The organism is Natrinema versiforme (genome assembly GCF_005576615.1).
Lineage (GTDB): Archaea > Halobacteriota > Halobacteria > Halobacteriales > Natrialbaceae > Natrinema > Natrinema versiforme_A.
In genome coordinates this window covers 2,917,498-3,361,867 of the sequence record NZ_CP040330.1, presented here as the reverse complement: position 1 = coordinate 3,361,867, position 444,370 = coordinate 2,917,498, and the positions used below count along the sequence as shown (strand labels likewise).

The window sequence follows — 444,370 nt, the reverse complement described above, 5'->3', positions numbered from 1 at the left end:
CCACGACATCATCGATCCCCTCTTCGTCGGGATCGTCACCGTCTCGAGTTCGCGCGCGGGCGAAGACGACCCCGACGATCCGGGCGGGGATACCATACAGGAGTGTTTCGAGTCTGCAGGCCATGAGGTTCGAGAACGGGTCCTGGTTCGGGACGATTACTCGGCGATCCGGACCGCCGTTCGGGGGCTGGTCGCGCGCCAAGACATCGACGTGGTGTGTACGACCGGCGGCACCGGCGTCACCGTCGATGACGTCTCCCCCGAAGCGACCGCGTCGCTGTTCGAGCGCGAACTGCCGGGCTTTGGCGAACTGTTCCGGTCGCTCTCGTGGGACGAAGTCGGAACGCGAGCGATGGCCTCGCGCGCGACGGCGGGGATCGCCGTCGACACGCCGGTCTTCTGTCTCCCCGGGAGCGAGAGCGCCTGCAAAACCGCCTGTGAGGAACTGATCGTCCCCGAGACGCCCCACCTCGCAGGGCTCGCGACGCGTCACCGCACCGGAGCGAGCGACCAGACGCTCGCGGATTACGGGAGTGAGTAGCCCGACTGTTATCTGCTCACCTCGGCTCCGAGTCGGTGCTCTCGATGACAGATGCTGATCGTGGCTCACTCGAGGGATCGCCCTCCGAGGACCCGCGGCAGTGAGAGCATTTCTCCCCCGTTTCGAAACACCAGGCGAACAGTCAGATCGCCTGAACCAGCCTTTATTGAGCGCACGTGCGTGTATTCGATTGCTATGTGCCACCACTTCGAATCCATCACCGAACTCGACGCCGAGGAACGCGAGGACATCCTCGACGCCCACAGCAAGGCGGAGCTCGAGGCCGAACTCAGCGACGAGGCACTCGAGGCCCTGACCGCGTAGCGGCGTCCCGTTTTTCTCGAGCGGACCGGACAGCAAACGTTAATTAGCGCGCACGATTTTTCCCGATTGACGGGCCCTTAGCTCAGTCTGGTTAGAGCGCTCGGCTCATAACCGAGTGGTCGATGGTTCGAATCCGTCAGGGCCCATTCGGATACCCAGCGTCTAGGAATCACCGTACGGCGGTGGGTTCCTTTTAAAGAACACCTGTTGTGGGTATGGGAATCGAACAGGTTAATGGACGCCCTCTCTGCCGTATGGGGATTACAGAAGAACCGAAATTAGTGTACCGATTTTCCTAGAGGCTAACTATTCATCGATGTCGCGCGAGGTGCGCGGGCGAGAAATGTTGATGGAATGAATGAGCTATCGCTATATGGAGTAACGGACGACGCAGAAAATCAGTCGAACCTCAGAAGATACCCGTGCGCGTAGAGTAGGCAAACAGCTTACCGCACTCGTCACACTCGCTCTCAGGCTCTTCTGCAAACGGGTTGGCCGTATCGATACCACTGGTAGACTCAATATCCTCCTCTTCATCTACACCCGTATGCTCTCCACAGTGAGGACACTCTACGGATTGCATCTCAGTGGTCACCTCCAACGATGTGCTCTGGTTCTTCGTACGTAATCTGTGCATCACGAATATCACGGGTGAGGCGGTCTCGATGAGTACGGAGCCTATCCTCAGACCACGAGAGGAGGTGCTGGTGCTCTGCTGGAACAACCTGCTGATGGACTGCATTGCTGTTCTCGGGCGTATCGATATCAGACTCTTCTGCAAGAGCCAGTGCTTCTTTGACCCATCGGAGCTCCTTCTCGATTTCTTGGGGCATACACCGCCCAGGAGAATGAGACTAGCATTCAATGTTTGGATTTTGCTGACTCATAAATAGAACTAGATTAGTGTCCTCTGTCTGATTACTACACTAACAAATTTAGGGTTTAAAGATAAATATCTACTTGCAAAGATATGAAAATAATAAATGCAATACTGATGGTGGGGTTTGTCGGGGTTATCTTCCTTGCAGTGAATACTAGTCTCGACTTGCTCCTACAAGGCTCAACACTAGCGATAGTGGGTGGGTCGATGGGGCTACTCTTCGCCACCATCATCGTATACAGTTTGTATCAATCTTCAAAAACAACTTACGAGGAACCAAGGTGACAACTATGAATGTAAACAAAATCAAATCAATGATTCGCGGTAACACAGGTCGTATAACAATGATAATGATGCTCATGATGGTCGCAGTGGCAGGTGCTGCTGTACCGAGCATGGCTCAGGACGATACTACAGATAGTGATGTTAGCGACATCACAGTCGAGGTCTCCGATAACGGCACAGCATATGAAGGTACAGTAGAATTGTACGATGCTTCAGATGATTCCATGGTCGACACAAATACAGTAGAGTCTGATGGGACAATCACGTTCCAAGGCCATGCATCTGGTGACTACTACCTCTCTACAGATGGTGACGCCCCTACTGAGTCAAAGAACTTCACTCATGAGGATGGCGCAACTCAAGTTAACTGGGACATCTCAGACAACACTCTCACAGTAGAGGAGCCAACATATATCTTAGAGGCATCTGCTACCCTTGACAATGAAACTGTAACGGCGGACTTCACCCTTGACGACGGTAACAAGTCAGGTGAATCCGTCCAGTATGATGTTGAGGATGGTGAATACACTATCTCTGCTGAATACGTCGAAGAGAATGAGGACGGTGAGAATGTCACTTACACAGCTTCTAAGACTGTGGATATGAACGGCTCTGACCAATCCGTTGAACTCACTCTTGAAGAAGAAGATGAGGGTGTCGTTGGTAATACTGTAGATACGGCAGGTAGCACATGGACAGACCTCGTTACGGAATACGGTGTTGTGGTTGCTGGTATCATCGTAGTTGTCCTTGTGCTCATCATCGTATACGGGCTCATGGCGATAGGCAGTGCTGCTCGAGATGACCCGCAGCCTTGAAGGAAGTAGCATTTCATTCTCCCTTATTTAAACGACAATAATTTAACATCTTAGTGGATAGTTTGTAGTATAAATGAAAAGTAAGTGCAAGAAACTTCTTCCTCTCTTTGTGCTTCTACTACTCCTGCTGGTAGCTGTCCCTACAGGTGTAATGGCACAGGAGGATACGACTGAGACTCCTGATACACCATCTGGTGACCAGCCAGATTCAGAGGACACAGAATCAGACGACAGTAATAACGAGGATAGTGGCGATGGAGAGGATGACAGTGAAAACAGTAGTGACGAAGATAGTGGAGATTCAGAATCGAATCTACGGGAAGAGAACCGTGAGATAGTCGAGAATAATGACCCTGATTTTAGATTGCCTGATGGGGTCGATGTCTACGAACATAAGGTAACCAATTCCGAGACTGTCTTTATCGTCCATAACACGGGCGACGATATAGCGCAGGTGATGGCCGCCAATGATGGGTCGGGTTCAAAACGAGTTGAGAAGGATTTTGAACTTGCTCCAGACGAGGTGACACGCGTTGTTCTACCGTCTATGGATATGATAAGGACAGGAGCATCAGTCTCTGTCTATCTGAGTTTTGACGAGCGGGAAGAACTGGATGAAGGAAATATAACGACCTATATCGTGGATAGGTTTGCGTGGGCACCTAATCACGCTCCAGATATTCCACACCCATTTTTCCTTGTGTTTATGGTTGTTCTAGTAAACACGGGAGTCATAATAGGATTGGTTAAATCTAAGAATAGAACGACAGAATGGGCAGCAAGAATTGATAGAATGGATTTAGGCAGTCAGGTATTGCGGAAGGTAAAATACCACCTTGAATCCAGCAAAGAAGATGGATTAGAATATTATATCGAAACTATAGCAATCAGGCTGAAACACTATAACATAGCTATTGTAATTGGAATATTCTCAGTATGGGGATTCCTATACTTATTCAAGATTATGTCCCTCGCTGGACCACATACAATCAGTCCTGCGATACCATACCCATCTCTCGATGGATTCCATCTCTGGACAATGTTTTCGTTTGATATACTGATACCAGAGTGGTTCGAGAATTCAACAGTGTATATATTGTATTCTAGCATAGTGTCTTTAATATTTGCGACTACGACGCTATCATACCTACTCGTAAAAGATAGGAAAGTGATAGACGCTACAAACCCTAAAAACGGGAAAGGCGGTTTGTATGCACTCAGCCAGGGGAGATTCGAGTCAATAGATGTTATCCTAGAGACTGAAGAAGGGTATAGGGAGGTTGATAAATCGTGGCTATACCAACCAATCCCTGGTGTAGATAAATTCGAATGTAAGGAGTACTACATGGAAGCAAATGTTGCGGTTGTCAATTGGAACGGGCGAGTTGAGAAAATAAGCCCAAAGGAGATTAGGACGTGGCAAGGGAAAATTGACAAATTGATGAGTGAGCTACAGCTAGCTAAAGACAAAGTTAGCTATATAAAGCTAAATTATGCAGATGACGTGAAAGATACCGCAGAAAAGATATCTGCAGCAAAAACGCAAGCTCTAGAAGATGAGGGCTATGAAGGTCTTGGTAAAGTACGTCAAGCTCTAGAAGATAGATTAGACGAGAAGGTGGAAGGCGGATTCCAGAGTTTAGAAGAATTAGGTTATGATGAGATAGAAGAAGAACATGATGGTGATGACGATGAGAAGTACAAACCTGACTTCGAATCTGTAGAGGAAATTATCGATGAAGATGGTGATACACAATGATAGACGATATACACAATCTCTTGCTGGTTTTGTTCATGGCGATGCCAATGCTCGGAATGTCTAAGGAGAGCGGCGGCAGTGGTGGTTTAGGACGGTCAATGTCTTATCTACGAGATGAAGTTGAAGCGAAGGAAAATGACATCTATGAGTTCGCCGTGAAGATTCGAGATGAAACCGTCATACGGCATTTATCGGATGCTAAGCGGTCATGGGAAAATCAGAAAGATTGGCTCGGGACCGATAAGATATTCGAGAACACAAAACAATACAAAAGCATTGTTAAGAAGCATACTACCATCAATATTACAGATGAAGCATATAGTAGTAGCAGATGGAAGATTACAAAATACATCACATCTACTGCCGAAAAACCATCTGCTAAGAATCTGAAGCTAGTGAAATGGTTGATGGATTTTGCAGACTCGACTGCTCTGGAGGATGTGACCCAGATTTATATGACTGGTATCCAGGGGAAGGGAAAGACTTTCTTGGCGTTTCTGATTGCCGAACTTTGGCTGTTCATGAATGAGGATGGCGTAGTTCTCACTAATGTCAAAGGAGTCAGTAACACCGTCCATGTCGGGTCGATGGACGAGCTCGATGAGTGGATAGAGAGCAATCCTAACAAGGTGTTCTTCTTTGTCTTCGATGAAGCCAACAAGCACGCTTCAGGTACTGGGGGAGATGCTCAAAAGGTCCAGAATCAATTCTTCCCACTCGTGACGTTCCTTCGTAAGAAAGGTGGCAACTACATCATCATTGGCCACGTGCCAAAGGACGTTCACAGATGGGTTAGACAACTTTGCGTCTACGTACACAAGACAGGACGGAAGACCGCTGAAATCTACGAAGGTCTCGAAGATAACGGAGAGCCAAAAGAACACATGAAGACACTCAGGGCAATCCCCGTGCCTACAACATTAGTCCCTGATACTGAGGATGAGACAGAGTGGGAATGGTCTGATGGGCAGACCAGCGTTTGCTTCGGGGAAAATAAAGAAGGAGAACGCTGTGGGTCAATTGTCGAAACAGAATACGGAGAAGAGAAGGAATTCTTCTGTGACTCACACAAGCACCAAGAAGAGCCCCACGAGGATGTATACCCACACGAGTTGCTTGATACTCCATACGAGGAGTATGTTGACGAGGATGTCCTTGGTGAGATTCGAGACACCGAAGACGAATACGAGCCTCTTCCACTCCCACCCGCTCCAGAGGTCGAGCCAGAGCTAGCTGAGCAGGTTAGAAAGGAAGCAGAGGAAGAAGCTGCACAAGAATCTACTGAGGAGCTACAGGAGGATGCTGAGGAAAAGGAAACTATAGACGAGAACCCTACTCCTCAGAACACAACAGACGATTCTCGAGGTCGTGTCGAGCATGATGAGGCCTCCGAGGAAACTACTGATGATGAAGACCTCCTTGAGCAAGTCCCCGAGAAGTACTGGACCAAGGTAACTGAACGGACTAGATTCACAGAAGAAGATGTGGATGAATTCGAGCAATTGGAACAGTTACTCGGTGACAGGGACTATCAGCGACTCAAGTCTAAATTGGATGCTTGACCTAGTGTTTATAATTCCACACTGTCTGGGTGTCGTGTATGACTGTGGTCACGCCCTTGCAATCTATTTCGGTTGACCTCTCCGTCACTAACCTTCTCCAAGTCGGTCTCTATGGATTTCTCGTGGTCTTGTACTACTACATGTATAAATCCCAAAAGAAGCAGACTGAGATACAAGATAGGCAGACCACGATAATGGAATCTCAAAACCGCCTGATGGCAGCTGAACATCAACCTGAGATAAAGGCAGATGGTGATTTGGATGCTGTTGGAAATTCAGCAAGAATAACACTATCTAATGTGGGCGAAGGTCGCGCACGCAAGTTGGGTATACAGTGTTATCCATTTTTCAAGAATAATAAAGGATATTGGATTCCCTTCTCTATGCATGTTCTCGACTTTGTTATCGGTCCAGTCAAATCTCCTCTAAGTAGAGCTCCTCGAACGGCGAAAGTCGATGTGGCAGGTGTACATGACCCTGTTCATATTGAGACTGGTTCCGACCCTTCACCACTTGAAAATGGACTTGAAGCGAAGGAAGATTCGATACGTTTCGAAGGCCAACTTAAGCAAGAAATCGCCTCTCGAGGACCCAGTATGACTGTAGATTTCACTGGTGCTATTAACCAGATGATTGAGGAATGGGGGGCTGATGAAATCAGTATTGATATCTACGTTACGTACGCCGATATCATAGACGAAGAACACTCACGTCACATCACCTCTCGAAAAGGAATAGAGGTTGAACAAGGAATGAACTTTGAGGAGGCTTTGAAGCGTGGTAAGAAGAGAGACAAACCTGTAGAGACGTTAGTACCTGATTCTGAAGAAGAGAAACTTGAGGGGTGGAGTTAACCTCGCACACAAGAGTTAGTGTATCCTCAGCAGGCTACTTTATCGGGAGCAATCACTGACGGTACACCTATGATGGGTGAGTAACAGAGCCTAACCAACAGATGTTCTCTGAGTCAATAATCGAAGAAACGGTTGAAGTCGATATTTTTGGCGTCAAAGCGGATGTAGATATTCGGTTAACCGAAAGTGGTTCTATTGAGGCTACCCTGCCAGAGATGGTTCAAGTAGATGGCCCAATAGAGAACGACCTATACGATTTTGAAGGGAAGAAGAATTCTAATACTCAGGTCGAACTGTTAAAATGCTCAGTCAGTGAGTCAGGACGATTTGTTGCGGGAGAACCTAGTAAATTCTATGCAAGTAGTATCAGCCCCTCAGAAATTATAATTGATTCTTCTGGAGGAAATGCAATTGTCAATGAAGAAGTCACCGTAGAAATCGATGTGTTATGTTTTCTTCCCTCTAACCCTTTCATTGACAGTGTTGAAGAACTCCCACTATTAGAACGAGATGACTGGTCAATATATGGGGAATCACTAGATGACAGAGAAACAAGGGTCGGTCTCATCAAGGAATTCAAACGACCGTTGAGAACCGCCACCATCGAAGTCAGACAGGAGGTGAATGGACCACCATCAAGACAAGTAGAAAAGGCTCTCGAGCAAATTCAGGAGGTCGTGGAACTCACATCATTTATTCAAGGGGTTGAGCCAACTCCTTTCCGTGCCCGAGTTACGGCTGTAGACGGTGACGAATACAGCGAAAGATATGAAGAATGGTTCACGAAGTATCGCAGAAGTATTGGTTGCGCGTTCACAGACTCAAACTTCATTTATGCGGACTTGCGAGATTACTTGGATGAGGCCTATGACGACTACCTAGATAATCGAGAACCCTATCGTCTCCATATGGTTATTAGTTGGTATCTTGACGCACTCAATGCTACGCGTACACTAGATACGAAGATGGCCTCTATTTGTAGTGGGACTGAACTTTTTGCTAAACGTCACTCAGACCACGGACCAGGCTACTATAAGACTAGAAACCGAATCGGATATCTTGTAAATAAACTCTGTGTGGAGACGGAAGACCTTGCAGAGTTCTCTGGAACATATGACACATCCTATTCGCAAGCATCTGATGGTAATAACAATACAGTAGGGGTTTGGTCGAAATGCGTTCAAAAGCTATTCTCCATTCTGAACCTTGATTCTGATGAAGAAGAGGTGAATTATACGCACGAATATTTCTATTCCTATTCCCGCCAATATGTTATTCATGGAGACAACCTGAAGATTACTAATGATGAACTCTATAGAGATTATGAGGCAACTCTCACATTATTCCAGAGACTCATTCGGAACCAACTGTTGGATATTGAGAACTTGGAAAACTATAACAAACTCAGCAATCTAAATCCTGAAGACTCTAGGGTATAAATAAGGTTGAATTATGTCTCTGCACTCAGTATTTGTTATTTCCAATACTAGATGCGCACCCCCCCATATCCCCCACTATATGCCCTCATAGAGTGGGAGGTGATGAGAACTGTGAATTCTCATCTGACGCGATACACATTTAGGATTTGATATTTAATTATGAGGTGTGTATGAAATTATCTGATTTACTTACGCGTGCACAGACGGACGGATGCAAATTGATTCTGATGTATTTGCACAGAGTCGGGACAGCAACAGTTGACCAGATAGCTGGGAAATTTGACTGGACTAAGAGCAAGGCACTGAACCTCGTTTCTGCTCTCGAGGAGGAAGACCTCATCGTAGAATTAGAACGCTCTCCACAGCGGTGCTATATGCTTAAACGGGTTACACGGTGATACGATGCACAAATCAGGGCATACAGGAGGGTATTTGCTAGTCTGGACAGCGATATCTTTTCTCTTCCTCCTGCCCCAAGGACTGTTTCGTGTATCTGTCATCGGGTATATATTGGGTATACCGCTTGTGATGGTTCCTGATGAAGACCAATCCTTTCCTCTGGCCACCCACCGAGGATTTTCACACACGTTCTGGTTTGCTCTCATATTCGGAGCTATCTTCTTCATTATCGGATTGAAGATGTCTCCAACACTAGCGGCAATAGGAGCTAGTATCCCACCTGTCTATTTATTCTTCATCGGGTTCGTTATTATTATCACACATATCTTCCTCGACAGTCACACACCTATGGGGGTGAAACCACTAGCCCCCGTTTCAGAAAAGCAATATTCTGGTGATATTAGTTCAAACTCAAAACTATGGAACTGGCTCTTCTACGTCATCGGTATAGTGGGTACTATCGTCGCAATCTATTATTACTTCTTCGTGGGTATTTAATTCCATAGATTAATAGCATTAAAATACAAAACATATTATATGAGTACGCACGCAGGGGCAGAGACTGATGAGGTCTCGTACGTGACTCCAACTAACCGTGATTTGGTATTCGAACAGCTTGTGAAACAAGACAGGATACGGTGGACTACACATGATATGCAGCAAGCCATAGACAAGGATATTTCAGAAGATACCATCAAACACACCTTCAACTCCCTTGCTAAGCTTGGACTCCTGAGACACATACGTGATAGCCCATACTGGTACCTCGAGCCAGAATGGTTCTAACAATCGTAGACTGCTGATTTTGGTGACAACACATTTAACATCTTCTTTACATATTTATACTATGGGAACACTGAAAACAATCGGCATGGCTCTTCTGGGAGCATTCGTATTGTCTACGATTATCAGATTAAGTGGTGGAGCTCAAGCAGCAGCAGAGAGTTCTGGAATAATGATACTGGCAACGCTATTCGTTCTCTGGGTAGCGTCGAAGTTGTACTCTGGACTAGCATCAGATTATGTAGATGTGGCTAAGGACGAAGGAGAAGATTTCTTCGATTGATTCTTGCTCTGCTACTATCTCTCGTCTCACATCGTGACTTGAGCATGGGTGGGCCAACGAAGACTGATTGCTAATCAACCTAGTAGCGATGCCTAAGTCGTGGGTGGGTGGAGACCTTCCGAAATACACCTGTTCTCAGCTATCTATTTTGAATCTGAGGGAGATGGGGTAAGAGAGAAAAATTACTGCTCTCGAGAAAACTGGATTCGCTATAGCACACCGTTATTGTTCTGTATGAACGGGTAGTCCATATTCGACTTCTGAGTTACTATGGATTCGTGGTAATTCTGTCCACTATTACTATAGCGGGTTATTCACCATCCCCCCACCCCCTAAGGGGGATGGTCAAAGACCCGTATATAATATAGCCAGTAGATATGGACTGCTCGTTGACCCCAGGATTCTAACATTCAGATGTGGTGAACATCGTATGGATATCTGGTACTGGGATGACTTCGCCCTAGCGTGTCCTAATGATGATTGTGACGGCGAGGTGTATCCACATGGGGATTTAGACGATGCCCGTGATGAAACCGATAACACCGTACAATGCAACTCGTGTGAGGAGGTCTACGAGCTTGAGGCTATTCCAGTAGAGGGCAAAGAATGAATGCCCAACACTACGTACTGTGACTATGACCTCAAACGATGATTGCGAGGAACGAGATTACGAGACTGATACGATAAACCCGTCTGAGGATATCGATGTAGCTCACGACGTTGATACGATACATATCGAGCGGATGGATGCAGATACACTTTGGTTAGGACTTTATCAAGATGAGGATGGCGAACCTGAGCATATGTACTGGATTCTTTGCGATGATGATGGCTTGCATATCGACCGCGAGACTCATCCTGACGGGATGTAATATGATGACCACAGACGAGATTATCGGCCTGCTCGAGGAGCGAGATGGTGAGTTACACTGTCCAGTAACTAAGTGCGACGTATGGTTCCCTGAGGGGATGCAGTATGGATTTCTGGACCACTATGGAGAGCATGATGTGTGTCTTCGCTGTGAGCAGGAATTAGAGCATCCAGGAAATCAATTCATCTGCACCGAGTGTGCTGCATCCTCTGATTAGGACCGTGCCTCTGACAGTGGGGGTGTGTGATGTCCCAGCTATCTGGCACACACCCATTTCGCAGGTTCCGTAGATATGTTATCAATCTACCGTAATCACGTGAAGTTTGTATAGTGTGTGAATTCCACACGAAAGAGAGGGGTCACAGATAGTCGTCAACCAGTGTGTAGTCCTCTAAATCCAAATCCATATCCACTCTATCCGTCGTGTTATCCCTGATTCTAAGGCATTCAGAGTTGGTGGAGTCCATAGCATCGTCTATCATCTTCTGCAGCACATCGCCTGTCTCCCCATCAAATACTACGTGACAATTTTTCTCATCATATTCCAAGGAGAGTATGATATTGTCTGCATCAGTAACCCCCGTTTCTATTAGATATATGAAATACTCTGTATCTACCTGCACCTCTAGGATAGTGTCTTTAGATTCTAGAAACTCCATCACGAAGTCATTGTCCTCTTGCCATTCGCGCATACTTGTGACTCAGGAACCCTGTCGTATAGATTCTAGCATTCTACCTAATCGAGGAAATTTATTTACTCTTTTAGAACAGTGTAATATACACAGGGTGATGATTGCAACCCTGTAGATTCCATCAGGAGAATACCGTATCGGGGAGTCATTCCATCTCCCGCTTCTATTCTCTACATCCTTTCACACGCATACGGGCGGTAGACATTTAGTATTGTATAGTTTATATATTCAATATGGTACAAAATTTTAGAACCATGGTCATGGCGCTCTTGCTGGTCTCGAGTGCTATGGTCGCAGGTATTAGTGGTACAGCACTCGCACAAGAATCAGATTATAGCACAGCTCCATCAGATACAACGACCATTCTCGAAAATATGGATGGTAGTGGGACAGAAGACGACCCCTACGTGATTACAGATGTATATGAGTTACAGGCAGTGAATGCTAATACGTCATCGCATTACGTTCTCGGGAATGATATTGATACAAACTCTACGGAGACTTGGCATCCACAAGAGAATTTCACGGAACAAATCGGTGAGTATAGTGGTACAGATGTGGGAACGTACGAATTAACATACGCGCCAATTTCTGAACTCACATCCGTAACTGATACAGACTCAGGCACTGAGTTAAACGCATCCATTGTCGATGCGGAAAACGGCACAATTGAGGTGGAAGAGTCAGCATCTGCAGAAATCGAAATTGAATACACAACAAGTGAGAAAATCTATAAAGGATTTAAACCGATTGAGTTTAGCGGTTCTGATGTTGGCGTTATTGATGGTAATGGACACACAATTAACGGTCTATATATTAATCAACCGAACGAATTTGGAGTTGGGCTTGTGACGACAAACGATGGCCAGATAACGAGTCTAAATTTGAAGAATGTAGACATTACAGGTGGTGAAGTTGGAGCTATTGCTGGAAAGAATGCAGGCGAAATTAGTTCTGTCTCTGTGACGGGTGAAGTCACAGCGACAGGCGATTATGCTACAGCTGGTAGTGTTGCAGGCGTCAACACGAACACAATTAAGAATTCATACAGTTTCGCAAGTATTACATCAAATATTGATGCTGGTGGCTTTACTGGTCTGAATGACGGTGGTACCGTGGCTCATTCGTATTTTGCAGGCGATGTTACAGCATCTGATTCAGGTCAAATAGGACCTATTGTCGGAGATAAAGCTGGCTCGGTCATATATACATACTATGATTCAAATGTGGTTAATGTAGATTCGGATGACGCTAAAGGGCTAACAACCGATGAGATGACGGGCACATCTGCTGCTGACAATATGTTCCTTGATTTCTCGAGTGTATGGGAGACCATCACAGCAGAGGAGAATTACGCAACAAATGATGGATATCCTATCCTCACAGATAACGACCGAGAGGCACAGTTAGTCGCTCAGGACCTCCAGGTTGTCACATACATACTCGAGGTCTCTACCGTGGACACTGACGACAATCCCCTCGAAACAACCGTCACAGTAGATGGCCAAGAGCAGACGGGCAACACTACTTCCTTCACACTGGAAGATGGTGAGTACGCTATTGAGGCATCTGCTGATGGGTATAGCACTGTGGGCAAGACCGTGACTATCGACGGGACAGATAAGACTCTTGAGCTCACTCTCGAGGAAGAACCAAATGGCGATGAGGAGGTCGCTGGTACAGGAGGTAGCGATGGTAGTGGGTACGGAGACATCATAGATGCTCTCTTGGGCGCTGCACCTGCTATCGTAGTCGTTGTCCTCCTCCTGGTCTTTGTTTTCTTCTGGCCGTCGGGAGGTAGTGGTGGCGTCGAACCCTAGTTATTAGCCTTTTTGATACGAAATAATTTAACCTTCTAGACTAATTATTAGGTATGATAAGTATAAAGAATGCAATCTGGAGAATCATTCAACTCACAATCGCGGTTATCCTGGGCTCGATTATAGTCAACCTGTTGGGGATTGGTGGGATTGCTGTAGCTCAAGATACAGGGTACTATGAGGATGCAGAGATGCACACATTTGATGACCAGATAGTAGATTCAGATGGTAACCCTGTCGTGGACGCTCGTGTTACGTTTCGGGACTACGAGATAGCAGGATTGGGTACTAATCAAGAAATCTTCTACGAGGATTACAACGGATACGAGTGGTCCACGACTACTGATAGTAACGGGGCCTTCTCAATCGATATACCATACGAGTGTACAGGGTCGAATTGCGAAATCAATGAGGGTATTGTGCTAATCAATATAGAAGGTGGTGAGGAGGTTGTCGGTAGTTTCCAAGCAACCTCTATGGAGTCTGAATCAGACCTCACATGGATAGCTGATTATCGGTACGACTCAGATGATTCAAGCAATGGTGTGGATTCTGTTACAGAATTCGAATTCTCTTCCACTCCTACGTGGTTCCAGTCCTTCCTTCCCGCAGATATGATATCTGCACGATACTAATTTAGTGTTCTAGATAGTTGAATAATATATGAATAGATATGCAGAACTAGCTCTATATGGATTACTCGTCCTCGTCGGGACGGTGATGCTTCTGGGAGTTGGTTCACTTACAGCGTTAGCACAAGAGACCAATACCACACAGACGTTTGAGAGCCAACTAACAGATTCAAATGGCGACCCGATTCCACACACAGAAGTGAAGTTTGAGCAGTACACGGACTCATACATCGAATTCGGCGAGGTCCATTTAGGACAGCAATATAGTTCTCACGGAGAATGGACGACCACAACTGATGCGAATGGTAACTATTCGATAGAGATTCCTTATGAAACTCATGAGGATGGTTCTGTAACGCCCACAGAGGGTGTAATTAGGATACCTGACTCAGATAATCCTAGTTCCGATGTAGATATGGGTGTCTTCGAGGCGGGGTCTACAACATCGCTGAATTACCTCTCTCAGGATAATCTCAATGTAACCGCTGCAGACTACGATGGGACATCCAGTGACCCGTACACCTTCTCAGATGATTCCGATTCCACGGGCGACGAGACCGAGACAATAGACCGCCCTACGGTCAACGTGGTTGTAGATGACGACGAGATTGTTGAGGGCCAGGACGCAACATTCAGAGCAGAGCTTGAGGGCGCTAATTCCTCCACGGTGGATTTCCAATGGCTCGTCAACAATGAAGAAGTAGGAACGAATAGCCAAACGCTCAATCACACGTTCGATGCAGCGGGCGAGTACAGTGTCAACGTTCTCGTGACTCCTGCAAATGGGTATACATGGAATGATGGGAGCAGCGAGGAGATAGAGGCCATCTATCAATTGCAAGATGACTACTGGTCCAGCAGCGGAGTTATCAAGTTCACAGATTTGACTGTGACCTCCGTAAATGAAGACAACGAATCCATCAACGCTACTGTGGAGATATTGAGCTTAGAGAAAACAGGGTCAGAAGTACAATTCCGAGTCCCCGAAGGGCAATGGACTATCACTGCAGAATATCAAGACAGTGGAATCCAGTATGATGCAGTAGATTCGATTAACGCGACAGACAAAGTACAGGAAGTACAACTCCGACTCGAGGAGAATGATGGGGTCATAGGAAGCGGCACTGGTGGCGTACCAAGCGGAGGACTAGGGGACTGGCTATCTTACATCACGGACATCATTCAGGGGCCTGTATCGGGCGCTGAATCTCTACTAGCTACGGCTGGAGCTGTCCTTGGTGGGCTGACTCTGGTTGTCGGTGCAGCTGTGGTTATCACGCTCTATCTCACTGGGTCCTTCCTGTGGCGGCTCCTCCCATTTGGCGGAGAAGAAGAAATCAGCCGTCTACGCGTAGGTGCGGGTGATGACGATGATGATTAATCCGCTTGAGAGTATCCCACTGATACCACTCGAGACCTTGGCCATCATCGGGTTCGTCTATCTAGCTATCATCGCAACCATCATTGTGGTCTATCTCAACTCGCGTTGAGAGATACAAATTTAGGATTCTATTCGAAACATATGATATGAAAATAGTAATCCCGCTTAGTGTACTCGCAACATTCCTAACCATCATCTCGTTTTCGCTCATCACTGGTGCGCCGATAGTAGATGCTATCCACACATTGGGCAGTCACTGGTTCGTATCTTTCATCGGGTTAGCCGTTGCTATGGGAGTTCTCGTCAGCTGGGCATACACACTAGCTTCTGGTGGAGATTTGAACGAGATGCTGGAGGAAATCTGATTATCGTGTCAAGCTTCTTTACCGAGGATTATCTTTGCAGTTGTCTCCCCAACTTCATCAACTTTCTCGAGGTCTTCCACAGATGCATTCAATACTTTTGCTACAGTATCATATCCAGCGTTTTCGAAGTTTTCAGCTTTAGTAGGTCCAACTTCAGGTAGGTCCTCGAGCCCATACGATTTCCCTGCCTCCTTCATCAAGTGAGGCATATTCTTGTATTGGCTAAACAGGTCAACTACAGCATCCCTGAATTCCTTGCGGGTTTTGTGTCTAAAGCTGGGGGAAAAGTCATCATCCTCTCGGTCCCCATCATGAACCTCATATTCTGTTTCAATTGTCAGGTCAAACGCGTTTCTCCCTTTCTCCTTGAATTTTAGCTGTATTTCTACTCCTTTTGCGTTATCAGGGTCTACACAATAGATATTCGCAGAGTCAAAATAGAAGTTATTTTTGAGACACTTTTTCACAATAGGATTAGTCCTTAGACTATCACCATCTAGGGCGAGTTGAGAGATATTACTTAGTTGCTGGTCTATCTGTTCCTCTAATTCACTTTTATCTTCTAAATCCTCAAATTCCTCAACTCCACCGTCACTAACCTCTTCGATTCCATCATCATCGCTGTCTGCTTGTCGAACCCCAAGATGACAGACGTTACGGGTGTCCCAGTTCCCAGGTTCGTAATCAAGAAAATCATCAACAAAGTCCACACGGTCCGACATATTTCCTATCTCTGTTAGACGGATATCTGCACGAGCTACTTTTGAGTCACCGTTTATCTGTCTTCTTCGGTCCCAATCCTCAAAGAAGGTCTTTACCGCGCTGAACTGGTCTGCATTGTAGAAATCTTGTGTAACTTTGAATATATCATCCTCATGGGTATCTGTCATACTAAAAGTCGCAGACCTATCTATGGCATTCAGAAGATTACGGTTTGACTCCTTCCGATGAACATAATCTACCTTCACCTTGATTTCATGGTCAGTTCTCTGTGTTCTAGTGATTGTGAGACCACTGTCTTCATGAAATACTTCATCTTCTTTTTTCAGTTCTCTCAAATCACCTTCTAGCTCATTGAGTGAAGCAGGGGTTTCAACAACAAATGCAGTCGATTTCTCTTTCCGATTTTGGCCATCTAATTCTTTCTTCAACTCAACTAGGCTATCTAAATCATAGAGTAGATGTTTCCCAGTGTTTGTTACGTTGGTCTCGCTTTTAGTGTGGATAAATAGCGAACTATTATCTCTGATAAACTCTTGAGTATCCAACCGTCCAATCTTTTTCATTGCAACTTCAATATCCTTAACAGTCGGATATTCTTCAATTGTATCTCTAACCATGGTTATTCCTCCATCAATCTGTCTGTATAACTATCAAAGCTGGCCTCTGTCATTCGATAGAATCTGAATTTTGGTACCTCTTCTTTTGAACTATCTTCCTCGTCTGGAACTACATTCCGCTTGAATTGCGATTTTGCGGTTTCTAAATCTTGCATATCTCCATCATGGCACATCATATCATGATATATCCAGACTTCCTTAGAATCAAGCATATTGTATTCAACTAACAGATTGAACAGTATTCGTAGTGAATCGACAGATACTGTTCCGAAATAGAAGATGATATTGTACTCGTCTCGACCATCAACTTCTCCTCTTACTGTATAAGGAGCCTCCAACCGAGCAAATATTATGTCTGATAGTGCGTATTCTAGAGATAGCGCATTTTGTTCAGTTGGATACGGCTTATCAATCATAGATGGATAGTAGAAGTAGAGTCTATCACCTTCAGAATTATATTCTTTCTTTATGCCATTATATTCGCTAGCTAAATGAGACAGACGGTTGAGGTGGTAATTCCCCAAGACTGCTATCTCATATGTTCCTCTCTCTTTACCACGGACATTAACACCAGATAACTCATCCTGGAATTCAGAGCGATGAAATTCATCCTCTGACCAGACTCCAATAATTCCTGCATCCCAGTTTCTATCTTCGTGGAAATTCAACCGAGTTTGAAATTCGTCAGCCTCGGGAGCACACTCCATCGTTCCTAGGACCTGTTTCATGTAATCATCTAGGTTGGATTCTCTGACGCTCTCCCATTGGCGGAATTTTGACTCAATGAACACTCCTCGTTCCAGTGAACGAAATGGGTCATCGTAGGTCATATAACCATCTACACCGTGGTCATTATTCCTATCACGATGAATTCCTGAAGTGCAAGGGATATCTAAATTAGCCTTCCCTTGTCGGGTCCACCCTAAGTTCTCAAAGAGAGCAAGAAGCCGTTTGTTTGCGACTTCCCCATGCTCATTCCCGTCTTCAGGCATCTTTCACCATTGGTGTTTCCTCTACCATCGATTGTTTAATTGTGTCAACCAACCCACTGAGACCGTCCATGTTATTGTAGACTTGAATAGAGCCGCTTTCGTATAGGCCAAGAGTCACCGTGTCACTCTGGGACCTGACCTCGAGTCCAAGGTACGTGATGTCCTCATTGTATTCTTCTACAAGTTGTTCCCCCGCACCTGGTCCATTCATCTTCAATCTACAACTCCCTATGGCGGAATCAGAAACGGAATAGTTAGATATCTTCATGGACTGTATCTCCGTCCTGTACTCTTCACTGATGCTGTCCCGCACAGATAGCAAGTCCAACGCGGCGTTTTCAATTGTGATGTCCCAATTGGTAAGCTGTCCCAGTTTATTAGTTACGGTTGACACGCTGTCTTTGCTAGAGAAAATCTCGAGGAGACTGTATTTGGTGTCAATACGGAAGGGAATCATCTCCACAGTATCTATCTGCTGCTCCTCAACGGATTGCGTATCTTCATCGAAGACCTGCCTGATTTCGGGACTGGTGAGCATCAAGTGGGCGGATATCAAACTTGGCTCCGATTCTTCAAGAGAAAACCCGTATGCGTCTCCGCGTTTGTATTCAGATTTATCCAGTAATTCCACTAGTTCAGAAGCTTCTAAATCATCAAAATGAATCCTTGAAATGTTATCTGAAAATGGTGGTGACGCAATCATATTAGTTGCCCATCATGCTATCTACACGGATAGAGATATCCCTACTATAAGTATACTGTGAAAGTTCAAATATACTATTGAACCTTCCAGAAGGGTCTGTTTGGTCCTTTTCTAACCACGTCCGAAGATATTTGCCCACTATAGTTGCAGGATATGCTACCAAAGTAAATTCTTCAATTTGGCTGGAATGGTAACTGAATGTGGTGATAAGAAGAAGCAGTCCTATGCATCGAGGTCTTCAGGAGCTTGTCTCTTTAGTTGCCGTACAACCACGTTGGGCACACCTGCCTTGCTGCACTCCTTTTCGATGTCTCCCCACGTGTGCACGACGCTACTACTCCCATTAATTCGTAGTATTCGCCGTCGTCCACCTGCAGTCCAATCTAGGGCTTTAGAGACGATGTTGCTATCAGGATGTTCTTTGAGTTCTACGACTCCAATGCTGCTATCTACTTTCGCTACTGTATTTCGGTCTGGGTACATATCTTGTATATCCATAAGGCCCTGTATCGGAATCGAACCGATTGATTAGCACCAGCAAGAGTAATCACGTTCGAACGTGCGTGGGAACTGGTCCTTCCTCCCTCAAGTACGCTCGAGCAGCTTCATCGAACGCTTGCATGTCCTCATCCCAATGCTCGACCTCAGTGGCGCTATTGAGTGAGACATAGAGGTCTCCGTCAAACTCCCCTGTGACGACTGAGCGGAGTACGTATTCCTCTCCTTCTTCTAATCGCTCGTGCTCTACATCCCAAATCACAAATTCAATTTCTCGCCCGTCTAATCCTTCTTCGTCACGAAGGACGCCTTTCTGTTCAATCGAATCCTGCTCAGGTTCCCACGTCCGTTGAACTGTGACGTGGAGGTCTAACCACTCGTCCTCGTCAAGGCTCATAGAGACGCTATCTATACCCTTGAGTGCCTGTGTAAAACCGATATCAAACGCATTGCGTTGATAGTACTCTTGTTGAAGCCCTGTATCCTTGTCTCGAACTGCTACAGTAGCGTGGTAATCGTAACCCTCTCCGCCGTAGTCTTTCCAGGTCTGACCTATCTTATGTTCTAATCCATATTGTTTTTCTGTCATATAAATGTATACGGGAGCCCACCCCAAATGTCTATCCCAAATATGATATGTATCGTATCTGGGATAATTATTTATGGGTGCAAGAGTATGTAATAATATGGGAAAAGCAAATACAAACCCCATGACTTGCAGTATAGATTCTAAGACAATAGCACCGAATACCCGTTTGTATCCTCATCAGATAGAGGAATGGGAATGCCTGTTTAGCGCACGTTCAGGTGGTACTAACGTCCATACGCTATGGGAAACTGATGGCGAGCGATATGTACACACTAAACACGATACGGACACACGTGTGCGTGTCAATGATAATTATGTCTGTAGTTACGAAATCATACAGGTAGGGAATTTCATCAAGACAACGCTCCTCCCTGAAGAAGTCGATGATAAGACGAACGGAGAAGCAGGGTTCCTGAAAGGCCAGTATAATTTTTATAACGCAACATGGCGCGGGCGAACTATATCGGTTAGCACTAATCTAGATTATTACAAGAAGAATTTCACGGAGTGCGAATTTGAGCAAATTAGAGATACGGGATTACACGATGTGACATTCGATATCCAGCTAATATCAGGTGGTCGCGTATGACTGGTCAGATAACCACGACAGCGCTTCTCGTGGAATATCTACAGGCGAATAGCGGAGAGTGGTTTACTCGAGCAGAAGTAGAAGAGAACACTAAGTTAAGTGATAGTACTATCCACCGCGATTTGGATAGTATGGTCAAGATAGATGTTATAGATGTTAGAGAACGCGATGAGCCAAATACAGCAGGACCGAATCCGTATGAATACCGATTTGTGGCTTAATCTTCCGAGTTTTATTTTATTGTTTCGTATTTGGGATAGATATAAGGGGTTGGTGTCCCTATGTATGAGTGTAAGATGACAACTCAAAAGACAACCTCCGACTATGATAGCAACACAGAACCAATCGAAACCGTAGCTGAGGTAGGAATCGGCGAACTCGTATGCGCCCGTACACTGGCTGACAATCACACGTATAATCAATACAGGTTTCAGAAAGTTTGTTCTGCAGATTCTGTACGCGGTGAACCAGAGGAAGATGGCGTAGTATACGTATCCAATGGTAAAAAGTACTATCCAAATGACGACAACCTCAGCGAAGTCCCAGATAACGTAATCGAGCAGATAACACAGGATTACACGCTATACACTGATGTTGATGCTGGGTGGAGTAGTTGGGCAGGACGACCTGAGTTTGACGAATCCCAAACGTACGTAGACGTGTCTGATGCACAGATTGTTGGCGAATAAACCCTTGCTGGTGCTAATCCAGAGTTCGATTCTCTGGACGGGTCTTATGACGGAAGATATTGTCTGCCCATATTGTCAAAACGAGGTTGAAGAGATAGAACACTCTACACAAGCCGACCAATATAGTCACCACGGCCATCGCAATATTGTGTCTGGCTGTTCCGAATGCGGATATAGACTAAAGCAGACGTATACAGGAGTTATGCGTTCTAACGCAACGAACCAGCAGCTCACAGAACAAAAGGAAGTTGTCCCGAATGACTATATCGTAATCGTCCACACGGAGAGTCAAGAAATCGTAAATACAGTACCACATACAAAAGCTGAACTCAAGCGAGCTATCGATGCTTGCCAAACACAGGATGTTCCGTGGGACGTATTCACTGGAGGGTTCTCTTTCAGTTTGAGTGTAGATAACGAGATGAAGGATTACGACGAGCGGGAACCATATTTCCGAATTGACCCTGAGAAAGATTACAACATATAGACATCACAGCTCTACTTTTCTATTACTGATTTCAGATATCTGTCTGAGCGAGTACTGTGCCTTGCGAATATTAGCCCGTGTCGCAGGGTCATCACCGTCGATGCTATCCTGACGGGCTATGGCCTCTTGGACAGCTTCTCGATGCACACAGGACCCATCATAATCATCACAGTTGCAGATAACATCCTTGCGAACTGTATAATAGGTATCCTCGTCGTCTATCGGGGATACGATGTGGGTCTCTGCATCCTCATCACTCCAGACATAGAATAATCCTGTTCGGACGGGCTTCACCTCTCGGAACTCATAGTCTTCATCTATCTTTTCTTCATACTTCTCAATGATTTCGTCCATGGTATCATATTGTCATCTAACCCTATATTTCATACTAACTATAATTTATTTAGGGTAGTAATAATATTAATAATATATGGGAAATGAACAACCCACAGATTCTGATGATGCATCGACTGATGAACAGAAAGTACGCCGCTCTATCTACATCCCTGTAGAAGTCACTGAATGGGCCGACGAGGAGAACATCAATCTTAGCGGTCTTGCTTCTGATTTACTTAAGGGTGAGATGAAACGTCGAGAACACCTACAGGAAATCCAGAACTGTCCAGAAGAGGAGGTTGACATTGACGAGAAAATAGAAGAAATCTATGCTCGGAAACGTAGGATGGAGGATGCTTTCTTAGAGTTTAAGAAAAAGGCTTGGGAAGAGCATCGTCGTAAGTTTGGACTTGATGATTTAGATTACGAAGATACCGTGGAGTCCGAGTACCGTGTATCTGACTCTAACGAGGGTGATTCACAATGAAGTTCGATTTTGATAGAGAGGGCTTTTTGGATTTTATCGATGAATCTAGTTGGGTGATAGTCACATACTTCGGGTTAGCAATATTATCCTTATTGTTGTTCGGTATCGGTGGTGTGGCTATAGTCTATGAACTATACGGTGTAGTGCCAGCACTCTCGGTGTTTATCACGAGTCTAATAGGATATGTATTCTTCTTTAACATAGCCCTGCATGCATCGATTCGAAAGGATATCGCTAAAGATACGTTCAGAATATTAGAACGACTTGAGAACCTATCTGAGCAAGTTGATGAATTAGATGATTCACCATCTCCAGAAGAGATTGCGGAAGTAACGGGCGGAGACCCTGATAAGATACGGTCAGGGATGCATGCGTTCGAGGTTGACTCTAACGAGGGTGATTCACAATGACTGGATTAGAAATATTCTTTGCTGCTCTCTATGTAATATTATTTATCGTTAGTACTAAATCAGCGTACTATTCTGGCTACGAACACGGATACGTGAGAGGCCAACACAATATGGACGATGACTCTCAGAACGAGGGTGATTCCGCATGAGATTCGGTGACTGCCCCAACTGTGGTGAGTACAAGTACCTCACCCCAGAGCGTGGTATCTGTCCTACCTGTGAGGATGATACTGGTAGTCCAGGAATCGAGCTTACTCCTCGGCTCGAATTGTTTGGTGAGGAAGCCCGAGAGTTTTTTGAAGACCTCTCTGATGAATTCGGAGATACTGACCTCTCCCAACTACAGGATAGTCAGAAGGATGCTCTCTTTGCAAAACACAGAGCTTGGGAGAATCTTAGTCCGAGTACTTCGGATATTAGTTACGTAGATACTGCAGAATGTGAGCAAATTATCGATAGATATTGTGATGGTATTTCTAAGTCATATTTAAACCCAAATCTAGATATTGCTTGTGAACATGGTATAGGAGATGTCTTAATTGAAGATAAGACTGGGGACCCTGCTATAATATATAATGTAGTAACTTCTGGAAATCATGTAGTATATAAAGCGTATGAAAAATATGATGGTAGAGGTTGGGATATTAGACTAGTAGATGATAGTATAGAATATTCGCATACAAAAGTCGATACAGATGACGGTGATTCAGCATGATACAGAATATCATCTGCTACGACGCAGGATATACTAATATTGTATTCGAGTGCCCAGAGTGCGGTGAGACTTTCTCTGAATTCCATAGTGGCCATGGGTCTGTCCGCTGTGATAACTGCTCGAAAGAATTCGAACTCAGATTAGTCACTGTAGACGACCTCGAGCAAGAGGGTGATTCTGATGGCGAATGATGGCGTCCCCATTATCGTCGTACTGGCCGTACTCGGACTGTCGTACCAAGCTTGGATGGACATGGAGCCAGAAACCCGACGAGAATTAATTAGGGTAGTCGAAGTGGCTGGTGATTCAGATGGATGACTGTGAAGTCTGTGATGGTGGTGTCCTAACTATCGAGTTGGAAGGTATTGGGTGGCTCTGCTTACGACACGCGATAGATTGGATGCTCCACGATTACACGTCCTCTCATGCGAGCACATACGCTGACGTGCAGAAGTGGAAGTGTACTAACTGCGATTCTTGGAACGAGATTGAGACCCACGATTATAGCACGCTCGAGTGTGACCACTGTCATTTCGAAATCCCTCGTACAACTCCGATTCCTCGAGCTTGATGATTATCCCACACCGTATTACTACTCTTCTTTGGTCACAGGAGGCGTCTTCCTACAGTTCCGTAGTATTACTCTCGAGAAACGTTTGAGACGTGCACGCGACCGTGTGGGGCTGTGCTAACGACATATATGTGTATCCAGTCCCCTTTCACTGGCTATCGTATACCGTATTGAGAAGAAGTGAACTATAACTCTACTCTGTGTATTCGCTCCAGTTCTCAGCAAATTCCTCAGCTATAGCTTCAGCGACTCCAGGATAATGAGGATGTTCTTCAGCGAGGTATTGGTCCTTCCAGTAATCCTCATTATCAACTTTGCTCAGATTCACTATCCACCGTGAATCCTCTTCTAGAACACGTACTACAACTCCCTCAGAATCATTGACAAATTTATAGTCATCAGGGCCAAGGTTGCTACTATCTTCTTCCCATTCACTACCTCATAGAGAGCTATTCTGGTCGAATTTGACTGACCTGCTTACCATGCTCTGATATTATCACTGACGAATTAAAGCACTTTTCACTGTATTTCTTCCTTTAGAGAATAGAGCCCAGTGTCTTCCAAGTTTTCTACGATACTATGCTCTTCAAGTCGTCTGAGTCGCTGAGTAATATACTCACGAGACCAGTCAATTTGTGTCTCGAGATATGCAGCAGTAGCGCGCTCCTCCTGCAGCTCAGATAGAATGGCTTCGTCCGCATCGTTTAATCGGATATCCACCACAGTCAGTTGGACCGTCGAATTGTCTGTTAATGAATACCGCTGCTTCACACTATTAATTCATATCACAAAGTTCATGCGTGGGGAGCAGTATGAAGGACATGTAGTTACCACGCTCCGTAGCGAAACAACTACCATGCGTGGGTAACCACATCAGGTAAAATATGACACGGGATTCTCGGCAAGCGACACTCGGTTCTATCTCTGAATCAGACGAGATAGAGAGCTTAGAGGATATTGATTGGACGTTCAAAGGTGTGGATACGCGGGAGTACACCCATGGTCTCCACAACTATCCTGCTCGGATGGTCCCTCAAATTGTAGACCGCCTCCTTTCCTTCTACAAGGATGAAGGCGTAGTTGAGGAAGGAGACCTCGTATACGACCCATTCTCTGGAAGCGGTACTACGTCCGTAGAAGCACGCTTGCACGGATTGAACGCGGAAGCCAATGATATCAATCCGTTTGCTGTGATGCTCTCTCAAGCTAAGGCAATCCCTCTTGAGCGGGCTGGTCTATCCGATGCACGTGACGCTCTCCTTGAAGGGTTGAGTGACGAGCTTCGAGAGGTCCGTGAAGAATTTAAGAGTGAAGGTGAGGTTTCCTGGTTGGAGATGCCCGATGTTCGGGACGGATGGTTCCCTGAACCGCAGCTCCACGAGCTTGCTCACATCCGAGACCGTATCGATGATATTGAAGATGAATTCGGAATCGAATACGCTCGGTTCTTCCGACTCGTTCTTTCTCACACCACGCGCAAAGTCAGCTACCAGCGGAACGGTGAATTCAAGCGATACCGCCTCTCTGAAGAAGACCGAGAGGACCACGACCCTAACGTCGAGGATACCTTTACCAAGAAACTGAAGAAGAACTATGATTTGATGGTGGGCTATAGCGAGAAAGTAGACCACTCGTTGGACACTACGATTCACTACTCTGATTCTCGTTCCGCTGTCGAAGATGTAGGCGAAGAGAAAGCTGATATCGTCATCACTTCGCCACCATATGGAGACCACAGAACAACGGTCGCCTATGGACAGTTCTCACAGGACCCTGCTCTTCTGACTGGGAAGGTCGGGTATGACGAGATGAAGGACGTTGATAAGAACGGTCTCGGTGGCAAGAATCAGGTCCTCGAGCCGTTATCTGAGTTGGAAGAGTACTCTCCGACGCTCAAAGCGACACTCGATACGCTCCGTGAGAAGGATGGTCGTTCGGACGATGCGATGAACTTCTTCCGCGATTATTACGCTGTGATGGAGCAAGTCGCGGAAATAACGAAGAGTGGCCAGCCTGTTGCATGGGTAGTCGCTAACCGTACGATGAGCCGCGTCAATATCCCAACGCACCTTATTACACGAGAACTCTGTGAACACCTCGGGTACGAATTCACACACAACCTCCCTCGAGAGATTCCAAACAAAACGCTCCCATGGGAGAATGCACCTGAGAACGTTGAAGGGACGAAGGGGAACTTGATGGCCAACGAGAATATTGTTATTCTCCGAGCGCCTTAGAATCAGATATACTGGTCTTCGTGACCTGGGTCAATGTCTGTTAGCTCACCTGTCTGAGTGAACTGAACCATATCTTGAGCGAAGACGTTGTTGGCACGTAGATAGAGGAGACCGTCTTCATTCTCGAGCTTGTAGACCTCGTTCCCATCATCTTCTTTCTCATCGATATCCTCTACTTTGCTCACGACTTCAGGTGGGACATATGCGACTGCAGATTGCTCAGACCAAGGTTCTCCTTGAAGATTACCTTCGAGGACTTCTGACCTGACTTTCTCTGCATTGCCAAAGAACCCGAATAGACTCCAGTAATTTCCTTCCCCCATCAGGGCACGACGGACACGCTCGCGGATTGAGGTTGATTTGACCTCAACATACATGGTCTGGTCGTCGTTACCGAATACAATTACGTCAGAGTCGTCTTCGGTCTCTGTGGTGAAATTACGAACAGTTTCCTCTGATTCTCCTTCTGTTAACCCAGCTGCAAGAAGAAGTCTTCGAGCGAGTTCTTCATTTGCACTTCCTGCACTACTCTTCCCTCCTTGACTACCTGCATTAACTCGTGAGGGGAATTCTTCAGCAGCTAACCTTGCGAAGTCACCAAGAACTTCATCAATGAATTCACCTATCGTTCCAGAATCATCTAGAATTGAATCTGCGTCCTCAAGAATCCGCTCTTGAAATTCCCTTCCACACGCTTTGTAGTACTCATCCTTTCGCTCATCACCTATCCGAACGCATGCCTTTTGAACCTCATTGAGATTCTGTTCGGTGACCGTCTCGTATCCTAGTTCAGATGAGACATATTCTACCCAGACTTCCGCAGTCGGAATTCGACCGACAACATCCCCAACAACCTCCTCATCCCACCGTCCAGCTTTGTCCAATCTTGTTTTGTGCTTGTCCTTTACTGCTGAATAGTCATCTGCATCAGGAGATAAGGAGTAATCATAATCATGGTATGCTCGATAAAGAGCGTACTCGAAAGGGATTGGCTCTTCGTACTGGTTTAGAACCTTCAACAAGGATACTAAATCAGTATACATCTCTCCCCTTAGGCTACGCTGGCCAATATCATCGCGCATCTCATCCTTCTCAGGAATCTCGTATTTCTGCTCCGTCATTCGAAGTCAAGAAGGGTATCCTGCTTGGGTTCCGTACTCGATTCAGCAGTAGCTTCCACCTCATCCACATCTACATCAGTAAGCAGTGGAGTTCGCTCGGCAAAAGCACGGTCAAGCTTACTCTCGTCCATAATACGCCATGCAGTCCCTCTGTTACGGTTTGCACCCGATTCTTTGAGATGCATCCGAAGGTCTACAGTGATAACTCCCTCACGCATTAGCTCGAGGAACTCATCGCCGTCGAAGCCGTCGAGGTGATAGGCCTGATTATAGTGGAAGTACTCACGACCGTCCCTCTTCTCCGTATCCGCAAAGACCATCACCAGTTGAGGGAATTTGTTTTCGAACTTCTCCTGAAGCCAATCGATGGGATAGATTGCACACGTGCCCGCGTCCTCGTGAGTGATTTCAATAGTGTCCTCCGTATAATCAAGGTAGAACCCACGGTTGTTCGGCTCATCAGGTGCGATTGTCACCTTCAGAGCTTCCCGCCCTTTGTCATCGATGTAGCCCAGTTCGTGAATCATCTCTTGCGACCAGAGAGGTCGGTAGTCATTCCCACGAGGAGGCTCCTTCGTGAACAAGGTCGTCAAGCTCCCAGAGTCACGACGGACAGCCTTCAGTTCGACGCCTACGGCATCTGGACCTGGAATGTTATTCTCCTTGATTCCAAGCTTATCCTCAAGCGTCTTCCCAACACCAGTGTCAGCATTTCGGTGAGTCTCAATATATCCCTCTCGGCAGATGTCGCGGAGACTTTCAACAAACCCCTCAAAATCCTCGAATTCTGGCATGTGAGGCTAGAGAACAATCACGTTCAAATTAATGTATGGTTGATGATATTAATTAACAGTATGAACCCACGTCTGAGACTTTAAATACGATAACGCGGCCACGCCTGCCTATGCACTATCGCATGGGTGACCGCGTGCGTATAGACGTACCAGATACGCTGCATCAGCTATACGATTATCACGGAGAGCATGGACTGGTGCTTGATGTTGTTCACGGGAAAGATGGTGTGGTGTACAAGGTGGGACTCGAGGACCAGCACATGACTATCTATACAGACAGTGAATATCTTCGACCTCCGATAAAACCGATGTGAGACGCATAATCCTGTGATAGCTCTAAGCGTGGTTTTGCGAGAGGAGTAATTTTACTCCCTTCACCTATCCTCTTCAGATTCGATATAGATAGCCATAATCCGTGTCTTAGCGATGCTTCTCACCCACCCACAAATTATGCAATGCTACCAGCTCGGACAGGGATTATTCATCGAAGACCCCGACCTCGAGCAGGGTTACAAAAGAAGACAAGTAATGTTTTTACTACTGATTGATAGTAAGTTCTCCCGCTCTATTATATAACACGTTACTCACCCCCCACCATGTGCCATAGAATCAGTTGGGGGGAGGGGGTAGACGTGTATATAATAAGGAAATCCTAGGAAACTCCTGTATAAGTGTTTGGGTTGGAGTCAGATGAAACTTCATCTGAATGCTAGAATATATTGTTTACATATAGTAACGGGAGTAAACTTATAACCCATCAGCACATAGTATATATTGTAATGTCTGATAAGATGCTTAGACAAGATATGGAATCTCACCATCGTGTTGAGAAATTCCGTGATATAGTCGAAGAACAAACTGGCTGTAGACCAACTGCAAAAGATGCTGAAGCGCGTCTAACTGAACTTGGTCTAAAGATGTACCGTGACGAGAACATGAACACAATGTGAATTAGGATAATTAACTCTAGTGATAAAATATGGATATTGAAGATGTACTTGATAAACTCGAAAACGCAGAATCGATTGATGAACAAATAGATGTATATGATGACTTCATCGATACTATCGACGCGATAGACCGATTGAAGGTCTTGCGCCCAATCCTTGAAGAAATAGCTGATGAGCTTATTGAAGGAGAGATTTCGGAAACTGAGGCTGATGTTTATCAGACAGTCTTAGCAGATATCGATGCTTCTCCGATGAATAAAACGCAGATGGGGGCGACTGTCTCTGAATTCGAGAAAGAAGCTCGGAAAAATACAGCTGGAAACCAAGTCAAGATGCAACTTGATGACTGGTTGGTGAAGAACATTGAGAAGGTGGTTGTTGCTCGCTCAACAGATTCAAACGTTGAGACAACTTATATCTGGGAAGTAAAGGGTAGTGACAATATTTTAGAGACGGAGGAACACCACTATAGTTTCAGCACTCTGAAGAAAGAAATATACAAGCAATTTGGTGTCTCGACCCTCGAGCCAGAGCTTACTGATAATGATGAGTGGGGGAATTGGATTGAAGGATTCATTTCCGAAAGAGAAGTCGAAGAGGAATACACAGGCACCCGAACTCAAGTCATCGAAGAAATCCAGAGGAGGGTGTCTGAATCAGAGGCATACACTGATTTCGAGATGGCTTTCCAACGAGGCCGTGTTTATTACGATGAAGAAGATGATGTTTATGAAATCCCATCTAAACTCATCACATCCGTTTGTGAAGACTACGGTATAAACAACAAAGCTCTCCAAACTGAACTTAAAAAGAAAGGCTGGGTAGGTGATGGAGGGGTTTCTGAGAATAAGACCGTTAATGGTATCAATGTGAGATATTGGCGGCTTCCGTCTGATTTTGCTAACGCCAACCACGTTGACCCTGATGAAACGGAATTCGATACGTCTCGCTATGAGGCGGGTGAGGAGGATGAGCAGTGAAGAGAAATACCCTGTTGTTGGCCGTGATGAGTACGACGTAACAGAGTCAGTCAAGCTCGATGGGCCACCAGGTCATGGTAAGACTGAGCAGATTAAACGTCGTACAGAGGAATTCCTCAAAGAGACTGATTCCACGATACACAATGTGATGCTGGGGACGTATCGGCGGTCTCTGTCCCAAGACCTTATCAATACGTTCGAGGATGGGGAACTCCTCCCACCGAATTTCAGTTTGCAATCCAGCTACATGGGTACGATACACGCAAACTGTGATAAGATAATTCGCAAGAAGACGGACCTGAATATCAGTAACAAGGCAACTGGATACGCTCAAAAACTATTCTGTCAAAAACACGGCCTCAAGTACTTCGGAGATACGAAACAGGAACTAACGGGCGGTAAAGCTCTATTCAACATTTTCACGTGGATGGTAGCCAACAAAGCCACTCCTGAACAGGTTCCCCAATATAAGTACGATACTGTTCGAGATGCTTGTGACCGTCATATCGATATTAGACGGCTCTGGCAGGAGTGGCAGCAGTTCAAGCAGAACCCTCCAATTCACAAATTCAATAATCTCGAAGAGGGGGACGAGTTGTATGATTTCGATGAATCATTGCTAATCGTAAGTCAGAGAGAACTTGTCCCAGAGAATGTAGACTTGCTGATTGTCGATGAAATGCACGATGTGTATCCAGTGATGAATGATGTTATCCAGATGTGGATGGAGAAAATGGAGGATACGACCTTCATCATCGCAGGTGACAAGAACCAAGTTATCAATCAATATCAAGGCACATCTCCTGAATTCTATGAAGAAGTAAACCTCCCAGAAATCCATCTCCCCGACTCATACCGATGTCGTGCAAACCACTTGGAGTACGCACATAGTATTCTATCGAAGCATTTTGAGCCACCACGAGTAGAGAATTGTAGAGGAGGTGGCTCAATTACATCTGTCAATGCTTCTCGAATGGAATACGATAATCGACGTAGTGAATGGCGTGTCCCATCATCTCTGAATAGCCCTTCCTCACTGTATGAAGAACATGTTGATGATGAGGAAACTGCACTCTACCTTGTTAGAACAAATCTCCAAGCAGAGGCAGTAGCGAAAGATTTGGAGAGAGCGGGGATACCATTTGAATCAGACTCAGTAAATGATTGGAAGGACTCTGGACTTCTAGATTTGTATAACGGGCTCTGCACTATCCGAGAAATACCATCAGATGTAGAGTATACTTGGGACAGTGGTTTCGCTCTCAACCTTGGTGATGATACTGAGATTGATGGTGATGAACTTCTAGCTGTGCTTGACGCAACCCCTGCAGAGTATGTAGCAGATAGTAAACTTGATGCCGTCAACGTTGCTGAAGGTATAGAATCATATCCACTTGATAATCTCCATAATTTCTTCGAAGAGAGTTTCTTTGCAGAAGTACACGCGAACCCTGTTGGATTACTTCTGAACTCAGTTGATAAGAAGAAACTTGCACACCTTGCGGACAAGCATAGTTGGACTCGAATCCACGAAGATGGTATCCGAGTAAAATTACTCACAATTCATGCGAGTAAAGGGATGCAGGGGGACAATGTGTTCCTCTATGATGGGATTCCAAAGCGGATTCAAGACCAGATAGAGAAATCGCCTGAAGTAGACAAGAATGAATGTAGGACGTGGTATGTGGCTACCACACGCGCAAGTGATACACTCGTAGTCGTACGAAATGCCTTTGATGGGTATGAACCTTCTCCGTATCTCCCTCCAATTCAAACTGCTAATGGTTCATCCCAGTCGGGAGTGGTTCACCAATGAGAACCCAGCAGTGTCTCACTGACCTCATTGAATTCTGGCATGAGTGTGATACGGAACGAGTGAAGGAGTACATCACAGAGGAACGTGACTGGCCTGAAGAGATGGTAGATGAATTCCAACTTGGATGGGCCAGCCCTGATTGTGAACCTTACCAGTACCTCATCGACCAGGGGTACTCCCATGAAGAGATTATCAGTACTGGAGCGTTCACAGAAGATGGTAGCTCTCTGTGGAATGGGAGATACGTTTTTCCATACTTTGATTCGGAGAATAAACCTGTGTACGCCATAGCTCGAGCAACAGGTGATAAAGGAGGTGGTGCAGCAGGCTACGATGGCCATTCAGAAGATTTCTTATCTGGAAAATACGCTAAGCTCTCCCACACGAAGGAGTACGCGCACGTAGACGAACCAATCTGGGGTCTCCATTCAACAGATAAGACCTCCAACTTCGTCGTCATTCCTGAAGGTATCGCTGATGCTATGGCTGTGGACCATCATGGGCTCCCTGTTCTCACCCCTGTTACGACGACGTTCAAGGACAAACACTATGATGTACTCGTAGATATATTCGAAGAGCAAAACAAATCTGAAGTGTATCTTGTTCCTGATTCAGAGCCTGTCCAAGAGACTTGTCTATATGGTGTGTCCGCAGGTGTAGAAGGGGCTCTCACATCTGCTTACAATATCTACGAGAGGACTGAAGATATTGAGGTGTATATTGCTGAACTACCTCGAGAAAAAGGAGTTGATAAAGTGGATGTTGATAGCTTTCTATCAGAGAATTCTAAAGCTGAATTCGGTGAAATACTCAAAAGCGCTCGTGAGGCTTCAGAGTGGGATGCTTACGAAGAGATAGCAGCGGACAAGAAGGAAGCTGGAAGTATTTCTGATTACGAGCCTGTAGAAGCTGATGAGGTCTCCGCTATCTATGAACTAACGATGGACGATGTAGTTCCTGAAGACCTTGGTGATAGGGGTGCAAATCCACTGGGTCATATAGGTAACTCGAAGAACTACTTCCGACGGGAATCGGAAGAGGTCTACTACGATTTCAAACGGAAAGTTGGCTATAATGCTTTAACTTTCATACTTTGTGAGATTGGTGAGCGTGATGTTGGAAATCCAAAAGGCCCACTCACAGATGAAGAAGTCTGGAAGGTCTGGACCTATGCAAAACGTGAAGAACTAATCGCTGAGGAGGACCGCGTACCTGTGAAGGCCATGCGTCATGTTGCTCGTGAAGAAGGCTTAGAACCGAACGAGGAAGGGATGCTATCTACAGAAACGTACAATCATGTGTTGGAAACTATCGATGATGTAATCGAATCTGGAAGACAACCAATTGAGAGAAATAGTGCTGTGGAATTCTACGAAGACAAGTCTGCGTACTATAACGTCGATGTAGATAGGGTGAAGTCTGCTTGCCCTATTATTGAAGACCTTGATAGTTTTGAGGCAGATGGTATCGTTTGGACGGCAGATGAAGTGGATGGATACCTCCCCACACTAGCACTCGTCGCTCTCCAAACAGACTATGTTGAGACTCCATTGGATACCTCATGGGCTTCAGACCTCACTGATGAAGAATTCGCTGACCTTTGTTCTACTGCCCGCGATTCCTATTTATTCACTGGTAAGCCACCTTATCGAGCGCTACTGGGGATTGGTCAAAAACTTGGTCTCCCACAAGACGAAGACGGGAAACTAACCAACACTGGGAAGGAAATTGCATCACAAGCTTTCTAATGCATTTCATATTTTACCAAGGATTTATAGTAATGGAATAACTAGTATATATTGAGGGAACTCCCTCCAAGTACATCTTCATACTCCTATGATTTCAAAGTCAGAGAGTAGCTTCTGCTATAATCTTGTGTCCGCATCATTCTGTGAATCGGGTAGTCCTTTTTTATATTTTCTTTACCTAGTAATGTTGTATGAAATCTAGCTCTGTAGAAGAATCTAATTTAGATGAACTGGACCACGTAGACGTAGAGACGATTGACGAATTCGTATCCCGAGAAGACGGTGAAGGCTACCAGCTTTCGGTCTGGGTTACTAACCACAGTGAGAGCAAATTAGTCACGTACTCCCGCACGTCAGGCGCGTATACGTTCGCGGAAGAGGAACACTCAGATATACTCGAGGCACTGGACCATATCTTCCAGACGGCGTGGTCTCGGTACAGTGATGCAGATGAAGTAGCACCTCACCTTTGTTCAGAGGACGCGTACGAGGTCGTGGTGACGGTTGCACTGATGATGAGTGTGAACCAGTGGAAAGTACGTTCTCTAGCTCACAGCGATTCTTGGTGAAGTTAGATGAAGATACTGAATTCGTTGGTGGACGTGGACCAATTGTTCAATTATTTAATATAACCCTCATCACTCATGGGAAGCAATTAGTTGCCACTACATCATCATCTACTTCCTCAGCATATAGCTTCCAAATATCATAACCCGTAGGTTTTGACCCATGAGTTTGAGCATATTTCTTGGCCAATGTATTCAGAGAATGATTCTCCCCTTTTGAGGTAGTCATCCGCTCAAAGTTTCTTTTTGCTATTCTTTCAACAGTGGTTTTCGTATCATCCCCTCTTTCTGACGTATACCCACAGTTTTCACACTCCCAAGCTGGTTTAGCAATTTCGAACGTCTCAGATGGTAGTCTTCCCTTTGTGAGTTCTGTCTGGCATTTTGGACAATATGGGGTTGGCCAAACGTTGATTCTCGTATTTGAATTCCCAACAAGTTCTGTTGAGGCTCTCCAACTAACGCCGTTATAAGATATACATCCGTGCAAACTGTCGGGCATATATTCTTCAATATCGTCATCCTCATTCGATTGTTCGTCTGTGGTATTTCTTCTACCTATTAGATATCCAAGGGAAATTAGAGAGGTATAAATGATGATTCTCTGTATAATTGGGTAGGTAGAGACCAAAGCCTGGTATACAGATAGAAGGAAAAAGATTGCACTCGGGATACCTGACGCGAAGAAAGAAGCAATCTCAATCAGAGCCCATAGCCCACTGAGGATGACTGCGGTTGTTTTCCACTGTTCCATTAGTTGACCAGTTAATAACAGTACTACTTGAATCCAACCGTCATTGATTGGAGGCAAGAGGAGTTCAGATTTGTTTATTAATGAGCAATATCGGAGTCTTTTCATTCTACAATCTCTTAATTTCTAGCTATGAATGCCCTCGAGCAGAGAATACGGGAGTGCAAACGGTCGGCTCAGCGTAGTGGACGGACAGAAAGAGAGGTAGCACTCAAACGAATTTCCCTATGGAAACAAGTCTTGACTGAGGTATCGGATGACTACCGAGGTCTTGACGACGATGAGTTTGACCAATTGATTGAACAGGAGATTGACTCGTTGAGAGAACACGAGGATTAGTTTCTGACCACTCTCACCCTTGCCTCGAGCGCATATAAAGAGACAAAGATAGCACCCACATACTCTGTTCGTATACTGTTTATAACAACTATCTTACGTGCAGAGAATGGTTAGCATGGACGACCTCACAGGTTTCCAGCGTGACTTGCTGTACGTCATCGCGGGCAAAGAGCAGCCATCAGGACAGGATGTCAAAGAAGAAGTAGAGCAGTACTATAGCAATGAAATCAATCACGGGCGCTTGTACCCAAATCTGGATACGGTCGTCAACAAAGAACTAGTAGAGAAAGGGCAGTTGGACCGTCGAACTAATTACTACGATATCACCGACGAGGGAGAGGAGCTAATCGAAGACCGTCGTGAGTGGGAGGAGCAGTACGTGGACTTCTAATAGTACCAGCTTTCAAGGGTAGCGGACAGAGAATTCCTTAGCCTCCCTATTTACATGATAGATTCTATCACCTTCTTCATCAGCAATAGTTAGAATCTTAAAATATATTGGGAGTATGACTTCTTCCTCATAATCTGTGAAATCGTACTCCCTATTAGAACCTCCAAGATGCTCATCAGCATACCAGAGATTAATCGGGTTAAATTCTATTTCTTCACCTGATTCTTCCTCAGTATCGTACCAGAGAACTATGCTATCTTCTGGTTTTGTTCGAAAGCGGTGTGTAGCATCCGTCACTTCTTCAACCTCCTCCCAATCCCCAACATCGATACCTACCATATACTGCTGTACACAGAAACGTTAGAAAAACTGTGTGGCTTAGAGCTTATCGAGGAATTCCCTCCGTTGCTCCATTTTCTCTTCCTGATTCCTTGCATCATAGTGACGCTCGAGAACCTTCGGACTCACGTTAGCTCGGTCAGCTACTGCTCGAGTAGGCCAGTCACGATTCAGCCAGTGGGTGATTGCACTACGCCTGATTGCGTGCGGGCTCACAGACGACGGGCACTCGTACGCGTAATCGTAACTCGTTGCTCGACACTCGTCAGGGTCAACGTCCTCGTGCGGGCACCCGTCGTATTTGCACGGGCGCGTGAGGTTATAGATGACGTTCCTGAGGGTGGTCTTGTGCATCCTTCCTTGCGTGGTCGTCACCATGGGCTCACGCCCGTACTCGTCCGTGATGTCTGCCCGATGGTGTTCAAGCCAATCGTCCAGAACCTCGCACGTATCGTCTTTTAACCCCACCACCCGTTCTCCCTTCTGCCCTTTCTTGAGACGAGTTCCTTCATCTGGCCGATGCTCAATGGTGAGGTACTGGTCCTCTCGGTTGTAGTCACTCACATCGAGGGACTGTACAGCGCTGATTCGAAGGCTGCACCTCCACATCAACATGAAGGTCACATGGTGACGTTGAGCATAGTCGAATCGATTGAGGTAGTCCAGTATCTCTTCCGCCGTATCGGAGTCAATGAACACGTCCCTGCTCCTGTCCTCATCCGATAGCGTGGGTGACTGTACAGACTGATGGAGGTCTCGAGGAACGCCTTCTATCGATTCGAGATATTTGATGAAGACACGTAGCGTGTCCATCTGAGTTTTCTCGCTAGCTGGACTGAGGTCACCATCCTCTCTTCGCCAATTCCTGTATCTCTGTATCTCTCGTCCAGTGAGCTCGTTTAGATTCTCGATGCCTTCTTGGGAGCACCAGCGTACAAAGTGGTTGAGTCGGTACTCCTGTGATTGAACGGTGCTTGGTGCAGCTTCCCGCTTCTTATCTTGAAGATACAGCGTCTGTGCCTCTTCGGGACTGATGGGTTCCAATCTGTCTCTGGACATGGGTGTGCAATTCAATGACAGAGTGGACGCCCATTATTTTCAGACGGGAGATGGTTCGAATCCGTCAGGGCCCATCCACTACAAACCCGAAGTGTGGCCGAATCTTCTTCGGCCGCTAAGCGGGTCCTGAACTACGCGAAACGCGACTTTTCCGTTTCCGAACAACCCCGTTCTGAAGCTAAACCGAACCAGCCACTGGTTCCGGGTCGCTGCCTTCTTGCGAAATTAGTAGCCGAAACGGGGTGGTCTGCGTGACGGTCGCACCGTGGCCGTCGGTCGACAACTCGACCTGCGACCACTGCGGAGCCCATGTCACCGACCGGTTCCGCCGCGTCTTCGGTGACGACGGCGATCGGCCCCATCGTTGTGGAGACTGCGATACGTACGCGCGGCTGAGCCGCGGCTCCGCTGCTAGCGTCGACGTATCGTTCCCCGATCCAGAAACGTCGCCCGGCCGGCACGGAGGTGAGGGCGATGTGTAGCGCGTTCGTTCCGGCGAGCCAGCTGTACGATGTCAAGAGTCGGGCGTCCATCGCCCATCCGGCCCACCAAGCAACCGATGAGGACGTTCGTCGCGCCCTCGGGGATCGGGAAGTGCGGGCCAACGGTGGCCGGTCCTCGAGCGAGACTGAACGATTAAGTGGTATCGAGAATCCGTTCCGCAATAATGACCAGTCTATAAAGGAGATATGTTGCGGCCAATCCGATCCCCATCCAGAACCATGTCACGAAGGTCCCTCCCTCGTTCGTCAGGACGACGCCAACGACTCCAATAGTCATGAAAATAGCGATTATTTCAAAGGTTGTCTGCCTTATTTTGGAATCCTTCTCGGAGGACATAGTGAGCGTTCTCTAATTAGATACCGTAAATGTTGGGAAAAATCTACGCCCGTACTCGAAGTCAGTCGCCATTCACTTCAGTCAGGTACTGACCGAACAGACGGTGGTTCGCGATGAGCCGCCTCGTTGAATCCAACGGGTGCGAGCGGTGCGGTGATCGCGTCGGCGCACTTCGCCGGCTCTGTGCCGACTGTACGCGAGCCGTTCGGAACGCGCGGGAGGGCCCGCTATGAGTTCTCGAGCGTCGGAACTCGAGAGTTCGAAAGCCAGCGGCGATGCCCTCGAGGCGGAGATCGTCCAGGTCGTCGACGAACTCGAGTTCGTCAGCGATCACACCGCCACGTGGCACGACGCCCGGACCACGACCGTCCTCGAGGCGAGTCAATCGCTGCCGTTCTACGGGATCGTGCTCGTTGAGCCGGCTGTTCCAGTCGAGATCAAAGGCTGCCAGATCGAAACGAGCAACGGCAGTCGGTCGACGCGCGGCCGGTTCTACGTTAAACGAGCGGCTCACGAGCGACTGCTCGAGTCGGCTGGGATGTACCTGTTCGTGGTGTACCTCCCGCGGCCGGGACTTCCACAGGTAGCCCGGGCGATCGTACCAGCAACGCTTGTCGACGAGTTGCTTGCCGGGCGGTGGTACGAGGTCGGCGGCTCGCGTTCCGAACAGGAGGTCGCGAAACTCGCGTGGTCGCACGTGATTGATCCCGCGGGCGTCGATCCGGAGGTAACCGTAGGTGGTTCGCGGTGACGGTCCGAACGACCTACTTCGGCGGACTCAACTCGAGTTTTGAGCCGGGTGATGAGGACGACGTATTTGGCGTTGTTCGCTATCCGCGGGAGTTCGTAGACCGAATCACGGATCGGAACATTCCGGCCGTTGCGCCGCCGGAGGATCTCCTGAACGCGTACAAGGCCGTCGAGGAGGCCGCCGACGAGAACGGCGAGCCGAACCCGGCCGGCATCGCGTGGGACTCCGTCGATTACGAGCGGCGGTATCTCCAGTCCCTTGAGCAGCCGGGACCACAGACGGTAATCTCGGAACTGGCCGATCGTCACGATGTGACCGAGCAAATCGAGGAGACGCTGTTGAACGCGCTCCACTGGGAAGACATCCCGCTCGGGCCCGACGGCAGCGGTGTCTACATTGCGGACGATCACTTCGACGCCGTCGCTCGCGACAGTCCCGTCGAACTGTACGAAGATCCAACACCGCGCCTCGAGGCGAAGTCCGATCACCTGTTGATGACGACGCTTCGAGACATGGGCGAGACCGAACGGGACGTGACCGAGACGGTTGCGACTGACGGCGGTGCGACTGTCGACGGTCTCGCCGACCAGCTGGGAAAGCATCCGGCGACGATCTACCGAGCGATCGAAGATCTCGGTGAAGTCCTCGAGCTAGATCAGGGCGACGTATCGTTCCGGGCTCGGAAGTACCGCGAGGAACTCCGGGCGCTCGTCGAGTCGGCCGAGTACGCGATTGAGAGTTACGCCGATCGGATGCAGCACATCATGGGCTTGGCCGATCACGTCGCCGAGTCGTCGCCCTTCCAAGAATGGCTCGCGAAGAACGGGGCCGACCTCGAGTTCGACGAGAACGGCGAGCCGCGACAGATGCGGATCGATACGATTCTCTCCCGACTGAAATCGGATAGCTTCGAGAACGTCGCGACGATCGCCAGCGGGGCTCTCGAGAAGTGGTCGAAATCGGGGAACGATCCGACGGCACTCCGCGGGATCGAGTTGACCTGGAAGACTCCTGGCGGCGGAACGGAGTCCGGATTCGTCGGTGCGATCGCCGATCGCTGAAGCGGCCTGCATAGTGGCAACACTCTCGGTATCGCTGTTTTCTACAAGTTCGGTTGGATAATCGCCCTGCTTGGACAACTCTGGTTGTAGCCAGCGCCTCGAGGGCGGGGTCGGCACGGCGATCGAGCCGCACCGCATGCGGGGTCGTTTCGCGCTTCGCGCGAAAGCCCCCTTGGCGGGTGTCCCCAAGGGGACTGAGCCAAAAAAATTACACCGCCCCGCCCCTCCTCTGCACAGTAGACTCCAGTCGAAGCACACGAAACAAGGGTTGGGATTCACCCCTCTACAGGGAGTTCGAAAACTCTCGTTCCTCCTCCTAGCGGAACACTCCCCAAACGAGCCGAACCCAGCCTTCCAACGGCATCATATGTGAACTTTCCAAGGCTGATCTGGTTTTTTGCGAGTTCAAATATCCAGGCCAGAATGCTGAATGTAAAAACCCAGCCGAAGGCACCGAACTCGATAAAGAAAGATGAGAGCCAATCGAAGCAGTCGCTGACCTGGTTAGGAATACGTTCCACACTTATTCCAGCTACAATCTTGTCGGCGTAGTCATAGAGCGGTTTCAAGCGGTCATACCACTCTTCAAGTAAAAAAATCCGAATCATGGATCCATATTCGTCACGAGACACACGAATTGTTTTAGAATCGTTCGATACGTACGAACCGTGAATCGACATGTTTGCTCCAGGTGATGAATGAATATAAGAGTTTTACCTGTGGTACACAGAAACTGCCCCTAAGGGGGCAGGGAAATTGCGCGGCACGCGCTCTGCGCGCCGCGCTCGCGAAAAGATGAATTGGCCGATACCGGATAGTACAGAGGGGTTTTAGCAGTGGTAGGTACAGGTGGGACCATGCTAAGTAGAATTAGTGGAAACGCTTAGGCGGGGTCAGAAATTGAGCCGATTGTGCTCTCGGAGGAATGGTTCTATTTCGATCTAAGGAAAGCCCAGTAGATCAGCGGTTTATTAGATATATTTGAATAATTGAATGAGGCCAGTAACTAGCCCAACGATAGTGGATAATATGAGGATCGGTTTCCAGACTTTTCTTGTGCTGCTATATTCTCCTTCGCCATCTGTTCGTATCATGACGAATGGGGATACGTAATCAATAGTTGCTGATATAGTGATTGCCACAAGACCGAGTAAAAGAAATGTCGCGTCATACCTATACTAGGTATGATAGATAGGGACGCCGAAAAATGGCAGTAAGAATTTCATCTGTGTACTTATCAAAGATCCTATGTCTACTAAAATGACAGATATTCAGACACGAATGTCGAAAAACGAACGGATTTTTGAATACTCATTACGGCGAGAAAAGGACTTCACGGCATCTTTTCTGCCGCTTATCCAGTCATCATCCCCGCTTAAGGATAGAACGTGCTGATCGGTTCTACCATTTCCAGATATAGTTCCAGTTCCAAAGTCTGTCCTGATAGTGATGTCAAATTTCATTATGTCCTTAGGTGAGAATGAATTTCCAAATAATGAATTCATATCCTCAAACTCTCTTACACCATTTTCATCATATGCCTTGATACGCAATTGAGATGTTTCAGAATCGGATGTGAGGATCCGAATTAGATCGCAGAATGTTTCTTTGCTATAATGTAACGAATCAATTTTCACTTTCGATCTACGCATCTATAACGCATCATGAAGCACCTCTGTTTGATAAATTGTTGGTCAAAACCACACTCCAACTAACTCTAATTCCTTCCCCCGTGGGGTTGCACGTCGACAGAATCGGTTTCCCGAATATGCACACGAGTTGCGACTCGTCGTGTGCATATCGTGGGCCGATCTGTTGTTTGAGCCGCCGTTATTCTCTGGACGGCCGACACGTTCCGCCGATTTTGGGCCGAAATGGGCCGTTCAGTGAGCCGAAAAAACGAGGATTTCGGGAGTCGTGTGTACGAGCATGCGAATCAGAACCGACGGCGACTACGCATACCGACGAGACGCGATCGAACGTGCAGCCGACTTCTACGACTGCAACAAGACGAAAGCCGTGGTGAGTGCCTGCGATGACGTTCCGAAGTTCGTCCAAGCATCCCGCCAAGTCCTCGAGCGCGACGACCTCTCCCTCGAGCAGCGCCGGGAGATCGCCGAGACCTTGTCGACTCGAGCAGTGGACTTCGAGATTGACACCGAGGTCATCACCAAGACAGAGTGAGAATACCGCTCACCAGCAGGCTTTTGCAGAGGGGACCGTAACCGTAGACCATGAGCCTCACTACCGACGACTTCGCCGAATTTATGGCTGGCGACCCGGAGGACGAAGAGACGGTGCCACTGGGTGATGCGCTCGACGAGCTAGCTGTTGACGTTGAGGTTGACGCTGTCGAAGAGGTCCGCGATGTTCGTGAACGGATATGAAGCTCTTTCTCGATACGAACGTTATCGTTGCCGCGGTCACTAAGGACACTGATCGGTCCGAAACTGCTGTTCAGGCACTCAATGAGTTCGATGAGACGTATACCTCTATACTGAACCTCATGGAACTTCGAACCGTCCTCACGAAGAAGAAGGCGTTCGAGCGTGATCGCGTCGAACAGATCGAACAGCGCATAAGTTCTCGGGCAACTGTTACGTTCCCTGATGCCTCAGATATGGTCGCAGCCAATCAATTGCAGAACGAGACGCTCCTATATCCGATGGACGCACTCATACTTGCAGCAGCCGACGCGATCGATGCGACGCTCGTTTCGTTCGACGCTGAGTTACGTGAGCACGGCGCGAAGCGTCCTCACGATCTCATATAGTCGGGACCGATCACGCCCTGAATATCGAATCGATCGAGATCTTCGCCTGTTCGGTTCCGCGGTGATCACCGCCACCGTGCCAGCGGAGCAGCGGGAGGTCGCTCGAGCGAACCATCTTATCGCGGAGCATTGTACAGCCCGATCGGCCGTGTGGTCGGTAGACGATGAAACAGTACCAGCCGTTGTGTCGCCGGAGCTTCTCGTGGTACTCGCGGTAGATCTTCCAGTTGCCGGGCTGGCCGTCGGCGTGTTCGTGCATTGTACTCTTGATTTCGACGGGCGTTCCGTTCTCGAACCGGGCGTCGTGCCAGCTCGCCCGCTCGAGGTCGAACCGTCGCTTTTCGGCCATCCGTTTCTCGACGGCGGTCCCGAAGTGGTTCGCCCGTTTCGACCGGTTCACGCGGACCACGCGCGTCGCACGCCATTATATATCGGAGAAACGCCCGCGAGAAGGCCGAACAGCGCCGCGACTACCTTCCAGACCTATAACGATGATTCACGAAACCACGAACGTAGCAGCAGTTACAGAGTCTAGTCCTGTCAGGGCCCATGGAGTACTGCGAGCCGACCCGAGCGGTACGGAATCGTTCTTCCCAGTTCGAACCAGACGCCGACAAGCGAAGCATGCCGTCAGCGAGGTTCGAATTCATCAGAATTCAGGCCAGATATCTGAGTGGCGCGTACTATAAAATTCTATCATGTTAGTGAGTATAATTGAGATACTGTCCTATAATCATGTGTGGTACTCCCTCTCTGTGAAGTCTCGGTTCGTAGGCCTTAAGTAGTAACCAGCGATTGTGAATTAATACGAAGAAGGAGGCGGCGTGCCCGATGCACGCTACCTCCGCGGATGGCTCGAGTCCGAAGGGGTTATGTACCCCTGACGACTTAGAAATACATCCGCACGAGATGAGGATTCCACCCCTGCGGTCCGCCGTACAGATGGGATCTGATGTTAGCCTTGGTAGTTCGGTGACGCCCGCTCGGTCGTCGAGTCGGAGTCATCGAACGTGGACCATTATGTGTGAGTGTGTATTAACATTCACCGCCAATAGACCCTCCCCAACTGGGGAGATCATATAGCATTCCGGTTGATCCTGCCGGAGGTCATTGCTATTGGAGTCCGATTTAGCCATGCTAGTTGCACGAGTTTAGACTCGTAGCAGATAGCTCAGTAACACGTGGCCAAACTACCCTATGGATCCGGATAACCTCGGGAAACTGAGGCTAATCCGGAATAGTGTTCATCGCCTGGAGTGGCACGAACGCGAAACGTTCAGGCGCCATAGGATGTGGCTGCGGCCGATTAGGTAGACGGTGGGGTAACGGCCCACCGTGCCCATAATCGGTACGGGTTGTGAGAGCAAGAGCCCGGAGACGGTATCTGAGACAAGATACCGGGCCCTACGGGGCGCAGCAGGCGCGAAACCTTTACACTGCACGCGAGTGCGATAAGGGGACTCCAAGTGCGAGGGCATATAGTCCTCGCTTTTCACGACCGTAAGGTGGTCGTAGAATAAGTGCTGGGCAAGACCGGTGCCAGCCGCCGCGGTAATACCGGCAGCACAAGTGATGACCGCTATTATTGGGCCTAAAGCGTCCGTAGCTGGCCACGCAAGTTCGTCGGGAAATCTGCGCGCTTAACGCGCAGGCGTCCGACGGAAACTGTATGGCTTGGGACCGGAAGATCCAGAGGGTACGTCCGGGGTAGGAGTGAAATCCCGTAATCCTGGACGGACCACCGGTGGCGAAAGCGCTCTGGAAAGACGGATCCGACGGTGAGGGACGAAAGCTCGGGTCACGAACCGGATTAGATACCCGGGTAGTCCGAGCTGTAAACGATGTCTGCTAGGTGTGGCACAGGCTACGAGCCTGTGCTGTGCCGTAGGGAAGCCGTGAAGCAGACCGCCTGGGAAGTACGTCCGCAAGGATGAAACTTAAAGGAATTGGCGGGGGAGCACTACAACCGGAGGAGCCTGCGGTTTAATTGGACTCAACGCCGGACATCTCACCAGCATCGACAACGTGCAGTGAAGGTCAGGTTGATGACCTTACTGGAGCCGTTGAGAGGAGGTGCATGGCCGCCGTCAGCTCGTACCGTGAGGCGTCCTGTTAAGTCAGGCAACGAGCGAGACCCGCACTCCTAATTGCCAGCAACACCCTTGCGGTGGTTGGGTACATTAGGAGGACTGCCAGTGCCAAACTGGAGGAAGGAACGGGCAACGGTAGGTCAGTATGCCCCGAATGTGCTGGGCGACACGCGGGCTACAATGGCCGAGACAGTGGGATGCAACCCCGAAAGGGGACGCTAATCTCCGAAACTCGGTCGTAGTTCGGATTGAGGACTGAAACTCGTCCTCATGAAGCTGGATTCGGTAGTAATCGCGCCTCAGAAGGGCGCGGTGAATACGTCCCTGCTCCTTGCACACACCGCCCGTCAAAGCACCCGAGTGGGGTCCGGATGAGGCCGACGCAACGTCGGTCGAATCTGGGCTCCGCAAGGGGGCTTAAGTCGTAACAAGGTAGCCGTAGGGGAATCTGCGGCTGGATCACCTCCACAGACCGGGACCGGGGCGTCGCCCCGGCCCACCCTAACTCGTGGCGCGTTGCGCCACGCGGTGCACGTTCGATCGACCATCGGTTGGCCGATCGGGCACCTTTGAACTACCGAGGCTAACATGATACGCGCTTGTCCATCCCTCGGGATGGACGTGGGCCCATAGCTCAGTGGTAGAGTGCCTCCTTTGCAAGGAGGATGCCCAGGGTTCGAATCCCTGTGGGTCCATGGCTCGGTGCGGATCGAATCGTGCCCCTTAAGTGGGGCAGACGACTTCGATCTAATCCGACGAAAACTGATGCACCACTCCGCGCAAGTGCGAGTGGGAAGGGTTAATGCAGGCTCGCTGTCTACGAGCGTGCAGATGAGACCGTGTGTACGTGTAGTCCAGGCGTCCACTGGACCCGTTCCCGGGTCACGATGTTGCGACTTTGTCGCAACGCCGATCCGATGAACGTGGCTACTGTGCCAGCTGGTGGATCGCTCGGCTTGAGAGCTGATGAAGGACGTGCCAAGCTGCGATAAGCCCAAGGGAGCCGCACGGAGGCGAAGAACTTGGGATCTCCGAATGGGAATCCCCACCGCAATTGCTTCGCGCAATGGGGAACGTCGAGAATTGAAACATCTTAGTATCGACAGGAAAAGAAAGCAAACGCGATGTCGTTAGTAATGGCGAATAAACGCGACACAGTCCAAACCGAAGCCCTTACGGGCAATGTGGTGTTCGGACTGACTCTCATCAGCAGAAACTCGACACGAAGTCTCTTGGAATAGAGCACGAAACAGGGTGACAGTCCCGTACTGCCGACGAGTATGCTGTGCGTCAGTTCCAGAGTATCGGGGGTTGGATATCCCTCGTGAATATCGCGGGCATCGACCGCGAAGACTAAACACTCCTCAAGACCGATAGCGAACAAGTAGCGTGAGCGAACGCTGAAAAGCACCCCACGAAGGGAGGTGCAATAGGGCGTGAAATCAGTTGGCGATGGAGCGACAGGGCATACAAGGTCCCGGACACAATGAATCAGGTGCGAACCTGTAGTAAGAAGTTTGGGAAGCCGGTGTTCTGTCGTACGTTTTGAAAAACGAACCAGGGAGTGTGCCTGTTTGACGAGTCTAACTCGATTATCGAGGAAGGCGAAGGGAAACCGACATGGCCGCAGTGCTTTGCACGAGGGCCGCCGTGTTCAAGCGCGGGGAGTCAAACGGGCACGACCCGAAACCGGACGATCTACGCAAGGACAAGGTGAAGCGTGCCGAAAGGCACGTGGAGGCCTGTTAGAGTTGGTGTCCTACAATACCCTCTCGTGATCTTTGTGTAGGGGTGAAAGGCCCATCGAGTCCGGAAACAGCTGGTTCCAACCGAAACATGTCGAAGCATGACCTCTGCCGAGATAGTTCGTGGGGTAGAGCGACGGATTGGGGGACCGCACTCCGAGAGGAGTGCGCCCCCCTGTCCAACTCCGAACCTACGAACGTCGTTTGACGCAGGGAGTCCGGTGCACGGGGTAAGCCTGTGTACCGTGAGGGAGACAACCCAGAGCTGGGTTAAGGTCCCCAAGTGTAGACTAAGTGCGATCGAAGGTGGTCTCAAGCCCTAGACAGCCGGGAGGTGAGCTTAGAAGCAGCTACCCTCTAAGAAAAGCGTAACAGCTTACCGGCCGAGGTTTGAGGCGCCCAAAATGATCGGGGCTCAAGTCTACCACCGAGACCTAGCAGCACCACTCAGACTGGTGATCTCGTAGGTTGGCGTTCTGTTCGGGTGGAAGCACGGTCGAGAGATCGTGTGGACCGTTCAGTAACGAAAATCCTGGTCATAGTAGCAGCGTTAGTCGGGTTAGAACCCCGACGGCCGAACGAGTAAGGGTTCCTCAGCAATGCTGATCAGCTGAGGGTTAGCCGGTCCTAAGTCAGCCCGTAAGTCGAAGCTGACAACAGGGAAATAGGTTAATATTCCTATGCCAGTGTGCACTCAAAGCCAACGCTTTGGGGCCGCCTCTGCCGGGTTTTCGCCCGGTCGAACAGTCGAACTTCGTGGAAGCCGTAATGGCACGAAGCGAACGAATGACTGGATAGCGTAAGAGAGGCCAACCTAGAGCCCGTGAAAAGGCGAGCACACTGTCCGTACCGAGATCCGACACAGGTACTCGTGGCGGCGAAAGCCAAGGTCTGTCGGGAGCAACCGACGTTAGGGAATTCGGCAAGTTAGTCCCGTACGTTCGCAATAAGGGATGCCTGCCTCGCGAAGAGGCAGGTCGCAGTGACTCGGGCGCTCCGACTGTCTAGTAACAACATAGGTGACCGCAAATCCGCAAGGACTCGTACGGTCACTGAATCCTGCCCAGTGCAGGTATCTGAACACCCCGTACAAGGGGACGAAGGACCTGTTAACGGCGGGGGTAACTATGACCCTCTTAAGGTAGCGTAGTACCTTGCCGCTTCAGTAGCGGCTTGCATGAATGGATCAACGAGAGCGCCACTGTCCCAACGTTGGGCCCGGTGAACTGTACGTTCCAGTGCGGAGTCTGGAGACCCCCAAGGGGAAGCGAAGACCCTATAGAGCTTTACTGCAGGCTGTCACTGAGACGTGGTCGCCATTGTGCAGCATAGGTAGGAGCCGCTACACAGGTACCCGCGCTAGCGGGCCACCGAGGCAGCATTGAAATACTACCCGATGGTGACTGCGACTCTCACTCCTGGCGGAGGACACTGGTAGCCGGGCAGTTTGACTGGGGCGGTACGCGCCTGAAAAGATATCGGGCGCGCCCCAAGATTTCCTCACCCGAGTCGGAGACTCGGGGAAGAGCGCAAGAGCAAAAGGAAGTCTGACAGTGTCCGGCACAACGACGGACGCTGACGCGAAAGCGTGGTCTAGCGAACCAATGAGGCTGCTTGATGCGGCCCATTGCTGACAAAAAAGCTACCTTAGGGATAACAGAGTCGTCACCCGCAAGAGCACATATCGACCGGGTGGCTTGCTACCTCGATGTCGGTTCCCTCCATCCTGCCCGTGCAGAAGCGGGCAAGGGTGAGGTTGTTCGCCTATTAAAGGAGGTCGTGAGCTGGGTTTAGACCGTCGTGAGACAGGTCGGCTGCTATCTATTGGGGGTGTTACGGTATCTGACGGGAACGTTCGTATAGTACGAGAGGAACTACGAATGGGTGCCACTCGTGTACCGGCTGTTCGAAAGAGCACGTGCCGGGCAGCGACGCACCACGGGGTAAGAGCTGAACGCATCTAAGCTCGAAACCCACCTGAAAAAGAGATACCACCGAGGCCACTCGTAGAAGACGAGATCGATAGACTCGGGATGTACGCACCAAGGCAACGAGGTGTTGAGTCCGCGAGCACTAACCGGCCAAGCCACACACTCATACACTACATCGCATTGGATCCGTGACGCGCGAACGGGTCCGGACGCAAACTGGACTACACGTATACTACGGTCGTAGACACGCCACCGATTACGGTTTGGCGACGGTTCGAGTCCGTCGGTCGGCATTACGGCGGCCATAGCGGCGAGGTGCCTCCCGTACCCATCCCGAACACGGAAGATAAGCTCGCCTGCGTTACGGTTAGTACTGGAGTGGGCGACCCTCTGGGAACCCCGTTTCGCCGCCACCATTCATATCGACCAATTCGGTCGAACTCGACCCCGATAGTGGTCTGACGGCGGTTCGATTCCGCCGGTCGGCATTACAGCGGCCACAGTGGCGAGGTTCCTCCCGTACCCATCCCGAACACGGAAGATAAGCTCGCCTACGTTTCGGTCAGTACTGGAGTGGGCGACCCTCTGGGAAATCCGATTCGCCGCTTTCATTCATACTTTCAACCCGCACAGTAGCAACTGTGCGGGTTTTTCGCATTTGTTGCTGTACAGTGCTACCATTACTCGAGTCTGAAAGAGAGTGGAAAAGCGAAAGCGCCGCAGTTGCTTGACTTAGACGAGCTCGATGATGTTCCCGTTCGAGGTGACGTGGAGGTCGCGCCCGAGTTTGTAGCCCTGGTTGGAGGCCAGATCGACGTAGCCCGAGAACCCGCTCATGTTCTGGTGGGCAGGAACGATGTGCTCAGGTTGCAGCGCATCGAGCATCTCGTAGTGACCTTCCTGACAGAGGTGACCGGAGACGTGGATATCGTCGTAGATACGCGCGCCTTGCATGCGGAGGAGCTTTTCGGCTTGGTAGCGCTGGCCTTCGTTGGTCGGCTCCGGAATGACGCGGGCGGAGAAGACGACCTTGTCACCGTCTTCCAGTTCGTATGGAGTCTCGCCGCGGCCCATTCGAGTGAGCGTCGCGCGCGGTTCGCCCTGATGGCCGGTGACGACGGGGAGGAAGTTCTCCTTCCCTTCGTTCATAATGCGCTCGAACGTCTGCTCGATGGACTGGCGGTAGCCGACCATCTCGACATCGGACGGGAAGTCGATCCCGATCTGTTTCGCGGTTCCGGAGTAGGTCTCCATCGAGCGACCGAGGAGGATCGGCGTCCGATCGATGTCTCGAGCGAATTCGATTAGCGATTTCACGCGGGCGATGTGGCTCGAGAAGGTGGTCGCGACGATGCCGCCGTCGTAGTCTTCCATGCTGTAGAGGACGTCGCGGAGATGTTCCCGGGCGACGTTCTCGGAAGGTGTGCGGCCCTTCTTGTTCGCGTTGGTACAGTCCTCGATGTAACAGAGGACACCCTCGCCCTCGCGACCGATCTCGCGGAATCGTTCCATATCGATCGGATCGCCGATGACGGGCGTGTGGTCCATCCGCTTGTCCAGTCCGTAGACGACTGCGCCTTCGGGCGTGTGGAGGACCGGGTTGATCGCCTGGACGATCGAGTGGGTGACGTTGACGAATTCGAGATCGACGACGCCGCTGTCGCCGATCGACATGGTTTCGCCGGCCTCCATTTCGACGAGGTCGTTGTCGGTGTTGAACTTCCCTTCCTCCTCGAGTTCGCCTTTGACCAGCTCGAGCGTGAACGGCGTCGCGACGATGGGTGCGTCGTATCGGTGTGCGAGTTTGCTGATCGCACCGATGTGGTCGAGGTGGCCGTGGGTGGGGACGATCGCTTTGACGTCTCCCTCGAGGTCGCTCATGATCCGGTCGTCGGGGATGGCACCCATGTCGATCAGATCGAGACTGTGCATCCCTTCGGTTCGGATATTGTCGTGAATGAGTACCTTCGACAGGTTCAGACCCATGTCGAAGATCACGATGTCGTCACCGGCGCGGACAGCCGTCATCTGTCGGCCGACTTCCTCGTAACCGCCAATTGTCGCAATTTCTATTTCCATTTGTAGGTCCGATCATAGCTGTCCTTCGGACAGTCTCCTGGCCGGAATGGCCACGGGAGCAGAAACGTCCTGCACGTGAGCGAGTTCTCGGTCACGTCCCTGGCGTCGAACGTTCCGTCCCGACTGCGCCAAGGACAGCGCCTATTTCGGTTAGTAGAACAACGACTCTCCCGACGTAAGTAGTTCTGGGTTTTGGAGAGGGACCGTCCGACTCGAGTGACAGTCACGAACAGAACGGGAGTGCCAGCACATAATTGAGATGCGGGGTCTCATCTTCGGTGCCATCGAACCGGGATTGCTGTGTGTCGAGACCCGAAACCGCCGGGAAGAGACCACGACGGAGGGGCTACTCGCTCGAGTGGTCGTGACTCGAACGGTTCGTTTCGACGAGTGGGGCCGAGGCTACAGATTGGCCGGGATGGGGAGGGGGGCGTCCGAGAGAGTTCGTCGTCACGCCAGAGATTCGGCAGAGGCGAGACTGCTTTCCGGGGTACAGCACAGCCGCTACTGCTGGCCCGTTCCATCGGCGGAATCGGTAGCGTGCGGTCGATTACAGCGAGTCTCGTGGGGCCAGCATTCTTGTATCCGTCCCTAGAACTGATGCTACGCGATAGTGAGAGTGGATATCGCAGGACAGTCCGGTTCGCTAGTCCTCGATGTACTGTTGTTCCCACTCGCGGCGCTCTTCGATGGTCTGCTGGCCGCGGTCGCTGATCTCGTAGTAATTGGTTCGCCGGTCGAGCTGCCCTTTCTCGACGAGGTCCTTGTTGACGAGCGTGTCGAGATTGGGATACAATCGCCCATGATTGATCTCACTATTGTAATATGTCTCGACTTCGTCTTTTACGTCCTGGCCCGACGGTTGATCGGCTCCTGCGATCACGTACAGAAGGTCGCGTTGAAACCCTGTCAGATCGTCCATTTTGTACTCAGGTGGACGGATGGGAAGCCGACTATTTGTTATCGATTTCGTATCAACTGTTTCCAGTACGTTCAGCGAAGCTAACTGAGTCATTCGTGGTACTGTCTGTCGTTTCGTCTGGTAACCACGGCCTACATTCGGCGGTTCGTCCCGCTTTTCTCCCATCCCACACCGCCGGCGACGAAAGTGACGTATGACTGATGGCATAGATACGCTTTCCTGTCGGATCTGTACTCGAGTACGGGATTCGACAGTCGGTGTCGTCACTACGGGAACCCGATCTCGATTCCGTGCGATCGATGCGAGATAGCTTCCGCTGGGTGTCGTGTAGTGTGCTGAAGAATGATATTCGAAGTGTGAAACCCGTTACCGAACGTGAAAAGCCGTGTTACAGGCGGGTGACGTTGGTGGCGCGGGGGCCCTTGGGGGCCTGTTCGATATCGAATTCGATCTCTGTGCCTTCTTCGAGGTCCGGACCGCCAACGTCTTCCATGTGGAAGAAAACGTCATCGTCTGCGTCGTCCGTCTCAATGAAACCGTAGCCGCCTGTGTCGTTGAAGAAATCAACGTTTCCTTTCGCCATTGCAATTCAATCGAGGCCCGGGATACGTATAACAGTTGTGTTACGCATCGTTTGTCGAAACAAACACAATTTCGTTTCGAACCCAACGATAGACGGTCGAATGGCGGAGAAACCGCGAAACCGGTCTTGCATTTTCTCCGAGAGGTAGTCCCGATAGATCGGTCTGTAGACCGCTCGAGACGGGGCTGCAGTCGTTTCGGCGCCGTTTGTGGGCCGGTCGCTCTCCTCGAGAGTCGACGTGAGCGGGTCCGTATCCTGTTCTCGCAGTGTGGATCTAATCGACTGTTCGTCCAGAAGCGATCGCGATCGCTTTTCGTAGGGTATGGTTGCCTCTGACAGGCTTTTCGATCGAGCATACTCGAGCCGGAACACAGACATCGCTCGGTAATCGCTGAATAGTACCGTTTACGTGGATCCGATTGATACGCGGCTGTATGAGTCAGACACAGAGCGCCAATGTGCCGACGATCGCGCAGGTCGCGCTGATCGGCGTCTTCGTGACGGCGCTCGTGACCGCACAGTTGACCGCGTCGAAGGTACTCGCCTTTGAACTGCCGTTCGCGCTTCCGATTACGGGCGCGGAACTCGCCTTACCGGGCGCGGCGCTCGCGTACGCACTGACGTTCCTCGCGAGTGACTGCTATACGGAGCTGTACGGCCGGCGTGCGGCCCAGATCGTCGTCAACGTCGGGTTCGTTCTAAACTTCGTCGTCCTCGCGTTGGTCTGGTCGACGATCGCCGCGCCGGCCGCACCGAACAGCGTCGATCCCGCGGCGTTCGAGACGGCCCTCGGCGCATCGACGAACGTCGTCCTCGGGAGCCTATTGGCGTACATCGTCAGCCAGAACTGGGACGTGCTCGTCTTCCACCGCATTCGATCGTACACCGGTTCCGAGAAGCTCTGGCTCCGGAATATCGCGTCGACGGCGAGTAGTCAGGCGATCGACACCGTCATCTTCGTCTCGGTCGCGTTCGCCATCGCGCCCGCCGTCCTCGGCGTCGGTGCCGTGCTCCCGACGCATATTATTCTCTCACTGATGGTTGGCCAGTACGTGCTGAAACTCGCGATCGCCCTCTTGGACACACCGGTCGTCTACGCGATCGTCTCGTTCGTGCGCTCGCGCGAGGGGCTCGCCGCAGACGACACCCACGCCGCCTGATTTCTGCGCTCCGAACGGAGAGCGTTTAGTAGCCCGCTCGAGAGGGGTCGGGTATGGACGAATGCGTACGTGAACACGCCGACGTGCTGGTCGACTGGAGCGCTCGCGTCGAGGCGGGCGACGACGTCGTGCTCTCGGTGGGGCCGGACGCTCACGAGCTGGCGGTCGCCGTCGCCGAGAAACTCGGCGAACGGGGCGCGAACCTGCTCGCGACCTACGGCTCGGGCGAGATCACGCGGGCCTATCTCAGGGCCCACGACGGCGACTTCGACGAGAACCCGGCCCACGAACTCGCGCTGGTCGAGAACGCCGACGTCTACCTCTCGCTCGGCGGCGGGCGGAACACGAGCGCGACGGCCGACGTGCCCGGCGACCGGCGGCGGGCCTACAATAGCGCTCGAAGCGAGATCCGCGAAACTCGGCTGGGGACCCGCTGGGTGTCGACGATCCACCCGACGCGGTCGCTCGCACAGCAGGCCAACATGGCCTACGAGGAGTACCAAGACTTCGCCTACGACGCCATCCTGCGGGACTGGGAGTCGTTGGCCGAGGAGATGGCGCAGTTGAAAGAGCTACTCGATGCCGGCTCCGAAGTGCGACTCGTCTCGAGGGACACCGACCTCACGATGCAGATCGAGGACCGGACGGCAGTCAACAGCGCCGCGTCGGTCGCCTACGACTCGCACAACCTGCCGAGCGGCGAAGTCTTCACCGCGCCCGACGCGACCGAGGGCGAGGTGACATTCGACGTACCGATGACACTTCGGGGCGAGTCCGTCCGGAACGTCCGCCTCGAGTTCGAGGACGGCGAGGTCGTCGACTACGGCGCGGATCAGGGCGCGGACGTGATCGGTGAGATCCTCGAGACGGATACGGGCGCGCGTCGACTTGGCGAACTCGGGATCGGCATGAACCGCGGTATCGACCGCTACACGGACAACATCCTCTTCGACGAGAAGATGGGCGATACCGTCCATCTGGCGCTCGGCCGGACCTACGACGCCTGCCTGCCCGACGGAGAGTCGGGCAACGAGTCGGACGTCCACGTCGATCTGATCACCGACGTCGGCGATGACTCCAGACTCGAGATCGACGGTGAGGTCGTCCAGCGCGACGGAACATTCCGATTCGAGGACGACGAGATCTGAGTCGTACGGGATCGGCCGCTCCGAAGAACTCGCGCAGTGAACTCGCCCCAGACCGGCGAATCGTCGATCCGGGATGGTGCACAACACGACGGATCGATGTCACGGAGACAACAGTCCCGCTCGATCGAGCGCCGGTAAGTGGCGCTTACGGCCCGTCGAAAGCGCCCTCGGAAGGGAGAAGCCGTCGCATACTAATATGTACGCCATCCCTCATATCGAATACCGCCGGACCGGTGGCGGTCAATAACCGGTTGGGACAGCGTCCCGGAATCGACGCAGTCGCAGTTGTCTGCCCGCCCTGCCGGAGGCGGTAGTGTGCCGTCGGCTCTCGTCGATCGGAGTCGCTCGCTCCCGGAGTGTTCCGGTCGCGCTGCCGACGTGATATCCGGCGGTCACCGTTTTCGTCACGTTCTCGAGTCTCGAGCCCTAACCACGGCTATGCGCGATCGGCTTCGGGCGGGCGTCGCCATCTTCAACGACGGCCACTATCACGCCGCCCACGACGCTTGGGAGGACCGCTGGCTCGACCTCGAGTCCGGCAGCGACGACGAGCGCCTGCTCCACGGACTCATCCAGTACAGCGGTGCGGTGTTCCACGCCCGCGAGCGCAACTGGGAGGGGGCCGTCGGACTCGCCGAGAGTGCCGGCGAGTATCTCGCGGCGCTGCCCGCCGACTACCGCGACCTCCGACTCGAGCCCGTGCGGTCGTTTCTCGCCCGGCTCGCGGCCGATCCCGAACTCGTCGAGCGCCGGGGGCCGGTCCGCCTCGAACACGAGGGGACCGTCCCGACGCTGGCGGATCTCGAGTTCGAACCGACGGCGATCGCGGCGGTCGTCCTCGCCGAGGAGTTCGGGTACGACGAGCAGCCGGTCGATCGGGCTCGCACGTACGCCCAGCGGGACCTCGAGGCCGGCGCGGACGACAGCAAGTTCATCACGCTGTTGTTCGATTTCGTCCGCGAGGACGAGCACCGCGGGATCATCTTCCAGCGACTCTCCGACCACGTCGGCAGACGCCGGGCCCGCGAGGAAGACGTAAAGGGACTGTTCTAATCGCGTTCCGCGAGGGCCGCGCTCACTCGTGGCCCGCTACCGGCAGCGGCTCGTAGGGCTCCTCTATGTACTCCATCTCCGAGTCGGAGAGGTCGATCTCGAGCGCCTCGACAGCGTCCTCGAGATGTTCGACGCTTGTCGTGCCGACGATGGGGGCGTCGACCCAGTCCTTGTGGAGCAGCCACGCGAGGGAAATCTGGCCCATCGAGACGCCCTTCTCGTCGGCGAGTTCCTGTATCCGCTCGTTGATCGCTTCGCCGCCGCCCTGGAGATACGACATCTGCTCGAGGTACTGGTCGGTTTGCCCCCGCGTCGTCGACTCGATCTCCTCGTGGGGGCGGGTCGCGACGCCGCGGGCCAGCGGCGACCACGGGATGACGCCGATGTCTTCGTTCTCGCACAGGGGTAACATCTCGCGTTCCTCCTCGCGGTAGAGGACGTTGTAGTGGTTCTGCATCGTCGCGAACCGCTCGAGGGAGAGCGCGTCGCTGGTGTGTACGGCCTCGGCCAACTGGTGGGCCCACATCGAGGAGGTGCCGATGTACCGCACCTGCCCGCGGCGGACCGCGTCGTCGAGGGCGCGCAACGTCTCCTCGATCGGCGTGTTGTAGTCCCAGCGATGAGTCTGGTAGAGGTCGATCGTGTCCATGCCCAGCCGATCGAGACTCGCCTCGAGTTCCTGTTCGATCGCTTTACGGGAGAGTCCGCTCGCGTTCGGGTTGTCGGGGTCCATCTCGCCGAAGACCTTCGTCGCGACGACCTGCGAGTCGCGGTCATAGCCCGCGAGAGCGTCGCCGAGAATCTCCTCGGACTCGCCCGTCGAGTAGACGTTAGCCGTATCGAAGAAGTTGATTCCGAGGTCGATCGCGCGCTCGATGAGTTCCTCGCTTTCCTCGGGCTCGAGCATCCACTCCCGGCCGGTCCCGAAGCTCATACAGCCCAGACAAATCCGGCTGACTTTCATGCCCGTCGACCCGAGCGTGGTGTACTCCATGGGGCCAGTTGCGACGGCCGGCGACAAAACGTCGTGGCTCGTCCGAGTCGGTTGCCGGCTTCGTTAAACGCGATCCGCAATGGTCCCGGTGCCGTCAGTCGTGATCCGCGGAGTTGTCCCGTGGCTCGTAGTCCAACACGTCGCGGGCCCGCTCGAGCGAGTAGTACTTTCGGTCGTTGTCGGAGATGCCGTAGACGATCTCGTAGCCGTAGTCGGCCCGAATACAGCGATCGAAGAGGTGTGCACAGTCCCGGTAGGAGAGCCACATCGCCTGCCCCCGCTCGTAGTCGATCGGCGGGTGGCCCTCGGTGAGGTTCCCGATGCGAACGCAGACGACCGAGAGGTCGTGTTCGTCGTGGTAGTAGCGCCCGAGCGACTCGCCGGCGGCCTTCGAGACGCCGTAGAGGTTGCTCGGCCGGGGGAGTTCGGTGCCGTCGAGCAGGTACTCGTCGTGCTCGCGGTACATCGCGGGCGTGCGCTCGTCGGTCTCGTAGTTCCCGACGGCGTGGTTCGACGAGGCGAAGGCGACCTTCTCGACGCCCGCATCGACGGCGGCCTCGAAGACCGTCTGCGCGCCGTCGATGTTGTTAGTCAGCACGCTGTCCCACGGCGCTTCCGGACGCGGATCGCCCGCGAGGTGGATCACGACGTCGATCCCCTCCATCGCGTCGCGGACGGCCTCGTCGTCGGTGATGTCCGCGACGACGAACTCGCCCGGGTGGTCGTCCGTCGGCGGATCGCGATCCAGCAACCGCCACTCGTGGTCATCCGCGAGGCCGCCGAGGATGGCCTCTCCGACCCGCCCCGCAGCCCCCGTGAGCAGGACTGACTGTGCCATTCGTTCGGTGTGAGGGAAAGCGTCGATAAGTACCATGCGGTTCCGCGTCGGTGCGGTCGGTGGTGGCACGCATCCCCCGGAGAGACGTCTCCTTCTGCTCCGTCTCGTTCCTAAGTGAGGATCCACGCCGCGGTGACGCGCGCTGGATCGCGGTTCGCCGTTATCGGCGAACCGCGAGACGACTATGCGCGAGGGATGAGCGAGCGACTACTGGAAGCGAGCGAATCGGTTGGGGAGGCCGTGGCAATTCCGTGCCGCCAGCGTGAGCAGGACACTCGACTCCGCTGGCGCGAGTGACGAAGCATCCTATCTGCCACATCACAATCTCCTTCCCGCCCGCCCGCGAGCACTCGCACATGTCTCCGGACACGACACCCACCGACGCCGAAGCCGCCTGTTTCGAGGCCGGCATCAAGTTCGGCACGCTCTACCACCAGTTCGCCGGCACGCCGATCTCGCCCGACAGCGCCGCCAGCCTCGCGACGGCGATGGAGGAATCGATCGAGAACCAACCCCACTGCACCGCGGTGACCGTCGACGTCCGTCTCGAGGAACTCGAGGCCGAACTCGCCGACTCGACCGCCGACTACACCGAACTCACGGGTCGGTTCCTCGAGGTCGAAATCGTCGTCGACTACGAGGGCTGTGATGTCGTCACCCGCATGGAAATGGAGGACGGCTATCCGCTGATGCGACTCGAGTCGGTTCGGGATGACTGAGGGTCCGGGACGAGTACCCCCTCGGTCGCTCGAGGCCCGGTCTCGAGCCCGCGCACGCTCGAAAACGGGGACGACGGCAAGCCCTTGGGAGTGCTCGCTATCGACTTTTCAGTCGGACTCGCGTAGCCCGCTCGATGGGACCGGAACTCTCGATCGACGACGAGTGGAACAGCCTCTACATCGACGGCGAGTGGACACCCTCGGACGGCGACGGGGAGATCGCAGTCGAGGATCCGTCGACGCGCGAGGAGGTCGCACGCGTGCCAGCGGCCGTCGAGTCGGACGTCGACGCCGCCTACGAGGCCGCCGCGGAGGCACAGGCAGAGTGGGAGAAAGCGCCGCCGGCCGAGCGCGAGCGGATCGCACAGGCGTTCGCGCGAGCGATTCAGGAGTACAAAGAGGAGATCATCGAGCTGCTGGCCTACGAGGCGGGGGGTTCGCGAATTATGGGCGAGACCTCGATCAGCATCACGACCGATCAGGCCAACGAGGCCGCGACCTTCCCCCGTCGGATGAAAGGCGAGCAGGCCGACTCCAACGTTCCCGGCAAGGAGAACTTCGTCCGCCGGGAGCCACAGGGGGTGGTCACGGTCATCTCCCCGTGGAACTTCCCGCTCAACCTCTCGGGGCGGGCGATCGCACCGGCTCTCGCAACCGGGAACGCGGTCGTCGTCAAACCCGCCTCGAACACGCCGATCACGGGCGGGCTCCTGATGGCGAAGCTGTACGAGGAGGCGGGCCTGCCCGACGGCCTGCTCAACGTCGTCCCCGGCCACGGTTCGGACATCGGCGATGCGGTCGTCGAACATCCGGAGAGCGACGTCGTCGCCTTTACCGGTTCGACCCCCGTGGGCCGCGGCGTCGCCGCGAAAGCCGGCGAGAACCTCTCCGTGGCGGCGATGGAACTCGGCGGCAACAACGCCCACATCGTCACCGCCGACGCCGACCTCGAGGCGGCGGTCGACTCCGGGACGTTCGGGTCGTTCGTCCATCAGGGGCAGGTCTGTATCTCGATCAATCGCCACCTCGTCCACGAGGACGTCTACGACGAGTACGTCGACTTACTCGCGGACCGCGCGGCGTCGCTCCCGGCCGGGAGCGCCCACGACGAGGACACGGTCGTCGGCCCCATCATCGACGAGGGCCAGCGCGACGAGATGCTCGGCTACGTCGAGGAGACCGTCGACGCCGGCGCGACCCTCGAGACCGGCGGCGAAACGGTCGAACTCGAGGGCGTCGACGACTCGCTGGTCGTCGCGCCGACGGTGCTCTCCGACGTGACGAACGAGATGTCCGCCGCGTGTAACGAGCACTTCGGCCCGATCGCGCCGGTCGTTCCCTTCTCGGATATCGACGAGGCGGTCGAACTCCACGACGATACCGAGTACGGCCTCTCCGGGTCGGTACACGCGGGCGATGTCGGGACCGGGATGCAGATCGCGGAACGGCTGGACACCGGCATGGTCCACGTCGACGACCAACCGATCAACGACGAGGCCCACGTCCCCTTCAGCGGCACGAAGGCCTCGGGGTCCGGCGGCTACAATACCACCGAAATCCTCGACCGGGTCACCGAGAAGAAGTGGATCTCCGTCCAGCACGACCGGCGGGAGTACCCCTTCTGACGGCGTCGGCCGGCAGCACCGTCGGTGACCTTCCTTTCGAAATCCCGCCGTCGTTCGCCCGATATCGATCCGCTTCCGACGGATTTCACTTTCACTTTCGGGCTACCTTTTAACCTCGGTGCCCGCAAAGACGGTGACATGAGCCAAGCCACGCTCGGCGACGACGAGGAACTGTTCGGGGAAGCGGCCAACGAGATGCGCGAGGACGTCGAATCCTCGCTCGCGGACGCGTGGGAAGCACTGCCCGATGCCGACGACGTGTGGGAGACCGACGCCGACAACGTGCTGGGCGCCCTCAACGGCCTCAACTCGGCGCTCGAGGCCGGCGACGCCGAGGACGACCTCCGCGACGCCAAGAAGTGGTTCACGATGGGCCAGCGCGCCGACGCCTTCGACGACGCCGACGACCTCGAGGCGGAGATCGAAGACCTCGAGGACGCCATCGAAGACATCGCCGAGGCGGGTGAACAGGTCGGCGAACTCACGTCGACGATTCCGGCGCTCCGCGGCACGCTCCAGAACGCCGGTCCCGCGGGTGCCGACGAGGACGACGAGGAGGCGGCCGATGAATCCGATGCCGACGAGGAAGCCGACGCCGATGCAGATGCAGATGCGGACGAAGACGAGGAGTAATTCTCTCCGACCGACCCACTACGTTCGGCAGTCGAACCGGCCCGCGACCTATCGGTGCTCGGGCCGCGAAACGTCGCGCTCGGCGACCGCCTCGAGCAGCCGAGCCAGCGCATCCGTCGCCAACTCGAGCAGTTCCTCGCCCCGTTCTTGGCCGCCGTCTGCCGGATCGCCGACGACACCGTTTTCCGTAAACTCCGCCGCGTCGTAGGCCAGATTAACGTAACTCGTCCAGTCGCCCCAGCCGTCGGCAGCGCCGGCTCGGGCCTCGTAGATCCGTTCCTCGCGGATCAAGTCCGGCTCGATGTGGCGCAGGAGCGCCGTCTCGAGGGGCCCGCCGTGGCCCATGTCGGCGGTGTGTTCGCCGACCCCCTCGAACCACGTGAAGGGGACGACGTAGGCGTCGCCCGCCCGCGTGAGTCGGCCGCCGACCTCCCGGAGGGCGTCGACGTTCCCGCCGTGGCCGTTGACGAGGACGACGCGATCGAACCCGTGGTGGGCGAGGCTCGTGACGGCCTCGCCGACGTAGTCCCGGAAGGTGTCTTCCGAGACCCACATTGTCCCGGGAAACTGGCGGTGTTCCTCGGCCACGCCGACCGGAATCGCCGGCGCGCGTACGACCTCGCGGTCGACCCGCTCGATCCCGGCGTCGGCGACCGCCTCCGCGGTCAGCACGTCGGTTCCGAGCGGAGCGTGGGGGCCGTGCTGTTCCGTGCTCCCGACGGGGACGACCGCGAGGTCCGTCTCGAGGTCCCGAATGTCAGTCCACGTCGCCGCTGTGAGATCCATGGCGGAGTGTGTCGCCCGTGCGGACATGAAACCCGCGGTGGCCCGACGCGACTCGAGCGCTCGATCGGCGGCGTCCGCCCTGCAGGCTCCTGCCCGGGCGTTATCCCCGGCGTCGTAGAAGTCGGGTCGTATGTACCGCGGCGCGACGGTTCTCGAGGCGATCCGTGACCTCGTTCCGGCGTGGGCCGGCGCCCTCGCTGCGGCGGTGACACAGCTCGGCGACGGCTGGTTTCTCCTCATGCTCGGAATCGGTGCGTCGTGGGCCGTCGCATGGCAGCGGGCGACGGGAGAGACGACGCTGTTCGAGTGCGATCGACCCGCTCGACGACCGGACGGCCCGTGGGTCGTCGCTGTCATCGTCGGCGGGCTAGCAGTGATGACCGCCCTGAAACACCTCTTCGCGCTCCCGCGGCCGGACCTCGCGACGCTCGATCCGGCCGCGCTTCCGTCGTCGACCCGGTCGCTCTACGCGTCGATCGCGAGCGCCGACGGCTACGGTTTTCCGAGCGGTCACGCGGTCGGCGCGACCGTCACCTACGGCCTGTTCGCGCTGGCACTCGAGGCCGGGACGCGACGACTCCGGCTCGCGGTCGCCGCAGTGATCGTCGCCGCGGTCTGTCTCACCCGGCTGATCCTCGGCGTCCACTACCCGCTCGACGTCGTCGCGGGGGTCGTCGTCGGCGGCTGCTATCTCGCCGCGGCGTGGCGGCTCCTCGAGCGGTCGCCGTTCGATCGGACGCTCACCGCGTTCGCGCTCGCGCTGGGGCTGGCCGGTGTGGCGATGGTCGCCAGCGGACGCGCGGACAGCGCCGTCGAGTACGCCGCGTTCGCGGCCGGGGCGCTCGCGGGCTGGATCGCCGGTACGTCGGGGACGACGGTCGAGTCGACCTCTCTCGAGCGGTTTCCGACGGAGCCGTCGGCGGGAATGCTGGTGGCGGCGTTCGTTCCGCTGGCTGCCGTCGGCAGCGTCGGTGCCCTCAGCGGTCGCCCGAAACTGGTCGCGTCGGCCGCGCTCCTCGGACTCCTCTCGGTGCTTCCGGCGGTCGTATTTCCGCGACTGACGGCCGTCGAGACGGCGACACGCTGACGGGCCCGCGCCACGGCGAACGCAGGCCCAACCCGTTTGCGACTCCCGCTCGTCAGTTCACGTATGCCAGACGACAGTCGCGAGCTCGGCGTCGAACTCGGCGACCTCCAAGAAAAACTCGAGACCGAGGAGTACCCGATCGACCACGACGAACTCCTCGAGGAACACGGCGACGAGATGGTCGAGATGAGCGGCAACACGACGACACTCGAGGACCTCATCGGCCCGCTCGGCGAGGACGAGTATCGGGACTACGGAGAGGTCGAACAGGCGATCATGAACATGGTCGGCGACGAGGCGATCGGGCGGAAGAACTACAGCGACCGCACGCCGCCCGCCTCTGGCGAAGACCGGCAGGACGAGGGCGCACCGGATCAGGGCGGGCAGGAAGAGCAGGAGTCGTTCTGAAATTCGCGTTACACCGGGAATGTCGGGGACTCTCCCGTGTGACGACCGGCTCAGAGTCCGTTTACTAGGGTGAGAGTAACCGATCCGATACCGATCAGGGCGGCGGCGCCGGCGGCCGACTCGAGCGAAACGTCGTGGGTTTCGGCAGTGCCACCCGCGAGAACGTAGACGCTCCAGCCGACCGCGACCACCTGTACGAGCAACGGAACCAAGGCGAGACCGAGTTCCGCCTGCACCGCCTCGACCTCGGCCGCGAACTGAGACGGATCGGTCGCGTCGATCGACAGCGACTCGATTTTCGATCGGGCGAACAGATACTTGAGGGGGAGACCGAGAAGATCGGGGACGTACGCCCAGCCGGCGACGGCCAGCGCGTCACCGAACGTCCCGGTCGACGAGCCGCTGCCGCCCAGCCAGTGCATGACGGCCGCGACGACGAGCCAGGCGATCACGAGACTGAACGCGGTCATCGGAATCACGATCGAGAAGGCCTGACTCCGAACGCCCTGTGGGAGCCCCGTAACCTGATCGAATACCAGCCGGACGACGGCGTAGATGAACACGAGGTTGGAAGCGCCGAAAAGGGCGAACGCGAGTAGCCCATCCCGACGTGCGTTTTCGCGGGCCGAGAAGTACCCGCCAGGATCGAAAAGCGGTGTGCGTGGGGGCATAATTCAACGTCATAGTCACTCATTAAAAATATGTCTATCGTATCGAGTACTACTCGAGTTTCATCGACGGTTCTGAATAGGCACCGTTGAGTGCGTGTAGCGCTCGCTCAGTCGTCCCCGGCGTCGACTTCGGTTCGGGCCTGCCGGCGCTGGGCGCGCTCGATGAACTCCTCCGGAAGCTCGTCGATCTCGCCGGCTTGGACCCCCCAGAGATGGGAGTAGAGACCGCCGTTCTCGAGGAGTTCCTCGTGTGTCCCTCGCTCGACGATCTCGCCGCCCTCGAGGACGAGCACCTGATCGGCGTCCTTGATCGTCGAGAGCCGGTGGGCGATGGCGAACGTGGTCCGGTCTTCCGCGAGGTCGTCGATCGAGCGCTGGATGAGCATCTCCGTCTCGGTGTCGACGTCGCTGGTCGCCTCGTCCAAAACGAGGATGTCTGGATCCTTGAGGATCGCGCGGGCGATGGAGATCCGCTGGCGCTGGCCGCCCGAGAGCTTGACGCCGCGTTCGCCGACTTCGGTGTCGTAGCCCTCGGGGAGGTTCTCGATGAACTCGTGGGCCTCGGCCATCTTCGCGGCCTCGATCACGTCCTCGCGGTCGGCATCGAAGGTGCCGTATTTGATGTTCTCCTCGACGCTGCCGTAGAAGAGGAACGTGTCCTGGCTCACGTAGCCGAGCGACTCGCGCAGACTCCGCAGTGTTACGTCCTGAACGTTCTGCCCGTCGACGCGGATCTCGCCCTCGTCGACGTCGTACATCCGCAAGAGGAGTTTCAGGACCGTCGATTTGCCGGCACCGGTCGGGCCGACCAGCGCGAGCGTCTCGCCACCGTCGACGGTGAAGTCGATGTCCTCGAGGATCCGCTCGTCTTCATCGTAGCCGAAGGACACATCGTCGTACTCGACGCGGCCTTCAGTCACCGCGAGGTCGGGCGCGTCGGGCTCCTCGCCGACCCGGTTGGGTTCGTCCATCAGCCCGAAGATACGGGCGCTCGAGGCGCGAGCGCGCTGGTACATGTTGATGATCTGCCCGAACTGGGCCATGGGCCAGATAAAGCGCTGCGTATAGAGGATGAAGACGACGAACATCCCGTTACTGAGGGTGCCCGAGAACGGGCCCGGCGGGCCCGAGATGACCCAGAGGCCGCCGACGAGGAAGGTGATGACGAAGCCGATTCCCGCGAGCACGCGCAGGCCGGGGAAGAACTTGATCCGCGTGCGGATCGCGCCCCAGTTGGCGTCGAAGTACTGCCGGGAGACGTCCTCGACGCGGTCGGACTCGTAGGACTCGGTCGTACTGGACTTGATGACCTGAATCCCGCCGAGGTTGTTCTCGAGTCGGGAGTTGACTTTCCCGACGGTCGAGCGCACCTGCGCGTACTTGGGCTGGATGGTCTGGATGAAGAGGTAGGTGAAGACGGCGATCAGCGGCACCGGCAGGAGCGCCACGAGCGCCAGTTGCCAGTTGATCGCGAGCAAGAGCCCGCCGATACCGAGGACCATCACGAGCAGCCGAAAGAGGGAGTTCATTCCGTCGTTTAAGAACTTCTCGAGGCGGTTGACGTCGTTCGAGAGGATCGACATCATCTCGCCGGTCTGTTTGTCGGCGAAAAAGCCCATGTCCAGGCGCTGCATCTCGTCGTAGGTGTCGGTCCGGATGTCGTGCTGGACGTTCTGTGCGAACGTGTTAAAGCCCCAGTTGCGGGTCCAGTGGAAGATCGCGGAGAGAAAGAACGCCCCCGCGATGATCCCGATCGTCAGCCAGAACTGAGCCAGTCGCCCCTCCGGGACGTAGGGGGCGACGAGCCCCCCGCCGACGGGGAACGCCTCGGCGTAGGGAATGTCCTGCCGGATCACGGCGTCGAGTGCAACCCCGAGCATGAGCGCCGGCAGCAGATCCAGCACCCGGGCGAAGATGCTCGCGATAACGCCGACGACTGCGGCACCCTTGTAGTTCGATCCGTACTCGAGAAACAGGCGCTTCATGGGGTTCTCGATCTCTTCGCGCTGCTCCTCGAACGGATCATCCTCGTCCCAGTCGGCGCCACTCATTGTCCGCGTTTCGGGGACCGCCGGCAATAAGGATTACCTACGAACCGAAACACCGCCGGCGTCGACCGCTGCCGGCGCGGCCACGTCGCGGTCGGTCGTCGCGGCGACCCGGTCGAGCGACCCGGACTCGGCACTGGTGATGATCGTCTGATTCGACTCGAGGTCGATCTGGACCTCGTCGCCGACCTCGATCCCCGTCTCGTTCGCGTAGCCGCGTGGCACCTCGAGGACGAACTGACCACGGCCGGAGTACTCGAGATCGTTTCCGTCCTCGTTGGGCCCGGGCGCGCGGGCGTGGTGAATCGTCGTGATCTCGCCATCCGCGTCGATGAAGATGATGTCGATATCGAAGTCCATCTCGCGCATCACGTAGGTCAGGTCGTCCTCGTCGCCGTGGATGAACAACATCCCGTTACCCGACTCGAGGGAGTCGTGATTGCTCAGTCCGGTATGCCGTTCTCGACTGGAGTCTGCGATCTCGACATCCACGACGGCTTTGGGTTCGCGGTCGTCGTCGGCGGTTTCGTTGCTCGTTTCATTGTCCGCTTCCGCGGTCGGTTCACCGTCTTCCTCGTCGTCGAAGACGCGGACCTCCCCGCTATCAGGCCCCCACGGAGCAGAGACCACGCCGGCCTGAACGAGGACGACGCCGACGATAGAGAGGACAGCAATGACGAGTAGCCCTTTCCATACGTACTCGAGTGCCATGAACGATACCTGCACCGCGAGAGAGTAAAGGTTATTCGGACGGACGCACTCGTTGCGGGTGCGGGCTCGTGGTCTAGCTGGTCATGACGCGGCCTTTACAAGGCCGAGGTCGGTGGTTCGAACCCGCCCGAGCCCACTATTGCTGTCGCGAACAATCCGTGAGCGACAGCATCGTGATGGGAGGGCGGTTCGAACCCTATCAGTCGCGCGCAGCGTAGCGAGCACGTCTGATTTCGGTTCGAACCCGCCCGAGCCCATTTCTGTGGCGAGCAACACCGCGAGCCACAGAACTGTATGCGAGGGCTGTTCGAACGAGAGGAGACGCAGCGCTCGAGCGGAGCGAGAGCGATCGTCTTCGCGTTGTTCGAACCCGCCCGAGCCCTTTCGATAGCCGAACACGAGCAGCGACAATCTACCTCGAGTCCGATCGAATCAGAGACGATTCACCGTGACTGCGGTTCGCTCTCGCTCGAGTCGCTCTGGCTCCGTCCAAACTGCTCGCCCGCTTCGACTCTGTGCCCCGTGTCGAGCCAACGCGCACCGGCCGACCCCCTCGAGCAAGGAATAGCAGCGGGAGACGAGCGACCGGAGAAATGCCCTCAAGCCAGACTCAGCGCCCTAATCAGGGACTATCATGACCGCCGACGCGTGCTTCGGGGGTAGTCACTGCTTGAGTCGCGCCACGTTCTCCCGGATCTGGCCGAGGAGGCCGTCGCCCGACTCGGTCTGGAGGGCGGCGTGTAGCGTCGAGTTCTCCGGTTCGTCTTCGACGACGATCCGGAGGTAGGGCTCGAGTTGCGCGAAGTTGTCCGCGAGGACGACGGTGTGGTTGTCCTCGTCGTGGTCGACGACGCCCGCGTCGTCCAGTTTCGGGACGTGGCACTGGACCGACGAGACGTAGACGCTCTTGTACTCGTTTTTCGCGACTTCGTCCGGGGGAACGTCGTGTTCCCACCCCGCGACCGTTTCGGCCAACGTCGACAGCTCGATGGGGTCTTCTTGCCCGCGCAGTGCGTAGAGAAGATATCGCCGGCGGCGGTTCGCCAGCAACTCGAGGATCGTGTCAGCGGAGAGTTCATTCTGTTCTCGGCTCGAGGTAAGGGCTTCCATAACATGATATTACCCCCCGAGGCGCAAAAGGGTGTCTTGAATATCCGAAATTCCAACAGACAGCGGGTAATCCCGTATAGAGATTCCCGTATTGTCTCCGTTACTCGGTTTTCGATGCCGTACTCGAGCAGTGAGTGAATCTCTTGTTTATCTTGTGATTGAGGTGAGACGACGATCCCGATTCGAAATCCTTTTTTATACCATGGACGGAGGAAGGAGTAGGCCGCCTTAGCTCAGACTGGGAGAGCACTCGACTGAAGATCGAGCTGTCCCCGGTTCAAATCCGGGAGGCGGCATTTCTGTCGCGAACAACTCGTGAGCGACAGAAATGGAATCCGACCGGTTTGAACCAGACGAGTCGCAGCCCGCGAGCGTAGCGAGCAGGAACGTCTCGGCGAGGTTCAAATCCGGGAGGCGGCATACTTTCTCGGTTCACATATCGTAACTACAAATTCCCTGCTCAGTAGTCTCTGCGCCGGTGTTTGCAAGGCGATGAGCGCAGGTGCAACTGATCGAGACCGCGTCTCGAGTTCGCGGCTCGCTACCGCTTCGCCGAGCGCGGTCGCGGTCCGTTGTCCGCGTGCGACTGGTAGATCGAGGACGGCGACGGGAGTCAGGAGGCTGTACTGAACTCGAGCGAGCGAGACCGTGGCCGCGCAGATGCTGGTGTGACAATGAATCGTCAGCACACGCCGTGATTTGGACGGAAAAGTGGCATATCCACAACCTATTTGTGCGAGACTCGAGCGTCTCGGCGAAAATTTCAGCTGCACCTGTTACGCTCATATAGATTTATTTATTCTGAATTCTTCGGTCGGGATCATGGTTGATCAATCAACGGTGACGCGTCGCCGGTTCCTGACGACCGGGACCGTCGCCGCAGTGGGGGGAATCGCGGGCTGTTCGGGGGTGCTCGATTCTGATGCGGAGTCGGAGCCGCCCGGTGATACCGAGACGGCGGCAGGGTCCGACTACAGCGGGCCGTTACAGGTGAGCGGGATCGAACGGGTCGACGACGGTGGCGGACGGACGGTTCGAGTCGCCGTAACGATCGAAAATACCGGCTCAGAGGCCCGTCAGGCCGACCTCGTTGTCACGCTGTCTCACACGGAGGCAGACGGATCGATCGATCGCGATCGGTCCGTCTTGTTGGCGGCCGGGCTCGAGCGAGAGGTCATCCTCTCGTTCCGGCCGCAGTTCTTCGGGGAGGACGGTATCGACCGGCCGGAAGACGGTGAATTCCGCTTCGATGGGACCTTCCGGAACGACGAGGTCCGCGAGGCGTACCCGGGGCTCGTGACGCCATCCGAGCGGGCCGCTATCGACGGCGGGAGCGCGTGGCCCGGTATCGCCTACGATCCGGGCGCGACCGCGTACAACCCGGGGACGGAGGCACCTCGCTCCGAGCCGACGGCGGCGTGGACTGAGTCGGCGGTCGAGTACGCCTTCAGCGAGTCGGGACCGGTCGTCGCGGACGGTACCGTCGTCGCCGGCCGGTCCGTGCGGGCGCTGTCTGCCAGCGACGGCGGCGAGCAGTGGGTTCACGAGGGTCCCGCTCGAACCAGTCCCCTCGCGGTCGGCGACGGTGTCGTCGCGTTCGGGACGCCGGAAGACGTTCGCGCCCTCGAGGCGGAAAGCGGCGAGGTCCAGTGGAACGTCCCGTCCGATGGCGATATCTGGCACGGAGCCCCGTGCCATCGCTGACGGCCGAGTGTACACGACGAACGGGCAGCTACACGCGATCGATGCGGCCGCGGGCGAGGTTGACTGGACGGCAGACATCGGGGGACCGCTGGCGGGGCCGCCCCCGGTCTCCGACGGCGTCGTCATGGCCGGCGGCGACCCGCTCCGTGCGATCGACGCCGAGACGGGGACCGTCCGATGGCGCGTCTCCGGTGGCGAACCGGTCGCCGCTGCGGCGGTCGCTTACGACACCGTCTTCGCTCTCACCTCCTCCCAACTGATCGCGCTCGATCTGGCCGAGGGTCGCATACGCTGGTTCGCACCGGGCCCCTTCCACGGAGAACGGATCGCCGTCGGGAACGGGTCCGTGTACGCACAGCGTGCAAACGACTATCGAACGGTCTCGCTCGACGCCGCGAACGGTACCGTCGAGTGGGTGTCCGGAGCGACCGACGGCGTACTCGGACCGCCGTCGGTCTCGGACGGAGTGTTGGTCGCCACCAGCGAGCAAGGGACCCTCTACGGGTTCGACACGGAGACGGGCGAGACGCTCTGGTCGATGAGCGTCCCGTCGGGTGTTCCGGGATCGCTGTCGGTGGCGGACGGGGTCGTCTACTTCAACGAACCGAACGGACCGTTACGCGCACTGAGCGTCGAGGACTGAATCGCTGCGACGGTTTCTCGCCGATCTACCGGCCGATATAATCGACTGGGAAACGTGATACGATAATTTATTATCCCATCGGAATAATTGGCAGTCGTGAACGTACTCGAGATAGTCACGGAGATGATCGAGGGGTACAGTTCCGGTGGAACCGAGGAGGCGGTGGCGGAGGGTGTCGAGGAGACAGCGGAAGAAGCGACCGGTCGGGATCTCTGACGACGGCCACCAAATGACGTATTTCGTCGTCGGTGCTACCATCGTGTTTATCGGACTGTGCCTCTGTCTCGTTACTCGATAACCGGCATTCCGTTCGGGGTAGCCTGTCCCTCAAGAGGTGCGAGGCTGTCAGTACGCCCGTGAGTAGCAACTCGATCACAAACGAGAGCGACACGTTCGAGATCGGCGATTCGACCGTCCACCGGCTGGGATTCGGCGCGATGCGGCTCACCGGCGAGGATATTATCGGCGCGCCCGACGACGAGGACCTCGCGTGCGAGGTCGTTCAACACGCCGTCGACTGTGGCGTCGACCTCATCGACACGGCCGACTCCTACGGCCCTGCCGTGAGCGAGCGACTCATCGGCGAGGCGATCGGCGACCCGGACGACGTGCTGATCGCGACCAAGGCGGGCCTGTTGCGCAACCGCGACGGTGACTGGATCGCCCACGGCGATCCGGATTACATCCGGAATCAGGCTCTCACGTCGCTCGATCGGCTCCAGACGGACACCATCGACCTCTACCAGTTCCACCGGCCCGACGACGAGGACACCCCCTTCGAGGACTCCATCGCGGCCTTCGCGGAACTCAAAGACGAGGGCGTCGTCGACGAGGTCGGCGTCAGTAACGTCTCCGCCGAACTCCTCGACCGGGCCCGCGAACAGGTCGAAATCGCGACCGTCCAGAACCGGTACAACCTCAACGACCGCGGGAGCCGGGAGGTCCTCGAGATCTGTGACGACGAGGACATCGGTTTCATCCCGTGGGCCCCGATCAACGGCGACGATCTGGACGAACACGGCGAACTCCTCGACGAAATCGCCGAGGAACACGACGCGACCCGCCGACAGGTCGGGCTGGCGTGGCTGCTCGAGCGTTCCGAGGTCATCCTCCCGATTCCGGGGACATCGGATCCGGACCACCTCGAGTCGAACATCGCCGGCTCGCAGCTCTCGCTCAGCGAGGACGAGGTACAGCGACTGACCGAGGCGGCGGACTGAGTCACCCCGTTTTCGATTCCAGCCGAGTCGGCCGGACCGGCTCGAGCGGGGCCGAAGCCGTTAGCCGTCGAGTTGGGCAGCGATACGCTGGGAGAGCGCGGTGAGGTAGAACGAGCCCCAGACTGCGGCGACGACGGCCCCGACGACGTCGTAGACGAGGTCGACGATCGTATCGCTCAGGCCGTGCTGGGCGACGACGGCCCCGATACCGAGTTGCTGTGCGCTCCAGTCGAGGGTGAACTCCAGCAGTTCCCAGACGACGCCGAAGGCGAGGACGAACACGAGGATGAACGCGAACAGCATTGCCGCTGGGAAATAGATCTCGTCGGTGTGGAGGTCGATCGCCCGGACGACCGCGTAGCCCGCCGCGGCGACGATCGACGCTGAGATCGTGTGCGTCAGGCTATCCCACGGGCTGATGAGCGCGTACAACCCGGCCGAGCCGAGCACGTGGAGGAACACCGCCGCCGTGAGCCAGAACACGAGCCCCGGCTCGAGCGTGAGTCGGTAGTCCCGCTCGAGGATGGCGGGGAGGAAGGTGATCGCGAGTGCGATGGCGGCGTTCGAGACCGTCGTCAGATCGAGGGTGACGATTCCGTACAGCAGGAGGACGCCGAGGGCCACCTGCATGATCCGGGAGAGTCGCCTGACCGTCGATTCGGGGGCGTCTAACTGATCGCGGATCAGGGTCGGGACGGGGTCCGGTTCGGAATCGGGGGAGGTCTCCCGCGGCGTCGGCGTCCGCTGGGTTTCGATGTCGTCGCTGTAGGACCCGAAGTACCGGCTGAAGATGACGCCCGCGAACAGGCCGGCGATCGCCGCGTACGCGAAGTTGATCATCAGGTCGCGATTGGCCGCGTCCTGTGACCGCCCGTCGAGAATGTAGTTCGTCCCGAACGTCACGTCGGCGAGCCACTGGGCGACGTGCCACGCGCCGGCGACGGCCAGCGTCGTGAGCACGACCAGCACGACCGCGAACGCGTGGTTCATCCGGACGGCCGTGAACCGATCGATCTCGATGGTGGCGACGAGCGCGATCGCGGCGACGGCGACGTAGATGGCGATCGAGGTGAGAACCGTCTCGCCGAGTATCGTCGCGTCGACGATGGGGAGCAACACGAGGACCAGCAGCTCCCAGGGCGGCATCACGAGCGGATCCCGAAACGCGACGGCCGGGAGCAAGACGATCGCGACCGCAAAGCCGGTAAAGGCGAACCAGCGGTACGAGTCGCCGAGCCCGTGATTGAGTGCGAGCACGACGAGCGCGAACGTGATCACCCAGGCGAGCGCCGCGTTCTGCTGCGTTTTGCCGAACATCTCGCCGTGCTGGGTATCCGCCATACGACGCGCTACGGGCCGGCGCTCCTAAACGCGGGCGCATGACAAAGCCGCCGAACGGTCCCATCGCAGTGTCTCGAGACGAGTCCCCCTCGAGGAAGGTATCGTAGCCACTGAAACGATTTAACACTGATCGCAGCGCAGTCCGGCGATCAGGTGTGCAGTGACTTTCAGTGGCTACGATAGCCCTGTTCAGTACTGTTCCTGCACCGCGTCGATCTGGCACTGGATACAGTGGTCGTCGGCGACACAGGCGATGTTGTCGTACGGGCAGTCGTACTCCTCGACGTCGACGGAGAGACGACGTTTCGCGTGCTCCCACTCCGTCTCCCAGTCGTCGATATCCATCCCGGCGGAGGTAAAGACGACGTCGCCGTCCCTGTCGACGATCTTCGCGACCGTGACCGAGCGGTGGTGTTCCTTGACGACGGTTATCGCTTCGTCGTACGATGTACAGCGGATGCGCTCGGTTCCCGTCCGGTCGTCTAACAGCCGAACGACGATGGAGCCGTCGTACTCCTCCGTCGGCTCCAACCCATGGGTCATGTCTGCTACTGACGGAACGACATATAAAAAACTGCGCGTCAGCGAACTGGTTCGTCCTCGAGCTTCGATCGGTCTGGGTGCGAGAATCGAACCACGCCGAGACGTGCTCGCTGCGCTGCGCGCGACTCGTCTGGTTCGATCTCGCCGTCCGGCTTTTCCACTCCTCCCGATGGTTGTCGTGAAAAAGTCCGGGTGCGAGAATCGAACCCGCGTCTCAGCCTCCACAAGGCTGAAGGATAACCACTACCCCAACCCGGACACGTGTACAGGTTATCCTACGGCCGGTTGGATTCAAATACGTTACGACTCTTCGATACGGTGTGGGGAGCCATACCGCGCGATTTCGGCCGCCGTGTGCGGGTCGCGGTAGCTCGTCACATCCGTGTCCGGTCGCGACCGAGACGTTTTTCGACCCACAGCCCCTAGGACCGCCAACGCGTGGCTATCACCGATAAGATCTACATCAAGAACCACCGGCAGCTCAGCTCCCAGCTCGAGACGAACATCCCCAAGGGAGCGTTCAAGGGCGCGACGCTCGATATGCTCTTTCAGGGCGACGGCCTCGAGAAACTCGACGACGCGACTCGCGATCGGGTGCTCGATTTCACGCAGGACTTCCTCGACTGCGGCTGTGACAACAACCCCTACTGTGGCTGCCCGGAACGGAAATTCATCAGGTACCTGCTCGAACTACGCGCACAGGGGCTCGGCCCGGACGCGATCGTCGACGTGATGACCGACGACTACATGGTCTATGCCTACTCCGGCGACGTGCTCTCCTTCCTCGATAACGGCGTCCGAACCCTCGAGGCCGCGGAGGGACTCGCTCGCGTCGACGGCGCGGACGAGAAGTACGACGAGATCCGGCAGGCGAAACGGGAACTCGAGCGGTAACGGGACTGCGGGCTCTCAGCCACGACCGCCGGCAGTGCTCGATACCAGTCGCAGTACTCTATCCGTCGCTGCCGTCCGTCCTCGTTATCGTAACTGATACGATTCGTCTTCGTCTTCTAACTCGTCTAACTCGTCGAGCAGCAGTACCTCGTCTTCCTCGTCCTCGAGTCGGTCCTGCAGGTCGTTGACGTAGCCCTTGTACTCGTCGAGTTGCTCCCGGAGGTGCTCGGCCTCGAGTTCGAGTCGCTCGTGTTCGCGGATGAAGCGCTTCGGGACTTCAACGGTCGGCGGGAACGAAATCTCGTCCCCGTCCTCACTGGTCCGGGCCTCGAGGTCGTCCTCGGGGACGACCTCGACCTGCCCGTCGTGTTCGACGAGTTGGTCGACGTAATCCCGGAAGACCGCGGACAGCGAGATGTCGCGTTCTTCGGCGATCGCCTGCAGGGCCTCGAACGCGTCCTCGTTGACCCGAAACGAGATGGTCTTGTTCTTGTTCCCCATCGATACCCCTAGTCGTCGTTCACGACACTTAACCATTTGTCAGACGGGGGGATTCGATCGGCGAGGCGCGGGCTGCGGATCCCGGTCGAATCGACTCGGCGCTCGACCCGGCAGGCTATCCATCTCGAGGCCCAATTGACGGCTAATGCTGTCCGACACGCCGGGACTTCACCACGTGACGGGGATCGTCGGGGATCCACAGGAGGCGATCGACTTCTACAGCGGCGTCCTCGGCGTTCGACTCGTCACGCAGACGGTCAACTTCGAGGATATCCTGCAACATCACCTCTATTTCGGCGACGCCTCCGGGACGCCGGGGACGGTCCTGACACACTTCCCGGACCCCCACGGCGATCCCGGCCGACCCGGCAAGCCCCAGATCGAATCGGTCTCGTTCGTCGTCCCGGCCGAGTCGCTCGCGTACTGGGACACCCGACTCGCGGATCACGACGTTACGACCGAGGGGCCGCTCGAGCGATTCGACGAGCGGGTACTGCGGTTCGAGGACCCCGCAGGCACCCGCGTCGAACTCGTGGCCGGCCCGCCGGTGCCGACCGATATCGAACCGTGGACCGCCGGCCCCGTCCCGGCGGACCGCGCACTCTGTGGCCTTCACGGTGTTTCCACCCTGTCGGTCAACCCCTACGCGACCGCGGGGACGCTCGAGACGCTTGGGTTCGAGCACGACGCGGAAGAGGGCGACCGAATCCGGTATCGCGCGTCCGGATCGCGAGCGACCGTCGTAGACGTGCTCGACCGCGACGCCGGATTCGGCCGCGAAGGGACGGGGACGCTCCACCACGTCGCGGTCCGCGTCGAACGCGAGGACGACCTCCACGAGTGGCGGGAACTCTTCGACGACCGCGGCTACGACGTCTCCCGGGTCAAAGACCGGCACTTCTTCCACTCGCTGTACGTCCGCGAGCCGGGCGGGATTCTCTTCGAACTGGCGACCGAGACCGGCGGCGTCGCGGCAAGCGAGGGAACGGCCGAACCCGGCGAGTCGCTCTATCTCCCCGACTGGTTCGAACGAGATCGCGACCTGATCGAAAGTCAGTTGCCGGCGCTGACGGTTCCGACGGGCGGCGGTGACGACGACACGCCATGACGGACTCGAACCACTCGATGGACGCCGTCTCGGGACCCCACGCCGGCCGACCGCTGCTCACCGCCGGTGCGCCCGCACTCGCCGCGGAGGCTGCGCTCGTCTGTTGTCACGGCCGCGGCGCGACCGCACAGGGCGTCATCAACCTCATGAAACCGGTCGCGCAACACGGCGTCGCCGTCCTCGCGCCCCACGCGGAGCGAAGCCGCTGGTATCCGAAGCCGTCGACCGCACCGCGGACCGACAACGAACCGTGGCTCACCTCGAGCGTCGACTGCGTTTCGGCCGCACTCGAGCAAGCGCGCACGATCGATATTCCGCCCGAGCGGACCGTCATCGCGGGCTTCTCACAGGGTGCCTGCGTCGCCGCGGAGTTCGTCCGACGCAGTCCGGCCCGCTACGGCGGTCTCGCCGCCCTCTCGGGGCTGCTTCCCGGATTGACCGAGGAACTCCGTTCGACCGCGATCGACGGCTCGCTCGAGGGGACGCCAGTCCTCGTCGGCTACGGTGCGGACGATCCGCACGTCGACCGCGAGCGGGTCGCCGAGACGGTCCGCGTCTTCGAGCGAGCGGATGCCGCAGTCGACGAGCGGCGCTATCCCGAGACGGGCCACGAGGTCACCGACGACGAGTTCGACGCGATCGGCGCGATGCTCGAGGCCCTGCTATAGACTCCACGCTCACGGTTCGAAAACAAAGAGAACGGCCGGTGGCTCGTGCCTCAGACCGTCGCTTCCGCGTCGTCGCTCTCCTCGACGGTCTCGAGGCTCTCGAGCGCCTGAATCACGTCGTTGCGGTAGTTGACGACGGGCGAGTCGTAGCGCTCGCGGGCCATCTCGGCGTATTCGTTCGTCGGTGCGGTCGAGCCGCTTTCGGGCGCTTCCTGTTCCGCTTCCCACTCCTCGAAGGCCTCGATGCGGTCGAGCGTTTGCTCGGCGGTTTCGACGACCCAGCGGTCGCGGGTGGCGTCGTCGACGACCGCGATGGACTCGGGTCGCAGGGAGACGTTGACGGTGCCGTCGTCGGTCTCGTAGGTGCGGGGTTTGCCGACGATGGAGACGTAGGCCGGCGGTTCCGTGTCCCGCAGGACCGAGGCGGCCTCGGGCTGGTACTGGCCGGCGTAGACGAAGAACGTCCCGGTCGGGTCGACGACCCGGCCGCGCCAGTACTCGCTGTCGTCGCCGACGTCTTCGGTTTCGGTGAGGGTGCCGGCGACGAACACGCGGTTGGCGCGGTCGCCGGTCGGGAGCAGCGCGTAGTTGGGTGCGCGCTCGTCGTCGCTCTCTTTGAAGGTATACGTCGAATCGTTGAATTCGGATGCGAAGACGCGGCGGGCGACTTCGCGGGTGAGTTCTGACTGGCTCATTTCACATCGACCTCGCTTTGATCAGCAGTTCCTCCGGATCCGCTGGCCCGTCGAGTTCTTCGACGTCGTCGGCCAGCACGTAGCGGCCGAACGTCGGCCCCTCGATGCGGTAGTAGGTGCCGATAATGTCCTCGGCGATCTCGTCGGCGACGACGGTCGTATCGAGCGCGTCCATCGCCATGTCCTTCGCTTCCTCGAGGCTCAGCCCGGTCAGCTCCTCGGTGGCGTCCTTGTCGAAGATGACCTCGTGGGCGTCGATGCCGTCGTCGACGACGGCCTTGATGCGGAGGTCGAATTCCCCCTCGCCCTCGCCGTGTTCGTTACAGCGGCCGTTCTGGAGGACGCGGGTACAGCCCTCCTCCGGACAGCGCTTGATCAGCCCGCTGCCGCTCTGCATGTCGACCAGTGCGCCCTCGATCTCGCTGGTGTCGTTGCCGACTTCGAGGTCCTCGTCGAGTTCCTCGATCACCGTCGTCGAGTTGAGTTTGACCGAGTACCGGCCCTGATACTCGTCGGTGACGACGTTGCGAAGCTCGTAGACCCCGCCTTCCTCGAGCGCGGGGAGATCGGATTTGGCCCACTTGGTGAACTTGATCGTCCCCGTCGGGTCGCCCAGCAGACCGACCTGTGCGACCGAGTCGCTGCGGGGATCCCAGAGTTCGATGACCTTCGCGGTGAGGTCGATCCACTCCTCGGGTTCGTCGACGTCCTCGACGTTGGCCGCCTCGCTGTCACCGCTCGAGATGTCCTCGCGCTCGAGGCCGGCCTCCTCGAGGTAGTGGTTGGTGACGCTCCGGCGCGCCTCGTCGATCGGTACTTTGTATTCGTCGACGAGCGTGGTTAGGCGCTCCTCGACGTCCTCGACGCTCACGTCGTCGAGGTGATCCGAAAACTGCTCGTGGATATCGTCCGCGTGTTGTCGTACGTCGCTCATTGTGTCTCGCCTCCTCTTTGGTTTCACTGGGAGGCATACGTCCGTTCGCGCCCGATAGTATTTAAATTACGGGGACCGGAGTGAAAGTGAACGTCGGCGGAAGAAACCGACGGACGGCGTCGACGGGCCGATTCAGGACGACAGTATTGGGGCGCAGTCGTGGCAATCCGTTCCTACTGCTCGCCGACCGCCAGCGCGGCCTCGAGCGCGTCGCCGATCGTCTCGGTGCCCGCGTCGTCGACGGCGACGAGCGGCGGCCGAACGTCGTCGCCGGGGATGACGCCGCGTTCGGCCAGCGCGGTCTTGGCCGCCGGGGCGAAGCCGTGGGTCGTACACGCCTCGAAGAGGCGCGAGATCGCATCGCGCTGTAGCTCCCGGCCGCGCTCGTCGTCGGCTCGCTCGAACGCCTCTCCCATGATCTCGGGAACGACGTTCGACAGCGCGTTGACCCCGCCGTCGGCACCCATCCGCAGCGCGGGCACCAGCAGGGCGTCGTACCCCTGCAGACAGAGGAACTCCTCGGGCGTCCCCTCGAGCACCGACAGGAAGTACGCGAGGTCGCCGCTCGAGTCCTTGATCCCGAGCGCTCGCTCGTGGTCCGCGACGGCGGCGACGGTCTCGGGCTCGATTCGCTGGCCCGTACACTGCGGGATGTTGTACAGCAGGAGGGGCAGCGACGCGTCCTCGAGGACGGCCTCGAAGAACCGCTGGTTCCCCTCGGGCGCGTTCGCGGCGATGAAGTAGGGCGCGACGATCGCGGCCGCGTCGGCACCGGCTTCGGCGGCGCGGTCGATCGCCGCGACCGTGTCGGCGACGCTCGTCGCCGCGGCCCCCGCGACGACCGGCACCTCGGCGTGCTCGACGGTCGTCTCGAGAACGCGGTGTTGCTCGTCGGCCGTCAGCGACGGGAACTCGCCGGTCGTTCCGCAGGGGAAGACCGCGTCGATACCGCCCTCGTGGAGGTGGTCGAGCAGGTCGCCCAGTGCGTCTTCGTCGATCGCGCCGTCGTCGAACGGCGTCACCAGCGGACAAGTGATCCCTCGAAGCGAATCGTGGATAGCCATATCTGTGAATTCGGCTATCTGGCCAAAACCGTTGTCATCGTTGTCATCCGCTCGGCGAATCGCACGACCGGCCACGGCCAACAGTATATGTGTCCGGCGGGCGAACGATGGCCCAATGGCGGACCGGCGTCAACTCGAGCGGTTCCTCCGTTCGACGCTGCAGGAGGCGGGCGAGCAGTTCGAAGAGCTCCGCAGATCGACCGACGAGCAACTCGGGGAGGCCCGCGATTCGTACGAAGTCGCGAAGAACGCCCGCGGACTGCCCTCGGACGAGGCGGGCCGGGCGAAGATCGTCTGCCGGCGCTACGCCGAGCAGCGCGCGGCGAAACTCGACGAGGAGTACCGGCCGGCCTGTTACGAGGCGGGCCATCCCGACTGCGAAGGCTGTGCGGAGGACGTCCGCGAAGGGCGCATCGAGACCTGGTAAGATGGATCGGCCCGTCATCGCCTGTGTCCTGGCCGGCGGCACCGGCAGCCGACTCTATCCCGCGAGCCGGGGCGACCGCCCGAAACAGTTTCTCGCGCTCGGCGGCGAGCGTTCGCTGCTCTCCCGGACGATGGACCGAACGGCCTTCGCCGACGAGCGCTACGTGCTCACTCGAGACTCCTTCGCCGACGAAATCCACGATCACGCGCCCGAAGCGGGCGTGCTGGTCGAACCCGACGGAAAGGACACCGGCCCGGCGCTGGTCTACGCCGCGTGGCGGCTCCGCGAACGGTTCGATCGGGAGCCGGTGTTGGTCTGTCTCCCCAGCGACCACCACGTCGACGACGAGGCGGCGTTCGCGACGCGGCTCGAGCGAGCCGCCGAAATCGCGGTCGAAACGGACGGGCTGATCACGCTGGGCGTCGAGCCGACGCGGCCCTCGACGGGCTACGGCTACGTCGTTCCCTCGAGAAGCGATTTCGACGGCGGCTCCGGCGGCGCTGACTACGCCGCGGTCGATCGCTTCACTGAGAAACCCGACCGCGAGGCGGCGGCGCGACTCGTCGAGTCCGGCGCGTACTGGAACGCCGGCGTCTTCGCGTGGACGCCCGGCGCGCTGTTGCACGCGGCCCGGGACTCGCCGCTTTCCCCGTTGGTCGCGGCGCTCGAGGACGACGACCCGGACCGCGGCTTCGACGCGGTCGACCCCGTTAGCGTGGATTACGCGATCATGGAGCGCGCCGCCGACGTCTTCGTCACCCCGCTGTCGGTCGCGTGGGACGACCTCGGAACGTGGGACGCCGTCGGCCGAACCCTCGAGGCCGCCGCCGATGCCGACGACGCGGGAGCCGCGGCCAACGACGCCGTCGCGGGGGATATCCTCCCGATCGACGCCGCGAACAACGTCGTCGCTGCTCCCGACGCTCACGTCTCGCTGCTCGAGGTGGAGGACCTGATCGTGGCCGCGTACGACGACCGAATCCTCGTCGCGCCGCGGGACTCCTCACAGCGGGTCCGCGACGCGGTCGCTCGACTGCGCGAGCGCGACCTGTTCTGAGAAGGCTGCGGGTACCCGTCGGATATCCGCCCAAAAGAACGTGAGCGGACGCTCTCGCCCGTTAGTTCGAGTCAGCCGATCCCATTTCGTCGCCCCCGTTCTGGGGCCACATCGCCCAGACCAGCAGTCCGAGGACGAACACACCGGCGAGGGCGACCGACTCGAGGACCGAGAGTTCGACCCCGAACCACGAGAGCGCCGTCCGGAACTCGACGACGAACGGCACGAGGACGGCCACGACGACCAGCAGCGCACCCGGCGAGATGCGCATCTACGGCAGCACCTCCCGGACGGACTCGAGGAGGAGCGCGGGGTCGGTCCCGATGGTCAATTTGAAGCCGTCGATGCCCGGGCCGAACACGCCGCCGGAGTCGATGATACTGGCGAGCGGGAGCGTGTAGGCGAAGATCACGAGGACGGTGGCGATGGCGGTCCAGAGTTTGAGGTTGTCGAGGATTTCCGGCGCGTCCTCGGCCCCCGAGAGCGTTCCGGCGTAGGTGTTGTCCGGGATCGCGTCGCTGGTCCCGTTGAACGATGTCAGAACCATGTTCAGGAGGAACAGGGCCAGCGAGACGGTCAGGATCACGGCACCGAGGGCGACCTGCGCGTTGATCTCGCCGACGGTCCCGGCGGCCGGCTCGAACGAGAAGTTCTGGTACTGTGGCTCGGCGGTCCGGCGGGGCATCCCGAACAGTCCCGAACGGTGCATCGCGTTCGACATGAACGTCATGCCGACGAACCAGAGCAGGACCTGTCCCAGCGCGACGGAGCGGTTCCACAGCCGCTTGCCGGTTACCTGCGGGATGAACCAGTAGGCCGCCGCCATGAACGTCAGCGCGACGGCGGTGCCGACAGTCAGGTGGAAGTGACCGACGACCCACCAGGTGTTGTGGACGAGGTAGTTGATGTTCATCCCCGCGTTGATCATGCCGGAGAAGCCGGCCGCGGCGAACATCAGGCCCGCGAGCGCCATACCGGTAAAGACCGGATCGCGCCACGGCAGGGCTTTGAGCCAGCCGAGATAGCCCTTCCCGCCGCGCTGGCGCGCGCCGTGTTCCATGCTCGCGACGACGGTAAAGGCGGTCAGCAGGCTGGGCAGCAGCAGGAACATCGTGTTCGTCATCGCGATGAACTTGTACCCCTCAGCGATGCCGGGGTCCAGATACTGGTGGTGGATGCCGAGCGGCGTCGAGAGCAACAGGAACAGCACGAAGACGACGCGCGCGAGCGGGTCGCTGAACAGCTTCCCGCCGGAGAACTTCGGCAGCATGATGTACCACATGATGTACGTCGGCATCAGCCAGAAGTAGACGACGGCGTGGCCGAAGTACCAGAACAGCGTCCGGGTCAGCAGCGGGTTGACCGAGTCAACGAGTCCCAGCGACCACGGCAGCAGGAAGACGAGGATCGACAGGGCGACGCCGAACGTACAGATGTACCAGAACAGCGTCGTCGTCAGCACCATGAACGTCGGGAGCGGGATCCGCTCGTCGGGGTTGTCCTCACGCCAGGCGAACCACGTCCTGAACCAGTCGACGCCGGCCAGCCAGGAGCCGACGACGAACAGCACCAGTCCGATATAGAAGAAGGGGTGCGCTTCCAGCGGCGCGTAGAACGTAAAGAGGACGTCCGCGTTCAGCGGCGCGCCGAGGATCTCCGGCGCGTCCTCGAGGAAGCCGGCGAAGATCGTGACGCCGACCAGCACCGTGCCGACGACCATCATGGCGTACCACGACCAGGTAAAGCGGGTGTCGACGACGCCCCGCTCGAGGCTTGTCGTCACCGCCCAGGTGAAGATGCCCACGAGGAAGAAGATCGTGAACGTGATCGCCAGCAGGACGCCGTGGGCGGTCAACACGGTGTAGTAGTCCGCCGAGTCGATGAATCGGACGACGTCCGTCCGGTGGAGCGCCTGGACGAGCCCGAGCGTGCCGCCGATGGCCAGCGCGAGGAACGAACTCCAGAACGCGGCCGTGATCACCTTCGCTTCCGCGGGGAACTGGTCGATGTAGGCGTTACGCATCGCCGTCACCTCCGTCGGAGCCGCCGTTGCCGTCCACGACGGTGAGCGTGTCGCTCTCTTCCTCGTCCTCGACGGACACCGTCCAGTCGTGGTCGCCCGCGCCGAGTTCGTCGGTGTCGACCGCGAACTCGACGGATTCGCTGCCGGCGCCCTCGATCGTGACGTCTTCGTCGTACTGCTGGTCGCCGATCTCGAGGGTCACGGTCGTCTCGAGGTCGGTCTGCATCCCGTCGCTGACGGTCGCGTTGATCGTCGTCTCGTTGCCCGCCTCGACCTCGTCGGGGGCCTCGACGTCCAGTTCGGTCAGGTCGAACTCGTCTTCCGGAACGACGGTCAGGAGCCCTTCCATCGTGTGGTGGCGTTCCCCGCAGTACTCGTTACAGAGGATGCCGTACTCGCCCGGGTCGTCGAACCGAACGGTCATCTCCGAGACCTGTCCGGGGATGACCATCGTGTTGACGTTCGTTCCGACGACCGAGAAGCTGTGTGTCACGTCCCGACTCGTCACGTAGAACGTCACTTCGCTGTTCGATGGCACCTCGATTTGGTCCGGGCTGTACGACCACGCCTGCGCGACGACGGCGACTTCGTACTCGTTGCCGCCGACGTGTTCGACGCCGGGCTCGGCGAAGCGTTCGTCGTCATTGATCTCGCTCGGCGTGATGTCCCCGCCGTCGTCGTCGACCATCGCGATTCCGGGGCCGACCGCGCCGTAAGTGATCGTCGCGATGAAGCCGACGATCAACACCATCGCGGCGCCCAGCCAGATCTTTTCGTAGGTGTGGATGTTCATGCCAGTCCCACCACCGTCAGGATCACCCCGACGACGGTCGGGCCGTTGCCGAGGAACTCGACGAAGTACATGAACAGCCAGAGCAGTACCAGTATGAGGAAGTAGAGCGCGATCAGGATCGCCGTCCCGATCGGATCGAACTCGTCGTGCCCGATCGTGCGAATCGCCCCGGTCTCGCCGGAGTCGCTTTCGGCGGCCTGATCGGCCGTCCGTTGTTCTGTCGCCGAACTCATACGGGTTGGTAGGGAAGGGTGAGCACTTACGACCGCTCGTAATTCCAGAGCGATGGGAACTTCTCGAGGTATTAACCCGTTGACCGCCCCAGAAACGGCTATGACCCTCGAGACAGTCACACCGCGGTATGCGGCAGCCGTCGGACTACTCGCGGTCGTGCCGGTGCTCGTCTACGGAGTCACGAACTCCGGACTCGCCGGCCTCGTCAGCGCGGTCAACGTCGCGGTGATCATCGGCTCGTTATACCTCGCGATGTCGCCGGTCGAGGGATCACACGGCGCTCACTCCGCGACCGATAACGGAGCCGCCAGGTGATGTCGATGGCCGGACGACAGCTGTAGATGACGCTCATAGCACTCGCGAGCGCCGGGCCGGGGCTCGGACTCGAGCACGCGGACCTGGTCGTCCTCTTCGTCGTCGGCCTGCTCGCCGGCGCCCACTGTCTCGGAATGTGTGGGCCGCTGGTGACGGCCTACGCCGACCGGATCGGCACCGCCAGCGACAAGCGCCGGGACGACACGCTCACCGGCTACGAGGTGCGCCAGCACGCGCTGTTCAACCTCGGCCGGACGGCGAGCTACGCGACGATCGGCGGCTGCTTCGGACTCCTCGGCGCGGCGACGGTCGCCTCGAGCGAGGCCGTCGCCGCGGTCGGCGACTCCGTCCGGGGTGCGACGGGAATCCTCGTCGGGATCGCCATCATCGCGAGCGGGCTCTACTACATCCGCGGGCGCACGGCCGTCCCCGGCCACGATCTTCCCGTCCTCGGGACGCTGTTCCGGCGGCTCTCGGGGCTGCTCTCGAGTCGGATCGACCGACTCGCGACCTCGCTGGGGATCGCCGCCCTCGGCGCGGTCCACGGATTCATGCCGTGTCCCATCATCTACCCGGCGTACCTCTACGCGTTCGCGGTCGGCTCGCCGACCCGCGGGGCCCTCTCGCTCGCCGTCCTCGGGCTCGGGACGATTCCGACGCTGTTCGCCTACGGCACCGTCCTGACTGCCCTCGAGTCGAGGACCCGCGTCCGCCTTCACCGCGGGCTCGGCGTCGGCTTCGTCGTCCTCGGCTACGTCCCGCTCTCGCACGGACTGATGCTGTACGGAATCCACCTGCCTCACCCGCCGCTGCCGTTCGCACCACCGTTCTAACGATGTGCTCAGACTCACGGAACCCAGAATCGTCCGAACGCGCGCAGACGCCCGCCTCGCCGTCGCCGGCCGACGGGAGCGACGGCTGCGACCTCTGTGACCTGCCGACTCCCGCGGAGCCGCTCACCGATCCGGCCGTCGACGGCACCTACTGCTGTCGGGGCTGTCTCGAGGTCGCGCGAACCCTCGAGCAACGCGACGACGGCCCCGACGAGGCGGCGGTTCGATCCCGGCTAGACGGGGCAGACGCGACAGCGGGCCGCGACCTCGACGATCTCGACGGCGAGGACGCCTTCCTCGCGGTCGACGGGATGCACTGTTCGACCTGCGAGGCCTTTCTCGAGTCGGTCGCCGAGCGCGAGGCGGGCGTCCTGGGCGCGACGGCGAGTTACGCGACAGACACGATCCGGATCGTCTACGACCCCGACCGGCTCGCGGCCGACGACCTCCCGGAGATCATCTCGGGCTACGGCTATACCGCGGCCGACCGATCGGCCGCCGACAGCGACCCGGACGACGACGGGCTCACTCGGCTGCTGCTCGGCGGCTTCTTCGGGATGATGGTCATGGTGTGGTACGTCCTCTTTCTCTACCCGACCTACTTCGATCTCGAGCCAATCGTCGCCTTCGACGGCTACGAGCTCGCGTTCCTGTCGGCGAACATCTGGGCGTTCACGTCGTTCATCCTCTTCTATACCGGGTATCCGATCCTTCGAGGCGCGTCCGTCAGCCTCCGGGCGGGCCGGCCGAACATGGACCTGCTGGTCGCGACGGCCGCGCTCGGCTCGTACGGCTACAGTGCGGTCGCGATCGTCCTCGGGGAGAGTCACCTCTACTTCGACGTCACCGTCGCCGTCGTCCTCGTCGTCACCGCGGGCACCCACTACGAGCGGGCGGTCAAGCGCCGCGCCACGGGGCTGCTCTCGGAACTGACCGAACGACAGGTCGACGAGGCCTGCCTCGAGAGCGGCGAAACGGTCCCGCTCGAGGCCGTCGACCCCGGCGATCGGCTGCTTGTCCGCCCCGGCGAGCGGGTCCCCCTCGACGGCGAGGTCCTCGAGGGCTCGGCCGCGATCGACGAGTCGCTGGTCACCGGCGAGTCCCTCCCCGTCCGGAAGGCCCCCGGCGACGACCTCCGCGGCGGTACCGTCGTCACCGACGCGCCGATCGTCCTCGCGGTCGGCGACGAGGCCGAGAGCACGCTCGATCGGCTCGTCTCGCTGCTCTGGTCGATCCAGAGCGCCCGACCCGGCGTCCAGCGGCTCGCGGACAAGCTCGCGACGGTGTTTGTCCCGCTGGTCGTCGCCCTCGCCGTCGGGACGGCCGCCGTCCTGCTCGCGACCGGCTCGAGCCCGTCGACCGCCCTCCTGATCGGGCTGACGGTCGTCATCGTCTCCTGTCCCTGTGCGCTCGGGCTGGCGACGCCGCTGGCGATCGCCGCGGGCGTCCAGGCCGCCGCGAAGCGCGGGATCGTCGTCGCCGCGGAGACGATCTTCGAAGACGCGCCGGACGTCGACGTCGTCGTGCTGGACAAGACGGGAACGCTGACGACCGGGGAAATGGCCGTCGAAGATGTCCACGCCGTCGACGGGACGGCTTCCGACGAGCTACTCCGGCGGGCCGGGACGGTCGAATCGCTGTCGGAGCACCCGATCGCCGCCGCCATCGTCGAAGCGTCGCCCGTCGCCGCGGCCGACGGCGGTTGTCTCGAGGCCGAAAATGACGATGGTACCGTGGCCGGCGCCGACGGCTCCACAGCCGTCGATTCGTTCGAGCGAGCCGACCGCGGCGTCAGCGGCGTCGTCGACGGCGAGCGCGTCGTCGTCGGCCATCCCGACTTCTGTCGCGCTCGCGGGCTGTCGGTTCCCGACGCCCTCGAGTCCCCGATCGCCGACGCCCGTGCGGTCGGTCGCATCCCCGTCGCAGTCGGCTGGGACGGCCGGACCCGCGGTGTCATCGCGGTCGGCGATTCGGAACGCGAGGAACTCGACGCGGCGCTCGAGACGCTTTCGCCGAACCGCGAGATCGTCGTCCTCACCGGCGACGAGGGGCCGGCCGCCGAGCGATTCCGCGAACTCGACGGCGTCGACGAGGTCTTCGCGGGCGTCCCGCCGGCGGCGAAAGCGGAGACCGTCGACCGCCTCCGCACGCGGGGGACGGTCGCAATGGTCGGCGACGGGAGCAACGACGCGCCCGCACTGGCCGCCGCCGATGTCGGCATCGCGATGGGCGGCGGAACCCAGCTCGCGACCGACGCGGCCGACGCGGTGATCGTCGGCGACGACCTCGAGGCGGTCGGCGAAACGCTCGCGGTCGCCGCGAGCACGCACCGGCGCATCCGCCAGAACCTCGGCTGGGCGTTCTGTTACAACGCGGTCGCGATCCCACTCGCTGTCGCCGGACTGTTGAACCCGCTCTTCGCCGCCGTCGCGATGGCCGCGAGCAGCCTCCTGGTCGTGCTCAACTCCTCGCGCTCGATGCGGTGACCGCCGGTCGGGTCGCCTATTCGAGGCCGCCGTCGCCAGTATCGGTGGGTTCGGTATCGCCAGTGCCGTCGCCGCCGCTGTCGGCGACTGACTCGTCCTCGGTCGCGACTCGCTCGACGACCCGCCGCTCGCCGTCCTCGTAGACGTAGGTCGTCTCCGGGTCCTCGTCGCGGGTCCGCCGATGGCTCCCGTCACAGAACGGAAACGAGTCCGAGAGCCCGCACCGACAGACCGCGATATCTCCCTTCTCGTCGTCGAGATCCGACGGCTCGAGTTTACGCGGTCCCGTCTCCTCGAGTTCGACCAATCGTGTCATTTGCCACCACTCCGATCGCCGACTCCAAAACCCTTCGCTCGCGAGGGCGAACGACCGGAACGTTCAATTCCGCGCGGGGATAGCTGACGCGGACCACGGTTTCCGGGAACGGCAAGGTTCTTGGTTCGGGTCTTGAATATCCGAATGAGAACAGAGATGTCGTTCTACGCCGCGGTAATGCCGACCGCGATCGCGCTCGCGATCGTCAAAACGCTTGTGCTCATCGTCGGCGGCGTTATCACGTTCTTCGCGTACAAGGCCTACCGGCGGACACGACAGCCGGCGCTGGGCTATCTCTCGGTCGGCTTCGGCCTCGTCACCCTCGGACTGGTGCTCGCTGGCATGCTGTATGAACTCCTCTCCGTGCCGTTGATGACCGGCGTCCTGCTCGAGAGCCTGCTGGTGCTGGCCGGCTTCCTCGTGATCGCGCGCTCGCTGTACGTCACGTGAGTCGTGGCTCCCCGATTTCGATTGCAGTTGCATTTCTCTACCTCCCGCTTCGCCCGACCAGTCAGTGTGCTGTCCGATTCGATCACTGACCCAAATCGTTTTGGGGACAGTCGTATGCATGAGACCGTGATAGATCAGCGTACGGCAGGAAAGGCGGCACTGAACCATGGAGCTCGTCCCTGCCGTCGTACCCCCCCTTCCTCCCGTCTCTACTGTGATGCGACGCCTGCGCTCGTCGAATAGCCGGTCGCCCGACTCTTCATCTCGAGCCATGGCGGTACGTTTCGCGCCGTAATCACCCAGAGGTAAGTGGGCCCCGTCCCGAGTTGGGGCTATGCAACCCGATCCCGACGACGCGAGGACACCCAGCGGTCGCGTTTCGAGTCGACCCCACGGAACCACCCCTGCGAGTGAGCGGCCATGAGCGGGACCGATGAACCCGAGTTGGCCGTCGGCGCGGACGCCTTCACCGATCGGGGTGCCGGCCTCGAGGTGGCAGTCGTCGGCGCGGGTGCCGTCGGCGCGACCGCGGCCTACGACCTCGCACGCGAGGGCGCGGACGTGACCCTCTACGACCGCGGCACCGTCGCGAACGACGCGTCCGGGCGGGCGGCGGGGATCTGCTACGACGCCTTCGCGGACGGGCTCGACGCCGAAATCGCCGGCGACGCGATCGAGCGGTTCCGCGCGCTCTCGGGCGACGAGACCTTCCCGTTCGTCGAGTGCCCCTACGTCTGGCTCGCCCGCGACGGCGACGCGGACCGGGCCGACGACATCCGCGAGCAGGTGCGTCGCATGCAGGACAACGAGATCGTCGCCTTCGAGATGGACGCCGACGCGCTCGCCGACCGGTTCCCCGCGTTGCGGACGGACGACATCGCCGTCGCGGGCATCGCTGGCGGGGCGGGCTACACCGATCCCGCGGCGTATACGGCCTGTCTCGCGGCCGCGGCGACCGGCTCCGGAGCGACCCTCGAGACCGAGACGCCGGTCGAGGTGCGAACCGATCCTGCGCGGGTCGTCCACCCCGATGGCGAGGTCCGCGAGGTCGACGCGGTGCTCGTGGCCGCCGGTGCGCACACGAAGGCGCTGCTCGCGGACGCGGGCATCTCCCTCGCGATGAAACCCTACCGCGTGCAGGCGCTCGTTGCGGACGGCGACCTCGCGGAGCCGATGTGTTACGACGCGAGCGGCGACTTCTACCTGCGACCCCACGCCGACGGCTTCCTCGCCGGCGACGGCACCGAAGAACGGGAGGCCGATCCCGACGCGTACGATCGCGACGCGGACCCGACGTTCGCCGACGACCTCCTCGAGCGGGTCGCACACCGGGTTCCCGGGGTCGCAGAGGGGACCCTCGAGCGGGCGTGGGCCGGTCTCTGTACGGCGACGCCGGATCGAGATCCGCTGGTCGGGCGGGTCGACGAGGGGCTGTACGTCGCGACCGGATTCCAGGGCCACGGCTTCATGCGTGCGCCGGCGATCGGAGAGCGACTCGCGGAAGAAATACTCGGCGGGGCGGGGATCGACGCCTTCGATCCGATGCGGTTCGACGGCGACGAGGCGTTCGACGTCGTCGAGGGGATGGCGCTCGATCGGGACTGAAGCGTCCGTCCGTTCGAGTCAGTCGTCGATGGAGATCGGTTCCGTTTCCGCGTCCGTCCCCTGCCCGAGCTCCGGATCGGTCTCGGCGTCGGCGAGGTCCTCGAGTTCGTCCGCCGCGTCGGCTTCGTGGCTCTCATCTGTGTCGTCGACCGCCGAATCCTTCGGGAGTTCGACGCTCAGCGTGCCCGTTTCGCTGAGTCGAGCCGTTCCGGCGTCCGGATCGACGACGGCGTCGGTCGGGAGTTCGGCTTCGCCGTTCAGCGACATTCCGCGGCCGGGGAACCGCATCTCGTACCCCTCGTGGAACTGCCGGAACCGGTCGATGCGAATCTTGATGTTCCCCTCGAGGTAGCGGACCTGCACGTCGTCCGGTTCGGCACCGGGCGCGTCGAAGACGACGCGATACGAGGTATCGTTCTCGAGGATATCGACGGGGAGCGATCGGTGATTCTGGACGCGACCGTTCGCGCGGCCGACCTGACGATAGAGGGCGCTGCCGACCGATTTGCCGAGATCTTTGAGAGTCACGGGGTGTCACCCCGGACGGTGCGTGCGACGCGGGCGGCGATCGTGGGAACCGAGAGAAGGGCTTGACAGTGCATGGCAGAGATGGCCGTACAGACGGTTATGACAGCCCGGTTCATATCCCTTTCGCCGAGTTCAAAAGAAACGTCTGACGAGGTCGCCCGTTCCGGGTCGATCCCGCCGGGATGGGAGCGCGGACGGCCACCGGTTAGAGTTCGACTCGCTCGAGACAGTCGGTCCCCCCACAGACCGGACACGACAGCTCCGAGACGCTGAAATCGTCCGGGACATCGTACGTGTAATGGTTCTCGAAGATGTCGAGAAAACAGTCCTCGTCGGTACAGACGATTTCTTCCGTCGGCGGCATATCGGCTCTTGGGGTGCCGAACTAATCAACATTGGCTTCACCCACGACGACTGCAGGAATCGGCCACGTCCCGCTGTCGCGCATCTGCCGACCGGTCGTTTGGACGCGTTATTTCCCTCCATATGACGCGTTCGAGACGGCGGATCGGTGACCGCTCTCAGTCCGAGGACGGCGGCTCCCGATGCTCGAGGCTGCGTTCGACGCCGGGTGCGAGCCGCGTGATGACCGCCGATCCGTCGCGGTCTCTGACGACGAGTCCGTCGTCCGACAGCGTCGAGAGGTGGTGGGTCACCGTACTCGGGTCCCGGTCGAGTTCGTCCGCCAGCGTCGTCGTCTGTGCCGGCCCGTGTTCGGCCAGCGTCTCGAGTATCCGACGGGTCGCCGGCTTCTCGAGTGCCGTCCGGAGTGCGATATCGATCTCGTCGGTCGTATCGGCGCGACGGTAACAGCGCTCCCCGCGGACCTTCTCCGACTCGATCAGGCGTTCCTCCTCGAGGATCCGGAGGTGGTGTCGGACCGTCGACAGCGACGCGTCGGTCGCCGCCGCGACCGCGGAGAGGTTGATGCCCGGATCGTCCGCGATGGTTCGATAGATCTCCCGCCGGGAGTCGTGTTCGAGCGGGTCGGAATCGTCGAACCGGCTGTAGCGAAACAGCGTGCCGAGATATCGCCAGCCGCCGTCGGAGCCGGCCCGCTCGAGTGTCGCCGTCGCCATGCGAACCGACCCCTGCAGCGACGACGACTGTCCGACGACGACGGTCGCGTTCCCGACCGACGACGCGTTGGCGGCCGCCGCGGTGAGCAGGGTCGCGAGCGCGATGCTGGCCCCTTCACTCGGCCCTGACGACTCGTCGGGGGCCGCTTCGGTCTCGGTGTCGGTCGCGTCCCCGCCGTCCGCGGTCACGGCAGCGCCGTTTCCGCCGCCATCGCCCGCCGTCGGTCCCCCGCGGCCGCCGTCGGGGTCGGATTCGGCCCCGTCGCTCGAGTCGGCCGAATCCGCGGGCTCGGTGACGTTCGCCGAGTCATCGGCGCCGTCCGGTGTGTCCGAGTCATCGGGATCGTCCGGATCGTCAGGATCGGCCGGATCATCCGGATCATCTGTGTCGTCGGGATCATCAGCGTCGTTCGGATCGTCTGGGTCATCAGGGTCATCCGGGTCGTTCGGATCATCAGCGTCGTCCGAGTCACTGGTATCGCTCGTATCGGCCGGATCGTCAGGGTCGTCCGGATCGTCCGGATCATCGGGATCCTCCTGACTGTCAGAACCGCTGGTATCGTTCGTCCCGGTTGTCCCATCGGTATCGTCAGAACTGGTGGTCTCGTTCGTCCCGGTTGTCCCATCCGGATCGTCGGGATCATCAGCGTCGTCGGGGCCGTCGGGGTCGTCCGGATCGTCAGGGTCGTCCGGGTCATCGGAGTCGTTCTGTACTGTGAGTATCGACTCGGTCGCGCTCGAGTCGGCCGTCACCGTCTCGCGTTCGGGGCCAGCGGTGACCGTTGCCGCGGCTCCAGCGGTAACCGCCGTCGCAACGAGTGCGACGACGAGACTCGCACACAGCATCGTGCGCACGATCGTGTTCCGGATCATACCTCTCGAGACGGCCCTCGTGGCGGGGTCGTGACCAGCAGCGCGGCGGGTCGGATTGCGAGGTGAATCGAGCAGCCGAGCGCTGTGGCTCGGCGCATCCCAGTCGGAGGGCCGGATCGACGGCACTCCTCGCAGTTAGTCACGATAATTGAACGCTTCATCCATTAAATTACTGCAGTCGGTGCCCTCGAGTCGGCGGGCCGGCGGCGTCGGGCTCGCAACGATCGATCGACGGCGTGTAGTCACCGTTTTATCGCTCGAGGCGCTATCGGGAGCCATGACTGACCCCGAGACGCTGTCGGTGACGATCGTCGACGGCTACGTCGACGAGCCCGCTCACTTCGGGGTGCCGCCGTACATCTCGACGTACCCGCGGTACGCGGCGGGTGCGCTCGTCGACGCGGGCGTCCCGCGCGAGCAGATCACCTATCACACGATCGATCGGCTCCGCGACGAACCCGACTACTGGCGAGACGTCGACGAGGCCGACCTTCTGCTCTATCTCGGCGGCATGACCGTTCCCGGCAAGTACGTCGGCGGCACGCCCGCCGAACCCGACGAGGTCCGCAAACTCGCCTGGACCGCGAGCGGCACCAGCCTGATGGGCGGCCCCGTCAAGTTCGGCGTCGGCGACGAAAACGCCGGCGCGACCGAGACCGAACGGCAGGATCTGGACTTCGATTTCGTCGCCAAAGGCGACGTCGAGGCCGCCGTCTACGACCTCGTCGAGAGCGGCCTCGAGGGCTTTAACAACCGGATGCGCGACATCGACGAGGTCTCGCGGTGGGCCCAGGAGGGCGCGTTCATCGTCGAACAGCATCCCAACCACCCGGAGTATCTCATCTGCGAACTCGAGACCTCGCGGGGCTGTGCCTACCGGTGTTCGTTCTGTACGGAACCGCTCTACGGCAACCCCGAGTTCCGGCCGCCGCCGACGGTCGTCGGCGAGGTCGACGCCCTCTCGAACTACGGCGTGAAACACTTCCGGATCGGCCGACAGGCCGACATCCTCGCCTACGGCGGCGACGGCGAAGCGCCCAATCCCGACGCCCTGCGCCAACTCTACAGCGGCATCCGCGAGGTCGCCCCCGACCTCGAGACGCTCCACCTCGACAACATGAACCCGATCACGATCGTGGAGTGGCCCGAGCAGAGCCGCGAGGGGATCCGGATCATCGCCGAGCACAACACGCCCGGCGACACGGCCGCGTTCGGCCTCGAGTCGGCAGATCCGGTCGTCCAGGAGGAGAACAACCTGAACGTCACCGCCGAGGAGTGTTTCGAGGCCGTCCGAATCGTCAACGAGGAGGCAGGGTGGCGACCCGACGGGAACAGGGAAACAGCGCCGAACTTCGGCGACGACGCGGCGCGTCGTCTTCCGAAGCTCCTCCCCGGCATCAACCTCCTCCACGGGCTCAAGGGCGAGCGCGAGGAGACCTACGAGCGCAACCGCGAGTTCCTCCAGCGGGTCTACGACGAGGGCTACATGCTCCGCCGGATCAACATCCGGCAGGTGATGGCCTTCGACGGCACCGACATGTCCGACACCGGGGCCGAGATCGCCAGAGACCACAAGAACCTGTTCAAACGGTACAAACAGCAGGTCCGCGAGGAGATCGACAACCCGATGCTCGAGCGGGTCGCCCCGCCGGGAACCGTCCTCCGAAACGTCCACCTCGAGTACCATCAGGACGGCAAGACCTTCGGTCGCCAGCTCGGCACCTACCCGCTACTGGTCGGCATCCCGGGCGAGCGCGAACTCGGCCGGACGATCGACGTCGCCGTTGTCGATCACGGCTACCGCTCGGTGACCGGCGTCCCGTACCCGCTCGATCTCAACGCGGCCTCGATGGACGAACTCACCGCCGTCCCCGGCATCGGCGACAGCACCGCCGGCGACATCGTCGTCAACCGGCCTTACGAGGCGATCGCCGACGCCGACCTCGGGACCGAGTTCGATCTCTCCCAGTTCATGACGACGCGGCCGCTCGAGCCGGCGGACTGAGTCCGTCGTCTTTCCCCCGTCTTCTTCGGTCGCTTGTTTCCGGTCGGACCCGTGAGAGCCGGTTGTTGATCGTGTGGACTGCTCTGTGACTATCGTTCGCAGCCCGCTCACGCCGGAGCCCAAGACGCTTTCCCCGTCAATCGACGGCACGGTGTCGGTAGTTCTATTATGGAGGGGAATCAGAGGTGAAATCGAGGGTCTGCCTGTGGAAATATCTGAAAAACTGCTGTGTCTGTTCAGTACGGACGTTTCGGAAGAGGAGGATCGATACGTCATCGAGGTACCGCGTCAAGAGGTCGAAACCGGCGACATCGACCCGGGCGAGGTCTATCGCGTCGCGCTCATCTCGCGAGAGGATGAGGTCGCGAGCAACGACGACGCCTCGGCGACGGCCACACCCCAGAGCGCGCCATCGGAGCCGCAGCCGCCGGTCGATGTCGGCGAAACGCGCTACGTCGAGATCGAAGACATCGGCAAACAGGGCGACGGCATCGCCCGCGTCGAACGCGGCTACGTCATCATCGTGCCCGGGGCCGACGTCGGCGAACGCGTCAAGATCGAAGTCACCGAGGTCAAGTCGAACTTCGCCGTCGGCGAGATCATCGAAGACACGTTCTAGAAACGACCTTTTTTGCCGAGGACATCGGCCGGCGTCGAAGACGCCGGCCTCAATCCCCGGCAAAAAATCTCGACCAAAAAAGACCGAGCGCTCGCTCCGCTCGCGCTCGGTGAAACGGCGCGCGGAGCGCGCCGTACAGGACCGCCACTAAGAGTTTTTCATCGCTTAAACCACGGCGATCTCTCCCTTCACTCCTCGAGCGGCGTTCCGTCCGCCCGCTTTGCGCCTTCGGAGTCGTGGACGACGACCTCGCCGGGGTCCGGACTGGCCGGTTCGTACTCGTCCCTGACCGCGATGGCCTCCTCGAGTTCCCGGACGGCCCGTTCTTTCAGCGCTCGAGCCAGTTCCTCGGCGTCGTCGCGCGAAATATCCCGGCCGAGTCCCTCGCACTCGTGGGCGCGGACCACGCCCGCCTCGTCGACGGCCTCGCCCATCGGCTGGCTGGTGCCCGAAAGCGCCACGCTGAACGGATAGGTCTGACAGATTAGCGGCCGGTCGCCGTGTACGGAACACGCACCCGTGCCCGACTCGTCTTCCTCGTAGAAGGTACAGTCGCCGCAGTCGTCGGTCTGTAGGGCCCACTCGAAGGTCTCGCCCTCGAGGCCACCCTCTTCCGTCTCCGAGAGCCCGTAGGGCATGGGACGAGCGACATCGCGCCAGTCGTAGTCGCCGTCGTAGCTGTCGCTATCTCGCGGCTCCACCGCTTGATCATCCGCGGCGCTACGCGCCGCGCTCTCCTCGAGATTTCGAACTTCGTCCGGAAACACCGTCGCCGTGTGGTCGTCCTCGGCCTCACTTTTGCAACAGGCCCCACAGCGGGTACACTCGAAGCCGATCGACTCGATCGCGTCCGCGAGGTCATCGATGGCGAGTCGGCGGGCGTCCTCGAGTTCGGCGTCGAGCGATTGCACACCGCAGCAGACGCGGTCGACGCGGAAAAGTCAGTCGCCCGCGCCCGCGGTCGGTCCCGGTGTCGCCCGCTCGCCGTCCCACCCCGCGTGCCCCTCGACGGCGAGTTTCTCGAGGTGGGCGACGACCGTCGCCCGCGCGAGGTCGCGCACCCCCGAGAGGTCCTTCTTGTAGGCCGATTCGAGGATTTCGTCGAGGGCCTCGGCTCCGCCGGAGACCGCCTCGAGCACCCGCGCTTCGCGCTCGGCCCGGTGAGAGAACAGTCGCTCGAGGGTCTCGCGGGGCTCGTCTATTTCGGGGCCGTGGCCCGGATACAGTGTGGGCGGGTCGATCGCCCACAGCCGTCGCAGGGTCGTCACGTACGCGCGCATGTCGCCCTCGGGCGCGCCGACGACGACGCTGCCCTCGCGGACGGCGCAGTCGCCACAGACGATCGGGCCGCCGCGGCCGGCCTCGAGCGCGACGTGGTCCGGCGCGTGGCCCGGCGCGTCGAGGATGCGGACGCGTTCGTCCTCGAGCGGAATCGCCGTCCCCGGCGCGAACGTCCGGTCCGGTTCGCAGCCCGTCGCCTCGTGAAACCGGTCAGTTCGACCGTACCGGGCCCAGACCGTCGCGCCGGTCTCGGCGGCGTAGGCGTCGACGGCACCCACGTGGTCGGGGTGGGTGTGGGTGACGAGGATGTGGTCGACGGCGTGCTCGCGGACCAGCCGATCGAGGTCGTCGGTGCGCGCTGCCGGATCGACGAGGACCGCCGGGTCGGCTCCGGAGTCGCGGGGTCGGCGCTCGCCGTCCGGGGTCGCCGGCGTCGTCGCTCGGAGCAGATAGGCGTTGGTTTCGCCGCCGGGGGCGCGTGTCGCGACTGGAAGCGACCGGGAAACGAGATCCATACGTCGACATGCGACCGAGCGAAAAAGTGAATATCGGCGGTCCCTGGCCCCCGCGGCCGTGGTGTCCGCATCGCGACCGGCATCGCCGCTGAATCGGTTCGAAACTCAGTGCTTGAGGAAGTAGACCTGCTTGCGAGCGTCCCGGAAACTGTACCGAGAGCCGACGAGGCCGACGTCCTCGAGTCGGTTGAGCGCGTAGCGAACGGTGCGGTCGGGAAGCAGCGACTCCTCGGCGAGTTGGCCCTGCGAGAGCGGCGAGTCGGTCTCGAGCACTTTCGCGACGAGTTTCGCGCTCGGCGGCAGATCGCGGAGCCGGTCACGGTATTCGTCCTCTGAAAGGGTTTCTTCGACGGCGGCGCCACGGTCCTCGGCTGTACCCATGCTCATACCTACGTGAGCGGAATCGGCGATGGTAAAGCTTCCCTATATGTGGATACGAATAATGCAGTTTGTATAAGGCATATGAATGAGGTATTAACACAGATCGATTACCGCTGTCTTTCGGTGTCAGCCGCCGTGTGAATCCGCCGTGTGGCGATCTGGGACCGCCAGCGGACCGTCGGCGGACTCCAGTATCGTTTTATCCTCTCACAACAGTAGATTCGCCCAGTGTGAAAGGACAGGAGTGGTACCAAGCCGACGATATCGCCGAGGAATACGACGACAAGCGGTTCTCCCAGGGCGGACAGCTGATCGACCGCCGGGAGAAGGAGGCCGTCCTCGAGGCTATCATGCCCGTCGAGGACCGAAAGGTCCTCGAGATCGCCTGTGGTACCGGGCGGTTTACGGTCATGCTGGCCCATCAGGGTGCCGACGTCGTCGGACTGGATATCTCGGCGGCGATGCTACAGCAGGGACGACGGAAGGCTCAGAACGCGGAGCTGGCGGGGACCCTCGAGTTCCTCCGTGGTGACGCGGGGCGACTGCCGTTCCCGGACGATCACTTCGATACCGTCATCGCGATGCGGTTTTTCCATCTCGCGGACGATCCGGAGGCGTTCCTCGAAGAGATGCGGCGTGTCTCCCGCGATCAGATCGTCTTCGATACGTTCAACCGGTTTTCGACGCGGAGCGTCTACAACTGGGCGCTCCCGATGGGGTCGCGACTCTACTCGAAGAGCGAAGTGGCGGTCCTCCTCGCGAAGACGGACCTCACGCTCGTCGATGTCGAGGACGATTTCCTCCTTCCGTACGGGCTGTACCGATCGATCCCGAACGGGCTCGCGTCGCCGCTTCGCGCGCTCGACAAGGCGGTCGGCGAGTTGCCGATCACCGACCACTTCGCGTCGGTGTCGTACTGGAACGCGCAGGTTCGCTGACCGGCCCGATTCGAATCCCATCTATTTACTATCAGGAGCCCCTATCGGGCGGTATGGAGCTCTCGGTAGTCGTGTCGACGCTCAACGACCGGGAGCGATTGCTGTCGTGTCTCGACGCACTCGCGGAGCGGACGCCGTCGTCGACGGAGGTCATCGTCGTCAACGGCCCCTCCTCTGACGGGACGAGCGGCGTAGTCCGCGAGCGGGACGATGTCGACGTCCTCGTCGAGATTTCGGAACGGAACCCCAGCGTCTCCCGGAACGCCGGCCTCGAACTCGCGACGGGAGACATCGTCGCCTTCCTCGACGGCGAGTACGCGATCGATCACAGTTGGTACGGCGCGATCGAGGAGGCGATCACTGACGAGACGGCCGTCGTCACCGGTCCCGTGACCGGCGGCCCCGTCACGGCGGACCTGCAGTCGCCGCGGCGGGTCGCCGGCCAGACGGTTACCCTCTTCCACGGCGACAACGTCGCGTTCGAGCGGTCCGTCCTCGAGTCCCTCGACGGGTTCGACGAGTACATCGAGGAGGAGAGCGAGCACGACTGCGCCCACCGCGTAGCGGGACTCGGCCACGAGGTGTCATGGACGGCGACGATGGCCGCCCGCTGCGAGGTCGGGACCGACGGCGGCCGGGCCGACCCCGACTGGGGGGCAACCTACCGGTCGCTGTCCTATCGGCTCGCGAAGAACTATGGCCTGCGGCCGACCGTCCTCGCCCGGACCGCCGACAGTGCACTCCGGGACGCCCTCAGCGGCGTTTGCCGGCTAGCGTCCGGCGAGGCGACGCCGACGGGCTGGGTGTCGGACGGCACCGACGTGATCGCGAACGTTACGCACGGGCTCTGGGACGGCGTCCGCGCCCGCTATGCCGATCGCTCGAGCCGGCGAAATCCCAACGGGCTCTCGACGCGACACGACCGGGCGGTCCGGATCTACGACCGGCGCTGACCGATCCCGAACGCGATTACAGGCGACGATAGCGAGCTTAGGCTTCTTCCCACGGTTTCGTCTCGGCGTCGACGAACTCGAACATGTCCCCGAACTCCTCGGGCAACTGCTCTTCGGCGTGGGCTAGTTCGCCGCCGGGGACTTGCTCGCTGACGAGTTCGACGACGGCCTTGATTCGGTAGACCGCCTCCGACCGGTCGACGTTCGACGGTCGCCCGTACGACGCGTCGAGGCCTAGATCGTCGTAGTTCAGCCGCTCGAGTACCCGATCGACGAACGCGTCGTAGTCGCCGGTCTGGCCGTGATCGGCGGCCAAGAGATACCGATCGATCTCCATCGGGAGCGGGCTCGCGATGTCCGTCGCGCCGCCCTCCCCGACGCGCTCGCCGAGCGTCTCGAGGACCGCTCGCGTCGTTCGGACGGCCTCGGCCTGGGTCCCGGCTTCGATTCGGTGCTGTACCTCGCCGATGAAGTCGGTGTAGCTCGTGCTCATGGGTTCTCCGGTACTCGAGACTGTCGGCAGTGGACTGCAAAAACGCTATCCGCGGATTCGCAAGGGCGCTCGAGTCTCGCGCGGTGACGGAAGAAAGGCGGCGACGACCGTGCCGATTCACGCTACAACCGTTTCGGTGCGAGCGCCTCGATCGTCGTCTCGGTCACGTCGCTCGAGGCCGGTTCCGGGACGACGACGATCGGGTGGTCGATCCCCGTCTCGGCGACGAGCGTTCGAAGTTGCTCGCGGGCCTCCTCGGGCGTTCCGGCCACGCCGAGATCGGCGATCATCTGGTCGGTCACCGCGCTCGCGGCGTCGTCGCGCTCGCCGGCGCGCCACGCTTTTGCAATCCGGCTCGCCTCGTCCGGGTACGCCGTCGCGACCGCGCGCCGGTAGCCCTCGCCGCTCCCGACGTAGTAGGCGACGTGTCGCCGCAGCACCTCGCGGGCCTCGCTCGGATCGTCGCTGACCGCCGACGGGACGTACGGCGCGATCGCGATCTCGTCCGGCTCTCGGTCGCGCTCCCGCGCGGCCGCCGCGACCTCCTCGAAGGCGTCCTCGAGCCGCGAGAACGGAATATTGTGCGGGATCCAGCCGTCGCAGAGCCGGCCGACGACGCGCCGGTTGGCCGGCCCGAGGCCGGCGTGATAGATCGGCACCGAGGTCTCGATCGACGGGAAGTTCGCCGCCTCGAGGAGTTCGCCCTCGTAGTCGACCGGGTCGCCGGTCCCGGCCGTGAACTTCCGGATCAGTTCGATCGTTTCGTGGGCGCGTCGCACCGGTCGATCGAACGACATCCCGTGGAGCCCCTCGACCGCTGTGGCCGTGCTCGTCCCGACCCCGAGCGTGAACCGGCCGTCGGCGGCGTCCTCGAGCGAGGCGGCCGTCATCGCGAGCACCGCGGGCGAGCGCGAGTAGACGTTCAAAATCGCGGTCCCGATACCGATCTCGTCGGTTCGACAGGCCATCTCGGTGGTCTGGACGACGCCGCTCGCTCCCCAGAGTTCGCCGACCCAGACGGCGTCGTAGCCCCGTTCCTCGGCGCGGACCGCAACGTCCGCGAGGTCCGCGTCGCCGAACGCCGTGACCATGAGTCCGGTTTCCATGCGCTTGTCGTCGCTCCCCGACGGCAAAAATCGACCCGTTCGTCGCAGCCTCGGAGACGAGTGAGACATCCCGTCAGCCGGCGACCGTCTATTCCTCGCGCCCGTCGAAGACGACCGCACCGTCGACGAGCGTCATCGCGACCTCGATGTCGTTGATCCGGTCCGGTCGGTCCCACGGCGACTCCTCGAGCACCACCAGATCCCCGCGCTTGCCGGGCTCGATCGTTCCGAGTCGGTCCTCGTCGAAGCCGGCGTACGCCGCACCGGCGGTGTACGCTCGCAGCGCCTCGGTGACCGACAGCCGCTGTGCGTCGTCCGGTGCGTTCACCGCGTGATGGACGCCCAGAAGCGGATCCAGCGGCATGCAGTCCGAGCCGAACGCGAGCGGGACGCCGGCCTCGAGCACCCGTCGGAACCGGTTCGTCCGATTGCGCCGCCGCTCGCCGAGTCGCCGCTCGTAAAGTCCATCTTCGCCGGCCCAGCGGTGGAAGTTCGGCTGCATCGAGGCGACGATCCCCGCCTCGGCCATGCGCTCGAGCTGGTCGTCGGTCGCCAGCTCCGCGTGTTCGATCCGGTGGCGGGAGCCGCCGGGGTCGGCGGTCGCCTCGAGCGCGGACAGCGTTTCCTCGATCGCGTCGTCGCCGATGGCGTGGACGCAGAGCTGGAATCCCTCGGCGTCGGCCCGTTCGACCAGCGCGGCGAGGTCGTCGGGGTCGACGACCCACTGGCCGCGCTCGTCGCCGTCGGATTTGTCCGGGTCGCCGTCGGCTCGTTCGTCGGTAGTATCGCCGCCGGCGTCCGCGTACGGCTCCCGGAGCTTCGCCGTCCGACTCCCGAAACTGCCGTCGGAGAAGGACTTGATCGCGCCCGTCCGAACGCGGCCGGTCCCGTCGTTCGTTCCCACCCCGACCTCGGCGAGGGCCTCGAGGTGGTCGCTCCAGTAGTCGATCCGCACGCGCAGCGGGAGGTCGCCGGCGGCGGCCATGTCGCGGTAGACCCGCGGCGCGACCGAGCCCCGGACCTTGTCGTGGACGCCGGTAACGCCGCGCGCGACCGCGTCGCGCGTCGCCGCCGCGAGCACCTCGCGCATCCCCTCGCGATCGGCCGTGAGTCGCTTCCTGACGGCCTCGGCAGCGTCCTCGACGGCGACCCCGGTCGGTTCGCCGTCCTCGTCTCGCAGATCGGAGTCGGGCAACTCGTCCGCGAGGCGCTCGAGCGCGACCGTGTTCAGCGACGCGGTGTGCAGATCGACCCGCATCGCGACGACCGGCCGGTCCTCGCTGACCCGGTCGAGGGCCGCTCGAGTGAGCGGTGCCGGTTCCGCCTTCGGTCCCGTTTCCGTCTCCAATCCTGTCCCCGTCCACTCGCTCTCGTCGTAGCCGAACCCGAGGAGCCACTCGCGGTCGGGGTCGTCCGCGGCCAGTTCGCGGAGTCGCTGGACGCAGTCCTCGGCGCTGTCGGCGGCCGAGAGGTCCGCGTGGACCAGGTGCTGGCCCAGTTGCTCCATGTGCGTGTGCGCGTCGATGAACCCCGGCAGGACGACGCGACCCTCGCAGTCGATCACGTCGGTTTCGACGCCCGCGAGGAACTCGACCTCGAACGTGTCTCCGAGGCGGACGATTTCGCCGTCGCGGATCGCGACCGCCTCGCGGACGGTATCGGGTTTGGTGAGCGTGTGAACCTCCGCGTTGACCAACAGGAGGTCTGCGGCCGCCGTCATAGATCAGTGCCCGCGGCCGAGTGTCAAAACAGTTGGGTCCGCGTCCTCGCCGGCCGGCTTCGCCCCTCGAGTCGAAGCTAGTAGGGAGCGCCAACAGCCGAGACCGGAGTGTAACGCGGGCCTACGGACTGGAATCGAGCGCAAGCTTGACTTGCCGGCCCGTCGATCGGTTCGTATGCTCGATCGTGAAGACCGCATCATCTTCGGGTCGCTTCTCCTGCTCGTCCTCGCGCTCTCCGGCTCGCTCGTCGTCGATCGCCAGTTCGGACTCGGGATTCAGGACTGGCCGCTCCTGTCGTATCTCCTGTTCGCCGGCGTCGCCGTGGCGCTCCCGCAACTGTACCTCGCGGTCACCGACGGGGAGCGCTCGCGGAACGGGGACCGATCGCGGAGTCGGCTCCGGTTCGCGGCGGTCGCGACGGCCGCGTTCGCGATCGCGTTCGCCGCCGACGCGGAGGGACTCGCCCACCTCGTGATCGGGTTGATCGGGTCCGGTTCGCTCGTCGCACTGGTCTGCTACGAGGTTCTCACCGACTACCGAGCCGAGAGCGACGAGTCCGTGACGCGGGTCTCGTAACCACGACGCGGCCGCCGGTCGGCCTCGAGCGGTCGGGCACCCTCGAGCCGTCACGATCAGCAACTGTTAGGACCCACCGCCCTCTTGGCTGAGCCATGACAGACCCCGAGGACCTCGCCGAGCGGGTGCGCGAGGGCGAGCTTCGCATTCACGAACTCGAGGACCACGCCGACTACGACACCGCGGCCGAAGCGCGTCGGTTGCTCGTCGAGCGCGAGACGGGAACCGAACTCGAGGCGATCGGCGACTACGCGTTCCCCGCCGAGCGAGCGGACCCGAACATCGAGAACATGATCGGCGCGGCGCAGGTGCCGATGGGCGTCGTCGGTCCCGTCCCAGTAAGCGGCGGCGCGGCCGACGGCGAGCACTACCTCCCGCTCGCGACGACGGAGGGCGCGCTGCTGGCGTCGGTCAACCGCGGGCTCTCCGTGATCCGCGCTGCGGACGGAGCCGACGCGCGCGTGACGAAAAACGGGATGACTCGAGCCCCGGTCTTTCGGGTCGACGGCGTCGCCGAGGCCGCCGAGACCGTCGACTGGGTCGAGGGCAATTTCGAGGCGCTCCGGGAGGCCGCCGAGTCGACGACGAGCCACGGCGAACTCCTCGATATCGAGCCCTACGTCGTCGGCGACTCCGTCTACCTGCGTTTCGCCTACGACACCAAGGACGCCATGGGGATGAACATGGCCACGATCGCCACCGGCGAGGCCTGCGAACTCGTCGAGAGCGAGACCCCGGCCTCGCTCGTCGCGCTCTCGGGCAACCTCTGCTCGGACAAGAAACCCGCCGCTGTCAACGCCGTCGAGGGCCGCGGCCGCTCGGTGACGGCCGACGTGCAGATTCCGGGCGAACTCGTCGAGGAGCGACTCCACACGACCGCCGACGCCATCGCGGAGGCCAACACCCGCAAGAACCTGATCGGCAGCGCCAAAGCGGGGAGTCTGGGATTCAACGCCCACGCGGCCAACGTCGTCGGCGCGGCCTTCCTCGCGACCGGACAGGACGAGGCTCAGGTCGTCGAGGCAGCGAACACGATCACGACCATGGACGCTCGCAAGCGCGAGGACGGCACCACCGATCTCTACGCCAGCGTCTCGCTCGCCTCGCTCGAGGTCGGCACCGTCGGCGGCGGAACGAAACTGCCGACGCAGGCCGAAGCCCTCGAGATTCTGGGCCTCAAGGGCGGTGGCGATCCGGCCGGCTCGAACGCCGACGCGCTCGCCGAGATCATCGCTGTCGGCGCGCTCGCGGGCGAACTCTCGCTGCTCGGCGCGCTCTCCTCGCGACACCTCGCGAGCGCACACGAGGATCTCGGCCGGTAATCCGAACGTCGGTATCCGGGTCGAGCGAGAATCAGCAGTGGTCTCGCGGCAATAATCGGACACCTGCCGATAACTCGCGGCCCTTCGACTGCGAGGGTTAGTTATTCGATGTCGTCCGAGACTGAGTCCCGTTTTCCGCCCGTTTCGGTGTCGTCTTCATCGGTTCCATCGCCGTCGGTTCCACCCCCGTCGGCCCCATCCCCGACGGTTCCGTCCGATCGGGCTCGCAACGTTCTGATCGCGATGTAACTCCCGGAGAGGACGAGCAGTACCAGTCCGAGGACGGTCTGAAATCCCGACGATCCGAGCAACACGAACAGCCAGCCGGCGGCGGCACCCCCGTGTCCGAGCGCGAAATCGTACTGGCCGACGCTCGCGTGGACGCCAGCGAGAGCGATGAACGTCAGCGCGAGGACCCACGTCGCCGCGGCCGCCGCGTCGAACCCGACGATCGTCCCGCTGACGACCGTTCCGTAGACGAGGAATCCGACCGCGAGCAGGAGTCCCGCGCCGATGACACTCCCCTGCAGATCGACCGTCTCTGTCATACCGGCTCGAGCCGCCGAACGGGGATAGCCGTGGCGATACCGCCGCGGCGAGCGACAGCAGGCAATACGGTGCAACGACCTACAGCAGCCGATACCGCCCGCGGCTCTCGCTGACGACTCCGCGCCGAGTGAGCTTCTCGAGGACGTCCCTGACGTACTCGGCGCCGACCCCGCGCTCGCTCGCGTAGTCGACGACCTCGGCTTCGGTTGGCTCGTCGAGGACCTCGAGCGCGCCTTCGACGATCTCTTTCTTGCTGCCGCTGCGACTCGGCCCGCGCGGATCGCGGTCGCCGGCCGCTTCGACTTCCTCGACGTCGAGTCCGGCCTGCTCGAGGTACTCCGCGTCGTCGACGACGCCGTCGGCAACGTCGTCCTCGAGGGCGGCGAAGGAGTCGAGTTCGGCGAAGGCCTCGCCCTCGCCCTGTCGGTTCGCGAGCATCGAGGCGCGCACGTCGCGGGCGTGGGCGGCGTCGTCGGTCTCGACGAACTTCTTGCGCTTCTCGTAGGCCTTCCGGGAGCCACAGCGGGGGCACTGGGTCGTCTCCGACCGGCCCTCGATGATCCAGAGGTTCGAGCACTCGCTACAGCCGACGACGGCGTACATGTCTCGCAGTGGCCGCTCGCGGTAGTTGAAGGTTCGGCAAGCGCGGCGGAAGTGATCGCCGCTGTCGGGCCGCGAGGGCGGACCGAACGCGGCGGAGACTGACCCGCTCAGTGCGCGGAGACATCCGGGAGGACGTTGAGACAGTAGACGCCGGCGAGGATGAGCCCGAGTCCGGCGACGGCCGCGCCGTCGAGGTGCTCGTCGAACGCCAGCACGCCGATCGACGCGACGCCGACGATGCCGAGTGCGGCCCACGTCGCGTAGACGACCCCGACCGGTAACTCCTCGAGCGTCAGCGAGAGCAGATAGAAGGCGACGCCGTAGCCGACGAGGACGCCGAGACTCGGCAGCGGCCGCGAGAACCCCTCGGAGAGTTTGAGCGCCGTCGTTCCGAACAGTTCCGATAGGATCGCACCGCCGAGTATCACGTACGGGTTCATGCGACGGTTTCTGATTGAAAAATTAATATTTGTTTCGAAGGGCTCGAGACTCGAGTGCTGAGACGAACTTTGCCGATCCCCACGGCTGCACAGCCTGCCAGCGCCGCTATCCACGGAACTATAGTGTCTGTCGCCGTGAGGCTGGGTATGGAACGCGTTTCCCTCGATGACCTCGAGTCGTCGGAAGCCGCGGACGGCGTCCACCTCGCGCTGCTGGCGGGGACCGAGTCGATGAACGTCCAGCACTTCGAGATCGAACCCGGCGCGACGGTCGACGAGCACAGCCACCCCCACGACCAGACCGGCTACATCACGCAGGGTGAACTGACGTTCCTCACTGACAGCGATGAGCGAAGCTCATCGAGCAATCGGAACTCTTCGACTTCCGATGACGGTGAGGAGATCGTCTGCGGTCCCGGCGATTCCTACGCGATCCCGGGCGACCAGCCCCACGCGGCCGAGAACCGCGGCGACGAGACGGTCCGGGGCGTCGACATCTTCAGCCCGCCGCGGGAGAACCCGAGTTGGCAGACTGAGTGAACTCGCTCTCCGATCACCTTTTCTTCCCGACACCAACGAATACCACCCAGTTATATGTCTCAGTTCGAAAGGGGTGTCCGATGGCAACTGAGCGGACACAGCAATCAGTTGGACTGGGGCGAATCAGGTCGTTTCTCGAGCGGTTGGGGCCGACGTGGCTCGCCGGCGCGATCGCGGCGGGACCCGCGACGATGGGGAGCCTGCTGGTCGCGGGGGCGAGTTTCGAGTACGCGCTGCTGTGGGTCGTCGTCCTCTCGGCGATCCTCGGCACCGTCGGTCAGTACCTCGCGATGCGGCTGGGGCTGCTCACCGAGGCGGGGATCGTCGCGGTCGTCGAGCGACACCTCGGCTCGTTCTGGGCGTGGGTGCTCGTGATCGACGCCGTGCTCGCCGCGGGGTTGGCCCAGATCGTGATCATGAAGACGCTCGCGTCGGTTAGCGCGACGATGGCCGCCGAAGCGGGCGTCGGTGTCGCCGCGCTGACCGATCCGCGCCTCTGGGGGATCGCGTGGGCCGTCGTCCTCGCGCTGGGACTCGCGGGCGGCGGCTACCGCCTCGCGGAACACGGCGCGAAACTCCTCGTCTCGATCGTCGTCGTCGCCTTCGTCGCCTCGGCCTTTGTCGTCCCGATCGATCCGGCCGCGGCGGCCGCGGGGCTGACCCCTAAAATCCCGGCTGGCGTGGACGGCGCGCTCATCGCCGCGGGAATCCTCGGCGGCGCGGTCCACATCACGCTGCTGACCATGCAGAGCTACACGATGCGCGCCCGTGGCTGGACCGCCGGCGACGCAGACATCGCGACGTTCGATGTCGTCAGTTCGATGCTCGCCGCCTTCGGCGTCTTCAGCCTCGGCGTCTTCCTCGTCGCGGCGAGCGTGCTCCCGTCGGCCGGCGTCGATCCGGCGACGATCGACGGCGTGGGTGCCGCACAGACTCTCGGTCCGATCGCCGGCGAGTACGCCATGTGGCTGTTCCTCGCCGGTCTGCTGGGCGCGGCGGTGTCGACGCTCGGCGGGAACACGATCGTCCCGCCGTACCTGCTGGCCGACAAACTCGGCTGGGAGCAGTCCGTCAGTGACGGCCGCTACCGGGCCGCGATCGTCGCCGTCGCGCTCGCCTCGGCCGTCGGCGCGTTCCTCGAGGGAGCCTTCTTCCAGCTCCTCGTCCTCACGCTCGCGTTCGGGCTGGTCGGGACGCCATTCGCCATCGCAGTGATCCTCTACTTGCTGAACGATCCCGCGGTCGTCCCCGAGACGAACTCGCTTCCGGCGAACGTCGGCGGGTTCGCACTGTTCGCCGTCGCTGCCGTCCTCGCGGGCGAGTTCGTCCTCGCGGAACTCGAGACGGTCACCGAACCGGTCTCGGCGTTCGTCGTCGCCTTCGCGGCGGCGATGACGCTGGCGGTTCTCGGATTGGGTGCCAAATACGTCCGCGATCGGATCACGACGGCGTAGCTGGTTCGGTCGCGCGAGCCGTTACAGAACCGCGGCGACCAACCAGAAGTAGACGAGCAGTCCGATGCCGGTACTCGCGGCCGCGAGACCCAGCGGCAGGAGGATCCGGCCGGCGCGCTGGACGGTCGCTGCCGTGGTCGTTATCGCCTCGAGGGGCGCACGAATCGACTGTTGCATAGCAGTAGTACGCACGGACACCTATTTTAAAGTCAGTCAGACATTCACGGGATGGGACTATTTCCGGTGGGGGACTACTGTCGGCGGACCGCTACAGTGCTCGAGTCATCACACGGGCCGTGACCCGCGGCCAGATGCAAAACTCAGTCGAGTGCCTTTCGCATCTCGACGTGGGGAATGCCGGCCTCCTCGAACTCCTCGCCGTGGCGCTCGTAGCCCAGTCGGCGATAGAAGTCGGCGGCTCGCGTCTGCGAGTGGAGTTTCAGTTCCGTAAAGCTGCGCGCGTCGGCTCGCTCTTCGAGGGATGCCATCAGCGCGCGGCCGACGCCCGCCTCGCGTCGCGACTCGAGGACGGCGACGCGTTCGACCTTGCCGACGCCGTCCTCGTACTCGCGGAGTCGGGCCGCGCCGACCGGTTCGTCGCCGTCGTAGGCGACGAAGTGGACGGCCGTCTCGTCGTGCTTGTCGTACTCTACGTCCTCGTCGACGCCTTGCTCGTCGACGAATACCGCCTGTCGGACGGCGAACGCGTCCTCTCGTCCTCGTTCCGTGTCGACGATGCGTACGTCGATATCGTTCATCGAGAGCGCCTAAGCGTCTCAAGCGTGAGAACAGTATCGATCGGGATCCCTGTTGTCACCGATCCTGAACGTCGGCTGACCTCCGTCCGATTTGAACGGCGTCTCACACGACATATAATTACTGTCATGTAGTGACGGCATTTCTGCCAGTTCCCGATCGGACGGCGATGGAATAGCCTCTCTCTTGTGTCTCCCTCGAACTCGATCGAACGGAATCCAATCAAATATGGAATATATGTGGCCAGAGTGCCTTTACGATGGCTCCGTCTTGGTGTAATAGACAGCGATGAGCGTCGACCCACACTCCGGAGCGTCCGATCCCGCAGGCTCCGATTCGGAACTCGGGTCGGACACGCGGTTCCGGTTCGAACCGACGCAGTTCCGGTGGGCGTGGTTCGCCGCGGGAGTGTTCGTCCTCGCGTCGATCGGCTGGATGCACCTATCGATCGGCGGCCCCCGGGGGACCCTCCTCTTTTCGAATCTCGTCCTCACCACCAGTGCGGCTACGGCCGCCGTCGCGCTGGGATTGCTGGCCCACCAGAGCGAGTCGCCGAACGCGCTCGGCTGGGGGCTCACCGCGGTCGGTACCGGCCTGTTCGCGGCCGGCGAGTTCGCGTGGATGTGTTACGAACTGTGGCTGGGCGGCGTTCCGTTTCCCGGCGTGCCGGATCTCTTCTATCTCAGCGACTATTGCTTCCTCGCGGCCGGACTGTTAGTGATCGCTGCGTCCCAGCACCGTCTGGGATCGCTCCTTCGCATCACCCTCGACGGACTCCTCGTCGCGATCGCGTTGCTCGCGATCAACTGGCAGTTCGTGCTCGAGCCGATGCTGACGGAGAGCGCCGCCGGCGGCGCGACACTCTGGGTGTCCGCGGCGTACCCGACGCTCGATATCGTCCTCGGATCGATCGCGTTCATCGTCGCGGCCCACGCGCGCGGTCCGCGGCGCGTCCCGATCACGCTCCTCGCCGCGGGCAATCTCGTCTGGGCGTTCGGCGACAGCGCGTTCGCGTACCTGTCGATCACGGGCGGATATGTCTACAGCGAACTCGACATGATCTGGCTCGCCGGCAATCTGATCGTCATGCTCGCCGCGCTCCATCCGGCGGCCGCGACGCCCCCGCCCGAAGTCGATCGCCGCCGGTACGCGTTCCGGGAGACGGTCGCCCCCTACGCACCCTTCCTGCTCGCGATGGCTGTCACGGGCTACGCTGCCTCGACCGCCTCCCTCGACCCGGTCGGACTCGCCCTCGGCGTGCTCGTGTTGCTCGCGCTCGTCGCCCGCCAGTCGTACGTCTTCTTCGATGCGGCAGCGTTGAGCCGTCGCCTCGAGCGAAGCGAGGCGGTGCTGTCCCGCCGCAACGAGGAACTGTTGCTCCTGAATCGGATCGTCCGTCACGACATCCGCAACGACATGGCGGTCGTCCTCGGCTGGGGCGAGGAACTGAACGACCGTCTCGACGATGACGAACGCGCGATGCTCGAGCGGATGCTAGATACGACACGGCACACGGTCGAACTCACCGAGACGTTGCAAGCGTTCACCGAACTCTGGGACACCGACGGCGACCGCGACACGGAACCGACCCCGCTCGAGACGACGCTCACGGAGACGATCGAGCGGCGACGCGAGGCGTATCCGGACGCCGACTTCGCCGTCGACGGCTCCGTCCCGGCGGTCACCGTCCGTGCGAACTCGCTCCTGTCGACCGTGTTCAGGAACCTCTTGAACAACGCGGTCCAGCACAACGACGCGGCCGAGCCACGCGTGACGATCGCCGCGGCGAGCGGCCCGGAGACGGTGACCATCCGCGTTTCGGACAACGGGCCGGGAATCCCGCCCGCCCGTCGCGACGCCGCCTTTGGCCGCGGCGAGAAGGGGCTCGAGAGCGAGGGATCGGGCGTCGGCCTCTACCTCGTCGATACCCTCGTCTCGCAGTACGGCGGCGACGTGCGGATCGAATCGAACGAGCGAGGCGGGGCCGTGTTCGTCGTCGAACTGCAACGCCATTCCGGATGAACCGCTCTCGAGCCGGGAGCCGACGGACTTGTCAACGAGTTCGGGTACAGCACTGATCGACTCGGCAGCGTTTCGAACGCACGAAGAAAGAAACGAGTGAGAACCGCTCTACGGAGGTTTTCGATGTTGTCAGACCGCTTCGCGGTCTGACTGCCCGAAAAACTGGCTTCCGACAGTTTTTCGATGTTCTCGCGGCGCAGCCGCGAGAGGACGAGAAACTCTCTACGAGAGTTTCTCGATATTGTTGACGACTTCCTCGGCGTACTCGCTCGTCGAGAGCTTCTCGGCGTCCTCGAGGTTGCGCTCGAGGTCGTAGGTAACCTTGCCGGAGGAGATGGTCTCCTCGACGGCGTCGCGGACGAGGTCGGCGGCGTCGTCCCAGCCGAGGTAATCGAGCATCATGCGGCCCGAGAGGATCATCGCGGTCGGGTTGACCTTGTCCTGGCCCTCGTACTTGGGTGCGGAGCCGTGGACGGGCTCGGCCAGCAGGAGGCCGTCGCCGAAGTTCGAACCGGGGGCGATGCCGAGGCCGCCGATCTGTGCGCCGGCGGCGTCGGACATGTAGTCACCGTTGAGGTTCATCGTCGCAATGACGTCGTAGTTGTCCGTTCGGGTCAGCAGCTGCTGGAGCATGTTGTCGGCGATGCGGTCGTTGACGACGAGGGTGTCCTCGTCGGCTTCGCCGTCTTTCTCCTCCCAGAGGGTGTCCTCGGTGATGACTTCGTCGCCGTACTCCTCTTCGGCGACCTCGTAGCCCCAGTCGCGGAACTGGCCTTCGGTGAACTTCATGATGTTCCCCTTGTGGACCAGCGTGACGGAATCGCGGTCGTGCTCGAGAGCGTAGTCGATGGCGCGGCGGACGAGTCGCTTCGTTCCGAACTCCGTGATCGGCTTGACGCCGATGCCGACGGGGCCGTCGTGGATGACGTCGTCGTCGCCCATCTCGTCTTCGACGAACTCCTTGACCTGCTGGACGTCGTCGGTGCCTTCCTCCCACTCGATGCCGGCGTAGACATCTTCCGTGTTCTCTCGGAAGGTGACCATGTCCATCTCGCCGGGGTTTTTGACCGGCGACGGGACGCCGTCGAGGTGGTAGGTCGGTCGGACGTTCGCGTAGAGGTCGAGCTTCTTTCGCAGCGCGACGTTCAGCGATCGGAAACCGGCACCGACGGGGGTCGTCAGCGGACCCTTGATCGCGACGCGGTGTTCCTTGATCGCCTCGACGGTCTCCTCGGGCAGGTTCTCGTCGTACTTCTCCCGTGCGGACTCGCCGGCGTAGACTCGCATCCAGTTGATGTCGCGGCCGGTCGCCTCCGCGGCAGCCTCCAGAACCGTCTGTGCGGCGGGACCGACATCGCTCCCGACGCCGTCGCCGTAAATAATCGGAATAATCGGGTTGTCAGGCACCTCGAGTTCGTTCTCGGTACCCGCTTTCAGCGTGATCTGCTCCCCCTCGTCGGGGACCTCGATCTTGTCGTAGCTCATCTCGTCTGTACGGTTCTTCGACGGGGGTAAAAGGTCTACCATTTCCGTCTCGGTCCGGCAAGAATTGAGCGATTCCCCATTCGTCCCGAACGGCGGTTTAGCGGCGGTATCGGGCTTCTATAGCGGCTACAGAGCGAATAAGCAATTTCGCCCCCTATATAAAAATAAGTCAAATGAGGGGTCCATCTGCCGTAAAACCGGGATTTCTCGACCGGAGGCTGTTCTCGGGTGCTCTCGAGTAAATCGAACTGACGCGTGTGAAAACCGCCGTGACGCCGCCGGTTCAAGACTGACGAATCCACCTGCCGGGAACACCGCGACGTTCAGTCTCGAGGCCGGCGATCACGGCTCGCGAGCCGGTGTCGGTGTGCCACTGATCCGGCTCGGATCTGGCGTCTCTCACGCCAATTGACTCGAGGGGCGCGGCGTGTATAACCAGTGGCGACCGTTTCACGGATTCCGGCCCCGTTACGCGTCGTTTCTTCCGCAAACGGTCGATTCGGAGGGCGGTTCGTGCCTCGGCGACTCGCAGCCGCGCGCCCCTCGATTTCGACGATCGTCGTGGAGTACATTTATTATTGACGTAGGCGTTGGGCGAACCATGTTACGAGCACCGCAGTACGCTGCGCGCCAGTGTCCCCACTGTGCCGCGACGCTGTCGAACGTACAGGGCGTGGACGCCTGTCCGGCGTGTCAGTGGGTCGACGGCAACCCCGAGGGTCGCTGACTGCAAGCCGTTCGCGACGACCGGCGACGAGAGACGGAACCTCTTTTTGTCGACCGGCCGAACCCCGAGACATGGCCGAATCCGAGGTGGACCTCGAGTCCGAGCAGTACGAGAAGCATCGCGAAGCGGGGGCAATCCTCGCGCAGGTACGCGACGAGACCGCCGAGCGCGTCGAGGTCGGCGCGAGCCACCTCGAGGTCGCCGAGTGGGCCGAGGATCGCATTCGGGAACTCGGCGGCCAGCCCGCGTTCCCCGTCAACATCTCCATCGACGAGGAGGCGGCCCACGCGACGCCCTCGATCGGCGACGAGACGACCTTCGGCGAGGAGATGGTCAACTTAGACATCGGCGTCCACGTCGACGGCTGGTTGGCCGACACCGCGATCACCGTCGACCTCTCGGGTAACCCCGAACTGGCGGAGGCCTCCGAACAGGCCCTCGAGGCCGCGGTCGATATCATCGAGCCCGGGATCGGCACCGGCGAGATCGGCGCGGCAATCGAGGACGTCATCGACGGCTACGGCTACAACCCCGTAGTCAACCTCACCGGTCACGGACTGGGCCACTGGGAGCAACACACCAGCCCGAACATTCCCAACCGAGCCGTCTCGCAGGGGACGACCCTCGAGGTCGGCGATGTCGTCGCGATCGAGCCGTTCGCGACCGACGGCGGCGGCAAGGTCACTGAAGGGGCGAGCGAGGAGATCTTCTCGCTCGAGCGTGAGGGGAGCGTTCGCAACCGGCAGGCCCGCGACGCCTTGGAACAGATCACCGAGGAGTTCCGTACGCTGCCCTTTGCGACGCGCTGGCTCGAGACCGACCGCGCGGAGATGGCGCTGCGCCGACTCAAGCGCAACGACATCGTCCACGGCTATCCCGTGCTCAAGGAAGACGACGGCTTCCTCGTCAGTCAGAAAGAGCACACGATCATCGTCACCGAGGACGGTTGTGAAGTGACGACCGAGCGGTAACCGATCCCGGGGATTCCACTGGCCATCCGTATTGGTAATAAACTACCGCTCGGGACGTCCGTCGGGAGAAGAAACGAACACGGGAGACCGGGGCAACGAGGGCGGTTGTCGGCTGTACTGTCGATTTCGCTATCGGTCGCAGTCGGAAACTCAGGCGTTGTTCATCCGTTGGCTCGAGCGATTCCCACAGCGCTGGCACTCGCTGACGCGGTAGGGTTCGCGGGAGAACTGTGCGTTCTCTTTTTTCAGGCTCTCGGTTCGAATCTGGACGGACACTTCGTGGAGGGTTTCTAAATCGCAGTCCTCGCAGTGCTCGGTCATCCCGTTGAAGGAGTCGTCGGTCGTTGCCATTACTGAATTACTTGCAGTAGCCCTATCTTAAACCCACGCTTCATTTTGACCGCTGAGTCGTCACAATCGCAAGACGGCGTTACCTTTTCCATAATACGCCTCCAGAACGTCCCATATCGTTTAGAACCCGCTCTCGAGGCGCTATATCGATATTGTGGGTTACTGTCGCACACGTGCACGAAAATATTACCGGAACTTGCGTACCATACTGGCGGACTGAAACGCTTTAGGTCGCCCTCGCGTGGTATCGGATATGGAACAGGTGTTCGCACCGTGGCGCATCGAGTGGATCCGACGCGACGAGGGAAACCCCGACATCGAGGACTGCGTCTTCTGTGAACTGCCCGAGCTGGACGACGACCGGGAGAACCTGATCGTCGCGCGGGGCGAACACGCGTTCGTCATGCTGAACAACTACCCGTATAACCCGGGGCACGTGATGGTGATTCCGCACACCCACACCGGCGACTACACGGCACTCGACGACGACGTCTTACTCGATCACGCCCGGTTGAAACAGCGCACGTTCGACGCGCTCGAGGCCGCCCTCGAGCCGGACGGCTTCAACGCCGGCTTGAACCTCGGTGACGGGGCCGGCGGCTCGATCGACGACCACCTCCACACCCACGTCGTCCCGCGGTGGCAGGGCGACACCAACTTCATGCCCGTCCTCAGCGACACGACCGTGATCGTCGAGGCCCTCGAGGCGACCTACGATCACGTCCACGAGGCCTTCGCCGCCCAAGACGGCGCGACGGTTCCCGACGAGGACGGCGCGGTCGTGTTCGAGTAGCGACGGGGCCTCTTCTTCCGACCGGCGGCGCGACTGCCGGCCCAACCCTTGTGCGAGTCCTCGTCGAACGCCGAACGCGTGTACGTCCTGACCCGTCTCGAGGAACTGATCGCGGCGTCCCTCTCCCTGCTCGACAACGTCGCGACCTTTCTGCTGACGGTCGTGCTGGTGTACGCGGTCGGCCGGTTCGCCGTCCGGCCGCTCGTGAGCGCCGCGCTCGACTACTGAGACACCGAACGGACCCTCCAGCAGGGCCTCGAGCGCGTGGTCGCCATCGGCGTGATCGCGGCCGCAATCGTGGTCGGGCTGTCGATCGCCGGCCTCAGTTTCGTCCTCGAGCGCGCGGCGATCCTCGTCGCCGCGCTGACGGTCGCGCTCGGCTTCGCCGCACAGAACACCGTCACTTCGCGACGCTCGTGACGAGCTTCCGCTCGCTTCGCTCACGGAAACGCCGTCGGCAACTTCGTCAGCGGCGCGTTCATCGTCACCGATCCGAGCTTCAACATCGGCGACTGGATCCGCTGGTCGGATCAGGAAGGCGTCATCGAGGACATCAGCGTCCGATCGACGCGGGTCCGCACCTTCGACAACGAGATCATCACGGTGCCGAATTCGGAGCTGACCGCGAACGCGGTCACCAACGCCGTCCTCAACGATCGGCTCCGGCTTCGGGTACCGGTCGCGATCGGGTACGACGACGATCTCGACGCCGTCGCTCGCATCCTGGCCGACGCGGCGGTCGATCACCCGACGGTCCTCGAGCACCCGGAGCCGACCGCTCGGATCGTCGATCTCGAGGACGTGGTCCGTGTCGTCGCCCTGTTCTGGATCGCCGATCCCGACCGCAGCACCTACGGACGCGTCCGCTCGGAGTACGCCCGCGAAATCGTCGATCGCCTCGAGCGCGAGGGGATCGATCTCGGCGCCGCGACGCCATCGGCGCTCGAGGAATCGATCGGCATCGATCGGGGACCGGCGTCTCGAGCGGTACGGACGAACCTGGTGACAGGGAGTAGCGGCCACGGAAGCGGACGGTGTTCGGGAGTCGACGAGCGTCTGTGTTAGGGCTCACAGTACAGCGGGCGGCCGTTGCACTCGCATTCGATCCGCAGCGGATCGTCGTAGGTCACAGATACGTGATCCATGGCCTGGACGTAATGTGCCGGAGTCCCGGTCCGCGAGCGATCGTTGAGCCGGGAGAGGAGTCCGGCCTCCCGGAGGTTCTCGACTTTTCTGTAGGCCGTCGACTGCGGGAGCTCAACCGCCTCGGAGATCTCGCTGACCGTCTCCGGCTCCTCGGCGTACAGATACATCGCTCGGGCGTCGTCATCGGCGAGCAGATCCACGACGCGGCGAGGGTGACACCCCAGCTCGCCGTCCTGTTCCAGCCGCGGACACGGGCGCGGGTGATCGGATCCGTCGCTCATAGACGAAACGACGGGCGGCGTTTACTTTGCTCTCGCCGCCCGTTCCCGCCGACTGGGGATCGGCCCGTACGCCGTCGTTCCGGCGGCTATACCGGCTTCCCGAACGCGTACATCGTCTCGTGGGCCGTCACCTCGAGGTCGACGAAGTCGCCGGGTTCGAGGCCGTAGTCGGTCGCGTTCTGGACGATTATCTGGCGGTAGGCGGAGTCGCGACACTTGACGGAATCCGCGGTGCCCTCCTCAACGACCAGGGCGTCCTCGCGAGTTTCGCCGACCATGTCCGCGTAGGCGTCGGCGACGATTTCGCGTTTGACTTCGCTCATCTCCTTCGAGCGTTCCTTCTTGATCGTCCCACCCAGTCCCTTCAGTTCGGCGGCATCGGTGCCCGGGCGCTTGGAGAAGCGGGTGACGTTGATCTTCTCCGGGCGGGTCTCGCGGAGCAGCGCCATCGACTGGGCGTGGTCGTGGTCGGTCTCGGTCGGGAAGCCGACGATGAAGTCCGTCGACAGCGTCCAGTAGTTCAGCCGTTCGTCGAAGGTCTCGACGACCTCGAGGTACTCCTCGACCTGGTGCTGGCGGCGCATGTCGCCGAGCACGTCGTCGCTGCCCGACTGGACCGGTGCGTGCAGGAAGTCGTAGAGTTCCTCGTGCTCCGCGAAGACCGCGGCCAACTCCTCGCGGATGCCGTGGACGCCCTTCGGGTTGGCCATCCCCACCCGCACGCGAAAGTCGCCCTCGATCTCGCAGATCGCCTCGAGCAGGCGGTGGAGTTTGCGCTCGCCCTCGTCCCAGCCGTAGACGCCGGTGTCCTGGCCGGTGATGCGGATCTCCTTCGCGCCCGCGTGGATCAGCGCGCGGGCCTTCTCGACGTTTTCCTCGATCGACGGCGAGTCGATCTTGCCGGTGGCCTGCTTGGTGATGCAGTACGAGCAGTCGGACATACAGCCCCGCGCGATCGGAAGGATGCCGACGACGCCGTCGAGGATCGGCTCGGCGTCGGGTGTCGTCGTCGGACACTCGCCGTTGGTGACCGCTTCGGGAACCTCGTCCCAGTGGAGGACCTGTCCGTCCACATCGGCCTGCGCGAACTCCTCGCCCTGGGCCAGCGCCATACAGCCCGTGATGAAGAGATCGGCCGTCTCGTCGGCCAGTTCCTCGGCCCGCCGGAGCATGTTCCGCTCGGTCTTCTCGACGACGGTACAGGTGTTGAGGATGGCGACGTCCGCCTCCTCGGCCCCGTCGACCCGGTAGTGACCCGCATCGCGGAGCCGTCGCTCGATCTCACGGCTCTCCCCGCGATTCGATGTACAGCCGTACGTTTCGATGTGATACCGGGCCATTCGCTTGGACCGTTCTCGGGGCTGGCGAATCAAAAGCGCGACGGATCGCGGGCGGGATGAGCGCGACCGCGACGGTCCGCGGTATCTTCGTCGCCTCGATCACCGCCCATCGCCGTCGGCTCCGTCGCCCCCGTCCTCAGCCGCCGCCTCGTCGGTCAGTGCCTCGAGGGCTTCCTCACCGACGAAGAGGGAGCGACGGCCGGTCGGCTCCTGTGCGATGAGCACGCCGGCCGAAAAGTCGGGATCGCCGTCCTCGTCGTAGATCCCGTCGGGACTCGTGCCGATCCGAACCGACTCGCGGACCCGCAACATCGCCTCCCGGACCGCGTCGTCCCGGTCGGCCGCCGCGCTGACGTCCAGCCGGTCGACCGACTCCTCGCGAGCCGACAGTGCCTCGAGGACGGCGTCGACGTGTGCTGGGGCGGTCTCGCCGTCGTAAATGTAGCTTCGAACGCGCATGATTCTACGAATCAGTCGGGTTCGAACGCGACGGGGCTCGAGCGAGTCGGCCGCCCCTCATCAGAGCGGAACCGAGAGCAGCCGTACGAGCACGAGCACCATCGCGATCGCCCCCAAGACGACGAACAGCGCGTTCTCGAGGTCCGGATCGCCGGACTCGATCGGTGTCGAACTGGCTTCGGGCGCGTATTCGTCGTCGTCCGTCGCCGCTTCGTCGTCCGACTCGTCGCTCGAGCCGGAGAGATCCAGCGGGATCCGATCCCACTCGTCGCCGCTCGAGTCGCCCTCGCTCGCCTCGGTCGTCGTTCCGGCGTCCGGGTCCGTCGCCGACGGCTCGCCCCATCGGTCGGTGTCGTCGTCTCCGGACGGATCGTCTGCCATACGCCATCCTAACGGGTCCGCCGTCAAAAACCCGCGGTCCGATCGCGGGTGCCGTTGGGACTGCTTCAGCGTCGCACGGTGCGGTCGCTGATATCGCCGCCGTAGACGACGCCGCGCTCGGCGTCGACCGTGACGACCTCGCCGGCCGCGATGTCCGTGCCGTCCGCGTCGCTGATCATCGGTATCCCCAACTCGCGTGCGACCAGCGCCGGGTAGCCGGTCATCCCCCGCTCGGCGTTGATGATGCCGCCGATGCGGCTCGTATCGCCGGAAAACTCCTCGTCGAAATCGGCGGGCAGGGCGAGGATCGCCCCTTCAGGGATCTCCGAGAGGTCGCCGTCGGTCACGTGGACGACCGGCCCGGTCGCCCGCCCCTCGACGACGACCTGTCCGGTCGTCAGCGCGTCGGCGGCGACGTGGACCTTCAGCATGTTCGTCGTGTTCGCCCCCTCGAGGTCGGTCATCATCCCGCAGAGGACGACCACGGTGTCCCCGCTCTCGGCGATCCCGGCGTCGAGGGCGGCCTGGACGGCCTTCTCGACGACGGCGTCGGCCCCCTGATCCGAGACGGGCGCGTACAGCGGCGTCACGCCCCACGTCAACGCGAGCTGGCGACGCACCGCCTGACTCGGCGTCGAGCCGACGACCGGCACGCCGGGGCGGTACTTCGCCGTCTTCAGCGCCGTGTAGCCGGATTCGGTCGCGGCGACGACCGCGTCCGCGCCGATGTCCCGCGCGAGGAACCGCGCCGACCGGGCCAGCGCGTCCGTCCGCGCCTCGCCCGACGCCGGGACGCGCTGCTCGAGCAACTCGGCGTACTCCTCGGAGCCCTCGACCTCGCGGATGATGCTGTCCATCGCGTCGACGACGGCGATGGGGTGGTCGCCGACCGCGGTCTCGGCCGACAGCATGACCGCGTCGGTGCCGTCGAGGACGGCGTTTGCCACGTCGGAGGCCTCCGCGCGCGTCGGCCGGCGGGCGTGGACCATCGAGTCGAGCATCTCCGTCGCCGTGATGACCGGCCGCCCGGCCTCGCGGCACTTGCGGATGATCCGCTTTTGGATCATCGGGACATCTTCCATCGGACACTCCACGCCGAGGTCGCCGCGGGCCACCATCACGCCGTAGGCGGCGTCGATGATCTCATCTAAGTTCTCCACCGCGCCGGCGCGTTCGATCTTCGCGATGATCGGGATGTCCGCGCCCGCCTCTTCCAAGACCTCGCCGACCTCGTAGACGTCATCCGCGTCCCGGACGAAGCTCGCCGCGACGAAGTCGACTTCCTTCTCGGCGGCCAGCTCGAGGTCCCGGCGATCCTTCTCCGTGACGACGTCGAGATCGAGTTCGACGCCGGGGACGTTGACGCCCTTGCGACCGCCCAGTTCGCCGCCGGTATCGACTCGCGCCCGAACCGCGTCGCCGTCGTGTTCGAGGACGGTCGTCTCGATCAGGCCGTCGTCGAGCAGAATTCGGTCCCCGGGTTCGACCGCAGTGATCGCCACCGAGAGGCCGACCGTCTCCGGCGTCGACTCCTCGCCCTCGACGAACCTGATTTCCGAGCCCGTCTCGAGACTCACCGTCTCGCCCTCGGGCAGCGGCGCGGTCCGGATCTCCGGCCCCTTCGTGTCGAGCATGATCGCGACGGGTTCGGCCCGCTCCTCGTCGACCGCGCGGACGCGATCGATCAACGCCGCGCGATCCGACGGACTGCCGTGGCTCGCGTTCAGTCGTGCGACGGACATCCCGGCCGCGGCGAGCTCCCGGATCGTCTCCCGGTCGTTCGTCGCCGGCCCCAGCGTACTGACTATTTTCGCGTTTCTCATGGCGGGAGATAGCGTCAGCACGCCCTAAAAGATGGTCACTTACTCGCCCTCGAGTACGCATTCGACGCCGTCCGCGGCGAGACGGCTGTCCGCGCCTCGGCGCTCGAGTCAGTCCGCCGGGCGGCGATCCGTCGGTCGCTCGAGCAGGCGGGTCACGCGCTCGCCGCTGACGACTTCGGGGATGATCACCTCGTCGGCACCGGCCTCCCGCGCGACCGGTTCGTACATCTCCTCGCCGACGCGGACGATGATTTCGGGCGTCGACGTCGCCGTGCCGCTGACGATCGCGATCTGGATGTTGACGTTCGAGTCGTCGATCGCAGCGACGAGTTTCGTCGCTCGGTCGACCCCGGCCGACCGCAGTACCCGCTCGCGTCTGGCGTCGCCCTCGACGAGCAGATGCCCGTCCTCGCGGGCGCGGGTCGCGTTTTCTTCGTCGATTTCGATGACGACCACCTGCCGGTCCGCCTCGGCGAGCCGGTTGGCGATCGTCCGTCCGAACATCCCGTAGCCACAGACGATAACGTGATCGTCGCTGTTGTCGATTCGTCGTTGCATCGTTGCTCGTGATACCTCCGCGGAGATCCGTCCCCCGAACAGTTCGGTGACGACCGTTTCGCCGATCCACAGCCCCGAGACGACGAGCCCGACCGTCACCAACACGGCGTAGGCCTTGGTCGCCCGTTCGGGACCCGCGCGGTCCTGAAAGTGGAGATCGATGCTCGTCAGATCGACCAGCCAGAACGCCGCCTCCACGGGGCCGACGTTCCCGAGCGCCGCGAGGCCCGCGATCCCCGCGACGACGATCGCGACGAACGTACCGATCGGCGCGACCGCGTGGCGCAAAATCGGCCGATCGTCGACGTGTGAAACGCTATCGGGGAACACAGACGAATAGCATTTCTCCGACTACAAATATCTATTTGGAGTTGTTTTTAATGCACATTCGGGTGTTTGTGGTCGGAATTAGTGCCTTGATGGAGTTCAATAGGCGAAAAACCGTTCGAACAATCCGAAACCTGTTCTCGGCCGCGAGAGACGACCCGTTACTTGATCTTCTCGCCGAGGGCCGCGTCGCCGTGGGTCGTCAGCAGGTCCGCCTCCTTGCCGGCCGCGAGGATCATGCCGTTCGACTCCACGCCGAACAGTTCCGCGGGCTCCATGTTCGCCAGCAGCACGCACTTCGTCCCCGGCAGTTCGTCGAGGTCGTGGAGTTGCTTGATCCCCGCGACCACCTGCCGCGTCTCGAAGCCGATGTCGACCTCGAGCTTCGCGAGATCGTCCGCGCCCTCGATTCCTTCGGCCGATTCGATCCGGCCGACGCGAATGTCCAGTTCCTGAAAGCCCTCGAATCCGATCCGGTCCTCGAGCAGCGGCTCGAGGTCGTCCGTCTCTGCCATGCTCTCGGATTCGCTCGCGGCGGTGTCGTCGCTTTCGGTTTCTGCGTCGGCGTCGTCGGATTCCTCGCCGTCGTCCGAGGCGGCCGCGACTCGTTCCTCGAGCTTTTCGGTGAGTTCGTCGACGCGGTCGTCTTCGATCTTGCCGAAGAGTTCGCCAGGTTCGTCGAAGTTTCGCGGCGGGGCCTCGAGCGCGTCCTCGAGGTGGGCGTCGGCGATTGCGCCGTCCTCGCCGAGTTGCTCCCACAGGTCCTGGGCCTTGTCGGGGGCAATCGGCTCGAGCAGGACGCCGACGGCCTTGGCAATCTGGACGCAGTCGCGGATGACCTGCGCGGCTGCTTCGGGTTCCTCGTCGGTGAGCTTCCACGGCTCGTTGCGCTGGATGTACTCGTTGCCGAACTGCGCGAGCTGCGTCGCGGCCTGTCCGACCCCGCGCATGGAGTAGTCGTTGACGTTCTCGCGAACGTCGCCGATGGCTCCCTCGATGCGCTCCTCGACTTCCGCGGAGACCTCCGTGTCGGGCGTGCCCTCGTAGTTGCGGTAGGCAAAGAGCAGCGAGCGGTACCAGAAGTTGCCGACGGTACCGACGAGTTCGCCGTTGACCTTCTCCTGGAAGGCGTCCCACGAGAAGTCGACGTCCTGCTGGAGGCCGCCGGTCGTGGTCAGGTAGTATCGCAGCAGATCGGGGTGGAAGCCCTCGTCCAAGTACTCCTTGGCCCAGATCGCGCGGTTCCGGCTGGTCGAGAGCCCCTTCCCGTTGATCGTGATGAAGCCGGTCGCGGCGATCCCGCGGGGCTTGTTGTAGCCCGATCCCTCGAGCATGGCGGGCCAGAAGATCGTGTGGTGCTGGATGATGTCCCGGCCGATGACGTGCATGATCTCGCCGTCGCCCTTCCAGACCTGCTCCCAGTCGTACTCGTCGGTCCCGACGCGCTCGGAGTACTGCTTCGTACTCGCGATGTACTCGATCGGCGCGTCGACCCAGACGTAGAGGACGAGGTCGTCCCCGTCTCCGTCTTCGCCGGGATAGTCGATCCCCCAGTCCATGTCCCGCGTGATACACCAGTCCTGCAGGCCGTCTTCGATCCACTGGCGCGGCTGGTTGCGCGCGTTCGAGGTGCCCTCGAGGCCGTCGAGGAACTCGGTCAGAAAGTCGGCGAACTCCGAGACCTCGAAGAACTTGTGGGTCCGCTCGCGGTACTCCGCGGGGTTGCCCGTGATCGTACTCGTCGGGTCCTCGACCTCACCCGGCTCTAAGTGGCGCTGACAGCCCTCGTCGCACTCGTCGCCGCGGGCCTTCGCGCCGCAGTAGGGACAGGTCCCCTCGACGTAGCGGTCGGGGAGGTACTGGTCGGCGTCGGGGTCGTAGGCGACCTGAATCTCCTTCTCGTAGATGTAGCCCTCGTCGTCCAGCGTGCGGACGATCTCTTGGGTCAACTCGGTGTTCGTCTCGTCGTGGGTGTGGCCGTAGTTGTCGAAGTCGACGTTGAACTTGGGGAACGTCTCCTCGTACTGCTCGTGCCAGTCCAATGCGAAGTCCGCCGGATCGACGCCCTGCTGTTCGGCATTGACGGCGACCGGGGTGCCGTGCATGTCCGACCCGCAGACGTAGGCCGTCTCCTGTCCCAGCGTCTCGAGCGCGCGGGAAAAGGCGTCCGCGCCGATATACCCCCGCAGATGACCGATGTGGAGGTCGCCGTTGGCGTAGGGCAACCCGCAGGTCACGACGGCGGGCTCGTCCGTCGGAAAGTCGTCGTTGTGCGTGCTCATATTCGTGGTCTGTCGGTCGCGGGCGTAAAACCCGCCGGTTTCGGTTTCGGTTTCGCGGTCGATGCTCGAGCGATACGGCTCACTGAGATGGGAACTGAAATTGCGCCGGGTTTCAGCGCCGCGAGAACCGTATGATCGGTTCTGAGTTCGTGGCGGCGCGTTCCCCCGGTGACGGCGCCGTCGCTACATGCGCATGCCGGGCAGCATGCGGGGTCGAAGTCGAGAATCGACGGTGACGACAGCGCGCGACTGCATACTCACGCTCGGTTACTCACTCCGGTCAGAAAACTGTTGGCGATCGTTCGCCGACCGCAACGTCACCCCCTCTCGAGCGGTCGAATCGACGCGCCAGATGTCGCGCAGGTAGCCGGCCCGGCGGCCGATCAGGAGGAAGGCACCGACGAGGCCGAAGCCGAGAAACGCCGTCATCTCGATCGTCCCCTCGAGGCCGAAGCCGAGCGTCCCCGCAGCGCCGACCCAGGCTAGTCAGTCCAGTGCCTCCCACACGCGCCCGCCGTACAGCCGCCAGATCGACACCGGAGAGCAGGAAGCCGGCGGTCATCGCGGCGACGACGAGTCGCTCGAGATCGAACAGCAGCGCCGATGCCGCTAGCAGCGCGAGCCGACGAGCACGGCCGCATCGATCCGATCCATCGCCATGCGAAGGGCTCGAGCGATGAGTGTGAAGCGGGTATCGATACGTGGTGATCTAGTGATGGCCGGCGAATGGATCGGACTAACCTCGCCACATATATCAACTACTCACACATTCTTGTACAGTAGTGAGAAACGATGATCGAATTGATCGGAGAGACGTTCCCGCTCGTGGATCTAGTAATCTTCCTCTCCGGCCTCGGTTTCCTCGTCATCGTCAAATCGCATCGTCGTCCAACTAGCAGTTGGAAGTACGTCGTCGCAGCGGTTCTCTGCTGGGTGGGTTTTTACCTCGTTCTGGGTTTGTACGACGGTTTCGTTCCGTCTCGAATCGGACAATCGATCGCGTTTCTTCTCCTGCTCGGGCTTCTGTACTGTTACATCGTCGAATCCATTGCCGCGTACAGGGACTTGGCTGGCTGAGAATCGTCTCGAGTCGCCGCTACGTCCGATCGAACTGGGCACCATCGACCGTCAGTCGTCGCTCGCGACGGGGACGCTCGCGCGTACCTCGAGTCGATCGAGATCACCGATGAACGAGGCCAACATCTCCCGGGTGACGTGGGGCATGCAGACGACCCGTAGCTCGCCCGTCGCGGTCCGAGAGATCCGCCACCCTTCGGCTCGAAGCGCGTCGAACGTCGATCGGGGCACGTCGGCCGCGACCAGCGGCAGGGTGGGATCGGCGACCTCGTAGCCCCGTTTCTCGAGGGCGTCGGCCAACCACTCAGCGTTGTTCTGCGACCGGGCGTACTGTCGGCGGTAGCCGTCGGGCCACAGCTCTTCCATCGCGGCGACGGCGCTTGCGACGCCCGCACCGGAGCGGGTCCCGGTCAGCGTCGCCTGCGAGGTCGACTCGAGGTAGGGCGTGTCGACGGCGAGTTCGTCGAGCAGGGCCGAATCGCGGACGAGCAGCCCGCCAGCGGGCACCGCGGCCTGTCCCATTTTGTGGGGATCGATTGCCATCGTGTCGACCGCGGCGTGACCGAAGTGCCAGTCGTAGTCGGTAAAGGGAAGCACGAACCCGCCCCACGCGGCGTCGACGTGGCACATCGCGTCGACCGAGTGGGCGATCTCGGCGAGGTCCGGAATCGGGTCGACGCGGCCGTACTCGGTGGTTCCCGCGACGCCGATCACCAGCGCGGTGTCGTCGTCGACGGCGGCGCGGACGGCCGAGAGATCGGCCCGCTGCCGGTCGTCTGTCGGGACGATCCGGAGGTCGACGCCGAGCAGGTCGGCGGCCTTCTGGAAGCTGAAGTGGCCCGATTCGGGCATGACGACGTTCGGCGTCCGACTCTCGGCCCGCTCGCGGGCGATCCGGACGGCCTGAATGTTCGCCTCGGTGCCGCCGCTCGTGATGTAGCCCGCCGGATTGTCCAGCCCGGCGATCTCGCTCAGCAGCGCGATCGCATCGTCCTCGAGGGCTGAAACGTTCGGATAGGTACCGGGATCGCCGGGGTTCGTCGCGAGAAACCGTTCGGCCGCGTCGCGCGCCGCCGGGTGGGGTTCCGTACACATCGAGGAGAGGACCCGGTCGAACGCTTGCGGCTCGATTTGCATATCACGTATGTACTCAGTCGGCGGTTTATGTGTTGCGTTCGCCGACGTTTCCGCGGCCGTTCGCTGCTCTCGCCCGATCTCCCCTAGCTCTCGTCCGATCGACCGGAACCGCCGCTGTCTCTCCGCCCGCATTCGTGACCCCGAGAGCGGGTGCTGTCCGCGTTGGACTCGCCGTCTGTATGGGCAATGTTGATAACACGCCGACCGAAACCACCGGCAATGATTTCGACAGCGTCTCGAGCCGTCGAACACGGGGCCACCGTCGTCGGTGTCCTCTCCCTGCTGCTGTTCGGGTTCACACAGGGACGGGAAATCCAGCAGTACACCCTCGACTTGCTCGTGGTGACCGTGCGGGTGGTGTTCCTCGACGCGCTGTCGTCGATGGCCGTCTTCACGTGCTTCGTCGCGATCACCGGATTGCTGCTGGTCCGCGAGGTGTGGACCTCTCGGGACGTCATCGATCCGGTGACCGACGGCCCGCGGCTGACGGCCGTCGTGCCGGTCTACCGCGATCACGCGGTGATGGACGAAAGCGTCGAGAGCCTCTGTGAAAGCGCCTACGAGAACCTCGAGGTGGTCATCGTCGCCGAGCCGAACGACGACGCGACCCTCGAGCGTGCCCGCGAACTCGCGAGCGCTCACGAGCGGGTCGAGTGTCTGGTCAACGGGAACCCGGGCTCGAAGGCGGGCGCGATCAATGACGCCGTTCGCGAGACCGACGCCGAACATATCGCGGTCTTCGACGCCGACGAGCGGGTTTCACCCGAGTTCCTGCCGCGAGCGATGGGCGGGATACTCGACGGCGCGGATGTCTTTCAGGGCCGCCGGATCCCGCGGCCCACCGGTGTCATCGAGACGGTCGCGTACTGTGAGCGGGTGGTCTTTCACGCGAGCTACAAGCTGGTCGAACTCTCCGGGTTCGCGAACTGCCGGAGTTCCTCGACGGTCCTCACCCGCGAGGCGTTCGAGCGCGTCGACGGCTACGACGACATGCTCACCGAGGATCTCGACTTCGCCCACGCCTGCTATCGCGAGAGCCTCGACGTGCGACAGGCCCGCCAGTGTACGAACACGATGGAGGCCCCCCATAGCCTGCGGGACCTCTGGGGCCAGCGCAAGCGCTGGCGCGTCGGCCAGATCGAAGTCCTCCACACGACGCTGCTCGAGGCCCTGCACGGGCAGGTCGATCGCCGCGGCGTCATCTCGATCGGTCGGATGTGCTCGAGCCTGCTCGGGAGCCTGTTCACGCTCGCGCTCACCTCGAAGCTCCTGCTGTTGCTCGTTCTGGACGTCGAATCGGCGTTCCTGATCCTCGCAGCGGTCCTCATCGCGACCATCGGCCTCGTCGCGTGGCGCGACACCAGCGACGGCCGAATCGACGGCCTCCGATGGAGCGTCGCCTTCGCGCCGCTGCTCTACCCCGCCTTCGGCGTGCTCACCCTCAAATCGCTGCTCGAGTACGGCCTCTCGTGGGACGGGACGTGGTACCACGTCGAGAAAAGCGGCTCCTGACGGCGGTATTTTGCGACGCGTCGCGCGTTTATCTTCGCTCGAGTACCGGCCCGCTCGGCGATCCACGGCGAGGTGGGACTGAAAGGGGCTGCTTCGCTGAGCGGACCACAGCATCCGCGATGCTCGGGAGAGCCGTGCTTTCCCGTTCTTGATCCCGCCCGGGCGACGCAAGGACCGCAGTGAGTGACCAACGGGAACGATCGAGGACCGCAGCGAGTCCCGGCGCGGTCGAGCGACGCAGGGGCGTTCGAGTTGTTGTCGAACACGCATTCACGCGATTGAACGGAATTCTGTTCCCAGTTAGAGCGAAAGCGTGCCTTCAAGTCCGACGCCGCGCAACGCCAACGCATGAACCCAGGCGACCGCGTCCGCGTCGATCGCGCGGACCGCACCTACGAAGGCGTGTTGCTCCCCTCGAGCACGGACGACCACCTCGTGGTGAAACTCGAGGGCGGCTACAACGTCGGCGTCGATCGGGAGGGAGCCGACGTGGAGGTCCTCGCGGAGGACGTCTACCGGATCGACGGCACCGACGCGACGGGAGAGGACGCCGGCTCGGAGATCGAGTTCGACGACGATCTGCCGACGATTTCGCTGATCTCGACTGGCGGGACGATCGCCTCGACGGTCGACTACCGCACCGGCGCGGTGACGGCCCAGTTCGACGCCGAGGACGTGCTCCGCGCCGTGCCCGACCTCGCGGGGCGGGCGAACTACCGCGGCCGCGTCGTCGCCAACATCCTCTCGGAGAACATGGAGCCGCCGCTCTGGCGGGACCTCGCCGACGCGGTGGCCGAGGAGATCGAGGCGGGTGCCGACGGCGTCGTCGTCATGCACGGCACCGACACGATGCAGTACTCCGCCTCCGCGCTCTCCTTTATGCTCGAGACGCCGGTGCCGATCGTCTTCACCGGCTCGCAGCGCTCGGCGGACCGGCCGTCGTCGGACAACGTGATGAACGCCGTCTCGGCCGTCGAGGCCGCCAAGAGCGACTGCGCGGAGGTGCTGATCTGTATGCACGCCTCCGAATCCGACGACGACTGTGCGCTCCACCGCGGCACGCGCGTGCGGAAGAACCACACCTCCCGCCGGGACGCGTTCGAGACCGTCGGCGCGGAGCCGCTGGGCGAGGTCGACTACGAGACCGAGGAAGTCAGCTTCCGCCGCGACTACCAGCAGCGAGACGAAACCGACCTCGAGCTCACCGCCGACCTCGAGAGCGACGTCGAACTCCTCAAATTCACGCCCGGGATGGACCCCGCGTTCCTCGACGTCGCCGAGGGGAGCGAGGGGCTGATCCTCGAGGGCACCGGACTCGGCCACGTCCACACCGATCTGATCCCCCGCATCGAGGAACTGATCGAGGACGGGACGACGGTCGTCATGACCAGCCAGTGTCTCGAAGGGCGGGTCTGTGACCGCGTCTACGACACCGGTCGGGACCTGCTCGAGGCCGGCGTGATCGAGGGCGGCGACACGCTGCCGGGAACGGCGAAGGTGAAGCTGATGTGGGCGCTCGCAAACAGCGAAGATGTCGAAGAGGCGATGGGGACCTCGCTCGCCGGCGAGATTCAGGAACGGTCGGTTCCGTGGGAGTGACGACGGATTCGCGGCAGCTTCGGTAGAGCGTTGCAGACGGGTTTTCTGCGTCGATCGTGAGAGTGTCCCAGAACGGTTCACGTCCCACGCTGTGACGACCCGACGAACGAATATGGCGGGTGCTACGTATATGCTCGAAGTGGTGGAAGCGAATCGCCTTTCAATGCCTGCTCAGCCGATGCTATCAGCGCACCCATATCATGGATATTCCAAAAATCCGTGTACGAGGCAAGAATCGGCCTCTCCCCGTAGTCTTCTGCCCAGTGTCCCACGGGAACCGCCGCAACCGACTCGAGGTACACGAACTCCGTTCGATCGACTGTCACAGTGAGCGGATCCGTTGAGAGCGAGCGAGCGGGGAGATCCGACCGAGCCACGAGCGTCGCACAGTGTTTTGGCGGGAAGACGAGCCCTGTGTGATACGTAAAGGGTGGGCGAGAAAGGAGACCAACGAGGAGAACGGCTTTGTCCTCACAGTCGCCTTCACCGTCCACAAGTGTCTCGGACGGGTAGCGGATGTATTCAGTAGTCCCCGTCGATTCCGGATCCGTGGCGTAGTCGATCGTCTCGACGAAGGAGTGGACGGCGTGAAGCGCCTCGAGCGGAGAGGACGAAGCGTCCGTGATACGGTGAACGACATCGTCGAGAAAGTCGTTGTTCCGAGCAGCAGTAACGGCGTCTGGAATCGCGGTCGTCTCTTCACGGGCCTCCTGATAAACAGACCTGGGAACAGGAATGCGAATCTCTTCGGTCCCGGTGGACAGGTGAACGGAATACTGGCGAACGATATTCCCGCGGTCTCGGTCTTGTGCGCTCGAAACGCACACCCCGATACCGCGCCCATGCTGGTCACGACTGTCGCGAGCACCTCTCGTCGTCTGCGGCGAACGGCCCCGCTCTTCTCCTCTCGAGGGGGTCCGGGTTTTCGTCGGGACATTGTGGTGGTTTCTGACACCTGCGAGAGCCGAACGACTCTGATTGGAGGGGGGCATGTTACGCAGAAAGCGGCTGCTATGAGTTGCCCTATGTGATCCATACGCATGTGTAGGGAACGGCTATTCGGGAGCAGTGGTCTGCTCGCGCTGGCGGCAGGGAATCCCCACGCCCTCCCCAACCGATTCGCTCACAGGTTCGCGAAGGCCTCGCACGACTCCCTCGAGCGGTTCGCCATCGGCTCCCCGCTCTCCAGCGCGCGCCACCGCCCGTTCTGCGAAGCACTTTCCCGCGAGACCGTCTGAGATACCATCGTTCACCGACCAATGCCAGCTAACGCAGACCCGTCCATCGATATCCGCCGTGCGACCCACGACGATTACGACGCCGTCGTCGACTTCACGAGCGACATCTGGCCCGAGCGCGGCGGTGACTACATCCCGCGGGTCTACCACGACTGGCTCGAGAACGAACCCGGACAGGGCAAGAAGACCTTCCTCGCGGAGGTCGACGGTGAGGCCGCGGGGATCGTCCAGGGCGTGATGCTCACCGACGACGAGGCCTGGTTCCAGAGCATGCGCGTCGCGGCCGACTACCGCCGGCAGGGGGTGAGCCACCGGCTGAACGAGGCGACCTTCGAGTGGGCCCGCGAGCGGGGCGCGACGGTCGGCCGCGTGATGATCTTCTCGTGGAACGCGGCCTCCTTCGGCGCGGCGCGGGCAAGCGGCTACGAGCCGATCACCGAGTTTCGCTTCGCCCACCCCGACCCCGATCCGGACGCCGACGGGTCGGCGTCGCACGCGGTCTCGAGCGATCCCGCGGCCGCGTGGCGGTACTGGACCCACAGCGACGCGCGCGAGTACCTGTCGGGGCTCGGTCTGGCACCCGAGGAGTCGTGGGCCGTCAGGGAACTCGCTCGAGACGATTTCGAGCGGCTGGCCGACGAGACGGCCGTCTTCGCGGTCGACGGTGAGACCGGACTCGCGGGGGCTGCCTACCGATCGCGAACCTACGAGCGACCGGTCGAGGATGACGACTCGAGCGACGACAAATCGGACGCGGACCCGAAAACCGAGACGTGGGCCGAGTACGGCCTCGGCGCGTGGGCGGACGTCGACGCCGCCCGCTCGCTGTTCGCCGCAATCGCCCGCGACGCGGCCGACTGCGGGGCCGACGAGACGCGGGTGCTGATCCCCGAGACGCCCCGGCACGTCACCGACGCGCCCTACGCCGGCGTCGGGACCGCCGACGAACCCGATTTCGTGTTAGGGATCGATCTCACCGGGAAGTGACGGGGCGGTGTCGAAGGGGCCGGTGCCGCGATTCAGTTCGAATCAGGCGCTACCCGCCGCTGACCGGCGGAAACAGCGCCAGTTCGTCTCCCTCCTCGAGTTCCGTTGCGAGGCCCTCCTCCTCGACCAGCACGTTCGTCCCGTTTCGCAACACGTTGATCTGCGATCGCAGGTCGCCGTCCTCGAGCACGCGCCCCTCGAGTTCGGGGGCCGCCTCGAGCAGCGCCTCGAGGGCATCGCCGACGGTGTCGCCGGCCGCGGTATCGACGGTCACGTGTTTGTCGCCAGCGCGTTCGGCGAGGTCGGCGAACAGTTTCCACTCCGTGGGCATACGTGGCGCTATCGGTGCCGGCGGCAAGTAGCTACCGCTCCTGTGGTTGTTCCCGTTCGCGATCGTCCCGTTCGTCGGCGACGGTCTCCCGCGCTCGCTCCTGCTCGCCGCTCCGGTCGCCCGCCTCGACCAGCGTCCGTTCGGTCACCCGTCGGAGCGCGTCGGGACGACCGAGCACGTAGGCGACGTCGCCGGCCGCGAGTCGCTCGTCGCCGGCCGGCAGCGGCAGGTACTCGTCGCCGCCATCGCCGTCACCGCCGTCGCTGGTGTCAGGATCGCGCTCGAGCCCCAGCACCAAGACGGGCAGCGAATCGATTGCCAGCCCGACGAGCGGGTCGTCGGTCCCGACGGCGACGGTCGTGACCGTCTCGTCGGCCGTCCGGAGCAGGGAGACGAGGTCCCGTTCGGCGTCGGGGCTGCCCGGCAGGGTCACGAGCCGGTAGTTCCGTTCGGGCTCGAGGTCGCGGGCGTCCTCGGCGTCGAGGGCGACGGTCGCAGTGTCGTCGGCGGTCGCCCGCAGTTCGCCGCCGGCGACCCGCCGAGCGGTGCCGCCCTCGTCGTCGCGCGCCCAGATACGGACTGCGTCGCCCGGGCTGGCGTCCGCCGCGGGATCGCCGGAGAGGGCGACGGCGACGGTACCCGGCGCGAGCGTCGGCCCGATCCCCGCCGGTCGGCTCCCCACCGCGAGGTACTCGACGGTTCCGTCCGCGGCGAGGTCCGCGTCGACGTGGCCGATCCCGTGATCGCGCTCGAGGCGGGCGATCAGTCGCTCGCGGAGTTGGTCGACGGAGAGCCGGCGCGGGAAGCGGAACGTCTGGCCCGCGAGTTCGGCTTTCACCGACTCCTCGACGGCGTCGTAGCCGTCGATGTCGCCGATCTCCTCGGGCAGTTCGACGCTGACGACGCGGCCGGCAGAGCGGACGAGCTGCGTGACCTCGGTGATCGTCCGCGGCGTGGCGACCACGAACACGTCTCGAGCGAGGTAGTCACCTAACCGCCGGCCGCCGTCGGCGGCGACCGCGCTGGCCGTGAACGCGGCGACGGTGTAGACCGCGGTACTGGGGTCGGTCAGCGGCGTATCGCCGATGATCGCCTGTTGCAGGGCGGATTGGGTGTTCAACCAGAGCGCGACTATCGCGACGCCGAAGAGGACCGCGACGCCCTCGGGGACCGCCTCGGTGCTGTACCAGCGGAAGACAAACGCCACGGCGACACTCGCACCGGCCGCGAGCAGTGCGAACCCGAGGATCCCGACGAGCGCTTCCAGCAGCGTCTCGGACGAGAGCAGTTCGGTCGAGACCACCTGAGCGAGGAGCGACGCTACCACGGGCGCTCACCCCCGGTCGTCCCCCCGGTGCGAGCGTCGATCACGGTGTGGCTCATCGGGCGATCGCCTCCGCGAACGCTTCGGTGGCGTCCTCCGGCCCCGCGACGAACGCCTCGTCGCCGGCCTCGAGTCGCCGTTCGATGCCGGGGCCGAACACCCAGCCGTGGCGGCGACCGCTCGTCTCGCTGCCCTGCCGTCGCACCGCGAGGATCGTCACGGCCGCCGCCGACGCGGTCTCGTCGTCCGCACCGGTCGCGCCGACAGTGAACCGACGGATGGCGTACCCTTCGCGCTTGACCAGCGCGAGCGCCTCGAACTCGCGGCTCGTGCCGCGAGACCGCACGACGAGTCGCGGCGAGTCGGCCTCGAGGACCGGCTTGACGTCCCGCCGCGCGACGGCGAGGGTGACGCGTCCCGGCCCGCCGGCCGTCGCCGCGTTCGCCCTCGAGGCAGGGGCGACCACCTCGTCGTCTTCGCCGCCGTCGGTCGCGACCTCGTCCGCCACGGGCTCCGCTGGGACGGCGGCCGCGGCGCGTTCGTCGTCGACTTCGGTCCGGGCGCTCAGCACCCGGCCGGTGATCGAGCGATCGCCGGTCCGAACCGTCGCCTCGTCCCCGCGGGCGAGCCCCGTCGGGACCAGCGTCGCGATCGAGACGGCGCGCTGACCCGCCGACACCCGCCGGGAGAGGCTTCCGGACGGCGGTGCCGCCACGATAGTCGCCCGCCCCTGTTCGTCGATCGTGACGTCGATGTCCGCGAGGTCGTGTTCCGTTCGGAGTCGCTCCTCGAGGCGGGACGCGAGTTCCGAGAGGGGGAGGTCGGCGGGGAGTCGCCACGAGCCGGCCTTGAGCGTCCGCCGGAAATCGGGCGACAGCGGCGGATACCCTTCCATGTCGTGGATCTCGCCGGTCGGGCGGACGGTGACTTGCCCGACCGAGCCGACGAGTTCGACGACGTCGGCCGAGAGGGTCCGCTGCCGGAGGCGGGTAAAGGAGAGCCGGCGCGGCAGTTCGGCCCCGAGTTTGTCGCCCTGATTGTGGGCGTAGAGCGCGAGCATCAGGACGACGAGGACGGCGATCAGCAGCTGCGGCGACTTGGCGATCGTGGGTTCGACGAGGCCGAGCAGGCCGCCCTGGACGCTGGCGATCGACAGCGCGAGGACGACGACACCGAACCCGGGCAGCGTGACGCCGGTGAAGTACCGCACGAGAAATCCCAGCGAACCGGCGACGAACGCGGGGACGATGCCGGTCAGGAGCCCGAGATAGAGCCCGAGCAGCACTTCGATCAGCAACTCGACCGGAAGCGATTGCATTGTGTGTCGGTGGGGCGGAACCGTTAAATCAGCACCGACAGCAAACCGAGCGGGGCTGGAGCGCCGGTCGAACCGCGACGGAGTCGTCGCCGGCACCGGTCCGTTCCGGCCGCAGAGCGGCCGGCCGATATCGAAGACGTTTATCCCGTACCGACGCTCATCGGTGTGTATGGTCGACGACCGGTCGCCTCGAGCGCGACTGCCGGAGAACTGGCCGCGAGTCCTCACGACGCGAGCGGCCGTGATTCTCGTCTTGCTCGTCGCGCTGCTCTCGGTCGCAACCGCGGTTTTCAACATCGGGACGAACAGCGTCGGCGGGCCGCTCGCCGAATACGTTCCCGAGGCCGTCCAGAGCGCCGCCGCCTTCACGGGTGCGCTGACCGGGTTCCTGATGGTCGGCAGCGCGCTCGCACTCCGGCGCGGCCTGCGGACGGGCTGGTGGGCGACGCTGCTCTTGCTCCCGTTGACCGCGGCACAGGGGCTCCTCCAGTCGAGCCCGTACTCGCTGCCGCTGGTCGCCCTGTCGGTCGTTTCGATCCCGATACTGCTGTTCACCCGCAAGCGCTTTACCAAACCCCTCTCGCTGTCGACGACCCAGATCGCGGCCGGCGCGTCGCTCGTCGGCGTCCAACTGTACGGCACGATCGGCGGCTACGCGCTCCGGGAGGATTTCGACGGTATCAGCAGCATCCTCGACGCCTTCTACTTCACGCTGATCACCTCGAGTACGGTCGGCTACGGCGACGTGACGCCCAACCCCGGCTCGACCGAGGCGATGCTGTTTACGATGTCGGTGCTCATCCTGGGCGTCGCCAGTTTCGGTATCGCTATCGGGGCGCTCGTGGGCCCGGCGATCCAGGCCAGAATCTCGAAAACACTCGGAAAGATGAGCGACTCACAACTCCAACTCCTCGACGACCACATCCTCGTGCTCGGCTACGGCGAACTGACCGAACCGATCGTCGACGAACTCGCGGACGCCGGCCGGCAGTTCGTCGTCGTCACCAGCGACCGCGAGGCCGCGACGACCCTCACCGACCGCGGCCTCGCCGTCGTCAGCGGCGACCCCAGCGACGAGGAGCCGCTTCGCCGCGCGAAAATCGACCGCGCGGCCGCGATCCTCGTCGCCACGAACCACGACGCCGAGGACGCCCTGACCGTCCTCACCGCGCGCGAACTCGCACCGAACACGCGCATCGTCGCCGCCGCGACCGACCGCGAGAACACGAAGAAACTCGAGCGCGCCGGCGCGGACTCCGTGATCAGCCCCGCGATGCTCGGCGGCCACCTGCTCGTGCGGTCGGCGCTCGGCAGCGACGAGAGCGGGCTGATCGATCGGATCCTCGAGCGGGAGTAGACCCCAGCAGAGGGGGCCGAACGGGCTCGTTCGATCGAACCTGCGGACACGTTCAGGACAGTTGATCGGCGTCTCGCTCCGAATCGGCCAACCGGCGTGCGGTGGCGCGCGCTGTGTCGCGGCGAACCGACGGGTGAGCCGCGGACCAAAGGTGCGCGAGGGATGAGCGAACGACCGGAGGGAGTGAGTGAATCGGCTGGGGAGGGCGTGGCGATTCCCTGTTGGCACGATAGCAGGACGCTTCGCCTCACGCGATTCCATCGGAACGCCCTCAATTCCATCAGCACACAGTAGGACAGACACGAACGTCCAGCTACCGGTGCCGACCGCGGTGGACGATCGCCACGTCGGCCTCGAGGTCGCTGAGCTTCCGGAACGTCGGCGGGGAGACGAACCGCGAGGCGGCCGACCGGTCGGTGCTCGAGCCGACGAAGCAGACGTCATAGCGGGGCGCCGCCCGGCCCAGATAGGACTCGACCGACGCGGTGGCGACGTGGGTCTCGAAGGGGCCGGGGAACGCGTCGACGAGATCCGCGAGGGTCGCTTCCGCCGTGCGGCGGCGCGACTCGGCGTCGATACAGGTACAGACGCTGACCGGCCGGCCGGACTCGGACACGCGGATCGCGAAGTCGAGCATCGCGCGAGCGGTGTCGCCGGCACCCCGAACCGCGACGAGACTGTTCTGCCACCGCCGTCGTCGGGTTCCGTTCGACCGGAACGCGATCACGTCGATCTCGCTGTCGAACAGCCCCGTGATGAACGCCGAGAGTCCGCCGTCCTCGCGTTCGGCGTACGGCGCGACGATGAGGTCGCAGTTCTGTTCGCGGGCCGTCTGCAGGACGAGCCCCGCCGAGAGCCCGCCGTCGGCTGCGACGACGACCTCGCAGGGAACGTCGTACGCGCTCTCGAGGTCGGCGGCAAGCGACTCGAGGCGGCGAGCGGCGTCGCCGGCCGCGCGTTCGGTGGGGCTCGCGCCCGTTCGACCATCGCTCGCGCCGGCGGCGTCGCGTTGCCGCTCGGCGTCTTCGTCGTCGATCACGTCGAACAGCACCACTTTCCCGGCGTCGTGTGCGCCGGCGATCGACGCGGCGAAACGGGCGACCGTCTCCGAACAGTCATCCATCGGGACGAGCACGTGATCGTCCCCGCTGGTCGTCTGGTAGAGGTAGCGAGCGCGCTGCTCGTAGAAGTGGCGCCGCCAGACGACGAAGGCCGCCGCGACGAACGAACTCGAGACGACGATCCCGAGGACGTAGGCGAATTGCGTGTTGCCGGTCACGAGGACGAGCAAAGCGGTCGAAAACGCCGTCGGCTCCTCGAGGTCGAGCGCCCACGTACAGACGCCGGTAAAGAAGATGCCGAGGGCGGCCCCGGCCGCGTTGACCCCGCCGGCGTGCAGCCCGACGGCCGCCGCGAGTCCCAGCGCGAACCAGCCACAGAGCGCGCCGACGGTCATCCCGCCGACGAACTTCGACGGCGTGGCGTACTTCCCCTCCGGATCGGCGAAGAGCGTGTAGGTTCCGGAGGCAAGCGGCGGGAACAGCAGGAACGAGATCGCCGCCGTCATGTTCGCCAGCCACGTCACCGCGGCGATCAGCAACGGGACGAACACCAGCACCGAGAGGTGGACGAGATTGCCCGTGTGCTCGAGCCACCGCAGGACGGCGTCGAGTTCGCGTCGCTCCAGCCGACGGAGTCGTCTCGCGAGCGCGTACAGCCGCGCTCGCACACCCTCGAGCATAGCTTTCCGTTGGTCGCGGAACGACCAAAACCGTTCGGCTTCGCTCCCAAACTCCCTGCTCGAAGACGCCACAGAACCGACCGGCGGGCCGTTCCCGTCCGGCTTCTACTCCGGTGCGCCCTCGAGAATGTCGACCCCGCTCGAGGCCCCGATCCGTTCGGCTCCGGCCTCGAGCATCGCGAGCGCGTCGTCGTAGCTGCCGACGCCGCCGCTGGCCTTGACGGGGAGGAACTCGCTCATGAGTTCGACGTCGTCGACCGCGGCACCGCCGCCGGCGAAGCCGGTCGAGGTTTTGACCATCGCCGCGTCGGCCGCCGCGGCGGCCTCGCAGGCCCGCCGTTTCTCGGCGTCGGTCAGGAGCGCGGTTTCGATGATCACCTTGACCGGGATCGGCACCGCGGCGACCAGTTCCGCGAGTTCCGTCCTGACCGCGTCGTCCTCGCCCGCTCGCAGTCGGCCGACGTTGATCACGACGTCGAGTTCGTCCGCGCCGTCTTGCCACGCCGTAACTCCCTCCTTGCGTTTCACCGCGGGCGCGTGCTGGCCGTGCGGGAAGCCGATCACCGTCGCGAGGGTCACGTCGGGTGCGTACTCGGCGGCCGTCTCGACCGCGTAGGGCGGGATGCAGGCGTTCATTCCGTACTCGGCGGCCGCATCGAGGACGTCTCGAACGTCCTCGAGCGTCGTCTCGGGGCCGAGGACGGTGTGGTCGATCAGGGGGGCGAGTTCGCTGCGGTCCATACACGGGCCGACTCGCCGGACGAAGAAAAAGCCGCCCACTCGAGTCCCCGAGGTCGTGCGGAGCCGGACGATCAGCCTGCAGCAGCGCGGTCCCGTCACGAGCGGCGTTTCGGTGCGAATCAGTCGGTCGCTACGGAGACGAACCGACTGTTCCAGTCGGTCGAGACTGTCCGAACGACCGGTTCGCAGTCCTGTTTTACGTTTCACAAGACTGATATTGATCCCACGGAAGTACACGGCGTGGTTTCTCGAGACACGGCTGCACATATCGGCGCGTGTTGCCTCGCGGTACTCGTCTTGCTCGTCGCCGCCTCATTTGACGTGGGGACAGGAACGGGACCGGTCGCGATCGCGGTGGCTCTGTTGGTGAACGGACTGCTCTTCGGTGGCGGACACCTCTATCTCGCGATCCGGAGAGCCGACGGAACGGTCCCGCCCGACACGCGGTGGCGCTATGTGGCGATGCTCGGGGTCTTACTCGGCGGGGGAGCGATCGTCCTCTACGCGGGTGACCGAACGATCGGACCCGTCACGCTCGAGACGGTCTGGCTACCGCTTTTCGTTCTCATCGTGTGTAGCTACGTGCTCTCCGAAGCGATCGCGGGGTACCGAGCGTCTCGCTCGGAGTGAGGCTCGGTCTCTTCGGATCGTCGAGCGGACCGAAGCGGCGTTCGATCGGAGGCTCGACGGAACCGTTGTCTGTCGGTCCCGCAGCGATTCTCCGGACCGTCGTGACGGATACGATACCGAGTCACAGCCGACGGCATCCTTTTTCCCGTTCAATACGTCGACAACCCCGCCTTCGACGTGACGCCGCCGCGGTACGTCGACGCTATGTCACCGAGCGCGGTCAGTTCTCGCCGGAACGCATCGTGTCACTCGGCCGGGAACGAGTCGGCGAGACCACCATTGACCCGTAGACCGCCTGAGGCGGTCTATATCCAGCCGAACGTGCCGTGTGCGCTGCCATGAGCGTCGGACGTATTCGATTCAGTGAATATCCGATAATCGGAAAGTGTTAGTCACTGGTGTGAGCTATTCCACCGTATGGTATTACCCGAGGGGTTCGTCGTCCCGCCGTGGTACCTGCTGGGTCCGGTCGTCATCGTTCTCAGCGGTGTCATCGCGCTGTTGTGGGCGCTCGAGCCGCCGGTGACCGATCGGACGGTCATCGCGTTCGCGCCGTGGATGATGTTCGGCGCGTGTCTCCACGTCCTCTACAAGTTAGGTGCGTTCCCGGCGACGATCGAGCCGCTGTTTACCGCGCCGATGGTCTACGCGGTGACCGCGACCGTCGCGGGAGTCGTCTGGATTATCGCGATCTTCCTCCACGTCGGCGGGTTACAGCCGACGATCCCCCGGTTCGTCGGCATCGCCGGGACGGCGTTTTTCACCGTCTTCACGATGTTCGCGCTCTCGCTCGGTCTCGAGGCGGGGACGCTCGAGCCGTTCTGGCCGGTCATCGCCGTCGTCGTCGCCGGCATCGTCACCGCGGTCGCGTGGATCGCGCTAAGTCTCTGGTTCACCGATATCGCGACGACAACGAGCGCGACGGGCGCGCTCGTCGTCTTCGGCCACACCTTGGACGGCGTCACGACCGCGATCGGCTACGACGTCCTCGGGGCCGGCGAGGACGTGCCGCTCTCCTTGCTGATTCTCGAGGCCGGCGAGGCGCTGCCGACCGCGGAGTACGTCGGTGCGGGCTGGCTGTTCGTCCTCGTCAAGGTCGTCCTCGCGATGGTCATCCTCGGCCTCTTCCGGGAGTACGTCGACGAGGCCCCACAGCAGGCTCGGACGCTCCTCGCGCTGGTCGCCGCGGTCGGGCTCGGACCGGCCGTCCACAACACGCTGTTGTTCGCCGTCGCCTGAGCGTTCTATTCCCACCGCAACCGCGTGACTCCGCCGCGTTGGCCCTAGATTTTTGCCGGGCGGAGCCGTCCTCTCAGTAGTCTCGAATGGATCCGATCACGGTACTCGCCGCCGGTCACGTCAACTGGGACGTGACCCTTCGCGTCGACAGGTTTCCCCAACCCGACGGCGAGGCGGCGATCCGCTCGCAGCGCCAGTCGGGCGGCGGGAGCGCCGCGAACGTCGCCGCCGCACTCGCCGGACTCGAGGTCGACACCGAACTGATCGGGAGCGTCGGCGACGACGACCACGGCCTGCTCGCCCGTCGGGAACTCGAGACCGCGGGCGTCTCCCTCGAGGGCGTCCGCGTTATCGAGGGGGCCGAAACGGCCGTCAAGTACCTGCTGGTCGACGAAACCGGTGAAGTCGCGATACTCGGCAACGACGGCGTCAACGAGGCGGTGACGCCCGACGACCTCGAGCCGGCACGGATTCGGACGGCCGACCACGTCCACCTCACGGGCCAATGGCCGGAGACCGCCGCTGCGATCGCACGGATCGCGAGCGAGGCGGGCGTCTCCGTCAGTTTCGATCCCGGCCGCCGGATCGGCGATCGGGACTACGGCGAGGCGCTCGCGCTCGCGGACCTCGTCTTCGTCAGCGACCGGGAGGCCGCGGCGCTGCTCGAGGCCGACACGATCGATGCGGCGACCGACGAGCGGATCGTCGTGGTGACCTGCGGGGCCGACGGGGCGGAAGCGTACACGCCGGAGGGCACGGTCGTTCATCCGGGGTTCGACATCGATCCCATCGACACGGCCGGCGCGGGCGACGCCTTCGCGGCGGGATTCCTCGCGACGTGGCTCGCGGAGCGCGAGATCGACCGCGCGCTCGCGGTCGGAAACGCCTGTGGTGCGCTGACCGCGAGCCACAACGGAGCGCGGAACGCACCGACGAAAGGGGCGGTCGAGGACGTTCTCACACGCCGATCCTGACCGGTGCCTTCTTACGCGCTCTCCGGACCGCGCGAAAGCGCTGCAGTCGTGTGGTTCTCACCGGGTGTTGTCTGACGGTAGTTATATGGACGACGCCGTTGGCCACTCCAGTAACAGTCACGATCCCGTGACTGAGAGACATGACGGAAGGAAGGGTAAACCAGTCCCACGGATGTGACCTTCAACGGCGCATCCAGTACGACCGACGAGACGACGAACCGCCGAGTATCGCCGCTGCAACGGCACTGGCCCGGTATTACGGTGACGATGTTACCGCGGCCAGTACGCAGCTCTACGACTACATCGATCCGGACGCACTCGACAGCCTCTTCGCCGAGACGAATCGGGGCGATAGCCGGTCGGCGGGGACCGTCGAGTTCGAAATCGACGACGCGCTGGTCACGATCCGATCCGAGCGCGTCGACGTGTGCCCGATCGACTGACGGCGACGGGCGGGTCGCCGGGCGAGTGCGGGAAACGGGGGTGCTGTCGAGGATCGCCGGGCGAGTCGGTCAGCCTCGGCCCTTCCTCGAACCTTTTTTTGTACCGCCCGCGGAATCCGACGGTATGGCGACCCAACCACACCTGCTGGTCGACGACGGAGATCTGACGGACATCGCGCTCATTCCGGGCGACCCCGGGCGAGTCGATCGGATCGCCGATCACTGCGACGAGTCGGAAACGATCGCACAGAACCGGGAGTACAAGATCGTCAACGCCACCTACGAGGGGCGTGAGCTGACGATCTGCTCGACGGGGATCGGCTGTCCCTCCGCCGCGATCGCGATCGAGGAGATGGCCAACGTCGGCGTCGAGACGTTCCTCCGGGTCGGGACGACCGGCGCGCTCCAGTCCGGCATCGAGATCGGCGACATGATCGTCGCGACGGGCGCGGCGAAACACGAGGGGACGAGCAAGCGCTACGAGGCCACCGAGTACCCCGCGGTCCCGGACTACGACGTGCTCTCGGCGTTGGTCGACTCCGCCGAGGCGAACGACGAGGATGTCCACGTCGGCCCGATCGTCTCCGACGACGCCTTCTACGCCGAGACCGACGAACACGTCGCCGACTGGGAGGACGCCGGCATGTTAGCCGTCGAGATGGAGGCCGCCGCCGTCTTCTCGCTGGCCCGCCGCAAGGGACTGCGCGCCGGCGCGATCTGTACCGTCGACGGCAACCTCGTCGAAGGCACCCAGAAGGGCACCGACACCGAGGACGACGAACTCCCGGACAAGGCGAAAAACAACGTCGGGCGCGCGATCGATCTCTCGCTCGAGGCCGCGACCGAACTGTAAGCCGTTCCGAATCCGACCGCCCGTTTCTACTTCTTCGAGCGACCGAACAGCCGCTCGCGGAGCGACCGCGTCGTCGGCCGCTCGGCGAGCAACACGGAACACTCGAGGTCGTCGACGATGTCGAAGACGAGCGAGCCGCGGACGAGCCGGGAGAGCAGGCCGCGCTCGGTCGCGCCGATGATTACGAGCGTCTCTCCGGCGGCTTCGCGGTCGATCGCACCTTCGATATCGCCCGACGTATCGACCGTGAGCACGGCGTCCCCGATATTGTGGTCGGCGGCCCACTCGGTGAGGAACGCCTCGCCGGCCTCGCGCTCGCTCTCGTCGTCGACGACGTGGAGCAGGTCGATCGAGGCACCGGTGGCCGAACGCAGGGTTCTCGCGATCTCGGCGCTGAGATCGGAGTCCGGTCCGCCGGCGGTCGGCAGCAGGATCCGGCTGGGATCGTAGCCCCGGTCTTTCAACACGAGGAAGTCACACGGGAGGTCGCGGGCGAGTTCGTCGAGCGGCTGTTCGGCGCGACCCACGGACCACGGCCGGTCCCCGCCCCAGCCCATCACCACTTGATCGGCGTCGTACTCGCGGGCGGCGTCGAACACCTCCTCGACGGAACGATGCGAGGCGATCGTCGTCGTCTCGATCTCCACGTCGCGGGCCGCGGCGTGCTCGCGGGCCCGCTCGAGCAGTCTCTCGGATTCGGTGTCGATCCGTTCGACACCGCGCTCGAGCGGCGTCTGGTCGGGGACCTGTACCACGTGGACCGCGTGGACGATGCCGTCCCGTTCGGCGGCGAGCGTGCTGGCGAACTCGATCAGGTGTCGCTCGGTCCGAGGGTTTGCCAGCGGGACCAGCACGCGATACTCGCCCGACCCATCGGGTCTGGCCGCGTTCGCCGCCGAAACCGCGACGTCCGGCATCGCCTCGGACCGGTCGAGGATGTACTGGCCGAGGACGCCCTGCCGGGGCGTCTTCGAGCGCGCGTACAGCGCGTACCACAGCACCGCGACGGCGACGAAGGCGAGACTCAGGCCGATTTCGATCGGGTCCATGAACCCGATGAGGCCGAAGGAAAGCACTGTGCCGACGATCGGCGTCACCGGGTAGAACGGCACCCGAAAGTCCGGGTCGTAGTCGGGCACGTCGGCCTGCCGGAACGCGATCAGCGCGAGGTTCATCAGGCCGTAGACGATCAGGTGGAGCACGCTCGCCGCCTTCGCGAGGATCTCGAGGTCCTGTCCCAGCGCGGCGATGAACACGACGATGACGCTGCCGGTCAGCAGGATCGACCGGTACGGCGTCGCGTACGTGGGGTGGATCTCGTTGAGTCTGTCCGTGACGATCTTGTCCCGGCCCATCGCGAAGTTGATCCGGGCCGACGAGAGGATCGACGCGTTCGCGCTCGAGGCGGTCGCGAGCATCGCTGCCAGCGAGATCAGGGTGACGCCGACGGCGTCGAGCACGGGGATCCCCGCGAACGTGATCTCGGCGACCTGTGAGACGGGCACGCTGTCGTCGAGTGCGTGCCACGGGACGATGCCGACCATCGTGCCGACGAGGACGGCGTAGATGGCCGTCACGACGGCGACGCTGCCGATGACCGCGATCGGGAGGTTCCGACCGGGGTTTTTCAGTTCCTCCGCGACGGTCGCGATCTTCGCGTAGCCGAGAAAGGAGACGAAGACGAGGGCGGTCCCCGGGAGGATCGCGCCGTAGCCCGCGTCGGTCGGCGCGAGCCCGTCGGTCGTCAACGTCCCCCAGTTGAAATGCAGAAAGCCGGTTGCGGCGAAGATCGTAAGGATGCCCAACAGGACCGTGACGATCACCGTCTGGACGCCCCCGGTCTCCTTCGCGCCCACGTAGTTGACGCCGACGAACAGGAGCCCGGCGATCAGGGCTCCCAACTGGATGTCCGTCAGCGCGAACAGCCCGAACTCGAGCGTCGGCAGCGCGAGCACCGTGCCGGCGAGCAGGTCGGTGAGATAGCCCCCGAAGCCGATGCAGTAAAACGCCGAGGCGAAGGCCAGACCCATCCAGTCGCCCATGCCGGAGATCGACCCGAACAGCGGTCCGAGACCGCGGTTGACGTAGTAGTAGCCGCCGCCGGCTTTCGGCATCGCCGTCCCGAGTTCGCTCACCGCTAACGCGTTGACCATCGCGATCGCGCCGCCGATCACGAACGAGACGACGACTATCGGGCCGGCTTCCTGAGCGGCAGCGCCGGGGAGGACGAAGATACCCGCGCCGATCATCGTCCCCATACCGATCGCGAGGGCGGACAGGAGCCCCAGGTCCTTGGCGAGTTCGTCGTCACTCATCGGTCTGGCATTGCCGCAGTGTGATTCGCGGCCGATCCGCGCTCGAGCGGGGTCGATGGTTCCGCATACCAGTGCCGTCCCGCCGGCTCGCGGCGGGCCTCGCGGGGTCGTCCTCGATCATTTGTGTGGTCCTTTCCGCGACACCGGTATAAATAATCCGATATGATTGGGGATACCTGAGTGCAGATCCAATAAATTACTGATACAGCAAAAATAATATGTTGGTGACACTACCGACGACGATCAACGGAGAATATAGTACCCGCCGGCGTACAGCGCGGATATGGACTATCGGCTCGACGAGATCGATCGTCGGATCATTCACGCGCTGATGGGTGACGCTCGGAACACCTCGGCTCCGGCGATCGCGGACGACCTGAACGTCTCCCCGGGGACGATTCGGAACCGGATCTCGCAACTCGAGGAGCAGGGCGTTATCACCGGCTATCACGCGAGCATCGATTTCGAACGGGCGGACGGTCATCTGCCGAACCTCTTTATGTGCAACGCGCCGGTCTCCGAGCGGGAATCGATCGCGCGACAGGCCCAGATCATTCCGGGAGTCGTCAACGTCCGCGAACTGATGACCGGACGGCGGAACCTGCACGTGCTTGCGGTCGGGAGCGACACCGAGGACTTACGCCGGATCGCCCGATCGCTCTCGGATCTCGGCGTCGAGATCGAAGACGAGGTGCTCGTTCAGACGGAAACGACTCGCGCGTACTCGCCGTACGGTCCCACCGACGAGACCCAGAACGCCGTGCTGACGGACTTCATCAGCCTCTCCGGCGACGCGGAAGTCGCGGAGGTGACCGTCGATCGGGACGCCCCGGCCGCCGGAATGCGGATTCAGGAAGCGGCCCGCTGTGATGCCCTCACCGACGACACGCTCGTGATCGCTATCGAGCGAGACGATACCGTGCTGACACCACACGGCGACACGGAAATCCGTTCCGACGACATCGTCACGCTGTTCTCCCGGGGTGGCGTGACCGACGAAACGATCGCGAACTTCGACTCGAGCGTGGTCGCCGACACCTGAGCGGTTCGCGAGTCGTTCGACTTCTCTCCCGACTACGCCGCCGTAAGCCGTCGCGCGAGCGTCGTCGTTCGATCGGTCAGCGTCTCGGTCGTCTCCGATGCCCCCTGTAGCCGGTCGTTGATCGTCGCGAACAGCCGCTCGAACGCGAGGGCCCCGTCGTCGCCCTCCCACTCCGCGGTCTCGCGCGCCTCGAGCCCGCACGTCTCACACGTCTCCCCTTCGAGCGCGCCGAAACAGCCGTGGCAGCGCTCGAGGCCGATCGCGACCGTTTCGCTCAGTGCGACGACCTCGCGGAGCGTCGACTGCAGGTCGGCCGCGGCGTCGGAAAAGCCCTCGAGCGCGGTCCGGATCTCGGGGTCGTACGCGCCGCCGTCGAGGGCGGCGAGGCGCTCGAGTCGGGCGTCGACGACCGCGAGCGCGAGCAACACGTCGCGGCGACTGCGGCGATACTCCGAGATCGAGTCGTCGAGTTCGGCGTCCGTTCCGTCGTCGACGGCGGACTCGAGGGTGGCGGGCAGCGACGTCGCGATTGACGCGAACGACGCGATGTCCGAAATCGTCTCGCCCTGCACGCCAGTCGTTGCGCGGACGCGGCGAAACAGCTCGTCGCTGGCGATCGGGTCCGCCGACGGCGAGGACTCGAGCGTCGCGAAACACTCGTCGCAAACGGTGACGAGCGCGCTCTCGTGGACATCTCCCTCGAGCGGAACGTCGCCGACGGGGACGAGTCGGAGCGCGGCAGGGTCGTCGTCGCCGCCGTCGGTGCCGCAGTGTCGACACGAGAACCCGTCGCGGTCGAGGACGGCATCGCGGTCGGCGCGCCAGTCGCGTGAAGTCATGGCCGAGCGAAGACAGCGCGACGACAAAAACGCACCGACAGCCCGGACGACCGACGGCGTTCGGTGGGAGCGCACGAAATACTAACCGGACGCCGCTCGTAATCCCCGTATGGTCGACTCACCCGACGATTCGGACGGATCGAACGACTCGGAGACGGACGGCGAAACCGAGTTCGAACTCGAGCGCGGGTACGACCGCGCGGAACTGGCCGCCGTCTTCCGCGAGTTCGCGACCGCCTTCGAGGACGGCCGCCCCGTCCGATTGGACGGCGACGATCAAACTGTTAGGATCGCCGTTCCGGAGCGCGTCGTCGCCGAATTCGAAGCCGAGTACGATGCCGACGACGAGCCGCCGGTCGGCGAACTGGAACTCGAACTCGAGTGGGACGACCCCGACGGCTCGAGCGTTCGAGTCACGGACCGCGACTCGATCGCCGACGGCGACACCGCCGGGTCGGCCGAGACGGCTGCGGCCGCCGAAACCGAGACCGCCGACCGCGGTGCGGATGCGGACTCGGCGGACGTCGATCCCGTGGCGGCGGTGATGCCCCTCGAGGGGGTGGCGGACCGCGACGGTGGCGACGACGGCGTCGAGGCGGACGAAACCGACGAGACGGCGGTGGCGGCCGACTCCGGCCGAACCAGTCGCTTCGAGGTCTACGAGGACAAGGGCGGCCAGTGGCGCTGGCGGCTCGTCCACTGGAACGGAAACATCGTCGCCGACAGCGGCGAGGGGTACGCCTCGCGGTCCAACGCCGAACGGGCGGCCCGAAGCGTCATGCGGAGCGCGCCGGCGGCGAGGATCGATCGACTCGAGTAGGTCGAGTCGGCGGCGGCGAGCTACGATCGGATGTCTTCGGCGTCTAAATCCACGTCGAGTTCCGCGGAGTGGTCTATCTGTTCGTACTCGAGGACCGGCGTCGTCCCCTCCGGGACGGCGTTGTACTCCCGGAGGAAGTCGACGACGCCTTGCTTGCCGCCGAAGTCACCACGGTACTGCCGGAACAGTCGCGGGACCGTCGCCGCGTCGTCCGCGGGATCGTAGCTGACGTTCTCCTCTAAGAACCACTCGATCGCGATGTCCAGTTCCTCGTCGACATCCCGCGGCGAGTAGACCGCGATCGGCGGGCAGTGCTCGGCACCGTGGCCCAGCGCGAAGTGCACCCGCGGATCGCACTCCTCGAGGCGGAACTGCCGCTCGAACGAGGAGGGAAACAGCCGGGGAACGTAGCCGAAACCCCACGATTGCTTCGAACTGCGGAGCAAGCCGTGCTCGATATCGTTGAGACTCAGCCAGACCCCGCTGACGGGAATCTGATCGCGCGCGAAGAACTTCCAGCGGTCGAGGAGCCCGCCCTCGAGCAGATCGGGTTCTTCCTCCTCTATCAGCAGTTGCGCGTAGGCGTTGTAACAGTTGAGCCAGAAGGCGAGTTTCCCCTCTCGACCGGAGAGCGCTCGCTCTAGCTGCGTTCGCTCGAGCGCCGCCAGATGCTCTCGTAACTGATCGGCGTCTCCCTCGGTCTTGACCGTATACAGGAGATCGGCCGAGAGCGAGAGGGGATCGAGCTGAGTCGACATTCGGTCCGAAATTCGCGAACCAGCCCCTTGAAGCCGTGTGACGGGTACGCACGACAGTCCGGACTGAATACAGGTTCAGGCCGTGGTTTTATGCTGCCGACGGTAGAAATAATGGTGTGAATCTCAGCAAGGGATTTCTCCTCGTCCTCGTCGCCCTCTTCGCGTATCTCTCCCTGTTGCTCGTGCTTCCGTTTTTCCAGTACATCCTCGGTGCCATCCTCATCGCCTACGTCCTCTACCCGGTCCAGCAGCGCCTCGAGACACACGTCGCGGCGCCGATCGCCGCCTTCGGGCTCGTCGCCCTCGCGATCGCCGGCTTCGTCGTCCCGCTGATCGGCATCGTCGCGGCGGTCGCCAGCGACGCTCGCCGACTCCTCGAGCAGGTCAACACCGACTCGTTGCAGGTGGCCGACCTCGAGCGGGCGATCGAGGAACAGACCGGCCAGACTGTCGATCTGCCGTCGGCGCTCGCCGACGCCGCACAGAGCGCCGGGACGATGGTGCTCGAGCGCTCGACGGAGTGGTTCAGCGCGCTTACGCACGTGTTGATCGGACTGGGGCTCGCGCTGTTCCTGCTCTACTACCTGCTCAAAGACGGCGGGGACCTGTTGGCGTGGCTGCGGGAACTGACGCCGCTGCCGGACGACGCACAGGACGATTTCTACCAGAAACTGGACGAAGTCATGTGGGCCGTCCTCGCCGGGCACGTCCTGATCGCGATCATTCAGGGGACTCTCGCCGGGTTGGGGCTGTTGGCGACCGGCGTCCCGAACGCCGCGTTCTGGACGTTCGTCATGATCATCCTCTCGCTGATCCCGCTGATCGGCTCGTTTCTGGTCTGGGGGCCGGCCGTCGTCTATCTCTTCCTGATCGACCAGCCACTGTTCGCAGTGGGGCTGTTCGTCTACAGCGTGATCATCGTCGGCCTCTCCGACGACTACCTCCGGCCGGTCCTCGTCGATCGCTACGCCGAACTCAACCCTGCCGTCATCATCCTCGGCGTCCTCGGCGGCGTCTACGCCTTCGGCGTCATGGGTCTGTTCTACGGCCCCGTCGTCCTCGGCGCGCTGATCGCGACGCTCGACGTGATGAACGACCACTACGACCGACTCGAGGAAACGCCCGGGATGTCGTAACGCTGCCCTGCGGTCGGCTGGCGGCGACCGCAACTGACCGCCGACCACGACCACAGTACCCGACCGCTACCGCGACCGCTACCGCGATTCCTGCCCGCCCGCGAGCAACTCGTCGACGAGCCGCGTAAACCGGTCGACGAGCCGGTCGGGAACCGTCGGCGTCACCGTCGCCAGCAGCCGGCCCGTCGCTTCGGGCTCGGCCAGTTCGAGGATGACCCGATTACGGTCGTCGTAGCGCTTCGTGACGAGCTCGTGTTCGACCAACCGGTTCAGGTGGTACTCGAGCGTACTCCGTGCGATCCCGAGGGCGTCAGCGATGTCACCGGGCGCTGCCGGTTCGTGATCGATCAGGTAGACGACGATCTCGCGGGCGGTCTCCCGACGGAACAGTGCCAGTGCGGCACGTTCCCACTCGTCATACGCCGGCGGGTAGTAGTGGGTCCGGCCGTAGAACTCCTCGCGGACGAGGCGGTCGTCCTCGCGCAGCCGCCGGACGTGGTACTGGACCTGTCCCGGTGCGAAGTCGGACTCTCTGACGAGTTCGTTGAAGTGCACGCCGGCGTTGTCGCCGATGTGGGCCTGAATCTGCTGTCGAGTGTCGGTCATCGATATCTCGTAGTGTCCGAAACGCGGACGTATCGTCGGCTACTGCTGGGGGACGTATAACGGGTTTCCCACGTTCCCAACCCTCGAGAACCGTCTCTCGGTCGCGGGTTCGCCCGTACACGCGTCCTCTCACGTCAAAACAGTTTACTATATACCTCGATTATCAGTAGCTATGAGTCGTGGAATTGGAGAGTTCGAACCCGTTCAGGCGGTGATCCCGGAGTGGGCGGCGGTACTCGTCGCGCTCGTCACCCAGTTGGGCGACGTCTGGTTTCTCAGTCTCTTCGTCGGCCTCATCTACTGGTTTCACGCGGAGAAACGGGAAGACGCCGCCGTCATCGTCGGTTTTACGCTCGCCGGACTCGCGCTCATCAGCGCGCTCAAACACGTCTTCTCGTTACCGCGTCCGGGCGAACCGTTAGTCGCGATCGAGACGCTGCCGTGGATACTCCAACCGCTCTACGAAGCGACCGCGATGGCCGGCGGGTACGGCTTTCCGAGCGGCCACGCGCTGATGACGACTATCGTGTATCTCGGCCTCGCACACCGGCTCTCGATCAGCACTCATCGCCGACGGTTCGCCGGTGCGGGAATCGGTATCGCTGCGGTGTGTTTCTCGCGCATCGCGCTCGGCGTCCACTACCTCGTCGACGTGGTCGCCGGGGTCGCCGTCGGAATCGCGTTCCTGTTGTGTGCGGAACGGCTCCTCGCCCGCTATTCGATCGATCACGGAACGGGGGCGTTCGCGCTCGCGATCGTCGCCGGAACCGTGAACCTCGTCGTCAGTGGTGTCGACGCCAATAGCGTCTCGCTCCTCGGAGCGGCACTCGGCGCGTTCGGGGGCTGGCAACTCGTAGTGCTCGGACGGCACGTGTGCGCGGCCGACCGGCCATCGGACGCGGTTCGACCGCTCGTCGTTCGCGGCGTGTTCGCGGCCGGCGCGCTCGCGCCGTTGGCCGTCGCGATCGACGAGTTTCACCTCTTCTCGCTGCCCGCTCGCGGCGCTGTGCGGGGCGTCGTTCTCGCCGCGTTCGTCACGGTCCCGGTGATGAAACACTCCGAGCGCGCCCAGCGGTTCTGGACGGCGCTCGTCTTCTGGACGACGATGGCAGCCCTCGGGCTTCGGTTCCTGCTCTCGCCGACGACGTGGCGACGCGGGCTGACCCTCGGTCGGCAGTACGGCGTCCGACTTCGGAGCTGGATTCGTCCGGAGACGTAGGGTCGCCATTATCGCCCTCCAGCATGCTCGAGCGGCCGGAACTCGGCCGCCGTCGCTACTCCCGGCGCGTCTCGACCGCGGTTCCCGAGAGGTTGACCCACAGCATGCCTTCGCCCATCTCCTCGTAGTCGAACGTCGCGCCGACGACCGCGTCGGCCCCGAGGTCCCGTGCCTCGGCCTCGAGGTCGGCGATCGCTTCCGTTCGCCCTTGCTCGATCTTCTTCTCGTAGGAGCCGCTCCGTCCGCCGACGACGTCCCGAATGCCGGCGGCGATGTCGCTGACGACGTTCGCGCCGATGACCGCTTCCCCCGAAATGACGCCGCGGTAGTCCGTGATCTCCCGTCCCTCGAGGCCGTCCGTCGTCGTGATGGTTATTTCAGACATTCACAGGTGGATACGTTGCGATCAGATATAAATCGAGAGTCGGATGTACAGCTTCGGAACATCCGCTCGGCGGTATCCGTGTCCGCCCGCTCACCGCGAGCGGTTCCGGTCAAAAAGAGTCGGCGACGCAACGAATCGTCCTCGGCATCAGGCTCGAGCGCGTGCCTGTTCGGGCGTATCGGCCTTGTTGTTCGCGTAGGCGTTGTACGCCGAGATGAGGGCGACGGCCGCGCCGGAGATCGCGGTCCCGGTCGCGAGTTCGCTGCTCCCCATCTCGATGAACGAGGGGGAGATAAGCGCCCAGAGGCCGAGCAGGACAGCCAGCGACGCGACGCCGACGCTCGCCAGTCGATCTCTCGACAGCCGGACGAAGTTGTAGCCGGCGGTCAGGAAGATCGCCGTCCCGACGAGCGTGTCGTTCCAGATCGCCGCCTCCGTCGACTCGAGGATGAACGGCGACGCGACGATGTAGAGCCCGATCAGTGCGACGAGGGCACTCAGCCACTGCATTGCGTCCGTGTTCAGCGAGTTGTAGTCGGCTCGGGTCTCGCGGTCGGTGTCGGTATCGGTATTCGGTGTGTCACTCATAGTTTCCTCACCTCCCGGTAGCTGCCATTCGCGCAAAACGACAGTGCCTGCACCTGTCGGGAAAACTCGTGGGTCCGCGTGATGTCCCCACCGTGTCGTTTCTCACGCACGCGAGAAGATTGTTGGATCGGCCGGAAATACCGAAGGGAATAGGTGGGTGTCCGCCCGATTACAGGTATCGATCGCATGGCGCTCCCAACGTCGGTCGCCGGCGAGTGGTTAAACCCGCAACTCGCCCCCGTCCTCGTCTGCGTGATCGCGCTCGCGGTGCTGGGAACGGCGGTGCTGTTCGTCGCCGGACTCGTCGCGTACTCTCGGCGTCGGACGCTCCGATACCTGCTGATAACGGTCGCACTCGGCGTGCTCGTCGTCCGGTCGGTGACCGGGCTGGGGACCGTCCTCGGCCTCGTTCCGATGACGATTCACCACCTCGTCGAGCACGGCTCCGACTTCCTGATCGCGGTACTGGTCCTCGCTGCGGTCTATCGGAGCGGCTCGAGGACCGACGCCGTCTCGGTCGACCCGGACGACTAGTCCGCGCGACCGGGCCCCGTCGTTCGTGTCGGTCGTCGTGAGATATAAGTTCGCGTAGGGACGGGTATCGGTATGTCAGTCCCCGACACCGCGGCGACGGCGGCAGCCGTCGTCGACGAGATCCTCTCCGCAGTCGTCGCCGATCGAACCGTTCTCGAGGAGGTCACTGCCGGGGTGCTCGCCCGCGGTCACGTGTTACTCGAGGACGTGCCCGGAACGGGCAAGACGCTCACCGCGCGGTCGTTCGCGACCGCGCTCGGGCTGGAGTTCTCCCGGATCCAGTTCACCCCGGACCTGATGCCCGCCGATATCACCGGGTCGTACGTCTTCGAGGAGGAGACCGGCGAGTTCCACTTCACGCCCGGACCGGTGTTCGCGAACGTGGTCCTCGCGGACGAGATCAACCGCGCGCCGCCGAAGACCCAGTCCGCGCTGCTCGAGGCGATGGGCGAGGGACAGGTGACCGTCGACGGCGAGACCCACGACCTCCCCGACCCGTTCGTCGTCATCGCGACGCAGAACCCCGTCGAGCAGGAGGGGACGTTCGAACTGCCCGAGGCCCAGCGCGACCGCTTCATGATCAAGACCTCGCTGGGGTATCCCGACGCCGACGGAACGCGGGAACTGATCGACCGCCGGGCCGACCGCGACCGCCCGGACCCGACCGTCGACCCGGTCGTCGACCGCGAGCGGGTGCTCGAACTCCAGCGCGTTCCCGAGGGAATCGCCGTCGAGGGCCCGGTCCGCGACTACATCGGCGACGTCTGCCGAGCGACCCGAACCGACGGCCGCGTCGACGTCGGCGTCTCGCCCCGCGGCGTCCAGCGGCTGTTCGAGGTGAGCCGGGCTCGAGCCGTCCTCGAGGGTCGCGAGTACGTCGTTCCGGAGGACATCAAACGAATCGCCGGGCCCGCGCTCGCCCATCGCCTCGTATTGACGCCCGAGGCGAGCGTCGACGGCGTCTCCCGGCGCGCGGTAATCGACGGCGTGCTCGAGGAGTGTGCGGTGCCGGCGATGGAACCGCCCTCAGCGGACCAGTAACCACGTCCCGCCGAGGACCGCGGCCACGGCGCCGATGACGCCCGCCGTCGCCGGAACCGACAGCGTCGGCGCGAAGACCGCCGCTCCGGCCAGTCCGAGAGCCGCGACGAGGACGCCGACGACCGCTATCGCCCCGCTCCAGCCGAGCCGCACGAGCTGTGGCCGCCGGGACGCGTCGGGGCCGATCTCGCGCGCCAGCGTCCGCCCGTAACGACCGACGTCGTACGTGAACAGCGCGGCCGCGATCGGAACGAACGCCGCCGCACCGGTCCGGACCGTCTCGAGGTCGAGGAGCACGGCGTCGACGGTAGAACCGGCGACGATCCCGCCCGCCGCGAGCGCCCCGGCGAGGGCGGTAACGGGGTCGGGGGCATCGTCTTGCAGCACCGCGCCCTCGTAGAGCCACGCCACCAGCCAGCCGACGCCGAGGACGATTGCCGTCGCGCCGAAACCAGCGGCCACGAGAGTCGTCTCGACGCTGCCGAGACTCCCGACGCCGGCGACCGCGAGCCCCACGCCGGAGACCGCGCCGACGACGATCGCGACGGTCGCGTTTCGACGCCCGTCCGTCTGGACCCACGCGCCGCGGACGACCGCCGCCGAGACGGCGACGACGGCGGCCACACCCGTCACGGCCGCGAGCGGTCCGCGAACGACCACGCTGCCGGCGACCGCGTCGACGAGCGACTCGAGCGGCGGGGCGAACGGGGAGAGCATCGTCAGTACCGCCAGCACGGCAATCGCGAGCGCGGCCGCGACCCCGATCATCCTCGTGAGTGCGTTTCGAGTCCCGTCGTAGGCGTCGCGTCTCGAGGGGACGGTAAACGCCGCCGGCGGGACGAGAAAGAGGGCGGACGCGACCGCGACGGCGGCGGCGACGAGCGCGAGGAACAGTCCGGACGGCCCGTAGCCGGTGAGCCACGGGACCGCTTCGAGTGCGGGTCCAGCACCGCCCAGCGTATCGATTCCGGCGGCGAGAAGTGCTACGCCGCCGGCGACGACCGCCGAACAGAGCGCGGCCGCGCCCGCTCGTAGGAGCGCGACCGGTGTCGGCTCACCACCGAGGACGCCACCCGCGGTGAGTCCGAGGATCACGCCGACGAGCGCCGAGAGAGCCGCTATCGGCGCTCCCGCGAGACCGACCACGGCGACCCCGCCGAGGACGACGATCGGCAGCAGCGCCGACGCGACCGCGACGCGGCGGTACGAACTCGCGGACAACCCCACCGCCGCCGCGAGACCGATCCCGACGAGGACGCCGGCGGCAACGAGCGGTTCCGCGAGGGCGAGCGCCAGCGCACCGATACCGGCGGCCAACGCGATCCCTCGCCTCGTCGTCGGCGGGAGTCGACCGTCGGTGTTCATCGGGTCCCTCCCGTCCTGATCGCGTTGCGAAGTAAGACCCCGAGCGACTGCTCGCGGTCCCAGTCGATGACGCGAGCGCCCGTCGCGCGGGCTCGAGCCAGTCGCGTCTCCCGGTCGAGCGATTCCAGCCGCGTCGAGATATCGTCGGGGCCGGCCGTGACGTCCGGCGAGATCACGCGGACCGCGTACCCCCGCGCCCGAAGCCGCTCGACGAGGTCGACCGGCTCGTCGTCCACGAACGAGGAGAACAGGTACACCTGCGCCTCGCCCGGCAGCGTCCGGGGAAGGTCCGCGACGGGATCGTCGGTTCGCGTCCGAGCGTTCGACCGGTAGCCGAGGTAATTGGCCTCCCGGACGCCCTCGAGTAGCTGCGACGCTTCCCGTCTCGTCGCGGGGTCAGTTCCCGGAGCGACGGTCGTCAACCGCCGCTCGTGGAGCCCGACGACGCCGGTCGGATGGCCCGCGGCCACCAGCGCCTCGAGCGCTCGCTCGGCGGCGTCGGCCGACCGCTCGATCGCGGGAGGCCGTGCGGTCGTCGCCGCACTGAACTGGCTCGGTCGGGCGTCGACGACGCAGACGATCCGCGTCGCCCGCTCGGCGCGGTACTCGACGGTCGCCAGCTCCCGGCTCCCGGCGTATCGCCGCCAGTCGATCGACCGGACCGGATCGCCCGGCTCGTACTCGCGGACGGCGTAGAACTCGAGGCCGCTGCCGCCCTCGTCGGTCGGCACCTCGCCCGCGTAGTCGTTCGCCCCGTCGCCGAGCGACACCGATTCGACGGTCGGCGAACGGCGAACCGCGTCGTCGCCGCTCACGCCCGCCCGCCACGTCTCGGCTACCGTCCCCGTGAGATCGCGCGTTCGAACCGTCGCGTCGTCGAACGCGTGCTCGCCGCGCCGGGGTTCGATTTCGTACTCGAGGGTTGTCTCCTCGAGCGGCTCAAGGGTCTCGCACGCACGCGGGGAGCCGGAAACGACCGGCAACGCCTCCGGGACGCCGTCGACGACGCGCAGGTCGACGATCGTCTCCGAGCCGGCGTTTTGGACGGTCGTCCGCACGGTGACGGTCTCACCGGGGTCGGCTGACACCGCCGCGGAACCGGAGTTCGTGCTCTCGTCGACGTCGTCGATGACCCCGCCGCTCGCACCGTCGCGAACCGAAATCCGACGGTTGACACGCACCATCGCCGGCCGATTCGTCCCGAACGCGGCCGCGGCGACGTACCACAGCGGGAGCGTTGCGGCGGCGACGAGGAGTTGGCTGCCGGCGGCGATGCCGAGCCCCGCGAGCGCGAGCGTCGCGGTGATGGCCCACTCGTCGCCCCCGAGTCGCTCGACGGTCCGATCGCTCATCGGTCCACCTCCGCGTCGGTCCGGGCGTCCCCGCCGATGGTTTCGATCGCCGCGAGCGTGCGACGGACGCGGCGCTGGTACGCCGCCCCGGGGTCGACCGCGGCCCGGAGCCATTCGCCGAGCGGTTGTCGCCGACCGTCGGCGAGGAACGCGGCGGCGACCGGGTCGTCGGTCCACGTCCCCGAGCGGACGGCCTCGCGAGCCGCGTCGGTCGCAAGCCCGCGTTTCGTGACGACGACGCGAACCGCACCCTTCGTGAGCCGTCGCCGAACGTCCGTCGCCGACTCGTTTGCCCGGCAGCGGTACCGGCCCTGTGCGGCGTCGGTGATGGTCCGTTCCGTCTCGCGGCCGACCGCGGTCTCCGTGTGACTGACGCCGTCTTCGGGCGGGACGCCCTCGAGCAGCGGGGACTCGCTCGAGCGGTCGCGGGTCCACAGCCACCAGCCCGTGGCCGCCGCGATCACGATCCCGAGCGCCGGAAACAGCACTGCCAGCGGGTACAACAGGACGGTGAGGGCCCGCACGGACGGGACGAAGCCGCCGAGTAGCACCGCCCCGATCGCGAGGACGACACCGGCACCGACCACGGCCGTCACGACTCGCTCGAGATCGATGGCAGGGAGCTGGACCAGCGGATCTCGCCCCGGTCCGGAAGACGAACGCGAACTCATTCCGATCCCTCCTCGTCCGGCTCGTGGTCGAGCAGCTCACGCACCGCGGCCCGCGCCGCCGCCGCCCGCTCCGGCGACGGCTCGCGGCCGCCGTACTCGATATCGCGAACGATCGCGACGAGGCGGCTCACGCGGTCGGCGGGGAACCCGGCGGCGAGCGCGTCGCGAGCCACCGCTCCGGGGGTCGCCGTCTCGCGGTCCGCTATCTCGAGGCGATCGAGGAACGCGTGCCACGCCGCCCGGACCTCCGCGCGCGGCCCGTGAGGGGCCAGCGGCTCGGCCGCGAGATCGGGACTCCCCGCTTCGTCACCCTCGGAATCGCCCGGCTCGTCGGCGTCCTCGTCATCCGCAGTCGGTCCGAGAATCCCCTCGAGCAGCGACCGATCGCTGTCGGCCGACGATCGGCCGAACGAGCGCAACGACCCGAGCGACGGAAGGGAGCCGAACGCCCGGCCGATCGACGAGAGGGCCGAACCGACGGCGGGGGACCCGCGGCCGGTGCCGCCGAACTCGAGACTGGGCATCGAGATAGTCGGGAGCGATATCGACGGCAGGCTGTATCCGCCGATAGCGCCGAAGAGTCGGCTGAGCGCGGTTCCGAGGCCCCCGACGAGGTCCGCGAGTGCGACGAACAGCTCGGCCACCGCGTTTCCGCGCCGTCGTTCACTGGTGGCGATCAGTCGGTAGTAGGTTACGACACCGCCGATGCAGAACCCCGGGACGAGCACGACGACCGCCGCCAGCCGCAGGTAGAGGTCCCCGACGGTCGCCGTCGCGGTCTCCGCACCGACCTCGGCCGTCACGGTCGCCTCGTCGCCGATCGGCAGCCAGAGCCGCGTCCGCCCGTTTTCGCCGGTCGTCGCCGTCCCGCCGCTCTCGAGGGAGACCGTCGCGTTCGGAACGCCGGCCCCGTCGGCCGACACCTGGACCGGAGCGGGCGAGCCCGGGAACAGGACCGGCGAGACGAACTCGACCGTCGGTTCGGCCACCTCGACGGTCCGATTGCCGGCGACCGGTTCGCGTTCGACGCGGAGGTCGACCGGACCGGTCGTCTCCGGGAGCGTCACGGTGGCCTCCCCGTCCGCATCGGTCATCGCGACCGCCGTCCCGTCGCGGGAGACCGTCGCGTTGGGCACCGGCGTCGAGCCGACTTCGGCCGTGATCTCGAGGTCGCGAGCCGGAGCCGCCCCGCCGCGGATCTCGAGCGTCGCAGCCGTCCGGACATCGAACGTTCGCGATTGATTCTGCTCGGGGATCGAGACGGTCATCTCCTCGGCGTAGGGAACGACGATCGTGGCCCTGCCGAACTCGTCTATCTCGGTGACGTTCTCGCCGTTCACTGCGATGGTTCTCGTGGTGAAATGGCTGGTATAGTCGGTCTGGACCGTCACGTTGCGTCCCGGTTCGATTTCCTCGTCGATCTCGATGGTTGTACTCGACTCGTCGTCGCGATCGTCGTCCGGCCCGTTCGTGTCGTCGGGCGATTCCGTGACGAACTCGGGGGTGTCCTCCATCGAGTCCCAGTCGCCGGCGATCGGCTCGCCGTCGCTCCCACCGGGCCCGTCGAGTCGCGGATCCGCCGCGGGCAGCGCGCTCGCGACGACGAACAGACAGCACAGACAGCCGACGACGAGCAAGAGCCGGCGCGCCCCCGTCACGCTGTCCCCTCCAGTTCGGCCGCCATCTCGGACAGCCGTCGCACGCGGACGTCGACCGGCGGGTGAGTATCGGACGAGTCGGCATGGACGGGTCCCGAGGGCGTAGTGGCCTCGAGCCACGACGTCACGTTCGCGCGCCGAGTCGTCTCATCAGTCGGTTGCTGGATCTCGGGCAGCAACGCCGTCTCGTCGCCCGTTACCGGATCGGTCGGGACGATACACAGCGCTCGCGTTCTGGCCGTCCGGAGGTCCGTCTCCGGCGTTCCGGCCGTCTCGGCGAGGGTCACCAGCGCGCTCGCGAGCGCCATCGGCGTCCCGGTGATCCGGGCGGCCGCGGCGTCAGCGGCGAACTCACGCGTCTGTGACAGCGTTCGGGTCGCCCAGTCGGCGATCGTCGGAAACACCCAGAGAATCGGCGCGACGAAGACGGAGGTGAGCACGACCAAGGGGAGAAACCAGTACACCGCCACCCGGTCGCCGCCCGACAGTTCGCCGGGATCGGAAAGCGCGCGGCGCGCGAGCAGCGCCGCGTGGTAGGCTCGATCGGCGATCTCGAGGAACAGCGTCGTGATCGTCATCAGCGTCACGTCCCGGTTTGCGACGTGGGCGATCTCGTGGGCGAGGACTGCCTCGAGTTCGTCGGCGTCGAGGGCCTCGACCAGTCCCGTCGTGACGACGATCGTCGCGTCGGTGAGCCGACCGACGGTGTAACAGCTCGCCGCCTCGTCGGCGACGACGCGAACGTCCGGTTCCGGCACGTCGGCAGTCATCGCCAGTCGCCGGACCGTTCGGGCGACGGCGTGGTCCTCGTCACCGGCGACGCCGTGCGTTCCCGAGAGCACGCGCCGATAGCCGTAATACGTCTGTGCCGCGAGGAAGCCGCCGACCAGTACCAGCGCCGTTGCCCACGAGACCGGCAACCGGAGGGGGTCGAACTCGACGGTGCCGTACTGGAGGAAGACGATCGTCCCGCCGACGACGCCCGGGAGCAAGACGCCGTACGTCCACAGCAGCGTAAGCACGAACACGGTAGTAACCGCGACGAATACACCGAGGACTGCACAGATCCGCACGCGGAGATTCATGGAGGGCGCTTGATCGAATTCTCGACTCCGAGACCAAAAATTTTCCCCGAACGTTTCGGGCGAGTATCGTCTCCGGTTACCGACCGCTCCGGTCGGACGACCGATGTGTCGTCGCCGAATCCGGAGAGCCGCGATGGTGCTCGAGCGGGTCCGTAACGGCGACGGCTCACCGCGATCGGCTCCACATCGAACTCGTGCGTGGCACTTGACAAACATTTAATTCGGGCGGGACTATAGCCTTACGTATGGTCGAATCCCTCGTGGGGAACGTGCCGCTCCTGCTCTTGGTGGTGGGCCTCGTACTGATGGTACTCGAGGCCATCTCGCCGGGTGCCCACCTCATCGTCATCGGGATCGCGCTGGTCGGCGCAGGGTTGATCGGCGTGCTCTTCCCGGCCCCGCTTAGCCCGATAATTCTGGCGGGACTGACCCTCGTGATCGGGCTTGCAGCGGCCTACATCTACAACCGCTTCGACTTCTACGGCGGCAAAGGGACGGCCCGAACCACGGACTCGGACTCGCTGTCCGGCGCGACGGGCTACGTCACCGAGACGGTCACGAACCGCAGCGGCGAGGTCAAACTCGAGGAGGGCGGGTTCGCCCCCTACTACAGCGCGCGAACGACTAGCGGAACGATCGAGGAAGGCGAAGAGGTCATCGTCATCGACCCCGGCGGCGGAAACGTGCTCACGGTCGAATCCCTCGACGCGATCGGTGAGGACGAGATCGATCGCGCGCTGGCACGAGACGCGCAACAGGACGACCGAGAACCCACGGACACCGGCGACGAATCGACGACCGACGCCGAACCGGAGACCGAAACGGAGCGCTCGAGTTGACCTGTGGGTTCGGGTCTCACATGTTGACGAAATAAGGGAACGCTTTTCTCCCCACCGCCGTAAGGCCGAAATATGGTGCTACAACTGTTCCCGATGCAAGCCACCGGCGCAGCCGTGTTGCTCGTCGGTGCCATCGTCCTCGTCCTCGTGATCGCCGCACTGCTGAGCGCGATCGAGATCGTCGACGCCTACGAGAAACGCGCCCTGACCGTCTTCGGCGAGTACCGCAAACTGCTCGAGCCGGGGATCAACTTCGTCCCCCCGTTCGTCTCGAACACGTACGCGTTCGATATGCGTACCCAGACGCTCGACGTGCCCCGTCAGGAAGCGATCACCCGCGACAACTCGCCGGTGACCGCCGACGCCGTCGTCTACATCAAGGTGATGGACGCCAAGAAGGCGTTCCTGCAGGTCGACGACTACAAGAAGGCCGTCTCGAACCTCGCCCAGACCACCCTGCGCGCCGTGCTGGGCGACATGGAACTGGACGACACGCTGAACAAACGCCAAGAGATCAACGCCCGCATCCGCCAGGAACTCGACGAACCCACCGACGAGTGGGGCATTCGAGTGGAGTCGGTCGAGGTCCGCGAGGTCAACCCCTCGAAGGACGTCCAGCGCGCGATGGAGCAACAGACCTCCGCCGAGCGGAAACGCCGCGCCATGATTCTCGAGGCACAGGGTGAACGCCGCAGTGCCGTCGAGAAGGCGGAAGGTGACAAACAGAGCGAGATCATCCGCGCACAGGGTGAGAAACAGAGCCAGATCCTCGAGGCCCAGGGTGACTCGATCTCGACCGTGCTGCGTGCACGGTCCGCCGAATCGATGGGCGAGCGCGCCATCATCGACAAGGGAATGGAGACGCTCGGCGACATCGGGCAGGGCGAGTCGACGACGTTCGTCATGCCCCAGGAACTCACCTCGCTGGTCGGCCGCTACGGCAAGCACCTCTCGGGCAGCGACGTCGAGGGGAACGGCACGGACCTCGAGAGCCGCGAATTCGACGACGAGACCCGCGAACTGATCGGGCTAGACGATATCGCCGAGATCATCGGCGAGATCGATCAGGAAGCGGACATGGACGTCGAAGCGATGGAACAGGAGGCCCAAGCGATCAAGGAAGGCAAGGATCCGGCGGATATCTCGGATCCGGACGAGGTCATCGAGGAGATGGACCAAGACTTCCAAGGCCAGACCGACGGCGGCACTGAGATGGCAGCCGACGAGGACGACGAGCCCTCCTCGAGCGACTGACTGTCTCCGTTCAGTCGCCGTCGATTCGTCTCGGTGCCATCGGTTTACGTCTTATTTCTCGCCCTATAATCGTCTGTACGTCGATTGCGCTCACTCTCGTCTCCATCGTCGCTCGAGGACACGTATTGGATCCCTAACCAGTAATAATCGGTGAACAAAGCGGAGCGAAACCTGTTTTACGTATCGTGCCCTTGAGGACAGTAGTAGGTATGACAGCACCCGATGGGGTCGACGATGAAAAACGAGCGACCCTGCGCCGATTTGCCGCCCTCGGTGCCGCCTCCCCGCTGGTTGGACGCTCCGATTCAGCGGCGGCTGACACGGGTGAAAGCGACGCGCGCGACGCTATCGCGGGCTATCTCTCCACGACGCCCGGCGCGCACTTCTCGAAGATCCGCGATGACTTACAACTCGGGACCGGCGAAACCCAACACCACCTCCGCCGGCTCGAGGAACTCGAGGCCATCGAGCGCTACCGCGACGGCGACTACAAGCGGTTCGTCACGGCCGGCCGGTTCGACGAGTTCGAGAAACGGGCGCTCGGCTACCTCCGCCGGGAGACCCCGCGCGGCATGCTGATCGAACTCCTCCTGAACTCGGACGCCACCGCCGGCGACCTCGCGACGGCCCTCGAGGTCTCCCCGCCGACGGTGAGCAAGTACGCCGGCGAACTCGAGGAGGCCGGACTGCTCTCCCGGGACGACGGCTACGCCGTCGAACGACCCGAGACGGTGCTCGTACTGGTCGTCCGCCACGCGGACTCCTTCGGCGATCGCGCGCGGACGCTCGCTCGAGACGCGGATCAGTTCCTCGAGTATCAGGCCTGAGGTCGGGACTAAGTACCTGTTACCCGGCGGTAAGAACGTATTACTGCGAGATTACGACGAGTCGACCAGCGACAGCAAGTCGGTCAGCGACTCGAGTTCGTGGGTCGCGTCCACCGACCGATCGCGGTTGTGAGACCGCCGGAGGAACGCGGTCTCGAGGCCGGCCGTGCGCCCGGCGGTCACGTCTTTTTCCGAATCACCGACGTAGATGCCGCTCGTGATGCCGACGGCCTCGAGTGCCTCCTCGATGTAGGAGGGATCGGGCTTGCGTCGCTCGTAGCCCTCGACCGTCGGGTCACGGCCGCGGACGACATCGAAATCGAACTCGTAGTAGTCGGCGACGAATTCGGCGGTCTCGTGGCGGTTGTTGGTGACGAGTCCAATCGTCGTCCGCTCCCCGAGGTCGTGAATCGCGTCGATATCGTCGTAGGTGCCGCGCTCACCCGATCGAAGGCGGTCGTGGGTTCCGCTTGAGGCGTGTGCTTCCTTTCGATCCCAGAACTCCGCGAGGTCGATCCCGAGGTCCTGACAGTGTCTCTGGATCCGTTCGTGGTCGTGATCCCTGAAATCGCGCCGCTGTGTTGCCGTCGGGTCGACCTCCAGTTCGGCAAGCGCCGCGTCGGCGGCGTTGGCGTAGACCTGCGGATGCGTTCGCGGTCCCTCGAGGATGACGCCGTCCATATCGAACAGTACTGCCGTCATGTCCCGATATTGAGGGCTCGCGATAGAAGAGCGTTCGCGTCGCTATCGGCTGTCGTTCGTCACTCGTTATGATCGGTAAACCAAGAGCAGAAACGGACCGCGCGACCGCAGTCGACTGTTACGCGTCGACTTTCCAGGTGGTACTCGAGGAATACCCCCACTTCTCAATCTCGACGTCGTAGTCGCCCTCTTGAAGTGCGGTGATGTTCGAGCCGACCTCTTTTGCCGTCATGCCGAGCTCCTTGCCGATGAGGCGGGATTTGAAGTACGTTTTCGTCGCCGCGTTGTTCCGGAGGTACTCCAGAATCCGCTGTTGTTTGCTCGTGAGGTCGGGGGCCATTGCAGTGCTCATACACGGTCGGATGACAGGAACACCCTTAGGGGGTTTGGTACGTGCGGTTAACCCGCTCCTGTCGTGCGGTTTTCCCGGGGCGTAATGAGATACTAACCGGGTGGAAACGTTTCGTTGGTACGTGCGGTTAATATATACCGGGCTCGGACTGTCGTTTGTTCGTGACGGTTTCCGGCCGACGGGATCGGAGCGGCGATTTCGACAGCCGTGACGCAAGCGGGACCCGTCACAGCGGCCGAGAGTCACGCGTCGGTGTCGTAATACGCTGTTACGAACGGTCCGAACGAAGACGCAACCGCCTCGCCTAACGCTCGCGTCCGGTTGGTCAGCCCGTCGGTGAGCGCACCCGCGGCCCCCTCCGCTTCGGCGACGTTCTCCGTTCCGAGCACGTCGTCCATGACCGGTCCCAGTTCCGCGCCGTCCGAGACCCGCTCGGCGACCCGGTCGGGAAGCCGAAGCGTCGGCCCGCCACCTCGCTCGAGTCGGTCGCCGTCGGTGACGGCTCCCCACATGATTAGGGACAGGCCCGGTGTCGCTCCAAGCCGAGCGACCCCGCCCTCGAGGCCGACGCCGTAGTCGGCGTCGGTCGCCGCGAGCGCGCGTCGGGCGCGGTTCTCGGCACCGGAAACGGTCTCCTCGAGCGACCGTGGCTGTTCGCTCACCCCGGAGTCGACGTCGACGGCGGTCACGGTCGGCTCGTATCGCTCGAGCGTGCGTTCGACCGCGTCGACCTTGACCGGGTTCGTGCTGCCGACTGCGAGTTCCATACCGGCCCTTTGCACGGAGCGAAGTTGGAGCCACCGTTTCCGCGCGCGGCGGTCGTCCTTCTCTGCTTTAATGTTTCCATTTATCATGCTCGTTCGCCTGAATTACCCGTTTTCGAGGGATCTGGGGCCGAGATTTCGAAACCATTAAACCTCGAGTCTCTGAACGTGAGAGGTAACGGATCCGTCCGGGCTTTTGCAATCGGTTCGGCCGGGCAGCAATCGCCATCGTATGACTAACGCACCATCGAACACGAGAGTACGACGTAGCGAACCCGAAACCAACGAACAGGAGACCGAGAGCGAGGAGCAGCAGGATCTGGTCTGTCCCGAGTGTGCCGGCAACCTCGTCGTCGACGACGAGCACGGCGAGACCGTCTGCGAGGACTGCGGACTGGTCGTCGAGGAAGACTCCGTCGACCGCGGCCCCGAGTGGCGGGCCTTCGACGCCGCCGAGAAGAACGAGAAGTCCCGCGTGGGCGCACCCACGACGAACACGATGCACGACAAGGGGCTCTCGACGAACATCGACTGGCGAAATAAGGACGCCTACGGCAACTCGCTCGGCTCCCGCCAGCGCGAGAAGATGCAGCGCCTGCGCAAGTGGAACGAGCGCTTCCGCACCCGCGACTCCAAGGAGCGCAACCTGAAACAGGCACTCGGCGAGATCGACCGGATGGCGAGCGCGCTGGGCCTCCCGACGAACGTCCGCGAGACCGCGTCGGTCATCTACCGCCGCGCGCTCGACGAGGACCTGCTGCCGGGCCGCTCCATCGAGGGCGTCTCGACGGCCTGTGTCTACGCCGCCGCCCGACAGGCCGGCGTCCCCCGGAGCCTCGACGAGATCGCCGACGTCTCCCGCGTCGAGAAAAACGAGATCGCGCGCACCTACCGCTACGTGGTCCGCGAACTGGGCCTCGAGGTCCAGCCGGCCGACCCCGAGAGCTACGTCCCTCGCTTTGCCTCGGGACTCGAACTCTCAGACGAGGCCGAACACCGCGCGCGGAGCCTGCTCCAGAACGCCAAGGAGAAGGGCGTCCACAGCGGCAAGTCGCCGGTCGGCCTCGCGGCCGCCGCGGTCTACGCCGCCGCGCTCCTGACCAACGAGAAGACCACGCAGGCCGCCGTCAGCGACGTCGCCGACATCTCCGAAGTGACGATTCGGAACCGCTATCACGAACTCCTCGAGGCCGAGGAGACCATCGGGATGGCCTAACGCGGTTCTCGACGGACTGGGACTGCCGAAACGATACCGTTTTTGTCGCTCTCGCTCCCACTGGTAGCCAATGGGTTTGACTTTCGACTCGTTCGTGCTCACGGCCGCGACGGCGACGCTCGCCGACGAACCCGCGGCCCGCGAGCACGCTGACGCGATCGAATTCCGAATGGACCTGGCCGACGAACCGCTGGCCGCGCTCGAGGCCTACGACGGCGAGTTGCCGATCATCGCGACGAATCGCGCCGACTGGGAGGGCGGAGACGCAGCCGAGGACGGCCGACTCGAGGCACTGGCGGCGGCGACCGCGTTCGAGGCCGTCGCGGCCATCGACGTCGAACTCGAGTCGATCCTCGAGGGGGACGCCGAGGACGTCCTCGAGACGGCTCGCGATCGCGACGTGTCGATCATCGCGTCGGCCCACGACTTCGACGGAACACCGGCTCGCAAAGAGATGGTTCGAACGCTGACCGAGGCGGGCAAGTACGCCGACGTGGCGAAACTGGCGGTGACCGCCCAGTCGACGGCGGACACGCTCGCGCTCCTGTCCGCGACCGAGCAGCTGACCGCCCACGGCGACGCGGTCGCCACGATGGCGATGGGCGAAGTCGGCAGCCACACGCGCGCGGTGGCTCCGGTCTACGGCTCGAAGATCGGCTACGCGCCCGTGGACCCGTCGGAGGCGACCGCGCCGGGCCAGTACGACCTCGAGACGCTCGCCGAACTGGTCGCACGACTCGACTGAGCTGAAAAACAACGAGAATCGGAATGTTAAGGGCAGGGGGTCCCTACATCCTCACTACAATGACATGGCTCCGTGCGCTTCTCGCCGCCGGTCTCTCCGTGATCATGCCCGGCGCGGGTCACGTTCTCATCCGGGACTGGCTCCGCGCCGCCGCGTTCGCGGCTCTTTTCGTGTCGGCGAGCGCCCTCTTTCTTCCGATCGACCAGCTGACGGCCGCCGGACCGGTAACGAGCGTCGATGATATCACCGCATACGCGGATATCATGGCCGCGGAGACCAGTGCGATCACACAGTTCCTCCTCTCGTTTATCGCCCTGTTCGCCGCGATCGACGCGACGTTCCGCGCGCTCGGCCACTCCTCGGTCGGAGCCGACACCGCGGAGGGGCCGACCTGTCCCGAGTGCGGTAAAGAAATCGACGCGGACCTCGAGTTCTGTCACTGGTGTACGACGCGCCTCGAGCCAGTCGATCCCGAGGCGGAGACGAACGATCTCTGAAGCGAGCGACTGATTCGCACGTCGACGTTCGGATTCGGTGCCGGTCTCGGGTGCCGTTCCGTACCGATTCCGCGACGCTACTTCTCGATGATGCTCTCTTCGACGGGTTCGCCGAAGTGGCGGGCCGTGTTCTCAGAATACAGCAGGATCTCGTCGCCGGCCTCGAGGTCCGTCACGGCCTTGCGGCCCTCTTCTGCGGCGACCTTGATCGTCTCGGCGTTCTGGAGCAGCGTCTCGACGCGGTCGCCGTCCTCGGTCTCGAGGGCGATCCGGAACATCGGCCGCTGTTCGATCTTGACCCGGCCGACGATGGCCTCGCGGGTGTTGCCGTCGGTGTCGACGACCTGCACTTCGTCGCCGCTCTGGAGTTCCGAGAGGTACTTCGTGCCGCCGTCGGGGGTCCGGACGTAGGCGTGGACCGCGCCCGCATTGACTCTAAAGGGCCGCGAGGCGACGTAGGGCGACTCGGCGGTCTCGGCGTGGACGAAGACCAGTCCGCGGGCCATCGACCCGACGAGCATTCCCTCATCGTGCTCGAGGAGGCTACCGGTGTCGACACAGACCCGGTCGGCGCTGCCGGCGCGCTCGATGTCGAGCACTTCGGCGTACTCCAGCTCGAGGCGCTCGCGTGCGGCCTGGTCGCGCATCTCGACGGTCTTGCGGATCTCGTCCGGATCGCCGGAGTCGAGCAGGACGGCGTCGGACCCGATCTCGAGGGTTTCGAAGGCCGTCTTGGCTTCCTCGGCGCTGGTGACGCCCGCGACGAGGTCGGTCTCGTCGCCGATGCGGGCGATCAGGTTTTCGAGGGGGATGATCGTCCAGTCCTCGCCGACGACGATCGTGTGGTCGGCTTCCTCGGCGGCGGTCTCGGCGAAGCGCTCGTACTCCTTGCCGAGGATGCGGACGTACGCGCCGCGCTCAAAGTCGCCGTTCCGGCGCAGCGTCGAGAGGTCTGCCGACCCCGAGAAGTCCTCGGGCAGGTCGATCGTGGCGTCGCCCTCGCCCGCTTTCCCGACGACGATCGCGTCTGCCTGCGCGTCCGACTCCGCGTCGTCGCTCGCGCCGTCGGCCTCGGCGTCGTCGATGTCGTCGACGAGCGTTACGTCCCCGTCGGTCCGGAACGCGGCGACGTTGATATCGCCGAGTTCCCGAGCGCGGGAAACGTCGTCCTCGTCGACCAGTACCCAGTCTGCACCCGCCTCGAGTGCGGCGGTGATCCGCTCCCGGCGGTCGTCCCAGTCACCGACTGTATCGTCGGCTTTTACCCAGACAGCTCGCGTCATAAATCGACCCTCGGAGGGAACCGGCTTGAACGTGGCGAATCGGGCAGGAACGTCAGACGGACCGATCGATATCGGAACAGCGGCCGTTGTTCCGATCCCGTCTTCGAGTCCAGTACCGTCGTAACTGCTAGTACTGCTCGAATAGTTATGATAGTATTGTGGGTAACGATAGTAACGGTAGTTAGAATACTTTCTCGGAAGTTGATAATAACCGTCCGAACGAACGTTCTGGTATGGGTCAGCGCCACCTCGACGACGCCGAACTGACGATCGACTGCGCCGCCCACCGGCTCGAGGTGGAACCCGCGGCTGAGATCGCCCGCGCGGCGTTCGAGCACGCGGGCGAGTTGGCGGTCCTCGAGTACGGCCGACCGGCGACCGTACTGGGTGCCGTCCGGCTCGCGTGTCGGCGCACGGACGTCACCGAACCCGCCCTCGAGCGGCTCGAGGACGCGTTCGACGTCGCTCCGGATCGAGTCGTCGCGGCCGACGAACTGCTAACGCAGTACCTGACGCCGCCCGCCGACGACGCCGAGATCCGCTCGCTGCGCCGAACGCTCATCGCGGCACAGGAAGTCCTGGCCGCGGTCGAGCGCGGCCGCGGCGCTGGCCCCGAGCTCCCGGGCTCGCACCTCGCTGACGCCGCGCCCTTCCTGCTCGCGCGGGCGAGCAGCCACCTCGATTCCCGCACCGACCGCGAGTTCCCGGGACTCGAGGCGGCGGCGCTTCGCGACCACATCGAGCGCCTCGAGGCCGACCTCGAGCTGGCTCGACTGGGAACGGAACTGTACGCGCGGGTCTACGACGAGCACTGAACCGCCGTCGGCCCGCGTCTGCTGACGGCGACCCTCCGTTGATTGCTCCCCCGACTGACGCCGCCCCACCGCTGACGCCGTCCCCTCCGGCCGCCCTACCGCTGACGTTCACCCCTCCGCTGCGCCGTTCCACCACCGATACCGCCGTCCGCGACACCGCCTATCGCGTCTCGCCGGCCTCGTCCATGAGCTTGTGTCGGAACGCCCGGTAGGCGTTTTCGCCCCGTTCGGTCAACTCGACGACGCGCCGGCGGCCGACCGACTCGATCGTCACGTAGCCGTCCTCGGCGAGCGGCTCGAGGACGTGGGTGTCGAGCACCCGAAACGCGCCCTTGTCCTCGCCGGAGTGCTCGTCCGGCGACCGTCGATCGGCCATGAAGGCGAGTTCCTGCTCTCGAGCGTACTCGATGAGGTCCTTCTTTTTCGGCGGTGCCGTCCGGTCGTCGTGAAAGCCATCCCACGCGGCTGGATCGGCGAGGAACTCCATGATCGCGACCTGCTCGCGCGTCGGCGACTCGATGGGATAGGTCGGCACCTCTTCCATCTCGTCGAGGCCGAACGAGCCGGGTTCGGCCGTCCCGTCGTGGGTGTACTCCGACGGCTCGACGTAGTAGGCGTGGGCGTCCGTTGAGACGTCCATACACGCGATCGTCGCCCCGATCGCCGGAATCGTGCCGGCCCCGGAGACGTTGACGTACACCTGATCCTCGGCGTGGATATCGGCGATCGTCGTCACGTCGCCGAGGACGGCGTACACGTCCGTCAGATCGCACGCTCTGGTCCGCACCTCGGGGACGATCGACTCGAGTTCCTCGCGTAACTCGTCGTGATAGTCGGCGGCCGCGGTCGCGTTTCGCTCCCCGTGTCCACCCTCCCCGTCCTGTTCGCCGTCGGTCTCCCCATTGCCTGCGCTGTCGTCCTCGAGCAGGTAGACCAGATCCGCCCGCTGGGTCCGGATCGGCTCGAGGATCCGATCGAACTCGTAGCCCAACGGCACGACGTGAACTCGCTTGACGACCTCCATACGCCGAGAGGCGTGTCAGCAAAAATAACTGCTGCGGAATCGGGAGTGGCCGCTCGAGCCGAAACCGCCCCCGGTCAACTGCCGAGTGTCGGCCATCCGGCCAAACCACCGCCGGGTGGGACTGAAAGGGGCGACGGGGCTTTCGGGCTGTTCTCGTCGGCACTGGTCGCAACGACGGATACTGCATCGAATCGGCGAAACGTTGAGAACGCCCGCGCTCGTACAACGATCCAGATGGCCGCCTACGACGCGATCTGTTTCGATCTCGATAGCACGCTCTGCGAGCCGACTCAGGACGCCGCGACCCTGCTCGAGTCCGCCTTCGAACGCGCCGGCTGCGAGCAGTTCTGTACCCCCGCGGAACTGCGGGCCGCCGTGCCTCACCTGCCGACCGCCGAGACCGATCGCGAGTTCTACGAGCACCTCTTTACCGAAGTCGCACAGCGAGCCGGCGTCGCCCCCGATATCGCGCCGACGCTCGCAGCCGAGTACCTCGCGGTGCAGGACCCGACCGCCGTCAGATTTCGACCCGGCGCGAAAGCGGCGCTCGAGCACGCTCGCGACCGAAGTCGGGTCGGGCTCATCACCAACGGCGGTCGGAAAACACAGACACAGAAACTCCGGGCGCTGGGCATCGAGGACGCCTTCGACGTGCGGGTGTTTACTGAGCCGAGCGCGGGGATCCTGCCGAAACCGAACGCGGCACCCTTCGAACGCGCGCTCGGTGAACTCGAGGTCGCGCCGGACGCGGCGATTCACGTCGGGGACTCGCTCCACGCCGACATCGCGGGCGCCAACGCGATGGGGATCGATTCGGCGTGGCTCGATACCGGGCGCGACGACGGGCCCAGCGAGCACGTGCCGACCTACGAACTCGCGTCGCTCGAGGCGTTCGAAACGATCGTCTAAGTCCGCCAAGCGAACCGATTGCCGGGCTGTCCGCCCTACTCCTCGGGCAGCAGATCGGTGTGCACCACAGCGCGATACTGGGTGTCGGTTCCCTCCTCGAGTCGCTTGAGCAGGGCCGCCGCGTTCGGAAAGCTCTCGGGGAGGTCGAACGCGTCGCCCTCGTCGTCGTCGCGTTGCTTGCAGAGTTTGACGAACGCCACCAGCGCGTCGTAGGTATTCGGCCGGGCGTAGACCACGCCGATATCGCGCTCGAGGGAGTCGCGCCACGACTCGATCACCGGTTCCGCCGCGTTCCGGGGCCGTCGCATCCGCTCGGCGAGTTCGGCCGTGTCGATATCGGGTCCGCCCTCGCCGGTCAGTCCCTCGAAGGCCGCCTCCAGATCGTCGGCCTCTGCCTCGAGCGCCGGCGCATCGGCTTCGGCCTCGAGCAACTCGGCGAACGCCTCGACCTCCTCGCGACGGACCGCGACGGGGTAGACGAAGTCGTGCGTGTCCTTCGGCAGGGTATACGACGTCGCCTCGACACCCTGCTCGCCGGGTCCGGAGTTGCCCAGCATCAGATCGAGTATTCCCATACCCGAAACAGGTATGGTGAGGCGAATAAGTGTTCCGCGCTCGACTCGAGTGGGTCGCGATCGACGCGTCCTACCAGTCCTCTCCGAGCGCCGCCTTCGCGCCGCCGTAGCCGCTCGCGGTCGTCCACGTTCGGCCGCTTTCCGTATGCTCGACCTCGTAGGAACCGCCACAGCCCCCACACCGGTACTGGTCCGGCGACTTCACCGGTTTCGACGCGCGGTGGCGCTTTGCCCGCCAGTCGCAGTCGGCCGCGAGACACCGGAGGACGTACCGCGGCCGCGCGAACGCCTCGCAGTAACGCGGGGCCTCGAGCGCCGCGGCCCGCTCGCGAAACCGGTCGCCGTGGCCGGACTCGCCGAACTGCTGGAACTCCCACGCGTGGACGAGCTCGTGGCGGACGATCCCCGCGAAGTCGGGCCAGTCGTACCGTTCGTAGGCCCGCCGCGCGAGCACGATCGTCGCCACCTCGCGGTCGGCGTGCCAGCGACAGAGGCCCGCGCGACGGCGCGCTCGCGCCGAGACGTCCCACTCGAGGGATGCGAGATCGATCGCCAGTTCGTGCTCATCGACGACCTCGCGGGCGTGAATCCGCGCCCGGGCGACGATTTCGTCCGCGAGCGTTAGTTCCTCGCCGTCGGTCACGGCCTCGAGGAGGGAGCGTGCCGCCGAAATTCTTCCGATCGACCCGCTCCGAGACGTGGGGCAAACTACGACGAATCACCGTGTCATTATTAACATATCCGCAAATACTTGCTAAGATTAGCATAGAAATCATCGCCTTATAGCAGCCGATTTAATAAGTCGGGTCCACTGAGTTCGACCTACGATGAGTCGCAACGAGTCGGCACACCCCCACGACGACTCACACGCCCGCGATGACCACGGCCACAGCCACGATCACGGACACGGCCACGGCGGGGAGTCGACGAGCAGTCGCAAGCTCGCCGCCGTCTCGCTGATCAACGTCGTCGGCTTCCTCGTCGAACTCGCGGGCGGGCTGGCGTTCGGGTCCGTCGCGCTCATCAGCGACGCAGTCCACATGCTGTTCGATGCGCTCGCGTACGTGATGGCCTTCGCCGCCGCCCACGTCGCCGAACGCTACGGCGAGGACGACCGCTGGTCCTATGGTCTCCACCGCCTCGAGCCCTTCGCCGCCTTCCTCAACGGCCTGTTGCTCCTGCCGATGGTCGGGTTCATCCTCTGGGAATCCTATCAGCGATTCCTCGAGCCGGTCGCCATCGGTGCCGGGCCGACGATCGCAATCGCGCTGGGCGGCCTGCTGGTCAACCTCGGCTCAGTGTACGTGCTCCACGGCGACGCGATGAGTCTCAACGAGAAGGGAGCGTTCTATCACCTGCTCGGCGACGCCGGCGGCTCGGTCGCCGTCATCGTCTCCGTGGTCGCCATCGAACTGACCGGCATCCGCGTGATCGACCCGATCGCCGCGGCGCTCATCGCCGCCGTCTCACGTGGTCCGCGATCACGGTCCTCCGTGGCAGCGGCGAGATCTTCTTCCTCAAGACGCCGCTCGAGACCGACGACATCCGATCGCATCTCACCGAAATCGACGGCGTCGACCGGGTGGACGACTTCCACGCGTGGCAGATCTGCAGCCAGATCACGGTCGCGACGGTCCACGTCGAAACGGGCGTCGAGACGATGACCGAGGCCGACGCGGTCGTCGGCCGGGTCCACGACGAACTCGCCCACCACGGCGTCGATCACGCCACCGTCGAACTCTCTCCGCGCTATGCGGACCGCGACGTGCACCTCGACACGCACTGTCACTGAGCGTCGGCCGCCGACGGGATGAATGGTGCCTGCTCGGTACAGAACGCAGCCGACGCTGTGGCAGTCCAAGCTAAACGCGACGAGAGAGAATCCGAGAATTAGGCCTCGAGCGCCAGCCCCGCTTCGGCCAGCGCCTCGTCGGTCGAAAGGTCGTCGTGGACGACGCCGGCGACCGCTCGCGCGATGGCCTCTGGGTTCTCGTGCTGGAAGATCGAGCGACCCATGGAGATCCCGGCACCGCCGGCGTCCATCACGCCGCGGACCATATCGATCGTCTCGCGGTCGGTGCCCCGCGAGCCGCCGGCGATGACGACCGGCAGTCGGGTCGATTCGACGACGTGCTGGAAGCTCTCGGCGTCGCCGCTGTACCCGGTCTTGACGATGTCAGCGCCGAGTTCCTCGGCGAGTCGAACCGCGTGACCGAGCGCTTCGGGATCCGCGGAATCGACGCCGGGGCCGCGGGCGTAGGCCATCGCGAGCACCGGAATGCCAAAGCGCTTCGCCGTTTCGGTGACCTCCGAGAGCTGACTGATCTGGTCCGGTTCGTGGTTCGAGCCGACGTTGATGTGGAAGGAGACGGCGTCGGCACCGACCCGGATAGCTTCCTCGACGGTCCCGGTCAGCCGCTTGTCCTCCTCGTCCGGCCCGATCGTGGTCGAGCCGTTGAGGTGGACGATGTAGCCTTTGTCGTTCTTGTTCTCGTGGACGCGGGGCGCGATTCCCTTCTGCGTGAGGACCGCGTCCGCACCGCCGCTGGTCACGCCGTCGATCGTCGATTCGATATCTTTCAGTCCCTGAACGGCACCCATCGTGATGCCGTGGTCCATTGGGACGATCACGTACGATCCGTCTGTCCCGATTCGTTCGAGTCGTGCGTCGATTCCTGTAGTCATTGCGGGAGTGTAGCAAGCTTGCCGTTATGGCTGTTCTGGTTCCGGTGTATCTTCGGGGTCGACCGTGATAGAGTCCGCGCCGCGGCGTGCGCCTCGCTTGAGTTCGCGGGCTTTGGCCTCGAGGCGGTCGACCGCCGCCTCGGGCGTGTCGGCGTCGGCGATTATCTCGACGAGCGCGCTGCCGACGATGACGCCGTCGGCACCCGCCTCGATGATTTCGGCGGCGTGGTCGCCCTCGCTGACGCCGAAGCCGACGGCCTTGGGCACATCGTACTCGGACAGCCGCGCGAGGCTGTCGTGGGTCGCACCCGAGACGTTCGCACGCGCGCCCGTCGTCCCGAGGCGGGCCTGCACGTAGGCAAAGCCCGAGACGTGGGACATGATGGTCTCGAGGCGCTCGCCCTCGGTCGTCGGCGCGATGATGAAGACGAGATCGAGCCCGTGGTCGTCACAGGCCGCCCGCAGCGGCTCGGCCTCCTCGGCGGGGAGGTCGGGGACGATGATACCCGAGAGGCCGGCCTCCGCAGCCCGTTCGACGAAGGGCCTCACGTCGGGTTCGTTCCGCGGCGAAGCCGCGTCACTATCCGAGGCGCGCGGCGCCTCGCTCACCCCATACTGGAGGATCATATTGTAGTACGTCATCACCAGCAGCGGTGCCTCGGTCTCGAGGTCGTCGACCAACTCGAAGAAGCCCTCGGGGGTCGTCCCGGCCGCGAGCGCGCGGTTGATCGCGGCCTGAATCGTCTGGCCCTCCGCGATCGGTTCCGAAAAGGGAAGTCCGAGTTCGATCAGGTCCGAGCCGCCGCGGTCGAGAGCCTCGACGTATGCCTTGGTGTCCTCGAGTGAGGGATCGCCCGCCGTGATGTAGGTGATCAGCGCGGGATGGTCCTCCCGAATCGCGGCCTCGATGTCGCTGTCGTACTCGCTCACTGGTCGAACACCTCCACGTCGGGTGCGGCCTCGAGATCGCGTTTCTCGGTCTCCTCGAGTACCGTTTCGAGGTCCTTGTCGCCGCGGCCGGAGACGTTGACGACGACGAGGTCGCCCAACTCGTCGGTGTGTTTCTCTAAATAGCCTAGCGCGTGACTCGACTCGAGGGCGGGGATGATCCCCTCGAGTCGCGAGAGTCGATGGAAGCCGTTGAGCGCGTCCTCGTCGTCGACGCTCGCGGGCGTGACCCGTCCCGTCTCGACGAGATGCGAGAGTTCGGGACCGACGCCGGCGTAGTCAAGTCCCGCGCTGACGCTGTGAGACTCCATGATCTGGCCGTCGGTGCTCTGGAGGAGCTTCGTCATCGCGCCGTGGAGGACGCCGTCGGTGCCCGTCGAGAGCGTCGCGGAGTTGGGTGCGACGCCCTCGCTTTCGTCGATCTCGAGGCTCGAGCCGCCGGCCTCCACCGCGTACAGATCGACCTGTTCGCGCGGCCCGTCGCCGCTCGAGCCGTCCGCGAACCGTGGGTTCGCGCAGTCGGGGACGAACGCGTGGAAGGTGCCCATCGTGTTCGAGCCGCCGCCGGCGCAGGCGACGACGCTATCGGGCAGTCGCCCCGCCTTCTCCTGGATCTGGTCGCGGATTTCGTCGCCGATGACCGCCTGAAAGTCCCGGACCATCTGCGGGAAGGGGTGCGGGCCGACGACGGAGCCGATGACGTAGTGGGTCCGCTCGACCGTGGTCGCCCAGTCGCGCATCGTCTCGTTGATCGCTTCCTTCAGCGTGCCGCTGCCGGCTTCGACCGGGTTCACCTCGGCCCCGTTCATGCGCATGCGGTAGACGTTGGGCCGCTGGCGGTTGACATCGGTCCGTCCCATGTAGATCTCGCAGGGCATGTCGAGGTGGGCCGCCGCCATCGCCGTCGCGGTGCCGTGTTGGCCCGCGCCGGTCTCGGCGATGATCCGCTCTTTGCCCATATATTTCGCGAGCAGGACCTGTCCGAGCGCGTTGTTCAGCTTGTGGGCCCCGCCGTGGACGAGATCCTCGCGCTTGAGATAGATCTCGCGGTCGTAGCGTTCGCTCAGCCGATCCGCGCGCTGGAGCGGCGTCGGCCGCCCGCCGAAATCGCGCATCCGCTCGCGGAACTCGTCCATGAAGCCGTCCTCGTTTTCGAGGACGTACCGTTCGTAGGCGTCCTCGAGTTCCTGTAGCGCCGGCATCAGGGCCTCGGGGACGTACTGGCCGCCGTAGTCCCCGAACGTGCCCGTCCGGTTGGATCGACGCTCGTCGTCTCGTTCGCGTTCCGTGCTCATGTCTGTGTGTCTCCGTCGTACTCGCTTGTCGGCTCCGGTTCCGTCGACGCCGTCGCATCCGCTCGGGTGAGCCGACGCGTGTTCTCGGTCACGTCACTGTCGCCTGCGCCGTGGTCCATGATGGCGCTGCCGACCAGCAGGGCGTCGGCACCCGCCGCGCGCATCCGTCGGACGTCCGCCGGCGACGACACGCCGCTCTCGGCGATCAGCGTCACGTCGTCCGGCACCTCGGGCGCGACCGACTCGAAGGTTTCGAGGTCGACCTCGAGTCGCCCCAGATCGCGGTTGTTCACGCCGATGATGTCGGCCCCCGCCTCGAGCGCGGTCTCGAGTTCCTCGCGGTCGTGGACCTCCACGAGGGGCTGAAAGCCGCGCTCCCGGGCGGCCGCGACGAGCGCCTCGAGATCGTCGACGAATCTGGCGATCAGCAAGAGGAGGTCCGCTTCGACGACGTCCATCCCGTATTCGTCGAGGACGAAATCCTTGCGCAACACGGGCACGTCGACGGCCTCGCGGATGCGAGTCAGGGCCTCGGGCGAGCCGCCGAAGTGGGTCGGCTCCGTGAGGACCGAAATCGCCGCCGCGCCGCCCGCGACCATCGCCTCGGCGAGTTCGACGGGATCGTCCTCACGAGCCCCGTCGGCCGTCGGACTCGTCGGTTTCACCTCCGCGATCACTGGGACTCGCCCGTCGGCCTCGGCGGCGGCCAGCGCGTCGGCCAGCGAGCGCGCGTCGACGTCGACGACGCCCTCCCCGCCCGACCGCTCCCGTGCCGCCTCGAGTATCGACTGCACCGCGGGAGCGAGCTCCGTATCGGAGTTCATTATTGTACATCGACGTACTCATATGTACATAAGGCTTGCGTCATTGCCAGCCGGTAGCGCACGCTGGGCGGCGACGGGCGATGCGAGCCCGTCCGGACCGAGGCCCGAAACTCGAGTCCGCGGCGGGAACCGCGACTCGAGCGGAGGACCGGCGGCTATTCAAGCCCGGATCGCCTACGGGCGGCTATGGAGGACGTTACGGACGCTGGAATCTACGCACGGGAATCGCCGTATCTCGATCGGTACGTCCAGCTCGGAGCCGCCAGCGGGCGGGTCCTGAGCGTTTCGTTTCCCGAGATCCCCGACGACGACGCCGGGGACGACCACGACGTGCTCGATCAGTTATTCGAGTACCTCGACGGACTCGAGCCGGTCACCTTCGACGACGTTACTGTCGCGATGACCATGCCGACCGATCAGCGGGCGGTCCTCGAGGGAGTCCGAGAGATTCCCTACGGCGATCAAGTGACCGTCGAGACGCTCGCCCGGATGACTTCGGGGCTCGATCACGAGGACGAAGACGACATCATCCTCGTCCGGACCGCGCTCGCCGAGAATCCGGCCCCGATCCTCATTCCGGACCATCGCGTGCGCGACGGCCCCAGCGCCGCGCCGCCGGACGTCGAACAGAAACTGCGCTCGCTCGAGGGGTTGTAACCGTAACGTCAGTGATTGCCGCGAGCCGCTCGTTTCCCGATGGCTCGACGCCGATTTGCGAGAATTAGAACTCCGATCGATCGACTTTCTCGGGCGCTTCGAAATCGGTCGCCAACTCGAGCAACTGCACCAGAATCCGGCCCGTCGCGCCCCAGACGGTGTAGCCGTTCACGCGGAAGTAGTGGATGACGATCTCGCCGTAGTAGGGATGTGAGCGCCGTTCGTACTCGTAGTTGTCCGGATCGAGCAGCCCCGAGAGCGGCAGCACGACGATCTCGGCGACCTCGCTGTCGTCGCGGACGTACTCTCGATCGGGGACGTGCGCGACGAAGGGCGTGACCGCGTACTCCGTGACCGTTCGGATATCGTCGAGTTGGCCGACGACTTCGGCCTCGCCGCGCTCGAGGCCGATCTCCTCGTTCGCCTCGCGGAGCGCGGTCTCGAGGATGGTGTCGTCTTCCGGTTCGGCCCCGCCGCCGGGGAAGCTCATCTGCCCGGGGTGTTCGCCGAGGTGGTCGGCCCGCCGGGTAAAGAGCAGGTGATCCTCGCCGTCGCGGTCGACGATCGGCGCGAGGACCGCCGCGTCGAACTCCTGATCGCCGATCTCGGTGGGCTCGTAGTTCGCGACCGGCTCGAGGGTCAGTCTCCGCGCCGTCATTCCTCGAGCGCGTCCTCCAGCCGCGTCCGTTCGTCCGCGAGATCGACCGGGGCCCATGCCTCGATGTCGTAACTGATGTCGATCAGGGTCCGGAGCCGCTCCGCGTCGGCCGCCGCGACGGCCTCGTCGGCGGCGTCGATCAGGCGCGTGCGGGTCGCCGCTCCCAGCGCGTCGCGGTCGAGTCGTCGGCGCTCGATATCGAGAATGTGCGGGACGTCCTCCGCGTGCTCCGGCACCGTCGGAAAGGCCGTCGGGCCGGCGACCAGCAGCGCCTCGCCGTCCGCGGTCGACGCCGCCGCGGCGTCCTCGCCGGGCTCGTACCGAACGAGCGCGAACGACTCGAGCGCCTCGTCGATCGCCGCCCCGAGGGCGTCGTCGTCGACGGACTGCCCGTCGGCGCGGTAGGCGGCCTCGGCGAGCGCCCGCTCTAACTCCGCGCGGGTCACCCCACCGAAGAGGTCGACCACGCCGGCCAGTTCGTCGGCGGTCGCGTCCATACGCGGTCCAACGGCGGGTGACGGGATTAGTCTTTAGTCTTGCGAGCGTGATCCGAGCCGCCGTTCGCGCCACGGCCGGGCCGCCGCGAGGACGTCCGCCGGCGTGAACGGGGCGTCTATCCACCGGGGGAGACGCGCGTCGGGTCCCGGCGGCGCGATCGACTCGGCGTAGCGGGCCAGTTGGTCCCGCTCGCCCGCGGGGTCGTACTCGAGCCCGTTGAACGCCGCGTCCGCGCGGTACTGGTCGATCAGTTCGTCGCCGACGGCCCGGTATCGCTCGGGTAAGGTCCCGTACTCGGGGGCGACCCCGTGTTCCTCGAGCACCCGCAGGAGTTCGGCGGCGACCTCGCGGCTCATCCCCTCGAGGCCGGCGTCGCCGGCGACGGCGCGGTGATCGTGCTCGTGGCGGCCGAGGTCGACCTGTGCGGTCCCGCCGAAGCCGGCGACCTCGTAGGCGTCGCCGAGCGTCCCGACCTCGAGGCCCCACGCTCGGGGCGCGCGGAGCCGTCGGGCGAGGCCGGCGGTCGCGGCGAACTCGCCGGCCAGCGCGTACCGGAACGCGCCGAGGTAGTCGACGATCGGCGCGTCGTGGGCGTCCGCGAGGGTCCGAAGTAGCGGTTCGTAGAACAGTCGGAAGAGGCGTCCGTAGAGCCGCCCGCGCTCGACGCGGGCGTAGTATCCCTTCGCGAAGTCGAAGTCCATCGTCAGGGGCGCGAGCAGCCGACGGACGTGGTCGGCCTCGTAGCTCCGCGCGTCGGCGTCGTGGACGACGACGGCGTCGGCGGCGTCGGCGGCGGGGCCGAGCGCGAGCCAGACGTCCCGGCCCTTGCCGAACTCGCCGCCCAGCCCCACGTCGGCGAGCAGCGCGTCGACGGCCGGCGCGTTACACCAGAGCACGCGCGTCGGCAGCGCGAACGCGTCGAGCCACTCGCGAAACGGGCCGATTCGGTCGGGCTCGGCGCGGACGGGAACGAAGACCGCGGCCGGCCCCGGCTCGAGGGACTCGAGTTCGCGAAGCACGCGTTCGGCGGCGGGACTCTCGTACTCGCGACCGGTCATCGGGACGACGACGGCCGTTTCGGCGACCGCAGCGGCGGCATCGCGGGCGAGGTCGCTCCCCGTGCCCCCGTCTCCCTCGCCGAACTCGTGGAGCGTGGCGATCCGCTCCTGGACGTACTCCATCGGTGGGGTGTTCGAGCGGACCGGTAAAACGGCCACGAATGCGGCCAGATAGGCCAACCGGCAGCGGCGAAATCGTCGCCAACGGGAGCCGACCGCGGTCGGAACGCGGGAACCGACTCGAGACTCGATAAAGCACCGGTCTTTTTCTTCCCCTCCTGCCTACAGGGCGAACATGAAATCAGTCCGGAAGGCACTCCGCGCCGGCGACCTCGAGAAGGATACCTACGATCGACTCGTCTGTGGCGAGTGCGAGAAGCCGCTGAAGACCGAAAACGACCCGGACGAGATCAAGACGGTCCGCATCTGTCCGAACTGCGGCTCCGAGTGGAAGGAGATCCGATAGGCGAATCGGCCGCGGATGCGAGCCGACGCGCCGCGACTCGAGCGGTCGTGCCGGCCGTTCCTTTTTGCCGACGAACGGCTCACTCCGGACCGTGTGCTACGACGAACTCCGCGACCGGCTCGACGGCTTCGAGACCGGGGCCGACCGGCGCGTCGTCTCGCTCCTCGACGGCAGCGTCGACCGCTGGTATACGCTCTCGGGAGCGGGCGGCGACCGCCTCGAGGCGGCCGACGCGTTCGCCGACCAGCTCGCGGACGGCGGTCGCACCTTTTCGCTCGAGCCGACCGCGGTCCGGCCCGGCGGGCAGGCGGTCAACGCGGCGACGCAGGTCCACGCGCTCGGCGAGGAAGCGGCGCTCGTCGGCCACCTCGACCATCCGGTGCTCTCCGAACTACCGTTCGAGACGCACTCGATGGGGACGCCGGCGACGATCCGGGTCGTCGAATTCGACGCGGACGAACTCCTCCTCTCGGAACCCGGGCCGGCCGAAGACTGGGGGCTCGAGGACTTGCTCGCGGTCGTCGACTGGGATCGACTCACCGGCGCGGACGCGCTCTGCTGTGCGAACTGGGTCTCGGTCCGCGGCCTCACCGCTATCTTCGACCGACTAGCGTCGGAGCCGCCGGCCGAACCGCTTCCGGTGATAGTCGATCCCGGTCCGATCGAGACCGTCGAGCCCGCGGCGCTCGCGGATTTGTTGCACGCGCTCTCGCGGGCCGATTCGGCCGCCGACTCCCTCGAGGTCGTCCTGAGCGTGAACCCGACTGAACTCGAGGCCGCCGCGTCGGCCGCCGGCGTCTCGGCTCGGAACGGGTCCGCGGAATCCGACCGGCACAGTACTCGAGATCGAGTTGCGGGGCTCCGATCGGCCACCGGACTCACCGCGGTCGTCTCCCACGGCGCGGACGCCGCTATCGGGGCGACGCGGGACGACACCGTCGCCGTCGACATGATCGATCTCGGCGAGCCCCGGCGCACGACCGGTGCCGGCGACCGGTTCTCGGCGGGGCTTGCCTGCGGGCTGGCCCGCGACTGGGGCCTCGAGACGGCGCTCGCGCTCGGCAACGCCTGTGCGGCACACTTCGTCGGAACCGGCGAGACGGCCGATCCGGCGGCGCTGCGATCGCTGCTCGAGTACGGCGACTGAGCAGTTACCGTTCGCCGGACATCGCGGAGAAGAGCCGCTGTTCGAACTCCTCGCGGCTGATCCCGTCGGAGGGGCCGATCCCGTTCATGTGATCGACCGAGAGCTGGCCGCCGCCCATCCGCGCGTGACCGCCGGCGCTCGCCATCGGGATGTCGCTGATGGCGTGGCGTAGCGTCTCGCCCATGTGAACCCGATCGTCACGCGAACGTCCGGAGAGGTGGAGCGTGCCGTCGTGTTCGCCGTAGACCACGACCGCCGTGACCCCCTCGAGGTGCATGAGTTCGTCCGCGGCTTGGGGGATCGCGTCGACGTTGCCGACCTCGCCGACGTCGCAGACCGCGAAGGGGCCTTCGACCCGCTTTTCGGTGATCGCCGTCGCCTTGACCTGTAACACGTCGTCGCTGACCTGCGGGTTGGCGATCCGGTCGAGCAGGTCCTCGTCGATGCCGGAAAACAGCGCGGCGCAGGCGTCGAATTCGGCCCGCGAACAGCCGTTGGTCAGGTGGTTCGTGTCCGACTGGATGCCGTAGAGCAGCCCCGTCGCTAACTCCTGTGATACCTGAAACCCGCTTGAGCCGTCCTCGTCGGCCATCGTCGCGCCGATATCGTTCAGGTACTCGACGATGATCGTCGACGCCGCGCCGTAGTCGGTTCGCACGTCCGTGAACTTCGTCCCGGCCCCGTTGCCCGGGTGGTGGTCGACGACCGCGATCGGCTCGACGGTCTGGGCTCCGGTGAACCCCCGCGGGGTGTTGTGATCGACCAACACCACGGGGTCCGCGGCGAGCTGTGAACTCGCCTCGATCGACTCGAGGTCCAGATCGAGGACGGTCCGGAACGCGCGATTCTCCTGATGGCGAATTTCGCCGGAGAACTGCAGCGTCGCGTCGGTCTCGACCGACGCCGCGATCCGCGCGACGCCCATCGCACACGACATGGCGTCCGGATCCGGGTTCGGGTGCATCAACACCGTCACCGCGTCGTGCCCGGCGAGGACGCGCTGGAGCCGAGCGCCCGGCGGCCGACGGAACCAGCGAATCACCCACCAGCCGCCGAGGACGAGGCCGACGACGACGAGAACGAGAAGCGAGAGAACGAGCGGCTCGAGGGACCGGACCGAGTCGCCGAGCGACTCGGCCACCAACGGGTTCGCCCCGACGAATGCACCGCCCGCCGAGGCGCGCCGATAGCTCATATCGGCAAATCAAATCCAACCACCATGAAATTTGCCCCGATTTCGCCCCGATAGGTGGGAATCCTCAGTCAGCGGACGCGTCGCGGTACGTTTCGATCGCATCGCGATAGCCCTCGCGAAAGGTGGGGTAGGCGAACTCGTAGCCGAGGCTCCGAAGTTTCTCGTTCGAGCACCGCTTGCTCGTCAGGATGCGCCGTCGCCCCGCCTCGGAGAGATCGCCGTCCTCGAGCCGTTCGGCTTTCGTCTGTTTCGGCGGCTCCGGGACGCCACATTCGTCGGCCAGCCAGTCCGCGAAGTCCCACTTCGAGGCCGGTTCGTCGTCGACTACCTGCACGACCTCGCCGCGAGCGAGATCCTCGGCGAGCAGGTATCGGACCGCACCGGCGGCGTCGTCCCGGTGGACCATGTTCAGGTACCCCTCCGTGACGGGCCCCTCGAGGTAGCGCTCGAGGCGGTACCGGCCGGGGCCGTAGAGCCCGGCGTAGCGCGCTACGGTGCCATCGAAGCCGTACTCCCCGGGCAGTTCGAGCGCGATCCGCTCGGCCTCGGCGAGCACCTCGGTCTTTTCGGTGGTCGGCTCGAGCGGCGTCTCCTCGTCGACCCAGTCGCCGTCGTGGTCGCCGTGGACGCCCGTCGAGGAGGTGTAGACGAGCCTGTCGGGGGCGTTCTCTCGCTCGCCGAAGGCCTTGATCGCCGTTTGCAGCCCGTCGACGTAGACCTCCCGTGCGGCCTCGGCACCTCGCCCGCCGCTGCTGGCCGCGAAGACGATCGCGTCGACGTCCGGGACCGAAGCGAGCCCCTCTCGGTCGGTGATGTCCGCTCGGACCGCCTCGAAGCCGGCGTCCCTGATTCGCTCGAGGCCGTCGTCCGACCGGCGAACGCCGATCGGGTCGTGGTCCCGCGCCGCGAGCTGTCGGCCCAGTTCGATGCCGACGTGCCCGCAGCCGAGAATTGCAACGTTCATACCCGTTCTCATTGTCGACCGCACATAATTTCACCGCTCGAGGGTTGGTTTCCGGGTGATACCGCGCTGTTTCTCGAGAATCCAAACTCGCTCGAGACCGCCTCGTCGGTGAGAGACGGGTGCACTCACTCGACGGTGACCTCGACCGCGTGGGGGAGAAACGCATTCTCCGCGTAACCGCCCTCGTTCCACGGGTAGTCCTCGCTGCCGTCGGCGTCCGCAGTGCCTCCGTCGGCGTCGTCAGGTTGCGAGATTTGTGCGGGCTGTCGACGCCCCTGCTCGTCCGTCGCGCGGGAGACGAGCGTGTACGAGCCCTCCTCGGGCTCCCACGGGTAGCGAAACAGCCGCCACGCGCAGTCGTAGTCAGGGCCGAAGAACGACCCCTCCGCCCAGCTATCGCCGCCGTCGGTCGAAATATCGATCGCCGTCACGTCGTCGTCGCCGGCCCACGCGACGCCGACGACCTCGATCACGCCGTCCGCACGCGGGGAGACGGTCGCGCCGTCCTCGGGGAAGCCGATCGTGGACTTGACGTTCTCGTCGAAGGTGTAGGGATGGTCGATCTCGTCGGACTCCCACTGGTCCCACGTGTCGAACGTCGAGACCGTCGCATTGGACTCCGGCTCGACCCCCTCGGGGTGGATGCGGTAGGACGACTGCTGCCAGCGAGTGTAATCGTCCCCGTCGCGGTCCGTCCACTCCGGGCCGTGGACCATCCGGTCCATCACGCGGAGTTCGGTGACCCACTTGACGCTGTTGACGCCGTACCAGCCGGGGACGAGCAACCGGACGGGCCGCCCGTGTTCGGGGGGTAACGGCTGCCCGTTGATCTCGTAGGCGAGGATGCAGTCCTCGAGGATCTTGGCCATCGGAACCGATCGGGCGAACAGGTCGTTCTCGCCGTCGACCTCGGGGCGGTCGCCGCCGACCGCGGTGAGCCACGTGCCGTCGTCGGTCGCCGCGCCGTGATCGGATAGGATCGATCGCAGCGGCGTTCCCGTCCAGAACGCGGTGCTCGCGGCTCCGTACTCCCACTGGACGCTTCCCGTCTCGGGGTCGAAGTAGCCGCGTCCGTTGCCGGCACACTCCATCGTGTGCGCGACCGCGACCGTGGGGTACTCGTCCCGAATCGCGTCCATCCCGAGGTCGTTTTCCCGATCGACCACGCCGGTCAGCGAAACCGTCCACGAGTCGACCTCGGGATCGAGCGTCTCGTTGCGGTGGCAGACGTAGTGGTCCTCGACGGGCGTGAGCCAGTTCGCGTAGGTGCTCCGGTCTGCGGCCCCGACGACCCGGTACCGATCCGCGAGGTCGGTGACGGCCTCGGTGCCGGCTTTGCGATCCAGTATCGCGTCGATCTCGCGCCGCCGGTTCTCGCTCCGCTCCGAATTCGACATGCCGTTCGGACACCGCCGACCGCGATAAATCCGTGGGGTGATATCATTCCGCACAGCGCTCGGCGGTGATCTTCGCCGCGGGTAGGACCGGCTACGGCGCGCCGTCCGCGATCACGTACTGGACGTGGACGAACTCCCCGAACGACATCGGCGCTCGGCCCTCGATCTTCTGGTGGATCTCCTTGGCGTCCAGATCGATCTCGAGTTCGCTTTCGACCGCGTCGACATCGAGGACCGCCGTCGACATCCCCAGCAGCAGGTGCTCGAGCGCCATCGTCACGATCGTCTCCGGATCGGGCGTGTCCGCCGCGAGCGCCTGCACCTGCGCCGCTTCCTCGAGCGTGAGGTCGGGCGAGTCGCCCGCCGAGAGCGCCTCGAGCGTCTCTCGCTCGAGATCGGTTTCGGCGGCCGCGTCCGCGGCCCCGCGCTGCTCGACGACCGCTGCGAGATCGTCCTCGTACTCGGCCCGGAGATCGGCGGGCGAGTCGGGGACGGTCATCCGCTGTTCGTAGAACATACCGGACACGACGGGAATACGGCAGAAAGGTATTGTGACCTTCGCCGATCGTCGGTCGGGAACGCGTTGGTCCTCCCGGAGACCGGGGTCGGACGCCCGCTCGAGCGTAAATACGGCGTATCAGATCACCGGAACGTTAAACAGGAGCCACTCACATGAGAGTGATATGAAAGTATCCCTGATCGGAGTCGGTCAGGCCGGCGGAAACGTCACCGAACGGCTCGCCCGGTTCGACGCGGACATGGGCTTCGGAGCCGTCCAAGGTGCGCTGGCCGTCAACTCCGCTGAAGCCGACCTCCAGTCCCTCCAGTTCGTCGACACGCAACTGATCGGCGCCGACCGCGTCAACGGCCACGGCGTCGGTGCCGACAACGAACTCGGCACGGAAGTGATGCAGTCGGACATCCAGCAGGTCCTGAACTCGCTGGACGGCCGCGTGAGTTCGAAATCCGAGGCGATCTTCGTGGTCGCCGGCCTCGGCGGCGGCACCGGCAGCGGCGGCGCGCCCGTGCTCGTCCATCACCTCAAACAGATCTACGACGTGCCCGTCTACGCGCTCGGCGTGTTGCCGGGCCGCAACGAAGGGGCGCTCTATCAGGCCAACGCCGGCCGCTCGCTGAAGACGCTGCTGCGGGAGGCCGACTCGACGCTGCTGATCGACAACGACTCGTGGCACGAGCAAGGCGAGAGCGTCGAGGGCGCGTTCGACACGATAAACGAGAAGATCGCGAAGCGGGTCGGCCTGCTCTTCGCCTCCGGCGAGGCCGTCGAAGGCGTCGGAGAAAGTGTCGTCGACTCGAGCGAGGTCATCAACACCCTCCGCGCGGGCGGCGTCGCAGCGCTTGGCTATGCCACCGAAATCGCGAGCGAGGATAGCAGCGAGAACATCACCACGACCATGACCGTCTCGCGGCAGGCGCTGCTGACGGGGACGAGCCTGCCGGACGCGACGGAGGCCGATTCGGCGCTGCTGGTCATCGCCGGCGATCCCGACGCGATCCCGCGCAAGGGCGTCGAGAAGGCCCGCCACTGGCTCGAGGACGAAACCGGCAGCATGCAGGTCCGCGGCGGCGACTTCCCGCTCGATAGCGACCGCCTCGGTGCGCTGGTCCTGCTCGGCGGCGCGGAGCGCTCGGATCGCATCCAGCGGTTCATGGACCGCGCCCGGGAGGCCAAGCAGGAACAGGAGACGGAATCGACCGACCACGCCGACCAGTTCGCCGATGACCGGCTCGAGAACCTCTTTTAGACCGTTCTGAACCGTCGGAAGGGCTTTTTACCTCGGGTTCACTGACAGTCGTAATGACCGACGAGTGGAGTGCCGGGGTCGTCACGGACCGCGGTGGTGACGACCCCCCGACCGTCGCGGAGTGGCGACCGGTTTCGGTCCCCGGCCGGCCGGCGGCGGTCGCCAGCGAGGGACCGATCGCGTACCGAACGACGGTCGCGGACCCCCGAACTGACGCCACCGAGCGCGCCCTCCTCGACGTTCGCGGCGCCTACGACCGCGCGACGATCTGGATGAACGGCACGCGGCTTGCCGCACACGAGCCACACTTCGTCCCGGCCCGTCTCGAGTTCGATCCCGAACCCGAGAACGAACTGCTCGTCGTCTGCGAGCGCCCGGAGACCTTCGCCGGCGTCTACGGGACCGACGCGGTTCCCGACCGGCTCGGCACGCCGGGGATCTGGTGGGGGCTCGAGGTCGAGTCGCGGCCGCGAACCTTCCTCCGGGAGTTCGAGGCTCGCCCCAGGTTGGGGACGGATTCGATGTCGGCGACGGATGCCGACGCAACCGCGGCCACAGCGCCGAACGCGATCACCGACGGCGCGGGTGCCGCGATCGACGTGACCCTCGAGGTCGACGCCGGTGCGTCGATCGACGACGCGGTGACGCTGTCGCTGCGCCCGGAGGGGTTCCGCGGCGGTGCGTCGATGGAGCGCGTCCCGGTCGAGGCCGACGCGGGCGAGCGAACGACGGTGTCGAAGACGATCCCGATCAGGGAGCCGTCGCTGTGGTGGCCTCGCGAGTACGGCCCGCAGAACCGGTACACCGTCCGCGCGAAACTCGGCGGCGACACCGTCGAACGGACCGTCGGCCTCCGTCACGTCGAGCGCGACGGGGACGGCCTTTTGGTTAACGGTCGACGGGTCCGTGCACGCGGCTTTACGCGCCTGCCCGGCGGCGACCCGCGCGAGGACGTCCAGCGCGCCGTCGACGCGAACGCGACGCTGCTTCGGCCGCGTGCACACGTCCCGCCGCGATCGTTCTACGAGGCCTGCGACGAGGCCGGGGTCCTCGTCTGGCAGGACCTGCCCGCGAGCGGGTCCGATCTTCCGGCCGGCCGGGGAACGGAACTGGCGGCCGAGCTGGCCCGCGAGTACGGAACCCACCCCAGCCTTGCGATGTACGGCGTTCGGGACCACCCGACGGACCCGTACGCTGACCCCCTCGGGAGCGGCTTGCTCGCCAAACTCGCTGTGAGATACCGGGCGTGGCAGACCGCGGTCGATCGCGACCCCGCCGCCGCGATCGCCGAGGCGCTCCCCGACGAGGTGCCGATCGTCCCGGTGACGGGTCCCCCGGGGACCGACCCGGACGCCGCCCGGCTCTTTCCTGGCTGGCAGTACCTCGAGGCCGGCGATATCGACTGGCTGCTCGAGACCTACCCGTCGCTCGGCGATCTCGTCGGCGGCTTCGGGGCCGGCTCGCTCGCGGACGACGACGCCGACCCCGCGGCGATTCCGGGTCTCGAGCCGGCGCTGCTCGAGCGAGGGGCCGCCGACGTGGCGGGGTCACAGCGCGAGCAGGCGCGAACGTTGAAGACGGTCGCGGAGGGGCTCCGGCGGCGGGGCTGTGGCGTCTTCGCGGCGTCGACGCTCCGGGACGGCGCGCCGGGCGGCGGGATGGGCGTCCACACAGCTGACGGCGAGCCGAAGCCGGCCGCCGAGGCGATCGCGCAGTCGTACGAACCGATTCAGGCCGTCCTCGACGGGCCGGCTGCCCCCGGAACGGTCGGCATTACGCTCTGTAACGATACCCACGAAGAACTCGAGGCCGTCGTCGGCTGGCGGGCCGGCGAGACGACGGAGACGGAACGGGTCGGCGTCGGCCCGCTCGAGACGGCAGCCGCCGGAACGGCCCGGATTCCGCGGGACGCAGACCGGGTCGACCTCGAGGTCGCCGTCGGCGACGAGACGGTTCGTAACCGGTATCGTTTATAAGCCATCTACATATCATGACAGTGGCCAACACAGGCGAACGAGGGCCCTGCTAACCGGTTTCAGGGGTCTGGCGACCGGTACATTTAAATTATAGGGGCCAATAGTATCTGTCACCAGAACGCCACCGGGGCGCGTATCGCTCGACGATCGATGACAGGAAATCTTATTCACCGAGGTTTCGCAGATCGTGAGCAGTCGCTCCGAACAGTTGAACGGTCTCTCCCGGGTCAGTCGCCGAGCCGTCGGCGACCGACTCGAGCGACCGTCGGACTGTTTCCCCGGTGCGGGTATGGCACAGAGGTTTGACTAACATGGTAGACGAATCGAAGAACATCGAACTGACAGAGGACGACTTAGAAAACAAATCGAAGGGACAGCTCATCAAGATGGCCGGTCAACTGCGAGACCGGCGAAACGAGCTGAACCAGATGGCCTCCGACCGGGCCTCCAAACGCGACGATCTCAACGCGAAGACCCGCGAGAAAGTCGACGAGGCCCAAGAGCACCGCGAGAAACGCGACGAGCTCAACGAGCAGGTCCAAGAACACAAGGAGAGCCGCAACGAGCTCAACGCCGAAGCCAACGAGCTGTTCGACAAGGTCGAGGAGCTCAAATCGGACATGGAGCTCGACGAGGGCAAGGACCTCGAGGAACTCGAAGAAGAAATCGAGGAACTCGAGTTCAAACAGCAGACCGAGGTTCTCTCGAGCGAGGACGAGAAGGAACTCATCGAGAAGATCGAGAACAAGCGCGAGGAGTACGAGGAGCGCAAGCAGAAACTCGATCAGAACGAGGACCTCGAGGAGCTCGTCGAGGAAGCCGAGCAAGTCCGATCGGACGCCTCCCAGCACCACCAGAAGGTCACGGAGCTCGCGGACAAGGCCCAGGAACACCACAACCAGATGATCGAGGCCTATCGGGAGGCCGACGACATCCGTGACGAAGCCGACGAGATGCACGAGAAGTTCGTCGAGGCCCAGGAGGCCGCCGACCGCCACCACGAGGACTTCGTCCGCGTCCAGAAGCGCCTGCGCGAACTGGACAAGAAGGAAGAAGAGGAGCGCAAGTCCGAGCGCGACAAGAAGAAAGAAGAGGCCAAAGAAGAGGCCGAGGAGATCTATCAGAAGTTCAAGGAAGGCGAGACCCTCGACACCGAGGACCTGATGAAGCTCCAGAAGACAGGACTGCTCTAAGTCGATTCCGTCTACCGCGATTTCTCTTCCCGAGTTTTCGGGTTTCTCGAGCCTTCGTGTAGTGACGGCTCTGCGACCCGTTCTGACACGGCCGAGCGCGTCGCTCCCGCGGCCGGTCGCTCCGTCGTGACAGTTCCGGTGACGTTCTCATTTCGTGTGATCGAATCGTGCTCTTTTCTCCGCACGCGTCTTCGATCCGATCGAGCACAGACATGACAGTCAACGAACAGCGGTCGGCCGAACAGACGACTCCTCGAGAGCGACTCACCGAGTTCTACACTGCCTTCAATCACGTCGTCACGGATCGGGGCGGGACGGACGAACTGGCATCGCTACTGACGGACGATATCACGTGGGTCGACGCCACGACCGGCGAACGGGGCGAACGGACCAGTTCGGGGATCGAGAGCGTCCTCGAGAACGCGGTGCGGGCTCCGGGCCGGCGAGCCGATCACCTCCAGGCGCTCCCGGAGCGGTTCATCGACGCGGGTGACACGATGATCGTAGCGGGAGCCTACGTCGGCACGGTCGGCGAGAATTCCTTCGATATCGCGTTCGCCCACGTGTTCGACCTGCGAGACGGACGGATACGGCGGTGTACGGCCTACAGGGATACCGCGCTCGAACGGCGGGTATTCGATGCCTAACGCCGTGTATTCGGGGCGAAACGGGAACGCGGTTCGACACCGTCAGTTATCCGATCTATAACAATGCAACAAGACCCCCACCTATCGGTCATGCAACGACACAGGGACGACGCGAGCGTGCTCGTGCCCGGGATCGACGCACCGAGCACCGTTGCCTGTCTCCGCTCACTCAACCCGCGCGGCGTCCGGACTATCGTGGGCTCCGAGTCACGGTCGACTCCGGCGGCCAGCTCGGCCTATCGCGACGAGTTCGTTCGCCTTCCGGATCCGGAAACGGACCTCACTGAATACGGGGACGCGCTGCTCTCGCTTGCCGAGCGCCCGGACGTGCAGACGATTATTCCAGTCCGCGAGGAAGACGTCTACGTCCTCGCACAACGCAAAGAGGAGTTCGCCGACGAGATCGCGACGCCGTGGCCGGAGTTCGAGACCCTCCGACGGGTTCAAGATCGAGTCGACCTCTTCGCGGCTGCCGACGCGGCCGGGGTCGGTGCCCCCGAGACCGAACTCCTCGATCAGTGGGACGACTGGAGTCGGGAGACGATCGTGAAACCGCGTTACACCGTGGCCTCGCCCGCCTACCTCGGCTCGCGGTTCGACGACGCCGAGATCGGCTCGACGGAGTACCAGCGCCCGGACACCCGGCCGGATCCGCAGGCGGCCCTCGAGAAGCGCGGTCACGTCCCGATCGTCCAGGAGCGGGTCCCCGACTCGCGGGAGTTCGGGTTCTTCGCGCTCTACGACCGCGGAACGCCGGTCGCGACCTTCCAGCACTGCCAGCGCCGGGGCTGGAAGTACTGCGGCGGCCCCAGCGCCTACCGGGAATCGGTCCACATTCCCGAACTCGAGACCGCCGGCCGCGCCCTGCTCAGCGAACTCGACTGGCACGGGCTCGCGATGGTCGAGTTCCTGCGCGACCCCAGCGACGGCGAGTTCAAACTGATGGAGATCAACCCGCGGTTCTGGTCGTCGCTCCCGTTTTCGGTGCGCGCGGGCGCGGACTTCCCGTACTACTACTGGCAGTTGGCGATGGACGAGCCGATCGCTACGGACCCGACGTACGAGGTCGGGATGGGCGGCCACCTCCTCCGGGGCGAACTCAGCTACTTACACAGCGTCGCGACCGAGGAGTACCCGCTCGTCGACCGGCCGTCGCTCGGGACTGCCGTACGCGAGGTGGCCACGTCGCTCGTCGACCATCCGCGATTCGATTACGCGGTCACCGACGATCCGGTGCCGTTCTTCCAGGACGGCGTGAACCTCGTCCGGGCGTGGCTGGATAGCCGGTCCGACGAGGATCACGCGACCGAGACCGAGCGGGACGCCGAAACCCGGGCCGAGATCGAGACGGAACTCGGGGACGGCGGCGCGGAACCGACCGAGGCGGGGCCGTCAGCGGACGGAGACCCGACGCGGTCGGCCCAGACCGACGGCGGATCCCGATCCGACTCGAGGCGGCGCTAACTGGACGAATCTACACTTTTTCACGTTCGACCGCCGGGCGGACGGGTTACCGAGCGGGAGCGGACTCCGGATACGAGTCCGAGAGCCACGACTCGAGTACGTCCCAGCCGACCGTTCCGAGGAACCCGCCGGCAAACAGCGCAACGAGGAGTTCGACCCACGTTTCGTCGGTGCCAAGCGCGCCGATGAAACCGCCGATCACGGCTCCCACGACTATCGTCGGTATCGTCCGATCCCATGCGTGCTCGATGACAGCGCCTCCCGTTCCGAGACCGGCCGCGACGAGGAGAACGCCCGCATTCGGCTCGATTTCCCCGGCTCGACCGGTGATGACGGCATACGTTCCGAGGACGAGCATCCCGCCGCCTGCGACGAGTAGGTCCCTCCTGCGCTGGTCCATCGATTGGTAATACTGTTCACCGTTAATTAAAACAATCTGATGGGTTTCTCCTCAGAACGTCAACGCTTAACGGGACCCGCTCCGAGGTATCGATATGACTCGAGGTGCTATCCGTGGTCAGTAGCGACGGTCTCGATCGACTCCTGACGGTCGTCCTCGGCGGACTCGCGTCCGCGGCGGTCGCCATCGCCCTCTTTATCATCTACCCGGAGACGCTGACGGATCTGTTGGGCGTGCTGGTCGCGCTCGCGGTCGTCCTCGTCGGCCTGCGGCTCACGAGCAACGCTGCCGAGTCGCTGTTTCCGACCTACGACGTCGCCGAGGTCGCCGTCGAGGGGCCGATCAGTCGCGACGGCGGCGGCGGGCCGCTCCCGACCAGTCCCGGCTCGACGCCGGCCGACGACGTCGTCGACCAGATCGACCGCGCGAACGACGACGAGAACGTACAGGCACTCCTCCTGAAGCTGAACACGCCCGGCGGCGAGGTCGTTCCCAGCGACGACATCCGTCTCGCGGCCGAGCGCTTCGACGGCCCGACCGTCGCCTACGCGACCGACGTCTGTGCCAGCGGCGGCTACTGGATTGCCAGCGGCTGTGACGAACTCTGGGCCCGCGAGGGATCGATCGTCGGCTCGATCGGGGTCATCGGCTCCCGGGTCAACGCCAGCGACCTCGCCGAGAAGGTCGGCCTCTCCTACGAGCGCTTCGCCGCCGGCGACTACAAGGACGCCGGCACCCCGCTGAAGGAACTCGAGGACGAGGAACGCGAGTACCTGCAGGGGCTGATCGACGACTACTACGACACGTTCGTCGAGCGGGTCAGCGACGGCCGCGATCTCGAGCCCGAGTTCGTCCGCGACACCGAGGCGCGGATCTACCTCGGCGAGGAGGCCTACGAGATGGAACTGGTCGACCACCTCGGCACGCGCCGGGAGATCGAAACCGAACTCGCCGACCGCCTCGAGACGGACGAGGTGACAGTCGAGGAGTTCGAACCCGAGCGACCGCTGATGGCCCGCGTCGGCGCGGGTGCCCAGCAGGTCGCCTACGCCTTCGGGGCCGGCATCGCGGATCTCGGTGACGGGCGCGGCTTCCGACTGCGGAGCTAATCCCGAGGTCGGCCGCTCGAGCGGTCGTCATCGCGGTCGAGACGGACGGGACCGTTCGAACGAGTAAGTGGTTTTATCGTTGCACAGAATGGATCGGCTACCGTGACAACGCTGGTCGTCTGTCTCGACCGGACCGACGACGTGGGCCGCAAGACCGGCCTCCGCTCGCCCATCGTCGGCTGGGAGGCAGTTCGTGCGCTCGTGACCGATGTCGGCCTCGCGGATCCAGAGGACTCGGGAGTCAATACCTTGCTCGAGTCGCTGCGGGTCGCCCAGAACCTGCGCGACGAGAACGAGGAGGTGGTCGTCGCGGTCGTCTCCGGGGATCACGAATCGATGGTGTCGGCGGATCGGGCGGTCGCCGAGCAACTCGACGACCTCATCGCCGACTACGAGCCGGACTCGGCGGTCGTGGTGACCGACAGCGCCGAAGACGAGCGGTTGATTCCGATCGTCGAGAGCCGAGTCCGCGTCGACTCCGTCGATCGCGTGGTCGTCCGGCAGGCCCGCGACATCGAGTCGACCTACTACCTGCTCAAGCAGTTCCTGGCGGACGAGGAACTCCGCCAGACCGTCCTCGTTCCGATCGGGTTGACGCTCCTGGTCTTTCCGCTGCTCGCGACCACCGTCGGCCCCGCGACGGGCGCGGCCGCGATCACCACCGTCATCGGTCTGTTCCTGCTCTACAAGGGATTCAACGTCGACGAATTCCTGACCAGATTCGCCCACCAGACGCGGGAATCACTGTACTCCGGGCAGGTCTCGGTCGTCACCTACGTGGTCGCTGCCGGGCTCACGTTCGTCGGCCTGTTCGTCGGCGCGCTCGGCGTCTCGAACCTCGGCGACACGCCGGGGGTCGTGATCCCGGCGACCCGATTCGCCTTCGACAGCGTCCCGTGGCTCGCGATGGCCGCGCTGACCGCCAGCGCCGGCCGACTGCTCGACGAGGCGATCGGCGACGATCCGATCCGGACGTCCTTTCTCAACCTGCCGTTTATCGTCGTCGCCGTGGGGCTCGTCGTCCGCGGGTTCGCCGCGTACTTCCTCGAGCAACAGGACGTGATCGAGCCGTTCGTGGTCTCGGCGTACGAACTCGGCATTCTCTCGAACGAGCGGTTCGTGATGGGCGCCGGCGAACGACTCGCGCTGTTCGTCGTCACCGCCATCGTCGTGAGCCTCGTCGGGGCCAGAATCGCGTCGTCGGTCAGCGGCTCGAGCGACGCCGCCGAACGTAGCGACGGCGGCTCGAATGCGACACTCGCAAACGGCGGCGCGACCGATGCGAGCGGCGACCGCGAACCGGACTCCGGTGCCGACGCGGGCGCGAACCCCGAGGTCGAACCGGTTCCAGACGTGACTGATCCCGAGCGCACCGACGGCGGCGCAGACGCGAACGCGAATCCGGAGTCGTCCGGGGAGCGAGACCGCTAACTCGTCTCGGACTCGGTATTCATTTATCAGTTCCCGCCGACCATCGACTATGAGCGACGCAGACGGCGCGTGGGTGAGCCTCTTTTCGGGCGGCAAGGACTCGTCGTGGGCGCTGTACCGCGCCCTCGAGTCGGGGCTGTCGGTCGAGCGGCTGGTCACGGTCCATCCCGCGGGCGACTCCTACATGTATCACGTCCCCGCGACCGAGTTGGCGGCGCTGGCCGCCGAGAGCATCGGTATCGAACTGATCGACGTCGAACCCGATGACTTCGCGGCCGACGCGGCCACCGATTCGAGCGCCCAGGGCGACGACGAACTCGAGCCCCTGGAGGCCGCACTCGCAGACCTCGACCGCGAACTCGCGGGGGGCATCGCGGGCGTCACGGCGGGGGCCGTCGAGAGCGAGTACCAGACGAGCCGTATTCAGGGCATGTGCGACCGGCTCGGCTGCGACCTCTTCGCCCCGCTCTGGCAGGAGGAGCCCCGAGAACTGGCCGACGCGATGCTCGAGGCCGGCTTCGAGATCGAGATCATTCAGGTCGCGGCCCGCGGACTCGACGAGTCGTGGCTGGGCCGGACCCTCGACCGCGAGGCGATCGACGAACTCGAGGCGCTCAACGAGGAGTACGGCGTCCACATCTTGGGTGAGGGCGGCGAGTTCGAGACGTTCGTAGTGGACGGACCGCACATGGATCGGCGGATCGACCTCGAGTACGAGACGGAGTGGGAGGGAACGCGGGGACAGGTGCGGATTACCGACGCCCGACTAGAGTGACGGTTCGAAGGGAATCGCGTCGAACCCGCCTCGCGGAAGCTGTCATGCTCCGAACGTGTTTTATAAGACGACTAGCCTAGTAGCAACTCATGATCTCGAGACGGAATCTCCTTCGGCAAGGAGTCGGACTCGGAGCGGCCGGCGGCGTCGCGAGTCTCGCCGGCTGTAACGATACTACGGCGGGCGACACCGAGTCCGAAACCGAGACCGACGGTGGGCCCACGAGCTACATCGAGTGGCTATCCGACCCGACCGCTCGTGATGTCGGCGAGGTCCAGTTCGGGTACACGGATGTCGCCGGGCTCCTCGAGACCGACGCGTTCGTGAAAGCCGACACGATGCGGGAGTCCTATCGGGACGTGTTCGGCGAGCGGTTCGACATCGAGTCCGTGGCCTACTCGCTCACCGTCGACCGGCTGTTCGTTCTGTCGGGCGAGTTCGACGGGAGTACGATCGTGGCCGACCGCGGCCTCGAGGACGACGGGCGGTATGGGAAGTTCGACATCTATACCGGCGCTCCCGGCGGGTTCGCGTTCGCGGCGACCGACGAGTACCTCGTCGCCGCCACCGATCCGACCGGCCGGGAGCGCGGTCCCCGAGCGGCCCTCGAGTCGGCGATCGACGCCGCCAACGGCGACGGCGATCGGTTCGTCGACGAGAGCGACGAATTCTCGCGGCTGGTCGCGGAGTTACCGGCCGGCGCGGTCGTGAGCGGGACCGTCTCGACCGAACCCGACGCGGGGACCGGTGGGAACGACCGTCGCGTCGGCGTCGGCACGTCACAGCGACTCTCCGACGATCGGTTGATCACCGGTGGAGTGATCCGATACGCGGACGAGGACGCGGCCGACGCCGCCGACCTCGAGACGGCGGCCGATGACTTCACTGGGGAGACCGCCGCTGTCACCGAAATCGCACAGGAGGGTCGAACGGTGACCGTCACCGTCGAAACAGCGCCCGAGGACATGACGTTGAATCTCCCCTGAGACTCGTTGCGACGATTGGTGACGGCGACTCCGGCGACTGCTTGCTGCCGCGCTCGAGGGCGACGTTTCGAGTGACGGGCCAACCGCTATGCGCTCGTGCGTCGACGGTTCCGCTATGATCGAAAGCGATCGAGACCTGTTCGTCCGAGAACTGCGGGAACTCTACCACATCGAGCGCGAACTCGAGGAGCTCCAGTCGGGGCTGGCCGAGGCCGCGACCGACGAGGACCTCGAGGAGTTCTTCATGGCCCACAGCGAGGCGACGACCGAACAGATCGCCCGTCTCGAGCCTATCTTCGAGGGGATCGAGGCCGAACCCGCACCGGTCGAGAACCCGGCGCTCGAGGGGCTGCGGACCGACCGCGAGGAGATCGTCGACGACCTGAACGATCCGGTGCTCGGCGACCTCGTCGAGACCGAACTGGGTCGGGGCATCGAACGCCTCGAGATCACGAAACTCGAGACGCTGCTGACGCTGGCCGATCGGATGAACCTGCCCGCGGAAATCGTCGAACCGCTCGAGACGACGAAGGCGGAGGCGGAGACCGGCCTCGACGAAGTGCGGGAGCTAACCGCGTGACTCCGCGGATCGCGAACGGTCGGCCGCCGCGTCGATCGGTGTTCCGTGCCTCCGGGCCACCGCCTCGCGTTCGTCCGGGTCCGTCGCCGTCCACCACGCGAGGCGATCGATCTCGAGGGCCGTATACGGCGACGTGATCGACAGCCACTCGCCGGATGCGATCGTCCGCAAGTCGGTCGCCGTGTCGAGCGGCGACGACGCGAGTTCGGCGTCGACGGCGTCGATCAGGGCCGCGACCGCCGGTCCGGGTCTGATCGTCTCGACGCCGGCGAGCTGGCGTAGGTACTGGAAACTCGAGGGGCCGACACCGGCGATCGAGCCGACGGGATCCTCGGCGTATCGGTAGTGATCCGCCGCGCTCGCCCACGCGAACAGCGCGTCTAAATCGTCGGTTTCCGGCCGCGCTGCGAGGACGCGAGCGGCCTCGAGCAGGACGTGTCGGTTTCGTTCGGCACCGAAGGCGGCCGCGAGCGCCTCGTCCTCGCGGTCGAGTGCGGCGAGGTCCGCAAACGAGTCGACGGAACCGGTCGCGACGACGGTCTCGTGAAACCGAGTCACGGCCGGGACGATGCCGTCGAGAAAGTCCTGTCCGGTCGTCGAGGCCGCGGCCTCGGCGAGGAGCAACACGGGATCGTCACCGGTCCAGCGCCGGTACTCGCGGCAGTCAGCCGCGAGTTCCCCAGCGGACACGCCGTCGGCGTACGGCTCGAGGACCGCCCGGACCGTCTGGTCGGATCTCATCGCGTTGTCCGCACACGTCACACGGGAGCCGTATAGCTGTACGGGTAGAAACGCGCTCGAGCCCGTTACTGGTCCGCGCCGTTCGTAATCGTCGTGTGAGCGCCGATGAGCGCACCGGCGAGGTCCAACTCCTCGATGTGTGTCCCCTGATCGATGATCGAGCGGCGGATGTCGCCGTTCTGGACCGTCGCCTCCGGGAAGATGACCGTGTGCTCGAGGTCGGTGCCCTCGAGCGTTACGTCGTCCATGACGTGGACGTTCTCGCCGATCGTGGTGTCCTCGAGCGTCGCCGAGTCGGCGACCAACGATTCGCCGTCTAGGTGCCACGCGACGGCGTCGAGGTAGCTCTCGGGGGTCCCGATGTCGAACCACGCGCCCTCGAACGTGTAGGCGTAGGTTGCCTCGCGGTTTTGCAGCCACTGGACGAACCAACCCGGCTCGTCGGGATTGTTCCCGTCCTCGAGGTAGGTCGGGAGGAGGTCGAGCGACGCTCGGGGGAACGCGTAACAGGCGATGGAGACGAGCGTGCTCTTGGGATCGTCCGGCTTCTCCTGAAAGTCGACGATTCGATCGCCCTCGAGTTCGACCAGCCCGTAGGACTTGGCCTTCTCGCGGGAGCCGACGTCGTAGGCGGCGAGGGTGGGCGCGTCTCGCTCCTGAAAGTAGTCGAGGAAGTCGGAGACGCCGAAGCTCATCAGGTTGTCGCCGGCGATGATCAGCAGGTCGTCGTCGACATCCTCGCGGTCGATCAGCTGTGCGAGCGCGCCGACGACGCCGAACTTGTCGTCTTCTTCGGTCGTCTCCTCGATCGAGAGCTGTGGCTTGTCGAAGTCGCTGTCAGCGAGGTGGGCCTCGAAGTCGGGGGCGAACCGCTCGTTCGTGCTGACGTAGACCTCCTCGATCCGATCGTCAGCCTCGAGTTCGGCGAAGATGCGATCGACGACGGTCGACTCGCCGACCGGGAGGAACATCTTGGGCCGGTGTTTGGTAATCGGCCACATTCGCGTCGCGTACCCGCCTGCAAGGACGACGGCCTTCATGACCCGATGTTCACCTGCACCGGGTAAGTTACTTGCCCTTTCACCGGTTTGCTGTGACGCTCGAGTCGCCGACCCGAGACTCCACAGAGTGATTCTCGCCGCGCTGGCTGACGGCCGACAGTATAAATGCACGACCCTCGTGAGCCAACGTATGCGAGAGGCCGACGAAACGACGCGACAGCGACTCGCCGACTCCCTCCGCGCCGAACCCGCGACGCCGAGCGAACTGGCCACCCGGCTCGATCTCACGCCACACGCGGTGATCCGCCACGTCGAACACGTCTCCCAGTCGGTCGACGGGACCGACGAACAGCTGCTCGTCGCACCGCCGACCTGTCGTGACTGCGGGTTCGACGACTACGACGACCTGCTGAACCTCCCCTCGCGGTGTCCCGACTGCAAGAGCGAGTCGATCGACGAGCCGACGTTCACGATCGAGTGAGCGCGACTGACAGTCGCCACTCCCGGACTGTAATCAACTGCTGATAATTCCGGGACCAATCCGATACTAATATTTAGGGCGCAGGCGAGAACCCGACACGAACACTCGAGCGAACGGCGGCCGCCGAACCGCCGCGATGTCGTTCCGTTCTCCGCTGCGGCCGTTCGACTCGAGACCACTGAACACATGACTTCCAAATCCCACTCGGAGCGCGACTGCGTCGAGTTCGTCCGAACGGTACTCGACTGGCTCGACGAGCACGACGAGTCCGACGCGTCGGCCGAGTCGCTCGACGACGCGTTTGCACTCCTCGCGGACCAGCGCCGTCGGCTGTTGCTCGCGGTCATGCAGACCTACGGCGAGGAACTGACGCTTCCGGACGCGGCCGAGGAAGTCGCCGTTCGCGAGACGGGCCACAGCGTGACGAACATCTCGGCCGAACGGGTCCAGGAGGTCTATCTCTCCCTGTACCACGACCACCTCCCGCGGCTCGTCGACGCCGGACTGCTCGAGTACGATCAGGAGCGAGATCTCGTCGCGCCCGACGCGGTCTAGAACTCCACGTTCGAGGTCGAGGTCCGATCGAGGTCATCGCCCTCGAGCGGGCCGGTCCCGACGAACTCGTAGGCCTCGTCGGTCAGGTAGACGTCGCCGTCGGACACGGTGACCTCGAGATCAGTGAGGTACGCGCCCTCACAGGGGCCGAACGTACAGTGCCCGGAGTCGGCCTCGAAGTACGCGCCGTGGTTCGCACAGACGAGTTCGCCGTCTCGCATCGGCGCGCCCGACCCCTTGTCCAGTTTGATGTGCGTGAGGTGCTGGCAGTAGTTCAGCCAACAGGCGACTCCCCCGTCCGCGTCCGCGACGAGGATCGCTTCTCGCTCCTCGCCGGAGTCGTCGGCGACGCGAAACAGAAACGTCGAGTCCTCGGGTACGTCCGCAAGCGCCGTGATCCGTCCTGTCTCCATCACCGACCGGTTACGAGTCGGTCGCCCTGAACGTTACGACACTGAGCGAGCAAATGTCTGACGGAATTTTAAACCCCTCTCTCACTTACGCCGCCTATGGACTCCCTTCTCATCTACGGCTCCTACGGCTACACGGGGCGGCTGATCGCACGCGAGGCCGTCGCTCGCGGCGGTTCGCCCGCTCTCGCCGGCCGGAACGGCCGCGCCGTCGCCGCCCAAGCCGACGACCTCGGCGTCGAGGGCCGGACCTTCGACCTCGAGTCGGCCGACATCGCCTCCCATCTCGCGACGTTCGATGCCGTTCTCAATTGTGCCGGCCCGTTCGTCGAGACGGCCGAGCCGCTGGTCGAGGCCTGTCTCGAGACGGACACGGACTATCTGGATATCACGGGGGAGTTTCCGGTGTTCGAGTGTCTGCGCCAGCGCGACCCCGCGGCTCGAGCGGCGGGGATCACGCTGCTTCCCGGCGTCGGCTTCGACGTCGTTCCCTCGGACTGTCTGGCGGCCTTTCTCGCCGACCGGCTCCCCGACGCCGATCGGTTGGCGCTCGGGATCAAAGGCGGCGGGGGGATCTCGCGGGGCACCGCCCGGACGCTCGTCGAACACCTCGGCGGCGGCGTCGTCCGGCGGAACGGCCGACTCATTCAGGTCCCGACCGCGTTCCGAACGCGCGAGGTCGACTTCGGCGACGGCCCCGAGCACGCCGTCACGGTCCCGTGGGGCGACGTCGTCACCGCCGCCCACAGCACCGGTATCGAGTCGGTCGAGGTCTACGCCGCCGCTCCATCGTGGGCGACCAGCGTCCTGTCGGCCGTCGACTCCCTCGAGTGGCTCCTCGAGAGCCAGCCCGTCGAGGGGCTGTTGGGGCGGCTGATCGACGCCCGCCTCGACGGGCCGGACGAACAGCAGTTGGCGACCGGCAGCGCCGTCGTCTGGGGCGAGGTCCGCGACGAGACCGGCGACCGGTGCGCCCGCGCCCGGCTCCGAACGCCGAACCCCTACGCGCTCACGGTCGAGTCGGCGGTGACGGCCGCCGAGCGGGTGCTCGAGAGCGACGGAATACCGGCCGGCTTCCAGACGCCCGCGAGCGCGTTCGGGAGCGAGTTCGCGCTCGAGCTCACGGGAACCGAGCGCGAACTACTAGAGTCACCGCCCGAATCGGGCGAGGCGAGTCCCTCGGTCGCCGAGTCCGACGACTGAGTCGCCCGTCGCTATCGCGTCGAACCACACGGCGCGGAATCGGAATCGAAACCGTTCAATCGCTGAATAGGTTTTTTATCCTCTCGGTCATATCACTCGATATCAATGTCCTCAACTCAGCCCTCCCTTCGCGACCGGTTCCGCGACGATCTCCGCTCCGGTTCCCTGCCGGTCCTGCTCACGGCGGTCCCGATCGCGATGGCGGTCGGCACGGGCAGCGCGTGGTACTGGGACGAGTTTGCGGGCGGCTTTCTCCTGCTCGTCACGATCGGCGTGCTCGTTCCCTCCGCACACGACGAGTACGGGCCACGGGGTCAGTCGTGGTCGCGAGACGTCCTGTGGACGATCGCCGCATCGGCCGTCGCCACCGGCCTGTTCACGTGTGGCTATCTGATCGCCGGAACCCTGCTCACACAGTCGATCTACCGCGCGACGATCGCGTTCCTGTTGACGTACCTCGGCGGCGGCAGCACCCTATTCTGGCTGCGCTGACGCGGTCAGTGATCGTTCTCAGCTCTACCGGTAACACGACTCCTCGACGCGTTCGTCGTACAGGCGCGACAGCCGGTCAGTCACGGGCCCGCCGCCAATGGCGTGCCCGTCGAGCGTCTCGATCGGCCGGAGTTCCCACGTCCGATTCGTGAGAAACGCTTCGTCGGCCTCGAGCACGGCCGCCGGCTCGTACCGCCGTTCGCGGACCGAGATCCCGGCGTCACGAGCCATCTCGAGGACGATTCCCCGCGTGATTCCCGGCAGCACGGGGCCGTCGGTCGACGGCGCGTGTACCGTCCCGTTGCGGACGAAAAACAGGTTGCTCGTGGCCCCTTCCGCGATCCGTCCATCGAGATCGCACATGAGCGCCTCGTCCGCGTCGCCCTCGAGGTCCCCGCGAGCGAGGATTCCGTTCAGGTAGTTGTGGGTCTTGGCCGCGGCCGGGATCGCCTCGTCGGGGACCCGCCGTGTTTCGACCGTCTGGACCGTCGCCGGGCCGTCCCAGACGGGTTCGCCCTCGAGACCACCGCGCGGAAGCGGCTTGACGTAGATCACGACCGTCGGATCGACATCGGGCTGGGGCGTGAGTTTGCCCGGCTGCACCCCGCGCGTGATCGACAGGCGGACGTAGGCGTCCGCGAGGTCGTTGGCCGCGAGCGTCTCGACGATCCGCGAGCGCAGGTCCGCGGCCGACTGCCCGTGCTCGAGCGACAGGGACTCGCAGGTCCGCTCGAGTCGCTCGGCGTGGTCGTCCCACGCGAAGACGGTCCCGCCGTAGGCGCGAAGCGTCTCGAACGCGGCGTCGCCGTACCGGAAGCCGCGGTCGTCGACGCTGACGGTGGCGTCGCTCGCGGGGACGAGGTCACCGTCGACGTGGTAGCGCAGTTCGTCGCTCATGCTCGGTTTTCACCCCGATCGGCCGTCGCGGCGAACCGACAGAAGTTCTCGATCAGCCGCTTGCCGAGCTCGAGCGAGATGTCGTCGCCGGAGCCGTCGTCCGTACCGTTCGTACTATCTGTACCGTCCGCCCCATCTGATCCGGTCGCCGCGTCGGGCTGGGCCCGCGTAAGTATGCTCTCGGGGTGGAACTGCACGCCGAGATGGGGCTTCTCGCGGTGGCGGACCGCCATCAGGACGCCGCGTTCGTCCGTCGTTCGGGCGGTCTCCGCGAGCGATTCCGGCAGGTCCGCGCGCTCGACCGACAGCGAGTGGTAGCGACCGACCTGAAACGTCTCGGGGAGCCCGGCGAACAGGCCCTCGCCGTCGTGGGTGATCGCCGACGGCTTTCCGTGGACGACGTCGGGTGCGTGGACGACCGGCGCGCCGTTGGCCGCACACAGCGCCTGATGCCCGAGACAGACGCCGAGAGTCGGAATCTCCGTCTCGGCGAACAGCGGCATCGAGACGCCGGCCTCCTGTGGCGTTCCGGGACCCGGCGAGACGACGATTCCGGTCGGCTCGAGGTCGCGAACGCCCGCGATGTCGATGTCGTCGTTCCGCCGGACGATCACGTCGTCCGCGATCTCGCCCACGTACTGGACGAGATTGTATGCGAACGAATCGTAGTTATCCACGACGAGGATTCGGGTTTCGGGTGCGGACTCAGTCACCGGCGTCACCTCCGTCGGCTCGCTTCGAGTCCGCTTCGCCGTCCGCCTCGAGTCCCATATCGGCCCGCTGGCCGAGCGCGTCGTCGACGGCCGCGATGAGCGCGCGGGCCTTGTCGAGGGTCTCGTCGTACTCGCGATCGGGATCGGAGTCGTGGACGATGCCCGCGCCGACCCGCAGGTGGTACTCGTCGGCGTGGCGGACCAGCGTCCGAATGACGATATTGAGGGTGGCCCGGCCGTCGAAGCCGAAGACCCCGACGCTACCCGTGTAGGGCCCGCGACGGGTCGCCTCGAGTTCGTCGATGATCGCCATCGTCCGCGGCTTCGGCGCGCCGGTGATCGTGCCGCCGGGGAACGTCGCCGCGACGGCGTCGGCGAGGGTCGCGTCGGGCCGCAGTCGGCCGGTGACGTTCGACACGAGGTGCATCACCTCGGCGTAGCGGTCGATCCGGCGGTACTCCTCGACGTCGACGGAGCCGTACGCACAGACCTTCCCGAGGTCGTTGCGCTCGAGATCGACCAACATGGCGTGCTCGGCGCGTTCCTTTTCGTCTGTCAGCAGATCCGCCTCGAGCGCGCTGTCTTCCTTGGCCGTGTCCCCGCGCGGGCGCGTGCCGGCGATGGGTTCGGTTCGGACGAAGTCGCCGTCGCGCTCTCGCCGCCCGCTCGCGGGTCGTCCCTCCCCGCTCGCTCCATCGGGGCGCACACTGTGTTCGCGCCCCGCGCCGCTCGAGGATTCCGAGGTGCGCGGCGCCTCGCGTTCCAGCAGCAGTTCGGGGCTCGCGCTCACCAGATCGGCCGCTCGGAACTCGAGCAGACCGGAGTAGGGGGCCGGATTGACCCGCCGCAGGGCGTCGTAGGCGGCGACGGGGTGGACCGCGGCGGGCGCGACCAGCCGCTGCGAGATGTTCGCCTGAAAGGTGTCGCCGTCACGGACGTACTCCTTGACCTGTCGCACGCGGTCGGCGAATGCCTCGCGACCGCACTCGCTTTCGAAGGTCGCTTCCGGGCTCGAGACCGGCGGTTCGCCGATATCGGGATTACCCTCGCAGAGGGCCCGCGCGAGTTCCAGCGCCCGCTCGCGGCCGCGTTCGTAGGCCGCCTCGAGGTCGCCGTCGGTAGTCCCGACGGGAACCCGCGGACAGGCCGTAATCCGCAGCGTCACGTCGCCTTCAACGGGTTCCTCCCACGCGACGAGCCGATCGTAGACGGCGACCTCGAGCCGGGGCAATCCCCGATCGTCGACGGCCGAGTCGGGCAGCGCCTCGAGTTCGCGGGCGATATCGTAGGCGAGCCAGCCGACGGCGCCGCAGGGATAGGGTACGTCGCAGTCGCCGCGTGCGAGCCGGTCGCTCGCGAGCAGCCCCTCGAGCGCGGCGAGGCTCGGCGACCGGTCGCCGTCTCGAGCCCGCGGGATTGCGTCGGCACCGACGGTGAGCCGATCGACGGGGTCGACGCCGAAGTAGCCCCAGCCGGGCTGGCCGCCGGTCGTCTCGAGGAAGGCACCCCCGTCGCCGTCGCGTGCTCGCCGATAGGCGAGAAACGGATCGTCGACGGTCACGCGGGCTTCGACGGGAACGCGGAGTCCGGCCTGTGTCGCCGACGTGCACTCCTCCTCGTCCGCGGCCGACGCACCGTCGCCGTCGCGAGCGGCGGCGCGAAACGAGTCGAGCGTCGTCACGACGCGCGGATCGCTCATGTGCCTCGAGACGGACCGGGCCAGTAATTCGCTTGCGGTTCCGGGCCTCGACGACGGGAGAGCTAGCCAACGGGTGAAAACAGCGCGGACGAAGAGCGAAAATCGCGTCGAAGAGAGAGAGAACGGAGATGAGAGAACGCGGGTTCGACGGTCGGATCGATTATCGGACTTCGGCGCGGTCGATCCAGCCCTGAATGCGCTTCTCGGAGATGTCGGTCTGTTCGGCCAGTTCGGCGGCGTCCGCGGCGGCGAGTTCGCCGACGGTGTCGACGCCCGCCCCGGCGAGCCGGTCGGCGTAGGCCGGGCCGATTCCCTTGATCACGTCGACGGACTCCCCGTTGGATTCGTCGGTCTCGGCGTCGGCTTCGGTCTCGGCCGACTCGGTTTCCGCGGGTTCCTCGGCTTCGGTCTCGGCCGCTTCGGCCGCCCCAGTGCCGGCGTCCGATTCCTCGTCGGGTTCGTCAACAGTCGCGTCGATGTCAGCGTCGGCGTCGGCATCGCTCGAGGCCACGTCTCCGTCGGTGTCGGCTGTGGCGTCCGGCTCGCTCTCGGCGGCTGTCTCAGTCTCGTCCACCTCGGCGTCCGCGGCCGGTTCGGCGTCGGGTTCGGCCTCCTCGACCGGAGAGGATTCTGCGGGTTGGTCCGGCGTCTCCGCTGCCGTCGGAGTTTCGGCCACACTCGAGCCGGTCGATTCCGCCGGTTCGGCGGTTTCGTCCGAACCATCCGCCGATTCCGTCTCCGGCTCCGGCTCGGTCGATTTCGACGCACTCGGGCCCGTCGCGGCCGACTGCGGCGGCTCTGTGGTTCCGGTCGTTCGTCCGCCGGTCGCCGATTCGTTTCGATCCGCGTCGACGCCGCTCCCGTCGTCCGTCGACCCTTCCCGTTCGACCGTTACCCCGACCTCTCGAGCGCCTCCCCGCTCCGAGTCCGACTCGTCGAACCCCAACAGGGACTTCAGCTTTTGGAGGATTGCCATTATCTCGATGTAGTCGGCTCCGACACTTAAATTCGCCTGATACTGACAGGGAGGACAGCTATCGTGTCCGTTCGCTTACAGCCGCGAGCGCAGCGCCTCGTTCATCACCGCGACCGGCGCGTCCCGACCGGTCCAGATCTCGAAGGCCTCGACGCCCTGATAGAGCAGCATCCACGCGCCGTCGACGGTCGTCGCCCCGGCCTCGGCCGCGTCGGCCAGGAGCCGCGTCTCGAGGGGCCGGTAGACCGCGTCCAGAACCGCCAGCTCCTCGTGGAGCGCGTCGGCGGGCACCGGCGTCGCGTCCTCTTCCATCCCCACGCTCGTGGCGTTGACCAGGATGTCGGCGTTTCCGACAAGTTTCTCGAGGTCCCCGAGCCCGTGGCCGGTCGCGCGGGGCACCTCGTCGGCCAGTTCGTGGGCCGTCTGCTCGGTCCGGTTAGCGATCGCGACGGTCGCGCCGGCGTCCGCGAGGCCGAAGGCGACCGCTCGGCCGGCACCGCCGGCACCGACGACGACCGCCCGGGCGTCTTCGACTGCCACGTCGTGATCGCGCAACGCGCGCAACGCGCCGACGGCGTCCGTATTATAACCCGTCGGCGGCCCCGACCCCGAGAAGTCGATCGTGTTGACCGCGCCGATCCGGGTCGCCAGATCCTCGGGCGCGACGATCTCGAGGGCGTCCTGCTTGAACGGGATCGTCACGTTCAGCCCCGCAACGCCGAGCGCGTCGGCTCCGTGAACGGCGTCTTCGATGTCGTCCACGTCGGGCTCGAAGGTCACGTAGCGCGCCTCGAGCCCGAGTTCGTCGTAGGCCGCCTCGTGCATCGGCGGTGACAGCGAGTGGCCGACCGGGTTGCCGAGCAGACCGTATACGTCCATAGCCATCTCGCTCGACACTCGAGGCGGCGGGACTATAATCGGTCTGCCTTCGGGCGGACCTGCCGTTCGCCGAGTACTCTCTCGATCGGGTCGACGGGTGGTCGCGCGGACCGGTTCCGTTTCGGGTCGCTTTTCACCGCGTCCTGAGTAGCCGGCCGCATGCTCTCCGGAACCCCGTTATTTCTCCTCTTGCTGGCCGGCGGGATCGTCGCGCTGTACGGCGGTGCCGAGTTGCTGGTCGCGGGCGCGGGTCGGCTGGCGCTCGGGATCGGGCTTCGGGCGACGACCGTCGGCGTGACGGTGATCGCGTTCGCGACGACCGCGCCGGAACTGTTCGTCTCGACGATCGGCGCGTTGAACGTCTCGACCGATATCGGTCTGGGCGCGGTCGTCGGCTCGAACATCGCGAACATCGGGCTGGTGCTCGGGGCCGCCGCGCTGATCAAACCGCTCCCGATCGCCGACCGGGTCATGCGCCGACACGTCCCCACGATGGTACTCGCCGCGATCCTCCTCGTCGGACTCGGTGCGAACGGCCGGATCGGCCGCCTCGAGGGAGCGATCTTCCTGCTCGTCCTTGGGGGATTCACGGCCTTCCTCCTCTATTACGTCAACGCGGATCCCGCACCGATGGCCGACGACCCCGATGCCGGTGCCGGGGTCTCGATCCGAGATATCGCGCTCGTCGCCGGCGGGTTGGTCACGCTCGTCGTCGGCTCGCGGTGGCTCGTCGCCGGCGGGACGGGGCTGCTGTCGGCGCTTGGCGTCTCGGACCTCGTTATCGGCCTGACGGTGCTCGCGCTCGGAACGTCGCTTCCGGAACTGGCCGCCTCGGTCGTCGGGGCCGTCCGCGGCGAGACCGAGTTCGCGGTCGGCAACGTCGTCGGCTCGAACATCTACAACATCCTCGCCGTGTTGGGAATCGTGGCCCTGATCACCCCGATCGAGATCCAACCCGCGACGCTCCGGTTCGAACTCCCGATCATGGTCGCCTTTACCGTCCTCCTGGTCGGACTGATGGGATACGGCCGGCGGCTCACCCGGATCGACGGCGCGGTCCTCATCGCCGGCTATCTCGGATTTATCTACCTGCTGATACCCTGAGGTCGACTCGGACGGGTCCACCGACCGAATCGACGCGTCGCTTCGGCTAGAGTCACATCGGCAGCGGCCTTCCGTCGCGCGCGTTGCCGGTCGGCGTCAGCCGATCGAGGCGCGGTCCCAGTTGTTCGCACACGACCGAGACCAGCGCGTTCGCCCGCCCGTCGCCGGTGATCGCGCCGATCCGCGGCTCTCCGTCGGGCCTCGAGTCGTCGATCGTCACGAGCATGGCCGACTCGCGATCGGCGAAGACCACGTACCCGTGGTACGTCGCCTCCATCGGGAAGTTGAGCCAGTCGAACTGGGGCTTGCAGACGGTCGCGGTCGGCACCGCCGACCGGACGGTGTCGCGGACCCGCGGCGACCGCGACCCGACGTAGACGTCGACGCCCCGGTCGGCCGCCGCCTGCCAGCGCTCGAGACACGCCGGTCGGAGCATCTCGGCGTTCGGGACCATGACGAACAGTTCATCCTCGGCACCGTCGGCGATTTCGTGCCCCCTGTCGAAGACGTTCGTCCGCCCCTCGAGCGTCCAGCAGGTATCGGTGCGGACGCCCGTTTCGTCGCCGCTCTCGCCCGCTTCCGGCGCGGTCGACGGCGTCGCCGTCGCCTCGATCGCGGCCCCCGTTTCGCCCGCGCTGGCCCGCCGTTCCGATGCCGCCCGGACGAGATCGGCGGCCTCCCCGAGCAGCCCCTCGGCGATCCAGTCGACCCGCCACTGCGGCGCGTCGGTCGCCAGTTCGACACCGTTCGCGATATCGTCGTACGCCACGAGACCCGCGTCCGAAAGCGCGGGGAGGTGCTCGTGGGCGAGCGCCGCGGTGACCGTCCGACACTCTGCCTCGCTGATGTCGACCAGTCGGGTTCCGTCACTCGCCTCCCGCGCGACGACCGCCGCGGCGAGGTCGGCGACGGGGACGGCTCCGCGACGCCTCGCAAGCGCGGCGCAGACGGCACGGCTGCGCGGGTTCCGAAGTGCCGCGAGCGTCCGGTTCAGCGTCGCCTCGCTGACGGCGAACGCGTCGCCGGTCGGGTCGTCGAGGAGCGTCCGGACCCACTCGGTTTCCAGAATCGGATGGTCGGTGAGCGCGACCGTCGTCGCGTCCTCACCGGCGATCTCGCACAGCATGCCGGTGTCGACCAGCCGCGGGACGTGTTTGTGAACCAGCGAGACGTGAACCCGTTCGCACTGGTCGTCGGTGACGATGGGACAGTCGTGTTCGACGGTCGCGACCTCGGTCGCGAGCGCGGCGATCGACATCGGTTCCGACGCCGTCGACCCGACGACGGCGGACGAGCCCTCGCGGTCGAGCAGCGTCGCGAGCAGGTATCGTCGCTGCGGCTCCGCGAGGATGTCCAACGCAGTTGTCGTCGTCTCGGTGTCCGGGGGTGAACTCATTGCTTGCTAGAGACGGTTGCCGGGGGAAAGAACTGTACCAGCATGCTCTGGTATCGCCGAGTGGTGGTCACTCGTCCCCGCCGAAATACGCCGAGAGAAGCTTCGCCTGGGCCACTCGCAGATGCTGGTGGAACGTCTGGCGAGCGATACCGAGCCGATCCGCGATCTCGCTCGCGTCGCTGTTTCGAGTCGGCCACTCGAAGTAGCCGCCGTGGTAGGCCGCCTCGAGCGCCAGTCGCTGTTTCTCGGTCAGCAGCGACTCGACGGTCCGCCGGAAGTCGCCGCGCGTCTCGACCGGGCGGTCGACGGTTCGCTTCGAGACGAGCCGGGTGTCGGGGTAGGCCGACGTGACCGCGCCGACGAGTTCGCGCAGGTTCACGTCGGGGCTCACCTGTACCGTGAACTCCGCGACGCCGTCGCGGACGACCTTCGACTGCAGCCGCGCGCCGTACTCCCCGAGCAGGTCGGTGATCGTCGAACTGCGGACGACGACCTCCCAGTAGCTTTCGTCTTCGGTCTCATCGATGCGGCGCAGTTCCGTGATCGCGGGGTCATCCCGCGCGACGTCTCGAACCTCCTCCGGATCGATGTCGGTGACGGTGAGGTAGTAGACGAACACCTCGTCAGTCAGCGGCAGGACGTGATCGATCGAGAGGGTACAGGAGCCTCGCTGCGAGAGGTCGATACAGACGTCCCCGCGGTCGGTCGACTCGAACTCGAGTTCGACGACGGTGTCCGTGTAGAGGAGGCGACGGACCGCCATCGCGTTGATCGCGTGGCCGATCGTGCCGCCGAACTCCTGGAGCACCTCCCGCTCCCGATCGGCGAAGGCCGACGGTTCGTCGGCACCGATCACGAGCGCGCCGAAGGACCGATCGCTCGCAGTGATCGGCACGACGGCGACCGAGCCGTAGCCCCGGTCGTCGGCGCCGGCTCGCCACTCGTCGATCGGGCTCTCGTGGAGGTGCCGGTAGCACTGGACGGTCCGCGTCTCGAACGGCGACGTACCGGACCCGTCGGCCGGCGGGTCGACGAACGACGGGAGCACCTCCTCGACCGTCGCCGCGTCGATTCCCGCCCGGGCCGCGGGCTCCCACGAGTAGCCGTCGCTCGTCGTCGCGGGGTCGGCCCGCCCGATGACCGCGAACCGATACACGTCCGCGGCCGCGAACCCCTCGACGATCGCCGTTTCGATCTCCTCACGGGTCTCCGCCGCGACCATCGTCTCGTCGATCGTCCGAACGATCGCGTTGAGCCGCTCGAGGCGCTCGAGTTCACGCTCGCGGGCCTTGCGATCGGTGATGTCCCGACCGACGCCGGTAAACCCCAGTACGGCTCCGTCGTCGTCGGTGATCCGGGCGCTGTTGAACTCGTAGGGGATTCGACGCCCGTCTTCGGTGAGGATCTGCCCTTCGGTCGTGATGCGCTCGCCTTCCTCGAGGATTCGGTCGATGGCATCGCCGATCCCATCCCGATCCGCCGGCGCGATGAATTTGAGCGGATGCATCCCGGTGAGGTCGTCCGGTTCGTAGCCGGTGACGCGCTGGAACTGCTCGTTCCACTCGATCAGGTTTCCCTCCGGGTCGTACGCGTAGAGGATGTCCGGCTGGGCCTCGAGGATGCTCTCCGTGAACGCCTTCTCCTCGCGGAGTTCCCGCTCGCGGGCCTTGCGGTCGGTGATGTCGCGGGCGGTCCCGGTAAATCCCAGCACGCTCCCGTCGATGCCGGTAATCCGGGCGCTGTTGAACTCGTGGGGGATTCGACGCCCGTCTTTCGTGAGGAGGTCCGCTTCGACGGCGACGTACTCGTCTTCCTCGAGGACCCGCTGGACCGCCTCGGCGATCCGCTCGCGGTGTTCCGGGACGACGAACTCGAGCGGGCTCATCTCGGCTAGCTCGGACTCGGTGTACCCCGTCACCTCCGGCGCCCGATCGTTCCACTCGAGGTAGTTCTCGTCCGCGTCGAACGCGTAGACGATGTCCGGTTGTGCCTCGAAGACGCTCTCCGTGAACGCCTTCTCCTCGCGGAGCTGTCGTTTGCGCTCGCGCTCCTCGGTGCGGTCGTGGACGAACCAGACGTATCCCCGCAGGTCGGCTCCGTCGGGTGCGTCGCCTCCGACCGCGCCGCCCTCGCGGATCGGTGCAATTTCCTCGTGGGCCCAGAACCGACTGCCGTCGCTCCGGACTCGCCAGCCGTCGTCCTCGGCTTTCCCGTCCGCGCGCGCTCGCTCGAGTATCCGCTCCGGCCGACCGGACTCGCGGGCGTCCGCCGGAAAGCACGTCCGGTAGTGCGAGCCGCCGATCGTCGCTTCGTCGTATCCCATGAGTTGATACGCACCGTCGTTCCACGCGGTGACGCGTCCACCGGCGTCCAGCAGCGCGATGGCGGCGTCGCTGATGACGCCGCTCAGCTCGCTGACATCGATGCAATCGATCTGTCGGTCGCTTCGTTCTGCGGCGCGACTCGTCTCGTCCGGCGACGCCGCGTGGTCACACGGATTATCCCTCATTGCGGCCACCAACCACCATGGCATGTTCACTCTTCCCACGGCAGAAAAACCACTGGTAGCTTGCGCCGCGGCTTTTTAGCGTCGACTGCGTCGACGCGTCTCGAACCGGCGACGTTAACGGTCCCAACCCTCGAGCAAGAGTATGACCCTCGCTATCGTCGAGAGCCGCGTCGACCGCGCCTCGACGCATATCTGCGACCGCCTCCGCGAGCGCGCCGACTGGACGGAACGGACCGACGACTCCCGACCCGACGCCGACGGCGGTGGGACCTACTACCGACTCGAGGACGCCGAACTCCGGTCGTTCGACGACCTCCACATCGACCTCGAGTCGCCCGCCGACGCCTTCGACTGCGACCCCGACCTGCTCGTCTTCGCCTCGCGCCACTCCGGCGACACCGGCGCGCTGCTGACGGGCCACTTCACGGGGAACTTCGGCCCGGCCGAGTTCGGCGGCGAGCCCGACGCCGTCGCCGACGCGGCTCCGAACGCGCTCGCCCGCCTGCTGGCCGCGTTCGACGAGTACGCTCCCGAGGAGTACGAGGTTGGCATGGAGGCCACCCACCACGGCCCCACCGATGTCGGCTGCCCCTCGCTGTTCGCGGAACTGGGTAGCGGCGACGAGCAGTGGGATGACCCCGACGGTGCCGACGCCGTCGCCCGCGCCATCCTCGAGCTTCGAACAGTCGATCCCCACCGCTCGAGACAGGTCGTCGGCTTCGGCGGCAACCACTACGCCCCGCGATTCGAGCGGATCGTTCGGAAGACGTCGTGGGCGGTCGGCCACGTCGCGGCCGACTGGGCCCTCGAGGCCATGGACCACCCGACGGCCCACCGCGGCGTCCTCGAGCGCGCCTTCGACGCCAGCGAGGCGAAGATTGCGCTGCTCGACGGCGAGTGGCCGGTCCTCGAGGAGACCCTCGAATCGATGGACTGCCGGATCGTCAGCGAGACGTGGCTGCGCGAGGTCGACGACCGGCCGCTCGAGGTGGTCGATCGAGTCGAGTCCGATCTGGGGGCCGTCGACGACGGCGTTCGCTTCGGCGACCGACTCGCGGACCCGTTCGCCGTCGTCGATCTCCCGGCCGACCTCGTCAGTACTGCACAGGGGATCGACCCGGACCGCGTCCGCGCGATCGTCGAGACCGAAACCGTCGCCTTCACGACCGACAACGGCGGGAGCCGCGTCGGCTCGCGGGCGGCGATTCCCGAGAGCGAATCCGAAACCGCCGAGACTGATTCCGAAGGTAAATCCGAGCGCGAGGACCCCTCGAGCGACGCACTCGAGACGATTATCGAGGAACTGGCCGGCGTGCTCGAGGAAAAGTACGACGCGGTGACGGTCGAAGACGACGCCGTCGTCGCCGAAGAGACGGCGTTCGACCCCAGGTTAGCGCGGCAGGTCGGCGTGCCGGAGGGGCCGAAGTTCGGCGCGCTCGCCGACGGCGAATCGGTCACCGTCGACGGGGAAACGGTCAGTCCCGAGAGGGTTCGGACCGAGCGGACGCGTCGGTTTCCGATCTGACCGGCTCGCGAATCGACAATAAGTACCACTTACGGCTTCCAGACCGGCTGTTTCGTCGTTTTCCCGCGCAGACACATAAGAGTCTATTAACGTGTCAGACAGGCGGCTGACGTGTAGGGGAAAGGTAATTATGCTCCATTGTTTAGACAGGGCCAAGAATGGACTCTCTAATCGACGACGCAATCGACGAGGCCGAGGACGGGGAGGCCGCGGACCCCGCCGACGCGCCACAGGGCGGGCAGTCGGCCGGCACGAACGGATCAGACGGCCGACAGACCGGGACGATGACCGACGACGAACTGGAAGACGTTCTACAGGATCTCCAGACCGATATCACGGTCGTCGGCTGCGGCGGTGCCGGCGGGAACACGATCAACCGCATGCACGAGGAGGGCATCCACGGCGCGAAACTCGTCGCCGCCAACACCGACGTCCAGCACCTCGTGGAGATCGACGCCGACACCAAGATCCTCATGGGCGAGGAGAAGACCGGTGGCCGCGGGGCCGGCTCCCTGCCCCAAGTCGGCGAGGAAGCCGCCCTCGAGAGCCAACAGGACATCTACGACGCCATCGACGGCTCCGACATGGTCTTCGTCACGGCCGGCCTCGGCGGCGGCACCGGAACCGGGTCCGCACCGGTCGTCGCGAAGGCCGCCCGCGAGGCCGGCGCGCTCACAATTTCGATCGTCACGACGCCCTTTACCGCGGAGGGCGAGGTTCGGCGGACCAACGCCGAAGCCGGCCTCGAGCGCCTGCGCGACGTCTCTGATACCGTGATCGTCGTCCCCAACGACCGACTGCTCGACTCCGTCGGCAAACTCCCCGTCCGGCAGGCGTTCAAGGTCAGCGACGAGGTACTGATGCGCTCGGTCAAGGGCATCACGGAACTCATCACGAAACCCGGCCTCGTCAACCTCGACTTCGCCGACGTTCGTACCGTCATGGAACGGGGCGGTGTCGCCATGATTGGCCTCGGCGAGTCCGACTCCGAGGCGAAAGCCGAAGATTCGGTCAAGACCGCGCTGCGCTCGCCGCTGCTCGACGTCGATATCTCCGGCGCGAGTTCCGCGCTGGTCAACGTCACCGGCGGCAACGACATGGCCATCGAGGAGGCCGAAGGCGTCGTCGAGGAGATCTACGACCGGATCGACCCCGACGCCCGCATCATCTGGGGGACCTCGATCGACGAGAGCCTCGAGGGCAGCATGCGGACGATGATCGTCGTCACCGGCGTCGAATCGCCACAGATCTACGGCCGGCCCGACGGCGAAGACGCCGTCCAGCCCGAAGCGCCCGCTCAAGGCGAAGACATCGACTTCGTCGAGTAATCGAACTACCGGCCGACCTGCGTCGCGATTCGAGTCCACGCAGTTGTTTCTCTCCGCGAACCGACGGCAGCGCCCGGCCTTCCGGATTCGTTCCGATTCCGAGTCGACGATTTCGAACCGCTCTCCGCGCTCAGTGCTCACCCCTCAACAGATCGGCTTCGGATCGAGACCGAGGTCGTCCAACGAATCGGCGTAGGCCTCGTAGGCCGCGGTGATCGCGTCCTCGGCCGCCGTCCGCGCTCGCTCCCAGTCGTCGTCCTCAGTACAGATCTCCTCGAGCAACGCGGCCGCCCGGTCACCCTGCGCGGCCGTTTCGGTCCGCAACTCTCGGAACCGGTCGGCGCGTTTCTCGTCGCCCTCGTTGACGAAGAAGTTCACGAGCTGCAGGTGGGTTCGATCGCCGACCAGCGCTCGTCCGACCAGCCCGCCGAGGCGAGCCGCCGTCGTCTCCAGCGACCGGAGGTGTTCGTGCATCGGTCCGGCGTCCCCGTCGACCGCCGATTCGTCCTCGAGGTCGGCCGCGATCCGATCGTAGTGATCCCGTTCCTGCTCGTGATAGTCACCGAAGAGCTGCCGCGCGTCTTCGTGGCCCTCGTCGTCGGCCCACGCCTCGAACGTCTCCATCGCCGCCCGTTCGCTCTCTGCGGCGATTCGGAGGACGGTCGCTTCGGCGAGGTCCGCGTCGGTGAGCGCGACGAGCAGTTTCGACGACCCGAGCCGCTCGAGTTCGATGGCCATCGACTCCGCAACCGAGTCCCGGAATTCGGCGGCGTCCATACCGGCACGACACCGCGGAGCGTGTTGAACGTTAGTGGCGGTTTGCCCAGCCGCGACCGTTACCCGACTCGAGCGCGTACCGACGGACATGACCGACCGGAGCGACCCCGCTAACCCGGCTGACGACCCGTCCTCGATCCCTCCCGACGCGCTGGCCGAGCTACTGCGATCCGGCGACCGCGCGACCGTCCTCGACGTTCGCAACCGCGACGAGTTCGAGCGCTGGCACCTCGAGGGCGAGGGGATCGACGTCGTCCAAATCCCCCACATGAAGTTCGTTCAAGCCGAGGCCACCGGCGACGTGACCGACCTCGTCGCCGACCTCGCGGAGCCGATCGTCGCGGTCTGCGGCCGCGGCGAGGCGAGCGGCCACGCCGTCGGACTCCTTCGAGATGCGGGTGTCGAGGCGCGGAACCTCGCTGGCGGCATGGACGCGTGGGCCGACCTGTACACGGCCCGCGAACTCGAGGTCGACGCGCCCGCGACGGTCCTGCAGTACGACCGCCCCTCGAGCGGCTGTCTCGCCTATCTCGTCGTCAGCGGCGGCGAGGCGGCCGTGATCGACCCGCTGCGGGCGTTTGCAGACCGGTACGAGGCTGACGCTGCCGACCGCGACGCGACGATCGAGTACGCCGTCGACACCCACGTCCACGCCGACCACGTCAGCGGCGTCCGCGACCTCGTGTCGCGGGCCGACGCGGAGGCGATCGTCCCCGACGGCGCTCGCGACCGCGGGCTCGCGTTCGACGCCACGACCGTCGCCAACGGGGACGAGATCCGAATCGGCGACGTGACGCTGACCGCCGTGGCGACGCCGGGTCACACGACCGAATCCGTCTCGCTTCGCCTCGAGGGCGGCGACGCCCCGCTCCTGTTCACCGGCGACACGCTGTTTCTCGAGGGCGTCGGCCGGCCGGACCTCGAGCTCGGTACCGAGGACGCGGCCGCGGCTGCGCGGCGATTGTACGAGACGCTCCAACATCGGATCCTTGAGCACCCGGGCGAGACGACGATTGCGCCGTGCCACTACAGCGACGCCGCCGAGCCGCGAGCAGACGGGACCTATACCGGACGACTCGAGACCCTGCGCGACCAACTCGCAGCGCTCTCGATGGACGAAAAGGTGTTCGTCGAGCACGCCACGAGCGACCTCCCGCCGCGGCCGGCAAACGACGAACGGATCGTGGCCGTCAACCTCGGGCTCGAGGAGATCGACGAGGAGACGGCCTTCGAACTCGAACTGGGACCGAACAACTGCGCAGTTGCCGACTGACGGGTCAGTCGTCCGCCACTGCGCCGTCGTTTGCGCCGTCTGCGAGGTCGCCCTCGATGCTCGGCGGGTACTTGCCGCGATCGAGTTTCAGATCGGATTGGGGTCGCGCCATGCAGGTCAGCGCGTAGTTTTCGGCCTCCTGCTCGGTGAGTCCCCGCGCAGCGGGCTGGGTGACCTCGCCCTCGACGATCTCGGCGGAACACGCCAGACACATCCCGACTCGGCAGGAGTACTCCTGCGCGATTCCCTCCTCGAGACACCGGCTCAGGATCGTCTCCTTGTCGGTACAGGTGATGGCCTCACCCGTCCCGACGAACTCGATGGTGTACTCAGTCATACGGCCCGGTACGGAAGACCTCACTAAAACTCTTTATAGAAATGAGGCGAGAAAACCCACGACTTCAGTCGTGGGATGAATCGTCGCACGGTTCACAACCGCCCAAACCGTAACATTTGAGCGTCCACCTGCCGTATCTGATGGTGTCGGAACGATGGATTCCCATCGGTTCTCGACAGTCCACAAACTGGCAGTTGACTCGGTGTTTGCCTCATCAAAAAGTAAGCCCGTGGACAGCAGAACCGACACAAAATAATCAGATACCTCCGAGTCCTTCGCGGGATAGGAGTAACGGGGGCGTGGCACTCCCACCGGCACGTCGGGTCGGAAACCCTAAGAGACCAACGAACCGCCCGTTGGTGGGCGTGGGAAGCCCACGACTTTAGTCGTGGGAGGATGTCACCTACCCGCGGGAAACCAGTGTGCCGGTTCCGCGAGACGGCGTCACGGCCCGTCGGACGACTCCTCGACTGGTCCCGGTATCTGATTTCGCCCCTGACAGTCCGACGAATCGACTATAAAACGTTTTCTTACCGCGGTGTCCACACTGTTGGTATGAGTACGCAGGAGCAGTCGGCCGCCGCCACGACGACGGGAACGCAGTCGCCGGACGCGGTCGTCGTCGGAGCGGGCACCGCAGGGTGCTACGCCGCAGCGACCATCGCGCAGGAGGGGTACGACGTCGTCATTCTCGAGCGGAAAGACGAGGACGAGGCGGGCCACATCGCCTGTGGCGACGCGCTGAAGGGTGCCGACGCCTTCCCCGAGGCGATCCCGAAGTCGAAACTCGAGCCGGCCTTTACCAACACGGGCGTCGACCACGGCCGCTTCGAAATCCCCCAAGAGGACACCGTCCTCGAGATTCCGGTCCCCGGCGAACTCGCCGTCATCGACCGCTGGGAGTACGGCCGGCGGATCATCGACGGCGCGGGCGACGCCGGCGTCGACTTCCACTACGATACCGTCGTGAAGAACGTCGTCCAGAACGACGACGGCCGCGTTACCGGCGTCGAAGCCATCCGGAAGGGCGACCCACTCGAGTACGAGGCCGATATCGTCATCGACGCCGCGGGTTCGCTCTCGGTTCTGCAGGACAACGTCGACTTCTCGGAGTCGACGTTCGACACCAACGTCGACTACAGCCACTTCTGTTCGGCCTACCGCGAGATCGTCCGCGTCGACGAACCCGTCGAGTGGGACGACGCGCTCGTCTTCAAGCCGACCGAGCGCGCCGCGGGCTATCTGTGGTACTTCCCGCGGACCGACACCGAGATCAACGCCGGGCTGGGTTTCCAGATGACCGAGGAACCCATGCAACTGGTCGACGACCTCAAACGCGACCTCGAGAACCGCCCCGAGTTCGAGGGTGCCGAAGTCGAGGACAAACTCGGCGCGGCACTGCCCACCCGACGGCCCTACGACTCCGCCGTGCATCCGGGCTACATGGCCATCGGCGATGCCGCGGGCCACGTCAACCCCACGACCGGCGGCGGCATCGCCGGGGCCGCCTACGGCGGCAAGTACGCCGCCGAACGAGCCATCGAGGCCCTCGAGACCGGTGACTTCAGCGAGGACACCCTCTGGGAGTACAACGAGAAGGTGATGGACCACTTCGGCGCGCGCTACGCCGCACTGGACGTCTACAACATCCTCTCGACGGCCGTCGACGTCGACGATCTGATGGGCCTGCTCGCCGCGATGCCCGGCGACAAACTCGCCGAAGCCCTCTACTCCGGCAGTACCGACATCGGGCTCAAACTCAAACTCGAGTCCCTCATCAAGAGCCGCGGCCACTGGGGCACCATCTGGAACCTCTACCAGACCAAGCGCCGCGCCGACGACCTCCTCGCACACTACGAGAACTACCCGACCAGCCCCGAGGGACTCGCCGGCTGGCAGGCCCGCCGCGACGACCTCATGGAGACGGTCTACGAGACGACTGGAGCAGACCCCAAGTACTAACAACGAAATTTTGCTCTGCGCTCTGGCGAGACGACGCCAGCATCGCTGGCGCACGTCTCGCCGACGCTCGGCAAAATTTCGATCAAAAGCACTCCTCCTTCCCCGCCAGCCGCGCGTCGCGCGGCGTCTGGGTCAGTCGTCGGCCCGCTCGCTCACCCTTCGGGCTCGCTCGCGGTCGTAATCGTGTAACCGCCTGCCCTCCCCCGAGTCGCGGGCTCCTCGCGGTGCTCGGAGCCCGCTCCCGGCCACTCCCGCTCGAGAGTAGCTTCGAAACTATCGGTCAGGCGTGTTGACGGCTGATCTCCTCTATCGAGTCCGCGAGCACGTCGATTCCGTGGCCGATGCTATCTTCGTCGACGTCGAACGTCGCGGTGTGGTGGCCGCCGGGATGGTCGGTGCCGACGCCGACGTAGCAGGCCGTGCCGCCGTGTTCCTGTACCGCCCGCATCAAGAACGTCGCGTCCTCGCTGCCGCCGAGTTCGTCGCGCTCGAGGACTCGCTCGACGCCCGCCGTGTCGCCTGCAACGTCGGCGACGATCGACACGAGTGCGTCGTCGCTGGTCGCGCTCGGTGCCTCCGCGCCGGTTTCGATGTCGACCTCGCAGTCGTGCATCCGGGCGGCGCTCCGGAGGACCTGCCGGGTTCGCCCCTTCATGTACTCCATGAGATCGGTCGTCTCGCCGCGGACTTCGGCGACGATTCTGGCCTCGTCCGGGATGACGTTCGCCGCGCTGCCGCCCTCGACGACGCCCGCGTTGACCCGGGTCTTGCCGTCGTTGTGCCGGGCAATGCCGTAGAGGTTCTGCACCGCCGTCGCCATCGCTTGGACGGCGTTTCGCCCCTGCTCGGGATGGCCGCCCGCGTGTGCCGACTCGCCCGCGAACTCGGCCTCGAGGTGTGAGACTGCGAGAAAGCCGTCGATGCCGGCGACGATTTCGCCGGTCGGGTGATTGAGCCCGATGTGGACCGCAAGCAGAGCATCGATATCCTGTATGTGCTCGCTTTCGGCCATCGACTTCCCGCCGCCGACGACCTCCTCGGCGGGCTGGAAGAATACTTTCAGCGTCCCAGAAAAGTCGTCGCTAGCGGCGATCCGCTCCGCGACGCCGATACCGATCGTCGCGTGGGCGTCGTGGCCGCAGGCGTGCATCGCCCCCTCGTGTTCGGAGCGAAAGCCCGCCGCGGTAGGCGCGTGAGTCGGGTCGTCGGACTCCGGTCGCGGGAGCGCGTCGATGTCGACGCGCAGGCCGACCGTCGGCCCATCACCGCGCTCGAGGACGGCGACCGCGCCCGTGTACCCGCCCTCGAGTCGCTCGAGCACGTCCGGGTCGATGCCGGCGTCCCGCGCCCGTTCGTACCAGTGGGTGAGCTCTGGGTCGTCGGGGACCGCCATCCGGTGATCGCCCGCGATGGCCTCGGGGCCGACGTGGAGTCCGTCGAGGTCGTCGCCCAGTCGGGACTCGAGTTCGTCGACGATGCGCGCAGTGGTGTAGAACTCCCGCCACGCGGGCTCGGGTTTTCGGTGGAGGTCTCGACGCAGTGAAACGAGGTCGTCCGCGGTCATATGTCGACCTCGTCGGGAACGGTAAAAAGTGCTACCGACGGCCACACGTCGAGACGGAGCAGGCCCGTCTGTGTCGGACGACGCTCGCTCAGTTCCCGCGGCCCGCGCCGTGGATCTGTTCGACCTCGGCCTCGATGTGGACCGAGTCCGGAAAACTCTGCGAGGCGATGTTGCGCGCGAGGCTGTCGTGGCCGTGAATCTCGAGTTCGCGGGTGAAGACGGTGTACTCCCACGAGGAAAACTGTCGGCCGTCGTCGGCGTGGAGTCGACAGTGTTGGGGAACCGAGTGCTTCTCGGGCGGATGGGAGTGGGGCCCTTTCAGCGCCGCCCCTTTCCGTTCCGCGTTGGCTTTGATGTCCTCGACGATGCCATCGAGCGCGGCGCGATCGCCGCTCTGGAGGGTCAGACGGGTGACGAAGGTCATGGCTGGTACTGTCGCATACGTCGTCGGGCGGCGCGTAAAAACTTGCTGAGACGCACCGCGTACCGGCGCGGGCGGTGAACGACTGCAGTCGATCGGCCGCCGCCCTCGTGAAAATCGGGTCCGGAATCAGTGTCCGTTGGACGAACAGTCCGATATTCTCTTAACGTCGCACCTGTTAGCCCAGTTAATGGCAGTCGAAGCTACGAGCGCAGGCGCGATCCTCTTCCGCGATACGCGGGGCCGGCGCGAGTATCTTCTACTCAAGAGCCGCCCAGGCGATTGGGAGTTCCCCAAGGGCGGTGTCGAAGGAGATGAAGAGCTACAACAGACGGCGATCCGCGAAGTAACGGAAGAGGCAGGTATCGAACAGTTCCGACTACTCGACGGCTTTCGGAAGGACTACGACTACGTCTTCGAGGCGAACGGCAAGACGATCCACAAGACCGTCCACCTCTTCGTCGCGAAGTCGTTCGAGGCGAGCGCGGAACTATCGAACGAGCATCGCGACCTCCAGTGGCGCGATTACGAACAGGCGATCAATACCGTCACGCAGGACGGCCCTCGAGAGATCCTCGAGGACGCCCACGAATTTCTCGACGAACTCGAGGAGGAGGACGAAGAGTAAGCGACGCACGTCGGCCGTCACCGGCGGATGACTCCTACTTCGGGGAGTGACGACGTTCCGACGAAACGGGATTACGGCTCGGTCTCGATCTCGATATTCGGGCCGTGAGTGGCGCTGCCGTCGATCGCGAGCCGCGGCCATCGATCGATCGAGTAGCGCTTTTGCGCACGTGGTGCAAACTCCCCGTGTGGTCTCTCATACCGCCGAGTTCGGATTCGAGCTCCGGACCTGCCGCTGGGCCGAGCTCGCGTGGCCGCCGGGAGCGGAACCCGAAAGCGACGGCGCTGCGATCGTCGTCGCCCGCCAACTCGGCACCAAGCGCCGCCGCTGGGACACTATCGTCCTCGAGTGCAACCCCGAGGCCCTCCGCCAGCGAGCGAACTTCGGTTCCGAGCGCCTCGACAGCGATCTGTTGCACGTCGTCCGGAACGCCCCGGCGGAGTGGACTTACTACCGCGACGCGCTCCCCCATCCCGGCTACCCGTGGCGGTACGTCCGCGAGGCGATCCACCGCGCCGACGACCGCGGCATCCTCGAGACCAGAAAGAACGGCAATCGCATCGAGATCCGGCGCAAGTGGGGCTATCCCGACTGGGTCGACCGGATCGTCGCCATCGAGAACAAACCGGACCTCGACGCCAGCGCCGCCCGCGCGCTCGCCTCGCAACTCGAGTACGACGTCGCGATGGGGTTGGCCGACGAGGTCTGGGTCGCGACCGAGGAGACGGGCGCACGCGTCGACCCCGCGCTCTTCGAGGACCTGCCGGTCGCGGCGGGCATCCTCGCACTCGAGCCGGAGACGTTGACGGCCGACGTCTCGTGGTACCCGCGCTCGCTCGCGGTCGACGAGCCCGGTACCCGGATCCTCGAGCGGCCCGACGGCGGAAACCGAGACGACTCCGCCGCCCGGTTCGAATACGTCGATCCGGCGACGAAGGCCGAGAAACGGCTCGCGATCGCCGAACGCGCCTACGAGCGCGGCTGGCGCTCGTTCGTCGACACGATGCGCCCCGACTGCCGGCACTTCCAACTGCGCGCTCGAGACCCGCAGCAGGCGCTGCCGTACTGCGCCGCCAAGGGTCGCTGCCAGACGGCCGCCGAGTGTTCGGGTTCCTGTGCCGACTTCGAACCCGAGCCACCGGTCTGGCGTACCCGCGGCTGGCCGATCGAGGGCGGGCCCGGAAAACGATCGCAGCGGATTCTCGAGGAGCGCCGCCGGCGACGGCGACCGGGGCTGTAGCCCGATCCTCGCGATCGACGGTCAGTTTCAGTCGGAGTCGGAAACGGAGACCTCGAGATCGTCGCGCTCGACGGTCAGTCGGAACGTCGGCACGGTCCGGTACTCGACCTCGACGACGCCCTTGCGGCGCAGGCTCTGCAGTCCCGACCGGACATCCTCGGCCTCCGGGTCGATATCGTACTCCTCCCGGAGGCTGTGGAGCACCGACACCACGCTCTCGGAACGTTCCTCGGGTCCGGCGAGCACCGCGACGATCCGGGCCTGTAACTCGGGAACCCGGATCTTCGAGGGAACGCCGTCGTCCTCCGGGTCGCTCTCGATTCCCGGCTCGACGTCGACCAGATCGGCCGCCTCCGCGGTCGCCCGGATCAGGCTGTTGTCGTCCCGAAAGTAGTAGTCCCCGAGTTCGTTCTCGAGGTACTGGTGGACCTCGCTGCCGCTTTCCATCCCCCATCGGTCCTGTAACTCGGAATTCTTCGTCGGCTGTAGCTCCACTACGTCCGCCAACCGGTCCGTGGCCTCCTCCGAGAGCGTCATCGTGGAACCGTATGCGCATCCGGTACTTTTGCGTTGCGTCCCGGTCCGCTAGTTCGGCAGTTCGTCAGTCACGTCTCGTAACTCTTCGGGGATCGACCACGGAAAACACCGATCATGTAGTTCGAAAAGACGAAACTCGTTGAGGTGGACCCAACTATACGAAACGGCGTCCCGATCCGCATCCTCCCGAGCGTCTATCTGCTCCATGAGTTCATCAACCGAAATATCGACTCCATTTCGTCGAGCTCGGTCTACGAGCGCATTGAGTTCGGTCTCAACGGCCTCCGAATCGAGGTCCTCGTTGAAATAAATATTTACGGCAGCTGAGACCACGTCAGCATGCGACTCGAGTTTTCGGCCGGTCATCCACGCATAGTCCCGCGGTAACACGGTTGCCTTTTCGAAATATGGTGTCGAACTTATCTTCCCAAGTTCGGTAACCTCTCCACCCGCATCTTGCTCGTATATGGCAATTATATAATCAGTATAGGCTGCGAGGAGATGGAACCTGATTCGAAAGGTCGGAAGACGGTCGATAGCGATCTCTCGGAGATCGCCCATGAGGAATGGATATGTCCCGACTCGTTTGTCCAACTCATTTTGGACTATACGTAGCCGACGAACGAACGGATCTCGATAGCTTCCGAGAACGAAATACGACGTTTCCGGGGTTTGAAGGTGCGGGATTTCATGGTTAGCGAACTCGAGAACTTCCGATGACTCGTGTGGCTCAAGTTCGAGTCCCTGCAGTGCCTCGTCAACATGGTCCATAATTTCTGCAGCGTTTTCGGGTGGCCCGGGATCAGTCATTTCTTTCGGATTAAGACCCGCTCAGTAAATACGTTCGCAATTGATTTGGCTATTCCGGAGAATACCATACCAGTTCACCCGAACCATTATCCGAATCGAGATACAATCGCTGTATAAGAGTTGTATGAGCGACTCCTCTGCCTCGAAAGATACCGGCCCGTTCGAAGAGCAGCGGCAGATCTACGAACTACTGTCGCAGGAAACACGTCATTTGATTCTGCAATACATTCTCGCCCATCCAACGCATCTTCCGTCGCTCGACGAGTTAGCGTACCTGATACCAAAAAACAAGGCGGCGATCCGCGATCAGCTACAGGTACTCGACGAGGCAAGTATCGTCAATCGATACGACCATCCACCGAACGAAGATTCTCGGGACTTGCCATCCCAGTTCTACGGATTGAGCAAACACGGTGTCTCCGTACTCGACGAGTATAACTATCTTCGCGGGTTGCCAGTCGCGCGTGCAGTGTACGACAATACCCGACTCTCGGAGAAAGCGCAGCGCCATCGCGATGCACCACGTCCGGAACTCCCAACACCGGTCGATCACGCACTCGCTATCGACGAGGAAATGGACACTCCGGACATCGATCGAATCGAACGATATCTTCGTCAGGAGAAGCCCTCCTCACGGACTGTCTCGGATCAGGTCGAAATCGTAACTGCACTCTACGAGAACGATATCGGACCGGACCATGATGGGATCAAACGGACAGATCTGTCGGATATGGTCGATGGATCTCTCGAATACCGTCCGGAAACCGCTCTGGACCAACTCATTGATGTCGATCTTGTCGAGAGAGTTACGCCGTCAGGACCGGATATCTTCGCGATTAGCGAACGTCTTGATGAGATCGTGAACGGCCAGGTCACGGAAGAAGCCGAGGCGAATATCGACGCGCTGATCGCACACATCGACGACGAGTTGCAGTCGGTTGAGTTGGGCGATGAAGCGGCAGAGCTAGACGGTCCGCCGGCAATGGCAGCCGAACCCTCTATCGCACTGGCCGACGGCGCGGGCCGAACGGTTCGGAGTATTCTCGCGGCTGAATTCGACGTGGCTCCCGAAGCCGTTCCCGAATACCTTCGTTCCGAACGTCCGGTCGACCGATTGAACGCCGCGATTGATGCGATTGAATCGTCTCGAGAGGTTACAAAATCAGAAGAGTATGGTCGGATTGTCTTCGTTCACCAGGCATATCGGTATCGGCTCACGGACCGGGCAGTAGAACTTCTCCAATAGCGATACTCCGTTCGTTTGCTGTCGATTAATTGCTTCCGACGACCGGCACCGAGGCCGTCGCCTCGAGCGTCTCCTCGACCTGCGTATACACCAGAATCAGTCCGAGCGTCGCGAGCGCGGTCCCGAAGACGAAGGGGGCTCCGAAGCCGAACCTGATCAGCGCGCCCGAGGACAGCGGCCCCGCGGCGATCCCGTAGCCAAAGGCCATCGTGAGCACCGACAGTTTCGAGCCGGATTCGCCCTCGCCGGCGAGGTCGCCCGCGAGCGCCAGCGACGGCGCGAACACCATCGCGGCGGCGACGCCCTGGAACAGCCGGGCGACGAACATCAGCACGGAGGAGAACAGAAAGCCCTGCGCGAGCGTCGTCGGGATCAGCAACACCATTCCGGTGACGATGAACGGCCGCCGGCCGTACCGGTCGCAGGCCCGCCCGATCGGCGTCTGGAGCACGACTTGCGCGATGATGAACGCCGCGAACTGCAGGCCGAACCAGGTCGCGCCCTGCTCGAGCCGGGCGTTGACTTGCGGCTGGATGGTCGAAAAGAGTGCGATCGCGGTCGCCATGAAAAACGACGCGACACCGAGCGTGAAGATCGGATCGAGCAGGTTGGGCCCCGACCGATCGAGGATCGGAATCGAGAGGTCAGCGCCGGCGTTTGCGGCCGCCGAGTCGGAATCGGAGACCAGGACGGTCACGAGCACGTAGCTGATCGCGGCGGTGATCGCCGCGGTGTAGAAGGCGGCGTCGAACCCGGAGATCGTCACTCCGACCGGGAGCGCGTACGGGCCGAGGCTGACGACCGCGCCGGCCAGCGCCGGGCCGGCACCGAAGCCGACCAGTCGGAACGTGTTGTAGACGCCCATGTTTCCGCCGCGATTGCCGGTCGTCGCGAGTTCGTTCACCAGCGCGATCGAGGCCGGGATTATGAAGGACACGCTGACACCCTGCAACCCGCGGATGGCGAGCAGTGAGACGTACGTCTCCGCGAAGACGTAGGCGAGGTTCGTCAGCGCGAGGCCGGCGAGACCGACCAGAATGAACGGCTTTCGCCGACCTAACCGGTCGGACAAGCGGCCGGTAAACGGCTGAAAACTGCTGTTGAGAAAGCCGAAGAGCGAGAGGATCAGGCCGATGATCATCGACTCCCCGAGGCCGAACGCCGTTCCGCTCACCACGCCGCTGCTCACGTACAACGGGATGACGATGATCAGAAACGAGTTCCCGATCCCGTCCGCCATCCGGGCCCCCGCCAGCGCGAGCACCCGTCGGTCCACGGCGAAGGGCGCGATAATCTGATCCACGAGTCTCCGCATCGACTCTCCCTGCGTGACCGCGTCCGATTATAGTTTCGAAACGAAATGTTAACACACCTGAGAGTCCGTCACAGCAGGGCGGAGCTACAAGCCCGTCGCCCGCGTTCGTTCGGCCATGACCGACGTCAAACTCAGTCGCGTCGAAAGCGTCCTCGCGGACCTTGAGTACCCCGTCACGAACGAGCGGGCCGCGACCGAACTCGGAGAGACGACGCTCCTCCTCGCCGACGGAGAGCGAAATCTGGGGGCCCTCATCGAACAAAGCGGGAGCGACCGCTTCGAGTCGGTCGACGACCTCGAGTCGGAACTGCATAACGTCCTCCCGCGGGAAGCCGTCGGCGAGCCGTACCAGTCGGAGGGCGAGGGATAAGCGCCCCGCGACGGTCGGAGCGCGACCGGTCAACGATCCTAAACGGGTCCCTTAAGTCGCTCGACCCCCGTAGCCCGGACAACGATGGAATTCTGCGACGAATGCGGTTCGATGATGAAAGCCGAGGACGGGATCTGGGAGTGCGGTAGCTGCGGGTACACGGAACCGAAAGGCGACGCCGACCAGTACGTCATCACCGACGACCAAGAGATCGGGGAGGTCATCGAGTCCTCCGGCGAGACCTCGCTACCCGAAACCGACGCTCGCTGTCCCGAGTGTGGCAACGACCGCGCCCACTGGTACATGCAACAGATCCGCGCGGCCGACGAGTCCGAGACGCGCTTCTTCATCTGTACCGAGTGCGAGCACAAGTGGCGCGAGGACGACAACTAACAACCTTTTACGCTGCGGTCTGCCGCGCTGGTGGCTTCGCCACACAGCGCGGCGTCCCTCGGTAAAAGGTTGATCAAAAGCACTCCTCCTTCCCCGTTGGGTCAGTCGTCGGCCCGCTCGCTCGGCCTGCGGCCTCGCTCGCGGTACACCGAGGTGAATGTTCAACGGAGGGAAATCGCTACAACGAGACGATAAACCGTAGCAGTAATTTCAGTTGGCTATAATATCCGTTCAATGGCGAACGATGAGTCAATCGAGAATTGGACACTGAGAGACAGGATAAGTCTCGTTACAAAGGTACTGATCGCCGTTGGGGTCGTCCAGTACTTCGAAAACATCACTGGACAACTGCAGTTCTATCAACGTGCTACTCTCGTCGTCATCGCTGTCCTCGTTCTCGGGGAACTGCTGCAACGAACGCGACGAGTCATCGGTGCTGATGGTTGAGTCACACTGTCCCGGATACGGCGGCCGGAACGCACGGCGATATCTCGCTCGAGAACCGGATCGAACGCTACAGTGGGTGACTGCCATAGAGACGACTTGCTACAGGGGAATCCAATGATGGATGGATTCGTCGACCGTGCTCGATCGCTGCTCGGTGCCCCGATTATCGCGTTGGTTCTCGTATACGCGGACTCGAATCTCGTCGATCTCTCGTTGCTCCACATGGCCGCGATTGCGCTCGTTCTCAGCGTCGCGATTCACGGAATCGTATTGCGGGTAGGACGGATACTCCGTGACCGAAACGACGCGTAGCCGCTACTCGTTGCGGGCGACCGTTAGATATCCCGTGTGACCGACGGGCGCGGTCGTCGGCCGCGACCCTCGCTCGTCGAACTGCATCTCGCGTTGGATCGTCTCTCGAGTAGTCACATTCGACAAGCCCACGTCGCGGGCCGTCTCCGAGACTTCTCGAGTCGACTCGATGAACGGACTGTAGACCGCGACGAAGCCACCGTCGACGAGCAGGTCGGGCGCGTGCTCGACCATCGCGGGCGCATCGGCCGTATCGAGGGTGAGCACGTCGAACGACGAGGGCTCGAGGGCGTCGATCTCCTCGGTCACGTCGCCGGTTCGGACATCGACGTCGTCCTCGACGCCGCCGAGCGCCATGTTCTCGCGGGCGACGTCGGCGAAGTCGGCGTCCTGTTCGTAGGTCACGACCGACGCGCCGGCCCGTGCCATCATCGCCGCGAGCACGCCCGTTCCGGTGCCGGCGTCGAGGACGCGGTCGCCGCGGGCGATTCCCGTCTCGCCGATCACGAGGCCGATATCGCGGGGCACCATCGGTGCGCCCGTCCGCTCGAAGTGATGAAAGAGATCCGGGCCGCGCAGTCGGCGCACCTGAAACTCGTCGCCCAGATGCGTCTCGAGGGTGTCGCCCGACTCTACGTCCTCGGGGACCTCGAGCACGCCGAGGTCGGTCCCCTGTTCGCCGCCGGGTTGGACGAGGTACTCGCGGTCGCCGCGGACGAGCAGGACCGGCACGCCGTCGCTGTCGGCGTCGGTCGCGTCGCCGTCCGTATCGTCTGAACCGCTCACTCGAGTCACTCGAGGGTCTCGATCGCCGCGGCGAGGTCGCCGTCGTTGTCCTCGAGTGCCTCGCGGGCCTCGTCCTCGCTGACGCCGGCTCGCGTGGCGACGAGTTCGACGTCGTCGTCGGGGATCGACGGACCGGCATCGCTACCGGCGTCGGCACCACCAGCGCTTCCGCCGGCGGAGCCGGCCTCGACCTCTTCGGGCGAGCCGATGACCTGATAGGTCTCCTGCCCGCGGGCGTCCATCTTGGTGACCTCGGCGTCGTCGAACACGAGGTCGAACTCGTCGGTCCGAATGATGACTTCCTCGGCGTCGATGTCCTCGACGTCGATACCCATCTGCTCCATCATCTGTTCCATCTTGCGCGGATTGAGTCCGCCGCCGCCTCCTCCAAACATACTCGCCACGTCGCCACGGGCGACCTTTTACTTTGTTGTTCGACGGGAGCGGCGCGGTCTCCGGCACCCGAATCCGACGGGGTACCCGACGATCGACGTTTTCAATCGGCGCTGGCCCGTGATGGGACGTAATGACCGACGAGATCGACGCCCTGCTCGAGGCACTGGAGCTAAAAGACGAACGCCGGACGGGGTGGGTGCTCCGCGGGATCGAGTCGCCGGAATCGGTCGCGGCCCACACGTGGGGGACGGCGACGCTGTGTCTGCTGTACGCCGATCGGGCCGAGGAGAACGTCGACCGCGACCGAGCGGTGTCGATGGCGCTCGTCCACGACCTCGGTGAAGCGCGCACGGGCGACATCGCGACTCGAGCGGACGACGGCGACCAACGGATGTCCGGCGAGGAAAAGGCGGCCCTCGAGCGGGCGGCCGTCACCGACCTCTTCGCTCCGTTCGAAGGCGGGAACGGAGATCGGGACTGCGATCTCGATCACAAATCCCTCTGGGAGGAGTACGAGGCCCGCGAGACGCCCACCGCGCGGTTCGTCAAGGACATGGACCTGCTCGATAACTGCCTGCAGGCGCTCAAATACGAGCGCGGGGACCGCTACGACGAAACGGAGCCGAACGACGCCTTCTCGCAGTACGAGAACCTCGACGAGTTCTTCGCGACGGCCGCACCGCGGTTCCGGACTGCGATCGGCGAAACCCTGTTCGAGAGGACTAAAGCGCGCTACGAACGTGAGATCGGCCGCGAATGTCAGTTGTAGCCGACGAACCGACCGCTTGCTGACCGCCTTTCGACCGTTCTGTCAGTCGCCCGCGGGCGCGCCCTCGCGAACGCTCACCGCCATCCCCGTCTCGAAGTCCCGGATCGCGCCGGCGTCGAGTCGCGCCGTCCCGACCGCGAGCAACTCGCCGCGCTCGTGGACGACCAGCACCTCGTCGCCCGGCCGGATCTCCTCGCCCACCTCGAGGACGAACTTCGTGAAGACGTTCTTCTCGTCGCGGACGAACGGTTCGCTCTCGTCGTCGACCACGACGCGGTAGGCGGGCTCGGCGAGGGCCGCCTCGAGTCGCCGACCGCCCTCGAGGCCGAGGGTGAACCGGCCGTCGATACCGAAGGAGACGATACGGCTCCCGTCGGCGTGGACCTGTTGGGGGCGTCCCGAGGAGGTGCGTTTGACCGTCAGCGACTCGCCGGGCGGGAACAGCGCCGCGCCCGCGCCCGCACCGAACTGGTAGTCCGCGATCGTCCGGAGCTGGGGCAGGCCCGCGCTCCCGTCTGCTGGCTCGCTCATTGGCCGGGATTCGGCGGGGCGGGTCGAAAGCCCTTCGACCTGTCCGCGTGCCGGCTACGTGCCGTGGGCCCTTGCAGTCGAGAATCCGACCTGAACGAAATGGTGAATATTATAATAGTTGATTCGGTACTACCGCCAGCATGGACGTCACGCAAATCGGCCTCGGGGTCGCCCTGCTCGTTATCGGCACCCTGACGCTCGCCGGTCCGGCCACGCTCGTCACGGGGCCGTTCGTCTATCTCTTGACCGGCGCAATCTTGCTCGTCTCGGGGTACGCGCTGTTGGTCGGTCTCTGGCAGTGCCGACAGCCGAACTGACCCCGCATTTGGCGTCCCGTTCTCGAGACCGGTCCGGCCGAGAGCCGTCCGACTCGACGCCGCGGCGAGTTCAGAGCAGGAACGTCTCGTGTCGGTCGCCGAGGTCAAGGAACGAATCGGACGCGGCGATCAACTCTTCGGCCGTCGAGGACTCGAAGGCCATCACTTCGACGCGGACGCCCTCGTGACGCAGGTGCGAGCAGAGCCGCGAGAAGTCGCCGTCGCCCGTACAGAGGACGACCGTGTCGACGTGGTTCGCCAGCGTCACCGCGTCGAGGCTCATCCCGACGTCCCAGTCGGCCTTCTTCGTGCCGTCGGAGAAGGTCTTGATGTCCTTGATCTTCGGCTCGAAGCCGATGTCGGTCAACGCCTCGAAGAAACTCTCCTCTTCGGGCGAATCCGCGCGGATAACGTACGCGATGGCGCGCGTGAGCTGGCGGTCTTGGACCGCCTTCTCGAGCAGCTCGGAATAGTCGATATTCCGGCTGTGAAGGCTCTGTGCCGTATGATATAGGTTCTGGGCGTCGACGAGAACGGCGACGCGCTGACCGGGATGAATCTCAGTCACGTGTTAGGCTGTCGCGGGCCAGCATAAAAATCGCGGCGTTCGGCCGTCGCGTCGACCGTCGGTCGCTCTCAGCTTCGGAGCTTCTGAATGCGCTTTTCGGTCGGCGGGTGGGTCGCGAACAGCTTCGAGAGGAGACTCTTGTCGGAGTTGAAGATACACAGCGCGTTCACGCTGTCTTGGACCTGCGGCTCGCGTCCCTGCGAGCCCTGCGAAATCTTCTCGAGTGCGCGGGCGAGCGGGTCGCCGCTGCCGATGTACTGGCGGGCGTCCTCGTCGGCGACGTACTCGCGGTACCGCGAGATGGCCAGCACGAAGATCATGACGAGCATCTGTGCGATGTTCGAGATGATCATGCCGACGAAGATGCTGCCGATGTTGCGCTCGCCGCCCATCATGTAGACCATATAGGCGACCCAGCCGACCATCATCGAGATGGAACTCCCGAAGACCATCGCGAGGACGTCCCGGTTCTTGATGTGTGCGAGTTCGTGGGCGATCACGCCCTCGAGTTCGTCCCGCTGGAGGAGTCGGATGAGTTCCGTCGAGACGACGACGACGCCCTTACCCTTTCGACCGGTCGCGAAGGCGTTGGGGACGCCCATATCCATGACCATCAGTTTGGGCTTTTTGATGCCCATATCTCGGCACAGCGAGTCGGTCATCTGATGGATCTCCTGATACTGTCCGTCTTCGGGCATCGGTTCGGCCTTTCTGGTCGCCGACCACGTCCCGATCTTGTACTGGATGGCCGGCAAGATGAGGAGCCCGACCAGAACGAGCGGCCACGCACCGGGGCCGAGCCAGAGCAGCCCGAACCCGCCGACGAGCATGTAGAACGCGAACAGGATCGAGCCGACGATCGCCATTCGCACTTTCAGTCCGAAATTTGTCATAGCTGTTGGTAAGTAACGCTCGGGGATAAATTACGCGGAATTGTATGTGAGATATCGAATAGCACGCGATCAGTCCGGTCAAAGACACAACGAATAAGTCGGATCAACTCCGTTGAGCGTATATGCGCCACGTCGCTCCCTCGACCGGCGGTCCCGTCGCGAGCGGCGTCTGCCCTCGTTTTATCAAACGCAAACGCGCGTGAGTGTGCTCGCGGCGGGTTGGCATCCCGTCCCGGGGACGTTTCGACCGCGCACGGACTCCACCGACCACCACTGACACCCCGCCGATCGGAACCGATACACCCTCCCGATCGGCGGCCGAGACACGACCCACCGACACCACACAACACATGAGTTCAGCAATCGACCTTTCGGGCGTCTTCCCGGCGATGTGTACGCCCTTCGACGAGGACGAGCGGATCGATTTCGAAACACTGCAGGCCGATGCCCAGCGCCTCGAGGCCGCGGGCGTCGACGGGCTCGTCCCCGTCGGCTCGACCGGCGAATCGGCAACCTTGACCCACGACGAACACGTGCGCGTCGTCGAGGCCGTCATCGAGGCCGTCGACGACGTGCCGGTCATCGCGGGCACCGGATCGAACAACACGCGCGAGGCGCTCGAGCTCTCCGAACGCGCCGCCGAAGCGGGCGCTGACGGGCTGTTGCTCATCTCGCCGTACTACAACAAGCCCGAACAGCGCGGACTGATCGAACACTACCGGACGATTGCGGATGCGGTCGACCTGCCCCAGATCGTCTACAACGTCCCCTCGCGGACGGGCCGCAATATCGAACCCGACACCGTTGTCGAACTCGCGACCCACGACAATATTGCTGGCTTCAAGGCCGCGAGCGGCGACCTCGGCCAGATCGGCGAGATCGCCGAGCGCACGACCGACGAGGACTTCGCGGTCCTCTCGGGCGACGACGCGCTCACCCTGCCGACCATCTCCGTCGGCGGCACCGGGACGATCAGCGTCGCCGCGAACATCGAACCCGAGCGGACCTGCGCGATGGTCGGCGCGGCGATCGACGGCGACTACGAGCGCGCACGGAGCCTCCACCACGAACTCGGGCCGCTGTTCCGCGGGCTCTTCGTCGAGACCAACCCGATCCCGGTCAAGGAGGCCATGCAGATCCGCGGCTACGGCCCCGCTCGCATGCGTCCGCCGCTCTCCCGACTGGCGGACGAGTACCGCGACGACCTCGAGGCGGTACTCGCCGACCTCGAGCGCGACACGACCGAGGTCGCCGACGCGGCGGAGGGCGACCGATGACGGTCCGACTCGGCGTCACCGGCGCGACCGGTCGCATGGGTCGCGAGGTTCTGAGCGCCGCGACGGGCCGCGAGGACTGCGAGGTCGTCTTCGCCGTCAATCGCGAACCCGACGGCGAGACCGTCGCGGGCGTCGACATCGAGTCCGCGGCCGAGTTCGCGTCGCTGGTCGCCGACCGCGAGCCGACTGCCGTGATCGACTTCACCGGCCCCGAGTCGGCCGCCGACTACGCGCGGGTCTGTGCCGCCGCCGGCGTCGCGTTCGTCACCGGGACGACCGGGTTCGACGACGACCAGTACGGGGCCCTCGAGGCGGCGAGCGAGGACGTCGCCGTGCTCCACGCGCCGAACTTCGCACGCGGCGTGCAGGCGCTGGTCAACGTCGTCGGCGACGCGGTCCGGAACCTGCCCGGCTACGACGTGGAACTCGTCGAGACCCACCACAACGGCAAACGCGACGCCCCGAGCGGCACCGCGAACCGCCTGCTCGAGGAGATCGAGGCCAACGGTGACTTCAACGAGCGCACGCACGGGCGCGAGGGAGAGGCCCCACGGGAGGAGGGCGAGATCGGCGTCCACGCGCTGCGGGCGGGCGACGTCACCGGCGAGCACGAGATCGTCATCGCGGGCAACCACGAGGAGGTTCGGCTCACCCACCGCGCCGAGGACCGCGGCGTCTTCGCCGCGGGGGCGGTCGACGCGGCGGTCTGGATCGCTGGACAAAAGGCAGGGTGGTACGACTTCGCGGACGTGATCAGCGAATGAGCGCACTCGAAACCGAAATCGGCGAGCTGTGGGACCGCAAACAGAACGGCGACGTCAGCGCCGAGACCGCCGGCGAAGACGAATACGCGACGCTCGAGGCCTTCCTCGACGCGCTCGAGGACGGCGAGGTCCGCGCCGCCGAGAAACAGGGCGGCGAGTGGGAGGCAAACGAGTGGGTCAAGCAGGGTATCCTGCTGAACTTCGGGCTCCGCGACATCCAGCAGTACGACCACGGCGGCACCACGTACAACGACGTGCTCCCGCTCGCCGACTCGAGCGAGTACGGCGACCGCGGGAGCCGCAACACGCCGGACGGTACGGTCGTCCGCCGCGGCGCGAACATCGGTTCGGACTGCATCCTGATGAGTCCCGCGTTCGTCAACATCGGCGCTCGGGTCGGCGACGGTACCCTCGTCGACTCCTGCGATACGGTGGGCTCCTGTGCACAGATCGGCGACAACGTCAAACTCGGCGCGAACACCCTCATCGGCGGCGTCTTAGAGCCCGTCGAGAACGCGCCGGTCATCGTCGAGGACAACGTCTCGCTGGGCGCGGGCTGTCGGGTCACCAGCGGCTTCGTCGTCGGCGAGAACAGCGTTGTTGGCGAGAATACCCTCCTCACCCCCCGAATTCCGGTCTACGACCTCGTCGAGGAGGAGGTTCTCTACGGCGAACTACCCGCCGACCGCCGCGCGTTCACCCGCTTCGTCGAGTCCTCGATCAGCGACCACGACCTCTTCGACGGCGGGGCCTACAAGCCCGCCGTCGTCGCGACGGATCTGGAGACGGAGACGCTCGAGGCGACCGAACGCGAAGACGCGCTGCGCGAATAGCCGCTCTTTCGAACGGCTTTTTCACGACGACAGTGTGACACACCGCTCGATAGTGGCCGACGTAGCCGCGGGTCCGTATACGATCGAAGATTGGTGGGGAAGGGGATACGGACAGTGGGAGGATTTTTCACTGTTCCCCCGATAGAGAACGGTAATGAGCAAACGGGCAGAGGCCGATGACAGGGGTCGAATCGTTATTCCCCACGAGATCCGTGAGCGACACGGCGACCGGTACCGCGTCGTCGAACTCGACGATCGTGTCGAACTGATCCCGCTGAAAGACGATCCGATCGAGGGGCTTCGAGACGCCGTCGGTGACGCTTTCGACGGCAGGTCGATCGACGAGATCAAACGAGAGGCGCGTGAGGCCGCTCGAGAAGACGCGACGGACGACACGAGCGAGTAGGATCCGATGATCTACGCCGACACCGACTTCTTCATCGCACTGGTGAAAGACGACCGGCTGCAGGATCGGGGGGTTGAGATCGCACTCGAGAACGAGGGAGAGATCTATACGTCACGCGCGACGCTACTCGAACTGCTCGTGATCTCCGATCGGTTCGAGTTCGATCGAATGGAAGCACTCACGTACGCGCTCGAGATCGCGTCGGTCCCCGAAGACGAAGCCGTCCTGTTTCAGGCGGCGGACTACATGGAACAGTCGGGACTCACTGCGTTCGATGCGTACCACGTCGCCTACGCGGACGAGGGCCCGATCGTTTCGTCGGACAAATCGATCGGCGAGGTGGCGGCCGATCGGATCGCGATCGAAGAAACGGAACCGACGTAGCGGAGAAGCCAAACGCTCGAATTCTCCTGGGTACTTGTATACGCTACTGGCTGACGCCGCGGCTTTGTCGACCGTTCACCGCCTTCGACTGGGACGTGGCCGAACTACTGGCGCTTATCCCCGACGTAGGTCACCTCGACGCGCCGAGAGAGATACCCGAGCAGCGCAAGTCCGAGCAGCGGCGCGAAATACGTCAACAGGAAGTCGAGACTACGTGCCGCCAGAGACGGATCGCTCTCCTCGGTCAGCGTAACGTACTGAAACGTCCCGTCCTCGAGTCGGAGCAGCGTATCGGGACTCTCGACCTCACGGTGGGACCGGGCGTCGCCGCTCTGTGCGGCTTCGGCGACGGTCGGCGACACCTCCTCGGCCGTCACGGAGCGACTCACGTCCTGTAGCACCTGCTCGAGGGTCGTCCGCTCGAGGGCCAGATCGATGCGGTAGTCGCCGTGCCGCTGGACCGACTCGTTCGCGATGTAGGTCGTCTCGTAGACGCTCCCGTTGAGGAGGACGTACCGGTAGCGGTCGTCGACCGGCGGCCGTACGCGACCGGCACTGCCGTAGTAGATGTCCGTCGGGACGGTCCGATTCTCGAGCAGTAATCGCTCGAACGCACACGGTCGGACCTCCCAGGGAATCCCGTCCATACAGGCGATCTCGTCGCGAAGCGGCGTCTCGTGCGAGACCATGTCGCTGTCGGCGTAGTCGATACTGCCGTTGCCGGCCGTCACCGCTGTCCCCTCGTACCGATAGGTTGGTTCGTCCAAGTGCAACGGCAGTGACCACAAGGGCGCAGCGAGCAACCCGAGCGCGAGGAGGGCGAGACCGACATCGCGACGGAACGGGGAGGGCATCGAGCGAATGTCCCGAGAGCAGCAAGATAATATTTATTATCCAACCCGAGGCCGGCGTATAATCTCCAGTCGGGCTGCCGGACCGCGGAGTGAGACGGTGGCCCGGAATCCAAACCTTGAATTCTCACGGTCGCGTGGACATGACAATGACTGACGCTGCGGATTCGTTGCCCGTTCGCCGTCTCTCCGACTGGGACGCGGCCGAACTGCAGGGACTCGCCGAGGAGTACGGCTCGCCGCTGTACGTCCTCGACCTCGAGCGCGTCCGACAGAATTACCGGCGGCTCGAGGCCGCGTTCCCCGACGCCGACATCCTCTACGCGGTGAAGGCGAACGCGCTGGGCGACGTGCTCTCGGCGCTCCGCGAGGCGGGCGCGGGCCTCGAGTGCGCCTCCGCCGGGGAAGTACAGCGGGCGCTCGAGGCGGGCGCGTCCGGGGCCGAAATTCACTACACGGCGGTCAACCCGCCCGCTCGCGACCTCGATTGGATCGTCGATACGTGGGACGAGCACCCGGACCTGACGGTCACCGCTGGCTCCGAGGATACGATCGACCGCCTCGAGGACCGCGGCTACGACGGTCGGCTCTGTCTGCGGGTGAATCCGGGGATCGGCGCCGGCCACCACGAGAAAGTGCGGACGGGCGCTGCCGCGAAGTTCGGCGTCCCGGCCGAGCGCGCCGTCGACGTGCTTACCGACGCCGCCGACCGCGGCTTCGACGTCGTCGGGATCCACGCCCACGTCGGCTCCGGCGTCTCGAGCGACCAGCTCGACGCCCACCGGGAATTCGTCGCGCGGATGGGGGATCTTGCTCGGGAGGTGAGCGAGGCTGTCGACGGCCTCGAGTTCGTCGACGTCGGCGGCGGCTTCGGCGTTCCGTACCGCGAGGACGAAGAGCCGCTGGACCTCGAGTCGGTCGCCGATGCGACGCGCGACGCGCTCGGCGAGATCGACGCCGAACTGACGATCGAGCCGGGTCGCTACTTCGTCGCGGACGCGGGCGTGCTGCTGACCGAAGTCAACACCGTCAAGGACGCCCGCGAGACGACCGTCGCCGGCGTCGACGCGGGGATGACGACGCTGATCCGGCCCGCGATGTACGACGCCTATCACCCGATTCGGAACCTGACCGCCGACGCGCCCGCCTCGAGCGATCGCACCGAGCGCGCTGCCGACGGCCGCGAGACGGCTCCCCAGACCGTCGCCGGCCCGATCTGCGAGAGCGGCGACGTTTTCTGTACGGACCGCGAACTACCGGTAAGCAAACGTGGGGATATCCTCGCGATCGGCAACGCGGGGGCCTACGGCTACGAGATGGCGAACCAGTACAACTCCCGACCCCGGCCCGCGTCCGTCATCCTCGCGGACGGCGACGTTCGACTCGCTCGCCGCCGCGAGACGGTCGACGACGTGACGCGGCCGGAACGCGAGGCGCGGCGGGCCTCGAACGCAGACCGAAAGAACGACCACGAGCGAGCGAGCGACACCGACAACGACGAACGATAGCACGATGACTGTCCCATTCCAGAAGTACCACGGCACCGGCAACGACTTTCTCATCATCCACACGGACGAACACGTCCCCGACCGGGGGGCACTCGCCGAACGCGAGTGCGACCGGACCGACGGCGTCGGTGCCGACGGCATCCTCTTTCTCGCCCTCGAGGACAAATTCGATCCCCCGCGGGTCGTGATGACGCTGTTCCAGCCCGACGGCGCGACGGCTCCCATGTGCGGCAACGGCGCCCGCTGTGCCGCCGAGTGGGCGATGGACCGCACCGGCACCGACAGCGTGATGATCGATACGCAGGCGGGCACCCTGCGCGCCGAACGCGACGGCGAGGACGTCGTCATCGAGATGACCGACCTCACGTTCGACCCCGACGAGATCCCCGTCGCCGCCGACGAACCCGTCCTGTCCGAGGAGATCGAGGGCCTCGAGGTCTCGATGGTCAACACCGGCGTCCCCCACGCGGTGAGCTTCGTCGACGACGTCGACGCCGTCGACCTCGAGAAGGTAGCCCCGCCGGTACGCTACGCCGACGTCTTCCCGAACGGAACGAACGTCTGCGTTGCCAGCTCCGACGGGAACGGCGGCTTCCGCCAGCGCACCTACGAGCGCGGCGTCGAGGGCGAAACCGACTCCTGTGGCACCGGCGCGGTCGCCATCGCCGTCGCGGCGCGTCGCCTCGGCCTCACCGACGCCGACCCGGTCGACGTTCATCCGCCGGGCGGCGATCTCCGGATCAGCTTCAACGAGCGCGGCCGTCCCACCCTCGCCGGCCCCGTCGAACACGAGTTCGACGGCGAGGTAGCCGTCGAGTCGCCGGTCGAGCCGTGACGGACATCGATTCCGCCGACGGGGCCGGAGGCGACGATTCGTTCGACCCCATCGCGTTCCTCGAGACTGCCGTCCAGAACCCCTCTCACGAGGATGTCGGTCCGATGCGGGAGTTCCTCTGCGAGACGCTCGAGGCCCGCGGCCTCGAGCCCTGTGTCGACGACGCCGGAAACGTGCTGGCGAGTCGGGGGCTTCCGACGAGTGACGCCGAGACCCACGTCGTGTTGAACACGCACATCGATACCGTCTCGCCGCACGTCTCCTACGAGCGCGACGGCGCTGGCGACGATGCGGCCGCTGTCGACGACGCCGACGGCGGCGTCATCCACGGTCGCGGCTCCTGTGACGCCAAGGGACCGCTCGCGGCCCTGCTCTCGGCCTTTTTCGCGGTCGAGCCGACCGACAACCGTGTCACGCTCGCGATTACGCCCGACGAAGAGGTGCTCTCGACGGGTGCCTACGCGCTGGTCTCCGACGACGACTCGCCCACGCGCGACGCGGACGCGGTGATCGTCGGCGAACCCACCGATCTGGACGTCTGTACGGCCGCGAAGGGGCGGTTTCAGGGGACGATCCACCTCTCCGGTGCCAACGCCCACGCCGCCGAACCCGAAACCGGAACGAACGCCGTCGCCGCCCTCGAGTCCGTCCTCGAGGCGATCCGGACCTTCGGCGAGCGCGCGGACGCGCCGCCGACCCACCCGCAACTCGGCGCGGCGACGCTCACCCCGACCGTCGTCGAGGGCGGCGAGGCGACCAATCAGGTGCCCGCCGACTGCGCGCTCACGGTCGACCGCCGGAGCGTCCCCCCGGAGACGGCCGACGAGTTCCACGAGGCACTGACCGCACACCTGCGAGCCGCACTCCCCGAGGACGTAGGCCTCGAGTTCCGCTTTACCGACCGGCCGACGCCGTTCCTCGAGGCGTGGGACACCGATCCCGACGTGCCGGTTGCCCGGACGCTCGCGGCCGCCAGTGGCGGCGAGATCCGTCCCTTTACGGCGGCGACCGAGGCCTCCTACTTCGCGGCCGACGCTCCGACGGTCGTCTTCGGGCCCGGCGTGCTCGCCGACGACGAAGGGGCCGTCGCGCACGCGCCGCGAGAGTACGTGCGGGTCGACGCCGTCCACGACGCCGCTCGGGCGCTCGAGGCGACGCTCGCGGAACTGGTCGGGTAACGCCGTTCGGAGCAATTGGTCGACGCTCGAGCGAGCGATCGTTCGAGCCTGTCGACAGGCTGGCCGCTACGTCACGAGAGAGATGACTCCGCCGAGGAGCGCGAGGAATGCGCCGAGTGTCATGAGATGGATCACTCGGCCATCGGGAACGGCCGGATCGTCCGAAACGTACCGCTCGTAGATCACGCTGAGGACCATCCCGATTCCGCCGATCGACAACCCGGCGGCTGGAATGGTCACGTTTCCCGAGACGAGGGTGGAGAGGCCCGTGAGCCCGAGAACGCTGCCGGTGACGGCCATCGACGCGTGATAGCGGAGAGCGGGTCGCACGACTCGACATCGGCTCGGTCGGACAATATCCTTTCGGTTCGCTAACCAGTTTGGGGACTGAGAGCGACGAACGACGGCCGATCAAATCGACATCAGGACGATCGCCAGCACGCTCAACAGGATCGCGGCGATCTTGCGGGGGGTTACGGTTTCGTCGAAGGCCACGATACCGGCCAGCGAACTGATGACGATGAAGAGGCCGTAGATCGGCACGACGATGCTCACCGGACCGAGCTCGAGCGCCCGGTAGTAGGTCAGCAGGCCGATGGTCAACAGCACGCCCATCGCACCGATGTAGGGCGTGCGGGGATGGCTGAGATACGGCCGCACCGGGAGACCGCGATAGGCGATCACGAGGCCGATCGTCACGAACATGACGGCGTTCGAGAGGAAGACCGCCAGCGTGCTGGGGAGATCGGTCATCGCGACCGAGATCAGCGGCGCGACCAGACTGTAGGTCAGACAGGCGACCAGCGACAGGCCCAGATAGCGCCGCATCACTGCTCACCCCCGGCGGCGAGGTAGATCGCGACCGCCGCGACGACGATGCCCGCACCGCGAGTCGCGGTCAACTCTTCGCCGAGAAAGAGGATTCCGATGACCGAACTCCCGACGATGAAGAGCCCGTAGATCGGCACCACGACGCTCACCGGTCCCCGCTCGAGCGCTTGGTAGTAGGCGAGAATCCCCGAGGAGAGGAACAGGCCGGCGACGTAGACGATGCCCGCGGACGGGGTCATCGCGTCGGCGAGGCTGCCGGTCTCCGTCGTGACGAGCACGACCGTCGTCAGCCCGAGGAAGATCGTCGTCGAGAGGAAGAGCGCGACCGCGGGCGGCACGTCCGATGTCACGACGCTCGTCAGCGGTGCCATCAGTCCGTAGGCCACGAGGGCGACGAGCACCCACACGAGATACTCCATACCGACTCTCGGTGCAGGCCGATTAATACAGTCACGGTCTCGGAATCGAGAGCCGGGAACGGGGTCCCGGAAATCGGACGTGGATTGGCGGGACCAGTTGCGTGGGCGACAACCGGAACGGTCGGCCGTGACTTACTCGAGGTCGTCGACTAGCTCGCTCGCGACGCCGGTGTAGCCCGCCGGCGTCAGCGCGTGGAGTTCCTCGCGGACGTCCTCGTCGACGTCGAGATCGTCGAACATCTCGCGGAAGTCCGCGAGGGTGACGTCCTTCCCGCGGGTGACGGCCTTGACGCGTTCATAGGCGTCCGCCTGCCCCTCGCGGCGGAGGATCGTCTGGACGGCCTCGCCGATGATCTCGGGGGTGTCCTCGAGGTCGTCGCGCATGACCTGTTCGTTGGGGACGACCTTCGAGAGCCCCGCAGCGGTCTTGCCGTAGGCGATCAGGCAGTGGGCGAAGGCGCCGCCGATGTTGCGTTTGACCGTCGAGTCCGAGAGGTCCCGCTGGAGCCGGGAGGTGGTGACGTAGTCCGCGAGGAAGGTCAGGTCCGAGTTCGCCTTCGAGAGGTTGCCCTCGCTGTTCTCGAAGTCGATCGGGTTGACCTTGTGGGGCATCGTCGAGGAGCCGGTCTCGCCCGCGACGGCCTCCTGTCCGAGGTAGCGGTCGGAGACGTAGAGCCACATATCCAGATCGAGATCGAGCAAGACGGTGTTGGTCCCGCGGAACGCGTCGAACAGCGCGGCGAGGTCGTCACAGGGGTTGACCTGCGTCGTGAGTTGTTCGAACTCGAGGCCGAGTCCCGAGACGAACTCCCGCGCGAAGGCCTGCCAGTCGACATCGGGGTAAGCGGCGACGTGGGCCGCGTAGGTGCCCGACGCGCCGCCGAGCTTGCCGCTGAGTTCGTCGGTTGCCTGCCGAATGCGACCGGTGGCACGCCCCAGTCGCGAGGCGTAGACGGCCATCTCCTTGCCGAAGGTCGTCGGCGTGGCGGGCTGGCCGTGGGTGCGGGCGAGCATCGGGAGGTCGCGGTAGTCGCGCGCCATGTCGGCGAGGGTGTCCCGCACGCCGTACAGTTCGGGCAGCAGAACCTCGTCGACCGCGTCGCGGACGAGCAGCCGGTGGGCGAGGTTGTTCACGTCCTCGCTCGTCAGCCCGAAGTGGATCCACGGCGAGGCGTCGCTGTCCTCGTCCAGCCGGTGGCGCAGAAAGTACTCGACCGCTTTGACGTCGTGGTTCGTCGCCTCGAAATCGGCGTGGCCCTCCGTCTCGAGTTTCTTGATCAGTCGGGCGTCCTCCTCGGCGAAGTGTTCGTACAGCCCGCGGAGGTGGGTGCGCTCCTCGAGGTCCATCTCGAGCGGCGTCGCCTCGCAATCGGCGAGCGCGATCAGGTACTCGACTTCGACGCGAACGCGGGCGCGCATGAGCGCGGCCTCGCTCGCGTACGGCGACAGCGGCGCGGTCCGGCCGTCGTACCGGCCGTCCAGCGGCGAGACGGCGTACAGAGCGTCGGTCTCGGTCATGGTGCGAGTCTGTCCAGCGCGGTGCAAAAGCGTATCGAAACCCGGAGCGCTCGAGGCCACGTGCGTGCATACCTCTCTCGACAGACGAGAGAATACTGTTGGAATGACACACGAACGTGCATACATACCCTTCCGAGACCGCAACCACTTTGCCGCTCGCGGGCGGGCGTCCAACCATGACGCGAATCGCCGGGATGGCCGGCAACCGAGGGCGCAACCTGATGAACATCGCCGACCGCGAACCGGGCGGAGCCGAGTTCGCCGTCGTCCTGACGACCGACGCGAACGCGCCGGTGCTCGAGGCCGCGGCTGAGCGCGGGATTCCGACCGAAGTCGTCCCGCTCGAGGACGGGATGAGCCGCAGCGACCACGAGGAGGCGGTCCTCGAGGCCCTCTCGGACTACGAGTTCGACCTCGTCTGTCTGGACGGCTACATGCGGATCCTCTCCGACACGTTCCTCGACGAGGCACCCACCACGCTGAACGTCCACCCCGCCCTGCTGCCGTCGTTCCCCGGCATGGACGCGTGGGGTGACGCGCTCGAGGCCGGCGTCTCGGTCACCGGCTGTACGGTCCACGTCGTCACGGACGCGACCGACGAGGACGGCGATGTCCTCGAGGACGAAGTCGACGCCGGGCCGATCGTTACGCAGGAGCCGATCCCGGTCTACGAGGGCGACGACGAGGAGACGCTCAAGGATCGGGTGCTCTACGAGAGCGAGTTCCGCGCGTACCCGCGCGCCGTGAAGTGGTTCGCCGAGGGCGCGGTCGATATCGATCTCGAGGCGGGCGAAGTGACAGTTGATGCGGATGTCGCGACGGTCGGAGACGACGACCACGACGGACTGCCGACGCGCAGACTCGTTTCGGACGACCGCGCGGACACGCTCCGGTACGGCGAGAATCCCCATCAGGATGCCGCGGTCTACGCCGACTACACCGCGGACGAGGCCAGCGTCGTCCACGCCGACCAACTCAACGAGGGCGCGAAGGCGCTCAGCTACAACAACTACAACGACGCCGACGGCGCGCTCAACCTGATCAAGGAGTTCGACGAGCCCGCGGCCGCGGTCATCAAACACACCAACCCAGCCGGCTGTGCGACCGCCGACTCGCTGGCCGAGGCCTACGAGAAGGCCCTCTCGACGGACGCGATGAGCGCCTTCGGCGGCATCGTCGCGCTCAACCGCAAGTGCGACGCCGAAACCGCCGAACAGGTCATCGACTCGTTCAAGGAAGTCGTCGTCGCGCCCGGCTACACCGACGACGCCCTCGAGGTGCTCTTCGAGAAGGAGAACCTGCGTGTGCTCGACGTCGGTGAACTCGGCGAGCGCACCGAGCGCTTCACTGAGAAGCCGCTGGTCGGCGGGCGCCTCGTCCAAGAGCGGGATCTACAGTCCATCTCGGCCGACGACCTCGAGGTCGTCACCGAGCGCGAGCCCACGGACGAGGAACTCGAGACGATGGTCTTCGCGTGGCAGACGCTCAAGCACGTCAAATCGAACGGGATCCTCTTCGCGGACGGCACGGAGACCGTCGGCATCGGAATGGGGCAGGTTTCCCGCGTCGACGCGGTCCGACTGGCCGCGATGAAGGCCGACGAGCACGCCGAGGGGAAAGACGCCGAGGGCGCAGTGATGGCCTCGGACGCCTTCTTCCCGTTCCCGGACGGTATCGAGGAGGCCGCCGAGGCGGGCATCGAGGCAGTCATCCAGCCCGGCGGCTCGGTTAACGACGAGGACGTGATCGAGGCCGCCGACGAGCACGGTATGGCGATGGCGTTTACGGGTCAGCGGAGCTTCCGACACGATTAGGACCGCGAGCGAACGTAGTGAGTGAGCGGCTTTTTTGGTCCAGATTTTTGCGCGAGCGGTGAACGAACGTCGTGAGTGAACCCGAGTGGAAAAAGGTGGATGCCGCGATAGCGTTCACGGGTCAGCGCTCTTTCAGACACGACTGAACTCGCGACTGAAAGAGCGAATCCGACTCCACAGCGGTGGCCCGCGCTGTGTCGATCGCTCCGCGTTCGATCGGAACGCGTCTACGGCCGGACGTGACGTTTCGAATCCTCTAGTTTTACCGTTTTCCGGGAGAGACCCCGCCTATGGAAGCGACGGGTCCCGTCGATCGAATCGCAGCGTCGCGCGCGTCGGTGGCGAGCGAGCGGCCGTCACTCGAGATGCGCCCCTCCTCGAGCGTCGATGTCCGTGATCGACCAGCGGCGTTGACGGGTGATCGCGCGTGATCGAGGACCGCGACCGACTCGCCTCGAGCGAGGCCCGCGAGGCCGCACTCGCATGCGTCGAAGCCGGAATCGAAGCGGGCCATCCCCGCACCGTCGTCCGCGAAGCCGTCTCGCTCGAGGGCGACACCCTCCGGGTCGCCGACACGACGTACGACCTCGGCGAGTACGATGAGGTCGTCGTCCTCGGCGGCGGCAACGCCGCAGCACACGTCGCCGTCGCGCTCGAGACCGTTCTGGGAGACCGGATCGACCGCGGCGTCGTCGTCACGGACGACCCCGTCGAAACGGAGCGCGTGACGGTCCGGGAGGGCGACCATCCGGTGCCGAGCGAGCGCGGCGTCGAGGGGACGCGAGCGGTGCTCGAGGCGGCGGACGCGGCCGGCGAGGAGACGCTCGTGCTGGCGGCGATCACCGGCGGCGGCAGCGCCGTCATGCCCGCCCCCGCGGGAGACGTGTCGCTCGCCGCCCTCCAGTCGACGACCGACGCGCTGCTCGCGAGCGGGGCCGATATCAGTGAGATCAACGCAGTCCGGAAGCACCTCTCGGAACTGAAGGGGGGCCGACTGGCCGGCCGCGCCGCCCCCGCAACCGTCGTCTCGCTGATTTTGAGTGACGTCGTCGGAAACGACCTGAGCGTGATCGCGAGCGGCCCCGTCGCGCCCGACGCGTCGACGTTCGCGGAGGCGCTCGCGGTCCTCGAGCGGTACGAGATCGACGCGCCTGACGCCGTCACGGCACACCTCGAGCGCGGCGCGGTCGGCGAGATCGGCGAGACGCCGGGCCCTGACGACCCTGCGTTCGAGCGCGTCTCGAATCACGTCGTCGCCGACGGGATGACCGTCCTCGAGGCGGCCAGCGACGCGGCGGCCGAGCGGGGCTACGAGCCCCTCGTGCTCTCCTCGCGCGTCCGCGGCGAGGCCCGCGACGCGGCCACGATGCAGGTCGCCATCGCGGAGGAAATTCGGGCGACGGGGACGCCGATCGAGCCGCCGGCCGTGGTCCTCTCCGGCGGCGAGACGACGGTCACGGTCCGCGGCGACGGGACCGGCGGGCCGAATCAGGAGTTCGCGACGAGCGCGGCGCTCGAACTCGAGGCCGGTGGCGAGGCGGGAGACGGCGGCGACATCGCCGTCGCTGCGGTCGACACGGACGGCATCGACGGGGCGACCGACGCGGCCGGCGCGCTGGTCGACGGGGCGACCGTCGAGGACCCCGAGACGGCGCGTGCGGCGCTCGAGAAAAACGACGTGTACCCGTATCTCGAGGCCCGCAACGCCCTCGTCCTGACGGGACCGACCGGAACGAATCTGAACGATCTGCGGGTGCTCGTCGTCCGGTCGTAGCGTCCACTCTTCGGTACGAGACGGGAGTCGAGAACGGGTGTTCGACTCCCGAATCAGCCGCGAGCGGAACCCAGTCTCAGAAGACCAGTCCCGCGACGTTTCGGAGGACGACGATCCAGAGGACACTCGAGACGCCGAGTACCAGCGTCGCGAGCGTCCAGGCCTGATAGGCCGTTTGGGTCTCCATGTCGGAGAACTCCGTGATGATCCAGAAGTAGGAGTCGTTGGCGTGGCTGACGGTCATGCTCCCGGCACCGATCGCGAGGACGGTGAACACCTGCCCGATTTCGGTGTTCAGTCCGAGCGAGCCCAGCAGCGGCGCGACGAGGCTGGCCGTGGTCAGGATCGCGACCGTCGAGGAGCCGAGCGCGGTCTTCATCGCCGCGGCGACGACGAAGGCGGCGAACAGGCCGATGCCGAGACCGCCCAGCGTGTCGGTGATGAAGCCCTCGAGGGGAAGCGCGGAGAGGACTTCACCGAACGCGCCGCCGGCACCGGTCACCGCGAGGATGACGGCGGCGTTCGTGATCCCGTCGGAGACCCAGTCGTCGGTCACGTCGCTGGTGAAGTCGGGCACGATCGCGAAGGCGATGAACGCGCCGATGATCAGCGCGACGGCGGGGTCGCCGATAAAGAGCAACCAGCGCTGGAGCGTACCGGTGATGAGCTCCGGATTCTCGGCCTCGGGGTAGGCGGCGATCGAGCCGAGCGCGATGAGCGCAATGGGAACGAGCAGCGGCGCGAACGATGCCGCCCGCGAGGGCATCGTTCCGTACTCGGCTTTGATTTCGTCGATCGTCATCTCCGGGTCCGGATCGATGTGGTAGTTCGAGGCGACTTTGTCGGCCCACGTCGCGGCGACGAAGACGATCGGCGCGCTGACGATGAGACCGGCGAGCATGACGAGACCGATGTCGGCGCCGATGATTCCCGCGGCCGCGATCGGGCCGGGCGTCGGCGGGACGAAGACGTGGGTGACGTAGAGCCCGCCCGCGAGCGCCACGCCGAGGGTCGACAGCGAGAGTCCCGACCGCTGGGCGAGCGACCGGTTCAGCCCGGAGAGGATGACGAACCCGGAGTCACAGAACACCGGAATCGAGACGACACTCCCCGTGATCGCCATCACTTGGGTCGTGTACTCCTCGCCGACGTAGTCGAGGATCGTCTCCGCGATGACGATCGCGGCACCCGACCGCTCGAGGCAGGTGCCGATGATCGTCCCGGCGATGATGACGATCCCGATGTAGCCGAGGATGCCGCCGAACCCGTCGGTTACGAGCGAGGCGACCTCCGCGGGGTCGATCCCCGCCGCGAGACCGGTCAGGTAGGCGGCGAGCAACAGTGCGAGGAACGCGTGCAGATCCAACTTCGCCGTGGCGATGATGATAAAGGCCACCGCCGCAGCGAGCAACAGTATCAGTGCGAATCCATCGAGCATGCGGTCGGTTCCCGTTCATGAAATATGATGAATGTACCGATCCGCCAGCTCGTCGTGGTATTCAAAGTAGGTGTAGAGCGTAGATATAGCCTGATCTCGGACGTATAGAATATGCCGGTCGAAATTCCACACGGTCTGTCTGTCGATTCAATTGCGAGGCGTAGCGGATCACCGGTCGTCGTGAGAGGAACAGCAACACGAGCGCGTCGCGGGCGAGCGGATCGATGACCGCGCGGCCTCGATCGAACCCTACCTCCGGCGTTTCGCGGCCGGTGCGAGTTCTTCGATCACGCGACAGGCGTTCTTCGAAAACGCGCGCCGGAGCAGATCCTCCGAGACATCGAGGGTCAGAATCTCCATGACGGCGACGTTGGGGTGGCAGGCGGGCGCGCCGCTGCCGAAGAAGACGCGGTCGGGGTGTTCTAACAGCGCTCGCTCGAGTTGCTCGCGATACCGGACGAAACTCGTCTCGAGGTAGCAGTCGTCGTACTCCGCGAGCAGGTCGATCATCTCGTCCATCAGCTCGCGGTTCAGGGGGTGGCCGCCGAACCGGCCGACGATGACCGGAAACGAGCGCTCGAGTAAGACATCGGCGAGCGTCTCGGGCGGCGCGTCGACGCCGCCGCGGACGATCACCGGGAGGTCGACGTCCTCGAGGGCTGCGAGGACCTCGTCGTCGGGGTAGTCGTCGACGGTTGGATCGAGGACGAAGCCGTGAAAGCGGTCGTCGTAGGCGTACTTCTCGATGTCGCTGGGGGAGGTGTGGTGCTCGTCGCGGCTGGCGACGGCGTTTCGCAACCGACCCGTGGCTTTCCGGCCCGGCGTTTGGGTGCCGTTGATCCGGGCGAAGGCGACGAAGGGGCGGTCGACGCTCCGTCTGGCGACGCCGTTGTTCGGCGCGAGGTAACTCGTGTCCGGCTGTGACGGCGGGTAGACGACCGATTTGGTGATTCCCGCCTGATGCATCTCCCGCTCGAGCCGATCGGGCCCGATCGCTCGGCTGGTCGGGTCCCCACCCCCGTCGGTCGGCGGCAGCCGCGTCGCGATATCGACGACGCGAAACTCGTGTTCCAACTCCAGCATCTACCGATCCGTTTCGGGCCGACCCATATTTTGCTACCGGCTCTCCGACCGGTTCGCCTGTGTCCGGTTCACACGCGCAATCGCAAGACGGAGCGGTGGTTGGAGGGAAAGAACTATATAGAAGTGCTAACGACATGGTTAGTGAGGAACAACGATGGCACAACAGCGACGCATGGGTGGGCAGCCCATGTTCATTATGAGCGAGGATAGTCAGCGAACGCAGGGTCGCGACGCCCAGTCGTCGAACATCATGGCCGGCAAGGCCGTGGCCGAGTCGGTACGGACCACGCTCGGACCCCGCGGCATGGACAAGATGCTCGTCGACTCCGGCGGGGACGTCGTCATCACGAACGACGGCGCGACCATCCTCAACGAGATGGACATCGAGCACCCCGCGGCCCAGATGATCGTCGAAGTCTCCGACTCGCAGGAGGAGGAAGTCGGCGACGGGACGACCACGGCAGCGGTACTCGCCGGCAACCTGCTGGGCGAGGCCGAGGACCTCATCGAGCAGGACGTCCACGCGACGACGATCGTCGAGGGCTACCACGAGGCCGCCGACATCGCCCTCGAGGCGATCGCCGAGCAGGTCAACGAGGCCGACGTCGACGACGAAATCCTGCGACAGGTCGCCGAGTCGAGCATGACCGGCAAGGGCACCGGCGGACTCACCGCCGCGTCGCTGGCCGAGACCGTCGTCGAAGCGACCCGCCACGTTGATACCGACGCGGGCGTCGCACGCGACAACGTCACCGTCCACACGCAGATCGGTGCCTCCTCGAACGCGACCGAACTCGTCCCCGGGATCATCGTCGACGAGGAGCCCGCCCACGACGGCATGCCGAGCGAGGTCGAGGACGCGTCGATCGCCATTCTGGACGTCGAACTCGGCGTCCGAACCGGCGACGTCGACGCTGAGTACGCCATCGACTCGATCGACCAGCTCAACGCCGCCATCGACGCCGAAGAAGGCGAACTCGAGGGCTACGCCGAAACCGTCGCCGAGAGCGGTGCGGATGTCGTCTTCACGACCGAAGACGTCAACGACCGCGTCGCCAACGCGCTCGCCAACGAGGGCGTCCTCGTCTTCGAGGGCCTCGGCGACAGCGACGCCCGGCAGGTCGCCTCCGCGACCGGCGCGCGCCGCGTCGGTGACCTCGACGACCTCGAGGAGTCCGACTTCGGCTCGGCCGACCGCATCCACACCGAGACCTACGGCGACGACGACCTCGCGTTCGTCGAAGGCGGCGCGGCCGCCGAGACGGTCACCGTCTTCGTCCGCGGCGGCACCGAACACATCGTCGACGAACTCGAGCGCGCCATCGGTGACGCCCTCGACGTCGTCGCGACGGCGCTGGAATCCGGCGAAGTCGTCCCCGGTGCGGGCGCGACCGAGATCGCGATCGCGGACAAGATCCGCGAGGAAGCCGCCGGTATCGAGGGCCGCAAACAGCTCGCCGTGACGGCCTTCGCCGACGCGGTCGACATCATCCCCCGAACGCTCGCGGCCAACACCGGCCGAGACCCCATCGACGTGCTCGTGGATCTCCGCGCTGCCCACGAGTCCGAGGGCCGCGCGGGACTGATCACCAGCGGCGACGAGGTCACGATCGACGATCCCTTCGAACACGGCGTCGTCGACCCCGCCGACGTCAAACGCGAAGCCGTCGAGAGCGCGACCGAAGCCGCCACGATGATCGCCCGCATCGACGACGTCATCGCCGCCGAATAACGTCGCTGTTCGCGGCAGCCGTTTTAGATACCCGTCTTTTGTTTGAAATCCAGTGACACAGCGGCGACCGTATCAGTTGGCCATTATTGTTAAGTGTTAACACACAATAGTCAGATATGTGATGTCCGGACCCGCTCCGCGAGAAACCCTGATACCGATCGGTTCCACTGACGGCCGCACGGTCTACTACGATGAGGGGACGGGGACATACCACACGTGGTGCGACGACGACGCGTATGAGCCGGTGAGCACCGCCCTACTCATGACCGTCTCGTCGGTGCTCGGGGTCGAACCCGACGACCTCGAGGCGCTCTCGGAGTGCGTCGAGCCGGACGCGTTGAACGCCCTGTTCGTCCACTGGCGGGGCGACGAACCGCGAGTCGGCGACGGCTCGATCTCGTTTACGTTCTCGCGGTGTCACGTCACGGTCCACGCCGACGGCGAGGTCGTCATCGACCCGTCGCGACGGGCCGTCAAGCCGGCCGACTAACGGACCGGTGTACAACCCGTGGCCGTCCGCTCGAGTCAGTCGGTCCCTTCTGAGACCGGCGCGAGGACGACCCGATCACCGGGCTCGAGACCGAAGGCGTCGTCGCCGCGACCCTGATTCACGTCGAGTTCGACGTAGCCGTGGCTGCCGACGGTCGCGAGTCGATCCCCGACGGAGACGGCCGCGAACGTCTCGCCGACCGGGACGGGGTCGCCGTTCGCCGCCACCCGTTCCCGCCCGTCGAGGTATGAGCCAGGCACGTTCGTGATCGCGTTCCCGAAATCGTCGACGACCAGCACTTCGCCCGTCGCTCGTTCGTCCGCGAGGACGGGATCCGAAAACTCGAGGTCGACGGCGACTGGGGCCGGCTCGAGCCACTCGAGTGAGTCGAGCGCGCCGCTATCGCTGTCGTGGACCGCTGCGGCGGCGGGGGCGAAGACGTCTCGTCCGTGGAACGTATTACTTCGTCCCCGTGGCGACCGACGGGCGCTCGCACTCGAGTCGTCCATCGGTTGCGTCGTCGGTTCCACGGGCTCGAGGGCGTCTTCGTCGATCACGGCGGACTCGAGTCGGTCCTCGCTTCCGGCGAGTCGCCGTGCTGCGGGGAGCAAGACGCCGTTATCGGGGCCGACGAGGGTATGGTTGCCCGCGCGGAGAACGATCGCGTTCCGGTCGGTTCCGACGCCGGGATCGACGACGACGAGATGAGTCGCGGGCGGGTAGTACGGCAATACCTCTCGGAGCCAGAAGGCGGCCGTTCGAACGTCCTGCCGGGGGAAGTCGTGTGCGACATCGATCAGTCTGGCGTCCGTTCGCTGCAACAGCACTCCCTTCATCGCCGCCGGATACGGCGTGCCGAAATCGGACGCGAGTGTGATCATGGTCGGTCGTAGATCACGAACGGTGAAAATCGATACGTCTCCGCACCGGCGATGCGGTCGCGGCTATCGGGGGTTCGCGACTCGTCACTCCCCGTTCGAGTCCGAGTCGCTGACCATCTGGATCCGCTCGATGCCGCCGATCTCGTTGACGGTGTTGACGACGGGTTCGGGGACCAGTGACTCCCAGTCGCCGCCCGTTATCATCCGCTCGCGGACCTCCGAACCCTCGAGGACCTCGCGGTTGAACATCGGCGACTGGCGGATGTCGATGTCGGCTTCTCGAAAGAGTTGGATGACGAGCGGGTTGTTCGAGTAGGCGACATCGAAGTCGGGGCTCATGCTCTGGACGTGACTCACCCAGACCGAGTTCCGCTCTAAGTCCTCGATCGGGACGGCGTAGGTGACGAGGTCGTAATCGACGAGCGACTTCGTGATCATCATGATCCGTTCGCCCGCGGTAAACGGGTTGCGGACGGTGTGAGAATCGTCGGCGCTCCCGATTCCGAGGACGAGTTCGTCGACGTCCTCGGCAATCTGTTCGACCATGCTCTGGTGGCCGTTGTGGAAGGGCTGAAAGCGACCGATGTAGAACCCCCGAGTCATGCCGGACACTGCTCGGGCGCGGCGCTTAAGCGTGGCGAGTTGCCCTCGAGTCAATCGGTCTGGCGACCGGTTGCGTCACGATGACGTTCCGTTCGTCCCGACACTGGTCGATCACGACTGGTCACGCAACTATATATTCCGAATAATATAACTTCGTATTAAAGAAACTGTCCTCATCGGCTGATTTCCGCCCTCGACCGCTGTTCTCTCCGGTATCAGCCACTGACACCATCCTCCGCATGGAGAAAGTATATCAGTCGCAATCCCTTCGAATCAGGTACCGAACAGAGTTCTATGAGTAACGATACGAACGTTGACGACCCTCCCGAAGACGCCTCGGAGACCGCTCCGGACGGGGACGCCCCCGCGGAGCAGTCCGAGCGTCAGGGAGACCGGTCGCCGCCTGAGGAGGACGGTGACCGTCGCACCGACGTCGACGATCCGATCGACGAGTTCGAGCCGTCGCCCGACGAGGAGGACGGCGACGATATCGAGACCGTCGAAGACCTCGGCAGTACAGTCGAGGTCGACCCGGGCGTCGAGGTCGACGAGGATATCGCCGAGGACGACCTTCTCGGCGGCCTCAAGATCGACTCCACGGCGGACATCGAAGTCCCCGATCGGCTCGTCGATCAGGTCATCGGCCAAGACGAAGCACGAGATATCATCATCAAGGCAGCGAAGCAGCGCCGGCACGTCATGATGATCGGCTCGCCGGGGACCGGCAAGTCGATGCTGGCGAAGGCGATGAGCCAACTGCTTCCGAAGGAAGATCTCCAAGATGTCTTAGTCTATCACAATCCGGACGACGGCAACGAGCCGAAGGTCCGAACCGTTCCTGCTGGGAAGGGCGAACAGATCATCGACGCCCACAAGGAGGAAGCCCGAAAGCGCAACCAGATGCGCTCGATCCTGATGTGGATCATCATCGCGGTCGTTATCGGCTACGCGATCCTCAGCCCCGCCAGCATTCTGCTCGGCGTCCTCGCGGCGGGGATCATCTGGCTGATCTTCCGCTACACCTCTCGCGGCACCGACGCGATGGTGCCCAACATGATCGTCAACAACGGCGATCAGCGCGTCGCGCCCTTCGAGGACGCGACCGGTGCCCACGCCGGCGCACTGCTGGGCGACGTCCGCCACGACCCGTTCCAGTCCGGCGGCATGGAGACCCCGAGCCACGACCGCGTCGAACCGGGCTCGATCCACAAGTCCAACAAGGGCGTGCTGTTCGTCGACGAGATCAACACGCTCGACATCCGCACCCAACAGAAGCTGATGACGGCGATTCAGGAGGGCGAGTTCGCCATTACGGGCCAGTCCGAGCGCTCCTCGGGCGCGATGGTCCAGACCGAACCCGTCCCCTGTGACTTCATCATGGTCGCCGCCGGGAACCTCGACGCCATGGAGAACATGCACCCCGCGCTCCGCAACCGGATCAAGGGGTACGGGTACGAGGTCTACATGGACGACACCATCGAGGACACCCCCGAAATGCGGCGCAAGTACGCCCGCTTCATCGCACAGGAGGTCGAACGCGACGGCCGCCTGCCCCACTTCACCGACGACGCCGTCGAGGAACTCATCCTCGAGGCCAAGCGCCGCTCGGGCCGCAAAAACCACCTCACGCTGCTGTTCCGCAGCCTCGGTGGACTGGTCCGCGTCGCGGGTGACATCGCCCGCGCCGAGGACCGCGAGAACACCACTCGCGACGACGTGCTGCAGGCCAAGCGCCGCTCGCGCTCGATCGAGCAACAGCTCGCCGACGACTACATCGAACGGCGCAAGGACTACGAACTGCAGGTCAACGAAGGCGGCGTCGAAGGCCGTGTCAACGGCCTCGCCGTCATGGGCGAGGACTCGGGTATCATGCTCCCCGTCATGGCCGAGATCGCCCCCGCACAGGGCGGCGGTCAGGTGATCGCCACCGGGAAGCTTCAGGAGATGGCCGAGGAGTCGGTCCAGAACGTCTCCGCGATCATCAAGAAGTTCTCCGACGTGGACCTCTCGGAGAAGGACATCCACATCCAGTTCGTCCAGGCCGGTCAGCAGGGCGTCGACGGCGACTCCGCCTCCATCACGGTGGCGACCGCCGTCATCAGCGCGCTCGAGAACATCCCGGTCGACCAGTCGGTCGCCATGACCGGCTCGCTGTCGGTCCGCGGCGACGTGCTCCCGGTCGGTGGGGTCACCCACAAGATCGAGGCCGCCGCCAAGGCCGGCTGTAGCAAGATCATCATCCCCAAAGCCAACGAGCAGGACGTGATGATCGAAGAGGAATACGAGGAGATGGTCGAAATCATCCCCTGTTCGAACATCAGCGAAGTCCTCGACGTCGCCCTCATGGGCGAACCCAAGAAGGACTCGCTGGTCGACCGCCTCAAGTCGATCACGGGCACGGCGTTCGACCAAGGCTCCGTCAGCTCCGCTGGCGGCTCGAATCCCAGCCCGCAGTAAATGCCCCAGTGGGCGGCGTTCGTCGGCATAACGGGCGTCGTCCTCGTCTTGCTGCTCGTTTTATCGCATCTCACCCAATCCTCGTTTAGCGACGGCGATTCCGACTCCGGCGAGGACTCCGACCCCGGAACCGAGACACCGGTCGACACCGACGCCGACCGCGCCGATATCGCGGTCGACATTCCCACTGAAAACGCCGAGTTCGACCAGTCCAAACGCGGCGAGACGAACTCGGATTCGACCAGTTCCTCGGCGCACAATCCGGTCGAGGGCACTCGAGCCGTCGACGAGTCGTCGAACCCGGGACCGTCCTCGAGGCCCACAGAGACCGTCGACGACCGACCGGACCGGACCGCCGCCGATCCGACCGGACCGCACCGGGACTCGAGGACGGGTCGCGACGCGGCCGCCGCCGACCGCGGCGTCGATCCGGACTCGCTGTCGACCGGGATGGTCCTCGCGAACGTGGCCTTCTCACAGGGGCTGTTCGCGGTCGTATTGCTCAGTGCGGCGGTCTACACGGCGATTCCGGCCTCGGCACTCGGCATCGAGTTCTCCGTCGCGTACCTCGAGACGGGATTGCTCTGGGGAGTAGCCGCCGGAGTCGTCTTCTACCTCGCGAACGAACTCGCCGCAGCGGCCGCGACCCGTTTCGGGTTCGATCACGAGGAGGACCTTCGAGAACTGCTCTCGCCCGAGTCGGTCGGCGGCTGGCTGCTCCTCTTGGGCGGGGTCTTGCCGATCATCGCCGTCTTCGAGGAGTTCCTCTTCCGGGCGGCGATGATCGGCGCCCCCGCCGCCGGCTTCGGCCTCTCGCCGTGGCTGCTCGCGGTCGTCTCCTCGGTCGCGTTCGCGCTCGGCCACGGCATGCAGGGCTCGATCGGGGTCGTCGTCACCGGCCTCCTCGGGTTCGTCCTCGCGGCCGTCTTCATCGCCACCGGGAGCCTGCTGGTCGTCGTCGTCGCTCACTACCTCGTCAACGCCCTCGAGTTCGTCGTCCACGAGGGGCTGGGCCTCGAGTGGGCCGAGACCCTCGAAGGCTAAGGGCCGGGACCCGATTGAGAACGGTATGAACGCAACTGCCGGGTCGACGGCTCGGTCTCGAGCGATCGTCGCCCTGATTCTCGGGTACTTCGCCCTGCTGGCCTACGCGACGGTGACGAACGATCCGCTGGCGCTTACCGTCGCGGCGTTCGGGTTCGGTATCATCGCGATCGCCGTGGGCGCGTTGCTGTACCAGCAAGTGACGGATCCGGGACCGGCACTGCTCGTGGCCGCGGGCTCGCTCGTCGCTGGCGGCCTGTTGCAGTTCGTCGCCGTTCTCGCCGCATCGGCGGTCGCCGACGGGCTCTCCTCGCTGCTCGTCTTTCTCGGCGTCGGCTGCTACGTCTACGCGGTCTGGTCCCGTTCAACGTAATACTGTCGCGGTCTGGTCCCGCGCCACCTAGCACCGTCATGGACTCGTCCGGAGGACCTTCGCCGTCGGGACCGTCCAGCCGCGGGAGACCGCCACCATGCGCGTCCCGACCGTTACCGCCGCACAGACTGCCGCGGCGACGCTCCCGGAGCCGCCGAGCACGACGACGAGCCAGTAGGTGCTCCCGCCGAGTACCGTGCAACTGGCGTAGAAGTCCTCGAGCAGAATAAACGGGGAGCGGTCGAGCAGGATGTCCGCGAACGCGCCGCCGCCGACGGCGTTGATCGTCGCGATCGCGACGACGCCGAAGCCCGAGACGCCGGCGTCGGTCGCGACGATGGCCCCGGCCGTGGTGAACGCGGCGAGTCCCACGGCGTCGGAACAGAGCGTGATCGGGTGGTCGTCCGCCCCCTCGAGAACGGCGCTCACCCCGATCGCCAGCGCCACGCCGAACAGTCCGAGCGCGATCTCGCTCGGCGACTGGAGCGCCAGCGGAATCCGGTTGACGAGAACGTCTCGCGTCGCGCCGCCGGCGAACGCCGTGACGAGCCCGACGACGGCGACGCCGAACAGATCGAACTCCTCGCGGATCGCCTTGCTCGAGCCGACCAGCGCGAACGCCACGAGCCCGATCGCGTTCATCGCGGCGAACGGATCGACGACCGAGACCGCAGCCAACGCTTCTGTCACTGGTTTCCTCGAGGCCGGCGAGCGTCTTGAGCGCTACGCATCGTCCCGAATCGGCCGCTAAAACTGCTCGAGGCCGGTCTGTTCGGCCTCGGCGAGGGCGTCCTCGCAGGTCGACCACGATTCCCGAGCGAACGGCGGGAGTTCGCGGTGGTCGTCGACGTAGGACCCGAGGAACTCGCGGGTGGTCGAATCGCCCGGATAGCCGCTGCCGACCGGGCCGTACTCGTCCGCGAAGGCGGCCATGTGCGAATCGCGTTCGACTTTGGCGATAATGCTCGCCGCACCGACGAGGGGCGAGTCGTCGTCGGCACCGTGGCGCGCGTCGACGGCGAGATTTTCGAGCGAGCAGCCGTCGGCGACCCGGCGGGCGAAGCGGTCGGCGTCGGTGTCGCAGGCGTCACAGAGTCCCGAAACCGGCTCGTTTGCGGTACCGTCTCGCTCGAGATCGGCGACCGCTCCCTCGATGGCCTCGGCGTGGGCCGCGACCGCGAGCGAGTTCATGTCCGTCTCGGGCTCGTCGATCCGCGCCGGCGTGATCTCGGCGACGCTGATCGCGATCCGATCGTCGGTCCGTAGCGTCGCGGCCAGTTCCTCGCGTCGCTCGGGAGCGAGTCGTTTCGAGTCCCTGATGCCGTCGGGGAGGGCTTCCGAATCCTCGCAGTGAACGGCCGCGGCGAACATCGACCCCAGCGCGGGGCCCTTGCCGGCCTCGTCGACGCCGAATGGCATACCGTGGGAGTCAGTTGCGGCGAGGAAAGTCGTTGCGACTCGTCCCGGTCGTCAGTCGGCGGTCTCCGCGACCTCGTCTCCGGAGTCCGCCCGCGGCTCGTCGAGGAAGTACTCCTCGCGCTCGAACGGCTCGCTCTCTCCCTCGACGCCGGTCACGTCCAGCGCGGTCACCTCGGCGTCGGTCTCGAGCAGGCCGGCCAGACTCGGCTCGGTTCGGCCGTCGTCGCTGCTGATGAGTTCCTTCACGTAGAGGCCGCCTTCGCCGTGGAGCCGAACCTCGGCCTCGGTCGGCGATTGCAGATCGCCGTCGATGCCGTAGACCGTCCGCTCGCGGGTCAGGCCCGCCCGCCGATGGTCGACCCGCTCGGGGGTGTACTGGTCGACGGTCGTTCCCTCGAGGTCCGCGAGCGCCGCCTTGAAGTCGGCCTCGTCGACCGGCTCGGCGAACTCGACATCCGCGCGGTAGTGTTTGCTCGCGTCGTGTTCCTTGACGCGCTCGACCATCTCGTAGGTCGCCAGCCGCAGCCCGTCGACCTCGACGGAGCCGTCGGCCGCCGCGTTGATCTCCCGCTCGAGTGCCGCCGGATCGGGGTCTCGAACGCGGGGTCGTTTCACCTCGAGGACGAACGGCCGCCCGCCCTCGAGCATGCGGGCGTCGACGTCCTCCCGGCCCGCGCCGTGGAAGGTGCCCTCGTCGCCGTCCATGGCCGCGACGACGTGGGGGCGGACGACCTGTTCGACGCTCGTGTCGTACAGGTAGCCCGAGCCGCCGCAGTAGTCACAGGGCTCCTCGCCGTCGTCGCCCAACTGAATACCGCTGCCGCCACACTCCCGACAGGGCCACTCCGTCTGGGGAATATCGCGCTCGAGTTTGCGGTAGCGGCCGTAGACGAACGCGGGGTTGATCTGGACGTCGACCGCGTGGCCCGTGACGTTGCCCGACTCGAGGGTCTCGAGCGGGTCGAACCCCTCGAGGTCGATGACGGCGAGCACGTCGGGCCGGTCGAAGTCGACCTCGGTCTCGGTCAGCGCGCCGACGCGCCGGCCGACCTCGCGGTTCATCTCGCGTTTCATCGACTCGCCGGCGTCGGGCTCGAGGTCGGCGTCGTCCCGGAGCAGGCGTTCGTTCTCCTCGACTAACGGCGGGACGCGGGTGCCGACCTGATAGGTGGCGAACTCGCACCCCTCGAGGGCGTCGATGATCGTCTCGGCGACGGCGTCGAAGGTTCCGCAGTAGCCCTCGCAGACCCAGCAGTCCGCGGGGTCGGTGGATTCGAAGTCCTCGTCGTCAGCCAGCGCGACCGTCGTCCGCAGCGCCCGGCCGCGCTCGGCGTTGGTCAGCCCGAAACTCCGCTCGGCGAACGGCCGTCCGAGACAGGAGTCACAGACGGCTCCGGTCGCCAGCAACGCGCGGGCGTCTTCCGTGATCATGTCTCGAGAACGGGGAGCCGCGGGTAACACGTTTTCCCTTCGGGAGAGCGGCGACGGCCGGTCCGGCCGCGACTGTCGCCCCTGCTTGAAAGCGCCGGCTGTGAGTCCGGAGGTTCAAATGGGACCGGTCCAATCCCTCGATAATGAACGATTCCCGACTGGGTCGGCGCTCGTTTCTCGCCGCCGCGAGCGCCGGCCTCGCCGGTGCCGTCGCGGGCTGTGCCGAGCCCCAAGCCGACAACTCGATCGAGGGCGACTCCGCATCCACTATCGACAAGGAAAACCTCGCGACAGGGTCAGCCTTTACCGACCTCTACGATTCGGTCATCGAATCGGTCACCCAGGTCCGCGTGTTCGGGATCACGAACCCGGATTCCGGTGCCAAAGGCCGCGGTCAGGGGTCAGGATTTGTCTACGACGACCGCCACGTCGTCACCAACGACCACGTCATCAGCAACGGCGAGGCGGCCGACCTCCAGTACATCACCGGCGACTGGACCGACACCAGACTCGTCGGTCGCGACTACTACAGCGATCTGGCCGTCCTCGAGGTCAATCACGTCCCCGAATCGGCGACGCCGCTGTCCCTGACCGAGCAACGGCCCGTCGTCGGCCAACAGGTAGCCGCGATGGGCAACCCCTTCGGGTTCGAGGGATCGATGACGACGGGGATCGTCAGCGGCGTCGACCGCACGCTCTCCGTCGACGATCGGCCGTTCCCGTTCCCCAACGTCGTCCAGACCGACGCGGCCGTCAACCCCGGTAACAGCGGCGGCCCGCTCGTCGACCTCGACGGGAACGTCGTCGGGGTGGTCAACACCGGCGGCGGCGACAACGTCGCCTTCGCGATCTCGGCGGCGGTGGCCGAGCGCGTCATCCCGTCGCTCATCGAGACCGGCTCGTACGAGCACTCCTACGTGGGCATCGGACCGCGGACCGTCGACCGACTCGTCGCCGATGCCAACGACCTCGAGACGGCGACCGGCGTCCTCGTCGTCAGCGTCGCGGACGGCTCGGCCGCCGACGGCGTCCTCCGGCCGTCGACGCGAACCGTCCAGCGACGCGGCGAGCGAATCCCCGTCGGTGGCGACGTTATCCTCGAGCTAAACGGCGAGCCGATCCCCGATCGCCACGCCCTCTCGACGTATCTGGCCCTCGAGACAAGTCCCGGTGAGACGCTCTCGGTGGGGCTCCGACGGGACGGTCGGGAGATCACCAGAACCCTCACGCTCGGAACCCGGCCGTCGATCTAGGCGATCGCCCGGGATTCGACCGGTCGTTTGCGGTCGGAATGACGCGCCGGAACCGTTCGAAACGAGTCGTTACGGCCTCGAGCGAACCGCCGTTTTCGCGGCTGCGTTCCATAGCTTCCTCGTACACGTCAGGACTCGTCGAGTTCTTTTTCGGGCGATTGAATCGTCTGAATCGGAACGGAATCGGACGCTATCGTCCGTCTCCGGCGGATTAGCAACTCGATAACAATAGTATTGAATCCGGTAGCATCGGTCGGCGCGAGTACCCGTCGCCCGATACCCCATGACCGACGCCGACTTTCACGCCCCAGACAGCAAGGAACCGACGACCGAACTCGATCACGTCACGGTCGAAAACGACGACGCTCCCGACGAGTGTGCGATCTTCCCCCACGAGGCCAGCGAGGACGAACTGCGGACCGCCTGGATCTCGGCCTACGACGATTCGTTCGTCGCCCTCGAATCGATGCGATAGCCCTGAGAATGCACCTGAGCAGTTCAGTCACCGCTGCCGGCTTCTGGCTCGGCACCCTGCTGCCCATTGTGTATCTCCCGGTCATCGTCGCCGGGATCGACTCGATGAGCCGCCTCTCGCTGTTCGTCGCACTGCTCGCGGTCCACGCGCTCGCCCTCGTCATCGGCCACGACTACTCGGGGTCGCGGTCGCAGTGAGAGTCGGCTCCCCGTTTCCCGCCGCGAGACGTGGCTCTCCCTGACTCGAGTCGGCCACGCGTCTCGAGCGAGAACGGGTCGGGTTGCACACGAATAAAATCTGGACGGCGGACCGCTTTTGCGTCGGCTCCGCACTCGAGACGTCGGAAAATCAGTCGAGCGGGGACGACCAGACCTGTACTCGCGGCGTGCCGCAACTGTCGCAGACGATCGCTCTGTTGTCCTTGTACGTGTCCCGGACGAGTTCGCCGTCGGCACAGTGTTGGCAGGAGCGCCCCTCGAGGGTCGCGAGCAACTGCTGTTTGCCGCCGGACTGCGAGGACTCTGATTTCGCCATATAGTCACTGGATACGGGAGACGGAGGAAACGGTTGGCCATGCCTATGCAGTGTGTCCGGGATGCCGAGTCGAAGCGACTATGCCCGTCTCCGGTGTACGGCCGCAGGAATGTGGCCCTGGGGACACCTCGCCGTCGCCTACCTGTTGTACACCGCCGTTGCGCACCGCCGGTTCGGTCGGCCGCCGCGCGCGATCCCCGCGATCGCGCTCGCGGTCGGCTCGCAGACGCCGGACCTGATCGATAAACCTCTCGCGTGGAATTTCGGGATCTTACCCGGCGGGCGAACGCTCGCCCACTCGCTGTTCGTCGTCGCCCTCCTCGTCCCGACGGTCTTCCTCGTCGCCGACCGACTCGAGCACCGCGCGGTCGGCGTCGCCTTCCTCGTCGGCTACTGCTCGCACCTCCTCGCGGACATCCCGCCGGCAGCCCTCTCGGGGGAGTTCGCACACGCCGCCTACCTCCTCTGGCCGGTCCTCGAGCAGCCGCCCGAAGAGCCCGTCGCCGGCATCCTCGACGCGTTCCTCCACTACTACGCGCTGGGCTCCTACGAGTGGGTCCAGTTCGGGCTCTTCGCCGTCGCCGTCATCGTCTGGTACCGCGACGACATGCCGGGTCTCGAACTCGTCTTCGACCCGCTCGCGCGGCGATTCGAGACGCGATCCTGACCGCCCGTCGCGATGACGCCGGGACCGCCGAACCGTGGCGGCTATCCCGCCGGCCCGCCATCCTCCGGTATGCGCCAGTTCGTACTCATCGGTCATGACGTTCCCACGGAGCCCGATTTCTCGCTCGACGACCTCGCGGGCGGTGCCGGTCGCCTCGACGCCCTCTGTCGGTCGATCACCGCCGCCTTCGTCACCTCCCACGGCATCCGCGAGGACGTCCGCGTCCATCTGATCGCACAGGACGAACTCACGATCACCTTCGACGGGCGCGACCTCCAGCGGCTCAACCCCGACGAGCGAAGCACCGCCGCGCTGGTCCGCAAGGCCCTCGAGCACCGCGACGAGGCCATCGGCGCGCTGCCCGCCGAACCCAGCCCCGGCATCGAACTGTACCGGCGCGGCTTCGAGGGCACGCTCGAGGAAATCGCCGACGACGGCCCGATCGTCCAACTTCACGAGGACGGCGAGGCGGTCGTCGACGTGGGCGCGGACGCGCTCGAGAACGGGATCTTCGTACTCTCCGACCATCACGACTTCACCGACGCGGAAGCGGCGTTGCTCGAGGACTACGCCGATCAGCGGCTCCGGCTCGGCCCCGAACTGCTGCACGCGGATCAGGCGATCACCGTCGCACACCACTTTCTGGACACGGACGGCTACGACCGGTTTTGAGGTCAATTCCCGGGCGCTCGCTCGAGAAATCGACTCGCCTCCGACGGTCAAATGATCCCTTTCGCAAGCGTTAAACCGCCGGACGCGCACCTTCCGAATGCGGGCCGGTGGGGTAGCTTGGTATCCTTCGGCCTTCGGGTGGCCGTAACCGCGATTCGAATTCGCGCCGGCCCATCATACCTCACAGCCTTTTGGGAGTCGGGCAAAATCGCATTATAGCTCCGGGTCCCGGCAGTCGCTAGCGGTTCCGGAGGGGGAGAGTTCACTATGACTCATAGTGGACGTCCGGGCCGTCATGCGATTACAATCCGAGCTACCGGGGTGGAAGTAAACATAAACCCCTGGTTCGGGAAGCGTCAGAATAGCTCTTCTAGCGTCGCTTGCCTGCACCCATCTTTCCCGTCTGCGTCGAATGTGACCTCTTCGTCCACGAGGAGATTCCGGATCACCGGTTCAAGCATCCCGTCGTCCGGATTCACGAGGTGCTCGCTCGGGTCCGTTCGGTCAAGTACCGCCGAACGAACGTCACCGTATGTGATCCGCGAGTGCATCACCAACACGTCCGGCACGTCTGGGACCGCGCGGAGCACCGGCGACGACGCGTCACTCAGCGTCTCCGTATCCACTTCGATGAACTCGCCCGGGTACTCTCCCGGGTCTTCGATACCGACTCCCACCAGTTGCACGTCCAGGTCGTACTCGTCCTCAACTCGCTGGATATCGTCAGCAACCGTCGCACCCAGCCAGGCGAACAGTTCCACGATGTACACGTCCGCTGACGGGCGCACAGCGAACGTTTCAGCGGTTTCTCGGGACAGGTCGGTAAACTCGTCTATCTTGTCGAACACGCTATCATAATGCTTCGTGCGGTACGTTGCCTGTTGCGTCGAGCGCGCTGTCCGCGTCGCCGGCCGCGATTGGTCCCGTTCCACGAGTTCAACCAGCGAATTACTCTTGAGGCATTCGAGCGTTGACCGAGTGAGCGGCGTATCCCGAAGCATCCACTCGTCAGAATCCGGAGCGGGGAGCCCGCTGATTCGTGGCCAGTTGGCCATGACCCACGCTGTTGACGAGTCGGTCATGCGGTCTCACCTCCGGAATTCCCGGCACTGTAGAAGCGTTCACGCGCCTCAGACTCGGTTAACTCGTGGAACACTTCTCGCCCGAGTTCCACAGTGTCGTCGCTGGCCTCGTCCACCGGACCGACAATCGGAGTGAGCGCGCGGTTCGGCACGTCAGCATCGCCCGACACCGCGTCATCCTCCCGGGCAAGGATGCACGCGACTAGGAACGCCGCGTCGTCAACGAACACGTCCGTACCGTCCGGTGCGTACTCTTCCACGACGGCGTAATACTCGCGGTCCGTGTCGGCACGCTCTTCGTCCCACTCCCACCCGTGGTTAACGCCGAGTTCTTCAATCGCTTCCAGCGTCGCTTCGTAGTGCAGTTTCGATGGGAGCGCGTCGTACGACCCGGCCCTGTCGTCGCTATTCTTCTCAACCAGGTCGTCCTCGTCAACGATCCCTGTCTCGACCGCGTACTTGACGACCGCCCAGTGCGGCACGTCACCGTCATAGCCGTCAGTGTTCATCTTGTCTTCCCGGGCATCGACGCCAGTCAGCACGGACCTCTTGTAACTGTCTCCGCGGTCCTGCCACTTGCTTGTTCCATGGTCATCGAGTTCGGACTCGACCGCGTCCGTGTCGAAGTTCAACCACGGACCGAGCGCCCACGCTATGAACGAGTCCGCTGCCGACCGGTCGTTCGGGACTCCGTAGTTCAGCGCGTCAGAGACCGTGTCGTCCACGCTCTCTGCGAAGTCCACAATCTCGTCCGTGTCACTCGTATCGACCGTACCGCCGGTACCGTCGTCGTTGTCGTCGGTGGTCTGGTCAGCTGCCGCGCGGATCTTCACGTCCGAGCGGAGGAACGCGCGGAAGTCGTCCTTCGACCACACGACCGGGGGGACTGCCGACGCGAACTCGTATCGCCCGTATCCGTTCGAATCAGCGTTCTCGCTGGTGCATTTCTTGCACCCGCATACGATTTCCGATCCGGGCCCGACACAGTACTGGTCGTCAATCCGGATTTCACCGAACGACGCGACCGGGTTCCGCACGTCGCGTCCGAGCACGTCACGCACCACGTCTCGCGGGTCACCAGTCACAACAACGTACAGATGCCCGGGTCGTTCCGTCTCCGTGTGAGCGGACGCAACGGACAGCGTGTTACCGCGGAGCCCGTCAACGAACTCGTTCTGCGTAGCGTCGTCGTAGTCGTCAACGTCAATGTCCACTAACCACCGGTCGGTGTCGCTGCCACCTTGCCCGCCTTTCACACCGTAGTTCCCGGTAATCGACGGGTCGTCGTACTCGCGGGCGTTCCCTGTGTCGAACGACCCTTTCTGCCCGTCGTGCACGTCGATGAACCGTTCCGTGCCGACACCGACCGTGTCGAGAAGCTCCGCGAACCGTTCCCGCTCCGCGGTCGTGTCACCGGCCAAGTCCGGCGTGTACGCGTACAGCGGGGCGTCGCGGCTTCCCGGTGTCCACACGAGCCACTCCGCATCCCCGCGGAGTTCCCGAGTGAGCCCGTTGAACCCGCGGTCCCTGCACACCGCGTCAAGCACGTCATGCAGGACGTACGCCCGGTCAGCGTCCGCGCGGTCACGCGCTTCCAGGTACACGTCGCGGAACACGTGACGGGCACGGTTGAGTAACGTTTCGTCGCGCCACTCGCCAGTGACGTCGTCGAGTACCTCCGCTTCGACCGGTTCACGGTCGCTCATTTCTGCCGCCCAGTCCGGCGTCTCGTCGTCAGTGTTCGTGGTCATGCTTGCTCACCTCCCGTGCTGCCGTCAGCGTCACGGTCTGCCGCGCGTTTCGCCGCGGCCGCCGCCGCGGGTTCCAGGTCGTCCGGCAGGTGTTGTCGCGTCCATTCGTGCCCGTCACGAACGATGTGCAGCCGTTCCGACGCGCGGGTGAGTGAGACGTACCAGGTCCGGGCTTCGTTCTCCCGCTCGTCGTCGTGCTCGTCGCACTGATCCTGGATTCGCTTCGTGGTCCCGTCGTACAGCACCACGTCGTCTTGCTCCGCGCCCTTCGCGGCATGAATCGTGAGGAGTCGCGTATCGTCAGCGACGTCAATCGTGAATTTGCGGTCCTCGTACCGCGTCCACGCCATTTTCATCGCCGTCTTCTCGTCGTCATTGAGGTACGTTAGCTCGTCAATCGACTCGCGGCCGTTTGCGTACCGCCCCCACCACGAGTCCTTCACATGCTGTGCGAACTCATCGACGTGTACGCTGTTGTTCTGCAGGCGTGCGGTCCCGATTAGCGAGAGGAGTTCACCCTGGCCGTCGAGCGCCCGCGCGTCCGAGTGCTCAACCAGCGCGAACGCCTCGTCCGGCGTGAACCGTTTCCGCCCGATACGCTCGTGCTGCCGGCCGGAGTCGTCGTACTGGTCACCGTCCAAGACGCTCGCTTGCGTCGCCGGCCGCACGTCAGCGACCCGGTCGAGTGCACGCATGAGACGGAGACGTTTCTCCCAGTCACCGGCCACGTCGGTCTGCGATTCGTACACGATCCCGTGCCGGTCGAGCGCCGCGCCGACGCCGTCTAACTGCCGTTGCGTCCGTGCGAGGAACATGACACCCGGCCCGTGTTCACACCACAACCACACCGGCGTGCCGGGTTCGTCAGGGTTCGGCAAATCCCATTCACCGGCACGGTCGTCGTAGTCAATCGGCGTCGGGCGGAACCGGTTGATCAGCCCGCGCCCGTCCGTGTCCAGCGCCGGCACGTTACGCTCTTCGCGGAGCATCCGCGCCGCCGCCTGGTAGTGCTCCGTGGGACACCGGTGACTCTTCGGGAGGTGAATCACGGGCATGTCCTTGTCGACACGCTCGTGCAGTCGCTCGAAGATTCGCGGGTCCGCGCCGTTGAACGAGTTGATGCACTGGTCGGGGTCACCGGCGACGAGTGCGATTTCCGCGTTCCGAATCCACTTCTCCGACAGCGTCGCCATGAGCGGGTACGCGTCGTGGTACTCGTCGATCACGAGGAGTTCCATCAGTGGGAGCGGTGCGTCAGCCGCGAGCGCTGCCTCCAGCTGTTCGAAGAAATCGTACACGTTGTGTCGGTGTTTCCACGTCTCCCACGCCTCAGCGACCGCGTGGAACGACGTTCCACTCTCCCATTCATCGTGGAACGCGTCGAGCTTCCGCCACGCACGCATGTCCTGTTCAAGTGGCCGGCGGTCCCACCGGTCACCGTCAAGGAACCGTGACGACCCGACGTCCAGCATGTTCTGCTTCGCGTACGTGTACAGGTTATGGAACACGTCCCACGCCGTCGAGTACCACGGCTTCGGGACCTGGAACGTGACGTCGTACTCGTCGCAAAATCGGCGTTTCTGCTTCTCATTCGCCATTCCTTCCAGGTCGTCGGACTCACCGTCGAATTGGTCGTGGAACCCGGTCGCACGTGCTGCGACAGCGTGCGTCGTCGCCCAGTACTCGTACGTGTCCGCGTCACCTTCCGGGAACGCATCCCAGTCAACACCGCGTTCACGGACCTTGTCAGCCTGCGACGTCCGGAACGTACACACCGTTATATCACTCGGGTGCAGATCGAGCGCGTCCGCGACGACGGCCGTCCGCACCGTTATTTGCGTGGTTTTCCCGGCTCCCGGCGGGCCGTACAGTCGCGCGGAGTCCGTTACTCCGGCGACGTCCGTCCCGACGAGTTCCATACCGTCCAGTTTCTTCGGGAGGTTCTCGCGGAGCCACCCCGGGATCGCGTCGCCGTCGCCGTTCTTCTCGCGCCCGGTCATTCGCCGTCACCCCGGTTCTCGTCACTGTCTTCGTCGCCTGTCGGGTCGCGGCCGTACGTCCCGCCGTCAGCCGCTGCCGTACCGGACGACCCGCCGATGTTCGACGCGCCACCGGTGCTGATCGTGTCGACAACCTCACGCGGCTCCGGAGTCGCTTCGTGCGTTGCGTCGAACCGCCAGAACCGCTGGAACGACCCGTTCCGCGTGACCTTGAATCCGAGCTTGTCACCGCTGAGGTGATCGCTATCCACACCCCGCTTTGCGAGTTCCATCTGCAGGTCCTGCCGGTCAATTTCAACATCCTCAACGACCGTCGCGGCCATACTCGTCGGCACCCACACTTCGTCCAGATCTTCGTCTACGTACACTTCAGCGTGCTCGACTGCATCGTCGAGATTCGCCGTAGCGCGCGCTGCCCCGATTTTGCCCTGCAGATTCTCCCAGGCTTCCGTGCGCGGACCTGTCGATACGGTTTCTGTTCCGTATTCTTTGATCAGATCCTTGATTGCCTTGTCCCACAGGTCAGTGTTCTTTGACCACGGCCGTTCTTCCGGGCCGAGCGACAACTTGCAGTACAGGCTGTACGCATGCGAGTTGGTGTCGGTCACATCCCCCGCGTCGTCGGGGATTCGCGTCGTCGCTTGTTGTGACGCGAATTCCCGCATCACACCCGAATCGATCTGCGTATGCGGGGCAACCGCTCGGAAGAACGGCTCCCAGTACAAGTGATCTTCACCGCACTCAATTTCCGTCCCATCGTCGAATTCGAACCGCGTCGTTACGTTGGACACGTGGTCGGTGTTCCGTAGTTGCACGACTCGGACGAGGTGCTCTTCCAGGTACCGGTCGAACCCGATCCCATCACCGTCTATTTCGAACTCTTCACCGGACTCTGCACGCGTTTCACGGTCCAATTCACGGACCTTATCCAGCATATCACCGGTGATCGTGCCGGTGCTGACTTTCTGCCCGGTGTCATTCGCGTAGTCATTCCCGTATTCGTCTACGTGTTCAATAACGGCCCCAGGATCCCCGGTTTCCTCTGCGAACCGGGCGAGAGCCTCTTTGACGTTACCGACTTCGTCTAACCACTTCCACTTCTTGTCGACAGCCTTCACGCGCTCAACGAGTCGGTTGAGGAGCGCCTCAACTTGCACGTCCACGCGGTCGTTGTCGGTGCTGCGTGCTGCGGTGAGGTATTTCTCGACAGTTTCTTCGTCGTACTCGCCGGTCATCGACCTCCACCCGCATAGTAGCGGCCGTGACGGCTGTAGTGTGCGTGCTGTTCCCCTGAGCGGTCTTTTTTAGGGTGTGGCGTTCGTAGTTGCATGTGTCGGGAGTGGGTTTGCTTACTAGGCCGCCTCTCCCGACCGTTTCTCAAAATCAGACTCAGAGTGAGACGTAAGTCCGAGCGGTGAGTCTCGGTCGGTGAGTTGCGTACTCAACCATAACAACCCGGATCTTATAAATCCTCGGTGCGCTCCAATACAGACTGAATCACGGAGCGATACCACCCGAGACGCCAGAACCACTGTGAATTATAACACTACAGGGAGAACCCCGCCACCATGTCCGACCGAAACAAGCTCACAACACCGACCGATCTGAAAATCCTCAACATCCTCGCCACCGGCCGCCGCCACAACCCACGTACCATTGCTCACAAACTCGACCGCGAAAAGGACTATATGGGCACGCGACTCCGGTTTCTCCGCGATTTAGGCTACCTACAGTACGCCGTCACCGACAACACCAGCATCTTCGAAATTACGGAACGCGGACTTGTCGCCGCTTGGCACGCCGACCAGTACGTCCGCGACCACCACGACACCTTCCATGAAGCAACACTCTCCTCTTGGGAACACCAACCAGAAAATGAGTTTCTCCCCGATATCGTATGGGTAGACACCGAAGAGAAATACGGGTTCATAGCACTCAACGAGCAAGATGTCGTTGTCCCAAGTGAAATCGGTGACTCTCCCGATGAACTCCCGTACGATTACGAAAAACAAGGCATTCGCCCTGAATACACTGGAGAAATCTTGTACCGCATGTATTGGCACGGATTCGCTGAACGAGTCGGGGGAATCGAAGCCTATCGAATCACGGACCGCGGGGAACTCGTCCACGAACTCATTACTGAGGAGAACGTCACTGACCCTGTTGAACTAACCCAGCACGTCCGAGACACGTACAGTGACGACGAGAAGGAACGGCTGGACCGACTCAACCGTGCCCGGGAGATTATAGGGATAGACCCGTGACACGCCCGGTCCGAGCAACGTGCCGAATCACGGACTCGTCCACGTCGAACCCCGACACGTCAAGCTTACTGGTCGCGGTCTGAGCGACCAGCTGCATATGCCGACGCACCCCGTTGTCACTGCACCCGAATAACTCCGCCAGCGACGTTTGAGACACACGATCCTCACCGGTCGCAGCGACGTCAGCGACGTACACCGCTGACGCGGCAATCGCAGCTCGACGGTACTGCCCCGCGTCGATCACGTCAAGCACTGCCCGTGCGAACCGCCACGCTGCCGGTGAGACGCCCGCATCCACCGCGTCCTCCCGGTTAGGCAGGTAGTTTACCGGGTCAAGTCGGTCACGGTACTCTTGGATTGTTGCCGTGCTCATTCTTATCTTACTATTAGTCGTTAACTCACTTAAATTCTTGGGTATAGTGCCTTCTGCCACCCGAATTCTGCATTTCTACTTTCACTCCGTTTGGCTGTCTTTTAAGTAGTATATTTGAGTTAGCAACAACTATGAGTCAACAACGCACGTCCACGCACCCGACGCCGCGCTTCCGTGGCCGCTCGGACCTCACCGGAGCGGTCGCATTCGACATTGAGACGATTAACCTCGTTCCGCAGCCGGACATCGAATTCTCTGACCCGACTCACTGGTGCTTGTTCGCTGTCCCGGTCGGGTACCGGGACCCGGACGGAACGGTCGAGACTGACGTTCTGATACGTCCCGGATCTACGCTGTGCGACGAACGCAAGTTGATTGATGACGTGATCGAATGGATCCGGGACCGCCGGCCCGCCCGCCTCGTAACGTTCAACGGCGACTATTACGACCTTCCCGTGATCCGGCACCGCGCCCGCGTCACCACGCGAGAGTGCCGCGGGCACTACACCACGTACGACGACCTGCAGCTCGTTCTCGACGCCGTCGATCACCACGATCTCTTTATCCAGGTGAAACGGCAAGCCGGGTACAACGTCAAACTGGAATCCGCGCTGCAGTACCACGATATCGACACCGTCGAAACCACGCTGAACGGCGACGTGATTACCGGCGCAGACATGCCGGAGCTCGGGTTGAAAATCCTCAGCGGTGAAGCCACATCGGAGGAAATCGACGCCGTCCGCGAGTACGCTGAAAGCGACGTGCAGCCGCTCTTCCAGCTGGAAACAGCCGTTGAACAAGACCGAGAGTAACCACTGTTTGCACGCGAACAGTGTTTGCACGGTCAACCGTGTACGTCAAGTTGTGTCGACAACGACTCACACACAGACATGCACGAGCTCAACGACGCCGACCAGAGCATCCTCACCGCACTACTCGATGGACGGAACGAGGGACGCCCATGGGGACGTAATCTCCCGAAGAATCTCTCTGAAGAACTCGACTATAGCCGCCAATACGTCCAGAACCGGTTACAAATGCTGTCAGCGGCCGGGTTAGTCACAAACATCGGGGGTGGGTTGCACGAAATCACTGACGACGGAATCGAACGTGCCGGGGAGTCTGAGTGACGGTCACATTCGGTGCGGGTTGATTCTCCTCTGTATAATGCGGGGTTACACGGGGGTATGGTAATGGGGGGAGGGGGCACCCCCTCTCTTAAACATCCCCCTCCCCACCCCCATCCACCCACCCCCGGGTTTCCCCGCATTACTACTTGGAGAAAGTAGTGATAGGACACGCGCTGGTGTCGATACCGTTGAGAACAGCCGCCCACCCCGGTCAGTGACAGAGAATCCGGTCGCTCACGCGTCGTCGAGTGGTGGTCGCACGTCCCGCGCCCGAACGTCCACCGTCCGCCCGCCGTCCAACGCGACGCGGTACAAGTCGTTGTCAGCGTCGCGGCCGGTCACTGTGCTTCCGTCGTCACTGATCACTTCGACGACGCGGCCGTGCTCACCGTGCAGGTCATGGTCAACGTCCGTCTCGTCGGGGATGTCGATCCGGACGCGGTCACCGGAGTCGAACGTCACGCCTGGAGAGTCGGAATACTGGGAGAAGGGAGTACCGATTCACTCGTCCGGCCACTGCCATTCGACGTCGCCGTCCTCAATGGTGAGGAGTCCGTCTTGCTGCAGCTGGTCGAGCGCAATTAGGTGGTTGACGAACCCGCCGCGCACCGACGTGCGGCCGTTCCCTCGTCGTTCGTGTGCGACGCGCATGTAGGCTCTCACGAGCCGCCAGTGCCGCCACTTCGTACGCGCCGCACGCACGCGAGCGATTCATACGCGCCGCCCGGAACCGCCTGCACGGCCGTACGGAGCCTGTCAAGCACGGTCAATTCTCCGTTCGCACCGAGCGGTTCAGTTCCCGCCACTCCCCTTCCGTTACGGTGAACTCGACAGTCCCGACGATTCCCTCTTTGCGGTTTGACGTGCGGGAGCTGGCGCGGACGTGTACGCGGTTGGGTTATGACTGTGGTCCACTCGGGTTCGTACGAGTGGATTTTCACTTCACCGTGCAGCGGGCCGATTTCGAGCGAGACGACGTCTCCGACCGCGTCGTTGGGGAGTTGCTTGCCCGTGGTCACGAGTCGAGAACCCCGAGATCCCGCCACTCGCCGCGCACCTGCACGTACCCGTAACACGCCCATGCGAGACCGGCGAACGCGGCAACCGGGGCCCACACTTCGGCGGGCACGTCCGGGACCGCGGGGCCGGTCGTGACGGCTGTGCCGGTCGGTGCGGTGAGCACCAGGTACGTGACGAGCGACGCGAGTGACGCGCCGACGAGCGCTCCGACGCCCGCTGTCAGTAAGAGTCGGTCCTTGACGAGTTCGTGTTCGCGGTGATCTTCCAGTTCCATGACTACACGCGGACGTACCGGCACGTTCGGTTTAAGAGACAGATACCGGGTTAGCGTGCGTCCGCCGGGTCAACAGAGACCGTGGACACGAGTTGCTCCGACCCCTTCAGTGACACCTCACCAGAGAGTTTCGCATTTGCTGTCGTGACGACCGATTCGACGTTGTCCTCGTTGATCCCGACCCGGTCAGCAACTTCGCCCGCGGACGAATCGAACGCGTCGTACAGCATCCCTGCGCGGGCTTCGTCGCGTGTGAGCCCGTCCCGAGTCACGAGCTTGTCCACGACTCTCCGAATCGTCGTAGGTTTCACCACGTCTGCTAACCTACAGTCGTTTGTACTGTCGGTTGACGGGGTGAGTGTGCCTCCTGGGATGCTGAGTTCGTCGCCGTTGATGAACGCTCCCCAGTTGGTCCGCCGGTCACCATGTACGATTACGGGTTCGAACCCGTCGCGGCCGGTATGGTAGGCGCGCGCCATTATTTTGGATTCTGCGGTGTTGATACGGTGACCGAGTTCGATGCGGTCGAGAGAGTCGAGTTCGGTGCTGTCCATGAGTGCGTCCGGTCGTACGCCTATGCGTGGTTTAAGCGACAGATACGCGGGTCGGTGGTCGTGTACGTACTCAGGTACGTGAGTGCGTACGTGCTCATGTACACGAGAACGAACCCAGATGGATTTCAGCCCTTATCGACTCCTCCTGTTCCTCGCGGACTGTTGCTACTTGTCGCCGACGCTGTTGAGCGCGCTGTTCAACTTGAAGAGTTCGCGGACGACGTCGCTGTCTGCGACCCGGTATCGACGCGGAGACGTGTCCGGGATCTCCTCGATGAGTTCGACCTCAAGGAGGATGTCAGTGTAGATGCCGACGGTCTGTCGCGTGACGCCAGCGTGTTCTGCGAGTTCGGTTTTGTTGAACTCGCGGTTCGGTGGAAGATCGAGCAACGCGTCTACAAGGATCGGGATCGCGTCGTGCTGCGTGAGGTAGAGCCACCCGCTGGGGTGCTCCTTCCGGAGTTCCTTCTTCTCTCCCCGATCACCCACGTGCTCCATACTACTACAGAGAAACATTGCCCGGGCGTTCATAGGTATTTCCACTGGCATTACTGTAGTTCGGTGATGCGTACTGCCGGGTTTGGACTCCCGAACCCTGTTGTTCGGGGGTGCGAAGATACGCGGGGTTGGTCGTGTCGACAGGCCTTTGGGGAACGGTCAGTAATCTCGGAGTGCTCCGGGTGACCGGAGTGCCGCGTGACGGGACCGTTGCACCTTACCCGTGCTGTCCCTCGTTTCGGGGTCGGTCTCGTCACGCGCCCACCACGCGGTTTCGACGACGGTGGGCACTCAACGTGTTCGTAAGTGATTATTAAGAGGATTCGGGTCTAAACTCGTGACATGACCGTGAAGAACGTCACGAGCGTCGTCGGACCACGGCAAGCCGTTCTTCTCCTCGTGGGTATTGGAATGATCGTGATCGGTGTCATCGGGTACGTAGGCGGGTTCTGACCGGGGTCCGGGCAGATGTACGTGCTCATGTACACGAGCACGTACGTACCCAGGTACGCGAGTAAGTGAGAACGAAGACACGCACGAGCGTACGAGCGTCGGTCAGCAACTCCGGTCGTCGAGACTGACGTGCGTGTCTCCCTCCGTGACAACGACTGTGTGCCCGGCGTACTCGAATTCGATCTTTTCGACGTCGTTTACGAGCTTGTCGAGCGCCTCGACGTCCACGGCGTCGTGCAGTGGCGGGAGTTCGTCTGCGTCGCGGCAGGTCGTGTCGGTGACCGAGTCGAGAATGTCGTGTACGATCTCGGGGGTCATTGTGGTGCTGTGAGCGGTGTGACAGTGACCGCGAACGTCGCACCGCATGATCCGCATGTCGCTGTGTGGTTTGTCTCACGGTCACCATCGTCGGTGTGTTTGATTGTCGATTCGCATTCGGTGCAGGTGAGTTCGATGTCCATAATCGGGTTGCCGTTGAGTGGTTTCGGGAGCAACCCGGTACGGGTTTGACGCGTAGGGAGCGTGTGACTGTGCTGTCGATAGATGTTTAGCCGGTCCGCGTCAACCCGCGGATGCTCCCGAACGGGAGCCGCAATGAGAGGGGGCTGACCGCCCCCTGGTCAATGTCCACCCCGTACAGATTATTCAGAATCACCGTGCGCTTCGCGTACAGTGACGCCCCACCCTGCCCTTCATTAATCTCCTCCAGTTCGTCGCGGGTACGAGAGTCCAACTCCCAACCCTTCCCTTCCTGTTCGAGCTGCTGGAAGTACTCGATGCACTGCATGTAAATGTCCACGAGCACATCCTGTGCAGCAAGTAAGAACGCACCACTACCGACCGCAGGATCGAGGATGTGCGCCTCTTTCAGGATATCATGGTACAGCGCTTCGATATGCTTCGTCTTCACGTTCTCAGCGGGCATTTGCCGTGTCATCGTTCCGCCATCCGCGACCGCTTCTCCCGCACTGCTGGCTTCTACACTAGGGAAACCGAACACATCGTCAATTTCGTCGTATTCGGCATCGACAGCGTCGTTGAGTTGGTCAAGCAGATACGGGTGGATCGTCCGGCGGGACATGAAGCCGGTGATCTCTTCAGGCGTGTAGTACGCGCCCATCTCCTTCTGGTTGACAGTCTGCTCAAAGATGTGGCCGAGAATGGCGGGTGAGAGGTTCTTCGGGTCAACGATGTCAAGACGCTCGTCTACGTTCCAGTTCCATCCAGATAGGAAGTCCAAGATGTCATCGAAGAGCTGGTTCGTCTCTTCAGCGGATTCACCGAGTTTCGCGTCTGGGAATTCTTCCTCAACAGGGTTCTTGGCGAACAACCCCCCATTCAGGTAGGGGAGACTGCCGAAGTTGGGGTTCTGCTTGTCTTCTGCGAGGTATTCGAAGAACAGTGGCCGGTAGAAGTTCTCGTACCGGTCATCACCATCATCTACGACGTCACTAGGCTGTTCGTGCAGGTAGTTCGGATTGCGATCCAACAGACGCTTCTCCTGGATGAAGTACAGGAAGATCATCCGGTCAAGGATGACCTGCACGTAGCGTTGCTTAGCGTCACCACGGTCATCCGGAACACCGGACACCTCTTGAACGAGATCGGTGCGGAGATCCTCGAACTCTTCGTAGAACTCTTTTACCACCTGCTGTGTGTCGTACAGCGTGTCGTAAATCGCGGCAGAAGAACCGTACTCAATCGAATTGAGCTTCTTCAGCACGGTATTCTTCTCCCCGCTGTCCCGCGTGAACTGGTCTTTGCTGAACGAGATTTTCTGGTGCTTGATCCGGCCGTGCTGCTGGCCTTCCCAACTGCGAATCCGTGTTAGGAAGGTAAACTCCTCGAAGTCGTTCGTAGCGACGAGGTTCGTATGCCGGGAACGATTGTCGGGCTTGAAGTCCGTAGCTGATTCACCCGGGCCTGCGTTGACGAGTACGACAAATTCGTCGTCACCGAGCTGAAGAACGAGTTGGCTGTCATCTCCAAGGTTCGGACGCGGCTTTAACCCGCGTTTCTCGAACGAGTTAGCGATATCTTGGAGAGAGTCCCAGCCTGCGATATCATTCGCAGTGATCTGCTGGAGAGTCATACTCTATGCAATCCCCTCTTTTGCCATAAGTGGTGGTCACTCTATCGACTATTCACTCTGAATTGATTACCACTGTGCAGAGTATATATTCGTAATGTCCTGAAGTAAGTCCACTCTGCCAGTAGTCTCTTGGTATTTCTGTGAGGGAAGTCACGGCTACTGGGGGTGGACATTGACCAGGGGGCGGTCGAGATCTGTAAACTTCGGTTGTGGCTCTCGATGGTCGCGGATCTTGAAGACGAACCACAGGAGGTTGAGCCGCTGCCGAATATCGATTTCAACATCCGACAAGGGAATTCCCTTGTCGGGTTCACCAATTTAGTAGAAGTAACTGACGACGGGGATGCGTCCCTCACCAATTGGGGAGGCGGCGTCGGGACTGGCGTACAGGAGTTATATGAGGATGTAATCAACGCAATCAAACGCCATCAAAAGGCCACCAGTACTGCTGAGGCGCAAAATGCGCGCCAGCTTGCTGAATCGCTAGTTGATTCTCATAGCCAGGAATTGAATGAGAAAGTGTTAGATCAATTCCACGCTGCGGGGCTGGAAGATGTTGATATAGAGGAATTAAAGGAATTCAGCCCATTTCACTGGGTATTGGAATTCGCCCCCGTGTACGAAGACGGCGGATTCGATGTTGTCATCGGAAACCCTCCATGGGACCGTATCAAGCCGCTTCGTGACGACTATTTCTCCAAACACGATGAGGCATTTCGGACACGACTACCAGATGACAAAGATCAAGTCCAAGAGGAGCTCCTAGCAGATGATGATATCGCTGAAGGGTGGCAGGAATACCAGAATGAAATGGAACTCCGTGCAGAGTACTTCAAGAACACGCCCGCATACGACCTCCAGCGTCCTGTGATTGATGGCCGGGTCAATCCCAGCACGAATGACCTTTCATCTCTCTTTTTCGAGCGGGTATTCCAGCTTGCGGGTGACTCTTCTCGCGTCGCTCAAATTCTTCCTGGCGCGGTTTTCAACGGGGCATCAGGTAAAGATCTACGAACCCACCTGTTGAATAACACTACTCTCGAAGTACTGACAATCTTCGAGAACCACGGGATTTTCAAGCAGGTTGATGATCGCTACAAGTTCGGCGTAGTAGTGTTCCAGAACAGTGGTTCGACAGAATATGTCTCTGGGAAATATGAATCAGGGAATCTCTCCATCTTCGAGAACTTCAATGAAAAAGCAGTCCGGATCCCACGGAAGGTACTCGAATCGTATTCCCCAGAAGCGGGGATCTTCCCGTATATTGAATCGGAGCAAAAACTCAGTGTCCTTGAATCGATTATCGATAACCCACCTATCGCTCCAAAAGATGCACCAACCGGATACATGGAGCCGTATCAGGGACTCCGTCGCACAAGTGATGCAGATCGTTTCGTGGATAAGTCAGAAGCCGACTACCCTGTCTACGGTGGTAAGAATATTTACCAATATTCCTATACTCCGGACTTCATAACAGACGTGCAGGAACCCGAATTCTGGAGTGTCGAAGAACAAAACGACCCAGAGCGAAGTGCCAAACAACGCATGCGGGAGAAAACTGTTCGTGATCTTAAGGCGGCCATTTATGAAGCGTTTGATGGTACGGGCTCCCAGAAAGGGTTCGTCAATGAGCTACTGGAGCAACACCGTGGGGAACCACTCACCGAGAATGACGTACTTCTAGATTCCACTGAGTACCGAATCGCTATTCGACGAATTTCGAATTCCACTAATGAGCGTACACTCATCGCCTCGGTACTGCCGAAAGGAATCGTCTGTCACAACACGTTGCTGACTATCCCTAGTTACCTGATCCAGCCCTACGAGGAAGGACTCTCTGAAAGGCCACTTCATAACTTCTATACCCGGATGTTCTCTGACGAGGAATTGTTCGCTAAGCTCGGGCTTCTCAACTCGATACCGCTCGATTACCTGCTTAGAACTAAGGTAGACACCGGTATTGTCATGTATAAGTTCAAAGAATCACAGATGCCTGATCTTTCTGAGGACGATGACTGGTTCCACTATATTTCAGAACGGGCGGCTAAACTGAGTTGCTACGGTGATGAATTCGACGAAATGCGCGACCGTCTAGGAGGAATTGATCCCGCAACGACTGAAGAAGCAAGGCGCGAAATCCAAGCCGAGATTGACGCTGCAGCATTCCATGCTTACGGTTTAGAACATAAGGAAGCTCAGTTTGTCCTCAAAGATTTCCACAGGGTCTCAAACCCCCGAGTTATGACTGAGGACTACTTCGCCACAGTACTTGAGAAATACGGGATGCTTGGGGAAGAAGGCCCGAAGCCATAGAGTCGTATGTTCTATACATAGTTCACTAGAGGTAACTAACCAACTTCCGTTAATGGATATCGTTCAACGCACGACGAGTCATCGCCCCATCTACGTTGAGGTATTGGCGAGCTGTATCGATGTCTTCCCAACCGAACATTGCTCGGAGTGCTGCTAAGTCCAATCCTCTGCTAGCGTGGTAGGAGGCGGCCGTCGCTCGAAGGCCATGTAGAGACGTTGCGTTTCTGGAAAGCTGTGGAGCCAAATCAAGAGCAGCATTCAATCTCCGTTGTAAGGTTGAGAAAGAGTATGGCCAACCGCCGTGCTCCGTGATTAGGAGATCGATTGCTACCCGGACCCGGTAGGAAAATTGGAATGGTATCTGTCGAGCCGCTGCTTCTGTTTTCGGAAGCCAATACAAATCGGCAAAGTCTCCAAATTCACTATCGGGGTTATGTCGTACGCGTTGTTCGATTGCCTGACGGCAATAGCCGCAAAGGTTCCCATCTTGGCCTTTAGTACATGTGTGGTGTTCGGGGATGCGAATCATCTGTCGCTCTTGATCAACCCATGATGAACTCAGATGGGTTGTCTCACCTGGCCTCAGCCCGAGACGTCCTCCGATTAGAATTGCTGCCCTCGATTCGAGTCGCTGAGTGGGGTTCTCAATTCGTCCTGCTCCTTCCAACAGCAATTCAAACTCTCGCTCACTGAGTGACTTTTGTCGTGCCGGAGCCATATATTAAGGAAAGATTCCTGAACGCGCTTAGAAGACCAGCAGACAGAATTCATTTCAAGAACTAGTTTTGGTTCGTTCTGCTCCGTTGAATCCGATGACGGCACAGGGATCACGATCCCTGAAGGTGCGGTTATCTCTCTCTTCGTCGTCGATGAATTGGATCGATCCACCTAGTGATCTCGATCCTCTCGCTCTTTGCCAAGATTCCATCTCTGAACTCTCTCGGAAGCGGGCCTGAACCGAGTACAGAGTGACTCAATCCCGACGCATTCTGCGGATTCAACAGAGAAGTAGACACCAAGTCTGAGTTCGACCTATGTTGAAGAACGCTCACAGATCGTCTAAATCAGAGTAATCGCTCAGGAGATCAGAGTGGCTGTTGACGATTCTGGGAGCAAATAGCGATTACTCTTCAATAGTGGTAACCCCATCGTCGGTGATTACGTATACTCCCTTCACTGGTTTCTCGACAAGTCCAGCGGCGTTAAGCATCGATAAGCGATTGACGGCGTACTCGCTTGAGAAATCCAGTGCGTCAGCGACCATACCAGGCGTAATGAATCCCCACGGCTGGCCATCTTCGCGGCCGTCGAGCATGAGGTTCAGAATTTCCTCGTCCACAGTGCGCGGACGGTATCCCTGCTTTTCGGACATTGCACTGAATCTGGCCCACTCTTCCTTATTTCTTAGGTGAACTAATTGCTTTTCAAAGTCATCTATTTTTATGGGTGTCGAGAGCCGGCAGTAGTTTGGATTGGAGGTTAGTTCACCTAATCTTTTATTGTGGCGAACGGCAGAACAGGAGCATAGGTAAGACTCACAGGCCGATTCGGCAGAGAATCACCGTCTTGAAATCGGTTGCGCCGCCGCCCGGCCACAAACCCTCATGACCAGCCACACCCGGAGTGGAACAGGTTGGGGACGTGTACCTCGTTACGTAACCCCCTCCGTTTCCACTGCACTCACTGGATTACGTACAAACCATGGCACTCTCCCAACGCTCACTCGACGCGTACCGCACGACATCGGTCAGCACCGTCGAGACTGTCATCGTGCCCTACGACTCGTTCAAAAACGCGTGGCGGCGAACCGTCTGGGGTGACGATCACGTCGTGCTCGTTGTCACGGAACCGTACGGCACAGTCGAGACAGCGGAGGCGCGTGTCGACACGGACCTGCCGGACGCAGGCGTCGGCGTGATCGACCCGCTCGACCTGGTCGGCAGCGAATGGAAGGCTGACCCGCATAACGTCGTGCACTATCAGGACGAGTACCCACCCGAGGAACCCGCGTTCTGGCGAGAATACTGGGCGTTGATTCGGGAGTGCATTCGAGACGAAACGTTCGTAATCGAACGCGGGCGGTGTGACGGACTCAGTGAATTCGAAGCTATGACCCCCCACCGCGTGGAGGTGCGGGTTGAAGATTGAAACGGGAGAAGAACGCTTCTACTTGCCATTGATGTCGGGTTCGTCAAGACGATATAGGTCGCGGTACTTCGTCGCCGCGTTCCTGATCGCGTCGCGGCTGCAGTCGAGTAGTTGACTGGCGCGGTACTCGGTAATGAGTCCGTCGTCGTGCGTTTTAACTATACTGCGGATTTCTTCCCACTGATCGTTTCGCCGGAGCTGCCCGGACTCGGAGACGGTGAATCCGAGCGGTGGGCGGCCGGTCCAGCCGTCAGCGGTGATAGCTTCAGCGACGAGTTCGTTCCCGTCACCCTCGTCATCGTTGCGAGCGGCGCGGCCCGCGGCAGCAATCCATCGACGCGCACGGTCGTCGCCCGGTGTGACTTTGAGGTCGTCGTCAATGAGGTGCACTGTCGCCCCCTCGTCCAGCAGGCGCCCTACTGTTCGTGTTGCGGAGTCAGGTCCGCCGAACTCACTGAGTGATTGGGTAACGACACCGGTCACCTCACGCTGTTCGGCCACGGTGAGGAGGTACTCAATGCCGTCCGGATACTCGTTCTCGATGTCGTACGTGGCGACTGCGCCGTCTTGGTCGTTGCTCCGCGGGTATCCCACCCCATTCGTGTGATGCTCACGACCAGCCGTGAGGTTCTCGACGCGCTCGTCGTTGAGGTCGTATCCGAGTGCATCTCGCGCGTGGGTGAGGAGCGTCCGGGTCGTGTCTCTGATGTCGTCGTTGCTGGGTTCACAGCAGTAAACGGCGATCATTGGACGGTTTGTGGCAGCGTCGCTTACTGCGGTGGTGAGGTCTAACTGTCCGTCTGGGAGTTCGATATCGTCGTCATCGTCCCGATCTTCGGTCGTGTCACTGGTCATGTCCCTCCGGTTGATTGTATGGTCTCGTCGCGGAGTAGTGTTGTGGATAAGTGCGTAGAAAAGTGATTCCGGGGTGTGGGAATGTGCGTGGAAAAATCGTTTTCTGAAAATATTCGTTGAGAATTTACATTGACGGGTGCGTGGGAAAGTGTGTGGATAACTTTTTATATCAGATTGTTGGGTGTTTCAGACCCTCTTTCCCGGGTTTCACACCCTGAGCGCCCTTGATTTCGGGAGATAAGCCCGGTTTCTGAGGTTATCCACGTACTTTCTGAGGGTCGATCTCATCCGTAGATGTACCAAGATGTACCCTGAGATACCCTGAGGGATTTACCCTCCGAATAAGAATTATGATAAGAGTGAGTGGTGGGAGAGTGAGAGTGATTGCTTGACCGCCCGGTGCGGACCGGGCTTGCCTCAGTCGCCGGCTGCCGGGCTCCCCCTGCTCACTCGTCGGCGGGACGGCTCACTCGACCCATGGATGTGATAGTGATTCTGATCTTGATTTCCGGCGGCGAGGATTCGTTGTATTCTCCGTCGAGTAATTTTCTGAGCTCTCCCCCGGAACGCCGAGGAGAGGCCGCCTCTCGCCGCTCCGACCGGGCTTCTACCTGTGCCGTGAAGCCACGAAAATCGTATATTTGGATAAGTAATTATTCTAACTGAGTTTTAAATATGTCAATCTCAAAGGTAGGGTTGTAATGACGCACTCAACCACCGTAGACGACGCGAACGTACTCATACACGACCTGCAGAACGACAAAGAACTCCCTGCATGGTACCACAACCACGACGAATACATCGTCATCCGGGACGACGACCAAGCGCTGGTCGCCAAGGACACCGGCGGGCACGAACTCAACGAGCTGGAACGCGAGTACCCGGACACGAACGTCCGCGGACTCATGCTTCGACTCGCAGACAAGTACGCCCCCGATGCCGACTGGACGAACTCGGACCCTGTCGTCATCGAGCACGACACCGACCGCACCGACGACAGCATTGACAACGAGTACAGTCACCCAATCCCAACAAAGTACGTCTCCGGCGCGGCAGGTGGGGTGAGTGAGGACGACGTGAACGAACTCCTCGAAGCGGTTGACGACTCCGTCAACGAAAAAATAATCCACGACATCGACGCGGCCACTGACTACGAGAACTACTTCGAGAACGATCACGCCTGCGCCGCGTACACGGACGTCACGTGGGAGGGGATCTTCGATGAAATCGGTCTCGCACTCGAATCCGGTGAGCACACCGTCGAATACGCCGACCACGCGCAGCAGGCAGTCCGACTCGCGCACGAGCGGTTCGCGGTGAACGAACTCGGAATGGATCACAACCAACCTGTGTGGATTCTCGTCAGCAGCAAAGACGAGTAACCACCAGAAGTGACGTTCGAAGCTGGTCCCGGCCCGGTGGCCTTCAGCACGGTTCGACTCCCGCTCGGGACTCTCACCGGCCATGTGCCGGTGAACACCACCATGAACGAGCAAGACATCTACAGTTCTCGGTAATTGGGCATCTATTCTCAATTTCAACGTGTTACCCAATGTGGCCGACCCCGAACCTCACCGAAATTACTATGAGACACAAAGAGCTACATTGAGACACAACCATGCCTGTCCACCTTGACACTCACGAACCCGACGTCGAACTCACGCCCGGGACAGCCAAATCCGACATAATCGCATTCCTCTACGACAACATCGAACTCGGCTTCAAACCCAAAGAACTCGAAGACCACCTCGAACTCCCCCATGGCACCGTCACCACAACGCTCACTCGGCTCTACAAGGACGGCTTCATCGGGAAAACTCGGGACAGCCACTACCACGCGCTCGAACACCGTGAAGACCTTCGCCGGTACGTCGCCAGCCTCGACCAACTGGAGCGAATATTCGAAGACAAAGAATACGTAGGAACTCCAACGGAAGACGTGGACGAAGACGAGGTTGACGCCGAGATTGCCGAGTTAGAAGCCGAGCTAGAGGATGAGTAAATACCCAATAGGGACAATCTGTTGGGCGGTTGACCCAACCGGTGCCCTCACCTGAAGATGCGGGAATCCCGACCGCGTTGGGATAATAACCCGGTCGGACGACTTCTCAACGCACCACCACGTACCGCACAGCTCCGTGCCCCGCGGGGTCACTCGGCCATTCTTTCGGTGGTCGCCTGGCCGCCGTTCGGGGACCCCCGTCGGTCGTGCCGTTCCTTCCTGCGGGAGTTGCCGGTGACAACAATGACGACTTGGTCCCTCATCCCTACGACGACGTGGTGGAGTTGGGTAGACTGCCTCTCCCATGCACCCAACCCGGAAACCCCAATTTGAGAATTGAAGACCAATTACCGAGGACTGTCTACGAAAAGTACGGTAGCTCAGAGTTCCAAGCGCGCGTGCAGCGTGAATGCGGCGAACACAACTGCCCGAACTGGGTGTCGGCACCCGACGACGACTATTGCACTGACCACAAGCGCACGATGGGAGACGACTACCACGAGAAAGTGAGGAGGATAATCCAGCAATCGGATGTTGAATCAGGCGACCGTGTCAAGTATGACGGGCACGAATGGCGCGCCGAATGGGGTCCACACCACTCGGTACACCTGAAGCGACTCGACCCGGACGACCCGACGCAGAATATCACCGAGCGCGGTGTCGATGTCCGGGACGTGGCCCCAGCGTGACGGCGGACGCGACGCTGTTTCTTGCGGAACGGAGACGCTTCGACCCTGATTCGTGACGCGTGAGCCGGGAGACCGGACTGACGGTCAACAGGGAGGGCGAACTGTGAGCACGACCATATCGCTCCCTTGCGTGTTTACTTCGTCAACAACTAACAGCAAACCACATACCGCTATACCGAACTCTAGCGAGAGCGTGTGCGGCCCCGACCCCCACGACCGGGACCAAACCGCGACCACTACTACTTGTCACGGAGTCACCCCGGAACGGGGTGGCCCCGTCGACACGGACTCACGGCCGCGCTTGTAAATCTCCGGATATGAAGTCGTGTACACAGGCACGTACCCGAGTACGTACACGAGAAACAATGAACGTCTGTATGCACTTACACCCGGTCGGGAGTAGGTTGAAGAGCCTCTGAGTCCGTGTCGACGCATGCTCCGACGCACTTATCTCCGCTTGCTCGCAGGGGTCTCGACACTCCCGCTCGTTCCTGATCGTTTAGATCCGGAGCCGAGACTCCCCGCGGACGGACAACTCGCGTTCTGGTTCCACTTCCGCCAATCAATCGAACGCGGGACGCTGAGCACGGAATGGGCACGCGAACACGTCGTCGAAGACATGACGTTCGACCGGTGCACCCGCGACGACGCGAAGCAAGCGCTGAAGCTCGCTCACGAAGGGTACTACGGACGCGACGTCGTACCGGTCGAGTGGCGAGAGTACTGGGACCACGTCGAGCGAAAGAAGCAAGCGACGGCGTGAAACGCGCGTTCACGGCGTATTTACATTCGACAGGTGGGGTGGTCACCGGCGCAGTCAGAGTCGAGCGATAGTTCTGGACACCCCCCGTGACCCCCGCAACCAGAGAAGTGTCTGTTTGCAGCCTGTAACCAGCATCTGTTCTTTAAATGGGCCGAGGCCAGCAAGTTAGATATGGAGAAATCGGAGCGGGTCGGGACGTACATTCGGCCGTCCACCGAGCGGCAAAACGACCAGCACCAGCGGGACTCAATCAACCAGTACATCGATAAGCAGAATCTACCCTGCGACCGTATCGAACAGTACGTAGACATCGAGTCCGGGTCGAACGATGAGCGCGAACAATTCAATGACCTACTCGACGGTATCCGAAACGACGAGTTCGACCATGTGATCGTGTGGGAGATCTCCCGGATTAGTCGCCGCGGTGCCACGCTACTGGAATTCTTCGACGCGTGCGAAGAACACGGTGTCACGATTCACATTACCGACGGAGCCGTCGGAAAGGTCAAACCCGACGGAACCGGACGCTTCGTCGCTGATATCGTCGGAATGGTGTATCAGCATGAACGACGACAACTGATTCGGCGCGTGAAAGCCGGCGTGAAGCGAGCGAAAGACCAGGGTAAGTGGGTCGGGAATGTCCCGGCCGGGTTCCGGCGCGACGACGACGGGTACTTACAGCCCGTTGTCGAGCCCGACGACGGGGAGGACAGTTACTTCGAACTCGTGGACGCAATCGAACGATTAGAGGATGGAGGATCGTACCGTTCCGTTGCAAAATCACTCTCGATCAGCCGGCAAGGACTCACAAACATCCACAAGGACCCTGGACGGAAGCGATGGTACTTGGATGGTGAGAGTGACGACGACCGGGTTGCTACGGCGCTTAGCGAAGTGAACTCACAAGACAGCTAATCAGCGTTTCGTACTCCCCGGACGATGAAAACCGCTGGAATCCAAATTGAGAATGCCTACTAAGTATCGGATCCTGTTTCAGGACACGGAGTATATATAACCCGACAGCACTCTTCGCAAAACCCATGAATACAGAATTCTGGATCAGTGAACTCGGGCGCTTATACGAACGCAGTACAGAGGCAATAGACAACGAACAATCAGATGCTATCGAACCTCTTGCTGACGAATTCAACGAAACACTCTCTCAACTCAAAGAAGAGTTCCCGGATAACCCGATTGTAACGAGTACCGATCCTGTCGAAGCTTACACGGAAGGTACGTCTGGGAAAATGGCCGGGATGGACGCATACGCACCACCACGCCGCCGTGACGAAGCTCTCCACGAAATTCGGTCCCGGTGCGAAAAAATGGCGAATGCAATCGGGTTCGAGCTTCCCGAATTAGAAACTGGGAGTCGGTCACCAAATCGTATGGTTATGGTTTCTGTCGATTCCCGGCAGGAAACCACCCAGGAAGTCCACCAAGACGTCACGGTCGAATCGATTCAGAATATGATTCAGACCCTCCCACGAGCAACTGAAGAGAAAGAAGAGTTGCAAGAGCTACTCGGGGAGTTCAGAGCTGAAGTCGAAGGGGAGCAAGATGAGCCGCGGCTTAGACAAATACTCTCTAAGGCAAACGAAATCAGTAGTGATGTCGCCACCCAAATGGCGGTGCTTGGATTGACACACGGAGCCACATCGGTACTCGGGTTGTGATAGGATGCCGGCAACACAGACGATCACCGTATTTGACGGCCTAGAGATACACGTCGAGCCTGTTGAAGAACCCGACCCGGTCTACTTCACGAGCGACGAACCCGAATTCGACGTTCACCTGCGGAATAACGACGCGAAATACGAATTCTCCGAAGACAGCGCGTTCCGTTGGACTATCGAAACAAACCCGATGCAAATCGTCCACACTGGAGAGGTCGAATTCGGCCCGTTAGACCATGGTGAGGAGACGACAGTGACTGTGGGCGGGAAAGTTCTCGCGTACGAGGGGCACGGTGTACTTGGAATCGCAACTTCCGGAGCGTCCGGGAAGAACGATTCCGACCGGTGGCAACTCAAAACTGGCAGGGAACGGGCAGCTGACCCAGCATACAGTTTCAGCGTCTGGGACGAATCTGATTACAACGCCTCGATCCGGCGTCCGAAGCGAATGCAGCTTGCTATGATCGGCACGTCGGTCATTCTGATTGTGTTTGCTCTAGTCCAAATCCTTCTCGCAATGGGCATCTTCGGATAGCACACAGAAAATGGGACTCCGGAGGTAGACGACCGAGTGACCTTCTCACCGGTTCCGTTCGCGTCGCCGTCGGTTCTCGTCCGGGTTAATCTCGACCGCTCGAGGCTCCCCGTCCGACGGTTCGTGCCCACTGTCACCAGTCGCTGCATCCACCACGTCGTCCAACTCTTCAAGTGCCCCACTACGTGTCGATCCAACCGCGGAGATACCGATGTCCACGTTGCGTGCTTCCCACTTCCCACCTGTCTCAGTAAGCCGGATTACACGATGGTGCATAGTTAGATCACTCCGGTGAGACCGGCGATTCCGACCACGATCATGAGGACACCCACAAACAAGACCCCGAGTTGCCGCGGCGCGACGACCGTCCGCACGTTTCGCGTCATGACAGGGAATAAGACTCGTATCCTCTTAATATCCGGTTCCGAACACGCCGAATGCCCACCGTCATCGAAACCGCGCGGTGGGTGCGTGAGTGAGACCCGATTGAGGGACGTCACAGGCGTTTGCTGTGGCAAGTTCGCTCAAGTTGACTCACTCCGAGGTCGCTGACCGTTTCCAATGGCCTGTCGACGCGGCAGACATAGAGCTAAGCACCGCTTCTCGTGAAAACTAGTCGGAAACCCGAACTATCATTGTAACCCGCTCAGAAACCCAGCATGCGCACAGCCGAAGTGCGCGTTGAGAGGGGCCTGCCTGGAAGCTGAGATCTGTAAACTTCGGTTGTGGCTCTCGATGGTCGCGGATATCGAAGACGAGCCAAATGAGGTCGAACCCTTACCGAATATCGACTTCAACATTCGTCAAGGAAACAGTCTTATCGGCCAGGCAAAGATCGAAATCGAGAGGGACGATAATGGCGATAGCGCCCTTGATTCCTGGGAGCAGAAAGCTCGATTTGAGGACGTCCGAAAAGCAATCCAGAAGCATAAAGAGACTGAGAGCAGCGAAAAGGCGCGTAAATGGCGTCAGGAAGCGGAAGAACGGATTGAAGAACACCGTGAGAAGTTCGACCAGATTCTTCAGAGGGAGTTCCAAGACGCAGGCCAGAACGAGATTACCGTGGATGAAATTCGAGAGTGGGAACCGCTCCACTGGCCGTTAGAGTTCGCCGACGTCTTCTCCGAAGAAGGGTTCGATGTGGTAATCGGGAACCCACCATGGGATCAGCTACGACCGAGTCGGGACGACTTCTTCCCAAAATACGACGAACAATTCCGAACACGGCGTCCCTCTGAGAAAGATAAAATCCAGAATGAATTATTAGAGGATGACGAAATAACTCAGCGGTGGGAAGAGTACCAGGAAGACATCGAAGTACAGATGCGATACTTCACCGACGGCCCGAAATACCAACTCCAGACACCCAAGGTGGCCGGCCGGAAAGACCCGAACGAGAATAATCTTGCCGGGCTGTTCGTTGAGCGAGTCTTCGACCTCGTCAAGGCGGATGGATATGTCGCCCAAGTACTTCCCGGAGTTATCTTCAACGGATCATTCTCGAAGGACATGCGGATGAAGATGCTCAATGAATCTACGATTACTTCACTAGTCGGATTCGAGAATAAGGGAATTTTCGACGGGATTGACGACCGATACAACTTCGCCGTGGTGACATTCAAACACGGGGGGGTATACAGAAAGCCTGAAGGGCGTCTTTGAGCAGCACGACCTATCCATTCTCAAGAACCTCGAACAAGAGACAGCGGAGATTCCCCGGAAGATTCTCGAAGAGTACTCACCTGAAGCCCGTATCTTCCCGTTCGTATCGAGTCAGCAGGAGGCGGACGTCCTCACGAAGCTGCTGGACCATCCGTCAATCCAAGACGATGTTGAGGGTACCTGGCGCATCCATCCACATCGAGAGATTCATAGTGCACGTGATGCCGACCGGTTCTTTGAGGAAGGCGAGTACCCGGTCTACGGGGGTCGGAACGTCCACCAGTTCGTCTATAATGGTGAGATGACCGGGTCGGTGGAACCAGCTGAATACTGGAGCGTGGAAGAAGACAATACGCCCGAGAAAAGCGCCAAACACCGTGCTCGTGAACGGGCATTCAATAGCGGGAATCTCAAAAAGGCGATCTATACAGAGTTTGGTGGTGAGCAAACGAGCAAATCTCAAAAACAATTCGTGAACGACCTGCTGGAGCAGCATCGAGGTGAACCTTTGTCTATGGATGATATCTTGCTTGATTCATCGGAATACCGGATAGTCTTCCGGAACATAACAAACTCAACGAATGAGCGGACGATGATTGCATCCGTAATACCCAAGGACGTCATTTGTCATGACAAACTAATCACGGTTCGTCCTTACGAGATTGCTCCTACTGAGGAGGATCTCGAAGAATTCCCGCTCCATGGAGCCTATGATAGGGCGTTCACTGACCAGGAGCTGTTTGTAGCTATTGGTCTACTGAACAGCATCCCATTCGACTTTATCATGCGGACCAAGATCGACACGACTGTTGTTACGTATAAATTTAATGAGTCCCAGATGCCTCGGCTAACCGAAGGTGACGACTGGTTCGAGTATATTTCTGTGCGGGCTGCAAGACTCAACTGTTATGGCGATCGGTTTGAAGAGATGCGCGAGCGTCTTGGCGGACTTGAACCGATAACCGGTAAGGAAGCTCGAAAACGTGCTCGCGTGGAACTCAATGCTGCGGCGTTCCACGCCTACGACCTCGAACACGATGATATGGAGTTCATTCTGAACGATTTCTATCGAGTTTCGAATCCACAACTGATGACGGAAGAGTACTTTGACCAGGTCAAGAAAAAATACGAAAAACTGGCAGAGAAAGGCCCTCTCCCGTAATTAGTGGCCTACAACGCCCCAGCACATCAGTCGAGCCTGAACGTCGCTTTCGCCTACGAGTTTCGCTTGGTACTCTGACGATTCTTCCACGTTCTCTTCCAGGAACGCTTCTAGCTCTTCTAAGAACTCCACCGGCGGCCAATCTGGGAACGAATCATACTGCTCGTTATGCCGGAAGGTCTCCCGAAGGATACGATCTTCATCAGTATTGGCCAACTTCACGTCCTGTAAGCGCTCCAGTAGGACTTCAGCCCATTCTTCAAGCGTATCGTGTTCGTCTACAGGAGCAGGTTTCTCACCGTGGTGAGGTTGTAGGTGCCGATCAATAAAGTCTAAAATTGTTTCCTGCTCCTTCGAGAACTTTGCCCCATCCTTGAATATCTGCTCAGTCTGACTACTCCGAATCGCTTCCAGCCGGTCGTCAAGCACCTCTTGAATCGCCTCCCGATTGGATAACACGTTGTCGGCATTCCCTGTAATCGGTTCTCCGCTCACCTCTGGGTCGATTTTGAGAGTGCCGACAGGACGTTCCTTGACTTCGTTATTGAACGGCTTGTAGTAGAAGGCCCGCCGAACACGGCCCAGTGGAGATTCGTGGTCGTCATCATCGAACCAGAGGTGCGCAAGCCCGAACACACCCGGACGTGGACCGGAATCATGGTCGGTGATATTCGTGTACAAGCGTTCGCGTTCCTCGGGAGATTCTTCAAAGTAGTCTGCGGCGTATTCGAAGTCGTCTTCCGAGAGCCCGAATTCCTCGTTCAACTCCTTCTTGAGCAGGAACCGCTCGTACGCAGCGTGTTCGTTACTCCCTGCATTTCGAAGGAGTGGATTCTTACTCGTGTCATCAAGCTCGTTCACGTCCTCGATCTCTCTTGATTTCTGAAGCGAGTCTTCAATCTCGTCCACCTGCAACTCGCCAATCGTCTTCTCTGTCTCCACACCAGTCTTCTCCAGAATCTGATCCTCATTCGGATCCAAGATGTTGTTTTCTTTCCCAACGATTAGTGCGATGTCGTTGATCTTCGCCTGTAACCGCTTCAGCAACTTAATCGCCGCCTCGATGTCTCCATCCGGGTAGAAGTTGTGAACGTACTTCTCCTCGGTACTCCCGATCCGGTCGATCCGGCCCACCCGCTGAACGATACGCATGGGATTCCACGGGAGGTCGAATGACACCTGGACTGAGACGTCCTGAAGATTGACTCCTTCCGATAATGTGTCAGTTGCTATAACATACTGCAGTTCTGATTCCCCGGATTCAGCCAGCGTTTGCTGGTACCCTGAGGCTTCCGGTGCGAACCGCTGGATAACGTCTTGCTTGTTTTCGTCACCGCCTTTGACGACGGCACTATTCGCTTCTGTGAGGGGCGAGTTTGGATCGTTGAGAAGTGTTCGATGGACGTAGTCCGCCGTAGCACGGTACTGAGTGAAGACAAGAACCTTCTCGTCATCATACCCATTCAGGACATCCGCGAGCCGCTCAACCTTCGGGTCACGGAACTCTCGTAACGAGAACACCGCCTCGTAGAACTCCCGCGTCGCCTCATCAACGTCACTCAGGTCACTTCGCGGGTAGAGAATCGGATTCAACTCCTCTTCGGGAACGTCTGGGAGGACACCGGCATTATGATCGTGAAGCCACTGCCGTGTAGACACGGCCTGGTCGCTCACATCGCCAGAGTCCTGAGCAATATCGCCGATGAACTGCGACAGGAAGTACGCTAGCAGCGTCAGATCCTCCCGGATGTACGTCTTCACCTCTCCAATTGTCGCATCCGCCAATTCATCCGGACTATCACTCTCGGAATCTTCGTCGGCACGAACTGCAGTCGCATCGAACCCGAACTCTTCTAGCGTCTGTTCAAGATCCTCTGCGGCATCATCTCCTTCTACAAAGTCATCGAGCGTCTCCGATTCTTCCTCGTCTTGAGCAGCACGCAATACATTGATCTTCTCGTCTTCTGGAAGGCCATCGAGAAGGCCGAGAAGTTGCCGTTCACTCCGGTGCAGCGTCTCGATGGACTGCACAAACGCATACGTCGAAGACTCTAACCGCTTGAGTAGATTCAGCTTATACAGCGCCTTCAGCGTCCCCCCAGCTTTCGGGTTCTTCACCGTAATGTTCGGAAGGTGGAGCGCGTCCATAACGTCTGGCAGCATCCCGTATACTGGCTGGTATGCCGCCGGGAGCGAGTACTGCTCCTTGCTGAGTTTTGGCGGCTTGAAACTCATCTCAAAGTCCTCCTCATCTTGAATTTGGTCTTTGACGTGCTTCCGTGTCCGGAGCACCATCACCTCATTCAGGATCTTCGAGATCTCCTCCGAATGCCGCTGGAGCTGTTCGGTGATTTTCCGCTGCTCCTCTTCGGTGGCTTCCTCCTTCCCCGCAGCGATCTGCTTCCGCGTCTCTGACAACTCAATGTATTCCTCGAAGGCGTCGAAGTCCAGCGAGGCCTTGTTCCGCAGTTCCTCGGGGCTGGTGAATAGGCTGATGAGGTTCTCCAAGTCGGTCGCAGAATTGTTGATCGGTGTCGCCGTCAGCATGATCATCGTCTTCCCACGGAGCTGCCGCAGGTTCGCGTGTCGGCGAGTCCCTTTGTAGTCGTCTTCGTCGTCCGGGTTCGGCCGCCATTTCCCGTGATTCCGGAAGCGATGAGCTTCGTCGATCAAGACGACGTCGAATGCGTCTTTGAGGTTCTGAACCTCATCATACGTGAGGTTCTGGAACTTACTGATGCTCATCACGTCCAAGTGTGTTCCATCGATTTCGAGCCCGAAGTATGGGTTCCCGTCTTCGTCGGTGTCGTCTTGGAGGAGGTCTTCCCACTGTTCGGTGAGGTTCGCAGGTACGATGAGGAGACAGTGATCTCCACGTTGGCGGTAGTCGTGGAGGAGTTCACCACCGATGAAGGATTTGCCGAGCCCGACTGAGTCGGAGATGATGCAGCCGTTGAACCTGGAGAGTTTCTCCTTCGCACTTTCGTATCCGAGTGTCTGGAAGTAGTACAGCGGGCTGTCGCGGATGTTGACGTTCCCGCTTAGTTCGTCGTACGCAAGGAGTTTGTACAACTCGAACGGTTCGATGTACGTCCCTAGACCATCAGGCGTGTCTTCATCATCCGACTCATCTTCTTGTTGGTCCTGCCAGTCTTGGTACTTCTCACTGTTCTCGATGATCCGGATGATCTCTTCGCTGAAGTCCTCAGCATTCGCCCACTGGTTATCGTACCAGTCTTCGAATGCCTCTGCATCAGGCCGGTCTTGGCTTGTGAGATTCAGTTCGATGTTGTTCCGGTGCCCACTCGCGGTGAAGTTTGAGGATCCAACGATTGTCGCACACGGACGTGTATCTGTATCGTTGTCAGTTTCCCAGTCGTCATTGTCGTTTGGTGCTCGGAATGATGCTCCTTTGGCGTGGAAATAGCCGTTTTCTGGGTTTCGCACACGGACGCTAACCTTGTCTTCGGCTATGAAGTCTCGCAGCCGATCCAGTCGGTCTAGCTGTGCGTTGTTGAGTTCCTCAATACTCTCTTCGACCTCATCTCTGAGTTCGTCGCGTAGACTTTGTCCTTCCCCAATCTCATCTGCGGTGCTACGGTTTGTTTGCCGCCCCATCAGGATGCGGATTGGGGCGTGACCAAGTTCGTCTGGGTCAGCGAGTTGTTCGAGGTCTTCGCGGTACAAGTCGAAGCCAGAGAGGTAGAAGTAGCCGGTGGCGATGCGTGCTTCTTCGATTTGTGGAATGATTTTCTTGTAGACGTCCTCGACCGTCCGATTAGCGTTATCGACGAGCGGAGGGAGAGAAAGCATCTTGTTATCGAATGTACCCAACACGCTAACTTAGTGTTTAGCTATACCTTGACGTCAAGTCCTGTATTCTACTCGGGGGTGATCTTAGGGCAGGACGAACTCTGCAGGGCATAGAGCGGTGTTGCTAAGTGAGTCTACTGACTTTTCAGAGAATAGAATATGACGGAGCTTATCGAGGACCTTCCGGGGGATTGGGAACGGTACCGTGTCTCGGAGGATCCGAACCCGACCTACACCTACCGCCACCAGTACTTAGACGTCGAGGTTAGCGTGATTGCGATGGACGCGGGGGAGATTGACCCAGAACTGGACGCAGAATACAGCTATAGTATTAGTCTTCGGTGGGTAGCTGATGTGGTCGGCGTGGTTGAGGACTTCTTCGATGGCCCAGGAGAGATCACAACCCATGGTGACGCCAGGGACTGGACGCTAGCGTTACTGACGCAGATTGAACAGCAATTCGAACCCGGAGATACAGACTACGTTTCCCGGGCTATGAGCACCACAATGGGTCAGCAGACAACTGGAGGATCATCTAGTCGGGTCTCCGACGCTGAGACCTGCCCTGCCTGTGATGCACCCTTCTTCCAATTTCGCGGGATGGATACCTACGAGCAGGCTCAGAATCACTTTGCCTATATGGACGATGATGAACACGAGGGGTGGGATGTTTCACTCGAAGAGCGACCGTAGTCACCCGTTTAGTTAGCGTTTTGCAGGCATCGACCTACGTGAGAATCCTGATAGCTGAACTGACGCCGGTAGTGATCGCTCCCTTCTCGGCTGTCGCTGTCGACACGAAGTCACGGAAAGCAAGTCTTCATCTTCGGTCTGGGGCAGAATACACACCTGGTGTCGAATGTAAATACGGATTTATCGCCATATCAGGGCCTGAAAAGGTAGAATGAGTTTTACTGAGTTGGCGGGCTTAATAATGGCCATATGTACGTACTTGCGTACATACCTACGTACGTCCTCAGGTACTTGAATCAGTATAGAAACGGGTATCCACGGCAAAACGTGTGCGACCGTGTCGACACGGAATGACAGAGGCCGGTACAAATGGCTGTCAATGGTAAACGTCTGTAAGCAGATACGTGACTGCCCACGCTAGGATTCGAACCTGGGCGTACGCGTTTTCTGTCCGGCGATTTTGACGGCCTGACTGTCACCGACCGCTGCCGGGGTGGGAGGCGTACTCAACGTACGTGATCCGGTGGTGGGCTTTTTGCAGTTCTTGGACGGCTGGTGATTCGAGATGCGTTGTGGTGGCTTAGACGATTTATAGTGTTATCAGTAGAAGTGCCGCTGGATTAGTATCCACCCTCCTCTCCTAATTGCTCTTGGACCGCTGTACGCGCGTCTTCCAACGCCTCATTTAGATCGTCTCGCAACCCCCTGGAGTCCTCGGGGGAGAGGGTAATTCGAATACAGCTGGGTCCGCTACCGATTCTAAGGAGTATTCGAGGTTGATAGTAGCCGTCAATCATCAGTGCTTCTCCGTCAGCTTGGATTGAAGTACGGCCTCCACCACTGTCAAAATCGACCTCAACGAGGTCTGCAGCCGGCACAGTTGACGATTCGTCAGTCATTATCAACCTCCCGGAGACCGTCGCACGTTCGAGCCAGTTTGCTGGAACAGCCTCTTGTATCCGCTTTAGCGGTATCTGGGACAGTTCCCCGTCCTATGGATCTGTGTTGTTCGAATACACTGAGCTCACGCTTAGCTTCGGCATTGCTGCTCACAGTTCCAACAGACAAACTATCACCCTTGTCTGGATATCGTTCGTAACCGATCCTCCGATGCTGTTCGTCGGTATTATTTGGTGGCGTAGCGTTGGATTGCATGCTGTCAATTTCCGTTGGCAGCACCGCGGTTGGCGTCCCAGCGCCAGCCGCCTTTCCTGTACAAGGAAGAGACGGTAGCGGTGCGTATCTATCGCTCACACCGCCACCGACTTATAAATTAGTAATTTTGTATGAATACATAACCACTATCTGCGTCCGGAGGAGTCAATTGGAATAATACGTTCGTCACCTGTAGGGACTATCATGGCTGAGATCAGCTTGAACCCGACTGATAATGCTATTCTCGACATGCTAGGTGAGGGCCGCTGTTCACCGTCCTACATAGCTGAAGAGGCCGGTTACAGCAGACAGAATGTGACCAATAGACTGGGCCGTCTCGTTGAACACGGATACGTGCGAAAATTGCATCCTGGCCTGTACGAACTTGCAGAAGATCCCCGGAAAGAAGGCGGAGATTGAGTTACGATATCAGTGCTCTAGACTGCGGAAATAGTACCACGAATCCTGGGGTGCTGGACTCACCCGCTTTCATCGCGGTCCGTTTCCAACACATCGGGGTCTAACCCGCTTTCAATAAATTCTCTCCCAATCGCGGTTATTTGGTACTGACCGCGGTTCGGTCGTTCTAATAACCCACGTTCAACAAGCGTGCGGCATCGCTTTCCCACGTAGCTTTGATCGTATTCCGTGTTGATGGCGACAACTTTCGGTGTCAGCACGATATCGTGGTCAACAAAGAACTGTAGAATATAGATGTCAGCGGGAGATAACCATTCGATTCGACGCACCATATGCAGGAACGCCTTGAAACGCGGGTAAAGACACATCGGAAAGCAAACAAAATCACTTTGATAAGAGTTCAAAATCACTCCGATTAGAGTTATTTATATGGTTCTATTACAAGTCAGGTAATGTGACTAATGGACGGTACGGTACTCACAATTGGGTTTTCAAGGAAAAACAGAGGGCGGAAAAACCACTGACCACGGTGAGAAGAAAGCGTGACCGGATCAGTTACTATGCTGCGTTGTCTGCCAAGGGTGCGATCCAAACATACCTTGGGACACAGTCGTCCTCATACGAGACCCGGTCACCTCCGGCAGGAGGTATGCAATGAGGGGAACCTCTACAAGGATGGGTCGCCGCAGCGTGCTGAAAGGAATCGGAACCGGAGCGCTAGGTACGGAAGCAGTGGCGCTGACAGGTCACGGAGCTGTGGGGACACAACGAGCAACATCTCCATCGGCGACCGAGACACCTGTGACACTCGTATCTCCTGATGACGATGCCCCGTTCAATTACCCGTACTTTCTGTATTCGCCTCAATCAGTCACAGAGAAACCTCGCCCAATACTGGTCGAGCCGAATAATACTGGCAGCTCAACTGACGATTTCTCGGAACACCGAGAAGCAGCACGGGACGCTATAGAAAACGGGTTCCCCCGGGGAATTAGCGACGAATTGGGTGTTCCGTTACTCGTTCCAGTATTCCCGAGACCCGAGTCAGACCCGGTAAGCTGGCGACACTACACCCATCAACTCGACACAGAGACGATGCACATCTCCAGTGGTCCGCTCAAACGGATCGACCTGCAGCTGATCGGAATGATCGAGGATGCGAAGGGCCGACTCTCCGGTGAGGTTTCTGACCAAGTGATGATGAATGGGTACTCGGCGGCTGGGAAGTTTGTCAACCGGTTCACCGTGCTGCATCCGGAGATGGTCACATCGGTAACAGCGGGTGGTGTCAACGGTATGGTGACGCTCCCCATTGCCGAAGACAAAGGTCACACGCTGAATTACCAAATTGGGGTAGCCGACTTCGAATCTATCACGGGTGAACCGTTTGATTTGGAGGCGTTCAGGGAAGTAGATCAGTACATCTACATGGGGGCTGAAGACACGAATGACACGCTCCCGGCGGGGGATGCTTGGAGTGATGAACAGCGTGAGATCGCACGTGACGTGTACGGTGAAGACATGCAGGATGACCGGTTCCCGTACTGTGAGTCTGTGTACGAGAGTGGCGGAGCATCCGCTGAATTCAGGCTTTACGACGGTGTCGGGCACACTGTCACTGACGAAATGTATCGGGATGTGGTTGAGTTCCACAATAAACACGCCGATATTCCAAACCGTGATGTGCAGTCCCCTGACCGGGATACGCAGACCCCTGACCGGGATGTGGATATCATAGACCTCCTCAATGCATTTGGAGTTCCGACTGAAGCCGCGTTCGTAGGGTCAATAATAACGCTTAGTGGGTTATCTTATTTGCTACATCGAACCGGGGACGATTGACCCGGAAGCAATCAGGAATACGACTTTTTAACCGGATTAAGATGCCTAAGACACATATTTTGGAAGTCGTCGCAGATATTGAGGACGACGATTTCGTCGTCAAAGTGTCTTGTCCCGATTGCACACTCCCATCGGCCAGAAGAGGTGGTCGCGTGCGTCAGTACCTACCGACGAAACCTCACGCGAGCGGCGAGACTTGCTGAAAGTTGAAACCTTACCCAAGAATAAGAACCCGTAAAGAATGGAGAATTACATCGCACGAGAATGGCACCTGATTCATGGGTACGTAGGCAAACTCCGGTGGGTGTACGAAACGGATCCGAAAGAACTCGACATCCCGGATGACTACCGGCTGAATCGCGGTGAGCACCTTACTGTCTTTGACGAAGAAGAACAAAAGAAACGCCTTGGAGCCGAGGTGAAGGAACGCGGCCGTAGAAACCCAGCCGCGTTAATCTCGTCGGCACTGGTCGCAGTTCTCGATAAAGCAGACGAGAATCTCGCGTTCTTCATCATCGAACTTTACGAGATCGACTTATTACTGTCTCAGAACCACGTCACGTCCGTCCTGACGCGAACCGGGTCGTTCCTCCAACACGCGTTAGAGGACCGACTCGGAGTTGATGACGGCCTCTCTCCGTTGATTACTGATGCGTACGAGGGCGGGGAATTGTCTGATGAAGAGGTGCGTCTTGCGCAGTTTATCCGGCAATGCAGAAACGACGTGTCTCACAACTTCGCGTATTTCACCGAGTGGAGCTACGCCGTCCACGATCATGCTTCGATTTGTGCAAAGACGTTACTGGTTTCTCTTTCTGATTCGTGGTATGGAGTCGAGTTTACCGTCGGTGAACAGTTGTCTGTTGAGAATTGCCTCCGGGTGATTGAGGTGGAATTCGGGTTTGAATGGTTGGACAGCCCGGCGACGTACGATGATGATTCGATTCAGGACAAGTACGTGACCGAGCGCGGACGGGGGTAGCCCCGAGGCTAGGTCGTTTGTCAACTGCTTCTTGATCAGGGGAGTCGATTCCCCCACTGCCCAGTATCGAGTCCCTCCACCGACTTGATGTATTCTAACGGGTCATCGGTAGAGAGAGCAGCTATTACGTGCTTCTCGACTACGTTCTTCACGCCACGTTTCTCTTCGAACAGCACGGCCCTTTCTCGATGTACGCGTACTTCTCACTCCCGCGACGCGGTTCACCGACCGCCACGTACCAGTCCGCGCCGTAGTGCCGCACGACACCGTACCACGTCAGCTTACTCGGTTTAGAGGTGCTGCTGAATACGCTTGGGGAGTTGCTATTCTGAATCTCTCGTCGCCGATCTACGAGGGAGGAGACAAGCCCGATGATGTATCTCACGCCAAAGTACACGGGAGCAACGAGCACGAGAATTAATGCGCCGGTTCGTATTATCGGGTCCGTCAGTACAACTGCGAAGACTTCACTGTTGATCGAATCAAAAGGGACGATGGCGTTAAGGAGGAGTCCGCCGATTACTGACGGAAGGAGACCCCAGACCACCCATCGCCCGATATCTGACATCACATAAGTCGTGATATTCGCACGACAAAGCGATTACGGAGCGATCCGGTCTGAGGCTGCCCGACGAATGGAAGATTTTCTTTGACCAAAGCGAGTGGGATCGTCGCCCGTAACCAGGACGACCCGTCGCGCAGCGAAGTCATTGATGCAGCGCTCACAAACCACACTAACTCAATCAAGCCAAGAATTCGACCGGGGTTTCAATATTGCCGCTGAACTGGAAGTAGATACGAAAGACAATGACGGAGAACCGCTCGGCTACGGATATTTTTCGCCTTCTCGCTGACGACACACGAGTTGATATTCTTCGCGCTGTCGCTGTTGCACAGTATGAACTCGAAGGGATCGGGTCAGGGGCTGCTGAACTCGCCTTTTCTGAGATCTACGACCACGTCGATGTGGAGAACACGTCCAAACTGTCGTATCACCTCGGAGAACTCACAGGGGCCTATCTCCGGAAAAGCGACGATGGGTATTCGCTTTCACACGCTGGTGAGCGCATTGTTCGATTCATCCTGTCGGAGAATTATGAGCAACCGGAGTCGTTTGGGCCTGAACCGGTCGATGGAGTGTGCGTCTTCTGCGGTGAGGAGGCGCTGGAGGCGAAGCTCTCGCATCAGTTTTTCCGTATCGACTGTACGGCCTGTGAGCAACAGGTTACGGGACAACCGATCACGCCCGCACAGGTCAGAACGCGGAACGGCGAGTCGCTCGTGGGGAGCGTCAAGTTACGCAGTGCGGAGGATGCCAGGCAGATCCGGCGGGGGATGTGCCCGGAGTGCGGAGCGCAGCTGTCTGCCGATGTAGTTGCGGTGCCCGATAGTCCGTTGCCTGATGCTGATTCGTTCGTGGTGACGAGTACTTGTGAGGAGTGTCTCCGGGAGTACAACAGCCCGTTGACCTACAGCGTCGTCTACCACCCGGCGTCGATTGCGTTCCACTGGGATCGTGGAGTCGATGTGACGGCGCGCGGTATTTGGGAGTTTCACGAACACGTCTATGAAGGCCGCTGGACGTCCGAACAGACGGCGTCTGATCCCGAGGAGTACGAAGTCGTATTGCGTCAAGGGGACGATGCAGTTCGACTCTATCTTGATTCGGCTGCGACGGTGGTGCGGACGGAGCGCGTGCGAGGCGAAAGCGGTGAGTTTCGACATTCTTGACAGTATTTTTACGAAACCGGCGTTGAGCAGACGGTGGGGCTGGTCGGGGCGATCTCTGATTATTGGCGTTAAGGGCGTGTTTTCGCGGTTTTCCACTCAACTCGGATTTTGAAGCAGAGCCAATAAATTATCAAATATTCAATAATTTTATTGCTGTTGCTGGCCCGACCCACAATCGCGGTCAACGGAGGTCCAACACGTGCAATCGAGCAATTCCCACGACGCGACAGGCCGGCAGCATCGAACACACAACGAGAATACCAACCAACAGCGATCAGCACGAAGGCGCTCGAAATCGGCCGACGAGATCGCTGACGCGTACGCAGACGTTGCCGACAAACTCGCACGGTGGCGACGGCTCGACCGGCTCTTTGCCGGTCGGTATCGTCGCCGCCAGTTCGAGCATGCGAACGGCCGAGTGCTGGATGTCGCCTGTGGCACCGGGCGGAATTTCCGCTACCTTCCATCGTCGAGCGAAGTCGTCGGTATCGACATCAGCGCCGAGATGCTCGCCCACGCCCGCAGTGAGCTCGACAGGCTCGAACTGGACGGGGCTGTCCATCAGATGGACGCCCAGGCACTCGACTTCCCCGACGACAGCTTCGACACCGTCATCTCGTCATTCTCCACGTGCACATTCCCCGACCCGATTGCCGCGCTCCACGAGCTGGAACGAGTCTGCACCCCCGATGGCGAGATTCTGCTGCTCGAACACAGACGCAGCGACGCCGCGCCACTTGCCTGGCTCCAGGACTGGCGCGCCGATTCCCACTACGAGAAAAACGGCTGCCGGCTGAATCACGAACCGCTGGAAACCGTCGAGCAAGCTGGGCTCCCGGTCGAGAACGCATTGACCGCGTTCTTCGGTCTTGTCACCACCATCGACGCCACCCCGAGGTAGTCGTCCATGAACGCGCACACGACCCACCACTCGCTCACGCATCGACTCAACAACCACCACGTCACAATCCACAAAACCACCATGTCCGTCCCACACCTACGCATCGCTACCCCGAGTAAGACGAGACGTTACATCAAAATTCGGCCGCCATGCCGGAGGTGACGTATGTCTAGTGTAATATCCAGTCTTCGGTCGCTCGTCTGGGGCCAGCAACACGGCCGCGTCCGCGCCATCTGGCGCGTACTCTTCCCCGTCCTTGCTGGCTTCCTCGCGTTACGCCTCGCAGGCGTAGCCGCGCTCACGTTCGACCTGAATCGCGGTGAAATGATGGTGGTCGCATTCGGCGGGACCACCCTCGTGATGCTGGGCGTCATCGGTATCTCTTCGCGGTATCTCGACCACCGTCCACTCCGCGAATACGGCTACCGTTTGTCCGGCGACTGGTGGCGGAAGTTCGTCGTTGGCACCGGACTCGGAGTCCTCATAGTTGCGATGACGACAGTCATCGCGCACTCCACCGGTTCGCTGCGAGTGACCAGCGGGACACTCGTCCCAGACGCGGCACTACTCGGGTGGCTGCTCGTCTTCTTCGCCGGGTTTGTCGGCGTCGCGCTCTACGAGGAGTTCATCTACCGCGGCTCGTTCATCACGAACGCGGTCGAGGGGCTCACAGCCCGCGATATCAGTCGCCCCGTCGCAACCGGCGTCGCCTTGGTCGCAAGCACACTCGCGTTCGCACTAATCCACCTTCCTGGGGCAATCGTCGCGGACGCCAACGTCGGACTCGTCGTCGTGAAGACCGGGCTACTCGGTGGCCTATTCGGCGTTGCGTACCTCCGTACCGAGGAGCTTGCGCTCCCGATGGGCCTGCATCTCGGTGTGAATTACGCACTCATGAACATCTTCGGCATCGGTGCCGCAGAAACCCCCGGCGTCCCGAGCTTGCTCACAGTCGAACACACCGCGACGGGTCTGTGGAGCGCATCTCGCGGTATTCCGCTCTTCGTAGCGATCCTCGCCGGATACGTCATCGTGCTCCTCTGGACACGCTGGCAAAACCGCGACCGTACCGCCCAGCAACACAACCACCTCACTCACAGCCGTTCCGACTAATGACACGACCACGACTCTCCACAACGGACGATGGCACGGATAGAGCCACGAGACGGTCGTTCCTCGCCGGTCTCGGCAGCCTTGGATTCGTCGCTATCGGAACTGCAGCCGGTCGAACGAGCGCCGCGACAGACTCTCAGAGCATCGACTCACAGCCAGGCGAGGGCCCGTTCACGGACGCGGACGAACTCGAAGCATTCGTCGATGGTGTGATGGCCGAACGGATCGGGACGATGACTCCCGGAGCTACTGTCGCCATCGTCTCGGGAGACGCACCTATTCTCACAAAAGGATACGGCGCTGCCGACGTTGATACTGATGTTCCGGTTCGAGCCGACGAGACGGTGTTCAGAGTCGGGTCAGTCGGCAAGCTCGTGACCTATACCGCCGTCATGCAGGGTGTCGAACAGGGCGTCCTTGACCTCGACACCGACGTCAACTCGTATCTCGGCGACTCCGCTGTCACAGTTCCGGCTACGTACGACGATCCGGTGACGCTCCGGCATCTCGGCACTCACACCGCCGGATTCGAATCCACGCTCGATCCCGACATTGTCGCCGACCCAGCTGCTCTCGACTCGTTGGAGGTGTTACTCACCGACCAGCAGCCTCCGCGCATCCGCCCGCCTGGTAAGCTTGTCGGATACTCCAACTACGGTGCAGCGCTCGCCGGCCACGTCGTCGCCAAAGCCCACGACACGACTTTCGAGGAGTACGTTCAGTCGGAACTCTTTGAGCCGCTCGATATGACGCACAGCACATTCGCCCAGCCAGTTCCGGACGACCAGCTTGGCGACCTCGCTGCACCACACGTCCGCGACGGTGAGCCGTTCTTGGTAGCCGATGACGTGTACATCAATATGCGTCCTGCGGGCTCGCTGAGCGCGACATCAACGGACATGGCCGCGTTCATGCGTGCCCACCTCGGCGACGGCGCAATCGGCGACACGCGGATCCTCGACCCGGACACCGCCAAGACGATGCACACCCGCCACCACGTCCGTCACCCGGAAGTCACGAATTGGCGGTACGGGTTCCACGAGTACGGCAACCCCGACGCCATCCTCATTGGCCACTCGGGCGCGACGGTCAACTTCACGAGCTACCTGCTACTCGCCCCAGACCACGATGTCGGAATCTTCGTCGCCTTCAACAGCAACCCGAATGAGGGTCCGAAAACAGTCGTTGATGAGATCGTCGCGGAGTACGAACTCCAGCAGGCTCCGACTACGCCGACACCGACTTCGAGACCGGGCGGTCAGGAGCGCGCCGAAACCACTTCCGGCGAGTACAGTCTCACGTACCTCCCGCAGAGCGGGCCACTCCAGGTCGTCGATCTGCTCGAACACCTGACCGTCGAGCCCACAGCCAACGGCCGCCTGCGCACGACGACTCTCGAAGGAGACGCCAGGCAGTGGGTCGAAACTGAACCGTACGTGTACGAGGAGGTTGGCGGTCACGATGTCCTCGCCTTCGAGGTCACAGATGGCGAGGTAAACGTACTGAACATGAACAGCGAACCGACCGGCGTCTACCAGCCCGTTCCGTTCCACGAACGCCAACTCATCACCGGCGGTGTTCTCGGGACGGCACTATCGGGCTTCGGTCTCTCGCTCGTCGGCTGGGGCGGACACAGCACTTGGCGAAAGTGGAAGCAGTATCGCACCGACGAGGGATCCGGCATGGAGGACTCCGAATGACAGATCAGCACGTCTCTCAACAACGAACCGAACAGCAGCACGAGTACGACGAACGAAGCGGGTTCACATACGGGGTTAAACGCCGACTGACGAGCGCGTCGTGGCTCGCCCGCGCGGCAAGCGTCGGCCTGAGTAGCGTCTCGATTGGATTCGTCATGCTCTTCATGTTCGTCTTGGAGACCGGCGGCGACCTCACGCTCTTCACGCGACCGCTGCCGATGCAGATCGCACTCGCCCTCCCGTATCTCATCGGAGTTCTCACACTCGGGACAACTGCTGGTGCTCTGCTGGCATGGCGCTACCGCTATTGGTCACTGCCTGCACGAATCCACCAGACGGTACTGGCGCTGCTGGGCCTCGCGTTCTGCTGGCAGCTGTCGACACTCGGGTTCCTGACGGTGTAGGTCCAGTGGACTACTTTGTAATACCCAGCTCTTTCGACGCCACCAATAGGATTGACAGCTACCATCGCGTATGAGGCTCGTCGCTGAATTCGAGATCTACTGCGACGTGCTCCCGCTCGTCGAGGTAGCAACGGCAGTGCCCGAGGCGACGATACTCCTCGAACTGCAGTTCAACCACGGGGAACGACCGCTGTTTCTCGTCACCGTGACTGACGGGTCGCACCAACCGGTTGCGAACGCTCTAACTGACGCCTATGACGTCGGTGAATGGACGCTCGTTGGAGAGGCCGGTGACACGCGTCGGTATCAGGTGATGCCAGCACTCAGCTTCGAGGAACAACTCGGCGGTCATATTAACGACCTCGCGGGCCTTGAGGCACTCGCTACGGCGGACGCGATCATCGAGCGAATCGAGGTATTACCGGACGGCTGGCGACAGACCGGGTGGTTTGCCGACCGAGAAGCGTTCAACGAGTTCTCGGCGTTCTGGCAACAGAACGCCGATTTCAGGTTGTCTCGTCTCACTCGTGATGGGGAGTCTAAACCGCCTGGCGATGGGTTAACCAATCATCAGCAGGAGGCGCTCCGGACGGCGTACGAGATGGGTCATTTCGACATCCCGCGACGAGCGTCACTGGAAGAAGTCGCCACAGAGCTGGATATCTCTGCCTCATCACTCTCTGAGCGGTTGCGTCGCGCGGAGACGCAACTCATCGAGGAGACGGTGGCGACAACATGGCCGCCTCTCCCCGATTGAACCACAACCCACCGGAACAGATCCACACTTAAATGGCCGGACGGTTGAGAGATAGCGGTTCCCCAGTCCCGCCCGAACTAAGAGACGTACAATGCAGACGGTCACGTCAGCAGATGGGACCAGTATCGCGTTCGAACGACACGGAGAGGGACCGCCCTTAATCCTCCTTCACGGTGGATCCGCACCTCAGTATTGGAAGCCGGTGGTTCCTCGGTTCGCCGAAGACTATACCGTCATCATTCCCCATCGACGCGGTGTTGGGGAAAGCGGCGACTCTGAGGTGTACAGCCTTGCCCGCGGAGTTGAGGATATACGTGCGGTCATCGATGCAGTGGACGGAACCCCGATTCTATTCGGGCACTCGTTCGGCGGTCTCTTAGCGGTCGAGACCGCCCGAACTGCACCAGTCGAGAAACTCGTCGCGTACGAACCGGCCGTTCTCGTTGGTGAGTATAGACAACAAGCCGATCTCGCGTCACAGATGCAGGCGCGAATCGATGACGGGGACCGCCGACAGGCAATGAAGTTCTACATACGCGAGGTCATGCACGGTGGCGACATCGATGATCTCGACGGGTGGCTCGCCGAGTGGCCGCCGTGGCCAGATATCATCGCTCTGACCGAAAACATCGCGCGGATCAACCGCGCCATCGAACAGTACCCCCTCCCCGACTCGCTAGACATCGACGCACCAGAACTCCTACTGACCGGAACCGAGGGCCCGCCCCACCTTCGAGATGGTATCCGTGCAGTTGACGAAGCCCTCTCGGACAGCGAGTTCATCGAGTTCGAAGGCGTCGGTCACGGCGGGCCGACAGAAGCCCCTGATCGCGTCACAACTGAGGTCCGCGCCTTCATCGACGAAAAGGAGGCACCCGCCCCCGAGGGTAGCGACTAACACCGAATTACCCTACATCATTTCGTAGTAGAACGATCTTCGTAGAGCGACACAAGTCGTGCCTCTGCTTTTCGCAGATGGTCTGCGGCGGTACTTTTCGAACAACCCAGCTCATCAGCAACATCTCGAACGCTCGCTTGGCGCGGGATTTCGTAGTACCCGAGGTCCCGTGCAACGTCAAGCACCTCTTCTTGCCGGCCGGTCAACGCTGTGACTTGTGACTCCCTGTACGCGTCGTATTCCCCGAGGCGGTTGACCGACACAGAGAGATGCTCGGGAAGATTTGCGACCAACCCCTGGAGGGCCTCTTGTTCGCCAGCAATCTCGAAGAGCATCTCACCATCGGAGCCGTATTCGATTGGTGGAACGATGAGCAGTTCAGTATCGGTGAGGAGCGCACGTAGGCGACTGGCGAACCCATGTGCAGACTCTCGAATGTAGACATAGAAACTGCGGTCATCGACTGGCGTCACGTCGTACTCTTGGATGGTTTCGACGACGTCAAGCGCCGCGAGGTACTCCTCACGTCCCTTCTCAATGTTTCCGACGACGTGGAGCAAGGTGGTGACATACTCGGGGGTCGAGAAGTTCCAATGCCGGAGATACGCTCGTTGAATCGAGTCTTGTTCGACGAGGAACTGGTGCATCGGGTGTCGCGCCTCGGGCGGGAAGCGAATCTGTAACTGGAGGTATCGCATTGGCAGGGACTGTCGTTCAGAGATGTTAAAAAGGGGTGGACCTGTCCGACAGAACACCGGAGTCCGAGTGTCGAAAATGAGTTCATATGAGCTCGGATGTGACCTACCCACCCGGTCCGCGTGGACTCCCAGTTATCGGCAACACCGTCGATCTGAGCAGAGACATCTTCGCGTTTTTCGAAGAGCTACGCGACGAGCACGGTCGCGTCGCAAGTTACGAAGTGTTTGGGACGCACGCGTGCATGGTTGCCCATCCTGACGCCGTCCAGCAGGTGCTCCTCGACGATCACGACGCATTCGAGAAAGGCGAGGTGTTGACGCGAAACCTCGCCGACGCAATGGGCGAAGGACTGTTCGTGACTGGTGGCGAACAGTGGCAGAACCAACGGACACAGGTTCAACCAGCCTTCTACCGGAACAGGTTGAACACGTACGTCCCCGAAATGCGTGCCACTGCGGAAGAGACGGTTGAACAGTGGCGCGACGGGATGGTTGTCGACGTGAACCACTGGATGACCAAGACGACGATGGACGTGCTTGGCCGGACGCTGTTCGGTGTTGACGTGACCGAGAACCCGGTTGTCTCGGAGGCATCGGACGCAATCCTCGCCCGGTTCGATACGAGCCGGTTCTGGTCCTTCCTCCCGGACCGTCTTCCCACACCAACGAATCGACGATACAGACGGAAACTCGACAACCTCCAGACCTTTGTTGATGAACTGGCTCAACAGCGTCGTCAGCAGCCGCCCGAGAACCGCGGTGACGATCTGCTGTCAATCCTCGTGGGGTTCCTCGAAGCGAGCGATCTGACACAGGAAGAACTCCGTGACAATATGGTCACGTTCCTCTTTGCCGGACACGAGACGACGGCGCTCGGACTGACATACACGTTACTCTGTCTCGCCCAGCACCCCGAGGAGCAAGCTGCCCTCCAAGAAGAAATCGACACCATCTGTGGTGAAGCGGTGGCCGCCGAGGACCTCTCGGAACTCGAACAGACTGAACGAGTCATCAACGAGGCACTGCGCCTCTACCCGCCAGTGTATATGTTCTTCCGTGAAGCGACGAGGGACGTGGAACTGGAGGGGTACCACATTCCGGAGGGTACGACCCTCGTCTTGCCGCAGTGGGCTGTCCACCGTGACCCAGCGTGGTGGGACTACCCCGAGTCGTTCCGTCCGGATCGGTTCGAGGGCGACACCGATTACCCAGAGTACGCGTACTTCCCGTTCGGTGGTGGCCCTCGGCACTGCATCGGGATGCGATTCGCGCGTATGGAAATGAAGACCGTTCTCGCAACGATTCTCCGCGAGTTTACATTCGAACTCGCGTCCAACCCGGATCCGGACCTGATTGCCAGTACGAACCTCAAGCCCGGAGAGCAAATCCAGATTGAACTCCATGAACGCGATAAAGCCAAGGACGTGAGCTAATAGCTGAGTACGGAACACGTTTCACGGGGATGGCGGATCATGATCGGATGTACTGTGACGTTCGCAGTCGTGACTGGATCTGGGTCCCGCTGGATGCAGCGACTCCCAACTCAGTTCGGTGGTATAACACTTTCATTCTGCGGAGTAGTTATTTACAGATCCCCAGTACAAAAGGCAGACAATGAGTAACCCGCGATCTAATGGTTCGTATTCTTACGACGGTCGGTTAGTGTTCAATGGGTTGTATTCCACCGAGATTCTTGACCCGGATTTTGACTTAGAGACGACCGTTGAAGATGGTCTTAAGGATTTCACTCGCGGGACTAACGAGGAACCTGGCAGTGGTTATCACATGCTGGATTTCGCTGAACGAGTCTCTCCTTCGCCGGATATCAGCCGGCAAATTAAATCAGAGTCAGAGGATATCCACGGAATCCGGTACCGGTACGAGCAGTGGAACGAACGCGAAGTGGAATCGGAGAATGGGGACGGAACCGAGTACCGCAACGTGCGAACAACGGATAGCGTGGACGTCTACTGGGATTCCCCGAACTACTTGGTCATCAAGGGTAACAAGACCGAAGCACGGCAGGCAGGGAGTCTCATCGAATCAAAACTCGGTGATTACATTAGAACGCGGGAAATCGGGTTCGCTTCAGATTTCCTGTTGTGGATTCTCTCCCAGTACAAGAACGGCGAACAGCTCGGTGATGAACTCTCCGCGAAACTCCTCAGCAACGCCCGTATCGAAGGAGAAGAAGACCGCTTCGGCCGAAGTAACCGGGTGGACGACTCGACGGATATCGCCAAAGCTACGACGATTCTAATGGGGATTCTCCGCGGGAAGGAAATGGATTTCGTCGAAGGGATTTTCGGGATGCACGGGAAGTTTGTCGCCGCCCGAGTCGAAACCGGCGGGCGGATCCACATCAAAGCCGAACAGGATATTGAAGGGTCGAATCACTTGGAACGCATGGCGTTGTCCGTGTGCTTCTTAAAGGAGTTACTCGCTGTGTACGACCACTGGCAGTCCCTCCCCTCAGAAGACAAGTACCCGCCAGTGGAATTCTTCCAAAGCCTATACGATGAATGTGAACGCCAAGGCGCGGAAATCACGTTCCCCGTCGATGAAGTGATCAGACGGTACCGTCAAAAGGGGAACCGAGAGGAGTACAAAGAACGGCAATCCGGAATCGCTGAGTTCCAATGACTGTGCGAAAGTGCCGGGGCCGAAGTACTCGTAATCGTCCCACTCGTACGGCTAACTGGGCGAGGTAATGTATGGGATCAAGTAGTCTCCGTCGAACGCGAATCCCGGGCAACGGACAGCGATTCCAGAAACTGTCCGACCTCTCAACCAACGTATTCAGCCTTTCAGACGTAGACGAGCGGACGGTTAGCGGTCTCTGCGACGAGTACCCCTTCGACGGGCAGTCGGCGTACAGCGGTGTCATTGAATACTCTGAGGATGCTATGTGGGGCGGTGGCCGGGACATTGAGCTCGAATTCGAATTCCGCGACCAGTCGAACCTATTCATTCTGGATACGGAAGTTGACCTGCCATCGGTTGAATCGGTGATACAGAAACTCAACACCCTCTCATCGGACGATGTGAAGATTTACCGGTCGTTGACTGTGCACCGTGAGCGCCTCTGGGATTTCCTGAACAATGCCGACAAAATCATTGAGCTCACCCTGATCGGAGACCAAGGCACCGAAATCTCGTTCGAAGAGTTAGGGTCCGAACCCCGCGATACCGGGCTTGAGATTGAACAGTACCCAATTGAAGCGGCGACAGTCGTGTTCTCCTACGAGGGGGAGCAAATCCTCACCCGGTACACTGACGGGACGCTGTCCGTCCATAGCGACGTCTCAAAGGCTACTGAATATCTCGTTCAACTCTTTGAGCGCGACGTGATCGCGGAGTCTGACTAGTTCTACCGACTATGGCATGGGATTTTCTCAGTATCGTCCATCTACGCGCTGAATTCCGCCCGTTCTTGTCTGAGTACAAATCGTCGATACTCGCGTGGGGGAGCGGGATTCTCGGCACCGTCCTCTGGATTGCCTCGTCGGTCCTCAGCTCGACACCGGTCGCGGTATCCGCGGCTGGGATGTACATCGTCCCTGCCGCTGGGTACTACCTTGCCTACCGTCCGTTCGGGATTCAAATCGATCTCACACCGATTGCAACTGTCGATGGGGAGAAAGAACCGGATAAGGTCGCTGAAAGCCGCGGTGAAGCGATCCTACGGGACGGTGAATGCGAGCTTCGGGGCGGTGTCACAATCTCTGAACGACTGGATTCCTTCGCAATTCAATTCGATGTACCGGACGACGTCCGCGTTGAGCTACGGGACATTCCGTGCGCTGAGCATGATTACAATCTCGAGGAGAACGTTCTCCGGGCAGACGACGTGTCCGTGTACCGGTTTTCGATTGTCCTGTTAGTGTACCTGGAGGGGCACGTTGACGGGCAGACGTACGAGTACCCACTCAAAATACGCGACGGGGAAGGTGGGAAACCGGTTCAGTCGATGGATCTGGTGACAAGGTAACACGTAGGACACCGTAGAATTTTGGTGACCAGCGTTACGCGATAAAATCGTCTTCCCCCTCACTATGGGCGGTATGTCTCTTTGTTTGGTCCAATCTCCATAGAGGACTCCCGAACACTATTAATCTGGGACTCTGATTTTTGATTTGAATGAGTAGTATCGAACATCCGTTCACCTACCAAGGCAGGCTGATCTTCAACGGCATTTACAGGACAACGATTCGTGACGATGAACTTGATCTTGATACTGTCGTAGAAAGGCTTCCTGCGTTCGAAAAAGGAAGCCCAGAACATCCCGGTTCAGGGTATGAAGTTTGTAAAATTGGCGAAGCTGCCTATGAGGAGGACGCTCTTCCTGTAGAACTTCGTGGACTAAGTGATGACACACTTTTAATTCGGTACAAGTATGAAGAATATGAGACTCAGGAAGCTCTTGTCGAAGGTGAGCTACGGAACGTATCCACCAGATCAATAAACGAAGTTGATCTTTATTGGGTCTTCCCAGATTATCTCTTCCTAAGAGGGTCAAAAACCGATACAGACCATGCGAAGGAGGATATCGGCCGTGCGATTGGGGGTGGCGTTAGAATCAATCAAATTGAATTTGATTTCCGGTTTTTGCTCTGGATGTTCTACAAGCACTATAGGCAAGAAGACATTGATCCAGATCTAACTATTAATCGACTTTCTGACGCTGAAACAAGAAACAAGTCCGGTGCTCCAGCAGAAATTCAACGATTTACCGAATCTAGGGACGTTACTGTTTCAGAATCAGTTTTACGCGATCTGATGAAGATACTACGAGGAAAAACCCTGACCATGATTGGAGGGGATTTCCGACTCGGTGACTATCAGTACGCTGCCAATATCTCAACTAGCGGTCGGATTCAGATCAAGTCGCAATTCGATATCGCAGACGCGAAAGACCTCATCAGAGTTTTGCTTTCGATCTACTTTGTTCACAAGGTTTCAGAGTTGTATAGTGAGTGGGAAACCAGACCAACTGAAGAAAAGTATCCACCCGAGGACTTCTTTAAGGAGGTGGCAGAAGACCTTTCGGAACGAGGTGTAGATGTTCAGTTTTCGCTTGACGAGACTCTCGTACCCTATTACGAGGAGCGGAGCGAAGAATGAGCGGTGAATCCCCAGAGCCGGACTTTATCTACAACGAGCGCACTCTTCCAGAAATCATTGACGAGGGAGTTTCGGAGTATTTTGAGTTTCTTCCTTCCATTCCTGAGGATGAGATTGAATTTGCCAAGTTCTGTACCGCTCTGGGAAATCATGACGGTGGGGTGATTTTACTTGGCATAGAACGTAGCGGTAATATCTGTGGTTTGTCGGATGCAGAAGAAGCGCCAAGACAGGTTGCTGAAATTCTTGAACAACATACTGAACCGGTACCAGAATACAGTAGCCGAGAGGTCTCCTATGATGGAGAGAGTATTGTAATAATCAACGTAAGCAAGTATACTCACATACCTCATGCAGTTACTTGGGAAGAGGAACTCGAAGAAGGTGAAAAAGAGACGTATTATGTATTTTATAAAAGAAGAGATGTCTATCAATCGCAGATTGGTCCATACCAGATCTGGCGCTTGATGCCTGAAAACACCGAACCAAGCAGCTAGCAAGTGATGTAGGTTGCGACTGCAGTACTAACTCCTGATACAACGGCGAGAAGGAGCAATGAAAAAAGGAGTATTGAGACAAATGAGAGTACATTCTTAACTCGAATTCGCCTGACGGTACTTTCTGTGAGATTTTCTATACGGTCTCTACTTTGGTCGGACGGAATGCGATAACTCATGTCCGACTGAACTGTTCCCTCAGATCGTATCTCTTCTAAGGTTTGACTATGTCTGGTCCCAGCCCAATGTCCCAGTGTATACACCTCGTTCTCTTCAAAATCTGCATAGAGATCTTCACTCTTCCTCAATTTATTGAGATTATTCAGATGTTTTGCCTTGATACGACTTCGTTCTCGATATCCCTGCCAGACGCTTGGAATGAATTTTGACAGTAATTTCCTTGTGCTCATCTTAATATCGGTGATTCAACGGAACACAATAGTCTCACTGGGTTTCTCCAAAGTAATGACTGTACACCGCCTAGGGAGTAATCGAATCAGGCGGTCGGAGGTCTAGATGCTGCCGTCGGAAGTTCATTTTGACTCGACTGGATCTTTGGTCGCAATGCTCGTCGATTATGCCCATCTACTCCTACCTACGCGCTCGCGGAATTGACCCTCCGGTTACAACTGTTCTAAAGATCGTCAGGTCAGTAGATGCTATTCTCAGCGTATTTCGGATACCGTGAGTACACTTCATCAATTAGATCCGAGAGATAGACGTCACCGTACTCATCTTTAATCTCCTCGGCAAGTTCGAGAATACGTTGCGCTTCTTCTTTCGAGAGCTGGTCCCCGACCCACTGCTTGCCCTGGTCTTGAATCTCGTAGTCGTACTTTACCTTGTCCTCACCAAGATCTTCTTCGCGGTCTTCAACCATACCGCGTGCTATGGTCTCGTCCAAATCGTCGTAGAGTTCCTTGGAGAACGGACCGTAGTCGTACGGAACGAACTCATAATCGTCCGACTGAAGCGGGTCTTCCCCTGCTTCTTCTAGACGCTTCTGCATCAGGAAAACGAGCTTCTGTAGACGTGTCCGACCCTCGATGGGCTCGCCATCGCCAGCGTACATCAGGGCGAGTGGGAGCAGTTTCCTATGCATCGTTGAAGTCGAACTCTTCGGCGTGCCTAAATGTCTCTTCGAACTCTCTGGCAAAAACCTTTGCTATGGTAGCATCCGAGAACACGACCCCTGTCTCGCCGCCCATTTGGAAAACGACGTGCTTCCCATCGATCACGTAGAACATCTTGTTGAGATCATCGTGCTCCCAGACGGGGTAGTTGAACGACGCGATCTCTTCTAACGTGTCCTGACGTGCGCTCCAAATTATGGGTTTCAGCTTAACGTCCTCTCTGTGAAGTTTCTCAAACACTCGATGATCACTCGTTTCGCACCATCGAGGATCGGGTTCTAGTGCTCTCACGCTGTCCTCAGCCTCTTCCAGTAGTTCTCGGAGCTTTCGAACTGTGCCGGACCGACCACCGAGAATCCACGCAGAGTCACCCGATTCGTCCGGCAGATTGAGCTGGTAAGCGTTTCCCAGTGTTTCGATAAGTTCGCTCGCCTTGTCGTCGAAATCCTCTTTTCGCTCTTGGATGAGACCTTCCGGATTCTGTGCGTTGTATCGTCGCGGATTCCGCTCACGGAACGTAACAACTCCTTCCTCAACTAAGTCTTCCAGCACGTCGTAGATGCGGCCGCGTGGGACATCAGTTCGTACGACGACCTCACCGGCTTCCAAGGGGCCTTTGTCAACTAGACACCGGTACGCCGCTGCGTGATTCTTCCCCCAGCCCATAACGTCCTGAAGAGGCGCATCGGCTTTCTCAAGCGACTGTTCCCCTCGACTCATAGCAACCACAAATGAGGTTTCCTCAATAAATGTTTCTAGTCATACGCTTAAACACTCGTGATTGAGTGTGTATCCTGATATATAATGCTGCTGCCACCCTTATTCCGGACGTGAATCGGTTCTCAGACACTGACGCGGTGAAAACGTCGCTCCAGCTGGAGACCCCCATCTAGTCGCACAATTACTCATGCCAGCCGACGAGTTACCCCATGGAGCCATCCCGAAGTTCAAACCGAGAGACAAGCATCACCGCCGGCTCTTTGGCGGTCACAATGATGCGCCGTTCCTCTTTACGACCTTCACCAATGCCGCCTGGTTCGTAAATCGTCCAGCAGCTATGGACGCGATGCTCTCGTCCCAGCAGAAGCTCATCCTCGCCAACGTTGAGGACGACGATCTGCTGTACGGCCGACGGCCAGACGACGAGGTTGAGCGCATTGAAGCACTCAAACCCGCGTTCTACATTCCGAGTGATCGGTGGGTGTACGAAGACACGATGACCAAGCGCGAACAACTTGAAGAGATCGATAAGTGCCTGCGGTGGACGCGCGAGGTCACCGAGCGTGTCCGGGTACGGAGCGACCTACCGACACGGATCATCCCCATCGCAAAGGGCTGGGAAGAATGGCACTTCGAGCGGTGCCGCGAGACCTTCAGGGACCTTGGGCTGTCGTACTGCGCGTTCGACGTCACCCAGTACCCGTCTGGACAGATGGTCGTCGCTGATGTCACTCGGCTCGTTGATGTCGTCAATCCAACCGGGGTTCTGCTCATCGGGCGGCTGGCTAAGGACACTCTGCGAGACTGTCCGCGAGAAGTCGTCGCTGCGACTGGCGTCAATCAGTGGCTTGAGAACTGCCAGGCGAGTGGAGTCGGATTTAGCCGTCAGAAGTACAGCGACTGGGCAGCCGAGACAAACAAGGCGCTGTTCAGCGTCCAAGCCGAACTCGGCGACTTCGCTCAGGAAAGCACCGAGACGCGTCTTACGAGCAATCCTACGGAGACATAACTATGGGTAACCGAACTGGAAGTCCGCCAGAACAGTACAGAGATGACGACGACGAGGAGCTGCCAGAGAACCAACCAGAGGCTGATGACACCCAGCAGACTGGAATCGGGGACGCCACCCAGTCAGAGCGTGACGACGAAGAGACACCGAGTACCGACCCGGATGCCGCTGACAATCCTGATGAGACGCGAGAGAGCGGCGGTGGCGGAGGCGGTGGCGTGATTGGCGTTCCAGCCGATTCTAAACCGGACGACGCACCGCAAGAAGACGCCGAGTCCGACGAGGAAGACCAAGAGGACGAGCACCCGAGAACGGAAGGAGACTCAGAGCCAGAGTCCGATTCCGAGGAACGTGACGACACTGAGGACGACGAACTAGATGAATTCGAATTCATCTACGGCGACATCGTCCACGACCGGGAAGCCGAACCACAGGAAGACGAGGACCCAGAAGACCTGATCGTCGTCAACCTTCCTGACGATACAATCACCGACTGGGACTGCGGCGACGACGAAACGCTCGCAGACCGCAACACCGGCTACCCGCCTACCGACTCTGTAGTCGTCGTAGTTACGCGAGACCTCCTAGAAAAAGAGATGCCAGAGTGGAACGAGCGCGCTGAGGAGATCGCGTTGGAAACGCTCGACGACAACGGTATTGACTACAACTGTTATCCCTCTCTCCGGTTAGAACTGGAAGAACCATCTCACCTACGTGCACTGTGATGCATCGCTAATCTTGTGCCAGAGATTATCTTACACCCGGTTTTGAAGCCCGGAGAGCCACAACCCTGGATACAATGGTTTCGCCGGAGGAGCTGAAAGGGAAGCTACGTCCTGCGGTAAGGGATTATACAGACACGGTTCGGAAAGCAGCCGAAGAACAGGGCATCAGTCCGACTCACGAAGTCGTCGTCCCGACCGAGGAAGGTGGCACGGATCTGGCCGAAGTCCCCGTCCCTGCTCAAGGCCTTGAAGATCTGGTTGACTATGATGATATCTCCCACTTTGAGGACTGCGCAGAATGGTTAGTAGAATCCAAAGATGAGGTCCCCCTCACCCGGACCAACACGAAATCAGCCTATGAATACAAGTTTCGGAGCTTCACTAACTCTGTTTTCAACTACGTGGGAAGCTACAGCTTTGACGAAGATGCCTACGAGCAGGCTTTTACCGACAAAATCGGATTTCACTTCGACAGCTCCCTGACTCTCGACATACTCGTTCCGATACCTGGCCTTGCGGGAAACAGTGAACCAGTTACCTTCACCCCACAGTCCCCTGAATACCGGGACGAAGAATATCTCTTGACGGTTACCTCCGACTTCAGTCTCGATAGGATAGATGCTCCAGAGATGGCTGCCCTACAGAACAAGAGTCTCAAAGGACTCTATGGAGAACCCACAAAACTGGGATGGGAAGGCCGGCTCCGGTTCACGGTCGAAATCAACAACGACGCCACAGAACTCCACGTCCTCGACCTCTTGGCTGAACAAGCCGGCGACATCTCCGTAAATATCGCTCGAAAGGTTGTGAACGGCCTCCGGCTGTCGGAACCGCAGGAAGACAACATCTGGTTCGGACCGATTTTTGCACTTAGAGACGACTGGATCACGTACAGAAAGGGAGCTGAAGGGGTAGTAAGGGTGCGTAGACACCCTGACTGCGATATCGATTACAGGAACATCCACCGGTTCTCGCTCGACGAGATTGGGGCGCGGTCGTTCGCTAATGCATTCTGGGAGCAGAAAGCAGACCTACTGACCTCAGAGACGTTCGACCGCCCGATCCGACGGTACAATCGGACTTACCTTCCCGGCCATACCGAGGACCACATCCTGAACTGCCACATCGCGCTTGAATCCCTGCTGATGAAAGGAGCCAAGGGAGGGACGAGTTTTCGGATGCCGGTCGGTGCAGCCATCCTGCTGAGAGACCGCGTCGGCGACCCGATTGACGTCTACTACTTTTTCGATGTACTCCGAGAAGCCAGGAACAAGATCGTCCATGAGGATAAAAAGGTAGAAGACATCAACGCGGCGAACTTGGAGAAACTACCAGGTTATCTCCTGCAGGAAACAGACGCTGGCGAGCGTATTGCCAAGTTCCAGTTCGTTAAGCACGCTCGTGAATACCTTGCTCTCTTGATCAAGGAATACTATCGGATAGAGCAGGAACACGGATTGAATATCCACCAGGCAAACCAAGAGCTGGTCGAAGACCTCGTCCTCTCTATCTCTAAAGAAGACGAGCCAGTAGAAGATATCTTTGAACTATAACTAGGGGGACTTTCTGTTGACTAGGCCTTGTTGAATCCTCACTCAATAATGGATTTCAGAAGCTGTGCTGCATACAGCGCGCGCTCGACAAACTCGTTCGTGCTACCTACTCGACCTTGATGTTACTTACAGGTGGAGAGAATATCACGCGCGATGGGACGACTGCTCGATCTCATCGAAGAACGCCTGAACTCGCTCACGGATTTCATCACGAACCGCTCGATAAGACGCGAGTGTCTCTCCAGCCGATTCCTCTAACTCCCATCGACGTGCCTCCCCATCCCACTTGTCCGGACGGAACTGATCGACAGAACACCCCATCGTCACGACATAGTCCGCATGTTCAATGTCCGCTGGCGTGATCTCTCGCGGCGTCCGATCACTAATATCGATACCATCCTCCTGCATGACCGCAACAACCTCGTCGTGGACGCTATCGGCTGGATCAACACCTCCAGTTACAATCTCCACGTCTATCCCACGCTCATCTCGTTCACGTTCTGCGAAGGCAGTCGCCATCAGGCTCCGTCCAGCGTTCCCGACACAGACGAACGCAACTTTCATACGTAGTCGTTGCTTGCCCAGCCGCAAGAGTGTGGGTGCTTAATCGCCTCGTACGCTGTTGGAGAGTGGAATCCGCGAGGGACGTTCCGGGACAAGCCCCGCCGGAACGACCCGTGTGAGAACGACCATCCCCAACAGTTCGACGAGCGTCTGTGTCACGACGACGGCAGGAGCCAGCTCGTATCCGGCTGGGAGTGCCAGCGCCAACGGGAGAACGACCAGCGAGTTCCGAGTGACAGCAGTGAACACGAGCGTGCGACTCTCCCCCACGTCCATCTGGAACACGCCAGCCGCCACCCGCCCGAGGACGGGCATAATGACGAGGAACGCAACATACACCGGGACGACGACTGTAATCTGGCTGAGTGAATCCTGTACGCGAGGGAGTTGGGAGGCGATGACGACGAACAGGGTTGCGCCCATCATCGGGACGGGAAGCCACCCCATCGTTTCCTGCCAGGACTCGCCTTTCGGAGAGCGTTCCGCCCACACTTCCGTGAGCCACGCCAGCGTCAACGGGAGAGCGATGATTATCAGGAACGCCTCGATGAACGGCCCAGCTTCGATGACCTCGGCGACCTCCGCACCCATGAACAGCCAGAGATACATCGGGAGCAGCAGGAGTTGGACGAGCATCAGGGCTGGCGTCGTCGCGGTTATCTGTTCGGAGTTACCGCCCGCGAGTTCCGCGAAGGTGATGACGTAGTCGATGCAGGGGGTCAGGAGAACCATGAACACGCCTACCAGGATGACTGGCTCCGGGGGAAGAAACCGGGTGAGTCCCCAGACGACGACGGGGACGATGAGGAAGTTCATCCCGAGCGCCGCCGCCATGAATCGCCCGTTGGTGAACGCACGGCGGAGTCGAACGAACGGGATCTCAAGAAAGGTCACATAGAGGAGAACCGCCAGCACGGGGTCGATAAGCCCCTCAAGGAAGGAGTCCGACTCGGGACGCCCCACGGCGACACCTATCGCCAATATGACCGCGACCGCATAGACGGCGACCTGACGCCGTTGGAGCCAGTTCTTCGTGTCCATTCATCCCCAGTTCGAGGTTGGAGGGACAAACTGTCTTCGTTACATTCGCACTCCTATTGTTCGGTTAATCCAGCGACGAGAAAGGGAAATAAACGGGGCCATCCTGAGAGACTCAACCTCTATATTCAGCACGCAATTTATTCTGTTTCACAGATAATTTGGTCGCTGTTCCGTTATCTGTTTGCCCCTTATTGAGTTAATGGAGATTGAAAAACAAGGGACATGAGAACCGCCGTATGACGTCCTTGATCTATGGTAGAAATAGCTGAGTTCAACGACCCATAGACTAGATTGATTCTGGATTTTTGGAGCGACAGCGAACACCCGGTGTACGACGGAAATTGCTATTCAACGACAGTTGATGTAGCTAATGCCGTCGAATACCGACTCGGTCCTTGAAGAGTAGGGTGGCGAACGATGCCAATGTCGAGACTGTGAACGTTAGAAGTCCAGGTGTTGTCGTCGGATATTCATTTTCTCTTGTGTTGATCGGTGGTCGTAGTGCTCCGATATTGTATCCATACCTACATTTAGGCGATCTGACACTACGTTCGCGTCAATATCCCGATTCAGGTAATCCGTGATAGCACCGTGACGGATTGAATGCGGTGCCGTCGAACTCGGGCACTTCGACGCGCGCATGTTGTCCATCCCTTCACAATCTTCCGGGGTACGGTCATGCGGGCATTCCCGGCCAAACGTGCACGGCCGCGTAATCCGGTACGTCCAGTTCCGAATCGTGTTTTTCGTGACTCTCCCGTGCTTCGTAGTGAACAGCGGCCGCCGGTCGAACTCGTCGCGTCGATCCCACCGGTACTCCTCAATGTAGTCGTTGAGAAGTCGGCACGTCCGCGACGACAAAGCGACATCGCGTTCACCGTTCTCCGCATTCTTGAGCGGTGTGTCAGTATTCGGGTTGTGGCGCACCTCAACGTACTCTTCACGAGGATGATAGTGCTCTAAGTCAATCCCACGGGCGCTGCCCATTCTCATCCCGGACTCCCATAGTAATCGGAAGAGTGCGTGCTCAACACGACCGTATCGGTACTTATCGTAGTACGCGAGAATCGCCTCAGCCTTCTCTCGCGGAAGTACGTCTGTTCCACGGTTGTCTGGATCACCGAGCGACGGGGAGTTGATTGACTCCGACAATCCATCGATACAGCCGTCCACACTTTGACAGAATCGGATGAACACGCGTAGTGTGTCCATCTGAGACTTGAGCGTTACGTCATTCACCTGCGCTTTACGGAACAGTTTGAACCGGTGCAGATCACGCCCGGTGACGTTGTTCAGGTTGTCGATATCCTCAATTCCGCACCATTCGAGGAACCGTTCTAACCGGTAGCCGTGCGATTGCAGCGTCGCATCGGATAGCTCGCGTTCCCGATCTTGCTTGTACATCTGTACCGCCTCTCGGGGGTCGAGTGGTTGCAAGTCCTCAGGGTCAGTCATTGTTGACTCCGCTGTGAGGGGGAGGGGCGGAGCGAGCGCGCGCCCGATGTCCCGGTTCTACACCATTTGCCGGGTGGCCCACATGGTGGAAGCGGAGCGCAGCCGCCGACGCGGTTTGTCGGCGGCGAGCACCGAACCGCGAAATCGCATTGCGGAAACGCTGGTGGAATTCGCGCCGGCCCACTACCTTTCCCGCACTCTCCGAACGCCGAGCGACAGCGAGGCGTTCCGAGTGCGGGGAAGTCGTTTCGCCAAGCGAATTCGAGCCAGCAAGTCGCAGCGCGCGACCGAAGGGAGCGCGACCGTCTTGCCCAGTTCGAATTCGCGCCGCCCACTTTTCCCCACATTCGTTCCTTCAGCGACGGCCTTCGGGTGGCCGTACCCGCGTTCTCGTGAGCGAAGCGAACGAGAGCAAGCGAGACGAGCACCGCGAGTCTCGCGTGATTCGAGTTCGCGCCGGCCCACTACCTTTCCCGCACTCTCAAAACGCCGAGCGACAGCGAGGCTTTTCGGATGCATCTGAGCTGTTATCGCGCGAGAGTCAAATACAGGGTCCGCGTTAAATGAGGGCGCTGTCCTCTCACTGCGGAACGAGGTTGGTTACCCGTAGATCTCAGCGTGGACCTTCCGGAGGTCTTCCATCAGCTCTGGAATCTGATCTTCCGATGCCGAGAATTCGTAGAGTGCTTCATCGCCCTCGGAGTACTCGAGTCGACTTCCGACGTCTTCTAGAATTGCCTCGCGCTCCTCGTCAGGGAGGTCGATTCGGATTTCACCCCACTGCGGTGTGACGCCATCTTCAGAGAGGTTGATATCGAACTCGGCAGTAAACGTCTCGCCGTGGAACTCGATCGGATGGTGAATCATAACCCAACAGATGTCGCCGATGTACGGGTCAGGGAGCGGTTCTTCTCCGGTCTCTTCCTCGACGAGCCGGCAGAACTGATCGAGCTGCTCGTCGGTGTCTGCTTCGGGCATACACCGCGATTTCGACGGCTGGTCTATCAATGTATTTGTGAAAGTCAATTAGCAGCAGCGATGGCAGTCTCAACCGGAGTATCATCGAGCGAGATCGCGTCGCTCACGATGTGACCCACTCTCGAGTCTCGCCGTCGATATCGACCTCGGTCCCGACGTTATCGAAGGTGACGCCCCCGTAGGCGACGCTGCTGCCGGGGCCCGCGTAGATCCCGACGGTGCCGCAGTTCGCCGCTCGAGCGGTGGTGAGCGTCGCATCGACGTTTTCGCGGAACCGGAACCCCTGATGTTTCGGCCCGGTCGCCGTGATCTGGCTCAGTTTCAGGTCCGCCATGTCGTCGAAGAGGATCGCGTTCGTGAACGCGCCGTCGACGATGACGTTCGAAATCGCGGCCTCGTCGAACCCGCTCGCGTACAGTCCCGATCCGGCGGCCAGATCGTCGTCATCGGTCCTGATGGTGACGTTATCGATCGTCAGATGCCGCCGGCCGCTCTCGACGCGCCCCAGCGAGATCCCCCGCGCGTTTTCGCGACACGAGACGCCGTCGATGGTCAGGTCCTCGAGTCGTCCACCGGTGTCGGCCCTGATCGCCGAATGCTCGCAGCCGGTGATGTAGCCGTCTGCGATCGTGATCGACTCGTTTCCGTCGCGATGGAGGTGGACGCCGTAGTCGGGGTCGTTCGCCGGATCGATTTCGAAGTTCGTAAGGGTGCAGTTCCGTGTCGGCGTATCGTCGGCCGCGACGAGCGTATCCTCCGACCCGTCCCACACGCTGTTCGCGCCCGTTCCCGCGTTCTGGTTGTCGAACTGCACCGGCGCGTCCGAATCCCCGTCGCCGCCGCGGGTCGCCCAGTAGCCGTCGACGACGACGTTCTTCGACGAGACGACGTCGATGTGATGGTAGTAGATGGCGTCGCCGTAGATGTTCTCCAATCGAACGGTGTCCGCGTGTGCGGGCATGATCCCGGTCGCGTCCGGGGCGTCGATCCGGACGTTGCACACGCCCCAGTTCGACGCGCCGCCGTACCCCGGTTCGTCGTAGCCCCTATTGGACAGGAGCGCCCGCCCCTCCTCGCCCTCGGGGCGCGGCCCGTCGAAGACGGTCGAGCGCCCCGCGCCCAGCAGGATCGTATCGTCGCCCACCAGCGGCGTCCGCTCGAGGCGGTATCGCCCGGGCGGGAAGTACACGATACCGCCACCGGCCCGGGCGACCGTCTCGAGGAGGTCGTGGACCGCACCGCCGACATCGGTTTTCCCGTCGCCCTCGATGCCGTGTGCCTCGACGTTCCAGACGGGCGACTCCGCGGTTCGGAGGGAGCCGATCGTCGCCGCTTCGAAGTGGCTCGTTCCCGGCACCGGCCGGTCGGCGCTTCCCTGCCCGCTGAAGTACGTCCAGTCCTCGCTCTCGGCGTCCCAGCGCCACGTGATCCCCTGATCGGTCGCGTGGTAGAGTTCGTCGTCATACTCGCCCGCCGCGGGCCGCTCGGCGATAGGTCCGCGGACGATCGCGTGCTCGTCGAGCGTCTCGACCGTGTCGGTGTGGTCCCAATCGTCGCCCCGCTCGAAGGTTCCCAGTCCGAGCCGCGGCGTTTCCCCGGCCATGCTCACTCGCCGCCGTAGCCGCGTCCGTACGACGCACCGTAGCCGGTTCGAGCATCCGCCGCGTCGTCGCCACACCCCGCAAGCGAAACGCAACCCGATACCGCGATGAGAACGTCCCGCCGCCGCGTTCCTGAACTGGTCATACCTCCTGACGAGCCCGATACCGTATAAAAATAGCCATGCGGCGGGCATCTCGGCGAACACCAGCGACGAGCGGGGCCACCGCGCCGACGCCGCGCAGTTGACCGGTCCGAGTCAGTTCTCCCCGAATTCGTGCCGGACCCGCGCTCGCTCGTCGTCCGGCAGCCCATAGAGATCGAACACCCGATCGGCGATCCGCCGATCGAGGGCCGCGATCCGATCGTCCAACGCCTCGGCGCGGGCGCGGTCGCCGAGATGCGCCCGTAGGTCGTCCGCGACGTCCTCGAGTCGCGGCAGCGTCAGCCCTTCCAGCCGCTCGAGCGGCGAGATCGTCTTGGTCGCGCTCGCTCTGAAATCCGCGACCCCGCGCCCGCGGTCGACGGCGGCGGGGACGACGGTTTCGACGAGCGCCGCGCGACCCGCGCCGAGATCGGGCCACTCGAGCGCCGGGATCGGCTCCGTCTCCGTATATCCCCACCGATCGGTCTCGAGTCCCCCGCCGTCCGGTTTGTACCGAAGGGTCGCCGACAGCACGACCGGCGACCGGTTCGCCGCGACGTCGACGCTCCCGAGTTGCAGGTTCGGCCACGACTCGGTTGTCGCCGCGAGTTTCGTCGCGTCGGCTCCCGCGGCGCGACGGCAGTCCCCGAGTTCGCCCAGCGACGCGCCGTCCTCGTATCCGCCCAGCGTCTCGAGGGCATCCAGCGAAAGCCGCGATCGCTCGGCGGTAAGCGCGAGCCGCTCGTCGACCGCGCCGACGAGCGTCGGGTCCGGTCCGCCGTCCATCGCGACGGGAAACGACTCGAAGGTCGACTGATTGATCTGGGGGAAGACGGACCGGTACGCGGCGCGGGTGTAGTGGTGATAGAAGTTCAGCAGCGGCGAATTCAACACCCCGAGCAGGTGTTTGAGTTCGTCGCTCGAGCCGGCGCGGATGGTGTACGCTGACTTGATCGTCGCCAGATCGGTGTCGTCGTACGTGCCGACGAGGGAGTCGCTGGTCTGTCTGAAGACGAGTTTCGGCCCCCGATAGATCGCCTCGTCTTTGGTCACGTCCTCCGGACTGATGTGGCGTATCTCGTCTTCCTCGAGGCCGTAGCGTCGCACTGCGCCCCCGGGCGCGATCGGCCGGGTATCCGGTCCCTCGCTCGAGGCCAGCCGGTCGGCGCGTTTGCCGATCTCCTCGCCGCGCGAGACGGTGGCTACCGCCTCGAGCGGCGGATGGCGGTCGACCGTCGCAAGGATCGACCGTGCGTCATCGTCGAGGTGGATCAGGAACCGCTTCGCGTCCCGCGCTTCGAACACCCACTGGGGGATCACGTTGTACGACAGCGACGCGAGCGTCGTCCGGTCGGCCGCATCGGCACAGCGCACCTCGTCTTCGCCGTCGCCGCTGATGCAGATCACGGCCCCCGTTTCGACGCCCGGGAAGGCAGTGCCGACTCGGACGATCCGGGACGGCGGCGCGTTGTCGAGCACGAACGCCCGGATCGGCTCGTTCTGCTCGCGAGCGAGGAGCGAATCGGGGACGACGAACCCGACGCGGCCGTCGCGGGACTGGCGAACGGCCAGTTCGTAGAGCGCGACGGCGAGGTCGAACTGGCCCTCGGTCGTCTCGAACGCCTCCGCGAGATACGCGCGGAGATCGGCGTCGATGGTCGCGCTGATGTCGGCGCGGCCCGCCGTGGCGACCCACGGCGGGTTCCCGACGACCGCATCGAACCCCGGGTTCTCCCGCCGGGTGCCGTCCTCGTCGCGGAAGATTTCGGGGAACGCCAACGGCCAGTGGACGTACCCCTCGGCGTCGGCCTGCGCCTGTGCGGTTTCGAACCAGTCCGCTCGAGCGAGCCGTTCCCACGCGTCATCGTCGCCCAGCGCGGCCGCCAGTCGTTCGCACGCGTCGTCTGGGACGGTCTCCAGCCCGAATTCCCGCGCGGTACGGACGTTCGCGGCCGCCTCGAGCCGGTCCCGGTGTCGGAGCCGGTTCCGCGGTGACCCGTCGACCCGAGGGCCGCTACCGCTCGCCCCCGCCAGTTCGTCGATCGACTCGAGGTCCTCCCCGACGAGCGCGTTCCCGGCTTGGAGGTGGGACTCGAGGGGGTCACTCGGCCGGTCAGCGCCGCGGGTTCGCAGCCACAGCGACATCCTCGCGAGTTCGACGGCGAGCGGGTCGCAGTCGACGCCGTAGAGACACTCCCGAGCGACTCGCCGTCGCGCCCACTGGATACCGCGCTCGGCAGCAACGGTCTCCGGGCCCGCTCGCGCTGCCTGTGTCGCCTGCGCGTCGACGATCTCCCGCGCGAGGGAGTCGGCGGCCTGTGTGAGGAAGTGTCCACAGCCCATCGCGGGATCGAGGACGGTCAGTTCGAGCACCCGATCGGCGAACGCGTCGGCGAAACCGGGCGTTCCCGGCTCGTGTCGTGCCAGCATCGCCTCTCGAACCTCGTCGACGAGTGGCTCGAGCGTGTGTTCGACGATGTACTCGACGACGTACTCGGGCGTGTAGTACGAGCCCGTAGCCTTCCGCTCGCCGCCGTCGGCTCGCAGGTACACCGCGCCCGGTTCGACGGCGACCGCATCGGCGTCGGTCGCGCGCACGTACTCGCCGTCCTCGAGTGCGAGCGGCGCGTCGGCGACCGCGAGGTCGTACTCGAGCAGTCGCTCGTAGCAACTCCCGAGGTGGCGGAGGTCGAGCGAGGCGTAGTCGATGAACGAGGGGTCGTCACTGCTCCCGGCCGATTCCGTCTGCCGGGTCAGCAGGTCGATGACCTTCGACAGGGTCGCATCGTCGATCGAATTGGCAGCGAGGAACCGTACTTCCCGGCGGTCGTCGCCGTCGGGTTCGGGGCGGAACAGCCAGCCGGGGGCCGCCGGAATCGGGCGCTCCGCTTCGGGACCGGGGGAGGGCGTACATCCCGTGCGGCCCTCGTCGACGCGCGCGAAGAGATCGTTCAGGCGCGACTGCAGGGTATTCCGGCAGCCGTCCGTCGACCGTGTCGGGTCGGCTTCCGCACCAATCGCTCGCTCGAGCGGATGCGCATCCCCGCGACCAGATCGATCGTCCCGTTCGTCGGCCGTCTCGAGCAGTTCCCACCCCCTCCCCTCGGCGGAGAGCACGACCAGCAGCCGATACAGGAAGACGAGCGAACTGTCCCAGAGCAGGTCGAAATCAGCCTCGTCGAGGTCGTTGTCGGGGTGTCGCAGGAACCCCTCGGCGAGCGCCGCCAGCGCCTCGCGAGCGTTCGCCTCGAGCGCGGCGGCCATCTCCCGCTCGACGGCGTTGCTCTCGTTCGACACCGTCTCGAGGAAGCAGTCGCCCTCCGCGTCGTCCGGAAACGCCTCGCGCCGAAAGAAACAGTAGAAGTATTTGAACGCCTCGAGATCGCCCGTTTCCAGCACTCCGGGGAGGTCGATCTCGTAGTACGAGTCCAGTCGGCAGTTCCCCGACGCGCGATAGAGTCGCCACCGTCGCCCGTTCGTGACCACGGCCCACGGGGCGGATACGTCCCGCAGGAACGCGTGGAGCCGGTAGTCGGGAACGCCGAATCCGTGCTCGCGGTCGTCGCGCTCGCGACTGTCGCCGTGGCCCCACCTGCTCACGTCGGCGACCGCGACGGCGTCCGAATCGGGGGTTTCGTGTCCGTCCAGACATCCGTTCGCAGCCCGCCGATCGAACGGGAGCCCGACCGTTTCCACCACTGATCGGACGAACGGGGCGTCCGACCGGGGGTCGCTCCGGTTCTGACCCGCCCCTCGCTCGCGTTCCCAGTGGTCGGCGATTTCGGCGTAGCTCTCACGGAGTTCGGCCGTATCGACCGCGTTCCACGCGTCCGTCTCGGGGAGGCGGTCCTCGAGAGCGGCGGTGGCGAACAACTCGCGGGTAGTGCGGTACGCTGGTGATCGCTGCATGCGTGGCCGAAGTAACGGCGTGAACCGCCGGTCGATTCGCTCCTTTCTATCGCTCGGAACGGCTCTAAACTATATGTCCGGATGCATAGTCTTTACTCAGGTCCGGTCCCGAGTCGCTCGTGCTCGGCGGTCCGCAGTCGTCCGGCTGCGGATCCGGCCGACCGCCAGGCGAGGCCGATCACGAGTCGGCACTCGGACACGTGAACTCGCTCGACAGTCCGGATTCCTCTCCGATCCGAAGACACTTCCAGTACCGCGTGATGGCGTGCGTATGGGTCGACGGATTCGTCCGAACGGCGCGAGAGAGCGCCGGCGGCTACACAGGCGGCTCCGCGCCCTCGAGGCGGACCTCGAGGAGCAGTCCCAGCGGCTCGTCCGACTGGAGAACGCGCTCCGGCACATCGTTCGACGCACGGACGACGTGTCCGTCGGCGGTCCCTGCCAGTGCGGCGAGAGTCTGTTGATCGTCACCCGGCGGTCGCTGTACTGTCCACAGTGTTCCTACCGGCGGACGATCTGAGCCACGGCCGCGGACGCTCGCACCGTCACTCGAGGGGGATCTCGATCAGCGCCAACTCGTCGGCGGGGACGGCCTCCGCGAACGCCGCCTCGATCTCGGCCCACGTCTCGGGACGGTAGGCCTCGATCCCGAAGCTCTCGGCGAACGTCACGAGGTCCGGGTTCGTCAGTTCGGTTCCGGTGTGCTCGCCGCGGTGTTCGTCCTGTTTCTCCGAGATCAGGCCGTAGTCCTCGTCGTTGAAGACGACGGTCGTGAACCCGCAGTCCAGCCGGCTCGCGGTCTCGAGTTCCGCTGCGTTCATCATGAACCCTCCGTCGCCGGTGCCCGCGACGACGTTCGACTCGACGGCCAGATCCGCCGCGAGCGCGCCCGGCACCGCGATACCCATGCTCGCCAGCCCGTTCGAGATGACGCAGGTGTTCGGCTCGTAGGTCGGGAACGACTGGGCGATCGCCATCTTGTGGCTGCCCACGTCCGACACGAGCACGTCCGAGTCGGCCATCGCCTCGCGCAACAGGGGCAAAGCGTTTCGCACCGTCACCGGATCGTCCTCGGCCGGCGGCTCCGTCGCGGCCTCGAGCAACCGGTCGTGCAGGTCGTCACACCACAGCGAACACGCCTCGTCGGGCAGGCGCTCGTCGATGGCCTCGAGCGCCGCGCCCACGTCGGCGACGATCTCCACGTCGGGGTTGTAGTGGCGGTAGACCTCCGCGGGCTCGTAATCGACGTGGACGATCGTCTTCTCGAGGTCGGGGTTCCAGCCGGCCGGGTCGTGCTCGGCGATGTCGTAGCCGACCGCGACGACGCAGTCCGCCCGCTCGATCGCCCGCGCGGCCTCGCCGGCGGGCCCCGAATCGAGGGTCATCAGCGAGGTCGGTTCGCAGTCGGAGATCGCGCCCTTGCCCATGTACGTCTCGACGACCGGGAGCCCGACGCGGTCGACGATGGCGCGGATGTGCTCCGATGCGCGGGTCCGCACCGCGCCGTTGCCCGCGAGGACGATCGGCCGCTCGGCGTCCGCGATCAACTGCGCCGCGTGCTCGGCCGATTCGTCGTCCGGATCCGGCCGGCGAACCGGGTCGCGGGTCGGGATCGCCTCGGCGTCGATCTCCGCCGCGGCGACGTCCTCGGGGAACTCGAGGTGAGTCGCGCCCGGCTTCTCGTACTCGGCGAGTTTGAACGCCTTGCGCACCGATTCGGGGACGATCTCGGGCTCGGCGATCTGGGAGTTCCACGCGACGATCGGCTCGAAGATGTCGACCACGTCCAGCGCCTGATGGCTCTCCTTGTGCAGTCGCTCGCGGCCGCCCTGCCCGGTGATCGCGACGACCGGGCTCTTGTCGAGTTGGGCGTCGGCCACGCCGGTCATCAGGTTCGTCGCGCCGGGGCCGAGGGTCGAGCAACAGACGCCAGCCTCGCCGGTCAGGCGGCCGTGTACGTCGGCCATGAACGCCGCTCCCTGTTCGTGGCGCGTCGGGACGAATCGAATCGAGGAGTCCCGCAGCGAGAACAACAGGTCCTCGATCTCCTCGCCCGGAACCCCGAAGACGCGGTCGACGCCTTCGGCCTCGAGACAGGTCACGAGCAGGTCGGATGCCGTTTGCATGGTCGTCCCGTCCACGTCGCCGTCCATTAATCGCACACCACTTCAGAAATATGACTGGTTGGTGAATTCTATATCGCGGCTATTGGTTTACCACTGCTGTACGCCGTCGTCCGCGGTCGGAACGCCTCGAGCCGGGGGAGACGTATTGCCGATCAGAATCCGGTTACAGGACTTGATCCGCCCGAATCCGCAGAAACACGCGCTCGGTTTCGATAGGCGTCTGATACTCGTCGTCGTCCGTATACCGCCGCGCCAGTTCGTCGATGTGTTCTCGAGCGCCCTCGGTCGTGATCTCCTCGATTTCGCCGATCACCGAGAGGTGCTGATACGGGTTGTCGGGGTCGACCATGCTGACGCCGACGGCGGGGTTGTTCCGGACGTTGCGTTCTTTCTGCCGGCCCCGTTCGGTGTTGATCAGCAGTCGGTCGTCGTCGGCATCGTAGTCGATCCACACGGGCGTGACGTGTGGGAGCCCCTCCTCGGTCAGCGTCGCGACGTGGGCGAACGTTTTCTTTTCGAACAGGTCGTCGAACTCGTCGGGTATCGAGGCCATGGACTCCGTTCACCGGCCCCGCTCTTGTGTGTGATGCCTACACCCACCGGGAACGAACGGTCACCGAAGCTGACGGTTCGGCCGCCCCGTAGCTCGGACGCGAGCGGCCGCGAGAGCACGCAAGTGTCGGCTGGCGGCTTATGCACCTCCGCAGCGATGCTCACGTATGACCGATCGGCAGCCGCCGACTCGCCGTCGAGTACTGACACTCACAGGAGCAGCGGCCTCGACCGCCCTCGTCGCCGGCTGTGGCGGCCCGGGCGGCGGCGGTGAGAACGAGACCGAAGACGAACCCGAAGCCGAGGAGGGGACTGGCAACGGACAGGACCTGGAAGACGACCCCGAGGCGGGGAACGAAACCGCCGCGGGCAACGAAACGGAAACCGACGAGACCAACGAGAGCGAAAACGAGACCGAGGAACTCAACGAAAGCACGGACGAAGGTGACGCGAACGAAACCGGAAACGAGACTGGAAACGAGAGCGGCAACGAAAGCGAGTAGACCGGTCTCTCTCGGCGGCCGTCGTCTCTTTTCGAGTCGGATCCGCCCGCCCGCGAGGCGCAAGGCGGAACCGTTACCGGCCCCCGACTCCTGTCTCCAGTAATGACCGAGGGACTCGAGACCGATGTCGAGGGGACGGACGAGATCGCCGAGCGGCGCAACGAGCTGGCGGCTCGCGTTCGGACCCACGCCGGCGAGATCGCGCGGGAACTCGCCGTCTTGCAGGGCGGGGACTACGGCCAAGAGACGTTCAACACCGACGGCGGGAGCTGGACGCTCAAGTACGAGGCCGGCGACGTGCAGTACCTGCGCTTCGATCCGCAATCGGGCTCGGAGACCTACGTCGTCTCGAGCAAGCAGCCGCCCGAACCGGAGCCCCTCGAGCGGGCGATGGCCGACTACGGGGCGTTCGTCAGCGCCTACAACGAGTACGTCCACTCGTTCGACGGCATGCTCTCCGACGTGTCCGACGAGTTCCCCGAGGTGGAGTCGACGGCGGAACTCGTCGCCGAACGGGACCGGATCGTCGACCGGATTCGCGACGTGTGCAACGCGATGGCGAGCCAGCTCCACCGGTACGACGGCGACTACGGGAGCTACACGGCGACGATTTCCGGCACCCGCTGGGAGCTGAAGTGGGAGGCCGACACTGCCTCTTACCTACGAGTCGGCGGCTCCGACGGGGTCTATCTGCTCTCCCAGTACGGCCCGCCGGCGGCCCCCGAAGTCCGCCGGCTTGCCGACGACGTTCCGGCGTTCGTCGACGCGTTCAACGACCACGTCGAGGACCTCGAGGCGGACCTCGAGACGATCCGGTTCGAGGACGTCTAGACGGACCCGGAGGGCAGGCGGCAGTCGTCTTCGCTCTCGAGGCGGCGGTATGCAGTCGTTTCCGCCGTTCATCGACCCGTACTGCAGGGGTGACGGTTCGCCTCGAGCACGGATCACCCGATCACGGGGTCTGGCTCGGACCGCGCCCGCAGTCACGCGGTCGTTCGTCGCGGTCGTCGCATCGATCCTCGAGACGACTGTGGAGCGATATACAGCGATCCCGAACGCTCTATACCCGAACTAGTAGCCGTTTTGTACCGTCTGCGTCTACCGGACGGTGGCGACGACGGTCGCCTGACTTACCATGGATGGCTCTGCTGACGGGGACGAGGGCATCGCCCACGAGTACGCGGCCGAAACCGACGGGATCGACCCCGCGGACGCAGTCCTGTTCGACGCGATCGTCGTCCGCTACCAGTCCGGGAACGATCGCTGTACGCTCGTCCCCCGCGACGGGACCACCGAGGAGAAACTGAACGCGTGGCTGACCGCCGATATGGAGACCGTCGTGGACCTCGACGACGCTCGGTGACCGCGGCCGTGGGTCCGTCGGCAAGAGCGGCGCGAAGCGAGGCGCTCGCCGGCGAGTCGTCCTCGAGAGAGAACACGGCCAGAAGTCAGACGTCGACGTACTGGTCGACCCACTCCTGGCGGCGCTGCAGCGCGCGTCGGCCCTTCGGCGTCAGCGCGTAGTAGTTCGTCCGTCGGTCGAGCTCGCCTTTCTCGACGAGTTCTTTCTCGACGAGCGTGTCGAGATTCGGATACAGACGGCCGTGCGTGACCGGCTGATCGATGTAGCTATTGATGTCGTCGAGAATCTCCTGCCCTGACGGCCGGTCTTTCCCTGCGATCACGTACAACAGGTCTCGCTGGAAGCCAGTTAGCTGGTCCATGGATCACCCTCTGAGTGACGACGTTCACGGTGTTGTGGCTTTGTTATAGAGCTGGTACGTCTCCGGCGAGACCGAGAACGCACCGCGTAGGACCGCTGACGGGCGACACACTCGGCGGAACGCGGGGGCTTATCACCGAGACGTGCGGGCACTGCGTGACGCGGCGTTTTTGACGCGCACCGCCGTACCGGCCGCTATGCCAACCGATCCACTCGCTTGGGAGACGCGCGAGCGCCGGGTAGCCTACTCCTGTCCGGGTTTCGATGTCATTAACGAGTCCGTTCGACTGCCCGACGGGACCGAAACCGAGTTCGACTACCTCTCGGAACCGGCGAGCGTCTGCGTCCTGCCGTTTACGCCCGAGGGCGACGTCGTCTGCATCGAAGAGTGGCGACAGGCTGTCTCGCGGATCAGCCACGGCCTCCCCGTCGGCGGCGTCGAACCCGAGGACGACGACCTCGAGGCGTCGGCGCGCCGTGAACTCGCCGAGGAGACCGGCCACGAGGCCGAACGCCTCGAGCCGCTGACGACCGTCGAACCGGCCAACGGCATCGCCGACGCCGTCTTACACTTCTTCGTCGCCGAGGGCTGCCGGCCGACGGCCGAACAGCGACTCGATCACAACGAGAGCATTCGCGTGACCGAGCGCTCGCTCAAGGAGTTGACTGACGCGGTGGCCGACGGCGAGATCCGCGACGGCCGGACGGTACTCGCCCTCTCGTACTACCGGCTGTTCGACGAGGGCAGCGGCCCGGACGGAAAGTGAGGTCGACTCTCCCCAACCGCGACGCGATCCGCGTGCCGGTTCCCGCCACCGATACCGATCGCTGACGGGAACTCGAGCGGCGTGAAAAAACGGAGCCGGTATTCGACGACGGTGTCGAAAGCGGCGTGTCTCGCGGGTCGTCTCGGTTCGATCAACCGAGTGCGCGACTCGACATTCAGCCGTCGCTCTCGTTTCCGGTTTCGTTCCCGGTCTCGTTCGCGCTCTCGTTTGTCGACTCGTTGCCGTCGGTCTGCTGTTGCTCGAGCGATTCCGTGAGTCCCTCCGTTTCGCCGAGAGTAACGGTGTCCGCGTTGCCGTTTTCGACGGTCATCGTCCCGCCGGAGAGCGACGAGATCGTCTCGCCGTCGGTGTCGGCAGCAGTTTCGTTCATCGCACCGTCCGCGGCGGTCTCGTTGCCGCCGTCGGTTTCGTTCTCGTCGGTCGCGTTGGCGTCTTCGCCGGTCTCGTTATCGGCGGTTTCGTTGTCGGCCGCCGCGTTCACGTCACCCGTCTCGGTACCACCCTCTTGGCTCTCGAGGGTACCGACGGTCATCGATTCGAACGTGAGCTCGTCGAGATCGAACTCCTCGATGGTCAGGGACTCGATCGCTTCGGAGCTGGCGTTGTCGGAGTCGCTCTCGTTCGTTTCGCCGTCGCCGCCGTCACCATCACCGCCGTCACCGTCGCCGAACAGTCCGCCGATGAAGTCGGAGATACCCGAGAGGATGCCCCCTTCGTCTTCGTCGACGGTGAGGTCCTCGATCGTCAACTGATCGGTGTTCATGGACTCGATTGTCATGTTCTGGACCGTCGCGTTGTCGGCGTCCTCGCCGATCAGTTGCTCGATATCGGACGACGATTCGTTCCCGTCGGCGTCGCTCTCGTTATCGCCATCGTCGCTCTCGTTTGCACCGTCCATGCCGCCGTCCGTCCCGAGGTCGTCGATCGAGACGTTCTCGAGGACGAGCGACTCGAGGCCGACGTTCGAAATCGTGACCTCGGTGTCCGCGGATTCGTTGTCCGTGGACTCGTTCTCAGCGGATTCGGTATCCGCGGACTCGTTGTCGCCCGCCGCGGATTCGTTGTCCGTGGACTCGTTCTCAGCGGATTCGGTATCCGCGGACTCGTTGTCCTCCGTCTCGTTCAGTTCGTCCTCGAGTTCCTCGCTGTCTTGAATATCCAACTGCCCGGCGTTGAGTTCCTCGATCGTGACGTTCTGAATCGTGAGGTTCTCGAGTTCGAGCGTCTCGACCTGTACGTTCTCCAGCGTTGCGCTCGCATCGCTCATGTCTCCGGTGTCGTCGGTCGCGGCCGTGGTCGCTCCGCCGACGAGGGCGGGACCCCCCGAAAGCGCGACCAGCACCGCGACGAACGCGACACCGATAGTTCGCGGTCGTGAAACCATACGCGCCGAGGTACGGCCGTCGCGCGGCTAAAACGGGGAGACTGTTACGACATTATTGCGGAGAAAACCGCCGTTGTGGACTCGAGGAAAACCGTTCGCGGCCGATCCAGTATTGGACGTTGCGCTGCGATCAGTGTGCAACCGCCGCGATCCCGCTCTGCGACCCACACCGGTATCGGCGCGTAGTCCCCGTGTCACGAGTAACTGGGTCACACGTCATCTCGAAGCGCTCGTCTCAGCGGCCCGTTACCGCTCTCGAGCGGCGAAAAGCATCTATTTCCGCCCCGAAAGAGAACGCGAGGCTCGAGGCCCGGACTCGTTCGGGTGGCGATCGATTCGAGCCCGCCGATACGGGCGGCTGGAAGAAGAGAGACGGTGGCTCTCGGTGTCGAACGCGATAGCTCGTCGGTCGCTCGAAACTGCGTCGGAGCACCCCCCGCGGGCTATTCGAGTCGGAGTTCCCGCGTCTCGACGGCGTCACAGGTCGGACAGACGAACTGGTAGCGGACCCGTCCGCCCGTCGTGGTCACGCGCCAGCCGCCGTCGGTGTCGACGTAGCCGCACGCCGGACACCGCAGTTCCGACTCGTCGAACTTCTCCCGCAGTCGCTCGAACGGCGATCGATGTACTGACATATGTGCACATACACCGTGGTACTATATAACAACCTAGCTTGCCGAACCGAGGGTCGCCCGGTCTTCCGATCACAACGGTTCTTAGGGAGCCGTCCGTAGGACGAACTATGGACGATGCCGACACGGAGCACGGCGACGACGCCGTCGACGACCCCGCGGCGGCCGTCCGCGCACTCGAGTACGTCGTCGATCCGGTCGTGGCGGTCGTCGAGGGGACGATCACGTACGCGAACGAGGCCGCCCGCGACGCGTTCGACCTCGGCGACGCCGACCGCGACGCGGCGACCGCGCTCGGTGCGCGCTGGGATCGGCTCGCGGGGGCCATCGACGAAACGACCGTCGGCACCGCCCGACGCGTCGACTTCGACGGTGATCGGGGGAGCGTTCGTCTCCATCGCGGCGCGAACGGCGCGACGATCACGTTCGACCGCGACGGCTCCGAGATCCATGCCGACGGCGCGACCGGCTCGCCGTCGGGCTCGAGCGACCGGCTGGTAAAAGACCGCGCGCTCGAGGAAGCGCCCGTCGGGATCACTATCTCCGATCCCGACCGCGAGGACAATCCGCTCGTGTACATCAACGAGGCCTACGAGGAGATCACCGGCTACGCGTACGACGACGTCGTCGGTCGGAACTGTCGGTTCCTCCAGGGACCCGACTCGAACGAGGACATCATCGCGGAGATGGCGGCGGCGATCGACGAGAACAGGCCCACCACCGTCGAACTCAAGAACTACCGCGAGGACGGCACCGAGTTCTGGAACGAGGTGACGATCGCTCCCGTCCGGGACGAGGACGGCCGCGTGACCAACTACGTCGGCTTTCAGAACGACGTGACCTCGCGCAAGGAGGCCGAACTCGCGCTCGAGCGCCGAACCGAGGAACTCGAGTACATCCTCGATCGCGTCGAGGGACTGATTCAGGACGTCACCGCCGCCGTCGCCGGATCGACCGACCGCTCGGACCTCGAGCGCGAGGTCTGCGAGCGGATCGCCGCCGAAGACGCCGACGACGGGGCGTGGATCGGCGACCGAAACCCCGCGACCGGGACGATCGAAATCCGCTCGCAGGCCGGGGACGGTCCGGAGCGCGAGCGACTCGAGGCCGGAACCGACCATCCCGCTGCCGAGGCGGTCGCGACGAACGAGCCCGCCGTCGACACCGTCGGCGGAACGACCCGCGCCGCGTTGCCGCTCTCGTACAACGGCATCGAGTACGGCGTCGTGACGGTTCGGACGGATCGGGATCGCGCCGCCGACGACCGCGAAACGGTGATCCTCTCCGCGCTCGCCCGCGCGGTCGCGAGCGGCATCAACGCCCGCGAGACGAGCCGCGTGCTCGCGACCGACGCCGTCGTCGCCGTCGAACTCGAGTTGACCGACCGCGACCTCGCACCCGTAGCGCTCTCCGCCACGGCGGACTGCCGGCTCGAGTACCGCCGCTCGGTCCACCGATCCGACGACGAGACGGCATCGCTGTTTACGGTCAGCGGCGCGAGCGCGGACGATGTCGCCGCCGCTGCCGCCGACCTTCCCGACGTGGACTGCCGGGTCATCATCGAACGCGACGAGGGCTGTCTCATCGAACTGACGAGCGCGGACGACCTCGTCGGCTGGCTCTCCGGGCGCGGCGCCCGCACGCGGACGATCGAGAGCGAAGCCGGACGCGCCCGCGTCACCCTCGAGATCCCCCGCTCGGCGAACGTCCGCTCGGTCGTCGAGGCCGTCGAGGACCGCTACGACGGAACCGACATCGTCTCCTTCCAACAGCGCGAACGCGAGGGCGAAACCCGACAGGAGTTCGCCGCCCGACTCGAGAAGTCGCTGACCGATCGGCAGTTCGGCGCGCTCCAGCGGGCCTACCTCGGCGGCTACTTCGAGTGGCCCCGACCGACGACCGGCGAGGAACTCGCCCAGTCGATGGGCGTCTCGCGGCCGACCTTCCACGAGCACCTGCGGACGGCCGAGGCGAAACTGTGTCGGGCCTTCTTCGGGGACGCGTAGCCGCCGGTTTTCGATGACAGTCACGGGACGGAACCTGTAGCCGCAGCTTAGCCCTGCGGACGGTCGCCGAGATTTATGTGGGTCGTCGTGGGAGCCGTTCCTATGCTCCCGTTCGCAGCTCCGCTTCAGACCGGCGGTGGGTTCCTGTACTGGGCGATCATCTTCTTCGTCCTCGCGATCGTCGCCGCCGCCGTCGGCGCTCGCGGCGTCGCCGGCATCTCGATGGAGATCGCGCGGATCTTCGTGCTGATCTTCATCATTCTCGCGGTGGTCGCACTGCTGTTATAATCCGGCGAGTCCCCGCCGGCGTCGCGCCGTTCGAGTCGGACCCTCCGGATGGCACAGCGGCCGGTTCGCCTCGGTTTTCGCCGCCCCGTCGAACGGCGTGATCTCTGACGGTTACGTTTCCGCAGTTCTTGCCAGCGCTCCCGATTGTCCGTCTCGAGTCACCGTCGCCTCCCTCGAGCGATACGCAGAGCGACTGATTTTCCGCCCGCATAACCGGTTCTGGTTACGATCGGTAGAGAACGACTAACACGCTGGAGGTCGTATACAAGAACGAACGGTTACCATGACTGAACTCGGCGGATTTCAAGACAGGGTCGCCCGCATCGATCTCTCGGACGGGGAGGTCGCGTACGAGTCGATCGGCGACGAGGACGCGAAGCAGTATATCGGTGCGCGGGGACTCGGGGTAAAGTACGTCTTCGAACAGGGACCGGACGTCGATCCGCTCGGACCCGATAACCTGCTTGCGTTCATGAACGGGCCGCTGTCAGGCACGCAGGTAACGATGAGCGGCCGGATCGCCATCTGTACGAAGTCGCCGCTGACCGGCACCGTCACGGACAGTCACCACGGCGGCTGGTCGGGCGCTCGGCTCAAGTGGTCCGGCTTCGACGGGCTGCTGTTCGAGGGGGAGGCCGACGAGCCGGTCTACGCCGTCGTCGAGGACGGCGAGGTCGAACTGCGGGACGCCTCCCACCTCTGGGGAGAGGGATTCCACGACACGCGCGACGCGATCGAAGAGGAGGTCGAGGGCTCCTACGGCAAGAACCTCAGCATCATGGGGATCGGCCCCGGTGGCGAGAACGAGGTCAAGTTCGCCTCCATCATGAACGAGGACGACCGGGCCTCCGGCCGCGGCGGCACGGGCTGTGTGATGGGCTCGAAGAACCTCAAGGCGGTCGTCGTCAAGTCGACGACGAAGATGCCCAAGCCGGCGGATCCGGAGACCTTCAAGGAGGGCCACCAGCAGGCGATGCAGGCGATTCAGGAGTCGGAGGTCACCGCGCCCAACGAGGGCGGCCTCTCGATGTACGGCACCAACGTCCTGATGAACATCGGCGAGGAGATGGACGGCCTCCCGACCAAGAACGGCCGATACACCTCGACCGAAAGCATGCGCGACGCGGAGGGCGTCGACGTCGACGCCGAGCGCGTCTCCGGCGAGAACGTCCGCGAGAACATCCTCGTCGACGAGCCGACCTGTCACTCCTGTCCGGTCGCCTGCAAGAAGGAAGTCGAAGTGACGAAGATGCACAAGGGCGAGGAGATGAACGTCCGGACCGAGTCCTACGAGTACGAATCAGCGTACGCGCTCGGCCCGAACTCCGGCCACACCGACCGCGACGCCGTCGCCCTCATGATCGACCGCTGTAACGACATGGGCGTCGACACCATCGACGCGGGCAACATGATGGCGATGGCCATGGAGATGACCGAGGAGGGCAAACTCGAGGGCGTCGGCGAGTTGGAGTGGGGCGACGCCGAGACGATGGTCGACATGATCGAGCGGATGGCCTACCGCGAGGACGACCTCGCGGATCTGCTGGCCGAGGGGCCGCGCCGAGTCGCCGACCGCAAGGAGGCCCACGAGAACTCGCTCGCGGTCAAGGGCCAGACGATCGCGGCCTACGACCCGCGCTGTCTGAAGGGGATGGGCATCGGGTACGCCACCTCGAACCGCGGGGCCTGCCACCTGCGGGGATACACCCCCGCGGCCGAAATTCTGGGCATCCCCGAGAAGGTCGATCCCTACGAGCACGAAGGGAAAGGCGAACTCACCGCCCAGTTCCAGGACCTCCACGCGATCTCGGACTCCTTCGACATCTGCAAGTTCAACGCCTTCGCCGAAGGCATCGAGGAGTACGTCCTGCAGTACAACGGCATGACCGGCCGCGACGTCACCGAAGACGAACTCCTCGAGGCCGGCGAGCGGATCTACAACTTGGAGCGCTACTACAACAACCTCAACGGCTTCGACGGCAGCGACGACTCGCTGCCCGAGCGCTTCCTCGAGGACGGCATCCGCGGACAGGGCGCAAGCGAGGGCGAGTACTGCGAACTCGAGGAGATGAAAGCAGAATACTACGACCACCGCGGCTGGGTCGACGGTGTCGTCCCCGACGAGAAACTCGACGAACTCGGGATCGACCTCGGCCCCGGCACCGGCGTCAGCAGCAGCGGCGGCGCGGCGGTCTCGAGCGACGACTAGCGCAGTCTTCCGACCCTATCGACCGGCTTCTTTTCGGCGGCGCAACGACTCTCGGGGCGCGATTCGTCACCGAAGACCCTGATGGCCAATCGATCAGAATAGTATATTGATATGTGTGGGTAATTGCCATTTCCTACCAACAGTATCAGATATATCGGCTCGTAACTCAGAGAAACCGTTAAACGAGTTATCTATGATTTCGATATATTCTTATAATCCTACTCATATCTGGTTGTATGAGTATACTGAAACAATGGAAAGGTGTCAACGGCTACATGATTCGAGATCCGGGAACGTTCTTCTCGGAGTATGACGAGACCCACGGCGCGGGGTATCCGCTCGCGTTTATGCTGCTCTCGTTTCTCGCCACGATGCTGCCGTTCGCGGCGCTCGTGATGCTATTCAATCTGGCGTCGCCGGCGGACGCGGCAATCGGCATCGTCGTGGCGCTGATTTTCGGCATCGTCGCTTGGATTTTCGGTGTTATCGAGGCGCTGGTCGCCCACGTTATCGCCTCCCTGTTCGGCGGCCGCGGTGCGTCCCTGACACTCGAGGCGTACGCGTTTCCCACCCTCATCCGTAGCGGGCTCTGGTGGCTCCCAGTCATCGGCTGGGCCACCGGCTTCTACGGCTGGTACCTGCAGATCAAGGGACTCGCTGCATTTCACGACATCTCGACGGGGAAAGCTGTCGTGGCCGCGGTGATCGCCGTCATTCTGTACATCCCGGCTGTCATCATCATCGCCGCCGTCATCGCCGCGTTCGTCCTCGACCTCGGTAACCCGCCCGAGACGCAGCCGGCGATGCTCCTGCTCGATGTTCTCGCATAGCTGATCCGGAGACGCGACTATCTCTCGAACCGCCGTGCGATACCGAATCCGATGGTAGCCGTCGCTCTCGAGAGACGGTGATCGACCTCTCGTCGTCCGGTCCGCTATCGGTCCAATCGAACGGTGTCGGTAGCGCGACTCGCAGACACACTGAGAAAATCAGTCGTCGGCAACGGCGTAGGCGGCTCCGGAATCGGTCTCGGCGTCGGGTTTGGTCATCTCGATTTCGACCCCCTCGCCAGCGACGGAGACGAGCACGTCGTCGAAGCTCTTGCGGTACTCGGTCGCGTGCTTGCCCGAGGTGTTGATCCGGACCTGCTCGTCGACCAGTTCGGCCTCGGTCAGCATCTCGACCTTTCGGTAGGCCGTCGACATCGGGATGTCGCACTCCTTGGAAACCTCCGTCGCCGTCAGCGACTCCTCGGCCGTCGCCTCGAGAATCGCACGGCAGGCGCCGTCGTCGAGCGCGGCGAGGACGGCCTGCGGGTCGATCTGATCGTCGTTCTGCCAGCCTCGGTTTCGGGCGTCAGGGTTCGTAGCGGACATCTGTTACACCTTCTAGTACCGACCGATCCCCCTCCAAATGAGTCCCAATAAATACAGGGCTCTTTATATGGGGTGGGGAAATAACCGAGGCGAATCGATCTCGAACCGATCTCGAGTCGGTTCGCTCGAGGTGGACGCGGACCCGGGCCCGCCGCGATGGATCGTCGGACGGCCCCACGCCTCGCGGGTCGGTAGCCGACGTGCTTCCGGCCCGTAGACACAGGATTTAGGGTGGACGGCTCCACAGAAGTGGGTATGGCTTCGGGGATTCGCGCGGAGGTGAAGATCGACGACCCGCCCGACTGCGTCGTCGCGCAGGCCTCGGCGGAGGCCGACGGCCGGGTCCTCTCGGTCTCGAAGAGCACCAGCCCGTCCGCGCCCGAGCGCGTGACCGAGGAGTTCATGCTCGAGGCCGAGCGCTACCCCGACGAGTTCGACGTCGACGCGGACCTCTCGCCGATCTTCTCCTACGGCTCGAGTTCCGTCTATCGGCTCGAGCGCGAACTCGGATGTGGCTGTCCCTGCGAGTGCATCGAGGAACACGACTGTCCGGTGGTCGACGTCCGTACGCAGGGCGCGGCGCTGTACCTGACCTTTCACGCCCCGGATATGCACGGGCTGCAGGCGGTCATCGGCGAGTTACGCGACCGCTACGCGAACCTCGACGTCCAGCGGCTGCTCCAGTCCCAACAGGACCACAACGAGCGCAACCTCGTCTTCGTCGATCGGAGCACGCTGACTGATCGCCAGACGGAGGTCTTGGAGACGGCCCACCGAATGGGCTATTTCGAACACCCCAAGCGAGCCAACGCCGGCGAGGTCGCCGACGAACTCGACATCACCGGGACGACGTTCACCGAACACCTCGCGGCGGCCCAGACGAAGCTGCTGGACGCCATCTTGGACCACGAGTGATCGGCCGCTCGAGGCGAGCGTGGTCTCGAGGCACATGAACGTATCGGGACCTACAGACCGACGGCACCGAACCGCAACCCTATATATACTGGACGTACAGCTAGACGGTAGACGACCGACGTTTCACACGACTGACCCCTGACATGAGCAGATACGAGTTCACGTGCCCGGAGTGCGGGCAGGAGATCGAGGTCAACGAATCGATGCGCGAGGCTACGCTCACCCACGGCTGTCCGGTCTGTGGAGCGTCGGTTACCTCCTCGGCGTTCGTTACGGAACAGCAGACGAGCTAGCGGCGGTCGCCGTCGATTCCGACCGTCCTCGAGAACTTACTCCTCGCGATCGACTTCGGTCCGCCGCCCGTTGAGCGTCGACGGCACGAGACGGTAGAGTTCGATATTCAGCGCGTCTTTCCCCTCGGCCCAGATCTCGAACAGCGGCCGCTTCGCATCCCCGTACTGGGCGATTTCGTCCGGCGTCAGTGCCGACGGCTCGATGCTCTCGAGGTCTCCCGTGGCGATGATGCTCCGGTAGGTCGAGTCGGCTTCGTCGTAGACGACGAGTCGTGCTTCGGGCTCCGACTCGAGGAACTGGCGCTTCTCGCTCTCGGGCGTCGATACCATCCGCATGTAGAACTCACGGGCATCGTCGTCGTAGCCGTACGAAATCGGGATCGCGTAGGGTTCGTCCGTGCGCGCGAGCGACAACACCCCCGTCTCGTGACGGCTGAGGAAGTCGTCGATCTCCGCGTCCGTCATCTCGGTTTCCTGGTCGATGGCCATCGTCTCAGTGGTTTGCCAAAGGTGAAACGTGACCATTATAGTTGCCATCGACCGCGAGACCCGGCGGCGCGTCGCCGGTGGCACGTCGGCGCGCTGCTGGCTGGCCAGCGATGCGAGCGGAGCGGAAGACGGGATCGCCCGCCGTTCAGTCCGGCGACTCGAGGTCGTCCCCGTCGCCGCTACTGGCGGATTCGTCGCCGTCGCCACCGGCGGACTCCACATCGCTCGTTCCGATGACGATCGGCTCCCGGATCTCGAGGGCCGTCTCGAACTCGTCTTCGCGGTCCGTTCGCCGACCGATTTTGACCAGTTGTTCCTCGTGTGCGCGGCGGATCGCCGACAGTTCTCGCTCTGTCACGTCGATCTCCTCGCCGATCTCTTCCCAGTGGCCCCAGTCGACGAGGAACACCTCGAGGTCGTCGTCCGCGTAGAGCCGTTCGTACTCGCGGCGGTATCGCTCGCGGGCCGGTCCCAGCACCGCCTGTGCGCGCTCGATGAGGTCGGGTAGTCTGGTCGGCGGCACGCTCGCCTTGGCGGCGGTGAGCACGAGCACCTGCCCCTCGATCGGGTCGCCCGCCATCAGCCACCCGCGCGCATCGCCTTCTGTGCGAACCGCTCGACCAGCGGCTCGAGGGTGTCATCGTCGCCCTCGAAGGCGATCGTCACCTCGGTCAGTTTCAACGAGGGGCCGACGCCGACCTGCTCCGAGGAGAGCGTCGCCGTCCAGTCCGCGCCCTCGACGGTATCGTCCGCGACCTGCTCGCCGCCCAGATTCGTCAGGTAGCGGATCGCGAGCCGCTCGGAGATGCCGCGAAAGGAGCGCTCGACACGCGTTGCCATATCCGTGATTCGACGCCCGAACGGATAAATTCGCGTTCGGCGGTAACGGGGACCGACTGCCCTCGCTAGACGAGCGCCCGGAACAGGACCACGGCCCCGACGCCGCCACAGAGCGACAGCAGGATGCTCTCGGTTCGCCACATGACCAGCAAGACGACACCGGCTGCGCCCCACTCCGCCGGCCCGCCGGCGGCCAGTTCCGGCCCGAGGATCGCGATCACGATCGCCCCCGGCAGGACCGAGAGCCCGGCCTCGAGTCGCTCGCTCACCTCGATCCGGCGCAGGACCCAGAGCCCGCCGACCTTCGTGAGCGCGGTCACGAGCGCCATGGCGAGGATGACGCCGACCACGAGCGGATCGAGCGCGAGGGCCCCCTCAGCGATCATGGAGGATCACCTCGACGGCAGCGGCCGCGAGGCCGCCGAGCAGGATGTACCACCGGCCCGGAACGAGTTCCGCGGCCGCGACCGCGGTCGCGAGCGCGACGAGCCACGGCACCAGCGTCGAGCGCCCCTCCCAGAGTTCGGCTGCGAGCGCGACGAATACCGCCGCGAGGACGAAATCGATGCCGTAGCGGGCCGGATCGCCGATCACGCCGCCGGCGGCCGCGCCGAGGATCGTCGACGCGACCCAGAAACACCACATCGCGATACCGGTTCCGAGGAGGAACGCGCCGCGTCCGCTGCCGGACTTGAGGTCGCGCATCGTCAGCGCCCAGTTCTCGTCTGCCATCAGTAGCAGACTGCCGTAGCTCCGGCCCGGCGAGAGCCGCTCGAGCCACGGGCCCAGCGCGGCCCCCATCAGCGAGTAGCGCAGGTTGATCGCGAGCGTCGTGAGGACGATCGTCGCGACCGGGAGCGGCTCCGCCCAGAGCTCGACGGCGACGATCTGGGCGGCACCGGCGAGCACGGTCGCGCTCATCAGCGCCGCCTCGGCGACGCTCAGCCCGGCCCGGCGGGCGAGCATGCCGAAGGCGACGCCGTAGCCGCCGACGCCGACGGCGACCGGGAGACAGGTGAGGAGGCCGGCGCGGATCCCCTCCCGGCTGAACGTGACCGGCTGGCGTTCGTCGGCTGGGGCTCGGCTCTCCGCGACCGGTTCGTCCGTCGCCCGGCCGGCGGGGTCGCCGGGGTCGTGATCGGCGTCGCTGCCGTCGAATCCCGTCACGTTCGGTTACAGTCCAAGGACGCGTAAATCGTTCTCGAAACCGCCCGCGGACGAGGGGGATCAAGCCGATTCACTCGCATTTCGGCTCCGATCATGCGCCGTAGTACAGCAGTGCGACCGCGATGATGCCCGCGGCGAGTCCGTACAACGGGCCGCTAACAACCGCCAATACGACCGCAAGTAACGCGAAGACGATGCCGAAGAACAGACACAGCTGCTGGATCACCGTTTGGTCTTCCGTCCGACCGACGGCCCATTCGACCGCGGCTTCGAACGGGAGGAGAAGGAGATCGTCGAGCATAGATCAGCAATCGGTCTTGTCTGTAAAAAACATAGTGGTCGCGTCTCTCGTCAAACCGAATCCGCCACTCCGCTATCCACCCGCGACCGGTGGGAACACCGACACCACGTCGCCCTCCGCCAGCGTCGTGTCGACGCCTTCCATGTGCACCACGTTGCGGCCGTTCTTCAACACGCTCAGTTGGGGCCGGATCGTCCCGTCCTCGAGCAACTGTCCCTCGAGCCCGTCGTACTCGCCCTCGAGCGCGGTGAGCACGTCGCCGACGGTCGCGTCGTCGTCGACCGTTCGCGTCCGCTCTTTCTCCCCGACGGCCTCCCGAAAGGTGGCGAAGAACCGGAGGTCGATGTCCATACGTCACACTCGTGTCCGGACGACATAAGTCCGGGCGGTGAACCGTCGGCTCCGTAGCCGGGTTCCGAGCGCGGGCGGTTCTCAGTCCGCCGACGCCGTCGGCGGCGACGCGTACGACACTGACTCGACGCCCGCGTCCTCGAGCGCCTCGTCGATCGCACTCGCGCCGCGGTCGGTCGCCTCGTCGGCGTCGTCGGCCTCGACGACCACCGTCACGGAAAACTCGAGTACGATGGTGTACGGATCGAACGGGCCGGTCAGGTGTTCGTACACGTCCGCATCGGCGATATCCCAGTCCGTGATCGGCCCCTCCGCTGTGAGGGACTCGAAGGTTGCCGCGAGTTCCGTCGTCGCCTCGTCGCAAGCGGTCGTGTCGGACCCGCCGTGGAGGGTGACGAGCGTCGTCCCCGCACGAGAGACAGCGAACTCCATGCGCTCCCTACTCAGTCCCGGCAGTTGAACGCTTGGGATGGGTACCTCGGGTGCAATCGCTCACTCGATCCAGAACGGGACCCCGTGTGCCGACAGCAGCGATCGCATCCGCTCGACGCCGCCGGCGATATCCCACCCCGCCTGCGTGTAGTGTTTGTAGGGATGGCGAAGCCACGAGTACTCCCGGTGGGCGAACACCTCGACGGCTCCCTCGCCCGTCTGAAACAGCGTGACGTGGAGTTGCCACCTCGCCAGCGGCGACTCGCGTCGGACCCAGCTACCCGCCGAGAGCCGCCCGTCGTCGTGGACCTTCAGCGACGCGATGGGTTCGGACTCGAACGCCAACGTCTCGAGCGTCGAGCGGACCGCGTCGAGTTCGCGCTTGACGGTCCCGACGTACTCCGCCGGGTGTTGGCGACAGATCGCGTAGCCGCCGAGCGGTTCCTTGATCCGATGGAGCGCCGGGAGGACGCGACGGCGGATGCGCGTCGTCAGATCGACCGCGCCGGCCTCGTCCGAACTACTCCCGTCGATCGTCGTTGCCACACCTCTTTCTCTCGAGCGCGACCACAAAACTGTTTCTGTACTATACATTTCACCTCGATATCCACGATTCGAAAAACAATCAATAGAGTCGCCAGTACAGGATGTTAGAGGTATTTAGAAATACATAGCTACCTGATACCAGTCCGGAAGTCGAGCGAAGCCAGTCGACGGCCGCTACAGATCCTGCAATCGGATCCCGTCCTCGACCAGCCGCGCGTTCCGCTCCCGGTCGAGGTGCTCGCCCAACTCGTCGTGTTCGTGGAGCTGTGCGATCACGTCGGCGTACAGCGTTCGCCACGCGATCGCGTAGATCGGTGATTGGCCCCACGCCCGCAGTTCGGGGACGAACGCGTCGTAGGTCTCGTAGCGCTCCTCGAACCGGTCGATCGCCTCGAGCACCTGCCCCGCGGCCTCGCGTTCGTCCGCTGCCTCCTCGAGGATCCGATTGAACTGCGTCTCCCAGCCCGCGACGGCCTTCTGCATGTCCGCCGCCACGGTCTCGTCGTCTGCCGGCAGTCGATCGAGAATCGGTTCCGGAACGCCGAGGGAAATTTCCTCCATACGACCCGGTATGCGATAGAGTGGCAAGAAAATTCCCGTTCGGTCGTCGCTCCAACCGACGACCTGCCGACGGTGGCACGCGCCGGAGAGCGACGAGCGACCGGTGGGGGCGGACCGAAATCGGCTGGGAGGGAGGGTTTCTTCGCTTTCAGGAGTGGGTGAACCGTTTGGCCCTCGAGATCCGGGCTCAGGGCCACGTCGCGAGCATGATCTCGTCGACGAACTCGCCCTCGAGACAGTACTGGCCCTCGTGTTCGCCCTCGCGCTGCCAGCCGTTGTCCTCGAGGAACTCGATCGCGGCCTCGTTCGTCCCCGGAAGGTTCTGGTAGACCTTCTGGTATCCCGCACCAGCGGCCCACTCGAGGCCGTACTCGAGCAGCGACGAGCCCACGCCCTGCCGCCGGAACGCGGGATCGACGCCGACGGTTACCTCGGCGGTGTGACGGAGCGACGACAGTTCGGGCGCGTCGAGATGGAGCCAGCCGATGATTTCACCTCTCCCGTGCCCGCCCGTTCCGCTCGAGTCGACCTCCGCCTCGCTTCCGGTGCCAGCCTCGTCCGCATCGCTTTCGTCCCGTTCTTCGTCCGTCCCCTCCTCGAACTCCGCGACGAAGCAGACCCGCGAGCGCTCCTCGTTGGCCCGGACGATGGCCGGTTCGCGCTCGAGTTCCGTCGCGACGCTCTCGGCGACGACGTACGTGCCGTCCGCGGCGACCGTTCGCATCGTCTCGACGACGCCCTCCCGGTCTTCCTCGCGCGCCGGTCGAATGGTAACGACCCCGTCCCCGCACTCGAGGTCCGTCGTCGTCGCCTCGAGTGCCACCCTGAACTTCCCGTCGACTTCGGTCAGGTAGCCCTCGGCCTGCAGCGCCTCGAGACAGGATCGGAGCTCGTCCGGGTCCGGCGCGACCGTTTCCGTGTAGGTACCCGATCGGGCGGGTTTCGAGTGGGCGCGGCCGTCGTCGATCTCGATCGATCGCGCCAACTCGGCCGGCGTGACTGCACCGTTACGCTCGACGTACTCGTAGACGCGGCGCTGCACGTCGTCCTCGAGCGATCCCGTCGGATACATGCTCATATCGAGACCCCACCGACTGCCGCCATTAGTATGCGATCCGTATCGGTCGCCGCAGCCGTCCGGCCGCGCCGAAGCGACCGATTGCCCGCGGTCCCGAACCGTTTCGAATCGCGCCGAGGGCCGTCGCGTCCGGCCAATAGGCGATTAGCGCTCGCGGTCCGGCTAATCGAAACGATGTCAGCACGAGAGGGAAATTGGTATAGCGAATTTCGGTTTATCGACGCTACGGAGTGTCGAGTTCTTCGGATTTTCGAGTCAGACCCTCGGAGCTGACGCTGAGACTCTGGCTTAGAGCATAGCAGATCCTGATCAACCGGACGGCGGTCGCTCCGCTTTTTGATGCATCTCTCCGCCGATCACCACTCGTCGGCGTGGGTGTGACTCGAGTCGATACTCGAGCGGTATCGACGGGCGTGATTTGTAATCTCAACCGCAGCCGAGATCGGTCTATCGAGATGGGCGACTGGCCGGAATTCGAACTGATCGCGACCGGACCTCGAGAGCGCGCGATTTCGACTGCTGGTTTCGGTCGCTCTTCTGCAGCTGTTTGTCCGCTGGCTGGCGATATCCCGATCCGGCTCGAGTCTCCTACTCGAGGTGGTAACCCCCTGTTTCTCGCCCGCAACCCCGGGAGTGAGACGTCGAGATCCGGGCTCCGCTCGAGTCGACTCGAGTCCTGCGTACGGAAGCGATCGAAGAGGTCCGATCAGTGACGGAAAGCGGTAATCTCGTAGCTACCAGCGATCACGATTCGGGCTCGTTCGAAGCCGGCTGCCGCGGCACCGACAGTGAACGGTCGAGGTTCGGTGGGTGTCGAGTCCGGAATCGCGTCCAGTCGGAGATACTGTCCCGACTCGGCTTGCCGATTTGCACTTCGCGTGAGCCGGATCCGACGACAGCCGGTTCGGTCGCAAGCTGATGGCGGTATCACTGCCGTCGCGAAATCGCCGGTTCGCTCGAGCGGGATCAGGCGGCTTTCGAATCGGTTGGCTGCAGGGCGGTGGTCCGAATCGGCTGGACACACTCGAGAGAACGTTTCGGTTCCGGTTTCCGAAAATCCGATAGCGCGCTACTGTTGAGCGCTGTTCGCCCCGTTCGAGATTGCTGCCGTTGTCCGCCGAAACGGCCTCGGATACACCCAATAAACCACATACTGCGATATCGAATACGCTCGGTTTCGGAAGTATCGGAACCGGCCCGGCGTCGTTTATTAGCATCGAGGACGAATCGGTCCGGTGTGATCGCCGACGACCGCGTCCTGCGCGAGGATTTCGTGCCCAGCGAGGTGGTCCACCGCCACGACGAGGTGTCCCACCTCTCGGAGACCCTCGAGCCGCTGCTGTCCGGCGGACGGCCGGACCCCGCGTTCCTGTTCGGGCCGACGGGCGTCGGCAAGACCTGTATCGCTCGCTACGTCCTCGCCCAGTTGTGCGAACAGGAGCCGCGGGTGCGGGTCGCCTACGTCAACTGCTGGCAGAAGTACACGCGGTTTCGCGTGCTCTACAGCATCCTCGAGGCGGTCGGGCGGGCGACCGACGTCCACCGCTCGACGCCGAAAGACGAACTGTTCGAGCGACTCTCCCGGACGGATGACGGGCCGATCGTCGTCGTGTTAGACGAGGTCGACCAGTTAGAGGAGACGGCCGCGTTGTACGACATTCACCGACTCTCCCACGTCTCGCCCGTCTTGATCGCCAACCGCGAGGTGGAGCTATTCGCGGGCTTCGACGACCGGGTACGCTCGAGACTGCACGCCGGGACGCGGGTTCGGTTCGACCGCTACGGCACCGACGAGCTCGCGGCGATCCTCGCCGAACGGGCCGCGAAGGCCCTCGAGCCAGCGTCGGTGAGCGAGTCGCAACTGCGAGCGATCGCCGACGCCGCGTCGGGGGACGCCCGCGTCGGAATCGGCATCCTCCGGTCGGCCGCCCGCCGGGCGGAGCGACAGGGGTCGGCGTCGATTACGGACGACGTGCTCGAGGCGGCGATCCCGGACGCGCGGACGGCGATCCGCCGGAAGACCGTCGAGGGGCTGATCGAACACCAGCGGGTGCTGTACGACGTGATCGACGAGGCGGGCGAGATCGAACCCGGCGACCTCTACGCGGAGTACGAGCGCCGCGTCGAGGAGCCGAAGACGAACCGGACGCTGCGCAACTACCTGACGAAGATGGTCCACTACGACCTGATCGAGGCCGTCGGCGAGCGCCGGGGCCGGACCTACCGACTGGTCGATGACCTCGGCGGGGCCGAGGGCGAGTCGTGACGACCGCGGGTTCAGTCACCGACCGGCCGTAAGAGCCACTTCGCGGGTGTCCGATACGAGAGTATGAGCCGATCTTCCGCGCTTCCGGACGACACCCGCCTCGGCCGGACCGCGCTTCGCGTCGCCGATCTCACTGTGACAATCGAGTTCTATCGCGATATCGTCGGCCTCCGTGTGCTGGACCGCGACGAGTCGAGGGCGACACTCGGCGTCGACGACACGCCGCTGCTCGAGCTACTCGCGGAGTCGAGCGCCGAGTCACGCGACGAGCGGGGCGCGGGGCTCTATCACAACGCGTTCCGTGTCCCGTCGCGTGCGGCCCTCGGGGCGGCGCTCGGGCGAATTCGAGATCGCTGGACGCTCGACGGAGCCTCCGACCACGGAGTCAGCGAGGCGCTTTATTGCACCGACCCGGAGGGAAACGGCGTCGAAATCTACCGCGATCGGCCGCGAGAGGCGTGGCCGCGGACCGAGGACGGGACCGCCCGGGCGGCCGGTGGCCCGCTGGCCCTCTCGGAGGTCGCAGCGGCGGCGGACGACGCGGGCTCGACCGGCTCGCAACCGGCGCCCGGCGGGACGACCCTCGGCCACGTCCACCTCGAGGTATCATCGCTCGAGTCGACGGAGACGTTCTACGTCGAGAGGCTGGGGCTCGACATCTCGATGTCGTTCGCGCCCGGCGCGCGCTTTTTCTCGGCGGGCGGCTATCACCACCACGTCGGCGCGAACACCTGGAACCAGCGGTCGCGGACGGCGGACGGACTGGGACTGGCGTGGTTCGAACTCCTCGTTCCGGACGCCGACGCGCTCGAGGCGGTTCGAGAGCGACTCGCGGACGGCGGCGTCTCGATCACGGAGACCGACGGCGGCATCGAGGTGGCGGATCCGGACGGAATCGCGATCCGCGTTCGGTTCGCCGCGTAACGAGACGGTCGCCGCTCGGAACCGACGAATCCACGGCGTCCGTCTCTCGATCCGACCCGCGACTCGTTCACGTCGTTGTGACCGTTATTCCGTCACGAGAGTTTCTCTCGCGTGTGATTTGAGCGCTAGGTTTACACTGCTTGCCGGCCTTCGACTGGATAATATGGCTGCCGCTGATTCGTCAGCAGATGCTCTTCGCTCGCGGCTCCGTCACCGGGATGCCGTCGCGGACCTCGGCCAGCGAGCCCTCGAGTCGTCCGATCTCGACGGGACGCTTGCCGACGCGGCCGCGGTCGTCACGGAGACGCTCGAGATCGACGCCTGTTCGGTCCTCGAACTGTATCCGGACGGCGATGCGGCGGTGTTGCGAGCGGGCGTCGGCTGGGAGCGGGGGGCCGTCGGCTCGACGACGGTCGCGACCGATCCCGAGTCGTGGGCCGGCGCGCCCCTCGAGTCGCCGGAGCCGATCGTCATGGCCGGCGGAGGCCGTGATGGGGGCGCCGAAATCGCCCCGCTCGCGGACGCCGAATGCCCCCGGCGACTCGGTGTCGCGATCGGCGACCCGGCGGAGCCGTGGGGCGTCTTGGTCGGCCACGCGACGGCGGCCCGCGAGTTCGGCGACCACGAGATCGACTTCCTCGCGGATACCGCGGCCCTCCTCGAGTCGGCGGTCGAGAACGAACGGGAACTGGCGGAGTCGAACCGCACCCTGCAACGCCTCTACGCGATCACCGCCGACGACGAGCGGACGTTCGACGAGACGGTCGACGACCTGCTCGCGCTCGGCCGCGAGCGGCTCGGGCTCGAGGGCGGCTTTCTGGCGCGGATCGACGAGGCCGCCGACCGCTTCGAGGTGACCCACGCCAGCGGCGGGACCGACGGGCTCCGGCCGGGGACGGTCTCGTCGCTGTCGAACGCTTACTGCGAGCGGACCATCGAATCGGAGGATCTGCTCGCGTTCACCGACTCGCCGCTCGAGCACGGAATCGGCGAGGACGCCTACGAGGAGTGGGAGCTCGAGTCGTATCTCGGTGGCCGGGTGATCGTCGACGGCGACACCTACGGCACGCTCTGCTTCGAAGACGAGTCGGCTCGCTCGAGGCCGTTCACCCCGGCGGAGCGCTCGTTCGTCGAACTCGCGACCCAGTGGGTCAGCGACGAACTCGAGCGCCGGGCCTATCGGCGCGACTTGGCGGAGAGCGAACACCGGTACCGGACCCTCGTCGAGCACTTCCCGAACGGGATGGTCGCGCTGTTCGACGGGGAGCTGGAATACACGCTCGCCGGGGGCGAGATTCTCGAGGAGATCGATCTCTCGGTCTCGGAGTTCGTCGGCCAGACGGTTCGTGAACGGTACGAAGGCGAAACGCGCGAGACGTTCGAAACGAACTTTCAGGCCGCGCTCGAGGGCGACCACCGGTCGTTCGAGTTCAGCCTCCACGGCCGCGAGTGGACGGCCCACGCGGTGCCGATCGAGGACGAGGGAGGCGAGGTGTTCGCCGGGATGGTCATGGTCCAAGACGTCACCGAGGCCAAGGCGAAACAACGCCAACTCCGCGAGCGCGAGTCCCGCCTCGAGCGCTTCAAGGAGTACACCGACGACGTGATCGACGCGATCGACGACGTGTTCTACGTCCTCGACGAGACGGGGGACCTCACGCGGTGGAACGAGACGCTCACCGAGGTGACGGGCTATACGGACGCGGAGGTCGCGTCGATGCACTCCCTCGAGTTCTTCGGGGACGAGGACGCGACCGACATCGCGGCCGCGATCGAGGAGGCCTTCGAAACGGGCCGCACGCGCGCCGAAGCGACGGTGCGGACGAAAGACGGCACGGAAATCCCCTACGAGTTCGTCGCCTCGGCGCTCGAGAACCCGGACGGCGAGCCGGTCGTCACCGGGATCGGGCGGGACGTGACCGACCAGCGGGAGTACCAGCGCACGCTCGAGGGGCTGGTCGACGACCTCGAGGAGTCGAACCGGCGGCTCGAGCAGTTCGCCTACGCGGCCTCTCACGACCTCCAAGAGCCCCTGCGGATGGTCTCGAGCTACCTCACGCTGGTCGAGCGACGGTACGGCGACGAACTTGACGCGGACGGCGAGGAGTTCATCGAGTTCGCGGTCGACGGGGCCATACGGATGCAGGAGATGATCGACGGGCTCCTCCGGTACTCCCGGGTCGACACGCAGGGCGATCCGTTCCGCACCGTCGATGTCGACGCCGTCGTCGCGGACGTGCTGGCCGACCTCGAGGTACGGATCGACGAGACCGACGCCGAGATCGCCGTCGAGTCGCTGCCTCGGGTCGACGGCGATCCCGGCCAACTCCGTCAGTTGTTCCAGAACCTGCTCGACAACGCGATTACCTATTCCGGCGATGGAACCCCACGTATATCCGTATTCGCGGAGAAAGATGAGACAAGATGGATGGTTTCAGTTCGCGATCGGGGGATCGGGATCGAACCGGGCGACACGGACCGTATCTTTCAGGTGTTCGATCGCCTCCACAGCCACGAGGAGTACGACGGCACCGGAATCGGACTCGCGCTCTGCCAGCGGATCGTCGAGCGCCACGACGGCGAGATCACCGTCGAGTCGGAGCCCGGCGAGGGGACGACGTTCTCGGTCGCGCTCCCGACCGCACCCGAGACGGACGCGGAATCGGCGACGGAACCGGAGACCGATGCGGACGCGAACGGGCCAACCGATGAGTGAGACCGACGGCTTTCAGGCCGAGCCGGCACAGATCCTGCTGGTCGAGGACAACCCCGGCGACGTGCGTCTGACCAAGGAGGCGTTCAAACAGGGTCGGATCGAGAACGACCTGCACGTCGTCTCCGACGGCACCGAGGCGCTCGATTTCCTCTCCCAGCGCAGCGGGTACGCCGACGCACCGCGGCCGGACCTCATCCTTCTGGATCTCAATCTGCCCGGCAAGGACGGCGAGGAAGTACTCGAGGAACTCAAGGACGATTCGGCGCTGCGATCGATTCCGGTGATCGTGCTGACGAGTTCGCGAGCGGAGGAAGACGTCGTCAAGTCCTACGAACTACACGCTAACGCCTACCTCACGAAACCGGTCGACCCCGACGAGTTCATCGAGACCGTCCGCGCCTTCGAGAAGTTCTGGTTCTCGGTCGTGCGGCTTCCCCCCGAGGTCGATGGCCAATGAGCGAGACGGACACCCAAGCCGAGAGCGAGCAGGACGCGGAGGCGGCCGATACGCTCCGCATCCTCCTCATCGAGGACAATCCCGGCGACGCCCGGCTCATCCAGGAGATGCTCCGGGACACCGAGGAACTCGCCCAGCGAGTAAGCCCCGGCGAGGCGACCGGGAAGACGCCCGATATCTCCCGCGAGAACCGCCTCGAGGACGGGCTCGAGACGGCCCACTCCGAGCCCACAGACATCGTCTTGCTCGATCTGAACCTCCCCGACAGCGAGGGGCTCTCGACCCTCGAGACGGTCCACGAGGAGACCGGCGAGACGCCGATCGTCGTCCTGACCGGCGTCCGCGACCAGCAGGTCGGCGTCGAGGCGATCCAGCGCGGCGCACAGGACTTCCTCGTCAAAGACGAGGTGACCAGCGAACTGCTGGTGCGGACGATCCACCACGCGATCGAGCGCGCCAGACAGGAGCGCGAACGCCGCCAGCAACGTGAACAACTCGAGGCGCTCAACCGGCTCAACCGGATCGGCCACGACATCACCCACGCGGTGATCACGACCGAGACGCGGGCGGAACTCGAACAGCAGGTCTGCGATCGGCTCGCCGACTCCGACGCCTACCGGTTCGCGTGGATCGGCGGAGTCAATCCGGGCAGCGACCGCGTCGTCCCGAAGGCGGCGGCCGGCGTCGAGGACGGCTATCTCGACGAGATCGACATCACCGCCAACGAAAACGAGGAGAGCGGACAAGGTCCCGCGGGAACGGCGATCCGGACCGGACAGGTACAGGTCATGAACGATGTCCAGACCGCCTCCGAGTTCGAGCCGTGGCGAGAGCAGGCACGCGCCCGCGACTACCGGTCCTCCGCGGCGATCCCGATCGTCCACGAGGACCTCGTTTACGGCGTGTTGAACGTCTATTCGTCGTCGCCGCGGGCGTTCGAGGGACCGGAGACCGCCGTCCTCGCCCGGATCGGCGACGTCATCGCCCACGCGATCACGGCGATCGAACGCAAAGACGCATTGGTCAGCGACGCCGTCGTCGAACTCGAGTTCCGCGTCGAGGAGATGGCGGAGGAACTGGTCGCCCTCTCGGCGACCGAGTCGTGTACGATCGAGTTCGAACAGTTGGTCAGCGGCGACGAGGCGCTGCTCGCCTACGGCTCGGCACGCGGTATCTCACAGGAGGCGTTCACCGACACCATCGACGAAACCGAGGGGATCGGCGACGTTCGGTTCTTCTCGGTCAGGCGCGACGAACTCGAGTTCGAACTCGTCGCGCCCGCGGCCGTCTCGCTGTTCGAGACGATCGCGACCCACGGCGGCCGCGTCGCGTCGGCGACGATCGCCGACGGGGAGTTCCGGTTCGTCGTCGAACTCCCGCGCGGCCGGGACACCCGCCAGATGATCGAACTCATCAGGACCCAGCGCGACGACGTGACCTACCTCGCCCAGCGCACCACCGAACGCAGCAAGCGCAGCGATTCCGGCTCGTCCTCGGTCCTCGAGGAGGAACTGACCGACAAACAGCGGGCCGCCCTCGAGACGGCCTTCTTCGCGGGCTACTTCGACTGGCCCCGCGGGAGCACGGGCGAGGAGATCGCCGACCGCCTCGGAATCGCGCCGGCGACGTTCAACCAGCATCTGCGGACGGCAGAACGGAAGTTCTTCACCTCCATCTTCGGCGAGTAACGACTCGAATTCGTCAGAGTCCGACGGCGTCGGCGAGGAGTTCGTGAGAGCGCACCACGTCGTCGTGGTCGGCGATCAGATTCTGCACGATGACGTCCTCGACGCCGACCCGATCGGTCAGTTGTCCGAGCAGGTCGGCCACCGTTTCCGGACCCCCGGAAATCGCACGCGGCCGGTCGCCGTCCGGCAGGGGGGTCGGCGTCGGCTCCGGGACGCCACCGAGTTCGTCGATGGCTTCCTCGACCGGCGGCAGCGACCCGACGACGCCGCGTTGCATTCGCTGATAGGACGCCTCGGCGGTCGACCGGAGTCTGGCCGCTTCCTCGTCCGTTTCGGCACAGGCCACGTTCAGCGCGAGCATTCCCGTCGGGTCGTCCGGCCCCGCCTCGAGCGGCGAGGGTTCGAAGGTGGCTCGATAGGTCTCGAACGCTTGTTCGGCGAGGTTCGGTCGGATGAACCCGGCGAAGCAGTATCGGAGGCCGAGTTCGCCGGCGATTTCGGCGCTCGAGGGACTCGAACCGAGGACCCACGTTTCCGGGGTGTCGTCGGCCGATCGCGGGAGCGTTAATTCGGCGTAGGGATGGTCGTCGCCAAAGCCGTCGTAGAGGTGGTTGACCGTCGCTTCGATCTTCTCGGCGTGGTCTTTGTCGGGGTTGCGTTTCTGCCGTTCGGTCCCCAGCGCGCGGTCAGCGGCCGGAATCCCGGTCGCTCGGCCGAGACCGAGGTCGACGCGGCCCGGTGCCAGCGCGTCGAGAGAGCCGAACGTCTCTGCCACCTTGAACGGCTGGTAGTGGTTGAGCAGGACCGTTCCGGAGCCGACCCGGATCTCGTCGGTTTCGGCCGCGAGGTACGCGATGAGCGTCTCCGGGGTCGTGCTCGCGATCGAGTCGGCCATCCCGTGGTGCTCGGCCACCCAGAACCGCGAGTACCCGAGTTCCTCGGCCGTCTGGGCGAGGTCGACCGTGTTGGCGTACGCATCGGTCGCACTGTCTCCGTCCCGAGCCGGCGCGAGATCGACGATCGAGAGGTTCACATCCGCGTTCGGGGGTCCGCGCCCAATAACCGTTCGTTCCGTTCGTTGCGCTCGTTCTACTCGCCTCGTTCGGTTTTCCCGCTTGAGGACGGGACGACAGTGAAACGGAAATACCTAGTCGGATACGATAACTGGGGTGTCGAGCGACAGTTCAAAAAACGATCACGCGCCGCGAGGTTCGGTCGCGGGCGGAGTCACGTCCTCGAGCGGGCGGGCGGCCATCGCGACGGCCACCATCGAGAGCCCGGTCACGAGGAGGTTGATGCCGACGAGCAGGCCGATCGCCCACGCCGCGGTGGCCGGGAACCCGACCCAGAGGAGCGCGGCGAGGACGACCGAGGCCACGCCGCTGACGGCGATCGAGGTCCGGCCGGGAGCGCCGGTCATTCGCGTCGCCGCCGCGAGTTCCGCGACGCCGTCGACGACTAAGTACGCCACGAGCGCCAGCGTCAGCGTGACGAGCGCGACCGCGGGTGCCGCGAGTACGGCGATCCCGGCGATCACCGAGACGACGGCGAGCGCGGTCTGCCAGATCGCGCCGTGCCAGCCCCGGGCGGCGAACGCGTGAACGCCGTGGACGATCCCGCCCGCAACGAGGAGCACGCCGAGCGCTATCGTCATCGACAGGCCGGTGACCATCGGGACGGCCATCGCGAGGAGTCCGAGCAGCCCGATTGCCACACCCGCGATCGCGAGCGTTCGCCATTCGTTCTCGAGGGAGTAGCCCCCGTCGTGTCCGGTGGATGCTGTGATACTGTTCATCGGAGTCACCGATACTATCTATGTCTTCTCAGTATATAATACAAATACACGGTTTGACAGTTTGTCGCGGGAGCGGACCAGTCCGAAACCGGGACGGATGGGGCGTCTCGAGCGCGCTCGAGGGAGAGATGGGAAACGAGAGATGGCAGTTCGACGCCGAAGCGCGACTGTTATTTCGATGGCCGTGTCAGGTCGAGCCGTGACGGACGATCGAAGCAGTGAGTACCGCGAATGCGATCTCTGTGGCGACACGGTTCCCGCGGCGGTCTATCGCGAGCACCTGCTCAAGGAGTGTTCGGGCGACTGAGACGCGTGCTGTCGTGCTCGCGTCTCGTGATCGGTGTCGTGCCACGAGCGGAGTCGTTCGACTTGCCGTTCTCTCTGGTACTGAAATACGGAGAAAGCCCTATGCGAGTGGGCGAAATCACAGCGAAACAGTGACGGGAGCTTCGACCTCGAGACTCTGGGAGTGTCCGCTGTGCGGGCGGGCGGTCAACGGCTTCGTGAACGGCTGCCGGTGTCCGTCCTGTCGGGAAACCGTCTCCGATCGCTGCGAGTGCGACGGCTGGTCCGCTGCGGACCCGGATCCGTAGTCACGCGCTCGCCCCGGTGCGGGCTACTTCTCTTCGACGTGGCGGATCTCGCAGGCGACGCCGCGCGTACTTTCGGCCATCTCGCGGCCGAACATCTCGGCGCGGCCGACGGCGAACGCCTGCGGCCCCTCGACGACCACCTCGTCGCCGACGCGGATGTCCTCGTCGGCGTCGACGACCCCCGGCGCGAGTACGCTGCCGTGGGGGACGAAGCCGTCGATCTCGACGCGCTTCGTCGGCGCGTCGCTCTCGAGCCACTGCCGCGCGCCGGCGAGCGTAAAGGAGAGGGTGCCGTACTGGGGAACCATCGTCGCGAGCTGGGTATCCTCGGGGTCGCGGACCTGAATCTTCGGGTAGCGGCTGGTCGTCTGGATGTCCGCGAAGAGGTCGTCGCCGGCCCCGTCGCCGAGCAGGTAGTCCGCGATGGCGCGGACGGTGTTGTGCTCGCGCTCGCGCTTCGAGTATTTCAGTTCGCCCGACAGGGCACTCGAGAGGTTCGCGATCGACTCGTCGTCGGTCGGATGCTCGGCGACGGTGTAGGTGATATCGAGGTCAAGTCGCTTCTCGACGCGCTCGACGATGTCGTGGTAGCCCTCGTCGGGGACGTGGGCGATAATCTCGGGATACTCGTTGCGCTCGAGGTACCGCTGCAGGACCTCGCTGACGAACTGCTTCTCGTCTTCGGACCAGCGGCCCGTGACGACGGTGTCGTAGTGCTGGGCCGGATAGGTCGTCTCGAGTTCCTGTGGGACGACGCCGATGGGACTGGTCATCGACACGAGGTGAGCGCGCCACTGAATGGCGTCGTGGAACTGGCGGTGGCTCTGGGACTCGCTGTAGGGCTTGGCGGCCGAACAGGGAACGAGCACGAGCGGGTTGCTGAAGCGGTTCCGGTAGCGCGTCGTCACCCGGTCGGCGAAGCGCTGGATCTCCACCCGACGGAGAGTGTCGCTGGTCGCGGCGCTGATCTGGGCGTCCCGCAGAATCGGCGTCCGCTCCTCGAGGTAGCCCCACTGGGAGTCGAGTTCGCGCACGGCGGCGGTGAGCCACTGATCGTGGCGGGCCTGTCCTTCGACGTAGTCCCGGAGCCGACCGTCTCGGATCCGGCGGCGGACGATCGCCAGCTCGGACTCGAGGGCGTTGACGTTGTGCTCGGCACAGTCCTCACGGGTGAACTCCTCGCGCGGTTTCTGACAGGCCGGACACGAACAGGGGAGTTCCTCGAGGTCCTCGAGGAAGTAGGCCTCGTCGGTCGTCAGGTACCGGCCTTCGGTTCCCTTCACGACGGCCGCGGTCTCGTCGAACAGATCGACGCCGGCGTAGGCCAACACGGCGACGTTCCGGGGCGTGGCGACGCCGGAGAACAACAGAGCGGTGTCCGCCGGAATCGCCTCGCGGGCGTCGACGACGGCTTCGACGAGCGCCGCGCCGTGGCCCGTCACCGATTGAACGTTCGAGACCGCGTACGCGTCGGTGCCGTGGTCCGCGGGGCTCTCGCTCGAGACGACCGCGACGCTGGGATAGTCGACGTCGGGGTAGTCGACGCCGAACGACTCCTGCACTTCGTCGGCGGTGCCGCCGGGGAACGCCCGGTGAGGGAGCATGGTGAGCTGCGAGTCGTCGCCCTCGGGGAGGTCGCGGTCGGCGCTCCAGAGCGAGCCCGCGTCCTCGAGGATGTCGTCGACGAGTGCGGGTGTCGAAATCGGCGAGGAGAGGCGAAGTTCGCCCACGCGCGCGGCCCCGTCGCGCTCGTGTACTTCGAAGTAGTCGGTCATACCCGATATGGCCGGGGCGGGCGAAAGAGGTTGTCGATAGCGAGCGACCCGCTGAGCGGTCCCACTCCCTTTGCCCCTCTTTATCGTATTCACTCACCCATGTATTTCTCGAGACGGTGACTGAACCCATCTCATGAAATAATGGAAAATTAACCTTTATGCGTTAGTAGTCGAAGTTACAACTATGCCATCGGATTCAACAGACTCGAGACGACAATCGACCGACGCCAGCAGAGCCTTCCTCGCCCTCCTGCTGGTCGCAGCCGTCGGCATCGCGTCGATGGGGCTGCCGGTCGTCTACGGCGGCATGACGACGACCGCCGAAGCGACGGACACTGCCGATGTCGAATCGTACGAGACGATCTCGCAGGCGGAATCGGAACTCGACCCGGCCGACGAAGTGTACCTCCGTGACGACGGGAGCGCCGTCCTCCGATACGACGACGAGGACTCGGATATCAACCAGTTCAAGCTGGGTATGAACGCCAGCGAAGGGCTGGTCCACATGTTGGTCGTCGACGACATCGAGGATGACGACAGCGTCGAGGATATCGAGGAGGCGAACTTCTCGGCGATCCTCGATCAGCAAGGGTTCTCCGGTGACGGGTCCCTCGTCATGCAGCAACCGGAGGACATCAAAGATCTCTCCGTCGATGTCTCCGGTGAGGTCTCCGACGAGACGAACGAGTTCGATGCGACCGCCACTGGCACGTTCGAGAGCGACGCCACGTCCACCGGCGCAGTCAGCACGAGCGGCTACGTGACCGCTACGACGGACCGCCTCGAGACGGCGGGCAGCGTTTCCGTCGACGACCCAATGGCGTCCAGCGATACTGGAACGTACATGGACGTCTCCCTGCAGGACACGAGCGACGGCTACACCGTGGACGTCTCCCGGGAGCGCAATCTCGCCGACTTCCAATCCGGTGACTGGGAGACTCGAGAGCAGGCCAAACAGACCCTCCAGCGCCAGTACGGCGACCTCGCAACTCGCCTGGGCGGAACGAGCACTATCGAGATCACGAACTACAACTACGAGGAGCGATCGACCGGAGAGGATCGCCTCGAGATCGACTTCACGGTCGAGTACACCGGAATCGATGACGGAATCGAAGAGCAACTCACGGACACGCTGGCAAACGACCAGTCGATGGACCTGAGTCGGTCGGAAGCCGAAGAGATCGCGACCAGCGTCACCGACCTCGAGATCGAGACCGCCGAGTTCACGATGAGCGAGAGCGACGGCTCGATCGACATCGAGTGGGAGTTCGCGCTCGCGAACTACGACGAACTCTCCCTCGCCATGCTCGATCTGGCCGAATCGGCCGAGATGAACGACGCGCTGAACCAGTCCGACATCGAGGACGCCCGAACCTCCCTCGAGGCACAGCAGGCGGCGGACCTCACGTGGGAACTCGAGTGGGACGCCACAGTCGAGCAGACATCGAACGACGAACTCCAGCTCGATGCCGAACTCACGAGCGACACCGAAAACTGGGTCGCCTACATCGACGAACTCGAGTCCAGAGGCGTCGAGACCCCGAACGACGTCACGTTCAGTCTGACGGCTGAAACCGACGGCGACGAGCTCGCGGTCGACGGACAGTTTGACGTCGAGGCACAGGATCTGGCCAGTCAGGCGCTCGAATCGATGGCCCAGTCCGCTCAGTCCGGGCCGACGACATCGTCGTCCTCCGAGGCGGACCAGTTCGTCTCGACGCTCGCCGACTCCGAACTCGAGGTCGCCCGCGTCGATGCCAGCCTCACCGACGACACGGTTCGCGTCGAAGGTGGCGCGAAGTTCGATAACATGAGCAAGGTCGCGGACAGCCTCAGTAGTACCGTCGGCATCGGCGGAATCGCAACCGAAACGACCGATGGGAACACGTCCATGTACGTCCACGTCGACGATATGGGCGATGTCGACACCGAGTCGGCGACCAAATCGGACATCGAGCACCTCGGCGTGGTCGATTCCGAGACGACCGTCCGGCAGGCCGGCGACTGGGACGAGGAGTTCCCCGAACCTGACACCACCGAAATGCGCAACTACCTCGGGCTCTCTGCCGAGAGCGGCGAAACGACTGAAGAGGAAGAGTCCGAAAGCATTCCCGGCTTCGGTGCCGGCGTCGGACTCGCCGCGATCGCCGGACTGCTGACGGCGCTCGTCCTCCGACAGCGAACGTAGTCCCGATCCGACCATCCGCAGCGTAACCGGATTTCATCCTTTTTGCCAGCGATTGAACGACAACGGTAGCGTCCGCTCTCGGCATCGAAACACCGCTGAGAAACCGCGGTCGCAGCCGATTATACGGTCTCGAGGTGTGTCGCCGTCGCCGACGTGTGGCCGCGGTTGAACGAGAGGATCTTGATCCGGATCACGTCCGTCGGGTCGCAGTCGTCGGGCACGTCCTCGACGAAGACGACGAACCCTTCGATCTTACAGACCGCTCGCCGCTCGCCGGAGTGGTGGTCGCTGAACTCGCGGATCGCCGTTTCCTCGACATCTCCGATATCGACCGGGGGGTCGCGCTCCTGTGCATCCGTGTGTCGTTCCCACGATCGGCGTTCGTCCGCGGACCGACCGCGGAACCGTTTGAACAGCCACGATCCGATCACGAGGGCGACGATGGCGCTCCCGCCGAGTACTGCCGGGCCGAGCATACCGGAACCGGATGTCGCCTCGGTCTTCGATGTTCCGGTCTCGCCGGCAGCCTTTTGTCTCCCGGTCGGTTGGAGGACATCGTGAGTACTTCATTCAACGGGTCGTCCGGCGACGGCGTCTACGAGTCCGTCAGCATTGCCGTCGTTAGCGCAGTTGCGACCCACCGGGGGACGGATCCGACCGACCTCCCGCCGCTGTACGAGTGGATCGACCCGGACGCGCTCGATTCCCTCTTCGCGCCCACTCGACGCGGTGGGTCCCGCGGCGGCCGGCTCGAGTTCACCTACGACGGCCACGCGATCACCGTCGACTGCACCGACGGCGTGGCGATCGAGATCGACGATTCGCCGGTCGCCCGACCGGTCGTCGTCGATTCCGAACCCGGTTCGCTGACGAACGCGTAATTCCGCCCCACCGCGACCCCGCCGTATCGAAGCAGGCGTTTTCGAAATCACGCAGACGGAGAGTGACAGGTCTGCTCAGTCCGACGCGAGGTCGACGAGCGCGACGCCCTCGGGGACGCGCTCGAGGACGCCCGCAGGCCAGCCCCGATGGGCGAGGGTGACCGCGGTCTCCGGGTTCGTCTCGACGAGGCGGGCCACGCCGTCGGCCGCGGCCTCGAGGGCGGCCCGGTCGGTCCGGTCCGGGACTTCGGCGGTGAGCGGGTAGCTCCGCGAGAGCGCCCGCGGGAAGGGGCCGAAGGGCGGTTCGACTCGCCACGAGTCGTCGAACTCGTCGCCCCGCGGCGCGTCGCCTTCGGTGAGCAGCAGGGAATCGGGGACGGACAGCCGCTCGAGGCGCTGGTGATGGCGGACGACCTCGGGTCGGCGGGCGCTCTCGTGGGAGGTGTAGAAGAACGCGCCCTTCGAGACGGGGTCCGAGCGCTCGAGCTGTTCGGCGTGATCGAGCAGCGTGCGATAGCCGTCGAGCATCGTCGGGTGGGCACGGGCGCGCTGTTCGACGAGTTCCATGAGGGTGCCGGCGCGGATCGCCTGCTTGATCCGGCGGATCTCGGCGAAGGTGACGTGGAGGTTGTGGGCGGCGAGTTCGGTCTCGCGATCGGCGTCTGGCAGGGCGCGCAACTCGTCGGGCGAGTGCTCGGTACAGACGGCACACGAACAGGGGAGGTAGTCGAGGTCGTCGAGGGCGCGGGTGCCCCGCACCGTGAGATAGCGGTCGTCGCGGGCGTACAGCGCGTAGGCCGCGGAATCGAACAGGTCACAGCCCATCGCGACGGCGAGCGCGAACATCATGGGGTGGCCGGCACCGAAGAGGTGGACGGGCGCGTCGGCACCCAGCCCGCGTTTTGCGGCGGCGACGATGTCGATCATGTCGTCGTACCGGTAGTCGTTCATCAGCGGCACGACCGCGCCGACTGGGAAGACGTCGAGAGCGGTCCCCTCGGCGTGGCTACCGGCCCGCTCGCGGAGAGCTGGGTAGGTCGATCCCTGGACAGGTGCGCTGACGAGCATCTCGCCCGTATCGGCGGTCTCGGCGATCTCGAGTCGCTCTTGTGTGGTCTCGAGGTCGGCTTCGGCGCGATCGCGGGAAACGTCCGGCGGCGTCGGAATGTCGACGGGCGTGGCGATGTCGGAGCCGATCTCGCGCTGGAATTCGAGGATTTCCTCGGTCGTGACATCGATCTCGCCGTACTCCGAGAGCTGGAACGAACCCGAGTCGGTCATGATCGCGCCCGGGAAATCGAGCAGATCGTGCAGGCCCTCCTCGAGCGCGCGTTCGCGGAGGGTATCGTCCCCGTGGATAATATAGGAGTTCGTGATGAGAATCTCCGCGCCGAACTCGTCGGCGAGCCGGCGAGGGCTGATCGTGTCCAAATTCGGATTAATCACCGGCAGCAGGGCCGGGGTTTCGACGGTGGCGTCGGCTCGGGGAACGGTGAGTTCGCCGATGCGGCCGCCGGCGTCGATATCCCGGACTTCGAAGCACTCGCGCATTGACCGCGTGTTGGATTGTCCGACGTAAGTCATGACGGATTTCGACCGACCGTCCGGCTGAGACGCGGCGATCGGACGGGCGTCAGTGGCTGATAGAACCGATAAACGCCCCGTTCTGTCCCGTTCGCCGATGCGATCCCGGCAGCCACAAGCACGGCATTCGTCCGTCGTGATGAGCGCCATATCGCGGCACGGAAATGCGTTCTTCCTGACGGCTGTGATCGTCATCGATCGCGACAGATGAACCGGAGATTAGAGACCGTTGCACGGTTCCAACACTGGTTTTCTCCGAGATAATCCTGTAACAGTCGCCTCGTTTTAGCCCGGATCCGGGGGTAGGGGAGAGCGCATGGTTTCACGACCGCAGAAAGTTGGCGTTGTGTTCGTCGCGCTGCTGGTCGCACTTTCGGGGGGTCCTGCCCTCGCCGGTGCGACAGCGGGCGCTGGCGACGACGCCGGAGACATGGGCGAATCGGAATCGAGCGCGACGCTCGAGAACGTACAGGTCGAGACACTCGAACTCGAGAACGTCACGGTCGAGAACGCGACGATCGAGGAGTTGAACGTCGAGGAGTTCGACGCTGATGTCGCGGAACTCCAGGACGAACTCGAGAGCAACAACACCGAATCGAACGACACCGAGACCGCTGACGACAACGAGTCCAACGCGAGCAGCGAGGAAGTGACCCTCTCCGACATCCAGTTCGAGCAACTCGAGCTCGAGGGCGTCTCGCTCGAGGAGTTCGAAGAGGGCGGTGAGGCCAACGCGTCGACGGACGAGGAGATGAACGCGTCCGACGACGATGAAATGAACGCGTCCGACGACGAGGACGGCCTCGAGACCGAGGATACCGACACGGATGCCGACGCTGAAGCCGACGATACGGTCGAGAACGACACCGAGTCCGAGACCGAAAGCTCCAGCAACGAGTCCGTGATCGACGAGAACGCGAGCGAGGTCACGGTTCAGAACCTGACCATCGAGACGATGGACGTCGAGACGCTGACCGTCGAGGAGCTGACCGCCGGTGAGGACGCCGACAACGAGTCCGCGATGGCAGACAACGAGTCCGCGGACAACGAGAGCGACGACCTCGAGATCTCCGAGGACGACAACGAGTCGAACGACTCCGCGATGGCCGACAACGAGACGGAGAGCGAGAGCGACGACCTCGAAATCTCCGAGGACGACAACGCGACCGACACCGAGTCGACCGAAAGCGAGAACGAGTCCCAGGAGATCGAGGAACTTACGATCGAGCAGTTCGACGCCGAGGAGATCACGATCGAATCGATGACCGTCGATTCGGTCGAGGAAGCGGACGACAGCGCTAGTACGGACGATAACGAGACGGAGAACGAGAGCGACGACCTCGAGATCTCCGAAGACGAGGACAACGAGTCCGCGGACAACGAAAGCGACGATCTCGAGATCTCCGAGGACGACAACGAGACCGACGAGATGGACACCGAGAGTAACGAGAGCTCCGGCGAGACCATCTCGAACCTCTCCGCGTCCTCGATCACGATCGAGAACGCGACCAGTGACACCCTCACGCTCGGCGACGCGAGCGAACTCGAGGACATCGAGAGCGACGATTCGATGGCGTCTGACGACGAGATGAACGAGACGGACACTGACGATAACGAAACCGACGACAACGACACGGACATCGAAATCACCGAGGACGACTCCGCGAACGAGAGCGAAGCCTAACCTGCGTTCGGCGGTACCGCATACTCCGTTTTTCTGCGAGCCTCGTTGCGAACCCCGGCTGCGCCTGCTGTGTGCTGCCCTGCGATGATACCGCGCTGTACGGCGGCCGCGACCGGTCACAGACGAAGGCGCTTTAGGCGCTGGACCGCTTGCGTTTCCTAATGAGTAAACCCACGCCCGAGGTATACGAGCAGGGCAAGGGCATGGACGCCCACAATCAGGCGATGCGGGAGATCCGCTCCCGAAAGGAGGCCAGTTACGACCCCCACGAGCCCACCCGCGTCTGGCTCGACGAGGACAACACGCCCGACGGCGTCAAGTCGAGTCTGACGATCATCCTGAACACCGGCGGCTGCCGGTGGGCCCGCGCCGGCGGCTGTACGATGTGTGGCTACGTCGCCGAGAGCGTCGACGGCGGCTCGGTCTCCCACGAGGCCCTGATGGACCAGATCGACATCTGTCTGGCCCACGAGTCCGAAAACGCGGACGAACCGGCCGACCTCATCAAGATCTACACCTCCGGTTCGTTCCTCGACGAGCGCGAGGTCGGCGCGGAGAGTCGCCGGGCGATCGCCGACACCTTCGCCGACCGCGAACGGATCGTCGTCGAATCGCTGCCGGACTTCGTCAATCGCGAGAAGATCGGCGATTTCACTCAGCACGGGCTCGACACCGACATCGCGATCGGCCTCGAGACGGCGACGGACCGCGTGCGCCACGACTGCGTGAACAAGTACTTCGACTTCGCCGACTTCGAGGACGCCTGCGCGGAAGCCGCCGCCGGGGACGAGGCCGCGGGCGACGATGTCGCGGCCGGCATCAAGGCCTACCTCCTGATGAAGCCGCCCTTCCTCACCGAGTCCGAGGCCGTCGAAGACATGATCTCCTCGATCGAGCGCTGTGCCGATGTCGCTGGCTGTCACACCGTCTCGATGAACCCCTGTAACGTCCAGCGCTACACCATGGTCGACGACCTCTACTTCGAGGACGGCTACCGCCCGCCGTGGCTCTGGTCGGTCGCTCACGTGCTCGAGGAGACGGCGGACGTCGACGCCATCGTCGTCTCGGACCCGGTCGGACACGGTTCCGATCGCGGCCCGCACAACTGTCAGGAGTGCGACGACAACGTCCAGAAGGCGATCAAGGATTTCGACCTCCGGCAGGACCCCTCGGTCTTCGAGCAGGTCTCCTGTGAGTGTGAACTAACCTGGGAGACCGTCATGGAGCGCGAACGGAGCTTCAACCAGCCGCTGATGCGGTAACGCCGCGCGGCGGGAGTCGGGCTACTTACTTTACCGTCGGCCGACAACTCCTCGTATGGCACTCCCATCGTTTTCGGACTACTGGAACGAACTCGAGCCCGCAGTGTTGATCGTCGTCGGCTTTTTGCTGTTCGTCTTTCCCGAGCCCGCGACCTCCGCGCTGGGCGCGGGACTCATGTTACTCGGCGGGAGCTGGTGGTTCTACGAGTGGGGCCGTTAGGGGGACACGGGCCTAGTCGCCGGTCGCCGTGCCGTCCGACGCGGACTGGATGGACTCCGCGTCGGCGCGGGGAACCTCGAGTGTGACGACGGTCCCGCGGGGCTCGTTGTCCGTAAACGAGAGTTCGCCGCCGGCCTGCGCGACGACCCAGTTGACCAGCCAGAGCCCGATCCCGCTGGCGTGGCGAAGTTGCGTGATCTCCCGGTCGCCCTCGAGCAGTTCCCGCTCTTCCTCGGGCATCCCGGGGCCGTCATCGGCGATCGACAGCGTCAGTAACTCGCTATCTGGCGGGTCACGCAGCGTCACATCGATGGTCGGTCGCGACCGGTCGGTGTGTTCGACGGCGTTCTCGAGCACCTGAAAGACGGCCGTCCGGAGGTACTCGTCGGCCCGGGCGAAGGCTCGATCCGGTAGCGAACAGGAGATATCGACGTCGTAGGCGCTCTCGAGGCGGCTCACTGCCTGTTCGACGGCTTCGGAGAAATCGACGGGCCCGGCCGCGACTTCGTCGCGGTCGAGGACTCGTTCGACGGTTCGGGTCTTCTCCGCGAGGCCGATGAGTTCGTTCGTCCGGCACTGGATGGTCTCGACGTACTCCCGATCCGCGTCGTCGACGGCGTCCGCGAGCATTTCCGCACAGCCGTTGATGATGTTCATGCCGTTGCGCAGATCGTGGCGCAAGACGCGATTGAGGATCTCGAGTCGCTTCTGTCGCTGTTTCTGGGCGGTGATGTCGGTGTAGAGGGCGAACGCACGATCCGACGACCGGTCCATCTCCATCGGGACGACTCGAAGCCTGAAATCGCGCAGTCCGTCCACGGTCCGGCGCTTGACCGCTGTCTCGCTCACCTCGCCGCGGCTGCCCAGTTGGTTGAGCCTCTCGGCGTCGGTCTTTCTGTCGGGCGGAACGATGACCTGATCGATCGGCGTTCCGACGAGTTCCGACTCGTCGTAGCCGAAGCACCGTTCGAACGCTGGATTGACGTCCTCGACGATCGGCCCGTCCGCGAGCCGGCTGACGCTGACGACGGCGTCGGGGACGTGCTCGAACAGCGCCGCGAACCGGTCGCGTTCGGCTCGCAGCCGCTTCTCGTAGGCGATTCGATCGAGGGCGTCGGTAACGTGGGACAGCAACAGCTCCGCTAACTCCTCGTCGGACGCGGTAAACGAGTTCGGCTCCGCCGAGATCGCCTGAAACACGCCGCGATCCCCGATCGGGACGCTCAAGACCGACCGGCAGTCGTCGATCTCCGGGACCGCGTCGCTCGCCGCGCTCCCGTCGACGCGGATCGATCGTTGCGTGCGGTAGGCCTGCCCGGCGACGCCCTCGCCGATCGGCCGCCGTCCCTCGAGGTCGGTCTCGAGGCCGGCGGACGCGGCTTCCGTGACGAAGGAGTCGTCGCGGATGCTGTTGACGAGACAGACGTCGAAGTCGAGGACGTCTTCGGCGGCTTCGACGGCCACGTCGTAGATCGCCGCGCGGCTCTCGCAGTCGTCGAGCCGGGAGGCGACGCTGTGGAGCCCCTCGATCTTCGACTTCCGATCGACCAGTTTCCGTTCCATGCGCTTGCGGTCGCTGATGTCGCGAGCGATGCCGACCGTGCCGTCGATCTCGCCGTCGGAGTACAACAGAGACATGTTGACCTCGGCCGGCGTCCGCTCCCCGTCGGGACCCGTGAGCGTGATTTCGTAGGTCGTGACGCGCCGATCGTCGTCGGCCACGAGGTCCCGAACCTGTCGGCGTCCCCGTTCGACGCTCTCGTCGGTGAGGACCGTCGAGACGTGTTCGCCGAGGAGATCGTCGCGGTCGTAGCCGGTCGTTCCCATCATCGTCTCGTTGACCGTGACGAACCGACCGTCGGGGTCGAGCTGGTAGACGCAGTCGCCGACCGTCTCGACGACGGTCTCCGTCCGCTCGAGTTCGCGTTCGCGCGCTGCCCGATCGAGCGCCGCTTCGGCAGTCGCGGCGAGGGCGTTGAGTAAGTGGATCTCGGCGTCGTCGAGTTCGTCGGCTCCCGCCGCGCCGACCGACAGCAAGCCGTGGTCGCCGAGCGGATGGAGGAGTGCGTTCTCGACGTCGAGATCGATGTCGTACGAGATTCGCGAGACGTCCTCGAGGAGAGTCGGCTCGTCGTCGGTGTAGACGTCCCAGAGGACGCCGTCCGCCGAACTAATCGACGAGATGTCGTCGGTGTGTTCGTCGAGCGCCGACGTGACGCCGGCCAACTCGAGCGTCTCGCTGTCCTCGTCGTAGATCCTGATCGCGCCGAGCGCCCGATCGATCACGTCCTCGGTCGCCGCCATCACGATGTCGGCGATCTCGTCGGCCGATCCGGCTCGCAGTAGCTCTTGGGTCGTCGCTTGGAGCGCCTCGAGGGCGTTCGCTCGCTTGCGGTCGGCCGTGATGTCCTGTCCGAACGAGAGGACGCTGACGACCTCGCCGTCTTCGACGAGCGGCGTGTTGAACCACTCGCAGGTCATCGGCGTGCCGTCCGCGCGGACGTTGCGGTTTACCTGCCGGGACGGCTGCCCGTCGGTCGACCCGCTGACGAGGTCGTTCCAGTACTCGTGGACGGCCGCTCGCTCCGACTCCGGAACGATCAGGTCGACCGCGGATTCGCCCGCGGCCTCCTCGGCGGTGTAGCCGAACAGTTCGGTCGCCGCCGGGTTCCAGTTTCGTACCTCGAACGCGAGGTTCCACTCGATGATCGCGAGCGGCGACTGCTCGACCAGCAACTCGAGGCGGTCCGAGGGGTCGTCGGCCGGCTCCGGCGACCCGGACTCGGCCGCGTCGGCGGCCGTTCCCGTGTCGGTGGTCGTCTCCGCGTCGGCCCGTCGCTCCTCGAGTAGCGCGTTGAGCCGCGTCGCGAGCGTTTCGTGTCCCTGCGAGCGAGGGACGTAACCGTCTGCTCCCGCGGCGACGACTGCGCCCGCGAGGGCTTCGCTGCCGTCGTCTGGAAAAGCGATGATCGGAATATCGGACCGGCGGTCTCGAACCGCCCGGCAGCAGTCGACGGGGTCGGCGTCGGGGAGCGTGTCCCCGATCACGACGCAGTCGACAGCCGAGAGGGACTCGAGACACGCATCGGTCGTCCGAACGGTCTCGGTCGTCACGCCGCGCTCCGCGAGGGGGCGTTCGAGGACGGTTCCGGTGTCGGAACCGACGACGACGGCTCGGGTGTCCGGTCCGCTATTCGTGCCCATCCCCTGTATTCAGTTCGACTCCAACGAACGCCGGCACTATTACTCTTTGACTCGACTCACGAATTGAGTTGTCGTCGTCGACCGCTCGCGTATTCCGCGGAAAACAGCCGGTTACGGTCCTATACGCCGCTTGCTTCCGATTCGAATCCGCGGAGGACCCCCTGTCCGTCGGTGGGTCCGACATCGGGCAGCGTCGCGCGCTCCGGGTGTGGCATCAACACCGCGACGGACTCGCGGTCGCCGAGGACGCCGGCGACGTTGTGCTTGGACCCGTTCGGATTCACGTCCGGTCCCGTCTCGCCGTTCTCGTCGCAGTAGCGAAAGAGGACTCGACCCTCGTCCTCGAGGTCGGCCAATCGGTCGTCGTCGATCTCGTAGCGGCCCTCGCCGTGGGCGATGGGGATCTCGATGACCTCACCCTCGTCGTAGGCGGCGGTCCACGGCGTGTCCGCGCGCTCGACGCGCAAGTAGACGTGTTCACACTGGAAGCGGGCGCTCTCGTTCGTCGTGAACGCGCCCTCGGTCAGGCCGGACTCGCAGCCGATCTGTGCGCCGTTACAGACGCCCAGCACCGGCACGCCGTCGGCCGCGGCCTCTCGAACTTCGGCCATGATCGGCGAACGAGCCGCCATCGCCCCCGCGCGGAGATAGTCGCCGTAGGAGAACCCGCCAGGGAGGACGACGCCCGTCGTGTCCTCGGGGAGTCCGTCCTCGTGCCAGACGATCTCGGCGTCGATGTCGAGGTGTGCCAGCGCGCGCTCGGCGTCGCGGTCACAGTTCGAGCCGCCGAATCGGATGATCGAAACCGTCATCTACCGTTCGGCGACCTCCACGTCGTAGTCGTGGATGGTCGGGTTCGCCAGCAGCCGTTCGGCCATCTCGTCTGCGCGCTCGCGCGCACCGTCCGCGGAGTCGGCCTCGAGGTCGATCTCGAAGCGGTCAGCCGATCGCAGCTCTTCGAGTTCGAAGCCCAGCCGCTCGAGGGCCTGCGTCGTCGTCTCGGCCTCGGGGTCCAAGACGCCCCGTTTGAGTCGAACCGTCACCGTCGCGGTGTAGGCGGTCATTACCTGATACCCCGTAACCGTGCTCAAAAACGCTTTCGCCTTGGCTTCGTAATACACGTTCGTGGACACCGACGTGTGACTCGGCGGCGGACCCCCGTTCCCGTCTCGAGGCGCAGTCGCCCGACGGCCGATTACGCCGCTCGCGCGACGACGATGTCGCCCGTCGCGTGAACGGTGACCGTGTACGCGTCCAACTGGAATGATACCTGCCCGGTGCTTCGGCTCGCGGCGCTGTTCGCCGGCGCGAAGAGCGCCTCGAGGCTCTCGGGATCGATCCGGTCGTAGAGTCGTTCGACATCAGTCGGGTCGTTCCCGGAGAGTTCCGCAACCGTCGAGACGATCGTGGTCGTCAACGACTCCGTCCCCGCCCAGTCGTGCGAGACGAACGCCGTCTTCCGTTCGCGATCGATTCGTGATCGGCCGTGGTCGTCCGGTGTTACTGTCATTGTATTCACCTACCTATTGGCGACTGTCACGCCGCGTGACTAAACAGTCGTACCACAGACCACCGTATAAATCCCTGTCAGACATGTTTCATCCGCTTGTACGACAAAATAAACGCGTTCACGTGACGGGGACGGGGTCGATTCGGGGCGTCTGTCATACGTCTTCCAACAAGTATCTCGTACTCACGTCGTCGCTCAGTGTGATCTCCCGGTGTGCTCCGTCTCTCGAACGGAATGCGTGCGGTTCGCACGGCCCTCTACGGAAAGCAGGACTTTTAGCCGCCCGCGGACTGCACTCCGTCGTGATGAATCGCGATTCGCTCGAGCGGAGGTGGCAGCGTTGACGACCGACGTAACCGAAATCACGGTGATCGGAGACGACGACACCGGGCTGGTCGCCAACGTGACCAGCCTCCTGTTCGAGCGCGGGATCAATATCGAGGACCTCGATCAGGCGGTCCGCGACGGCGTCTTCCGGATGTATCTCGCCGTCGATACCTCCGAGATGGTCTGTACGGAAGCGACGCTCCGGGAGGACCTCCGCGACCTCGGCGACGACCTCGACCTCGACGTCCAGGTCCGGTTCCCCGCCGACCGGGAGACCCAACAGATCGCCGTCCTCGTGACGAAGGAGAGTCACTGCCTCGAGGCGCTGTTCGAGGCGTGGGCCAACGACGACCTCGGCGCGGATATCGGCGTCGTGATCGGCAACCACGACGACCTCCAGCCGCTGGCCGAGCACTACGACGTGCCGTTTCACGACATCGGCGACGAGGGCGGCCAGCAAAACGAGGATCGACTGCTCGAACTCCTCGCGGAGTACGACGTCGACCTGATCGTCCTCGCGCGGTACATGCGCATTCTGAGCCCGAACGTCGTCTTCCGCTACGAGGACCGGATCATCAACGTCCATCCCTCCCTGCTGCCGGCGTTCCCCGGCGCGGAGGCCTACCGACAGGCCGTCGAAGAGGGCGTTCGCGTGGCCGGGGTCACTGCCCACTACGTCACGACCGACCTCGATCAGGGACCGATCATCACCCAGCGCGCGTTCGATGTCCCCGACGACGCCGACTTGGACGTGATGAAACGCCGCGGCCAGCCCCTCGAGGCCGACGCCCTGCTCGAGGCCGTCCAACTGCACTTAAACGGCGACGTGTCGGTCCACCGCGGCCGAACGTCGGTCCGGGAGAACGGCACCCAGTACCAGCTCGGCCTGCCCGAGGAACTCGACGAGTTCACACCGGACCGGCCGGTCGACGGCATCGGCAGTGCGGTCGCCGAAGACAACTGAACGCGCGGCTTTTGCGGTCCGTTTCGGTGACTGCCGCGAGAACTGGGCCGGCGCTCAGGCGGACGTCGACGACTCCCACTGCTCGAGACAGTCGTCGGTACAGAAGTGCCGGTAGACGGTCGTTCCGTCCTCGACGGTCGTCACGACGCGCTGTTCGGAGGACGGTCCTATGGGATTGCCACACTGTCGACAGTCGGGTGAGTCGTCGTCCGTCGAATCGGTCATCGGTTGACAGGTGGACCGAGGCCCACTTGAACGAATCCATTGCGGCGTATTCGGCCACGGTCGGCGAATCCGTTCGCCCAGCCGGCGACCCCGAAACGGCACCGGTTGGCGGCTCGATGACGACGACTCGGTATTGACCGTCGCTTTCGGCCCGCTCGAGCCGTTCAGACCATTCAGACGTTCTCGCGGTCGACTGTCACGCCCTCGAACAGCGGACCGAGGTCGTCGTCGAGTTGGGCCTTCAGATCCTGCAGTTCGCCGTCGGTCAGCGCGACCGCGAGGGCGTCGGTCACCGCGTCGGCGTACTGTTCCGCGTCGTCGGGCTCGACGTCCGTCCCGCGGAGTTGCTCGCTCACCCGTTCGACGAAGTCCTCGCGGTCGTAGCCGGCGGCGTCGTGGTCGGCGTCTTCGACGATCCCGGCCAGTTCGTCGGGGAGCTGTGCGGCGACGTTCTCGGCCTCGCCGCCGGTCAGCGTCTCGGCGAGTGTCGCCATGACGGCCTCGGTCGCGGCCTGCGCGCGATCCGTCGTGTCGAGGTGGCCCGCTTCCTGTACCAGTCCGTAGAACTCGCTTTCTTGCATGGACGGCACTTCGCCGGTCAACGCCATCGGGATTGGGCACTCAGTTGCAAGCCGTCATCGCATCTCCATCGTCGGCGAACAGCGACTCGAGAAGACGATCTCGCGGGCAACGGCTATACGTAAATCAAAAAACATATCGTGTGCTACGTGAGAGATATCGTAATGGACGAGTCGGGGATCAAACTCCGCCTGAATCTCATTATCGCCCTTCTGAGTGCCGTCCTTCTCGTACTGCTTCTCCCGATTCTTTCCCCCCAGATCGTCTTTATCGGGATCCTATTGGTCGGCATCGGGTTTCCCGTCCTCTTTCTACTCGTGATGCTCCTGCGGTAGGATCGGACAAGCGCCTAGCCACTCGCGTTGCGGAGACGAACGACGAGCAAAGAAAACGGGGGACTCAGTCGTCGTTCGGCTCGGCGTTGGCCGCGGCCGACGACACGTCCTGCTGGCCGATCCACGACGAGGAGAACAGCGGTGCGACGGCGAAACCGACCATCACGAGCATGAACAGGGCGAGCATGGCGCTCGCGACGGCTGCGATCCCGCTGGTGAGACTGAACAGGACGATACTCGTTGCGGCGCCACTGGCGATAGCAGGGGTCATTTGCGTTCGTTCGACCGTGGTTCGGCCCTCAATATGAGGGTTACTTTCTTCGCTACGGATTGTGGAACGATAGCACAGTTCACGGTGTGCGATCCCGTCGAGTTCGGGACTGCGGTCGGCAAGCGGCGGTCGAGCCGTCTCAGAGCCGCCGAACCGCACCGATCGCGCTCGAGAGCGGCGGTGCGTCGAAGAACTCCTGGCCGGTGTAGGCGTTGGCACCCGCACAGTACAGGTCGCGAGCGGTCTCGAGGACACCGTCCTCGAGGGATTCCGGTTCTTCGTCGCAGAGCGACTTCCAGTCGGCGACGTTCTCTCGTTTGGCCTCGGCCTTGGCGGCGTCGACGGCTTGGACCCACTCTGGTTGGGTGCGCTTGTGGTACTGGCGGAGCACTTCCTTGGAGAGTTGGGTGCCCTCGTAGCTGAAGCGGTTCTCGTCGAACGTGCCGACGACATCGCCGACGCGAATTTCGCCGCCGTAGTAGAGACACTCGATCTTGCCGTCCTCGTGGACCAGCCCGGCCGAGTCGGCCTGTTCGGTGACGATCCGGTTGACTTCGCGGGCGAGGGACTCGAGGTCCTCGATGGCTGCCTTGCCGGCGATCGAATCGGCCTCGTCGCGGTCGAGGTGGCGGTCGCTCTCCTCGTACTTCGTGGTGAACTCGACGATCGGGTCCTCGAGGTCGACGGCCTCGTCGGGCCAACTCTCGAACGCGAGGCCGTGGTCGGCGGGGTCGGTCCGATCCCGCAGGCTCGAGCCGACGGGGACCCGATTGCGGAAGACGATCTCGAGGGGGATCAGGTAGTTCTCGCCGGCCGCGTCATGGTAGCTGTCGTAGTCGTACTCGCGGCCCTCGTGGGGAAGCTCGGGCACCTGCGTGAGATCGATGGCCATCTCCCACGGCGGGTGGGACGCGTCCTCGAGCGGGATGATGTCGCCGTTCTCGACGACCCCGCGGTAGTGGGTGGGGACGCCTTCGGCCTCGAGCAGTTCGAAGTTGAACGCACCCATCGTACAGAGGCTCGCGCCCTTCTGTGGGATCTGGTCGGGCATCTTCCCCCAGTCGAACACCGAGTAGTCGTCGGTGAAGACGAACGAGCCGCGACCGAGGTCGTCGGCGGTCGCCGCCTCCTCGATGCGGAACTCTTTGACGCTCGTCATTCGAGACACCCCAGACCGTGTCCGCTCCCGCAGTTCATATCCCAGTTGCCGTGGCCGGACCGTAAGAAGGTTTCAGTATCGCGCGGGAGACCGCTGATCGGCGGCGCGAGCGCATGACTCGTGTGCGAACCGACGGATTCGGCCACGCTCTCAGCCGTCCTCGACGGTCGCGAGTAACTCCTTGGCGTCGTCCTGTAGCGATCCCTCGAGCCCGTCTTCGACGAGGGTTCGAAGCGTCGAATCGCACTGGGGCGTCGCGAGTGCCTCGAGGGCCTGCCGGCGATACTGATCGGCCAAGTTCTCCCGGCGGACGAGCGCCGCGAGTTCGTCGCACTCGTTTGCCGTCTTCAGTTCGCGAATCGCATCGGTTCGCCGCCCGTCGGCGGCTTCGTCGTCGAGAGCGAGGTCGATACACTCCTCCGGCGTCCGTGAACTCATATGCTTGCCTTCGCTCGCCTCGCGGATAGCTTCGGGACCTGCGAACTCCGAGTTGTCTCGAGCGAGCCGCGGCCGGAGACGCCGGGGCGGACGACGGTTCCTGATCCATCATGCTTTTCTCGCTGTACGGGTATCGTTACGTCGATGGAGCGACCGGTGACCGAGGCCGACCTCACGTTCGATCACGTTCCCGAGACCGACCAGTCCTTCGAGAACGCACTGGCAAAGGCGCGCGACGGCGAGCGACTCGCGGTCGACGACGCGATCGAGTTACTCACCACAGGGACCGAGAGCGAGGGGATCGACCGGAAACGCAAGGAGCGCGTGCTCGAGGCGGCCGACCGCCGCCGGGCCGAGCAGGTCGGCGAGGAGGTCACCTTCATCGCGAACCTGAACAACAACGTCACGACGGCCTGTAACGTGGGCTGTCTGTTCTGTAACTTCAAGGACGCCGCCCACACCTTCGAGAGCGAGACGGAGATCGAGACGGCCGGCTTCACGAAGACGCCCGCGGAGTCCCGCGAGATCGTCTCCGATGCGGTCGAGCGGGGGATCTACGAGGTCACGTCGGTCTCCGGGCTCCACCCCGCGTTCGCGCTCGACGAGGAACACCGGGACCTCCTCGACGACCACCCGAACCCGAAGGAAGTCAACTACAAGCCCCCCGAACGGTACGACACCAGCCCCGGCACCTACACGGACCAGATTTCGGCGATGAGCGTCGACGGCGTCCACGTCCACTCGATGACGCCCGAAGAGGCCTACCACGCCCGCCGGGGCACCGACTGGTCCTACGAGGAGGTCTACCGGCGGCTGAAAGACGCTGGCCTCGATACCGTTCCCGGAACCGCGGCCGAGATCCTCGTCGAGGAAGTCCGCGACGTGATCTGCCCGGGCAAGATCGGCACCGAGGACTGGCTCGAGGCCATGGAGGCCGCCGCGAACGTCGGACTCGGGATGACTGCGACGATCATGTACGGCCACGTCGAGAACGAGGCCCACCGCGCGCTGCACCTGAAACGAATTCGGGACTTGCAGGACCGGACCGGCAACATCACCGAGTTCGTCCCGCTCTCTTTCGTCCACCAGAACACGCCGCTGTTCGAACACGACGTGGTCTCGAGCGGCCCGAGCATCGACGAGGACGAACTGCTGATCGCCGTCTCGCGGCTGTTCCTCGACAACGTCGACCACATCCAGTCCTCGTGGGTCAAGTACGGCGACGAGCAAGGGTTGAAGATGCTCAACTGCGGGGCCGACGACTACATGGGAACGATCCTCTCCGAGGAGATTACTAAACGAGCGGGCGGCGGCTTCGGCGAGTTCCGCTCGTTCGAGGACTACGTCGAGATGATCGCCTCGATCGGCCGCGTCCCCGTCGAACGCTCGACCGACTACGAGCAGCGCCGCGTCATCGACCCCGACGACCCGCCCTTCGGTCCCCGACTCGGCCCAAAGGCCGACGGCACGCCGCTGCTGACTCGAGCGGAACGGGAGGAGCGGGCGCTTCCGGCCGACGATTGATCGGGCAGATCGACAGGCATACGGGTTTGGTTCGTTTAGACAGAGTTGGAAATAACACTTGGAAACCAATCGATCGCGCTGTTCGTTGCGAAAAGTCGGCTCTGATATAGAGTAACGGGCACTGGAGGCGTAGCGGACTTCCGATTTATCGAGGATCTCTGCTATAGAGATAGTTTGACAACGTCTTGTGGGTAAATCGACGAATATGGGTACTGGTAATGAATTAAAAGAACGGGTAGTACAAGAGCTGGAACGTGATGCACGGATTCGATCGATCGAACAGACGACTGGGTATGACAGTCGATCAGCATGGAAAATAGAGTTGCGGAATTCAACGAAAATAATATGGGTCACATACTCGCGGTTCGCCGGTGATCCGACAACGAACGAGTCACCATTTTACGGATCGACGTGGGACTCTATGACCAGTCTTCGACGGGATCATCCACTCTATCTCGTTTTTCTCGGGGCTACTGACGAACATCGATGGACGATTCCGTTTGCTGATTTCGTCTCGAGATTTGATATCAGTGAGCGCAGAGACGATAGCGCGTGGCGGTTCAATTTCGATCACGGGAACAATAGGGAGATCCTTCCGGAATATCGAGGAATTCAGCCGCTGTTCGACTATTGATGGTTCTCCGATGCAAGACTTCGCTGCCGATCCGGCTATCGATATCGCTGTCGGTAGACAGCTACTCGGCTAGTAGGCTTCGTGACGGGCTGGTACACCGTATGGCTCTCCCACAAGTCCTCTCGGCGGGTCTGGAAGTCGCTCGTCGGGCGATCACTCGGGACGAGTTCGATCGTACTCTCCTTCGTCGTCCCCCAGCGGATCCGTTCCCCCTGCCGGGTCCACAGTACGATCGGATCGCTCCTGTCCATCGGCTGGTTCCCCGTCGTTTCGAACCGGACACATACGGATGCCGGTAACTCCATGGGATCGATGGCGAGCCACCATGCCAACCCCTTGTAGTCACCCGTTCGGTAGTACGAATCAGCGATGAGGGGGACTCGTTCTCCGTCGATCGCCACTGTCAACGACATCCGTTTTCGAGCGTTCACACCGGCAGTAAACAGACGGCTCCCGCGTGGAGAGCAAATCCGTGGAAGTCGGTCCGCCGTCCCGATAGTGAGGGCCGTCCAGAAAAACAGCGTCTCGTCTCGCGGGATCTCGAACCGATGCCGCTCCCCGTCAAGCGGTGGTTTGATCTCGACGGCCGGATGACCGAGATTCTTGATTCGAACCATTACCCGTCACTCATCGGCCGTCGCTCTGATTTCGGCCTCGTGGTTCCAACCGAGGCCTGCGTGCGTTTCGTCTCTTGATCCCGAGATATGACCTTTCACACTCCGTACGGAGTCGGCCGAGAACTCGTGGCAGATCGGACACGAAAACTTTCCGTCGGTCTCCTTCGAATCCGAAATGATGCTTTCGTGCTCGAACGACGGCTTCTTCGGTCCCATACGGACGACTACACAGAACGATCACTAAAAACCCGTTACCGCAGCCTAGCGTTCTCATGCTACCGTTTTCCTAGAGTACTCTCCTAGATCGTTCTGGAGATCCACTGGTTCCGGAGAACGAGCAACGCGACCGCTACTGTCACTGCGGTGTCGGGTAACTTCCGTCCGCCGTCTATTTTCCTGATACACCCGCCGATTGGCAAGCCTCTACCGTGGCCGATACGGATAGCGAGTGCCGCCACGTGGTCGACGGAGGACTAGACCGTTTCGACGATCCCAATGGCCCGCACCGGCGCGCCGTCGCTCGAGAGCGCCAGCGGATACGCACGGAGTTCGAAGCGATCCCCGACCGACTCGAGGTTCGTCAGGTTCTCGAGGATCAACCGCTCGTCGCCGAGCAGCGCGTGGTGTGCCTGAAACCCCGCTGGCTCGTCCTCACCGGCGTTTTCCGTCGGAGTTGGATCGGGGTTGAGCGCATCCACGGCCACGTCGAACTCACGCTCGACGCACGCCTCGGCCGCTGCCGGCGAGAGGTACGGATGCTCGAGGTAGCGATCGGTGCCCCAGTGGGCGTCCCACCCCGTCCAGAACGCGGCGAGATCGGCGTCGACGGCCGGAACCCGGTCCGCCGGGATCGGCTCGCGGGCCCCGAGATCACGGCAGTCGATCCGGACCGCGTCGACGGCGAACCGCTCGAGCGGGAACGCCTCGAGAGTTTTTCCGTCGGGTTCGGTGTGGGCGGGCGCGTCGACGTGGGTTCCGGTGTGGCTGCCACACTCGAGGGCGTCGACGCGGACGCCGTGGTCCTCGTGGGTCGCGTGCGGCCGGACGGCGACGGCCGGGTCGTCCGGGTACGTCTGCATCCCGGTCTCGATCGGGTGACTCAGATCGACGTGCATACGCGGTATCCGTGGGTGGAGGGGGATAACGCTGTGTGCTCTCGAGTCGCCGCCCGCGCTCGGGCCCGATTACGGGGCGATGATTTATGATGATACTTAATAACATGTGAATATGCGACTCGAAGGTAAGTCAGTATTTATCACGGGTTCGGGCTCCGGTCTCGGCCGGGAGGCCGCCGAACTGTTCGCCGAAGAGGGCGCGACGATCGTCGCGGCCGATGTCGATCTCGAGGGGGCCCAGGAGACGATCGACCGCGTGGAGAACATGGGGCAGGACGGGACCGCACTCGAGTTAGACATCCGCGACGCCGACGCGGTCCACGCGGCGGTCGACGAGGCGGTCTCGGAGTCGGCCTCGATATCATGGTGAACAACGCGGGCGTGAGCCACGAGCGCGCGAAGATCGAGGAGATCGCCGAGGGCGAGCGCGACCGAGTCATGGACGTGAACGTCACGGGCGTCTGGAACGGCTGTCACGCCGTGATCCCCCACTTCAAGGAGCAGGGGTCGGGCGCGATCGTCAACACGGCGTCGCTGGCGGGCGTCATCGGCGCGCCGGAACTCGGCGCGTACTCGCTGTCGAAGGGCGCGGTCGTCAACTTCACGCGGACCGTCGCGGCGGAGGTTGGCCCGGCCGGCGTCCGGGCGAACGCGGTCTGTCCGGGCGTGACCGACACCGCGATGCCCCGGAAGAACTACACCGAGGAGGAGTGGGCGGCGAGGAAGGAAGAGCTATCGAGGTATTATCCGCTCAAGCGCCTCGGCGAGCCCGAGGACATCGCGAACGCGATGCTATTTCTGGCCAGCGACGAGGCCGACTGGATCACCGGGCAGGCGCTGGTCGTCGACGGCGGCTTCTCCTGTATGTAACGCCTCGCTCGAGTGCCCCTGGAGGGGAAGCGTTTCGGAATCGGCGGTCGACCACGGCAACACGCCCTTCGGATCGCTGCTCGTCGTCGACGACGAGGTCGTCCGGACTGCGGAGAACACCACCCTCACCGACGACGATATTGCCGCCCATCCGGAGTTCGAACTAGCCCGATGGGCCGCGAGCGAACTCGAGCCCGACGAGCGCGCATCCTGTACGATGTACACCAGTACCGAGCCGTGTCCGATGTGTGCGAGCGCGATCGTCTACGCGGGGCTGGATCGGGTGGTTTACAGCGTCTCCGTCGACTCGCTCGCAGCTGCCCGCGACGACGGCGTGATCGAAATTCCCTGCGAGGAGGTAGTCGACCGGGCAAATGGGTCGACGAATGTGGAGGGACCGGTGCTCGAGGACGAGGGTCTCGCGGTCCACGAGGACTACTTTTAGTCGAGGCGTCCGGAAACAGGGATTTCAGCGCCGCCGAAAGAGTGTACTGGGTTCTGTTAGTCAGCTGTAGCCGCCGTCTCGTCCCGGAGCACGGATCGGTAGCGCCGGCCGGCCGAATCGTCTCGACCGAGCGCGTCCCGAATCGTCGGCGAAATCCACTCCCGGTCGCCGTCCGCGCCGTCGGCGAGGGTGCCGTCGAACCCTGTCGTCCGCAGGTCTGCGGGCAGGAACCGCTCGTAGACCGGGAGCCGTTCGCCGAGCGGCACGCCCGCGTGGTCGGCGATCGCCTCGAGTTCGCGCAGCGCGGGCCACTTGTACTCGGGGTTGATGTGGTCGTCGGTGACCGGCGAGACGCCGCCCAGATCGTCGACGCCGCAGTCGATCAGTTCCTTCGCGGGGGCGAGGTTCGGCGGGACCTGCACGGAGACCGCCTCGGGGAGCGCGACGCGGGCCATCGCCGTCACCTGCCGCATCGTCGCGAGATCGGGCGAGCCGTCCGACCAGCGCTCGTTGTCCACGACCGGTTGGACGATCACCTCCTGGATGTGGTCGTAGCGCTCGTGTAACTCGCGGATCGCCAGCAGGCTCTCCGCGCGGTCGCGCCAGTCCTCGCCGATCCCCACCAGAATACCGGTCGTGAAAGCCACGTCCAGTTCGCCCGCGTTTTTCAGGGTCCGGAGCCGCTGGCCGGGCACCTTGCGCCGCGGCCCCGCGTGTGCGCCCACCTCGGCGGTCGTCTCGAGCATCACGCCCATGCTGGCGTTGACGTCCGCGACGGCCGCCATCTGCTCGCGGGTCTGATCGCCCGGATTCGCGTGGGGGAGCAGTCCCTCCTCTAAGGCCACCTCGCACGCCTCCCGCAGGTAGGTGTGGATCGAGTCGTGTCCCCACTCCTCGAGTTGCGCGTGGATCTCGGTGTAGCGCTCGTCCGGGTCGTCGCCGAAGGTAAACAGCGCCTCCGTACAGCCGGCGTCGGCCCCGCGCTGACAGATCTCGCGGACCTCCTCGAGCGAGAGCAGGGAGGCCTGTCCCGGCGGGTCGAAGTAGGTGCAGTAGGTACAGGTGTAGCGACAGGCCGTGGTCAGCGGGATGAACACGTTTCGGGAAAAGGTCAGTGACGGCGGTGCCTCGACGTCGCTCGGGCTGATCTGTAACAGCTCGTCGACGGCTCCGTCGTCGACCGCGATATCGACGCCGTACTCGCTCGCCCCGGGAAACATTACCTCTGGATGTCGTCGCTCGGCACATAAGGCCTTCCCTCGACGTGATCGCCTCGAGCGCGACCGATCACTTCCTCGCGCGATCCTCGCTCCGGGCGATGTCGACTCGGCCGGCTCGATCGTCGAGTTCGAACCCCAGCTCGCGGAGTCGAGCGGGCGCACGGTCGCCCTCGCACCCGTGGACGAGCACCTCGACGAGATCGGCCGGCTCGTCGATATCGGTCGCCAGCCGGAACGAGTCGATCGTCTCGAGGGTCGCGCCGACCTCGCGGGCGATCTCGCAGTGGTCGAGATACGAGGTGCCGTGGTAGTCCACGCGGAACTCGGGATGGCGAACGACGAGCGCGTTCGTCCCGCCGCCCCGCCCCGGTGCGATCGCGACGTCTGCCGACGCGGACAGGAGTTCCTCAAGCGCGTCGGCAGTCGCCAGCGCGAGGTCGGCCATGACGACGGCGACGGGTTCGCGGTCGGGAGCAGTGGCCGCGTCGTCGCTCTCGCTCTCGCCATCCTCGTTCCCGTCAGTCCCCGGCAGCCGCGCGTTGACCGCGTCCGTCAGCGACCGGTCGTCGACCGTGATCGACGTCGACGCGGCGACCTCGCTCGGGAGTTCGAGATCCTCGAGCGCGAGGGACGCGGTCGAGACGACTGTCGGCTCGTGGCCGGCGTCGACGATCGCGCCCAGGACGTCTGCGAGCATGGCGCGGGCGACGGCCGACCGCTCGGCCGGCGTGAGTACTGACTCGAGGCGAGTTTTCGGCGTCTCGGCGGCGAACGGGACGACGACGCGCATCTGAATCTAGTTGCGGTAGTCCGGGCGCGCTCAAAAACACGTCGGAGTGCGACCGGTACCCCCCGGAGACACGTGTGCTCCGATCTCGTGCCCCCCGACACGAGTGCGACCGCTCGCGGCGTCGAAAATCGAAAGAACGAGGGCCTAGAACAGCGGCTCGAGTTCGTCCTCGTCGTCTTCGACGAGTTCCTCGAGGTTCTCTTCGCTCTCCTGCTGGATGTCGTCGATGTTGTCCTGTGCCTCGATGGCCACCTGCTGCAGGCGCTTGATCCGGGGGACGTTCGTCACGCCGGAGAGCAAGATCGCCGCGGCCACCTCGGGCTCCTCTCGCGGGAAGTCGCCACCGCGAACTTCCATGCTTCCCGTTTCCTCCTCGAGCCACTTGCGGCCGCGTTCGATGCCTTTCCGGTTCAGGTACTCCGAGGGACCGGAGAGCACGAGCAGGGCGCGCTCGGTGCCTTCGATCTCGCAGGGGAGCGTGAGCCGGCCGAGCGCGGCCTTGCGGACGAGGCTCGTGATGCGGTTCGTCGTGTTCGCGGCGTCGAGGTCGTCGTCTGTGCCGCCACCGTCGTCGCCGGTGAACCGCGAGAGGAGGCCGCCGCCGGAGTTCAGTTCGACCTCCTCGCTCGCGAAGCCGACGGTCGAGACACCACCACCGGAAAGCGTGTTGATGATCTCCGAAGAGTCGACGACGCTCTCGGCGACTTCCTGTCCGTCGCCGACTTCACCGGCACCGAAGAGGATGCCGAAGCGACGGACGATCTCCTCGTTGATCTGCTCGTAGCCGCCTTCGACGGACTCGCCGGTCTGTCGCCAGGAGTCGTTGTCGAAGACGAGCAGGTTGTCGACCTCGCGGACGAACGTCTGGAAGGATCGCGCCGCGTTGAGCGTGTAGATCCCGCCTTCGTCCGTCCCCGGCAGGACGCCGAGCCCGTAGACGGGGATCGTGTAGATTCGCTTGAGGTGTTTCGCGAGGACGGGCGCGCCGCCCGAGCCGGTGCCGCCACCCATCCCCGAAACGATCAGGAAGGCGTCGACCTCGTGGGTCGGGATCGAGTCGATGGCGTTTTGGACCTCGTCGATGTCCTCCTCGGCGACTTCCGCGCCGAGTTCGTTGTCAGCACCCACGCCGTGGCCCTTTACCCGGGCCTGGCCGATGAGTACGCGGTTCTCCTGTGGAATATTGTCGAGACCGATGAGGTCCGCTTTCGCGGAGTTGACGGCGATTGCCGCCCGGACGATTCCGCTACCCGTCCGATCGTCGTAATCGAGGAATCGATCGACGATTTTGCCACCAGCCTGTCCGAATCCGATCATCGCCAGCTTCATTATTTGTCAGGGGGCTCCGTTGAATTGGTAACAGTGCGATGGAGGATATAAGTCTTGTGCTAAACTGACTTTCTCTAGTAACATACTATTCGGGCTAATCGCAGGACTGTGGCGGTATTCGAGCGGGTATTCCGCTTCGGAAATCACTACTTACTCGAGCCACAGATGTTTTTTATGTTACGTATTCCCGGCAAGTGTAAACCGGAGCGATACTCGCGATCACGATCGGAATCAGGCCGTTTCTGCCGGTTTCGCCCGGTGGCGGGTCCCCTCGAGACCGAGATACGAACCGAGCGTTCGCAACGCCGTCGGGTCGCGGCCGAACGCGGTTACGTCGTTGTCGGCGACGGTGTTGTCGAACTCGAGCGACCGGCCCTGATCGGGGCCGAAGGGAACGAACGGCAGCGAGTCGATCGCCGAGAGGCCGAGTTTCGCCAGCCCCATCGGGATCGGGACGATCGTGACGTCTTTCCCCTCGGCCGCGTACACCAGTTCCGTCACGTCCGCGAGCGTGGCGATCTGCGGCCCGCCGAGTTCGTAGATTTCGCCGACGTGGGCGTCATCTGCTCGCGAGCCCTGCTCGCTCGCTTCCGAGGCACTTTGCGCCTCGCTACCTTCAAGCGCGTCGGCCAGCATCGGGACGAGGTCGCCGACCCAGATTGGCTGGAACTGTGTCTTCCCGCCGCCCGGCAGCCCCGTCACGTACGGCGTCGTCAGCGTCTTCGTGAACTCGACGAACTCGCCGCCGTCGCCGAAGACGACTGACGGGCGAACGATCGTCCACTCGAGCGCCGACTCTCTGACCACCGCCTCGGCCTTCCCCTTGGCGCGGATGTAGGCGGTCTCGCCGTCGGGATCGGCACCGAGTGCGCTCAGTTGGAGGAAGCGATCGACGCCGGCGGCCTCGGCGGCGCGGACGAGGTTCGCCGTGCCCTCGAGGTGGACCTCCTCGTGGCTCGTTCCTTCGGGCGGTTTGTAGAGCGGCGAGAGCGAGACGAGGTTCACGACGGCGTCGTGGCCGACGACGGTGTCGGCGATCGAGTCGTAGGCGCTGACGTTTCCCAGAGCCGACTCGACGCCGTCGGGGAGGCCGGCGTCACCCGGAGACCGCGATAGCGCCGTCACCTCGTGGCCGCGCTCGGCCAGTTCTTCGCAGAGATTCGTTCCGATGAATCCGGTGCCGCCGGCGACGAGGGCCTTCATACCCGAGAGATGCAGGTACAGCGATAAATAGGTGTGCGGCGACACTGTTCGGTGTGGCCGGCGTTCGACGGATTGTAATAGGAACCGCCACGAGGTGAACCCATGCTCGTCACGCTTGAGGGACTGGACGGCAGCGGCAAGACGACGGTCTGGGAGGCCTTACACGAGCGCTATCCCGAGGCCACGTTCACGCGGGAACCGACGGACGATTCGTGGTACGGCGAGGCCGTCTACCGCTCGATCGAGGACGACGACGCCGACCCGCTGGCGGAGCTGTTCCTCTACACCGCCGACCACGCCGACCACCTCTCGCGCGTGATCGAACCCGCCCTCGAGCAGGACACTCTCGTGATCTCCGATCGCTACTCCGACTCCCGATTCGCCTATCAGGGCGCGACGCTCGCGGCGGCCGAGGGCCACGATCTCCCGGACCCGCTCGAGTACGTCATCGACATCCACGAGCCGTTCTCGATCATCCCCGATCTGACGATCTACCTCGACCTCGACCCCGAGACCGCCGCGACCCGCGCGGGGACGACGAACAAGTTCGAGCGAGCCGAGTACCTCGAGTCGGTCCGAGACAACTACGAACGGCTGATCGAGCGCGACCCCGACCGGTTCGTCCGCGTCGACGCGACGCAGTCGCCGGCGGCAGTACTCGAGTCGGTGACGGACGCGCTCGCGTCGGCGGTATCCGACTCGAGCTAACCACGTTCTTCCGGTTTTCCCTGTTCGTGACGCCACCTCCCGACCATCGGTTCGGGCAAAGGCTTTAGTCGTGATAGACTGTACCACACTTCCGATGGTCCACGCGTTCATCATGGTGAAGACGGCCGCCGGAAAATCCGAGGGGCTGCTCGCGGAGATCGACGGCCTCGAGTCGGTCGCCGACGCCCACATTGTCGCGGGCAACTACGACATCATCGCCGAGGTCGACGCGCCGGAGGTCTACGACGTGCTCCAGACCGTCTCCTCGAGCATGCAGGGACTCAGCGGCGTCACCGAGACGAAGACCTACATCGCGATGGGGTAGGGAGACCGAGACCGGCGTGGCGCGCGTCTCGATCGCGGGTTCTCCGCCGCCGCTTTCGGTGCTCGAGCGACGGCGTTCCATTCGATGCCATGGTACTCGGGCGCAAACTTATTCACCGGGGCGAGCGTACCCCAGTACATGCGGTTCGTGATTATCGGGGCTGGACGGGTCGGCCTGCGCACAGCACGCGTCTTGCGTGACGAGGACCACGAGGTGACGATGGTCGAACGCGACGAACCGACGCGCAGACGGGCCCGCGATCAGGGCTTTACCGTCGTCGACGGCGACGGCTCCCGCGAGGACATTCTCGAGGAGGCCGGCGTCACCACGGCCGATGCCGTCGGCGCGCTGACCGGCGACCTCAACGTCAACTTCACCGCCTGCATGATCGCCAACCATTACGGCTGTCGGACGGTCATGCGGATCGACGAGGCCTACCGCGAGGGCATCTACCGCAAGTACGCCGATCAGGTCGACGAGATCATCTACCCCGAGCGACTCGGCGCAATCGGCGCGAAAAACGCCCTGCTGGGCGGGACGATACGGGCCATCGCCGACATCGCCCCGCACCTGCAGGTCGTCGAACTCACGCTCACCGACGCGGCCCCCGTCAACGGCTACACGATCAGCGAACTGCAACTGCCCGCCGACGCGACCGTCCTCGCGTTCGGCAAGCGCGACCAGCCCCTCGGCATCCCGACCGAGGACCTCTCGCTCGAGGACGGCGATCGACTCGTCGTCCTCGCGGACTTCGACGTCCTGAGCGAGGTGCGCCAGCTCCTGGTCGGCGAAACGGCGACTCGAGCGGCCGCGAACGCGGGCACGGGCTCGAGTTCGGCGGCGACGGAACTGGTGGAGGGTGATGCGGACTCGGAGACCGACTCCGATACCGGAGGTGTCAACTGATGGTTACCGCGTTTATCATGATCAAGGCGAACACGGGCGAGGCGGATCGGCTCAAAGACAGCATCGAATCCATCGACGGGGTCCAATCGGCACACATCGTCGCTGGCGACGTCGACCTCATCGCAAAAACGCAGGTCGAGACGCCGGCCGCAGTCAAGGAGATCGCGGCGACCTACATTCAGGCCATCGAGGGCGTCGAGGACACGCAGACGTACATCGCGATGGACTAAAAACGAAGTTTCAACAACGAAGTTTTGCTCTGCGGGCGCGGCTCCGCCGCGCCCTCGGCAAAAATTCGATTAAAAGCACTCCTCCCTCCCCGCTGGGTCGGTCGTCGGCCCGCTCGCTCACCCTTCGGGTTCGCTCGCGGTCAGCGGCTTGTAACGGCCTGCCCTCCCCCGAGTTGCACGGCTCTCGCGTCTGCTCGAGCCGTGCTCCCGGCCACAGCAGCCGTTTGATAGTCCACTACCAGAACTTATTAATCAGGTAGACTACCTTCCAGATATGGTACAGAGACGCCACAAAGCGATCATCGGGGTTGCGATGGTTCTGTTGGGGCTCGTTCAGGCGGGTTCATATTTCGTCGATAGCGAGTGGCAGTTCGCCGTGTTCGGTCTCTTCTATGCTGTTATCGGAATCGGGTATCTCTGGGCCGAGGTCTATACTGCTGGTGGGTAGTTGCAAGCGGCCCAGCGAATGATGGACCCCACTAGTGTTGCATCAGCAAGCGAACGATTCGGAGAATCTGAGCGCTGCTGTTCTCCGAGCGCTTTGCGCTCGGGCCGACGAGCGACCACCGGGAGCGAGGAAGGCTTTTAATCGAATCTGAGCGGAGCAAAGCTCCGCGAGGTCCAAAAGAGCGCTTCGCGCTCTTTTGAAGATTTTGCCGAGGGTGCGCCTGCGGCGCACCCGTGGTTCGAAAGACGCCTCTGGCGTCTTTCGTCATCACGAGAGAGCGAAGCTCTCTCGAACGACAGCGCAAAACTTCGTTTTAGAGCGGCATGCCGCCGCTGCCGCTGCCGCCGTCGCCGTCCGCGGCCTGCTGGCCTCTGTTCTGGGCGTTCTCGAGCAGCGTGGCCGCCTCGCCCTGATACTCGTAGCCGGGGATGACCCCCTGTGCGAAGGTGCCTTCGACGAATTCGATCAGGGCCTTGGCGTCCGCGACGCCCTCGCCGGCGTCCCACGCGGTGTATTCGAGACGGACCCGGACTTCGTCGGCGTCGCGTTCGATGACCGGTTCGTCGTGGGTGCTCGTCTTCGCGACGGTGAAGACGTCCTCGAGTCGGCGCTCGAGGGTTTCGAACCAGCCGTTTTCGACGGGGTCGGCGACGACCTCGTCGGCGACGGCGGCGTCGAGCGTCGGGAGGAAGACGGTGACCCGGAAGCGGCCGTCTCGTTTCCCCTCGGCGTCGTCGGCCGTGATCGCGGTGTCGAAGACGGTCGTCGCGAGGGCGTAGCCGTCGTCGGTCCGGTCGAACGCGTCGTGAGACTCGAGTTCGTGCGCGGTGGAGTCTGGAAGGTCGCTCATTGTCGGACAAACGGGCGTGACGGAAAAGGGTGTTACGTTGTCCCGACTGCGGCCGGATCAATTCGTAGGAAACCGCTACAGCGGGGATATCGGGCGCGGCGTTCGGGGAATCGGCGGCACCGTTTCACAGGGAAGTAACATGTTTCTACCGGAAATGGCCCCCATTACTACAAGGGAAACCGTCCTCTATTGACGGCATGAGTTTGGACAGACACGCCGCGGAACGTCGTCGCTTCGCTCGCCTCCTCGGAACGGACGGCGACCACGGCTCCGGCCTGCCGATCGGCGGGCGGGACGCCGACGAGGAGGACGACCGAGACGCGGCCGACCGCGACGACGACCGCTCGAGCGACGACGCTGCTACGACGGCTGCCGATCAGTGAGGAACGAATCGAGTGCCGTCGCGACTTCTTCGAAGTCTTTGACCGTCAGCCCGTCGGTCGTGGCGAAGACGCCCTCGCTGTCGTTGGTCACGCGGATGAGGAAGCCGTTCTCGAAGACCCGAATCGTGTAGTCGTACGAGCCGAGTTCCGACCCCTCGTAGGCCGTCTGCGTGGTCTTGAAGCCGCGCCACTCGTGGCCGATGAACGTCGAGAGATCGGCGTCGCGCTCGAGGTCATCGCGGAGGTAGAGCTGCTCGAAGTCGTCGCGCGTGAAGTAGGTGACCGAACGGAGGCTGTCGCCGATGGCCGTTCGACAGGTCGCGACGATCTGCTCCGCCGCCTCTGACGTGAGTATCCCAGTCGGCATACGTGACCAGTCGGTCTCCGCGAACTTAACCGCGAGGGCTACTCCCAGCGCGCTGAAATAGCCGCAAGCGATCGGGGCGGGTCTGGTCTGTGAACTATGTCTGCTCGATCGCCCGGTCGAGATCCGCGATCACGTCGTCGACGTCCTCGATCCCCACCGAGAGGCGGACGAGGTCGTCGGTGACGCCGCCGGCCAGCTTCTCCTCCTCGGTGAGCTGCTGGTGGGTCGTGCTCGCGGGATGGATGATCAGCGTCTTCGCGTCGCCGACGTTCGCGAGCAGGCTCGTGAGGTCCACTTCGTTACAAACCGTCTCGGCGGCGTCGTACCCGCCCTCGAGGCCGAAGGTGATCATGCCGCCGTAGCCGCCCTCGAGGTACTTCGTGGCGTTCTCGTGGGTCTCGTGGCTCTCGAGGCCGGGGTAGTTCACCCAGTCGACGGCCGGGTGCTCCTCGAGGTACTCCGCGACGGCCATCGCGTTCTCGCAGTGTTTCTCCATGCGCAGGGGCAGGGACTCGAGTTTCTGCAGGGTCACCCAGGCGTCGAAGGGGGCCTGCTGGTTGCCCAAGTCGCGCAGGCCGCGGGTCCGTGCGACGACCGAGAACGCCGCCTCGCCGAACGTCTCGTAGAAGTTGACGCCGTGATACGCGGGATTCGGCTCGGTTATTTCGGGATAGTCGCCCTCCGGCCACGGGAACGAGCCGCCGTCGACCAGCACGCCGCCGACCGTCGAGCCGGCGCCGTGGAGCCACTTGGTCGTCGAGTTCCAGACGAGGTCCGCGCCGTGCTCGAGCGGGCGGCACAGGTACGGCGTGGCGAACGTGTTGTCGACGAACAGCGGCACGTCGTGGTCGTGGGCGATGTCGGCGATCCGTTCGATGTCCGGCGTCACCAGCGCGGGGTTGCCGATCGTCTCGAGGTGGACGAACGCGGTGTCGTCGTCGATGGCCTCGGCGTAGGCCTCGTAGTCGAGCGTATCGACGAACGTCGTCTCGATCCCCCGCTTTTCGACCGTGTGGGTGAGGTAGGTGTAGGTCCCGCCGTACAGCGACGACGAGGAGACGATGTTGTCGCCGACTTCGGCGAGGATGAACGTCGCGAGGTCGAACGCGGCCATCCCCGACGAGGTGGCAAGCGCCCCGACGCCGCCCTCGAGCGTCGCGATGCGCTCCTCTAACATCGCGTTCGTCGGGTTCATGATCCGCGAGTAGATGTTGCCGGCCTCCTCTAACCCGAAGAGGGCGGCGGCGTGGTCGGTATCCTCGAACTGGTAGGAGGTGGTCTGGTACAGCGGCGGCGCGCGGGCACCGGTCGTCGGATCGGGCTCCTGTCCGGCGTGGACGCTGTTCGTGGCGAACTGACGCTCGTCGGAATCGGGATCGTCGCTCATACCGGCCTATCAAACGGGAACTGGTAAAGCTATTAGGCGAATTCGTTCGGTTCCCTTGGGTTATCGATCGAACTGTCTCCGGGGCGGATTCCAGTAGTCGCCCCCTCAGAGGCCGAGCACGCTGACGACCCGCAGACTCTCGAGGACGAGCCACACGACGAACAATCCGTAGGTCACCAGTAGCGCCCACGCTTCCCGACGGGAGAGGTACATCCCGGTCCGCGAAATCGCGAAGAACGTAATCGTCGCAAAGACCAGAAACCCCATCATCGGGACGATGTACGCGAAGTTGATCGTCAGCGATCCCTTCACGAGGACGCCGATGGGGACGGCGACGAGCAGGTCGAACGTGTTGCTCCCGAGGACGTTCGCCAGCGTGACCGTCGGTCGATCGGCCCGCGCCGCCGCGAGACTGACGAACGCGTCGGGCAGGCTCGAGCCGGCCGCCACGACGGTCATCCCCCAGAGGAACGACGGCGTGCCGAACGCGTCCCCGAGCCCGATCGCGGCCCGGACGAGCCCCTCGACGCCGACGACGATGAGCACCAGTCCGAGCACGAACCGGAGCCACGTCCGGACGAGAGCGATCGACTCGTCGTTCGGCTCGTCGCTCGCCGCGGCATCGAGGTACTGGGTGAACAGGTAGAGCCCGTACAGCGCGAGGGGAAACAGCGCGAGCGGCCTCGAGACGGCCCCCCTGATGAGGCCGTCGGCGCTCTCGACGGGGTTGTAGATGACCGCGAGCGAGAACGTCAGCAGCAACGCGGCGACCGCGAGCATGTAGAACAGCGACTCCTTGTAGACCAGTTCGCGCGTCGTGTCGATCCCGCCGCCGACGAGGATCGCGAGCCCCGGGATTACGAGAAGGTTGAACACCGCCGAGCCGACGATGGAGCCGACGCCCAGTTCGAACTCGCCGTGGAGCACCGTCGCGAGCAACACGCTCGCCAGTTCGGGGGTGCTCGAGCCCACGGCGGCGACGATCGCTCCTTGGACGACCAGCGGGAGCCCGTACGCGGCGGCGAGCGCGTTCGCCGACTCCTCGAGCCAGTCGCTGCCCTTCCAGACGACCGCCGTTCCGACGGCGGCGAGCGCGAGCAAGGTGAGGATATCGATCATCGCTGACCGCCGGCGGCTCGCCGGCGAAACCGGTTCGGAGCGGTCGTCCGCGCTCTGTCGTCCGTCAGATCGTCGCTGTCCCCGTTCATACTGTCCCCGTCATCGTCCGGACGTGTAAACGTCCCTGACTATCGCCGGGACGTGCGTTCCGAAAATAAAATCGGCCGACGCGACAGGTCCATCGTCGTCGTCCGTTCCGCCTCGCCGGCACTCGAGCGACCAGCGCGACCGAGTCGGCCGAAAAAACGCTCGCCCGGCGTCAGCGCGAGCGCGCCAGCAGGGCGACTGCGAGGGCGGCGATCACAGCGACCGCGGCGCCGCCCGTGAAGCCGGGGACCGAGTCCAAGCCGTCGGATCCCGTCCCGTCGTCCGAGTCGCCGGTCTCGTTCTGTGACGCCGACCCGCCGTCGACGGTGAGCGTCCCCGCCTCGAGCGACGGTTCGATGCGGTCGCCGCCGTCCGCGTCGATCTGTAGCTCCGTCACCTCGAGCGCCGTCGACCCGGTGTCGGTTCCGTTCACCTCGACCGTCGCGAGCGTCACGTCGCTCGCGCCGGGGGTTACCTCGTCGGTGAGGTCGACGGCCTCGAGGGTGACCGACCGGCCGTCGGCGCTTACCACCGGGTCGGTCGTCGGACCGTACTGGTCGGGGTAGCTGGCGTTCGCGACGGTCGCGGTGTCGCCGTCGCCTGACAGTTCGACGGTGAGTTCGAACCCGGCGAGCCCGTCCGGCGCGTCGGTGAGCGCGAGCCGGTGGGTCGCCGTCTCGCCCGATTCGACGGCCGCGTCGTCGACGACGAGGTCGGGTCCGGCCGCCGTCGGCGTCGCGGTCGCAGTGCCCGTACCGGCTGTCGCCATCGAAGCGATCGGGACGATCGCCACGCCGATCGCAAGTGCGACGAGGAGCGCCGCGACGGGCTGTTTCCACCGTCGCGAAGGTGCCGCGTCCCGATTCGATTCGTCCGTCGGTGTGCGTCCCTGGCCCGTCTCGTTGACTGACGGATCGGCGTCGTGCCGTGCCATCGGCTCAGGTCTCGTCGTAGAGTTCGGTGACGTCGTTGTAGTCGATGCGGCCGTTCTCGTTGAAGTCGTAGGCGTCGGCGTTGAGGGTGACCGACTCGTCCTCGATGTGATCGAACAGCAGGACCACGTCGTCGTAGTCCAGTCGGCCGTTGCCGTTGACGTCCTCGAATTTCCCGTCGCCGTCGGGGTCCGTCGGGTTCCGGCCACTGCCGGGTCCGCCGACTGCCGGCGGTCCGGTAACCACGACACCGGTGTGCGATCGGGAGTCGATCGCGTTCCCGTCGTCGTCGTCCAGGGCGTGAATCTCGACCGTGATATCCGTCGTCCCAGTGCCGGTCCCTTCGAGTTCGAGCGACGCCAGCGTGACGTCCATCGAGCCCGACTCGATCGCGTTTTCGAGGTCGGCGAACTGGAACTCGACGCTCGAGCCGTCGTCGCTGATCGTCGGATCGGCGGTGAGTTCGATCGCGTCGTGGTAGCTCGCGCCCGTGATTTCGGCGACCTCGGCGTGCTCGATCGAGACGGTGACGCGGCCGCCTGCGAGCCCGTCGGGGACCGACGAGAGCGTTAGGTCGGCGGTGCCGGTGCCGCCGTGGCTGACCGCGACGGAGTCGACGGACAGCGACGTCGGGGGCTCGTAGACCCACAGCGCGTCGTTTCTGTACGTCCGTTCCCGTCCGAAGGGACTCTTGTCCTCACAGAGGAGGACTCGACCGTCGTCCATGACCATCACGTTGTCGACGTTGATGAGCGACTGGTCGAGCACCGACTTGGAGTCGCTCCCGTTCGGACCGACGACGACCGGCTCGAGTCGAGAGACATCGTAGTCGTCCTGCAGTTCGGCCCGGTAGAGGACGCCGGACTGGACCTCGTCGAATCGGATATCGCCGTGCTCGTCGGCCATGGAGCCGCCGAGCGAGGAGATGCCGAAGTAGATGAAGTCGCCGGGTTCGGCCTCGTCGTGGGCGTCGATCCCCTCGGCCTTGTTGAACTCGACGCTGGCACCGATCTCCTTGGCGGCCGCTCGGGTCTCGAGGAAGGGGACGCGGCGAAGTTCCTCGTCGACGCCGTCGGGGCCGCGTTCCTCGTACTGTGCGGCCCACTCGACGATCTCCTCGTCGGTGATGTAGTCCTGATTGCCGTTGATCGCGACTTCCTCGTCTGCTTCCGCCAGTGCGGTCTCGAGGTCGTCCTCCCAGTCGGTCTCGGCGTGGGTCTCGAGGTAGTCGACCTGCGTGACATCGTCGTAGTCGGCGATCCAGGACTCGATCTCGGCGTTGCTCGCTGTCCCGAGTTCCAGCCACTCGATCTCGAGGTCGGTTTCCGCGACCGGTCCCTCGCCGATCTCGGCAGCCTTCATGGCGTACAGCGTGCCGCGGACGTCCATCCGGGTGTCGTACTCCGGAATCGGCTCCTCGGCGACGAACTTGTAGATCCCCTTCGCGCCGCCGTCGGAGGCCAGATAGACCGTCCGCTCGTCGGGCAACACTTCGGGACACTCCCACGCGGCGCGACCGAAAACGTGGTGCTTGACGGGCGTCGGGACCTCGGCCGTCGGCGCGGTGATCTCGACGATCTTCCCGTAGCGGTAGCGGTTCGGGAACTCCTCGTCGCCGATGGGATCGGGCGTGTTCACGGTCTTGAGACCGTCCCCGTCTTCGGCTTCCTCCTCGGCCTGATCGACCGGGTCGACGCCGAGGTGATAGGCCAATTTCTCGGTGTTGCGGTTATTGTGCAGCCCCATCGGGTACGCGGTCTCGTCGCCGAAGATCTCCTGGAGCGAGGCCTCGACCTCGAGGATGTTGGGCCGGTTCCAGAACTCGCTGCCACCGCGGAGGCCGACGCCGCTGCCCTGGTCGACGATGTCGCTGACCGTCGCGAGCCCGTTGACTCGCGGGTGACCGTATTCCTCTTCGGCCGACAGCGGCGTCTCCCACGGACTCAGATCGCCGTAACAGTTGGTCTTCGTCCCGCCGATATCGCGGAACGGCTCGGTGTTCTCGAGTTCCATCGCGTTCTCGAGGTCGGCCTGCCAGTAGCCGTCCTCGTCGCGGTAGAGGGGCGTTCGCGTGATCCCGCCCGGCCGGATCTCGTTGTTGGTAAAGAGGTAGCCCTCCGTCCCTTCCTCGTTCGTCGAGACGAAGAAGTTCATGTCGGCCTGTTCGCCGATCCCCTCGTACTCGTCTTCGCAGATCTCGACGAGTTCCGTCCCGTCGGGCGTCTGGGGATGGCCGAACCGCTCGGTCCCGCCGTTGATCTCGTCGCCCGTCTGGACGAGCAACCGGTACTCGCCGGCCGCCGAGAGGACCTGTTTCTCCTCGCGGTCGGTCCGCGGTGCCTCGAGCTCGTCGAACTCGTCGTTCGCCCCGTTGAACGTGAACTGGAAATCGTCGAAGACGCCGACTCCGCCCGTGTCGAACGGCTCGATGTTGTCGTTACGGGGTCCCTGAAGACTGTAGAGGAGTTCCCCGGTCTCGAAGACGAACGGTCCCGTTACTTCGGCGCCGAGCGCCGTCGTCGAGAACCGATCGATGTTCCCCTTGACGTGGGGTGCCTCGAGCGTGTCGTGTTCCTCCGGGTCCTCCTCTGCCCCCGCGAGGCCGACTGCCCCCGTGCCGATTGCCGCTGCCGCTGACGATGCTATCAGCTTTCGCCTCGTAAATTCGACCATGCAACCGGATCAACCCCCGATTAATTGATTAGATTTTATAATATTGGAACTTATTATAATGTATATTGATAAGGAGAACGTTCCGGAACATAGCGAACAGAGCGCTCTGATGACTATTGAGTGGTATACAATCGCCAATATGGACCGGTAGTCGGTTCCGGCGCGGACCGACGGTACTCGGCCCATCGGAGCACGAACCGAACGACTCGAGACCCGCCGTGTCGGTCAGGCGGTACCGCGTCGGGCGCGACGGTATCGCGGTTCCGAGCGGTACAGAGCGGTTGCGGCGACGAAAATGAGACGAGGGTGGGGAACGACGGGATCGACCGGCGCGGCCGTCAGTCGAGACCCTGTTCCCGCACGTCGGTCCGGATCGTTTCGGCGCGGTCGCGAACCCACGTGAGGTAGCGATCGAGTTCGGTCGGCGTCGACCCGTAGAAGGAGGCGACCCAGTCGCGGTCGGCCCACGGCATCGTCATGAGATAGGCGGCGAGGGTGTCCTTGCCCGCTTGGACGACCTCCGGCGGGACGCCGCGCTCGCCGGTTCCCTCCTCGACGAAGCCGTTGACATCGAAGTAGACGTCGGCGTAGAGCCGAGCGTCCTCGAGACTGTCGAACGCGATTGCGGTGTGTTCGGGTGCCTCGAATCGGTAGCGCGGGTCCTCGTCGTCGGCTGCGTCGGTTTCGACGATGCGAACGTCGAGAACGTACGCGTCGACGACTGACTCCTCGGTGTCGGGGATGGCTGTGGTCTGGGACATATCGGAACGGTTCCAGCCGAACCCAGTCCTATCGTCCTATTGAAGCTTCGTATGAACCGTATATATCTCTCGAGAGCCGTCCGTTCCGATACCGAGACCGCTGACCGCGGGGACTGCGAGGGCGATAGCGACGGCGACCGGGATTCGAGTCCCGGTCCCGCGGTGCCGGTCACGCCGCCGAATTCGACTCGACGACACCGGAGAGCCGAACGGTCGACGCCGTCGGCCGATCTCGAGCCGCGGAGTCGGCCGACTCAGCCCCGCTCACTCGAGCAGCGACTCGCCGGTCATCTCGGGGGGCTGATCGAGGTCGATGGCCTCGAGTATCGTCGGCGCAATATCGGCGAGCGTCCCGCCCTCGCGGACCGTCCGATTGCCGTCCGTTCCGTCGGGCGAAACGTAGACGAGCGGGACCTCGTTGTACGTGTGCGCGGTGTGGGGGTTCTCCTCGGTTCCCATATCGTCGGCGTTGCCGTGGTCCGCGGTGACGAGGACGTGCGCGCCGGCGTCCTCGAGCGTCTCGACGAGCCGGCCCAGTTGCGTGTCGACGGCTTCGACGGCCTCGATCGCGGCCTCGTAGTCGCCCGTGTGACCGACCATGTCCGGATTGGCGTAGTTGAGCACGAGCACGTCGGGATCGTCCGACTCGATGGTGTCGATCGCCGTGTCAGTCACCTCGGGCGCGCTCATCTCGGGTTGCAGGTCGTAGGTCGGTACGTCGGGGCTCTCGACGATCTTCCGGATCTCGCCGTCGAACTCGACCTCGCGGCCGCCGTTTAAGAAGTAGGTCACGTGGGCGTACTTCTCGGATTCGGCGATCCGCAATTGGGTTCGGCCCGCGTCGGCGAGCACCTCGCCGAGCACCTGCTCGGGCTGGTTCGGGGGGTAGGCCACGGGGAGGTCGAACGTCTTGTCGTACTGGGTCAGCATCACGACCTCGGCCTCGGGCGGGTTCGTCTGGATCTCCTCTGCCCAGTCCTCGGGTCGAATGTCGGCGAGCATCCGCGTCAACTGCCGGGCGCGGTCGGATCGGAAGTTGAACCAGACGACCGAGTCACCGTCCTCGAGCGCCGGCCGCCCGTCTACGACCGTGGGCTCGACGAACTCGTCCGTCTCCCCGCGGTCGTAGGAGTCCTCGACGGCGTCGACGGCCGAGTCGGCGGTCCACTCGGCCTCGCGGTTCACGATCGCGTCGTAGGCCCGCTTCGTCCGCTCCCAGTTCTGATCGCGGTCCATCGCGTAGTACCGGCCCGACACCGTCGCCACGTCGCCGGTCCCGTGCTCGTCGATCACGTCCTCGAGCCGGTCGAGGTAGTCCCGGCCGCCGGTCGGCGAGGTGTCCCGGCCGTCGGTGATGGCGTGGGTGACGGCCTCGACATCGCGGTCGGCCGCCAGTTCGATCAGCGCGTGCAGGTGCTCCTGATCGGCGTGAACCCCCCCGTCGCTGACGAGTCCGAGGAAGTGAACGCGGCCATTGTTCTCGCGGGCCTGATCGAAGGCCGCGTTGATCGCGTCGTTCTCCCGGAAGGAGCCGTCCGCGATCGAGTCCGAAATCCGCGTGTATTCCTGATAGACGACCCGTCCCGCGCCGATGTTGAGGTGGCCCACCTCGCTGTTTCCCATCTGGCCGTCGGGCAGGCCGACGCGCCGGCCCGCGACCTCGAGCCGGCCGTCCGAACCCGAGTCCGCTATCCGGTCGAAAACTGGTGTCTCAGCCGCTTGGACTGCATCTCTACCGCCGTTTCCGAGCCCCCAGCCGTCGAGAACGATCAGCGCAGCGTCCATGTGTCCTCGGTTTCCAGCCGGGGTTACTTAGCTATCGTTGTCCGCCGCGAGTTGGAACGCCCGGGTTCGATTCCGACCGCGCGGCTCGAACGGTTGGATCGACGCACCGCTGGGATCACTCGTTCTGGATGAATTCGCCTGAACAGTCGTACTCGAGCAGCTTGTACTCGGCAATGTCCGGCTCGTCGTCGTACGGAGCGGCCCGGTCGGTCAGGCCGTAGATGGTAACCTGTTCGACGCCGGTTTCGTGGGTCTCGTTCCAGCGGCCACACAGGTGGTTGGCGAAGTACGACCGGTGGTTCTCGTTGTCGGCATATCGCATCGTCGCGATATACTTGCGCCACCGCGACGTCTCGTAGGTCTCGTCGACCGACGGCGGCCTGTCCCAACTCACGGCCGACTCGTGGAGCACGTCGGTCTCGGTCCCGCCCTCGAGTTCGCCCGGGACGACAAGCCATCGGGCGTTGGAGATCGGATCGGGAGCGAACATTCGCCACTGCTGGTCCGCGTGTGCGGTATCGATGACCTGTTCGGCGGGATCTGGCATCTCGGTGTAGTCGACTGCTTGCGCGTTGGCGAGGACGACGAGGACGAGAAAGAGCCACGGAACGACCGTCGAGAACAGGATGCGACCGCGGGACGTAATCGACGTGAGCGGGGGGATTCCGTCCCGAACTGACGGAAACAGGGGAAGCGAGAACTGCGGCGCGGCTCCCTGGAGCCGGGTCATTCCGTCGCGGAACCGTGGTGTCAATCCGACTCGAGTGGCGATCGCAGTCGTGGCGTCCCAGACGACGGGCGGGTAGAACAGGACGAGGCCGGCAACGGCGACCAAGGGGAAGATGCCGACCTGGATCGTGACGAACATGCCGAGGTGCATGCCGACGAAGAGGGACGCGAACGCCGCCCGTCGGTACCCGGTCAGCACGATAAGCAAGGGCGAGAGCAGGATGAGAACCATCCAGAGATGAGTGAACGCGCGCATCAGGAGCGCCTGCTCCGCGATGACGTTCCCCAGCAGGACGGTGAACTGGTCCGCCCGGAAGATCTCGCCAACCGCGTTTCCGGCCATCCACGTGTCGCTCCTGCTCTTGTGGATGGCATTGGTCACGTACATGAGCAACACCTGCATGAGCACGGCCATCGTTCCGACGGAGGAGACCGTCTGTCGGTCCCGATCGATCCGACGGGCGTCGATCGACCATCGCTCCCCGAGCGGGAGGAAGATTCCCCAGAGGAGCAGCATCCGCAGCAGGATGTCGCCGCCGTTGAGGATCATCGGGTTCCGGGCGTGCAGCGAGACCAGCAGGACCCACGAGGCGATCGTCGCGAGTCTGGTCCGATAGCCCGCGAGCAGAGCGAGCGCGAACGCGCCGGCGACGCAAAACAGGAGCGCCTGTACCCACGCTTCACCGGAGACGGCATGAAGGGAGTAGACCGACGAGTAGTCCGAAAACAGCGCCTCGAGCGGGAGAACGCCGGCGTCCGTATAGAAGGCCCTGAGGTTCCGGGCCCGGAGAACCAGATCGGTGATGATCAACAGCCCGACCGCGATGCGGAAGGCGGCCAGCGCTCGCAGATCGATTTCGAACCGTCGGTGGACGGCTCTCGAGAGACTATCCAGCGCGTTCGCCGCTCGATTCCGCGCCTCGCTGGGAAGAGCCTGAGACATCGTCTACGTGTTCGCTCTCGGCTCTCGCATCGACCGGCATAAGTTTAGTGTATACTGAAACGTCTCTTTCACGGTCGTCTCTCCATCGATGCGGCCCAGAACAGATCCGCGAGCAACACCGATTCTCTCAGTGCGACGGCCGAGTCGCGTCCCCGTCGTGTTCGAACGTCGCACCGCAGTCGCCACAGGTCGTCCCCTTCCCGGGCTTGACTCGCTGTGCGAACACGGCACCACATTCGTCACAGATCATGAACAGGCGGTGTTCCGGTGCGACGCCGGCCTCGAAGTCGGCGCGGATCCAGGCGTCGCGGTTCCCGTCCTCGTAGAGGGTGACGCCGGAACTGTCCTGTCGCCAGTTGATCGCTCGATCGTCGCGGGTAACGGCAGCCGGTTCTCGCTCGGACATCGAGATAGTACCAGCCTCGACGCGCCCATATATACGTTTTCTGATAGTTTTTTACCCGGCCTCGAGTTAACGTCCGGAGCCGACGACCACTGGATTTTTGCGAGTCGGGTGGGTGCCCCCTGTCATGACGCTCGATCCGGTCCACTTCGACGGTATCGCGCGGCTCGCGAGGCGGATCGACCACGGGACCGACGAGCGCGACCGACGCGCCTTCGCCGAGACCGTCTGGGAGGAGTTTCTGGACCCGCTGGTACACGACGGACGGACGATCCTCGAGCCGATCGACGAGCGAGCCCGCCGGATGGTCGACTGCGAGGCCGTCGCGTTGCGCGACCGCGAGTTCCCGACCGAACACGGCCTCGACGCGGGGACGATCAATCCGACGACGTTCAAGAACGGACTAGTCATCGACATCGCGCAGGCGGCTATGAGCACGACCCCGAGCGACCTCGATCTCCACCGGTCGCGGACGACCGTGATGACGGTCCACTCGAACGACGAGACGATGATGGTCGACGAGACGTGGGGGAAATTCGACGAGGGCTACAGCCGGAGTCGCGTGGTCAAGATTCCGCCGCTGCCGCGGTTCGCCGAGGGCGTCGTCCACGCGCTGGCGCTGTACCTCGCCGAGAGCACGCACGCCCGCGACCACGCCGACACGGTCTCGGACCTGCTCGTCCTCGACGGGCCGCTGTACCCGCGGGGGCTGTTGCGCTGGGCCGACCAGCACCCCGACCTCGCCGACTTCCTACTCGACGACCCCCGGCCCACGACGGTCCTCGAGAACTACGTCCGACTGGTCGAGGAGTTCGTCGAACGGGACGTTCCCCTCGTCGGCTTCGTCAAAAACCCCGCGACGCGGGTCCTCACGCGGACGCTGAAGTCCAAACGGGAGGTCGACGTCAGCGTGCCGTGGAGCGACGACTCGGCGCTGTTCACCCGCCTGCTCGAGCGCGGCGAGTACGTCGACGACGTCGACGGCGACCGCTGGGAGCGGGACACGTCGGCGCTGACCTACACGAACTGGTTCCGGTCGCGGGGCGGGGTCGATCGACCGCTGTCGGCCGAGGGCGACGCGCTCGGCGTCGACCGCCGCCTCGAGCGCGAGGCCTACGAGGTGACGTTCTTCGTGATCTACGACCCGCGCGACGACTTGCTGTATCGGATCGAGGCCCCCTACGCGTTCACGAAGGACCCGGACACGCGCGAGCGACTGACGATGCAGCTGTTACAGGACGTCGCCATCGCCCACGGCCCGCCGACGATCGTCGAGAAAGCCGACGAACTCGCCCGGATCAGCAACGCGGAGAAGGCCTCGCTCCGCGAGACCCTCGAGGAGCGATTCGACGCGGCACAGGACCGAACCTACGACGACCACCGGTGGGACGAACAGCCGTATTAGCCAGACAGGAGGTGTCGCTGCTATTCTCGATCCGCGGGAAGGGAGCGCAAACGGGAGCGCGAGCGCGGAACCAGTGGTTCCGCGAACCATCTCCAGAGTACGAGACGGCGGTCTCGCGTGTCATGTCCGTACTAGCCGTCGTTCTTTTCGACCTCGAGTTCGACATCGTCCGGGTCGACGCCGATCCGGGCGAACTGCGTCCGGACGTGTTCCTTGGCACCCTCGAGGGCCTGTTCGCGGGTGTCGAAGCCCCGCGGCATGGGTGACTCGAAGGCGAGGTTGACCTCGCGGCCGTCGACGAGCTGTGTCGAGCCGCCGCTGTCGACTTCGTAGAACTCGTCGCAGACCCAGACGTACGCGGCGTCTTCGTCGGGTGCACCGCGGAACGTGGGAGCTCGTTCACCCCGTTCGTACAGCGTCCCGGTGAGCTCCGTCCCGCCCGCGCGACCGCGTACCATAAGCATACGCTATCGTAGGGTTCGCGGACGCAAAAACGTCGTGGCATCGGTTGATGTGTCCGACGGAGTGGCCGATCGGTTCCGACCGGGGCCGACCGGGACCGATCGGAAATCCGCTCCGTTCATCTCGGCACGCGGACGGCTCATCGCCCGGTCGACCGGCAATCAGCGGTGATGTGGAAGCCGAATTGCCATCGAGCGGCCGACTGCAGCGGCGGTAATCACGGAGTACGAGACGGCAGTGCTGACGATCAGCGCACGTGATCACTCGAGACGAGAGGGCAGTCACGGCTCCTGATAGACGTATTTCCGGACGGAATCACCACTATACACCGACATCGGGGACTTCACTGGGTTACGATGAGGTTACGGGAGTAATGGCAGAATTTTCGGCCCAAATCGTTTTGGAAACGACCTTATCCCCATTGCAGGGGTTGGAATGAGTAATGAGTTCGGACGCTCACCTCGGCGGCGACATGCCCGACCCACTCGCGACCGTTCCGACAGAGTGTTACGAGATTCTACGCCATCCGCGCCGGCTTCGGCTGCTCGAAGTCCTCGGCTGTCGGCAGACGCGACTCTCGCTGTCGGAGCTAACGACGGAACTAATCGACCGGACGTCGACGACCGCCTCGAACGGACGGGCGCGTCACGAAGTTCGGATCACTCTCGTCCACAACCACCTCCCGCGACTCGAGGAGTACGATATCGTCGACTGGGACGACGACGGCGTCGCGCTCGTCGACGAACCGCCGGTACATCCCGCGGATCTCTCCGTCCTCCTCGATCTCTGTGACAGCGAGAACGCCGAGACCCTGCTCGAGACGCTCGTCGATCCGGTTCGGATGCGTCTCCTCTCGCTGCTCGAAGCGGGCGATAGTCCGGTCTCGCTCGAGTGCCTCGCCGCCGAGCTCAGCGCCCGCGACAGCGGCCCCTTCGACGACACCGAGCGTGCGAAGATCGCGCTCCACCACTCCCACCTGCCCGCGATGGCGGACCTCGGCGTCGTCAGCTACGACGCCGAGTCCCAGCGGGTCACGCGATACGAGCAGGTCGTCTCGATCGTCCAGTAGTCGCCACCTCGGGTCCGGCCGACCGCCCGTTCGACCGAGTTTCGTTTGTCCGACCCACTGATTCGTCCGATCGCCCGCGTCCGCATCGGTTCGTCTTTTCACCCGGATCACCAAACGGTAAGTTCGTTCCCGTCCCTACGGGCAGACGTGTCGCGAACTGACGCCGCGCGTGACGGCGACCGTCGGACCGACGGCATAGGACCCGATAGCGACCGCGTCGTCGCCTGCCTGATTGCCGTCGTCCTCGCCCTCTCGCTGACGATCCCGATCGTCGCGGGGCCGGCCGCCGCGATCGATCAGGTCGCGATCCTCTCGCCCGAGCAGACACAGGTCGAGGCCGCGCCCGGCGAGACGATCGAGATCGATGTCTCCCTCCGGAGTCAGGGCGGTCACGGCGACGAGGGCGTCGCCGCCGTGGCACTGATCGCCCAGTATCACCCCGACTACCTCGAGATCACCGATATCGAGCGCGGGCCGTGGCTCGAGGGCGACGGGACCGAAATCCGCGCGACGGAAACGGACGCTCGCGAGCGGGGAACGACGATCCTCGAGCAGCGCCGCGAGCCTGCCGCCGGCGGAACGACCGGAACGGGAACGATCGCGACGCTGACCGTCCGCGTCGCCGATGACGCACCGGCCGGGACGACGCCGATCTCGTTCGACGAGAGCGACATCGAACTCACCGGCGACTACCCGTCCGCCGTCGTCGACGAGCCCGTGACGGTCGCGATCGACGGCGGCGACGAGTCGCTCGAGGCGTTCGACCACCCCGATCCCGACGAGATCGACCGCGAGCCCGCGGCCTCGAGCGGGGACGACGCGGCCGAAACCGACGGTGGCGAGCCGGTCTCCGGATTTACGCTCGAGATCGCTCTCGTGGCCGTCGCGCTCGCGGTCTACTGCCTTTCGGCCGGTCGTGATGGCCGCCGCTAATAAACAGTCCCGACAGGTGGAGGGAAACGTGTTTGAGGAACGGGCCGGATTGAGGTGATATGACCGATCTGGGAGACTTCGGCGAATTCGACGCCGACGCCGATACCGGAGACGGCGCTGACGCCGACACAGCGGGCTCGTCGCCGCCGTCTTCGGGCACCGAACAGGCGGCGAGCGCGAGTTCGACGACGAGTGAGCAAACCGACGAATTCGAACCGACGCCCGTCGAACCCAGCGGCGATGACGTCGGTATCGGGACGATCTGCGTCTCGCAGGGCCTGCGCGTCGCCGAAGACGGGGACGACACCGCGCTCCGGGCCTACGTCACCCGCGACAACCGCTCCTCGATCCGCATCGGGAGCTACCTGCTCGCGCCCTACCCCGACGGCGAGACGCTCTTTTGTCGCATTACGGGACTCGAGTACGCCCAGCAGTACCACGCCGACGACGCGACGGAGATCCACGCGCGGCGGGCGATGCGGACCGACGAGATCGACGAGTCCGATTACAAGTTCGTCGCCGAGCTCGAGCCAGTTGCCATCCTCTACGAGGACCGCGCGGAGCCACGCTCCGCGGACGACTCGAGCGGGCAGAGCCCGCGAGACGACGGCGAACTGAAACGGCGGATGACCGACCGCGTGCCGAAACCCCAGACGGTGATCCGGCAGGCCGACGACACCGAGGAGATCAAGACCGGGCTGAAGATGCCGGAAGACGGCGTCTTCCTCGGCCACCTCTCGGTCGGCGGCGAGAAGGTGCGGACGGCGGCCACCCCGCCGACGATCGATTACCGGCTGAAAGACGACTACGACGCGGGCGATCCGCTCGTCTTCCGCCACTCCCTGATCGCCGGCGGGACGGGGTCGGGGAAGACCCACGGCGCGAAGAACATCCTGCGGCAATACCTCGACGAGGAGCGGACGTATCCGATGGACGACGGCCGCGAGGTCCGCCCCGCCGTCATCCAGTTCGATCCCCAAGACGAGTACGCCCAGATGCACGACGACAACCCTGATCTGGACGACGAGTTCGCGCGCCGCCTCGAGCGCGAGGGGATCGCCTACGGCGGCCACGACGATACGACCGCCTTCATTCCGAAGGTCGGCTCGGCGTCGTACGCCGCGGGCCACCACCGCGCGGAGCAGGTCGAGTTCACGATTCCGTTCTCGATGGTCTACGACAACCCGTGGCTGGTCGCGGGCAGCGGGCTGAACGACAACCAGTACGGCGCGCTGGTCAGCGTGCTCCTGCCGCGGTTCCGAAAGCAGTACGGCGACGGCGGCACCTACGAGGAGTTCACGACGTTCCTCGACGACCCCGCGTTGCGCGAGGAACTCGACGAGTCCGGGCGGGTCCACGAGGCGACTTTCGACGCGGTCCGGCGGCGCGTGCTCGGCTTCGGCCACGTCTTCGATCAGGACGCACGCCCGATCACCGACCTCGTCCACGAGTTCGTCCGCCCCGGCGGGCTGACCGTGGTCCCGACCTACCACATCAACGATAGCCGGGCGACCGAGGCCATCGTCCTCGCGGTCTCCTCGCTCGTTATCGACCAGAAACTCTCGAACGACCCGGCCTACGACCGGATCAAGGAGACTCCGCTCGTGCTCGGGATGGACGAGGCCCACAACTTCCTGACCGACGCCGACTCCGTGCAGGCGGGGAAGGTCATCAACAAGTTCACCGAAGCCGCCAAACAGGGCCGGAAAGAGCGGCTCGGCCTCTTCCTGATCACGCAGGACCCACAGGACATCCACGACGCCGTCTTCAAACAGATCAACACCACCGTCGTGCTCAACCTCGGCGACGAGGACGCCATCAAGAGCGTGAACATTCCCAGTAACCTCGAGTCCAAGGTCCCCTACATGGAGAAGGGCCAGATGGTGGTCTACTCGCCCGATAACTCGGAGCCGGTCGAACTGATCGGGCTGCCGAAGTGTCTCACCCGGCACGGCCGGGACTGAAAAAACGGACCGGCTGACGGGAAGTCGCGCCCGCCGGCGGTACTCAACAGAAGTTCTGCGTGACGTACACCCGGCCGTCGTCAGTGACGTAGACGCCGATACCCTCGTTCTCCCACTGGGACGCGAGGATGTTTTCGCGGTGGTCCGGCGAGTTCATCCACTGGGTGACGATTCCGTCGGCGAGTTCGCGCTCGTTCTCGTACCGGACGATCTCGCCGTCGCCCGTCGCGACTCGCGTGTCGTACCACGTCTGGGCGATGTTCTCACCCCCGGTGTACCCGTTCGCGCTGCACTCGTAGCCCGCCGCGTCGTACCTGTCGGCGAAATCGTTCCCCTCGGGGTCGACGTGCGAGAAGTAGCCGCGCTCGGCCATGTCCTCGCTGTGGCCGCGAGCGATGTCGCGGAGTTCGGTGTCGAACGAGAGCGGCTCAAGGCCGCGGGCCGTCCGTTCCTCGTTTACCGCTTCGTGAACGTCTCGTTCGACCTGACTCCTGTCGAGGCTATCATCGGTCGTTTCGCCGTCGGCGCTCTCGTCGGATTCGCCATCACCGGTTTCGGTCGTTTCGTCAGGCGTCTCCGCGTCGTCCGTTCCAGTGTCGTCGTCCGCGCCGGTATCGTCGGCAGACTCGTCGCCGTCGGAATCGTCACTGTCACTGACGGAATCGCCGCTCTCTCCGAGGTCGTCGAACAGGTCCTCGAGGAACGTCGAACCGGGCAGGTCCGCGTCCGGACCCGACCGGAGATCGGTCGGCACCGACTCGAGGGCGTCGTCTCCGGACGCGCCCGTATCGACGCTCTCGGTGTCAATCTCGGTATCCGTACTTACCGTCGTCACGCTCTCCGATTGCGTGACGGTCTCTGGCCCTGAAGCCACGGTCTCAGTGTCCGTCGTATCGGTCACGGACGGACCGTGGCCGGGTGCTGCGGCCCCGACGCCGACGATCATGCTCAGTGCGAGAATCGCTGCGACTGTCGCGGTTACGACTGCGTTCGAACGTCGTTTCATCGCGACCGGTCGTTCGGTGGAAAATCCGGTAGTAATACGGACTGTAAACTGTTGCAACTATTGGGAATACCCGAATAGAGTAGTCGTACCGAGAATGCAGTCGGCGATCAGTCGGAAAGCGGAACGTATCGTCTCGGTTGCGGTCGGGAGAACGGTCGTACTGTCGACAGACGACATCGACGGGGACGTCGTTCGGGGGAGTCGATCGAAACCGCCCGTCACTCCCCGGACTGGGGCTGATAGTACTGCTTCAACCACGTCGCCAGCCCCTCGAGGTCGGGGAACAGGGTTCGGTGGTTGACGTTCATCTGATCCAGTTTGTCGCGGAACTCGAGTTTGCGCTCGCCCGGGATGACGATCTTCCGGTAGCAATCGGGGTGGTCCGCGAGCCACTGATCGAGGAGCAGCCGCGGATCGGACTGGAACGAGAAGACGGCCGACTGGTTGGCGATCCGGTCGTCGATCGCCGGCGGCCGGAAGAAGACGACGTATTCGTCTTCGGAGCCCTCGTCGGGTGCCCACAACTCCTGCCAGAGTTCGTCGATGCGGGTGACGTCGTCGAGGGTTCGAGTCAGGCCGGATCCAGCGTCGTCGGGGCCGGACTCGCGCGGTTCGTCGTCCAGTGTCACGTTCGAGAGGAGATGCGTGTCGAGCATGTGGGTCTCCGTCATCTCGAGGACCGACTGGTAGGAGTCGGGCAGGTCGGCGTGTAGCTGCCGGTAGTCGACGGCCCAGATCGCCCCGTCGTGGTCGGTGTCACCGGTTCGCGTCGCGAAGTAGGCCGCGACGAGTGGCGAGAACGACCAGTCGAGCAGCCGCGTCGGCAGCCCGTAGTGTTGGGCGATCGAGAGCAGGTGCCAGATCGACTGCGACTCGTCGATCTCGTCGGCCGCGTACTGGGCGAAATTCCGGAGCAAGAGCGGCTCGAAGTTCCACTTTCCGGACTCGCCGACGAAGCGGTTGATCGATGTCTCGAGGGTGTGATCGACGTGAGGGACTCCCCGGAAGACGTACGGCGAGCGGTGCCGGGAGATGTCGGGCATCCACATCTCCGCGGTGACCAGGTCCTGTAGCTCCGTCCACGATTCGGCGCGGACGATCGACTGGGCATCCGTGTCGTCAGTCATCGGTCGCTGTGAGCGGCCCGATGGGACTCCTCGAGAGACCGGTTCAGCATACTCGACCCTAGCGCCGCCGCGGAAATAACGGCGCTGCAAGAATATCGAACGCCCGGCGCGCAGCGCGCCCCCGTTGTCGATCGATTCGCAGCGACCCTCCGTTCCGCTTCGAGTTGTTCGGCCGTCTCGAGCTACTGTGACCCCGACTCGAGCAGTTCGCCCTCGAAGAACCCCGCGGCCGCCTCGGCGATGGCCTCGCGTTTCCCGAGGAAGAAGTGGTCTGCCGGCAGCGCGGTGACCTCGTCGCCGCGCTCGCGAGCGCGTTCGACCACCGGCTCCCAGTCGACGGTCGTGTCCCGTTCCCCGTAGAGAACGCGGACGGGCGTCTCACTCGAGAGAGACCTGAGCGCCGCGGCCGCGTCGAGGTCGTCCGCGAGCCGCGCTGCGGGGGCGAGAACGGCGACGGCGTCGGGAGCGGGATCGACATCGGCAGCCGCGAGCAGGGCCAGCGACGCGCCGAAACTGTAGCCGAAGACGCCGACGGGGAGGTCGTCCTCGTCGCGGGCCCACCGAACGGCGTTGCGAACGTCCGCTCGCTCGCCGTCGCCATCGTCCCACGGGCCGTAATCGAAGCGGAGACAGGCGATACCTGCCTCGCAAAGTGCTTTCGAGACCGCGACGAGGCGGGGATCGCTTCGCGAGCCGCCCTGCTGGGGATGGGGCGGACACGCGACGACGATCGCATCGGTCTCGCCGGCCGGTTCCTCGAGCGTCCCGCGAACGTCGCGGCTCCCGGGGACCAGAACATCGCTCATGGGGCCCTGTTACGAAGCGGCGGTAATCAATCCCCGTCGCCCTCGAGCGCTAGTCGCGGCTCGGCCGACACCGGCCGGGGGACTCCACAGAACGTCGTCTCACAGTGGATATTTCTGAGGTGACATTTTTAAGGCCGGGGAGCAATACGTTGCGAGTATGGGCATCCTCTCTCGGACTTCCTACGTCATCCGGTCGAAGCTCAACTCGGTGCTCAACCGGGCCGAGGATCCGACCGAGACGCTGGACTACTCCTACGAGCAGATGCGAGACCAGCTCCAGCAGGTCAAACGCGGCATCGCCGACCTCACGACGCAGAAAAAGCGCCTCGAGATGCAGAAACGCCGCCTCGAGGACAACGTCGAGAAACACAACGATCAGGCCCGAACCGCGGTTCAGCAGGGCCGCGAGGATCTGGCGCGACGCGCCCTCGAGAAGAAGAAGACGAAGATGAACCAGATCGAGGACCTCGAGCGCCAGATCTCGGACCTGCAGGGCCAGCAGGATCGGCTGATCGAACAGAAGAACGAACTCCAGAGCCGCATCGAGGAGTTCCGCACCAAGAAGGAGACGATGAAGGCCCGCCACGAGGCTGCCAAAGCCAGTTCCACGGTTTCGGAGGCCATGACGGCCACCGGCGAGGAGTTCGAGGATGTCGGCCGCGCCATCGAGCGCGCCGAGGAACAGACCGAGGACATGGAGGCTCGCGCCGCCGCGATGGACGAACTCCACGAGTCGGGCGCGTTCGACGACGTTCTTTCGGATAAGGACAACATCGACCGCGAACTCGAGCAGTTAGAGACCGACAGCGGCGTCGAGGCCGAACTCGAGACGCTCAAGTCCGATGTCGGCGGGGCCGAGACGGAGACGGAATCCGAGGCCGGGGCGGACGCCGCGAGCGAGGTCGATGAGGAGGAACTCACGGAACTCGAGGGCGACGATCAGGAGGATGTCGAGGCCGAACTCGCGGAGCTACAGGACGAAGAGAACGCCTAGAGAGCGGCTGCCGACGGGGTCGCGGCGGAGACACGTTTTTTGTGTCCGTGTTGATTGCGTGGACGTGTTTACTGTCGATCTGGTTGAGCTGTCTCTCCCTGCTGCTCCCAGTCAGTCGGCGTGTACCCGTCTCCCGTGCTGTGAGGCGGAGAAACGGTTACGATCGTTCACGACTACTCTGCACTATGAGCGACGAGTCACCGTTCGAATCCATCTCGCTGACCAATCAGGTCGTCTTGCTCGGCGTCACCGAACTCGCCCGCGAGGACGAGACGCCGGTCCAGACCCACGACCTCCGACGGCACTGCCGGCGACAGCTTTCCGAGGTCGACACGGAGGTCGTCGGCACGATCACCGAAGCGGACGTCATTCGATCGCTCTACCGGCTCGAGAACGAGGGGCTCGTCGACGAGGTCGAGCCGACCGAGACGTCGCCGACGGGGAAGGGACGGCCCGCCTATACGCTCGCCGTGACCGCCGGCAGGGTCTACGACGGCGTCGACGACGAACTCCTGAATGGGGCCGGCGACTGACCTCGCCGCGGCGGACGGCGGTCGCGTCGAGCGCGGCAGCAGATGGGCGCGGACTCACGACGGCGTTCCGAGCACAGTGATCTCGTAGTCAGCGACGTCAGCGGGTGCCTCGAGGACGACGACCTGAAACTCCCACGTCGAGTTCCCGTCGAGGTCGCCGGTGCTGGCGAGATACCGGCCGAGGAGGTTGCCGGCGTCGTTGTAGATCCGGGTCCGGACCTCGACGATCTGGATCCGGTCGGCTCCCGTGTTGGTCACGACCCCCTGGACCGTCGAGCCGAGGTAGCCGTCCTCGACGACGAACTCGTGTTCGACCAGCTCGAGGGGATCGAGCGGCGTCACCGAGTTGGTCGGCTGTTGTTGGGCCAGCGACGAGGCCGTGGACATCTCCGTGGCGTTCCTGCTCGAGGCGTTGCTGGCGTTTATCTGGCCCATATTGCCGCTCTCGTAGTTCGGCTCGCCGCCGAGTCCGTTGCTGCCGGTACAGCCGGCGGCCGCGGTCGCCATCCCGACGCCGAGCGATGCGAGCAGTCGCCGTCGGCTCGTCGCGTCCGAGCGCATCATCGCGACCTGCCTCTCGTCTGCGAATCGATTCCGGTACCGACCATGTCTTCGGGGACACCGCCGACGCATTTCAGTGTAAGCCCTGAAGCGACAGCGCTCGGACCGCTCGGTGTCTCGCCGCGGCCCGAACCGCCGTCTCGAGGGCGGCCGAGGCGGTGGGACGGCGATCGGCGGTGTGTGCAACGCAGGCCCTTATTGTCGGGTCGATTGAACGTGTCTCCATGTCCTCCGAGACCGACGAGACGCTCGAGTCCTACGGGGCCGACGTGGGCGGGCCGGGGGGACCGTTGACGCGGTTCCACGAGTGGGTGCTGATTCAGGGGAACCGGTTGGCCGTCACGGCGTTGCTCTCGGCCGTCATCTTCGCGCTTATCGTCGGCCTGTACGAACTCGGCGTGATCAACTTCGTCAACCCGAACTCCGTCACCCGCGTCGCCAGCGGCATGATCGCGGGGACGTTCTCGCTGGTGACGCTCGTCGTCTCGGTCAACCAGCTGATCCTCTCCCAGGAGTTCGGCGCGGCGGGGAAGGCCCGCGACCGGTTCGAGGGGGTCGTCTCGTTCCGTGAGGACGTCGCCGAGGAGGCCGCCATTCCCGCCACGCCGGCCGCGCCCACGAGGGTCCTCGAGCTGATCATCGAAGCGATCCGAGGCGACGCCGCCGAACTCGCCGACATGGTCGCCGATCACGACGACGAGGTCCGGGAGACGGTCGTCCGGTACACCAACAGCGTCGAGGAGCGGGCCGACCGGGTCGACGACACGCTCGAGCGGTCCGAGTTCGGCACCTTCTCGGCCGTCTCGGCGGCGATCAACTACGACGAGGCCTGGCAGCTGTACGTCGCGACCCATCTGCGAAACGACCACGACGAGTCGCTGTCGCCGGCCGCGAAAGAGCAACTCGACGATCTGATTGGCTCCTTGAAGCTATTCAGCGTGGCCCGCGAGCAGTTCAAGACGACCTACCTGCAGCGGGAACTGACCCGGTTCTCGCAGCTGACGATCTACTGCGGCGTCCCGTCGATCCTGTCGGCGATCCTCGTCGGCCTCCTGTACGCCGACTTCACCGGCCCGAGCGTCAGCGTCGCCGCGTTGCCCTACGTCGTCTCCGTCCTGATCGTCATCGTTCTCTCGCCGCTGGCGCTGCTGGTCTCCTATATCCTCCGGACCGCGACCGTTACCCGCCGGACCGCGTCGGTCGGTCCGTTCATCCCGCAGAAGGACCCCGACGAAGGACCGTTCGACGTGACCGCTGGCGAGGACCGGTGATCACTCCCAGTCCACGTCGGCCCCGCGGTCGGTCTCCCGGAGGATGAAGGGACCGATCGCCAGCGTCCACTTGGCGACGGTGACGACCCGGAGGATGTACGACAGGAAGATCGCGAACGGCGTCACGCCGAGGGCGAAGGCGAACCCGACGAACAGCAGTCCGTGGTCGATCCCCGCGGTCGTCCCGGCCACGTCGCCGACCTCGAAGACGAGAATCATGTACGCCGACACCGACAGCGCCGGCAGGGCGAGCGTCGCCAGCGACCGTGAGAGGGTGATGATCTCCCAGCGGAAGTACAGCGTCTTGAAATGCTCCCGAGCGGGGCCGAAAAAACCCAGCACCTCGAGTAACCCCTCGAGTTCCTCCTCGACGGCGTCCGGCAGCGCGTCCTCGTGTCGGTTGCGCACCCGGTTGCCGGTGTATATCTTCCAGGAATAGTTGTACTCCAGGGCGGCCTTGACGACCTCGAACCGGCCGAACTGCGCGCCCTCGAGATTATCGGCGACCCGATCGGCGTCGGCCGCGATCCCCTCGGCGTACTCGCGGACATCCCGACCGACTGCGTCGTCGAGGTCGGGATGGGACTCGAGCGCGGCGACGAGGTCGTCGGCTCGGGCCCCGGTCGCCTCGACGAGGCCGCGGAGGAACGCGGAGGGTTCGGGCGGGCTGGTGGTGCGGTCGACGGCGTTTTCGGTGTCCCGGCGAAACGCCATCGCGCCCGCCATTCGCTCGCGCTGGTCGGCGACGGGCCCGAGTTCCTCGGCGAGGACGAACTGGTTGAACGTCAACACGAGGGTGACGCCCATGATGATCCCGATGATAGTCGGGGTGAACACCGAGGCGATCGGCGCGGGATCGAACAGCTTCGAGATGGAACCGGGACCGAACGTCCCGAGCACGATCAACAGGGCGAACGAAACGGCGAGCATCGTGCTGGCGACGAGGACGCGGTTGCCTTCCACGAGAAACCACAGCGCCGAGCGACCGCCGCGGACGCGGTCGACCATCGTGTTCGAGGTCTCGTCGCTCGCGCTCCGACCGGACTCGCTCATGTGCGCCGGTCGTACCACGGCCGGGCTGACAAGTGTTTTCGTCGTTCGCACGACGCTTGATGCGGTGGGTTTCGATCGCGAACGGGCGCCGTCGACTACCGCGGGGTTGCTCACTCCCGGGCGAGTATTTTATCCCGCGCCGTTGTTCCCCTTTCCACAGTCAATGAGCGATTCGGACTCGAGCAGCGTCCTCGGTCAGCGGGCCGGCGTCGGCGGGCTGCGGTTGTGGGTGTTGCTTCGGATGGGACGCTGGCTCTTCGCGGCGGTCGCGTTGGCGGTCGTCTTCGTCGTGATGGTCGCCTGCAGCAAACTCGGGCTGACACCGCTCCGTCTCATCATCGGCCAGCACAACGGCACCTTCTGGATCTTCTCGGCGTTCATCGGCGCGATCATCACGGGGACGTCGATCGTCGTCACGATCAACCAGCTGGTGCTGTCCCAGGAACTGGGGGCGGTCGGCGACCAGCGCGACCGGATGCAGGACGCCATGGAGTTTCGCGGCGATATCGAGGCTGTCCTCGACGAGGAGGACGTGACGCCCCCCGAACCCGCGGCATTCCTCTACGAACTCGTCGACGGTATCGAGCGGGAAGCCAACGAGTTCGAGTCGACAGTGGCGTCCGATCACGGCGACGAAATCCAGGGGAAAGTGTCCGACTACGTCGACGACATCACCGAGAACGCGGCGGTCGTCAAGGACGACCTCAAGGACGCCCAGTTCGGCACGTTCGACGTGATCTGGAACGCTCTGAACTTCAACTACTCCCGAAAAATCCATGACGCGCGCGAGATTCGCGCCGACCACGGCGACGACCTCTCGGACGAGGCTGACAGCGAGATCGACGAGATGATCGAGATCCTGAAGTTCTTCGGCCCCGCTCGCGAGCACTTCAAGACGCTGTACTTCCAGTGGGAGCTGATCAACCTTTCGCGGGCGCTGTTGTACATTTCGGTGCCCGCGCTCGTGGTGATGGGACTACTGATGATGTACGTCGACGCGGGTACGCTCCCCGGGACGACGCTGACCGTCGACAATCTCGTCTGGCTGACCAGCGCGGGGTTCGTCATCGGTATCTCGCCCTTCGTCGTCTTCATCGTCTACATCCTCCGGATCGCGACGGTCGCGAAGCGAACCCTCGCGATGGGACCGTTCATCCTGCGGGAGTCCGAGCGCGACGAGGACCTCGGGTAACTTCGCCGACACCGCCGCGTTCGGTCCGCCGGCGCTTGCCGTAGCTATTTCCGGGGCCGTCTGGTATCGTCCGGATCGAACGATGAGCGGCGACGGGTCCCAGCCCAGCGACACGATGGCCGAGCGCAGCGCGGACCCGACGTGGAAACACCGCCTGCTGTTGAACGCGAACCGCTGGGTCGTCACCGCCGGACTCATGCTGTTCGTCTTCGTCGGTCTCCTCGCCGTCGCCCGCTTCAGCCCCGTCTCGTTCAGGGCGCTCGTGGGGAGTCAGGATCCGATCGGGACGCTCTTTCAGGCGCTGACGACCGCGCTGATCACCGGGGTCACGCTCGTGGTCACCATCAACTCGCTGGTGCTGTCCCAGGAACTCGGGGCCGTCGAGGATCAGCGCACGCGCCTCGAGGGTGCGCTCGACTTCCGGCGGAACGTCGAGGGGTCGATCGACGCGCCGATCAGCCCGCCGGAACCGTCCTCGTTCCTGCGGGCGGTCGTCGCCGCCTCCGAAGACCGGGCACACGACTTCCGCGAGGCCGTCTCCGAGAGTCAGGACGAGGAGCTCAAAGACCGCGTCGACGACTTCGTCGACAACGTCACGACCCACGCCGACTCGATCCGCGACGGCCTCGATGACGCCCAGTTCGGCACGTACGCGGTCCTCAAGGCGGCGCTTGACTACAACTACTCGTGGAAGATCTTCCGCGCCCGACGGATTCGGAACGTCCACGCCGACTCCTTTACCGACGAGGCCCACGAGGCCTACGACGACCTGCTCGAGTCGCTGAAGCTGTTCGGCCTCGCCCGGGAGCACTTCAAGACACTATACTTCCAGTGGGAGCTGATCAACCTCTCGCGGGCGATGATGTACGTCGCCGTCCCGGCGTTGGTGGTCACGATGTCGATGCTGCTCTTCTTCGACGCGAACGCCGTGTCGGGCGTGTTCATCGGCGTCGATCTCCTCGTCTGGATCGTCGTGGCGGCGGCGACGATCGCCGTCGCGCCGTTCCTGCTGTTGATCGCGTTCATCCTGCGGGTCGCGACGATGGCCAAGCGGACGCTGGCGATCGGCCCGTTCATCCTCCGGGAGTCGAGTCGCGGCGAGGAGATCGACTGGGAGTGAGCGCACCGTCTCGGGTCGAGCGTCGCGGATGCTTGCAGACGTGAGCCCCGCGGCTTTTGGCTCTCGGCCCGAACCGACGGCCATGTCGACGGCATCCGACACGACGACCACGCAGCAGTGCCGCGTCTGCCGGACCGAAAACGACGTTTTCTACACCTACTGTCGACAGTGTCTCGCGGAACTTCCCTCGAGACCGACGGGATCGGAGTCTGCAGTTCTCTGAACCGTCCAGGTCGGTCCCGACTGCCGATTCGCGATCCGCGCCATTGGTATGGCCCCGGCCGCTACCGTCGGCCGTGATCGTCGTCATCTGCGGGCCGCCGGGTGCCGGCAAGTCCACCGTCACGGCCCGCGTCCGCGACCGACTCGAGGCCCGAGCGGTGCCGGTCCGGTCGTTTCACTCCGATTCCTTCTCGAGTCGGACCTACGAGCAACTGGCCGAGCGGATCAGGGACGCGCCTGAAACGGGTGTCACGCTGGTCGACGGCACGTTCTATCGCCGGAAGTGGCAGCGGCGATTTCGGGCGTTCGCCGACGTTCGGTTCGTCCACGTGACCGCGAGCCTCGAGACCTGCCTCGAACGCAATCGGAGTCGGTCGGACCCGATCGAGGAGCAGGGAGTCCACGTGGTCTATCGGGAGTTCGACGCGCCCGACGCCGACCGCGAGATCGATACCGACCGGTGCGGGCCCGGCGAGGCGGCTGCTCGGATCGCGGCCGCGATCGGGGACTGGCTCGAGCGGTAACGACCCGCTATGGCTCGCTTCTGTGCCGGTATTCGGAATATAACTTTTTCATATGCATCCGATAGTCCGCATGCAGTGAGTGCGACGGTGGTGTAGCGTAACACACGCCCGTGCCACGGGTGTGCCGAGGGTGCAATTCCTTCCCGTCGCGTTGTCGGCCGTGTCTTAGAAACCGATACCGAACGGATCGGGCACGGTGAACTCCCCAGGTGTCTGATCAGGGACGACGTCGTCCGGCAGCGCGTCCCAGTCGAGTTCGTCCTCACCGGGGACCGCGTCGGTATCGAAATCGGGATCGTCGGCGGGCGGCAGGTCTCGATACTCCGCCGGCGGCGCGTCGTGTGCGTAGACGCTCTCGGGGTGGTCGACGGTCCAGACGTGGAGCATACACGGCGTCCGACAGGGGAACTCGAGGTCGCCCTCCCGATAGTCTTGCTCGTAGGTCTGCTGGTAGAACCACCACGCGAACCGCCCGGGGAGGCCGGTGTGGGCGTGCCACGGCGAACATCGCTCCTCGGCCGCCGCCTCGTCCTCGCCGTACACCGCCGGCGGTTCGACCGGTTCCCCATCCCGCGTCGCGATGAACATGACGCCGATCGACCGCCACGAGTCGTTGTCGACGAGGACCGATTCCGGCCGCTCGGGGGTCAGTACCTCGTCGTCGCCGATGAATTCCGGGCTGAGCCAATGGGACCAGCTGTCGTCGCCGCTCTCGAGGGTGTCGAAGTAGGGTTTGTACCCCGCGTCGATCAGCGCGTTCGCGTCCGGAAACTGGGTCTCGAGGGAGTCGGCGACCGCCGACTGCAGTTCGGTCGTCGCCGGATGGTCGTCCGCACAGCCCTCCGCGGTCGTCCCCTCGCAGTGGGTCATTCCGGGCTCGATGGTCGCGTCCGGACAGTCTCGATCGAACTGTCTGGCGACCTCGGCCTCGGTCCCGCCGTCGGCTCCGTCGGCGCGGACGCTGCCGACGGCCGAGAGCCCGACCGTTCCGGCCGACGCCTGCAACAGCGCCCGTCGGGACACGATCGGATCGTCGTCGTCGCTGTCGTACATGCCAGCATCCCCACACCGACTGCGGGTATGAAACCATGTTGCCGACGAATCTGACAGTCAGTTTCGGCGGTACACGGCAGTCACCGCATCAGTCGAGCGAGCCATCGAGAACCGCACCCGTTCCCGGGCGCTCGAGGCCGGCGAGGTCGATCCGGCCGTCGGGCATCGGAACGCCGTCGGCGGGGTCGTCGGCCAGCAGCAGCGAGCCGTCGAGGTCGGCGTAGTCGAGCAGCGGCGCGAGGTGACAGGCCGCTGCGATCGAGGCGTTCGACTCGGTCATGCAGCCACACATCACCTCGAGCCCGTGGGCGCGGGCGGCGCTGATCATTCGTCTGGCCTCCCGCAGCCCGCCGCATTTCATCAGTTTCAGGTTCGCGATGTCACAGCGGTCCGCGATCCGCGGAATATCCGCGAGCGTCACGCAGGACTCGTCGGCGGCGATCGGCAGGCTCGAGCGCTCGGAGACGAACCGCAGCCCCTCGGGATTCTCGGCGGGGACGGGCTGTTCGACGAACGCGAGGTCGTACTCGGCGAGCCGGTCGATCTTCGCGACCGCCTCGCGGGGCGTCCACGCCTCGTTCGCGTCGACGAACAGCCGGACGTCGGGGGCGACGGAGCGGATCGTCCGGACGATCTCGAGATCCCGATCGGTGCCGAGTTTGACCTTCAGCGTGCCGTAGCCCCGATCGACGGCCGTCTCGGTCTTCTCCTGCATCGTCTCGAGGTCGTCGAGCCCGATCGTGTACGAGGTCTCGAGGGTCTCCGCGGGGTCGAGCCCCCAGTAGCGATAGAGCGGGACCGCGAGTCGCTTCGCGACGAGGTCGTGCAGAGCGATGCTCACCGCGGTCCGGGCGGCCGGGTTCCGCCGGACCGTCTCGCGCATGCGGCGCTCGATCCGCTCGAGTTGGTGGGGATCACCGACGGATTCGACGACCGAAAGCAGGTCCGGGAGGACCGCCTCGACGGTCGCGGCGGTCTCGCCGTAGTGGGCCGACGGCGTGGCGGCACCGATCCCGGTCGTTCCATCGCCATCTTCGATCCGGACGAAGACGGCCTCGGTCTCGGTCGTCGTCCCGCGGGCGATCCCGAACGGGTACTCGAGCGGCAGCGAGCGCCGCTCGAACGAGGTCTCGAGGGCCATGCTAGAGCAACGCCTCGAGCACGTCGTCGGTATCGAAGCGGATCACGTCGGTCGCGGGCGCGCCGAGGGTGTCGGCGTACTCCTCGACGGCATCACGGGCCGCCGCGTCGTCCGCGAGACCGGCGGTGTTTATCGCGCCGGCGACGATCTGACTCTCCGCGACCGGTGCGGCGATGCTCTCGTAGAGGTCGACGTAGGTCGGGATCGACGGCAGCGAGAACGACTCGTAGCCGTGGATTTCCTCGCGCCCGGCCTCGTGACAGAGCACCAGTTTATCCGCCATCGAGCCGTGGAGGATGCCCAGCGTGACCGGGGAGTACGCCGGGTGGACGATGCTGCCCTGTCCCTCGACGAACAGGTAATCGTGCTGGTCGCCCTTCTCGAGGATCATCTCCTCGACCGCGCCCGCGGTGAAGTCGCTGACGACGCGGTCGATCGGGTTACCCCACCCCTCGATCATGATCCCGGTCTGGCCGGTCGGGATCACGGCGGCGTCGTGGCCGGCCGCGCGGGCGTCGCGAGCCAGTTCCATCGTCGTCGTCATCTTGCCGACCGAGCAGTCCGTCCCGACGGTGAGGATTACCTCGGCATCGACCTCGCCGGCGACGCCGTCGGCCACCGAGAGGTCGGCCGGCGGGTTCCGTACGTCGCGGATCTCACAGCCGTGTTCGGCCGCCAACCGCGCGAATTCCTCGTCCTCGGCGAGGAAGTAGTGCAGTCCCGAGATCACGTCACAGCCGTCCTCGAGGGCCGTCCGAACGTCGTCGCGCCAGCTCTCGTCGAACTCGCCGCCGATCGGGGAGATCCCGATCAGAAGGGTGTCGACAGCGTCGGACTCGAGGTCGTCCATTCCGGCGACGATCGGTGCGTCCTGTACGTCGGGGACGAAATCGGTCACGCGCTGCCCGGCGGTCTCTCGATCGAGGACGGCGACGACATCGTGGTCGGCATATCGGAGGACGCCGAGCGCGGTCTTCGCCCGATCCGGGAACTTCTCGTGAGCGAGAATTGCAACGTTCATACTGGCACATGGTGAGGGGGTTACTTAATAATAGAGAACCCGCGTCGGAACAGCACCACTGTGTACCCGCTCGCGTCGGAACGATCCTCGCCGTCTCGCACGAGGCGTTCTCTCGGAGCGATCGCGTCGCGACGCCGACGGATTCCGGACCCGCGTCCGCAGCCGGTGACGGAGCCGATGTCGAGATCGATGCCGATGGCGGTACTGATAAACCGACCACGCGCGAACTGTGACTGAATGCTCGAGGGAGTCAACGTCGCGCTCGGGGTGACGGGGTCGATCGCGGCCGTCAAGACGGTCGAACTGGCCCACGAGTTGCGGCGGCAGGGTGCGGCGGTTCGCGGAGTGATGACCGACAGCGCGCAGGGGATCATCCACCCGTGGGCCGTCGAGTTCGCGACCGAGAACGAGGTGGTCACGGAGATCACGGGGAGCGTCGAACACGTCGACCTCTGTGGCTACGACGGCTGGGCCGACGTGTTCGTGATCGCGCCCGCGACGGCCAACACCGTCGGGAAGATCGCCGGTGCCGTCGACGATACGCCGGTCACCACGTGTGCGACGACCGCGCTCGGCGCCGAGACGCCGGTCGTGATCGCGCCGGCCATGCACGAACCGATGTACGACCACCCCGGCGTGCTCGAGGCAATCGAGACCGTCGAGGGGTGGGGCGTCGACTTCGTCGACCCGCGCCTCGAAGAGGGGAAGGCCAAGATCGCCAGCGAGGAGGCGATCGTCTGCGAGACGGCCCGCGCGGCCGGCGACCGGCCGCTCGAGGGCGAGCACGTCGTCGTCACCAGCGGGGCGACCAGCGAGTCGATCGACCCCGTTCGGATCATCACGAACCGCTCGTCGGGGAAGATGGGCCGCGCGGTCGCGCAGGCCTGCTACGTCCGCGGGGCAACTGTCACGCTCGTCCACGACGGGCCGGCGGTCCCCTACGCCGATGTCCGCGCGGTCGAGAGCGCCGCGGAGATGCTCGACGCGACCCGCGAGGCCTGCGCCGAGGCCGACGCGCTCGTTTCGGCGGCCGCGATCGGCGACTACACCGTCGAGACGAGCGACGAGAAGATCCGTTCGGGACAGGAGCTTACGCTCGAACTCGAGCCGACCCCGAAGCTCATCGACGAGATCCGCTCCGAGCACCCCGACCTCCCCATCGTCGGCTTCAAGACCGAAACGTCCGGTGACGAGGGGGCCATGATCCAGCGGGCGAGGGAGACGCTCGAGCGGGCCGGGCTGGCCTTCGTCGTCGCAAACGACGCGAGCGTGATGGGTGCGGCGGAAACGTCGGCGCTGCTGGTCCACGCGAACGACGCCGCCCGCTACGAGGGGACGAAGGCGGGGCTGGGCGGCGAAATCGCCGACTCGATCGCCGCGGTGTGCGGTTCCGCGGCGGCCGACTGAGCGGGCGGGCCGTCAGGAGAATTATATGGGTGGGGTTCATCCGACCGACGTAATGGATAGACGACCGGATGCGGATCTTCGTGCGACGGCACCGGTAGCCGGCAACCTGAGGTGATCGAGGTGGCACAACGACAGCAACTCGACGACGCCACCGCGGCCGACGAGGGTGGTGAGGCCGATGCCGACGCCGACACCCCAGACGCCGACGGCGACACGTCCGATACGAACGAATCGCTCTCCAAAGGCGAGATATTCGAAGTCCTCCGAAACCAGCGACGGCGCTACGTCCTCCAGTACCTCAAGCAGGACCACCGACCCGTCGAACTCGGGGATCTGGCCCAGCAGGTCGCCGCGTGGGAGTACGACACGACCCTCGAGGGCGTCACCCCGGAACAGCGCAAACGCGTCTATACGACACTCCAGCAAACCCATCTCCCGAAGATGGATACGGCCGGGATCCTCCGTTTCGACTCCGATCGGGGCGTCATCGAGGGGACCGAACGAACGCGGGACATCAGCGTCTACCTCGAGATCGTCCCCGGCCGCGAGTTCGCGTGGCGGGAACTGTACCTCTCACTCGGCGCGATCAGTTGCGCGCTGGTCGCCGCGCTCTGGCTGGGGATCTATCCGCTGACGATCCTGTCGAACCTGTCGTGGGCGGCCGTCGTCGCGGTCACGTTCACGCTCACTGCGGTCGCACACGTCTACCACGAACGGAACATGCGCCTCGGCCACGGCGATCAGCCGCCGGAACTCAGCTACGGGACCGACAAGTAGCGCCGGCGGCGCTCGAGACCCGATCGATTCGGCCGCCTTGCGGGCGCGAAAACGAGCGTCTCGACTCGAGTCGGTGCCGAAGCGCTCCGACCCGCCGCGGCGAATGCGGGACGTTCGCAGGTGGCGCCACTTCGCTCGTATCGTCAACTTTTACTCCGCTACCAACCGACCTACGACATGGATCAACTGAAGCAGTCGCTCCTCGAGGCGCCGATCATCGAGAAGAACGGCTATCACTACTTCGTTCACCCGATCAGCGACGGCGTCCCGAAGCTCGATCCGACGCTCCTGCGGGAGATCGTCATCCGAATCATCCGGAAGGCCGAACTCGAGAACGTTGACCGGATCGTCACGCCCGCGGCGATGGGCATTCACATCTCGACGGCTGTCTCCCTGATGACCGACATTCCGCTGACGGTCATCCGCAAGCGCCAGTACGGCCTCAAGGACGAGGTCGCGATCTCTCAGAAGACCGGCTACTCGGAGAACGAGATGTACATCAACGATGTCCGCGAGGGCGAGCGCGTGCTCGTGCTCGACGACGTGCTCTCGACCGGCGGCACGCTCGCGTCGGTGCTCGAGGCCCTCGACGAGATCGGTGCCGAGGTCATCGACACGGTCGCGGTCATCAAGAAGGTCGGCGGCGAGAACAAGGTCGACGACGCGGGCTACGACGTCAAGACGCTGATCAACGTCGACGTCGTCGACGGCGAGGTCGTTATCGTCGACGAAGACGGCGACCACTGACAGTTCTCGGTTCGTTCTGGTCTCCCCCGTTCAGATCCGGTCGGCTTTCTCACTATCGGTGGTCCAACGGCTGTAAGTCGTGAATACGATATGGCGCGTGCCGACCGTCTGCGGCGGACGAAGGCGTCCTGTACACCCACGTCAAGACGATAGACGGGACGATTCTCGGGACGTTCGAACACGAAACGTACGACCCACTCGTTTCTCGGCCAAACGCATAGCACGTCTCCCGATATTCCGTTCCGTTGTATCTTCGACGGAGACGGAGTCTCAGCTGTACCGGACGCATTCGGTTTTCAACTAATGTGTTTCGCCATCACAAGGAATATGTCGCCACGATTTGAACCTCATAGCGATGGCAGAGAACCGCGTCGGGCCGAGTGACCGCCATCGCCTGCGGCGGCGGTCGCTGCTGAAGGGCGTGGGCACGGCCGGCATCGCCGGATTGGCGGGCTGTGTTCGCAGTAACGATATCGAAGCCGACGGCCCGGCCGAGGAGTTGATTCAGACGGGGTTCGAGGCGACCGGCATCGAGCCGCCGTTCGAGACGACGATCGCGATCACCGAAGACACCGAGCGGAGCCGGTTCGCACAACTCCTCGCGACCGAACTCGAGGACACCGGTTTCTTCGATATCTCGATCAGCGAATACGAGTGGACGACCTATCTCGAGATGCTGAACACGGCGGCCGACGACGAGGAAAACGCCCTCTTCATCGTCAGTTGGACCGGCGGCTGGGACCCCGACGACTACGTCAATACGCTGTTTCACTCCGACAATCACACGCCCACCGGGCTCAACATCAACCACTACGCCAGCGAGACCGTCGACGAATACATCGACGACGGCCTCGAGGAGACATCCCCGGACGAGCGGGTCGAGATCTACCAGCAGTTACAGGAGGAACTGGTCGCCGACTCCCCGGCGTCGTTCGTCCGCGTGAGCGAAGCGGCACACGTCTGGGACGCCGACAGCGTCAGCGGCTGGCGGGCGTATCCGCTCGAGTCCGGGACCTACACCGCGATCTATGCCCCGTGGGCGGGCGTCTACACCGATCTCGAGGACGGCAACGAGTTCGTCGGCGACCTCGGCGGCGACGTTTCGACCACCGATCCGGTCTCGATGAACGACACCGCCTCGAGTCGGGCGACGCAGCTCGTCTACGAGGGGCTGACGGGCGTCGATTTCGACGGGACGGTCCAACCGGTGTTGGCCGCGGACTGGACGCAACTCGATTCGACGACCTACCGGGTTGCCCTCCGAGAAGGCGTCCGCTTTCACAACGGCGAGGAACTGACCGCTGCACACGTCAAGGGCTCGTTCGAACGCTACGAGGGCGAAGCCAGGGAGTCGGACGTCACCGACTGGTACGACGGCAGCGAGATCGTCGACGACTACACGATCGACATCCGCTGCTGGCGGAAGTACGGCCCCTTCGAACGGCGACTGTTCGACCTCCCGATCGTCCCGATGGCGGCGATCGACGGCGACCTCGACCTCGCGTCGCGGCCGGTCGGAACCGGTCCCTATCGGTTCAACGACTACCGAGCGGGCGATCACTGGCGGCTGAGGCGGTTCGAGGACTACTGGTTCGACGGCGACGAGAGGGTCCCGGCCCCGGCACCGATCGAAACCGTGACCCTCGAGATCATCACGGAGGCGGCCGCTCGACGGGGCGCGCTCGAGGCCGGCGATATCGACTTCAGCGACGGCGTGCCGTCGGCGAGTCTCGCCGAACTTGGCGAAGACGACGCATACGACGTCGATCGTCACGTCGGCGGCGGGTTCGATCTGGTGATCTACCCGCTCTATCGCGAGCCGTTTACCGACGAGCAGGTCCGCCGGGGCTGTAACATGTTGATTCCACGCGAGGCGATCGTCGAGAACGTCTATCACGGGCACGGGCAGCCGACCTACACGCCGATCTCACCGCTGCTCGAGACGTACGCCGACGAGGGGTTTCGAGAGCGAATCGCCGACGAATACGTCCGTCCGGACTGACCCATAGATGTCCCTCGGGAGATACGTCCTCACGCGGCTGCTGGTCGCCGTTCCGGTCCTCCTGGGCGTGACCGTCCTGACGTTCTCGTTTCTGCACGCGCTGCCGGGCGATCCGGTCGACGCGATCATCGGCTACCAGACTGTAAGCCCCGAGACCGAGGCCTCGATCCGGGCCGAGTACCACCTCGATCGGCCGGTGTGGGAACAGTACGTGCTCTGGCTGCGGGACGCCCTCGCACTCGAGTTCGGGCGGTCGCCGGTCACCGGGCGGAGCGTCGCGGCGACGATCGGTCGGCGACTCCCAGCGACGCTGGCGCTTGGCGGGGCCGCGTGGCTGCTCGCGCTCGCGATCGGGGTCCCGGCGGGCATCGTCGCCGCGGTCAAGCGAGGCGAACCGGCCGACGAACTCAGCAGGGTCGCCGCCCTCGCCGGGATCGCGACGCCGAACTTCTGGCTCGGCCTCGTCCTCCTGTTGGTCTTCAGCGTCCGGCTGGGGTGGTTCCGGGTGATCCCGCCGGACGCGCCGCTCGCGAGCCTCGCGATGGCGAAGTTCATGCTCCTGCCGACGATCACGCTCGGAACGGCCTCGGCCGCGCTCGTCACGCGCTTGCTCCGTTCGTCGATGCTGCGGGAGCTCGAGGCGGGATACGTCCGGACCGCACGCGCGAAGGGGCTCCGCGAGCGAACGGTGATCCTGAAACACGTTCTGCGGAACTCCCTGCTCCCGGTCGTGACCGTCGCCGGCCTCCAGCTGGCGTTTCTGGTCGACGGTGCCGTCGTCGTCGAACAGATCTTCTCGTGGCCGGGCATGGGGCGGCTGCTGGTCCAGTCGATCCTGCAGCGAAACTACCCCGTCATTCAGGCCGCCGTGCTGGTCATCGGCGTCTCGATCGTCCTCGTGAACCTGCTCGTCGACATCATCTACGCCGTCCTCGATCCCCGCATTCGATACTGACTATGAGTGACCGACGACCCACCACCGAACGCGGCCGGATTTGCATCGTCGGCTTCGACGACGCCGACTCGTCGCAGCGCGACAGTGACGGCTCTCCTGAGCGTCCCGATGCGGGACCCCAATCACCGACGGGGGCGACTGGGGCAACGGGAGCGACGGAGCCGGCGGAACCCGCACTCGAGGGAACGGAGCACCACCGCCTCGCGGACGCGTGGCACCGGTTTCGCCGGAATCGCACGGCGATGATCGGACTGGCTATCATCGTCGGCATGGCGGTGCTCGCGGTCTTCGCTCGGCCGATCGAAGTCTCGACGGCGGAGTACACGATCACCCTTCAGCCGTTCTCGCTGGCCCCGCACGATCCGTCTCAGCCGGCCGTCGGGGCAGCGAACGCGCCGCCCTCGTGGGACCATCCCTTCGGAACCGACTGGGCTGGGCGAGACCAACTCGCCCGGGTACTCGTCGGCGGGCGCTACACGCTGGGAATCGGCCTCGTCGCCGTCGTACTGGCGCTGTGTGTCGGAATCCCTCTCGGCGCGATCGCGGGGTATTTCGGCGGCTGGGTCGACGAGGTCGTTATGCGGATCGTCGACGTGCTCTACGCCTTCCCGTTTCTGGTCCTCGCGATCGCGATCGTCCCGATCCTCGAGCCGATCCCGATCCTCGGCGGGGGGTTCTGGACGGTGGTGCTGGCGCTCGTCGTCACCGGCTGGATCGGCTACGCCAGACTGTTACGCGGCGAAATCCTCTCGGTCCGCGAACGCGAGTACGTGACGGCCGCAAGCGCGCTCGGCGTCCCCGATCGGGCCATCATCCGGCGACACGTCGTTCCGAACGCCATCGCGCCGGTCGTCGTGCAGGCGACGTTAAACGTCGGGACGGTCGTCCTCGCCGCGGCGGCGCTTGGCTTCCTCGGACTCGGTCTCGAGCCCGGGAGCGCCGAGTGGGGCGCGATGCTCTCGCGGGGTCGGGACTCGCTCGTGCAGGGCCACTGGCACGTCACCGCCTTCCCTGGGTTCGCGATCTTCCTGTTCGTGCTGGCGATCAACCTCGTGGGCGACGGGATCAACGACGCCCTCGACCCGCACCGAGACGCGAGCGACGAACGGAGGCGGATGCGCTGATGTCGCTGCTCGAGGTCGAGGATCTCACCGTCCAGTTTTACACGGACGACGGCGTGGTCCGGGCGGTCGACGGCATCAGCTACGAGATCCGCCGGGGCGAGGCGGTCGGGCTGGTCGGCGAGAGCGGGGCCGGCAAGAGCGTCGCCAGCCTCGCGTTGCTGCGCCTGATTCGAGCGCCCGGCGAGATCGTCGGCGGCGAGATCCGCCTCGACGGCCGGAACCTCCTCGAGTGTTCGACCGACGAACTCAGGGAGATTCGGGGCGACGAGATCGCGATGGTGTTTCAGGACGCCGACGCGGCGCTCAACCCGGTCTACACCGTCGGCGAACAGATCGCCGAGGCGATCCGCGCCCACGAGGACGTGTCCGACCGCGCGGCTCGCGACCGAGCGATCGACCTCCTCGAGCAGGTCGGCATTCCGGAGCCGGCCGCGCGGTACGCGGACTACCCGCACGAGTTCTCCGGCGGGATGCAACAGCGGGCCGTCATCGCGATGGCGTTGTCATGCGATCCCGACCTGCTCGTCTGCGACGAACCGACGACCGGGCTCGACGTCACCGTCCAGGCCGGCATCCTCGAGTTGCTCGACGACCTCGCGCGGGAATCGGACACGGCGATCCAACTCGTCACCCACGACCTCGGGATCGTCGCGGAGCTGTGCGATCGGGTGCTGGTGCAGTACGCCGGGGAGATCGTCGAACGCGCACCGGTCGAGGAGCTCTACTACGACCCCAAACATCCCTACACCGTCGGGCTGCTGGCCTCGATCCCCCGTCTCGGTGACGACCGCGAGCGTCTTACGACGGTCCCCGGTACAGTCCCGTCGCTCGTCGATCCGCCGACCGGCTGCCGGTTTCACCCTCGGTGTCCCTACGCCGAGGACGCGTGTGCCAGACGCAGTCCGCCGCTCGTCGGGACGGACTCGGAGACGCCGGCGGCCGAGGCGGATCCCGACGCCCACCTCGCCGCCTGCCTCGAGTACACCGGCGACCTCAAGGGGGGACTGGACTACGAGGTGCGGGTACGAGACGAGCCGGCGACCGAGCGATCCGACCGAGACCACGGGGGTGAGACGCGATGACCGCGACCGACGACGAGCCGCTCCTCCGGGCGACCGACCTCGAGAAACACTACACGACCGCCGACGGACTCCTCGATCGGTTGCTCGGCCGCGATCAAACGGTCCGGGCGGTCGACGGCGTCGACCTCGAGATCCGCGAAGGTGAGACGCTCGGGCTGGTCGGCGAGAGCGGCTGCGGCAAGACGACGCTCGGCCGGACGCTGCTTGGACTGCTCGAGCCGACCGGCGGCACGGTCGCGTACCGCGGGACCGACCTGTCGGACTGCTCTCGAGGGGAACTGCGGGAGTTGCGAACCGAGATCCAGTACGTCTTCCAGAACCCGACGACCAGCCTGAACCCGCAACTGACGGTCGGCGAAATCGTCGGCGAAGCCCTCTCAGTCCACGATATCGTGCCGCCGGAGCGACGCGACGAGCGCGTTCGGGACCTGCTCGAGACGGTCGGGCTCCGGGCCGGCCACGCGAGCCGGTACCCCCACGAGTTCTCGGGCGGGCAGCGCCAGCGGATCGGCATCGCCCGCGCGCTCGCGGTCGAACCGTCGCTTATCGTCTGTGATGAGCCCGTGTCCGCGCTCGACGTCTCCGTGCAGGCCGGGATTCTCAATCTACTCTCCGACCTGCAGGAGCGGTTCGACCTCTCCTACCTCTTCATCGCCCACGATCTCTCGGTCGTCGAACACGTCGCCGACCGGGTCGCCGTGATGTATCTCGGCAAACTCGTCGAAACCGGGACGACCGCCGAAGTTTTCGACTCGCCCTCCCACCCCTACACCGAGGCGCTGCTGTCGGCCATCCCCGAACCCGACCCCTGCTGGGCGGGCGACCGGATCGTCCTCGAGGGGAGCGTCCCGTCGCCGACCGACCCGCCCTCGGGCTGTCGGTTCCACACCCGCTGTCCGCGGGTCATCCCGCCCGCGGAGTACGACCTCGAGGAAGGCGCGTTCCGCGCGATCATGACCCTGCGAACCCGACTCGCCGACGCGGATCCCGATGCGGGGCTCGAGACGCTGTACTCCCGGTCCGATCACCGCGAGGATCTCACGGCGACACTCAGGGAGGCCTACGACATCCCCCGACGACTGCAGGATCCCGACGCGGAGGCCGCGCTTTCGGAGGCGCTCGAGGCCGCCGCGGCGGGCGACCTCGACGCTGCACGCGAGCGCCTCGCGTCGGCGTTCGAAACGCCCTGCGAGACGAGCGACCCGGCGCTATCGGCGGGTCCGGATCACCACCCGATCGCCTGTCACCGATTCGACGACCGGTATGAGGTGGACGACGCCGAAACCGACACCCCGGCCGAGCGCGGCGACCACTCCTCGCGAGGGAGTCAGCCATGAGACGGATCTACGATTCACGCGCGCTCGAGCGCGCGGACGACGACCCGTTCACTCCGGAACGTGAGGGTGACGACGCACGCGGGCCGCGAACAATCGACTGGACGGCGTTCAGCCACGCGTTCACCCCGCTGGCGCTGCGCCACCGCGGACTCAGCGTCGCTGTCTCCACGGATAAGCGACGGTACGAGCGCGGTGACCCGGTCGAAATCACCGTCGAGTTTCGCAATCGGCTCCCGTTCCCGATCCGCATCCGCACCGAATCGCCGAACCGCTGGTACTGGGCCGTCGACGGCCTGCGGAACGCCTCGCGGATCCCTCGAGCGGTTCCCGATCGCCCGGCGGCGTTTTCCTTCGCCCGAAGCGAGCGGCAACGGTTCCGACGGGAGTGGCCACAGCGAATTCGGGTCGCCGACGACGAGTGGGAGCCCGTCGATCCCGGACGGTACACGATCGACGTGGGGATTACTCGTCCGGACGCCGACGACCGAGGGCTCGTCGACCGAACCGAGATCGAAATCGTCGACTAAGACGGGGCTCCGTCAGCTCGGCTTCTTTCGTGTCGCCGCGCGTTTCCGAAGATTCCGGTTCGCATCGCTCACCGATATCCACCGGCGTCATCGGGACGTATTCGTATCTCCCCGTCACCGCGTACGAGCACCGTGTACTCGTCAACCGTGAACTCGACCTGCACCGAGCAGCCGCGTTCGTCGGCGTGTCGCACCATCGTTTCCAGCGCTTCCAGCTCGATTTTCGAGTACAGCGGATCGAGGTCCGTTTCGGGAACCCCCTTTACCGCGGCGATACTCCGGGAGATCGCCTCCGTCGTCGATTCCTCCGGATCTCGCTCCGTCAGAAACGTCGTGCCACCGTCCGCGACGACCGCGTTACTCCCTCGCTCTGGATTCATATGGGATGTAGGGGATAAACGCCTTTCAACGCTATTCCTGTTTAGTTTGGCCCTGATACGCTTCATAACCGCTTCCGGCGAGTCTCGACCCAGGGCCTCTCGAGACCGAGTGCTGACGGACTCGAGGACGAGAATTCGCTACTCGGCGTATTTGCTCACAGCAAAAAGACAGCGAGAGGTAGATTTGAACCACGGTCGCAGCGAAACTGCTCCCTAGTACAAACTACCATCATGCTATGGATGGCGCTCACGGATTTGTTTGCGCCAAAACATAGCGGGAGGTAGATTTGAACCACGGTCACAGCAAAGCTGCTCCCTGATTCAAATCCACTACTGTGCTATACTCGCTGCTCGCGTATTTGCTTTGCTCGCAGCGAAAGTATAGCGGGAGGTAGATTTGAACTACCGGTCTGCGGGTTATGAGCCCGCCGGAATCTCCTGGCTATCCCATCCCGCTACCACATCATACCCGAGTGTGCTAGTTAAGGGTTATGATTCGGACGCCGTATGCGGATTTCTACCGCTACTCCTGATGGACCTGCCACGTGTAGAGACTCTCACAGGTGTAGTTGACGAAGAAGCCGACGCCGATCCCGATCACGTTCGCCGCCATGAACCAGACGTCGAACTGCTCGGTCAGCACCGTTAGCACGGCAAGCGTAACCAGTAATCCGCCGAATCGAACCGCGTTCGAACGTACGAACCGCCGTCCGAGGGGTCCGACCCCGTCCTCGCCGTGGCTCGAGAACGTCCACTGTTCGTTGATCACGAAGATGACCACGATGCCGAGTTCCCAAGCGATGAGTTTCGCCCACGCCAGTCCGAGACCCGTCCGTTGAACCAGTAAAAAGAGCACGACGTTGTCGACCGTCGCCCCGACGGTGCCGACACCGACGAACTGACTAAACCGTGCCGTCGAGCGGAGCGCGCGAATCCGCGTTCGGACGGCCTCTGAGAGGGACTTACTCATCGTCGGTTCGGCCTCGAGAGTATCGTCTACTGTCGACGGCTTCGTTTTCCCTCTTGCGATTGATGTGTGAAAACATCAGATATCGTGACTATCCGCGGGATACCGTTTCGGTCGGCGGGCTCGGTCAGTCGGCCGCTGGCTCAGATAACGGGCGTCGGTCGAACACGGGTCGGAAAATCGGCGCGTGGAATCGCCGTCGCGATCAAGAGTCGGCCGTTAGATCGCCAGATCGCTCTTCGGTTGCACGACATCGATGTCCTCGGCGTCGGCGCGGTCGACGTCGAGGAAGTGCGGCGTGAAGTTCCGTTTCTCGTAGTCCTCGTACTCGTCCTCGGAGCCGACAGTACACCAGAGTTGCACCCGCTCGGGACCGTGGTACTCGCCGTTTCTGTTGATCCCGAAACAGACCACCTCCTCCCCTTCGTACTGGATGATCGCCCCGTTTCGGATCCCGGGATCGCCGTGGATGATGAGCTGCTTCATGGCTCACGCTTCACAGGAGAGCGGATTAAACGCTTCGGAGCGAGCGACAGCGGCGACCGCCGAGAGCGATCCAACACGACAGCCGGCGGGAACGAACGACGACGAACCAAACGGGTTTTAAACAGCGCTATCTTAGCCCACGGCAAGTGAGATAACTATGCAGATGCCACGCCGATTCAATACGTACTGTCCGCACTGCAACGAACACCACGAACACGAAGTCGAAAAGTCCCGAACGGGCCGCTCGAGTGGTCTCAAGTGGGACGCTCGCCGCACCCGTCGGAGCACCTCGAGCATCGGTAACTCCGGTCGCTTCTCGAAGGTGCCGGTCGGCGAAAAGCCGACGAAGAAGACCGACCTCAAATACCGCTGCAGCGAGTGTGGCAAGGCCCATCTCCGCGAGGGATGGCGTACCGGCCGACTCGAGTTCCAGGAGTGATTCCAATGGCAGGAAATTTCTACAACGTTCGATGCAGTGACTGCGAGAACGAACAGACCGTCTTCGGCAAGGCCTCCTCCGAGGTCGCCTGCGCCGTCTGCGGGACGACGCTCGTGCGACCGACCGGTGGCAAAGCCGAGATCGAACACGAGATCCTCGAGACAGTCGAGTCACGATGAAGTACAGCGGCTGGCCCGAACCCGGCGAACTCGTCGTCGGCAAGATCGACGAAATCGAAGACTTCGGCGTCTTCGTCGATCTCGAGGAGTACGAGGACAAGCGCGGCCTGATCCACATCTCCGAAGTCGCGAGCGGCTGGATCAAGAACGTTCGCGATCACGTCCGCGAGGGCCAGATCGCCGTCTGTAAGGTCTTAGATGTCGACGAGGGGTCCCAGCAGATCGACCTCTCGCTGAAAGACGTCAACGACCACCAGCGCTCCGACAAGATTCAGGAGTGGAAAAACGAGCAGAAGGCCGACAATTGGATGGAACTCGCCTTCGGCGAGGAGATCGACGACGAGGACTACACGGCGATCGCCAACGAACTGATCGGCATCCACGGCGGGCTCTACGAGGGCTTCAAGCAGGCCGCGATTCACGGCGAGGAGGCCCTCGAGGACACCGATCTCGAGGAGAACGAAATCGACGCGATCGTCGAGACGGCTCGCGAGAACGTCTCGGTGCCGTACGTCAACGTCACCGGCTACGTCGACCTCGAGAACCCGACCGAGACCGGCGTCGACGGGATCCGCGAGGCGCTTGAAGCCGCCGAGGGCAACGGTGAGGTGCCCGAGGAAGTCGACCTCGAAGTGAGCTACGTCGGCGCGCCCGAGTACCGAATCAAAGTGCAGGCGCCCAACTACAAGACCGCCGAATCCCAGCTCGAGGAGAGCGCACAGCGAGCGGTCGTCGCGATCGAGGACCAGGGTGGCTCCGGACAGTACCACCGCGAGCGCCGGACCGACGACGAATAATGAAATCCGACATCCGGGTCTGCTCGGCGTGGCGCGAGGCCCACGACAGCCCGGTGTATACCCTTTCTGCGACCTGCCCCGACTGCGGTGCCGAAACGGCAAACAGCGCCCCGGCACCGTTCGATCCGAACGATCCATACGGCGAGTACCGACGCGCTCTTAAACGTCGCCGCCGCTGATACGGTATGGACGAACTCGAGATCGACGCAGTCGCCGAGGTCGAACTGGACGATCCCGTCCTCGTCGAGGGGTTGCCGGGAGTCGGGCACGTCGGCAACCTCGCCGTCGAGCACTTGCTCGAGGAACTCGAGGGTGAGAGCACGCTCGTACGGCGAATCTACTCCCAAGAGTTCCCGCCGCAGGTGAGCGTCGAAGACGGCGTCTCGACGCTGACCTGCGCGGAGATTTACGCCGTCGAGGTGCCCGACGGCCGTGACCTCCTCTTGCTGACCGGCGATCATCAGGCCCAGAGCAACGAGGGCCACTACACGCTGACCGATGCCTTCCTCGACGTCGCCGAGGAGTTCGGCGCGACCGAGGTGTACGCGCTCGGGGGCGTTCCGACCGGCGAACTCATCGACGAGTACGCCGTCGTCGGGGCCGTCAGCGACGAGTCGCTGCTCGAGGCACTCGAGGACGCGGACGTCGAGTTCCGCGAAGACGAGCCGGCGGGGGGCATCGTCGGCGTCTCCGGGCTCTTGCTCGGACTCGGCGAGCGCCGCGGCTTCGACGCGACCTGCCTGATGGGCGAGACCAGCGGCTACCTCGTCGACCCCAAGAGCGCCCGCGCGGTCCTCGAGGTGCTCGAGGCAGTGCTGGGCTTCGAACTCGACTACGAGTCCTTGGACGAGCGGGCCGACGAGATGGAGGAAGTCATCGGCAAGATCCAAGAGATGGAACAGCAACAGCAGATGGACGTGCCGACCGACGACGACCTGCGGTATATCGGCTAAGCGTCTCGTTCGTTCGGAGCCACCGCTCGTCGGGGCACTCGGGACGGTGGTCGAGACACTGGTCACTCGATCAGTGAATACGCCGCGCTACGCCTCGGACTCCGACCGCTGTGGCAGTTGCGGTTCCGGCGGCCACTGCGCGACCTCTTCGGCCGCCTCGAGCAGCGGGTCGACGCGATCATCCTCGGCGAGCGCGACCGCGCCGTCGTTCCAGTCGACGTCGATCACGTCCCGCTCGAGTAACTGGGGCAGGTGGATGTGAACCAGTCTGAGGCGAGCCCGATCGATCTCCGTCTCGGAGATGTTCGCGCTGTCGGTCCGATGTCGTCGGATGGCGACCTTCCGTGAGAGGTCTCTCACGCTACTCTCTCCGCCGTGCTCGACGAGTTCGTGGAGTAGATACTGTCGGTCGACACTGGCGATTACTCTGTACGCGTCGGAGGGTTCCATTCGCGACCTCAGTCCGAGAAAGCGGCCGTGACGGGAAAGGAATTCTACCTAAAGTCATTGAGGGAGACGTTCGTCACGCCGCTCGAGCAGTGAGTAGCCGCCGACGAGACCGGTGGTTATCCCTCGAGTACTTCGTAGGAGACGTCTGCGTCCCGAAGCGCGTCGGTGACTCGGCCGACGGCGTCGGTCGTGGCGACGGCGGTCACCTCGAGGCCGTGATTTGCGGCGTCGGCCGCGACGTCGCCGACGGCGAAGGTGACGTCGGGATCGGTGCCGGCCTGCCGACAGGCGACGACGGCTTCGACGCCGGCGGCGACGACGACGTCGGCCTCGTCGCAGGCCTCGGTGACGGTTTCGTCGTCGATCGCACGGCTCCCGCCGGTTCGGATCGAGGGGACCTGCAGGACGGTGACGGAGCCGGGATCGAGTTCCATGACACCCTCGAAGCTGGTGACGCCGACGTCGGTGCCGGCCGCGGCGTCGGTGGTCGCGATACCGGTCGCGGGACCCTCGCTGCCCGGCGCGGCGTGGAGGAGGCCGTCTTCGACCGACAGCGAGACGGTCTCGCCTTCCTCGATGTCCTCGGTTGCGATGTAGGCGTCCTCGCTCATCGCGCCCAGTACGTCCCCGGTGACGTGGTCCGCGAATCGGCGGACGTCGTCCGCGGCCCGAAAGAGCCAATCGACGCCCTCGCGGGTGACGCGATAGCGCGATCGGCCTTCCTTCTCGACGAGACCGTCGTCGACGAGTTCTCGGATGTACTCGCTGACGGCCTGACTCGTCACGCCGACTTCCCCGGCGATCTCCCCCTGGCTGACCGCGGGCTGGCGTTCGGCGATCTGGACGAGGATCCGAAATCGCGTCGCGGCCCGCTTGTTGTCGAGGACGTCGACCATATGGCTAGCCTTTTCGAGAGCGTTGCAAAAAGGTACGCGGTCGCGCTCCGTCCGGCCGCCGAATGCGCGACTGTCGGCCGCCGAATCGGCGATACTTCCCTCTCAGAATCGGCGATAGTCTCGAGGCGTCAAGTTGATAGCGGGAGAGTTCGTCGGATTCACGTGAGTATGCCGGCCCTACCAGCGACGACCGCGATTCCCGACGCAGTCGTCGACGTCGCGGCGGGACCCGCGACGCCTCTCTTCGCGAGTATCGGCTCGATCACCCTGTCGGACGCGCTCGCGTGGCTCGCGATCGGCGCGTTCGTGACCGCGATGGTCCTCGAGTGGCTCGATGCTGTCGATCCGGCGCGGTACCTCGCTGCGGGCGCGTGGGTCGTCTTCGGCGTCTTCTGGGTCACGCTCACCCCCCACTACTATCTCGAGGTCAAGAGCCCGATCGAGACCCTGTTAACGATAGCGGCGCTGCCGCTGTGTGTCTATACCGGGTATCTGCTCTTTCGGGGTCGCGAGTCGCTCCTGTTGCTCTCGAAAGCGGTCGCGATCATGGGGCTGATCTACCTGCCGGTCGAGACGATTCCGGTCGTTCGCACGTGGCTGATCGAGACGACCGCGTCTCAGACCCACTTCGGGATGGAACTGCTCGGTCACAGTCCCGGGCTTACGGAGGGGAGCAACGGCTACGTGAGTAAGTTCGACTTCGATCCGAACGAGACGGTGACCGGCCGGACCACCTACATCATCACGGCCTGTACCGGTATCGGGAGCATGGCCATCTTCGGCGGCCTCATCGCCGCCGTCAAAGCGCCGCTCGAGCGGAAGGCGACCGCCTTCGCGCTCGCGATCGGCGTCATCTGGTTCCTCAACCTCGTCCGGAACGTCTTCATCGGGCTCGCCTCGCCGTGGGGCTGGTTCCAGCAGGACGCCCTCGTCTACGTCGTCACGGAATTCATGGGTGCCCCCGCCGACCGCACGTCCTACATCGTCGCCCACAACTTCATCGCCCAGTCGCTGTCGATCGTCGCCCTGCTGGGGATCACCTACCTCGTCGTCCGCATCCTCCCCGAAGTCCTCGAGCCCCTCGAGGACGTGCTCTACATCCTGACGGGCACCGAGTACGACCTCGCGGACGCGCTCGGACAGGAGTTGCGCGCCGACGGCGGGGCGACGACGGCCGCATCCGGGACGGAGCCGGCGTCCGAGCGAGCGGCGACAGAGGCCGAGTCCGATGCTGCGTCCGCGGCCGACACCGGACCGGAGCGATGACCGCACCCGACGTCGAGATCGACGTTCCGTTTTCCCTCCGCGATCGCGCGGTCTTCCTGCCCGCCGCCGAGACGCTCGTCCTCGCCGACGTCCACCTCGGCAAAGCGGCTGCCTCGAGCGTCGATGCGCCGATCGACGACGGGAGCGATAGCCTCGAGCGGCTCCGGGCCCTCCTCGCGGAAACCACCCCGGAAACCGTCGTCGTCGCCGGCGATCTGTTGCACTCGTTTTCGCGGGTGCCCCGCGGCGTGGCGCGCGATCTGGATCGCCTTACAGAGATCGTCGAGCGGCCCGATGCCGAACTGATCGTCACGCCCGGCAACCACGACGCGATGCTCGCGGACGCGTTCGACGGCGAGACGACTGCCGAGTACGCGGTCGCCGACGGCGAGACGGTGGTCTGTCACGGTCACGAGCGCCCCGACACGGCCGCCGACCGCTATATCGTCGGCCACGATCACCCGGCGCTGTCGATCGAGGGGCGCAAACGCCCGTGTTTCCTCTACGGACCCGAGCAGTACGAGGGTGCGGACGTGCTCGTGCTCCCGGCGTTTACCCGCCTCGCCGCCGGGGCGACGGTCAACGGGATGTCCGGCCGGGACTTCCAGACGCCGCTCGTCCGCACCCCCGACGCCTTCTATCCCGCGGTCAGGGACGCCTCGAGCGGCGAGACGCTCTGGTTCCCGCCGCTGGGGCGGTGTCGGCGGCTGCTGTGAGCCGCGGTTGGTCCGTACCGATCGGGGGCGGCCTCCGAAATCGGAATCAGGGACCGCGGCTTCCGAGGGCCGACCGCCCGGAAACGAGAGCCAGCGCACCGACTCGAAGGTCGGCCGCGTCGCGGTACATGAATAGGTCCCTGAAGAAGTCGCTGAACGTGATCAGGATCAGCGCGGCGATGATAATCAGGGTGAGAAAGGTAAAGAAGATGATCGCCGCCTGTCGCCCGGTCAACGCTGTCCCCTCGAGGAGTTCGTCCAGAGCCATGGCTGTGCTGTCTCCGTGTTTCCAGAAGGGGGCTCGCGGCGCTTAATGTTTCTCCGCTACTCGCGGGACTGTCACGGTCTCGAAGGAGTCCGACCGCCGCTCGGCCGTCTGTCGGTCCGATCGAACGGGGACGACTCGAGTCGGGCCCCGCCCGGATTATCGCGACAGATCGTCGATCATGGCTTTCGCCGCGTCCCGTCCGCTCTCCATCGCGCCCTGAATCGACGACCATTGCGTGTAGTCGCCAGCGAGATAGACGGAGCCCGCGGGATCGCGAGCGTCGGGCAGCCGGTCGCGGAACCCCGGCAGCTGTACGAACTGCGCGAACGGCACGCGCTCGGTGTGGAGCGCCTCGAGTGCGTCGAACTCCCGGTCGGGATACCACGACTCGAGGGCCGCTCGCGTCCGATCGGCCAAGGCGTCGTCGCTCTCGTCGGGGACGCCGAGATAGGTCGCGCTGAGTAGGGCCATCCCGTCGGGGGCGTACTCGGGCGCGACCGCGCTGTGGGGCACGACGTGATTCGGCCCTCGATCGGTCGCGTTCAACAGGAGCCGCCGCCCGGTCTCGAGGTCGATATCGTCCGGTAGCGCGTAGTACTGGGTGACACAGCCCCGCGCGTCGGTGGGGATCGACTCGACGCCGGTGAGGTCGCGAGCGGTCGGCGGATCGGTCGCGACGACGACCGCGTCGGCCGCGACGGTCCCCTCGTCGGTCTCGACGGTGACGGAGCCGTCGGTGTTGGGGCGTTCCCTGCTCGAGTTGCCGCCGTCCGCCGCGACCGACTCGACGCCGACTCCCGTCCTGATCGTGCCGCCGGCCTCGTGAACGCGGGCCGCGAGCTGGGTCGGAATCGCGCCCATGCCGGCGGCCGGAACCGCCATCTCGCCCGCTGCGAGGGTCTTGAACGTGTACTCGAAGACGTGTCTCGAGATCGAGATCGACTGATCGAGCGTGATGCCGCCGTAGAACGGCGCGACGAAGCCCTCGATGAACGCGTCCGAAAAGCCGCGGTCGCGGAGGAACGCGTCGATCCGCTCGTCGCTACCGGCGAATAGCTCGTCCGGATCGGTCTGCCGAAGCTCCCACCAGAGTCGAGCGACACGAAGCGCGTCGCCGACGGAGACGAACGGGGTAGACAGCGTTTTTGCGATCGTTCCGGGCTCCCGGAGCGGGTCCGCGAGCACCGATCGGCCGTCGGGTCCCGCGATGGTTGCTCCCGGCGCGAACCGGCGCAACTCGAGCGCCTCGAGATCGAGTTCCCGCCTCACTGCGGGATAGGCGGTAAAGAGGACCTGAAAGCCGCGATCGAACCGGTAGCCGTCGCGCTCGAGGGTCCGGACGCGGCCGCCGACCCGCTCTCTGCGCTCGAGCAGCGCCGCGTCCGCGCCGGCGGCGGCGAGATGGCGCGCGGCGACCAGTCCGGCCAGTCCGCCGCCGGCGACGAGTACCCGCGGAGTCGTCTGCAGAGGCGAACGTCGGCCAGCGGCGAGTAAAATCGTCGGGCCACTACTGCAGGTGTTCTCGAACGCTGACGAGTTCGGGATCGCCGATCCGGGTTCGAATGGCCTGCGAGACAAGCACTCGCAGGTGAATACACTATTCGAGATCTCGGCGTCCGTCGCCTGTATGGCAGACGATGACGAGCCAGCGTTCGACTTCACGCGCGATCTCTCGCGGCGAACGGTGATGCGGGCCGGGGGCACCCTGGCCGTTTTCGGCATCGCCGGAACGGCGGAGGGGTTCGATCCGGAACAGTTCGACGTGACGCCGCTCCAGCAACTCGAGGAAGTCGAGGTCGAGGAACAGGGCCTCGAGTACTTCACGATACAGCAGGCGCGAGTCGTTCACGACCTGACGGCGCGGATCTACCCCTCCGACGACAACGGGCCGGGCGCGCCGGAGGCCGGCGTCGTCTACTTCATCGACAACCAGATGAACTCGGCGTGGGGTCGCGGGGAGCGATGGTACATGCAGGGGCCGTTCGCCGGGAAGGACCCGAGCGCTCCGTTCGAGGACGATACGGAGGAGCCGGCGGACATCGAACAGGATCAGGAAGTCCCGTGGGCGGAAACGACGCCGGCCCAGACCCAAGGCTGGCAGTACGCGCTCACGCCGAACGAGGCCTACGATCAGGGGATCGCGGCCGTCGAGGAGCACGTCCGAGGGGAGTACGACGCCGAGACGTTCACCGGCCTCGACGACGACCAGCAGGATGCGGTCGTCGAGGCGCTCGAGGCGGGCGAGGTGGCGGCGTTCGAGGACACCGACATCGATTCGGAGGGGTTCTTCCTCATGGTTCGCCAGAACACCTTGGAGGGGATGTTCAGCGATCCGATGTACGGCGGCAACCGCGAGATGATCGGCTGGCGACTGAAGGGATTCCCCGGAACCCCGGGCGCGCTCGGCAGCTATCGGGGGATACTCGATGAGGGCGAGTACGTCGAACTCGAGGAGGGCGACTACCGGAAACTGGCCGACGACATCGAGTCCCTCGGGCTCGACACCGAGAACGAGCAGCCGGCCAACGAACAGAGCGAGGGGGGCCACGCACACGTCCACGATGCCGCGGAGGCGGACTACCCGAACATCGTCGACGAGCAGGCCGCTCGCGGGAACGCCGACGACGAGTCGGTTCGGACCGATCTCGACGACGAGGCCGCCGATCGCGGAGGTGAGCGCTGATGGCACAGCAACTCGATCCCGTCGACGTGGTGACCGTCGGCGCGGGCTGGACCGGCGGCATCATCGCCAAGGAACTCGCACAGGAGGACTATCAGGTGGTGAGCTTAGAGCGCGGCGGCGAGCGGGAGACGGAGAACTTCTTTACGGTCCACGACGAGCTGGGCTATGCGCTCCGGTACAAGCTGATGCAGGACCTCTCGAAGGAGACCATCACGTTCCGGAACGCCGTCGACGATACCGCCCTGCCGATGCGCCGCTTCGGCGCGTTCCTGCCGGGCTCGGGCGAGGGCGGCGCGGGCGTCCACTGGAACGGGCAGACGTGGCGGTTTCTCCCCTACGACTTCGAGATCCGATCGCGAACGATCGACGAGTACGGCGAGGAGAAGATCCCCGAGAACATGCAGCTTCAGGACTGGGGGATCAGTTACGACGAACTCCAGCCCTACTACGATCAGTTCGAGTACACCGCCGGTATCGCGGGGGAAGCGGGCAACATCGAGGGCGAAACGCAGGAGCTGGGGAACCCCTACGAAGGCCCCCGGTCGCGGGAGTACCCGCTCCCGCCGATGATCGAGACGCCGGTCCTCGAGCGGTTCAAGGAGACGGCCGACGAACTGGGCTACGAACCGTTTCAGGCCCCCTCGGCCAACCTCACGGAGCAGTACACGAACCCGGACGGCGTCCAGCAGGGCCAGTGTCAGTACTGCGGCTACTGCGAACGGTTCGGCTGCGAGTGGGGCGCGAAGGCCTCGCCGATCACCACGGTGTTGCCCGCCGCACGGGAGACGGGCAACTTCGAACTGCGGACCCACGCCGACGTGGTCGAACTGCTGTACAACGAGGACGAGCAGGAGGTCGAGGGGGTCCGGTACGTCGACCGGCGGACCGACGAGGTCTACGAGCAGCCGGCCGACGTCGTCGCGCTGACCGCCTACGTGCTGAACAACGTCCGGCTCCTGTTGCTGTCGGACATCGGCGAGCCGTACGACCCCGAGACGGGCGAGGGCACCGTCGGGAAGAACTACTGCTACCAGAACTTTCAGGCCAGCGCGACCGGCTTTTTCGACGACGAGGAGTGGAACCTCTACATGGGTGCCGGCGCGCTCGGAGCCGCGATCGACGATTTCAACGGCGACAACTTCGACCACTCAGAGCTGGATTTCCTCCACGGCGGAAACGTCGCCCTCAACCAGACCGGCGACCGGCCGATCGCGAACAACCCGGTCCCGGAGGGGACCCAGTCGTGGGGATCGGAGTTCAAGGCCCAAAGTATCGACAACTACCACAGTTCGGTCTCGGTCTCCGCACAGGGGTCCGTGCTCCCGTTCCGGGAGAACTACCTCGATCTCGACCCCAACTACACCGATCAGTACGGCCAGCCGCTCCTGCGGATGACCTTCGACTGGCGCGAGCAAGACCGGAACATGGTCGAACACATCGGCCCCTACCTCGAGGAGATCATGGAGGAGATGGGCGCCAACACGGTCGACGCGAGCACGAGCCTCGAGGGGAGCTTCGATATCACGCCCTACCAGTCGACGCACAACACCGGCGGTGCGATCATGGGCTCGGATCCGTCGGAGTCGGTGGTGAACAACTACCTGCAGAACTGGGACGCACACAACCTCTTCGTCCCCGGCGCGTCGGCGTTCGCCCACAACAGCGGCTACAACCCGACGGGGACCGTCGGGGCGCTCGCGTTCCGCGCAGCGGAGGGGATTCAGGAGTATCTGGACAGCCCCGACCTGCTCGCATCGCCGGACGACTGACCGCTCGAGCCGACTTCACGGACGGGTCCATCGGCGAACGCCGATCGCCCCGACGGCCTCACTTCCCCGCGACCAACCGGAGCAGGATGCCGACGAGGATCACGGCGACCCCGCCGAGCGCGCTCGCGACCGGCGGAATCGGGAAGACCAGCATGACGACGCCGGCGGCGATGACGATCGTCGAGAGTTTGACCATGCGGTAGCGTCGACGGGACGACACGTAGGTGACCGGCAAGCATTCACAGGACCGGCGTTCCCGACCTCCGACCCCACGACGCTACGGCCCAGCGGCAGGCCCCGGATCGACACGCACTCGCCTCACCGCTCGCTGTCGCCGACGCGACCGGAAAAAGGAGCCCGCGGCGAATCGGTTCCTCATACGGTCTGCTGTAAGTCAT

465 protein-coding genes, 7 tRNA genes, 4 rRNA genes and 7 pseudogenes (1 of these 483 cut by a window edge) are annotated in these 444,370 nt (G+C 62.9%); 254 read left to right on the top strand and 229 right to left on the bottom strand.

Annotated elements, in window-relative coordinates; genetic code table 11:
* The 3 genes from FEJ81_RS16725 to FEJ81_RS16720 all read left to right on the top strand — a co-directional run.
* Positions 1-541: the 3' portion of a MogA/MoaB family molybdenum cofactor biosynthesis protein gene (locus tag FEJ81_RS16725; protein ID WP_138246358.1), read on the top strand. It extends 44 nt beyond the left edge of the window; 541 of the gene's 585 nt are visible here — the last part of the coding sequence; its start codon lies off the left edge, out of view; its stop codon occupies positions 539-541.
* A gap of 195 nt (positions 542-736) precedes the next feature.
* Positions 737-865, top strand: coding sequence for a hypothetical protein (locus FEJ81_RS24235; protein ID WP_267877915.1), 129 nt, complete (start codon positions 737-739; stop codon positions 863-865).
* A 71-nt stretch (positions 866-936) separates the two neighbouring features.
* A tRNA-Ile gene (locus FEJ81_RS16720) sits at positions 937-1,011 on the top strand.
* Positions 1,012-1,449: 438 nt separating this feature from the next.
* Here FEJ81_RS16720 and FEJ81_RS16715 read toward each other — a convergent pair.
* A complete protein-coding gene (locus FEJ81_RS16715) occupies positions 1,450-1,698 on the bottom strand; it encodes a hypothetical protein (RefSeq protein WP_138246357.1) in 249 nt (82 codons plus the stop codon).
* 137 nt (positions 1,699-1,835) lie between these two features.
* On the opposite strand from FEJ81_RS16715, the gene FEJ81_RS16710 reads away from it, so the two are divergent.
* From FEJ81_RS16710 to FEJ81_RS16655, 12 genes are all read left to right on the top strand, one after another.
* Entirely contained in the window at positions 1,836-2,030 is a 195-nt protein-coding gene (locus FEJ81_RS16710; RefSeq protein ID WP_138246356.1) for a hypothetical protein, read from the top strand.
* A gap of 59 nt (positions 2,031-2,089) precedes the next feature.
* Entirely contained in the window at positions 2,090-2,848 is a 759-nt protein-coding gene (locus FEJ81_RS16705) for a hypothetical protein (RefSeq protein WP_205522421.1), read from the top strand.
* 151 nt (positions 2,849-2,999) lie between these two features.
* Positions 3,000-4,607, top strand: a complete 1,608-nt coding sequence (locus FEJ81_RS16700) for a hypothetical protein (protein WP_138246354.1) — start codon at positions 3,000-3,002, stop codon at positions 4,605-4,607.
* Positions 4,604-6,169 carry a hypothetical protein gene (locus FEJ81_RS16695; RefSeq protein ID WP_138246353.1) on the top strand — a complete coding sequence of 522 codons (1,566 nt, stop codon included), beginning with the start codon at positions 4,604-4,606 and terminating at the stop codon, positions 6,167-6,169. The genes FEJ81_RS16700 and FEJ81_RS16695 overlap by 4 nt, the downstream gene beginning before the upstream one ends.
* 38 nt (positions 6,170-6,207) lie before the next feature.
* Positions 6,208-7,023 (top strand): hypothetical protein, encoded by an 816-nt coding sequence (locus FEJ81_RS16690; RefSeq protein ID WP_138246352.1) that lies wholly within the window; start codon positions 6,208-6,210, stop codon positions 7,021-7,023.
* Between the two features lie 101 nt (positions 7,024-7,124).
* Complete coding sequence (locus FEJ81_RS16685) at positions 7,125-8,462, top strand: hypothetical protein (RefSeq protein WP_138246351.1); 1,338 nt, start codon at positions 7,125-7,127, stop codon at positions 8,460-8,462.
* 402 nt (positions 8,463-8,864) lie between these two features.
* Positions 8,865-9,359, top strand: coding sequence for a metal-dependent hydrolase (locus tag FEJ81_RS16680; RefSeq protein WP_138246350.1), 495 nt, complete (start codon positions 8,865-8,867; stop codon positions 9,357-9,359).
* 39 nt (positions 9,360-9,398) lie between these two features.
* Positions 9,399-9,647 carry a hypothetical protein gene (locus FEJ81_RS16675; RefSeq protein ID WP_138246349.1) on the top strand — a complete coding sequence of 83 codons (249 nt, stop codon included), beginning with the start codon at positions 9,399-9,401 and terminating at the stop codon, positions 9,645-9,647.
* A 61-nt stretch (positions 9,648-9,708) separates the two neighbouring features.
* Positions 9,709-9,927 carry a hypothetical protein gene (locus FEJ81_RS16670; protein WP_138246348.1) on the top strand — a complete coding sequence of 73 codons (219 nt, stop codon included), beginning with the start codon at positions 9,709-9,711 and terminating at the stop codon, positions 9,925-9,927.
* 430 nt (positions 9,928-10,357) lie between these two features.
* Complete coding sequence (locus FEJ81_RS16665; protein WP_138246347.1) at positions 10,358-10,537, top strand: hypothetical protein; 180 nt, start codon at positions 10,358-10,360, stop codon at positions 10,535-10,537.
* A gap of 25 nt (positions 10,538-10,562) precedes the next feature.
* Positions 10,563-10,799 (top strand): hypothetical protein, encoded by a 237-nt coding sequence (locus FEJ81_RS16660; protein ID WP_138246346.1) that lies wholly within the window; start codon positions 10,563-10,565, stop codon positions 10,797-10,799.
* A gap of 4 nt (positions 10,800-10,803) precedes the next feature.
* The gene (locus tag FEJ81_RS16655; protein ID WP_138246345.1) at positions 10,804-11,016 is read left to right on the top strand and encodes a hypothetical protein; all 213 of its coding nucleotides are present in this window, start codon (positions 10,804-10,806) and stop codon (positions 11,014-11,016) included.
* Between the two features lie 142 nt (positions 11,017-11,158).
* On the opposite strand, the gene FEJ81_RS16650 is transcribed toward FEJ81_RS16655, so the two are convergent.
* Positions 11,159-11,491 carry a hypothetical protein gene (locus tag FEJ81_RS16650; RefSeq protein ID WP_138246344.1) on the bottom strand — a complete coding sequence of 111 codons (333 nt, stop codon included), beginning with the start codon at positions 11,489-11,491 and terminating at the stop codon, positions 11,159-11,161.
* 254 nt (positions 11,492-11,745) lie between these two features.
* On the opposite strand from FEJ81_RS16650, the gene FEJ81_RS16645 reads away from it, so the two are divergent.
* The 4 genes from FEJ81_RS16645 to FEJ81_RS16630 all read left to right on the top strand — a co-directional run bounded on the left by FEJ81_RS16645 (position 11,746) and on the right by FEJ81_RS16630 (position 15,689).
* Positions 11,746-13,311, top strand: coding sequence for a PEGA domain-containing protein (locus FEJ81_RS16645; RefSeq protein ID WP_205522420.1), 1,566 nt, complete (start codon positions 11,746-11,748; stop codon positions 13,309-13,311).
* A gap of 53 nt (positions 13,312-13,364) precedes the next feature.
* On the top strand, positions 13,365-13,946 hold the full coding sequence (locus FEJ81_RS16640; protein ID WP_138246342.1) for a carboxypeptidase-like regulatory domain-containing protein: 582 nt from the start codon (positions 13,365-13,367) through the stop codon (positions 13,944-13,946).
* 28 nt (positions 13,947-13,974) lie between these two features.
* On the top strand, positions 13,975-15,324 hold the full coding sequence (locus FEJ81_RS16635) for a PKD domain-containing protein (RefSeq protein ID WP_138246341.1): 1,350 nt from the start codon (positions 13,975-13,977) through the stop codon (positions 15,322-15,324).
* A gap of 146 nt (positions 15,325-15,470) precedes the next feature.
* Positions 15,471-15,689: a hypothetical protein gene (locus FEJ81_RS16630; RefSeq protein ID WP_138246340.1), complete on the top strand. Its 219-nt coding sequence runs from the start codon at positions 15,471-15,473 to the stop codon at positions 15,687-15,689.
* 8 nt (positions 15,690-15,697) lie between these two features.
* Here FEJ81_RS16630 and FEJ81_RS16625 read toward each other — a convergent pair whose 3' ends face one another.
* The 4 genes from FEJ81_RS16625 to FEJ81_RS16610 form a co-directional block, all read right to left on the bottom strand.
* Positions 15,698-17,029, bottom strand: coding sequence for a helix-hairpin-helix domain-containing protein (locus FEJ81_RS16625; protein WP_138246339.1), 1,332 nt, complete (start codon positions 17,027-17,029; stop codon positions 15,698-15,700).
* A 2-nt stretch (positions 17,030-17,031) separates the two neighbouring features.
* A complete protein-coding gene (locus tag FEJ81_RS16620; protein WP_138246338.1) occupies positions 17,032-18,021 on the bottom strand; it encodes a hypothetical protein in 990 nt (329 codons plus the stop codon).
* Positions 18,014-18,724, bottom strand: coding sequence for a hypothetical protein (locus FEJ81_RS16615; protein WP_138246337.1), 711 nt, complete (start codon positions 18,722-18,724; stop codon positions 18,014-18,016). Before FEJ81_RS16615 ends, FEJ81_RS16620 begins: the two co-directional genes overlap by 8 nt.
* A 547-nt stretch (positions 18,725-19,271) precedes the next feature.
* A complete protein-coding gene (locus tag FEJ81_RS16610) occupies positions 19,272-19,811 on the bottom strand; it encodes a hypothetical protein (protein WP_138246336.1) in 540 nt (179 codons plus the stop codon).
* Between the two features lie 97 nt (positions 19,812-19,908).
* Between FEJ81_RS16610 and FEJ81_RS16605 the strand changes: the two genes are divergently transcribed.
* Both FEJ81_RS16605 and FEJ81_RS16600 read left to right on the top strand, forming a co-directional pair.
* A complete protein-coding gene (locus tag FEJ81_RS16605; RefSeq protein ID WP_138246335.1) occupies positions 19,909-20,400 on the top strand; it encodes a hypothetical protein in 492 nt (163 codons plus the stop codon).
* A 296-nt stretch (positions 20,401-20,696) separates the two neighbouring features.
* Positions 20,697-21,089, top strand: a complete 393-nt coding sequence (locus FEJ81_RS16600; RefSeq protein WP_138246334.1) for a hypothetical protein — start codon at positions 20,697-20,699, stop codon at positions 21,087-21,089.
* A 490-nt stretch (positions 21,090-21,579) separates the two neighbouring features.
* Here the strand turns inward: FEJ81_RS16600 and FEJ81_RS16595 are convergent, their stop codons facing one another.
* A complete protein-coding gene (locus tag FEJ81_RS16595) occupies positions 21,580-21,930 on the bottom strand; it encodes a hypothetical protein (protein WP_138246333.1) in 351 nt (116 codons plus the stop codon).
* Between the two features lie 76 nt (positions 21,931-22,006).
* On the opposite strand from FEJ81_RS16595, the gene FEJ81_RS16590 reads away from it, so the two are divergent.
* The 4 genes from FEJ81_RS16590 (at position 22,007) to FEJ81_RS16570 (ending at position 26,332) form a co-directional block, all read left to right on the top strand.
* Positions 22,007-22,399 carry a hypothetical protein gene (locus tag FEJ81_RS16590; RefSeq protein ID WP_138246332.1) on the top strand — a complete coding sequence of 131 codons (393 nt, stop codon included), beginning with the start codon at positions 22,007-22,009 and terminating at the stop codon, positions 22,397-22,399.
* Complete coding sequence (locus FEJ81_RS16585; protein WP_138246331.1) at positions 22,396-22,809, top strand: hypothetical protein; 414 nt, start codon at positions 22,396-22,398, stop codon at positions 22,807-22,809. Before FEJ81_RS16590 ends, FEJ81_RS16585 begins: the two co-directional genes overlap by 4 nt.
* Positions 22,810-22,954: 145 nt before the next feature.
* Positions 22,955-23,524, top strand: coding sequence for a hypothetical protein (locus FEJ81_RS16580; protein ID WP_138246330.1), 570 nt, complete (start codon positions 22,955-22,957; stop codon positions 23,522-23,524).
* A gap of 1,455 nt (positions 23,525-24,979) precedes the next feature.
* Positions 24,980-26,332 carry a DNA methyltransferase gene (locus tag FEJ81_RS16570; protein WP_138246329.1) on the top strand — a complete coding sequence of 451 codons (1,353 nt, stop codon included), beginning with the start codon at positions 24,980-24,982 and terminating at the stop codon, positions 26,330-26,332.
* A gap of 2 nt (positions 26,333-26,334) precedes the next feature.
* Here FEJ81_RS16570 and FEJ81_RS16565 read toward each other — a convergent pair whose 3' ends face one another.
* Both FEJ81_RS16565 and FEJ81_RS16560 read right to left on the bottom strand, forming a co-directional pair.
* Positions 26,335-27,453: a hypothetical protein gene (locus FEJ81_RS16565; RefSeq protein WP_138246328.1), complete on the bottom strand. Its 1,119-nt coding sequence runs from the start codon at positions 27,451-27,453 to the stop codon at positions 26,335-26,337.
* Positions 27,450-28,247: an MvaI/BcnI family restriction endonuclease gene (locus FEJ81_RS16560; RefSeq protein ID WP_138246327.1), complete on the bottom strand. Its 798-nt coding sequence runs from the start codon at positions 28,245-28,247 to the stop codon at positions 27,450-27,452. Before FEJ81_RS16560 ends, FEJ81_RS16565 begins: the two co-directional genes overlap by 4 nt.
* A 779-nt stretch (positions 28,248-29,026) precedes the next feature.
* Between FEJ81_RS16560 and FEJ81_RS23350 the strand changes: the two genes are divergently transcribed.
* Genes FEJ81_RS23350 through FEJ81_RS16545 form a run of 4 tightly spaced genes read left to right on the top strand, consistent with a single transcriptional unit; the run spans position 29,027 to position 33,741 of the window.
* Positions 29,027-29,197 carry a hypothetical protein gene (locus tag FEJ81_RS23350; RefSeq protein WP_175416454.1) on the top strand — a complete coding sequence of 57 codons (171 nt, stop codon included), beginning with the start codon at positions 29,027-29,029 and terminating at the stop codon, positions 29,195-29,197.
* A gap of 29 nt (positions 29,198-29,226) precedes the next feature.
* Positions 29,227-30,177, top strand: a complete 951-nt coding sequence (locus tag FEJ81_RS16555) for a hypothetical protein (RefSeq protein WP_138246326.1) — start codon at positions 29,227-29,229, stop codon at positions 30,175-30,177.
* Positions 30,167-31,993, top strand: a complete 1,827-nt coding sequence (locus tag FEJ81_RS16550; RefSeq protein ID WP_175416453.1) for a 3'-5' exonuclease — start codon at positions 30,167-30,169, stop codon at positions 31,991-31,993. The genes FEJ81_RS16555 and FEJ81_RS16550 overlap by 11 nt, the downstream gene beginning before the upstream one ends.
* Positions 31,990-33,741 (top strand): hypothetical protein, encoded by a 1,752-nt coding sequence (locus FEJ81_RS16545; RefSeq protein WP_138246324.1) that lies wholly within the window; start codon positions 31,990-31,992, stop codon positions 33,739-33,741. The genes FEJ81_RS16550 and FEJ81_RS16545 overlap by 4 nt, the downstream gene beginning before the upstream one ends.
* Positions 33,742-34,383: 642 nt before the next feature.
* Here the strand turns inward: FEJ81_RS16545 and FEJ81_RS16540 are convergent.
* Entirely contained in the window at positions 34,384-35,061 is a 678-nt protein-coding gene (locus FEJ81_RS16540; protein WP_138246323.1) for a hypothetical protein, read from the bottom strand.
* 451 nt (positions 35,062-35,512) lie between these two features.
* Between FEJ81_RS16540 and FEJ81_RS16535 the strand changes: the two genes are divergently transcribed.
* The gene (locus FEJ81_RS16535; RefSeq protein ID WP_138246322.1) at positions 35,513-35,788 is read left to right on the top strand and encodes a PadR family transcriptional regulator; all 276 of its coding nucleotides are present in this window, start codon (positions 35,513-35,515) and stop codon (positions 35,786-35,788) included.
* A 12-nt stretch (positions 35,789-35,800) separates the two neighbouring features.
* Here the strand turns inward: FEJ81_RS16535 and FEJ81_RS16530 are convergent, their stop codons facing one another.
* The gene (locus FEJ81_RS16530; protein WP_138246321.1) at positions 35,801-36,127 is read right to left on the bottom strand and encodes a hypothetical protein; all 327 of its coding nucleotides are present in this window, start codon (positions 36,125-36,127) and stop codon (positions 35,801-35,803) included.
* A gap of 39 nt (positions 36,128-36,166) precedes the next feature.
* Entirely contained in the window at positions 36,167-37,186 is a 1,020-nt protein-coding gene (locus tag FEJ81_RS16525) for a tyrosine-type recombinase/integrase (RefSeq protein ID WP_138246320.1), read from the bottom strand.
* 242 nt (positions 37,187-37,428) lie between these two features.
* On the opposite strand from FEJ81_RS16525, the gene FEJ81_RS23820 reads away from it, so the two are divergent.
* Positions 37,429-37,668, top strand: a complete 240-nt coding sequence (locus FEJ81_RS23820) for a DUF7563 family protein (protein ID WP_138246319.1) — start codon at positions 37,429-37,431, stop codon at positions 37,666-37,668.
* A 154-nt stretch (positions 37,669-37,822) separates the two neighbouring features.
* On the opposite strand, the gene FEJ81_RS16515 is transcribed toward FEJ81_RS23820, so the two are convergent.
* Positions 37,823-38,026: an Mn2+/Fe2+ transporter gene (locus FEJ81_RS16515; RefSeq protein WP_138246318.1), complete on the bottom strand. Its 204-nt coding sequence runs from the start codon at positions 38,024-38,026 to the stop codon at positions 37,823-37,825.
* A 229-nt stretch (positions 38,027-38,255) separates the two neighbouring features.
* On the opposite strand from FEJ81_RS16515, the gene FEJ81_RS16510 reads away from it, so the two are divergent.
* Positions 38,256-38,777: a hypothetical protein gene (locus FEJ81_RS16510; protein ID WP_138246317.1), complete on the top strand. Its 522-nt coding sequence runs from the start codon at positions 38,256-38,258 to the stop codon at positions 38,775-38,777.
* A gap of 296 nt (positions 38,778-39,073) precedes the next feature.
* A pseudogene (locus tag FEJ81_RS16505) lies at positions 39,074-39,838 on the top strand (DUF7845 domain-containing protein); the annotation flags it as partial.
* Between the two features lie 275 nt (positions 39,839-40,113).
* Here the strand turns inward: FEJ81_RS16505 and FEJ81_RS16500 are convergent.
* Together FEJ81_RS16500 and FEJ81_RS23340 are read right to left on the bottom strand one after the other, a co-directional pair.
* A complete protein-coding gene (locus FEJ81_RS16500) occupies positions 40,114-40,518 on the bottom strand; it encodes a hypothetical protein (protein ID WP_138246315.1) in 405 nt (134 codons plus the stop codon).
* A gap of 591 nt (positions 40,519-41,109) precedes the next feature.
* Entirely contained in the window at positions 41,110-41,490 is a 381-nt protein-coding gene (locus FEJ81_RS23340; RefSeq protein ID WP_175416452.1) for a hypothetical protein, read from the bottom strand.
* 277 nt (positions 41,491-41,767) lie between these two features.
* Between FEJ81_RS23340 and FEJ81_RS16485 the strand changes: the two genes are divergently transcribed.
* From FEJ81_RS16485 to FEJ81_RS16480, 3 genes are read left to right on the top strand one after another with little or no spacing between them, the layout of a single operon-like run.
* Entirely contained in the window at positions 41,768-42,022 is a 255-nt protein-coding gene (locus FEJ81_RS16485; protein ID WP_138246312.1) for a DUF7692 domain-containing protein, read from the top strand.
* A 50-nt stretch (positions 42,023-42,072) separates the two neighbouring features.
* The gene (locus FEJ81_RS23335; protein WP_175416451.1) at positions 42,073-42,225 is read left to right on the top strand and encodes a hypothetical protein; all 153 of its coding nucleotides are present in this window, start codon (positions 42,073-42,075) and stop codon (positions 42,223-42,225) included.
* Positions 42,222-42,611 (top strand): PIN domain-containing protein, encoded by a 390-nt coding sequence (locus FEJ81_RS16480; protein WP_138246311.1) that lies wholly within the window; start codon positions 42,222-42,224, stop codon positions 42,609-42,611. The genes FEJ81_RS23335 and FEJ81_RS16480 overlap by 4 nt, the downstream gene beginning before the upstream one ends.
* Before the next feature lie 10 nt (positions 42,612-42,621).
* Here FEJ81_RS16480 and FEJ81_RS16475 read toward each other — a convergent pair whose 3' ends face one another.
* Entirely contained in the window at positions 42,622-43,011 is a 390-nt protein-coding gene (locus FEJ81_RS16475; protein ID WP_138246310.1) for a hypothetical protein, read from the bottom strand.
* Between the two features lie 684 nt (positions 43,012-43,695).
* Here FEJ81_RS16475 and FEJ81_RS16470 point away from each other — a divergent pair.
* The 5 genes from FEJ81_RS16470 (at position 43,696) to rrf (FEJ81_RS16450) (ending at position 48,988) form a co-directional block, all read left to right on the top strand.
* Positions 43,696-45,169 (top strand): 16S ribosomal RNA (locus tag FEJ81_RS16470).
* Between the two features lie 155 nt (positions 45,170-45,324).
* Positions 45,325-45,396, top strand: a tRNA-Ala gene (locus FEJ81_RS16465).
* A 223-nt stretch (positions 45,397-45,619) separates the two neighbouring features.
* Positions 45,620-48,541, top strand: a 23S ribosomal RNA gene (locus FEJ81_RS16460).
* A 130-nt stretch (positions 48,542-48,671) separates the two neighbouring features.
* Positions 48,672-48,793: ribosomal RNA gene (rrf, locus tag FEJ81_RS16455) — 5S ribosomal RNA — on the top strand.
* Between the two features lie 73 nt (positions 48,794-48,866).
* A 5S ribosomal RNA gene (gene rrf, locus FEJ81_RS16450) occupies positions 48,867-48,988 on the top strand.
* Together the 16S, 23S and 5S rRNA genes with 1 tRNA gene alongside form the textbook arrangement of a ribosomal RNA operon.
* Before the next feature lie 121 nt (positions 48,989-49,109).
* On the opposite strand, the gene FEJ81_RS16445 is transcribed toward rrf (FEJ81_RS16450), so the two are convergent.
* The 3 genes from FEJ81_RS16445 to FEJ81_RS16435 all read right to left on the bottom strand — a co-directional run bounded on the left by FEJ81_RS16445 (position 49,110) and on the right by FEJ81_RS16435 (position 51,961).
* On the bottom strand, positions 49,110-50,456 hold the full coding sequence (locus FEJ81_RS16445; RefSeq protein ID WP_138246309.1) for an RNase J family beta-CASP ribonuclease: 1,347 nt from the start codon (positions 50,454-50,456) through the stop codon (positions 49,110-49,112).
* Between the two features lie 646 nt (positions 50,457-51,102).
* Positions 51,103-51,378, bottom strand: coding sequence for a PadR family transcriptional regulator (locus FEJ81_RS16440; RefSeq protein WP_006429019.1), 276 nt, complete (start codon positions 51,376-51,378; stop codon positions 51,103-51,105).
* A gap of 388 nt (positions 51,379-51,766) precedes the next feature.
* Positions 51,767-51,961, bottom strand: coding sequence for a cold-shock protein (locus FEJ81_RS16435; protein ID WP_006182670.1), 195 nt, complete (start codon positions 51,959-51,961; stop codon positions 51,767-51,769).
* A 434-nt stretch (positions 51,962-52,395) separates the two neighbouring features.
* Between FEJ81_RS16435 and FEJ81_RS16430 the strand changes: the two genes are divergently transcribed.
* The 3 genes from FEJ81_RS16430 to FEJ81_RS16420 all read left to right on the top strand — a co-directional run bounded on the left by FEJ81_RS16430 (position 52,396) and on the right by FEJ81_RS16420 (position 55,322).
* Positions 52,396-53,121 (top strand): queuosine precursor transporter, encoded by a 726-nt coding sequence (locus FEJ81_RS16430; RefSeq protein ID WP_138246308.1) that lies wholly within the window; start codon positions 52,396-52,398, stop codon positions 53,119-53,121.
* 53 nt (positions 53,122-53,174) lie between these two features.
* Positions 53,175-54,269, top strand: coding sequence for an aminopeptidase (locus tag FEJ81_RS16425; RefSeq protein ID WP_138246307.1), 1,095 nt, complete (start codon positions 53,175-53,177; stop codon positions 54,267-54,269).
* Positions 54,270-54,707: 438 nt separating this feature from the next.
* A complete protein-coding gene (locus FEJ81_RS16420) occupies positions 54,708-55,322 on the top strand; it encodes a DUF309 domain-containing protein (RefSeq protein WP_138246306.1) in 615 nt (204 codons plus the stop codon).
* A gap of 22 nt (positions 55,323-55,344) precedes the next feature.
* Here FEJ81_RS16420 and FEJ81_RS16415 read toward each other — a convergent pair whose 3' ends face one another.
* Complete coding sequence (locus tag FEJ81_RS16415; RefSeq protein WP_138246305.1) at positions 55,345-56,316, bottom strand: aldo/keto reductase; 972 nt, start codon at positions 56,314-56,316, stop codon at positions 55,345-55,347.
* A gap of 94 nt (positions 56,317-56,410) precedes the next feature.
* The gene (gene azf, locus FEJ81_RS16410) at positions 56,411-57,154 is read right to left on the bottom strand and encodes an NAD-dependent glucose-6-phosphate dehydrogenase Azf (protein ID WP_138246304.1); all 744 of its coding nucleotides are present in this window, start codon (positions 57,152-57,154) and stop codon (positions 56,411-56,413) included.
* A 356-nt stretch (positions 57,155-57,510) separates the two neighbouring features.
* On the opposite strand from azf, the gene FEJ81_RS16405 reads away from it, so the two are divergent.
* From FEJ81_RS16405 to FEJ81_RS16395, 3 genes are all read left to right on the top strand, one after another.
* A complete protein-coding gene (locus tag FEJ81_RS16405) occupies positions 57,511-57,873 on the top strand; it encodes a dihydroneopterin aldolase family protein (RefSeq protein WP_138246303.1) in 363 nt (120 codons plus the stop codon).
* 134 nt (positions 57,874-58,007) lie between these two features.
* Positions 58,008-59,498, top strand: a complete 1,491-nt coding sequence (locus FEJ81_RS16400; RefSeq protein ID WP_138246302.1) for an aldehyde dehydrogenase family protein — start codon at positions 58,008-58,010, stop codon at positions 59,496-59,498.
* A 138-nt stretch (positions 59,499-59,636) separates the two neighbouring features.
* Complete coding sequence (locus tag FEJ81_RS16395) at positions 59,637-60,131, top strand: DUF5790 family protein (RefSeq protein WP_138246301.1); 495 nt, start codon at positions 59,637-59,639, stop codon at positions 60,129-60,131.
* Between the two features lie 48 nt (positions 60,132-60,179).
* Here FEJ81_RS16395 and FEJ81_RS16390 read toward each other — a convergent pair whose 3' ends face one another.
* On the bottom strand, positions 60,180-60,917 hold the full coding sequence (locus FEJ81_RS16390) for a creatininase family protein (protein WP_138246300.1): 738 nt from the start codon (positions 60,915-60,917) through the stop codon (positions 60,180-60,182).
* A gap of 130 nt (positions 60,918-61,047) precedes the next feature.
* On the opposite strand from FEJ81_RS16390, the gene FEJ81_RS16385 reads away from it, so the two are divergent.
* Positions 61,048-62,004 carry a phosphatase PAP2 family protein gene (locus tag FEJ81_RS16385; protein ID WP_138246299.1) on the top strand — a complete coding sequence of 319 codons (957 nt, stop codon included), beginning with the start codon at positions 61,048-61,050 and terminating at the stop codon, positions 62,002-62,004.
* Between the two features lie 63 nt (positions 62,005-62,067).
* A complete protein-coding gene (locus tag FEJ81_RS16380; RefSeq protein ID WP_138246298.1) occupies positions 62,068-62,412 on the top strand; it encodes a DUF5789 family protein in 345 nt (114 codons plus the stop codon).
* A gap of 50 nt (positions 62,413-62,462) precedes the next feature.
* On the opposite strand, the gene FEJ81_RS16375 is transcribed toward FEJ81_RS16380, so the two are convergent.
* The 3 genes from FEJ81_RS16375 to FEJ81_RS16365 form a co-directional block, all read right to left on the bottom strand.
* Positions 62,463-63,083 carry a Yip1 family protein gene (locus tag FEJ81_RS16375; protein ID WP_138246297.1) on the bottom strand — a complete coding sequence of 207 codons (621 nt, stop codon included), beginning with the start codon at positions 63,081-63,083 and terminating at the stop codon, positions 62,463-62,465.
* Between the two features lie 107 nt (positions 63,084-63,190).
* Complete coding sequence (locus FEJ81_RS16370) at positions 63,191-65,134, bottom strand: ABC transporter ATP-binding protein (RefSeq protein ID WP_138246296.1); 1,944 nt, start codon at positions 65,132-65,134, stop codon at positions 63,191-63,193.
* 33 nt (positions 65,135-65,167) lie between these two features.
* Positions 65,168-65,842, bottom strand: coding sequence for a DUF192 domain-containing protein (locus FEJ81_RS16365; RefSeq protein WP_138246295.1), 675 nt, complete (start codon positions 65,840-65,842; stop codon positions 65,168-65,170).
* Between the two features lie 62 nt (positions 65,843-65,904).
* Between FEJ81_RS16365 and FEJ81_RS16360 the strand changes: the two genes are divergently transcribed.
* Positions 65,905-65,978 (top strand) — tRNA-Val (locus FEJ81_RS16360).
* A gap of 527 nt (positions 65,979-66,505) precedes the next feature.
* Here FEJ81_RS16360 and FEJ81_RS16355 read toward each other — a convergent pair.
* On the bottom strand, positions 66,506-66,952 hold the full coding sequence (locus tag FEJ81_RS16355; RefSeq protein WP_138246294.1) for a DUF7344 domain-containing protein: 447 nt from the start codon (positions 66,950-66,952) through the stop codon (positions 66,506-66,508).
* 222 nt (positions 66,953-67,174) lie between these two features.
* Between FEJ81_RS16355 and FEJ81_RS16350 the strand changes: the two genes are divergently transcribed.
* The 4 genes from FEJ81_RS16350 to FEJ81_RS16335 all read left to right on the top strand — a co-directional run bounded on the left by FEJ81_RS16350 (position 67,175) and on the right by FEJ81_RS16335 (position 70,519).
* Positions 67,175-67,248, top strand: a tRNA-Phe gene (locus FEJ81_RS16350).
* 526 nt (positions 67,249-67,774) lie between these two features.
* Positions 67,775-68,656 carry an outer membrane protein assembly factor BamB family protein gene (locus tag FEJ81_RS16345; RefSeq protein WP_138246293.1) on the top strand — a complete coding sequence of 294 codons (882 nt, stop codon included), beginning with the start codon at positions 67,775-67,777 and terminating at the stop codon, positions 68,654-68,656.
* Complete coding sequence (locus tag FEJ81_RS16340) at positions 68,619-69,299, top strand: outer membrane protein assembly factor BamB family protein (protein WP_138246292.1); 681 nt, start codon at positions 68,619-68,621, stop codon at positions 69,297-69,299. Before FEJ81_RS16345 ends, FEJ81_RS16340 begins: the two co-directional genes overlap by 38 nt.
* Positions 69,300-69,655: 356 nt before the next feature.
* Positions 69,656-70,519, top strand: a complete 864-nt coding sequence (locus FEJ81_RS16335) for an aldo/keto reductase (RefSeq protein ID WP_138246291.1) — start codon at positions 69,656-69,658, stop codon at positions 70,517-70,519.
* A 60-nt stretch (positions 70,520-70,579) separates the two neighbouring features.
* Here the strand turns inward: FEJ81_RS16335 and FEJ81_RS16330 are convergent, their stop codons facing one another.
* From FEJ81_RS16330 to FEJ81_RS16320, 3 genes are all read right to left on the bottom strand, one after another.
* A complete protein-coding gene (locus FEJ81_RS16330) occupies positions 70,580-71,860 on the bottom strand; it encodes a hypothetical protein (protein WP_138246290.1) in 1,281 nt (426 codons plus the stop codon).
* A gap of 189 nt (positions 71,861-72,049) precedes the next feature.
* The gene (locus FEJ81_RS16325) at positions 72,050-72,403 is read right to left on the bottom strand and encodes a hypothetical protein (RefSeq protein ID WP_138246289.1); all 354 of its coding nucleotides are present in this window, start codon (positions 72,401-72,403) and stop codon (positions 72,050-72,052) included.
* A 186-nt stretch (positions 72,404-72,589) separates the two neighbouring features.
* Positions 72,590-72,661, bottom strand: a tRNA-His gene (locus FEJ81_RS16320).
* A gap of 180 nt (positions 72,662-72,841) precedes the next feature.
* On the opposite strand from FEJ81_RS16320, the gene FEJ81_RS16315 reads away from it, so the two are divergent.
* A complete protein-coding gene (locus tag FEJ81_RS16315; protein WP_138246288.1) occupies positions 72,842-73,297 on the top strand; it encodes a DUF5814 domain-containing protein in 456 nt (151 codons plus the stop codon).
* A gap of 84 nt (positions 73,298-73,381) precedes the next feature.
* Here the strand turns inward: FEJ81_RS16315 and FEJ81_RS16310 are convergent, their stop codons facing one another.
* Positions 73,382-73,798 (bottom strand): ribbon-helix-helix protein, CopG family, encoded by a 417-nt coding sequence (locus FEJ81_RS16310; RefSeq protein ID WP_138246287.1) that lies wholly within the window; start codon positions 73,796-73,798, stop codon positions 73,382-73,384.
* A gap of 145 nt (positions 73,799-73,943) precedes the next feature.
* On the opposite strand from FEJ81_RS16310, the gene FEJ81_RS16305 reads away from it, so the two are divergent.
* Both FEJ81_RS16305 and FEJ81_RS16300 read left to right on the top strand, forming a co-directional pair.
* Entirely contained in the window at positions 73,944-74,906 is a 963-nt protein-coding gene (locus FEJ81_RS16305; RefSeq protein WP_138246286.1) for a VOC family protein, read from the top strand.
* A complete protein-coding gene (locus FEJ81_RS16300) occupies positions 74,903-75,574 on the top strand; it encodes an alpha/beta hydrolase (protein WP_138246285.1) in 672 nt (223 codons plus the stop codon). The genes FEJ81_RS16305 and FEJ81_RS16300 overlap by 4 nt, the downstream gene beginning before the upstream one ends.
* Positions 75,575-75,624: 50 nt before the next feature.
* Here the strand turns inward: FEJ81_RS16300 and FEJ81_RS16295 are convergent, their stop codons facing one another.
* From FEJ81_RS16295 to FEJ81_RS16285, 3 genes are all read right to left on the bottom strand, one after another.
* On the bottom strand, positions 75,625-76,269 hold the full coding sequence (locus FEJ81_RS16295) for an RPA family protein (protein ID WP_138246284.1): 645 nt from the start codon (positions 76,267-76,269) through the stop codon (positions 75,625-75,627).
* 1 nt (position 76,270) lies between these two features.
* Entirely contained in the window at positions 76,271-77,203 is a 933-nt protein-coding gene (locus tag FEJ81_RS16290; protein WP_138246283.1) for a replication factor A, read from the bottom strand.
* 173 nt (positions 77,204-77,376) lie between these two features.
* Positions 77,377-78,267, bottom strand: coding sequence for a dihydrodipicolinate synthase family protein (locus tag FEJ81_RS16285; protein WP_138246282.1), 891 nt, complete (start codon positions 78,265-78,267; stop codon positions 77,377-77,379).
* 115 nt (positions 78,268-78,382) lie between these two features.
* On the opposite strand from FEJ81_RS16285, the gene FEJ81_RS16280 reads away from it, so the two are divergent.
* Positions 78,383-78,694, top strand: a complete 312-nt coding sequence (locus FEJ81_RS16280) for a DUF7091 family protein (protein WP_138246281.1) — start codon at positions 78,383-78,385, stop codon at positions 78,692-78,694.
* Between the two features lies 1 nt (position 78,695).
* Positions 78,696-79,751, top strand: coding sequence for a mannose-1-phosphate guanylyltransferase (locus FEJ81_RS16275; RefSeq protein WP_138246280.1), 1,056 nt, complete (start codon positions 78,696-78,698; stop codon positions 79,749-79,751).
* A 61-nt stretch (positions 79,752-79,812) separates the two neighbouring features.
* On the opposite strand, the gene FEJ81_RS16270 is transcribed toward FEJ81_RS16275, so the two are convergent.
* Genes FEJ81_RS16270 through FEJ81_RS16255 form a run of 4 tightly spaced genes read right to left on the bottom strand, consistent with a single transcriptional unit; the run spans position 79,813 to position 82,800 of the window.
* The gene (locus FEJ81_RS16270) at positions 79,813-80,022 is read right to left on the bottom strand and encodes a CbaC protein (protein WP_138246279.1); all 210 of its coding nucleotides are present in this window, start codon (positions 80,020-80,022) and stop codon (positions 79,813-79,815) included.
* The gene (locus FEJ81_RS16265) at positions 80,023-81,774 is read right to left on the bottom strand and encodes a b(o/a)3-type cytochrome-c oxidase subunit 1 (protein ID WP_138246278.1); all 1,752 of its coding nucleotides are present in this window, start codon (positions 81,772-81,774) and stop codon (positions 80,023-80,025) included. It abuts the gene before it with no gap.
* Entirely contained in the window at positions 81,767-82,567 is an 801-nt protein-coding gene (locus tag FEJ81_RS16260; protein ID WP_138246277.1) for a cytochrome c oxidase subunit II, read from the bottom strand. Before FEJ81_RS16260 ends, FEJ81_RS16265 begins: the two co-directional genes overlap by 8 nt.
* Positions 82,564-82,800, bottom strand: a complete 237-nt coding sequence (locus tag FEJ81_RS16255) for a hypothetical protein (RefSeq protein WP_138246276.1) — start codon at positions 82,798-82,800, stop codon at positions 82,564-82,566. Before FEJ81_RS16255 ends, FEJ81_RS16260 begins: the two co-directional genes overlap by 4 nt.
* Positions 82,801-82,900: 100 nt before the next feature.
* On the opposite strand from FEJ81_RS16255, the gene FEJ81_RS16250 reads away from it, so the two are divergent.
* The 3 genes from FEJ81_RS16250 to FEJ81_RS16240 are packed head-to-tail and all read left to right on the top strand — an operon-like array spanning position 82,901 to position 86,435.
* Positions 82,901-83,116, top strand: a complete 216-nt coding sequence (locus FEJ81_RS16250) for a cytochrome-ba3 oxidase subunit (protein WP_138246275.1) — start codon at positions 82,901-82,903, stop codon at positions 83,114-83,116.
* A 26-nt stretch (positions 83,117-83,142) separates the two neighbouring features.
* A complete protein-coding gene (locus FEJ81_RS16245) occupies positions 83,143-83,949 on the top strand; it encodes a sulfite exporter TauE/SafE family protein (RefSeq protein ID WP_138246274.1) in 807 nt (268 codons plus the stop codon).
* 2 nt (positions 83,950-83,951) lie between these two features.
* Positions 83,952-86,435 carry a heavy metal translocating P-type ATPase gene (locus tag FEJ81_RS16240; protein ID WP_138246273.1) on the top strand — a complete coding sequence of 828 codons (2,484 nt, stop codon included), beginning with the start codon at positions 83,952-83,954 and terminating at the stop codon, positions 86,433-86,435.
* A gap of 16 nt (positions 86,436-86,451) precedes the next feature.
* On the opposite strand, the gene FEJ81_RS16235 is transcribed toward FEJ81_RS16240, so the two are convergent.
* Positions 86,452-86,751, bottom strand: coding sequence for a CDGSH iron-sulfur domain-containing protein (locus FEJ81_RS16235; protein ID WP_138246272.1), 300 nt, complete (start codon positions 86,749-86,751; stop codon positions 86,452-86,454).
* A gap of 156 nt (positions 86,752-86,907) precedes the next feature.
* Here FEJ81_RS16235 and FEJ81_RS16230 point away from each other — a divergent pair, with 156 nt between their 5' ends.
* A complete protein-coding gene (locus FEJ81_RS16230; protein ID WP_138246815.1) occupies positions 86,908-87,201 on the top strand; it encodes a DUF7521 family protein in 294 nt (97 codons plus the stop codon).
* 420 nt (positions 87,202-87,621) lie between these two features.
* Positions 87,622-88,806 carry an NAD(P)/FAD-dependent oxidoreductase gene (locus tag FEJ81_RS16225; RefSeq protein ID WP_138246271.1) on the top strand — a complete coding sequence of 395 codons (1,185 nt, stop codon included), beginning with the start codon at positions 87,622-87,624 and terminating at the stop codon, positions 88,804-88,806.
* A gap of 18 nt (positions 88,807-88,824) precedes the next feature.
* Here the strand turns inward: FEJ81_RS16225 and FEJ81_RS16220 are convergent, their stop codons facing one another.
* From FEJ81_RS16220 to FEJ81_RS16215, 3 genes are all read right to left on the bottom strand, one after another.
* Positions 88,825-89,334 (bottom strand): Hsp20/alpha crystallin family protein, encoded by a 510-nt coding sequence (locus FEJ81_RS16220; RefSeq protein WP_138246270.1) that lies wholly within the window; start codon positions 89,332-89,334, stop codon positions 88,825-88,827.
* Positions 89,335-89,539: 205 nt separating this feature from the next.
* The gene (locus FEJ81_RS23330) at positions 89,540-89,698 is read right to left on the bottom strand and encodes a DUF7559 family protein (RefSeq protein ID WP_006429056.1); all 159 of its coding nucleotides are present in this window, start codon (positions 89,696-89,698) and stop codon (positions 89,540-89,542) included.
* Positions 89,699-89,855: 157 nt separating this feature from the next.
* The gene (locus FEJ81_RS16215) at positions 89,856-91,286 is read right to left on the bottom strand and encodes a winged helix-turn-helix transcriptional regulator (RefSeq protein ID WP_138246269.1); all 1,431 of its coding nucleotides are present in this window, start codon (positions 91,284-91,286) and stop codon (positions 89,856-89,858) included.
* Between the two features lie 277 nt (positions 91,287-91,563).
* Here FEJ81_RS16215 and FEJ81_RS16210 point away from each other — a divergent pair, with 277 nt between their 5' ends.
* Together FEJ81_RS16210 and FEJ81_RS16205 are read left to right on the top strand one after the other, a co-directional pair.
* On the top strand, positions 91,564-93,291 hold the full coding sequence (locus FEJ81_RS16210; protein WP_138246268.1) for a radical SAM protein: 1,728 nt from the start codon (positions 91,564-91,566) through the stop codon (positions 93,289-93,291).
* A gap of 205 nt (positions 93,292-93,496) precedes the next feature.
* On the top strand, positions 93,497-93,910 hold the full coding sequence (locus tag FEJ81_RS16205) for a TRAM domain-containing protein (protein WP_138246267.1): 414 nt from the start codon (positions 93,497-93,499) through the stop codon (positions 93,908-93,910).
* 188 nt (positions 93,911-94,098) lie between these two features.
* Here the strand turns inward: FEJ81_RS16205 and FEJ81_RS16200 are convergent, their stop codons facing one another.
* From FEJ81_RS16200 to FEJ81_RS16190, 3 genes are all read right to left on the bottom strand, one after another.
* Positions 94,099-94,821 (bottom strand): YkgJ family cysteine cluster protein, encoded by a 723-nt coding sequence (locus tag FEJ81_RS16200; RefSeq protein ID WP_138246266.1) that lies wholly within the window; start codon positions 94,819-94,821, stop codon positions 94,099-94,101.
* Between the two features lie 30 nt (positions 94,822-94,851).
* Positions 94,852-95,706: an MBL fold metallo-hydrolase gene (locus FEJ81_RS16195; protein ID WP_138246265.1), complete on the bottom strand. Its 855-nt coding sequence runs from the start codon at positions 95,704-95,706 to the stop codon at positions 94,852-94,854.
* A 105-nt stretch (positions 95,707-95,811) separates the two neighbouring features.
* Positions 95,812-96,093: a MarR family transcriptional regulator gene (locus FEJ81_RS16190; protein WP_138246264.1), complete on the bottom strand. Its 282-nt coding sequence runs from the start codon at positions 96,091-96,093 to the stop codon at positions 95,812-95,814.
* A 224-nt stretch (positions 96,094-96,317) separates the two neighbouring features.
* Between FEJ81_RS16190 and FEJ81_RS16185 the strand changes: the two genes are divergently transcribed.
* Positions 96,318-97,025, top strand: coding sequence for a class I SAM-dependent methyltransferase (locus FEJ81_RS16185; RefSeq protein ID WP_138246263.1), 708 nt, complete (start codon positions 96,318-96,320; stop codon positions 97,023-97,025).
* Between the two features lie 53 nt (positions 97,026-97,078).
* On the top strand, positions 97,079-97,978 hold the full coding sequence (locus tag FEJ81_RS16180) for a glycosyltransferase family 2 protein (RefSeq protein WP_138246262.1): 900 nt from the start codon (positions 97,079-97,081) through the stop codon (positions 97,976-97,978).
* A gap of 37 nt (positions 97,979-98,015) precedes the next feature.
* On the opposite strand, the gene FEJ81_RS16175 is transcribed toward FEJ81_RS16180, so the two are convergent.
* The 3 genes from FEJ81_RS16175 to FEJ81_RS16165 all read right to left on the bottom strand — a co-directional run bounded on the left by FEJ81_RS16175 (position 98,016) and on the right by FEJ81_RS16165 (position 101,297).
* The gene (locus FEJ81_RS16175) at positions 98,016-98,471 is read right to left on the bottom strand and encodes a DUF2267 domain-containing protein (protein WP_138246261.1); all 456 of its coding nucleotides are present in this window, start codon (positions 98,469-98,471) and stop codon (positions 98,016-98,018) included.
* Positions 98,472-98,593: 122 nt separating this feature from the next.
* The gene (locus FEJ81_RS16170) at positions 98,594-99,577 is read right to left on the bottom strand and encodes an LLM class flavin-dependent oxidoreductase (RefSeq protein WP_138246260.1); all 984 of its coding nucleotides are present in this window, start codon (positions 99,575-99,577) and stop codon (positions 98,594-98,596) included.
* An 88-nt stretch (positions 99,578-99,665) separates the two neighbouring features.
* A complete protein-coding gene (locus FEJ81_RS16165) occupies positions 99,666-101,297 on the bottom strand; it encodes an amidohydrolase (RefSeq protein ID WP_138246259.1) in 1,632 nt (543 codons plus the stop codon).
* 175 nt (positions 101,298-101,472) lie between these two features.
* Here FEJ81_RS16165 and FEJ81_RS16160 point away from each other — a divergent pair, with 175 nt between their 5' ends.
* Positions 101,473-101,874 (top strand): hypothetical protein, encoded by a 402-nt coding sequence (locus FEJ81_RS16160; RefSeq protein WP_138246258.1) that lies wholly within the window; start codon positions 101,473-101,475, stop codon positions 101,872-101,874.
* 95 nt (positions 101,875-101,969) lie between these two features.
* Positions 101,970-103,196, top strand: coding sequence for a hydroxymethylglutaryl-CoA reductase (NADPH) (hmgA, locus tag FEJ81_RS16155; protein WP_138246257.1), 1,227 nt, complete (start codon positions 101,970-101,972; stop codon positions 103,194-103,196).
* Positions 103,197-103,297: 101 nt separating this feature from the next.
* Here the strand turns inward: hmgA and FEJ81_RS16150 are convergent, their stop codons facing one another.
* The 3 genes from FEJ81_RS16150 to FEJ81_RS16140 form a co-directional block, all read right to left on the bottom strand.
* The gene (locus FEJ81_RS16150; RefSeq protein WP_138246256.1) at positions 103,298-103,744 is read right to left on the bottom strand and encodes a hypothetical protein; all 447 of its coding nucleotides are present in this window, start codon (positions 103,742-103,744) and stop codon (positions 103,298-103,300) included.
* Positions 103,745-103,823: 79 nt separating this feature from the next.
* Positions 103,824-104,348: a DUF5817 domain-containing protein gene (locus tag FEJ81_RS16145; RefSeq protein WP_138246255.1), complete on the bottom strand. Its 525-nt coding sequence runs from the start codon at positions 104,346-104,348 to the stop codon at positions 103,824-103,826.
* A 107-nt stretch (positions 104,349-104,455) separates the two neighbouring features.
* Positions 104,456-104,788: a DMT family transporter gene (locus tag FEJ81_RS16140; RefSeq protein ID WP_138246254.1), complete on the bottom strand. Its 333-nt coding sequence runs from the start codon at positions 104,786-104,788 to the stop codon at positions 104,456-104,458.
* Between the two features lie 147 nt (positions 104,789-104,935).
* Between FEJ81_RS16140 and FEJ81_RS16135 the strand changes: the two genes are divergently transcribed.
* Positions 104,936-105,328, top strand: a complete 393-nt coding sequence (locus tag FEJ81_RS16135) for a cupin domain-containing protein (protein WP_138246253.1) — start codon at positions 104,936-104,938, stop codon at positions 105,326-105,328.
* Positions 105,329-105,408: 80 nt separating this feature from the next.
* Positions 105,409-106,782 (top strand): NRAMP family divalent metal transporter, encoded by a 1,374-nt coding sequence (locus tag FEJ81_RS16130; RefSeq protein WP_138246252.1) that lies wholly within the window; start codon positions 105,409-105,411, stop codon positions 106,780-106,782.
* Positions 106,783-106,803: 21 nt separating this feature from the next.
* Here the strand turns inward: FEJ81_RS16130 and FEJ81_RS23325 are convergent, their stop codons facing one another.
* Both FEJ81_RS23325 and FEJ81_RS16125 read right to left on the bottom strand, forming a co-directional pair.
* A complete protein-coding gene (locus FEJ81_RS23325; protein ID WP_175416450.1) occupies positions 106,804-106,959 on the bottom strand; it encodes a hypothetical protein in 156 nt (51 codons plus the stop codon).
* Between the two features lie 143 nt (positions 106,960-107,102).
* The gene (locus tag FEJ81_RS16125; RefSeq protein WP_138246251.1) at positions 107,103-107,540 is read right to left on the bottom strand and encodes a GNAT family N-acetyltransferase; all 438 of its coding nucleotides are present in this window, start codon (positions 107,538-107,540) and stop codon (positions 107,103-107,105) included.
* 286 nt (positions 107,541-107,826) lie between these two features.
* On the opposite strand from FEJ81_RS16125, the gene FEJ81_RS16120 reads away from it, so the two are divergent.
* Complete coding sequence (locus FEJ81_RS16120) at positions 107,827-109,560, top strand: sensor histidine kinase (protein WP_138246250.1); 1,734 nt, start codon at positions 107,827-107,829, stop codon at positions 109,558-109,560.
* A gap of 222 nt (positions 109,561-109,782) precedes the next feature.
* On the opposite strand, the gene icd is transcribed toward FEJ81_RS16120, so the two are convergent.
* Complete coding sequence (gene icd / locus FEJ81_RS16115) at positions 109,783-111,045, bottom strand: isocitrate dehydrogenase (NADP(+)) (RefSeq protein ID WP_138246249.1); 1,263 nt, start codon at positions 111,043-111,045, stop codon at positions 109,783-109,785.
* 601 nt (positions 111,046-111,646) lie between these two features.
* Between icd and FEJ81_RS24230 the strand changes: the two genes are divergently transcribed.
* Together FEJ81_RS24230 and map are read left to right on the top strand one after the other, a co-directional pair.
* On the top strand, positions 111,647-111,772 hold the full coding sequence (locus tag FEJ81_RS24230) for a hypothetical protein (RefSeq protein WP_267877914.1): 126 nt from the start codon (positions 111,647-111,649) through the stop codon (positions 111,770-111,772).
* A gap of 71 nt (positions 111,773-111,843) precedes the next feature.
* On the top strand, positions 111,844-112,743 hold the full coding sequence (map, locus tag FEJ81_RS16110; RefSeq protein WP_138246248.1) for a type II methionyl aminopeptidase: 900 nt from the start codon (positions 111,844-111,846) through the stop codon (positions 112,741-112,743).
* Between the two features lie 150 nt (positions 112,744-112,893).
* On the opposite strand, the gene FEJ81_RS16105 is transcribed toward map, so the two are convergent.
* Entirely contained in the window at positions 112,894-113,094 is a 201-nt protein-coding gene (locus FEJ81_RS16105; protein ID WP_138246247.1) for a DUF7835 family putative zinc beta-ribbon protein, read from the bottom strand.
* A gap of 253 nt (positions 113,095-113,347) precedes the next feature.
* On the opposite strand from FEJ81_RS16105, the gene FEJ81_RS16100 reads away from it, so the two are divergent.
* From FEJ81_RS16100 to FEJ81_RS23805, 5 genes and pseudogenes are all read left to right on the top strand, one after another.
* Positions 113,348-113,887 carry an HIT family protein gene (locus FEJ81_RS16100; RefSeq protein ID WP_138246246.1) on the top strand — a complete coding sequence of 180 codons (540 nt, stop codon included), beginning with the start codon at positions 113,348-113,350 and terminating at the stop codon, positions 113,885-113,887.
* A gap of 78 nt (positions 113,888-113,965) precedes the next feature.
* Complete coding sequence (locus FEJ81_RS23815; protein WP_229504733.1) at positions 113,966-114,115, top strand: hypothetical protein; 150 nt, start codon at positions 113,966-113,968, stop codon at positions 114,113-114,115.
* 36 nt (positions 114,116-114,151) lie between these two features.
* Entirely contained in the window at positions 114,152-114,307 is a 156-nt protein-coding gene (locus FEJ81_RS23810) for a hypothetical protein (RefSeq protein WP_229504732.1), read from the top strand.
* A 42-nt stretch (positions 114,308-114,349) separates the two neighbouring features.
* Positions 114,350-114,520: pseudogene (locus FEJ81_RS24340) on the top strand (mechanosensitive ion channel domain-containing protein); the annotation flags it as partial.
* Entirely contained in the window at positions 114,506-114,952 is a 447-nt protein-coding gene (locus tag FEJ81_RS23805; protein ID WP_324618339.1) for a hypothetical protein, read from the top strand. The pseudogene FEJ81_RS24340 and the gene FEJ81_RS23805, both read left to right, overlap by 15 nt.
* Here the strand turns inward: FEJ81_RS23805 and FEJ81_RS16090 are convergent.
* The 8 genes from FEJ81_RS16090 to FEJ81_RS23800 all read right to left on the bottom strand — a co-directional run bounded on the left by FEJ81_RS16090 (position 114,949) and on the right by FEJ81_RS23800 (position 122,913).
* Positions 114,949-115,314, bottom strand: a complete 366-nt coding sequence (locus FEJ81_RS16090; RefSeq protein ID WP_138246245.1) for a winged helix-turn-helix domain-containing protein — start codon at positions 115,312-115,314, stop codon at positions 114,949-114,951. The genes FEJ81_RS23805 and FEJ81_RS16090 overlap by 4 nt on opposite strands.
* 86 nt (positions 115,315-115,400) lie before the next feature.
* The gene (locus tag FEJ81_RS16085) at positions 115,401-116,654 is read right to left on the bottom strand and encodes a tRNA (N(6)-L-threonylcarbamoyladenosine(37)-C(2))-methylthiotransferase (RefSeq protein WP_138246244.1); all 1,254 of its coding nucleotides are present in this window, start codon (positions 116,652-116,654) and stop codon (positions 115,401-115,403) included.
* A gap of 99 nt (positions 116,655-116,753) precedes the next feature.
* Positions 116,754-117,113: a hypothetical protein gene (locus FEJ81_RS16080; protein ID WP_138246243.1), complete on the bottom strand. Its 360-nt coding sequence runs from the start codon at positions 117,111-117,113 to the stop codon at positions 116,754-116,756.
* Between the two features lie 60 nt (positions 117,114-117,173).
* Positions 117,174-117,494 carry a DUF7312 domain-containing protein gene (locus tag FEJ81_RS16075; RefSeq protein ID WP_138246242.1) on the bottom strand — a complete coding sequence of 107 codons (321 nt, stop codon included), beginning with the start codon at positions 117,492-117,494 and terminating at the stop codon, positions 117,174-117,176.
* A 65-nt stretch (positions 117,495-117,559) separates the two neighbouring features.
* Positions 117,560-119,317 (bottom strand): pyruvate kinase, encoded by a 1,758-nt coding sequence (gene pyk / locus FEJ81_RS16070; RefSeq protein ID WP_138246241.1) that lies wholly within the window; start codon positions 119,315-119,317, stop codon positions 117,560-117,562.
* A 108-nt stretch (positions 119,318-119,425) separates the two neighbouring features.
* On the bottom strand, positions 119,426-120,205 hold the full coding sequence (locus FEJ81_RS16065; protein ID WP_229504731.1) for a potassium channel family protein: 780 nt from the start codon (positions 120,203-120,205) through the stop codon (positions 119,426-119,428).
* Between the two features lie 158 nt (positions 120,206-120,363).
* On the bottom strand, positions 120,364-122,484 hold the full coding sequence (metG, locus tag FEJ81_RS16060) for a methionine--tRNA ligase (protein ID WP_138246240.1): 2,121 nt from the start codon (positions 122,482-122,484) through the stop codon (positions 120,364-120,366).
* Between the two features lie 267 nt (positions 122,485-122,751).
* The gene (locus FEJ81_RS23800) at positions 122,752-122,913 is read right to left on the bottom strand and encodes a hypothetical protein (RefSeq protein WP_229504730.1); all 162 of its coding nucleotides are present in this window, start codon (positions 122,911-122,913) and stop codon (positions 122,752-122,754) included.
* Between the two features lie 363 nt (positions 122,914-123,276).
* Here FEJ81_RS23800 and FEJ81_RS16050 point away from each other — a divergent pair, with 363 nt between their 5' ends.
* The gene (locus FEJ81_RS16050; RefSeq protein ID WP_138246239.1) at positions 123,277-123,561 is read left to right on the top strand and encodes a hypothetical protein; all 285 of its coding nucleotides are present in this window, start codon (positions 123,277-123,279) and stop codon (positions 123,559-123,561) included.
* Between the two features lie 51 nt (positions 123,562-123,612).
* Here FEJ81_RS16050 and mfnA read toward each other — a convergent pair whose 3' ends face one another.
* The gene (mfnA, locus tag FEJ81_RS16045; RefSeq protein WP_138246238.1) at positions 123,613-124,698 is read right to left on the bottom strand and encodes a tyrosine decarboxylase MfnA; all 1,086 of its coding nucleotides are present in this window, start codon (positions 124,696-124,698) and stop codon (positions 123,613-123,615) included.
* Between the two features lie 219 nt (positions 124,699-124,917).
* Here mfnA and FEJ81_RS16040 point away from each other — a divergent pair, with 219 nt between their 5' ends.
* The gene (locus FEJ81_RS16040) at positions 124,918-126,210 is read left to right on the top strand and encodes a glycosyltransferase family 2 protein (protein WP_138246237.1); all 1,293 of its coding nucleotides are present in this window, start codon (positions 124,918-124,920) and stop codon (positions 126,208-126,210) included.
* Positions 126,211-126,558: 348 nt separating this feature from the next.
* Complete coding sequence (gene gatD, locus FEJ81_RS16035; protein WP_138246236.1) at positions 126,559-127,809, top strand: Glu-tRNA(Gln) amidotransferase subunit GatD; 1,251 nt, start codon at positions 126,559-126,561, stop codon at positions 127,807-127,809.
* Positions 127,810-127,931: 122 nt separating this feature from the next.
* Here gatD and FEJ81_RS16030 read toward each other — a convergent pair whose 3' ends face one another.
* Entirely contained in the window at positions 127,932-128,636 is a 705-nt protein-coding gene (locus tag FEJ81_RS16030; protein ID WP_175416449.1) for a transglutaminase-like domain-containing protein, read from the bottom strand.
* A 213-nt stretch (positions 128,637-128,849) separates the two neighbouring features.
* Between FEJ81_RS16030 and FEJ81_RS16025 the strand changes: the two genes are divergently transcribed.
* Complete coding sequence (locus FEJ81_RS16025) at positions 128,850-129,047, top strand: hypothetical protein (RefSeq protein WP_138246234.1); 198 nt, start codon at positions 128,850-128,852, stop codon at positions 129,045-129,047.
* 21 nt (positions 129,048-129,068) lie between these two features.
* Positions 129,069-130,034: a GNAT family N-acetyltransferase gene (locus FEJ81_RS16020; RefSeq protein WP_138246233.1), complete on the top strand. Its 966-nt coding sequence runs from the start codon at positions 129,069-129,071 to the stop codon at positions 130,032-130,034.
* A 49-nt stretch (positions 130,035-130,083) separates the two neighbouring features.
* On the opposite strand, the gene FEJ81_RS16015 is transcribed toward FEJ81_RS16020, so the two are convergent.
* From FEJ81_RS16015 to FEJ81_RS16005, 3 genes are read right to left on the bottom strand one after another with little or no spacing between them, the layout of a single operon-like run.
* Positions 130,084-130,365: a ubiquitin-like small modifier protein 1 gene (locus FEJ81_RS16015; protein ID WP_138246232.1), complete on the bottom strand. Its 282-nt coding sequence runs from the start codon at positions 130,363-130,365 to the stop codon at positions 130,084-130,086.
* 31 nt (positions 130,366-130,396) lie between these two features.
* Positions 130,397-131,692: a TrkA C-terminal domain-containing protein gene (locus FEJ81_RS16010; RefSeq protein ID WP_229504729.1), complete on the bottom strand. Its 1,296-nt coding sequence runs from the start codon at positions 131,690-131,692 to the stop codon at positions 130,397-130,399.
* 52 nt (positions 131,693-131,744) lie between these two features.
* Positions 131,745-133,007, bottom strand: coding sequence for a potassium transporter TrkA (locus FEJ81_RS16005; protein ID WP_138246231.1), 1,263 nt, complete (start codon positions 133,005-133,007; stop codon positions 131,745-131,747).
* Between the two features lie 169 nt (positions 133,008-133,176).
* On the opposite strand from FEJ81_RS16005, the gene FEJ81_RS16000 reads away from it, so the two are divergent.
* Complete coding sequence (locus FEJ81_RS16000; RefSeq protein ID WP_138246230.1) at positions 133,177-134,364, top strand: NAD-binding protein; 1,188 nt, start codon at positions 133,177-133,179, stop codon at positions 134,362-134,364.
* A gap of 313 nt (positions 134,365-134,677) precedes the next feature.
* Here the strand turns inward: FEJ81_RS16000 and FEJ81_RS15995 are convergent, their stop codons facing one another.
* A complete protein-coding gene (locus FEJ81_RS15995) occupies positions 134,678-136,105 on the bottom strand; it encodes a universal stress protein (RefSeq protein ID WP_138246229.1) in 1,428 nt (475 codons plus the stop codon).
* Positions 136,106-136,210: 105 nt separating this feature from the next.
* A complete protein-coding gene (gene deoC / locus FEJ81_RS15990; protein WP_138246228.1) occupies positions 136,211-136,846 on the bottom strand; it encodes a deoxyribose-phosphate aldolase in 636 nt (211 codons plus the stop codon).
* Between the two features lie 240 nt (positions 136,847-137,086).
* Between deoC and FEJ81_RS15985 the strand changes: the two genes are divergently transcribed.
* From FEJ81_RS15985 to FEJ81_RS15960, 6 genes and pseudogenes are all read left to right on the top strand, one after another.
* Positions 137,087-137,476: a hypothetical protein gene (locus FEJ81_RS15985; protein WP_138246227.1), complete on the top strand. Its 390-nt coding sequence runs from the start codon at positions 137,087-137,089 to the stop codon at positions 137,474-137,476.
* A gap of 156 nt (positions 137,477-137,632) precedes the next feature.
* Positions 137,633-137,766: pseudogene (locus FEJ81_RS23795) on the top strand (ribose 1,5-bisphosphate isomerase); the annotation flags it as partial.
* A 127-nt stretch (positions 137,767-137,893) separates the two neighbouring features.
* Entirely contained in the window at positions 137,894-138,715 is an 822-nt protein-coding gene (locus FEJ81_RS15975) for a DUF63 family protein (RefSeq protein WP_138246226.1), read from the top strand.
* 86 nt (positions 138,716-138,801) lie between these two features.
* Positions 138,802-139,689 (top strand): carbohydrate kinase family protein, encoded by an 888-nt coding sequence (locus FEJ81_RS15970; RefSeq protein WP_138246225.1) that lies wholly within the window; start codon positions 138,802-138,804, stop codon positions 139,687-139,689.
* Positions 139,690-139,829: 140 nt separating this feature from the next.
* Complete coding sequence (locus FEJ81_RS15965) at positions 139,830-140,132, top strand: HalOD1 output domain-containing protein (RefSeq protein WP_138246224.1); 303 nt, start codon at positions 139,830-139,832, stop codon at positions 140,130-140,132.
* Positions 140,133-140,256: 124 nt separating this feature from the next.
* Positions 140,257-140,985, top strand: a complete 729-nt coding sequence (locus tag FEJ81_RS15960; RefSeq protein WP_138246223.1) for a nucleoside phosphorylase — start codon at positions 140,257-140,259, stop codon at positions 140,983-140,985.
* A gap of 26 nt (positions 140,986-141,011) precedes the next feature.
* On the opposite strand, the gene FEJ81_RS15955 is transcribed toward FEJ81_RS15960, so the two are convergent.
* Complete coding sequence (locus FEJ81_RS15955; RefSeq protein WP_138246222.1) at positions 141,012-143,300, bottom strand: amino acid permease; 2,289 nt, start codon at positions 143,298-143,300, stop codon at positions 141,012-141,014.
* Between the two features lie 283 nt (positions 143,301-143,583).
* Between FEJ81_RS15955 and FEJ81_RS15950 the strand changes: the two genes are divergently transcribed.
* Positions 143,584-144,342: an Lrp/AsnC family transcriptional regulator gene (locus FEJ81_RS15950; RefSeq protein ID WP_138246221.1), complete on the top strand. Its 759-nt coding sequence runs from the start codon at positions 143,584-143,586 to the stop codon at positions 144,340-144,342.
* 32 nt (positions 144,343-144,374) lie between these two features.
* On the opposite strand, the gene FEJ81_RS15945 is transcribed toward FEJ81_RS15950, so the two are convergent.
* Positions 144,375-145,181, bottom strand: a complete 807-nt coding sequence (locus tag FEJ81_RS15945; protein WP_138246220.1) for an HNH endonuclease — start codon at positions 145,179-145,181, stop codon at positions 144,375-144,377.
* A 109-nt stretch (positions 145,182-145,290) separates the two neighbouring features.
* Between FEJ81_RS15945 and FEJ81_RS15940 the strand changes: the two genes are divergently transcribed.
* On the top strand, positions 145,291-146,001 hold the full coding sequence (locus FEJ81_RS15940) for an amphi-Trp domain-containing protein (RefSeq protein ID WP_138246219.1): 711 nt from the start codon (positions 145,291-145,293) through the stop codon (positions 145,999-146,001).
* Between the two features lie 20 nt (positions 146,002-146,021).
* On the opposite strand, the gene FEJ81_RS15935 is transcribed toward FEJ81_RS15940, so the two are convergent.
* A complete protein-coding gene (locus FEJ81_RS15935) occupies positions 146,022-146,759 on the bottom strand; it encodes a DUF547 domain-containing protein (protein WP_138246218.1) in 738 nt (245 codons plus the stop codon).
* Between the two features lie 116 nt (positions 146,760-146,875).
* On the opposite strand from FEJ81_RS15935, the gene FEJ81_RS15930 reads away from it, so the two are divergent.
* A complete protein-coding gene (locus FEJ81_RS15930) occupies positions 146,876-147,895 on the top strand; it encodes an AI-2E family transporter (protein ID WP_138246217.1) in 1,020 nt (339 codons plus the stop codon).
* A gap of 78 nt (positions 147,896-147,973) precedes the next feature.
* On the opposite strand, the gene FEJ81_RS15925 is transcribed toward FEJ81_RS15930, so the two are convergent.
* Positions 147,974-148,501: a winged helix-turn-helix transcriptional regulator gene (locus FEJ81_RS15925; protein ID WP_138246216.1), complete on the bottom strand. Its 528-nt coding sequence runs from the start codon at positions 148,499-148,501 to the stop codon at positions 147,974-147,976.
* Positions 148,502-148,673: 172 nt separating this feature from the next.
* On the opposite strand from FEJ81_RS15925, the gene FEJ81_RS15920 reads away from it, so the two are divergent.
* A complete protein-coding gene (locus FEJ81_RS15920) occupies positions 148,674-149,720 on the top strand; it encodes a phosphatase PAP2 family protein (protein ID WP_138246215.1) in 1,047 nt (348 codons plus the stop codon).
* Between the two features lie 55 nt (positions 149,721-149,775).
* On the opposite strand, the gene FEJ81_RS15915 is transcribed toward FEJ81_RS15920, so the two are convergent.
* Positions 149,776-150,105, bottom strand: coding sequence for a YbjQ family protein (locus FEJ81_RS15915; protein WP_138246214.1), 330 nt, complete (start codon positions 150,103-150,105; stop codon positions 149,776-149,778).
* Between the two features lie 147 nt (positions 150,106-150,252).
* A complete protein-coding gene (locus tag FEJ81_RS15910; protein WP_138246213.1) occupies positions 150,253-150,693 on the bottom strand; it encodes an SPW repeat domain-containing protein in 441 nt (146 codons plus the stop codon).
* A 186-nt stretch (positions 150,694-150,879) separates the two neighbouring features.
* Between FEJ81_RS15910 and FEJ81_RS15905 the strand changes: the two genes are divergently transcribed.
* Together FEJ81_RS15905 and FEJ81_RS15900 are read left to right on the top strand one after the other, a co-directional pair.
* Entirely contained in the window at positions 150,880-151,227 is a 348-nt protein-coding gene (locus FEJ81_RS15905) for a DUF7471 family protein (protein WP_138246212.1), read from the top strand.
* A gap of 72 nt (positions 151,228-151,299) precedes the next feature.
* A complete protein-coding gene (locus tag FEJ81_RS15900; RefSeq protein ID WP_138246211.1) occupies positions 151,300-152,268 on the top strand; it encodes an AAA family ATPase in 969 nt (322 codons plus the stop codon).
* Here FEJ81_RS15900 and FEJ81_RS15895 read toward each other — a convergent pair.
* Genes FEJ81_RS15895 through FEJ81_RS15875 form a run of 5 tightly spaced genes read right to left on the bottom strand, consistent with a single transcriptional unit; the run spans position 152,254 to position 158,399 of the window.
* Complete coding sequence (locus FEJ81_RS15895; protein WP_138246210.1) at positions 152,254-153,633, bottom strand: hypothetical protein; 1,380 nt, start codon at positions 153,631-153,633, stop codon at positions 152,254-152,256. The two genes, FEJ81_RS15900 and FEJ81_RS15895, sit on opposite strands and share 15 nt — an antisense overlap.
* On the bottom strand, positions 153,630-154,985 hold the full coding sequence (locus tag FEJ81_RS15890) for a DUF58 domain-containing protein (RefSeq protein WP_138246209.1): 1,356 nt from the start codon (positions 154,983-154,985) through the stop codon (positions 153,630-153,632). The genes FEJ81_RS15895 and FEJ81_RS15890 overlap by 4 nt, the downstream gene beginning before the upstream one ends.
* Entirely contained in the window at positions 154,982-155,656 is a 675-nt protein-coding gene (locus FEJ81_RS15885) for a DUF7269 family protein (RefSeq protein WP_138246208.1), read from the bottom strand. Before FEJ81_RS15885 ends, FEJ81_RS15890 begins: the two co-directional genes overlap by 4 nt.
* Positions 155,653-157,314: a DUF4129 domain-containing protein gene (locus FEJ81_RS15880; protein ID WP_138246207.1), complete on the bottom strand. Its 1,662-nt coding sequence runs from the start codon at positions 157,312-157,314 to the stop codon at positions 155,653-155,655. Before FEJ81_RS15880 ends, FEJ81_RS15885 begins: the two co-directional genes overlap by 4 nt.
* Complete coding sequence (locus FEJ81_RS15875) at positions 157,311-158,399, bottom strand: M48 family metallopeptidase (RefSeq protein WP_138246206.1); 1,089 nt, start codon at positions 158,397-158,399, stop codon at positions 157,311-157,313. The genes FEJ81_RS15880 and FEJ81_RS15875 overlap by 4 nt, the downstream gene beginning before the upstream one ends.
* A gap of 245 nt (positions 158,400-158,644) precedes the next feature.
* On the opposite strand from FEJ81_RS15875, the gene FEJ81_RS15870 reads away from it, so the two are divergent.
* The 3 genes from FEJ81_RS15870 to FEJ81_RS15860 all read left to right on the top strand — a co-directional run bounded on the left by FEJ81_RS15870 (position 158,645) and on the right by FEJ81_RS15860 (position 161,319).
* Positions 158,645-159,238 carry an NfeD family protein gene (locus FEJ81_RS15870; protein WP_138246205.1) on the top strand — a complete coding sequence of 198 codons (594 nt, stop codon included), beginning with the start codon at positions 158,645-158,647 and terminating at the stop codon, positions 159,236-159,238.
* A 72-nt stretch (positions 159,239-159,310) separates the two neighbouring features.
* Complete coding sequence (locus FEJ81_RS15865) at positions 159,311-160,492, top strand: SPFH domain-containing protein (RefSeq protein WP_138246204.1); 1,182 nt, start codon at positions 159,311-159,313, stop codon at positions 160,490-160,492.
* A gap of 209 nt (positions 160,493-160,701) precedes the next feature.
* Positions 160,702-161,319: a winged helix-turn-helix transcriptional regulator gene (locus FEJ81_RS15860; protein WP_138246203.1), complete on the top strand. Its 618-nt coding sequence runs from the start codon at positions 160,702-160,704 to the stop codon at positions 161,317-161,319.
* A 51-nt stretch (positions 161,320-161,370) separates the two neighbouring features.
* Here the strand turns inward: FEJ81_RS15860 and FEJ81_RS15855 are convergent, their stop codons facing one another.
* The 3 genes from FEJ81_RS15855 to yjjX form a co-directional block, all read right to left on the bottom strand.
* A complete protein-coding gene (locus FEJ81_RS15855) occupies positions 161,371-162,021 on the bottom strand; it encodes an HAD family hydrolase (RefSeq protein WP_138246202.1) in 651 nt (216 codons plus the stop codon).
* 118 nt (positions 162,022-162,139) lie between these two features.
* The gene (locus FEJ81_RS15850) at positions 162,140-162,361 is read right to left on the bottom strand and encodes a DUF7123 family protein (RefSeq protein ID WP_006429128.1); all 222 of its coding nucleotides are present in this window, start codon (positions 162,359-162,361) and stop codon (positions 162,140-162,142) included.
* A 254-nt stretch (positions 162,362-162,615) separates the two neighbouring features.
* Entirely contained in the window at positions 162,616-163,140 is a 525-nt protein-coding gene (gene yjjX / locus FEJ81_RS15845; protein WP_138246201.1) for an inosine/xanthosine triphosphatase, read from the bottom strand.
* 229 nt (positions 163,141-163,369) lie between these two features.
* On the opposite strand from yjjX, the gene FEJ81_RS15840 reads away from it, so the two are divergent.
* The 3 genes from FEJ81_RS15840 (at position 163,370) to FEJ81_RS15830 (ending at position 165,595) form a co-directional block, all read left to right on the top strand.
* Positions 163,370-164,353 (top strand): transcription initiation factor IIB, encoded by a 984-nt coding sequence (locus FEJ81_RS15840; protein WP_006429130.1) that lies wholly within the window; start codon positions 163,370-163,372, stop codon positions 164,351-164,353.
* A 70-nt stretch (positions 164,354-164,423) separates the two neighbouring features.
* On the top strand, positions 164,424-165,098 hold the full coding sequence (locus FEJ81_RS15835; RefSeq protein ID WP_138246200.1) for a type I 3-dehydroquinate dehydratase: 675 nt from the start codon (positions 164,424-164,426) through the stop codon (positions 165,096-165,098).
* A 59-nt stretch (positions 165,099-165,157) separates the two neighbouring features.
* Positions 165,158-165,595 carry a zinc ribbon domain-containing protein gene (locus tag FEJ81_RS15830; RefSeq protein WP_138246199.1) on the top strand — a complete coding sequence of 146 codons (438 nt, stop codon included), beginning with the start codon at positions 165,158-165,160 and terminating at the stop codon, positions 165,593-165,595.
* A 77-nt stretch (positions 165,596-165,672) separates the two neighbouring features.
* On the opposite strand, the gene FEJ81_RS15825 is transcribed toward FEJ81_RS15830, so the two are convergent.
* Positions 165,673-166,878, bottom strand: a complete 1,206-nt coding sequence (locus FEJ81_RS15825; protein ID WP_138246198.1) for a 3-dehydroquinate synthase II — start codon at positions 166,876-166,878, stop codon at positions 165,673-165,675.
* 233 nt (positions 166,879-167,111) lie between these two features.
* Here FEJ81_RS15825 and FEJ81_RS15820 point away from each other — a divergent pair, with 233 nt between their 5' ends.
* Complete coding sequence (locus FEJ81_RS15820; protein WP_138246197.1) at positions 167,112-167,693, top strand: hypothetical protein; 582 nt, start codon at positions 167,112-167,114, stop codon at positions 167,691-167,693.
* 160 nt (positions 167,694-167,853) lie between these two features.
* On the opposite strand, the gene FEJ81_RS15815 is transcribed toward FEJ81_RS15820, so the two are convergent.
* On the bottom strand, positions 167,854-168,717 hold the full coding sequence (locus tag FEJ81_RS15815) for an HFX_2341 family transcriptional regulator domain-containing protein (protein ID WP_138246196.1): 864 nt from the start codon (positions 168,715-168,717) through the stop codon (positions 167,854-167,856).
* Between the two features lie 234 nt (positions 168,718-168,951).
* Between FEJ81_RS15815 and FEJ81_RS15810 the strand changes: the two genes are divergently transcribed.
* Positions 168,952-169,626: an HAD family hydrolase gene (locus FEJ81_RS15810; protein WP_138246195.1), complete on the top strand. Its 675-nt coding sequence runs from the start codon at positions 168,952-168,954 to the stop codon at positions 169,624-169,626.
* Positions 169,627-169,661: 35 nt separating this feature from the next.
* Here the strand turns inward: FEJ81_RS15810 and FEJ81_RS15805 are convergent, their stop codons facing one another.
* Both FEJ81_RS15805 and FEJ81_RS15800 read right to left on the bottom strand, forming a co-directional pair.
* The gene (locus FEJ81_RS15805) at positions 169,662-170,201 is read right to left on the bottom strand and encodes a hypothetical protein (protein WP_175416448.1); all 540 of its coding nucleotides are present in this window, start codon (positions 170,199-170,201) and stop codon (positions 169,662-169,664) included.
* 70 nt (positions 170,202-170,271) lie between these two features.
* The gene (locus FEJ81_RS15800; RefSeq protein WP_138246194.1) at positions 170,272-170,844 is read right to left on the bottom strand and encodes a SprT family zinc-dependent metalloprotease; all 573 of its coding nucleotides are present in this window, start codon (positions 170,842-170,844) and stop codon (positions 170,272-170,274) included.
* Between the two features lie 184 nt (positions 170,845-171,028).
* Between FEJ81_RS15800 and FEJ81_RS15795 the strand changes: the two are divergent.
* Positions 171,029-171,993, top strand: a pseudogene (locus FEJ81_RS15795) (cation diffusion facilitator family transporter).
* A gap of 98 nt (positions 171,994-172,091) precedes the next feature.
* On the opposite strand, the gene FEJ81_RS15790 reads toward FEJ81_RS15795, so the two are convergent.
* The 4 genes from FEJ81_RS15790 to trpC are packed head-to-tail and all read right to left on the bottom strand — an operon-like array spanning position 172,092 to position 175,953.
* Positions 172,092-172,886: a 2-amino-3,7-dideoxy-D-threo-hept-6-ulosonate synthase gene (locus FEJ81_RS15790; protein ID WP_138246193.1), complete on the bottom strand. Its 795-nt coding sequence runs from the start codon at positions 172,884-172,886 to the stop codon at positions 172,092-172,094.
* A gap of 24 nt (positions 172,887-172,910) precedes the next feature.
* Positions 172,911-173,816: a tryptophan synthase subunit alpha gene (gene trpA, locus FEJ81_RS15785; protein ID WP_138246192.1), complete on the bottom strand. Its 906-nt coding sequence runs from the start codon at positions 173,814-173,816 to the stop codon at positions 172,911-172,913.
* On the bottom strand, positions 173,813-175,129 hold the full coding sequence (gene trpB, locus FEJ81_RS15780) for a tryptophan synthase subunit beta (RefSeq protein WP_138246191.1): 1,317 nt from the start codon (positions 175,127-175,129) through the stop codon (positions 173,813-173,815). Before trpB ends, trpA begins: the two co-directional genes overlap by 4 nt.
* Complete coding sequence (gene trpC, locus FEJ81_RS15775) at positions 175,126-175,953, bottom strand: indole-3-glycerol phosphate synthase (protein WP_138246190.1); 828 nt, start codon at positions 175,951-175,953, stop codon at positions 175,126-175,128. The genes trpB and trpC overlap by 4 nt, the downstream gene beginning before the upstream one ends.
* Before the next feature lie 186 nt (positions 175,954-176,139).
* Here trpC and FEJ81_RS15770 point away from each other — a divergent pair, with 186 nt between their 5' ends.
* Positions 176,140-176,610, top strand: coding sequence for an MGMT family protein (locus FEJ81_RS15770; protein WP_138246189.1), 471 nt, complete (start codon positions 176,140-176,142; stop codon positions 176,608-176,610).
* Between the two features lie 64 nt (positions 176,611-176,674).
* On the opposite strand, the gene FEJ81_RS15765 is transcribed toward FEJ81_RS15770, so the two are convergent.
* From FEJ81_RS15765 to FEJ81_RS15755, 3 genes are read right to left on the bottom strand one after another with little or no spacing between them, the layout of a single operon-like run.
* Positions 176,675-177,268 carry an NUDIX hydrolase gene (locus FEJ81_RS15765; RefSeq protein WP_138246188.1) on the bottom strand — a complete coding sequence of 198 codons (594 nt, stop codon included), beginning with the start codon at positions 177,266-177,268 and terminating at the stop codon, positions 176,675-176,677.
* Positions 177,265-177,765 (bottom strand): DUF7109 family protein, encoded by a 501-nt coding sequence (locus tag FEJ81_RS15760; RefSeq protein WP_138246187.1) that lies wholly within the window; start codon positions 177,763-177,765, stop codon positions 177,265-177,267. The genes FEJ81_RS15765 and FEJ81_RS15760 overlap by 4 nt, the downstream gene beginning before the upstream one ends.
* A 33-nt stretch (positions 177,766-177,798) precedes the next feature.
* Positions 177,799-178,947: a glycosyltransferase family protein gene (locus FEJ81_RS15755; RefSeq protein WP_138246186.1), complete on the bottom strand. Its 1,149-nt coding sequence runs from the start codon at positions 178,945-178,947 to the stop codon at positions 177,799-177,801.
* Between the two features lie 172 nt (positions 178,948-179,119).
* On the opposite strand from FEJ81_RS15755, the gene FEJ81_RS23320 reads away from it, so the two are divergent.
* Entirely contained in the window at positions 179,120-179,290 is a 171-nt protein-coding gene (locus FEJ81_RS23320; RefSeq protein WP_006429148.1) for an HVO_0758 family zinc finger protein, read from the top strand.
* Between the two features lie 91 nt (positions 179,291-179,381).
* Positions 179,382-180,437 (top strand): carbohydrate kinase family protein, encoded by a 1,056-nt coding sequence (locus FEJ81_RS15750; RefSeq protein WP_229504728.1) that lies wholly within the window; start codon positions 179,382-179,384, stop codon positions 180,435-180,437.
* Between the two features lie 4 nt (positions 180,438-180,441).
* Here the strand turns inward: FEJ81_RS15750 and FEJ81_RS15745 are convergent, their stop codons facing one another.
* The 4 genes from FEJ81_RS15745 to FEJ81_RS15730 all read right to left on the bottom strand — a co-directional run bounded on the left by FEJ81_RS15745 (position 180,442) and on the right by FEJ81_RS15730 (position 184,510).
* Positions 180,442-181,632 (bottom strand): DHH family phosphoesterase, encoded by a 1,191-nt coding sequence (locus FEJ81_RS15745; RefSeq protein ID WP_138246184.1) that lies wholly within the window; start codon positions 181,630-181,632, stop codon positions 180,442-180,444.
* A 64-nt stretch (positions 181,633-181,696) separates the two neighbouring features.
* Positions 181,697-182,596, bottom strand: coding sequence for an SDR family oxidoreductase (locus FEJ81_RS15740; protein ID WP_138246183.1), 900 nt, complete (start codon positions 182,594-182,596; stop codon positions 181,697-181,699).
* Between the two features lie 125 nt (positions 182,597-182,721).
* Positions 182,722-183,993 carry a sulfite oxidase gene (locus FEJ81_RS15735; protein ID WP_138246182.1) on the bottom strand — a complete coding sequence of 424 codons (1,272 nt, stop codon included), beginning with the start codon at positions 183,991-183,993 and terminating at the stop codon, positions 182,722-182,724.
* Between the two features lie 91 nt (positions 183,994-184,084).
* The gene (locus tag FEJ81_RS15730) at positions 184,085-184,510 is read right to left on the bottom strand and encodes a DUF5791 family protein (protein WP_138246181.1); all 426 of its coding nucleotides are present in this window, start codon (positions 184,508-184,510) and stop codon (positions 184,085-184,087) included.
* Between the two features lie 166 nt (positions 184,511-184,676).
* Between FEJ81_RS15730 and FEJ81_RS15725 the strand changes: the two genes are divergently transcribed.
* From FEJ81_RS15725 to FEJ81_RS15705, 5 genes are all read left to right on the top strand, one after another.
* Entirely contained in the window at positions 184,677-185,759 is a 1,083-nt protein-coding gene (locus tag FEJ81_RS15725; protein ID WP_138246180.1) for a tubulin/FtsZ family protein, read from the top strand.
* Positions 185,760-185,812: 53 nt separating this feature from the next.
* Positions 185,813-187,735, top strand: a complete 1,923-nt coding sequence (locus tag FEJ81_RS15720) for a glycoside hydrolase family 2 protein (protein WP_138246179.1) — start codon at positions 185,813-185,815, stop codon at positions 187,733-187,735.
* 311 nt (positions 187,736-188,046) lie between these two features.
* Entirely contained in the window at positions 188,047-188,928 is an 882-nt protein-coding gene (locus FEJ81_RS15715; RefSeq protein WP_138246178.1) for a coiled-coil protein, read from the top strand.
* A 212-nt stretch (positions 188,929-189,140) separates the two neighbouring features.
* Positions 189,141-189,575, top strand: coding sequence for a nuclear transport factor 2 family protein (locus tag FEJ81_RS15710; protein ID WP_138246177.1), 435 nt, complete (start codon positions 189,141-189,143; stop codon positions 189,573-189,575).
* Positions 189,576-189,665: 90 nt separating this feature from the next.
* Positions 189,666-191,039: a carboxylate--amine ligase gene (locus FEJ81_RS15705; RefSeq protein WP_138246176.1), complete on the top strand. Its 1,374-nt coding sequence runs from the start codon at positions 189,666-189,668 to the stop codon at positions 191,037-191,039.
* 46 nt (positions 191,040-191,085) lie between these two features.
* Here the strand turns inward: FEJ81_RS15705 and FEJ81_RS15700 are convergent, their stop codons facing one another.
* Positions 191,086-191,439, bottom strand: coding sequence for a hypothetical protein (locus FEJ81_RS15700; protein ID WP_229504727.1), 354 nt, complete (start codon positions 191,437-191,439; stop codon positions 191,086-191,088).
* Between the two features lie 113 nt (positions 191,440-191,552).
* Here FEJ81_RS15700 and sppA point away from each other — a divergent pair, with 113 nt between their 5' ends.
* The 5 genes from sppA to FEJ81_RS15675 all read left to right on the top strand — a co-directional run bounded on the left by sppA (position 191,553) and on the right by FEJ81_RS15675 (position 196,320).
* Positions 191,553-192,548 (top strand): signal peptide peptidase SppA, encoded by a 996-nt coding sequence (gene sppA, locus FEJ81_RS15695; RefSeq protein ID WP_138246174.1) that lies wholly within the window; start codon positions 191,553-191,555, stop codon positions 192,546-192,548.
* A 102-nt stretch (positions 192,549-192,650) separates the two neighbouring features.
* Positions 192,651-193,979 (top strand): DUF373 family protein, encoded by a 1,329-nt coding sequence (locus FEJ81_RS15690; protein ID WP_138246173.1) that lies wholly within the window; start codon positions 192,651-192,653, stop codon positions 193,977-193,979.
* Between the two features lie 49 nt (positions 193,980-194,028).
* Positions 194,029-194,754 carry a diphthine--ammonia ligase gene (locus tag FEJ81_RS15685; protein WP_138246172.1) on the top strand — a complete coding sequence of 242 codons (726 nt, stop codon included), beginning with the start codon at positions 194,029-194,031 and terminating at the stop codon, positions 194,752-194,754.
* Positions 194,755-194,843: 89 nt separating this feature from the next.
* Complete coding sequence (locus FEJ81_RS15680) at positions 194,844-195,740, top strand: hypothetical protein (RefSeq protein ID WP_138246171.1); 897 nt, start codon at positions 194,844-194,846, stop codon at positions 195,738-195,740.
* Positions 195,741-195,855: 115 nt separating this feature from the next.
* Positions 195,856-196,320 (top strand): YciE/YciF ferroxidase family protein, encoded by a 465-nt coding sequence (locus FEJ81_RS15675; RefSeq protein ID WP_138246170.1) that lies wholly within the window; start codon positions 195,856-195,858, stop codon positions 196,318-196,320.
* Here the strand turns inward: FEJ81_RS15675 and FEJ81_RS15670 are convergent.
* Positions 196,309-197,061: a hypothetical protein gene (locus FEJ81_RS15670; RefSeq protein ID WP_138246169.1), complete on the bottom strand. Its 753-nt coding sequence runs from the start codon at positions 197,059-197,061 to the stop codon at positions 196,309-196,311. The genes FEJ81_RS15675 and FEJ81_RS15670 overlap by 12 nt on opposite strands.
* A 65-nt stretch (positions 197,062-197,126) precedes the next feature.
* On the bottom strand, positions 197,127-198,101 hold the full coding sequence (locus tag FEJ81_RS15665) for a sugar phosphate nucleotidyltransferase (RefSeq protein ID WP_138246168.1): 975 nt from the start codon (positions 198,099-198,101) through the stop codon (positions 197,127-197,129).
* 151 nt (positions 198,102-198,252) lie between these two features.
* Between FEJ81_RS15665 and FEJ81_RS15660 the strand changes: the two genes are divergently transcribed.
* Together FEJ81_RS15660 and FEJ81_RS15655 are read left to right on the top strand one after the other, a co-directional pair.
* Entirely contained in the window at positions 198,253-198,543 is a 291-nt protein-coding gene (locus FEJ81_RS15660) for a transcriptional regulator (protein WP_138246167.1), read from the top strand.
* 186 nt (positions 198,544-198,729) lie between these two features.
* Positions 198,730-199,098: a DUF7344 domain-containing protein gene (locus tag FEJ81_RS15655; protein ID WP_138246166.1), complete on the top strand. Its 369-nt coding sequence runs from the start codon at positions 198,730-198,732 to the stop codon at positions 199,096-199,098.
* On the opposite strand, the gene FEJ81_RS15650 is transcribed toward FEJ81_RS15655, so the two are convergent.
* Entirely contained in the window at positions 199,095-199,511 is a 417-nt protein-coding gene (locus FEJ81_RS15650; protein ID WP_138246165.1) for a Rieske (2Fe-2S) protein, read from the bottom strand. The genes FEJ81_RS15655 and FEJ81_RS15650 overlap by 4 nt on opposite strands.
* A gap of 96 nt (positions 199,512-199,607) precedes the next feature.
* Here FEJ81_RS15650 and FEJ81_RS15645 point away from each other — a divergent pair, with 96 nt between their 5' ends.
* Both FEJ81_RS15645 and FEJ81_RS15640 read left to right on the top strand, forming a co-directional pair.
* A complete protein-coding gene (locus FEJ81_RS15645; protein ID WP_138246164.1) occupies positions 199,608-200,711 on the top strand; it encodes a saccharopine dehydrogenase family protein in 1,104 nt (367 codons plus the stop codon).
* Positions 200,712-200,816: 105 nt separating this feature from the next.
* Positions 200,817-201,203, top strand: a complete 387-nt coding sequence (locus FEJ81_RS15640) for a hypothetical protein (RefSeq protein WP_138246163.1) — start codon at positions 200,817-200,819, stop codon at positions 201,201-201,203.
* A gap of 24 nt (positions 201,204-201,227) precedes the next feature.
* Here the strand turns inward: FEJ81_RS15640 and FEJ81_RS15635 are convergent, their stop codons facing one another.
* From FEJ81_RS15635 to FEJ81_RS15615, 5 genes are all read right to left on the bottom strand, one after another.
* Positions 201,228-202,100: an aminotransferase class IV gene (locus FEJ81_RS15635; RefSeq protein ID WP_138246162.1), complete on the bottom strand. Its 873-nt coding sequence runs from the start codon at positions 202,098-202,100 to the stop codon at positions 201,228-201,230.
* Positions 202,097-202,813 carry an anthranilate synthase component II gene (locus FEJ81_RS15630; protein ID WP_138246161.1) on the bottom strand — a complete coding sequence of 239 codons (717 nt, stop codon included), beginning with the start codon at positions 202,811-202,813 and terminating at the stop codon, positions 202,097-202,099. The genes FEJ81_RS15635 and FEJ81_RS15630 overlap by 4 nt, the downstream gene beginning before the upstream one ends.
* On the bottom strand, positions 202,806-204,512 hold the full coding sequence (locus tag FEJ81_RS15625) for an anthranilate synthase component I family protein (protein ID WP_138246160.1): 1,707 nt from the start codon (positions 204,510-204,512) through the stop codon (positions 202,806-202,808). The genes FEJ81_RS15630 and FEJ81_RS15625 overlap by 8 nt, the downstream gene beginning before the upstream one ends.
* 160 nt (positions 204,513-204,672) lie before the next feature.
* On the bottom strand, positions 204,673-205,488 hold the full coding sequence (locus tag FEJ81_RS15620; RefSeq protein WP_138246159.1) for a helix-hairpin-helix domain-containing protein: 816 nt from the start codon (positions 205,486-205,488) through the stop codon (positions 204,673-204,675).
* A gap of 75 nt (positions 205,489-205,563) precedes the next feature.
* Positions 205,564-206,367 (bottom strand): shikimate dehydrogenase, encoded by an 804-nt coding sequence (locus tag FEJ81_RS15615; RefSeq protein ID WP_138246158.1) that lies wholly within the window; start codon positions 206,365-206,367, stop codon positions 205,564-205,566.
* A 159-nt stretch (positions 206,368-206,526) separates the two neighbouring features.
* Here FEJ81_RS15615 and FEJ81_RS15610 point away from each other — a divergent pair, with 159 nt between their 5' ends.
* The gene (locus tag FEJ81_RS15610; protein ID WP_138246157.1) at positions 206,527-207,471 is read left to right on the top strand and encodes a calcium/sodium antiporter; all 945 of its coding nucleotides are present in this window, start codon (positions 206,527-206,529) and stop codon (positions 207,469-207,471) included.
* A gap of 52 nt (positions 207,472-207,523) precedes the next feature.
* Here FEJ81_RS15610 and FEJ81_RS15605 read toward each other — a convergent pair whose 3' ends face one another.
* Together FEJ81_RS15605 and FEJ81_RS15600 are read right to left on the bottom strand one after the other, a co-directional pair.
* Complete coding sequence (locus FEJ81_RS15605) at positions 207,524-208,867, bottom strand: DUF7344 domain-containing protein (RefSeq protein WP_138246156.1); 1,344 nt, start codon at positions 208,865-208,867, stop codon at positions 207,524-207,526.
* Positions 208,868-208,934: 67 nt separating this feature from the next.
* The gene (locus tag FEJ81_RS15600; protein WP_138246155.1) at positions 208,935-211,376 is read right to left on the bottom strand and encodes a PAS domain S-box protein; all 2,442 of its coding nucleotides are present in this window, start codon (positions 211,374-211,376) and stop codon (positions 208,935-208,937) included.
* Positions 211,377-211,518: 142 nt separating this feature from the next.
* On the opposite strand from FEJ81_RS15600, the gene FEJ81_RS15595 reads away from it, so the two are divergent.
* Together FEJ81_RS15595 and ftsZ are read left to right on the top strand one after the other, a co-directional pair.
* Positions 211,519-212,901 (top strand): D-aminoacyl-tRNA deacylase, encoded by a 1,383-nt coding sequence (locus tag FEJ81_RS15595; RefSeq protein ID WP_138246154.1) that lies wholly within the window; start codon positions 211,519-211,521, stop codon positions 212,899-212,901.
* A gap of 158 nt (positions 212,902-213,059) precedes the next feature.
* On the top strand, positions 213,060-214,229 hold the full coding sequence (ftsZ, locus tag FEJ81_RS15590) for a cell division protein FtsZ (RefSeq protein WP_138246153.1): 1,170 nt from the start codon (positions 213,060-213,062) through the stop codon (positions 214,227-214,229).
* A gap of 144 nt (positions 214,230-214,373) precedes the next feature.
* Here the strand turns inward: ftsZ and FEJ81_RS15585 are convergent, their stop codons facing one another.
* Positions 214,374-215,006 carry a ferritin family protein gene (locus FEJ81_RS15585; RefSeq protein ID WP_138246152.1) on the bottom strand — a complete coding sequence of 211 codons (633 nt, stop codon included), beginning with the start codon at positions 215,004-215,006 and terminating at the stop codon, positions 214,374-214,376.
* Positions 215,007-215,094: 88 nt separating this feature from the next.
* Here FEJ81_RS15585 and FEJ81_RS15580 point away from each other — a divergent pair, with 88 nt between their 5' ends.
* Complete coding sequence (locus FEJ81_RS15580) at positions 215,095-216,279, top strand: MBL fold metallo-hydrolase (protein WP_138246151.1); 1,185 nt, start codon at positions 215,095-215,097, stop codon at positions 216,277-216,279.
* A gap of 4 nt (positions 216,280-216,283) precedes the next feature.
* Here the strand turns inward: FEJ81_RS15580 and FEJ81_RS15575 are convergent, their stop codons facing one another.
* Positions 216,284-216,616 carry a 2Fe-2S iron-sulfur cluster-binding protein gene (locus FEJ81_RS15575; protein WP_138246150.1) on the bottom strand — a complete coding sequence of 111 codons (333 nt, stop codon included), beginning with the start codon at positions 216,614-216,616 and terminating at the stop codon, positions 216,284-216,286.
* A 555-nt stretch (positions 216,617-217,171) separates the two neighbouring features.
* On the opposite strand from FEJ81_RS15575, the gene FEJ81_RS15570 reads away from it, so the two are divergent.
* Positions 217,172-218,578, top strand: a complete 1,407-nt coding sequence (locus tag FEJ81_RS15570; protein WP_138246149.1) for a geranylgeranyl reductase family protein — start codon at positions 217,172-217,174, stop codon at positions 218,576-218,578.
* A 280-nt stretch (positions 218,579-218,858) separates the two neighbouring features.
* Here FEJ81_RS15570 and FEJ81_RS15565 read toward each other — a convergent pair whose 3' ends face one another.
* Positions 218,859-220,142, bottom strand: coding sequence for an amidohydrolase (locus tag FEJ81_RS15565; RefSeq protein ID WP_138246148.1), 1,284 nt, complete (start codon positions 220,140-220,142; stop codon positions 218,859-218,861).
* A gap of 88 nt (positions 220,143-220,230) precedes the next feature.
* On the bottom strand, positions 220,231-220,566 hold the full coding sequence (locus FEJ81_RS15560) for an uS10/mL48 family ribosomal protein (protein WP_138246147.1): 336 nt from the start codon (positions 220,564-220,566) through the stop codon (positions 220,231-220,233).
* A gap of 187 nt (positions 220,567-220,753) precedes the next feature.
* On the opposite strand from FEJ81_RS15560, the gene FEJ81_RS15555 reads away from it, so the two are divergent.
* Complete coding sequence (locus tag FEJ81_RS15555; protein WP_138246146.1) at positions 220,754-221,191, top strand: bis(5'-nucleosyl)-tetraphosphatase; 438 nt, start codon at positions 220,754-220,756, stop codon at positions 221,189-221,191.
* Between the two features lie 187 nt (positions 221,192-221,378).
* Positions 221,379-222,431, top strand: a complete 1,053-nt coding sequence (locus FEJ81_RS15550; RefSeq protein ID WP_138246145.1) for a DUF5787 family protein — start codon at positions 221,379-221,381, stop codon at positions 222,429-222,431.
* Positions 222,432-222,458: 27 nt separating this feature from the next.
* Here the strand turns inward: FEJ81_RS15550 and FEJ81_RS15545 are convergent, their stop codons facing one another.
* Both FEJ81_RS15545 and FEJ81_RS15540 read right to left on the bottom strand, forming a co-directional pair.
* Complete coding sequence (locus FEJ81_RS15545; RefSeq protein ID WP_138246144.1) at positions 222,459-222,968, bottom strand: DUF5797 family protein; 510 nt, start codon at positions 222,966-222,968, stop codon at positions 222,459-222,461.
* Between the two features lie 48 nt (positions 222,969-223,016).
* On the bottom strand, positions 223,017-223,778 hold the full coding sequence (locus FEJ81_RS15540; RefSeq protein WP_175416447.1) for a hypothetical protein: 762 nt from the start codon (positions 223,776-223,778) through the stop codon (positions 223,017-223,019).
* Positions 223,779-223,902: 124 nt separating this feature from the next.
* Between FEJ81_RS15540 and FEJ81_RS15535 the strand changes: the two genes are divergently transcribed.
* Positions 223,903-225,024: a hypothetical protein gene (locus FEJ81_RS15535; RefSeq protein WP_138246143.1), complete on the top strand. Its 1,122-nt coding sequence runs from the start codon at positions 223,903-223,905 to the stop codon at positions 225,022-225,024.
* A gap of 25 nt (positions 225,025-225,049) precedes the next feature.
* On the opposite strand, the gene FEJ81_RS15530 is transcribed toward FEJ81_RS15535, so the two are convergent.
* Positions 225,050-226,339, bottom strand: coding sequence for an MFS transporter (locus FEJ81_RS15530; protein ID WP_138246142.1), 1,290 nt, complete (start codon positions 226,337-226,339; stop codon positions 225,050-225,052).
* Positions 226,340-226,454: 115 nt separating this feature from the next.
* On the opposite strand from FEJ81_RS15530, the gene FEJ81_RS15525 reads away from it, so the two are divergent.
* From FEJ81_RS15525 to FEJ81_RS15515, 3 genes are all read left to right on the top strand, one after another.
* Positions 226,455-226,709, top strand: coding sequence for a DUF5789 family protein (locus FEJ81_RS15525; RefSeq protein WP_138246141.1), 255 nt, complete (start codon positions 226,455-226,457; stop codon positions 226,707-226,709).
* Positions 226,710-226,793: 84 nt separating this feature from the next.
* A complete protein-coding gene (locus FEJ81_RS15520; RefSeq protein WP_006429196.1) occupies positions 226,794-227,102 on the top strand; it encodes a transcription factor S in 309 nt (102 codons plus the stop codon).
* A gap of 234 nt (positions 227,103-227,336) precedes the next feature.
* Complete coding sequence (locus tag FEJ81_RS15515) at positions 227,337-227,549, top strand: hypothetical protein (protein WP_138246140.1); 213 nt, start codon at positions 227,337-227,339, stop codon at positions 227,547-227,549.
* A 315-nt stretch (positions 227,550-227,864) separates the two neighbouring features.
* Here FEJ81_RS15515 and FEJ81_RS15510 read toward each other — a convergent pair whose 3' ends face one another.
* Both FEJ81_RS15510 and FEJ81_RS15505 read right to left on the bottom strand, forming a co-directional pair.
* Positions 227,865-228,656, bottom strand: a complete 792-nt coding sequence (locus FEJ81_RS15510) for a methyltransferase domain-containing protein (RefSeq protein WP_138246139.1) — start codon at positions 228,654-228,656, stop codon at positions 227,865-227,867.
* Positions 228,653-229,042, bottom strand: a complete 390-nt coding sequence (locus tag FEJ81_RS15505; RefSeq protein WP_138246138.1) for a nascent polypeptide-associated complex protein — start codon at positions 229,040-229,042, stop codon at positions 228,653-228,655. Before FEJ81_RS15505 ends, FEJ81_RS15510 begins: the two co-directional genes overlap by 4 nt.
* Positions 229,043-229,173: 131 nt before the next feature.
* Here FEJ81_RS15505 and FEJ81_RS15500 point away from each other — a divergent pair, with 131 nt between their 5' ends.
* Positions 229,174-229,812, top strand: a complete 639-nt coding sequence (locus FEJ81_RS15500) for an HD domain-containing protein (protein ID WP_138246137.1) — start codon at positions 229,174-229,176, stop codon at positions 229,810-229,812.
* Positions 229,813-229,854: 42 nt separating this feature from the next.
* Here FEJ81_RS15500 and FEJ81_RS15495 read toward each other — a convergent pair whose 3' ends face one another.
* Positions 229,855-230,343 carry a PUA domain-containing protein gene (locus FEJ81_RS15495; RefSeq protein WP_138246136.1) on the bottom strand — a complete coding sequence of 163 codons (489 nt, stop codon included), beginning with the start codon at positions 230,341-230,343 and terminating at the stop codon, positions 229,855-229,857.
* 140 nt (positions 230,344-230,483) lie between these two features.
* On the opposite strand from FEJ81_RS15495, the gene FEJ81_RS23315 reads away from it, so the two are divergent.
* Positions 230,484-230,660: a hypothetical protein gene (locus FEJ81_RS23315; RefSeq protein ID WP_175416446.1), complete on the top strand. Its 177-nt coding sequence runs from the start codon at positions 230,484-230,486 to the stop codon at positions 230,658-230,660.
* A 70-nt stretch (positions 230,661-230,730) separates the two neighbouring features.
* Here FEJ81_RS23315 and FEJ81_RS15490 read toward each other — a convergent pair whose 3' ends face one another.
* Entirely contained in the window at positions 230,731-231,228 is a 498-nt protein-coding gene (locus FEJ81_RS15490; protein WP_138246135.1) for a LabA-like NYN domain-containing protein, read from the bottom strand.
* Between the two features lie 68 nt (positions 231,229-231,296).
* Positions 231,297-232,121: a M48 family metallopeptidase gene (locus tag FEJ81_RS15485; RefSeq protein ID WP_138246134.1), complete on the bottom strand. Its 825-nt coding sequence runs from the start codon at positions 232,119-232,121 to the stop codon at positions 231,297-231,299.
* Between the two features lie 350 nt (positions 232,122-232,471).
* Between FEJ81_RS15485 and dapA the strand changes: the two genes are divergently transcribed.
* The 5 genes from dapA to FEJ81_RS15460 all read left to right on the top strand — a co-directional run bounded on the left by dapA (position 232,472) and on the right by FEJ81_RS15460 (position 235,785).
* On the top strand, positions 232,472-233,398 hold the full coding sequence (gene dapA / locus FEJ81_RS15480; protein WP_138246133.1) for a 4-hydroxy-tetrahydrodipicolinate synthase: 927 nt from the start codon (positions 232,472-232,474) through the stop codon (positions 233,396-233,398).
* The gene (gene dapB, locus FEJ81_RS15475) at positions 233,395-234,162 is read left to right on the top strand and encodes a 4-hydroxy-tetrahydrodipicolinate reductase (RefSeq protein WP_138246132.1); all 768 of its coding nucleotides are present in this window, start codon (positions 233,395-233,397) and stop codon (positions 234,160-234,162) included. Before dapA ends, dapB begins: the two co-directional genes overlap by 4 nt.
* Positions 234,159-234,995, top strand: a complete 837-nt coding sequence (locus FEJ81_RS15470; protein WP_138246131.1) for a 2,3,4,5-tetrahydropyridine-2,6-dicarboxylate N-succinyltransferase — start codon at positions 234,159-234,161, stop codon at positions 234,993-234,995. Before dapB ends, FEJ81_RS15470 begins: the two co-directional genes overlap by 4 nt.
* A gap of 154 nt (positions 234,996-235,149) precedes the next feature.
* Entirely contained in the window at positions 235,150-235,401 is a 252-nt protein-coding gene (locus FEJ81_RS15465) for an AbrB/MazE/SpoVT family DNA-binding domain-containing protein (RefSeq protein ID WP_138246130.1), read from the top strand.
* Between the two features lie 6 nt (positions 235,402-235,407).
* Positions 235,408-235,785 carry a type II toxin-antitoxin system VapC family toxin gene (locus tag FEJ81_RS15460; protein ID WP_138246129.1) on the top strand — a complete coding sequence of 126 codons (378 nt, stop codon included), beginning with the start codon at positions 235,408-235,410 and terminating at the stop codon, positions 235,783-235,785.
* Between the two features lie 104 nt (positions 235,786-235,889).
* Here the strand turns inward: FEJ81_RS15460 and FEJ81_RS15455 are convergent, their stop codons facing one another.
* Positions 235,890-236,639 carry a hypothetical protein gene (locus tag FEJ81_RS15455; protein WP_138246128.1) on the bottom strand — a complete coding sequence of 250 codons (750 nt, stop codon included), beginning with the start codon at positions 236,637-236,639 and terminating at the stop codon, positions 235,890-235,892.
* Between the two features lie 146 nt (positions 236,640-236,785).
* Between FEJ81_RS15455 and lysA the strand changes: the two genes are divergently transcribed.
* From lysA to FEJ81_RS15440, 3 genes are read left to right on the top strand one after another with little or no spacing between them, the layout of a single operon-like run.
* Positions 236,786-238,144 (top strand): diaminopimelate decarboxylase, encoded by a 1,359-nt coding sequence (gene lysA, locus FEJ81_RS15450; RefSeq protein WP_138246127.1) that lies wholly within the window; start codon positions 236,786-236,788, stop codon positions 238,142-238,144.
* A gap of 4 nt (positions 238,145-238,148) precedes the next feature.
* A complete protein-coding gene (gene dapF, locus FEJ81_RS15445; protein WP_138246126.1) occupies positions 238,149-238,979 on the top strand; it encodes a diaminopimelate epimerase in 831 nt (276 codons plus the stop codon).
* Positions 238,976-240,157 carry a M20 family metallopeptidase gene (locus tag FEJ81_RS15440; RefSeq protein WP_138246125.1) on the top strand — a complete coding sequence of 394 codons (1,182 nt, stop codon included), beginning with the start codon at positions 238,976-238,978 and terminating at the stop codon, positions 240,155-240,157. Before dapF ends, FEJ81_RS15440 begins: the two co-directional genes overlap by 4 nt.
* Positions 240,158-240,223: 66 nt before the next feature.
* Here the strand turns inward: FEJ81_RS15440 and FEJ81_RS15435 are convergent, their stop codons facing one another.
* The 4 genes from FEJ81_RS15435 to purB form a co-directional block, all read right to left on the bottom strand.
* Entirely contained in the window at positions 240,224-240,487 is a 264-nt protein-coding gene (locus FEJ81_RS15435; protein WP_138246124.1) for a hypothetical protein, read from the bottom strand.
* An 81-nt stretch (positions 240,488-240,568) separates the two neighbouring features.
* Entirely contained in the window at positions 240,569-240,985 is a 417-nt protein-coding gene (locus FEJ81_RS15430; RefSeq protein ID WP_138246123.1) for an EamA family transporter, read from the bottom strand.
* The gene (locus tag FEJ81_RS15425; RefSeq protein WP_138246122.1) at positions 240,985-241,407 is read right to left on the bottom strand and encodes an EamA family transporter; all 423 of its coding nucleotides are present in this window, start codon (positions 241,405-241,407) and stop codon (positions 240,985-240,987) included. Before FEJ81_RS15425 ends, FEJ81_RS15430 begins: the two co-directional genes overlap by 1 nt.
* Before the next feature lie 132 nt (positions 241,408-241,539).
* Positions 241,540-242,925 carry an adenylosuccinate lyase gene (gene purB / locus FEJ81_RS15420; protein ID WP_138246121.1) on the bottom strand — a complete coding sequence of 462 codons (1,386 nt, stop codon included), beginning with the start codon at positions 242,923-242,925 and terminating at the stop codon, positions 241,540-241,542.
* 176 nt (positions 242,926-243,101) lie between these two features.
* Here purB and purH point away from each other — a divergent pair, with 176 nt between their 5' ends.
* The 3 genes from purH (at position 243,102) to FEJ81_RS15410 (ending at position 246,513) form a co-directional block, all read left to right on the top strand.
* Positions 243,102-244,739, top strand: a complete 1,638-nt coding sequence (gene purH / locus FEJ81_RS15415) for a bifunctional phosphoribosylaminoimidazolecarboxamide formyltransferase/IMP cyclohydrolase (protein ID WP_138246120.1) — start codon at positions 243,102-243,104, stop codon at positions 244,737-244,739.
* A 290-nt stretch (positions 244,740-245,029) separates the two neighbouring features.
* Complete coding sequence (locus FEJ81_RS23310; RefSeq protein ID WP_175416445.1) at positions 245,030-245,170, top strand: hypothetical protein; 141 nt, start codon at positions 245,030-245,032, stop codon at positions 245,168-245,170.
* Positions 245,167-246,513, top strand: a complete 1,347-nt coding sequence (locus FEJ81_RS15410; RefSeq protein ID WP_138246119.1) for a glycerate kinase type-2 family protein — start codon at positions 245,167-245,169, stop codon at positions 246,511-246,513. Before FEJ81_RS23310 ends, FEJ81_RS15410 begins: the two co-directional genes overlap by 4 nt.
* A 76-nt stretch (positions 246,514-246,589) precedes the next feature.
* Here FEJ81_RS15410 and FEJ81_RS15405 read toward each other — a convergent pair whose 3' ends face one another.
* Together FEJ81_RS15405 and FEJ81_RS15400 are read right to left on the bottom strand one after the other, a co-directional pair.
* Positions 246,590-247,951, bottom strand: a complete 1,362-nt coding sequence (locus tag FEJ81_RS15405; RefSeq protein WP_138246118.1) for a GntP family permease — start codon at positions 247,949-247,951, stop codon at positions 246,590-246,592.
* 249 nt (positions 247,952-248,200) lie between these two features.
* On the bottom strand, positions 248,201-249,034 hold the full coding sequence (locus FEJ81_RS15400) for an amidohydrolase family protein (RefSeq protein WP_138246117.1): 834 nt from the start codon (positions 249,032-249,034) through the stop codon (positions 248,201-248,203).
* Between the two features lie 187 nt (positions 249,035-249,221).
* Here FEJ81_RS15400 and thsA point away from each other — a divergent pair, with 187 nt between their 5' ends.
* Both thsA and FEJ81_RS15390 read left to right on the top strand, forming a co-directional pair.
* Positions 249,222-250,766: a thermosome subunit alpha gene (gene thsA, locus FEJ81_RS15395; protein WP_138246810.1), complete on the top strand. Its 1,545-nt coding sequence runs from the start codon at positions 249,222-249,224 to the stop codon at positions 250,764-250,766.
* Positions 250,767-250,887: 121 nt separating this feature from the next.
* Positions 250,888-251,256, top strand: coding sequence for a HalOD1 output domain-containing protein (locus FEJ81_RS15390; RefSeq protein WP_138246116.1), 369 nt, complete (start codon positions 250,888-250,890; stop codon positions 251,254-251,256).
* A gap of 35 nt (positions 251,257-251,291) precedes the next feature.
* Here the strand turns inward: FEJ81_RS15390 and FEJ81_RS15385 are convergent, their stop codons facing one another.
* Both FEJ81_RS15385 and FEJ81_RS15380 read right to left on the bottom strand, forming a co-directional pair.
* A complete protein-coding gene (locus FEJ81_RS15385) occupies positions 251,292-252,137 on the bottom strand; it encodes an SAM hydrolase/SAM-dependent halogenase family protein (RefSeq protein WP_138246115.1) in 846 nt (281 codons plus the stop codon).
* An 84-nt stretch (positions 252,138-252,221) separates the two neighbouring features.
* Positions 252,222-252,740: a nicotinamide-nucleotide adenylyltransferase gene (locus FEJ81_RS15380; RefSeq protein WP_138246114.1), complete on the bottom strand. Its 519-nt coding sequence runs from the start codon at positions 252,738-252,740 to the stop codon at positions 252,222-252,224.
* Positions 252,741-253,034: 294 nt separating this feature from the next.
* On the opposite strand from FEJ81_RS15380, the gene lonB reads away from it, so the two are divergent.
* The 3 genes from lonB to FEJ81_RS15365 are packed head-to-tail and all read left to right on the top strand — an operon-like array spanning position 253,035 to position 256,614.
* On the top strand, positions 253,035-255,197 hold the full coding sequence (gene lonB, locus FEJ81_RS15375; RefSeq protein WP_138246113.1) for an ATP-dependent protease LonB: 2,163 nt from the start codon (positions 253,035-253,037) through the stop codon (positions 255,195-255,197).
* Positions 255,198-256,241 carry a CPBP family glutamic-type intramembrane protease gene (locus FEJ81_RS15370; RefSeq protein ID WP_138246112.1) on the top strand — a complete coding sequence of 348 codons (1,044 nt, stop codon included), beginning with the start codon at positions 255,198-255,200 and terminating at the stop codon, positions 256,239-256,241.
* Positions 256,242-256,266: 25 nt separating this feature from the next.
* Entirely contained in the window at positions 256,267-256,614 is a 348-nt protein-coding gene (locus tag FEJ81_RS15365; protein WP_138246111.1) for a hypothetical protein, read from the top strand.
* Positions 256,615-256,650: 36 nt separating this feature from the next.
* On the opposite strand, the gene FEJ81_RS15360 is transcribed toward FEJ81_RS15365, so the two are convergent.
* The 3 genes from FEJ81_RS15360 to FEJ81_RS15350 all read right to left on the bottom strand — a co-directional run bounded on the left by FEJ81_RS15360 (position 256,651) and on the right by FEJ81_RS15350 (position 259,464).
* On the bottom strand, positions 256,651-257,256 hold the full coding sequence (locus FEJ81_RS15360; protein WP_138246809.1) for a trimeric intracellular cation channel family protein: 606 nt from the start codon (positions 257,254-257,256) through the stop codon (positions 256,651-256,653).
* A gap of 105 nt (positions 257,257-257,361) precedes the next feature.
* Positions 257,362-258,033: a ribonuclease HII gene (gene rnhB, locus FEJ81_RS15355; protein ID WP_138246110.1), complete on the bottom strand. Its 672-nt coding sequence runs from the start codon at positions 258,031-258,033 to the stop codon at positions 257,362-257,364.
* A gap of 51 nt (positions 258,034-258,084) precedes the next feature.
* Complete coding sequence (locus tag FEJ81_RS15350) at positions 258,085-259,464, bottom strand: tRNA pseudouridine(54/55) synthase Pus10 (RefSeq protein ID WP_138246109.1); 1,380 nt, start codon at positions 259,462-259,464, stop codon at positions 258,085-258,087.
* 143 nt (positions 259,465-259,607) lie between these two features.
* Between FEJ81_RS15350 and FEJ81_RS15345 the strand changes: the two genes are divergently transcribed.
* The 3 genes from FEJ81_RS15345 (at position 259,608) to FEJ81_RS15335 (ending at position 261,389) form a co-directional block, all read left to right on the top strand.
* Positions 259,608-260,717, top strand: a complete 1,110-nt coding sequence (locus FEJ81_RS15345; RefSeq protein WP_138246108.1) for a S1C family serine protease — start codon at positions 259,608-259,610, stop codon at positions 260,715-260,717.
* Positions 260,718-261,000: 283 nt separating this feature from the next.
* Positions 261,001-261,192, top strand: a complete 192-nt coding sequence (locus tag FEJ81_RS15340; protein ID WP_138246107.1) for a DUF7511 domain-containing protein — start codon at positions 261,001-261,003, stop codon at positions 261,190-261,192.
* Between the two features lie 8 nt (positions 261,193-261,200).
* Positions 261,201-261,389, top strand: coding sequence for a hypothetical protein (locus tag FEJ81_RS15335; RefSeq protein ID WP_138246106.1), 189 nt, complete (start codon positions 261,201-261,203; stop codon positions 261,387-261,389).
* A 151-nt stretch (positions 261,390-261,540) separates the two neighbouring features.
* On the opposite strand, the gene FEJ81_RS15330 is transcribed toward FEJ81_RS15335, so the two are convergent.
* Positions 261,541-261,726 carry an HVO_A0556 family zinc finger protein gene (locus tag FEJ81_RS15330; RefSeq protein ID WP_138246105.1) on the bottom strand — a complete coding sequence of 62 codons (186 nt, stop codon included), beginning with the start codon at positions 261,724-261,726 and terminating at the stop codon, positions 261,541-261,543.
* Between the two features lie 109 nt (positions 261,727-261,835).
* Between FEJ81_RS15330 and FEJ81_RS15325 the strand changes: the two genes are divergently transcribed.
* The 3 genes from FEJ81_RS15325 to FEJ81_RS15315 all read left to right on the top strand — a co-directional run bounded on the left by FEJ81_RS15325 (position 261,836) and on the right by FEJ81_RS15315 (position 263,239).
* Positions 261,836-262,393 (top strand): metal-dependent hydrolase, encoded by a 558-nt coding sequence (locus FEJ81_RS15325; protein ID WP_138246104.1) that lies wholly within the window; start codon positions 261,836-261,838, stop codon positions 262,391-262,393.
* Positions 262,394-262,462: 69 nt separating this feature from the next.
* Entirely contained in the window at positions 262,463-263,065 is a 603-nt protein-coding gene (gene trmY, locus FEJ81_RS15320) for a tRNA (pseudouridine(54)-N(1))-methyltransferase TrmY (RefSeq protein WP_138246103.1), read from the top strand.
* 101 nt (positions 263,066-263,166) lie between these two features.
* Positions 263,167-263,239, top strand: a tRNA-Pro gene (locus tag FEJ81_RS15315).
* 182 nt (positions 263,240-263,421) lie between these two features.
* Here FEJ81_RS15315 and FEJ81_RS15310 read toward each other — a convergent pair.
* The 4 genes from FEJ81_RS15310 to FEJ81_RS15295 are packed head-to-tail and all read right to left on the bottom strand — an operon-like array spanning position 263,422 to position 269,133.
* Positions 263,422-264,147: a hypothetical protein gene (locus FEJ81_RS15310; protein ID WP_138246102.1), complete on the bottom strand. Its 726-nt coding sequence runs from the start codon at positions 264,145-264,147 to the stop codon at positions 263,422-263,424.
* Positions 264,144-265,898 (bottom strand): hypothetical protein, encoded by a 1,755-nt coding sequence (locus FEJ81_RS15305; RefSeq protein WP_138246101.1) that lies wholly within the window; start codon positions 265,896-265,898, stop codon positions 264,144-264,146. The genes FEJ81_RS15310 and FEJ81_RS15305 overlap by 4 nt, the downstream gene beginning before the upstream one ends.
* A complete protein-coding gene (locus FEJ81_RS15300) occupies positions 265,895-267,898 on the bottom strand; it encodes a UvrD-helicase domain-containing protein (RefSeq protein ID WP_138246100.1) in 2,004 nt (667 codons plus the stop codon). The genes FEJ81_RS15305 and FEJ81_RS15300 overlap by 4 nt, the downstream gene beginning before the upstream one ends.
* Positions 267,895-269,133: a hypothetical protein gene (locus FEJ81_RS15295; protein WP_138246099.1), complete on the bottom strand. Its 1,239-nt coding sequence runs from the start codon at positions 269,131-269,133 to the stop codon at positions 267,895-267,897. The genes FEJ81_RS15300 and FEJ81_RS15295 overlap by 4 nt, the downstream gene beginning before the upstream one ends.
* A gap of 333 nt (positions 269,134-269,466) precedes the next feature.
* Between FEJ81_RS15295 and FEJ81_RS15290 the strand changes: the two genes are divergently transcribed.
* Positions 269,467-270,162, top strand: coding sequence for a hypothetical protein (locus FEJ81_RS15290; RefSeq protein WP_138246098.1), 696 nt, complete (start codon positions 269,467-269,469; stop codon positions 270,160-270,162).
* Here the strand turns inward: FEJ81_RS15290 and FEJ81_RS15285 are convergent.
* Positions 270,143-270,535 carry a hypothetical protein gene (locus FEJ81_RS15285; RefSeq protein WP_138246097.1) on the bottom strand — a complete coding sequence of 131 codons (393 nt, stop codon included), beginning with the start codon at positions 270,533-270,535 and terminating at the stop codon, positions 270,143-270,145. The two genes, FEJ81_RS15290 and FEJ81_RS15285, sit on opposite strands and share 20 nt — an antisense overlap.
* A 131-nt stretch (positions 270,536-270,666) precedes the next feature.
* Here FEJ81_RS15285 and FEJ81_RS15280 point away from each other — a divergent pair, with 131 nt between their 5' ends.
* Positions 270,667-271,347, top strand: a complete 681-nt coding sequence (locus tag FEJ81_RS15280) for a 3'-5' exonuclease (protein WP_138246096.1) — start codon at positions 270,667-270,669, stop codon at positions 271,345-271,347.
* A 552-nt stretch (positions 271,348-271,899) separates the two neighbouring features.
* Here the strand turns inward: FEJ81_RS15280 and FEJ81_RS15270 are convergent.
* From FEJ81_RS15270 to FEJ81_RS15245, 7 genes are all read right to left on the bottom strand, one after another.
* Entirely contained in the window at positions 271,900-272,127 is a 228-nt protein-coding gene (locus FEJ81_RS15270; RefSeq protein ID WP_138246094.1) for a hypothetical protein, read from the bottom strand.
* 39 nt (positions 272,128-272,166) lie between these two features.
* The gene (locus tag FEJ81_RS23305) at positions 272,167-272,316 is read right to left on the bottom strand and encodes a hypothetical protein (RefSeq protein ID WP_175416444.1); all 150 of its coding nucleotides are present in this window, start codon (positions 272,314-272,316) and stop codon (positions 272,167-272,169) included.
* 364 nt (positions 272,317-272,680) lie between these two features.
* Positions 272,681-272,959 (bottom strand): hypothetical protein, encoded by a 279-nt coding sequence (locus FEJ81_RS15265; protein ID WP_138246093.1) that lies wholly within the window; start codon positions 272,957-272,959, stop codon positions 272,681-272,683.
* Positions 272,960-273,009: 50 nt separating this feature from the next.
* Positions 273,010-273,513 carry a hypothetical protein gene (locus tag FEJ81_RS15260; RefSeq protein ID WP_138246092.1) on the bottom strand — a complete coding sequence of 168 codons (504 nt, stop codon included), beginning with the start codon at positions 273,511-273,513 and terminating at the stop codon, positions 273,010-273,012.
* A 165-nt stretch (positions 273,514-273,678) separates the two neighbouring features.
* A complete protein-coding gene (locus FEJ81_RS15255) occupies positions 273,679-274,011 on the bottom strand; it encodes a helix-turn-helix domain-containing protein (RefSeq protein WP_138246091.1) in 333 nt (110 codons plus the stop codon).
* 555 nt (positions 274,012-274,566) lie between these two features.
* Positions 274,567-274,782, bottom strand: a complete 216-nt coding sequence (locus tag FEJ81_RS15250) for a HalOD1 output domain-containing protein (RefSeq protein WP_138246090.1) — start codon at positions 274,780-274,782, stop codon at positions 274,567-274,569.
* 229 nt (positions 274,783-275,011) lie between these two features.
* Positions 275,012-276,556, bottom strand: coding sequence for a DNA methyltransferase family protein (locus tag FEJ81_RS15245; RefSeq protein WP_202979387.1), 1,545 nt, complete (start codon positions 276,554-276,556; stop codon positions 275,012-275,014).
* 165 nt (positions 276,557-276,721) lie between these two features.
* Between FEJ81_RS15245 and FEJ81_RS15240 the strand changes: the two genes are divergently transcribed.
* Positions 276,722-278,869: an Eco57I restriction-modification methylase domain-containing protein gene (locus FEJ81_RS15240; protein WP_394349641.1), complete on the top strand. Its 2,148-nt coding sequence runs from the start codon at positions 276,722-276,724 to the stop codon at positions 278,867-278,869.
* Between the two features lie 49 nt (positions 278,870-278,918).
* On the opposite strand, the gene FEJ81_RS15235 is transcribed toward FEJ81_RS15240, so the two are convergent.
* Together FEJ81_RS15235 and FEJ81_RS15230 are read right to left on the bottom strand one after the other, a co-directional pair.
* Positions 278,919-279,587 (bottom strand): tyrosine-type recombinase/integrase, encoded by a 669-nt coding sequence (locus FEJ81_RS15235; RefSeq protein ID WP_138246088.1) that lies wholly within the window; start codon positions 279,585-279,587, stop codon positions 278,919-278,921.
* Between the two features lie 405 nt (positions 279,588-279,992).
* Positions 279,993-280,241, bottom strand: coding sequence for a hypothetical protein (locus tag FEJ81_RS15230; RefSeq protein WP_229504726.1), 249 nt, complete (start codon positions 280,239-280,241; stop codon positions 279,993-279,995).
* Between the two features lie 329 nt (positions 280,242-280,570).
* On the opposite strand from FEJ81_RS15230, the gene FEJ81_RS15225 reads away from it, so the two are divergent.
* A complete protein-coding gene (locus FEJ81_RS15225) occupies positions 280,571-281,017 on the top strand; it encodes a hypothetical protein (RefSeq protein WP_138246087.1) in 447 nt (148 codons plus the stop codon).
* 18 nt (positions 281,018-281,035) lie between these two features.
* Here the strand turns inward: FEJ81_RS15225 and FEJ81_RS15220 are convergent, their stop codons facing one another.
* Complete coding sequence (locus tag FEJ81_RS15220) at positions 281,036-281,872, bottom strand: hypothetical protein (protein ID WP_175416443.1); 837 nt, start codon at positions 281,870-281,872, stop codon at positions 281,036-281,038.
* Between the two features lie 701 nt (positions 281,873-282,573).
* Between FEJ81_RS15220 and FEJ81_RS15215 the strand changes: the two genes are divergently transcribed.
* From FEJ81_RS15215 to FEJ81_RS15185, 7 genes are all read left to right on the top strand, one after another.
* Entirely contained in the window at positions 282,574-283,254 is a 681-nt protein-coding gene (locus FEJ81_RS15215) for a hypothetical protein (RefSeq protein WP_138246085.1), read from the top strand.
* Between the two features lie 236 nt (positions 283,255-283,490).
* A complete protein-coding gene (locus tag FEJ81_RS15210; RefSeq protein WP_138246084.1) occupies positions 283,491-283,874 on the top strand; it encodes a MarR family transcriptional regulator in 384 nt (127 codons plus the stop codon).
* A 482-nt stretch (positions 283,875-284,356) separates the two neighbouring features.
* Positions 284,357-284,563, top strand: coding sequence for a hypothetical protein (locus FEJ81_RS15205; protein WP_138246083.1), 207 nt, complete (start codon positions 284,357-284,359; stop codon positions 284,561-284,563).
* A gap of 433 nt (positions 284,564-284,996) precedes the next feature.
* On the top strand, positions 284,997-285,326 hold the full coding sequence (locus tag FEJ81_RS15200; RefSeq protein WP_138246082.1) for a hypothetical protein: 330 nt from the start codon (positions 284,997-284,999) through the stop codon (positions 285,324-285,326).
* A gap of 171 nt (positions 285,327-285,497) precedes the next feature.
* Positions 285,498-286,241, top strand: a complete 744-nt coding sequence (locus FEJ81_RS15195) for a recombinase family protein (RefSeq protein WP_138246081.1) — start codon at positions 285,498-285,500, stop codon at positions 286,239-286,241.
* Between the two features lie 125 nt (positions 286,242-286,366).
* Complete coding sequence (locus tag FEJ81_RS15190) at positions 286,367-287,002, top strand: hypothetical protein (protein WP_138246080.1); 636 nt, start codon at positions 286,367-286,369, stop codon at positions 287,000-287,002.
* 4 nt (positions 287,003-287,006) lie between these two features.
* Positions 287,007-287,537, top strand: a complete 531-nt coding sequence (locus tag FEJ81_RS15185; protein WP_138246079.1) for a hypothetical protein — start codon at positions 287,007-287,009, stop codon at positions 287,535-287,537.
* 45 nt (positions 287,538-287,582) lie between these two features.
* Here the strand turns inward: FEJ81_RS15185 and FEJ81_RS24530 are convergent, their stop codons facing one another.
* Positions 287,583-287,813: a type II toxin-antitoxin system HicB family antitoxin gene (locus FEJ81_RS24530; RefSeq protein ID WP_463605656.1), complete on the bottom strand. Its 231-nt coding sequence runs from the start codon at positions 287,811-287,813 to the stop codon at positions 287,583-287,585.
* Positions 287,814-288,272: 459 nt separating this feature from the next.
* Between FEJ81_RS24530 and FEJ81_RS23605 the strand changes: the two genes are divergently transcribed.
* Both FEJ81_RS23605 and FEJ81_RS23600 read left to right on the top strand, forming a co-directional pair.
* Complete coding sequence (locus tag FEJ81_RS23605; protein ID WP_202979386.1) at positions 288,273-289,199, top strand: Eco57I restriction-modification methylase domain-containing protein; 927 nt, start codon at positions 288,273-288,275, stop codon at positions 289,197-289,199.
* 313 nt (positions 289,200-289,512) lie between these two features.
* Positions 289,513-290,361: a hypothetical protein gene (locus FEJ81_RS23600; RefSeq protein WP_202979385.1), complete on the top strand. Its 849-nt coding sequence runs from the start codon at positions 289,513-289,515 to the stop codon at positions 290,359-290,361.
* Here FEJ81_RS23600 and FEJ81_RS15175 read toward each other — a convergent pair whose 3' ends face one another.
* Positions 290,362-294,174 carry a helicase-related protein gene (locus FEJ81_RS15175; RefSeq protein ID WP_138246078.1) on the bottom strand — a complete coding sequence of 1,271 codons (3,813 nt, stop codon included), beginning with the start codon at positions 294,172-294,174 and terminating at the stop codon, positions 290,362-290,364.
* A gap of 159 nt (positions 294,175-294,333) precedes the next feature.
* Between FEJ81_RS15175 and FEJ81_RS15170 the strand changes: the two genes are divergently transcribed.
* Positions 294,334-294,867 carry a hypothetical protein gene (locus tag FEJ81_RS15170; RefSeq protein ID WP_138246077.1) on the top strand — a complete coding sequence of 178 codons (534 nt, stop codon included), beginning with the start codon at positions 294,334-294,336 and terminating at the stop codon, positions 294,865-294,867.
* A gap of 620 nt (positions 294,868-295,487) precedes the next feature.
* On the opposite strand, the gene FEJ81_RS15165 is transcribed toward FEJ81_RS15170, so the two are convergent.
* Positions 295,488-295,766: a hypothetical protein gene (locus tag FEJ81_RS15165; RefSeq protein WP_138246076.1), complete on the bottom strand. Its 279-nt coding sequence runs from the start codon at positions 295,764-295,766 to the stop codon at positions 295,488-295,490.
* A 460-nt stretch (positions 295,767-296,226) separates the two neighbouring features.
* Here FEJ81_RS15165 and FEJ81_RS15160 point away from each other — a divergent pair, with 460 nt between their 5' ends.
* Positions 296,227-296,442, top strand: coding sequence for a MarR family transcriptional regulator (locus tag FEJ81_RS15160; RefSeq protein WP_138246075.1), 216 nt, complete (start codon positions 296,227-296,229; stop codon positions 296,440-296,442).
* A gap of 59 nt (positions 296,443-296,501) precedes the next feature.
* Here the strand turns inward: FEJ81_RS15160 and FEJ81_RS15155 are convergent, their stop codons facing one another.
* Positions 296,502-296,810: a MarR family transcriptional regulator gene (locus FEJ81_RS15155; protein ID WP_229504725.1), complete on the bottom strand. Its 309-nt coding sequence runs from the start codon at positions 296,808-296,810 to the stop codon at positions 296,502-296,504.
* A 286-nt stretch (positions 296,811-297,096) separates the two neighbouring features.
* Here FEJ81_RS15155 and FEJ81_RS15150 point away from each other — a divergent pair, with 286 nt between their 5' ends.
* Both FEJ81_RS15150 and FEJ81_RS15145 read left to right on the top strand, forming a co-directional pair.
* Complete coding sequence (locus FEJ81_RS15150; protein WP_138246074.1) at positions 297,097-298,284, top strand: hypothetical protein; 1,188 nt, start codon at positions 297,097-297,099, stop codon at positions 298,282-298,284.
* 241 nt (positions 298,285-298,525) lie between these two features.
* Complete coding sequence (locus FEJ81_RS15145; protein ID WP_138246073.1) at positions 298,526-299,266, top strand: hypothetical protein; 741 nt, start codon at positions 298,526-298,528, stop codon at positions 299,264-299,266.
* A 148-nt stretch (positions 299,267-299,414) separates the two neighbouring features.
* Here FEJ81_RS15145 and FEJ81_RS15140 read toward each other — a convergent pair whose 3' ends face one another.
* Positions 299,415-299,834: a hypothetical protein gene (locus FEJ81_RS15140; protein WP_138246072.1), complete on the bottom strand. Its 420-nt coding sequence runs from the start codon at positions 299,832-299,834 to the stop codon at positions 299,415-299,417.
* Positions 299,835-299,915: 81 nt separating this feature from the next.
* On the opposite strand from FEJ81_RS15140, the gene FEJ81_RS24525 reads away from it, so the two are divergent.
* The 8 genes from FEJ81_RS24525 to FEJ81_RS15105 all read left to right on the top strand — a co-directional run bounded on the left by FEJ81_RS24525 (position 299,916) and on the right by FEJ81_RS15105 (position 306,770).
* Entirely contained in the window at positions 299,916-300,050 is a 135-nt protein-coding gene (locus tag FEJ81_RS24525) for a hypothetical protein (protein ID WP_463605655.1), read from the top strand.
* A 23-nt stretch (positions 300,051-300,073) separates the two neighbouring features.
* Positions 300,074-300,997 (top strand): winged helix-turn-helix domain-containing protein, encoded by a 924-nt coding sequence (locus tag FEJ81_RS15135; RefSeq protein ID WP_138246071.1) that lies wholly within the window; start codon positions 300,074-300,076, stop codon positions 300,995-300,997.
* Between the two features lie 199 nt (positions 300,998-301,196).
* On the top strand, positions 301,197-301,898 hold the full coding sequence (locus FEJ81_RS15130) for a class I SAM-dependent methyltransferase (RefSeq protein WP_138246070.1): 702 nt from the start codon (positions 301,197-301,199) through the stop codon (positions 301,896-301,898).
* A gap of 327 nt (positions 301,899-302,225) precedes the next feature.
* Complete coding sequence (locus FEJ81_RS15125) at positions 302,226-303,011, top strand: CPBP family intramembrane glutamic endopeptidase (RefSeq protein WP_175416442.1); 786 nt, start codon at positions 302,226-302,228, stop codon at positions 303,009-303,011.
* The gene (locus tag FEJ81_RS15120) at positions 303,011-304,711 is read left to right on the top strand and encodes a serine hydrolase domain-containing protein (RefSeq protein WP_138246068.1); all 1,701 of its coding nucleotides are present in this window, start codon (positions 303,011-303,013) and stop codon (positions 304,709-304,711) included. Before FEJ81_RS15125 ends, FEJ81_RS15120 begins: the two co-directional genes overlap by 1 nt.
* Positions 304,708-305,115 carry a hypothetical protein gene (locus FEJ81_RS15115; protein ID WP_138246067.1) on the top strand — a complete coding sequence of 136 codons (408 nt, stop codon included), beginning with the start codon at positions 304,708-304,710 and terminating at the stop codon, positions 305,113-305,115. Before FEJ81_RS15120 ends, FEJ81_RS15115 begins: the two co-directional genes overlap by 4 nt.
* A gap of 70 nt (positions 305,116-305,185) precedes the next feature.
* Positions 305,186-305,872: a helix-turn-helix domain-containing protein gene (locus tag FEJ81_RS15110; RefSeq protein WP_138246066.1), complete on the top strand. Its 687-nt coding sequence runs from the start codon at positions 305,186-305,188 to the stop codon at positions 305,870-305,872.
* Between the two features lie 91 nt (positions 305,873-305,963).
* Complete coding sequence (locus tag FEJ81_RS15105; protein ID WP_138246065.1) at positions 305,964-306,770, top strand: alpha/beta fold hydrolase; 807 nt, start codon at positions 305,964-305,966, stop codon at positions 306,768-306,770.
* A gap of 17 nt (positions 306,771-306,787) precedes the next feature.
* Here FEJ81_RS15105 and FEJ81_RS15100 read toward each other — a convergent pair whose 3' ends face one another.
* Positions 306,788-307,468 (bottom strand): helix-turn-helix domain-containing protein, encoded by a 681-nt coding sequence (locus FEJ81_RS15100; protein ID WP_138246064.1) that lies wholly within the window; start codon positions 307,466-307,468, stop codon positions 306,788-306,790.
* A gap of 86 nt (positions 307,469-307,554) precedes the next feature.
* On the opposite strand from FEJ81_RS15100, the gene FEJ81_RS15095 reads away from it, so the two are divergent.
* The 6 genes from FEJ81_RS15095 to FEJ81_RS15070 all read left to right on the top strand — a co-directional run bounded on the left by FEJ81_RS15095 (position 307,555) and on the right by FEJ81_RS15070 (position 313,089).
* Complete coding sequence (locus tag FEJ81_RS15095; protein WP_138246063.1) at positions 307,555-308,901, top strand: cytochrome P450; 1,347 nt, start codon at positions 307,555-307,557, stop codon at positions 308,899-308,901.
* A gap of 241 nt (positions 308,902-309,142) precedes the next feature.
* Positions 309,143-310,111, top strand: coding sequence for a hypothetical protein (locus FEJ81_RS15090; protein WP_138246062.1), 969 nt, complete (start codon positions 309,143-309,145; stop codon positions 310,109-310,111).
* Positions 310,112-310,182: 71 nt separating this feature from the next.
* On the top strand, positions 310,183-310,836 hold the full coding sequence (locus FEJ81_RS15085; protein WP_138246061.1) for a hypothetical protein: 654 nt from the start codon (positions 310,183-310,185) through the stop codon (positions 310,834-310,836).
* Between the two features lie 11 nt (positions 310,837-310,847).
* A complete protein-coding gene (locus tag FEJ81_RS15080) occupies positions 310,848-311,459 on the top strand; it encodes a hypothetical protein (RefSeq protein ID WP_138246060.1) in 612 nt (203 codons plus the stop codon).
* Between the two features lie 149 nt (positions 311,460-311,608).
* The gene (locus FEJ81_RS15075) at positions 311,609-312,592 is read left to right on the top strand and encodes a hypothetical protein (protein ID WP_138246059.1); all 984 of its coding nucleotides are present in this window, start codon (positions 311,609-311,611) and stop codon (positions 312,590-312,592) included.
* A complete protein-coding gene (locus FEJ81_RS15070; protein ID WP_138246058.1) occupies positions 312,589-313,089 on the top strand; it encodes an AlbA family DNA-binding domain-containing protein in 501 nt (166 codons plus the stop codon). Before FEJ81_RS15075 ends, FEJ81_RS15070 begins: the two co-directional genes overlap by 4 nt.
* Before the next feature lie 649 nt (positions 313,090-313,738).
* On the opposite strand, the gene FEJ81_RS15065 is transcribed toward FEJ81_RS15070, so the two are convergent.
* Positions 313,739-314,191 (bottom strand): type II toxin-antitoxin system antitoxin SocA domain-containing protein, encoded by a 453-nt coding sequence (locus FEJ81_RS15065; RefSeq protein WP_138246057.1) that lies wholly within the window; start codon positions 314,189-314,191, stop codon positions 313,739-313,741.
* A complete protein-coding gene (locus FEJ81_RS15060) occupies positions 314,184-314,942 on the bottom strand; it encodes a TrmB family transcriptional regulator (protein WP_138246056.1) in 759 nt (252 codons plus the stop codon). The genes FEJ81_RS15065 and FEJ81_RS15060 overlap by 8 nt, the downstream gene beginning before the upstream one ends.
* Positions 314,943-315,129: 187 nt before the next feature.
* On the opposite strand from FEJ81_RS15060, the gene FEJ81_RS15055 reads away from it, so the two are divergent.
* From FEJ81_RS15055 to FEJ81_RS15045, 3 genes are all read left to right on the top strand, one after another.
* The gene (locus FEJ81_RS15055) at positions 315,130-315,951 is read left to right on the top strand and encodes a hypothetical protein (RefSeq protein WP_138246055.1); all 822 of its coding nucleotides are present in this window, start codon (positions 315,130-315,132) and stop codon (positions 315,949-315,951) included.
* A 2-nt stretch (positions 315,952-315,953) separates the two neighbouring features.
* Complete coding sequence (locus tag FEJ81_RS23790) at positions 315,954-316,676, top strand: hypothetical protein (protein ID WP_229504724.1); 723 nt, start codon at positions 315,954-315,956, stop codon at positions 316,674-316,676.
* A gap of 74 nt (positions 316,677-316,750) precedes the next feature.
* Entirely contained in the window at positions 316,751-318,229 is a 1,479-nt protein-coding gene (locus FEJ81_RS15045) for a hypothetical protein (RefSeq protein ID WP_138246054.1), read from the top strand.
* Positions 318,230-318,373: 144 nt separating this feature from the next.
* Here FEJ81_RS15045 and FEJ81_RS15040 read toward each other — a convergent pair whose 3' ends face one another.
* The 7 genes from FEJ81_RS15040 to FEJ81_RS15015 all read right to left on the bottom strand — a co-directional run bounded on the left by FEJ81_RS15040 (position 318,374) and on the right by FEJ81_RS15015 (position 327,920).
* Positions 318,374-318,793: an arsenate-mycothiol transferase ArsC gene (locus FEJ81_RS15040; protein ID WP_138246053.1), complete on the bottom strand. Its 420-nt coding sequence runs from the start codon at positions 318,791-318,793 to the stop codon at positions 318,374-318,376.
* Positions 318,794-318,832: 39 nt separating this feature from the next.
* Entirely contained in the window at positions 318,833-319,834 is a 1,002-nt protein-coding gene (locus tag FEJ81_RS15035; protein ID WP_138246052.1) for an arsenic resistance protein, read from the bottom strand.
* Positions 319,835-320,275: 441 nt separating this feature from the next.
* The gene (locus FEJ81_RS15030) at positions 320,276-321,289 is read right to left on the bottom strand and encodes a tyrosine-type recombinase/integrase (protein ID WP_138246051.1); all 1,014 of its coding nucleotides are present in this window, start codon (positions 321,287-321,289) and stop codon (positions 320,276-320,278) included.
* A gap of 600 nt (positions 321,290-321,889) precedes the next feature.
* The gene (locus tag FEJ81_RS15025; protein ID WP_138246050.1) at positions 321,890-322,267 is read right to left on the bottom strand and encodes a hypothetical protein; all 378 of its coding nucleotides are present in this window, start codon (positions 322,265-322,267) and stop codon (positions 321,890-321,892) included.
* Positions 322,268-322,370: 103 nt separating this feature from the next.
* A complete protein-coding gene (locus FEJ81_RS15020; protein ID WP_138246049.1) occupies positions 322,371-323,870 on the bottom strand; it encodes a glycosyl hydrolase family 28-related protein in 1,500 nt (499 codons plus the stop codon).
* Between the two features lie 2 nt (positions 323,871-323,872).
* Complete coding sequence (locus tag FEJ81_RS23300) at positions 323,873-324,013, bottom strand: hypothetical protein (protein WP_175416441.1); 141 nt, start codon at positions 324,011-324,013, stop codon at positions 323,873-323,875.
* Positions 324,014-324,125: 112 nt separating this feature from the next.
* Positions 324,126-327,920: an Eco57I restriction-modification methylase domain-containing protein gene (locus FEJ81_RS15015; RefSeq protein ID WP_138246048.1), complete on the bottom strand. Its 3,795-nt coding sequence runs from the start codon at positions 327,918-327,920 to the stop codon at positions 324,126-324,128.
* 271 nt (positions 327,921-328,191) lie between these two features.
* Between FEJ81_RS15015 and FEJ81_RS15010 the strand changes: the two genes are divergently transcribed.
* Positions 328,192-328,440: a hypothetical protein gene (locus tag FEJ81_RS15010; RefSeq protein WP_138246047.1), complete on the top strand. Its 249-nt coding sequence runs from the start codon at positions 328,192-328,194 to the stop codon at positions 328,438-328,440.
* A 25-nt stretch (positions 328,441-328,465) separates the two neighbouring features.
* Here FEJ81_RS15010 and FEJ81_RS15005 read toward each other — a convergent pair whose 3' ends face one another.
* Positions 328,466-330,046, bottom strand: a complete 1,581-nt coding sequence (locus FEJ81_RS15005) for an acetolactate synthase large subunit (RefSeq protein WP_138246805.1) — start codon at positions 330,044-330,046, stop codon at positions 328,466-328,468.
* Positions 330,047-330,209: 163 nt separating this feature from the next.
* Positions 330,210-330,599, bottom strand: coding sequence for a PPOX class F420-dependent oxidoreductase (locus tag FEJ81_RS15000; protein WP_138246046.1), 390 nt, complete (start codon positions 330,597-330,599; stop codon positions 330,210-330,212).
* Between the two features lie 166 nt (positions 330,600-330,765).
* Here FEJ81_RS15000 and FEJ81_RS14995 point away from each other — a divergent pair, with 166 nt between their 5' ends.
* From FEJ81_RS14995 to FEJ81_RS14985, 3 genes are all read left to right on the top strand, one after another.
* A complete protein-coding gene (locus FEJ81_RS14995; protein WP_138246045.1) occupies positions 330,766-331,101 on the top strand; it encodes a hypothetical protein in 336 nt (111 codons plus the stop codon).
* A gap of 102 nt (positions 331,102-331,203) precedes the next feature.
* On the top strand, positions 331,204-331,932 hold the full coding sequence (locus FEJ81_RS14990) for a hypothetical protein (protein WP_138246044.1): 729 nt from the start codon (positions 331,204-331,206) through the stop codon (positions 331,930-331,932).
* A gap of 304 nt (positions 331,933-332,236) precedes the next feature.
* Positions 332,237-332,464, top strand: coding sequence for a DUF7511 domain-containing protein (locus tag FEJ81_RS14985; RefSeq protein ID WP_138246043.1), 228 nt, complete (start codon positions 332,237-332,239; stop codon positions 332,462-332,464).
* Positions 332,465-332,549: 85 nt separating this feature from the next.
* On the opposite strand, the gene FEJ81_RS14980 is transcribed toward FEJ81_RS14985, so the two are convergent.
* Positions 332,550-332,825, bottom strand: a complete 276-nt coding sequence (locus FEJ81_RS14980; RefSeq protein WP_090622019.1) for a PadR family transcriptional regulator — start codon at positions 332,823-332,825, stop codon at positions 332,550-332,552.
* Positions 332,826-333,021: 196 nt separating this feature from the next.
* Between FEJ81_RS14980 and FEJ81_RS14975 the strand changes: the two genes are divergently transcribed.
* Positions 333,022-333,591 (top strand): NUDIX hydrolase, encoded by a 570-nt coding sequence (locus FEJ81_RS14975; RefSeq protein ID WP_138246042.1) that lies wholly within the window; start codon positions 333,022-333,024, stop codon positions 333,589-333,591.
* 175 nt (positions 333,592-333,766) lie between these two features.
* On the opposite strand, the gene FEJ81_RS14970 is transcribed toward FEJ81_RS14975, so the two are convergent.
* Both FEJ81_RS14970 and FEJ81_RS14965 read right to left on the bottom strand, forming a co-directional pair.
* Positions 333,767-334,996 carry a midas domain-containing protein gene (locus FEJ81_RS14970; RefSeq protein ID WP_138246041.1) on the bottom strand — a complete coding sequence of 410 codons (1,230 nt, stop codon included), beginning with the start codon at positions 334,994-334,996 and terminating at the stop codon, positions 333,767-333,769.
* A 443-nt stretch (positions 334,997-335,439) separates the two neighbouring features.
* Entirely contained in the window at positions 335,440-335,631 is a 192-nt protein-coding gene (locus FEJ81_RS14965; RefSeq protein WP_138246040.1) for an HVO_0649 family zinc finger protein, read from the bottom strand.
* Between the two features lie 107 nt (positions 335,632-335,738).
* Between FEJ81_RS14965 and FEJ81_RS14960 the strand changes: the two genes are divergently transcribed.
* The 4 genes from FEJ81_RS14960 to FEJ81_RS14945 all read left to right on the top strand — a co-directional run bounded on the left by FEJ81_RS14960 (position 335,739) and on the right by FEJ81_RS14945 (position 340,961).
* Positions 335,739-337,634: a bacterio-opsin activator domain-containing protein gene (locus tag FEJ81_RS14960; RefSeq protein WP_138246039.1), complete on the top strand. Its 1,896-nt coding sequence runs from the start codon at positions 335,739-335,741 to the stop codon at positions 337,632-337,634.
* Positions 337,635-337,736: 102 nt separating this feature from the next.
* Complete coding sequence (locus FEJ81_RS14955) at positions 337,737-337,922, top strand: DUF1328 family protein (protein ID WP_006429257.1); 186 nt, start codon at positions 337,737-337,739, stop codon at positions 337,920-337,922.
* Positions 337,923-338,205: 283 nt separating this feature from the next.
* Positions 338,206-340,131 (top strand): aldehyde ferredoxin oxidoreductase family protein, encoded by a 1,926-nt coding sequence (locus FEJ81_RS14950; protein ID WP_138246038.1) that lies wholly within the window; start codon positions 338,206-338,208, stop codon positions 340,129-340,131.
* Between the two features lie 236 nt (positions 340,132-340,367).
* Complete coding sequence (locus FEJ81_RS14945; protein WP_138246037.1) at positions 340,368-340,961, top strand: YIP1 family protein; 594 nt, start codon at positions 340,368-340,370, stop codon at positions 340,959-340,961.
* A gap of 159 nt (positions 340,962-341,120) precedes the next feature.
* On the opposite strand, the gene FEJ81_RS14940 is transcribed toward FEJ81_RS14945, so the two are convergent.
* On the bottom strand, positions 341,121-341,507 hold the full coding sequence (locus FEJ81_RS14940) for a winged helix-turn-helix domain-containing protein (protein ID WP_138246036.1): 387 nt from the start codon (positions 341,505-341,507) through the stop codon (positions 341,121-341,123).
* A gap of 255 nt (positions 341,508-341,762) precedes the next feature.
* On the opposite strand from FEJ81_RS14940, the gene FEJ81_RS14935 reads away from it, so the two are divergent.
* Both FEJ81_RS14935 and FEJ81_RS14930 read left to right on the top strand, forming a co-directional pair.
* On the top strand, positions 341,763-342,422 hold the full coding sequence (locus tag FEJ81_RS14935) for a helix-turn-helix domain-containing protein (RefSeq protein ID WP_138246035.1): 660 nt from the start codon (positions 341,763-341,765) through the stop codon (positions 342,420-342,422).
* A gap of 143 nt (positions 342,423-342,565) precedes the next feature.
* Complete coding sequence (locus tag FEJ81_RS14930) at positions 342,566-342,715, top strand: DUF7560 family zinc ribbon protein (RefSeq protein ID WP_138246034.1); 150 nt, start codon at positions 342,566-342,568, stop codon at positions 342,713-342,715.
* Positions 342,716-342,751: 36 nt separating this feature from the next.
* Here FEJ81_RS14930 and FEJ81_RS14925 read toward each other — a convergent pair whose 3' ends face one another.
* From FEJ81_RS14925 to FEJ81_RS14875, 11 genes are all read right to left on the bottom strand, one after another.
* Entirely contained in the window at positions 342,752-343,204 is a 453-nt protein-coding gene (locus FEJ81_RS14925) for a pyridoxamine 5'-phosphate oxidase family protein (RefSeq protein WP_138246033.1), read from the bottom strand.
* Positions 343,205-343,349: 145 nt separating this feature from the next.
* Positions 343,350-343,784, bottom strand: coding sequence for a hypothetical protein (locus FEJ81_RS14920; protein ID WP_138246032.1), 435 nt, complete (start codon positions 343,782-343,784; stop codon positions 343,350-343,352).
* Positions 343,784-344,044: a hypothetical protein gene (locus tag FEJ81_RS14915; protein ID WP_138246031.1), complete on the bottom strand. Its 261-nt coding sequence runs from the start codon at positions 344,042-344,044 to the stop codon at positions 343,784-343,786. Before FEJ81_RS14915 ends, FEJ81_RS14920 begins: the two co-directional genes overlap by 1 nt.
* Positions 344,045-344,109: 65 nt before the next feature.
* Positions 344,110-344,430, bottom strand: a complete 321-nt coding sequence (locus tag FEJ81_RS14910; protein ID WP_138246030.1) for an AzlD family protein — start codon at positions 344,428-344,430, stop codon at positions 344,110-344,112.
* A complete protein-coding gene (locus tag FEJ81_RS14905) occupies positions 344,420-345,211 on the bottom strand; it encodes an AzlC family ABC transporter permease (RefSeq protein ID WP_138246029.1) in 792 nt (263 codons plus the stop codon). The genes FEJ81_RS14910 and FEJ81_RS14905 overlap by 11 nt, the downstream gene beginning before the upstream one ends.
* A gap of 91 nt (positions 345,212-345,302) precedes the next feature.
* A complete protein-coding gene (locus tag FEJ81_RS14900; RefSeq protein ID WP_138246028.1) occupies positions 345,303-345,512 on the bottom strand; it encodes a hypothetical protein in 210 nt (69 codons plus the stop codon).
* A 72-nt stretch (positions 345,513-345,584) separates the two neighbouring features.
* Positions 345,585-345,863 carry a ubiquitin-like small modifier protein 1 gene (locus tag FEJ81_RS14895; RefSeq protein WP_138246027.1) on the bottom strand — a complete coding sequence of 93 codons (279 nt, stop codon included), beginning with the start codon at positions 345,861-345,863 and terminating at the stop codon, positions 345,585-345,587.
* An 81-nt stretch (positions 345,864-345,944) separates the two neighbouring features.
* Positions 345,945-346,295 (bottom strand): hypothetical protein, encoded by a 351-nt coding sequence (locus FEJ81_RS14890; protein ID WP_138246026.1) that lies wholly within the window; start codon positions 346,293-346,295, stop codon positions 345,945-345,947.
* A gap of 60 nt (positions 346,296-346,355) precedes the next feature.
* Entirely contained in the window at positions 346,356-346,841 is a 486-nt protein-coding gene (locus FEJ81_RS14885; protein WP_138246025.1) for a hypothetical protein, read from the bottom strand.
* Between the two features lie 174 nt (positions 346,842-347,015).
* Positions 347,016-347,402 carry a hypothetical protein gene (locus tag FEJ81_RS14880; RefSeq protein ID WP_138246024.1) on the bottom strand — a complete coding sequence of 129 codons (387 nt, stop codon included), beginning with the start codon at positions 347,400-347,402 and terminating at the stop codon, positions 347,016-347,018.
* 187 nt (positions 347,403-347,589) lie between these two features.
* Positions 347,590-348,480: a GNAT family N-acetyltransferase gene (locus FEJ81_RS14875; RefSeq protein WP_175416440.1), complete on the bottom strand. Its 891-nt coding sequence runs from the start codon at positions 348,478-348,480 to the stop codon at positions 347,590-347,592.
* A gap of 1,237 nt (positions 348,481-349,717) precedes the next feature.
* Here FEJ81_RS14875 and FEJ81_RS14870 point away from each other — a divergent pair.
* The 5 genes from FEJ81_RS14870 (at position 349,718) to FEJ81_RS14850 (ending at position 356,531) form a co-directional block, all read left to right on the top strand.
* On the top strand, positions 349,718-350,746 hold the full coding sequence (locus FEJ81_RS14870) for a Cdc6/Cdc18 family protein (RefSeq protein ID WP_138246023.1): 1,029 nt from the start codon (positions 349,718-349,720) through the stop codon (positions 350,744-350,746).
* A 63-nt stretch (positions 350,747-350,809) separates the two neighbouring features.
* Complete coding sequence (locus FEJ81_RS14865) at positions 350,810-351,670, top strand: VOC family protein (protein ID WP_138246022.1); 861 nt, start codon at positions 350,810-350,812, stop codon at positions 351,668-351,670.
* A gap of 163 nt (positions 351,671-351,833) precedes the next feature.
* On the top strand, positions 351,834-354,386 hold the full coding sequence (locus FEJ81_RS14860) for an ATP-binding protein (RefSeq protein WP_138246021.1): 2,553 nt from the start codon (positions 351,834-351,836) through the stop codon (positions 354,384-354,386).
* Positions 354,379-354,843 carry a response regulator gene (locus FEJ81_RS14855; protein WP_138246020.1) on the top strand — a complete coding sequence of 155 codons (465 nt, stop codon included), beginning with the start codon at positions 354,379-354,381 and terminating at the stop codon, positions 354,841-354,843. Before FEJ81_RS14860 ends, FEJ81_RS14855 begins: the two co-directional genes overlap by 8 nt.
* Positions 354,840-356,531, top strand: a complete 1,692-nt coding sequence (locus tag FEJ81_RS14850; RefSeq protein ID WP_138246019.1) for a bacterio-opsin activator domain-containing protein — start codon at positions 354,840-354,842, stop codon at positions 356,529-356,531. The genes FEJ81_RS14855 and FEJ81_RS14850 overlap by 4 nt, the downstream gene beginning before the upstream one ends.
* A gap of 13 nt (positions 356,532-356,544) precedes the next feature.
* On the opposite strand, the gene FEJ81_RS14845 is transcribed toward FEJ81_RS14850, so the two are convergent.
* The 3 genes from FEJ81_RS14845 to arcS all read right to left on the bottom strand — a co-directional run bounded on the left by FEJ81_RS14845 (position 356,545) and on the right by arcS (position 360,694).
* Entirely contained in the window at positions 356,545-357,564 is a 1,020-nt protein-coding gene (locus FEJ81_RS14845) for an LLM class flavin-dependent oxidoreductase (RefSeq protein WP_138246018.1), read from the bottom strand.
* A 162-nt stretch (positions 357,565-357,726) separates the two neighbouring features.
* Positions 357,727-358,326 carry an HdeD family acid-resistance protein gene (locus tag FEJ81_RS14840; RefSeq protein WP_138246017.1) on the bottom strand — a complete coding sequence of 200 codons (600 nt, stop codon included), beginning with the start codon at positions 358,324-358,326 and terminating at the stop codon, positions 357,727-357,729.
* Positions 358,327-358,942: 616 nt separating this feature from the next.
* On the bottom strand, positions 358,943-360,694 hold the full coding sequence (arcS, locus tag FEJ81_RS14835; protein WP_138246016.1) for an archaeosine synthase subunit alpha: 1,752 nt from the start codon (positions 360,692-360,694) through the stop codon (positions 358,943-358,945).
* Positions 360,695-360,878: 184 nt separating this feature from the next.
* Here arcS and FEJ81_RS14830 point away from each other — a divergent pair, with 184 nt between their 5' ends.
* On the top strand, positions 360,879-362,882 hold the full coding sequence (locus FEJ81_RS14830; protein ID WP_138246015.1) for a hypothetical protein: 2,004 nt from the start codon (positions 360,879-360,881) through the stop codon (positions 362,880-362,882).
* 119 nt (positions 362,883-363,001) lie between these two features.
* Here the strand turns inward: FEJ81_RS14830 and FEJ81_RS14825 are convergent, their stop codons facing one another.
* The gene (locus tag FEJ81_RS14825) at positions 363,002-363,358 is read right to left on the bottom strand and encodes a TRAM domain-containing protein (protein WP_138246014.1); all 357 of its coding nucleotides are present in this window, start codon (positions 363,356-363,358) and stop codon (positions 363,002-363,004) included.
* 81 nt (positions 363,359-363,439) lie between these two features.
* Between FEJ81_RS14825 and FEJ81_RS14820 the strand changes: the two genes are divergently transcribed.
* On the top strand, positions 363,440-363,763 hold the full coding sequence (locus FEJ81_RS14820; protein ID WP_138246013.1) for a HalOD1 output domain-containing protein: 324 nt from the start codon (positions 363,440-363,442) through the stop codon (positions 363,761-363,763).
* A 75-nt stretch (positions 363,764-363,838) separates the two neighbouring features.
* Here FEJ81_RS14820 and tgtA read toward each other — a convergent pair whose 3' ends face one another.
* Positions 363,839-365,314 (bottom strand): tRNA guanosine(15) transglycosylase TgtA, encoded by a 1,476-nt coding sequence (gene tgtA, locus FEJ81_RS14815; RefSeq protein WP_138246012.1) that lies wholly within the window; start codon positions 365,312-365,314, stop codon positions 363,839-363,841.
* 349 nt (positions 365,315-365,663) lie between these two features.
* On the opposite strand from tgtA, the gene FEJ81_RS14810 reads away from it, so the two are divergent.
* The 3 genes from FEJ81_RS14810 (at position 365,664) to FEJ81_RS23295 (ending at position 368,513) form a co-directional block, all read left to right on the top strand.
* A complete protein-coding gene (locus FEJ81_RS14810) occupies positions 365,664-367,031 on the top strand; it encodes a midas domain-containing protein (RefSeq protein WP_138246011.1) in 1,368 nt (455 codons plus the stop codon).
* A gap of 161 nt (positions 367,032-367,192) precedes the next feature.
* Positions 367,193-368,293: an archaeosine biosynthesis radical SAM protein RaSEA gene (locus FEJ81_RS14805; protein WP_138246010.1), complete on the top strand. Its 1,101-nt coding sequence runs from the start codon at positions 367,193-367,195 to the stop codon at positions 368,291-368,293.
* Between the two features lie 55 nt (positions 368,294-368,348).
* On the top strand, positions 368,349-368,513 hold the full coding sequence (locus FEJ81_RS23295) for a hypothetical protein (RefSeq protein WP_006429288.1): 165 nt from the start codon (positions 368,349-368,351) through the stop codon (positions 368,511-368,513).
* Between the two features lie 12 nt (positions 368,514-368,525).
* Here the strand turns inward: FEJ81_RS23295 and FEJ81_RS14800 are convergent, their stop codons facing one another.
* From FEJ81_RS14800 to FEJ81_RS14785, 4 genes are all read right to left on the bottom strand, one after another.
* Positions 368,526-371,717: a PAS domain S-box protein gene (locus tag FEJ81_RS14800; RefSeq protein WP_138246009.1), complete on the bottom strand. Its 3,192-nt coding sequence runs from the start codon at positions 371,715-371,717 to the stop codon at positions 368,526-368,528.
* A 119-nt stretch (positions 371,718-371,836) separates the two neighbouring features.
* Positions 371,837-372,529, bottom strand: coding sequence for a phosphoribosylformylglycinamidine synthase I (gene purQ, locus FEJ81_RS14795; protein WP_138246008.1), 693 nt, complete (start codon positions 372,527-372,529; stop codon positions 371,837-371,839).
* On the bottom strand, positions 372,530-372,781 hold the full coding sequence (purS, locus tag FEJ81_RS14790) for a phosphoribosylformylglycinamidine synthase subunit PurS (RefSeq protein WP_138246007.1): 252 nt from the start codon (positions 372,779-372,781) through the stop codon (positions 372,530-372,532). It lies immediately after the preceding gene.
* A 131-nt stretch (positions 372,782-372,912) separates the two neighbouring features.
* Entirely contained in the window at positions 372,913-373,227 is a 315-nt protein-coding gene (locus FEJ81_RS14785) for a HalOD1 output domain-containing protein (RefSeq protein WP_138246006.1), read from the bottom strand.
* A gap of 340 nt (positions 373,228-373,567) precedes the next feature.
* Between FEJ81_RS14785 and FEJ81_RS14780 the strand changes: the two genes are divergently transcribed.
* The gene (locus FEJ81_RS14780; protein WP_138246005.1) at positions 373,568-374,518 is read left to right on the top strand and encodes a formyltetrahydrofolate deformylase; all 951 of its coding nucleotides are present in this window, start codon (positions 373,568-373,570) and stop codon (positions 374,516-374,518) included.
* A gap of 54 nt (positions 374,519-374,572) precedes the next feature.
* Here the strand turns inward: FEJ81_RS14780 and FEJ81_RS23290 are convergent, their stop codons facing one another.
* A complete protein-coding gene (locus tag FEJ81_RS23290; protein WP_175416438.1) occupies positions 374,573-374,743 on the bottom strand; it encodes a DUF7576 family protein in 171 nt (56 codons plus the stop codon).
* Between the two features lie 173 nt (positions 374,744-374,916).
* Positions 374,917-375,324 carry a DUF2267 domain-containing protein gene (locus FEJ81_RS14775; RefSeq protein WP_138246004.1) on the bottom strand — a complete coding sequence of 136 codons (408 nt, stop codon included), beginning with the start codon at positions 375,322-375,324 and terminating at the stop codon, positions 374,917-374,919.
* Positions 375,325-375,486: 162 nt separating this feature from the next.
* Here FEJ81_RS14775 and FEJ81_RS23285 point away from each other — a divergent pair, with 162 nt between their 5' ends.
* Positions 375,487-375,657: a hypothetical protein gene (locus FEJ81_RS23285; RefSeq protein ID WP_175416437.1), complete on the top strand. Its 171-nt coding sequence runs from the start codon at positions 375,487-375,489 to the stop codon at positions 375,655-375,657.
* Positions 375,658-375,721: 64 nt separating this feature from the next.
* On the opposite strand, the gene FEJ81_RS14770 is transcribed toward FEJ81_RS23285, so the two are convergent.
* The 3 genes from FEJ81_RS14770 to FEJ81_RS14760 all read right to left on the bottom strand — a co-directional run bounded on the left by FEJ81_RS14770 (position 375,722) and on the right by FEJ81_RS14760 (position 377,525).
* Positions 375,722-375,928, bottom strand: coding sequence for a hypothetical protein (locus FEJ81_RS14770; RefSeq protein ID WP_138246003.1), 207 nt, complete (start codon positions 375,926-375,928; stop codon positions 375,722-375,724).
* Positions 375,929-376,067: 139 nt separating this feature from the next.
* Positions 376,068-377,087: a phosphoribosylaminoimidazolesuccinocarboxamide synthase gene (locus FEJ81_RS14765; RefSeq protein WP_138246002.1), complete on the bottom strand. Its 1,020-nt coding sequence runs from the start codon at positions 377,085-377,087 to the stop codon at positions 376,068-376,070.
* Between the two features lie 150 nt (positions 377,088-377,237).
* Positions 377,238-377,525, bottom strand: a complete 288-nt coding sequence (locus FEJ81_RS14760; protein ID WP_138246001.1) for a hypothetical protein — start codon at positions 377,523-377,525, stop codon at positions 377,238-377,240.
* A 144-nt stretch (positions 377,526-377,669) separates the two neighbouring features.
* Between FEJ81_RS14760 and cofH the strand changes: the two genes are divergently transcribed.
* Entirely contained in the window at positions 377,670-379,049 is a 1,380-nt protein-coding gene (gene cofH, locus FEJ81_RS14755; RefSeq protein ID WP_138246000.1) for a 7,8-didemethyl-8-hydroxy-5-deazariboflavin synthase subunit CofH, read from the top strand.
* 1,257 nt (positions 379,050-380,306) lie between these two features.
* Here cofH and FEJ81_RS14745 read toward each other — a convergent pair.
* Together FEJ81_RS14745 and FEJ81_RS14740 are read right to left on the bottom strand one after the other, a co-directional pair.
* Entirely contained in the window at positions 380,307-380,516 is a 210-nt protein-coding gene (locus FEJ81_RS14745) for a hypothetical protein (protein WP_138245998.1), read from the bottom strand.
* Between the two features lie 257 nt (positions 380,517-380,773).
* Positions 380,774-381,415, bottom strand: a complete 642-nt coding sequence (locus tag FEJ81_RS14740; protein ID WP_138245997.1) for a cyclase family protein — start codon at positions 381,413-381,415, stop codon at positions 380,774-380,776.
* A 112-nt stretch (positions 381,416-381,527) separates the two neighbouring features.
* Between FEJ81_RS14740 and FEJ81_RS14735 the strand changes: the two are divergent.
* Both FEJ81_RS14735 and FEJ81_RS23785 read left to right on the top strand, forming a co-directional pair.
* Positions 381,528-382,285, top strand: a pseudogene (locus FEJ81_RS14735) (SDR family NAD(P)-dependent oxidoreductase).
* Positions 382,286-382,316: 31 nt separating this feature from the next.
* Positions 382,317-382,730: pseudogene (locus FEJ81_RS23785) on the top strand (nucleoside deaminase); the annotation flags it as partial.
* Between the two features lie 56 nt (positions 382,731-382,786).
* Here FEJ81_RS23785 and cofG read toward each other — a convergent pair.
* The 4 genes from cofG to FEJ81_RS14710 all read right to left on the bottom strand — a co-directional run bounded on the left by cofG (position 382,787) and on the right by FEJ81_RS14710 (position 387,272).
* On the bottom strand, positions 382,787-383,950 hold the full coding sequence (gene cofG, locus FEJ81_RS14725) for a 7,8-didemethyl-8-hydroxy-5-deazariboflavin synthase subunit CofG (protein WP_138245995.1): 1,164 nt from the start codon (positions 383,948-383,950) through the stop codon (positions 382,787-382,789).
* Between the two features lie 67 nt (positions 383,951-384,017).
* Positions 384,018-384,740, bottom strand: a complete 723-nt coding sequence (gene cofC / locus FEJ81_RS14720) for a 2-phospho-L-lactate guanylyltransferase (RefSeq protein WP_138245994.1) — start codon at positions 384,738-384,740, stop codon at positions 384,018-384,020.
* A gap of 144 nt (positions 384,741-384,884) precedes the next feature.
* Positions 384,885-386,069, bottom strand: coding sequence for a tubulin/FtsZ family protein (locus tag FEJ81_RS14715; RefSeq protein ID WP_138245993.1), 1,185 nt, complete (start codon positions 386,067-386,069; stop codon positions 384,885-384,887).
* 231 nt (positions 386,070-386,300) lie between these two features.
* Complete coding sequence (locus FEJ81_RS14710; RefSeq protein WP_138245992.1) at positions 386,301-387,272, bottom strand: complex I NDUFA9 subunit family protein; 972 nt, start codon at positions 387,270-387,272, stop codon at positions 386,301-386,303.
* Between the two features lie 102 nt (positions 387,273-387,374).
* Between FEJ81_RS14710 and tmk the strand changes: the two genes are divergently transcribed.
* From tmk to FEJ81_RS23275, 5 genes are all read left to right on the top strand, one after another.
* Positions 387,375-387,980, top strand: a complete 606-nt coding sequence (gene tmk, locus FEJ81_RS14705; protein ID WP_138245991.1) for a dTMP kinase — start codon at positions 387,375-387,377, stop codon at positions 387,978-387,980.
* A gap of 94 nt (positions 387,981-388,074) precedes the next feature.
* Positions 388,075-388,305 (top strand): Lrp/AsnC family transcriptional regulator, encoded by a 231-nt coding sequence (locus tag FEJ81_RS14700; protein WP_138245990.1) that lies wholly within the window; start codon positions 388,075-388,077, stop codon positions 388,303-388,305.
* A 138-nt stretch (positions 388,306-388,443) separates the two neighbouring features.
* Entirely contained in the window at positions 388,444-389,211 is a 768-nt protein-coding gene (locus tag FEJ81_RS14695) for a potassium channel family protein (RefSeq protein ID WP_138245989.1), read from the top strand.
* Entirely contained in the window at positions 389,211-389,441 is a 231-nt protein-coding gene (locus tag FEJ81_RS14690) for an Lrp/AsnC family transcriptional regulator (protein WP_138245988.1), read from the top strand. Before FEJ81_RS14695 ends, FEJ81_RS14690 begins: the two co-directional genes overlap by 1 nt.
* A gap of 274 nt (positions 389,442-389,715) precedes the next feature.
* Positions 389,716-389,889 (top strand): hypothetical protein, encoded by a 174-nt coding sequence (locus tag FEJ81_RS23275; protein WP_175416435.1) that lies wholly within the window; start codon positions 389,716-389,718, stop codon positions 389,887-389,889.
* 313 nt (positions 389,890-390,202) lie between these two features.
* Here FEJ81_RS23275 and FEJ81_RS14685 read toward each other — a convergent pair whose 3' ends face one another.
* Positions 390,203-390,739: a DUF5813 family protein gene (locus FEJ81_RS14685; protein ID WP_138245987.1), complete on the bottom strand. Its 537-nt coding sequence runs from the start codon at positions 390,737-390,739 to the stop codon at positions 390,203-390,205.
* Positions 390,740-390,936: 197 nt separating this feature from the next.
* On the opposite strand from FEJ81_RS14685, the gene FEJ81_RS14680 reads away from it, so the two are divergent.
* Positions 390,937-391,122, top strand: a complete 186-nt coding sequence (locus FEJ81_RS14680) for a hypothetical protein (RefSeq protein WP_138245986.1) — start codon at positions 390,937-390,939, stop codon at positions 391,120-391,122.
* On the opposite strand, the gene FEJ81_RS14675 is transcribed toward FEJ81_RS14680, so the two are convergent.
* From FEJ81_RS14675 to FEJ81_RS14635, 9 genes are all read right to left on the bottom strand, one after another.
* Entirely contained in the window at positions 391,100-391,489 is a 390-nt protein-coding gene (locus FEJ81_RS14675) for a DUF7522 family protein (RefSeq protein ID WP_138245985.1), read from the bottom strand. The two genes, FEJ81_RS14680 and FEJ81_RS14675, sit on opposite strands and share 23 nt — an antisense overlap.
* 94 nt (positions 391,490-391,583) lie before the next feature.
* Complete coding sequence (locus FEJ81_RS14670; protein WP_138245984.1) at positions 391,584-392,876, bottom strand: O-acetylhomoserine aminocarboxypropyltransferase/cysteine synthase family protein; 1,293 nt, start codon at positions 392,874-392,876, stop codon at positions 391,584-391,586.
* Between the two features lie 105 nt (positions 392,877-392,981).
* Positions 392,982-393,995 (bottom strand): sodium:calcium antiporter, encoded by a 1,014-nt coding sequence (locus tag FEJ81_RS14665; protein WP_138245983.1) that lies wholly within the window; start codon positions 393,993-393,995, stop codon positions 392,982-392,984.
* A gap of 259 nt (positions 393,996-394,254) precedes the next feature.
* Positions 394,255-395,016, bottom strand: a complete 762-nt coding sequence (locus tag FEJ81_RS14660) for a hypothetical protein (RefSeq protein WP_138245982.1) — start codon at positions 395,014-395,016, stop codon at positions 394,255-394,257.
* 4 nt (positions 395,017-395,020) lie between these two features.
* A complete protein-coding gene (locus tag FEJ81_RS14655; RefSeq protein ID WP_138245981.1) occupies positions 395,021-397,687 on the bottom strand; it encodes an alkaline phosphatase PhoX in 2,667 nt (888 codons plus the stop codon).
* A 338-nt stretch (positions 397,688-398,025) separates the two neighbouring features.
* On the bottom strand, positions 398,026-398,448 hold the full coding sequence (locus FEJ81_RS14650; RefSeq protein ID WP_138245980.1) for a hypothetical protein: 423 nt from the start codon (positions 398,446-398,448) through the stop codon (positions 398,026-398,028).
* A 264-nt stretch (positions 398,449-398,712) separates the two neighbouring features.
* Positions 398,713-400,233: a 2,3-bisphosphoglycerate-independent phosphoglycerate mutase gene (gene gpmI, locus FEJ81_RS14645; RefSeq protein ID WP_138245979.1), complete on the bottom strand. Its 1,521-nt coding sequence runs from the start codon at positions 400,231-400,233 to the stop codon at positions 398,713-398,715.
* Between the two features lie 115 nt (positions 400,234-400,348).
* A complete protein-coding gene (locus FEJ81_RS14640; RefSeq protein ID WP_138245978.1) occupies positions 400,349-401,905 on the bottom strand; it encodes an HTTM domain-containing protein in 1,557 nt (518 codons plus the stop codon).
* Positions 401,906-402,032: 127 nt separating this feature from the next.
* Complete coding sequence (locus FEJ81_RS14635; RefSeq protein WP_138245977.1) at positions 402,033-402,311, bottom strand: hypothetical protein; 279 nt, start codon at positions 402,309-402,311, stop codon at positions 402,033-402,035.
* A 124-nt stretch (positions 402,312-402,435) separates the two neighbouring features.
* Here FEJ81_RS14635 and FEJ81_RS14630 point away from each other — a divergent pair, with 124 nt between their 5' ends.
* Entirely contained in the window at positions 402,436-403,713 is a 1,278-nt protein-coding gene (locus FEJ81_RS14630) for a DNA double-strand break repair nuclease NurA (RefSeq protein ID WP_138245976.1), read from the top strand.
* Positions 403,714-403,844: 131 nt separating this feature from the next.
* Here FEJ81_RS14630 and FEJ81_RS14625 read toward each other — a convergent pair whose 3' ends face one another.
* Positions 403,845-404,177: a DUF7113 family protein gene (locus FEJ81_RS14625; protein ID WP_138245975.1), complete on the bottom strand. Its 333-nt coding sequence runs from the start codon at positions 404,175-404,177 to the stop codon at positions 403,845-403,847.
* 440 nt (positions 404,178-404,617) lie between these two features.
* Between FEJ81_RS14625 and FEJ81_RS14620 the strand changes: the two genes are divergently transcribed.
* The 3 genes from FEJ81_RS14620 (at position 404,618) to FEJ81_RS14610 (ending at position 408,141) form a co-directional block, all read left to right on the top strand.
* Complete coding sequence (locus tag FEJ81_RS14620) at positions 404,618-405,244, top strand: DUF7344 domain-containing protein (RefSeq protein WP_138245974.1); 627 nt, start codon at positions 404,618-404,620, stop codon at positions 405,242-405,244.
* Positions 405,245-405,391: 147 nt separating this feature from the next.
* Positions 405,392-406,177, top strand: coding sequence for a cohesin domain-containing protein (locus FEJ81_RS14615; RefSeq protein ID WP_138245973.1), 786 nt, complete (start codon positions 405,392-405,394; stop codon positions 406,175-406,177).
* Between the two features lie 59 nt (positions 406,178-406,236).
* Complete coding sequence (locus tag FEJ81_RS14610; protein WP_138245972.1) at positions 406,237-408,141, top strand: ATP-binding protein; 1,905 nt, start codon at positions 406,237-406,239, stop codon at positions 408,139-408,141.
* Positions 408,142-408,184: 43 nt separating this feature from the next.
* Here FEJ81_RS14610 and FEJ81_RS14605 read toward each other — a convergent pair whose 3' ends face one another.
* The 3 genes from FEJ81_RS14605 to FEJ81_RS14595 form a co-directional block, all read right to left on the bottom strand.
* Positions 408,185-409,147 carry a CAP domain-containing protein gene (locus FEJ81_RS14605; protein ID WP_138245971.1) on the bottom strand — a complete coding sequence of 321 codons (963 nt, stop codon included), beginning with the start codon at positions 409,145-409,147 and terminating at the stop codon, positions 408,185-408,187.
* 218 nt (positions 409,148-409,365) lie between these two features.
* Complete coding sequence (locus FEJ81_RS14600; RefSeq protein ID WP_138245970.1) at positions 409,366-410,274, bottom strand: FRG domain-containing protein; 909 nt, start codon at positions 410,272-410,274, stop codon at positions 409,366-409,368.
* A gap of 182 nt (positions 410,275-410,456) precedes the next feature.
* On the bottom strand, positions 410,457-411,080 hold the full coding sequence (locus FEJ81_RS14595; protein WP_138245969.1) for an alpha/beta hydrolase: 624 nt from the start codon (positions 411,078-411,080) through the stop codon (positions 410,457-410,459).
* Between the two features lie 157 nt (positions 411,081-411,237).
* Between FEJ81_RS14595 and FEJ81_RS14590 the strand changes: the two genes are divergently transcribed.
* Positions 411,238-412,074, top strand: a complete 837-nt coding sequence (locus tag FEJ81_RS14590; RefSeq protein ID WP_138245968.1) for a PspA/IM30 family protein — start codon at positions 411,238-411,240, stop codon at positions 412,072-412,074.
* Positions 412,075-412,259: 185 nt separating this feature from the next.
* Entirely contained in the window at positions 412,260-412,607 is a 348-nt protein-coding gene (locus FEJ81_RS14585; protein ID WP_138245967.1) for a hypothetical protein, read from the top strand.
* Positions 412,608-412,661: 54 nt separating this feature from the next.
* Here FEJ81_RS14585 and FEJ81_RS14580 read toward each other — a convergent pair whose 3' ends face one another.
* Positions 412,662-413,171, bottom strand: coding sequence for an FxLYD domain-containing protein (locus FEJ81_RS14580; protein ID WP_138245966.1), 510 nt, complete (start codon positions 413,169-413,171; stop codon positions 412,662-412,664).
* A gap of 221 nt (positions 413,172-413,392) precedes the next feature.
* On the opposite strand from FEJ81_RS14580, the gene FEJ81_RS14575 reads away from it, so the two are divergent.
* Positions 413,393-414,439, top strand: coding sequence for a hypothetical protein (locus FEJ81_RS14575; protein WP_138245965.1), 1,047 nt, complete (start codon positions 413,393-413,395; stop codon positions 414,437-414,439).
* On the opposite strand, the gene FEJ81_RS14570 is transcribed toward FEJ81_RS14575, so the two are convergent.
* On the bottom strand, positions 414,440-415,492 hold the full coding sequence (locus FEJ81_RS14570) for a hypothetical protein (RefSeq protein WP_138245964.1): 1,053 nt from the start codon (positions 415,490-415,492) through the stop codon (positions 414,440-414,442). It lies immediately after the preceding gene.
* A gap of 163 nt (positions 415,493-415,655) precedes the next feature.
* Here FEJ81_RS14570 and FEJ81_RS14565 point away from each other — a divergent pair, with 163 nt between their 5' ends.
* The 3 genes from FEJ81_RS14565 to FEJ81_RS14555 all read left to right on the top strand — a co-directional run bounded on the left by FEJ81_RS14565 (position 415,656) and on the right by FEJ81_RS14555 (position 418,550).
* Entirely contained in the window at positions 415,656-416,684 is a 1,029-nt protein-coding gene (locus FEJ81_RS14565) for a hypothetical protein (protein WP_138245963.1), read from the top strand.
* 82 nt (positions 416,685-416,766) lie between these two features.
* Positions 416,767-417,804 carry a hypothetical protein gene (locus tag FEJ81_RS14560; RefSeq protein WP_138245962.1) on the top strand — a complete coding sequence of 346 codons (1,038 nt, stop codon included), beginning with the start codon at positions 416,767-416,769 and terminating at the stop codon, positions 417,802-417,804.
* 296 nt (positions 417,805-418,100) lie between these two features.
* On the top strand, positions 418,101-418,550 hold the full coding sequence (locus FEJ81_RS14555; protein WP_138246803.1) for an AAA family ATPase: 450 nt from the start codon (positions 418,101-418,103) through the stop codon (positions 418,548-418,550).
* 165 nt (positions 418,551-418,715) lie between these two features.
* Here the strand turns inward: FEJ81_RS14555 and FEJ81_RS14545 are convergent, their stop codons facing one another.
* From FEJ81_RS14545 to FEJ81_RS14535, 3 genes are all read right to left on the bottom strand, one after another.
* Entirely contained in the window at positions 418,716-419,603 is an 888-nt protein-coding gene (locus FEJ81_RS14545) for a hypothetical protein (protein ID WP_138245961.1), read from the bottom strand.
* A gap of 88 nt (positions 419,604-419,691) precedes the next feature.
* A complete protein-coding gene (locus tag FEJ81_RS14540; RefSeq protein WP_138245960.1) occupies positions 419,692-420,744 on the bottom strand; it encodes a dipeptide epimerase in 1,053 nt (350 codons plus the stop codon).
* Position 420,745: 1 nt separating this feature from the next.
* The gene (locus FEJ81_RS14535; protein WP_138245959.1) at positions 420,746-421,765 is read right to left on the bottom strand and encodes a DUF1611 domain-containing protein; all 1,020 of its coding nucleotides are present in this window, start codon (positions 421,763-421,765) and stop codon (positions 420,746-420,748) included.
* A 237-nt stretch (positions 421,766-422,002) separates the two neighbouring features.
* On the opposite strand from FEJ81_RS14535, the gene coaBC reads away from it, so the two are divergent.
* The 10 genes and pseudogenes from coaBC to FEJ81_RS14490 all read left to right on the top strand — a co-directional run bounded on the left by coaBC (position 422,003) and on the right by FEJ81_RS14490 (position 431,723).
* Positions 422,003-423,172 carry a bifunctional phosphopantothenoylcysteine decarboxylase/phosphopantothenate--cysteine ligase CoaBC gene (gene coaBC / locus FEJ81_RS14530; protein WP_138245958.1) on the top strand — a complete coding sequence of 390 codons (1,170 nt, stop codon included), beginning with the start codon at positions 422,003-422,005 and terminating at the stop codon, positions 423,170-423,172.
* A gap of 111 nt (positions 423,173-423,283) precedes the next feature.
* Positions 423,284-423,949: a DUF7344 domain-containing protein gene (locus FEJ81_RS14525; RefSeq protein WP_175416434.1), complete on the top strand. Its 666-nt coding sequence runs from the start codon at positions 423,284-423,286 to the stop codon at positions 423,947-423,949.
* A gap of 177 nt (positions 423,950-424,126) precedes the next feature.
* The gene (gene hpt / locus FEJ81_RS14520; protein ID WP_138245956.1) at positions 424,127-424,696 is read left to right on the top strand and encodes a hypoxanthine/guanine phosphoribosyltransferase; all 570 of its coding nucleotides are present in this window, start codon (positions 424,127-424,129) and stop codon (positions 424,694-424,696) included.
* Between the two features lie 107 nt (positions 424,697-424,803).
* Positions 424,804-424,917, top strand: a pseudogene (locus FEJ81_RS24520) (DUF7529 family protein); the annotation flags it as partial.
* A gap of 134 nt (positions 424,918-425,051) precedes the next feature.
* Positions 425,052-426,698, top strand: a complete 1,647-nt coding sequence (locus FEJ81_RS14515; protein WP_138245955.1) for an ABC transporter substrate-binding protein — start codon at positions 425,052-425,054, stop codon at positions 426,696-426,698.
* A gap of 7 nt (positions 426,699-426,705) precedes the next feature.
* Positions 426,706-427,653, top strand: coding sequence for an ABC transporter permease (locus FEJ81_RS14510; protein WP_138245954.1), 948 nt, complete (start codon positions 426,706-426,708; stop codon positions 427,651-427,653).
* Between the two features lie 2 nt (positions 427,654-427,655).
* Positions 427,656-428,777, top strand: a complete 1,122-nt coding sequence (locus tag FEJ81_RS14505; RefSeq protein WP_138245953.1) for an ABC transporter permease — start codon at positions 427,656-427,658, stop codon at positions 428,775-428,777.
* The gene (locus FEJ81_RS14500) at positions 428,777-429,859 is read left to right on the top strand and encodes an ABC transporter ATP-binding protein (protein WP_138245952.1); all 1,083 of its coding nucleotides are present in this window, start codon (positions 428,777-428,779) and stop codon (positions 429,857-429,859) included. Before FEJ81_RS14505 ends, FEJ81_RS14500 begins: the two co-directional genes overlap by 1 nt.
* On the top strand, positions 429,856-431,196 hold the full coding sequence (locus FEJ81_RS14495; protein ID WP_138245951.1) for an ABC transporter ATP-binding protein: 1,341 nt from the start codon (positions 429,856-429,858) through the stop codon (positions 431,194-431,196). The genes FEJ81_RS14500 and FEJ81_RS14495 overlap by 4 nt, the downstream gene beginning before the upstream one ends.
* The gene (locus FEJ81_RS14490; RefSeq protein ID WP_138245950.1) at positions 431,193-431,723 is read left to right on the top strand and encodes a hypothetical protein; all 531 of its coding nucleotides are present in this window, start codon (positions 431,193-431,195) and stop codon (positions 431,721-431,723) included. Before FEJ81_RS14495 ends, FEJ81_RS14490 begins: the two co-directional genes overlap by 4 nt.
* 68 nt (positions 431,724-431,791) lie before the next feature.
* Here the strand turns inward: FEJ81_RS14490 and FEJ81_RS14485 are convergent, their stop codons facing one another.
* From FEJ81_RS14485 to FEJ81_RS14470, 4 genes are all read right to left on the bottom strand, one after another.
* Positions 431,792-432,103 carry a HalOD1 output domain-containing protein gene (locus tag FEJ81_RS14485; protein WP_138245949.1) on the bottom strand — a complete coding sequence of 104 codons (312 nt, stop codon included), beginning with the start codon at positions 432,101-432,103 and terminating at the stop codon, positions 431,792-431,794.
* A gap of 382 nt (positions 432,104-432,485) precedes the next feature.
* A tRNA-Met gene (locus tag FEJ81_RS14480) sits at positions 432,486-432,560 on the bottom strand.
* Between the two features lie 66 nt (positions 432,561-432,626).
* Positions 432,627-433,073 carry a GtrA family protein gene (locus FEJ81_RS14475; protein ID WP_138245948.1) on the bottom strand — a complete coding sequence of 149 codons (447 nt, stop codon included), beginning with the start codon at positions 433,071-433,073 and terminating at the stop codon, positions 432,627-432,629.
* Positions 433,074-433,289: 216 nt separating this feature from the next.
* Positions 433,290-433,556 carry an HAH_0734 family protein gene (locus FEJ81_RS14470; protein ID WP_138245947.1) on the bottom strand — a complete coding sequence of 89 codons (267 nt, stop codon included), beginning with the start codon at positions 433,554-433,556 and terminating at the stop codon, positions 433,290-433,292.
* A gap of 157 nt (positions 433,557-433,713) precedes the next feature.
* On the opposite strand from FEJ81_RS14470, the gene FEJ81_RS14465 reads away from it, so the two are divergent.
* The 5 genes from FEJ81_RS14465 to FEJ81_RS14445 are packed head-to-tail and all read left to right on the top strand — an operon-like array spanning position 433,714 to position 435,924.
* Positions 433,714-433,995, top strand: coding sequence for a 50S ribosomal protein L44e (locus tag FEJ81_RS14465; protein WP_006429374.1), 282 nt, complete (start codon positions 433,714-433,716; stop codon positions 433,993-433,995).
* A gap of 5 nt (positions 433,996-434,000) precedes the next feature.
* Positions 434,001-434,174: a 30S ribosomal protein S27e gene (locus FEJ81_RS14460; RefSeq protein WP_006429375.1), complete on the top strand. Its 174-nt coding sequence runs from the start codon at positions 434,001-434,003 to the stop codon at positions 434,172-434,174.
* Entirely contained in the window at positions 434,171-434,971 is an 801-nt protein-coding gene (locus FEJ81_RS14455; protein ID WP_138245946.1) for a translation initiation factor IF-2 subunit alpha, read from the top strand. Before FEJ81_RS14460 ends, FEJ81_RS14455 begins: the two co-directional genes overlap by 4 nt.
* Positions 434,971-435,150, top strand: coding sequence for an RNA-protein complex protein Nop10 (locus FEJ81_RS14450; protein ID WP_138245945.1), 180 nt, complete (start codon positions 434,971-434,973; stop codon positions 435,148-435,150). The genes FEJ81_RS14455 and FEJ81_RS14450 overlap by 1 nt, the downstream gene beginning before the upstream one ends.
* A gap of 6 nt (positions 435,151-435,156) precedes the next feature.
* Positions 435,157-435,924 (top strand): proteasome assembly chaperone family protein, encoded by a 768-nt coding sequence (locus tag FEJ81_RS14445; RefSeq protein ID WP_138245944.1) that lies wholly within the window; start codon positions 435,157-435,159, stop codon positions 435,922-435,924.
* Positions 435,925-436,011: 87 nt separating this feature from the next.
* Here the strand turns inward: FEJ81_RS14445 and FEJ81_RS14440 are convergent, their stop codons facing one another.
* Both FEJ81_RS14440 and FEJ81_RS14435 read right to left on the bottom strand, forming a co-directional pair.
* On the bottom strand, positions 436,012-436,374 hold the full coding sequence (locus FEJ81_RS14440; protein WP_138245943.1) for a DUF7344 domain-containing protein: 363 nt from the start codon (positions 436,372-436,374) through the stop codon (positions 436,012-436,014).
* A gap of 116 nt (positions 436,375-436,490) precedes the next feature.
* A complete protein-coding gene (locus FEJ81_RS14435; protein WP_138245942.1) occupies positions 436,491-437,270 on the bottom strand; it encodes a DUF7839 domain-containing protein in 780 nt (259 codons plus the stop codon).
* Positions 437,271-437,438: 168 nt separating this feature from the next.
* Between FEJ81_RS14435 and artA the strand changes: the two genes are divergently transcribed.
* On the top strand, positions 437,439-438,536 hold the full coding sequence (artA, locus tag FEJ81_RS14430) for an archaeosortase A (protein ID WP_138245941.1): 1,098 nt from the start codon (positions 437,439-437,441) through the stop codon (positions 438,534-438,536).
* A complete protein-coding gene (locus FEJ81_RS14425; protein ID WP_138245940.1) occupies positions 438,533-439,252 on the top strand; it encodes a metallophosphoesterase in 720 nt (239 codons plus the stop codon). The genes artA and FEJ81_RS14425 overlap by 4 nt, the downstream gene beginning before the upstream one ends.
* Before the next feature lie 46 nt (positions 439,253-439,298).
* Here FEJ81_RS14425 and FEJ81_RS14420 read toward each other — a convergent pair whose 3' ends face one another.
* Both FEJ81_RS14420 and FEJ81_RS14415 read right to left on the bottom strand, forming a co-directional pair.
* Positions 439,299-439,520, bottom strand: a complete 222-nt coding sequence (locus tag FEJ81_RS14420) for a hypothetical protein (RefSeq protein WP_138245939.1) — start codon at positions 439,518-439,520, stop codon at positions 439,299-439,301.
* Between the two features lie 156 nt (positions 439,521-439,676).
* The gene (locus FEJ81_RS14415; protein ID WP_138246802.1) at positions 439,677-440,987 is read right to left on the bottom strand and encodes an FAD-dependent oxidoreductase; all 1,311 of its coding nucleotides are present in this window, start codon (positions 440,985-440,987) and stop codon (positions 439,677-439,679) included.
* 160 nt (positions 440,988-441,147) lie between these two features.
* Here FEJ81_RS14415 and FEJ81_RS14410 point away from each other — a divergent pair, with 160 nt between their 5' ends.
* Together FEJ81_RS14410 and FEJ81_RS14405 are read left to right on the top strand one after the other, a co-directional pair.
* The gene (locus tag FEJ81_RS14410; protein ID WP_175416433.1) at positions 441,148-442,203 is read left to right on the top strand and encodes a gluconate 2-dehydrogenase subunit 3 family protein; all 1,056 of its coding nucleotides are present in this window, start codon (positions 441,148-441,150) and stop codon (positions 442,201-442,203) included.
* On the top strand, positions 442,203-443,972 hold the full coding sequence (locus tag FEJ81_RS14405) for a GMC family oxidoreductase (protein ID WP_138245938.1): 1,770 nt from the start codon (positions 442,203-442,205) through the stop codon (positions 443,970-443,972). The genes FEJ81_RS14410 and FEJ81_RS14405 overlap by 1 nt, the downstream gene beginning before the upstream one ends.
* 58 nt (positions 443,973-444,030) lie before the next feature.
* Here the strand turns inward: FEJ81_RS14405 and FEJ81_RS14400 are convergent, their stop codons facing one another.
* Positions 444,031-444,168 carry a transporter gene (locus FEJ81_RS14400; RefSeq protein ID WP_138245937.1) on the bottom strand — a complete coding sequence of 46 codons (138 nt, stop codon included), beginning with the start codon at positions 444,166-444,168 and terminating at the stop codon, positions 444,031-444,033.
* Positions 444,169-444,370: the final 202 nt, after the last annotated feature.

Bases quoted from the DNA above. Each gene is read 5' to 3' on its own strand.
- FEJ81_RS24235 (WP_267877915.1), top strand. From the start codon at position 737: ATGTGCCACCACTTCGAATCCATCACCGAACTCGACGCCGAGGAACGC.
- FEJ81_RS16715 (WP_138246357.1), bottom strand. From the start codon at position 1,698: ATGCCCCAAGAAATCGAGAAGGAGCTCCGATGGGTCAAAGAAGCACTG.
- FEJ81_RS16710 (WP_138246356.1), top strand. From the start codon at position 1,836: ATGAAAATAATAAATGCAATACTGATGGTGGGGTTTGTCGGGGTTATC.
- FEJ81_RS16705 (WP_205522421.1), top strand. From the start codon at position 2,090: ATGATAATGATGCTCATGATGGTCGCAGTGGCAGGTGCTGCTGTACCG.
- FEJ81_RS16700 (WP_138246354.1), top strand. From the start codon at position 3,000: ATGGCACAGGAGGATACGACTGAGACTCCTGATACACCATCTGGTGAC.
- FEJ81_RS16695 (WP_138246353.1), top strand. From the start codon at position 4,604: ATGATAGACGATATACACAATCTCTTGCTGGTTTTGTTCATGGCGATG.
- FEJ81_RS16690 (WP_138246352.1), top strand. From the start codon at position 6,208: ATGACTGTGGTCACGCCCTTGCAATCTATTTCGGTTGACCTCTCCGTC.
- FEJ81_RS16685 (WP_138246351.1), top strand. From the start codon at position 7,125: ATGTTCTCTGAGTCAATAATCGAAGAAACGGTTGAAGTCGATATTTTT.
- FEJ81_RS16680 (WP_138246350.1), top strand. From the start codon at position 8,865: ATGCACAAATCAGGGCATACAGGAGGGTATTTGCTAGTCTGGACAGCG.
- FEJ81_RS16675 (WP_138246349.1), top strand. From the start codon at position 9,399: ATGAGTACGCACGCAGGGGCAGAGACTGATGAGGTCTCGTACGTGACT.
- FEJ81_RS16670 (WP_138246348.1), top strand. From the start codon at position 9,709: ATGGGAACACTGAAAACAATCGGCATGGCTCTTCTGGGAGCATTCGTA.
- FEJ81_RS16665 (WP_138246347.1), top strand. From the start codon at position 10,358: ATGGATATCTGGTACTGGGATGACTTCGCCCTAGCGTGTCCTAATGAT.
- FEJ81_RS16660 (WP_138246346.1), top strand. From the start codon at position 10,563: ATGACCTCAAACGATGATTGCGAGGAACGAGATTACGAGACTGATACG.
- FEJ81_RS16655 (WP_138246345.1), top strand. From the start codon at position 10,804: ATGACCACAGACGAGATTATCGGCCTGCTCGAGGAGCGAGATGGTGAG.
- FEJ81_RS16650 (WP_138246344.1), bottom strand. From the start codon at position 11,491: ATGCGCGAATGGCAAGAGGACAATGACTTCGTGATGGAGTTTCTAGAA.
- FEJ81_RS16645 (WP_205522420.1), top strand. From the start codon at position 11,746: ATGGTCATGGCGCTCTTGCTGGTCTCGAGTGCTATGGTCGCAGGTATT.
- FEJ81_RS16640 (WP_138246342.1), top strand. From the start codon at position 13,365: ATGATAAGTATAAAGAATGCAATCTGGAGAATCATTCAACTCACAATC.
- FEJ81_RS16635 (WP_138246341.1), top strand. From the start codon at position 13,975: ATGAATAGATATGCAGAACTAGCTCTATATGGATTACTCGTCCTCGTC.
- FEJ81_RS16630 (WP_138246340.1), top strand. From the start codon at position 15,471: ATGAAAATAGTAATCCCGCTTAGTGTACTCGCAACATTCCTAACCATC.
- FEJ81_RS16625 (WP_138246339.1), bottom strand. From the start codon at position 17,029: ATGGTTAGAGATACAATTGAAGAATATCCGACTGTTAAGGATATTGAA.
- FEJ81_RS16620 (WP_138246338.1), bottom strand. From the start codon at position 18,021: ATGCCTGAAGACGGGAATGAGCATGGGGAAGTCGCAAACAAACGGCTT.
- FEJ81_RS16615 (WP_138246337.1), bottom strand. From the start codon at position 18,724: ATGATTGCGTCACCACCATTTTCAGATAACATTTCAAGGATTCATTTT.
- FEJ81_RS16610 (WP_138246336.1), bottom strand. From the start codon at position 19,811: ATGACAGAAAAACAATATGGATTAGAACATAAGATAGGTCAGACCTGG.
- FEJ81_RS16605 (WP_138246335.1), top strand. From the start codon at position 19,909: ATGGGAAAAGCAAATACAAACCCCATGACTTGCAGTATAGATTCTAAG.
- FEJ81_RS16600 (WP_138246334.1), top strand. From the start codon at position 20,697: ATGACAACTCAAAAGACAACCTCCGACTATGATAGCAACACAGAACCA.
- FEJ81_RS16595 (WP_138246333.1), bottom strand. From the start codon at position 21,930: ATGGACGAAATCATTGAGAAGTATGAAGAAAAGATAGATGAAGACTAT.
- FEJ81_RS16590 (WP_138246332.1), top strand. From the start codon at position 22,007: ATGGGAAATGAACAACCCACAGATTCTGATGATGCATCGACTGATGAA.
- FEJ81_RS16585 (WP_138246331.1), top strand. From the start codon at position 22,396: ATGAAGTTCGATTTTGATAGAGAGGGCTTTTTGGATTTTATCGATGAA.
- FEJ81_RS16580 (WP_138246330.1), top strand. From the start codon at position 22,955: ATGAGATTCGGTGACTGCCCCAACTGTGGTGAGTACAAGTACCTCACC.
- FEJ81_RS16570 (WP_138246329.1), top strand. From the start codon at position 24,980: ATGACACGGGATTCTCGGCAAGCGACACTCGGTTCTATCTCTGAATCA.
- FEJ81_RS16565 (WP_138246328.1), bottom strand. From the start codon at position 27,453: ATGACGGAGCAGAAATACGAGATTCCTGAGAAGGATGAGATGCGCGAT.
- FEJ81_RS16560 (WP_138246327.1), bottom strand. From the start codon at position 28,247: ATGCCAGAATTCGAGGATTTTGAGGGGTTTGTTGAAAGTCTCCGCGAC.
- FEJ81_RS23350 (WP_175416454.1), top strand. From the start codon at position 29,027: ATGTCTGATAAGATGCTTAGACAAGATATGGAATCTCACCATCGTGTT.
- FEJ81_RS16555 (WP_138246326.1), top strand. From the start codon at position 29,227: ATGGATATTGAAGATGTACTTGATAAACTCGAAAACGCAGAATCGATT.
- FEJ81_RS16550 (WP_175416453.1), top strand. From the start codon at position 30,167: ATGAGCAGTGAAGAGAAATACCCTGTTGTTGGCCGTGATGAGTACGAC.
- FEJ81_RS16545 (WP_138246324.1), top strand. From the start codon at position 31,990: ATGAGAACCCAGCAGTGTCTCACTGACCTCATTGAATTCTGGCATGAG.
- FEJ81_RS16540 (WP_138246323.1), bottom strand. From the start codon at position 35,061: ATGGAACAGTGGAAAACAACCGCAGTCATCCTCAGTGGGCTATGGGCT.
- FEJ81_RS16535 (WP_138246322.1), top strand. From the start codon at position 35,513: ATGGACGACCTCACAGGTTTCCAGCGTGACTTGCTGTACGTCATCGCG.
- FEJ81_RS16530 (WP_138246321.1), bottom strand. From the start codon at position 36,127: ATGGTAGGTATCGATGTTGGGGATTGGGAGGAGGTTGAAGAAGTGACG.
- FEJ81_RS16525 (WP_138246320.1), bottom strand. From the start codon at position 37,186: ATGTCCAGAGACAGATTGGAACCCATCAGTCCCGAAGAGGCACAGACG.
- FEJ81_RS16515 (WP_138246318.1), bottom strand. From the start codon at position 38,026: ATGTCCTCCGAGAAGGATTCCAAAATAAGGCAGACAACCTTTGAAATA.
- FEJ81_RS16510 (WP_138246317.1), top strand. From the start codon at position 38,256: ATGAGTTCTCGAGCGTCGGAACTCGAGAGTTCGAAAGCCAGCGGCGAT.
- FEJ81_RS16500 (WP_138246315.1), bottom strand. From the start codon at position 40,518: ATGTCGATTCACGGTTCGTACGTATCGAACGATTCTAAAACAATTCGT.
- FEJ81_RS23340 (WP_175416452.1), bottom strand. From the start codon at position 41,490: ATGCGTAGATCGAAAGTGAAAATTGATTCGTTACATTATAGCAAAGAA.
- FEJ81_RS16485 (WP_138246312.1), top strand. From the start codon at position 41,768: ATGCGAATCAGAACCGACGGCGACTACGCATACCGACGAGACGCGATC.
- FEJ81_RS23335 (WP_175416451.1), top strand. From the start codon at position 42,073: ATGAGCCTCACTACCGACGACTTCGCCGAATTTATGGCTGGCGACCCG.
- FEJ81_RS16480 (WP_138246311.1), top strand. From the start codon at position 42,222: ATGAAGCTCTTTCTCGATACGAACGTTATCGTTGCCGCGGTCACTAAG.
- FEJ81_RS16445 (WP_138246309.1), bottom strand. From the start codon at position 50,456: ATGGAAATAGAAATTGCGACAATTGGCGGTTACGAGGAAGTCGGCCGA.
- FEJ81_RS16440 (WP_006429019.1), bottom strand. From the start codon at position 51,378: ATGGACGATCTGACAGGGTTTCAACGCGACCTTCTGTACGTGATCGCA.
- FEJ81_RS16435 (WP_006182670.1), bottom strand. From the start codon at position 51,961: ATGGCGAAAGGAAACGTTGATTTCTTCAACGACACAGGCGGCTACGGT.
- FEJ81_RS16430 (WP_138246308.1), top strand. From the start codon at position 52,396: ATGAGTCAGACACAGAGCGCCAATGTGCCGACGATCGCGCAGGTCGCG.
- FEJ81_RS16425 (WP_138246307.1), top strand. From the start codon at position 53,175: ATGGACGAATGCGTACGTGAACACGCCGACGTGCTGGTCGACTGGAGC.
- FEJ81_RS16420 (WP_138246306.1), top strand. From the start codon at position 54,708: ATGCGCGATCGGCTTCGGGCGGGCGTCGCCATCTTCAACGACGGCCAC.
- FEJ81_RS16415 (WP_138246305.1), bottom strand. From the start codon at position 56,316: ATGGAGTACACCACGCTCGGGTCGACGGGCATGAAAGTCAGCCGGATT.
- azf (WP_138246304.1), bottom strand. From the start codon at position 57,154: ATGGCACAGTCAGTCCTGCTCACGGGGGCTGCGGGGCGGGTCGGAGAG.
- FEJ81_RS16405 (WP_138246303.1), top strand. From the start codon at position 57,511: ATGTCTCCGGACACGACACCCACCGACGCCGAAGCCGCCTGTTTCGAG.
- FEJ81_RS16400 (WP_138246302.1), top strand. From the start codon at position 58,008: ATGGGACCGGAACTCTCGATCGACGACGAGTGGAACAGCCTCTACATC.
- FEJ81_RS16395 (WP_138246301.1), top strand. From the start codon at position 59,637: ATGAGCCAAGCCACGCTCGGCGACGACGAGGAACTGTTCGGGGAAGCG.
- FEJ81_RS16390 (WP_138246300.1), bottom strand. From the start codon at position 60,917: ATGGATCTCACAGCGGCGACGTGGACTGACATTCGGGACCTCGAGACG.
- FEJ81_RS16385 (WP_138246299.1), top strand. From the start codon at position 61,048: ATGTACCGCGGCGCGACGGTTCTCGAGGCGATCCGTGACCTCGTTCCG.
- FEJ81_RS16380 (WP_138246298.1), top strand. From the start codon at position 62,068: ATGCCAGACGACAGTCGCGAGCTCGGCGTCGAACTCGGCGACCTCCAA.
- FEJ81_RS16375 (WP_138246297.1), bottom strand. From the start codon at position 63,083: ATGCCCCCACGCACACCGCTTTTCGATCCTGGCGGGTACTTCTCGGCC.
- FEJ81_RS16370 (WP_138246296.1), bottom strand. From the start codon at position 65,134: ATGAGTGGCGCCGACTGGGACGAGGATGATCCGTTCGAGGAGCAGCGC.
- FEJ81_RS16365 (WP_138246295.1), bottom strand. From the start codon at position 65,842: ATGGCACTCGAGTACGTATGGAAAGGGCTACTCGTCATTGCTGTCCTC.
- FEJ81_RS16355 (WP_138246294.1), bottom strand. From the start codon at position 66,952: ATGGAAGCCCTTACCTCGAGCCGAGAACAGAATGAACTCTCCGCTGAC.
- FEJ81_RS16345 (WP_138246293.1), top strand. From the start codon at position 67,775: ATGGTTGATCAATCAACGGTGACGCGTCGCCGGTTCCTGACGACCGGG.
- FEJ81_RS16340 (WP_138246292.1), top strand. From the start codon at position 68,619: ATGGCGATATCTGGCACGGAGCCCCGTGCCATCGCTGACGGCCGAGTG.
- FEJ81_RS16330 (WP_138246290.1), bottom strand. From the start codon at position 71,860: ATGGCGGATACCCAGCACGGCGAGATGTTCGGCAAAACGCAGCAGAAC.
- FEJ81_RS16325 (WP_138246289.1), bottom strand. From the start codon at position 72,403: ATGACCCATGGGTTGGAGCCGACGGAGGAGTACGACGGCTCCATCGTC.
- FEJ81_RS16310 (WP_138246287.1), bottom strand. From the start codon at position 73,798: ATGGGGAACAAGAACAAGACCATCTCGTTTCGGGTCAACGAGGACGCG.
- FEJ81_RS16305 (WP_138246286.1), top strand. From the start codon at position 73,944: ATGCTGTCCGACACGCCGGGACTTCACCACGTGACGGGGATCGTCGGG.
- FEJ81_RS16300 (WP_138246285.1), top strand. From the start codon at position 74,903: ATGACGGACTCGAACCACTCGATGGACGCCGTCTCGGGACCCCACGCC.
- FEJ81_RS16295 (WP_138246284.1), bottom strand. From the start codon at position 76,269: ATGAGCCAGTCAGAACTCACCCGCGAAGTCGCCCGCCGCGTCTTCGCA.
- FEJ81_RS16290 (WP_138246283.1), bottom strand. From the start codon at position 77,203: ATGAGCGACGTACGACAACACGCGGACGATATCCACGAGCAGTTTTCG.
- FEJ81_RS16285 (WP_138246282.1), bottom strand. From the start codon at position 78,267: ATGGCTATCCACGATTCGCTTCGAGGGATCACTTGTCCGCTGGTGACG.
- FEJ81_RS16280 (WP_138246281.1), top strand. From the start codon at position 78,383: ATGGCGGACCGGCGTCAACTCGAGCGGTTCCTCCGTTCGACGCTGCAG.
- FEJ81_RS16275 (WP_138246280.1), top strand. From the start codon at position 78,696: ATGGATCGGCCCGTCATCGCCTGTGTCCTGGCCGGCGGCACCGGCAGC.
- FEJ81_RS16270 (WP_138246279.1), bottom strand. From the start codon at position 80,022: ATGCGCATCTCGCCGGGTGCGCTGCTGGTCGTCGTGGCCGTCCTCGTG.
- FEJ81_RS16265 (WP_138246278.1), bottom strand. From the start codon at position 81,774: ATGCGTAACGCCTACATCGACCAGTTCCCCGCGGAAGCGAAGGTGATC.
- FEJ81_RS16260 (WP_138246277.1), bottom strand. From the start codon at position 82,567: ATGAACATCCACACCTACGAAAAGATCTGGCTGGGCGCCGCGATGGTG.
- FEJ81_RS16255 (WP_138246276.1), bottom strand. From the start codon at position 82,800: ATGAGTTCGGCGACAGAACAACGGACGGCCGATCAGGCCGCCGAAAGC.
- FEJ81_RS16250 (WP_138246275.1), top strand. From the start codon at position 82,901: ATGACCCTCGAGACAGTCACACCGCGGTATGCGGCAGCCGTCGGACTA.
- FEJ81_RS16245 (WP_138246274.1), top strand. From the start codon at position 83,143: ATGACGCTCATAGCACTCGCGAGCGCCGGGCCGGGGCTCGGACTCGAG.
- FEJ81_RS16240 (WP_138246273.1), top strand. From the start codon at position 83,952: ATGTGCTCAGACTCACGGAACCCAGAATCGTCCGAACGCGCGCAGACG.
- FEJ81_RS16235 (WP_138246272.1), bottom strand. From the start codon at position 86,751: ATGACACGATTGGTCGAACTCGAGGAGACGGGACCGCGTAAACTCGAG.
- FEJ81_RS16230 (WP_138246815.1), top strand. From the start codon at position 86,908: ATGTCGTTCTACGCCGCGGTAATGCCGACCGCGATCGCGCTCGCGATC.
- FEJ81_RS16225 (WP_138246271.1), top strand. From the start codon at position 87,622: ATGAGCGGGACCGATGAACCCGAGTTGGCCGTCGGCGCGGACGCCTTC.
- FEJ81_RS23330 (WP_006429056.1), bottom strand. From the start codon at position 89,698: ATGCCGCCGACGGAAGAAATCGTCTGTACCGACGAGGACTGTTTTCTC.
- FEJ81_RS16215 (WP_138246269.1), bottom strand. From the start codon at position 91,286: ATGATCCGGAACACGATCGTGCGCACGATGCTGTGTGCGAGTCTCGTC.
- FEJ81_RS16210 (WP_138246268.1), top strand. From the start codon at position 91,564: ATGACTGACCCCGAGACGCTGTCGGTGACGATCGTCGACGGCTACGTC.
- FEJ81_RS16195 (WP_138246265.1), bottom strand. From the start codon at position 95,706: ATGGATCTCGTTTCCCGGTCGCTTCCAGTCGCGACACGCGCCCCCGGC.
- FEJ81_RS16190 (WP_138246264.1), bottom strand. From the start codon at position 96,093: ATGAGCATGGGTACAGCCGAGGACCGTGGCGCCGCCGTCGAAGAAACC.
- FEJ81_RS16180 (WP_138246262.1), top strand. From the start codon at position 97,079: ATGGAGCTCTCGGTAGTCGTGTCGACGCTCAACGACCGGGAGCGATTG.
- FEJ81_RS16175 (WP_138246261.1), bottom strand. From the start codon at position 98,471: ATGAGCACGAGCTACACCGACTTCATCGGCGAGGTACAGCACCGAATC.
- FEJ81_RS16170 (WP_138246260.1), bottom strand. From the start codon at position 99,577: ATGGAAACCGGACTCATGGTCACGGCGTTCGGCGACGCGGACCTCGCG.
- FEJ81_RS16165 (WP_138246259.1), bottom strand. From the start codon at position 101,297: ATGACGGCGGCCGCAGACCTCCTGTTGGTCAACGCGGAGGTTCACACG.
- FEJ81_RS16160 (WP_138246258.1), top strand. From the start codon at position 101,473: ATGCTCGATCGTGAAGACCGCATCATCTTCGGGTCGCTTCTCCTGCTC.
- hmgA (WP_138246257.1), top strand. From the start codon at position 101,970: ATGACAGACCCCGAGGACCTCGCCGAGCGGGTGCGCGAGGGCGAGCTT.
- FEJ81_RS16150 (WP_138246256.1), bottom strand. From the start codon at position 103,744: ATGACAGAGACGGTCGATCTGCAGGGGAGTGTCATCGGCGCGGGACTC.
- FEJ81_RS16145 (WP_138246255.1), bottom strand. From the start codon at position 104,348: ATGTACGCCGTCGTCGGCTGTAGCGAGTGCTCGAACCTCTGGATCATC.
- FEJ81_RS16140 (WP_138246254.1), bottom strand. From the start codon at position 104,788: ATGAACCCGTACGTGATACTCGGCGGTGCGATCCTATCGGAACTGTTC.
- FEJ81_RS16135 (WP_138246253.1), top strand. From the start codon at position 104,936: ATGGAACGCGTTTCCCTCGATGACCTCGAGTCGTCGGAAGCCGCGGAC.
- FEJ81_RS16130 (WP_138246252.1), top strand. From the start codon at position 105,409: ATGGCAACTGAGCGGACACAGCAATCAGTTGGACTGGGGCGAATCAGG.
- FEJ81_RS23325 (WP_175416450.1), bottom strand. From the start codon at position 106,959: ATGCAACAGTCGATTCGTGCGCCCCTCGAGGCGATAACGACCACGGCA.
- FEJ81_RS16125 (WP_138246251.1), bottom strand. From the start codon at position 107,540: ATGAACGATATCGACGTACGCATCGTCGACACGGAACGAGGACGAGAG.
- FEJ81_RS16120 (WP_138246250.1), top strand. From the start codon at position 107,827: ATGAGCGTCGACCCACACTCCGGAGCGTCCGATCCCGCAGGCTCCGAT.
- icd (WP_138246249.1), bottom strand. From the start codon at position 111,045: ATGAGCTACGACAAGATCGAGGTCCCCGACGAGGGGGAGCAGATCACG.
- FEJ81_RS24230 (WP_267877914.1), top strand. From the start codon at position 111,647: ATGTTACGAGCACCGCAGTACGCTGCGCGCCAGTGTCCCCACTGTGCC.
- map (WP_138246248.1), top strand. From the start codon at position 111,844: ATGGCCGAATCCGAGGTGGACCTCGAGTCCGAGCAGTACGAGAAGCAT.
- FEJ81_RS16105 (WP_138246247.1), bottom strand. From the start codon at position 113,094: ATGGCAACGACCGACGACTCCTTCAACGGGATGACCGAGCACTGCGAG.
- FEJ81_RS16100 (WP_138246246.1), top strand. From the start codon at position 113,348: ATGGAACAGGTGTTCGCACCGTGGCGCATCGAGTGGATCCGACGCGAC.
- FEJ81_RS16090 (WP_138246245.1), bottom strand. From the start codon at position 115,314: ATGAGCGACGGATCCGATCACCCGCGCCCGTGTCCGCGGCTGGAACAG.
- FEJ81_RS16085 (WP_138246244.1), bottom strand. From the start codon at position 116,654: ATGGCCCGGTATCACATCGAAACGTACGGCTGTACATCGAATCGCGGG.
- FEJ81_RS16080 (WP_138246243.1), bottom strand. From the start codon at position 117,113: ATGCGCGTTCGAAGCTACATTTACGACGGCGAGACCGCCCCAGCACAC.
- FEJ81_RS16075 (WP_138246242.1), bottom strand. From the start codon at position 117,494: ATGGCAGACGATCCGTCCGGAGACGACGACACCGACCGATGGGGCGAG.
- pyk (WP_138246241.1), bottom strand. From the start codon at position 119,317: ATGAGAAACGCGAAAATAGTCAGTACGCTGGGGCCGGCGACGAACGAC.
- metG (WP_138246240.1), bottom strand. From the start codon at position 122,484: ATGAGCACGCACAACGACGACTTTCCGACGGACGAGCCCGCCGTCGTG.
- FEJ81_RS23800 (WP_229504730.1), bottom strand. From the start codon at position 122,913: ATGACGGCGTTTCTCGGCTTCGGCCTCGTCGGTGCCTTCCTCCTGATC.
- FEJ81_RS16050 (WP_138246239.1), top strand. From the start codon at position 123,277: ATGATCGAATTGATCGGAGAGACGTTCCCGCTCGTGGATCTAGTAATC.
- mfnA (WP_138246238.1), bottom strand. From the start codon at position 124,698: ATGCAAATCGAGCCGCAAGCGTTCGACCGGGTCCTCTCCTCGATGTGT.
- FEJ81_RS16040 (WP_138246237.1), top strand. From the start codon at position 124,918: ATGATTTCGACAGCGTCTCGAGCCGTCGAACACGGGGCCACCGTCGTC.
- gatD (WP_138246236.1), top strand. From the start codon at position 126,559: ATGAACCCAGGCGACCGCGTCCGCGTCGATCGCGCGGACCGCACCTAC.
- FEJ81_RS16025 (WP_138246234.1), top strand. From the start codon at position 128,850: ATGTGTAGGGAACGGCTATTCGGGAGCAGTGGTCTGCTCGCGCTGGCG.
- FEJ81_RS16020 (WP_138246233.1), top strand. From the start codon at position 129,069: ATGCCAGCTAACGCAGACCCGTCCATCGATATCCGCCGTGCGACCCAC.
- FEJ81_RS16015 (WP_138246232.1), bottom strand. From the start codon at position 130,365: ATGCCCACGGAGTGGAAACTGTTCGCCGACCTCGCCGAACGCGCTGGC.
- FEJ81_RS16005 (WP_138246231.1), bottom strand. From the start codon at position 133,007: ATGCAATCGCTTCCGGTCGAGTTGCTGATCGAAGTGCTGCTCGGGCTC.
- FEJ81_RS16000 (WP_138246230.1), top strand. From the start codon at position 133,177: ATGGTCGACGACCGGTCGCCTCGAGCGCGACTGCCGGAGAACTGGCCG.
- FEJ81_RS15995 (WP_138246229.1), bottom strand. From the start codon at position 136,105: ATGCTCGAGGGTGTGCGAGCGCGGCTGTACGCGCTCGCGAGACGACTC.
- deoC (WP_138246228.1), bottom strand. From the start codon at position 136,846: ATGGACCGCAGCGAACTCGCCCCCCTGATCGACCACACCGTCCTCGGC.
- FEJ81_RS15975 (WP_138246226.1), top strand. From the start codon at position 137,894: ATGGTATTACCCGAGGGGTTCGTCGTCCCGCCGTGGTACCTGCTGGGT.
- FEJ81_RS15970 (WP_138246225.1), top strand. From the start codon at position 138,802: ATGGATCCGATCACGGTACTCGCCGCCGGTCACGTCAACTGGGACGTG.
- FEJ81_RS15965 (WP_138246224.1), top strand. From the start codon at position 139,830: ATGACGGAAGGAAGGGTAAACCAGTCCCACGGATGTGACCTTCAACGG.
- FEJ81_RS15960 (WP_138246223.1), top strand. From the start codon at position 140,257: ATGGCGACCCAACCACACCTGCTGGTCGACGACGGAGATCTGACGGAC.
- FEJ81_RS15955 (WP_138246222.1), bottom strand. From the start codon at position 143,300: ATGAGTGACGACGAACTCGCCAAGGACCTGGGGCTCCTGTCCGCCCTC.
- FEJ81_RS15950 (WP_138246221.1), top strand. From the start codon at position 143,584: ATGGACTATCGGCTCGACGAGATCGATCGTCGGATCATTCACGCGCTG.
- FEJ81_RS15945 (WP_138246220.1), bottom strand. From the start codon at position 145,181: ATGACTTCACGCGACTGGCGCGCCGACCGCGATGCCGTCCTCGACCGC.
- FEJ81_RS15940 (WP_138246219.1), top strand. From the start codon at position 145,291: ATGGTCGACTCACCCGACGATTCGGACGGATCGAACGACTCGGAGACG.
- FEJ81_RS15935 (WP_138246218.1), bottom strand. From the start codon at position 146,759: ATGTCGACTCAGCTCGATCCCCTCTCGCTCTCGGCCGATCTCCTGTAT.
- FEJ81_RS15925 (WP_138246216.1), bottom strand. From the start codon at position 148,501: ATGACCGACACTCGACAGCAGATTCAGGCCCACATCGGCGACAACGCC.
- FEJ81_RS15920 (WP_138246215.1), top strand. From the start codon at position 148,674: ATGAGTCGTGGAATTGGAGAGTTCGAACCCGTTCAGGCGGTGATCCCG.
- FEJ81_RS15915 (WP_138246214.1), bottom strand. From the start codon at position 150,105: ATGTCTGAAATAACCATCACGACGACGGACGGCCTCGAGGGACGGGAG.
- FEJ81_RS15910 (WP_138246213.1), bottom strand. From the start codon at position 150,693: ATGAGTGACACACCGAATACCGATACCGACACCGACCGCGAGACCCGA.
- FEJ81_RS15905 (WP_138246212.1), top strand. From the start codon at position 150,880: ATGGCGCTCCCAACGTCGGTCGCCGGCGAGTGGTTAAACCCGCAACTC.
- FEJ81_RS15900 (WP_138246211.1), top strand. From the start codon at position 151,300: ATGTCAGTCCCCGACACCGCGGCGACGGCGGCAGCCGTCGTCGACGAG.
- FEJ81_RS15895 (WP_138246210.1), bottom strand. From the start codon at position 153,633: ATGAACACCGACGGTCGACTCCCGCCGACGACGAGGCGAGGGATCGCG.
- FEJ81_RS15890 (WP_138246209.1), bottom strand. From the start codon at position 154,985: ATGAGCGATCGGACCGTCGAGCGACTCGGGGGCGACGAGTGGGCCATC.
- FEJ81_RS15885 (WP_138246208.1), bottom strand. From the start codon at position 155,656: ATGAGTTCGCGTTCGTCTTCCGGACCGGGGCGAGATCCGCTGGTCCAG.
- FEJ81_RS15875 (WP_138246206.1), bottom strand. From the start codon at position 158,399: ATGAATCTCCGCGTGCGGATCTGTGCAGTCCTCGGTGTATTCGTCGCG.
- FEJ81_RS15870 (WP_138246205.1), top strand. From the start codon at position 158,645: ATGGTCGAATCCCTCGTGGGGAACGTGCCGCTCCTGCTCTTGGTGGTG.
- FEJ81_RS15865 (WP_138246204.1), top strand. From the start codon at position 159,311: ATGGTGCTACAACTGTTCCCGATGCAAGCCACCGGCGCAGCCGTGTTG.
- FEJ81_RS15860 (WP_138246203.1), top strand. From the start codon at position 160,702: ATGACAGCACCCGATGGGGTCGACGATGAAAAACGAGCGACCCTGCGC.
- FEJ81_RS15855 (WP_138246202.1), bottom strand. From the start codon at position 162,021: ATGACGGCAGTACTGTTCGATATGGACGGCGTCATCCTCGAGGGACCG.
- FEJ81_RS15850 (WP_006429128.1), bottom strand. From the start codon at position 162,361: ATGGCCCCCGACCTCACGAGCAAACAACAGCGGATTCTGGAGTACCTC.
- yjjX (WP_138246201.1), bottom strand. From the start codon at position 163,140: ATGGAACTCGCAGTCGGCAGCACGAACCCGGTCAAGGTCGACGCGGTC.
- FEJ81_RS15840 (WP_006429130.1), top strand. From the start codon at position 163,370: ATGACTAACGCACCATCGAACACGAGAGTACGACGTAGCGAACCCGAA.
- FEJ81_RS15835 (WP_138246200.1), top strand. From the start codon at position 164,424: ATGGGTTTGACTTTCGACTCGTTCGTGCTCACGGCCGCGACGGCGACG.
- FEJ81_RS15830 (WP_138246199.1), top strand. From the start codon at position 165,158: ATGACATGGCTCCGTGCGCTTCTCGCCGCCGGTCTCTCCGTGATCATG.
- FEJ81_RS15825 (WP_138246198.1), bottom strand. From the start codon at position 166,878: ATGACGCGAGCTGTCTGGGTAAAAGCCGACGATACAGTCGGTGACTGG.
- FEJ81_RS15820 (WP_138246197.1), top strand. From the start codon at position 167,112: ATGGGTCAGCGCCACCTCGACGACGCCGAACTGACGATCGACTGCGCC.
- FEJ81_RS15815 (WP_138246196.1), bottom strand. From the start codon at position 168,717: ATGGAGGTCGTCAAGCGAGTTCACGTCGTGCCGTTGGGCTACGAGTTC.
- FEJ81_RS15810 (WP_138246195.1), top strand. From the start codon at position 168,952: ATGGCCGCCTACGACGCGATCTGTTTCGATCTCGATAGCACGCTCTGC.
- FEJ81_RS15805 (WP_175416448.1), bottom strand. From the start codon at position 170,201: ATGGGAATACTCGATCTGATGCTGGGCAACTCCGGACCCGGCGAGCAG.
- FEJ81_RS15790 (WP_138246193.1), bottom strand. From the start codon at position 172,886: ATGACTACAGGAATCGACGCACGACTCGAACGAATCGGGACAGACGGA.
- trpB (WP_138246191.1), bottom strand. From the start codon at position 175,129: ATGAGCACGGAACGCGAACGAGACGACGAGCGTCGATCCAACCGGACG.
- trpC (WP_138246190.1), bottom strand. From the start codon at position 175,953: ATGAACTCCGATACGGAGCTCGCTCCCGCGGTGCAGTCGATACTCGAG.
- FEJ81_RS15770 (WP_138246189.1), top strand. From the start codon at position 176,140: ATGGAGGACGTTACGGACGCTGGAATCTACGCACGGGAATCGCCGTAT.
- FEJ81_RS15765 (WP_138246188.1), bottom strand. From the start codon at position 177,268: ATGACGGCGCGGAGACTGACCCTCGAGCCGGTCGCGAACTACGAGCCC.
- FEJ81_RS15760 (WP_138246187.1), bottom strand. From the start codon at position 177,765: ATGGACGCGACCGCCGACGAACTGGCCGGCGTGGTCGACCTCTTCGGT.
- FEJ81_RS15755 (WP_138246186.1), bottom strand. From the start codon at position 178,947: ATGGAGTACGTCCAGGAGCGGATCGCCACGCTCCACGAGTTCGGCGAG.
- FEJ81_RS23320 (WP_006429148.1), top strand. From the start codon at position 179,120: ATGAAATCAGTCCGGAAGGCACTCCGCGCCGGCGACCTCGAGAAGGAT.
- FEJ81_RS15745 (WP_138246184.1), bottom strand. From the start codon at position 181,632: ATGAGCTATCGGCGCGCCTCGGCGGGCGGTGCATTCGTCGGGGCGAAC.
- FEJ81_RS15740 (WP_138246183.1), bottom strand. From the start codon at position 182,596: ATGAACGTTGCAATTCTCGGCTGCGGGCACGTCGGCATCGAACTGGGC.
- FEJ81_RS15735 (WP_138246182.1), bottom strand. From the start codon at position 183,993: ATGTCGAATTCGGAGCGGAGCGAGAACCGGCGGCGCGAGATCGACGCG.
- FEJ81_RS15730 (WP_138246181.1), bottom strand. From the start codon at position 184,510: ATGTTCTACGAACAGCGGATGACCGTCCCCGACTCGCCCGCCGATCTC.
- FEJ81_RS15725 (WP_138246180.1), top strand. From the start codon at position 184,677: ATGAAAGTATCCCTGATCGGAGTCGGTCAGGCCGGCGGAAACGTCACC.
- FEJ81_RS15720 (WP_138246179.1), top strand. From the start codon at position 185,813: ATGACCGACGAGTGGAGTGCCGGGGTCGTCACGGACCGCGGTGGTGAC.
- FEJ81_RS15715 (WP_138246178.1), top strand. From the start codon at position 188,047: ATGGTAGACGAATCGAAGAACATCGAACTGACAGAGGACGACTTAGAA.
- FEJ81_RS15710 (WP_138246177.1), top strand. From the start codon at position 189,141: ATGACAGTCAACGAACAGCGGTCGGCCGAACAGACGACTCCTCGAGAG.
- FEJ81_RS15705 (WP_138246176.1), top strand. From the start codon at position 189,666: ATGCAACGACACAGGGACGACGCGAGCGTGCTCGTGCCCGGGATCGAC.
- FEJ81_RS15700 (WP_229504727.1), bottom strand. From the start codon at position 191,439: ATGGACCAGCGCAGGAGGGACCTACTCGTCGCAGGCGGCGGGATGCTC.
- FEJ81_RS15685 (WP_138246172.1), top strand. From the start codon at position 194,029: ATGAGCGACGCAGACGGCGCGTGGGTGAGCCTCTTTTCGGGCGGCAAG.
- FEJ81_RS15680 (WP_138246171.1), top strand. From the start codon at position 194,844: ATGATCTCGAGACGGAATCTCCTTCGGCAAGGAGTCGGACTCGGAGCG.
- FEJ81_RS15675 (WP_138246170.1), top strand. From the start codon at position 195,856: ATGATCGAAAGCGATCGAGACCTGTTCGTCCGAGAACTGCGGGAACTC.
- FEJ81_RS15670 (WP_138246169.1), bottom strand. From the start codon at position 197,061: ATGAGATCCGACCAGACGGTCCGGGCGGTCCTCGAGCCGTACGCCGAC.
- FEJ81_RS15665 (WP_138246168.1), bottom strand. From the start codon at position 198,101: ATGAAGGCCGTCGTCCTTGCAGGCGGGTACGCGACGCGAATGTGGCCG.
- FEJ81_RS15660 (WP_138246167.1), top strand. From the start codon at position 198,253: ATGCGAGAGGCCGACGAAACGACGCGACAGCGACTCGCCGACTCCCTC.
- FEJ81_RS15655 (WP_138246166.1), top strand. From the start codon at position 198,730: ATGACTTCCAAATCCCACTCGGAGCGCGACTGCGTCGAGTTCGTCCGA.
- FEJ81_RS15650 (WP_138246165.1), bottom strand. From the start codon at position 199,511: ATGGAGACAGGACGGATCACGGCGCTTGCGGACGTACCCGAGGACTCG.
- FEJ81_RS15645 (WP_138246164.1), top strand. From the start codon at position 199,608: ATGGACTCCCTTCTCATCTACGGCTCCTACGGCTACACGGGGCGGCTG.
- FEJ81_RS15640 (WP_138246163.1), top strand. From the start codon at position 200,817: ATGTCCTCAACTCAGCCCTCCCTTCGCGACCGGTTCCGCGACGATCTC.
- FEJ81_RS15635 (WP_138246162.1), bottom strand. From the start codon at position 202,100: ATGAGCGACGAACTGCGCTACCACGTCGACGGTGACCTCGTCCCCGCG.
- FEJ81_RS15625 (WP_138246160.1), bottom strand. From the start codon at position 204,512: ATGAGCGATCCGCGCGTCGTGACGACGCTCGACTCGTTTCGCGCCGCC.
- FEJ81_RS15620 (WP_138246159.1), bottom strand. From the start codon at position 205,488: ATGGCAATCCTCCAAAAGCTGAAGTCCCTGTTGGGGTTCGACGAGTCG.
- FEJ81_RS15615 (WP_138246158.1), bottom strand. From the start codon at position 206,367: ATGGACGTATACGGTCTGCTCGGCAACCCGGTCGGCCACTCGCTGTCA.
- FEJ81_RS15610 (WP_138246157.1), top strand. From the start codon at position 206,527: ATGCTCTCCGGAACCCCGTTATTTCTCCTCTTGCTGGCCGGCGGGATC.
- FEJ81_RS15605 (WP_138246156.1), bottom strand. From the start codon at position 208,867: ATGAGTTCACCCCCGGACACCGAGACGACGACAACTGCGTTGGACATC.
- FEJ81_RS15600 (WP_138246155.1), bottom strand. From the start codon at position 211,376: ATGAGGGATAATCCGTGTGACCACGCGGCGTCGCCGGACGAGACGAGT.
- FEJ81_RS15595 (WP_138246154.1), top strand. From the start codon at position 211,519: ATGACCCTCGCTATCGTCGAGAGCCGCGTCGACCGCGCCTCGACGCAT.
- ftsZ (WP_138246153.1), top strand. From the start codon at position 213,060: ATGGACTCTCTAATCGACGACGCAATCGACGAGGCCGAGGACGGGGAG.
- FEJ81_RS15585 (WP_138246152.1), bottom strand. From the start codon at position 215,006: ATGGACGCCGCCGAATTCCGGGACTCGGTTGCGGAGTCGATGGCCATC.
- FEJ81_RS15580 (WP_138246151.1), top strand. From the start codon at position 215,095: ATGACCGACCGGAGCGACCCCGCTAACCCGGCTGACGACCCGTCCTCG.
- FEJ81_RS15575 (WP_138246150.1), bottom strand. From the start codon at position 216,616: ATGACTGAGTACACCATCGAGTTCGTCGGGACGGGTGAGGCCATCACC.
- FEJ81_RS15570 (WP_138246149.1), top strand. From the start codon at position 217,172: ATGAGTACGCAGGAGCAGTCGGCCGCCGCCACGACGACGGGAACGCAG.
- FEJ81_RS15565 (WP_138246148.1), bottom strand. From the start codon at position 220,142: ATGACCGCGGACGACCTCGTTTCACTGCGTCGAGACCTCCACCGAAAA.
- FEJ81_RS15560 (WP_138246147.1), bottom strand. From the start codon at position 220,566: ATGACCTTCGTCACCCGTCTGACCCTCCAGAGCGGCGATCGCGCCGCG.
- FEJ81_RS15555 (WP_138246146.1), top strand. From the start codon at position 220,754: ATGGCAGTCGAAGCTACGAGCGCAGGCGCGATCCTCTTCCGCGATACG.
- FEJ81_RS15545 (WP_138246144.1), bottom strand. From the start codon at position 222,968: ATGACGCTCTCGGAGGAGGCCACGGACCGGTTGGCGGACGTAGTGGAG.
- FEJ81_RS15540 (WP_175416447.1), bottom strand. From the start codon at position 223,778: ATGACTGATCCCGGGCCACCCGAAAACGCTGCAGAAATTATGGACCAT.
- FEJ81_RS15535 (WP_138246143.1), top strand. From the start codon at position 223,903: ATGAGCGACTCCTCTGCCTCGAAAGATACCGGCCCGTTCGAAGAGCAG.
- FEJ81_RS15530 (WP_138246142.1), bottom strand. From the start codon at position 226,339: ATGCGGAGACTCGTGGATCAGATTATCGCGCCCTTCGCCGTGGACCGA.
- FEJ81_RS15525 (WP_138246141.1), top strand. From the start codon at position 226,455: ATGACCGACGTCAAACTCAGTCGCGTCGAAAGCGTCCTCGCGGACCTT.
- FEJ81_RS15520 (WP_006429196.1), top strand. From the start codon at position 226,794: ATGGAATTCTGCGACGAATGCGGTTCGATGATGAAAGCCGAGGACGGG.
- FEJ81_RS15515 (WP_138246140.1), top strand. From the start codon at position 227,337: ATGGCGAACGATGAGTCAATCGAGAATTGGACACTGAGAGACAGGATA.
- FEJ81_RS15505 (WP_138246138.1), bottom strand. From the start codon at position 229,042: ATGTTTGGAGGAGGCGGCGGCGGACTCAATCCGCGCAAGATGGAACAG.
- FEJ81_RS15500 (WP_138246137.1), top strand. From the start codon at position 229,174: ATGACCGACGAGATCGACGCCCTGCTCGAGGCACTGGAGCTAAAAGAC.
- FEJ81_RS15495 (WP_138246136.1), bottom strand. From the start codon at position 230,343: ATGAGCGAGCCAGCAGACGGGAGCGCGGGCCTGCCCCAGCTCCGGACG.
- FEJ81_RS23315 (WP_175416446.1), top strand. From the start codon at position 230,484: ATGGACGTCACGCAAATCGGCCTCGGGGTCGCCCTGCTCGTTATCGGC.
- FEJ81_RS15485 (WP_138246134.1), bottom strand. From the start codon at position 232,121: ATGACAAATTTCGGACTGAAAGTGCGAATGGCGATCGTCGGCTCGATC.
- dapA (WP_138246133.1), top strand. From the start codon at position 232,472: ATGAGTTCAGCAATCGACCTTTCGGGCGTCTTCCCGGCGATGTGTACG.
- dapB (WP_138246132.1), top strand. From the start codon at position 233,395: ATGACGGTCCGACTCGGCGTCACCGGCGCGACCGGTCGCATGGGTCGC.
- FEJ81_RS15470 (WP_138246131.1), top strand. From the start codon at position 234,159: ATGAGCGCACTCGAAACCGAAATCGGCGAGCTGTGGGACCGCAAACAG.
- FEJ81_RS15465 (WP_138246130.1), top strand. From the start codon at position 235,150: ATGAGCAAACGGGCAGAGGCCGATGACAGGGGTCGAATCGTTATTCCC.
- FEJ81_RS15460 (WP_138246129.1), top strand. From the start codon at position 235,408: ATGATCTACGCCGACACCGACTTCTTCATCGCACTGGTGAAAGACGAC.
- FEJ81_RS15455 (WP_138246128.1), bottom strand. From the start codon at position 236,639: ATGCCCTCCCCGTTCCGTCGCGATGTCGGTCTCGCCCTCCTCGCGCTC.
- lysA (WP_138246127.1), top strand. From the start codon at position 236,786: ATGACTGACGCTGCGGATTCGTTGCCCGTTCGCCGTCTCTCCGACTGG.
- dapF (WP_138246126.1), top strand. From the start codon at position 238,149: ATGACTGTCCCATTCCAGAAGTACCACGGCACCGGCAACGACTTTCTC.
- FEJ81_RS15430 (WP_138246123.1), bottom strand. From the start codon at position 240,985: ATGCGGCGCTATCTGGGCCTGTCGCTGGTCGCCTGTCTGACCTACAGT.
- FEJ81_RS15425 (WP_138246122.1), bottom strand. From the start codon at position 241,407: ATGGAGTATCTCGTGTGGGTGCTCGTCGCCCTCGTGGCCTACGGACTG.
- purB (WP_138246121.1), bottom strand. From the start codon at position 242,925: ATGACCGAGACCGACGCTCTGTACGCCGTCTCGCCGCTGGACGGCCGG.
- purH (WP_138246120.1), top strand. From the start codon at position 243,102: ATGACGCGAATCGCCGGGATGGCCGGCAACCGAGGGCGCAACCTGATG.
- FEJ81_RS23310 (WP_175416445.1), top strand. From the start codon at position 245,030: ATGGAAGCGACGGGTCCCGTCGATCGAATCGCAGCGTCGCGCGCGTCG.
- FEJ81_RS15405 (WP_138246118.1), bottom strand. From the start codon at position 247,951: ATGCTCGATGGATTCGCACTGATACTGTTGCTCGCTGCGGCGGTGGCC.
- FEJ81_RS15400 (WP_138246117.1), bottom strand. From the start codon at position 249,034: ATGCTGGAGTTGGAACACGAGTTTCGCGTCGTCGATATCGCGACGCGG.
- thsA (WP_138246810.1), top strand. From the start codon at position 249,222: ATGTTCATTATGAGCGAGGATAGTCAGCGAACGCAGGGTCGCGACGCC.
- FEJ81_RS15390 (WP_138246116.1), top strand. From the start codon at position 250,888: ATGTCCGGACCCGCTCCGCGAGAAACCCTGATACCGATCGGTTCCACT.
- FEJ81_RS15385 (WP_138246115.1), bottom strand. From the start codon at position 252,137: ATGATCACACTCGCGTCCGATTTCGGCACGCCGTATCCGGCGGCGATG.
- FEJ81_RS15380 (WP_138246114.1), bottom strand. From the start codon at position 252,740: ATGACTCGGGGGTTCTACATCGGTCGCTTTCAGCCCTTCCACAACGGC.
- lonB (WP_138246113.1), top strand. From the start codon at position 253,035: ATGAGTAACGATACGAACGTTGACGACCCTCCCGAAGACGCCTCGGAG.
- FEJ81_RS15370 (WP_138246112.1), top strand. From the start codon at position 255,198: ATGCCCCAGTGGGCGGCGTTCGTCGGCATAACGGGCGTCGTCCTCGTC.
- FEJ81_RS15365 (WP_138246111.1), top strand. From the start codon at position 256,267: ATGAACGCAACTGCCGGGTCGACGGCTCGGTCTCGAGCGATCGTCGCC.
- FEJ81_RS15360 (WP_138246809.1), bottom strand. From the start codon at position 257,256: ATGAACGCGATCGGGCTCGTGGCGTTCGCGCTGGTCGGCTCGAGCAAG.
- rnhB (WP_138246110.1), bottom strand. From the start codon at position 258,033: ATGCCATTCGGCGTCGACGAGGCCGGCAAGGGCCCCGCGCTGGGGTCG.
- FEJ81_RS15350 (WP_138246109.1), bottom strand. From the start codon at position 259,464: ATGATCACGGAAGACGCCCGCGCGTTGCTGGCGACCGGAGCCGTCTGT.
- FEJ81_RS15345 (WP_138246108.1), top strand. From the start codon at position 259,608: ATGAACGATTCCCGACTGGGTCGGCGCTCGTTTCTCGCCGCCGCGAGC.
- FEJ81_RS15340 (WP_138246107.1), top strand. From the start codon at position 261,001: ATGACCGACGCCGACTTTCACGCCCCAGACAGCAAGGAACCGACGACC.
- FEJ81_RS15335 (WP_138246106.1), top strand. From the start codon at position 261,201: ATGCACCTGAGCAGTTCAGTCACCGCTGCCGGCTTCTGGCTCGGCACC.
- FEJ81_RS15330 (WP_138246105.1), bottom strand. From the start codon at position 261,726: ATGGCGAAATCAGAGTCCTCGCAGTCCGGCGGCAAACAGCAGTTGCTC.
- FEJ81_RS15325 (WP_138246104.1), top strand. From the start codon at position 261,836: ATGTGGCCCTGGGGACACCTCGCCGTCGCCTACCTGTTGTACACCGCC.
- trmY (WP_138246103.1), top strand. From the start codon at position 262,463: ATGCGCCAGTTCGTACTCATCGGTCATGACGTTCCCACGGAGCCCGAT.
- FEJ81_RS15310 (WP_138246102.1), bottom strand. From the start codon at position 264,147: ATGACCGACTCGTCAACAGCGTGGGTCATGGCCAACTGGCCACGAATC.
- FEJ81_RS15305 (WP_138246101.1), bottom strand. From the start codon at position 265,898: ATGACCACGAACACTGACGACGAGACGCCGGACTGGGCGGCAGAAATG.
- FEJ81_RS15300 (WP_138246100.1), bottom strand. From the start codon at position 267,898: ATGACCGGGCGCGAGAAGAACGGCGACGGCGACGCGATCCCGGGGTGG.
- FEJ81_RS15295 (WP_138246099.1), bottom strand. From the start codon at position 269,133: ATGACCGGCGAGTACGACGAAGAAACTGTCGAGAAATACCTCACCGCA.
- FEJ81_RS15290 (WP_138246098.1), top strand. From the start codon at position 269,467: ATGTCCGACCGAAACAAGCTCACAACACCGACCGATCTGAAAATCCTC.
- FEJ81_RS15285 (WP_138246097.1), bottom strand. From the start codon at position 270,535: ATGAGCACGGCAACAATCCAAGAGTACCGTGACCGACTTGACCCGGTA.
- FEJ81_RS15280 (WP_138246096.1), top strand. From the start codon at position 270,667: ATGAGTCAACAACGCACGTCCACGCACCCGACGCCGCGCTTCCGTGGC.
- FEJ81_RS23305 (WP_175416444.1), bottom strand. From the start codon at position 272,316: ATGCGCGTCGCACACGAACGACGAGGGAACGGCCGCACGTCGGTGCGC.
- FEJ81_RS15265 (WP_138246093.1), bottom strand. From the start codon at position 272,959: ATGGAACTGGAAGATCACCGCGAACACGAACTCGTCAAGGACCGACTC.
- FEJ81_RS15260 (WP_138246092.1), bottom strand. From the start codon at position 273,513: ATGGACAGCACCGAACTCGACTCTCTCGACCGCATCGAACTCGGTCAC.
- FEJ81_RS15255 (WP_138246091.1), bottom strand. From the start codon at position 274,011: ATGGAGCACGTGGGTGATCGGGGAGAGAAGAAGGAACTCCGGAAGGAG.
- FEJ81_RS15250 (WP_138246090.1), bottom strand. From the start codon at position 274,782: ATGACCCCCGAGATCGTACACGACATTCTCGACTCGGTCACCGACACG.
- FEJ81_RS15245 (WP_202979387.1), bottom strand. From the start codon at position 276,556: ATGACTCTCCAGCAGATCACTGCGAATGATATCGCAGGCTGGGACTCT.
- FEJ81_RS15235 (WP_138246088.1), bottom strand. From the start codon at position 279,587: ATGGCTCCGGCACGACAAAAGTCACTCAGTGAGCGAGAGTTTGAATTG.
- FEJ81_RS15230 (WP_229504726.1), bottom strand. From the start codon at position 280,241: ATGTCCGAAAAGCAGGGATACCGTCCGCGCACTGTGGACGAGGAAATT.
- FEJ81_RS15225 (WP_138246087.1), top strand. From the start codon at position 280,571: ATGGCACTCTCCCAACGCTCACTCGACGCGTACCGCACGACATCGGTC.
- FEJ81_RS15220 (WP_175416443.1), bottom strand. From the start codon at position 281,872: ATGACCAGTGACACGACCGAAGATCGGGACGATGACGACGATATCGAA.
- FEJ81_RS15215 (WP_138246085.1), top strand. From the start codon at position 282,574: ATGACGCACTCAACCACCGTAGACGACGCGAACGTACTCATACACGAC.
- FEJ81_RS15210 (WP_138246084.1), top strand. From the start codon at position 283,491: ATGCCTGTCCACCTTGACACTCACGAACCCGACGTCGAACTCACGCCC.
- FEJ81_RS15205 (WP_138246083.1), top strand. From the start codon at position 284,357: ATGGGAGACGACTACCACGAGAAAGTGAGGAGGATAATCCAGCAATCG.
- FEJ81_RS15200 (WP_138246082.1), top strand. From the start codon at position 284,997: ATGCTCCGACGCACTTATCTCCGCTTGCTCGCAGGGGTCTCGACACTC.
- FEJ81_RS15195 (WP_138246081.1), top strand. From the start codon at position 285,498: ATGGAGAAATCGGAGCGGGTCGGGACGTACATTCGGCCGTCCACCGAG.
- FEJ81_RS15190 (WP_138246080.1), top strand. From the start codon at position 286,367: ATGAATACAGAATTCTGGATCAGTGAACTCGGGCGCTTATACGAACGC.
- FEJ81_RS15185 (WP_138246079.1), top strand. From the start codon at position 287,007: ATGCCGGCAACACAGACGATCACCGTATTTGACGGCCTAGAGATACAC.
- FEJ81_RS24530 (WP_463605656.1), bottom strand. From the start codon at position 287,813: ATGCACCATCGTGTAATCCGGCTTACTGAGACAGGTGGGAAGTGGGAA.
- FEJ81_RS23605 (WP_202979386.1), top strand. From the start codon at position 288,273: ATGGTCGCGGATATCGAAGACGAGCCAAATGAGGTCGAACCCTTACCG.
- FEJ81_RS15175 (WP_138246078.1), bottom strand. From the start codon at position 294,174: ATGCTTTCTCTCCCTCCGCTCGTCGATAACGCTAATCGGACGGTCGAG.
- FEJ81_RS15170 (WP_138246077.1), top strand. From the start codon at position 294,334: ATGACGGAGCTTATCGAGGACCTTCCGGGGGATTGGGAACGGTACCGT.
- FEJ81_RS15165 (WP_138246076.1), bottom strand. From the start codon at position 295,766: ATGACTGACGAATCGTCAACTGTGCCGGCTGCAGACCTCGTTGAGGTC.
- FEJ81_RS15160 (WP_138246075.1), top strand. From the start codon at position 296,227: ATGGCTGAGATCAGCTTGAACCCGACTGATAATGCTATTCTCGACATG.
- FEJ81_RS15155 (WP_229504725.1), bottom strand. From the start codon at position 296,810: ATGTGTCTTTACCCGCGTTTCAAGGCGTTCCTGCATATGGTGCGTCGA.
- FEJ81_RS15150 (WP_138246074.1), top strand. From the start codon at position 297,097: ATGAGGGGAACCTCTACAAGGATGGGTCGCCGCAGCGTGCTGAAAGGA.
- FEJ81_RS15145 (WP_138246073.1), top strand. From the start codon at position 298,526: ATGGAGAATTACATCGCACGAGAATGGCACCTGATTCATGGGTACGTA.
- FEJ81_RS15140 (WP_138246072.1), bottom strand. From the start codon at position 299,834: ATGTCAGATATCGGGCGATGGGTGGTCTGGGGTCTCCTTCCGTCAGTA.
- FEJ81_RS15135 (WP_138246071.1), top strand. From the start codon at position 300,074: ATGACGGAGAACCGCTCGGCTACGGATATTTTTCGCCTTCTCGCTGAC.
- FEJ81_RS15125 (WP_175416442.1), top strand. From the start codon at position 302,226: ATGGTGGTCGCATTCGGCGGGACCACCCTCGTGATGCTGGGCGTCATC.
- FEJ81_RS15120 (WP_138246068.1), top strand. From the start codon at position 303,011: ATGACACGACCACGACTCTCCACAACGGACGATGGCACGGATAGAGCC.
- FEJ81_RS15115 (WP_138246067.1), top strand. From the start codon at position 304,708: ATGACAGATCAGCACGTCTCTCAACAACGAACCGAACAGCAGCACGAG.
- FEJ81_RS15110 (WP_138246066.1), top strand. From the start codon at position 305,186: ATGAGGCTCGTCGCTGAATTCGAGATCTACTGCGACGTGCTCCCGCTC.
- FEJ81_RS15105 (WP_138246065.1), top strand. From the start codon at position 305,964: ATGCAGACGGTCACGTCAGCAGATGGGACCAGTATCGCGTTCGAACGA.
- FEJ81_RS15100 (WP_138246064.1), bottom strand. From the start codon at position 307,468: ATGCGATACCTCCAGTTACAGATTCGCTTCCCGCCCGAGGCGCGACAC.
- FEJ81_RS15095 (WP_138246063.1), top strand. From the start codon at position 307,555: ATGAGCTCGGATGTGACCTACCCACCCGGTCCGCGTGGACTCCCAGTT.
- FEJ81_RS15085 (WP_138246061.1), top strand. From the start codon at position 310,183: ATGGGATCAAGTAGTCTCCGTCGAACGCGAATCCCGGGCAACGGACAG.
- FEJ81_RS15080 (WP_138246060.1), top strand. From the start codon at position 310,848: ATGGCATGGGATTTTCTCAGTATCGTCCATCTACGCGCTGAATTCCGC.
- FEJ81_RS15075 (WP_138246059.1), top strand. From the start codon at position 311,609: ATGAGTAGTATCGAACATCCGTTCACCTACCAAGGCAGGCTGATCTTC.
- FEJ81_RS15070 (WP_138246058.1), top strand. From the start codon at position 312,589: ATGAGCGGTGAATCCCCAGAGCCGGACTTTATCTACAACGAGCGCACT.
- FEJ81_RS15065 (WP_138246057.1), bottom strand. From the start codon at position 314,191: ATGCATAGGAAACTGCTCCCACTCGCCCTGATGTACGCTGGCGATGGC.
- FEJ81_RS15060 (WP_138246056.1), bottom strand. From the start codon at position 314,942: ATGAGTCGAGGGGAACAGTCGCTTGAGAAAGCCGATGCGCCTCTTCAG.
- FEJ81_RS15055 (WP_138246055.1), top strand. From the start codon at position 315,130: ATGCCAGCCGACGAGTTACCCCATGGAGCCATCCCGAAGTTCAAACCG.
- FEJ81_RS23790 (WP_229504724.1), top strand. From the start codon at position 315,954: ATGGGTAACCGAACTGGAAGTCCGCCAGAACAGTACAGAGATGACGAC.
- FEJ81_RS15045 (WP_138246054.1), top strand. From the start codon at position 316,751: ATGGTTTCGCCGGAGGAGCTGAAAGGGAAGCTACGTCCTGCGGTAAGG.
- FEJ81_RS15040 (WP_138246053.1), bottom strand. From the start codon at position 318,793: ATGAAAGTTGCGTTCGTCTGTGTCGGGAACGCTGGACGGAGCCTGATG.
- FEJ81_RS15035 (WP_138246052.1), bottom strand. From the start codon at position 319,834: ATGGACACGAAGAACTGGCTCCAACGGCGTCAGGTCGCCGTCTATGCG.
- FEJ81_RS15030 (WP_138246051.1), bottom strand. From the start codon at position 321,289: ATGACTGACCCTGAGGACTTGCAACCACTCGACCCCCGAGAGGCGGTA.
- FEJ81_RS15025 (WP_138246050.1), bottom strand. From the start codon at position 322,267: ATGCCCGAAGCAGACACCGACGAGCAGCTCGATCAGTTCTGCCGGCTC.
- FEJ81_RS15020 (WP_138246049.1), bottom strand. From the start codon at position 323,870: ATGGCCGGGGAAACGCCGCGGCTCGGACTGGGAACCTTCGAGCGGGGC.
- FEJ81_RS23300 (WP_175416441.1), bottom strand. From the start codon at position 324,013: ATGACCAGTTCAGGAACGCGGCGGCGGGACGTTCTCATCGCGGTATCG.
- FEJ81_RS15015 (WP_138246048.1), bottom strand. From the start codon at position 327,920: ATGCAGCGATCACCAGCGTACCGCACTACCCGCGAGTTGTTCGCCACC.
- FEJ81_RS15010 (WP_138246047.1), top strand. From the start codon at position 328,192: ATGGGTCGACGGATTCGTCCGAACGGCGCGAGAGAGCGCCGGCGGCTA.
- FEJ81_RS15005 (WP_138246805.1), bottom strand. From the start codon at position 330,046: ATGCAAACGGCATCCGACCTGCTCGTGACCTGTCTCGAGGCCGAAGGC.
- FEJ81_RS15000 (WP_138246046.1), bottom strand. From the start codon at position 330,599: ATGGCCTCGATACCCGACGAGTTCGACGACCTGTTCGAAAAGAAAACG.
- FEJ81_RS14995 (WP_138246045.1), top strand. From the start codon at position 330,766: ATGACCGATCGGCAGCCGCCGACTCGCCGTCGAGTACTGACACTCACA.
- FEJ81_RS14990 (WP_138246044.1), top strand. From the start codon at position 331,204: ATGACCGAGGGACTCGAGACCGATGTCGAGGGGACGGACGAGATCGCC.
- FEJ81_RS14985 (WP_138246043.1), top strand. From the start codon at position 332,237: ATGGATGGCTCTGCTGACGGGGACGAGGGCATCGCCCACGAGTACGCG.
- FEJ81_RS14980 (WP_090622019.1), bottom strand. From the start codon at position 332,825: ATGGACCAGCTAACTGGCTTCCAGCGAGACCTGTTGTACGTGATCGCA.
- FEJ81_RS14975 (WP_138246042.1), top strand. From the start codon at position 333,022: ATGCCAACCGATCCACTCGCTTGGGAGACGCGCGAGCGCCGGGTAGCC.
- FEJ81_RS14970 (WP_138246041.1), bottom strand. From the start codon at position 334,996: ATGGTTTCACGACCGCGAACTATCGGTGTCGCGTTCGTCGCGGTGCTG.
- FEJ81_RS14965 (WP_138246040.1), bottom strand. From the start codon at position 335,631: ATGTCAGTACATCGATCGCCGTTCGAGCGACTGCGGGAGAAGTTCGAC.
- FEJ81_RS14960 (WP_138246039.1), top strand. From the start codon at position 335,739: ATGGACGATGCCGACACGGAGCACGGCGACGACGCCGTCGACGACCCC.
- FEJ81_RS14955 (WP_006429257.1), top strand. From the start codon at position 337,737: ATGCTCCCGTTCGCAGCTCCGCTTCAGACCGGCGGTGGGTTCCTGTAC.
- FEJ81_RS14950 (WP_138246038.1), top strand. From the start codon at position 338,206: ATGACTGAACTCGGCGGATTTCAAGACAGGGTCGCCCGCATCGATCTC.
- FEJ81_RS14945 (WP_138246037.1), top strand. From the start codon at position 340,368: ATGAGTATACTGAAACAATGGAAAGGTGTCAACGGCTACATGATTCGA.
- FEJ81_RS14940 (WP_138246036.1), bottom strand. From the start codon at position 341,507: ATGTCCGCTACGAACCCTGACGCCCGAAACCGAGGCTGGCAGAACGAC.
- FEJ81_RS14935 (WP_138246035.1), top strand. From the start codon at position 341,763: ATGGCTTCGGGGATTCGCGCGGAGGTGAAGATCGACGACCCGCCCGAC.
- FEJ81_RS14930 (WP_138246034.1), top strand. From the start codon at position 342,566: ATGAGCAGATACGAGTTCACGTGCCCGGAGTGCGGGCAGGAGATCGAG.
- FEJ81_RS14925 (WP_138246033.1), bottom strand. From the start codon at position 343,204: ATGGCCATCGACCAGGAAACCGAGATGACGGACGCGGAGATCGACGAC.
- FEJ81_RS14920 (WP_138246032.1), bottom strand. From the start codon at position 343,784: ATGGCGGGCGACCCGATCGAGGGGCAGGTGCTCGTGCTCACCGCCGCC.
- FEJ81_RS14915 (WP_138246031.1), bottom strand. From the start codon at position 344,044: ATGGCAACGCGTGTCGAGCGCTCCTTTCGCGGCATCTCCGAGCGGCTC.
- FEJ81_RS14910 (WP_138246030.1), bottom strand. From the start codon at position 344,430: ATGATCGCTGAGGGGGCCCTCGCGCTCGATCCGCTCGTGGTCGGCGTC.
- FEJ81_RS14900 (WP_138246028.1), bottom strand. From the start codon at position 345,512: ATGCTCGACGATCTCCTTCTCCTCCCGTTCGAAGCCGCGGTCGAATGG.
- FEJ81_RS14895 (WP_138246027.1), bottom strand. From the start codon at position 345,863: ATGGACATCGACCTCCGGTTCTTCGCCACCTTTCGGGAGGCCGTCGGG.
- FEJ81_RS14890 (WP_138246026.1), bottom strand. From the start codon at position 346,295: ATGGAGTTCGCTGTCTCTCGTGCGGGGACGACGCTCGTCACCCTCCAC.
- FEJ81_RS14880 (WP_138246024.1), bottom strand. From the start codon at position 347,402: ATGGAGGAAATTTCCCTCGGCGTTCCGGAACCGATTCTCGATCGACTG.
- FEJ81_RS14875 (WP_175416440.1), bottom strand. From the start codon at position 348,480: ATGAGCATGTATCCGACGGGATCGCTCGAGGACGACGTGCAGCGCCGC.
- FEJ81_RS14865 (WP_138246022.1), top strand. From the start codon at position 350,810: ATGAGCCGATCTTCCGCGCTTCCGGACGACACCCGCCTCGGCCGGACC.
- FEJ81_RS14860 (WP_138246021.1), top strand. From the start codon at position 351,834: ATGGCTGCCGCTGATTCGTCAGCAGATGCTCTTCGCTCGCGGCTCCGT.
- FEJ81_RS14855 (WP_138246020.1), top strand. From the start codon at position 354,379: ATGAGTGAGACCGACGGCTTTCAGGCCGAGCCGGCACAGATCCTGCTG.
- FEJ81_RS14850 (WP_138246019.1), top strand. From the start codon at position 354,840: ATGAGCGAGACGGACACCCAAGCCGAGAGCGAGCAGGACGCGGAGGCG.
- FEJ81_RS14840 (WP_138246017.1), bottom strand. From the start codon at position 358,326: ATGAACAGTATCACAGCATCCACCGGACACGACGGGGGCTACTCCCTC.
- arcS (WP_138246016.1), bottom strand. From the start codon at position 360,694: ATGACCGACTACTTCGAAGTACACGAGCGCGACGGGGCCGCGCGCGTG.
- FEJ81_RS14830 (WP_138246015.1), top strand. From the start codon at position 360,879: ATGCCATCGGATTCAACAGACTCGAGACGACAATCGACCGACGCCAGC.
- FEJ81_RS14825 (WP_138246014.1), bottom strand. From the start codon at position 363,358: ATGCTCGGCCCGGCAGTACTCGGCGGGAGCGCCATCGTCGCCCTCGTG.
- tgtA (WP_138246012.1), bottom strand. From the start codon at position 365,314: ATGCGCGAGTGCTTCGAAGTCCGGGATATCGACGCCGGCGGCCGCATC.
- FEJ81_RS14810 (WP_138246011.1), top strand. From the start codon at position 365,664: ATGGTTTCACGACCGCAGAAAGTTGGCGTTGTGTTCGTCGCGCTGCTG.
- FEJ81_RS14805 (WP_138246010.1), top strand. From the start codon at position 367,193: ATGAGTAAACCCACGCCCGAGGTATACGAGCAGGGCAAGGGCATGGAC.
- FEJ81_RS23295 (WP_006429288.1), top strand. From the start codon at position 368,349: ATGGCACTCCCATCGTTTTCGGACTACTGGAACGAACTCGAGCCCGCA.
- FEJ81_RS14800 (WP_138246009.1), bottom strand. From the start codon at position 371,717: ATGGGCACGAATAGCGGACCGGACACCCGAGCCGTCGTCGTCGGTTCC.
- purQ (WP_138246008.1), bottom strand. From the start codon at position 372,529: ATGACGGTTTCGATCATCCGATTCGGCGGCTCGAACTGTGACCGCGAC.
- purS (WP_138246007.1), bottom strand. From the start codon at position 372,781: ATGACCGCCTACACCGCGACGGTGACGGTTCGACTCAAACGGGGCGTC.
- FEJ81_RS14785 (WP_138246006.1), bottom strand. From the start codon at position 373,227: ATGACAGTAACACCGGACGACCACGGCCGATCACGAATCGATCGCGAA.
- FEJ81_RS23290 (WP_175416438.1), bottom strand. From the start codon at position 374,743: ATGACCGATTCGACGGACGACGACTCACCCGACTGTCGACAGTGTGGC.
- FEJ81_RS14775 (WP_138246004.1), bottom strand. From the start codon at position 375,324: ATGCAAGAAAGCGAGTTCTACGGACTGGTACAGGAAGCGGGCCACCTC.
- FEJ81_RS23285 (WP_175416437.1), top strand. From the start codon at position 375,487: ATGGACGAGTCGGGGATCAAACTCCGCCTGAATCTCATTATCGCCCTT.
- FEJ81_RS14770 (WP_138246003.1), bottom strand. From the start codon at position 375,928: ATGACCCCTGCTATCGCCAGTGGCGCCGCAACGAGTATCGTCCTGTTC.
- FEJ81_RS14765 (WP_138246002.1), bottom strand. From the start codon at position 377,087: ATGACGAGCGTCAAAGAGTTCCGCATCGAGGAGGCGGCGACCGCCGAC.
- FEJ81_RS14760 (WP_138246001.1), bottom strand. From the start codon at position 377,525: ATGAGTTCACGGACGCCGGAGGAGTGTATCGACCTCGCTCTCGACGAC.
- cofH (WP_138246000.1), top strand. From the start codon at position 377,670: ATGGAGCGACCGGTGACCGAGGCCGACCTCACGTTCGATCACGTTCCC.
- FEJ81_RS14745 (WP_138245998.1), bottom strand. From the start codon at position 380,516: ATGGGACCGAAGAAGCCGTCGTTCGAGCACGAAAGCATCATTTCGGAT.
- FEJ81_RS14740 (WP_138245997.1), bottom strand. From the start codon at position 381,415: ATGCACGTCGATCTGAGTCACCCGATCGAGACCGGGATGCAGACGTAC.
- cofG (WP_138245995.1), bottom strand. From the start codon at position 383,950: ATGTTTCCCGGGGCGAGCGAGTACGGCGTCGATATCGCGGTCGACGAC.
- cofC (WP_138245994.1), bottom strand. From the start codon at position 384,740: ATGCGCGTCGTCGTCCCGTTCGCCGCCGAGACGCCGAAAACTCGCCTC.
- FEJ81_RS14715 (WP_138245993.1), bottom strand. From the start codon at position 386,069: ATGAAGCTGGCGATGATCGGATTCGGACAGGCTGGTGGCAAAATCGTC.
- FEJ81_RS14710 (WP_138245992.1), bottom strand. From the start codon at position 387,272: ATGAAGGCCCTCGTCGCCGGCGGCACCGGATTCATCGGAACGAATCTC.
- tmk (WP_138245991.1), top strand. From the start codon at position 387,375: ATGCTCGTCACGCTTGAGGGACTGGACGGCAGCGGCAAGACGACGGTC.
- FEJ81_RS14700 (WP_138245990.1), top strand. From the start codon at position 388,075: ATGGTCCACGCGTTCATCATGGTGAAGACGGCCGCCGGAAAATCCGAG.
- FEJ81_RS14695 (WP_138245989.1), top strand. From the start codon at position 388,444: ATGCGGTTCGTGATTATCGGGGCTGGACGGGTCGGCCTGCGCACAGCA.
- FEJ81_RS14690 (WP_138245988.1), top strand. From the start codon at position 389,211: ATGGTTACCGCGTTTATCATGATCAAGGCGAACACGGGCGAGGCGGAT.
- FEJ81_RS23275 (WP_175416435.1), top strand. From the start codon at position 389,716: ATGGTACAGAGACGCCACAAAGCGATCATCGGGGTTGCGATGGTTCTG.
- FEJ81_RS14685 (WP_138245987.1), bottom strand. From the start codon at position 390,739: ATGAGCGACCTTCCAGACTCCACCGCGCACGAACTCGAGTCTCACGAC.
- FEJ81_RS14680 (WP_138245986.1), top strand. From the start codon at position 390,937: ATGAGTTTGGACAGACACGCCGCGGAACGTCGTCGCTTCGCTCGCCTC.
- FEJ81_RS14675 (WP_138245985.1), bottom strand. From the start codon at position 391,489: ATGCCGACTGGGATACTCACGTCAGAGGCGGCGGAGCAGATCGTCGCG.
- FEJ81_RS14670 (WP_138245984.1), bottom strand. From the start codon at position 392,876: ATGAGCGACGATCCCGATTCCGACGAGCGTCAGTTCGCCACGAACAGC.
- FEJ81_RS14665 (WP_138245983.1), bottom strand. From the start codon at position 393,995: ATGATCGATATCCTCACCTTGCTCGCGCTCGCCGCCGTCGGAACGGCG.
- FEJ81_RS14660 (WP_138245982.1), bottom strand. From the start codon at position 395,016: ATGGCACGGCACGACGCCGATCCGTCAGTCAACGAGACGGGCCAGGGA.
- FEJ81_RS14655 (WP_138245981.1), bottom strand. From the start codon at position 397,687: ATGGTCGAATTTACGAGGCGAAAGCTGATAGCATCGTCAGCGGCAGCG.
- FEJ81_RS14650 (WP_138245980.1), bottom strand. From the start codon at position 398,448: ATGTCCCAGACCACAGCCATCCCCGACACCGAGGAGTCAGTCGTCGAC.
- gpmI (WP_138245979.1), bottom strand. From the start codon at position 400,233: ATGGACGCTGCGCTGATCGTTCTCGACGGCTGGGGGCTCGGAAACGGC.
- FEJ81_RS14640 (WP_138245978.1), bottom strand. From the start codon at position 401,905: ATGTCTCAGGCTCTTCCCAGCGAGGCGCGGAATCGAGCGGCGAACGCG.
- FEJ81_RS14635 (WP_138245977.1), bottom strand. From the start codon at position 402,311: ATGTCCGAGCGAGAACCGGCTGCCGTTACCCGCGACGATCGAGCGATC.
- FEJ81_RS14630 (WP_138245976.1), top strand. From the start codon at position 402,436: ATGACGCTCGATCCGGTCCACTTCGACGGTATCGCGCGGCTCGCGAGG.
- FEJ81_RS14625 (WP_138245975.1), bottom strand. From the start codon at position 404,177: ATGCTTATGGTACGCGGTCGCGCGGGCGGGACGGAGCTCACCGGGACG.
- FEJ81_RS14620 (WP_138245974.1), top strand. From the start codon at position 404,618: ATGAGTTCGGACGCTCACCTCGGCGGCGACATGCCCGACCCACTCGCG.
- FEJ81_RS14610 (WP_138245972.1), top strand. From the start codon at position 406,237: ATGACCGATCTGGGAGACTTCGGCGAATTCGACGCCGACGCCGATACC.
- FEJ81_RS14605 (WP_138245971.1), bottom strand. From the start codon at position 409,147: ATGAAACGACGTTCGAACGCAGTCGTAACCGCGACAGTCGCAGCGATT.
- FEJ81_RS14600 (WP_138245970.1), bottom strand. From the start codon at position 410,274: ATGACTGACGACACGGATGCCCAGTCGATCGTCCGCGCCGAATCGTGG.
- FEJ81_RS14595 (WP_138245969.1), bottom strand. From the start codon at position 411,080: ATGAGCGATGTTCTGGTCCCCGGGAGCCGCGACGTTCGCGGGACGCTC.
- FEJ81_RS14590 (WP_138245968.1), top strand. From the start codon at position 411,238: ATGGGCATCCTCTCTCGGACTTCCTACGTCATCCGGTCGAAGCTCAAC.
- FEJ81_RS14585 (WP_138245967.1), top strand. From the start codon at position 412,260: ATGAGCGACGAGTCACCGTTCGAATCCATCTCGCTGACCAATCAGGTC.
- FEJ81_RS14580 (WP_138245966.1), bottom strand. From the start codon at position 413,171: ATGATGCGCTCGGACGCGACGAGCCGACGGCGACTGCTCGCATCGCTC.
- FEJ81_RS14575 (WP_138245965.1), top strand. From the start codon at position 413,393: ATGTCCTCCGAGACCGACGAGACGCTCGAGTCCTACGGGGCCGACGTG.
- FEJ81_RS14570 (WP_138245964.1), bottom strand. From the start codon at position 415,492: ATGAGCGAGTCCGGTCGGAGCGCGAGCGACGAGACCTCGAACACGATG.
- FEJ81_RS14565 (WP_138245963.1), top strand. From the start codon at position 415,656: ATGAGCGATTCGGACTCGAGCAGCGTCCTCGGTCAGCGGGCCGGCGTC.
- FEJ81_RS14560 (WP_138245962.1), top strand. From the start codon at position 416,767: ATGAGCGGCGACGGGTCCCAGCCCAGCGACACGATGGCCGAGCGCAGC.
- FEJ81_RS14545 (WP_138245961.1), bottom strand. From the start codon at position 419,603: ATGTACGACAGCGACGACGACGATCCGATCGTGTCCCGACGGGCGCTG.
- FEJ81_RS14540 (WP_138245960.1), bottom strand. From the start codon at position 420,744: ATGGCCCTCGAGACCTCGTTCGAGCGGCGCTCGCTGCCGCTCGAGTAC.
- FEJ81_RS14535 (WP_138245959.1), bottom strand. From the start codon at position 421,765: ATGAACGTTGCAATTCTCGCTCACGAGAAGTTCCCGGATCGGGCGAAG.
- coaBC (WP_138245958.1), top strand. From the start codon at position 422,003: ATGCTCGAGGGAGTCAACGTCGCGCTCGGGGTGACGGGGTCGATCGCG.
- hpt (WP_138245956.1), top strand. From the start codon at position 424,127: ATGGATCAACTGAAGCAGTCGCTCCTCGAGGCGCCGATCATCGAGAAG.
- FEJ81_RS14515 (WP_138245955.1), top strand. From the start codon at position 425,052: ATGGCAGAGAACCGCGTCGGGCCGAGTGACCGCCATCGCCTGCGGCGG.
- FEJ81_RS14510 (WP_138245954.1), top strand. From the start codon at position 426,706: ATGTCCCTCGGGAGATACGTCCTCACGCGGCTGCTGGTCGCCGTTCCG.
- FEJ81_RS14505 (WP_138245953.1), top strand. From the start codon at position 427,656: ATGAGTGACCGACGACCCACCACCGAACGCGGCCGGATTTGCATCGTC.
- FEJ81_RS14500 (WP_138245952.1), top strand. From the start codon at position 428,777: ATGTCGCTGCTCGAGGTCGAGGATCTCACCGTCCAGTTTTACACGGAC.
- FEJ81_RS14495 (WP_138245951.1), top strand. From the start codon at position 429,856: ATGACCGCGACCGACGACGAGCCGCTCCTCCGGGCGACCGACCTCGAG.
- FEJ81_RS14490 (WP_138245950.1), top strand. From the start codon at position 431,193: ATGAGACGGATCTACGATTCACGCGCGCTCGAGCGCGCGGACGACGAC.
- FEJ81_RS14485 (WP_138245949.1), bottom strand. From the start codon at position 432,103: ATGAATCCAGAGCGAGGGAGTAACGCGGTCGTCGCGGACGGTGGCACG.
- FEJ81_RS14475 (WP_138245948.1), bottom strand. From the start codon at position 433,073: ATGAGTAAGTCCCTCTCAGAGGCCGTCCGAACGCGGATTCGCGCGCTC.
- FEJ81_RS14470 (WP_138245947.1), bottom strand. From the start codon at position 433,556: ATGAAGCAGCTCATCATCCACGGCGATCCCGGGATCCGAAACGGGGCG.
- FEJ81_RS14465 (WP_006429374.1), top strand. From the start codon at position 433,714: ATGCAGATGCCACGCCGATTCAATACGTACTGTCCGCACTGCAACGAA.
- FEJ81_RS14460 (WP_006429375.1), top strand. From the start codon at position 434,001: ATGGCAGGAAATTTCTACAACGTTCGATGCAGTGACTGCGAGAACGAA.
- FEJ81_RS14455 (WP_138245946.1), top strand. From the start codon at position 434,171: ATGAAGTACAGCGGCTGGCCCGAACCCGGCGAACTCGTCGTCGGCAAG.
- FEJ81_RS14450 (WP_138245945.1), top strand. From the start codon at position 434,971: ATGAAATCCGACATCCGGGTCTGCTCGGCGTGGCGCGAGGCCCACGAC.
- FEJ81_RS14445 (WP_138245944.1), top strand. From the start codon at position 435,157: ATGGACGAACTCGAGATCGACGCAGTCGCCGAGGTCGAACTGGACGAT.
- FEJ81_RS14440 (WP_138245943.1), bottom strand. From the start codon at position 436,374: ATGGAACCCTCCGACGCGTACAGAGTAATCGCCAGTGTCGACCGACAG.
- FEJ81_RS14435 (WP_138245942.1), bottom strand. From the start codon at position 437,270: ATGGTCGACGTCCTCGACAACAAGCGGGCCGCGACGCGATTTCGGATC.
- artA (WP_138245941.1), top strand. From the start codon at position 437,439: ATGCCGGCCCTACCAGCGACGACCGCGATTCCCGACGCAGTCGTCGAC.
- FEJ81_RS14425 (WP_138245940.1), top strand. From the start codon at position 438,533: ATGACCGCACCCGACGTCGAGATCGACGTTCCGTTTTCCCTCCGCGAT.
- FEJ81_RS14420 (WP_138245939.1), bottom strand. From the start codon at position 439,520: ATGGCTCTGGACGAACTCCTCGAGGGGACAGCGTTGACCGGGCGACAG.
- FEJ81_RS14410 (WP_175416433.1), top strand. From the start codon at position 441,148: ATGGCAGACGATGACGAGCCAGCGTTCGACTTCACGCGCGATCTCTCG.
- FEJ81_RS14405 (WP_138245938.1), top strand. From the start codon at position 442,203: ATGGCACAGCAACTCGATCCCGTCGACGTGGTGACCGTCGGCGCGGGC.
- FEJ81_RS14400 (WP_138245937.1), bottom strand. From the start codon at position 444,168: ATGGTCAAACTCTCGACGATCGTCATCGCCGCCGGCGTCGTCATGCTG.